Annotated in this window: 456 protein-coding genes, 1 tRNA gene, 13 pseudogenes and 1 riboswitch; of the genes and pseudogenes, 229 read left to right on the top strand and 241 right to left on the bottom strand. The window is 64.4% G+C overall.

From position 1 onward, the window contains the following. The 6 genes from EOD29_RS37865 to EOD29_RS12485 all read right to left on the bottom strand — a co-directional run. The coding region (locus EOD29_RS37865) for an Ig-like domain-containing protein (protein ID WP_281059215.1) at positions 1-1543 on the bottom strand (1543 nt) is incomplete at its 3' end. Positions 1544-2003: 460 nt separating this feature from the next. Next, positions 2004-2855, bottom strand: coding sequence for a patatin-like phospholipase family protein (locus tag EOD29_RS12505; RefSeq protein WP_127246858.1), 852 nt, complete (start codon positions 2853-2855; stop codon positions 2004-2006). Then, positions 2852-4177: a pitrilysin family protein gene (locus EOD29_RS12500; RefSeq protein ID WP_245475337.1), complete on the bottom strand. Its 1326-nt coding sequence runs from the start codon at positions 4175-4177 to the stop codon at positions 2852-2854. The genes EOD29_RS12505 and EOD29_RS12500 overlap by 4 nt, the downstream gene beginning before the upstream one ends. A 209-nt stretch (positions 4178-4386) precedes the next feature. Continuing rightward, the gene (locus EOD29_RS12495; protein ID WP_066996668.1) at positions 4387-5748 is read right to left on the bottom strand and encodes a pitrilysin family protein; all 1362 of its coding nucleotides are present in this window, start codon (positions 5746-5748) and stop codon (positions 4387-4389) included. Positions 5749-5873: 125 nt separating this feature from the next. Then, positions 5874-6428 (bottom strand): 16S rRNA (guanine(966)-N(2))-methyltransferase RsmD, encoded by a 555-nt coding sequence (gene rsmD / locus EOD29_RS12490; RefSeq protein ID WP_127246856.1) that lies wholly within the window; start codon positions 6426-6428, stop codon positions 5874-5876. Further along, complete coding sequence (locus EOD29_RS12485; RefSeq protein WP_127246855.1) at positions 6409-8484, bottom strand: pseudouridine synthase; 2076 nt, start codon at positions 8482-8484, stop codon at positions 6409-6411. The genes rsmD and EOD29_RS12485 overlap by 20 nt, the downstream gene beginning before the upstream one ends. 181 nt (positions 8485-8665) lie before the next feature. Here EOD29_RS12485 and EOD29_RS12480 point away from each other — a divergent pair, with 181 nt between their 5' ends. Further along, positions 8666-9127, top strand: a complete 462-nt coding sequence (locus EOD29_RS12480) for a nucleoside deaminase (protein ID WP_066996659.1) — start codon at positions 8666-8668, stop codon at positions 9125-9127. Positions 9128-9212: 85 nt separating this feature from the next. On the opposite strand, the gene EOD29_RS12475 is transcribed toward EOD29_RS12480, so the two are convergent. Both EOD29_RS12475 and ileS read right to left on the bottom strand, forming a co-directional pair. Next, positions 9213-9890, bottom strand: a complete 678-nt coding sequence (locus EOD29_RS12475) for a hypothetical protein (RefSeq protein ID WP_082953915.1) — start codon at positions 9888-9890, stop codon at positions 9213-9215. A gap of 247 nt (positions 9891-10137) precedes the next feature. Then, positions 10138-13122: an isoleucine--tRNA ligase gene (ileS, locus tag EOD29_RS12470; protein ID WP_206520465.1), complete on the bottom strand. Its 2985-nt coding sequence runs from the start codon at positions 13120-13122 to the stop codon at positions 10138-10140. A gap of 53 nt (positions 13123-13175) precedes the next feature. Between ileS and EOD29_RS12465 the strand changes: the two genes are divergently transcribed. After that, positions 13176-13373, top strand: a complete 198-nt coding sequence (locus tag EOD29_RS12465) for a hypothetical protein (RefSeq protein ID WP_067325119.1) — start codon at positions 13176-13178, stop codon at positions 13371-13373. Position 13374: 1 nt separating this feature from the next. Here the strand turns inward: EOD29_RS12465 and EOD29_RS12460 are convergent, their stop codons facing one another. From EOD29_RS12460 to EOD29_RS12450, 3 genes are all read right to left on the bottom strand, one after another. Beyond that, positions 13375-14172, bottom strand: a complete 798-nt coding sequence (locus EOD29_RS12460) for a MipA/OmpV family protein (RefSeq protein ID WP_127246854.1) — start codon at positions 14170-14172, stop codon at positions 13375-13377. A 135-nt stretch (positions 14173-14307) separates the two neighbouring features. Continuing rightward, positions 14308-14520, bottom strand: a complete 213-nt coding sequence (locus EOD29_RS12455; protein WP_066996644.1) for a hypothetical protein — start codon at positions 14518-14520, stop codon at positions 14308-14310. Between the two features lie 23 nt (positions 14521-14543). After that, positions 14544-16094, bottom strand: coding sequence for an acid phosphatase (locus EOD29_RS12450; RefSeq protein ID WP_245475327.1), 1551 nt, complete (start codon positions 16092-16094; stop codon positions 14544-14546). Between the two features lie 143 nt (positions 16095-16237). Between EOD29_RS12450 and EOD29_RS12445 the strand changes: the two genes are divergently transcribed. Next, positions 16238-16792 carry an HdeD family acid-resistance protein gene (locus EOD29_RS12445; protein WP_127246852.1) on the top strand — a complete coding sequence of 185 codons (555 nt, stop codon included), beginning with the start codon at positions 16238-16240 and terminating at the stop codon, positions 16790-16792. 186 nt (positions 16793-16978) lie between these two features. On the opposite strand, the gene EOD29_RS12440 is transcribed toward EOD29_RS12445, so the two are convergent. Both EOD29_RS12440 and EOD29_RS12435 read right to left on the bottom strand, forming a co-directional pair. Beyond that, entirely contained in the window at positions 16979-17962 is a 984-nt protein-coding gene (locus EOD29_RS12440) for a bifunctional riboflavin kinase/FAD synthetase (RefSeq protein ID WP_127246851.1), read from the bottom strand. 47 nt (positions 17963-18009) lie between these two features. Beyond that, entirely contained in the window at positions 18010-18870 is an 861-nt protein-coding gene (locus EOD29_RS12435; RefSeq protein ID WP_164763746.1) for a TIGR01459 family HAD-type hydrolase, read from the bottom strand. Positions 18871-19272: 402 nt separating this feature from the next. Here EOD29_RS12435 and EOD29_RS12430 point away from each other — a divergent pair, with 402 nt between their 5' ends. The 4 genes from EOD29_RS12430 to EOD29_RS12415 all read left to right on the top strand — a co-directional run bounded on the left by EOD29_RS12430 (position 19273) and on the right by EOD29_RS12415 (position 23655). Continuing rightward, entirely contained in the window at positions 19273-20349 is a 1077-nt protein-coding gene (locus EOD29_RS12430; protein WP_245475326.1) for a pilus assembly protein TadG-related protein, read from the top strand. 26 nt (positions 20350-20375) lie between these two features. Further along, on the top strand, positions 20376-22349 hold the full coding sequence (locus tag EOD29_RS12425) for a pilus assembly protein TadG-related protein (RefSeq protein ID WP_164763761.1): 1974 nt from the start codon (positions 20376-20378) through the stop codon (positions 22347-22349). A 100-nt stretch (positions 22350-22449) separates the two neighbouring features. Continuing rightward, complete coding sequence (locus EOD29_RS12420; protein ID WP_067325104.1) at positions 22450-22878, top strand: nuclear transport factor 2 family protein; 429 nt, start codon at positions 22450-22452, stop codon at positions 22876-22878. A 144-nt stretch (positions 22879-23022) separates the two neighbouring features. Continuing rightward, entirely contained in the window at positions 23023-23655 is a 633-nt protein-coding gene (locus EOD29_RS12415) for a LysE family translocator (RefSeq protein WP_095778371.1), read from the top strand. Between the two features lie 16 nt (positions 23656-23671). On the opposite strand, the gene EOD29_RS12410 is transcribed toward EOD29_RS12415, so the two are convergent. Both EOD29_RS12410 and EOD29_RS12405 read right to left on the bottom strand, forming a co-directional pair. After that, positions 23672-24562 (bottom strand): dienelactone hydrolase family protein, encoded by an 891-nt coding sequence (locus EOD29_RS12410; RefSeq protein WP_245475325.1) that lies wholly within the window; start codon positions 24560-24562, stop codon positions 23672-23674. 55 nt (positions 24563-24617) lie between these two features. Beyond that, complete coding sequence (locus tag EOD29_RS12405; protein ID WP_127246849.1) at positions 24618-25442, bottom strand: DUF2189 domain-containing protein; 825 nt, start codon at positions 25440-25442, stop codon at positions 24618-24620. A gap of 168 nt (positions 25443-25610) precedes the next feature. Between EOD29_RS12405 and EOD29_RS12400 the strand changes: the two genes are divergently transcribed. Next, positions 25611-26117 carry a CAP domain-containing protein gene (locus EOD29_RS12400; RefSeq protein WP_095824874.1) on the top strand — a complete coding sequence of 169 codons (507 nt, stop codon included), beginning with the start codon at positions 25611-25613 and terminating at the stop codon, positions 26115-26117. 206 nt (positions 26118-26323) lie between these two features. Here the strand turns inward: EOD29_RS12400 and EOD29_RS12395 are convergent, their stop codons facing one another. The 3 genes from EOD29_RS12395 to EOD29_RS12385 form a co-directional block, all read right to left on the bottom strand. Continuing rightward, complete coding sequence (locus EOD29_RS12395) at positions 26324-27856, bottom strand: DHA2 family efflux MFS transporter permease subunit (RefSeq protein ID WP_095784061.1); 1533 nt, start codon at positions 27854-27856, stop codon at positions 26324-26326. A 298-nt stretch (positions 27857-28154) separates the two neighbouring features. Beyond that, positions 28155-29339 (bottom strand): HlyD family secretion protein, encoded by a 1185-nt coding sequence (locus EOD29_RS12390; protein WP_127246848.1) that lies wholly within the window; start codon positions 29337-29339, stop codon positions 28155-28157. After that, complete coding sequence (locus EOD29_RS12385; RefSeq protein WP_127246999.1) at positions 29336-29815, bottom strand: MarR family winged helix-turn-helix transcriptional regulator; 480 nt, start codon at positions 29813-29815, stop codon at positions 29336-29338. The genes EOD29_RS12390 and EOD29_RS12385 overlap by 4 nt, the downstream gene beginning before the upstream one ends. Before the next feature lie 272 nt (positions 29816-30087). Here EOD29_RS12385 and EOD29_RS12380 point away from each other — a divergent pair, with 272 nt between their 5' ends. The 6 genes from EOD29_RS12380 to EOD29_RS12355 are packed head-to-tail and all read left to right on the top strand — an operon-like array spanning position 30088 to position 35895. Further along, positions 30088-30696 (top strand): CDP-alcohol phosphatidyltransferase family protein, encoded by a 609-nt coding sequence (locus tag EOD29_RS12380; protein ID WP_127216863.1) that lies wholly within the window; start codon positions 30088-30090, stop codon positions 30694-30696. Positions 30697-30732: 36 nt separating this feature from the next. Continuing rightward, positions 30733-32520, top strand: a complete 1788-nt coding sequence (locus EOD29_RS12375; RefSeq protein ID WP_164763745.1) for a bifunctional alpha/beta hydrolase/class I SAM-dependent methyltransferase — start codon at positions 30733-30735, stop codon at positions 32518-32520. A 12-nt stretch (positions 32521-32532) separates the two neighbouring features. Then, entirely contained in the window at positions 32533-33864 is a 1332-nt protein-coding gene (locus tag EOD29_RS12370) for a phosphatase PAP2/dual specificity phosphatase family protein (RefSeq protein ID WP_127246846.1), read from the top strand. After that, complete coding sequence (locus EOD29_RS12365; protein ID WP_127246845.1) at positions 33861-34304, top strand: hypothetical protein; 444 nt, start codon at positions 33861-33863, stop codon at positions 34302-34304. Before EOD29_RS12370 ends, EOD29_RS12365 begins: the two co-directional genes overlap by 4 nt. Then, positions 34301-34960 (top strand): lysophospholipid acyltransferase family protein, encoded by a 660-nt coding sequence (locus tag EOD29_RS12360; protein ID WP_127246844.1) that lies wholly within the window; start codon positions 34301-34303, stop codon positions 34958-34960. Before EOD29_RS12365 ends, EOD29_RS12360 begins: the two co-directional genes overlap by 4 nt. Beyond that, positions 34960-35895 (top strand): phosphatidate cytidylyltransferase, encoded by a 936-nt coding sequence (locus tag EOD29_RS12355; RefSeq protein ID WP_095784069.1) that lies wholly within the window; start codon positions 34960-34962, stop codon positions 35893-35895. Before EOD29_RS12360 ends, EOD29_RS12355 begins: the two co-directional genes overlap by 1 nt. On the opposite strand, the gene EOD29_RS12350 is transcribed toward EOD29_RS12355, so the two are convergent. After that, entirely contained in the window at positions 35877-36104 is a 228-nt protein-coding gene (locus EOD29_RS12350; protein ID WP_127240133.1) for a hypothetical protein, read from the bottom strand. The genes EOD29_RS12355 and EOD29_RS12350 overlap by 19 nt on opposite strands. Positions 36105-36113: 9 nt before the next feature. Here EOD29_RS12350 and EOD29_RS12345 point away from each other — a divergent pair, with 9 nt between their 5' ends. The 5 genes from EOD29_RS12345 (at position 36114) to EOD29_RS12325 (ending at position 42909) form a co-directional block, all read left to right on the top strand. After that, positions 36114-37250, top strand: coding sequence for an efflux RND transporter periplasmic adaptor subunit (locus EOD29_RS12345; protein WP_245460715.1), 1137 nt, complete (start codon positions 36114-36116; stop codon positions 37248-37250). Further along, on the top strand, positions 37247-38833 hold the full coding sequence (locus tag EOD29_RS12340) for an FAD-dependent monooxygenase (protein WP_127246843.1): 1587 nt from the start codon (positions 37247-37249) through the stop codon (positions 38831-38833). The genes EOD29_RS12345 and EOD29_RS12340 overlap by 4 nt, the downstream gene beginning before the upstream one ends. Positions 38834-38951: 118 nt before the next feature. Continuing rightward, positions 38952-42056, top strand: coding sequence for an efflux RND transporter permease subunit (locus EOD29_RS12335; RefSeq protein ID WP_281059214.1), 3105 nt, complete (start codon positions 38952-38954; stop codon positions 42054-42056). Between the two features lie 76 nt (positions 42057-42132). Beyond that, entirely contained in the window at positions 42133-42546 is a 414-nt protein-coding gene (locus EOD29_RS12330; protein ID WP_067324856.1) for a hypothetical protein, read from the top strand. A 30-nt stretch (positions 42547-42576) separates the two neighbouring features. Further along, a complete protein-coding gene (locus EOD29_RS12325; RefSeq protein WP_066996527.1) occupies positions 42577-42909 on the top strand; it encodes a hypothetical protein in 333 nt (110 codons plus the stop codon). 112 nt (positions 42910-43021) lie between these two features. On the opposite strand, the gene EOD29_RS12320 is transcribed toward EOD29_RS12325, so the two are convergent. Beyond that, entirely contained in the window at positions 43022-44515 is a 1494-nt protein-coding gene (locus EOD29_RS12320; protein WP_127246842.1) for a winged helix-turn-helix domain-containing protein, read from the bottom strand. A gap of 146 nt (positions 44516-44661) precedes the next feature. Here EOD29_RS12320 and EOD29_RS12315 point away from each other — a divergent pair, with 146 nt between their 5' ends. After that, positions 44662-45495, top strand: a complete 834-nt coding sequence (locus EOD29_RS12315; protein ID WP_127246841.1) for an AraC family transcriptional regulator — start codon at positions 44662-44664, stop codon at positions 45493-45495. A gap of 163 nt (positions 45496-45658) precedes the next feature. Here EOD29_RS12315 and EOD29_RS12305 read toward each other — a convergent pair whose 3' ends face one another. The 4 genes from EOD29_RS12305 to EOD29_RS12290 form a co-directional block, all read right to left on the bottom strand. Beyond that, positions 45659-46594, bottom strand: a complete 936-nt coding sequence (locus tag EOD29_RS12305) for a bifunctional helix-turn-helix transcriptional regulator/GNAT family N-acetyltransferase (protein WP_127246839.1) — start codon at positions 46592-46594, stop codon at positions 45659-45661. Positions 46595-46711: 117 nt separating this feature from the next. Next, positions 46712-47848: an alanine racemase gene (locus EOD29_RS12300; protein ID WP_127246838.1), complete on the bottom strand. Its 1137-nt coding sequence runs from the start codon at positions 47846-47848 to the stop codon at positions 46712-46714. Next, positions 47845-49125: a D-arabinono-1,4-lactone oxidase gene (locus EOD29_RS12295; protein WP_127246837.1), complete on the bottom strand. Its 1281-nt coding sequence runs from the start codon at positions 49123-49125 to the stop codon at positions 47845-47847. Before EOD29_RS12295 ends, EOD29_RS12300 begins: the two co-directional genes overlap by 4 nt. A gap of 13 nt (positions 49126-49138) precedes the next feature. Beyond that, entirely contained in the window at positions 49139-50323 is a 1185-nt protein-coding gene (locus tag EOD29_RS12290; RefSeq protein ID WP_127246836.1) for an MFS transporter, read from the bottom strand. Between the two features lie 111 nt (positions 50324-50434). Here EOD29_RS12290 and EOD29_RS12285 point away from each other — a divergent pair, with 111 nt between their 5' ends. Then, on the top strand, positions 50435-51061 hold the full coding sequence (locus EOD29_RS12285; protein ID WP_095824850.1) for a TetR/AcrR family transcriptional regulator: 627 nt from the start codon (positions 50435-50437) through the stop codon (positions 51059-51061). 204 nt (positions 51062-51265) lie between these two features. Here the strand turns inward: EOD29_RS12285 and EOD29_RS12280 are convergent, their stop codons facing one another. Further along, positions 51266-52165 carry a LysR family transcriptional regulator gene (locus EOD29_RS12280; RefSeq protein ID WP_067324844.1) on the bottom strand — a complete coding sequence of 300 codons (900 nt, stop codon included), beginning with the start codon at positions 52163-52165 and terminating at the stop codon, positions 51266-51268. Positions 52166-52271: 106 nt separating this feature from the next. Between EOD29_RS12280 and EOD29_RS12275 the strand changes: the two genes are divergently transcribed. After that, positions 52272-53033 carry an SDR family oxidoreductase gene (locus EOD29_RS12275; RefSeq protein WP_095801140.1) on the top strand — a complete coding sequence of 254 codons (762 nt, stop codon included), beginning with the start codon at positions 52272-52274 and terminating at the stop codon, positions 53031-53033. On the opposite strand, the gene EOD29_RS12270 is transcribed toward EOD29_RS12275, so the two are convergent. Continuing rightward, entirely contained in the window at positions 53030-53881 is an 852-nt protein-coding gene (locus tag EOD29_RS12270; RefSeq protein ID WP_127246835.1) for a hypothetical protein, read from the bottom strand. The genes EOD29_RS12275 and EOD29_RS12270 overlap by 4 nt on opposite strands. 73 nt (positions 53882-53954) lie before the next feature. On the opposite strand from EOD29_RS12270, the gene EOD29_RS12265 reads away from it, so the two are divergent. The 3 genes from EOD29_RS12265 to groL (EOD29_RS12255) all read left to right on the top strand — a co-directional run bounded on the left by EOD29_RS12265 (position 53955) and on the right by groL (EOD29_RS12255) (position 56997). After that, positions 53955-54587 (top strand): methyltransferase domain-containing protein, encoded by a 633-nt coding sequence (locus tag EOD29_RS12265; protein WP_245475324.1) that lies wholly within the window; start codon positions 53955-53957, stop codon positions 54585-54587. A 391-nt stretch (positions 54588-54978) separates the two neighbouring features. Further along, complete coding sequence (groES, locus tag EOD29_RS12260; RefSeq protein ID WP_010915433.1) at positions 54979-55275, top strand: co-chaperone GroES; 297 nt, start codon at positions 54979-54981, stop codon at positions 55273-55275. 69 nt (positions 55276-55344) lie between these two features. Beyond that, positions 55345-56997, top strand: a complete 1653-nt coding sequence (gene groL, locus EOD29_RS12255; protein ID WP_127246834.1) for a chaperonin GroEL — start codon at positions 55345-55347, stop codon at positions 56995-56997. A gap of 434 nt (positions 56998-57431) precedes the next feature. Here the strand turns inward: groL (EOD29_RS12255) and EOD29_RS12250 are convergent, their stop codons facing one another. The 4 genes from EOD29_RS12250 to EOD29_RS12235 form a co-directional block, all read right to left on the bottom strand. After that, positions 57432-58043 carry a LysE family translocator gene (locus tag EOD29_RS12250; protein WP_095824659.1) on the bottom strand — a complete coding sequence of 204 codons (612 nt, stop codon included), beginning with the start codon at positions 58041-58043 and terminating at the stop codon, positions 57432-57434. Between the two features lie 155 nt (positions 58044-58198). Then, positions 58199-58639, bottom strand: coding sequence for a YkgJ family cysteine cluster protein (locus EOD29_RS12245; protein ID WP_127246833.1), 441 nt, complete (start codon positions 58637-58639; stop codon positions 58199-58201). A gap of 195 nt (positions 58640-58834) precedes the next feature. Next, positions 58835-59617 carry an SRPBCC domain-containing protein gene (locus tag EOD29_RS12240; RefSeq protein ID WP_245418801.1) on the bottom strand — a complete coding sequence of 261 codons (783 nt, stop codon included), beginning with the start codon at positions 59615-59617 and terminating at the stop codon, positions 58835-58837. Next, positions 59614-59934 (bottom strand): metalloregulator ArsR/SmtB family transcription factor, encoded by a 321-nt coding sequence (locus EOD29_RS12235; RefSeq protein WP_067001113.1) that lies wholly within the window; start codon positions 59932-59934, stop codon positions 59614-59616. The genes EOD29_RS12240 and EOD29_RS12235 overlap by 4 nt, the downstream gene beginning before the upstream one ends. Before the next feature lie 141 nt (positions 59935-60075). Between EOD29_RS12235 and EOD29_RS12230 the strand changes: the two genes are divergently transcribed. Further along, the gene (locus EOD29_RS12230; protein WP_095802556.1) at positions 60076-60255 is read left to right on the top strand and encodes a CsbD family protein; all 180 of its coding nucleotides are present in this window, start codon (positions 60076-60078) and stop codon (positions 60253-60255) included. A gap of 166 nt (positions 60256-60421) precedes the next feature. Continuing rightward, a complete protein-coding gene (locus EOD29_RS12225) occupies positions 60422-60601 on the top strand; it encodes a CsbD family protein (RefSeq protein ID WP_095784086.1) in 180 nt (59 codons plus the stop codon). Between the two features lie 129 nt (positions 60602-60730). Here EOD29_RS12225 and EOD29_RS12220 read toward each other — a convergent pair whose 3' ends face one another. Continuing rightward, positions 60731-61864 carry a metallophosphoesterase gene (locus EOD29_RS12220; protein ID WP_127246832.1) on the bottom strand — a complete coding sequence of 378 codons (1134 nt, stop codon included), beginning with the start codon at positions 61862-61864 and terminating at the stop codon, positions 60731-60733. 145 nt (positions 61865-62009) lie between these two features. Between EOD29_RS12220 and EOD29_RS12215 the strand changes: the two genes are divergently transcribed. Further along, entirely contained in the window at positions 62010-62603 is a 594-nt protein-coding gene (locus EOD29_RS12215) for a hypothetical protein (RefSeq protein ID WP_067324830.1), read from the top strand. 46 nt (positions 62604-62649) lie between these two features. Here EOD29_RS12215 and EOD29_RS12210 read toward each other — a convergent pair whose 3' ends face one another. Next, positions 62650-63309 carry a TetR/AcrR family transcriptional regulator gene (locus EOD29_RS12210; RefSeq protein ID WP_082953879.1) on the bottom strand — a complete coding sequence of 220 codons (660 nt, stop codon included), beginning with the start codon at positions 63307-63309 and terminating at the stop codon, positions 62650-62652. On the opposite strand from EOD29_RS12210, the gene EOD29_RS12205 reads away from it, so the two are divergent. Next, on the top strand, positions 63302-64183 hold the full coding sequence (locus tag EOD29_RS12205) for an NIPSNAP family protein (protein ID WP_336618894.1): 882 nt from the start codon (positions 63302-63304) through the stop codon (positions 64181-64183). The two genes, EOD29_RS12210 and EOD29_RS12205, sit on opposite strands and share 8 nt — an antisense overlap. Here the strand turns inward: EOD29_RS12205 and EOD29_RS12200 are convergent, their stop codons facing one another. Continuing rightward, positions 64184-65020, bottom strand: coding sequence for an alpha/beta hydrolase (locus EOD29_RS12200; protein ID WP_067324826.1), 837 nt, complete (start codon positions 65018-65020; stop codon positions 64184-64186). It abuts the gene before it with no gap. Continuing rightward, the gene (gene choX, locus EOD29_RS12195; protein ID WP_067001126.1) at positions 65017-65955 is read right to left on the bottom strand and encodes a choline ABC transporter substrate-binding protein; all 939 of its coding nucleotides are present in this window, start codon (positions 65953-65955) and stop codon (positions 65017-65019) included. The genes EOD29_RS12200 and choX overlap by 4 nt, the downstream gene beginning before the upstream one ends. 108 nt (positions 65956-66063) lie before the next feature. Between choX and betI the strand changes: the two genes are divergently transcribed. After that, entirely contained in the window at positions 66064-66675 is a 612-nt protein-coding gene (betI, locus tag EOD29_RS12190; RefSeq protein ID WP_095778401.1) for a transcriptional regulator BetI, read from the top strand. A gap of 6 nt (positions 66676-66681) precedes the next feature. Here betI and EOD29_RS12185 read toward each other — a convergent pair whose 3' ends face one another. Next, a complete protein-coding gene (locus EOD29_RS12185) occupies positions 66682-67641 on the bottom strand; it encodes a LysR family transcriptional regulator (protein WP_095802560.1) in 960 nt (319 codons plus the stop codon). A 105-nt stretch (positions 67642-67746) separates the two neighbouring features. Here EOD29_RS12185 and EOD29_RS12180 point away from each other — a divergent pair, with 105 nt between their 5' ends. The 4 genes from EOD29_RS12180 to EOD29_RS12165 all read left to right on the top strand — a co-directional run bounded on the left by EOD29_RS12180 (position 67747) and on the right by EOD29_RS12165 (position 71026). Further along, positions 67747-68229, top strand: a complete 483-nt coding sequence (locus EOD29_RS12180; RefSeq protein ID WP_127246831.1) for a cupin domain-containing protein — start codon at positions 67747-67749, stop codon at positions 68227-68229. Between the two features lie 131 nt (positions 68230-68360). Then, a complete protein-coding gene (gene fumC, locus EOD29_RS12175) occupies positions 68361-69758 on the top strand; it encodes a class II fumarate hydratase (RefSeq protein WP_127246830.1) in 1398 nt (465 codons plus the stop codon). 291 nt (positions 69759-70049) lie between these two features. Continuing rightward, positions 70050-70472 (top strand): DoxX family protein, encoded by a 423-nt coding sequence (locus EOD29_RS12170; protein ID WP_127246829.1) that lies wholly within the window; start codon positions 70050-70052, stop codon positions 70470-70472. A 131-nt stretch (positions 70473-70603) separates the two neighbouring features. After that, positions 70604-71026 carry a DoxX family protein gene (locus EOD29_RS12165; protein WP_127246828.1) on the top strand — a complete coding sequence of 141 codons (423 nt, stop codon included), beginning with the start codon at positions 70604-70606 and terminating at the stop codon, positions 71024-71026. Between the two features lie 4 nt (positions 71027-71030). Here the strand turns inward: EOD29_RS12165 and ppx are convergent, their stop codons facing one another. Both ppx and EOD29_RS12155 read right to left on the bottom strand, forming a co-directional pair. After that, the gene (gene ppx, locus EOD29_RS12160) at positions 71031-72566 is read right to left on the bottom strand and encodes an exopolyphosphatase (RefSeq protein WP_127246827.1); all 1536 of its coding nucleotides are present in this window, start codon (positions 72564-72566) and stop codon (positions 71031-71033) included. After that, positions 72563-74758 (bottom strand): RNA degradosome polyphosphate kinase, encoded by a 2196-nt coding sequence (locus tag EOD29_RS12155; RefSeq protein ID WP_095802565.1) that lies wholly within the window; start codon positions 74756-74758, stop codon positions 72563-72565. Before EOD29_RS12155 ends, ppx begins: the two co-directional genes overlap by 4 nt. Before the next feature lie 240 nt (positions 74759-74998). Here EOD29_RS12155 and EOD29_RS12150 point away from each other — a divergent pair, with 240 nt between their 5' ends. Both EOD29_RS12150 and EOD29_RS12145 read left to right on the top strand, forming a co-directional pair. Continuing rightward, entirely contained in the window at positions 74999-75244 is a 246-nt protein-coding gene (locus EOD29_RS12150) for a zinc-finger domain-containing protein (protein WP_066997164.1), read from the top strand. 26 nt (positions 75245-75270) lie between these two features. Further along, positions 75271-76500 carry an FAD-dependent monooxygenase gene (locus EOD29_RS12145; RefSeq protein WP_127246826.1) on the top strand — a complete coding sequence of 410 codons (1230 nt, stop codon included), beginning with the start codon at positions 75271-75273 and terminating at the stop codon, positions 76498-76500. A 148-nt stretch (positions 76501-76648) separates the two neighbouring features. Here the strand turns inward: EOD29_RS12145 and EOD29_RS12140 are convergent, their stop codons facing one another. From EOD29_RS12140 to EOD29_RS12125, 4 genes are all read right to left on the bottom strand, one after another. Further along, the gene (locus EOD29_RS12140) at positions 76649-77452 is read right to left on the bottom strand and encodes an amino acid ABC transporter ATP-binding protein (RefSeq protein WP_066997155.1); all 804 of its coding nucleotides are present in this window, start codon (positions 77450-77452) and stop codon (positions 76649-76651) included. Between the two features lie 15 nt (positions 77453-77467). Continuing rightward, positions 77468-78625, bottom strand: a complete 1158-nt coding sequence (locus EOD29_RS12135) for an amino acid ABC transporter permease (RefSeq protein WP_127246825.1) — start codon at positions 78623-78625, stop codon at positions 77468-77470. A 4-nt stretch (positions 78626-78629) separates the two neighbouring features. Beyond that, positions 78630-79817, bottom strand: a complete 1188-nt coding sequence (locus EOD29_RS12130; RefSeq protein ID WP_127246824.1) for an amino acid ABC transporter permease — start codon at positions 79815-79817, stop codon at positions 78630-78632. A 62-nt stretch (positions 79818-79879) separates the two neighbouring features. Continuing rightward, positions 79880-80908, bottom strand: coding sequence for an amino acid ABC transporter substrate-binding protein (locus tag EOD29_RS12125; RefSeq protein WP_066997146.1), 1029 nt, complete (start codon positions 80906-80908; stop codon positions 79880-79882). A 383-nt stretch (positions 80909-81291) separates the two neighbouring features. Between EOD29_RS12125 and EOD29_RS12120 the strand changes: the two genes are divergently transcribed. From EOD29_RS12120 to EOD29_RS12100, 5 genes are all read left to right on the top strand, one after another. After that, positions 81292-82461, top strand: a complete 1170-nt coding sequence (locus tag EOD29_RS12120) for a cystathionine beta-lyase (protein WP_127246823.1) — start codon at positions 81292-81294, stop codon at positions 82459-82461. A 236-nt stretch (positions 82462-82697) separates the two neighbouring features. Next, on the top strand, positions 82698-83783 hold the full coding sequence (locus EOD29_RS12115; RefSeq protein WP_127246822.1) for an HPP family protein: 1086 nt from the start codon (positions 82698-82700) through the stop codon (positions 83781-83783). A gap of 91 nt (positions 83784-83874) precedes the next feature. Continuing rightward, a complete protein-coding gene (locus EOD29_RS12110; RefSeq protein WP_206520464.1) occupies positions 83875-84573 on the top strand; it encodes an RNA polymerase sigma factor in 699 nt (232 codons plus the stop codon). A gap of 191 nt (positions 84574-84764) precedes the next feature. Beyond that, positions 84765-85289: a DUF4142 domain-containing protein gene (locus EOD29_RS12105; RefSeq protein ID WP_127246821.1), complete on the top strand. Its 525-nt coding sequence runs from the start codon at positions 84765-84767 to the stop codon at positions 85287-85289. After that, on the top strand, positions 85286-85600 hold the full coding sequence (locus EOD29_RS12100; protein WP_127246820.1) for a cupredoxin family copper-binding protein: 315 nt from the start codon (positions 85286-85288) through the stop codon (positions 85598-85600). The genes EOD29_RS12105 and EOD29_RS12100 overlap by 4 nt, the downstream gene beginning before the upstream one ends. On the opposite strand, the gene EOD29_RS12095 is transcribed toward EOD29_RS12100, so the two are convergent. Continuing rightward, positions 85597-86454, bottom strand: a complete 858-nt coding sequence (locus EOD29_RS12095) for a crotonase/enoyl-CoA hydratase family protein (RefSeq protein ID WP_127246819.1) — start codon at positions 86452-86454, stop codon at positions 85597-85599. The genes EOD29_RS12100 and EOD29_RS12095 overlap by 4 nt on opposite strands. A 141-nt stretch (positions 86455-86595) precedes the next feature. Here EOD29_RS12095 and EOD29_RS12090 point away from each other — a divergent pair, with 141 nt between their 5' ends. After that, complete coding sequence (locus EOD29_RS12090) at positions 86596-87177, top strand: TetR/AcrR family transcriptional regulator (RefSeq protein ID WP_127246818.1); 582 nt, start codon at positions 86596-86598, stop codon at positions 87175-87177. Positions 87178-87229: 52 nt separating this feature from the next. Here the strand turns inward: EOD29_RS12090 and EOD29_RS12085 are convergent, their stop codons facing one another. From EOD29_RS12085 to EOD29_RS12075, 3 genes and pseudogenes are all read right to left on the bottom strand, one after another. Beyond that, a complete protein-coding gene (locus EOD29_RS12085; RefSeq protein ID WP_245475323.1) occupies positions 87230-88114 on the bottom strand; it encodes a LysR family transcriptional regulator in 885 nt (294 codons plus the stop codon). 99 nt (positions 88115-88213) lie between these two features. Next, positions 88214-89327: pseudogene (locus tag EOD29_RS12080) on the bottom strand (branched-chain amino acid ABC transporter substrate-binding protein). An 89-nt stretch (positions 89328-89416) separates the two neighbouring features. Further along, positions 89417-90739, bottom strand: a complete 1323-nt coding sequence (locus EOD29_RS12075) for an aminotransferase class I/II-fold pyridoxal phosphate-dependent enzyme (protein ID WP_127246817.1) — start codon at positions 90737-90739, stop codon at positions 89417-89419. Between the two features lie 224 nt (positions 90740-90963). Between EOD29_RS12075 and EOD29_RS12070 the strand changes: the two genes are divergently transcribed. The 4 genes from EOD29_RS12070 (at position 90964) to EOD29_RS12055 (ending at position 94874) form a co-directional block, all read left to right on the top strand. Then, positions 90964-91824 (top strand): xanthine dehydrogenase family protein subunit M, encoded by an 861-nt coding sequence (locus tag EOD29_RS12070; RefSeq protein ID WP_095824450.1) that lies wholly within the window; start codon positions 90964-90966, stop codon positions 91822-91824. Next, the gene (locus EOD29_RS12065; RefSeq protein WP_066997187.1) at positions 91824-92300 is read left to right on the top strand and encodes a (2Fe-2S)-binding protein; all 477 of its coding nucleotides are present in this window, start codon (positions 91824-91826) and stop codon (positions 92298-92300) included. Before EOD29_RS12070 ends, EOD29_RS12065 begins: the two co-directional genes overlap by 1 nt. Before the next feature lies 1 nt (position 92301). Next, a complete protein-coding gene (locus EOD29_RS12060) occupies positions 92302-94566 on the top strand; it encodes a xanthine dehydrogenase family protein molybdopterin-binding subunit (protein ID WP_127246816.1) in 2265 nt (754 codons plus the stop codon). A 62-nt stretch (positions 94567-94628) separates the two neighbouring features. Further along, complete coding sequence (locus tag EOD29_RS12055) at positions 94629-94874, top strand: MoaD/ThiS family protein (protein WP_066997117.1); 246 nt, start codon at positions 94629-94631, stop codon at positions 94872-94874. 40 nt (positions 94875-94914) lie between these two features. On the opposite strand, the gene EOD29_RS12050 is transcribed toward EOD29_RS12055, so the two are convergent. Further along, positions 94915-95415 (bottom strand): group 1 truncated hemoglobin, encoded by a 501-nt coding sequence (locus tag EOD29_RS12050; RefSeq protein ID WP_245475322.1) that lies wholly within the window; start codon positions 95413-95415, stop codon positions 94915-94917. A gap of 316 nt (positions 95416-95731) precedes the next feature. On the opposite strand from EOD29_RS12050, the gene EOD29_RS12045 reads away from it, so the two are divergent. Next, positions 95732-97201: an HWE histidine kinase domain-containing protein gene (locus EOD29_RS12045; RefSeq protein ID WP_164763743.1), complete on the top strand. Its 1470-nt coding sequence runs from the start codon at positions 95732-95734 to the stop codon at positions 97199-97201. Between the two features lie 499 nt (positions 97202-97700). On the opposite strand, the gene EOD29_RS12040 is transcribed toward EOD29_RS12045, so the two are convergent. Next, positions 97701-98768: a HoxN/HupN/NixA family nickel/cobalt transporter gene (locus tag EOD29_RS12040; protein WP_127246813.1), complete on the bottom strand. Its 1068-nt coding sequence runs from the start codon at positions 98766-98768 to the stop codon at positions 97701-97703. A gap of 89 nt (positions 98769-98857) precedes the next feature. Next, positions 98858-99049: riboswitch (cobalamin riboswitch) on the bottom strand. Between the two features lie 103 nt (positions 99050-99152). On the opposite strand from EOD29_RS12040, the gene EOD29_RS35940 reads away from it, so the two are divergent. Both EOD29_RS35940 and EOD29_RS12035 read left to right on the top strand, forming a co-directional pair. Then, positions 99153-99317: a hypothetical protein gene (locus EOD29_RS35940; RefSeq protein ID WP_164763727.1), complete on the top strand. Its 165-nt coding sequence runs from the start codon at positions 99153-99155 to the stop codon at positions 99315-99317. Positions 99318-99573: 256 nt separating this feature from the next. After that, positions 99574-101331: a retron Ec67 family RNA-directed DNA polymerase/endonuclease gene (locus EOD29_RS12035; protein WP_127246812.1), complete on the top strand. Its 1758-nt coding sequence runs from the start codon at positions 99574-99576 to the stop codon at positions 101329-101331. Between the two features lie 47 nt (positions 101332-101378). On the opposite strand, the gene EOD29_RS12030 is transcribed toward EOD29_RS12035, so the two are convergent. From EOD29_RS12030 to EOD29_RS12005, 6 genes and pseudogenes are all read right to left on the bottom strand, one after another. Next, positions 101379-101627 carry a hypothetical protein gene (locus EOD29_RS12030; protein ID WP_127246811.1) on the bottom strand — a complete coding sequence of 83 codons (249 nt, stop codon included), beginning with the start codon at positions 101625-101627 and terminating at the stop codon, positions 101379-101381. 202 nt (positions 101628-101829) lie between these two features. Continuing rightward, positions 101830-102237 carry a DOPA 4,5-dioxygenase family protein gene (locus tag EOD29_RS12025; RefSeq protein WP_127246810.1) on the bottom strand — a complete coding sequence of 136 codons (408 nt, stop codon included), beginning with the start codon at positions 102235-102237 and terminating at the stop codon, positions 101830-101832. A gap of 244 nt (positions 102238-102481) precedes the next feature. Beyond that, a complete protein-coding gene (locus EOD29_RS12020; protein WP_127246809.1) occupies positions 102482-103207 on the bottom strand; it encodes a hypothetical protein in 726 nt (241 codons plus the stop codon). A gap of 706 nt (positions 103208-103913) precedes the next feature. Next, positions 103914-104887 (bottom strand): annotated as a pseudogene (locus EOD29_RS12015) (nucleoside hydrolase). Between the two features lie 136 nt (positions 104888-105023). Further along, positions 105024-107138: an ABC transporter ATP-binding protein/permease gene (locus EOD29_RS12010; RefSeq protein ID WP_127246808.1), complete on the bottom strand. Its 2115-nt coding sequence runs from the start codon at positions 107136-107138 to the stop codon at positions 105024-105026. Positions 107139-107220: 82 nt separating this feature from the next. Then, a complete protein-coding gene (locus tag EOD29_RS12005; protein ID WP_164763758.1) occupies positions 107221-107820 on the bottom strand; it encodes a LysE family transporter in 600 nt (199 codons plus the stop codon). Between the two features lie 502 nt (positions 107821-108322). On the opposite strand from EOD29_RS12005, the gene cyoA reads away from it, so the two are divergent. The 4 genes from cyoA to cyoD are packed head-to-tail and all read left to right on the top strand — an operon-like array spanning position 108323 to position 112411. Beyond that, positions 108323-109282: a ubiquinol oxidase subunit II gene (cyoA, locus tag EOD29_RS12000; protein WP_082953921.1), complete on the top strand. Its 960-nt coding sequence runs from the start codon at positions 108323-108325 to the stop codon at positions 109280-109282. A gap of 2 nt (positions 109283-109284) precedes the next feature. Then, complete coding sequence (gene cyoB / locus EOD29_RS11995; RefSeq protein WP_164763742.1) at positions 109285-111288, top strand: cytochrome o ubiquinol oxidase subunit I; 2004 nt, start codon at positions 109285-109287, stop codon at positions 111286-111288. After that, entirely contained in the window at positions 111285-112004 is a 720-nt protein-coding gene (locus EOD29_RS11990; protein WP_095784114.1) for a cytochrome (ubi)quinol oxidase subunit III, read from the top strand. Before cyoB ends, EOD29_RS11990 begins: the two co-directional genes overlap by 4 nt. After that, the gene (cyoD, locus tag EOD29_RS11985) at positions 112001-112411 is read left to right on the top strand and encodes a cytochrome o ubiquinol oxidase subunit IV (RefSeq protein WP_067325150.1); all 411 of its coding nucleotides are present in this window, start codon (positions 112001-112003) and stop codon (positions 112409-112411) included. Before EOD29_RS11990 ends, cyoD begins: the two co-directional genes overlap by 4 nt. A gap of 134 nt (positions 112412-112545) precedes the next feature. Here the strand turns inward: cyoD and EOD29_RS11980 are convergent, their stop codons facing one another. Beyond that, positions 112546-113703 carry a sulfite oxidase gene (locus EOD29_RS11980; protein ID WP_127246806.1) on the bottom strand — a complete coding sequence of 386 codons (1158 nt, stop codon included), beginning with the start codon at positions 113701-113703 and terminating at the stop codon, positions 112546-112548. A 500-nt stretch (positions 113704-114203) separates the two neighbouring features. On the opposite strand from EOD29_RS11980, the gene EOD29_RS11975 reads away from it, so the two are divergent. Further along, positions 114204-115262 (top strand): aminopeptidase, encoded by a 1059-nt coding sequence (locus EOD29_RS11975; RefSeq protein WP_127246805.1) that lies wholly within the window; start codon positions 114204-114206, stop codon positions 115260-115262. Positions 115263-115439: 177 nt separating this feature from the next. Here the strand turns inward: EOD29_RS11975 and EOD29_RS11970 are convergent, their stop codons facing one another. Beyond that, complete coding sequence (locus EOD29_RS11970) at positions 115440-115670, bottom strand: hypothetical protein (protein WP_067325155.1); 231 nt, start codon at positions 115668-115670, stop codon at positions 115440-115442. A gap of 186 nt (positions 115671-115856) precedes the next feature. Continuing rightward, the gene (locus tag EOD29_RS11965; RefSeq protein ID WP_067325157.1) at positions 115857-117083 is read right to left on the bottom strand and encodes an anion transporter; all 1227 of its coding nucleotides are present in this window, start codon (positions 117081-117083) and stop codon (positions 115857-115859) included. A 599-nt stretch (positions 117084-117682) separates the two neighbouring features. On the opposite strand from EOD29_RS11965, the gene EOD29_RS11960 reads away from it, so the two are divergent. The 3 genes from EOD29_RS11960 to EOD29_RS11950 all read left to right on the top strand — a co-directional run bounded on the left by EOD29_RS11960 (position 117683) and on the right by EOD29_RS11950 (position 119626). Further along, a complete protein-coding gene (locus EOD29_RS11960; RefSeq protein ID WP_067325244.1) occupies positions 117683-117973 on the top strand; it encodes a hypothetical protein in 291 nt (96 codons plus the stop codon). Between the two features lie 92 nt (positions 117974-118065). Next, positions 118066-118518 (top strand): GFA family protein, encoded by a 453-nt coding sequence (locus EOD29_RS11955; protein WP_067325159.1) that lies wholly within the window; start codon positions 118066-118068, stop codon positions 118516-118518. 562 nt (positions 118519-119080) lie between these two features. Further along, entirely contained in the window at positions 119081-119626 is a 546-nt protein-coding gene (locus EOD29_RS11950; protein WP_095824462.1) for a hypothetical protein, read from the top strand. A 35-nt stretch (positions 119627-119661) separates the two neighbouring features. Here the strand turns inward: EOD29_RS11950 and EOD29_RS11945 are convergent, their stop codons facing one another. Then, on the bottom strand, positions 119662-119931 hold the full coding sequence (locus EOD29_RS11945; RefSeq protein WP_127246804.1) for a hypothetical protein: 270 nt from the start codon (positions 119929-119931) through the stop codon (positions 119662-119664). 61 nt (positions 119932-119992) lie between these two features. Between EOD29_RS11945 and EOD29_RS11940 the strand changes: the two genes are divergently transcribed. Further along, positions 119993-120289, top strand: a complete 297-nt coding sequence (locus EOD29_RS11940) for a hypothetical protein (RefSeq protein WP_127246803.1) — start codon at positions 119993-119995, stop codon at positions 120287-120289. A 123-nt stretch (positions 120290-120412) separates the two neighbouring features. Here EOD29_RS11940 and msrA read toward each other — a convergent pair whose 3' ends face one another. The 5 genes and pseudogenes from msrA to EOD29_RS11910 all read right to left on the bottom strand — a co-directional run bounded on the left by msrA (position 120413) and on the right by EOD29_RS11910 (position 123619). After that, on the bottom strand, positions 120413-120931 hold the full coding sequence (gene msrA, locus EOD29_RS11935) for a peptide-methionine (S)-S-oxide reductase MsrA (protein ID WP_067325167.1): 519 nt from the start codon (positions 120929-120931) through the stop codon (positions 120413-120415). Positions 120932-121143: 212 nt separating this feature from the next. After that, positions 121144-121395, bottom strand: a complete 252-nt coding sequence (locus tag EOD29_RS11930) for a hypothetical protein (RefSeq protein WP_067325169.1) — start codon at positions 121393-121395, stop codon at positions 121144-121146. Between the two features lie 854 nt (positions 121396-122249). Further along, positions 122250-122903: pseudogene (locus EOD29_RS11920) on the bottom strand (terminase family protein); the annotation flags it as partial. Next, positions 122848-123240 carry a hypothetical protein gene (locus EOD29_RS11915; RefSeq protein WP_095824487.1) on the bottom strand — a complete coding sequence of 131 codons (393 nt, stop codon included), beginning with the start codon at positions 123238-123240 and terminating at the stop codon, positions 122848-122850. The gene EOD29_RS11915 and the pseudogene EOD29_RS11920, both read right to left, overlap by 56 nt. Further along, positions 123233-123619 (bottom strand): hypothetical protein, encoded by a 387-nt coding sequence (locus EOD29_RS11910; protein WP_095802597.1) that lies wholly within the window; start codon positions 123617-123619, stop codon positions 123233-123235. The genes EOD29_RS11915 and EOD29_RS11910 overlap by 8 nt, the downstream gene beginning before the upstream one ends. A 473-nt stretch (positions 123620-124092) precedes the next feature. On the opposite strand from EOD29_RS11910, the gene EOD29_RS11905 reads away from it, so the two are divergent. The 4 genes from EOD29_RS11905 to EOD29_RS11890 all read left to right on the top strand — a co-directional run bounded on the left by EOD29_RS11905 (position 124093) and on the right by EOD29_RS11890 (position 125914). Beyond that, positions 124093-124413, top strand: a complete 321-nt coding sequence (locus EOD29_RS11905) for a hypothetical protein (RefSeq protein ID WP_127246801.1) — start codon at positions 124093-124095, stop codon at positions 124411-124413. A gap of 139 nt (positions 124414-124552) precedes the next feature. Next, positions 124553-125098 (top strand): hypothetical protein, encoded by a 546-nt coding sequence (locus EOD29_RS11900; RefSeq protein WP_067325184.1) that lies wholly within the window; start codon positions 124553-124555, stop codon positions 125096-125098. A 177-nt stretch (positions 125099-125275) separates the two neighbouring features. Next, complete coding sequence (locus EOD29_RS11895; protein ID WP_095778279.1) at positions 125276-125545, top strand: hypothetical protein; 270 nt, start codon at positions 125276-125278, stop codon at positions 125543-125545. A gap of 63 nt (positions 125546-125608) precedes the next feature. Continuing rightward, the gene (locus EOD29_RS11890) at positions 125609-125914 is read left to right on the top strand and encodes a hypothetical protein (protein WP_066999393.1); all 306 of its coding nucleotides are present in this window, start codon (positions 125609-125611) and stop codon (positions 125912-125914) included. Positions 125915-125950: 36 nt separating this feature from the next. Here the strand turns inward: EOD29_RS11890 and EOD29_RS11885 are convergent, their stop codons facing one another. Together EOD29_RS11885 and EOD29_RS11880 are read right to left on the bottom strand one after the other, a co-directional pair. Then, the gene (locus EOD29_RS11885; RefSeq protein ID WP_127246800.1) at positions 125951-126346 is read right to left on the bottom strand and encodes a DoxX family protein; all 396 of its coding nucleotides are present in this window, start codon (positions 126344-126346) and stop codon (positions 125951-125953) included. A gap of 271 nt (positions 126347-126617) precedes the next feature. Beyond that, positions 126618-127373, bottom strand: coding sequence for a tryptophan 2,3-dioxygenase family protein (locus EOD29_RS11880; protein WP_127246799.1), 756 nt, complete (start codon positions 127371-127373; stop codon positions 126618-126620). A gap of 141 nt (positions 127374-127514) precedes the next feature. Between EOD29_RS11880 and EOD29_RS11875 the strand changes: the two genes are divergently transcribed. Together EOD29_RS11875 and EOD29_RS11860 are read left to right on the top strand one after the other, a co-directional pair. Beyond that, positions 127515-127985 (top strand): Lrp/AsnC family transcriptional regulator, encoded by a 471-nt coding sequence (locus EOD29_RS11875; protein ID WP_067325198.1) that lies wholly within the window; start codon positions 127515-127517, stop codon positions 127983-127985. A gap of 320 nt (positions 127986-128305) precedes the next feature. Continuing rightward, positions 128306-128659, top strand: a complete 354-nt coding sequence (locus EOD29_RS11860; RefSeq protein ID WP_245475320.1) for a BrnA antitoxin family protein — start codon at positions 128306-128308, stop codon at positions 128657-128659. Positions 128660-129025: 366 nt separating this feature from the next. Here the strand turns inward: EOD29_RS11860 and EOD29_RS11855 are convergent, their stop codons facing one another. From EOD29_RS11855 to EOD29_RS11845, 3 genes are all read right to left on the bottom strand, one after another. Continuing rightward, the gene (locus EOD29_RS11855) at positions 129026-129385 is read right to left on the bottom strand and encodes an SPW repeat protein (protein ID WP_066999436.1); all 360 of its coding nucleotides are present in this window, start codon (positions 129383-129385) and stop codon (positions 129026-129028) included. Positions 129386-129560: 175 nt separating this feature from the next. Continuing rightward, positions 129561-130619, bottom strand: coding sequence for a PAS domain S-box protein (locus tag EOD29_RS11850; protein ID WP_245460751.1), 1059 nt, complete (start codon positions 130617-130619; stop codon positions 129561-129563). A gap of 32 nt (positions 130620-130651) precedes the next feature. Then, positions 130652-130897, bottom strand: coding sequence for a hypothetical protein (locus tag EOD29_RS11845; RefSeq protein WP_067325210.1), 246 nt, complete (start codon positions 130895-130897; stop codon positions 130652-130654). 128 nt (positions 130898-131025) lie between these two features. Between EOD29_RS11845 and EOD29_RS11840 the strand changes: the two genes are divergently transcribed. After that, entirely contained in the window at positions 131026-131505 is a 480-nt protein-coding gene (locus EOD29_RS11840; protein WP_127246798.1) for a hypothetical protein, read from the top strand. An 11-nt stretch (positions 131506-131516) separates the two neighbouring features. On the opposite strand, the gene EOD29_RS11835 is transcribed toward EOD29_RS11840, so the two are convergent. Next, a complete protein-coding gene (locus EOD29_RS11835) occupies positions 131517-131927 on the bottom strand; it encodes an HD domain-containing protein (RefSeq protein ID WP_067325217.1) in 411 nt (136 codons plus the stop codon). Positions 131928-132146: 219 nt separating this feature from the next. Here EOD29_RS11835 and EOD29_RS11830 point away from each other — a divergent pair, with 219 nt between their 5' ends. The 3 genes from EOD29_RS11830 (at position 132147) to EOD29_RS11815 (ending at position 133402) form a co-directional block, all read left to right on the top strand. Then, on the top strand, positions 132147-132350 hold the full coding sequence (locus tag EOD29_RS11830) for a CsbD family protein (RefSeq protein ID WP_066999415.1): 204 nt from the start codon (positions 132147-132149) through the stop codon (positions 132348-132350). A gap of 572 nt (positions 132351-132922) precedes the next feature. Beyond that, complete coding sequence (locus EOD29_RS11820; RefSeq protein ID WP_127246796.1) at positions 132923-133120, top strand: hypothetical protein; 198 nt, start codon at positions 132923-132925, stop codon at positions 133118-133120. Between the two features lie 102 nt (positions 133121-133222). After that, entirely contained in the window at positions 133223-133402 is a 180-nt protein-coding gene (locus tag EOD29_RS11815; protein ID WP_082953924.1) for a hypothetical protein, read from the top strand. Between the two features lie 614 nt (positions 133403-134016). On the opposite strand, the gene EOD29_RS11810 is transcribed toward EOD29_RS11815, so the two are convergent. From EOD29_RS11810 to EOD29_RS11800, 3 genes are all read right to left on the bottom strand, one after another. Further along, positions 134017-135018 (bottom strand): YihY/virulence factor BrkB family protein, encoded by a 1002-nt coding sequence (locus EOD29_RS11810; protein ID WP_067325232.1) that lies wholly within the window; start codon positions 135016-135018, stop codon positions 134017-134019. Positions 135019-135050: 32 nt separating this feature from the next. Further along, positions 135051-136151, bottom strand: coding sequence for a flavodoxin family protein (locus EOD29_RS11805; RefSeq protein WP_127246795.1), 1101 nt, complete (start codon positions 136149-136151; stop codon positions 135051-135053). A gap of 342 nt (positions 136152-136493) precedes the next feature. After that, on the bottom strand, positions 136494-136838 hold the full coding sequence (locus EOD29_RS11800) for a hypothetical protein (RefSeq protein WP_127246794.1): 345 nt from the start codon (positions 136836-136838) through the stop codon (positions 136494-136496). Positions 136839-137509: 671 nt separating this feature from the next. Here EOD29_RS11800 and EOD29_RS11795 point away from each other — a divergent pair. After that, the gene (locus EOD29_RS11795) at positions 137510-137812 is read left to right on the top strand and encodes a DUF982 domain-containing protein (protein WP_127246793.1); all 303 of its coding nucleotides are present in this window, start codon (positions 137510-137512) and stop codon (positions 137810-137812) included. A 7-nt stretch (positions 137813-137819) separates the two neighbouring features. Here the strand turns inward: EOD29_RS11795 and EOD29_RS11790 are convergent, their stop codons facing one another. After that, on the bottom strand, positions 137820-138539 hold the full coding sequence (locus EOD29_RS11790; RefSeq protein ID WP_066998395.1) for a Crp/Fnr family transcriptional regulator: 720 nt from the start codon (positions 138537-138539) through the stop codon (positions 137820-137822). Between the two features lie 174 nt (positions 138540-138713). On the opposite strand from EOD29_RS11790, the gene EOD29_RS11785 reads away from it, so the two are divergent. Together EOD29_RS11785 and EOD29_RS11780 are read left to right on the top strand one after the other, a co-directional pair. Beyond that, positions 138714-138947, top strand: coding sequence for a hypothetical protein (locus tag EOD29_RS11785; RefSeq protein ID WP_067322619.1), 234 nt, complete (start codon positions 138714-138716; stop codon positions 138945-138947). Between the two features lie 81 nt (positions 138948-139028). Further along, complete coding sequence (locus EOD29_RS11780; RefSeq protein WP_127246792.1) at positions 139029-139940, top strand: alpha/beta hydrolase; 912 nt, start codon at positions 139029-139031, stop codon at positions 139938-139940. Here EOD29_RS11780 and EOD29_RS11775 read toward each other — a convergent pair. After that, positions 139928-140161, bottom strand: a complete 234-nt coding sequence (locus EOD29_RS11775; protein WP_067322613.1) for a hypothetical protein — start codon at positions 140159-140161, stop codon at positions 139928-139930. The genes EOD29_RS11780 and EOD29_RS11775 overlap by 13 nt on opposite strands. 515 nt (positions 140162-140676) lie before the next feature. Between EOD29_RS11775 and EOD29_RS11770 the strand changes: the two are divergent. From EOD29_RS11770 to EOD29_RS11750, 5 genes and pseudogenes are all read left to right on the top strand, one after another. Beyond that, a pseudogene (locus EOD29_RS11770) lies at positions 140677-140772 on the top strand (KGG domain-containing protein); the annotation flags it as partial. Between the two features lie 142 nt (positions 140773-140914). Beyond that, positions 140915-141412, top strand: coding sequence for a hypothetical protein (locus tag EOD29_RS11765; protein ID WP_127246791.1), 498 nt, complete (start codon positions 140915-140917; stop codon positions 141410-141412). Positions 141413-141526: 114 nt separating this feature from the next. Continuing rightward, a complete protein-coding gene (locus EOD29_RS11760; protein ID WP_066998409.1) occupies positions 141527-141739 on the top strand; it encodes a hypothetical protein in 213 nt (70 codons plus the stop codon). A gap of 25 nt (positions 141740-141764) precedes the next feature. Beyond that, positions 141765-141965 (top strand): hypothetical protein, encoded by a 201-nt coding sequence (locus EOD29_RS37130; RefSeq protein WP_127246790.1) that lies wholly within the window; start codon positions 141765-141767, stop codon positions 141963-141965. Between the two features lie 34 nt (positions 141966-141999). Then, a complete protein-coding gene (locus tag EOD29_RS11750) occupies positions 142000-142320 on the top strand; it encodes a plasmid stabilization protein (protein ID WP_095801367.1) in 321 nt (106 codons plus the stop codon). Between the two features lie 170 nt (positions 142321-142490). On the opposite strand, the gene EOD29_RS11745 is transcribed toward EOD29_RS11750, so the two are convergent. After that, a complete protein-coding gene (locus EOD29_RS11745) occupies positions 142491-142949 on the bottom strand; it encodes an Lrp/AsnC family transcriptional regulator (protein WP_127246789.1) in 459 nt (152 codons plus the stop codon). 170 nt (positions 142950-143119) lie between these two features. On the opposite strand from EOD29_RS11745, the gene EOD29_RS11740 reads away from it, so the two are divergent. Both EOD29_RS11740 and EOD29_RS11735 read left to right on the top strand, forming a co-directional pair. Further along, positions 143120-143860 carry an AzlC family ABC transporter permease gene (locus EOD29_RS11740; RefSeq protein WP_127246788.1) on the top strand — a complete coding sequence of 247 codons (741 nt, stop codon included), beginning with the start codon at positions 143120-143122 and terminating at the stop codon, positions 143858-143860. After that, the gene (locus EOD29_RS11735) at positions 143857-144156 is read left to right on the top strand and encodes an AzlD family protein (protein ID WP_095801370.1); all 300 of its coding nucleotides are present in this window, start codon (positions 143857-143859) and stop codon (positions 144154-144156) included. The genes EOD29_RS11740 and EOD29_RS11735 overlap by 4 nt, the downstream gene beginning before the upstream one ends. 279 nt (positions 144157-144435) lie before the next feature. Here EOD29_RS11735 and EOD29_RS11730 read toward each other — a convergent pair whose 3' ends face one another. The 5 genes and pseudogenes from EOD29_RS11730 to EOD29_RS11710 all read right to left on the bottom strand — a co-directional run bounded on the left by EOD29_RS11730 (position 144436) and on the right by EOD29_RS11710 (position 151966). Further along, the gene (locus tag EOD29_RS11730; RefSeq protein ID WP_127246787.1) at positions 144436-146538 is read right to left on the bottom strand and encodes an EAL domain-containing protein; all 2103 of its coding nucleotides are present in this window, start codon (positions 146536-146538) and stop codon (positions 144436-144438) included. 342 nt (positions 146539-146880) lie between these two features. Beyond that, positions 146881-148038 carry a M20 aminoacylase family protein gene (locus tag EOD29_RS11725; RefSeq protein WP_127246786.1) on the bottom strand — a complete coding sequence of 386 codons (1158 nt, stop codon included), beginning with the start codon at positions 148036-148038 and terminating at the stop codon, positions 146881-146883. A gap of 96 nt (positions 148039-148134) precedes the next feature. Next, entirely contained in the window at positions 148135-149331 is a 1197-nt protein-coding gene (locus EOD29_RS11720; protein ID WP_127246785.1) for a diaminopropionate ammonia-lyase, read from the bottom strand. A gap of 202 nt (positions 149332-149533) precedes the next feature. Beyond that, a pseudogene (locus EOD29_RS11715) lies at positions 149534-150767 on the bottom strand (Zn-dependent hydrolase). Beyond that, positions 150764-151966: a diaminopropionate ammonia-lyase gene (locus EOD29_RS11710; RefSeq protein ID WP_127246784.1), complete on the bottom strand. Its 1203-nt coding sequence runs from the start codon at positions 151964-151966 to the stop codon at positions 150764-150766. The pseudogene EOD29_RS11715 and the gene EOD29_RS11710 overlap by 4 nt, the downstream one beginning before the upstream one ends. 107 nt (positions 151967-152073) lie before the next feature. Here EOD29_RS11710 and EOD29_RS11705 point away from each other — a divergent pair, with 107 nt between their 5' ends. The 3 genes and pseudogenes from EOD29_RS11705 (at position 152074) to EOD29_RS11695 (ending at position 153270) form a co-directional block, all read left to right on the top strand. Beyond that, positions 152074-152562, top strand: a complete 489-nt coding sequence (locus EOD29_RS11705; protein ID WP_127246783.1) for an Lrp/AsnC family transcriptional regulator — start codon at positions 152074-152076, stop codon at positions 152560-152562. Between the two features lie 88 nt (positions 152563-152650). Beyond that, positions 152651-152933 (top strand): annotated as a pseudogene (locus EOD29_RS11700) (type II toxin-antitoxin system RelE/ParE family toxin). Positions 152934-152970: 37 nt separating this feature from the next. Next, positions 152971-153270, top strand: a complete 300-nt coding sequence (locus EOD29_RS11695; RefSeq protein WP_067322571.1) for a HigA family addiction module antitoxin — start codon at positions 152971-152973, stop codon at positions 153268-153270. Here EOD29_RS11695 and EOD29_RS11690 read toward each other — a convergent pair. The 5 genes from EOD29_RS11690 to EOD29_RS11670 are packed head-to-tail and all read right to left on the bottom strand — an operon-like array spanning position 153267 to position 157843. Further along, positions 153267-154244: a branched-chain amino acid ABC transporter permease gene (locus EOD29_RS11690; protein ID WP_127246782.1), complete on the bottom strand. Its 978-nt coding sequence runs from the start codon at positions 154242-154244 to the stop codon at positions 153267-153269. The genes EOD29_RS11695 and EOD29_RS11690 overlap by 4 nt on opposite strands. Before the next feature lies 1 nt (position 154245). Then, positions 154246-155133 carry a branched-chain amino acid ABC transporter permease gene (locus EOD29_RS11685; protein WP_127246781.1) on the bottom strand — a complete coding sequence of 296 codons (888 nt, stop codon included), beginning with the start codon at positions 155131-155133 and terminating at the stop codon, positions 154246-154248. Between the two features lie 7 nt (positions 155134-155140). Continuing rightward, on the bottom strand, positions 155141-155845 hold the full coding sequence (locus EOD29_RS11680; RefSeq protein ID WP_066998451.1) for an ABC transporter ATP-binding protein: 705 nt from the start codon (positions 155843-155845) through the stop codon (positions 155141-155143). Continuing rightward, positions 155838-156638 carry an ABC transporter ATP-binding protein gene (locus EOD29_RS11675; RefSeq protein ID WP_245466737.1) on the bottom strand — a complete coding sequence of 267 codons (801 nt, stop codon included), beginning with the start codon at positions 156636-156638 and terminating at the stop codon, positions 155838-155840. The genes EOD29_RS11680 and EOD29_RS11675 overlap by 8 nt, the downstream gene beginning before the upstream one ends. Continuing rightward, on the bottom strand, positions 156635-157843 hold the full coding sequence (locus tag EOD29_RS11670) for an ABC transporter substrate-binding protein (RefSeq protein WP_066998453.1): 1209 nt from the start codon (positions 157841-157843) through the stop codon (positions 156635-156637). The genes EOD29_RS11675 and EOD29_RS11670 overlap by 4 nt, the downstream gene beginning before the upstream one ends. Before the next feature lie 554 nt (positions 157844-158397). Between EOD29_RS11670 and EOD29_RS11660 the strand changes: the two genes are divergently transcribed. Then, positions 158398-158718, top strand: a complete 321-nt coding sequence (locus EOD29_RS11660) for a hypothetical protein (protein WP_095778258.1) — start codon at positions 158398-158400, stop codon at positions 158716-158718. 172 nt (positions 158719-158890) lie between these two features. On the opposite strand, the gene EOD29_RS11655 is transcribed toward EOD29_RS11660, so the two are convergent. After that, on the bottom strand, positions 158891-159487 hold the full coding sequence (locus EOD29_RS11655) for a YdeI/OmpD-associated family protein (RefSeq protein WP_095801378.1): 597 nt from the start codon (positions 159485-159487) through the stop codon (positions 158891-158893). A 286-nt stretch (positions 159488-159773) separates the two neighbouring features. Between EOD29_RS11655 and EOD29_RS11650 the strand changes: the two genes are divergently transcribed. Then, entirely contained in the window at positions 159774-160502 is a 729-nt protein-coding gene (locus EOD29_RS11650) for an SDR family oxidoreductase (protein ID WP_127246780.1), read from the top strand. Here EOD29_RS11650 and EOD29_RS11645 read toward each other — a convergent pair. Further along, positions 160453-161392 (bottom strand): annotated as a pseudogene (locus tag EOD29_RS11645) (LysR family transcriptional regulator). The gene EOD29_RS11650 and the pseudogene EOD29_RS11645 overlap by 50 nt on opposite strands. A gap of 1 nt (position 161393) precedes the next feature. After that, a complete protein-coding gene (locus tag EOD29_RS11640) occupies positions 161394-162296 on the bottom strand; it encodes a S1C family serine protease (protein WP_127246779.1) in 903 nt (300 codons plus the stop codon). Positions 162297-162507: 211 nt separating this feature from the next. Between EOD29_RS11640 and yghU the strand changes: the two genes are divergently transcribed. Beyond that, positions 162508-163377: a glutathione-dependent disulfide-bond oxidoreductase gene (yghU, locus tag EOD29_RS11635; RefSeq protein WP_095801381.1), complete on the top strand. Its 870-nt coding sequence runs from the start codon at positions 162508-162510 to the stop codon at positions 163375-163377. A 178-nt stretch (positions 163378-163555) separates the two neighbouring features. Here yghU and EOD29_RS11630 read toward each other — a convergent pair whose 3' ends face one another. Continuing rightward, entirely contained in the window at positions 163556-164002 is a 447-nt protein-coding gene (locus EOD29_RS11630; RefSeq protein ID WP_164763741.1) for a YbhB/YbcL family Raf kinase inhibitor-like protein, read from the bottom strand. A gap of 461 nt (positions 164003-164463) precedes the next feature. Here EOD29_RS11630 and EOD29_RS11625 point away from each other — a divergent pair, with 461 nt between their 5' ends. Continuing rightward, positions 164464-164817: a hypothetical protein gene (locus EOD29_RS11625; RefSeq protein ID WP_095824669.1), complete on the top strand. Its 354-nt coding sequence runs from the start codon at positions 164464-164466 to the stop codon at positions 164815-164817. A 241-nt stretch (positions 164818-165058) separates the two neighbouring features. Here the strand turns inward: EOD29_RS11625 and EOD29_RS11620 are convergent, their stop codons facing one another. Continuing rightward, positions 165059-166225: a PLP-dependent aminotransferase family protein gene (locus EOD29_RS11620; protein WP_189413651.1), complete on the bottom strand. Its 1167-nt coding sequence runs from the start codon at positions 166223-166225 to the stop codon at positions 165059-165061. Between the two features lie 391 nt (positions 166226-166616). On the opposite strand from EOD29_RS11620, the gene EOD29_RS11615 reads away from it, so the two are divergent. Beyond that, positions 166617-166931, top strand: a complete 315-nt coding sequence (locus EOD29_RS11615; RefSeq protein ID WP_095801384.1) for a GYD domain-containing protein — start codon at positions 166617-166619, stop codon at positions 166929-166931. Positions 166932-167166: 235 nt separating this feature from the next. On the opposite strand, the gene EOD29_RS11610 is transcribed toward EOD29_RS11615, so the two are convergent. The 7 genes from EOD29_RS11610 to EOD29_RS11565 all read right to left on the bottom strand — a co-directional run bounded on the left by EOD29_RS11610 (position 167167) and on the right by EOD29_RS11565 (position 175587). Then, positions 167167-167322 carry a DUF1127 domain-containing protein gene (locus EOD29_RS11610; protein ID WP_095801385.1) on the bottom strand — a complete coding sequence of 52 codons (156 nt, stop codon included), beginning with the start codon at positions 167320-167322 and terminating at the stop codon, positions 167167-167169. Positions 167323-167720: 398 nt separating this feature from the next. Further along, positions 167721-168968 carry an amidohydrolase family protein gene (locus EOD29_RS11600; RefSeq protein WP_127246776.1) on the bottom strand — a complete coding sequence of 416 codons (1248 nt, stop codon included), beginning with the start codon at positions 168966-168968 and terminating at the stop codon, positions 167721-167723. A 355-nt stretch (positions 168969-169323) separates the two neighbouring features. Continuing rightward, complete coding sequence (locus EOD29_RS11595; RefSeq protein WP_127246775.1) at positions 169324-169779, bottom strand: GFA family protein; 456 nt, start codon at positions 169777-169779, stop codon at positions 169324-169326. 86 nt (positions 169780-169865) lie between these two features. Beyond that, on the bottom strand, positions 169866-170417 hold the full coding sequence (locus EOD29_RS11590) for an isochorismatase family protein (protein WP_127246774.1): 552 nt from the start codon (positions 170415-170417) through the stop codon (positions 169866-169868). A 730-nt stretch (positions 170418-171147) separates the two neighbouring features. Next, positions 171148-173160, bottom strand: coding sequence for an amidase (locus EOD29_RS11585; protein WP_127246773.1), 2013 nt, complete (start codon positions 173158-173160; stop codon positions 171148-171150). A gap of 248 nt (positions 173161-173408) precedes the next feature. Continuing rightward, entirely contained in the window at positions 173409-174173 is a 765-nt protein-coding gene (locus EOD29_RS11575) for a hypothetical protein (protein ID WP_245475319.1), read from the bottom strand. Positions 174174-174231: 58 nt separating this feature from the next. Further along, a complete protein-coding gene (locus EOD29_RS11565; RefSeq protein WP_245475318.1) occupies positions 174232-175587 on the bottom strand; it encodes a WD40 repeat domain-containing protein in 1356 nt (451 codons plus the stop codon). 481 nt (positions 175588-176068) lie between these two features. Between EOD29_RS11565 and EOD29_RS11560 the strand changes: the two genes are divergently transcribed. Together EOD29_RS11560 and EOD29_RS35930 are read left to right on the top strand one after the other, a co-directional pair. Next, complete coding sequence (locus EOD29_RS11560; RefSeq protein ID WP_095824524.1) at positions 176069-176176, top strand: hypothetical protein; 108 nt, start codon at positions 176069-176071, stop codon at positions 176174-176176. 76 nt (positions 176177-176252) lie between these two features. Beyond that, positions 176253-176342 (top strand): lasso RiPP family leader peptide-containing protein, encoded by a 90-nt coding sequence (locus EOD29_RS35930; RefSeq protein ID WP_164746769.1) that lies wholly within the window; start codon positions 176253-176255, stop codon positions 176340-176342. A 151-nt stretch (positions 176343-176493) separates the two neighbouring features. Here the strand turns inward: EOD29_RS35930 and EOD29_RS11550 are convergent, their stop codons facing one another. The 7 genes from EOD29_RS11550 to EOD29_RS11515 all read right to left on the bottom strand — a co-directional run bounded on the left by EOD29_RS11550 (position 176494) and on the right by EOD29_RS11515 (position 184912). Then, positions 176494-177684, bottom strand: a complete 1191-nt coding sequence (locus tag EOD29_RS11550) for a hypothetical protein (protein ID WP_127246770.1) — start codon at positions 177682-177684, stop codon at positions 176494-176496. 162 nt (positions 177685-177846) lie between these two features. Next, positions 177847-178623 (bottom strand): exodeoxyribonuclease III, encoded by a 777-nt coding sequence (gene xth, locus EOD29_RS11545; RefSeq protein WP_127214362.1) that lies wholly within the window; start codon positions 178621-178623, stop codon positions 177847-177849. Between the two features lie 167 nt (positions 178624-178790). Beyond that, positions 178791-179441, bottom strand: coding sequence for an alpha/beta family hydrolase (locus EOD29_RS11540; RefSeq protein WP_095801393.1), 651 nt, complete (start codon positions 179439-179441; stop codon positions 178791-178793). Positions 179442-179633: 192 nt separating this feature from the next. Next, complete coding sequence (locus EOD29_RS11530; protein ID WP_127246769.1) at positions 179634-180746, bottom strand: tetratricopeptide repeat protein; 1113 nt, start codon at positions 180744-180746, stop codon at positions 179634-179636. 11 nt (positions 180747-180757) lie between these two features. Further along, positions 180758-181669: a Ku protein gene (locus tag EOD29_RS11525; RefSeq protein WP_095801394.1), complete on the bottom strand. Its 912-nt coding sequence runs from the start codon at positions 181667-181669 to the stop codon at positions 180758-180760. 292 nt (positions 181670-181961) lie between these two features. Continuing rightward, positions 181962-184448 carry a DNA ligase D gene (ligD, locus tag EOD29_RS11520; protein ID WP_127246768.1) on the bottom strand — a complete coding sequence of 829 codons (2487 nt, stop codon included), beginning with the start codon at positions 184446-184448 and terminating at the stop codon, positions 181962-181964. Positions 184449-184687: 239 nt separating this feature from the next. Then, positions 184688-184912: a hypothetical protein gene (locus EOD29_RS11515; protein WP_067322499.1), complete on the bottom strand. Its 225-nt coding sequence runs from the start codon at positions 184910-184912 to the stop codon at positions 184688-184690. Between the two features lie 325 nt (positions 184913-185237). Between EOD29_RS11515 and EOD29_RS11510 the strand changes: the two genes are divergently transcribed. Both EOD29_RS11510 and EOD29_RS11505 read left to right on the top strand, forming a co-directional pair. Next, positions 185238-185735 carry an N-acetyltransferase gene (locus tag EOD29_RS11510; RefSeq protein WP_066998508.1) on the top strand — a complete coding sequence of 166 codons (498 nt, stop codon included), beginning with the start codon at positions 185238-185240 and terminating at the stop codon, positions 185733-185735. 71 nt (positions 185736-185806) lie between these two features. Next, positions 185807-186814 carry an aldo/keto reductase gene (locus EOD29_RS11505; RefSeq protein ID WP_067322493.1) on the top strand — a complete coding sequence of 336 codons (1008 nt, stop codon included), beginning with the start codon at positions 185807-185809 and terminating at the stop codon, positions 186812-186814. 48 nt (positions 186815-186862) lie between these two features. On the opposite strand, the gene EOD29_RS11500 is transcribed toward EOD29_RS11505, so the two are convergent. Then, the gene (locus EOD29_RS11500; protein ID WP_067322490.1) at positions 186863-187090 is read right to left on the bottom strand and encodes a hypothetical protein; all 228 of its coding nucleotides are present in this window, start codon (positions 187088-187090) and stop codon (positions 186863-186865) included. A 218-nt stretch (positions 187091-187308) separates the two neighbouring features. Here EOD29_RS11500 and EOD29_RS11495 point away from each other — a divergent pair, with 218 nt between their 5' ends. Beyond that, positions 187309-188265 (top strand): arginine deiminase family protein, encoded by a 957-nt coding sequence (locus EOD29_RS11495; RefSeq protein ID WP_127214340.1) that lies wholly within the window; start codon positions 187309-187311, stop codon positions 188263-188265. 131 nt (positions 188266-188396) lie between these two features. On the opposite strand, the gene EOD29_RS11490 is transcribed toward EOD29_RS11495, so the two are convergent. The 5 genes from EOD29_RS11490 to EOD29_RS11470 all read right to left on the bottom strand — a co-directional run bounded on the left by EOD29_RS11490 (position 188397) and on the right by EOD29_RS11470 (position 193608). Further along, positions 188397-189953 (bottom strand): phenylacetate--CoA ligase family protein, encoded by a 1557-nt coding sequence (locus EOD29_RS11490; protein ID WP_127214338.1) that lies wholly within the window; start codon positions 189951-189953, stop codon positions 188397-188399. Further along, on the bottom strand, positions 189944-190987 hold the full coding sequence (locus tag EOD29_RS11485; protein WP_127246767.1) for a hypothetical protein: 1044 nt from the start codon (positions 190985-190987) through the stop codon (positions 189944-189946). The genes EOD29_RS11490 and EOD29_RS11485 overlap by 10 nt, the downstream gene beginning before the upstream one ends. A gap of 143 nt (positions 190988-191130) precedes the next feature. Further along, on the bottom strand, positions 191131-191760 hold the full coding sequence (locus tag EOD29_RS11480; protein WP_095824534.1) for a glutathione S-transferase family protein: 630 nt from the start codon (positions 191758-191760) through the stop codon (positions 191131-191133). 235 nt (positions 191761-191995) lie between these two features. Then, positions 191996-193090, bottom strand: a complete 1095-nt coding sequence (locus EOD29_RS11475; RefSeq protein ID WP_127246766.1) for an NAD(P)/FAD-dependent oxidoreductase — start codon at positions 193088-193090, stop codon at positions 191996-191998. 284 nt (positions 193091-193374) lie between these two features. Beyond that, a complete protein-coding gene (locus EOD29_RS11470; protein ID WP_067001193.1) occupies positions 193375-193608 on the bottom strand; it encodes a hypothetical protein in 234 nt (77 codons plus the stop codon). 164 nt (positions 193609-193772) lie between these two features. Between EOD29_RS11470 and EOD29_RS11465 the strand changes: the two genes are divergently transcribed. From EOD29_RS11465 to EOD29_RS11445, 5 genes are all read left to right on the top strand, one after another. Then, complete coding sequence (locus EOD29_RS11465) at positions 193773-194372, top strand: DUF922 domain-containing protein (protein ID WP_127246765.1); 600 nt, start codon at positions 193773-193775, stop codon at positions 194370-194372. A gap of 468 nt (positions 194373-194840) precedes the next feature. Next, positions 194841-195920: a sn-glycerol-3-phosphate ABC transporter ATP-binding protein UgpC gene (gene ugpC, locus EOD29_RS11460; protein ID WP_067001190.1), complete on the top strand. Its 1080-nt coding sequence runs from the start codon at positions 194841-194843 to the stop codon at positions 195918-195920. 36 nt (positions 195921-195956) lie between these two features. Next, positions 195957-197282, top strand: coding sequence for an ABC transporter substrate-binding protein (locus EOD29_RS11455; RefSeq protein ID WP_127214326.1), 1326 nt, complete (start codon positions 195957-195959; stop codon positions 197280-197282). A gap of 107 nt (positions 197283-197389) precedes the next feature. Then, positions 197390-198328, top strand: a complete 939-nt coding sequence (locus tag EOD29_RS11450; protein WP_095801403.1) for a sugar ABC transporter permease — start codon at positions 197390-197392, stop codon at positions 198326-198328. Between the two features lies 1 nt (position 198329). Next, a complete protein-coding gene (locus tag EOD29_RS11445) occupies positions 198330-199223 on the top strand; it encodes a carbohydrate ABC transporter permease (protein WP_067001185.1) in 894 nt (297 codons plus the stop codon). Positions 199224-199277: 54 nt separating this feature from the next. On the opposite strand, the gene EOD29_RS37855 is transcribed toward EOD29_RS11445, so the two are convergent. Both EOD29_RS37855 and EOD29_RS11440 read right to left on the bottom strand, forming a co-directional pair. Further along, positions 199278-199403: a hypothetical protein gene (locus EOD29_RS37855; RefSeq protein WP_259979814.1), complete on the bottom strand. Its 126-nt coding sequence runs from the start codon at positions 199401-199403 to the stop codon at positions 199278-199280. A 153-nt stretch (positions 199404-199556) separates the two neighbouring features. Then, the gene (locus EOD29_RS11440) at positions 199557-199976 is read right to left on the bottom strand and encodes a VOC family protein (RefSeq protein ID WP_095801405.1); all 420 of its coding nucleotides are present in this window, start codon (positions 199974-199976) and stop codon (positions 199557-199559) included. Positions 199977-200411: 435 nt separating this feature from the next. Between EOD29_RS11440 and EOD29_RS11435 the strand changes: the two genes are divergently transcribed. Beyond that, positions 200412-201623: an MFS transporter gene (locus tag EOD29_RS11435; RefSeq protein ID WP_095824540.1), complete on the top strand. Its 1212-nt coding sequence runs from the start codon at positions 200412-200414 to the stop codon at positions 201621-201623. A gap of 268 nt (positions 201624-201891) precedes the next feature. Beyond that, complete coding sequence (locus tag EOD29_RS11430) at positions 201892-202527, top strand: ankyrin repeat domain-containing protein (protein WP_127246764.1); 636 nt, start codon at positions 201892-201894, stop codon at positions 202525-202527. Between the two features lie 43 nt (positions 202528-202570). Here EOD29_RS11430 and EOD29_RS11425 read toward each other — a convergent pair whose 3' ends face one another. Continuing rightward, entirely contained in the window at positions 202571-204880 is a 2310-nt protein-coding gene (locus EOD29_RS11425; protein WP_245475317.1) for a cation:proton antiporter, read from the bottom strand. 391 nt (positions 204881-205271) lie between these two features. Here EOD29_RS11425 and EOD29_RS11420 point away from each other — a divergent pair, with 391 nt between their 5' ends. Beyond that, positions 205272-205460, top strand: a complete 189-nt coding sequence (locus EOD29_RS11420; protein WP_067322650.1) for a hypothetical protein — start codon at positions 205272-205274, stop codon at positions 205458-205460. Here the strand turns inward: EOD29_RS11420 and EOD29_RS11415 are convergent. Beyond that, positions 205443-206096: a LysR substrate-binding domain-containing protein gene (locus EOD29_RS11415; protein WP_127246763.1), complete on the bottom strand. Its 654-nt coding sequence runs from the start codon at positions 206094-206096 to the stop codon at positions 205443-205445. The two genes, EOD29_RS11420 and EOD29_RS11415, sit on opposite strands and share 18 nt — an antisense overlap. On the opposite strand from EOD29_RS11415, the gene EOD29_RS36500 reads away from it, so the two are divergent. From EOD29_RS36500 to EOD29_RS11390, 4 genes and pseudogenes are all read left to right on the top strand, one after another. After that, complete coding sequence (locus EOD29_RS36500) at positions 206062-206406, top strand: hypothetical protein (RefSeq protein ID WP_206520469.1); 345 nt, start codon at positions 206062-206064, stop codon at positions 206404-206406. The genes EOD29_RS11415 and EOD29_RS36500 overlap by 35 nt on opposite strands. A 91-nt stretch (positions 206407-206497) precedes the next feature. Next, positions 206498-208021: a sulfatase-like hydrolase/transferase gene (locus EOD29_RS11405; RefSeq protein WP_127246761.1), complete on the top strand. Its 1524-nt coding sequence runs from the start codon at positions 206498-206500 to the stop codon at positions 208019-208021. A 17-nt stretch (positions 208022-208038) separates the two neighbouring features. After that, positions 208039-209600 (top strand): annotated as a pseudogene (locus EOD29_RS37125) (ABC transporter substrate-binding protein). Positions 209601-209711: 111 nt separating this feature from the next. Then, positions 209712-210443 (top strand): DUF2270 domain-containing protein, encoded by a 732-nt coding sequence (locus EOD29_RS11390; protein WP_127246758.1) that lies wholly within the window; start codon positions 209712-209714, stop codon positions 210441-210443. Positions 210444-210494: 51 nt separating this feature from the next. Here the strand turns inward: EOD29_RS11390 and EOD29_RS11385 are convergent, their stop codons facing one another. The 3 genes from EOD29_RS11385 to EOD29_RS11375 form a co-directional block, all read right to left on the bottom strand. Next, a complete protein-coding gene (locus tag EOD29_RS11385; protein WP_245475316.1) occupies positions 210495-211874 on the bottom strand; it encodes an amidase family protein in 1380 nt (459 codons plus the stop codon). Between the two features lie 116 nt (positions 211875-211990). Beyond that, positions 211991-212593 (bottom strand): sulfotransferase family protein, encoded by a 603-nt coding sequence (locus EOD29_RS11380; RefSeq protein ID WP_127246757.1) that lies wholly within the window; start codon positions 212591-212593, stop codon positions 211991-211993. A 47-nt stretch (positions 212594-212640) separates the two neighbouring features. Beyond that, a complete protein-coding gene (locus EOD29_RS11375; RefSeq protein WP_127246756.1) occupies positions 212641-213537 on the bottom strand; it encodes a VOC family protein in 897 nt (298 codons plus the stop codon). 130 nt (positions 213538-213667) lie between these two features. On the opposite strand from EOD29_RS11375, the gene EOD29_RS11370 reads away from it, so the two are divergent. Next, positions 213668-213967, top strand: a complete 300-nt coding sequence (locus EOD29_RS11370; protein WP_067322438.1) for a hypothetical protein — start codon at positions 213668-213670, stop codon at positions 213965-213967. A 189-nt stretch (positions 213968-214156) separates the two neighbouring features. Here the strand turns inward: EOD29_RS11370 and EOD29_RS11365 are convergent, their stop codons facing one another. The 6 genes from EOD29_RS11365 to ampC form a co-directional block, all read right to left on the bottom strand. After that, complete coding sequence (locus EOD29_RS11365; RefSeq protein WP_127246755.1) at positions 214157-214471, bottom strand: MocE family 2Fe-2S type ferredoxin; 315 nt, start codon at positions 214469-214471, stop codon at positions 214157-214159. A gap of 84 nt (positions 214472-214555) precedes the next feature. Then, complete coding sequence (locus EOD29_RS11360; RefSeq protein WP_127246754.1) at positions 214556-215518, bottom strand: sugar ABC transporter substrate-binding protein; 963 nt, start codon at positions 215516-215518, stop codon at positions 214556-214558. Positions 215519-215631: 113 nt separating this feature from the next. Beyond that, complete coding sequence (locus tag EOD29_RS11355) at positions 215632-216639, bottom strand: sterol desaturase family protein (RefSeq protein ID WP_067322428.1); 1008 nt, start codon at positions 216637-216639, stop codon at positions 215632-215634. An 8-nt stretch (positions 216640-216647) separates the two neighbouring features. Further along, complete coding sequence (locus EOD29_RS11350; protein WP_067322425.1) at positions 216648-217439, bottom strand: 3-methyl-2-oxobutanoate hydroxymethyltransferase; 792 nt, start codon at positions 217437-217439, stop codon at positions 216648-216650. Between the two features lie 279 nt (positions 217440-217718). Continuing rightward, the gene (locus EOD29_RS11345; protein WP_127246753.1) at positions 217719-218723 is read right to left on the bottom strand and encodes a LacI family DNA-binding transcriptional regulator; all 1005 of its coding nucleotides are present in this window, start codon (positions 218721-218723) and stop codon (positions 217719-217721) included. Positions 218724-219254: 531 nt separating this feature from the next. Further along, entirely contained in the window at positions 219255-220415 is a 1161-nt protein-coding gene (gene ampC, locus EOD29_RS11340; protein WP_127246752.1) for a class C beta-lactamase, read from the bottom strand. Between the two features lie 102 nt (positions 220416-220517). On the opposite strand from ampC, the gene EOD29_RS11335 reads away from it, so the two are divergent. After that, positions 220518-221381, top strand: coding sequence for a LysR family transcriptional regulator (locus tag EOD29_RS11335; protein ID WP_095801420.1), 864 nt, complete (start codon positions 220518-220520; stop codon positions 221379-221381). A 38-nt stretch (positions 221382-221419) separates the two neighbouring features. Here the strand turns inward: EOD29_RS11335 and EOD29_RS11330 are convergent, their stop codons facing one another. Further along, positions 221420-222085 (bottom strand): TetR/AcrR family transcriptional regulator, encoded by a 666-nt coding sequence (locus tag EOD29_RS11330; RefSeq protein WP_127246751.1) that lies wholly within the window; start codon positions 222083-222085, stop codon positions 221420-221422. 422 nt (positions 222086-222507) lie between these two features. Here EOD29_RS11330 and EOD29_RS11325 point away from each other — a divergent pair, with 422 nt between their 5' ends. Genes EOD29_RS11325 through EOD29_RS11315 form a run of 3 tightly spaced genes read left to right on the top strand, consistent with a single transcriptional unit; the run spans position 222508 to position 226240 of the window. Further along, positions 222508-222975 carry a (2Fe-2S)-binding protein gene (locus EOD29_RS11325; RefSeq protein WP_292272094.1) on the top strand — a complete coding sequence of 156 codons (468 nt, stop codon included), beginning with the start codon at positions 222508-222510 and terminating at the stop codon, positions 222973-222975. After that, positions 222972-223955, top strand: a complete 984-nt coding sequence (locus EOD29_RS11320; RefSeq protein WP_127246749.1) for a xanthine dehydrogenase family protein subunit M — start codon at positions 222972-222974, stop codon at positions 223953-223955. The genes EOD29_RS11325 and EOD29_RS11320 overlap by 4 nt, the downstream gene beginning before the upstream one ends. Continuing rightward, positions 223952-226240 (top strand): xanthine dehydrogenase family protein molybdopterin-binding subunit, encoded by a 2289-nt coding sequence (locus EOD29_RS11315; RefSeq protein WP_127246748.1) that lies wholly within the window; start codon positions 223952-223954, stop codon positions 226238-226240. The genes EOD29_RS11320 and EOD29_RS11315 overlap by 4 nt, the downstream gene beginning before the upstream one ends. 159 nt (positions 226241-226399) lie before the next feature. Here the strand turns inward: EOD29_RS11315 and EOD29_RS11310 are convergent, their stop codons facing one another. Next, positions 226400-227164, bottom strand: coding sequence for a slipin family protein (locus EOD29_RS11310; protein WP_095801424.1), 765 nt, complete (start codon positions 227162-227164; stop codon positions 226400-226402). Next, positions 227161-228543, bottom strand: coding sequence for a nodulation protein NfeD (locus EOD29_RS11305; RefSeq protein ID WP_127215966.1), 1383 nt, complete (start codon positions 228541-228543; stop codon positions 227161-227163). The genes EOD29_RS11310 and EOD29_RS11305 overlap by 4 nt, the downstream gene beginning before the upstream one ends. 192 nt (positions 228544-228735) lie before the next feature. On the opposite strand from EOD29_RS11305, the gene EOD29_RS11300 reads away from it, so the two are divergent. The 5 genes from EOD29_RS11300 to EOD29_RS11280 all read left to right on the top strand — a co-directional run bounded on the left by EOD29_RS11300 (position 228736) and on the right by EOD29_RS11280 (position 232984). Continuing rightward, a complete protein-coding gene (locus tag EOD29_RS11300) occupies positions 228736-228972 on the top strand; it encodes a DUF1127 domain-containing protein (RefSeq protein WP_164746786.1) in 237 nt (78 codons plus the stop codon). Between the two features lie 261 nt (positions 228973-229233). Next, positions 229234-229812, top strand: a complete 579-nt coding sequence (locus EOD29_RS11295; RefSeq protein ID WP_127246747.1) for an OsmC family protein — start codon at positions 229234-229236, stop codon at positions 229810-229812. Between the two features lie 167 nt (positions 229813-229979). After that, on the top strand, positions 229980-231206 hold the full coding sequence (locus EOD29_RS11290; protein ID WP_127246746.1) for an NAD(P)/FAD-dependent oxidoreductase: 1227 nt from the start codon (positions 229980-229982) through the stop codon (positions 231204-231206). 24 nt (positions 231207-231230) lie between these two features. Next, positions 231231-232520, top strand: coding sequence for an NAD(P)/FAD-dependent oxidoreductase (locus tag EOD29_RS11285; protein WP_127246745.1), 1290 nt, complete (start codon positions 231231-231233; stop codon positions 232518-232520). Further along, on the top strand, positions 232517-232984 hold the full coding sequence (locus EOD29_RS11280) for a MaoC family dehydratase (RefSeq protein WP_082953788.1): 468 nt from the start codon (positions 232517-232519) through the stop codon (positions 232982-232984). Before EOD29_RS11285 ends, EOD29_RS11280 begins: the two co-directional genes overlap by 4 nt. A gap of 53 nt (positions 232985-233037) precedes the next feature. Here EOD29_RS11280 and EOD29_RS11275 read toward each other — a convergent pair whose 3' ends face one another. Next, the gene (locus tag EOD29_RS11275) at positions 233038-233349 is read right to left on the bottom strand and encodes a hypothetical protein (protein WP_095824561.1); all 312 of its coding nucleotides are present in this window, start codon (positions 233347-233349) and stop codon (positions 233038-233040) included. A gap of 103 nt (positions 233350-233452) precedes the next feature. Next, complete coding sequence (locus EOD29_RS11270; RefSeq protein WP_066999471.1) at positions 233453-233644, bottom strand: hypothetical protein; 192 nt, start codon at positions 233642-233644, stop codon at positions 233453-233455. Positions 233645-233938: 294 nt separating this feature from the next. Between EOD29_RS11270 and EOD29_RS11265 the strand changes: the two genes are divergently transcribed. After that, complete coding sequence (locus EOD29_RS11265) at positions 233939-234340, top strand: low affinity iron permease family protein (RefSeq protein WP_095801430.1); 402 nt, start codon at positions 233939-233941, stop codon at positions 234338-234340. 94 nt (positions 234341-234434) lie between these two features. Here EOD29_RS11265 and EOD29_RS37120 read toward each other — a convergent pair whose 3' ends face one another. Next, positions 234435-236012, bottom strand: coding sequence for an alpha/beta hydrolase (locus tag EOD29_RS37120; RefSeq protein WP_245475315.1), 1578 nt, complete (start codon positions 236010-236012; stop codon positions 234435-234437). 310 nt (positions 236013-236322) lie between these two features. Beyond that, entirely contained in the window at positions 236323-237756 is a 1434-nt protein-coding gene (locus EOD29_RS11255) for an MFS transporter (protein ID WP_127246744.1), read from the bottom strand. Between the two features lie 134 nt (positions 237757-237890). On the opposite strand from EOD29_RS11255, the gene EOD29_RS11250 reads away from it, so the two are divergent. Next, positions 237891-238784, top strand: coding sequence for a LysR family transcriptional regulator (locus tag EOD29_RS11250; RefSeq protein ID WP_127246743.1), 894 nt, complete (start codon positions 237891-237893; stop codon positions 238782-238784). A 627-nt stretch (positions 238785-239411) separates the two neighbouring features. On the opposite strand, the gene EOD29_RS11245 is transcribed toward EOD29_RS11250, so the two are convergent. From EOD29_RS11245 to EOD29_RS11220, 6 genes are all read right to left on the bottom strand, one after another. Further along, positions 239412-239702, bottom strand: a complete 291-nt coding sequence (locus EOD29_RS11245; RefSeq protein WP_127246742.1) for a hypothetical protein — start codon at positions 239700-239702, stop codon at positions 239412-239414. A gap of 308 nt (positions 239703-240010) precedes the next feature. Next, on the bottom strand, positions 240011-240103 hold the full coding sequence (locus EOD29_RS11240; protein WP_082953785.1) for a hypothetical protein: 93 nt from the start codon (positions 240101-240103) through the stop codon (positions 240011-240013). 102 nt (positions 240104-240205) lie between these two features. After that, positions 240206-240298: a hypothetical protein gene (locus EOD29_RS11235; RefSeq protein WP_082953784.1), complete on the bottom strand. Its 93-nt coding sequence runs from the start codon at positions 240296-240298 to the stop codon at positions 240206-240208. A 157-nt stretch (positions 240299-240455) separates the two neighbouring features. After that, entirely contained in the window at positions 240456-241388 is a 933-nt protein-coding gene (locus tag EOD29_RS11230) for a hypothetical protein (RefSeq protein WP_095801433.1), read from the bottom strand. Positions 241389-241788: 400 nt separating this feature from the next. Beyond that, on the bottom strand, positions 241789-243864 hold the full coding sequence (locus EOD29_RS11225; protein ID WP_095824563.1) for an AI-2E family transporter: 2076 nt from the start codon (positions 243862-243864) through the stop codon (positions 241789-241791). Positions 243865-244042: 178 nt separating this feature from the next. Continuing rightward, the gene (locus EOD29_RS11220; RefSeq protein WP_127246741.1) at positions 244043-244579 is read right to left on the bottom strand and encodes a hypothetical protein; all 537 of its coding nucleotides are present in this window, start codon (positions 244577-244579) and stop codon (positions 244043-244045) included. 361 nt (positions 244580-244940) lie between these two features. Between EOD29_RS11220 and EOD29_RS11215 the strand changes: the two genes are divergently transcribed. Further along, entirely contained in the window at positions 244941-246953 is a 2013-nt protein-coding gene (locus EOD29_RS11215) for an acyltransferase family protein (protein WP_245322360.1), read from the top strand. Positions 246954-247209: 256 nt separating this feature from the next. Here the strand turns inward: EOD29_RS11215 and EOD29_RS11210 are convergent, their stop codons facing one another. Continuing rightward, positions 247210-247563 (bottom strand): cupin domain-containing protein, encoded by a 354-nt coding sequence (locus EOD29_RS11210; protein ID WP_127246740.1) that lies wholly within the window; start codon positions 247561-247563, stop codon positions 247210-247212. Between the two features lie 284 nt (positions 247564-247847). On the opposite strand from EOD29_RS11210, the gene EOD29_RS11205 reads away from it, so the two are divergent. Together EOD29_RS11205 and EOD29_RS11200 are read left to right on the top strand one after the other, a co-directional pair. Beyond that, complete coding sequence (locus EOD29_RS11205) at positions 247848-248165, top strand: hypothetical protein (RefSeq protein WP_066999538.1); 318 nt, start codon at positions 247848-247850, stop codon at positions 248163-248165. A gap of 120 nt (positions 248166-248285) precedes the next feature. Continuing rightward, positions 248286-249554, top strand: a complete 1269-nt coding sequence (locus EOD29_RS11200) for a DUF763 domain-containing protein (RefSeq protein WP_127246739.1) — start codon at positions 248286-248288, stop codon at positions 249552-249554. Positions 249555-250198: 644 nt separating this feature from the next. Here the strand turns inward: EOD29_RS11200 and EOD29_RS35925 are convergent. The 7 genes from EOD29_RS35925 to EOD29_RS11155 form a co-directional block, all read right to left on the bottom strand. After that, the gene (locus EOD29_RS35925; RefSeq protein WP_164747022.1) at positions 250199-250366 is read right to left on the bottom strand and encodes a hypothetical protein; all 168 of its coding nucleotides are present in this window, start codon (positions 250364-250366) and stop codon (positions 250199-250201) included. 71 nt (positions 250367-250437) lie between these two features. Beyond that, positions 250438-251037: a DUF6456 domain-containing protein gene (locus tag EOD29_RS11190; RefSeq protein ID WP_095801436.1), complete on the bottom strand. Its 600-nt coding sequence runs from the start codon at positions 251035-251037 to the stop codon at positions 250438-250440. 278 nt (positions 251038-251315) lie between these two features. Next, positions 251316-251570: a hypothetical protein gene (locus tag EOD29_RS11180; RefSeq protein ID WP_067322352.1), complete on the bottom strand. Its 255-nt coding sequence runs from the start codon at positions 251568-251570 to the stop codon at positions 251316-251318. A 7-nt stretch (positions 251571-251577) separates the two neighbouring features. Beyond that, complete coding sequence (locus tag EOD29_RS11175) at positions 251578-252270, bottom strand: hypothetical protein (protein ID WP_095824567.1); 693 nt, start codon at positions 252268-252270, stop codon at positions 251578-251580. A gap of 265 nt (positions 252271-252535) precedes the next feature. After that, positions 252536-253333: a GcrA cell cycle regulator gene (locus EOD29_RS11165; protein WP_127246736.1), complete on the bottom strand. Its 798-nt coding sequence runs from the start codon at positions 253331-253333 to the stop codon at positions 252536-252538. Positions 253334-253436: 103 nt separating this feature from the next. After that, the gene (locus EOD29_RS11160; protein WP_067001068.1) at positions 253437-253748 is read right to left on the bottom strand and encodes a hypothetical protein; all 312 of its coding nucleotides are present in this window, start codon (positions 253746-253748) and stop codon (positions 253437-253439) included. Then, positions 253745-254065, bottom strand: coding sequence for a hypothetical protein (locus EOD29_RS11155; protein WP_245433098.1), 321 nt, complete (start codon positions 254063-254065; stop codon positions 253745-253747). Before EOD29_RS11155 ends, EOD29_RS11160 begins: the two co-directional genes overlap by 4 nt. A gap of 80 nt (positions 254066-254145) precedes the next feature. Here EOD29_RS11155 and EOD29_RS11150 point away from each other — a divergent pair, with 80 nt between their 5' ends. The 4 genes and pseudogenes from EOD29_RS11150 (at position 254146) to EOD29_RS37115 (ending at position 257627) form a co-directional block, all read left to right on the top strand. Then, positions 254146-254778 carry a S24 family peptidase gene (locus EOD29_RS11150; protein WP_095828668.1) on the top strand — a complete coding sequence of 211 codons (633 nt, stop codon included), beginning with the start codon at positions 254146-254148 and terminating at the stop codon, positions 254776-254778. Positions 254779-254915: 137 nt separating this feature from the next. Further along, a pseudogene (locus EOD29_RS11145) lies at positions 254916-255239 on the top strand (DUF3363 domain-containing protein); the annotation flags it as partial. A gap of 386 nt (positions 255240-255625) precedes the next feature. Then, positions 255626-256738, top strand: a complete 1113-nt coding sequence (locus tag EOD29_RS11135) for a GSU2403 family nucleotidyltransferase fold protein (protein ID WP_245475314.1) — start codon at positions 255626-255628, stop codon at positions 256736-256738. An 82-nt stretch (positions 256739-256820) separates the two neighbouring features. Further along, positions 256821-257627 (top strand): hypothetical protein, encoded by an 807-nt coding sequence (locus EOD29_RS37115; protein WP_245475313.1) that lies wholly within the window; start codon positions 256821-256823, stop codon positions 257625-257627. Positions 257628-257720: 93 nt separating this feature from the next. Here the strand turns inward: EOD29_RS37115 and EOD29_RS11125 are convergent, their stop codons facing one another. The 3 genes from EOD29_RS11125 to EOD29_RS11115 form a co-directional block, all read right to left on the bottom strand. Next, the gene (locus EOD29_RS11125; protein ID WP_095824572.1) at positions 257721-257972 is read right to left on the bottom strand and encodes a DUF2934 domain-containing protein; all 252 of its coding nucleotides are present in this window, start codon (positions 257970-257972) and stop codon (positions 257721-257723) included. 108 nt (positions 257973-258080) lie between these two features. Then, positions 258081-258290, bottom strand: coding sequence for a hypothetical protein (locus EOD29_RS11120; protein ID WP_067001047.1), 210 nt, complete (start codon positions 258288-258290; stop codon positions 258081-258083). A gap of 74 nt (positions 258291-258364) precedes the next feature. Continuing rightward, positions 258365-258664 carry a DUF1236 domain-containing protein gene (locus EOD29_RS11115; RefSeq protein ID WP_067001089.1) on the bottom strand — a complete coding sequence of 100 codons (300 nt, stop codon included), beginning with the start codon at positions 258662-258664 and terminating at the stop codon, positions 258365-258367. A 203-nt stretch (positions 258665-258867) separates the two neighbouring features. Here EOD29_RS11115 and EOD29_RS11110 point away from each other — a divergent pair, with 203 nt between their 5' ends. Continuing rightward, positions 258868-259221: a DUF982 domain-containing protein gene (locus tag EOD29_RS11110; RefSeq protein ID WP_245457077.1), complete on the top strand. Its 354-nt coding sequence runs from the start codon at positions 258868-258870 to the stop codon at positions 259219-259221. A 147-nt stretch (positions 259222-259368) separates the two neighbouring features. Here the strand turns inward: EOD29_RS11110 and EOD29_RS11105 are convergent, their stop codons facing one another. Then, entirely contained in the window at positions 259369-259587 is a 219-nt protein-coding gene (locus EOD29_RS11105; protein ID WP_127215792.1) for a hypothetical protein, read from the bottom strand. A 260-nt stretch (positions 259588-259847) separates the two neighbouring features. Next, the gene (locus EOD29_RS11100; protein ID WP_067001081.1) at positions 259848-260150 is read right to left on the bottom strand and encodes a DUF1236 domain-containing protein; all 303 of its coding nucleotides are present in this window, start codon (positions 260148-260150) and stop codon (positions 259848-259850) included. 221 nt (positions 260151-260371) lie between these two features. Between EOD29_RS11100 and EOD29_RS11095 the strand changes: the two genes are divergently transcribed. The 3 genes from EOD29_RS11095 (at position 260372) to EOD29_RS11085 (ending at position 262516) form a co-directional block, all read left to right on the top strand. Beyond that, on the top strand, positions 260372-261223 hold the full coding sequence (locus EOD29_RS11095) for a DUF1236 domain-containing protein (RefSeq protein ID WP_127246734.1): 852 nt from the start codon (positions 260372-260374) through the stop codon (positions 261221-261223). A gap of 298 nt (positions 261224-261521) precedes the next feature. Next, positions 261522-261773, top strand: a complete 252-nt coding sequence (locus EOD29_RS11090) for a polymerase (RefSeq protein ID WP_127246733.1) — start codon at positions 261522-261524, stop codon at positions 261771-261773. Positions 261774-262168: 395 nt separating this feature from the next. Beyond that, positions 262169-262516: a hypothetical protein gene (locus EOD29_RS11085; RefSeq protein ID WP_245299725.1), complete on the top strand. Its 348-nt coding sequence runs from the start codon at positions 262169-262171 to the stop codon at positions 262514-262516. Positions 262517-262812: 296 nt separating this feature from the next. Here the strand turns inward: EOD29_RS11085 and EOD29_RS11080 are convergent, their stop codons facing one another. From EOD29_RS11080 to EOD29_RS11055, 5 genes are all read right to left on the bottom strand, one after another. Beyond that, on the bottom strand, positions 262813-263220 hold the full coding sequence (locus EOD29_RS11080) for a hypothetical protein (RefSeq protein WP_127240495.1): 408 nt from the start codon (positions 263218-263220) through the stop codon (positions 262813-262815). 755 nt (positions 263221-263975) lie between these two features. Then, positions 263976-264914 carry a hypothetical protein gene (locus EOD29_RS35920; RefSeq protein WP_164763736.1) on the bottom strand — a complete coding sequence of 313 codons (939 nt, stop codon included), beginning with the start codon at positions 264912-264914 and terminating at the stop codon, positions 263976-263978. A gap of 430 nt (positions 264915-265344) precedes the next feature. Further along, the gene (locus tag EOD29_RS11065) at positions 265345-265755 is read right to left on the bottom strand and encodes a TadE/TadG family type IV pilus assembly protein (protein WP_067321690.1); all 411 of its coding nucleotides are present in this window, start codon (positions 265753-265755) and stop codon (positions 265345-265347) included. Beyond that, entirely contained in the window at positions 265745-266185 is a 441-nt protein-coding gene (locus EOD29_RS11060) for a TadE/TadG family type IV pilus assembly protein (protein WP_067321694.1), read from the bottom strand. Before EOD29_RS11060 ends, EOD29_RS11065 begins: the two co-directional genes overlap by 11 nt. A 4-nt stretch (positions 266186-266189) precedes the next feature. Further along, positions 266190-267443 carry a pilus assembly protein TadG-related protein gene (locus tag EOD29_RS11055; RefSeq protein ID WP_067321698.1) on the bottom strand — a complete coding sequence of 418 codons (1254 nt, stop codon included), beginning with the start codon at positions 267441-267443 and terminating at the stop codon, positions 266190-266192. A gap of 278 nt (positions 267444-267721) precedes the next feature. Here EOD29_RS11055 and EOD29_RS11050 point away from each other — a divergent pair, with 278 nt between their 5' ends. Continuing rightward, on the top strand, positions 267722-268939 hold the full coding sequence (locus EOD29_RS11050; protein WP_095801447.1) for a TadE/TadG family type IV pilus assembly protein: 1218 nt from the start codon (positions 267722-267724) through the stop codon (positions 268937-268939). A gap of 23 nt (positions 268940-268962) precedes the next feature. Here EOD29_RS11050 and EOD29_RS11045 read toward each other — a convergent pair whose 3' ends face one another. After that, positions 268963-269199 (bottom strand): hypothetical protein, encoded by a 237-nt coding sequence (locus EOD29_RS11045; RefSeq protein ID WP_127243439.1) that lies wholly within the window; start codon positions 269197-269199, stop codon positions 268963-268965. 83 nt (positions 269200-269282) lie between these two features. Between EOD29_RS11045 and EOD29_RS11040 the strand changes: the two genes are divergently transcribed. The 4 genes from EOD29_RS11040 to dinB all read left to right on the top strand — a co-directional run bounded on the left by EOD29_RS11040 (position 269283) and on the right by dinB (position 272705). Next, on the top strand, positions 269283-269522 hold the full coding sequence (locus tag EOD29_RS11040; RefSeq protein WP_127246732.1) for a hypothetical protein: 240 nt from the start codon (positions 269283-269285) through the stop codon (positions 269520-269522). 160 nt (positions 269523-269682) lie between these two features. Then, positions 269683-269967, top strand: coding sequence for a hypothetical protein (locus EOD29_RS11035; protein WP_067001023.1), 285 nt, complete (start codon positions 269683-269685; stop codon positions 269965-269967). Between the two features lie 738 nt (positions 269968-270705). Further along, positions 270706-271086, top strand: a complete 381-nt coding sequence (locus EOD29_RS11030; RefSeq protein WP_095783402.1) for a cupin domain-containing protein — start codon at positions 270706-270708, stop codon at positions 271084-271086. A gap of 356 nt (positions 271087-271442) precedes the next feature. Continuing rightward, positions 271443-272705, top strand: coding sequence for a DNA polymerase IV (dinB, locus tag EOD29_RS11025; RefSeq protein WP_127246731.1), 1263 nt, complete (start codon positions 271443-271445; stop codon positions 272703-272705). Positions 272706-272959: 254 nt separating this feature from the next. Here the strand turns inward: dinB and EOD29_RS11020 are convergent, their stop codons facing one another. The 7 genes from EOD29_RS11020 to EOD29_RS10990 form a co-directional block, all read right to left on the bottom strand. Continuing rightward, complete coding sequence (locus EOD29_RS11020; protein WP_245475312.1) at positions 272960-273844, bottom strand: aldose 1-epimerase; 885 nt, start codon at positions 273842-273844, stop codon at positions 272960-272962. Next, positions 273831-274586: an SDR family oxidoreductase gene (locus EOD29_RS11015; RefSeq protein ID WP_127246730.1), complete on the bottom strand. Its 756-nt coding sequence runs from the start codon at positions 274584-274586 to the stop codon at positions 273831-273833. The genes EOD29_RS11020 and EOD29_RS11015 overlap by 14 nt, the downstream gene beginning before the upstream one ends. Before the next feature lie 10 nt (positions 274587-274596). Continuing rightward, on the bottom strand, positions 274597-275328 hold the full coding sequence (locus tag EOD29_RS11010; RefSeq protein ID WP_066993169.1) for an ATP-binding cassette domain-containing protein: 732 nt from the start codon (positions 275326-275328) through the stop codon (positions 274597-274599). 3 nt (positions 275329-275331) lie between these two features. Next, the gene (locus tag EOD29_RS11005) at positions 275332-276309 is read right to left on the bottom strand and encodes an ABC transporter permease (RefSeq protein ID WP_127246729.1); all 978 of its coding nucleotides are present in this window, start codon (positions 276307-276309) and stop codon (positions 275332-275334) included. A gap of 158 nt (positions 276310-276467) precedes the next feature. Continuing rightward, the gene (locus EOD29_RS11000; RefSeq protein ID WP_095828680.1) at positions 276468-277445 is read right to left on the bottom strand and encodes a sugar ABC transporter substrate-binding protein; all 978 of its coding nucleotides are present in this window, start codon (positions 277443-277445) and stop codon (positions 276468-276470) included. Positions 277446-277484: 39 nt separating this feature from the next. Then, positions 277485-278687, bottom strand: coding sequence for a mandelate racemase/muconate lactonizing enzyme family protein (locus EOD29_RS10995; RefSeq protein ID WP_127246728.1), 1203 nt, complete (start codon positions 278685-278687; stop codon positions 277485-277487). Then, positions 278687-279406: a FadR/GntR family transcriptional regulator gene (locus tag EOD29_RS10990; RefSeq protein ID WP_067321719.1), complete on the bottom strand. Its 720-nt coding sequence runs from the start codon at positions 279404-279406 to the stop codon at positions 278687-278689. The genes EOD29_RS10995 and EOD29_RS10990 overlap by 1 nt, the downstream gene beginning before the upstream one ends. A gap of 105 nt (positions 279407-279511) precedes the next feature. Here EOD29_RS10990 and EOD29_RS10985 point away from each other — a divergent pair, with 105 nt between their 5' ends. The 8 genes from EOD29_RS10985 (at position 279512) to EOD29_RS10950 (ending at position 289088) form a co-directional block, all read left to right on the top strand. Continuing rightward, positions 279512-280411, top strand: a complete 900-nt coding sequence (locus tag EOD29_RS10985; RefSeq protein ID WP_067321722.1) for an SMP-30/gluconolactonase/LRE family protein — start codon at positions 279512-279514, stop codon at positions 280409-280411. A 113-nt stretch (positions 280412-280524) separates the two neighbouring features. Continuing rightward, the gene (locus tag EOD29_RS10980; RefSeq protein WP_127246727.1) at positions 280525-280968 is read left to right on the top strand and encodes an SRPBCC family protein; all 444 of its coding nucleotides are present in this window, start codon (positions 280525-280527) and stop codon (positions 280966-280968) included. Between the two features lie 169 nt (positions 280969-281137). Continuing rightward, a complete protein-coding gene (locus EOD29_RS10975) occupies positions 281138-282373 on the top strand; it encodes a patatin-like phospholipase family protein (protein ID WP_067321727.1) in 1236 nt (411 codons plus the stop codon). A 121-nt stretch (positions 282374-282494) separates the two neighbouring features. Continuing rightward, entirely contained in the window at positions 282495-283199 is a 705-nt protein-coding gene (locus EOD29_RS10970; RefSeq protein WP_067322013.1) for an SDR family oxidoreductase, read from the top strand. Positions 283200-283306: 107 nt separating this feature from the next. Next, entirely contained in the window at positions 283307-284098 is a 792-nt protein-coding gene (locus EOD29_RS10965) for a pyrroline-5-carboxylate reductase dimerization domain-containing protein (protein ID WP_095824586.1), read from the top strand. Between the two features lie 355 nt (positions 284099-284453). Then, a complete protein-coding gene (locus EOD29_RS10960; RefSeq protein WP_095824587.1) occupies positions 284454-285956 on the top strand; it encodes a family 16 glycosylhydrolase in 1503 nt (500 codons plus the stop codon). Between the two features lie 21 nt (positions 285957-285977). Then, the gene (locus EOD29_RS10955) at positions 285978-287765 is read left to right on the top strand and encodes a type I secretion system permease/ATPase (RefSeq protein WP_245475311.1); all 1788 of its coding nucleotides are present in this window, start codon (positions 285978-285980) and stop codon (positions 287763-287765) included. A gap of 3 nt (positions 287766-287768) precedes the next feature. Then, positions 287769-289088 (top strand): HlyD family type I secretion periplasmic adaptor subunit, encoded by a 1320-nt coding sequence (locus EOD29_RS10950; protein WP_127246726.1) that lies wholly within the window; start codon positions 287769-287771, stop codon positions 289086-289088. Between the two features lie 50 nt (positions 289089-289138). Here EOD29_RS10950 and EOD29_RS10945 read toward each other — a convergent pair whose 3' ends face one another. Continuing rightward, positions 289139-289669, bottom strand: coding sequence for a dihydrofolate reductase family protein (locus EOD29_RS10945; RefSeq protein ID WP_067322019.1), 531 nt, complete (start codon positions 289667-289669; stop codon positions 289139-289141). Positions 289670-289766: 97 nt separating this feature from the next. Then, positions 289767-290657: a LysR family transcriptional regulator gene (locus EOD29_RS10940; protein WP_095801457.1), complete on the bottom strand. Its 891-nt coding sequence runs from the start codon at positions 290655-290657 to the stop codon at positions 289767-289769. A 212-nt stretch (positions 290658-290869) separates the two neighbouring features. Between EOD29_RS10940 and EOD29_RS10935 the strand changes: the two genes are divergently transcribed. From EOD29_RS10935 to EOD29_RS10905, 7 genes are all read left to right on the top strand, one after another. Further along, positions 290870-291805 (top strand): DMT family transporter, encoded by a 936-nt coding sequence (locus EOD29_RS10935; RefSeq protein WP_095801458.1) that lies wholly within the window; start codon positions 290870-290872, stop codon positions 291803-291805. A 30-nt stretch (positions 291806-291835) separates the two neighbouring features. Next, on the top strand, positions 291836-292558 hold the full coding sequence (locus tag EOD29_RS10930) for a haloacid dehalogenase type II (protein ID WP_127246725.1): 723 nt from the start codon (positions 291836-291838) through the stop codon (positions 292556-292558). Positions 292559-292772: 214 nt separating this feature from the next. After that, entirely contained in the window at positions 292773-293204 is a 432-nt protein-coding gene (locus tag EOD29_RS10925; protein WP_066993122.1) for a hypothetical protein, read from the top strand. A gap of 309 nt (positions 293205-293513) precedes the next feature. Beyond that, positions 293514-294350 (top strand): ABC transporter permease, encoded by an 837-nt coding sequence (locus EOD29_RS10920; protein ID WP_245322367.1) that lies wholly within the window; start codon positions 293514-293516, stop codon positions 294348-294350. A 13-nt stretch (positions 294351-294363) separates the two neighbouring features. Next, complete coding sequence (locus tag EOD29_RS10915) at positions 294364-295206, top strand: ABC transporter permease (RefSeq protein ID WP_082953755.1); 843 nt, start codon at positions 294364-294366, stop codon at positions 295204-295206. After that, positions 295203-296345 (top strand): extracellular solute-binding protein, encoded by a 1143-nt coding sequence (locus EOD29_RS10910; protein WP_066993114.1) that lies wholly within the window; start codon positions 295203-295205, stop codon positions 296343-296345. Before EOD29_RS10915 ends, EOD29_RS10910 begins: the two co-directional genes overlap by 4 nt. Next, positions 296338-297498 carry an ABC transporter ATP-binding protein gene (locus EOD29_RS10905; protein WP_127246724.1) on the top strand — a complete coding sequence of 387 codons (1161 nt, stop codon included), beginning with the start codon at positions 296338-296340 and terminating at the stop codon, positions 297496-297498. Before EOD29_RS10910 ends, EOD29_RS10905 begins: the two co-directional genes overlap by 8 nt. Before the next feature lie 37 nt (positions 297499-297535). Here EOD29_RS10905 and EOD29_RS10900 read toward each other — a convergent pair whose 3' ends face one another. Beyond that, complete coding sequence (locus tag EOD29_RS10900; RefSeq protein WP_127246723.1) at positions 297536-298516, bottom strand: GlxA family transcriptional regulator; 981 nt, start codon at positions 298514-298516, stop codon at positions 297536-297538. Between the two features lie 205 nt (positions 298517-298721). Here EOD29_RS10900 and EOD29_RS10895 point away from each other — a divergent pair, with 205 nt between their 5' ends. The 9 genes and pseudogenes from EOD29_RS10895 to EOD29_RS10855 form a co-directional block, all read left to right on the top strand. Then, on the top strand, positions 298722-299408 hold the full coding sequence (locus EOD29_RS10895; RefSeq protein WP_067321755.1) for a GntR family transcriptional regulator: 687 nt from the start codon (positions 298722-298724) through the stop codon (positions 299406-299408). A gap of 341 nt (positions 299409-299749) precedes the next feature. Then, complete coding sequence (locus tag EOD29_RS10890; RefSeq protein ID WP_127246722.1) at positions 299750-300670, top strand: dihydrodipicolinate synthase family protein; 921 nt, start codon at positions 299750-299752, stop codon at positions 300668-300670. Next, positions 300655-302172, top strand: coding sequence for an aldehyde dehydrogenase (locus EOD29_RS10885; protein ID WP_127246721.1), 1518 nt, complete (start codon positions 300655-300657; stop codon positions 302170-302172). The genes EOD29_RS10890 and EOD29_RS10885 overlap by 16 nt, the downstream gene beginning before the upstream one ends. Further along, entirely contained in the window at positions 302169-303500 is a 1332-nt protein-coding gene (locus EOD29_RS10880) for an FAD-binding oxidoreductase (protein WP_127246720.1), read from the top strand. The genes EOD29_RS10885 and EOD29_RS10880 overlap by 4 nt, the downstream gene beginning before the upstream one ends. 83 nt (positions 303501-303583) lie before the next feature. Further along, positions 303584-304435, top strand: a complete 852-nt coding sequence (locus EOD29_RS10875; protein WP_127246719.1) for a glycine betaine ABC transporter substrate-binding protein — start codon at positions 303584-303586, stop codon at positions 304433-304435. A 77-nt stretch (positions 304436-304512) separates the two neighbouring features. Beyond that, positions 304513-305604 carry a glycine betaine/L-proline ABC transporter ATP-binding protein gene (locus tag EOD29_RS10870; protein ID WP_127246718.1) on the top strand — a complete coding sequence of 364 codons (1092 nt, stop codon included), beginning with the start codon at positions 304513-304515 and terminating at the stop codon, positions 305602-305604. Positions 305605-305619: 15 nt separating this feature from the next. After that, entirely contained in the window at positions 305620-306468 is an 849-nt protein-coding gene (locus tag EOD29_RS10865) for an ABC transporter permease subunit (protein WP_127240199.1), read from the top strand. Further along, the gene (locus EOD29_RS10860; protein ID WP_127246717.1) at positions 306465-307325 is read left to right on the top strand and encodes an ABC transporter permease subunit; all 861 of its coding nucleotides are present in this window, start codon (positions 306465-306467) and stop codon (positions 307323-307325) included. Before EOD29_RS10865 ends, EOD29_RS10860 begins: the two co-directional genes overlap by 4 nt. Continuing rightward, positions 307324-307920 (top strand): annotated as a pseudogene (locus EOD29_RS10855) (proline racemase family protein); the annotation flags it as partial. The gene EOD29_RS10860 and the pseudogene EOD29_RS10855, both read left to right, overlap by 2 nt. Before the next feature lie 362 nt (positions 307921-308282). Here the strand turns inward: EOD29_RS10855 and EOD29_RS10850 are convergent. From EOD29_RS10850 to EOD29_RS10830, 5 genes are all read right to left on the bottom strand, one after another. Continuing rightward, a complete protein-coding gene (locus tag EOD29_RS10850; protein WP_067321784.1) occupies positions 308283-309236 on the bottom strand; it encodes an EamA family transporter in 954 nt (317 codons plus the stop codon). Positions 309237-309373: 137 nt separating this feature from the next. Next, a complete protein-coding gene (locus tag EOD29_RS10845; RefSeq protein WP_245322378.1) occupies positions 309374-309943 on the bottom strand; it encodes an EF-hand domain-containing protein in 570 nt (189 codons plus the stop codon). A 135-nt stretch (positions 309944-310078) separates the two neighbouring features. After that, entirely contained in the window at positions 310079-311230 is a 1152-nt protein-coding gene (locus tag EOD29_RS10840) for an FAD-binding oxidoreductase (protein WP_127246716.1), read from the bottom strand. 24 nt (positions 311231-311254) lie between these two features. Beyond that, complete coding sequence (locus EOD29_RS10835; protein ID WP_127246715.1) at positions 311255-312574, bottom strand: aspartate aminotransferase family protein; 1320 nt, start codon at positions 312572-312574, stop codon at positions 311255-311257. Between the two features lie 88 nt (positions 312575-312662). Continuing rightward, entirely contained in the window at positions 312663-314153 is a 1491-nt protein-coding gene (locus tag EOD29_RS10830) for a winged helix-turn-helix domain-containing protein (RefSeq protein WP_164750424.1), read from the bottom strand. Positions 314154-314328: 175 nt separating this feature from the next. Between EOD29_RS10830 and EOD29_RS10825 the strand changes: the two genes are divergently transcribed. Beyond that, on the top strand, positions 314329-315045 hold the full coding sequence (locus EOD29_RS10825) for a class I SAM-dependent methyltransferase (protein ID WP_127215219.1): 717 nt from the start codon (positions 314329-314331) through the stop codon (positions 315043-315045). A 177-nt stretch (positions 315046-315222) separates the two neighbouring features. Here the strand turns inward: EOD29_RS10825 and EOD29_RS10820 are convergent, their stop codons facing one another. Then, on the bottom strand, positions 315223-316128 hold the full coding sequence (locus tag EOD29_RS10820) for an alpha/beta hydrolase (protein ID WP_127246714.1): 906 nt from the start codon (positions 316126-316128) through the stop codon (positions 315223-315225). A 194-nt stretch (positions 316129-316322) separates the two neighbouring features. Here EOD29_RS10820 and EOD29_RS10815 point away from each other — a divergent pair, with 194 nt between their 5' ends. After that, on the top strand, positions 316323-317471 hold the full coding sequence (locus tag EOD29_RS10815) for an amidohydrolase (protein ID WP_127246713.1): 1149 nt from the start codon (positions 316323-316325) through the stop codon (positions 317469-317471). 192 nt (positions 317472-317663) lie between these two features. Next, positions 317664-318026 (top strand): VanZ family protein, encoded by a 363-nt coding sequence (locus tag EOD29_RS10810; protein WP_067321824.1) that lies wholly within the window; start codon positions 317664-317666, stop codon positions 318024-318026. Positions 318027-318092: 66 nt separating this feature from the next. On the opposite strand, the gene EOD29_RS10805 is transcribed toward EOD29_RS10810, so the two are convergent. Then, entirely contained in the window at positions 318093-318332 is a 240-nt protein-coding gene (locus EOD29_RS10805; RefSeq protein ID WP_127246712.1) for a hypothetical protein, read from the bottom strand. On the opposite strand from EOD29_RS10805, the gene EOD29_RS10800 reads away from it, so the two are divergent. Next, entirely contained in the window at positions 318331-318897 is a 567-nt protein-coding gene (locus EOD29_RS10800; protein ID WP_127246711.1) for a DNA-3-methyladenine glycosylase, read from the top strand. The two genes, EOD29_RS10805 and EOD29_RS10800, sit on opposite strands and share 2 nt — an antisense overlap. Before the next feature lie 18 nt (positions 318898-318915). Here the strand turns inward: EOD29_RS10800 and EOD29_RS10795 are convergent, their stop codons facing one another. Continuing rightward, entirely contained in the window at positions 318916-319206 is a 291-nt protein-coding gene (locus EOD29_RS10795; RefSeq protein WP_095783366.1) for a DUF982 domain-containing protein, read from the bottom strand. 149 nt (positions 319207-319355) lie between these two features. On the opposite strand from EOD29_RS10795, the gene EOD29_RS10790 reads away from it, so the two are divergent. Further along, the gene (locus EOD29_RS10790; protein ID WP_095824602.1) at positions 319356-319715 is read left to right on the top strand and encodes a hypothetical protein; all 360 of its coding nucleotides are present in this window, start codon (positions 319356-319358) and stop codon (positions 319713-319715) included. A gap of 96 nt (positions 319716-319811) precedes the next feature. Here the strand turns inward: EOD29_RS10790 and EOD29_RS10785 are convergent, their stop codons facing one another. Then, positions 319812-320414 carry a cupin gene (locus EOD29_RS10785; protein ID WP_127246710.1) on the bottom strand — a complete coding sequence of 201 codons (603 nt, stop codon included), beginning with the start codon at positions 320412-320414 and terminating at the stop codon, positions 319812-319814. 220 nt (positions 320415-320634) lie between these two features. Here EOD29_RS10785 and EOD29_RS10780 point away from each other — a divergent pair, with 220 nt between their 5' ends. Beyond that, entirely contained in the window at positions 320635-321159 is a 525-nt protein-coding gene (locus tag EOD29_RS10780; RefSeq protein ID WP_127246709.1) for a hypothetical protein, read from the top strand. A 61-nt stretch (positions 321160-321220) separates the two neighbouring features. Here EOD29_RS10780 and EOD29_RS10775 read toward each other — a convergent pair whose 3' ends face one another. From EOD29_RS10775 to EOD29_RS10755, 5 genes and pseudogenes are all read right to left on the bottom strand, one after another. Then, positions 321221-322417, bottom strand: a complete 1197-nt coding sequence (locus EOD29_RS10775; RefSeq protein WP_127246708.1) for an arabinose transporter — start codon at positions 322415-322417, stop codon at positions 321221-321223. Positions 322418-322426: 9 nt separating this feature from the next. After that, entirely contained in the window at positions 322427-323443 is a 1017-nt protein-coding gene (locus EOD29_RS10770; RefSeq protein ID WP_127246707.1) for a zinc-dependent alcohol dehydrogenase family protein, read from the bottom strand. Positions 323444-323471: 28 nt separating this feature from the next. Beyond that, positions 323472-323867 (bottom strand): cupin domain-containing protein, encoded by a 396-nt coding sequence (locus tag EOD29_RS10765; RefSeq protein ID WP_127246706.1) that lies wholly within the window; start codon positions 323865-323867, stop codon positions 323472-323474. Between the two features lie 19 nt (positions 323868-323886). Then, positions 323887-324357 (bottom strand): annotated as a pseudogene (locus EOD29_RS10760) (cyclophilin-like fold protein). Continuing rightward, on the bottom strand, positions 324354-325544 hold the full coding sequence (locus tag EOD29_RS10755; protein ID WP_127246704.1) for an MFS transporter: 1191 nt from the start codon (positions 325542-325544) through the stop codon (positions 324354-324356). The pseudogene EOD29_RS10760 and the gene EOD29_RS10755 overlap by 4 nt, the downstream one beginning before the upstream one ends. Positions 325545-325692: 148 nt before the next feature. Here EOD29_RS10755 and EOD29_RS10750 point away from each other — a divergent pair, with 148 nt between their 5' ends. The 4 genes from EOD29_RS10750 to EOD29_RS10735 all read left to right on the top strand — a co-directional run bounded on the left by EOD29_RS10750 (position 325693) and on the right by EOD29_RS10735 (position 329881). Further along, positions 325693-326586, top strand: a complete 894-nt coding sequence (locus tag EOD29_RS10750) for a LysR family transcriptional regulator (protein ID WP_127246703.1) — start codon at positions 325693-325695, stop codon at positions 326584-326586. 147 nt (positions 326587-326733) lie between these two features. After that, entirely contained in the window at positions 326734-327561 is an 828-nt protein-coding gene (locus EOD29_RS10745; protein ID WP_127246702.1) for a transporter substrate-binding domain-containing protein, read from the top strand. Between the two features lie 49 nt (positions 327562-327610). Continuing rightward, a complete protein-coding gene (locus tag EOD29_RS10740; protein WP_127246984.1) occupies positions 327611-328891 on the top strand; it encodes an FAD-binding oxidoreductase in 1281 nt (426 codons plus the stop codon). An 18-nt stretch (positions 328892-328909) separates the two neighbouring features. After that, positions 328910-329881 (top strand): amino acid ABC transporter permease, encoded by a 972-nt coding sequence (locus EOD29_RS10735; protein ID WP_127246701.1) that lies wholly within the window; start codon positions 328910-328912, stop codon positions 329879-329881. A gap of 2 nt (positions 329882-329883) precedes the next feature. Here EOD29_RS10735 and EOD29_RS10730 read toward each other — a convergent pair whose 3' ends face one another. Together EOD29_RS10730 and EOD29_RS10725 are read right to left on the bottom strand one after the other, a co-directional pair. Further along, on the bottom strand, positions 329884-330699 hold the full coding sequence (locus tag EOD29_RS10730; RefSeq protein ID WP_127246700.1) for a PfkB family carbohydrate kinase: 816 nt from the start codon (positions 330697-330699) through the stop codon (positions 329884-329886). A 45-nt stretch (positions 330700-330744) separates the two neighbouring features. Further along, a complete protein-coding gene (locus EOD29_RS10725) occupies positions 330745-331758 on the bottom strand; it encodes an SIS domain-containing protein (protein ID WP_127246699.1) in 1014 nt (337 codons plus the stop codon). 187 nt (positions 331759-331945) lie between these two features. On the opposite strand from EOD29_RS10725, the gene EOD29_RS10720 reads away from it, so the two are divergent. Continuing rightward, positions 331946-332677, top strand: a complete 732-nt coding sequence (locus EOD29_RS10720) for a GntR family transcriptional regulator (RefSeq protein WP_067322033.1) — start codon at positions 331946-331948, stop codon at positions 332675-332677. Positions 332678-332791: 114 nt separating this feature from the next. Here EOD29_RS10720 and EOD29_RS35915 read toward each other — a convergent pair whose 3' ends face one another. After that, on the bottom strand, positions 332792-332968 hold the full coding sequence (locus EOD29_RS35915) for a hypothetical protein (RefSeq protein ID WP_164763735.1): 177 nt from the start codon (positions 332966-332968) through the stop codon (positions 332792-332794). A gap of 139 nt (positions 332969-333107) precedes the next feature. On the opposite strand from EOD29_RS35915, the gene EOD29_RS10715 reads away from it, so the two are divergent. The 3 genes from EOD29_RS10715 to EOD29_RS10705 all read left to right on the top strand — a co-directional run bounded on the left by EOD29_RS10715 (position 333108) and on the right by EOD29_RS10705 (position 335882). Further along, entirely contained in the window at positions 333108-333674 is a 567-nt protein-coding gene (locus EOD29_RS10715; protein WP_127246698.1) for a TetR/AcrR family transcriptional regulator, read from the top strand. A gap of 39 nt (positions 333675-333713) precedes the next feature. Beyond that, positions 333714-334988 (top strand): beta-ketoacyl-ACP synthase II, encoded by a 1275-nt coding sequence (gene fabF, locus EOD29_RS10710; RefSeq protein WP_127246697.1) that lies wholly within the window; start codon positions 333714-333716, stop codon positions 334986-334988. Positions 334989-335066: 78 nt separating this feature from the next. Beyond that, positions 335067-335882, top strand: a complete 816-nt coding sequence (locus EOD29_RS10705; RefSeq protein WP_127246696.1) for an oxidoreductase — start codon at positions 335067-335069, stop codon at positions 335880-335882. Between the two features lie 73 nt (positions 335883-335955). Here EOD29_RS10705 and EOD29_RS10700 read toward each other — a convergent pair whose 3' ends face one another. Further along, complete coding sequence (locus tag EOD29_RS10700; RefSeq protein WP_245475310.1) at positions 335956-337905, bottom strand: GGDEF domain-containing phosphodiesterase; 1950 nt, start codon at positions 337903-337905, stop codon at positions 335956-335958. A gap of 477 nt (positions 337906-338382) precedes the next feature. Here EOD29_RS10700 and EOD29_RS10695 point away from each other — a divergent pair, with 477 nt between their 5' ends. Beyond that, positions 338383-339918, top strand: coding sequence for an FAD-dependent oxidoreductase (locus EOD29_RS10695; protein WP_127246694.1), 1536 nt, complete (start codon positions 338383-338385; stop codon positions 339916-339918). A gap of 268 nt (positions 339919-340186) precedes the next feature. Next, a complete protein-coding gene (locus EOD29_RS10690) occupies positions 340187-340372 on the top strand; it encodes a hypothetical protein (RefSeq protein ID WP_066992988.1) in 186 nt (61 codons plus the stop codon). A gap of 53 nt (positions 340373-340425) precedes the next feature. Here EOD29_RS10690 and EOD29_RS10685 read toward each other — a convergent pair whose 3' ends face one another. Further along, a complete protein-coding gene (locus tag EOD29_RS10685) occupies positions 340426-340758 on the bottom strand; it encodes a hypothetical protein (RefSeq protein ID WP_127215351.1) in 333 nt (110 codons plus the stop codon). Positions 340759-341084: 326 nt separating this feature from the next. Between EOD29_RS10685 and EOD29_RS10680 the strand changes: the two genes are divergently transcribed. The 5 genes from EOD29_RS10680 (at position 341085) to EOD29_RS10665 (ending at position 342935) form a co-directional block, all read left to right on the top strand. Next, complete coding sequence (locus EOD29_RS10680) at positions 341085-341315, top strand: hypothetical protein (protein WP_127246693.1); 231 nt, start codon at positions 341085-341087, stop codon at positions 341313-341315. A gap of 82 nt (positions 341316-341397) precedes the next feature. Further along, positions 341398-341559, top strand: a complete 162-nt coding sequence (locus EOD29_RS35910; RefSeq protein WP_095801495.1) for a hypothetical protein — start codon at positions 341398-341400, stop codon at positions 341557-341559. 118 nt (positions 341560-341677) lie between these two features. Then, positions 341678-341983 carry a hypothetical protein gene (locus EOD29_RS10675; protein ID WP_066992982.1) on the top strand — a complete coding sequence of 102 codons (306 nt, stop codon included), beginning with the start codon at positions 341678-341680 and terminating at the stop codon, positions 341981-341983. Between the two features lie 342 nt (positions 341984-342325). Then, positions 342326-342625 (top strand): DUF982 domain-containing protein, encoded by a 300-nt coding sequence (locus EOD29_RS10670; RefSeq protein ID WP_127246692.1) that lies wholly within the window; start codon positions 342326-342328, stop codon positions 342623-342625. 22 nt (positions 342626-342647) lie between these two features. Further along, on the top strand, positions 342648-342935 hold the full coding sequence (locus tag EOD29_RS10665; protein WP_067321896.1) for a DUF982 domain-containing protein: 288 nt from the start codon (positions 342648-342650) through the stop codon (positions 342933-342935). 51 nt (positions 342936-342986) lie between these two features. Here EOD29_RS10665 and EOD29_RS10660 read toward each other — a convergent pair whose 3' ends face one another. Continuing rightward, on the bottom strand, positions 342987-343496 hold the full coding sequence (locus EOD29_RS10660) for a DUF892 family protein (RefSeq protein ID WP_095801496.1): 510 nt from the start codon (positions 343494-343496) through the stop codon (positions 342987-342989). A 212-nt stretch (positions 343497-343708) separates the two neighbouring features. On the opposite strand from EOD29_RS10660, the gene EOD29_RS10655 reads away from it, so the two are divergent. Next, positions 343709-343897, top strand: a complete 189-nt coding sequence (locus EOD29_RS10655; RefSeq protein ID WP_095778947.1) for a DUF3606 domain-containing protein — start codon at positions 343709-343711, stop codon at positions 343895-343897. 44 nt (positions 343898-343941) lie between these two features. Further along, positions 343942-344064 carry a hypothetical protein gene (locus tag EOD29_RS37850; protein ID WP_259979811.1) on the top strand — a complete coding sequence of 41 codons (123 nt, stop codon included), beginning with the start codon at positions 343942-343944 and terminating at the stop codon, positions 344062-344064. Positions 344065-344352: 288 nt separating this feature from the next. Here the strand turns inward: EOD29_RS37850 and ligD (EOD29_RS10650) are convergent, their stop codons facing one another. Continuing rightward, positions 344353-346122, bottom strand: coding sequence for a DNA ligase D (gene ligD, locus EOD29_RS10650; protein ID WP_127246691.1), 1770 nt, complete (start codon positions 346120-346122; stop codon positions 344353-344355). A 239-nt stretch (positions 346123-346361) separates the two neighbouring features. Between ligD (EOD29_RS10650) and EOD29_RS10645 the strand changes: the two genes are divergently transcribed. Then, entirely contained in the window at positions 346362-346580 is a 219-nt protein-coding gene (locus EOD29_RS10645; RefSeq protein ID WP_095824617.1) for a hypothetical protein, read from the top strand. A 248-nt stretch (positions 346581-346828) separates the two neighbouring features. Here the strand turns inward: EOD29_RS10645 and EOD29_RS10640 are convergent, their stop codons facing one another. Together EOD29_RS10640 and EOD29_RS10630 are read right to left on the bottom strand one after the other, a co-directional pair. Further along, a complete protein-coding gene (locus EOD29_RS10640; RefSeq protein ID WP_127246983.1) occupies positions 346829-347086 on the bottom strand; it encodes a helix-turn-helix domain-containing protein in 258 nt (85 codons plus the stop codon). Between the two features lie 189 nt (positions 347087-347275). Beyond that, positions 347276-347470 (bottom strand): DUF3606 domain-containing protein, encoded by a 195-nt coding sequence (locus tag EOD29_RS10630; protein WP_066992956.1) that lies wholly within the window; start codon positions 347468-347470, stop codon positions 347276-347278. A 384-nt stretch (positions 347471-347854) separates the two neighbouring features. Here EOD29_RS10630 and EOD29_RS10625 point away from each other — a divergent pair, with 384 nt between their 5' ends. The 5 genes from EOD29_RS10625 to EOD29_RS10605 all read left to right on the top strand — a co-directional run bounded on the left by EOD29_RS10625 (position 347855) and on the right by EOD29_RS10605 (position 353359). Next, the gene (locus tag EOD29_RS10625) at positions 347855-348853 is read left to right on the top strand and encodes a L,D-transpeptidase (RefSeq protein ID WP_127246690.1); all 999 of its coding nucleotides are present in this window, start codon (positions 347855-347857) and stop codon (positions 348851-348853) included. Between the two features lie 148 nt (positions 348854-349001). Next, entirely contained in the window at positions 349002-351440 is a 2439-nt protein-coding gene (locus EOD29_RS10620; protein ID WP_127246689.1) for an FAD-dependent oxidoreductase, read from the top strand. After that, on the top strand, positions 351440-352549 hold the full coding sequence (locus tag EOD29_RS10615) for a mandelate racemase/muconate lactonizing enzyme family protein (protein ID WP_127246688.1): 1110 nt from the start codon (positions 351440-351442) through the stop codon (positions 352547-352549). Before EOD29_RS10620 ends, EOD29_RS10615 begins: the two co-directional genes overlap by 1 nt. A gap of 102 nt (positions 352550-352651) precedes the next feature. Next, a complete protein-coding gene (locus EOD29_RS10610; protein WP_067321922.1) occupies positions 352652-352975 on the top strand; it encodes a DUF2934 domain-containing protein in 324 nt (107 codons plus the stop codon). A gap of 99 nt (positions 352976-353074) precedes the next feature. After that, positions 353075-353359 (top strand): photosystem reaction center subunit H, encoded by a 285-nt coding sequence (locus EOD29_RS10605; protein ID WP_095778953.1) that lies wholly within the window; start codon positions 353075-353077, stop codon positions 353357-353359. Between the two features lie 145 nt (positions 353360-353504). Here EOD29_RS10605 and EOD29_RS10600 read toward each other — a convergent pair whose 3' ends face one another. Next, positions 353505-353777 (bottom strand): PilZ domain-containing protein, encoded by a 273-nt coding sequence (locus tag EOD29_RS10600; protein WP_067321928.1) that lies wholly within the window; start codon positions 353775-353777, stop codon positions 353505-353507. A 166-nt stretch (positions 353778-353943) separates the two neighbouring features. Beyond that, positions 353944-354093: a hypothetical protein gene (locus EOD29_RS10595; protein ID WP_095778956.1), complete on the bottom strand. Its 150-nt coding sequence runs from the start codon at positions 354091-354093 to the stop codon at positions 353944-353946. 204 nt (positions 354094-354297) lie between these two features. On the opposite strand from EOD29_RS10595, the gene EOD29_RS10590 reads away from it, so the two are divergent. Continuing rightward, complete coding sequence (locus tag EOD29_RS10590; protein WP_067321930.1) at positions 354298-354480, top strand: hypothetical protein; 183 nt, start codon at positions 354298-354300, stop codon at positions 354478-354480. Positions 354481-354590: 110 nt separating this feature from the next. Here the strand turns inward: EOD29_RS10590 and arsC are convergent, their stop codons facing one another. From arsC to EOD29_RS10575, 3 genes are read right to left on the bottom strand one after another with little or no spacing between them, the layout of a single operon-like run. Further along, positions 354591-355001, bottom strand: a complete 411-nt coding sequence (gene arsC / locus EOD29_RS10585) for an arsenate reductase (glutaredoxin) (protein ID WP_127240443.1) — start codon at positions 354999-355001, stop codon at positions 354591-354593. Next, on the bottom strand, positions 354998-355693 hold the full coding sequence (locus tag EOD29_RS10580) for an MIP/aquaporin family protein (RefSeq protein ID WP_127246687.1): 696 nt from the start codon (positions 355691-355693) through the stop codon (positions 354998-355000). Before EOD29_RS10580 ends, arsC begins: the two co-directional genes overlap by 4 nt. Beyond that, the gene (locus EOD29_RS10575; protein ID WP_067321941.1) at positions 355690-356040 is read right to left on the bottom strand and encodes a metalloregulator ArsR/SmtB family transcription factor; all 351 of its coding nucleotides are present in this window, start codon (positions 356038-356040) and stop codon (positions 355690-355692) included. Before EOD29_RS10575 ends, EOD29_RS10580 begins: the two co-directional genes overlap by 4 nt. On the opposite strand from EOD29_RS10575, the gene EOD29_RS35905 reads away from it, so the two are divergent. Together EOD29_RS35905 and EOD29_RS35900 are read left to right on the top strand one after the other, a co-directional pair. Continuing rightward, entirely contained in the window at positions 356026-356220 is a 195-nt protein-coding gene (locus EOD29_RS35905) for a hypothetical protein (RefSeq protein WP_164746740.1), read from the top strand. The two genes, EOD29_RS10575 and EOD29_RS35905, sit on opposite strands and share 15 nt — an antisense overlap. Positions 356221-356714: 494 nt before the next feature. Further along, entirely contained in the window at positions 356715-356873 is a 159-nt protein-coding gene (locus tag EOD29_RS35900; RefSeq protein WP_164763734.1) for a hypothetical protein, read from the top strand. Between the two features lie 15 nt (positions 356874-356888). On the opposite strand, the gene EOD29_RS10570 is transcribed toward EOD29_RS35900, so the two are convergent. After that, positions 356889-357071, bottom strand: a complete 183-nt coding sequence (locus tag EOD29_RS10570; protein WP_095778960.1) for a hypothetical protein — start codon at positions 357069-357071, stop codon at positions 356889-356891. A 557-nt stretch (positions 357072-357628) separates the two neighbouring features. Between EOD29_RS10570 and EOD29_RS10565 the strand changes: the two genes are divergently transcribed. Together EOD29_RS10565 and EOD29_RS10560 are read left to right on the top strand one after the other, a co-directional pair. Then, positions 357629-359029 (top strand): sensor histidine kinase, encoded by a 1401-nt coding sequence (locus tag EOD29_RS10565; RefSeq protein ID WP_067321944.1) that lies wholly within the window; start codon positions 357629-357631, stop codon positions 359027-359029. Further along, entirely contained in the window at positions 359026-359670 is a 645-nt protein-coding gene (locus tag EOD29_RS10560) for a response regulator transcription factor (RefSeq protein WP_066992920.1), read from the top strand. The genes EOD29_RS10565 and EOD29_RS10560 overlap by 4 nt, the downstream gene beginning before the upstream one ends. A 182-nt stretch (positions 359671-359852) precedes the next feature. Here EOD29_RS10560 and EOD29_RS10555 read toward each other — a convergent pair whose 3' ends face one another. From EOD29_RS10555 to EOD29_RS10540, 3 genes are all read right to left on the bottom strand, one after another. Beyond that, on the bottom strand, positions 359853-360329 hold the full coding sequence (locus EOD29_RS10555) for a hypothetical protein (protein ID WP_095824624.1): 477 nt from the start codon (positions 360327-360329) through the stop codon (positions 359853-359855). 593 nt (positions 360330-360922) lie between these two features. Further along, a complete protein-coding gene (locus EOD29_RS35895; protein WP_067321952.1) occupies positions 360923-361429 on the bottom strand; it encodes a hypothetical protein in 507 nt (168 codons plus the stop codon). Between the two features lie 311 nt (positions 361430-361740). After that, a complete protein-coding gene (locus EOD29_RS10540; protein ID WP_245475309.1) occupies positions 361741-362613 on the bottom strand; it encodes a DMT family transporter in 873 nt (290 codons plus the stop codon). A gap of 589 nt (positions 362614-363202) precedes the next feature. On the opposite strand from EOD29_RS10540, the gene EOD29_RS10535 reads away from it, so the two are divergent. The 4 genes from EOD29_RS10535 (at position 363203) to EOD29_RS10520 (ending at position 368373) form a co-directional block, all read left to right on the top strand. Then, the gene (locus EOD29_RS10535) at positions 363203-364354 is read left to right on the top strand and encodes an acyltransferase (protein WP_127246686.1); all 1152 of its coding nucleotides are present in this window, start codon (positions 363203-363205) and stop codon (positions 364352-364354) included. Further along, positions 364351-365466 carry a glycosyltransferase family 2 protein gene (locus tag EOD29_RS10530; RefSeq protein WP_245475308.1) on the top strand — a complete coding sequence of 372 codons (1116 nt, stop codon included), beginning with the start codon at positions 364351-364353 and terminating at the stop codon, positions 365464-365466. Before EOD29_RS10535 ends, EOD29_RS10530 begins: the two co-directional genes overlap by 4 nt. A gap of 112 nt (positions 365467-365578) precedes the next feature. Then, the gene (locus EOD29_RS10525) at positions 365579-366604 is read left to right on the top strand and encodes a glycosyltransferase (RefSeq protein ID WP_127246685.1); all 1026 of its coding nucleotides are present in this window, start codon (positions 365579-365581) and stop codon (positions 366602-366604) included. Continuing rightward, on the top strand, positions 366601-368373 hold the full coding sequence (locus EOD29_RS10520) for an ABC transporter ATP-binding protein (RefSeq protein WP_245475307.1): 1773 nt from the start codon (positions 366601-366603) through the stop codon (positions 368371-368373). Before EOD29_RS10525 ends, EOD29_RS10520 begins: the two co-directional genes overlap by 4 nt. A gap of 232 nt (positions 368374-368605) precedes the next feature. Here the strand turns inward: EOD29_RS10520 and minE are convergent, their stop codons facing one another. From minE to minC, 3 genes are all read right to left on the bottom strand, one after another. Beyond that, on the bottom strand, positions 368606-368878 hold the full coding sequence (gene minE, locus EOD29_RS10510) for a cell division topological specificity factor MinE (RefSeq protein ID WP_042638296.1): 273 nt from the start codon (positions 368876-368878) through the stop codon (positions 368606-368608). Next, the gene (gene minD / locus EOD29_RS10505) at positions 368875-369690 is read right to left on the bottom strand and encodes a septum site-determining protein MinD (protein WP_095783344.1); all 816 of its coding nucleotides are present in this window, start codon (positions 369688-369690) and stop codon (positions 368875-368877) included. Before minD ends, minE begins: the two co-directional genes overlap by 4 nt. A 106-nt stretch (positions 369691-369796) precedes the next feature. Beyond that, entirely contained in the window at positions 369797-370660 is an 864-nt protein-coding gene (gene minC, locus EOD29_RS10500; protein WP_127246684.1) for a septum site-determining protein MinC, read from the bottom strand. A 553-nt stretch (positions 370661-371213) separates the two neighbouring features. On the opposite strand from minC, the gene EOD29_RS10495 reads away from it, so the two are divergent. Then, positions 371214-371423 carry a cold-shock protein gene (locus tag EOD29_RS10495; RefSeq protein ID WP_066992896.1) on the top strand — a complete coding sequence of 70 codons (210 nt, stop codon included), beginning with the start codon at positions 371214-371216 and terminating at the stop codon, positions 371421-371423. Between the two features lie 219 nt (positions 371424-371642). Continuing rightward, the gene (locus EOD29_RS10490; protein ID WP_066992893.1) at positions 371643-371831 is read left to right on the top strand and encodes a hypothetical protein; all 189 of its coding nucleotides are present in this window, start codon (positions 371643-371645) and stop codon (positions 371829-371831) included. Between the two features lie 93 nt (positions 371832-371924). Here EOD29_RS10490 and EOD29_RS10485 read toward each other — a convergent pair whose 3' ends face one another. Further along, positions 371925-373445, bottom strand: coding sequence for an FAD-dependent oxidoreductase (locus tag EOD29_RS10485; protein ID WP_127246683.1), 1521 nt, complete (start codon positions 373443-373445; stop codon positions 371925-371927). On the opposite strand from EOD29_RS10485, the gene EOD29_RS35890 reads away from it, so the two are divergent. After that, positions 373387-373539 (top strand): hypothetical protein, encoded by a 153-nt coding sequence (locus EOD29_RS35890; protein ID WP_164763726.1) that lies wholly within the window; start codon positions 373387-373389, stop codon positions 373537-373539. The two genes, EOD29_RS10485 and EOD29_RS35890, sit on opposite strands and share 59 nt — an antisense overlap. Here the strand turns inward: EOD29_RS35890 and EOD29_RS10480 are convergent. From EOD29_RS10480 to EOD29_RS10470, 3 genes are all read right to left on the bottom strand, one after another. After that, complete coding sequence (locus tag EOD29_RS10480) at positions 373536-374408, bottom strand: ferritin-like domain-containing protein (RefSeq protein ID WP_127246682.1); 873 nt, start codon at positions 374406-374408, stop codon at positions 373536-373538. The two genes, EOD29_RS35890 and EOD29_RS10480, sit on opposite strands and share 4 nt — an antisense overlap. Positions 374409-374723: 315 nt before the next feature. Then, positions 374724-375149, bottom strand: a complete 426-nt coding sequence (locus tag EOD29_RS10475) for a globin family protein (RefSeq protein ID WP_127246681.1) — start codon at positions 375147-375149, stop codon at positions 374724-374726. An 83-nt stretch (positions 375150-375232) separates the two neighbouring features. After that, entirely contained in the window at positions 375233-375841 is a 609-nt protein-coding gene (locus EOD29_RS10470; RefSeq protein WP_164746757.1) for a TetR/AcrR family transcriptional regulator, read from the bottom strand. A 206-nt stretch (positions 375842-376047) separates the two neighbouring features. Between EOD29_RS10470 and EOD29_RS10465 the strand changes: the two genes are divergently transcribed. Beyond that, a complete protein-coding gene (locus EOD29_RS10465; RefSeq protein WP_164747392.1) occupies positions 376048-377172 on the top strand; it encodes an alpha-hydroxy acid oxidase in 1125 nt (374 codons plus the stop codon). Between the two features lie 152 nt (positions 377173-377324). Here the strand turns inward: EOD29_RS10465 and EOD29_RS10460 are convergent, their stop codons facing one another. Together EOD29_RS10460 and EOD29_RS10455 are read right to left on the bottom strand one after the other, a co-directional pair. Continuing rightward, on the bottom strand, positions 377325-378161 hold the full coding sequence (locus EOD29_RS10460; RefSeq protein WP_127246679.1) for a BA14K family protein: 837 nt from the start codon (positions 378159-378161) through the stop codon (positions 377325-377327). A gap of 78 nt (positions 378162-378239) precedes the next feature. Further along, the gene (locus EOD29_RS10455; RefSeq protein WP_127246678.1) at positions 378240-379346 is read right to left on the bottom strand and encodes a KamA family radical SAM protein; all 1107 of its coding nucleotides are present in this window, start codon (positions 379344-379346) and stop codon (positions 378240-378242) included. 184 nt (positions 379347-379530) lie between these two features. Here EOD29_RS10455 and EOD29_RS10450 point away from each other — a divergent pair, with 184 nt between their 5' ends. Beyond that, a complete protein-coding gene (locus tag EOD29_RS10450) occupies positions 379531-380466 on the top strand; it encodes a hypothetical protein (RefSeq protein ID WP_127246677.1) in 936 nt (311 codons plus the stop codon). Positions 380467-380532: 66 nt separating this feature from the next. On the opposite strand, the gene EOD29_RS37845 is transcribed toward EOD29_RS10450, so the two are convergent. Continuing rightward, positions 380533-381345: a serine hydrolase gene (locus tag EOD29_RS37845; RefSeq protein WP_281059216.1), complete on the bottom strand. Its 813-nt coding sequence runs from the start codon at positions 381343-381345 to the stop codon at positions 380533-380535. Then, entirely contained in the window at positions 381291-382061 is a 771-nt protein-coding gene (locus EOD29_RS10445; RefSeq protein ID WP_281059210.1) for a serine hydrolase domain-containing protein, read from the bottom strand. The genes EOD29_RS37845 and EOD29_RS10445 overlap by 55 nt, the downstream gene beginning before the upstream one ends. A gap of 590 nt (positions 382062-382651) precedes the next feature. Here EOD29_RS10445 and EOD29_RS10440 point away from each other — a divergent pair. After that, positions 382652-383545, top strand: a complete 894-nt coding sequence (locus EOD29_RS10440; protein ID WP_127246676.1) for a hypothetical protein — start codon at positions 382652-382654, stop codon at positions 383543-383545. 41 nt (positions 383546-383586) lie between these two features. Here the strand turns inward: EOD29_RS10440 and EOD29_RS10435 are convergent, their stop codons facing one another. The 3 genes from EOD29_RS10435 to EOD29_RS10425 all read right to left on the bottom strand — a co-directional run bounded on the left by EOD29_RS10435 (position 383587) and on the right by EOD29_RS10425 (position 386461). Further along, positions 383587-385014 (bottom strand): hypothetical protein, encoded by a 1428-nt coding sequence (locus tag EOD29_RS10435; protein WP_127246675.1) that lies wholly within the window; start codon positions 385012-385014, stop codon positions 383587-383589. 371 nt (positions 385015-385385) lie between these two features. After that, positions 385386-385895 carry an Hsp20/alpha crystallin family protein gene (locus EOD29_RS10430; protein WP_067322042.1) on the bottom strand — a complete coding sequence of 170 codons (510 nt, stop codon included), beginning with the start codon at positions 385893-385895 and terminating at the stop codon, positions 385386-385388. Between the two features lie 89 nt (positions 385896-385984). Further along, positions 385985-386461 (bottom strand): Hsp20 family protein, encoded by a 477-nt coding sequence (locus EOD29_RS10425; RefSeq protein WP_127246674.1) that lies wholly within the window; start codon positions 386459-386461, stop codon positions 385985-385987. A gap of 348 nt (positions 386462-386809) precedes the next feature. Between EOD29_RS10425 and groES (EOD29_RS10420) the strand changes: the two genes are divergently transcribed. The 3 genes from groES (EOD29_RS10420) to htpG all read left to right on the top strand — a co-directional run bounded on the left by groES (EOD29_RS10420) (position 386810) and on the right by htpG (position 390969). Beyond that, positions 386810-387124, top strand: a complete 315-nt coding sequence (gene groES / locus EOD29_RS10420; protein WP_066992870.1) for a co-chaperone GroES — start codon at positions 386810-386812, stop codon at positions 387122-387124. Positions 387125-387176: 52 nt separating this feature from the next. After that, positions 387177-388805, top strand: coding sequence for a chaperonin GroEL (gene groL / locus EOD29_RS10415; RefSeq protein WP_066992865.1), 1629 nt, complete (start codon positions 387177-387179; stop codon positions 388803-388805). 271 nt (positions 388806-389076) lie between these two features. Next, positions 389077-390969 carry a molecular chaperone HtpG gene (gene htpG, locus EOD29_RS10410; RefSeq protein WP_127246673.1) on the top strand — a complete coding sequence of 631 codons (1893 nt, stop codon included), beginning with the start codon at positions 389077-389079 and terminating at the stop codon, positions 390967-390969. 160 nt (positions 390970-391129) lie between these two features. Here the strand turns inward: htpG and EOD29_RS10405 are convergent, their stop codons facing one another. Further along, positions 391130-392752 carry an ABC-F family ATP-binding cassette domain-containing protein gene (locus tag EOD29_RS10405; RefSeq protein WP_095824639.1) on the bottom strand — a complete coding sequence of 541 codons (1623 nt, stop codon included), beginning with the start codon at positions 392750-392752 and terminating at the stop codon, positions 391130-391132. Positions 392753-392968: 216 nt separating this feature from the next. Between EOD29_RS10405 and EOD29_RS10400 the strand changes: the two genes are divergently transcribed. Then, on the top strand, positions 392969-393295 hold the full coding sequence (locus EOD29_RS10400; RefSeq protein WP_164747035.1) for a GYD domain-containing protein: 327 nt from the start codon (positions 392969-392971) through the stop codon (positions 393293-393295). Between the two features lie 28 nt (positions 393296-393323). On the opposite strand, the gene EOD29_RS10395 is transcribed toward EOD29_RS10400, so the two are convergent. From EOD29_RS10395 to EOD29_RS10380, 4 genes are all read right to left on the bottom strand, one after another. Further along, on the bottom strand, positions 393324-394067 hold the full coding sequence (locus EOD29_RS10395) for a 2OG-Fe(II) oxygenase (RefSeq protein WP_127246672.1): 744 nt from the start codon (positions 394065-394067) through the stop codon (positions 393324-393326). Between the two features lie 464 nt (positions 394068-394531). Continuing rightward, positions 394532-395572, bottom strand: coding sequence for a patatin-like phospholipase family protein (locus EOD29_RS10390; protein WP_245475306.1), 1041 nt, complete (start codon positions 395570-395572; stop codon positions 394532-394534). Positions 395573-395658: 86 nt separating this feature from the next. Next, positions 395659-396186: a hypothetical protein gene (locus tag EOD29_RS10385; protein WP_127246671.1), complete on the bottom strand. Its 528-nt coding sequence runs from the start codon at positions 396184-396186 to the stop codon at positions 395659-395661. 5 nt (positions 396187-396191) lie between these two features. Continuing rightward, complete coding sequence (locus EOD29_RS10380; protein WP_127246670.1) at positions 396192-396614, bottom strand: OsmC family protein; 423 nt, start codon at positions 396612-396614, stop codon at positions 396192-396194. Between the two features lie 205 nt (positions 396615-396819). Here EOD29_RS10380 and EOD29_RS10375 point away from each other — a divergent pair, with 205 nt between their 5' ends. Next, positions 396820-398064 (top strand): cytochrome-c peroxidase, encoded by a 1245-nt coding sequence (locus tag EOD29_RS10375; RefSeq protein ID WP_127246669.1) that lies wholly within the window; start codon positions 396820-396822, stop codon positions 398062-398064. A 182-nt stretch (positions 398065-398246) separates the two neighbouring features. Then, a complete protein-coding gene (locus tag EOD29_RS35885; protein WP_164763732.1) occupies positions 398247-398390 on the top strand; it encodes a hypothetical protein in 144 nt (47 codons plus the stop codon). An 88-nt stretch (positions 398391-398478) separates the two neighbouring features. Here EOD29_RS35885 and EOD29_RS10370 read toward each other — a convergent pair whose 3' ends face one another. Then, positions 398479-399066 carry a dihydrofolate reductase family protein gene (locus EOD29_RS10370; protein WP_127246668.1) on the bottom strand — a complete coding sequence of 196 codons (588 nt, stop codon included), beginning with the start codon at positions 399064-399066 and terminating at the stop codon, positions 398479-398481. Between the two features lie 105 nt (positions 399067-399171). Here EOD29_RS10370 and EOD29_RS10365 point away from each other — a divergent pair, with 105 nt between their 5' ends. Further along, complete coding sequence (locus EOD29_RS10365; RefSeq protein ID WP_127246667.1) at positions 399172-399588, top strand: helix-turn-helix domain-containing protein; 417 nt, start codon at positions 399172-399174, stop codon at positions 399586-399588. A gap of 136 nt (positions 399589-399724) precedes the next feature. Further along, a complete protein-coding gene (locus EOD29_RS10360) occupies positions 399725-400447 on the top strand; it encodes a 3-keto-5-aminohexanoate cleavage protein (RefSeq protein WP_127246666.1) in 723 nt (240 codons plus the stop codon). A gap of 40 nt (positions 400448-400487) precedes the next feature. On the opposite strand, the gene EOD29_RS10355 is transcribed toward EOD29_RS10360, so the two are convergent. From EOD29_RS10355 to EOD29_RS10340, 4 genes are all read right to left on the bottom strand, one after another. Next, entirely contained in the window at positions 400488-400889 is a 402-nt protein-coding gene (locus EOD29_RS10355; RefSeq protein WP_095801529.1) for a GFA family protein, read from the bottom strand. 78 nt (positions 400890-400967) lie between these two features. After that, positions 400968-401960 (bottom strand): adenosine deaminase, encoded by a 993-nt coding sequence (gene add, locus EOD29_RS10350; protein ID WP_067325419.1) that lies wholly within the window; start codon positions 401958-401960, stop codon positions 400968-400970. A 136-nt stretch (positions 401961-402096) separates the two neighbouring features. After that, positions 402097-403155 (bottom strand): Gfo/Idh/MocA family oxidoreductase, encoded by a 1059-nt coding sequence (locus tag EOD29_RS10345; RefSeq protein ID WP_067325422.1) that lies wholly within the window; start codon positions 403153-403155, stop codon positions 402097-402099. Between the two features lie 89 nt (positions 403156-403244). Next, positions 403245-404030 (bottom strand): ThuA domain-containing protein, encoded by a 786-nt coding sequence (locus tag EOD29_RS10340; protein WP_127246665.1) that lies wholly within the window; start codon positions 404028-404030, stop codon positions 403245-403247. Between the two features lie 217 nt (positions 404031-404247). Between EOD29_RS10340 and EOD29_RS10335 the strand changes: the two genes are divergently transcribed. Continuing rightward, positions 404248-405003, top strand: coding sequence for a DUF4239 domain-containing protein (locus tag EOD29_RS10335; protein WP_095824652.1), 756 nt, complete (start codon positions 404248-404250; stop codon positions 405001-405003). Positions 405004-405006: 3 nt separating this feature from the next. Here the strand turns inward: EOD29_RS10335 and EOD29_RS10330 are convergent, their stop codons facing one another. The 3 genes from EOD29_RS10330 to EOD29_RS10315 all read right to left on the bottom strand — a co-directional run bounded on the left by EOD29_RS10330 (position 405007) and on the right by EOD29_RS10315 (position 409657). Further along, positions 405007-406248 carry a glycosyltransferase gene (locus EOD29_RS10330; RefSeq protein ID WP_127246664.1) on the bottom strand — a complete coding sequence of 414 codons (1242 nt, stop codon included), beginning with the start codon at positions 406246-406248 and terminating at the stop codon, positions 405007-405009. A gap of 293 nt (positions 406249-406541) precedes the next feature. Further along, complete coding sequence (locus EOD29_RS10325) at positions 406542-408128, bottom strand: tlde1 domain-containing protein (protein ID WP_245475305.1); 1587 nt, start codon at positions 408126-408128, stop codon at positions 406542-406544. A 1049-nt stretch (positions 408129-409177) separates the two neighbouring features. Beyond that, entirely contained in the window at positions 409178-409657 is a 480-nt protein-coding gene (locus tag EOD29_RS10315; RefSeq protein WP_164763731.1) for a DUF2231 domain-containing protein, read from the bottom strand. A 235-nt stretch (positions 409658-409892) separates the two neighbouring features. Here EOD29_RS10315 and EOD29_RS37105 point away from each other — a divergent pair. Beyond that, positions 409893-410043: pseudogene (locus EOD29_RS37105) on the top strand (SAM-dependent methyltransferase); the annotation flags it as partial. 29 nt (positions 410044-410072) lie between these two features. On the opposite strand, the gene EOD29_RS10305 reads toward EOD29_RS37105, so the two are convergent. The 4 genes from EOD29_RS10305 to EOD29_RS35880 all read right to left on the bottom strand — a co-directional run bounded on the left by EOD29_RS10305 (position 410073) and on the right by EOD29_RS35880 (position 413518). Next, positions 410073-411326: an NAD(P)/FAD-dependent oxidoreductase gene (locus tag EOD29_RS10305; RefSeq protein ID WP_127246662.1), complete on the bottom strand. Its 1254-nt coding sequence runs from the start codon at positions 411324-411326 to the stop codon at positions 410073-410075. Beyond that, the gene (locus EOD29_RS10300) at positions 411323-412057 is read right to left on the bottom strand and encodes a methyltransferase domain-containing protein (RefSeq protein ID WP_127246661.1); all 735 of its coding nucleotides are present in this window, start codon (positions 412055-412057) and stop codon (positions 411323-411325) included. Before EOD29_RS10300 ends, EOD29_RS10305 begins: the two co-directional genes overlap by 4 nt. After that, positions 412054-413121, bottom strand: a complete 1068-nt coding sequence (locus EOD29_RS10295; RefSeq protein ID WP_127246660.1) for a type III polyketide synthase — start codon at positions 413119-413121, stop codon at positions 412054-412056. Before EOD29_RS10295 ends, EOD29_RS10300 begins: the two co-directional genes overlap by 4 nt. Positions 413122-413359: 238 nt before the next feature. Beyond that, positions 413360-413518: a hypothetical protein gene (locus tag EOD29_RS35880; RefSeq protein ID WP_164748208.1), complete on the bottom strand. Its 159-nt coding sequence runs from the start codon at positions 413516-413518 to the stop codon at positions 413360-413362. A gap of 230 nt (positions 413519-413748) precedes the next feature. Here EOD29_RS35880 and EOD29_RS35875 point away from each other — a divergent pair, with 230 nt between their 5' ends. The 3 genes from EOD29_RS35875 (at position 413749) to EOD29_RS10285 (ending at position 415504) form a co-directional block, all read left to right on the top strand. Continuing rightward, the gene (locus tag EOD29_RS35875; RefSeq protein ID WP_082954140.1) at positions 413749-413895 is read left to right on the top strand and encodes a hypothetical protein; all 147 of its coding nucleotides are present in this window, start codon (positions 413749-413751) and stop codon (positions 413893-413895) included. A gap of 581 nt (positions 413896-414476) precedes the next feature. After that, complete coding sequence (locus EOD29_RS10290) at positions 414477-414695, top strand: hypothetical protein (protein ID WP_066999287.1); 219 nt, start codon at positions 414477-414479, stop codon at positions 414693-414695. A 104-nt stretch (positions 414696-414799) separates the two neighbouring features. Further along, complete coding sequence (locus EOD29_RS10285; RefSeq protein WP_127246659.1) at positions 414800-415504, top strand: SOS response-associated peptidase; 705 nt, start codon at positions 414800-414802, stop codon at positions 415502-415504. On the opposite strand, the gene EOD29_RS10280 is transcribed toward EOD29_RS10285, so the two are convergent. Beyond that, complete coding sequence (locus EOD29_RS10280; RefSeq protein ID WP_127246658.1) at positions 415501-415761, bottom strand: hypothetical protein; 261 nt, start codon at positions 415759-415761, stop codon at positions 415501-415503. The two genes, EOD29_RS10285 and EOD29_RS10280, sit on opposite strands and share 4 nt — an antisense overlap. Positions 415762-415764: 3 nt before the next feature. After that, positions 415765-416025, bottom strand: a complete 261-nt coding sequence (locus EOD29_RS10275) for a hypothetical protein (RefSeq protein ID WP_127246657.1) — start codon at positions 416023-416025, stop codon at positions 415765-415767. Between the two features lie 137 nt (positions 416026-416162). On the opposite strand from EOD29_RS10275, the gene EOD29_RS10270 reads away from it, so the two are divergent. Continuing rightward, a complete protein-coding gene (locus EOD29_RS10270; protein WP_095779104.1) occupies positions 416163-416363 on the top strand; it encodes a hypothetical protein in 201 nt (66 codons plus the stop codon). A gap of 14 nt (positions 416364-416377) precedes the next feature. On the opposite strand, the gene EOD29_RS10265 is transcribed toward EOD29_RS10270, so the two are convergent. Beyond that, positions 416378-417817 (bottom strand): FAD-binding oxidoreductase, encoded by a 1440-nt coding sequence (locus EOD29_RS10265; protein ID WP_127246656.1) that lies wholly within the window; start codon positions 417815-417817, stop codon positions 416378-416380. 222 nt (positions 417818-418039) lie between these two features. On the opposite strand from EOD29_RS10265, the gene EOD29_RS10260 reads away from it, so the two are divergent. Further along, positions 418040-418369 carry a hypothetical protein gene (locus EOD29_RS10260; RefSeq protein WP_127246655.1) on the top strand — a complete coding sequence of 110 codons (330 nt, stop codon included), beginning with the start codon at positions 418040-418042 and terminating at the stop codon, positions 418367-418369. Between the two features lie 115 nt (positions 418370-418484). Here EOD29_RS10260 and EOD29_RS10255 read toward each other — a convergent pair whose 3' ends face one another. Further along, the gene (locus tag EOD29_RS10255; RefSeq protein ID WP_127246654.1) at positions 418485-419417 is read right to left on the bottom strand and encodes a dimethylarginine dimethylaminohydrolase family protein; all 933 of its coding nucleotides are present in this window, start codon (positions 419415-419417) and stop codon (positions 418485-418487) included. Further along, complete coding sequence (locus tag EOD29_RS10250; protein WP_164763730.1) at positions 419414-421036, bottom strand: amidohydrolase; 1623 nt, start codon at positions 421034-421036, stop codon at positions 419414-419416. Before EOD29_RS10250 ends, EOD29_RS10255 begins: the two co-directional genes overlap by 4 nt. Positions 421037-421118: 82 nt before the next feature. Here EOD29_RS10250 and EOD29_RS10245 point away from each other — a divergent pair, with 82 nt between their 5' ends. The 5 genes from EOD29_RS10245 (at position 421119) to EOD29_RS10225 (ending at position 426350) form a co-directional block, all read left to right on the top strand. Then, positions 421119-422015 (top strand): LysR substrate-binding domain-containing protein, encoded by an 897-nt coding sequence (locus EOD29_RS10245; protein WP_066999260.1) that lies wholly within the window; start codon positions 421119-421121, stop codon positions 422013-422015. Positions 422016-422406: 391 nt separating this feature from the next. Beyond that, complete coding sequence (locus EOD29_RS10240) at positions 422407-423501, top strand: ABC transporter ATP-binding protein (protein ID WP_095801538.1); 1095 nt, start codon at positions 422407-422409, stop codon at positions 423499-423501. Positions 423502-423569: 68 nt separating this feature from the next. Continuing rightward, entirely contained in the window at positions 423570-424682 is a 1113-nt protein-coding gene (locus EOD29_RS10235; protein ID WP_066999254.1) for an ABC transporter substrate-binding protein, read from the top strand. Positions 424683-424705: 23 nt separating this feature from the next. After that, positions 424706-425539 (top strand): ABC transporter permease, encoded by an 834-nt coding sequence (locus EOD29_RS10230; protein ID WP_067330676.1) that lies wholly within the window; start codon positions 424706-424708, stop codon positions 425537-425539. Positions 425540-425543: 4 nt separating this feature from the next. Beyond that, complete coding sequence (locus tag EOD29_RS10225) at positions 425544-426350, top strand: ABC transporter permease (protein ID WP_127246652.1); 807 nt, start codon at positions 425544-425546, stop codon at positions 426348-426350. A 250-nt stretch (positions 426351-426600) separates the two neighbouring features. Here the strand turns inward: EOD29_RS10225 and EOD29_RS10220 are convergent, their stop codons facing one another. Both EOD29_RS10220 and EOD29_RS10215 read right to left on the bottom strand, forming a co-directional pair. Beyond that, complete coding sequence (locus EOD29_RS10220) at positions 426601-426867, bottom strand: hypothetical protein (protein ID WP_127246651.1); 267 nt, start codon at positions 426865-426867, stop codon at positions 426601-426603. Continuing rightward, positions 426864-427223 carry a metalloregulator ArsR/SmtB family transcription factor gene (locus EOD29_RS10215; RefSeq protein WP_066999308.1) on the bottom strand — a complete coding sequence of 120 codons (360 nt, stop codon included), beginning with the start codon at positions 427221-427223 and terminating at the stop codon, positions 426864-426866. Before EOD29_RS10215 ends, EOD29_RS10220 begins: the two co-directional genes overlap by 4 nt. A gap of 423 nt (positions 427224-427646) precedes the next feature. On the opposite strand from EOD29_RS10215, the gene EOD29_RS10210 reads away from it, so the two are divergent. The 6 genes from EOD29_RS10210 to EOD29_RS10185 all read left to right on the top strand — a co-directional run bounded on the left by EOD29_RS10210 (position 427647) and on the right by EOD29_RS10185 (position 432070). Then, a complete protein-coding gene (locus EOD29_RS10210) occupies positions 427647-427865 on the top strand; it encodes a hypothetical protein (protein WP_245299680.1) in 219 nt (72 codons plus the stop codon). Between the two features lie 115 nt (positions 427866-427980). Beyond that, positions 427981-428226, top strand: coding sequence for a DUF982 domain-containing protein (locus EOD29_RS10205; RefSeq protein WP_127246650.1), 246 nt, complete (start codon positions 427981-427983; stop codon positions 428224-428226). A gap of 357 nt (positions 428227-428583) precedes the next feature. Then, positions 428584-428826: a DUF982 domain-containing protein gene (locus EOD29_RS10200; protein ID WP_127246649.1), complete on the top strand. Its 243-nt coding sequence runs from the start codon at positions 428584-428586 to the stop codon at positions 428824-428826. 591 nt (positions 428827-429417) lie between these two features. After that, positions 429418-429723, top strand: a complete 306-nt coding sequence (locus EOD29_RS10195) for a glycosyltransferase family 25 protein (protein ID WP_164763729.1) — start codon at positions 429418-429420, stop codon at positions 429721-429723. Positions 429724-430515: 792 nt separating this feature from the next. Beyond that, positions 430516-431001, top strand: coding sequence for a CatB-related O-acetyltransferase (locus EOD29_RS10190; protein WP_245475304.1), 486 nt, complete (start codon positions 430516-430518; stop codon positions 430999-431001). A 106-nt stretch (positions 431002-431107) separates the two neighbouring features. Next, a complete protein-coding gene (locus tag EOD29_RS10185) occupies positions 431108-432070 on the top strand; it encodes a hypothetical protein (RefSeq protein WP_127246647.1) in 963 nt (320 codons plus the stop codon). Positions 432071-432334: 264 nt separating this feature from the next. Here the strand turns inward: EOD29_RS10185 and EOD29_RS10180 are convergent. Together EOD29_RS10180 and EOD29_RS10175 are read right to left on the bottom strand one after the other, a co-directional pair. Further along, a tRNA-Arg gene (locus tag EOD29_RS10180) sits at positions 432335-432411 on the bottom strand. 117 nt (positions 432412-432528) lie between these two features. Then, positions 432529-432834, bottom strand: coding sequence for an ETC complex I subunit (locus EOD29_RS10175; protein WP_066999298.1), 306 nt, complete (start codon positions 432832-432834; stop codon positions 432529-432531). 291 nt (positions 432835-433125) lie between these two features. Here EOD29_RS10175 and EOD29_RS37840 point away from each other — a divergent pair, with 291 nt between their 5' ends. From EOD29_RS37840 to EOD29_RS10160, 3 genes are all read left to right on the top strand, one after another. Further along, a complete protein-coding gene (locus EOD29_RS37840; RefSeq protein WP_127246646.1) occupies positions 433126-434097 on the top strand; it encodes an NAD(P)H-dependent oxidoreductase in 972 nt (323 codons plus the stop codon). 131 nt (positions 434098-434228) lie between these two features. Then, positions 434229-435398 carry an NAD(P)/FAD-dependent oxidoreductase gene (locus EOD29_RS10165; RefSeq protein ID WP_127246978.1) on the top strand — a complete coding sequence of 390 codons (1170 nt, stop codon included), beginning with the start codon at positions 434229-434231 and terminating at the stop codon, positions 435396-435398. Between the two features lie 321 nt (positions 435399-435719). Continuing rightward, positions 435720-437222, top strand: a complete 1503-nt coding sequence (locus EOD29_RS10160) for a PAS domain S-box protein (RefSeq protein WP_164763728.1) — start codon at positions 435720-435722, stop codon at positions 437220-437222. A 68-nt stretch (positions 437223-437290) separates the two neighbouring features. Here EOD29_RS10160 and EOD29_RS10155 read toward each other — a convergent pair whose 3' ends face one another. Then, positions 437291-437719: a hypothetical protein gene (locus EOD29_RS10155; protein ID WP_067330644.1), complete on the bottom strand. Its 429-nt coding sequence runs from the start codon at positions 437717-437719 to the stop codon at positions 437291-437293. A gap of 460 nt (positions 437720-438179) precedes the next feature. On the opposite strand from EOD29_RS10155, the gene EOD29_RS10150 reads away from it, so the two are divergent. Continuing rightward, positions 438180-438500 (top strand): hypothetical protein, encoded by a 321-nt coding sequence (locus EOD29_RS10150; protein ID WP_127246644.1) that lies wholly within the window; start codon positions 438180-438182, stop codon positions 438498-438500. Between the two features lie 44 nt (positions 438501-438544). Here EOD29_RS10150 and EOD29_RS10145 read toward each other — a convergent pair whose 3' ends face one another. From EOD29_RS10145 to EOD29_RS37090, 4 genes and pseudogenes are all read right to left on the bottom strand, one after another. Next, on the bottom strand, positions 438545-440272 hold the full coding sequence (locus tag EOD29_RS10145) for an SEL1-like repeat protein (RefSeq protein WP_127246643.1): 1728 nt from the start codon (positions 440270-440272) through the stop codon (positions 438545-438547). A gap of 43 nt (positions 440273-440315) precedes the next feature. After that, on the bottom strand, positions 440316-441722 hold the full coding sequence (locus tag EOD29_RS10140) for an HlyD family type I secretion periplasmic adaptor subunit (protein ID WP_067330634.1): 1407 nt from the start codon (positions 441720-441722) through the stop codon (positions 440316-440318). 78 nt (positions 441723-441800) lie between these two features. Beyond that, on the bottom strand, positions 441801-444107 hold the full coding sequence (locus EOD29_RS10135; protein WP_127246642.1) for a peptidase domain-containing ABC transporter: 2307 nt from the start codon (positions 444105-444107) through the stop codon (positions 441801-441803). A gap of 237 nt (positions 444108-444344) precedes the next feature. Then, positions 444345-446154 (bottom strand): annotated as a pseudogene (locus tag EOD29_RS37090) (hypothetical protein); the annotation flags it as partial.

Raw genomic sequence — 446154 nt, 5'->3', positions numbered from 1 at the left:
CGACCACGACCGTCGGGTTGACGGTGTCGACCGTGGCCGTGTCGGTGTTGGAGGCGGTGTTGTCGTTGCCGACCGGATCGGTGAAGGTGTTGGCGCCGACCGAGATCGAGACCGGCGTCGTCGAGTTGTCGTCGGCCGTGAAGGTCGCCGTGTAGGTCTTGCCCGACGGATCGCCGGCAAGGTCCTGGGTGAGGCCCGAGATCGAGCCGCCCGACACCGTGACGTCGCTCGCGTCGAAGCCGCTCGGCACCTCCGAGAAGGTGAAGGTCACCGCCGAGGTGTTGTGATGGTCGTCGAAGGTGTCGCGGTCGAGAGCGACCACGACCGTCGGGTTGACGGTGTCGACCGTGGCCGTGTCGGTGTTGGAGGCGGTGTTGTCGTTGCCGACCGGATCGGTGAAGGTGTTGGCGCCGACCGAGATCGAGACCGGCGTCGTCGAGTTGTCGTCGGCCGTGAAGGTCGCCGTGTAGGTCTTGCCCGACGGATCGCCGGCAAGGTCCTGGGTGAGGCCCGAGATCGAGCCGCCCGACACCGTGACGTCGCTCGCGTCGAAGCCGCTCGGCACCTCCGAGAAGGTGAAGGTCACCGCCGAGGTGTTGTGATGGTCGTCGAAGGTGTCGCGGTCGAGAGCGACCACGACCGTCGGGTTGACGGTGTCGATCACCACCGTGTCGGAGCCACCAGCGCCAGCGTTGCCGGCAGTATCGGTATAACTGCCGGCAGTTACCGAAACGGAGCCAATGCCATCAAAACCGTCTGCAGCCGTGAACTTCGCCGTATAGTGCGAAGCATCGATCATCACAAAGTCAGTCAGCGTGCCGTGAGACGCCGTAACGTCGGCCGCGGTGAAGCCCGTCACCGGGCCAGTGAATGTGAACGTTACGACCGAGCTGTTGTCGCTATCGCTTAAGGCAAAATCGACAATATTGACGGCTACAGGAGCATGGCCGGCGCTATCGAGAACCACAACCTTCTCAACACCCGTGACCTTGAGATCGAGCGTCTTGAAGGTGTAGACCGAGCTATCGGCCTGGCCGGTTTGGGTGCTTATGTGCGCCGGGAGCCAAACGTTCTTGAAGTATGCAATCTCTGCCGTAATCGCGGGATCGTTTAGCTGAGCTGCGCTGAGCCATATCTGCAAAGTGTCGGCGTCGGGCGTGGATCCGGCTTTGCCGAGCTGCACCGCGCCGTTTCCGCCATCATAGGAGTCATACCCGGTAAACGAAGTTCCGCTAAGTACAGTCTGACTGGGCTCAGTTCCGGCCGTGGCCTGGTCTGTTCCGGAATACAGCGTCGCACCGGTTGTCGTCAGCGTGGAAGTCGTGAATGTGCTACCCAGCCAATATTGGTTCTCAAAGGCCTTGTAGATCAGGATGTCCGATCCCGATCCACCAAGCACCGTGTCAAAGCCGCTACCGCCATTGAGGATATCATCGCCAGACCCGCCATTCAGACGGTCGCTTCCGGCGCCCCCGGACAGAATGTCATCTCCGCTGCCGCCAACCAGATTGTCGTTGCTGCTCGTGCCAACGGTCGTGGCCATCTTTCATCCCCCTGGCAGACACGCTCCGCGCCTGCTCGTTGGCCGTCGGAGACGGCTGACTACCCCATGCCGAATGGATCGGCGCCCAGTCTTACGGGGAGAGGATCAGAATGTGCCATGCAACCAGGCGCAACCCGACGGTCCGGCCCGTGAACGGCCAGCCCAAAAGGCGATTCACAGACAGGTGGTGGCTCGATGGTGATGGCTACGACGGCGATGATCGCCGCGTTGCTTTTCCCCTACCCCAGTAGCGCCGTACTCGTTGTTGCCGGTCGGGAGGTAATTCGCGCTACCCTATATATTAGGATATTATTAACTCTACCGCAGCGCGCGCGTCAATGTCGAATTCGAAGAAGAGTTAATGACAAAATGCGTACTTGTACGCAGACATGGATAAACTGCATCGCACAGGCAAATAGAAATTCGTCTTCCACGTAGCGGATCAGGCCTGTCCCACCGCTCACACCGCCTTGCCGAGCTTGCCGTCGCGCTCGGCGACCGCCTTCTCGACGGCGCGCTTCAGCTCGTCCTTGATCTCGACGGTGTCGGCCATCAGCGTCTCGATCTTCAGGAAATCGAGCACGCGGTATTTCGAGACGTCCGGGCGGATGAGGATATCCGGCGGATGCTGCCGCAGCTTGTTGGCGATGATCGACTGCATCATCAGCTGCGTGGCGCCATACATGAGGTCGACCGTGGTCGGGTGCTTGCGTTCGACGTCGCTCGGCGCCCCGACCACGTCGATGGCGATGATGATGTCGGCATCCTTCTCGACCAGGTCGAAGGGCACCGGGTTGTAGATGCCGCCATCGATCAGCAATCGGTCGTCGCGCATCACCGGGCGGAACACCGCCGGAATGGCGGCCGAGGCCGCCAGCGCCGATTGCAAATCGCCCTGCGAGAACACCGCGAGCTTGTGGCCGAAATAGTCGGTCGCCGTCACCTTGAGCGGAATCTTCAGCTCTTCGAAGGTCGCCGGAATGGCGTCAGGCAGGAAGGCCTTCAGGATGCGCTCGATATTGAACTGGCCGACGCGGATACCGCCCTGCATGGCCTCGGCGATCGTGCCCGGCCGCGAGCGCCACATGCGCGCGGCCACCTCGGCGCGGCTGCCGAGGATCAAGCGGCTGTACTCGTGGATCTCCGCCCCTCGCATGCCGGCGGCCATGCCGGCGCCCATGATGGCGCCGATCGAGGAGCCGGCGATCGCCACCGGTTTGATCCCTAGCTCGTCCAACGCCTCGATGGCGTGAATGTGCGCCAGCCCGCGCGCGCCGCCGCCGCCGAAGGCAACCGCGAAGGTCGGGCTCATCCCTTGCGGGCTCCCGCCACCTGCACCAGCGGCGGTCCGATCACCATTATCGTCGGGTCGGCCGACAGAAGCTTCCTTGCCGCCGCCTTGACGTCTGCAAGCGTCACCGCATTGATCAGCGCGGCGCGGCGCTTGATGTAGTCGATGCCGAGATCGTCGAGCTGCAGCTCGACCAGCGTCGCGGCAATGGAACTGGAGGAGTCGAGATTGTTGATCGCGTAGGTGCCGATCATGTATTTCTTGGTCGCCGCGAGCTCCTCCTCGGACGGGCCGTTCTCGGCCATCTCCTTCACCACCTGACGCACGATGGCGAGCGTCTCGGCGGCGCGGTCGGAACGCGTCGCCGTCGTGACCAGCAGCGCGTTGGAATGCTCGTGATCGACGAGATCGGAGCTGACGCTATAGGCAAGGCCGCGCTTCTCGCGCACCTCCTCGTAAAGCCGCGACGTGAAAGTCGAGCCGCCGAGGATCTCGTTCATCAGCACCGCGGCGTAAAAATCGGGATCGCTCCGTTTGACGCCAGGCCAGGCAAGCTGCAGCGAGGTCTGCGGCAGATCGTAGTTCACTTCCAGCTGCTGGCCGAGCTTCAGCGACACGTCCGCCACCTGGGCCAGCGTCTGCGTCTGCGGCAGGTCGCCGAACACCTCGTCCAGCTTGCCGGAGAGCGTGGCGGCGTCGATGTCGCCCACCACCGCCATATGCAGGCCGGCGCGCGCGAAACTCGCTTTGCGAAAGGCCTTGAGGTCGGCGGCCGTTATGGTGGCAAGGCTCTCCTTCGTCCCCTCATCCGGCCGCGCATAGGGATGCTTGCCATAGATCGCGCGCAGCCAGCGCTGCTGGGCGATCGTGTTGGGGTCGCGCTCATTGGCGAGAATGCCCGAAAGCATCTGGGCGCGGATGCGGTCGATCGGCGCCTGGTCGAAGCGCGGGCTGTTCACCGCCAGCTTCAGCAGGCCGAACGCCTCGTCCTTTTGATCGGACAGCATGCGCATCGAGCCATAAAGGCCGTCGCGTGCCGCCTGAAAACTCATCTCGGCGCCGGCGTCGTCCAGCTTCGACTGGAAGGCCTCGCTGTCGAGGTCGCCGGCGCCCTCGTCGAACAGGCCGCTCATCAGATTGACCAGACCTTCCTTGCCGGCAGGGTCCTGCGCGGTGCCGCCGTCGAAGACGAAGCGGATGGCAACCAGCGGGACCGAATGGTCTTCCACCAGCCAGGCGGTGATGCCTTTCTTCGACTTCACCTCCTGGATGTTCATCTCCGCGTGGGCGGCCAGCGCCGGCAAGAGCAGGAAGAATAGGGCAAAGCAGAGGGTTGCGACGATACGGTAGACCCCACCTTCTCCCTTTGTGGGAGAAGGTGGATCGGCGCACAGCGCCGAGACGGAGGAGCATATCGCCCAGCTGGGGCGCCCCTCATCCGGCCGCTTCGCGTCCACCGCCCGGGGGCGAGCCACGGGTCTCGCCCCGTCCTTCGGACCCCACAAGGGGAGAAGGGAAGAAGCGCCCATTCGTCCGCGTTCCATGCTCATCATCAATTCCCCGCCTGTTGTTGCGGCAGGAGATAGCCGGTCGTCGAGCGGTCGAGCACCAGGTAGCGGGCGGCCGCGGCCTTGACCTCTGCGGCAGTGACCTTGCGGATGCGGTCGGGCCATTCCTCGACATCCTTCACGTTGCCGCCGGTGGCGAGCGTCGAGCCGTACATATTGGCCATGTCGTCCTGCTTGTCGCGAGCAAAGACCATCGAACGGACATAGCGGGTCTTGGCCCGCTCCAGCTCGTCACCGGTCACGCCGTCCTTGGCAATGCGCGCGACCTCGGCATCGACCGCCGCTTCGACATCGGAAAGCTTGGCGTCGCCGCGCGGCGAGCCATAGACGGTGAAGTTGGTGGCGTCGAGCATGGTGCCCTGAAAGAACGCGCCGGTCCCGGAGGCGATGCCCTGCTTCACCACCAGCTGCTGGTAGAGGCGGCTGCGGTTGTCGCCGCCCAGGATTTCGGCCAGGAGATCGAGCGCCTCCGCCTCGCCGGGCTTGGCGGTGTGATAGGACGGCACCACCCATTGCGTGGAAAAGCTCGGCACCGAGACGCGCGCATCGGTCAGCGTCACGGTGCGCTTGGTGTTCTGCTCCGGCTCGACCGGGCGGATGCGCGGCCGCAGGTCCGGCCCGCGCGCCACCTTTCCGTAAGTCCTTTCGGCCATTGCCTTCACCGCGTCCGGATCGACGTCGCCGGCGACGATCACCACGGCGTTGTTCGGCCGGTAGAAGGTGTCGTAGAACGCCTTGGCATCCTCGCGGTTCAATTGCTCCATCTCCTGCATCCAGCCGATCACCGGAATGCGGTAGGGCTGGTTCTGCCAGAGCGTCGCGTCGACCTCCTCGTCCAGCACTGCCTGCGGATCGTTGTCGATGCGCGAGCGGCGCTCTTCCAGGATAACGTCGCGCTCGGTCTTGATGACATCGTCGGTGAGGACGAGGTTGCGCATGCGGTCGGCCTCGAACCCCATCATCTCCTCGAGCGCCGAAGGCGGCACCGTCTCATGGAAGGCGGTGTAGTCGTAGGAGGTGAAGGCGTTGTTCGAGCCGCCGATGTCGGCCACGGCGCGGTCGAACTCGCCGGCTGCGTGGTTGCTCGTAGCCTTGAACATCAGATGCTCAAAGAAATGCGCGATGCCGGATTTGCCGGGCGGCTCGTCGGCGCTGCCGATCTTGTACCATACCATATGAGTGACGATCGGGGCGCGATGGTCCGGAATGACGACGACTTCCAGGCCGTTCTCGAGCAGGAAATCCTTGACCGCGGCTTCGTCGGCGGCGCGTGCCGGAGCCTGCGCCGCGAACGCCAGCGCGCCGGCAAGGAATGCTGCGCGCAGGCCTCTGGTGTTCAATGTCATCAAATGCTCCGGTTTCGGTCGCGCGACGATAGAAAAGGTTCCATGGCGAGGCAAAGTGATTTGTTCGTCATTTTCGAGGCGCGTGCGTCATTTCCTTTTCCCTTGCGGGAGAAGGGACGTGCCCCTCACCCCACCTCGACAAACCGGATCACCGTGTCGCCATAGCCGCGCTCGTCCACCACGGAAAAACCGGCGCCCGGTTCGAACGGCGCGGACGCCGCCTCCTCGACCACGCAGAGCGCGCCGGGCAGGAGCCAGCCGCCGGCTTTTGCCGAGCGCAGCGCGCGCTCGCCGAGGCCCTTGCCATAGGGCGGGTCGGCAAAGACCAGGCCGAAGGGCGACAGCGTGCCGGCTTCGCCCAAATGGGTCGCGTCGCGGCGGAAGATTTTGGTCCGCCCGGTGAGCCCGAAGGCCTCGACATTGTCGCGGATCAGCCCGCGCCCTTCCGCCGATTCCTCGATGAAGACGCAGTAGGAGGCGCCGCGCGACAGCGCCTCCAGCCCGAGCGCGCCGGTGCCGGCGAAGAGATCGAGCACACGGCCACCTTCGAGCTTTTCGGCATAGCGATGCGCCAGCACGTTGAACACCGCCTCGCGGGTGCGATCGGTGGTCGGACGGATGGCATTGGAACGCGGCGTCGCCAGCGGACGCCCGCGAAACTCACCGCCGACGATCCGCATTGCCACCCCTCGGCCCCTTCGGACCGCGCGGCCGTTCCCCGCCGCTTCCCTCCGGATCGTCTCTTGGCTTGCCGAACGGCTTGCCCTTGCCGCCCGGCCTGAACGACGCCTTCCGCGCCTTCGCTTCCGCGGCCTTCGCGGCGTCGGCCTCCGCCCTGCCTTTGCCGATGGGACGCGCGCCCGGCGCCATCCAGACATTGGCCTTGCGCTGGCCGGGCGGTTCGATCGGCCGCGGTTCGCCTTTCTTGCCGCCGGCCTTGCCGCCGAAGCCGCGCTCGGACTTGCCGAAGCCGCGCTCGAATTTGTCGAAGCCAGACTTGTCGAAGCGAGACTGGGGACCGCGTTCGCCGAAGGCTCCCTCGGGCTTCGTCGAAAGCTTGCTCAGCGCCTCGTCGCGGCTGCCCTCACGGCGCTTGCGGGCCTTGATCAGCCCGCCCTCGCCGATCGGCCGGCGGTCGCCCTCGCGCGTGAATTTCGGCCGCTCGTCCTCATCGCGGCGCGGCTCGCTGCGTCGCACCGGCTTGTTGGAGAACGGTTTTTGGATCTCGGCGTCGAAATTGGCGCCGGACTCTTCAACCAGCCGCTCGCCGAGCTGCTCGCGCAGCGTGCGGCCCTTGATTTCCAGCACGTGGCCCTCGGGCAGCTCGTTGAGCTGGAACGGCCCGTAGGAGATGCGGATCAGCCGCGTCACCTCCAGCCCCAACGCGCCGAGGATGTTCTTGACCTCGCGGTTCTTGCCTTCGCGCAGGCCGATCGTCAGCCAGGCATTGCTGCCCTGCTCGCGGTCGAGCGAGGCCTCGACGGAGCCGTAGAAGACGCCGTCGACGGCAATGCCGTCGCGCAGGGCGGTGAGCTTGCTCTCCTCGACCTTGCCGTGGACGCGCACGCGATAGCGCCGCAGCCATCCGGTGGCCGGCAGTTCGAGCACCCGCGACAGCCCGCCGTCATTGGTCAGCAGCAGCAGCCCTTCGGTGTTGATGTCGAGGCGGCCCACGGTCATCAGCCGCGGCAGATCGGCCGGCAGCACGTCGAAGACGGTCTTGCGGCCTTCGGGATCGCGGTTGGTGGTGACCACGCCTGCCGGCTTGTGGAACAGGAACAGCCTTGTGCGCTCGATCGGCGGGATCTCCGTGCCGTCGAGATGGATGACGTCGTCGGGCATGACGTTGAGGGCCGGCGACGACAGCACCTTGCCGTTGACCTTGACGCGGCCGGCGGCGATGAGTTCCTCGGCGTCGCGGCGCGAGGCGATGCCGGCGCGCGCCAGCCGCTTGGCGATGCGCTCGCCGGCCTCCGGCGCTGCTTCTGAGGGCCGCGGGCGCGGCTTGAAGCCGCCTTCCGGCTTTCTCGCGGCGCTGTCGCGCGGCGCTCGATCGGCGAAATCCCGCTTCGGGCGCTGCGCGAAGTCGCCTCCGTCTTCGCGCTGCGGCCGGTCGGCCAAGTCGCGCTTGGGCCGATCGCCGAAATCCCGCTTAGGCCGATCGCCGAAGTCGCGCTTGGGGCGATCGAAGCGCCGTTCGGCGCGTTCGCCTTCGGCGGCCATCGGCCGGTCGCCGCGCGGCGTGTAGGGCTTGCGCCCTTCGCGCTTGTCGAAGGGTTTGCCGTCGCGCGGCGGACCTTTGCGGAACGGTCGTTCGCCACGCTCTCCACCTTCGCCCCCGTCACGAGGCTTATAGCTGCGTTTGAAATCGCGGCGCTCGCCTTCCGCGGCCGCTGGCCGATCGCCACGTGGCGTATAGGGCTTGCGGGCGCCATCGCGTTTTTCGAACGGCTTTCCCTCGGGGCGCGGTCCTTTGCGGAACGGTCGTTCTCCGCGTTCCGCGCCCTCGACGGCGCGCGGCTTGTAGCTGCGCTTGAAATCGCGCGCGGGGCGCTCGCCATCGGCGGCCATCGGCCTGTCGTCACGCTGCGTGTAAGGCTTGCGCGCGCCATCGCGCTTCTCGAAGGGCTTGCCCTGCGAACGCGCTCCCTGGCGGAACGGCTTGTCGCCGCGCGGCGTCGGTTTCGATCCGCCTTTGCCCGGCCCTTTGCGTGATGATTTCTTGTCGTCGTCCATATGGATCTTGCTCTTCTTGGACTGCCGCGGCGTACGCGCCCGGTCGGACACGTTATGCAGGCAGTGTCATCTTGATTTGCGCATGCAGCAGCGCGGCAAAAACCGATTCCGGTTTTCAGGGTCACGCGCTAGATAACAGGATCACCGTCGGGTGGCGAGGAGTAATCGGAATGCAAAGCGCGTGAAGCGGCCGGATTTCATGGCTTTGGCGCTCAAGGAAGCCGAAGCGGCCGCAAGCCGGGGCGAAGTGCCGGTCGGCGCGGTGATCGCCAACGGCAACATTGTCGTGGCCAAGGCCGGCAACCGCACGCGCGAGTTGGCCGATCCGACTGCGCATGCCGAAATGCTGGCGATCCGCGAAGCCTGCCGGCAACTCGCCAGCGAGCGGCTTACCGGTCACGATCTCTATGTGACGCTCGAGCCCTGCGCCATGTGCGCCGGCGCCATTTCGTTCGCGAGACTCCGCCGGCTCTATTTCGGCGCGGCCGACGAGAAGGGCGGCGCGGTGGTCAACGGCGTGCGCTTCTTCGCCTCGCCCACCTGCCACCACGCGCCGGACGTCTATTCCGGCTTGGGCGAAAGCGAAGCGGCCCTCATCCTGAAGGAGTTCTTTCGCGAGAGGCGGAATGGCAGTGAATGGTGAATGGTTGACGCAAGCAGTGAGTAGCAAAGAAGCAGGTCGTGAGTAGTGAGCAACAGAGACCTATTCGCAATTCGCTATTCGCTACTTACAGCCCCAGCCAGTCAAACCAGCCGCCGCCCTTCTTGCCTTCCGCCTGCGCCTTGAGCCGGCGCTCCTTCTTGTACTCGTCCTCGCCGAGCTCGTTTTGCGGCGCGGTGTCGGCGGCCTGACGATAGGCAAGCGGCGGCTCGCTCAAATACTTGCGGACATTGGGATTGCCCTGCTTCTGCTCCGCGAGGCGGCGCTGGATCTCGGCGGTTCGGGTCGCGCTGGAATCGTCCGGCGACCAGCGCGGCGGATGGCTGGATGCAGAATCGGCCAAAGCCTTCTTCACCGCCACCGGGTCGGTCTGAACGTCCTCGACCGCTTCCGGCTGGTAGTTCGGGTCGTTCTGGTGGGCGGTCGCGTCGGCGCGAATGCGGGCGCGGCGCGCCTCGGGCGATTCGGGCCAGTCGGCGCTCGCCGTCTGGATGCTTTCCTGCGGTGGCGGCAGAGTTTCCTTCTGTCCCGGCGCAGGCTTCACCAGGTCCGGGCGCGGCTTATAGTCGATAGGATCGCGGCGCTTCGGCGTGATCGCGATGGCGCCCGAAACGTCGTCGGCGAGTTGCTCGGCGGCGGTCTTGTCGGTTCCGTAGGTCGGAGAGCCGACGCAGCCCGACATGGCTATGGCCGATGCCACAAGCGGCGCCAGCAGCGCGGCGCGCGCAAACGTTCTTTCGGTCATGCCAAAAAGTCCCACTTTAAAGCCTTTCGGTCGCCACCGGCCACAGGGGCGCGGTCCCCTTCTTCCCCGCGTTTGCGATGGAAATCCGGCGACAATTTGTCTGCCGGAGTGTCGCGTGTTTACCTCAACCACTTGTCAAGGGCAACGCGCGGGCGAATTTGCGCCGCCCGGCGTGGCACTTTTGCACTTATTTCATGGGTGCATATCGTTAGCCCAAAACCGCTGCGCACTCTTGGGCGACATGCACCTACAAACGCCCGAGCGCCCTCAGTTCACGCAGCACGGCAGCATCGCGGGCCGAGACATCGTGAAATTCCGGATCCTGCCCGACATCGGCCGTGTAGCGCCAGGAGCGCGCGCATTTGACCAGACCGCGATCCTGGGCCTTCTCGACGACGACCGCGACGCCCTTGACGTCATCCAGCGTGAAAGCGCCTTGCGGCGCCTTGCCATGGCTGATGACCAGATCGCTGGTGATCGCCATCTCGGCCATGTCGACATCGGCGATGGCTGCTTCCAGCGCCGCATCGTCGATGGTGACCACCGGCACGGCTTCCAGCGAGGAGCCGATCAGTTTATCGGCGCGCGCGATCTCAAGCGCGCCGGTGACGACGCGGCGCACCTGCCGGACCTTGCGCCATTTCTCGGCCAGCGCCTCGTTCCTCCAGTTATCCGGAATGGCCGGGAACTGGTCGAGATGCACCGAGGCGGCTTCGGGATGACGGTCGAGCCAGGCCTCTTCCATCGTGAAAGGCAGCATCGGTGCCAGCCACTTCACCAGGCATTCGAAGAGATGGCGCACGACCTGCACTGCCGCCTTGCGGCGCAAGCTGGACGGCGCGTCGCAGTAGAGCGCGTCCTTGCGGATGTCGAAATAGAAGGCCGAAAGCTCCACCACCATGAAGTCGAGCAGCGCGCGGGTGATGCGCTTGAACTCGAAGGCGTCGTAGCCCTGGCGCACCGCCTCGTCGAGTTCGGACAGCCGGTGCAGCATCAGCCGCTCCAGCTCCGGCATCTTGTCCAGCGGCACGTCCTCGCCATCGTCATGGGCGAGCGTGCCCAGCATCCAGCGAATGGTGTTCCTCAGCTTGCGGTAGGCGTCGATATTGGTCTGCAGCACGTTCTTGCCGAGCCGCTGGTCTTCCCAGTAGTCGGTCGTCACCACCCAGAGCCGCAGGATATCGGCGCCGGACTGTTTTATCACGTCCTGCGGCACGACCGTGTTGCCGAGCGACTTCGACATCTTGCGGCCTTCCTCGTCCATGGTGAAGCCATGGGTGATGACCGTCTCGTAAGGCGCCCTGCCCCTCGTCCCGCAGCTTTCGAGCAGCGAGGAGTGGAACCAGCCGCGATGCTGGTCGGAGCCTTCGAGATAGACGTCGGCCGGCCATTTGAGGTCGGGCCGATCCTCCAGCGTGAAGACATGCGTCGAGCCGGAATCGAACCAGACGTCGAGGATGTCCGTCACCTGGTGCCATTTCGAGGCGTCGTGGTTGCCGAGGAAGCGCTCCTTGGCGCCCGGCGCGAACCATGCGTCGGCGCCCTCCTGCTCGAAGGCGTCCATGATGCGCTGGTTGACCGCCTCGTCCTTCAGCACATTGCCGTCGGCATCGGCGAAGACGGCGATCGGCACGCCCCAGGCACGCTGGCGCGACAGCACCCAGTCGGGGCGCTCCTCGATCATGGCGCGGATGCGGTTCTGGCCGGCCGCCGGCACGAAGCGCGTGTCGTCGATCGCCTGCAGCGCGCGGCTGCGCAGCGTCGTGCCGTCGCCGAGGTCCTTGTCCATATAGACGAACCATTGCGGCGTGTTGCGGAAGATGACGGGCTTCTTCGAGCGCCAGGAATGCGGATAGCTGTGCTTCAGCCGGCCGCGCGCGAACAGCGCGTTGCGCTTGATCAGTTCCTCGATCACCGCCTGGTTCGCGTTGCCCTTCTTGCCGTTGTCGTCGATGACGCGCGCGGGGCCGCCCTCGCGGTCCGGGCCGAAGCCCGGCGCATCCTTGGTGAAGAAGCCGGCATCGTCGACCGGGAACGGGATCGAGGTGTCGACGCCGCGCTTGATGAGTTCGGCCACCGCATCCATCCAGGCATCGAAGTCCTCGCGGCCGTGGCTGGGCGCGGTGTGCACGAAGCCGGTGCCGGCATCGTCGGTGACGTGCTCGCCGGCGATCATCGGCACGGGGAACTCGTAGCCGCCGCCCAGTCCTCTGAAAGGATGCGAAAGCGTAAGACTTGCAAGCTGTTCAGGGGAGACGTTGTGAAGCCGGTTCAAGGTGACCTTGGCTTTGGAAGCGGCGTCCTCCGCCAGCGCGTCGGCGAAGATCAGCTTCTCGCCGGGCTGCGGCCCGAAGCTGTTCTCGGCCGCGGTCACTTCGTAGAGGCCATAGGCGACGCGCGGCGAAAAGCTGACAGCGCGATTGCCGGGCAGCGTCCAGGGCGTCGTTGTCCAGATGACGACATGCGCCTCCAGCAGGTCGAGTGCCGTCCCATTCAGCGCCGGCGCGGCATCGGCGGCGTCGACCGGCCGGGCAAGGCTCGCCACCGGGAACTTCGCCCAGATCGTGTCGCTCTCATAGTCCTGGTATTCGACCTCGGCCTCGGCGAGCGCGGTGCGCTCGACCACGCTCCACATCACCGGCTTCGAGCCGCGATAGAGCTGGCCGGACATGGCGAATTTCAAAAGCTCGCCGGCGATCCGCGCCTCGGCGTGATAGGCCATGGTCGTATAGGGATTGTCGAAATCGCCGATGACGCCGAGCCGCTGGAACTCGTCGCCCTGCACCTTGATCCAGTGGGCGGCGAAGTCGCGGCATTCCCTTCGGAACTCGTTGACCGGCACCTCGTCCTTGTTCTTGCCCTTAGCCCGGTACTGTTCCTCGATCTTCCACTCGATCGGCAGGCCGTGGCAGTCCCAGCCCGGCACGTAATTGGCGTTGTAGCCGCGCATCTGGAAGGAGCGGTTGATGACGTCCTTAAGGATCTTGTTGAGGGCGTGGCCGATATGGATGTTGCCATTGGCGTAGGGCGGGCCGTCATGCAGCACGAATTTCTCTCGACCGGCGGCTTCATCGCGCAGCTTGCGGTAAAGCTCCATGTCCTGCCAGCGCCTGACCAGGCCGGGCTCCTTCTCGGGCAGGCCGGCGCGCATCGGGAAATTGGTCTGCGGCAGGTAAAGCGTTTTGGAATAGTCGATGGTTTCAGCAGTATCGGTCACGGGGGTGTCGGTCATTGGTCTGCCATGTGCATTGCCCGTTGGCAAAATAGCTCGGGCGTTGAACTATCATGATCTGGAAAAAGCGCGAGGGGGCCGCGCGCAAAAGTCCCGGCGGCTCCGGCGGCGCTCAGGCCACCCGGAACACCGGGCCCGTAATTCGTATCGCGATCGCAAAAAGGCGCGAAAAGCTCGTCATGGCGTGGCTTTTAGCGGATGCCGCGGCAGGAATAAAGCGCGGATTTCAAGCCAAAGCGCCTGTATTTTGACTTACATCGAGAAATTGAAACGGTAGGTGGTCGACACGCCAACGGTCCACTGATCGCGGTCGCCGCGCTCCTTGACCAGACTGGAATCGGCCGCCGGCCCCATCAGGCGGGAATATTCGGTGAAGACGCTGGCCGTCATCGGCTCGGTCACTTTCCAGGTGATCGCGCCGCCGAGCCCGGTCGACTTCAGCCCGCCGCCCGGATGGTATTCGCTGAGGCCCGAGGCCGCAGCTTCCGTGGCGTTGACGCCGTAATAGGCGTCGAAATAACCGGCCGAGGCGAAGGAGACACGGGGGCCGCCGGAAATGCGGACGATCGGGGTGACGTCGTAGAAGGCGTCCGCCGCGATGTCGGCGACGAAGCCGTTATGGGCGCGGATGCCGTGTCTGAGCTCCGCCCGAGCCCGTACCCAATCCAGCGGATAGAATTCGAAGAAGCCGCCGACCTCGCCGCCCCAGCGCACCGGGTCGAGGCCTTGCAATTCGTCCTTGCTGGAACGCGAGAACAGGAACTTGCCGGTCAAGCCGGCGCGCACGCTGCCGTCGTCGATCAGCGCCAGCGAGATGTTGTCGTTGCGCGAGGTGAAACGCGCCTCCGGCCCTGCCTTGCCGAGCGAGATGATGGGCTGGGCGCTCAGCATATATTTCTTGCCGCCCTCGAAATTCGGGGCAACGAGACCGGTGGCGCCGAGCGTCAGGTACCAGTCGCCGGAAATCCAGCTCCCCTCGCCGGCCTGGGCAGAGGTGACGGCCATCAGGCCAGAGGCGAGAACCAGCGGAATCGTCCCGACAATACGCATTGTCAACCCTTACGCGAAACAGGCCGGCAGGAACACCGGGCAGCGCAGAAGGCATGGCGTCAGTGCGGTAAATTTTGACTTAAGATCCGTAACAGAGACGGCGCGGACCGCCAGCATGGAGATCGGCCGCCCGGCTTAGCTGCCGCGCGGCGCGTGCGACATGTCCAGCAGCTTGGCCACGGCCTTCGAGCCCTTCCCCGCGACGCGTGCCGATCCGTCGTCACCCACCTCAACGGTGGCGCCGCTGGAGAAGCTAAGCGACCAACCATCACCTTTGGCGTTGCGGCGGCGGTCGGTGAGCTCGATGCCGGCAGCCGTGACCAGCGCGACGATCCGGTCGGCGTCCATGTTGGTCCTCCGAAAACGCGCCCTCAATTCAGGTCAAGCCCGCCGGTAAGATCGCCGAGCGGCGGCTCGCCATGCGCGGCTACGGCCTTGTCGCGCACCACGATGCCGTGCAGGACCGGCAATTCGAAACGCTCGGTGATGAAGCGCAGGATCGACGTCGTGTCATAAGGGGTATGATCGATATAGCCGCGCTTGGCGAAGGGCGAAATGATGATCGCGGGAATGCGCGTGCCCGGTCCCCAGCGGTCGCCCTTGGGCGGTGCGACGTGATCCCAGATGCCGCCGTTCTCATCATAGGTGACGACGACCAGCATGTGCGGCCATTGCGGGCTCTTTTCCAGATGAGCCACGACGTCAGCGATATGGCGGTCGCCGGCCTGGATGTCGGCATAGCCGGAGTGCTCGTTGAGATTGCCCTGCGGCTTATAGAAAGAGACCTGCGGCAGGGCGCCGTCGTCGATGGCCTGGATAAAACTCGCGCCAGCCAACCCGGCGTCGCGCAGATGTTCGCGCCTGGCCTCGGTGCCCGGAGCGTAATTGGCGTAATAGTTGAATGGCTGATGATGATATTGGAAGTTCGGGATCGGTGTTTTGTTGCCGTGGTCGAGCGTGTACTGCCAGGCTCCGGAATACCACGCCCAGTTTATGTGCTTGAGGCTGAGCATGTCGCCGATGGTCGGTTCCGTCTGCGGCGGCAGCGTGGTGGGCTTGCTTGGATCCGCGAGCAGCCGGTCGCCGCCGGGCGCCGGATCGTTGCCGCTCGGCTGATATGGCGGCTGCATGGTGTTCACCGCGTAGAAATCCGGCGTCAGATTGCCGTCGGAGACGAATTTCGGGATCCCGTCGCGCGCCGATTTCGGCGAATTGTCGGCGATCTTCAGCGCTGTGCCGCTGGCGTCCGTCACCGCGATCGACGGCTTGGCCGGGCTCTTGTCGGCATTCGCGTAGTACGGCGCGCAGGCGCAGATCAGCCACTGGTGATTGAAGAAGGAGCCGCCGAAGCCGCCCATGAAGAAATGGTCGGCGAGCACGTATTTTTGCGCAATGGCCCACATATCGGTCTTGGAGGCGTCCCAGTTGCTCATCGGCATGGCGCCTGAATCGGCCCAGGCGACGAACATGTCGTTCTTGCCTCCGTTGATCTGCATCTGGTTCTGGTAAAAGCGATGCCACAGATCATGCGTCACGACGCTGAGCGGCACGTTGAACCCTTTCGGGTCGTTCACCGTGAACGGTTCGTTCGGAAGATGCTCGGTCATTGCCTGCGTCACCGGCGGCGTGACGCCCTTGGCGGTCAGCCCGTCCCAGACCGGCGGCAGCTCTGACAGGACCGAGCCGTCACGGTCGCGCTGCTGCAAGCTTTCCTTGCTCGCCTTGTCGATGCCCTCGGCACCCGGAAAATGGCCATAGAGATTATCGAAGGCGCGGTTCTCGGCGAAGATGACGACCACCGTCTCTATCTTGGCGATGCCGTCCGGCGGATCGCCAGGCTGCGCCGCGAAGGCGGGAGGCGAAGCGACAGTGGACAGGGCGAGAGCCGAGGAAAACAGGGCGAGCCCATAGGATCGCTTCATCGCCGTACCTCCATTGCGCAAAGTCAAATGACACCAGCTTCGGTGCATCTTGGCAATAGCCACCGCGCTGGACGGGTGATCACATCGGGATTACCTTCCTTCAACCGCAGGATGCGCGGCGAACTCTGCAGGGAGACGAAGCCATGAGCTTGCAAGGCAATACCCTGGAAGACGCGATCGGACGCACGCGCGACAAATGGGGATGGTTGGTGGCGCTCGGCGTGCTGCTGCTGATTTTCGGCGGCATCGCCTTCGGCAATCTCTTCATCGCCACCGTCGCTTCGGTCTATGTCGTCGGCTGGCTGATGCTGATGGGGGGCGTCATCGAGATCATCCATGCTTTCGGCGTCAAGACCTGGGGGCGCTTCTTCTACTGGTTGCTCAGCGGCCTGCTCTATGCCGTCGCCGGCTTTTTCGCCTTCTACAACCCGCTTCTCGCCTCGGCAGTGCTGACGTTTCTGCTCGCCGTCGCGCTCATTGCTTCCGGGCTGCTGAGGGCCTGGGTCGCCTGGAACCACCGGCCGCAGCAAGGCTGGGGATGGCTGCTGGCAGCCGCGATCATCACCATCCTGCTTGGCCTGATCATCGCCATGGGCTGGCCGGTCAACAGCCTGTGGGTGCTCGGCATGTTCCTGGCCGTCGACCTGATCTTCCAAGGCTGGAGCTTCATTGCCACCGGGCTGGCGCTCAAGCGGTAGGTTACTCGACCTTCGCGATCGGCCGAAGCCTGCCCAACATCGTCATCCCAGGCGAAGCAGAAGCTCCGTCGCGAAGACCCTGGGATGACGACATGAGAGGGCGTTTCGCCAATCGCCAAGGTTTGCAATCTGCTAGCCGGACGCAAGCGCTTTGACGCTTCTCTTCGCCACCGCGCCTTCCAGACCTCAGAAACAGATGGCGGCGTCCAGCTCCGATAGCGGACGCACACCTGCGAGCAGCGCCCTCGCCTCGGCCTCGTCGCGCTTCATCTGCGCGACCAGCGCATCGAGCCCATCGAATTTGAGCTCGGGGCGCAGATAGCCGAAGAACGACACCTGGCAGATCTCGCCATAGAGATCGCCGGAGAAATCGAAGACATAGGTTTCGAGCAGCGGCACGCCATTATCGTCGACGGTCGGCCGGCGGCCGAAGCTGGCGACGCCGTCATGGAGCGTGCCATCGGCGCGGCGCAAGCGGACGGCGTAAATGCCTTCCTTCAGAGTGGCTTCCGGCGAAAGCTTCATATTGGCGGTCGGAAAGCCAAGCGTGCGGCCGAGCTGCTGGCCGGCGATCACCTCGCTCTCGACGGTGAAGCGATAGCCGAGCAGGCCGGCTGCTTCCCCGACCTTGCCTTCGCAAAGCAGGGCGCGGATACGGCTGGACGAGACGACCTCGGCACCTTCGTCGCGGAAGGCGTCGACCAGCGTGACGCCGAAGCCGTGGCGTTCGCCGGCCGCCATCAGGAAAGCCGGGCCGCCCTGGCGGTCCTTGCCGAAGTGGAAGTCGAAACCGGTGACGGCATGGCTGACGCCCAGCCTGATTTCCAGCACATCGGTCACGAATGCCTCGGCCGAGAGCGCGGCGAAGTCGTGCGTGAACGGCTGCTCGACGAGGGCGGCAAAGCCGAGCCTGGCCAGGAGCCGCGCCTTCATCGGCGGCGGCGTCAGCACGAAGAGCGGCACGTCCGGCCTGAACACCTTGCGCGGGTGCGGCTCGAAGGTGAGCACCAGGGCCGGCACGCGGCGGCGGCCGGCTTCGGCCAGCGCCCGTTCCAGCACCGACAGATGGCCGCGGTGGACGCCGTCGAAATTGCCGATCGCCACGACGCCGCCGCGCAGATGCCCGGGCAACGGCGTGACCGCCGAAATGCGTTGGAAATCGTGCGTCATGTCGACCTGCGTGATGTCGGGGCGCCCGTCATGGTCCGGCTTCCCGCCTATTGCAGCCGCGGGATGACGGCGACCGGGCGATAACCGTGCGTCGTGAGGAATCCCGCCAGCCTTTCGGGATCCGGCCGCAGCGGGTCGCCATAGTCGCGCGCATGAATCCCGCCCGAGACATAGAGCACGTCGAACCCGTTGTCGGCGGCACCCTTGACGTCGGTCATCATGCCATCGCCGATGGCGAGAACCTGTTTGCGCTCGGCCGCGTGGCCGAGCAGCCCGGCGACCTCCTTCATGGCGAGGTTGTAGATCGGTGCGAAGGGCTTGCCGGCAATCAGCGTGCGGCCGCCGAGCTGCGCGTAGTCGCGCGCCAGCGCGCCGGCACACCAGATGGTGCGCTCGCCGCGCTCGACCAGGATGTCGGGGTTGGCGCAGATGAAGGGCAGGTTGCGGGCACGCAGCCGCTGCAGCAGTTCCGCGTATTCGGCGGGCTTCTCCACCTCGTCGTCGTAGAACCCGGTGCAGACGACGCCGGAGGCTTCGAATTCCTCCACGAGTTCGACGTCCAAGCCGTCATAGAGGGTGAAGTCGCGCTCGGGCCCGATGTGGAAGATCTTCCTCGGACCCTCGGCGATCAAGTCGCGCGTGACGTCGCCCGAGGTGACGACGCGGTCATAGGCATCTGCCGGAACGCCGATCGCATGCATCTGCGCAACGACGTCGGCGCTGCGCCGCGGCGAATTGGTGATCAGCACCACCGGCACTTTTGCCGCGCGCGCCCGGGCAAGCGCCTCCGCGGCGACGGGGAAGTGCCATTCGCCATTGTGCACCACGCCCCATACGTCGCACAGGATGGCCGCGTAGTTTTCTGTCAGATCGGTGAGCGAAGCGATGATGTTTGGCGAGTCCGCCATGCCGTTATCCTGAGACTGGTCTAGGCAAAGCCGCGACAGCCATCCTTTTGGTTCGGAGGCCGCCATGGCCGGTCCCGCATAACCGAAGCGCTCCATCCTGTCACCAGCTTTCGCCATCGCCGCCGGGACGAGCCGCGACCACGCCCATTCGGAAGCGCAGGGTTAACACGCCGTCAAAATGGCGGTGCGTGCTTGAACGTTTCGGGCAAGCTGAAATTTAAGGATCTATGACCATGGTAGCACCGAACTAGGACCATGGTCGTATACCGGTATGGGTCTTTTGCGGGGCTGAGCGCAATGATCGGCAGATTTATAGGCGACAAGCGGGGCAACTACGCCCCGCCGGCCCGCAGAGCCGCTGGAACGATCAGGCAATTCCTTCGCTCCGGCGACGGCTCACTCATGCCTATCGTTGTCATGGTAATGATGTCGCTGCTGCTCGCAATCGGCTTCTCCGTCGACTACACCTCGGCGGTGACGACTAGGAGCAACATGCAAAGCGCGCTAGACGCCGCGACCCTATCGATCACCACCATGGACACCACGACCACGAAGGCAGCCCGCCAGGCGGCGTTGCAGGATGCCTATGCGGCCAATAGCGGGCTGGGAACAGTGACGTTGAAGAGGGTCGATGTCGCCGCCGACGGCACGGCGGCCTTCAGCGCCACAGCAAGCTATCCGATGCCGACCACTTTCATGGGAATAGCGAAGATCGATTCCGTGCAGATCGGCGTCGGCTCCTCGGTGCGCAAGACGCCAGCGCTGGTGCAGGCCGATTTCAAGGTGTCGAAAGTGTCGGGCTACTGGAACAAGACCATGTATCTCTACGGCACCCAGTTCGGCCAGACGAACGCACAGAGCCTGATGAGGATCGACTACACTTACAGCAACTACAAATTCAGCTACACATCCGGCAAAAACACCTACACGGTGGGCGAGCCGAAGGGCTATGGAACCACTACCGTCTACACGGTGAATGGAAGCACAGAGACGAAGGTCCAGCAGCAGGCGTGCACGACGACAGGCTCGACCACCGCGTTCACCAATCCGGTGGCGGGATCGATCCCCGGCAGCACCAAGGACACCAGAACCAACAAGACGATCTACTTCAACACCACCTGCACGACCACCACCTACCCGGCCAATGGCCCTGGCGCCGCCATCGACGTCAGCCAGATGAACCAGCTTTATCTGCAGATGAAGGTGCCCTCGGGCAATCCGCAGACGCTGCAGTCGAATGATGCCACCACCTCGAACCGGCTCTATATCGGCACCAGCCAGACCGATATGCCCGAGATCGCGACCGGGCAGAAGGTCGACATCTTCAGCGTCGTGCCTTGCGGCGAGACCAGCTACCAGGCATGGGAGGACGGTGGCAACGCGGTGCCGGCGCCGGTCTCCAATGCCGACTTCTTCTACACCGTGACCGGCAAATGCGCCTTCAACAAACGGCCATCCGAGACGGTGATGACGCAGTGAAGCACATGCAGGGCCGCTTGCCGAAGATGCGCGAATTCTGGCTTCGCTTTTGCCGCGACCGGCGCGGCAACTATGCCCTGATGACGGCGATCGCCATGGTGCCGCTGATGGGCGCCCTCGCAATCGCGGTCGACTTCACCGAACTCAACCGTCAGAAACAGATGGTGCTCAACGCGCTCGATGCGGCGAATTTTGCCGCCGCAAGGCGGTTGGCGGAAGGCGCCACCGACGACCAGATCAAGGCCTATGCCGTCGACTTCTTCAACGCCAACCTCAACACCATCGACCCCGCGGACGTAGCGCTCAACATCACCCTACCCACCAGCCAGGCCGGCGGCGGCTTGCTGACAATGAGCGCCACTCTTACCTACCATCCCTATTTCTATCCGGCTTCGGCAATGCTCGTCGGCGTCGACGAAGTCGACGCGAAAAAGCCCGTTGAGATCGAGATGAAGTCACAGGTGCGCTTGAAGAACACACTGGAAGTGGCGATGGTGCTCGACAATTCGGGCTCGATGTCGACGAAAGGATCCGGCACGGGGCAGAAGCGCATCGACCTGCTCAAACAGGCCGCCAAGCAGTTGGTCGACACACTTGCGCAGCAGGCGGCGCAGATCAAGCAGATCGACAAGCCGGTCCAGTTCAGCCTGGTGCCCTTCGCGGCTTCGCTCAATGTCGGGCCCGATAACGACAACGCCTCCTGGATGGATGTCTACGGGCTGTCGCCGGTCGCCAACGAGAATTTCGACTGGTCGACGCTCAACGCCGCCGACAAGCACGCCCAGAAGATCAACGGCATCTGGTACAAGAACGGCACCGGCTGGGGGACCGAGGAAGGCCAGGCACTGACCCGCTTTTCGCTCTATCGCGACATGAAGGTGGTCACCAGCCACGAGCGCATCGTCGGCAGCAAGCGCGTCGTCTGCGACGAATACCGGTCCAACAACACCTGCAAGCGCAGCCACAACGAATACGACTACAACGACACCTACGGCCCGTTCGCGAGCTGGCAGGGCTGCGTCGAAGTGCGTCCCTACCCTTACAATGTCGACGATACGCCTGCGTCCGGCGGGCCGAACAACACCGGCATCGGGGTCGGCGACCCGGCGACCATGTTCGTGCCGATGTTCGCGCCCGACGAACCCGGCAACCACTGGAAGGTGACGCAGGATCCCGACGAGCCGAACCCCGCGACCTACGGCGCCGCCAACAGCTGGTGGAACGACGATCCGTCGAGCACCACCGGCAAGACGCGCCAATCCAACATGGCCAAATATTTCATGCCGCGGCCGATCAATGCGCCGGTGCTGGCAACGGGCGCCGGTCCCAACTATAGCTGCACCACGACGCCGGTCACGCCGCTCACCGACGTCACCACTGCGGACGGGCTGGCGGCCATCAAGGCGGCTGTCGACCTGATGCAGCCCAACGGCAACACCAACGTGCCGGAAGGCATGGCCTGGGGCTGGCGCACCGTTTCCAGCGGGGCGCCGTTCACCGAAGGGCGGCCGGAGACCGAACGCGGCAACGACAAGGTCGTCATCGTGCTCACCGACGGCGAGAACACCTATTCGACGGTGAACTCCGATCCGGCCGGCAACAAATCGACCTATGCGGCCTACGGCTATACCGGCGTCGGCTACAAAGGCACCTCGGTCACCCGCCTGTTCGGCGGCACCTCCAGCGACATCGGCCAGTTCAACTATTCCTCGGGCAACTACACCAACGCGCTCAACGAGCAGATGGCCAAGCTCTGCGACCACGCCAAGGCGGCCAACATCATGGTGATGACGGTTGCGCTCGACATGTCCGCGACCGACGCCGGCGACAAGCAGGCGATGGACGCCCTGAAGACCTGCTCATCCGACTCCCGCTTCCGCAAGGATCCCGCCGACCCCAGCAAGCCCGCCAAGCTTTTCTGGAATACAACCGGCGCGACGCTGTCCGACAATTTCAAGGAGATTGCGAACGAGCTATCGAATTTGCGCGTGGTGGGGTAAGGGACATAAACTGACGCCGGCGCGCCAAGAAGCGAAAAGGCAGGATCAGGGGCTTGATTTCAGATAGTATTCTCTTTCCCCTTCATCGGAGGATGCTGAGATGCTGTCAGACCTCGCGAAACTCATCGAGCAGGATCATTTAGCCTTGGATGCCTTCGTCAAGGGCAATCCCGAACCATTGAAAAGTCTCTTCTCACAACGGGATGACGTCGTCATCGCCAATCCATTCGGCCCGCCGGCAAAAGGATGGAAGAAGGCTGCCGAAACGATGGACCGTGCCGCTACCAACTACCGAGACGGAGAGATTATCGGCTTTGACCGTATTTCCGAGTACGCAACGACCGACTTGGGTTACATCATCGAGATCGAGCGGGTCCGATCCAAGGTCGGCGGCAGCGACAAGCTTGTTCCGATCTCACTTCGAACTACCACTATATTTCGGCGGGAGAAAGGCGCGTGGAAGATCGTCCTTCGTCATGCCGATCCTATAACCTCGCCTCGTCCGGCAGCCTCGATCGTCGGTGAGTAGAGAGGCTACCAAAGCCTGCGGCGCTGCTCGACCTGGCGCAACGAACGGCGCCGGCAAGTCCCTTGCGCTCGTGCGCGGCACAAGGCACATGTCCGTCCCCGCCGGCATCGGACCTTCCCTGCCGCAGGTGCTGGAGATCGAGCCATGCCCGACGCCGCCAACCATCTGACCTTCGCGCTGATCTGCCTCGGCATGGTGCTCACACCCGGCCCGAACATGATCTATCTGATCTCGCGCTCGCTGTCGCAAGGGCCGAGGGCCGGGCTGATCTCGCTGGGCGGCGTGGCGCTGGGCTTCCTGTTCTATGTGGTGTCCGCGGCCTTTGGCATCACCGCGCTCATCTTCGCCGTGCCTTATGCCTATGACGCGCTGCGCTTTGCCGGCGCGCTTTATTTGCTGTGGCTCGCCTGGCAGGCGCTAAGGCCCGGCGGCCGCTCGCCATTCCAGGTGCGCGAGCTGCCGAAGGACAGGCCGCGCAAGCTGTTCGTCATGGGGCTGATGACCAACCTGCTCAATCCGAAGGTGGCGGTGCTCTATCTGTCGCTCTTGCCGCAGTTCATCAACCCGGCCAAGGGCCATGTGCTGTCGCAGCTTCTGGTGCTCGGCGTGACGCAGATCTCGATCAGCCTGACCGTCAACGCCATCATCGCGGTGACGGCTGGCTCGATCGCCACCTTCCTCGCCGGACGGCCGTTCTGGCTGGTCGTCCAGCGCTGGATGATGGGCACCGTGCTGACGGCGCTGGCTTTGAAGATGGCGACCGAAGCGCAGCGCTGAGATCGGATGATCAGGGCTATGGCTGTTGTCCGCTGAAGGCCTGCTTCAAAAACGTGTGGACGTCGCTTGCCGATTTTTCGGCCGCAGCTGCGTTGTACTCCACCCGGTGGCCATACTGCTCGGTGCCCGTCTTGAATGACGGGGAGGCAAAGGCGTGGCGAGCGCCCTTGAAGACATCAAGCTGCACGGCGCTGCCCTTGCCGCTGCGCTGCGCCATCATTTCCCGGCAATTTTTGGCGGGGGTCCAATCGTCGAGCTCGCCGATCAGGATCAATGTCGGGACCGCCACGTCGCCATTCGTAGCCGAACAATTCGGATAGTAAGCGACAGCCGCCTTGAACTTGCGATCCATCAGCCGCTCGGCGCCGCCAAGTTGCACGGCCGCGAGCGTTGCGATCCCACCGGCGGAGAACCCCATCAACGCTGTGCGCTGCGGGTCGACGAAACTCAATTTCGACAGGAACTCCAAGGCGCCGTAGGCGTCATAAACGCGATCAGCAAACAGGCTGCCATCGGCGAGCAGGCCGTGATCACACGTCTCGCGAATACCGCGCGTGCTGAAGCTGTCGACAACGAGTACGACGTAACCCCAGGAAGACAATCGCTGCGACCAGGTTTTCTCTACAGTTGGGAATAGGCCCGAACATCCATGGAGAACGACGACCGCCGGGAACGGCCCCTCACCCGGCGGTCGCGTCAGATACCCATTCAATGGCGTGCCAGGAATGGCCTGGAGCGCTCGCCCGTTTTGTTGCGCAATGCGCTGCTGAAACGGCGTCGGCTTCACGGCCGCGCTTTCAAAGTGCGCCAACTCGTCAGCGTTGGCACGCGTAGTATCAATGCAGCCGACAGCCCAAAGCCCGGCCACGAATGCCGCCCCCTTGAGTGACCTCAAGAACATCTTCATGAACCAGGCTCGGTAAACCGTTTCGGGCCGTCTGCTTTGTTCGAGCCGGCGCGGCCTACATCGGCCGGCGGATGGGCCGGATATCCTGCGGCTCCACCACCTTGCGATAGAGATGCCAAGTCGCGTGGCCGAGGACCGGCATGACGACGGCAAGGCCGGCAAACAGCGGGATCGAGCCGATCACCAGCAGCACCGCAACCGTCAGGCCCCAGAGCGCCATCTGCAGCGGGTTGACTATTACGGCGCGCGCCGAGGTCTCGATCGCCGAGACGGCGCCGACGTCGCGGTCGAGCAGCAGCGGGAAGGCAATCACGGTCGTGGCGAGCACCACGATCGCGAAGACGAGGCCGGCAGCGTTGCCGAGCAGGATCAGCGTCCAGCCCTTGCCGGTCGTCAGCACGTCGCGCAGGAAAGTTCCGACGGAGGCCTGCGGCTCGGCGCCGAACAGGCTGGTGTAGATCGACTGCGCGGTGAACAGCCACAGAAGGAACAGCGCGAAAAGCAGGACGCCGATCGCCGCGATCGAGGGCAGCGCCGGCGAACGGCGCACGTCGAGCGCATGGTGCCAGCGGCTGCTCATGCCGAGCTCGCGCCGGCGGCTGATCTCGTAGAGGCCGATGGCCGCGAAGGGACCGATCAAGGCAAAGCCCGACATCAGCGGATAGACGAGCTGGATTGCACTCGAGCCGGAGGTCCACCGCGTCAGGATCAGGCCGACGACCGGATAGATCAGGCACAGGAACACGTAGTGGGAGGGCTTGGCCCAGAAATCCTCGGCGCCGAGCCTTAGCGCGTCCCATAGATCCGACGTGGTGATGTGGCGCACCGTGGGCTGCACATGCAGCCCTTGCGCGTCCGCCATGACATGAAAACCAGCCATAACCGTCCTCCGTATCGCTCGGGGGGCGGTCACCGCCTGGGTGGCCCGCCCGTGGCTGCCACTTCTAGAACGCCAGGATGATAACCGATCTCCCGGAGGATGTCGCCGCATAACGCGATTTTCATCGGCTGCCCGGCAAAAGCCACGATCGCCGGTATCAGAGGCCGGATGACCAGCCTGACCACCGATTCCCCCAATCTCGACAGACGCACATTGCTCAAGACCGTCGGCCTTGCGGCGCTTGCCGGCATTGCCGCCTGCACAAGCGTCCCGCTGCCGACCGGCGAAGGCGCCGGCGTGTCGTCTTCCGCCACTGGAACGTTGAGCACAATCCGCACATCGGCCGGACTGCCGGCGCTCATCCCGGACACGCAGCTCGAACAGGCGGCGCTGCAGCAGGCCGGCTACATGGCGTCGCGCGCCCGTATGAGCCACACCACGGGCTGGGGCAAGGATTTCGCCTCACGCATGAAGGGCAATGGCGTGCGCGGCGCCGCGGGCGAAAACATCGCCGAGGGACGTTTCGACCTGCAAAAGCTGTTCGACATCTGGATGCATTCGGACGGCCACCGGCGCAACATGCTCGACCCGGACTTCAGCCGCTTCGGGTTGGCTTACGTGCGCGACGGCCGCGATCCCAGCCTGCGCTACTGGGCACTGGTGCTGGGGAGGTAGCGGAGAGAGGGGACAGGAGCGACGAGTAATCTCTCCCCTTGAGGGGGAGATGGCCAGCAGGCAGAGAGGGTCGGTTCGACCGGGCTCGGCTTGCATGTGCAGATGAAGGTTGGCGTTCCATGCGCGGCGACCCCCTCTGTCGCCTTTCGGCGACATCTCCCCCTCAAGGGGGGAGATTATGCATCGCAGAGGCGGCGCGATGAAAATCAATCCATATGAGCGGCCGGCGCGCCGCCGGCGGGCGCGGCCTTCGGCTTGCGCAGCAGGATGACGAACGGGACGGCCAGCAGCGTCATCACCATCAGGAGTTTGAAGTCGTTGATGTAGGAGATCATCATCGCCTGGACGTTGACCAGCCTGTCGACCTGCGAAAGGGCCATGGGATCACCGCTCGCCGCCGCGGGCGAGGCTGCCCATAGGTTGGGGTTGTAGGGGTTGATGAACGCCCCGAGCTCGCTGTGGTTGACCTGCGTGTTCTGCACCATCAGCGCCGCAACCACCGAGACGCCGATCGACGAGCCGAGATTGCGCACAAGGCTGAACAGTGAGGTGGCGTCGGTGCGGTAGCGCGCGTCGAGCGTGGCGAAGGCCACCGCCGAGAGCGGCACGAACACCATGCCCATACCGAGGCCCTGGATGACGCCCGAAGAGATGATCAGCCAGTTGTCCATCTGCGGCGTGAAGCTTGCCATGGTGTAGAGCGACTGCGCGGTGAGCAGGAATCCGATCGCGACCAGAATACGCGCGTCGATCCTGTGCATGATGCGGCCGACGAACAGCATCGAAATCATCGTGCCGATACCGCGCGGGCCGAGCACGACACCGATGGTGACGGTCGGGTAGCCGAAGATGTTGGCAAGCATCGGCGGGAGCAGCGACATCGAAGCCAGGATCAGCACGCCCATGACGAAGATGAAGCCGAGCCCGGTCACGAAATTGCGGTCGAGGAAGATTTTCGGATCGATGAAGGGACGTTCGGACGTCACCGTGTGGATGATGAACACCCAGAAGCCGGTGATCGACAGCGCAAGCTCGATCCAGATCTCTGTCGAGGAGAACCAGTCGACCTCGCCGCCGCGGTCGAGCATCAGCTGCAGCGCGCCGACGCCGAGCGAGATCATGGCGAAGCCGAAGAAATCGAAGCTGCGCACGCGCTTGGCGACGACAGGCAGGTAGGCGGCCATGCCGATGAAGGCGAGGATGCCGACCGGCAGGTTGATAAAGAACACCCAGCGCCAGTTGAAATTCTCGGTCAGCCAGCCGCCGAGCGTCGGGCCGAGGATCGGCCCCAGCATGATGCCGGCGCCCCAGATGGCCATGGCCTGGCCGTGGCGTTCGCGGGGATTGATATCGAGCAGGAAGGTCTGCGACAGCGGCACGATCGCCGCTCCGAACACACCCTGCAGCAGGCGGAAGAGCACCATCGTCTCGAGGCTCCACGCCATGCCGCAAAGCATGGAGAAGATGGTGAAGCCGACGACGGAGGCCAGGAACAGCTCCTTGCGGCCGAGGCGGTCGGCGAGCCAGCCGGTGACCGGCGTCATGATGGCGGCGGCGACGATATAGGAGGTCAGCACCCAGTTGATGTTGTCCGGCGAGGCACCGAGGTCGCCGGTCATGGTCGGCAGCGCGACATTGGCAATCGTGGTGTCGAGCGCCTGCATGACGGTCGCCAGCATCAGCGCGACCGTGATCAGGCCGCGGTGCGGTACTTCCTTGAAGGGTTCGGGCGTGCTCATGGTGTGGAACTTCCAGCAGGTAACAAAAACGGGTACATTGGGTTGCCCGGCGGCGGCGCCTTCCTTTGAGACCCTCGTCGCGGTGGAACGCGAGGATCGATGTGGGGGTTACATCGACCGAAAGTCTCTGTTGGAGCGGATGCCTGCCGCCCGGAAACCTGAGGACCGACGGATCCGTGTCGAAAGCCTCTGCCTTGGATCGACCCGCGACGCGGCTCGCCTCAAACGCTCGGCTTTCCCACCCCTCCCCTCAGTCCATTCCCTTGCGCCCGCTCATGCCCGCGGGCTTCACTTTGCGTTACTGCGCGTGCTCGCCGGCCGTGGCGTGACCGAAGATCGACGGCAGGCCGCGCGCGACGCCGGTATCGACGGTGACCGTCGCGCTCATGCCGGTGCGCAGCGCCATCTTGGCGTCGGGGTCGGTCAGTTCCAGGCGCACGGGGATGCGCTGGGTGACCTTGACCCAGTTGCCGGTGGCGTTCTGGGCGGGCAGCAGCGAGAACTCGGCGCCGGTGCCGGCGCCGATCGCCTTGACGGTCGCCTCGAAGGTCCGGCCCGGATAGGTGTCGACCACGATCTCGGCCTTCTGGCCCGGCTTCATATTGGTGAGCTGCGTCTCCTTGAAGTTGGCGTCGATCCAGGTGTCGTCGGTCTCGACCAGCGCGAACAGCGGCGTGCCGACGGAGACATACTGGCCGACCTTGAAGGACGAGGCCTGGTAGACGATGCCGTCGGACGGCGCCTTCACCGTGGTCTGCGAGAGGTTGTAGGCGGCCTTGTCGCGCGCGGCGAGCGCCGACATCACGCTTGGATGCTTGTCGGTCTCGATGTCGGGGTTGCCGCCAAGCGCCGCCTTGGCGCTGATGATGCCCTGCTCGGCGACCGCGAGCTGCTGCTTGGCCTTGTCGAGGTCGTTGCGGGCCTCGTCCAGCGACGACTTGGCATTGATGCCCTTCTCAGCGAGATCGGCGGCGCGGTCATATTGCGACTGCGCATAGTCGACCTCGCTCTTGGCCGACTTCTGCTGCGCCATCGCCTGGCTGTAGGCGGCGCGCAGCTGCTCGACATTGAGCCGCGCGGCGGCAACAGCCGCGTCGGCCTGGGCCAGCGCGATCTTGTAAGGCTCGGGGTCGATGACGAAGAGAAGGTCGCCCGCCTTGACCGTCTGGTTGTCGGCAATGCCGACCTGGACGATGCGGCCGGCCGTATCCGAGGCAATCGAAATCCGGGCCTGCTGCAGGTTGGCGTTCTCGGTCTCCTGGTAGCGACCGCCGGTGACCCAGACATAGGCGCCGCCGGCGAGCAGCGCCAGCGGCAGGGCGACCATCAAAAGGAAGCGGCCGGTGCGGCGCTTCTTCCTCGGTGCTGCCGGTGCGGGCTGCGGCTCCGCTGCCGCGGAGACTGGCGCAGCCTCCGGCTTCGCCGGCGCCTCGATCTCGAGCTTGGTGACGTTGTCGTCTGCTTTCTTGGCTGCCGCGTTCATGCTGCCCGCCCTTCCGTATTCTTGATTTTTTCGAGGGACGACGTCTCGCCGTCGGTCAAATTCTGCACGATGGTGTCGAGCACCCGGATCAGGATGCGACGGTCCTCCGGCGATACGCCGATGAGCGATTCCTCATAGACTTCGCCGGCGAGGCTTTTGACATCGGTGTAGGCTGCGTTGGCCTTTTCGGTCGGGAAGATCATGCGCACACGCCGGTCGGCCGCGTCGGCGCGACGCTCGATCCAGCCGCCCTCCTCCATCCGGTCGCAGAGGCGAGAAACGCTGATCGGCTCGATCTCGAGCAGCTCGGCGAGCCGCGCCTGCGCGACACCGGCCTCCTTGGCGACGCGGACGAGAAGCCGCCATTGCGCCGAGGAAAGGCCCAACCCGCTGGCGCGCGCCTCAAAGCGCTTGCGCATGAGGCGCTGCACGTCGTGGATCAAAAATCCCAATCTGTCGATGCCATCTGAAACCATGAGCGGCATATATAATAAGCGTGCTTACTATTCAAGTGGCTGCGTTGTTCCAGAAGCCGGCAACCGCATGCGGCCATGCCAGGGCTGCATGGTCGAAGCTCGCCAAGGCGGGCATGAGAGCGCCACAGAGCGCCGGCTCCGGCGTCGTCTTCAGGCAATGGGTGCATGGCATGGTGCCAACTGTCTAGGATTCACAGTGTTTTAGCAGCTGTGCTGGTGCCGTTCGGCATGTTTGTGATACATCTGGCGGCGAGGATCGGGGGATCATCGCAATGCCGACGCTCTATGCGCTGAAGCCGGCTTTCCAGGACAGGCTGCGGCCGCTGGTCAACAGGCTGGCGGCGATGGGTGTGACGGCCAACGGCATAACGGTCGCGGCTGCGCTGCTGTCCATCGCGGCTGGATCGGCGATCGCGATCCTCCCCGATTGGAGCCCGCTGCTCTTCCTCATCCCCCTTGTGCTTTTCCTGCGCATGGCGCTCAACGCGATTGACGGCATGCTGGCGCGGGAACATGGCCAGGCCTCGACGCTCGGCATGTACCTCAACGAGATCTGCGATGTCGTCTCCGACCTTGCGCTGATCCTGCCGTTTGCCGCCCTCCCCCAATTCGGCGCCTGGGGCGTCGTCGCCTTTGCCATCGCCGCGGCGCTCACCGAGTTCGCCGGCGTGCTCGGCATCGCCGCCGGGATCGGGCGAAACTATGCCGGGCCGTTCGGAAAGAGCGACAGGGCGCTGGCGCTCGGCGTGGTCGCCGTGCTCGCCGCGGCCGGGCTCTGGCCGGAGGCAATCGCGCCGTTTGTGTTTCCGGCCATGGCTACGCTTTCGCTGCTGACCGCCATAAACCGGATACGCGCCGGTCTTATTGGCAGCACCGGCTGAGCACCGAGACTCGCCATGCCGCCCGGGGGAACCACCATGCTTCACGAACAGGTCGCCAGCGCGCCGGCGCAAAGCCTTGCGCGGCAGGCGCAGGAACGCACCTTCCGCAGCCATGACGGCACGCAGATCTTTTACCGCTACTGGCCGGCGATGCAGGCCACGGCCAAGGGCGCGGTCGTGCTCTTCCATCGCGGACACGAGCATGGCGGCCGCATGGCGCATCTCGTCGACGAACTCAGCCTGCCCGACTACGCCTTCTATGCCTGGGATGCGCGCGGCAACGGCCGCTCCGCCGGTGAGCGCGGCTATGCTCCGTCTTTCGCCGCGCTGGTGCGCGATATCGACTGTTTCATTCGCGAGATCGCCGCCAGGGACGGCTTTGCCGCGCAGGACATCGCGTTGATCGCGCAGTCCTTCGGCGCGGTGCTGGCGGCCGCGTGGGTGCACGACTATGCGCCCAAGCTGCGCGCCATGGTGCTCGCCTCGCCCGCCTTCTCGGTGAAACTCTATGTCCCTTTCGCCAAGGAAGGCATCGCGCTGTGGCAGAAGATCAAGGGGCGCTTCTTCGTCAATTCCTACGTCAAGGCGACCCTTCTCACTCATGACCCTGTGCGCATTGCTTCCTTCGAAAACGACAAGCTGATCACAAGGCCGATCGCCTCGAACATCCTGGTCGAGCTCTATCAGCACGCGGCGCGCATCGTTGCCGATGCGCGCGCTATCACCGTGCCGACGCAGCTTCTTCTGTCGGGCAGCGACTGGGTGGTGCGGCACGCGCCGCAGCACGAGTTCTTCGTCAATCTCGGCAGCCGGGCGAAGGAGCGCCACGTGCTGCCGGGCTTCTTCCACGATACGCTGGGCGAGCGCGACCGCGCCAAGGCGCTCGACCTGATCCGGCCGTTCCTTGAAGCGCAGTTCGCGGCACCCGCGGAAGCTGTCGACCTGAAGCAGGCGAACATCGCCGGCTACACGCGCGACGAGGCCGACCGCCTCGCCTCGCCGCTCGATCTGCTTTCGCCCAGGGGCCTCTACTGGGCTATGAGCCGCGCCTTCATCCGCATCGGCAGCTGGTTCTCGCAAGGCATGAAGGTCGGCGTTACCACCGGCTTCGATTCCGGTTCGACGCTCGACTATGTCTATGAGAACGAGCCGCGCGGCCTGGGGCCGATCGGCCGCATGGTCGACCGGACCTTCCTCGACGCCATCGGTTGGCGCGGCATCCGCCAGCGCAAGCTTCACATCGAAGAGCTGATCGGCTCGGCGCTGGCAATGCTGAAGGCCGCTGGGCGGCCGACCAACATCCTGGACATTGCGTCTGGTCACGGCCGCTACGTCCTCGATGCGATCGACATGAGCCGGGAGCAACCGACCAGCGTTCGGCTGCGCGACTATTCCGACCTCAATGTCGAGCTCGGCCGCAAGCTGATCGCCGAGCGGCAATTGCCGGCCAGCGTGTCGTTCCAGCGCGCCGACGCCTTCGACGGCGATGGGCTCGCCGCGCTCGATCCGGCGCCGGACCTCGCCATCGTCTCCGGCCTTTACGAGCTCTTCTCCGACAATGCGCTGATTGCGCGCTCGCTCGGCGGCCTTGCCCGCGCCATGCAGCCGGGCAGCCTGCTCGTTTACACCAACCAGCCCTGGCACCCGCAGCTCGAAATGATCGCGCGCAGCCTGACCTCGCATCGCGGCGGCCAGGCCTGGGTGATGCGGCGGCGCACGCAAGGCGAGATGGATCAGCTGGTCGAGGCGGCAGGCTTCGAGAAGCTCGACCAGCGCATCGACCAATGGGGCATCTTCACCGTCTCGCTGGCAAGGCGGCTTTAGGACCACCGCCGCATGCCTTCCAGTGCCGAGCCCCCGCCACTTTCACTCAGCGCCGAGCCCTATGGGCATGTCGTCCTTCGCGCAGCGCTGTGGCTCGCCTTCCTCGCGCCGGTCTTCTATTCGACCTACGGCTTCGCCAATTGGCTCGCCTCGACTCGCGACCATGTCGGCAGCATCGTGTTCTCCTGGGAACACCATGTTCCGTTCGTCGCCTGGACCATCGTGCCCTACTGGTCGATCAACCTGTTCTACGGACTGTCGCTCCTGCTCAACGACAGCCGCCAGGGCGTCGACCGGCTTGCCGGCCGCTACCTCACCGCGCAGATCGTCGCCGTCGCCTGCTTCATCCTGTTTCCGTTGACCGCCACCTTCGTGCGGCCGGAATCGAGCGGCCTGCCGGGTTTCCTGTTTGCGGTGCTCGGCGGCTTCGACAAGCCGTTCAACCAGGCGCCGTCGCTGCATATCGCGCTGTTGGTGATCATCTGGGATCATGGGCGCCAGCGCCTCGCCGGTCCTTTGCTGGGGCTCTGGCACGGCTGGTGCTTTCTGATCGGCGCCTCGGTGCTGACCACCTGGCAGCATCATTTCATCGACATCCCGACCGGCGCGCTGCTCGGCTTCTTTGCCCTGTGGCTCTTTCCGGCACAGGGCCAGCTGCCGTTCGCCGGTTTCCGCCTGACTGCCGACGGCAAGGCATGGCGGCTTGCGCTATACTACGCGCTGGGCGCCGCTCTGGCGCTAACGGGCGCTGTGGTCGGCGCCTTCTTCTCCGCCCTCGCCTTGTTGTTCCTATGGCCTTCGCTGGCGCTGGCCATCGTCGCCTTCGCCTATGCCGGGGCCGGCGCGAAAGTGTTCCAGAAGGCGGCGGATGGCCGTGTGTCGCTGGCGAGCCGCATCCTGCTTTGGCCTTATCGCCTGGGCGCCAAGGTCAATGTCTGGGCCTGGACGCGCAAGCTGCCGCCGGTCGTGCCGGTCAGCGACGGCGTCTTCCTTGGGCGGTTCCCGAACGCCGCCGAGGCAGACGGCTTCGGCACGGTGATCGATCTCGCCGCCGAGCTTGAGCGGCCGCGCGACGCGCCGGGCCGCTGGCAAAGCTTCGGCATGCTCGATCTGCTGCCGCCGCCGGCGGATACGCTCGACCAAGCGGTGGCCGCGATCGAGCCGGCGCGCCGGCATGGCACGGTGCTGGTCTGCTGCGCGCTCGGCTTCCAGCGCAGCGCCACCGTCATCGCCGGATGGCTCGTCGCGACCGGCCGCTCGCACACGCCATCCCACGCGCGCAAGCAGCTCGCCGCGTCCGGACGACCGGTGCATCTTCGCATCGGACTGGACGAGCCGGCATGACGGACGAAGCCTATCAGCAGCGGACAGCCGCCTTTGCCGCGATGCTGATCAAGCACGCCGCATGGCCGGCCGCGATCGTGCTCGTCTGCGACGGCTTCGCGCCTTTGGTGGCTTCGGCGCGCGGCGCGCTCCAGGCGCCGATCGCGGTGCTGGCGCTGCTGGTCGCCGCGGTAAGCGCCGTCGTGGTGCTTGGGTTTTCGGCGCTTCTCGCCTTCGACGCGCTGTTGTTCCGGCTGATGGTGAGCCATGACAATGAGCGTTCGGGATGCGCCGCGGTCGACGACGTGCTGGCGCGCATGCGGCTCAAGCCTGTCTCCTCGTCTCCGCGCCCGCTCGAGGACCGCATCGCCGGAACGCGCCGCCTGCTTGCCCGGCAGCGCATCGCCTTCGCGATCTTCGTCATCGCGTTCCTGACAGCCGGATTCTGGATGCCGGGATGAACAAGCTGTCGCTCCGGACCTTCACGCTGCTGCAGACGGCGACTTCGGTCGGCCTGTCGGCGCTGGCCCGGGCGGTGACCGGCGTGCGTCCGATCTGGAGCGGGTGCCAGCCATCGGACCGGCAGCGCATCTATTTCGCCAACCACACCAGCCATGGCGATTTCATCCTTTTGTCGGCCTGCCTCAGCGAAAGAGAACGCGCCACCACACATGCGGTCGCCGCCGCCGAATATTGGCGAAAGTCGCGGCTGCGCCGCTTCATCGCCGAAGACATGCTGTCCTCCGTGCTGATCAGCCGGCAATGGACGAGCCCGGAAGAGAACCCGATCTCCGTCATGCTTTCCGTCCTCGACCGGGGTCATTCGCTGATCATCTTCCCGGAAGGCACGCGCAACATGAGCGACGAGCTGCTGCCGTTCCGCTCCGGGCTCTACAATCTGTCGATGGCGCGGCCGGAAGTGGAGCTGATCCCGTGCTGGATCGAGAACATGTCGCGCGTGTTGCCCAAGGGCCAGTTCCTGCCGGTGCCGCTGCTTTGCCGCGTGGTCTTCGGCGCGCCGGTGGCGGTAGCGCCGGGCAAGGAACGCCGCGCCTTCCTCGAACGCGCCCGGGCCGAACTTCTGGCGCTCAATCCTCGCCCTGATCGAGACGAATGATGCGCCACGAAATCAGCATCCTGATCATCGGCCTTTTCGTGGTGCTGACCACGGCCAGCGCCACCGCCGCCGTGCTGTCGGCGCGCGCGCCGAAGCCGCTCAGCGCGACGCTCACCAACCTCACCCAGCGCATCAATGCCTGGTGGGTGATGGTGGCGCTGATGACAGTCGCCTTCTTCTTCGGCCGCTACGGCATGACCATCCTGTTCGCGCTGATCTCGTTCGCGGCGCTGCGCGAGTTCGTGACCTTGACGCACAGCCGCCGCAGCGACCATTGGGTTCTGCTCGGCATGTTCGGCATCGTCATTCCGGTCCAATACTGGCTGGTGTGGACGGCCTGGTACGGGCTGTTCGTGATCTTCATCCCGGTCTACTGCTTCCTGCTGATGCCGGCGATCACGGCGCTGCACGGCGATACCGAGCGCTTCCTGGAGCGCGTCTCGGCGCAGCAATGGGCGATCATGATCGCGGTCTATTGCGTAAGCCACGTCCCTGCGCTGCTGACGCTGAACGTGCCCGGCTTCGAGGGCCGCAACCTGCTGCTCGTCGCCTTCCTGATCATCGTCGTGCAGGGCAGCGACGTGCTGCAGTACATCTTCGGCAAGCTGTTCGGAAAGCACCGCTTCTCGCCAAAGGTCTCGCCGTCGAAGACCTGGGAGGGGCTGATCGGCGGGCTCGTCGCCTCGAGCCTGCTCGGCGCGCTGCTCGCCTTCATCACGCCGTTCTCGCCATTGCAGGCCTCGGCCGTCGCCTTCGTCGCCTGCACGATGGGATTCCTCGGCGGGCTGGTCGCTTCCGCAATCAAGCGCGACCAGGGCGTGAAGGATTGGGGGCATCTGATCGAGGGCCATGGCGGCATGCTCGACCGCACCGACAGCCTGGTCTTCGCCGCGCCGATCTTCTTCCACCTGGTGCGCTATTTCTGGACGGTTTGAGCGTCGGCATCGGCGTCTCCCCTGCGCAATTCCAGGGTCGCCTCACCCAAACATCGGAAAATTTTCAGAAACCGTTCGGGATTTCCGGAGCCGGAAGCGCCAAGAAGATCGGGCTGGCGAAAAGACAGGCCGCAAAGCCCGATCTCCCTCTCCAGCCAACTGATTTCCCGGTCGCCGCATCCTCCCAGCGCGGCCGCAACCTTGGTCATGGAGACAACATGATTGCACTTTTTCATAACAGGCCGCTGCGGCGCCGCCTTGTCGCCGGATCGATCGCCGTTCTTGCCTGCGGCGGCGCCATGGTCTGGCACGGCGCCAGAAGCGAGGCCTCGAACGTGAAGCCCGCCGCAGCCGAGACAAAGCTTGTCAAGGCCATCGCGGCCGTCCCGATGCTCAGCGCCGATACCCGCATCGCCATCGGCGAGATCCGGCCGAGGCTAGAAAGCGACCTCGGCTTCCGCGTGTCGGGCAAGCTGCTCGAACGTGTCGCCGAGATCGGTTCGACGGTGAAGAAAGGCGAGGTGCTGGCCCGCATCGAAGACCAGGACTATCGCAACCGGCTCGCCAGCGCCGAGGCCGATGTCGCGGCGGCACAGGCCGTGCTTGTCGAAGCAAAAGCTGCGGAGGCCCGGATCGGTGCGCTGCTCGGCAAGGGTTTTACCACCCGAGCCAATTATGACGCGACACTGAAGAATCTGCGTTCGGCGCAGGCCAAGCTCAAGTCGGCGAACATCGCCTTCGAGATGGCCAAGGACCAACTCGGCTATACCGAGCTGCATGCGGAATTCGACGGCATCGTCACCGCCACCGGTGCCGAAGCCGGCCAGTCGGTCAATGTCGGACAGATGGTGGCGCGGGTTGCCGATCCGGAGAGCCGCGACGCCGTGTTCTCGATCGCCGAAGCGGTCTTCGCCAACGCACCCGATACCAAGCACCCGCCAAAAGTGACTGTCTCGCTGCTCAGCAATCCGGCGATCACCGCGGTCGGCAGCATCCGCGAGATCGCGCCTATGGCCGACGCCGCGACCCGCACCTTCCAGGTAAAGGTCTCGATCGAGAATGCGCCCAACGAGATGCGCTTCGGCGCAAGTGTTTCCGGCCGCGCCGAGATGGGCGGCGCGCCGGTCATGGTGCTGCCGGGCAGCGCGCTGTTCGACAAGGACGGCAAGCCGGCCGTGTGGGTCGTGTCCGCCTCGTCGGCGGTGGAGCTCAAGCCGGTCACGGTTGCCCGCTACGAGACCGACCGTGTCGTGGTCAGCGGCGGGCTCGCCAAGGGCGATCTGGTCGTCACCGCCGGCGTGAACCGGCTGCGGGAACGCGAAAAAGTGCGTATCGTTGAAGGAGAGGAAAAATGACCATGTCCAAGACAAAGGTCCTGATCGCCGGCGCCGGCCCGACCGGGCTGACGCTCGCTCTCTGGCTGACCAGGCTCGGGGTCCCGGTCCGCATCTTCGACAAGGCCACCGGTCCGGGCGAAACCTCGCGCGCGCTCGCCGTCCAGGCGCGCACGCTGGAGTTCCATCGCCAGATCGGCATCGTCGAGGACATCCTTGCCGAGGGCATCCGGCTGGAACGGCTTACGTTGCATACGCCGGCCGGCGTCGCAGCGCGGCTGCCGCTTTCCGATTTCGGCCGCGGCATCAGCCCGTACTCCTTCGCCTTCGCGCTGCCGCAGGATATCCATGAACGCGTGCTGATCACGCATCTGGAACGCGCCGGCGTCGAGGTCGAGCGCGGAACGGAGCTCGTTGCCTTCCAGGACAAGGGTGACGCGGTCATCGCGACTCTTTCGCGGAACGGCAAGACCGAGACCGTCAGCGCAGCCTATCTCGCAGGTTGCGACGGCGCCCGCAGCACGGTGCGCCATGGGCTGAACATCGGTTTTCCGGGCGGTACCTACGAACAGGCCTTCTATGTCGCCGACGTGAAGGGCACGGGCAACGTCACCCGCAATGGCATGGACACAACCATCAGCAGCTATGGCTTCGCCATCGTTATGCCGGTCCGGCAGTCGGGCTCGCTGCGCCTTATCGGCATCGTGCCGAAGGCGCATGAGGCCGACGAGACGATCAGCTTCGAGGCGATCCGCGCCGATATCGAGCGCGAGACCGGCGTCACAGTCAACGAGGTCAACTGGTTCTCGACCTATCGCGTCCATCATCGCGTCGCCGAGCGCTTCCGCGCCGGCCGCGTGTTCCTCGTCGGCGATGCCGGACACATCCATAGCCCGGCCGGCGGCCAGGGCATGAACACCGGCATGGGCGATGCTGTGAACCTCGCGTGGAAGCTAGGCGCCGTTGTGCAGGGCCGTGCCGATCCGCGCCTGCTCGACAGCTACGAGCCGGAGCGCATCGCCTTTGCCCACAAGCTGATCGAAAGCACCGACAAGGTGTTCCGCTTCATCACCAACCGCTCGCGGCTGGTCGGCCTGTTCCGGCGTTACGTGATGCCGAAGGTCATGAACATCGGGCTCCACACCTCGTTCGGGTCGCGCGCATTCTTCGGCGTGATCTCGCAGACGGCGATCGAGTACCGCGCCGGGCCGATCAGCTCGGGCATGACGGGCAAGATCAGCGGCGGCGATCGCCTGCCCTATGTCGCCGGCAACGTCATGGGCGCGGGCGGCGACAATTTCGAGCCGCTGCGCTCGCTCGACTGGCAGGTCCATGTCTATGGCGAGGTCAATTGCGATTTCCGGGCGATGCTCGCACCGACAGGAATTGCAGTGCATGCCTTCGCCTGGACAGACGCAGCCGGGAAAGCCGGCCTGCAGCGCGACGCAGCCTATCTGGTGAGGCCGGACGGCCATGTCGCGCTCGCCTCGCCAGTCCAGGAGGCAGCCGCCTTCCAGCGCTATCTCGCGGGCCTCGCCATCAGGCCGAGAACCGCCGAGCGCGCGCCTTACCGTGTGCCGGGCACCATGCACAGCCTGGCCTGAATTGCGACAGTGCCCGCCAAGCGGCGGGCGCTGACCGAACCCAAACCGTCATTTGTTTTGGCCAGCCGGCAGGCGCCGGCGGAGCGCGCTTGCGCGCGCCCTGAAAAGGAACCACATCATGACCAGCTTCAATCTTTCCGAATGGGCGCTTCGGCACCGCAGCTTCATCGTCTACCTGATGATCGCGGCCGCCCTTGCCGGCCTCTACGCCTATGGCGGCCTCGGCCGCGAAGAGGACCCGCCCTTCACCATCAAGACCATGGTGGTGAAGACGATGTGGCCGGGCGCCAGCACCAGCGACACGGTGGAGCAGATCACCGATCGCATCGAGAAGAAGCTCGAAGAGCTGCCGGACCTCGACTACGTCAAGAGCTACACCAAGCCCGGCGAATCCGTCGTCTTCGTCAACCTCAAGGACACGGTGGCCGCCGACCAGGTGCAGCCGCTCTGGTACCAGGTGCGCAAGAAGCTCGACGACATCAAGCCGACGCTGCCGTCCGGCGTGCAGGGCCCGCTCTACAACGACGAGTTCGGCGACACCTATTCGCTGATCTACGCGCTCACCTCCGACAGCCTCAGCCATCGCGAGTTGAAGGATCTCGGCACCAGCCTGCGCGCCGGGCTGCTGACGGTGAAGGACGTCGCCAAGGTCGACCTCATCGGCCAGCAGGACGAGAAGATCTATCTCGAATTCTCGACGCAGAAGGTGGCGGCGCTCGGCCTCGATGTCGGCACGCTGTCGCAGGCGCTGCAGGCGCAGAACGCGCTGACGCCGAGCGGCACGGTCGATGCCGGCCCGGAGCGCATCGCCATCCGCGTCTCCGGCAGCTTCACCTCCGAGGAAAGCCTCAAGGCCATCAACTTCTACGCCAACGGCCATTACTTCCGGCTGGGCGACGTCGCCGAGGTCAAGCGCGCCTATTCCGACCCGCCGCAGCCGACGTTCCGCTTCAACGGCAAGCCTGCGGTCGGCATCGCCATCTCGATGACTTCGGGCGGCGACGCGCTGGCGCTGGGCGAGACCGTCAAGGAGAAGATGCATGAGATGCAGGCCGAGCTGCCCCTCGGCGCCGAGCTCGGCCTGGTCGCCGACCAGTCGCATGTGGTGGAAGAATCCGTCGGCGAATTCACCAAGAGCCTCGGCGAGGCGATCGCCATCGTGCTCGCCGTCTCGCTGCTGGCGCTCGGCTGGCGTCCCGGCGTCGTCGTAGCGGTCGCCATCCCGCTGGTGCTGGCGATCACCTTCGTCACCATGGAGTATTTCGGCATCTCGCTGCAGCGCATCTCGCTCGGCGCGCTGATCATCGCGCTCGGCCTGCTGGTCGACGATGCCATGATCGCGGTCGAGATGATGATCTCGCGCATGGAGGAAGGCTACGACAAGATCTCGGCCGCCACTTATGCATATACCTCCACCGCCTTCCCGATGCTCACCGGCACGCTGGTGACGATCGCCGGCTTCGTGCCGGTCGGCTTCGCCAAGAGCGGCGCCGGGGAATACTGCTTCTCGCTGTTCGCTGTCGTGGCGATCGCGCTCGTCGTCTCCTGGGTGGTCGCGGTGCTGTTCACACCGCTCACCGGCGTCTTCCTGCTGCCCGATCGCATCAAGGGTCATGGTGGCAGCCATCAGCCCTCGCGCATCGGCCGCGGTTTCCAGGCGCTGCTCGAGATGGCGATGCGGGCGAAGTGGCTGGTGCTGTCGGCGACGGCCGGACTGTTCGCGCTCTCCGTCGTGGCGATGGGCTTCGTCGGCCAGGAGTTCTTCCCGAAGTCCGACCGGCCCGAGGTCATGCTCGACCTCACCTTGCCGCGCACCGCTTCGATCAAGTCGACGGACGCCGTGGTCGAGCGCGTCGAGAAGCTGCTCGCCGCCGATCCTGATATCGACCACTGGAGCTTCTATGTCGGCCAGGGCGCGGTGCGCTTCTACCTGCCGCTCGACGCGCAGCTCGCCAACGACTTCTTCGCCCAGGCGGTGGTCGTGACGAAGGGCCACGCCGTGCGCCAGGCGGTGATCGACCGGCTGGAGAAGCAGCTGTCGACCGGCTTCGACGACGTCATGGCCCGCGTCACGCCGCTGGAGCTCGGCCCGCCGGTCGGCTGGCCGCTGAAGTTCCGCGTCAGCGGTCCGGATCCGGACAAGACGCGGAGCCTCGCGCAGCAGTTCGCGCAGGTGCTGGGCAGCGACGCCTCGGTGCGCAACATCAACTACGACTGGAACGAGCCGGCCAAGGTCATCAAGGTCGATGTCGACCAGGACCGGGCGCGCGCGCTGGGCATCTCCTCGCAGCAGCTGTCGGAGACGATCAACGCGGTGCTCTCCGGCTCGAAGATCACGCAGATGCGCGACGACATCTACCTCGTCGACATCGTTGCCCGCGCGGTGGAAACCGAACGCGCCAGCATCGACACGCTGCGCGGCCTGACGATCAGCGCGTCCGGCGGACGGCGGGTGCCGCTGGAACAGGTGGCGAAGCTCACCTACCAGACCGAGCCGCCGCTGATCTGGCGCCGCGGCCGGCTGCCGACCGTGACCGTGCAGGCCGATGTCGCGCCCGGCGAAAATGCCACGCTGGTCACGCGGCGGCTGGAGAGCGCCATCGCCGCGTTCAAGGCGGAACTGCCGGCGCGCTACAGCGTCGAACAGGGCGGCGTGATCGAGGACAGCGCCAAGGCGCAGGCCAGCATCTTCGTGGTGTTCCCGCTGATGCTGTTCATCATGGCCACCGTGCTGATGGTGCAGCTGATGAGCTTCCAGCGCCTGGTGCTGGTGCTGCTCACCGCTCCGCTTGCGATCATCGGCGTCGCCGGCGCGCTGCTCTTGTCGGGCGCTCCGATGGGCTTCGTCGCGATCCTCGGCGTGATGTCGCTGATCGGCATGGTGATCCGCAACTCGGTGATCCTGATCGCGCAGATCGACCAGCACATCGCCGCCGGCGAGGAACCATGGGCAGCGGTGATCAGCGCCACCACGCATCGGTTGCGGCCGATCCTGCTCACGGCGGCGGCCGCCATCCTCGGCATGATCCCGATCGCGCCGACGGTGTTCTGGGGGCCGATGGCCTATGCGGTGATGGGCGGCCTCTTGGTGGCGACCGTGCTGACGCTGGTTTTCCTGCCGACGCTCTACGTCACCTGGTTCGGCATCAAGGCGCCGGCTGAGAGCACCCCCGCGGCCGAACCGACCGCGGCCGCAGCCGAGCCCCAGCCGCTGGTGGCCTGAGCGGCGCCCTCCCAGCAGCCACGGCGGCCAACGCCGCGGTGGCGACCTTTATCACCCAAAACGGAAAGGAACGATCATGACACCCTTCTTTGGAAATCTTCTCGTTCGCGTGAATGCCGGCTTCCTGGTCCTTGCTTCCGCAGGCGGGCTCGCCACCGACATTGCCGGCTCGTTCTTCGGGCGCGGGGCTGAAGCCGTGCTGCTCAACAACGCACCCGGCACCGGCATCGGCTTCATCGAGGCGCACGGGCTGGCCCTGATCATCGGCGTGACGCTCTGGCGCATCGCCTACTCCCGCAACTGGCACGCCGTGCTGGCTGCCGTGCATGTGCTGCTCGGAACGGCCAACCTTCTGTTCTGGCAGTTCTTCATCGCCGCCGACGTGCTTGTCGTCGGCTACGTAACAACCGCGGCGCACTGGCTGTTCGTGGTTGCTCACCTGGCGGCGCTGACGGGTTCGACCCGGCTGGCCGCTTCATCCTCCCACTAGAACTGAACACCAACCTCAGGAGAAACGAAAATGCCTGTGAAATCTTTCAGGAAAATGCGCTCGGCCGCTGCGTTGCTCGCCATCGGCCTCGCCGCCGTCGAGATTGTCGGCATGGCCGTGCCGGCCCTGTCGCTGGTCGGTACCGCCGAAGCCCGCATCGGGGCGCCCTGGACACCGCACAGCGCCGCGGGCGTCGCTCGGCGCGCCACGACATGGCGTGTGCTGAGGCACACCACCGCCTGGGTCGCCACGCTGCCGGCAGGCTGCGTTCGCACCAAGGTCAACGGCTTCGACGTCTGGCGCTGCGGCCGGACCTACTACCGGCCCTATCAAGGCCGCTACATCGTGGTCGTCGTCGATTGAGGCGGCTCGGGCACAGCCCAAAGTGCGTCGCGCTGAAACGGATTCGGGCGACGCGCTTAAGTTTTTGTTTTGATATCCCAGAACCGCTGCACACTTCCGGGGCGACATGCATTTAGCCGAGGGCAAGCCTGACGCCTTTGCAGAGATGCTCGGCATCGGCCGGATTTTCGAACGGCACGCCGTGCAGCGCATAGTCGAGCGGCGAGAAGGAAGCGCCCTCCTCGATGAGGGCGATCTGCCGCCGCGCCTTGTCCCTGTCGCCCATCTGGGCATAGCAGGCGGCCAGCCTCGTCCTGATCCAGGGCGCCGGCCGCGTCGCGAGCTCCAGCGCTTCCGCCGCCTGCCGATATTCGCCCATCATGTAGAGCGCCAGGGCGCGGTCGAACTGGTACCAGTGCGGATGCAGCGGATCGATGCGAATGCCGCGCGCCAGCCAGGTCAGCGCTTCGAGCGGCCGGCCGCGCATGGTGAGCAGCATGCCCATCTGCTCGATGCTGTCGGCGTCGTACGGGTTGAGCTGCAAGGCGATGCGCATGTGATGCTCGGCCGCCTCGTGATCGCGCATATAGAGGCGGATCAGCGACTGCACGCGGTGGCCGGTCGGCTGGTCGGGCGACAGGGCCAGCCCTTTGTCGGCAAGGTCGCGCGCATTTTCCAGGACAGCATCGCTGGCGCGCCCGAACTCGCCGTCCAGGGAGCGCGCCAAAGCGAGATAAGAATAGGCAAGCCCGTAATTCGGATCTTTTGCGATCGCCGCCTCGAACAAGGCCTCGGCGCCGCGTTGGTCGGTCTGAGCGGGATCGCGCAGCAGCGCGAAGCCGCGCAGCAGGAGCTCGTACGCGGCAAGGCTGGTCACCGGCTTGCGCGAGGCCTGCTCGAGGCCGGCGTTGGTGACCCGCGTGACCAGGCGGCTGACGATCTGCTCGACGATGTCGCGCTCGATCGCGAACAGGCCGGCGCCCTGTGACTGGTAGCGGTCGCCCCAGAGCTGGCTGGCGCTCGCGATGTCGACGAGGCTGACGGCCACTACGACATGCTCGCCCTGGCGGCGCAGCGAGCCCTCCACCAGATAATCGGCGCCGATGCGAGCGCGGATCTGCGGCCACTCCGCGCGGCCGAAAGAGGCGAAGGAAAAACTTGAATTGCGCGCCAGCACCGTCACGGTGCCAAAGCGCGCCACGCCGTTGATGAGATCCTCGGCAAAGCCGTCGACCATCGCCTCGTCGGCCGGATCGCCGCTCTCGTTGCGGAAGCGCACCACCGCCACGATCGGCTGGCTGCTGATCTCGGGCGCCGCTTCGGCTTCCGCGGCAAGCATATAGCCGCGCTTGGAGACGGTGCGCACCATGTCCTCGCCCAGCACCTTGCGGATCTCGCGCACCGACTGGGTGAGCGAATCCTCGGTGACATAGACGCCGGGCCAGACGACATCCATCAGCTCCGACTTCGGCACGACGCGGCCCATATTGCGGGCGAGATGCGAAAGCAGCGCGTAGGCTTTCGGCCGCAGGAACAGCGGCTCGTTGATGCCGCGCAGCGTTCCCTTGGCGAGGTCGAGCGTGAACCCGCCAAATCGGAACACCTGATCGGCCGTCGCCGTCGTCATCGGGACACCCCTTCGCGCGTGCCGTTAATGCCAAGTCGATTCCACTCGACCCGGCATGCGCGTCGCTATTATTGCTCACTGCGCAATTTCGATCAAACTGCCTGTCGGAGCGCCGACTAGTGTGGCCGCGCCAAATGCGAGGAGCCATGAACCCGACCGAGAAAGCGCTGTGGTTTGTCGAAAGCCATCTGCCGGATGCGATTTCGCTCGACGATGTCGCGGCAAGCAGCGGCGTGTCGCGCTTCCATGTGACGCGCGCCTTCGGCGCCGCCACCGGCCGGTCGGTCATGGGCTATATGCGGGCGCGGCGGCTAAGCGAAGCGGCGCGCAAGCTCGCGGGCGGCGCGAGCGACATCCTGGCGGTCGCGCTCGATGCCGGCTACGGCTCGCATGAGGCTTTCACACGGGCCTTCCGCGACCAGTTCGGCACCACGCCGGAACTGGTGCGCGCTGGAGGCTCGACCCAAAACCTCGACCTCGTGGAGCCCATCCTCATGGACAGTTCGCTTCTCACCGCGCTCGAGCCGCCGCGCTTCGAGACCAGCCGGGCGTTTCTCATCGCCGGGCTCGGCGAGCGCTACAGCTGCGAGACCAGCGCCGGCATCCCAATGCTGTGGCAGCGCTTCGGACCCTACATCGGCAACATTCCCGGCGAGGTGCCTGGTGTCGCCTACGGCGTTTGCACCAATGCCGACGATGCCGGCAATTTCGACTATGTCGCCGGCGTCGAGGTGTCGGAGTTCTCCGATCTGCCGAAGGATTTTTGCCGGGTTCGAGTGCCGGCGCAGAAATACGCCGTGTTTGCGCATCGCGAGCACATCTCGACCATCCGACGCACGGTCAATACCATCTGGAACAAGTGGCTGCCTGCATCCGGGCATGAGATCGCCGACGCCCCGGACTTCGAGCGTTACGGCCCCGAATTCGATCCGCGCAGCGGCAATGGCGGGCTGGAGATCTGGGTGCCGATCAAAGGTTGAGACGCCTTCCTCCTTCTCCCCTTGCGGGAGAAGGTCTCGCCGAAGGCGATGGATGAGGAGTGTTCCAGCGGAGTGAAACGCCGGCGTTCCCTGGAACACCCCTCATCCGTCTCGGCGCTGCGCGCCGATCCACCTTCTCCCACAAGGGGAGAAGGAAAAGGCGCTACAGCTCCAAGTTCCAGGTCTGGCCGACAAGATCCTTGCCGAAGGAATGGTGGCGCTCTTCCTCGGCCAGCTTGAAGCCCGCCGCCTGGTAGATGCGGCGGGCCGAGCCAAGAATGTCGTTGGTCCACAGCGTCAGCGTCTTGTAGCCCTTGGCGCGCGAGAAGGCGATGCACTCGTCGACCAGCCGCCGGCCGATGCCGAGGCCGCGCGCCGACGGCTCGACATAGAGCAGCCTGAGCTTCGCCACCTTGGGCGACTTGCGCATGACGAAAACCGAGCCGACCACCTCGCCTTCGCGCTCGGCGATCCAGCTGCGCTCCCATTGCGGAACGAAGTTCTTGACGAACTCGCCGAGGATCTCGGCAACCAGCGCCTCATAGGTTTCGTCCCAGCCATAGTCCTGCGCGTAGATGAGGCCCTGGCGATGCGTGATCCAGCCGATGTCGCCGACCTGCAGCGGCCGCAGGATATAGGGAACTTTGGGTTGGGGTTTGTCGCCGAGCAGGTCCTGCACCGTGCGCATCGCCTTGACCAGACGCTCCTGGTCGGTCGGCGCCAGGCTATCGAGCAGCGCGCGCACCTGGTCGTGCGAATCCTGGTTGAGTGGCGCGAACGCCTCCCTGCCCGCGGGCGTCAGCGCGATCGAGGACCGCCGCGCGTCGGCCTCCGTGGCGGCTCGTTCGACCAGGCCGCGCTCCTCGAATTTTTTCAGCAGCCGGCTGACATAGCCGGGGTCGAGACCAAGGTCGCGCACCAGGTCGCTGGCGACCAGCCCGTCGCGATGGGCAAGCTCGTAAAGCACGCGCGCCTCGGTCAGCGAGAACGGGCTCTTCAGGAGGCCTTCGTCGAGCAGGCCGATCTGGCGGGTGTAGAAGCGGTTGAAGGCGCGCACGGCATCGATGCGCTTGTTGCCGGGGTGATCGTGGATGGTCATGGGGAGTTCCTCCTGTCGCGGACAGGATCGACCAATTAGTTGACTTAGTCAAATAAATTTAGGCCGACGGGACAGAGGGGGCGCGAAGGATCGCGACGAAGACAGTTCGGGCGCCCGTTACCCCATCGGAAGTACCGGCCAGGACTCGACAATGCGCCCACCGGCAAACACCGCGAGCGAGCCGAAATGCTGCAGCACCGCCTCGCTCTGCGTCGGCCGCAGGAAGGCGTAGTCACCGGGCTTCACCTCCGCGCCCGCCGGCAGCCCCATGAATTGCTGGTTGGAAGACAGCCCGATCAGGCCGTTCGGCTTCATGCTTTCGGGGAACACCGGTTCGGCCATCCACTTGCCGCCATAGAGATAGCAGGCCTTCTTCGGGAAGAGGCCGAGCGCCTGCAGCGTGCGGGAGATAGCCGCCGGGCCGGGGAGCACCGGATCGAGCGCCTTCAGAATCGGCGTCGCAATGAGAGCGGCCGGCCGGAAGCCGTCGAGGCCGGGCGTATCGAAATCGCTGGGCAGCACGAAGGCCGAGCCGATCGACACTTCGTTGGCCACGCCGCCGCCATGCAGCAGCGCCGTCTTGGAACCGCCGATGTTGAGGATGCGGCGGTGGTCCGCATCGAGGGCCGCGACGAACTCGGCAGCCTTCGCCGCGGCCTTTTTCAGCGCGCCGGCCGCGCCGCCGAACAGCCCTGGAATTTCCGGCGCATGCGCTTCATAGGCCATGATGCCTTCGCAGCGCAGGCCCTTCGGTATGGCCAGCGCCCTGATCTCGGCAGGACCGGAAAAGCCGCCGCGATGCAGGCCGACATCGACCTCGAAGGCGAAGCGGAGTTCGGTGCCGAACGCTGCGGCGAGCGCACCGTATTCGGACAGGCGCTCCGGCGTGTCGATCAGCCAGCAGACGCGCGACCACCCGCCGGCGTCGCCTCTAGCCAGCGCCGCTTTCGCCGCACCTACTGGCATCGGCTTGCCATAGAGGAGATCGCCCGCGGGAAAGGCGTCGAGCACCGCCTGCGTCACCGGCGGATGGAAGGTCATGAAGCGGCCGGTTTCGAGCGACTTGGAGATATGCGAAAGCAGCGGCAGGCAAGGCAGCGACTTGTCGACGAGGCGCACGGCAAGACCCGGCGCCAGCCTCTGCTTCACCAGCGCGATGTTGGCGTCCAGCCGGTCGCGGTCGAGCACCAGGCAGGGCCGAAAGATTTCGGCGGCCTTGAGCGCCTTCGACAGCTCGGCGAAATAGGCGCTCATTGTTGGATGCCGAACAGGCCGGCCATATAGGGCGACACGAAGCGGTTCCCAGGATCGATGTCGCGGCGCACCGCCATTGCGTCATCCCAGCGCGGATAGAGTTTCTTGAAATCCGCCGCCGTCAAGCTGTGCATCTTCCCCCAATGCGGCCGCCCGCCATATTTGCGGAAGATCGGCTCGGCCGCGCGCATGAAGGGCAGCGGATCGTTCGCCGCGTCGTGATGGATGGCGATCGAGCAGGTCAGCCTCCTGTGGAAGGGCGAGAGCCAGAATTCGTCCGGGGCGACCGAACGCACCTCCATCGGGAAATAGACTTCCGGGAAATGCTTTTCGGTCAGCGCGATGATCTCGGCCAGCGCCCGGGGACCGTCCTCGTAAGGCAGGTGGTACTCCATCTCGTTGAATTTGGTGCGACGGTCGCTGGCGTAGACGTTGAGCCAGTCCTGCACATAGTCCTCGGCCGGCACCTTCTTGACCGCACCCTTGATCAGCGCCCGGCGGAGCGCCGGCAGCCGGCGCAGCACGGTGCGCAGCTTGCGCAACGTCGCCAGGCCCTCCTCGTCATCCTCGGTCGGCCGCGACGCCGGCGTTGCGTCGCTGAGATCGCTGGCGATGAACTGCGCATAGCCGGAAAACGGGATGTAATAGAACTCTGCCGAACGGTGTGCGCCCATCATCGTCTCGAAGTCGCGCAGCATTTCGCCGATCGGCAACACCCATTTGCGGCGCCGCAGCCGGTAGGTCGGGATGTTGTTCATCGTCACTTCGGTGAGCACGCCGAAAGCGCCGAGCGCGACGCCGGTGGCATGGATCATATCCTGGTCGCCCGCCCGGCTGTATTCGCGCAGCTTGCCTTGCCCGTCGACGAACTGCACCGTCTCGAGCTGCGTATGATAGGCGCCGAGCGTCGGGCCGGAACCATGCGTCGCGGTGCCCAGCGCGCCGCCGATCGCTTGCTTGTCGATGTCGCCCATATTGGGCAGGCCCTGGCCGATGTCCTGCAGGATGTGCATCAGTGCGCCAAGCCTTGTCCCCGCCCTCAGGCGTGCCCGATTGGCTGCGGCGTCATGCGAAACCAGCCCCTCGATCTTCGCCAGCGAGATGATGGTGCCGTCGGACTGCACCAGCGGCGTGAAGGAATGGCCGGCGCCGGCGACGCGCAGCGGACCGGGCGCGGAACGCACCAGATCGGCCAGTTCGCCGACATCGGCTGGCGTGGCGATCAGCTTCGGCGCGGCGTTCACGAAACCCGACCAGTTGCTCCAGGCGTTTGCCATCGTCACCTCCCGCTCAGGCTGGAACGCGGCGGCGCGCAACCAACACAAAGACGCCGAGCAGCGCCACGCTGGCCAACGCGCTTGCCGCGGCGAATTCCGGCACCGGCCGGAAATTTTGGCCGTCGATCAGCAGCGAGGCGGCCACCGGGCCGATGGCGAGGCCGAAGAGCTGCGCCGCCGGCACAAGCAGTACCGCGTTGCGCGTCTCGTCGGCGGTGATCGCCAGCCGGATCTGGTAGGGCACGATGAAGAGCAGGATGAAGCCCATCACCATCGCCACCGACCAGAAGACCAAAAGCCCAGGGCCGGAAGCGAGCAGCACCGAGCTGATCGTCGCGATCGCGCCGATGACGGTGATGGCGAAGCGGTAGTCGATGCGCGCTTCGAAGACGGTGGCGGTCATGGCGCCCATGACCTGCGCGGCGAGGCTTGCCGAGACCATCAGGCCGACGGTGCGGCCGTCTATGCCGAACTCGGCGCCGAGCGGCTCCAGAAATGCCCAGACGGCGCCGAAGAACATGAAGTAGCAGAAGATCGACAGCAGCGCCGTGATCGCCGGCAAGGTGAGCACATTGGCAAAATGCTCGTCCTTCGGCAGGTCGGCGTAGTCGTCCGGCACGATCCACGCGACGACGAGCGACAACAGGCAGACAACGCCAAGCGCGACGAAGCCGCCGGCCGCGCCCGCGGCTGGCACCGCATAAAGCGCGAGCAGCAGCGCCAGCGCGCATTGCGCCAAGGTCTGCAGCGTGACGAAATAGCCGCCGATGCGCTCGGCCCGGCGCGAGCGGGCGATCAATTCGGTCGCCACGGCGACCAAGCCACCCTCAGCAAGCCCGGCGAGCGTGCGCGCCCCGATCAGCGCATTGGAACTCATCGCATAGGCGGTCCAGAAATTGGCGAGCGCCAGCAGCACCAAAAGCGCGGCGCTCTTCCAGCGCATGTTGCGCGCCGGGAGGAGCATCGCCACGATCGCCGAGCCGATGGCGATCGCGATCATCTCGGCGGTGGCGACCAGTGCCAGCTCGTCACCGGTGACATGACCTTCGCTGTAGAGCGCGCCGAGCAGCACCGGCTGCAAGCCCAGGATGAGCAGGCCGACCGAGCCGATCCAGAGCGCCGCGGCGAGTTGCAGGCCGGTCGGGTTGCCGATCAGCCAGTCGCCATTTTCCGCATGCGCGGCATCGGTTGCAGTCACGAGGCGCCCTCCCTTGCAGCCCGGTGAAAAAGCTGACAAGTTGTCAGCATTCACGAAACTGATACTTGATCAGTTTCCTGTCAACCGAGAATCAACGACTGCCCGCGCGAGATGAGGCAAACTAGGCAAACGGCGACGGAACCCAGACGCAGGCCCAAGCAGGAGCGCAGCCGCGAGCGCATCGACGCGATCCTCGCTACGACCATGCGGCTGATCGGCGAGAAGGGCATAGACGCGGTCACGATGAAGGAAGTCGGCGCGCTGGCGGGCGGGCCGATCGCCACGGTCTATCATTATTTTCCAAGCAAGTCGGCGATCTTGGCGATGCTCTACGAGCGTTTCTCGGAGGAGAGCCGGGCTCGCTTCGGCGCGATCATCGCCGATATCCGGGGAGTGGATGACGTGACCGCTGCAGCCGATCGGCTGCTCGACGATTACTACGGCCGTGTCGCGGCGGATCCGGCGATCCAGGATCTGCAGAACGCGATCCAGGCCGACAAGGCGCTGCAGCATCTCGACATCGCCGAGACGCGGCATCAGGCGAAGATGTTCTGCGACCGTGTGGCGCCGATGCTGAAGCCTAAGCAGCGCGAGGCGTTCGGGCGCGTGGTGTTCCTGATCTTTCAGCTCGCCGGCGGCGTCGTGCGGCTGGCGCTGACGCAGGACGAGGCGGAAGGCCGGCGCACGATCGAGGATTACCGGTCGATCATCCACGCGCAGTTGCGGCTGTTTTTGTAGGCATCCCTAACGGTGGTCATCCTCGGGCTTGACCCGAGGATCCATGCCGCGACTCCGTCATAGAGCGCAACGGCGGAGAATTCTGCAATCCTTGCAACGCCTTAGCGTCACGGCATGGATCCTAGGGTCTGCGCGCGTCGCTTCGCTCCTTGCTCCGCCCTAGGATGACGACCGCTGGATACGATCCCCTCCGCGATTGCCAACTTACCCCGCATCCAGCTTCGGCCCCAGGATCTCCACCAGCCAATCGACAAACACCCTGACCCGTGGCGACAACTGCCGGCTCGGCGGATAGAGCACCGAGATCGGCGTGGGCGTCGGCGGAAAATCGGGTAGCACTTCGACCAGCCGGCCTGCCTCGAGGTCGTCCGCATATCGGAGCCTTGGCGCCTGGAACAGCCCGAAGCCCAGCCGGACCAGCGCAGCACTCGTGTCCGAATTGGCGACCGTGACCCGCGACGGCAGGACGATCTCGCGAACCATGCCGTCGACGGTGAATTCCAGCGGCATCACCTGCCTCGTGCGCGACGACACGAAGCCGATCATCATGTGCCCAGCCAAGTCGTCCGGCGTGCGCGGCACGCCGTGGCGTTCGAGATAGGCGGGGCTGGCCACGGTGATTTCGCGCGCGATGCCGAGACGCCGCACGATCATGTCGCTGTCGGGAAGCGTGCCGGCCCGGATGACGCAATCGACGCCTTCACGCACGAGGTCGACGAGGCGGTCGCCTTCGCCGATATGCACGGTCAGGCCCGGATATCGGGCGAGCAGCGCCGGCAGTTCCGGCAGCAGGAAGGTGCGCGCCATATGGCCGTTGACGTCGACGCTGAGGCGCCCACGCACCTCATGCGCGCCGAAGCCGCCCTCGGCATCCTCGATGTCGGCGAGGATGCCGATGCAACGCTGGTAATAGGCTTCACCGTCGAGCGTGGTGGTGACGTGGCGCGTGGTGCGACGCAGCAGCTGCACGCCCAACCGCTCCTCCAACTGCTTAATCGCGGCGGTGGCGCTGGAGCGCGGCAGGCCGAGATCGGCAGCGGCCGCCGTGAAGCTGCGCCGTTCCACGACGCGGGTGAAGAGCCGCATGCTGTCGAACCTGTCCATCGCGGATTGTTCGCAAATCTTGAATAGAGTTGGCAATCCATGCCAGATTATATCGGTCATTCGCGCGAGTATATGGATCACCATCGCCAAGACGGAGATTTTCACCATGACCACTCGCGCCATTGCCCTCATCACCGGCGGCAGCCGCGGCCTCGGCCGCAACACAGCGCTCAACCTCGCCCGCAAGGGCGTCGACGTCATCCTCACCTACCGCTCGCGCGCCGACGAGGCGAAGGCGGCGATCGCCGAGATCGAGGCCGCAGGCGGCCGCGCCGCGGCGCTCGAGCTCGACACCGGCGCCGTTACCACCTTCCCGGCTTTCGTCGCGGCATTGAGAAAGACGCTTCAGGGAACCTGGCAGCGCGACCGCTTCGATTATCTCGTCAACAATGCCGGGACCGGCCTGCGCAAGCCGATCGCCGAGACGACGGAAGAGGAATTCGACACGCTGATGAACATCCATCTCAAAGGCGTGTTCTTCCTAACCCAGGCGCTGCTGCCGCTGATCAACGATGGCGGCCGCATCGTCAACGTGTCGAGCGGGCTGGCGCGCTTCTCGGTTCCGGGCTCGGCCGCCTATGCGATGATGAAGGGCGGCATCGAGGTGTTCACGCGCTACCTCGCCAAGGAGCTCAGCCAGCGCCGCATCACCGCCAACACCGTGGCGCCCGGCGCCATCGCCACCGACTTCAACGGCGGCCATGTGCGCGACGACGCCGAGATCAACCGCGTCGTGGCTGGCATGACGGCGCTCGGCCGCGCCGGCGTCGCCGACGATATCGGGCCGATGATCGCCTCGCTGCTGTCGGAGGACAATCGCTGGGTCAACGCCCAGCGCATCGAGGTCTCGGGCGGCATGAATATCTAAGCGTGTTGGCGGATCAACCCTTCGAAGCCGTCGGCAAGATTGGCATTGCCCGCGGCGATGAAGCTCGACAGATTGCGGGCGCGTCCAGGCGTTTTGTTGGCATCGAGCAGCACCGCCCTGCCCTCATGCATGACGAAATCGAACTTTCCGTAGTCGAAGCCCAGCTTGCGCCTTAGCGCGCGAAGCTCGTCCGGCACCGGAACCGCCTCGCGACGGATCGTGTCGTCGCCCTTGACCAGGCTCTGCGGCGAGACATGGCGTGTACAGCGCTCGCGCTCACCGCAGAACAGCCAGAAACGGGCGGCAAAGCCATCCGGCTCAGGCTCGGGAATGAATTTTTCCACAATGAGGTCCTCGCGTCCGAACAGCTCGGCCGGAACGTCGGCGAGCGAGGCATGGATCTGGTATTGGTCGAAAGATTCGACGCCGGGAAACGGCATCGGCTTGCCGGCGCGCCGCGCGCGCCGATTCAGTTGCTGTTCCGGCGTTCCCCGATGGTTGAGGCTGCTCTTGATGATAACCTGCCCCTTCCAGCCGTCGTCCTTGCCGACGACGGCTCCGCTGATGCGGCGCTTGGAAATGTCGGCGGCGCCGAGATTGAGGCAGAAGCGAAAGGCGCGGGCATACTCGACATAATCGGGCGACGTTACGGTCGCATCGACATGCAGCACCGCGATATCGGCGGCCGGCTTCGCCGACGTGCCGCTGAGGACCTGCACCGAATGGCCGCGGCGCTTCAGTTCCTCCAGCAGATCGAAGAGCATGTACGGGCTGTCCCGGCGCCATAGCAGCCCGCGCCGGCTTTGGAAGCGGTCGAACTCATGCGTGATGACGGCGATGCGTGCCATTGTTCCCCACTTGGCCTATCAAGCGTCGTCCACTATTCGATCGGATGCAACGCGCTACCGGGCTGGGGTTTGCATGACCGAGCATTGGAATGCAATTCGCAAACATTGGCAGTTGCTCGGCTCACCCCTGCGGCCGCCGGCGGAGGTTATCGAAACCTACGATCGCGAGCTCGGCCTTGCCCCGTCGGATGTCGTGATGCTCGGCGTGACACCCGAGCTCGCCGGGCTCGGCGCCACGATGACGGCGGTCGACGAGTCTTCGGACATGATTGCCGGCATCTGGCCGGGCGACACCGATACGCGCAAGGCGGTGCAGGGCGACTGGTTCGATCTGCCGTTCGCCGATGCAAGCGTCGAGGCGCTGATCGGCGACGGATGTCTCTCGGTCATCGGCGCCGCCGGCCTCAGGCGCACGCTATTTGCGTCGATCGCGCGCGCGCTCAAGTCCGACGGCCGCGCCGGCATCAGGCTTTACGCCTCTCCCGCAACGCCGGACGACCCGAAGGATGTCCGCGCTCTGGCACTAAGCGGCGGCGTCTCGACTTTCCATGAGCTCAAATGGCGCGTGGCCATGACCGCGATCGGCGACGCGCCGGATTACACGATCCCGGTCAAAGCCATCCTCGAACACTTCGACAGGGCGTTCCCGATCGCGAGGAGCTGTCGGCCCGAACCGGATGGGAACTGCCGGTCATCGGAACCATAGACGTCTACCGGGACTCGTCCGCCGTCTACAGTTTCGCCCCCGCGGCAGCGCTCATCGAGGAAGCCCGGACCTTCTTCGACGATCTCCGGCTGGCCTCTAGCGGCACATACGGTCTTGCCGAACGCTGCCCGTTGCTGGTGTTGCGCTCGCCGAAGCGCCCGGACTAAACGGGCTGGATTGCTCGCCCACGCTTCGCGCAGCCACCGCATTTCCGCCCAGGGCTCCGCCAGAGAAAAATTGCGCTGTTGCCCCTCCCCGCGCGCCTTGACTCTCGCAAGCCACCAGCCTATCTCAGCGCCACGTTAGCACTCGCCCTAAGTGAGTGCTAACTTATATCCGGCCTCGCCGGATGGAGGAACAGTTCTCACCGTTCTCATTCGAGGAAGACAACATGGCAAAGTCCAAGTTCCGCCCGCTTCATGACCGCGTGGTCGTTCGCCGGGTCGAATCCGAATCCAAGACCGCCGGCGGGATCATCATCCCGGATACGGCGAAGGAGAAGCCGCAGGAAGGCGAGATCATCGCCGTCGGCTCCGGCGCCCGCGACGAAAGCGGCAAGCTCGTGCCGCTGGACGTCAAGGCCGGCGACCGCATCCTGTTCGGCAAGTGGTCCGGCACCGAAGTCAAGCTCAATGGCGAGGACCTTCTGATCATGAAGGAATCCGACATCATGGGCATCATCGGCTGAACATCGGCCTCACCGTCAACTGAATCTTGAATCTGCGGGTTCGACCCGAACCCCTGCCAGGAGCTTACAATGGCTGCAAAAGACGTAAAGTTTTCCCGTGATGCCCGCGAGCGCATGCTGCGCGGCGTCAACATCCTCGCCGACGCGGTGAAGGTCACCCTCGGTCCGAAGGGCCGCAACGTCGTCATCGACAAGTCGTTCGGCGCCCCGCGCATCACCAAGGACGGCGTCACCGTCGCCAAGGAGATCGAGCTCGAGGACAAGTTCGAGAACATGGGCGCGCAGATGGTGCGTGAGGTCGCCTCGAAGACCAACGACATCGCCGGCGACGGCACGACCACCGCGACCGTTCTCGCCCAGGCCATCGTCCAGGAAGGCAACAAGGCCGTTGCCGCCGGCATGAACCCGATGGATCTGAAGCGCGGCATCGACCTCGCCGTCACCGAAGTCGTTACCGCTCTCGGCAAGGCTGCCAAGAAGATCAAGACCTCCGAGGAAGTCGCCCAGGTCGGCACGATCTCGGCCAATGGCGACGAGTCGGTCGGCAAGATGATCGCGGAAGCGATGCAGAAGGTCGGCAACGAAGGCGTCATCACCGTCGAGGAAGCCAAGACCGCCGAGACCGAGCTGGAAGTCGTCGAAGGCATGCAGTTCGACCGCGGCTATCTCTCGCCCTACTTCGTCACCAACGCCGACAAGATGGTCGCCGATCTGGAAGACGCCTACATCCTGCTGCACGAGAAGAAGCTCTCCAACCTGCAGGCCATGCTGCCGGTCCTGGAAGCCGTCGTTCAGACCTCGAAGCCGCTGCTCATCATCTCGGAAGACGTCGAAGGCGAGGCTCTGGCCACGCTGGTCGTCAACAAGCTGCGCGGCGGCCTGAAGATCGCCGCCGTCAAGGCTCCGGGCTTCGGCGACCGCCGCAAGGCCATGCTGGAAGACATCGCTATCCTGACCGGTGGCCAGGTCATCTCGGAAGACCTCGGCATCAAGCTCGAGAATGTCGGCCTCAACATGCTCGGCCGCGCCAAGAAGGTGTCGATCTCCAAGGAGAACACCACCATCGTCGACGGCGCCGGCAAGAAGGCCGAGATCCAGGGCCGCGTTGCCCAGATCAAGCAGCAGATCGAGGAGACCACCTCGGACTACGACAAGGAGAAGCTGCAGGAGCGTCTGGCCAAGCTCGCGGGCGGCGTCGCGGTGATCCGCGTCGGCGGCGCGACCGAGGTCGAGGTCAAGGAAAAGAAGGACCGCGTTGACGACGCTCTGAACGCGACCCGCGCGGCCGTTGAAGAAGGCATCGTCCCCGGCGGCGGCGTCGCGCTGCTGCGCGCTTCGCACGCCGTCAAGGCGACCGGCGTCAATGCCGACCAGGCCGCGGGCATCGCCATCGTTCGTCGCGCGCTGCAGGCTCCGGCCCGCCAGATCGCGGCCAACGCCGGTGCCGAGGCTTCGATCGTTGCCGGCAAGATCCTCGAGAACAGGGCTGCGACCTACGGCTTCAACGCCCAGACCGGCGAATATGGCGACATGATCGGCATGGGCATCGTCGACCCGGTCAAGGTCGTTCGCACCGCTCTCCAGGACGCGGCCTCGGTCGCCGGCCTGCTGGTCACCACCGAAGCCATGATCGCCGAGGCTCCGAAGAAGGAAGCCGCCGGCGGTATGCCGGGCGGCATGCCTGGCGGCGGCATGGGCGGCATGGGCGGCATGGACTTCTAAGAAGTCCATAAAGCACGCCCATCAACTAACATTGCTCAAGCCCGCAAGCGGGCTTGAGTGGCGGCATGGATTTCTAAGAAGTCCGGTCCCATAGCGAAGATGGAAAGGGCGGCAGACATGTCGCCCTTTTTGTTTGGCATGCGGCAGCCGGTCCAAAAGCGGGCTTCCATACTGTTGCGATTGGAGAAGGCCTGCGCAATAGCCGATCTCCCCTCTTGAAGGGGAGATGCCCGGCAGGGCAGAGGGGGGCCCGCGCATAAGGCTCCGGCGACGACTCCCTTGCAACGAGAGGCGCTGGCGCTCCAACGCGCGGCGACCCCCTCTGTCGCCTTCGGCGACATCTCCCCCTCAAGGAGGGAGATCAGCAGCGCCAGCGCTCGGCCATCCCTGCGTCAATTCGTGTCGCGGACGGGCGATAGGGATAGACAGTTCGCTTACCGATCCGCGAGCGCCAGCTTGGCTCCCAGCATGACGAAGGCGCCGGCGAAAGTGCGGCGCATCCAGGTCAGCACCATCGGCCGCGACACGACATGGCTGCGCACCGAAGCCGCGAACACGCCGTAGACGACGAAGACAAGGAAGGTCATCAGCATGAAGACGCCGGACAGTTCCAGCATCCTGGCGAAAGCGTGCGGCTCCGTGGTGCTGACGAATTGCGGCAGGAAGGCGAAGAAGAAGATTGACAGTTTTGGGTTCAAGATGTTGACCAGGATGCCGGAGGTGATCACCTTTCGGACAGAGCGTGGCGCGGCGTTCTGATCGAGAGCAAGACCGCCCTTCTCCTTCAGCGTGTTCCAGGCCATGTAGAGCAGATAGGCGACGCCCAGATATTTCAGAGTCTCGAAGGCGACGGCGCTTGTGTGCAGCACCGCCGCAAGGCCGGTGATGGCCGCCGCCATGTGCGGGATGATGCCCAGCGTGCAGCCGAAAGCGGCGATGATCGCGGCGCGAGCGCCGCGCGAGAGGCCGGCGCTCAGCGTGTAGAGAACGCCAGTGCCGGGCGAAGCGACGATAATCAGCGACGTCAACAGGAATTCGATGCTCATGGTTTCCTCCACGGCCTGCCCGGCGCGGAAGGTATCGGGAGGTGTGGAGGCAGGCAAGCCGGTGGAGAGCGCAGTCTTCGCCTCGTGGGGAGACGGCCGGCAGCCCAGAGGGAGGTGCGAAGGAACGCCGATCTCTCAGTTCTTTTGCGGCAAACCTATTCGGGCGTACGATTGAAGCTAGACGGATAAGCTGGCGGGACAGCGCCCCCCTCTGCCCTGCCGGGCATCTCCCCCACTTGGGGGGAGATTGGCAGTTCCACCGCCAGCCCATGGGCCGCCCTTGCCATCAGGCAGTCGTCGCCGCCGGGCATGCAGGCGCGGCAGACATGCGGGCGGGCTTCGTAAATCGCGCAGGCCGTCTGCTTGCCCACCCCGCCACGAAGCGCGGCGCAGCGGCCGTCCTCGCAGCGCATGCCTGACAGGTCGGTCGCGACCAGCTCGTCGGGGATGCGGTCGAGCTCGGCATCCTCTTCGGTCGAAAAGCGCGGCCAGTCCGCCGAATAGGCGCAGCAGGCGCCGCAGCTCTGGCAGTCGAAGGCGGCTGATGCGTCAAGCAGGGTCGGGCAGGGTCGGTCGTGCGGCAAGGCTATCCTCATGCTGGCAAGTGCCTTTAGCACGGAGCCGGGAAATGCGTCGCATCCGGCCGAGCAAAAAATTTTGTTTTGCCGGGAACCCTTTTGCCGGCTGGCGGTTTTGTCCCTGTTATCGGCAGTTCACGAGTATCGAGAAAAGCTGATAACAAAAGACGCCTCCCGCGCCCTGAAAAGCGCGAGAGGCGTTTTCCATTCGCCTTACATGATCGTGCTCATCATCGGCAGGATTTCATAGCGGAAGCCGCGGCCGGAACGCGCCACCGGGTCGCCTTCGGTAACCGCCCTGGCGTCGGCTTCCGTGCCGACCTGCAGGATCAGAAGCCCCCACGGTCCGGCTGGATCGGCGACTGGGCCGGCAATCATCATTCTGCCTTCACGAAGCAGGCCGCGCAGATAGTCGGCATGCGCATTCATCAGCGCCCTCTCCTCCTCCGTCAGGGTGAAGGCGAAATCCGGACGCGGCGGAATCAGCCGGCAATGGAAGACCGAAGGCGACCTGGCAGCCGTCTCCTTGGCAAGGAATTCGTCCAACCAGCCCAGAACGCGCTCCCAACCGGAACCGTGATCGCGGCAGGAGTCCCGTCGCGACCCGAAGCCGTCATGGCGCAGCGTCAGCCGGGTGCCGTTCTCGACGGCTTCGAGCGTATAGGTGACGGTGGTGAGGTTATCGCCGTCCCAGGGCGCCTTCCAGGTCATCACCAGACGATGCGGCGGCTCGACCTCGAGATACTCGCCGGCGACATGGAAGTCCTGCCCGTCCGCGCCCTTGCCTTCCGAGCGCCAGGCGCCGCCCGGCCGGACATCGGCCGTGTGCTTCGTCGTCCGGTACATGTTGTCGGCGCCCCACCAGAGCGGGATCTGGTCCTCAGCGGTAATGGCGCGGAAGACGCGCTCCGGCGGCACGGCGATCGTCACCGTGGCAAGGATGGTACCGGCGGAAATGTCGGCGATCGCGCGCGGCTTGTCTTGGATGGCCATCATTCATTCTCCAGGTAGGATTTGAGATTGCCGAGGCTGTGCTGCCAGAAGTCTCGGTAAGGCAGGATCCAGTCGGCGACATCCTTCAATTCCGCCGGCTCCAGCCGGTAGACTCGCTCGCGGCCCTGCCGCTGCTCGGAAACGACGTTGAGCTCGCGCAGTATCCTCAGATGCTTGGAAATGGCCGGCCGACTCTGCGAGAAGGCGGACGCCAGTTCGTTGACCGGCGCGGGGCCCTGCCGCAGCCGGTCGAGGATGGCGCGCCGCGTCGGATCGGCGATGGCGCGGAAGACGGAACGGTCGTGCTCAGCCTGCGGCATAATGCGTATCCATTTGGTTACATATTATGCCGAATTCGGTCGCCGGTCAATTATCCTCGACCGGTGTGCTTTGGCGCAACGGAACCGCGAAGCACTCCGGCCCGTTTCTCCTCGCGAATTGGATCTCCGGGAGATGCGGAGATGGTGAACATGGACCAAATAGTGGGCTTGGCGAAGCAGATCAAAGGTTCGATCCGGCAAGCCATAGGCAAGGCCGCCGGCAACCGGCCGATGGAAATCAGGGGCATGGCGGACAAGTCGGCAGGCCAGGTGCAGAAGGCCTGTGGCGACATGAAAGCCATGCTCAAAAAAGCGATGTGACCAGCAGGCCCCGCGGTCAGATCTCGAACGCCCGGCACGGGCTGTCCGTCATGCCGACAGCGGCGTGATGCGGCAGGCCGCACGGAACTCAAACATTGCCCGTTCGTTGTCGTGGCGGATGCGGTTGGCGCATCCCGCTCCTATTCCAGGCCCAGGAGATGCGGATATGGTGAACAGGCATCAAGTTGCCGGCATCGCCAAGCAGGTAAAAGGCAGGCTGAAGCAGGCGGCCGGCAAGGCCACCGGCAGCCGGCGCTTGCAGGTGGAAGGCATGTCCGAAAGAATCGCCGGCAGGGTGCGCAAGGCCTATGGCGACGTGAAGGACAAGGCTCGCAAGGCGCTCTGACTCCATACGCCGCGAGGCAATGGCCGACCCGCGCGCCGGCCTGTTCGTCTTTGAGCGCCGACGGCGTCAACACCGCAGAACAGCTCGAACAACAGGCCTGGACAACTCTACCCGGCGTGCTTTCTCCCTTCAGGTGGCCCAGCTTTTGGTGAAGGCGTTGGTCAAAACGACCTCGCCATGGTCGCCGGCCGCCTCAGCCAGGACGACGTCCATGTGGTCATCGGTCACCCGCGCCAGCGCAAAGCCGCCCATGAAAGCCGCCTTCGGCTTGACGAGGTCGAGCCCGTCGCGCCGGTAGATCATCGGCACTGCGTGCTGATGGCCGTGGAAAATGGCGATCACATTATAACCCTTCAGCGTGGCGAGAAGCGCCTGGCGGTCGGCGTCGCCCCACCAGTGCGGGCGGCCGGCGCCGCCTTCGCCATAGGTGCGCTTCACTGGATCCCAGCGCTCGACCGAGAAGGTGTCCCAACCATAGTGCTGGAAGAGAATCACCGGACGGCCGTCGCCGGCATAGGTCGCCAGATCCTGCTTCAGCCATGGCAGGCTGCCTATCGCGTCATGGCCGGTGTCGCCGGCGAAGCGATGCGTCTGGACGAGGTGCAGGCCGCCCCAATCCCAGGAATAGCAATCGGTGTCGACATCGTAATTGGTCGCCGGCACCGGCGGCTTGAAGAAAACGCCGGGGCGATGGTTGACTTCGACATAGTCGCGCATCTCGCGACGGTACCAGTCGACATGGCGCGTCGGCCCATTCTGGTCGAGATCGTGATTGCCGAGCCCGACATAGACCGGGACATGCACGCGATCAGGGCCGATGCCTTGCTGGTAGCGCTGGCTGAACTGCAGAAGCTGCGTGCCTTCGCTCGGCTCAGTGATCTGGCCGCCGCCATCGTCGGTGATGTCGCCCCCGGTGACGAGGCCGAGCGGCGTGCCGATGCGTGTGCCGGCCGAGCGCAGGCCGGTGGCAGCGCCGTTGATCTCGGCCGGCCACTCTTTGTCGTCGATTGCGTTGAGCGCGGCCACATTGCGCAGCAATGCCGCATCGGTCTTGCCTTCCTGCTCGCAATGCGGGCTGAGCCCGGTCGCCATGCGGCAGGCATGGATATCGGCGATGAACAAAAAGGTGGCGTCAATCGGCTGGATAGCCTGGCCGGTCTGGGCGAAAGTGGTGTCCGGCAGGGCGCAGGTCGCGGCAAGGCCGGCCACCCGGGCCAGGATATCGCGCCGGGACAAGAATGCTGAGGATAAGCGATTCATCATCGCGCCATTGGAACATTTTCAGCGCCGGATCGTCCAGATTGGCGGCTCTTTTCAAGCATTGGTTGAATTCGTGAAGGGCACTTTGGGTCGACAGCGCAGAGAGGGTCTGTCATTCCTTCCAGAACACATTTCCAGGGGAGAAGGCATGAAACCCGTGACGACCTGTGTGGCCCTCTCCATGCTTGCCCTCACCGGCACCGCCGAGGCGGCCGACTGCGTGGACGCCAAATCCGCCAAGGCCGGCTTCGTGCTGGAGAAGCCCGGCATCCGCAGCGAGTTCCGGCCGGCGCCGGGCGGCATGGTCGCGGTCGCCAACAACTACCAGTCGCAATCGCCGCAGACGCAATATCTCTACGCCGGGCTGATCGAGATTTTCCGCGATAGCGACACGGGCCGGCTGTCAATGATCCCGCTCGGCGACCTCAAAAAGCTCTTCCCGCTGAAGGCCGGTGCCAAGAGCAAGACCGAGTTCGTGCGGCTTTCGGCGAAGAAGGCGCCGAAGGGCACCGAAACACTGGCTTTAAGCGTCAAGGGCAAGGACACCTACAAGCTGGGCGACTGCAAATACACGGTGCTGACGGTGAAAGAGACGCTGACCGGCGATTCCGGCACGGTGATCGACAGCTTCACCGCGCTCTATTCGCCCGACCTGCAAGCGGTGCTGGCGCGGCGCTACGACGAGGGGACGAGCGCGCAGAGCGAAGTGGGGTTCGAGACGATCAAGCCGCTGAGGGAGTGAAAGGCTGCCTTTCAGTCAGGGACTTAAGATGATCCTCATACCGGCATCAGCGGATTGCCTGCTGCCGCACCACCCTGCGGCGTCGTCTGGCGGGCGAACCGTTCTGTGATGGCGGGGGCTCGACCCGCTCCAAACCCTCCAGGCACTGCCGCAACACACCGGCATCCTGCTCGGCCTTGGCCATCGACATGGCGCCGGAGTAAGCCGCCACCGTCAGCGCGGCAAAGCGGTCGGGATCGGTCCCACCTTCCCGGCCGGCCTCCTGATCGGCGCGCACCTTGTCGGAGATCGCCCGCCGCCAGCCGGCGAAGATATCGGCCAACGCAATACGGAAATCGGGATCGGCGAGCGACAGCTCATGCGCCAGATTGTTGAGCGGGCAGCCGCGCACATAGCCCTGCTGCTCGAGCGCGGCCGCTACCGCCTCAAACACGGCACGCACGCCCTTGCGCGCCGAAGGCGCCGCCCGCACCGGCTCGATCCAGGTCTCCTCAACCGCGGCCGCCACCCGCTCCTCGATCACCGCCAGCGCCAGCGCCTTCTTGGTCGGGAAATGATGGTGCAGCGCGCCGCCGGTGACGCCGGCCGCCGCCATCAGGTCGCCGAGGCTCGAGGCGTGGTAGCCGCGCGCCTGGAAGCAATCTTCCGCCACGTCGAGCACGCGCCGCCGCATGCCCTGCGGATCGTTGGTGCGCTTCTTGCGCATCGCCACCTCCACCTTTCCCCGTCGGAGAGAAGGGGAAGAACGTAGCATATTGACAAAACAGGACAACCGGTCTGTTTATAAACAGGATGAACACCCTGTTTTCGAGAGTCTAGCCATGAACAGACCTTCCCGCCTTGCGTCGCCGATCGTGGAGCTCAGGCAATACACATTGAAACCCGGCGATCGCGAAACGCTTATCGCGCTGTTCGACCGGGAGTTCATCGAGAGCCAGGAAGCCGTGGGCATGACCGTTATCGGCCAGTTCCGCGACCTCGATCGTCCCGACATGTTCGTCTGGCTGCGCGGCTTCGCCGACATGGAGGCCAGGAGGAAAGCGCTCACCGCCTTCTATGAGGGCCCGGTGTGGGCCGAGCATCGCGACGCCGCCAATGCGACGATGATCGATTCCGACGACGTGCTGTTGCTGAAGCCCGCGTGGCCGGACGCCGGCTTCGACCTGTCGAGGCGGGAGCGGTCGACCGTGAGCGAAGGCGAAAACAAAAGTGCGCAGCCTCACTTAGACGGCATTGTTGAGATTTCGATTCATCATTTGCGCCACGGCATGGAAACCGGCTTTGCCGAGCGTTTCCGGGCGGAAATGGTTCCGCAACTGACGGCCAGCGGGGGCCGGCTGCTCGGCGCCTTCGTCAGCGAGCATGCCGAAAACACTTTTTCGCGGCTGCCGGTGCGAGCCGGCGAAAATGTCTTCATCGCAGTCATCGGTTTCGACGATGGCGACGCCCATGCGAACTATCGGTCCGGCCTTGGCGCTTCTCCGGCATGGCAGGCGGTTCGCAAAACCATGCAGGCTGCTTCGACGCAGCCGGCAGAGACGTTGCGCCTCACGCCGACGGCCCGATCGCTGTTGCGGTAGTCACTCGGCTGGCAGCACGTCGGCTATTGCCTTGGCGACGAAGGCCGGGTCTTCCCAGTGCGGATTGTGGCCGCAGTCCTGCGCCCAGACGAGACGCGATCCGGCAAGCGCCTCGGCCAAAGCCTCCTGGTGCGCTTGGCCGAAGAGGGGATCGCAGGCGCCGGCAATGATCAACGTCCGGACCCGCACAGCCCGCGCCGCCGCGGTCAGATCCGTGCGGCGGATTTCTTCGAGAATGGCGCGCCAGCGCGCCGCCGGCATCGCCGAAGCGTCCGCCGCCAGGCCGGCAAGAAGGGCCCGCGGCACGCCGGACCCGCAGGCGTGCCACCAGTCGTAGAACGGATCAGTCGGCGAGATCGGGTCGCGCAGTTCCGCCACGCCGTCAACCAACGGATGGTCCGGCGCGAAATCTGCCTTCAGCGCCCCGGCCAGGATGACCAGCCCGCCGACCAGTTCCGGATGCCGCGCGGCCACCTGCATGGCGACCATGCCACCCAGCGAATGGCCGAGAACGACCGGCCGGGCGAGCCGCAGGTTGCGGATCAGCCCGGCGACATCGTCGGCGAAATCGGCGATGCCAAAGCCCCTGCCCGCCTGCGAGGCGCCATGGCCGCGCAGGTCCGGCATGACCAGCCGCCGCGCGGAAAGATGCGGCGCCAGCAACGAGAAACTGCGGCTGGTGTCGGTGAAGCCGTGCACCAGGACGAGCGGCGGTTCCGAGCCGGCGACCTCGACATAGGCGAGGTCGAGGCCACCGACATCGACGAATCGCTTGCGGCCGGCCCAGGCGTCCTGCTCGCCCCCCTGTCCCGACAGATCCAATGCCGCGGGCCTCACAGTCCAAGCTTTTCCTTGACCGCGGCGAGGCCGGGCTTGCCGTCGAAGGTGGTGACGCCGGCAAGCCAGGCGTCGACACGATCCTTGTTGAGCGTGATCGACTTAAGCGCCGCTTCCTCCGGCTTCATGCCGTCATTGATGAGGTAGCCCATGCCGACATTTTCCAGATCGATGTCGAAGGCAAGGTTCTTCAGGAACTGCGCCACGTTCGGGCACTCCTGCAGGAATCCCTTGCGCACCTGGGTCGTCACCGTCGCGGCGCCGAAATTCGGGCCGAAGAACTTGTCGCCGCCGGTCAGATACTTGAAGTCGTACATCGTGTTCATCGGATGGGGCGCCCAGCCCTGGAAGACGATGAACTGCTTCTCCTTGATCTCGTAGCCGACCTCCGAGAGCATGCCGGCTTCGCTCGATTCGACCACCTGCCAGCCGTCGAGCTGGAACTGCGGATCGGCGATAGCATCCATCATCAGCTGGTTCGAGCCGGGCTCGATGCCGTACATCTTCTTCCCGAACTTGTCGGCGAATTTGTGCAGGTCGGAGAGATCCTTGACGCCGGCTTCCCAGACATAGGTCGGCACGGCGAAGGTGTATTTGGCGCCGACCAGATTGACCCGCACATTCTCGATCGAGCCGTCCTTCCTGTAAGGCTCGTAATAAGTGACCATCGCCGGATCCCAGTAGCCGAGGAACAGGTCGAGGTCTTTGTTCTTCATGCCTTCGTAGATGACGTTGATGCCAAGCACGTCGCTCTGCGGCTCATAGCCGAGCGCCTGGAGCAGGACCTTGGCCACGCCCGTCGTGAAGGCGAGATCGTTCCAGCCGGGCTCGGCCATTCGCACCACCTTACATTCCTCCGCCTCGGCCGCCTGAACGGTTTGAGCGGCCACCATCAAGGCAGCGAGACAGACGCCATTCGCAAGCAAGCGCACCATTCCGGTTCTCCTCTGTTGACCATTTGGTCATGTTATTGTCCCAGTGGTCAATGATTGATCTGAGCGGGCGAAAATGTCAACATGGATTCGCAAACATGGATCGATCCGGTGAAGCTCACACGTCTCAGCGACATACGCCGCAAGGAGTTGCGGCAAGCGGCCTTTGCGGTGCTCGAGCGCGAGGGCATTGCCGGCGCCACCTTGGAAAAGGTCGCGGCCCAGGCCGGCGCCTCGAAGGGCATCGTGCTGCACTATTTCCGCAACAAGCAGGAATTGTTCGAGCACGCGATGCGCGAGGCCAATGCCGTGCTGTGCAACGCGGTGGTGGCGCGGCTCAAGCGCGCGCGAACGCCGATGGAGCGGCTGGACGCGGTGATCGAGGGCAATTTCGAGGAGCATTTGTTCCTGCCGCCGCTCTGTCACGCCTGGCTGTCGCTCTGCGCCGAGGTGCCGCGCGACGAGAAGCTGGCGCGCATCCAGCGAGTGATCCACGCGCGCATGCGCTCGAACCTGTTGTCCGGCCTGCGCGGCCTCGCATCGCCGGAGTTGGCCGCGGAGATCGTACTCGGCGTCACCGCTCTGATCGACGGGCTGTGGCTCAGGCTTGGCCTGCAGCCGGGCAGCGTCTCGCGCGCGCAGGCGGTCCGCCAGGTCAAGGACTATGTCGCGGGGCGGCTCGCGCTGCGCCAGCCCGCGGCCATCGGCCTGGCGGCCGGATAACAGAGTCTACTCTCCGACCTCATCCTCCAGGTTGCGGAAGCCGAGCGCCTCGACTTCCACCAGGATCTGCTCGCGGATCCAGCGATGCGGCGCCTCGTCGTCATGGCGGGCGTGCCAGTACATCCTGACCGCCGGCGAGGGAATCGAGATTGGCGCCCCGTAGATGCCGAGCGGCAAGGATTTCGCCGCCACCGCCGCGAACTGCATTGGAACGGCCGCCAGATAGGGTCCGCTCGCCACGGCCAGCGCGACCGCCTGGAAATGCGGCAAGGCAAGCGTGACCCGGCGCGTCCGGCCCATCTTCCCCAGCGCGTCATCGGTGAAGCCCGACATCGAGCCGTCGATGGAGCGCAGCGCGTGCGGCAGCTCGCAGAAGAGATCGAGCGGCACCTGCTCGCCTTCGGCGATGCCGGCCCGATTGAGCGCTGCATTGCCCTTCGCCGCGATGACGGCGAAGGGCGAGCCGAACAGCGGTACGCTGGAAACCCATTCGGCGACTTCCAGGGGACGCTCCAGCGCCACGTCGATTTGGTCCTCCTGCAACAGTTTCGAGACGTCGCCGATGGCGCTGTCGAGGAAGCGGAACGACACTGATGGCGCCACCGCCGCGATGCGCGCGGCAAAGGGCGGCATCAGGAGCATGGAAAAGAAATCCGCGCCCATGAAGGTGAAGGTCCGCTCCAGCCTGGCCGGATCGAAGTCCTTCGCCGGCTGGAAAGCACGCTCGATCTCGCGCAGCGCGGCACGCACAGGCCCGGCCAGGCTTTCGGCGCGTGGCGTCGGCACCATGTCGTTGCCGCGCCGCACGAAGAGCTGGTCGTTGAGCGTATGCCGCAGGCGGTTGAGCGCGGCACTCACCGCAGGCTGGCTGAGGCCGATCTGCTCGCCGGCGCGCGTCACGCTTTTCTCGCGCAAAAGCGCGTCGAGCACCCTCACCAGGTTGAGATCGAGCGCGTTCAAATTCATCGCATCAATTCAGTCCATATGATCATTCGATTTCCATCGCCCACGCGTCGCTGGTTAGTTCGCCGTCGACGCCGCTTCGCCGGCCCAACACAAAGCAGAGACACCATGACAATGATCAACCGGACCATCGCAGGCAAGGAACTCCTTTGGTTCAACAACACGCTCGTCGCCATCCAGGTCTCTTCGGCCGACGGAGAGGACGGCATCTGCGTCATCGAGCATCGCCTGCCCTATGGCGATTCCCCGCCGCTGCATATGCACCGCAACGAAGACGAGGTATTTCACATCCTCGAAGGACAAATGCGTTTCCAGATCAACGGCCATGAGCGGGTGGTGGGCGCGGGCGAAACCGTCATCGCGCCGAAGGGCCTGCCGCATACATACAGGGTCGAATCTCCGCAAGGCGCGCATACGCTCACCGTCACGCGCGGCTCGGATTTCGAGACGATGGTGCGCCTGGCGAGCCGCCCCGCCGAACGGCCGGACCTGCCGCAGCCGGGGGCGCCGACGCCCGAGATGATGGCGACGCTGACGAGACTCTGCGCCGAGAACGGCATCGACATTGTTGGACCGCCGATGGAGGGCTGATCTGGCCCACAAGGGGGGAGATCGGCAGCCCCCTTCAACCGATTTGCATCTTCCTCGCCCGCAATCTCCGCTTGAAGGGTTTTGTGCAACGCGATACGCCCTTGCGCAAATCGACAGACCGGAGATTTCCCGTGAGCGCTGAGAAGACCAGAACCGAAACCGATACATTCGGTCCCATCGAGGTCGCGGCCGACCGCTACTGGGGCGCGCAGGCGCAGCGTTCGCTCGGCAATTTCAAGATCGGTTGGGAAAAGCAGCCGGCCTCGATCGTGCGCGCGCTGGGCATCGTCAAGCGCGCCGCGGCCGAAGTGAACATGGAGATGAAACGGCTGGATCCAGCCATCGGCAAGGCAATCGTGGACGCCGCGCAGGAAGTGATCGACGGCAAGCTCGACGACCATTTCCCGCTCGTGGTCTGGCAGACCGGTTCGGGCACGCAGTCCAACATGAATGCCAATGAAGTGATCTCCAACCGGGCCATCGAGATGCTCGGCGGCGTGATGGGCTCCAAGAAGCCCGTGCACCCGAATGACCACGTCAATATGAGCCAGTCGTCAAACGACACCTATCCGACGGCCATGCATGTCGCCTGCGCCGAGCGGGTCACGCATCACCTGATCCCAGCGCTCCACCATCTGCACAAAGCGCTCGACGCCAAGGCCCGCGCCTTCAACCACATCATCAAGATCGGCCGCACCCACACGCAGGACGCCACACCCCTTACGCTCGGCCAGGAATTCTCCGGCTACGCCGCGCAGGTCGCGTCGTCGATCAAGCGCATCGAGCAGACGCTGCCCGGCCTGCAGGAACTGGCGCAGGGCGGCACCGCGGTCGGCACCGGGCTCAACGCGCCGGTTGGCTTTGCGGAAAAGGTGGCGGACCGGATCGCTACCATCACCGGCATCGCCTTCGTGACGGCGCCGAACAAGTTCGAGGCGCTCGCAGCACACGATTCCATGGTGTTCTCGCACGGCGCGATCAACGCGGCGGCCGCCGCGCTCTTCAAGATCGCCAACGACATCCGCCTGCTCGGTTCAGGCCCGCGCTCGGGCCTCGGCGAGCTGTCGCTGCCGGAGAACGAGCCGGGCTCGTCGATCATGCCGGGCAAGGTCAACCCGACGCAGTGCGAGGCGCTGACGCAGGTCTGCGTGCAGGTGTTCGGCAACAATGCCGCGCTAACCTTCGCCGGCAGCCAGGGCCATTTCGAGCTCAACGTCTACAACCCGCTGATGGCCTATAATTTCCTGCAGTCGGTGCAGCTGCTTGCCGACGCTTCCGTATCCTTCACCGACAATTGCGTCGTCGGCATCGAGGCGCGGGAAGACAACATCAAGGCGGCGCTGGAGCGCTCGCTGATGCTGGTGACGGCGCTCGCCCCCACCATCGGCTACGACAACGCCGCCAAGATTGCCAAGACCGCGCACAAGAACGGCACCACGCTGCGCGAGGAAGCTCTCGCCACCGGGCTGGTCAGCGAGGCCGACTACGACCGGCTGGTGCGGCCCGAGGACATGACGCATCCGGGGTAGTTCTCGCGGCGCGGACAGGCCAAAGGGGTCGTCGTACCAGGGCGAAGACGACCCGATCGGGCGTTTCGGCTAGTCCCCGAGGTCTGCGACTGCAACCCCAACCGATAGTTTGGCTATTTTGCGGGGGCACAATTTACTCGTTAATCCCAATCCGCCGACACGATTTTCGCGCGCGTCCGCCGGTCACCGAAACATACTGCCTGTGAACAATGTGTCGCCGCATCGGCGGCTTTGGTGAACAGTCTTCATCGTCTATCTCACTGGGCATTCAACCCGTTCGGAGACTCGCCAATGTCCATCAACACTTCCGCCGCCGGTACCAGCATCGCGTCCAACAGTTCCACCACCATCCTGCTCGGCCGTATCCTGCTCGCCGTGATCTTCCTGCTTTCCGGTTTCGGCAAGCTTACCGCTATTTCCGGCACCGCCGGCTATTTCGGCGCCCTCGGCCTGCCGCTGCCGACCGTGACGGCCGTCGTGGTCGGCCTCATCGAGCTGCTCGGCGGCCTTGCCATTCTCGTCGGTTTCCAGACGCGGGTCGCCGCCTGGGTGCTCGCCATCTTCACGATCGCCACCGGCCTGGTTGCTCACACCGGCTGGGCCGACCAGATGCAGATGATCCAGTTTCTCAAGAACCTCGCCATCACCGGCGGCTTCATCCTGCTCGCCTCCTCCGGCGCCGGCGCCTATTCGATCGACGCCAAGCGCGGCTGATCTCCTTCCCTCCCAAGCTGAAGCTTTGGCGGCGCGGAATTTTCCGCGCCGCTTTTTCGTTTTCCCGAGTGCAGGCGTACACTGCACCGAGAGCCGGTGCATTCCCGGGTAACCGGCAAGGGAGGTGGGCCATGAACCGCAACGCGTTGCTTCTCGCCTCGCGGCTCCTGCTTGCCGCGCTGTTCGTGCCCTCGGGCTTCCAGGTGCTGACCAACATATCCGGCACGATCGATTACTTCACCGGCCTCGGCCTGCCGCTACCGACCCTGGCGGCCTGGGGCACCGGCCTGTTCGAGCTGATCGCCGGACTTTTGATCCTTGTCGGTTTTCAGACGCGGATCGCGGCGCTGCTGCTTGCCGCCTTCACTATCGTCGCCGGCTTCATCGGCCATTTCGGCCAGGGCGGCGAGGATGCGACCTTAGGATTCATGCACCGGCAGATGCTGATGAAGGACATTGCCATTGCCGGGGGCTTCCTGGCGCTCGCCATGGCCGGCGCCGGCGCATGGTCGGCCGACGGCCGCCCCTTCGGCGTCGGTGCCGAGATCACCTGATCCGTCACTTGACGGAAATGCTCGGCCCGCCCTCGACCGCCAGCACCAGCCGGCGGTTGGTGATGCGCGCCAGCTGCGCCAGTCGCCCGGCAGGTCGTTCGCCATAGAGGTCGGCAAGCGACGCCGGCAGCACCAGCGCAAGCGCACCGTTGCCGCGGCTTTCCCATTTCAGCCGCGGCATGACCCCGGGCATCGCCGCCGTCAGCAGGTAGACGACGCGCATCATCGCCGCCAGCGCGCGGGCGCGCTCGAGCATCCGCGGCGGCGCCAGGGTCTTGATCTCGGGCGCGATCGCATCGTTGAAGATGCCGTCATGGCGATAGGCGTTGGTCAGGGCCAGATAGGCGCGGCCAGGATGGTCGACGCCGATAAAGGACGCATGCGCGATGATGTTGAGCGACTGCCGGCCGCGATATTCGGGATGCGCCCGCCAGCCGATATCGGCAAGCAGGCAGGCGGCGTGGCGGTAGCGCGCCTCATCCACCGTCTCGTCGATGCCGAAGGCCTTGAAAGCCTTGTCCGTCCATTCGACGAGGTCATGCGCGTGATGGACCGAGCGCGAGCGCAGCAGCGCCAGTTCCTCCGCCGCGGAGATCAGCGGATCCGCCTTCTGCTCGGCGGCGTCGAGCAGCGAATAGAGGAAGCCTTCGCGCACGCCCTGCGCCGAGACGACGATCTTCGAGGGCTGCATTGCCGCCATGATTTCCTGCAGCACGACCGCACCGTAAGGCAGCAGCGAGCGGCGGTTCTTGGAGACGCCTTCGATGCCCTTGACCTTTTCGACCTCGCCGTTGGCCACCTGCCTGAGGAAGTTCAGGGCGCTGTCGGCGCCGATCTCGTAATGATGCATGACGCCGAGCGGGTAGTTGGTCATTTCCATATGGAGCCGGGCGAGGTTTCGCCAGGTTCCGCCGACGGCGTAGAACACCCTGCCCTGCCCGCCCTTCAAAAGCTTCGCCCGCGCCAGTTCCTGGCGCGCGATCTTCTGCGCCTGGACGAGAGAGTTCTTCGCCATGTCCTGCAGGCGCAGGCCGCCGAGCGGCAGCGTGATACCGTCGCCGATCGCCTCGCCATTGATGTCGACGAGCTCCAGGCTGCCGCCGCCAAGGTCGCCGGCGATGCCGTTGGCCGGATAGAAGCCGGAAATGATGCCAAGCGCCGAATAATGCGCTTCCTGGCGGCCGGAAAGCACGCGGATCTCGGTCTTCAGCACATCCTCGGCGCGGTGGATGAAGTCCGGGCCGTTGACCGCCTCGCGCGCGGCCGCGGTCGCCAGCACATAGATGTGCTCGGCGCCGGCTTGATCGGAAAGCGCGCGAAAACGGCGGAACTCCTCCATCGAGCGCGTCACCGCCTCGGGATCGAGCTTGCCCGTCGAAACGATGCCGCGGCCGAGGCCGGCCAGCATCTTTTCGTTGAACAGCATCGTCGGCGAGCGCGCCAGCCCTTCATAGACGACGAGGCGGATCGAGTTCGATCCGATGTCGATGATCGACAGCGGCCGCCGGTCCTGGAGCCGGCCCTGCGAGACTGAAATCACGCGGCGGCGTTCTTCTTGCGGCGCTTGAACTGTGCAATGCGCCTGGGCGCATGCGATTTCAGCGCGTCACCCCGTCCGGAAAGACTCGGATTGGTCATGAAATATTCCTGCGCGTTGAACGGTTCCTCGCCCTCCTCGAGCGCAGCGCGCCGGGAGGTGCCATCAGCCAATACGTCGAAACTTTGCTGATTGTCCATGATGTTGCCGAGCATGATCTGGCCAAGCACCTGTTCATGCACAGTCGGATTGGTGATCGGCACCAGGGTCTCGACGCGGCGGTCGAGATTGCGCGGCATGATATCGGCCGAGGAGATGTAGACGATCGCTTCGTCGGACGGCAGACCGTGGCCGTTGCCGAAGCAGTAGATGCGGCTGTGCTCTAGGAAGCGGCCGACAATCGACTTCACCCTGATGTTCTCGGAAAGACCCGGCACCTGCGGCCTCAGGCAGCAGATGCCGCGCACGACGAGATCGATCTCGACGCCGGCGCGGCTGGCGTCATAGAGAGCGTCGATGACGGTCGGATCGACGAGCGCGTTCATCTTCATCCAGATACGGGCCGGCCTGCCCTCGAGCGCATGGGCGATCTCCTCGGCGATGTGCCTCAGGATGCGGTCGCGCAGCGTGAACGGCGACACCGCAAGACGCATCTCCTCGGCAGGCTCGGCGTAGCCGGTGATGAAGTTGAAGATCTGCGCGACATCGCGCGCGATCGTCGGGTCGGTGGTGAAGAAGGACAGGTCGGTGTAGATGCGGGCGGTGACCGGATGGTAGTTGCCGGTGCCGAGATGCACGTAATTGCGCAGCCGGCCGTCCTCGCGGCGGACCACCAGCGACATCTTGGCGTGGGTCTTCAACTCCAGGAAGCCGAACACGACCTGGACGCCGGCGCGCTCGAGGTCGCGCGCCCAGCGGATATTGGCCTCTTCATCGAAGCGCGCCTTGAGCTCGACGAGCGCCGTCACCGACTTGCCGGCCTCCGCCGCGTCGATCAACGCCCGCACGATCGGGCTGTCGTTCGAGGTGCGGTAGAGCGTCTGCTTGATGGCGACGACTTCCGGATCGGCCGCCGCCTGGCGCAGGAACTGCACCACGACGTCGAAGGATTCGTAGGGGTGGTGGACGATGATGTCCTTCTCGCGGATGGCGGCCAGGCAGTCGCCGCCATGCTCGCGGATGCGCTCGGGAAAGCGTGGGTTATAGGGCGTGAATTTGAGGTCGTCGCGCGGGATGGCGACGATCTCGGAGATCTGGTTGAGCGCCAGCGGCCCGGTGAGCACGCTGATGCGGCTCGACGACACTCCGAGCTCGCCGGCGACGAAGTCGCGCAACTCGGCCGGCATCAGCGTGTCGAATTCGATGCGGATGACGGAGCCGCGGCGGCGGCGCTTCAGCGCCGTCTCGAACAGGCGAACGAGGTCTTCCGATTCCTCCTCCACCTCGATATCGCTGTCGCGGATGATGCGGAACGTGCCCGAGCCCTTGACCTCATATCCAGGGAAGAGCTTGCCGATATAGAGGCCGACCGCTTCTTCCAGCGGGATGAAGCGGACATGATGCTTGCGGTCGGGCAGACGGATGAACCGCCGCAGCGCCACCGGCAAGCGCAAGAGCGCGCTCATCTCCTCGCCGTTCTTGCGGTGGCGCAGCTGCAGCGCCATTGAGAAACCGAGATTGGGGATGAACGGAAACGGGTGCGCCGGGTCGATCGACAGCGGCGTCAGCACCGGGAAAACCTGACCCTGGAAATGCTCCTCCAGCCAGGCCTTCTCGTCCTTGGTCAGGCCGTCGCGGGGGATGCTTTCGATGCCTTCCTTGTTGAGCAGCTCCATCAAGACCGACAGGCTCTTCTGCTGGTCTTCCTGCAGGCGCTCGACCTCGCGCAGCAATTGCTCCAACTGCTGCTCAGGCGTGCGGCCGTCCGGGCTCTTCAACGCGATGCCCTCGCGCACCTGACCGGCGAGGCCGGCGACGCGCACCATGAAGAACTCGTCGAGGTTTGCGGCCGAGATCGACAGGAAGCGGACGCGCTCGAGCAGCGGGTGATGCTCGTTCAGCGATTCCTCGAGCACCCGGCGGTTGAACTGCAGCCAGGAAAACTCGCGGTTGACGAAACGGTCTGGATTGCCGCCGTCCGGGCTCGCCGCCTCGACGGTGATGAACTCGCTCTGCACCGGCTTCAGTTCGTTCATGGTTCCTGCTCTTGGCCACAACGTCGTTCTTTGAGCGCCATACGCCGCCGGACGCGCTATGCACGCTCTAACACGCTTTTATGACGCATGATGTCACGGAATCGCTTCGTTTCCGGCCTCATGCGCTTAACCGGCTCAACTTATCCTCTGCCAGCCTTTTGCGACAGTTTCATTTCATCGATCTTGCAAACCGGCCGGTTATGATCCAGATGCAAACGGGCCGAACTGAAGGAGACGACGATGGCAGGCGGTACCATTCCCCATTTCCAGAACGACGCGGGCCATCCGGCGATCGATATCGGCGTCAAGGAATTCATGTGCACCGGCGCCAATCCGCCTTTCGACCATCCGCATGTATTCCTCGACATGGGCGACGACAATGAAAAGGTCTGCCCTTACTGCTCGACGCTCTACCGCTATTCGCCGAAGCTGAAGGCGACGGAAACCGAGCCTGCCGGCTGCCTCTATATCGACCAGGCCGCCTGATCGCGGATCTGGGTGACCGCTAGACCATGGAGGAGGCGCGGTCCCGGCAGGTCGTCATCGCCGGGGCCGGTATCGCCGGACTGACGGCAGCTCTTGCCTTTGCCGAACACGGCCATGCCGTCACGGTGCTGGAACAGGCCAGCCAGCTCGAAGCGGTGGGCGCGGGCATCCAGCTTTCCCCCAACGCCACCCGTATGCTCAGTCGGCTCGGCGCGCTCGACCGGTTGCGGCTGAGCGCGATCCGCCCGGAAGCGGTGGTGCTGAAGGGCGCTGCCACCTTGCGCGAACTGGCGCGCGTGCCGCTCGGCCAGGCCGGCGAAGAGCGTTGGGGCGCGCCCTATCTGGTGGCGCACCGCGCCGACCTGCAGGCGGCGCTGACGGCGCGGATGGCGGAGCATCCTGAAATCCAACTCGTCACCGGCGCGCGGGTAACGGACGTCGCTGTTCACCCGCAAGACATCGCCGTCGCCGCCGAAACGGATGGCGGCAGCATCGAGGCCGCCGGCGGCCTGCTGATCGGCGCGGACGGCGTCTGGTCGTCGGTTCGCAGGCTGCTTGCGGGTCGAGAGCCGGCCTTCGGGAAGAACCGCTTCTCGGGCGAGCTGGCCTGGCGCGCAACGGTTGCAGCGACAAGCGCCGCCGGCCAGGCTTTTGCAGCAATCGCCGCCGGCGACTGCATCACCGCCTTCCTGCATCCCGGCTTCCATATGGTCGCCTATCCGGTGAGCAAAGGCAGCGCCTTCAACCTGGCCGCCTTCACCAAGGGCGAGCGCATCGCCGAAGGCTGGTCCGGCCATGCCTACCCCGCCATTCTTGCCAGCGCCATGCGCGGCACGGCGCCCGCGCTGGCGAGACTCGCCGCGCTCGCCGGGCCATGGACGGCGTTTCCAATCCACACCGTCGAGCAGACGCGCTGGACGATGCCGCAGGGCGTAGCCCTGATCGGAGACGCGGCGCACGCCATGACCCCGTTCGCAGCGCAGGGCGCGGCGATGGCGATCGAGGATGCCGTGACGCTCGCCAATCTGATCGCCGACTTTGCCGGCGATCCGCGGCAGAACCTCACCACATGGGAAAATCTCAGGCGGCCGCGCATCGAGAAGGTGCTCAGACGCGGCGCACTCAACCGCATGGCCTGGCACGCATGGGGCCCGGTTGCGATCGCGCGCAACCTGGTGCTGGCGACGCGCCCGGCGGAGAAACTCGCGGGAGATTTGGACTGGCTCTATGGCTGGGAGGAGCGGAACAGGCGGTGAGGCGTTCGCTGCAGCGGTGTCCTGCACGACCGCCAATGCTACCGCGCCTCGACAACTATGGAAGGCGAGACCGGCAGCGCGCTTCACCAACCGGTCGCTCAAAAGCCCGGCCGTTGGCGGCCGGGCTTCTCGAATTGGCGTCAGAAGCTCAGTGCAGGATCTGCGACAAGAACAGTTTCGTCCGCTCATGGCGCGGATTATCGAAGAACTCGGCCGGCGTGTTCTGCTCGACGATCTGGCCCTGATCCATGAAGATCACCCGGTTGGCGACCTTGCGGGCAAAGCCCATCTCGTGGGTGACGCAAAGCATCGTCATGCCTTCTTCGGCAAGGCCAACCATCGTCTCCAGCACTTCCTTGATCATTTCAGGGTCGAGCGCCGAGGTCGGCTCGTCGAACAGCATGATGCGCGGGTTCATGCAGAGCGAGCGGGCGATCGCCACGCGCTGCTGCTGGCCGCCGGAGAGCTGTCCAGGATATTTGTTGGCCTGCTCCGGGATCTTGACGCGCTTCAGGAAATGCATGGCGATTTCCTCGGCCTGCTTCTTTGGCGTCTTGCGCACCCAGATCGGCGCCAGCGTGCAGTTCTCCAGGATTGTCAGATGCGGGAACAGGTTGAAGTGCTGGAACACCATGCCGACCTCGCGGCGCACCTCGTCGATCTTCTTCAGATCGTTGGTGAGTTCCTTGCCGTCGACGATGATCTTGCCCTTCTGGTGCTCTTCCAAGCGGTTGATGCAGCGGATCATGGTCGACTTGCCGGAGCCGGACGGACCGCAGATGACGATGCGCTCGCCGCGCATCACCTTGAGGTTGATGTCCTTCAGCACATGGAACTCGCCATACCATTTGTGCATGCCGACGATGTCGATGGCGACATCTGTCGTCGAGATGTGCATCTTCTTGGCATCGACCTTGAGGTCTTCCGCGCTGACGGCGTTTTCGGTGGCCATGGCCAATTCCCCTTTTTATCGTTTGTAGCCGGTGTCCAGCCGGCGCTCGGTATACATTGAATAGCGCGACATGCCGAAGCAGAACAGCCAGAACACGAAGGCGGCGAAGATCAAGCCGGACTTCGGGGTCTGCGGCGTCGCCCAGTTGGGATCGGAGAAATTCTGCTTCACCACGCCGAGCAGGTCGAACATCGAGATGATGAGCACCAGGCTGGTGTCCTTGAACATGCCGATGAAGGTGTTGACGATGCCGGGAATGACCAGCTTCAGCGCCTGCGGCAGCACGATCAAGCCCATCTTCTGCCAATAGCCGAGGCCGAGCGAATCGGCGCCCTCATACTGGCCCTTCGGGATCGCCTGGAGGCCGCCGCGCACCACTTCCGCCATATAGGCGGCGGCAAACAGCGACACGCCGATCAGCGCCCTGAGGTACTTGTCGAAGGTAACGCCCTCGGGAAGGAAAAGCGGCAGCATGACGCTGGCGAAGAACAGCACGGTGATCAGCGGAATGCCGCGCACCGTCTCGATGAAGACGACGCAAAGCCATTTGACGATCGGCATCTGGGAGCGACGGCCGAGCGCCAGAGCGATGCCCAGGGGCAGCGACACGGCCATACCAACGAAGGAGAGACTGAGCGTCACCAGCAGCCCACCCCAGCGCGAGGTCTCGACATGCGGCAGGCCGAACACACCGCCGACCAAAAGGAAGTGGGCGACGACCGGCAGCACGAGGAAGAGCAGGATGGCGTTCAGCCCCTTGCGCGGCACGCGCGGGATCAGCATAGGCACCAGCAACGCCACAAACAGGATGGCGACCAGGATAGGCCGCCAGCGTTCCTCGATGTGATAGGTGCCGAACATGAACTGGCCGAACTTCGCGTTGACAAAAGCCCAGCAGGCGCCGGTCCAGCCGTCGGGCTGGATGCCGCCTTGCGAGACGGTGGCGCAGACCGTGCGGTCCGGCCCGGTCCACACTGCGTTTATGAAGGCCCAGTTGATGACCTGCGGCAGGATCCAGGCGACTATGGCAATGCCGAGGATGGTCAGGATAGTGTCGCCAACCGAGGCGGTCAGGTTCTTGCGCACCCAGGCATAGGCGCCGCGCTCGCCAGGAGGCGCCGGCTGCGCCAGCGTCATCTCGGTGCGCACCCAGGACATGTCGTGTTCCTGCATGGCTCTACCTCTCCACCAGCGCCATTCTGGCGTTCACCACGTTCATCACCGCAGAGGTGACGAGGCTCAGCACCAGATAGGCGATCATCATGAGAAACACGCCCTCGACCGCTTGGCCGGTCTGGTTGAGTACCGTGCCGGCGGTGGCGGTGAGATCGGGGTAGCCGATGGCGATCGCCAGCGAAGAGTTCTTGGTGAGGTTCAGATACTGGCTGGTGAGCGGCGGGATGACGATGCGCATCGCCTGCGGGATCACCACCAGGCGCAGGATCGGCCCGGAGCGTAGGCCGAGTGCAGCCGCCGCTTCGCTCTGGCCTTTGCTCACGCCCTTGATGCCGGCGCGCACGATCTCGGCGATGAAGGCGGCCGTGTAGAAGGAAAGCGCCAGCAGGAGCGACAGGAACTCAGGCTTGATCTGAAATCCGCCTGTCAAATTGAAGGTCGACTGCTTCGGGAAGTCAAAGGTAAGCGGCATGCCGGCGAGCAGGAAGGCGAGCACGGGCAGGCCGACGATCAGGGCGACCGAGGTCCAGAACACAGGAAATTGCTGGCCGGTGGCCATCTGCCGCTGGCGCGCCCGGTGCGCGACAAACCATGCCATGGCGAGCGCCACGACGAAAGCGACCAGAACCAGCCAGGAGCCGTCGCCCCAGACACCGCGCGGAAAATAGAAGCCGCGCTGGTTGAGGAAGGAGCCGAACGGCAGGTGATAGCTCTCGCGCGGCGGCGGCAGCACCGCGAGCACGCCAGAATACCAGAAGAAGATGACCAGCAGCGGCGGGATATTGCGGAAGATCTCGACATAGACCGTGCAGATCTTACGGATCAGCCAATTTTGCGATAGCCGGCCGATGCCAATGATGAAGCCGACTATGGTGGCCAGGACAATGCCGGCGGCGGCAACGATGATTGTGTTGAGCAAGCCGACGATGAGCGCACGGCCATAGGTTGCGTCCGACGTATAGGCAATCGGCGTGTCGGAGATATCGAAACCGGCCCTGTTCCTGAGGAACTGGAAGCCTGAAGCGATATGAAGGCGCCGGAGGTTCTCGATGACGTTGTTGACGATCCACCAGATCGAAACGAACAGAAGAATTACGACCAGCGTCTGAAAGAACAGGGCGCGTATTTTCGGGTCATTGATGAAGGAGCCGCGACCCGGCTCCTGCCGAAGGATTTCCTGCGAAGCCATAGACGATCCCCTGAAAAGAGAAACCGGGAGGCAGACGACCTGCCTCCCGGATCACATTTCAATCAGCGAACCGGCGGACCATATTGCAGGCCGCCCTTCGTCCACAGAGCGTTGATGCCGCGCGCGATCTTGAGCGGGCTACCCGAGCCGACATTGCGCTCAAACATTTCACCGTAGTTGCCGACGGCCTTGATGATGTTGACAACCCAGTCGTTGGAGAGGCCGAGATCGGCGCCGTATTTGCCATCGGGCTCAGTGCCAAGGAGGCGCTGGATGTTCGGATCGGTCGACGACTTCATCTCCTCGACATTGGCCTGCGTGATGCCGGCTTCTTCGGCATTGAGCAGCGCAAAATACGTCCACCGCGCGATATGGGCCCATTGATCGTCGCCCTGGCGCACGGCCGGACCGAGCGGTTCCTTGGAGATGATCTCGGGCAGCACGACGTGGTCGGCGGGCGAGGAGAGCGTCAGGCGGATGCCGTAAAGGCCGGACTGGTCGGTGGTGTAGGCGTCGCAGCGGCCGGAATCATAGGCGGCGTTGACCTCTTCCAGCTTCTCGAACACGACGGGGTTGTACTCCATCTTGTTCTTCTTGAAGTAGTCGGCGAGGTTGAGCTCCGTGGTGGTGCCGCTCTGCACGCAGACCGCGGCGCCCGAAAGCTGCAGTGCGGAGTTCACACCCGGCAGCTTCTTGGCGTTGATCATGAAGCCCTGGCCGTCATAATAGGTGACGCCGACAAAATCGAGGCCGAGCGCGCTGTCGCGGTTGCTCGTCCAGGTGGTGTTGCGCGAGAGGATATCGATCTCGCCCGACTGCAGGGCGGTGAAACGCTCCTTGGCGCTGAGCGGCGTGAACTTGACCTTGGAGCCGTCACCGAAGACGGCGGCCGCGACGGCGCGGCAGAAATCCGCATCGATGCCCTTCCAGTCGCCCTTGTCGTCCGGCGCCGAGAAGCCGGCGAGGCCGGTCGAGACGCCGCACTGGATGAAGCCCTTCTGCTTGACGGTGTCGAGCGTGCCGGCCGAAGCGGCGGACGCCATGAGCCCGAGCGCGGCGGCGCCAAGCATGCCCAATGCAATGTGTTTCATGACCCACAGACCCTTTTCTGTTACAGGCGCCCCTAATTGCAGGCGACGCTTGATCTTTTTTCGTTTGTGAATGCAGCTCCCACTTGGGCCCGCTCCCGGACCCGCATCGTTTCGCCGATGCACTGCCTCCCATTCACGAAACGCATCGAAGGCGATTATTCCTGTGAGGTCAAGGGAAATGACCGAATTGCGACACGTTTGAAAACCGATTGCCGCAAATCACCGAATTGCAGCCAAAAGCGCCCGCAAATTGGCCAAGAGCTGCAGCCAAACACCATCGCTTGGCGGGTTCGCAGCGGTTGCGCGACCAGTTCCATCGCTCTATGGCTGAGCCCCTGACACACTGCGACGAGCGACGAACTATGGGCGACGAGCGACGAACTATGGCGACAGACGGCAGCAACATAGGCATCAACACGCGGCTTGCCCATTCCGGCAACAACCCGCGCGACTATTTCGGCTTCGTCAATCCGCCGGTCGTGCATGCCTCGACGGTGCTTTACCCCGACGCCGCCTCGATGGCCTCGCGCAGCCAGAAATACACCTACGGGACGCGCGGCACGCCGACGATGGATGCGCTCACGCTCGCCGTCGATGCGCTGGAAGGGTCGGCCGGCACGATCGCCGTGCCGTCGGGACTGGCTGCGGTGACGATTCCCCTGCTCACCTTCGTCTCGGCCGGCGATCATGTTTTGATCGTCGATTCGGTCTATCACCCGACGCGGAATTTCGCCGATACGATGCTGAAGCGGCTCGGCATCGAAGTCGAATATTACGATCCGCGCATCGGCGCCGGAATTGCATCGCTGATCAAGCCCAACACCGAGGTGGTGTTCACCGAGTCGCCGGGATCGAACACCTATGAGGTGCAGGACATTCCGGCGATCGCCAAGGCGGCGCATGCGGCAAACGCGCTCGTCATGATGGACAACACCTGGGCGACGCCGCTCTACTTCAAGCCGCTCGACCACGGCGTCGACATCTCGATCCATGCGGCAACCAAATACCCAGCCGGCCATTCGGACGTCCTGCTCGGCCTGGTCTCGGCCAATGAGGCTTGCTGGAAGCAGCTCTATGACGGGTTCTGCACGCTGGGCTGCTGTTCAGGCCCGGACGACATCTACCAGACGCTGCGCGGCCTGCGCACCATGGGGGTGAGGCTGGAGCAGCACCAGAAGAGCGCGCTCGAAATCGCGCGCTGGCTGGAGGAGCAGCCGGGCGTGGCGCAGGTGCTGCATCCGGCGCTGCCGAGCCATCCCGACCATGCGCTCTGGAAGCGCGATTTCTGCGGCTCGAGCGGCGTCTTTTCGATCGTTCTCAATGGCGGCGGACAGAAGACGCAGCACGCCTTCCTCGACGCGCTGACCATCTTCGGCCTCGGCTACTCCTGGGGCGGCTATGAGAGCCTTGCGGTGCCGGTTTTCCTCGGCGACCGCACCATCGCCAAGGGCTCCTATGCCGGGCCGCTGATCCGCCTGCAGATCGGGCTGGAAGACGTCGAGGACCTCAAGGCCGACATCCAGCGCGGCCTCGCCGCCGCGGCCGAGGCCTGAGCGACGGTGCTAAATGCCGTTGCCAAACTGAATCCGCGGACGGCCGTAAAGCCTTGGCGCGATTGAGAAAGCCGAGGCCGCTGGCGGCATCTCGCAGGCGATCCGCGCTGCAATAATATTCTCTCCAGCCGCGAATATACGGATTGGTTTGGCTTCCAAATCCGTGGCTTCGGCGGCATTTCGGGCAGCGCAAATTCCACCATTCGACAGTTCAAGCCATTCGACCTGGGGCTGCCATGGCGTTCCGCCTCTTCGTTCCGATCCTTGCCGGCGCGACGCTGCGCGAGCGGCTGCTTGCCTGCATCGGCGCGACCATCGGCATCGCGCTGACCGGCGTGATCAGCGGGCTCGCCATGGGCAACGGACCGCATGTGGCGATGCTGGTGGCGCCGATGGGCGCGTCCGCCGTGCTGCTCTTTGCCGTTCCGTCGAGCCCGTTGGCGCAGCCCTGGTCGATCATCGGCGGCAACACGATCTCCGCGCTGGTCGGCGTGACGGTGGCGCATTTCGTGCACAACCCGGTGATCGCCTCCGGGCTGGCGGTGGCGCTGGCGATCGCCGCCATGTCGTTTACGCGCTCACTGCATCCGCCGGGCGGTGCGGCAGCCCTCACCGGCGTGCTTGGCGGGCCGGCCGTGATCAGCGCCGGCTTCCTGTTTCCCTTCGTGCCGGTGGCGCTGAACTCGATCATATTGGTGACGCTCGGTTTCCTGTTCCACAAGCTGTCGCGGCGCAACTATCCGCATGTGCCTCAGCCTGCCGCCAACAGCCACGGCACAGCCGACCGGCCGCCGGCGGAGCGCGTCGGCTTCCGGCCCGAGGATGTCGATGCCGCCCTGGCGGCACTCGACGAGACCTTCGACATGGACCGTGACGACATCGAAAGACTGCTGCGCCAGGTCGAGCTGCAGGCGATGGTGCGCGCGCATCGGACGCTGCTCTGCCGGGACATTATGTCCCGCGACGTGATCTCGATGTCGGAGAACGCCACCGCCGACGAGGCGCGCAAGCAGCTTCTCGACCACAATATCCGCACCCTGCCGGTGGTCGACGCCGAGGCGAGGCTGGTCGGCGCCGTCGGCCTGCGCGAACTGACGCAAGCGACCGACACCGTGAAGGGCGTGATGTCGAAGGCCGGCACGGCCTCGCCCGAGACGCCGGCGATGAGCCTGCTGCCGCTGCTGACCGACGGGCGCAGCCATGCGGTGGTGATCGTCGACGCCGGACGGCATATTCTCGGACTCATCACCCAGACCGATCTGCTTGCCGCCGCCGCCCGCGCGCAGGCCGCAGACAGGCCGCCGCTGAAAGCTGTAGCATAGCGCGCGACTGGATCGGGAAAATCCGGGAACCTTTTGCCGGCAGGCGCGTCCAATTGCCCGGATGCAACGCCTGTCGGGAGATCGGGGCGCGATGATGAAGTCAGCAAGTCAGGCCGCCGCGGTTTCGGCGGCGGAGGCCGGCGAGATGGCGTTGGTGCGCCGGGCCCTGGCACGGGACCCGGGCGCCTTTCGCTTGATCATCAAGACGCACAACCAGCGGCTCTACCGCATCGCGCGCGGCGTGGTACGCAACGACGCCGAGGCCGAGGACATCGTGCAGGAAGCCTATATGCGCGCCTTCGCCAGCCTCGACAGCTTCCGCGGCGATGCCTCGCTCTCGACCTGGCTGTCGCGCATCGTCATCAACGAGGCGCTCGGCCGGCTGCGCAAGAAAAAGCGCATCGTGGCAATGCCTGAAAACCCTGACGCGCAGATCATCCGGTTTCCGTTGAATTCAAATGACCTGAACCCTGGCGACGATCCGGAGCGGACAATGGCGCAGCGGCAGATCCTCGGGCTTGTCGAGCGGGCGACCGACAGCCTTCCCGATGTCTATCGCACGGTCTTCGTCGCCCGCGTCATCGAGGGATTGAGCATCGAGGAAACCGCCGACCTGCTCGGCATCAGGCCGGAAACGGTGAAGACAAGGCTGCATCGGGCGCGTGCCTTGGTGCGCAAGGCGCTGGACGACGAGATCGGCCCGGTGCTGCTCGACGCTTTTCCTTTCGCCGGCCGGCGCTGCGAACGGCTCACGCAGGCGGTGATGAAGAGGCTGGGGTTCGAGGCCTGAGGCGCGTTCAGATTTCGCGAAGCCCGCGTTCAGGATAGGCATCGCGGATGAGCTTTTCGGCCAATCTCCAACATGCAATGTCCAACATGTGTCCCGCGACTTTTCCCGGGAACGTTTCGCCCTCTCCCGCATCCAATGGCGGTCAACCCAGAATGGAGCCCGGTGCCTCTGTGCCGGGCGAAGGAGATGCCATGTTTATCCGACCGACCGCAGCCCTCGCAGCCTTCCTCCTCCTCAGCGCAGCGCCGCTGGCTGGAGCCGCCGAGAAGCCGACCGACCCGCAGATCGCCCATATCGCCTATACGGCCGGCGTGCTCGACATCGAGGCGGCGAAGCTGGCGATCCAGAAGTCGAAAACCAAGGAGGTCGTCGACTTTGCCAAGGATATGGAGCGCGACCACGAGGCGGTGAACAAGCAGGCTCTCGACCTGGTGAAGAAGCTGAAGGTGAAGCCGGAAGACAACGCCACCAGCCAGGCGCTGACCAAGGCGGCGAGGGAAGAGCGCGCCAAGCTGGCAAAGCTCGAGGGCACTGCCTTCGATAAGGCCTATATCGAGAACGAGGTCGCCTATCACAAGCAGGTCAACGGCGCGCTCGAAACCCTGCTCATTCCTTCGGCCAGCAATGCCGAGCTGAAAAGCCTGCTCGAGACCGGGCTGAAAATCTTCCAGGGACATGAGCAGCATGCCGAGCATGTCGCCGGCACGCTGAAATGAGGGCGGGCGCGTTATCGCTGCTCGGCTCGCTGGCGCTGACGCTTGTCGCTTCGCCAGCGCTCGCCGCCACCATCGAGGTGACGATCGACAGGCTGGTCTACTCGCCGGCGAGCGTCGAGGCCAAGGTCGGCGACACGATCGAGTGGGTGAACAAGGACGTCATCGCCCACACCGCGACGGTGAAGGGCGGCTGGGAGGTCATGATCCCGCCGAAAGCGAAAGGCAGGATCACGCTCAAGCAAGCGGGAGTGGTCCACTATTTCTGCCGCTTCCATCCCAACATGAAGGGTCACCTCAACGTGGCGCCCTAATCCGCCGCGGGGTCGCGCCGAAACGAGGCGCGCCGTGCCTCGCTCAGCCGGGTGACGTGCGTCCATGAGCCGTCATAGATGGGCTGGCGCCGCTCGATCCAGGCGCTGAGCCCTTCGCCGAGGTCGGCGGTCGGGGCCATGCGGGCGAACTGCTCGGCCTCGACCAGCAGGCCCTCGGCGATGCTAAGGTTGATGCCGCGCGCCACCGCGGTGAGAATGCCAGCCACCGCCGCCTGCGAATGGCGGATGATGCGGTTCGCAAGATCGAGCGCGGCCGGCATCAGCTCCTCATGCGCCACGACTTTGTTGACCAGCCCGAGTTCCAGCGCCCGCGCGGGCGAGAAAGGCTCGCCGGTAAGCAGCAGTTCGAGCGCGCGTTTGCGCCCGGCAAGCCTCGGCAGGCGCTGCGTGCCGCCGAAGGTCGGCGGCATGGCGAGTTTTATTTCCGGCTTGGCGAACAGGGCGCGGTCGCTGGCGACCGCCAGCGGCACCGCCTCGATGGTCTCGCAGCCACCGCCGAAGGCAAGGCCGTTGACGGCGGCGATGACCGGCTTGCGGAACGCTTCCAGCCGCGCCGTCAGCCGCTGGCCGCGCATGACGAAATCGCGCAGCGCGACATCCGTGCCTTCGGCCACGCTCAACGCGAATTCGTGGATGTCGCCGCCGGCCGAGAAGGCGCGCTCCCCTGCCCCGGTGAGGATCACGGCACGCACGGCATCGTCGGTCTCTATCCTGTCGAGGATCGCCAGCAGGCGGTCGATAAGGTCGTAATTCAGGGCATTGAGCTTTTCGGGGCGGTTGAGCGTCAGCACCGCGACGCGGTCGCGGATTTCGCAAAGCACGGGCTCGGTCATAGTGTTCTCCTTAGCCGTTCGTTTTTCTCCGCAATTCCGGACGGAAGCCGCTGCGCAGTTTCCTGGAATTGCTCTGTGGAACGGCTGCAAGGGATCAGCTTTCGGCTTGTTTGTATATTCACTAGTCGGTATACTTCATGGATGATCGAGAAGCCCAATCCAACCAGGAAACGCCTCGTCGACGCGGCCGCAAAACTCTTCTATGCCGAAGGCATCGGCCGCGTCAGCGTCGATGCCGTGGCGGAAAAGGCGGGGCTGACCAAGCGCACGCTCTACTACCACTTCAAGAGCAAGGACGAGCTGATCACGGCCTATCTCGACAGCCGCGACCAGCCGAACCTCAAGCAGATGGCCGGCTGGTTCGAGGCGGCGCAAGGCGGCGCGGACAAGAAGGTCGCGGCGATCTTTACCCACCTGGCGCGCGTGGCGCGGCACGTCAAATGGAAGGGCTGCGGCTTCCTGCGCACGGCCGCCGAACTCGCCGCGATGCCCGGCCATCCGGCGGTGAAGGCCGGCTCGCGCCATAAGAGCAATTTCGAGAAATGGCTGGCGGGCGAGCTTTCAAACCATGGCGTGCGCGAGCCGAAGATGCTGGCGCGCGAGATCGTGCTTCTGATGGACGGCGCCTTTTCCAGCATGCTGATCCACCACAATCCCGACTACATCACCGCCGCCGGCCACGCCGCCGCGACGCTGGTGCGGGCGCGGATGGCAGCGGCGTAGACCTCGCCCGGCGTCCTGACCCCGTGGACCGCGACGGGCGAGTCCGGCGGCCTCAGCCGCGCGCTGCCCCCAGCAGCCAGTCGATCATGGCGGCGGCGGGCGCGGGCGGACGGTCGGGCGCCAAGATCGAGAGAGCGCGGCCGGTCGGCACGCGCAACTCGGGAAACGGCGCCACCAGCGAGCCGGCGGCGAGAGCGCGCGACACGAGCGCCTCATGCCCCATCAAAACGCCGGCGCCGTCGACGGCGGCCTGCACAGCCATGCTGTAGAGCGAGAATTCGGAGCCCGTCTCGATCGAAGGGCCTTTCACGCCGGCGACTTCGAACCAAAGGCTCCAATCCTCCGTCCAGGTGGTGTCCCAGAGCAGGAGCTGCGAGGAAAGTTCGGCCGGCGTCTTCAATTGCCTGGCCAGCGCCGGCGCGCAGACAGGAAAGATGACGTCGTCGCAGAGCTTGAAGGATCGGCCGGCGCCCGACCTGGTGAGGAAAATAGCGAGGTCGAAAGGCTCGCGCCGGAAGTCCGGCGGCTCTTCCAGCGCATGGATGGAGGGGCGCAGCGCCGGATGCGCCGCGCGCAAGGCCGGCAGCCGCGGCGCCAGCCAGAGCTGCGCGATCGAAGGCAATGCCGCGACGCTGACCTGCGGCCGGGGCGCCGAGATGCGCAATTCCTGCACGGCGAGCCCCAGGGCGTCGAAGGCGGTGGAAAACGAGGGCAGCGCCGAACGCCCAGCGTCGGTGAGGTGCAGTCCTTGCGCGTGACGCACGAAGAGCGGAGAGCCTAGCCAAGCCTCCAGCGCCTTCACCTGATGCGAGACGGCGGCGGGGGTCACGCCGAGTTCGTCCGCCGCCTTGGCAAAGCTTTCATGGCGTGCGGCCGCCTCGAAGGCCCTGAGGGCGTTGAGCGGCGGCATGCGCGGTCGCGGCGGATTGACGGCCATCTGCAGCTTTCCCAATGCCGCGCCGCCTGCCATGACGGCGCGGCAATGCTTCGAGCGAAAGAACGGCGACCGCCTGCGCTCGCCTCCAGGACCTCAAGTCTATTTGAGGGCCACCGGAACGAGCTTGCCGTCGACCTTCCGCCACTCAAATACGACGAAGCCCGGCTGCTTGATATCCCCTTTGTCGTCATAGGAGATGGTGCCAAGCACGGTCGGGATGGCCGCTCCCGAATGGAGATAGTCGGACGCCGCCTTCGGGTCGTCGACCTTGGCCTTGGCGATCGCCTCGGCGAGGATCTGGGTGGCGGCATAGGCATAGAGCGTGACGGCATCAGTGGGCACGTTCTTCGCCTTCAGATCGGCGACCGCGTCTTTGGCTTCGGGAAAGCTCGCCGGATCGCGGAAGGACGTCATCAGCGTGCCGGCCGCGCCATCGCCGCCGATGGCGCCGAACTCGCTGTTGGATATGCCGTCGCCGCCCATGAGGACCGTCTTGACGCCCTGGTCGTGCATCTGGCGCACGATCAGGCCGGCCTCTGTGTGCTGGCCGCCGTAATAGACAAGGTCGGCGCCCGACTCCTTGATCTTGGCGACAAGCGCGCTGTAGTCCTTCTCGCCCGGGTTGATCTCCTCGCGCAGCACCTCCTTGCCGCCGCCGGAATTGTAGGCCTTGGCCATCTCGTCGGCGAGGCCCTTGCCGGCCGTCGACTTGTCGTCGACGATCGCGACCTTCTTGCCGGCAAAACGCTCGAGCACGAATTTCGCGGCGATGATGCCCTGCTGGTCGTCGCGGCCGCAGGCCCGGAACGCGTCCCATAGGCCTCGCTCAGTCACCATCGGGTTGGTGGCCGTGGGCGTGACGAAGAGCAACGCCGTTTTCTGCATAAATCTCCGAGGCCGGAATGGTGACACCGGAATTGTAGTGGCCGACGACATAGTGCACGCCGTCGGCGACGAACTTGTTGGCGACCGACACGCCCTGCTTGGGGTCGGAGACATCGTCGCCGACCGAGACGCTGAGCTTCTGACCGAGCACGCCGCCATTGGCGTTTATGCGCTGGATCGCCGTCTCGACGCCGACGCGGTACTGCTCGCCATAGGCGGCGTTCGGCCCCGACATCGGGCCGGCGACGCCGAGCACGATATCCGCCCTGGCGACGCCGGCGGCGGCGGCCATCAGGGCAGCAGTCATCAATCGCAGAATCATGCGCATGGTCATTCCCCTTTGTTGAAGAAGGCGGGCTTCTCGCCCGCGGCCCTTGCTTTTGACGAAGCGGGCTCCCTGCCCGCGGGTTCAGGCGCTCAGCTGACGAAATGCAGCTTCGTGAACCGGCGCCGGAATGCACTCACATCCGCCGCGACATCCTCCACGGCATCGTTGCCACGCAGTCCCCTGGCGATGAGGGCGGCAAGCTCGGGCATGTCCTTCTCCGTCATGCCCCAGCGCACGATCTCGGGCGTGCCGAAGCGCAGGCCGTTCATGTCGCCATCGACCGCCGTGACCGGCAGGCCGATGCCGCAGGTGAGGATGTTTGCACGCCTCAGCCGCTTCGCCGCCGCCTGGCCGCCGCCGAACTCCGCCGCCTCGATGGCGAACTGGTGCGAGGCGGTGTGCCCCTTGGCGGTCGAGAACACCGGCAGGCCGCGCTCAGCCAGCGCGCTTGCCAGCGCCTTCGCGGTGCCGGCCATGGCGGCGGCATAGGCCCGGCCATGCGCCTTCCAGTCGAGCATGGTGATGGCAAGGGCGGCGGCCTTGGCGGCATCGAAATTGGCGGTCATGCCGGGAAAGGCGATGCGGTCGAGCTTTTCGGCGATCTCGGCGTCGTTGGTGACGATCAGGCCCGAAGGCGGGCCGCCGAGGCTCTTATAGGTGCTCATCGTCATCATATGGGCGCCCTCCTCCAGCGGCTGCTGCCAGGCCTGTCCGGCGATCATGCCGCAGAGATGCGCGGCATCGAACAGCACCAGCGCACCGACCTCGTCGGCGATCGCCCTGATTTCCTGGATGGGATGCGGCAGCAGATTGAGGCTGCTGCCGATGGTGATCATCTTCGGCCTGATCTTAAGGGCAAGCGCGCGCAGCCTCTCGATATCGACCGTGTAGCCGCCGGCATCGACGGGCGCGGCATGAATCTCCAGCCCGTACAGGCCGGCGCAGCCCGCCATATGGTGCGTGACATGGCCGCCGATGGCCGGCGGCGGCGCGATGATGGCGTCACCCGGCCGCGCCGCGACCATGAAAGCATAGAGGTTGGCGATGGCGCCGGAAGGGACGCGGATTTCGGCGTATTTCGCGCCGAAGACTTGCGCCGCCAGCTCGGCGGCGATGACCTCGATGCGTTCGACGCCCTCCAGCCCCATCTCGTATTTGTCGCCGGGATAGCCGAGCGACGGACGCGAGCCGAGCCGGGCGGCAAGCGCGGCCTCCGCCTTCGGGTTCATCACATTGGTCGCCGGATTGAGGTTGATGCAGTCGGCCTCGTGGATTCGCCGGTTGAGCGCGATGCCGCCCTCTATCGCGGCGAGCACGGCGTCGTTCCCCTGCCCGCTTGTGGCCGTCGCCAGCGCCTGGATAAAATCCTCGCAGTCCGTGGGAACCCAGGGCCTGCGGGCAAGAGCGGTCATCGAAGCCTCCCTGTTGCCGGATGCGATGTCCGGCTCGTCAGGGCATGGTGGAGGCTTGGCCGGCCGAGCGCAAACGAGTAGTTCTAGCGGCTAGGCTTAGAAAATTTAGGGGTAGGAATTAGGGCAATGCGCCTGACTTAGGTGGTGCAATGCAGGAAGCGGATGGTCATTATAAGGAGAGTCTTTATAACGGTCGATCTGATCATGACCACCAAGGGGAGACGATGCGCTACATACGTCCGCAATCAATAGAAGAGGCCGCCGGCCTGTTGGCCAGCGCGGCCGGCCCGGCCGCGATCCTTGCCGGAGGCAGCGACCTTCTGGTGAGGATGAAGGGCGGCTTCATCGAGCCCGAGCTGATCGTCGACATCAAGGCGATCGCGGGCCTTAGCGAAATCAAGGAAACGGCAGAAGGCTTCAGCATCGGCGCCGCGGTGCCCTGCGCGGTGCTCGGCGAGAACGCGGCGCTGAAGAAGGCCTGGCCGGGCGTCGTCGAGGCGGCCAAGCTGATCGGCTCGAAGCAGGTGCAGGGACGCTGCACAATCGTCGGCAATCTCTGCAACGCCTCGCCCGCCGCCGACAGCGTGCCGGCGCTGGTGGCTGCCGGCGCCAAGGCTGTTGTTGCCGGGCCGAACGGCAGGCGCACGATCCCCGTGGAAGCCGTGCCGACCGGACCGGGCCGTACCTCGCTGGCCAAGGGCGAGATCATCGAGGCGATCCTGCTCGACAAGCGCGCGCCAAATGCGGGCGACGCCTATCAGCGCTTCATTCCGCGCACCGAGATGGACATCGCCGTGGTCAGCGCCGGCGTGAACCTGACGCTCGGCGAGGCGGGCGCGATCAAGTCGGCCCGCGTGGCGCTGGGCGCCGCGGCGCCCACGGTGCTGCTGGTCGAGGAGGCGGCCGAGGTGCTCGTCGGCTCGAAGCTGGATGAGGCGACGCTGGAGCGGCTCGCCAAGATCTGCGCGGGCGCCTGCCGCCCGATCGACGACAAGCGCGGCACCATCGAATTCAGACGGAAAGTTGCGGGTGTGCTGGCGAAGCGTGTCGCCACCACCGCCTATGAGCGTGCAGGAGGCAAATGATGGCCGGTGTAGCGGTTTCAACGACAATCAACGGCGATCACGTCGAATATCTTTGCCAGCCGGACGAGACGCTGCTCGACGTGCTGCGCGACCGGCTGGGACTGACCGGCGCCAAGGAAGGCTGCGGGACCGGCGACTGCGGCGCCTGCAGCGTCATCGTCGACAACCGGCTGGTGTGCTCCTGCCTGGTGCTCGGCGCCGAGGCCGAAGGCCGCCAGATCGAGACCATCGAAGGCATGGCGCATGGCGACCAGCTGCATCCGCTGCAGCAGAAATTCCTCGAGCACGCCGCCTTGCAATGCGGCATCTGCACGCCAGGTTTTTTGATTGCGGCGAAGGATCTGCTCGAGAAGAACCCCTCCCCGACCGAGGAGGAAATCCGCTTCGGGCTCGCCGGCAATCTCTGCCGCTGCACCGGCTATGACAAGATCGTGCGCGCCGTCCAGGACGCGGCAAACGTGATGAAGGGAGCCTGAGATGAATTTCGATCCGCGCTACTCGGGACGCAGCTTCTCATCTGTCGGCACGCGCCCCCTCCGCCCCGACGGCGTCGACAAGGTGACGGGACGCGCCCGCTACGGCGCCGACTTCAACATGGCCGGGCAGCTGGTCGGCCGTGTGCTTCGCAGCCCGCACGCCCACGCGATCATCAAGAAGATCGACACCTCGAAAGCCGAAAAGCTCGCCGGCGTGAAGGCGGTGATCACGGCGAAAGACCTGCCGGACCTGACCGATGGCGATGCCGGCATGTTCGACACCCTCGACAATTGCATGGCGCGCAAGAAGGCGCTCTATGACGGCCATGCCGTGGCCGCGGTGGCGGCGATCGATGCCCGCACCGCCAGGCAGGCGCTGAAGCTGATCGAGGTCGACTATGAGGTGCTGCCGCATGTGACCGACGTCGACGAGGCGATGCAGCACCACGCCCCGCTCATCAACGATGCCATCTTCACCGAAGGGCTGGAGGAAAAGCCGGTCAAGCCGTCCAACGTCTCCAAGCGCACGCAATACGGCCATGGCGACGTCCACCAGGGTTTTGCCCAGGCCGATTTCGTCGTCGAGCGCTCCTTCAAGACCGAGCAGACGCATCAGGGCTATATCGAGCCGCATGCCTGCGTGGCGAGCGTCAATCCCGACGGCACGGCCGATCTCTGGGTTTGCACGCAAGGCCATTTCGTCTATCGCCAGCATTGCGCCCAGCTGCTCGGCCTCGAAGTCTCGAAGCTGCGCGTCACCTCTTCCGAGATCGGCGGCGGCTTCGGCGGCAAGACCCATGTCTGGGCCGAGCCGGTGGCGCTGGCCCTGTCGCGCAAGGCCGGCCGCCCGGTGAAGCTGGTGATGACCCGCGACGAGGTGTTCCGCGCCTCGGGGCCAACCAGCGCCACCTCGATCGACGTCAAGATCGGCGCGCGGAAGGACGGCACGATCACCGCCGCCGAAGCGACGCTGCGCTACACCTGCGGCCCCTATGCCGGCATGTGGGCGGAGATCGGCGCCATGACGGCCTTCGCCTGCTACAAGCTGGAGAACGTCAAGACCGTCGGCTACGAGGTGCTGGTCAACCGGCCCAAGACCGCGGCCTATCGCGCGCCTTCGGCGCCGATGGCGGCGTTCGCGGTGGAAAGCGCTGTCGACGAGCTCGCCAAGAAGATCGGTATCGACCCAGTCGAGTTCCGCATCAAGAATGCGGCGCAGGAAGGCACCCGCGCCTCCTACGGCCCGGTCTACGGCCCGATCGGCATCGGACCGACGCTCGAGGCGGTCAAGGAGCACCCGCATATGCGCGCGCCGCTGGCTCAGAACCAGGGCCGCGGCATGGCCTGCGGCTTCTGGTTCAACTTCGGCGGCCAGACCTGCACCGACTTGAACATCGGCATCGACGGCACGGTGTCGCTCGCCGTCGGCACGGTCGACGTCGGCGGTTCGCGCGCGTCGCTGTCGCTGGTGGCGGCGGAAGAGCTCGGCATCGACTACAGCCAGGTGAAGGCGATCGTCGCCGACACTTCCAGCCTCGGTTACAACGACATGACCGACGGCAGCCGCGGCACCTTCTCCTCCTCGATGGCGACCATCTCGGCCGCCCGCAACGCCATCAAGGTGCTGCGCGAGCGCGCCGCGCAGATGTGGGACATCTCGGTCGACGACGTTGCCTGGGAAAAAGGCCACGCGGTCGCCAAGGGCGAGAAGCACGGCAATCTCGGCAAGCTGTCGCTGAAGGAGATCGCCGCACAGTCCGGCAAGACCGGCGGGCCGATCGCCGGCCATAGCGAGCTCGTCGCCGACGGCGCCGGCGTCTCCTTCGCCACCCATATCTGCGACGTCGAGGTCGATCCCGAGACCGGCTCGACCAGGGTGATCCGCTACACGGTGGTGCAGGATGCCGGCAAGGCGGTGCACCCGACCTATGTCGAGGGCCAGTACCAGGGCGGTGCCGCGCAAGGCATCGGCTGGGCGCTCAACGAGGAGTATATCTACGGCAAGGACGGCCGCCTGCAGAACCCGGGCTTCCTCGACTACCGCATCCCGGTGTGCTCCGACCTGCCGATGATCGACACGCAGATCCTCGAAATCCCCAACCCCAACCACCCCTACGGGGTGCGCGGCGTCGGCGAGACCTCGATCGTGCCGCCGCTGGCGGCGATCGCCAACGCGGTGTCGAACGCGGTGGGCGTGCGCATGAGCCACATCCCGATGTCGCCGCCGCGGATTCTTGCAGCGCTCGAGGCCGAACGGGAAGGCTAGCATGCTGAAAAGCGCGAAGCGGTTTTCAGCTCACGTCACGGTCCAATGAGGATCAGGCGATAATGGTCCAAGTCACGCTCTGGGGCTCGCTCAGCGCCGCCGCCGGAGGCAAGGACAAGCTCGACATCGAGGCCAAGGACATCAGGGAGCTGTTCCGCAAGCTTGCGGAACAGCATCCCGCGTTCGAACCCCTGCTCGATCGCGGCATCGCGGTCGCGATCGACGGGACGATCTATCGCGACACGTGGTCGAAGGAACTGCCGCCGGGGGCGGAGATTTTCCTGCTGCCGCGGCTGGCGGGTGGATAGGCGGAGCGGCGGACCGCCTTCGCCGGATTCGCGCTGAGCCTCACCCCTTTTTGACAGAGCCGGCAGTGACCTCATCCTTGTGCGCGGCAAAGGCTTCCAGGACCTCGGTCTTTTCGGCTTTCGGAACCTTGAAGCGGTCGAGCGTCCGCCCGAGTTCCGCTGCGACCTCGTCGAACTCGGCGGGAGAAATCTTCAGGTCCTTGTGGGCCTCCTCGAGGCCGAGCGGCGTCGCGCCCGGCTCGGTGGCCACGAACTTGAAGGGGCCGCCGGAAACATCGCACACCCACAGCGTACGCATGAACTTGAGGCCCGGCAGCCGTTCGAGGTTCTTGGTGTGCCATTTGCGCAGTTGCGGGTTCTTGGACTTCTTGCCGACGATGGGGTTTTTCACGACGGCGTCGCTGAAGTGATCGACCACGGCTGCGATGGCGAACACGCCTCCCAGCCGATCGTATAGACTCTTGTCCGGCGCGGTCTGCTTGGTCTGCGACAGCGCATCGCCGGCGGGCAATATGGCGGTCGACGCGGCCGCCGCCAGCACGGCGACGACGCTTCGTCTCGAAAGAGAGGTCGAAACAGCCGTTTTCATCTCCGGTACCTCCGTTGGGCCAGAGCCGGCCGCTCTGGCGGCTTCAATGCGTGATTGCGGGACATATGCACTTTGCCTCAAACGGCATCGTATGAGGAACTAACGAAACTGCGCCCGAAATATTCCTCCGGCGGACCGGCAGCCTGGGGTCTATTCACGATGGCTAAAATTTTGCGTGACGGAGACGGATACATAAACGGCGTCGCGCGTTAATGCGCCTATGGCTGACGGGCTCTTCCGTGAATCGTGGCCTCGCGGAAACGGCGAGATGGCGCGATTCATTCGCGAATATCCCTGGTCGGAAAGCCCGCTCGGGCCGATCGAGACATGGACGCTCAGCCTGAGGACGACGGTCGACCTGATGCTCGCCGCCGAAGCCCAGATCGTGCTTTTCTGCGGGCCGGAGTTTGTCGCGCTCTACAATGACGCCTACGCGCCGACCATCGGCGACAAGCACCCGCGCGCGCTCGGCCGTCCCGCCGAGGAAAACTGGTCCGAGCTCTGGACCGACCTCGAGCCGCTGCTGCGCGGAGTTCTCGAAACCGGCGAAACCTACTCGGCCAGGGACCGGCCTTTCTACATCGAACGATCCGGCCTGGTCGGCGAGACGGTCTATTTCGACATCTCCTATTCCGCAGTGCGGGCGCAGGACGGCACGGTCGAAGCCGTGCTCTGCATCGTTTCGGAGACCACGGCCCGGGTGCTGGCGGCAGCAAAGGTGCGCGAAAGCGAGCAGCGGTTTCGCGCGCTGGTCAATGCTAGCTCCGACGTGGTTTACCGGATGAGCCCGGACTGGCAGGAAATGCATGAGCTGGACGGCCGCGGCTTCCTGTCGAGCGCCCAGGGGCCGGCGATCCGCTGGCGCGACGAATACCTGTTCCCGGAAGACCAGGCGAGCATCCAGGCGGCGATCGAGCGCGCCATCATGGAGCGCGGCGTGTTCGAGCTCGAGCACAGGGTGCGGCGCGCCGACGGGTCCGCCGGCTGGACCACCTCACGGGCAATCCCGATCGTCGATGACACCGGCAGCATCCTGGAATGGTTCGGCATGGCCGCCGACATCACCGAAAAACGGGCGAGCGAACAGCAGATCCAACTCTTGATGCGCGAGGTGAACCACCGCGTCAAAAACCAGTACGCCGTGATCCTTTCCATGATCCGCGAGACGAGCAAACGCGCGACCGACCCGCGCGCGTTCGAACACCAGATCCGCGAACGCATCATGGCGCTGTCGCGCTCGCACGACCTCTTGGTGCTCAACGACTGGCGCGGCGCAGGCATGGCCGACCTTGTGCGCGAACATCTGCGGCCGTTCGGACACGAAGAGCGGATCTCGCCTTGCGGGCCGGACGTGACGTTGCGGCTGAACGCGGTGCAGAACATCGGCATGGCGCTGCATGAGCTGGGCACCAACGCGACGAAATACGGCGCCCTGGCCGGCGACGCCGGAACCGTGCGGATGGACTGGCGGGTAGCCCCGGCCCCCGAAGGCGGCGATTTCGAGCTGGTCTGGGAGGAACATTTTTCCGAACCTGCCGCGGCCGCCGATGCCAAGCCGCACAAAGGCTTCGGCAGCGTCGTTCTCCAGCGCGTCGTCCCCACCAGCCTCTCCGGCAGCGCCTCCATGGAACGGCTGCCTGGCCTCGTTCGCTGGACGCTTTCGGCGCCGCTCGCCAACGTGGTTGTCGCCCGCGGGGCGGAGCTGGACGGCGATGAGCAGATCGGCGGGCTGACGTGAAGGCGTTTGCATCCTGAGGAGGCGCCGCCGAGCCCTCGCCGTCCCGCCGTGGGCCGAATGGCCTGCGCTGCTCCCATTTTTTGCCTTCCCCTCCCGCTTTTTTGGAACAGAAAAGCGCCAGCTTTTCTGTTCTGGATTCTGGATATTTGGACTCTGGATACTGGCTTATGGATTATGGGGCTTATCCGAGGCCTTAACCCCTGGCTTATCCAAGCGCAGAATTCCGTCACACTTCCAAAGGCTTGGGCTACGGGTCCTCAGCATGCCTTTGAAGCGCGTGCGCACGGGCCGGCTATCTCCTGTTGCTGTCTGGCCAACAGTGAACAAAATGGGAACAAAAATGTCAAGCCGGGCACCGCTGACGGGGCTGGCGATCGTCGCCTTTGCCGCCGTCGGCTTTCTGTTGCCGAGGCGCTTCAAGGAGGCAGGCTGGCAGCCCGCCGGGGTCTGATGGCAGAGAGATGCGGCTGGCCTGCTGCAGCCAGCCGCAGCCGGCGGTTTATGAATTCTTTGCTGCGGATGCGCTCTCCACATCATCCAGCCCCTTGGCCTTGTAGACGAGGTAGGAGATCGCCCAGGCGGCGATGAAGATGCCGATAATGGCGAAGCCCAGATTGTTGAAATTGTCGTTGAGCGTGCCGACGCCGTTCCAGAAGCCGCCCGACAGACCGAGCTTGTCACCGATCAGGCCGAGCGCCTCGATGCCGCCGATCAGTACTGCGACAAGGACCGACACCAGGGTGATCGTCATGTTGTAGTACAGTTTGCGGATCGGCTTGACGAAGGCCCACTCATAGGCGCCGAGCATCATCACACCATCGGTCGTGTCGACCAGTGACATACCGGCCGCGAAAAGCACCGGGAAGACCAGAATGGCTTCGAACGGCACGCCCTTGGCCGCTTGTGCCGCGGACACGCCGAACATGGCGACTTCGGTCGCGGTGTCGAAACCAAGGCCGAAGAGGAAACCAAGTGGGAACATGTGCCAGCTGCCCGACACCAGCCGGAACATCGGGCGGAAGACGCGCGCCAGGAAGCCGCGATTGTTGAGCAGCAGGTCCAGGTCCTCCTCGACAAACGCCCCACCGGCCCGCACCCGCCGATAACTTCTGTAGATCGAGAAGAAGATGACGATGTTCATCGCCGCGATGGCGAGCAGGAAGAGTGCGGAAACGCCGGTACTGATCGTGCCGCCAATCTCCTGAAGGCTCTGGAAACGGCCGAGCAGGGACGTTGCCGCCGCGATAGCCGCAGCGACGATGACGACGATCGTCGAATGGCCGAGTGCGAAAAAGAAGCCGACGGAGACCGGCCGTTTGCCGTTCTGCATCAGCTTGCGCGTGACATTGTCGATGGCCGCTATGTGGTCGGCATCGACGGCATGGCGCAAGCCGAGGCCATAAATGACGAGAGCGACGCCAAGCAATGTCGGCTTGTCGTGGAAGGCGACGAAAGCCCACAGCCACGCCCCGACGTTGAGAATGGCGAGCGCCCCGTAGATTGTAATCAGCCTGGCCTTCAGGTCCGGCGCGGTTTTGTTCAGCATTTTCGATAGTTGGATCAGCATGGTTCTGCCTTTGACGTTGCCTGTCATCGCAGGGAACTCGCCCCGCCCTCCGGCCAGGCGCGCACACCGGATCACCCCGTCCGATGTTCTGCTTTGACGTCCATGATGGCAGGTCTCCTGGCTCGCGGATTCCCGCCGCTTTCGCCTTCCCGGCCCATGCAGCCAGTGGCATCGTGAAACCGGCACGCCGCTTACAGTTGCGGGGGCAGCCACGGCTTTGGATTTCTCCGCACCGCGTTCCCTTTTGATCCCCGAAGGGAACCATCAGCGCGAATTCGCCACACCGCGATTGGTCAGTCAATCGACAACTCCGCCGGCCAGCCGCCTCTCACGCCATCGTGACGAGAGGGCTGCGGCAGGCGCTGCGGCGCGGGAGGCGACGATATGGCAAAGATCCAAGAGGACAATTTCCGCATCGAGGTTTGGAATCGCGAGGAAACGGCCCTTGTCGAGACCATTTGCCTGTCGCCGGATTCCTTGGTCAGCCAGGCCGCCTGGCAGTCGGCCTCCCGCTCCGGCCGGGAATGCTGCTCATACACTACGCATTGATCAAATGGCTGAATTTTCGCAAGGTGAACCCGCCGATCAAATCGCCTCAAATGCTTGTTGATAACAGGGAATTTCACTTGCCGGCCCCACCTCCATTTGCTGCAATCCGGTCGGCTTGCGGATAGATTTTTCTGTGGGGACTCTCCACAGGTGAAAGCAACGTGGCTCTAGTGCTTCCCGAAGGGGCAACGAAGAGCAATACATCGAGTCTACAATACGCTAGATCGCATAAGAGTATCCGCAAGTCCCCTTTCCTATGACAGTCGTATCGCTAAAACTTGAGCAGTATAGGGATGCAGAGGATCTCTCCGACATCGCCCATATCCTGGACCTTAAACCAGCGCACATTTCATACGCGCTCTATAAACTCCCCACACATCAAAAATACCGCGAATTCACGGTGCCCAAAAAATCGGGAGGCGTTCGCACAATCAAGGCTCCCCACAATACATTAAAAGTGATTCAAAAGCGGCTCGCTCAGGACTTGCTTCTGATTGAACAGCAGTTGGAACAGGCGCGAGTGAAGGAGCGCGATTGCATCCTCGCACATGGGTTTAAGAAGAAGCTTTCCATTATGACCAACGGAGAGAACCACCGCGGCCGGCGCTACGTCTGCAATGTCGACCTGCAGGACTTTTTTCCGTCCATCAACTTCGGCCGCGTATTCGGATATTTCTCAAAAAACAACGACTTCGCTTTGAAACCAAAGGTCGCCACCGTGCTCGCACAGATTGCGTGCCACGAAAACCAATTACCTCAAGGAAGTCCGTGCTCACCGGTTATTTCGAACTTAATCGGCCGCATCCTCGATATCCGGCTTAATGAATTGGCGAGGCGATATCATTGCAGGTACACCCGATATGCAGACGATATTACATTCTCGACGAGTGAAAAACACTTTCCGATTGCAATTGGCATGCGCGAACTCGGCAGCATCAATTTATGGGCGGCGGGCCCAAAACTGCTTGATGCTATCGCCCGTACAGGATTCGAAATTAACCCGAAGAAGACGCGCATGCAGTACCATTATTCCCGTCAGGAGGTTACAGGCGTCGTCGTGAATCAGAAGGTGAACATCTCAGCCGACTACTACGCGACCGTCAGTGCCATGTGCGATCACCTTTTCAAGAAGGGCGAGTGCCATATTGATGTCGGCGGCACTAAGCAGCCATTCTCGATCCGAAAGCTTCGAGGCCGCTTAGCCTATATCTACCAGGTTCGCGGTAAGGGGCCCAAGCATCGTCAGACAGCCGACGATAAGGACGACCAGGTCAAGGGCAGCCAGCAAAGACTGTGGTCTAGCTTCAAGCTTTTCGAGAGGTTTCTCAACTATGCAGACCTCTATGGCGTGGATCGCCCCGTTATCCTATGCGAGGGCGTGACGGATAACATATACATCAAGTCCGCCATTCAGGCGCTTGCTGCGAAGTATCCCACTCTCACCAATGCGGTTGGGGACCTTAAGGTCAAGCTTTTCAAGTACACTAAGACGTCGGCGTCAGTTCAGCAGTTAGGTGGTGGAAGTGGTGAGTTGCTGAAGCTCGTGAACACCTATTCCAGCCGAACGAGAAAGTTCAAGATCGCTCCCAAGAACCCCCTGATCTTGGTAGCCGACTCTGATGACGGGTCCAAACCGCTTTTCAAAGTCATTGAGAACAGAACTGGGAAGAAGGTGGACGGCTCTCATGCATGGTATCATCTGGAGTCAAATCTCTATGTCGTGCCCATTCCCAAAGTTGGCGCAGCTGATACACCTATCGAAGGTCTCTTCGAACAGATCCTCCTCGACACGACATACGAAGGCAAGAAATTTGACAGGACAAATTCCGAGAAGGACGGCACCAAGTTCTACGGGAAAAAAACGTTCGCCACCAAGGTGGTCGCAGCCAATAAAGGGAGCATCAATTTTGGGAGGTTCGAACCATTATTGACCGCCATCACGGAAGTCATAGAGGACTATAAACCCAAGATAGCCCCATCGCCAGTTCCCGCCCTGGCGCCTGCGCTTGTGTAACCCTCCGGCAAAGGCCGCGGTGGTTCTGGTATTCGACGAAGGTGCCGTCAGTGATTGCCGAACTCAGGTCGGGAACTGACCAGAAGTTTGGCCACCCGATCGCTTCTCTCAGCCAGCTGTCCGCGGTCCGTCAATCCCATATGCTCGGTGGCTACTTCGAATAGATAGCCTGCGATGTCGTTCGCGGTGGCGCTTTCGTCCATCAACAAGACGTAAACTGTATCTGCGTAGGCGTCATATTCGTTGGCAGCCTGTGGTATGGCGGAGACGCCGATCGGATCCCAATCGCGCAGCAAGATCTCCCGTACCCGAGCCCGGTTCTCTCGTGACTGATACTTGTTTCGTCCGTGAGCCATTCTTGCAGCGATGGCGTTCGATGATCGACGTTTCCATTTCCACGGCAGACTTCGTTCAGCCCGCCTTATGGCGTGTCCGATGCGGGCGAGCAGGTCGGCAACGAACCGGCAGCAGGGTAATACCAGATGTCGCTGCCCTCCCCTAAACCCCCAGCGTCGGCTCGGTATTCACCTCCAGCGCCTCTTCCGCCTCGTTCTCTTCGCCAAGCACGTCGCCCTTCACCGGCAGTGCCCGGTTGATCCAGATCGGGTCGATAAGGTGGTCGCGCTTGGGGTTGGTGGTGTTGGGATGGATGAGGATGCTCAGGCCGCCGTGGTTCAGCATCAGCCAGGGAACCAGCGTGGCAAAGATCTCGGTGGCGAAGGAGACCTGGTACATGGCTTGCTGGTGCGGGCCGACCGGCTCGTCGCGCCAGTTGCCCAGGCGCACGCGGAAGCGCTCTGCGATGCGCTGGCGCAGCCATTCGGCATGCTGCCGCTCGGCCTCCCCGCCGTAGTAGATATGGGCGTGATAGCTGGCGATCTCGGCGATCGGCCTGACTTCGTTCATCGCGATGCTCCCCTTCGACGATCTTTTTTGCGCCCGGCGGAACTCTAGCCGAAGCGCGGGCGCCTTGTCTGCAGCCGGCCGAGGTCCGCGCCTGCGGCCGGCAGGGTTGTCGGATATGGCGCTCCCCCGCTCAGTCTCGGCTGCGCCGAGCCACCTCTCCCGTCCACCTTGTGGGGGCGAGGAATTGCCAAACCGCCGAGGTTGCAACCGGCAGGAAGGATGGCAACGGCCGTTGTGCCTTTGCCTAAATCACCGCGGTGACCGCGCCCTTCGCATTTAGGCGACAGCCGACTTTCGCCTGCCTCACTTCGATGCCGCCTCGCCCGTCATAGTCTATGCGCACCTCGATCGGCGCGTTGAGCCCGCTTCGGCGTTGACGCAAGGGGCCGGCGCTGACCGTGTAAACACGCACGGCGCCGAGGGGCTTGGCGGCCGCCGCGATCGCGGCGCGACAGGCGCGCACTACGGCCGCCGGCGTGCCGGGTATCGCCTTCGGAGATGACAGCGGCGCGATGCGATAGCCTTTGGTGACCCGCCGGAGGTCGCCGCCGGCGGATCTGGAGGGTCTCAGCACTGGAGGCAGCACAATGGTCTGCGTCGCGCTTTTGGCCAAAGCAGGGGCTGTCGGCACCGCGGCCGGGTTCTGCGCAGAGGCAGCCGATCCGCTGACGGCGGAAGGATCGTCGCCCGCGGCGGCGGCGCCCACGCTTGTCGACACGCCTGTGCTGGTGCTGCCCAGATTGCCGCCGGCATTGACGCCGAGCGATCCGCCGCCGGTCGATGCGCCGACGTTTGCGCCGCCGACACCGTCGGCACTGGCGCCCACGCCCGCCGACACGCCTTGCGAACCGGCGCCCAATCCGGCGCCCACGCCGATGCCGCCGACCTTGCCGCCCACGCCGACGTCAAGCGCCGAGGCAGGCCCGATCGGGATGGCGATCGCCAGCGCGGCTGCTAGGTATTTTTTCATGGCCAGACCTTTGTTCCAAGGCCAACCTTGTGTGGCTCCTCAATCGAGCGTTCCGCTCGACAGCGGTCTGCGAAGCCTTCGTCGCGCGAATGCGTGCCGAGCGATGGCGACTTCTCCGCCCTGCCAGGCATCGGCCTCGGCGGTGACCGGCGCGGCTGGAGGCCGCTCGAAAGACGAATGATAGAAAAGCGGTCTCGGCAACGCCAAGCACTGAAAAAGGCTTAGGACTTCTCCTTTCAACTTAGCTGTCGACAGCAGGGCAAGTTTGAGCTCGCCTACGCGCTGCTAACGGGTAACTTTCAAATTAGTTTCAACTAAAAAGCAACAGAACAAGGACACCACCGTGCCAGTGCCGGTTGCTGATGCCGACGCCGGGCTCTCGTCGAAATGGCCGTCTCGGCTTCGCCGGGCCAATTCTCTCCCACTTCCTGGCGTGCGCGGGCCTGGAGGCTTGAGAGTCGCCCAGGGCGGCAAGGCGCCCGCGCTACCGGCTCGAAGCCGCAACGCTCGTCGCGCTGGCCGACAAGGACGCGGTGCTGGTCGGCCAGGCCCACCTGTTGCGATCGATGGTCGAGGGTGCGGCCGGCGATGCGATCCTGGCCAACAAGCGCGAGATCGAGACCGGCATCGCCGCATCAGCGCCACATTGCGCGACAGGCAATCGTTCCTGCTGTGAGGGCCGGCTAGGCCTTGCCCCTGGAGCGCCTCACGCCTTTTGACTGGTGAGGCGCTCGAGCGCATCGACGATCAGGTCGCAGAATTTCGCATGGTCGAGCTTCATCGCCACGGTATGGCGGAAATCGACCTGCTCGCTCGCCGTGCCGCCGAAATGGCGCATGCCGCCCAGCTTCTCGAAATTGCAGACCGTCATGCCCTTGGTCCACCGTCCGGCAAGCTCGACGCGGATATCGGCCTTCTCGGTGGTGAAGACGCCTGCGTCGATCATCGCCGCCACGCAGCAGGCGTCATGGACGGCGGGATAGGCTATCTGCAGCAGGCCGCCATGCGTGGTCGCAATGAATTCCCAGATGTCGAGGATGAATTTGGCGAGCGGCCCGCCGACGGCGCGCACCCTGTCCTGCAGGTCGGGGGTGGCCAAGGCCTGGTGCGTGAGGTCAAGCCCCACCATGGTGACGTCCCAAGCGGCGCGGAACACCACGTCTGCGGCCTCCGGGTCGGCATAGACGTTGAACTCGGCCGCCGGCGTGATGTTGCCGCGCGTGAAACTTCCGCCCATCGCGACGACCCGCTTCACCCGCTCGACGATGCGCGGCTCCTTGCGCACGGCTAGAGCGATGTTGGTGTAGGGCCCGACCGGCACCAGCGTGACGGTTTTCGGCTCATGCGCCATGACCGTCTCGATGATGAAGTCGACGGCATGGCGCTTGTCGAGCTCGAACGAGGCGGGCGGCAGCTCCGGGCCATCGAGCCCGGTCTCGCCGTGGATCTCGACGGCCAGCACCTGGTCGATGATCAGCGGGCCGGGCGAGCCTTTCGCCACCGGCACCTTATGCCGTAGGCCGTGCATACGGAGAGCGCATTGCGCGTGGTGTTCTCGACATTGTGGTTGCCCGAAACCGTGGTGATGCCGAGAAGGTCGATGTCCGGGTTGCCGGCCGCAAGCAGGATGGCGATGGCATCGTCGTGCCCCGGATCGCAGTCGAGGATGATCTTTTCCATGGGGGTCGCCTCTCCCTGGCCTGCGGCGATTACAGACCTGGGCCTCTGGTGACGTCAAGGTTGCCATCCGGCCGAAGCGCGACCCCAGCGGTCCGATCACCATCTCGGACGTTCTTGCCTGCCCTTGATGCCGCCCTCAGCGCGCCGGCCCTCCTCTCGCCCCGCTCCCCCACAGCGCCCGCGCGAACACGTTGCGCTTGCCCCTGCGCGGCGCCAGCTCCACATCGCTGACCAGCTTCGCGCCGCCTTCGCGCCGCTCCAGCGTGATCTTGCGGCTGTGGAAAGCTTCCAGCTCGGCGCGGTGGGCGACGCTGATGACCGTGACCTTCGGCAATGCCTGGATCACCGTCTGCATCATCTTGTCCTGGCTCTTCTCGTCGAGCGCCGAGGTCGCCTCGTCCAGCACGACGATGTCTGGCTCGTGCAGCAGCAGGCGCGCGAAGGCGAGGCGCTGCTTTTCGCCGCCGGAGAGTGTCTGGTCCCACGGCGCCTCTTCCTCGATCCTGTCCCGCAGGTAGCCGAGGCCGACCTTGTCGAGGGCGGCGTCGATCTCGTCCACCGTCCAGTTTTCGGCGGCGGCCGGATAGGCGACCGCGCGCCGCAGCGTGCCGGTCGGGATGTAGGGGCGTTGCGGCAACATGAACAGCCGCTTGCCGGCATGGAAATTGACGCTGCCGCCGCCCCAGGGCCACAGGCCCGCGACGGCCCGCACCAGCGTCGACTTGCCGGTGCCGGATTCGCCGGCGACCAGCACCCGCTCGCCCGGGTTGATCTCGACCTTCGTCTCCTTGACCACGCCGGTGCCGTCGTTGAGGGTGACGGAGAGATCGTCCAGGCTGAGCATGGCGCCGTTTTGCGTCTCGCCGCGCCGGATGCGCCCAAAGGACTCGCTCTCTTCGGCGCGCTCCAGCCCGTCGAGCGACATCATCAGCGAAGCGACGCGGCGCGCCGAGGCGTTCCAATCGGCCAGGCGCGGATAATTGTCGACCAGCCAGCCGAACGCGCCCTGCACGATGGCAAAGGCGGAGGCCGCCTGCATGACCTGGCCGAGCGACATCGAGCCTTCGAGGAATTTCGGCGCGCAGAGCAGCACCGGCACCACCGGCGCGAACAGCATCGACCCTTGCGAGACAATCGCGGTGCGCATGTGCTGTCCGGTCAGCAGTGCCCATTGCCTCAGCACATGGCCGAAATTCCTGTCGATGCCGCTGCGCTCCTCCGCCTCGCCGCCAAGCAGCGCGATGCTTTCGCCGTTTTCGCGCACGCGCGTCAGCGTATAGCGGAATTCGGCTTCCGCCTGGTTCTTGCGCTCCGAAAGCTGCACGAAATGGCGGCCGATGACCACCATCGAGGTCGAGGTGATGGCGGCGTAGATGACCGCGGTGACGACGAGGAAGCCGGGGATGGTGATGCTCTCGCGGCCGAGCGGCAAGGTGAGCGCGCCGCCGATGGTCCACAGAACGACGATGAAGGTCGAGGCCGACAGGAAGGCGTTGAGGACGCCGGAGATGAAATCGACGGGGGACTCGGTGGCGATGCGCAGATCTTCGGTGAGACGGGCTTCGGGGTTCGAGTGGTCGCCGGCGACGAGGTTCAGCTGATAGTAGCGGCCGCTGGCCAGCCAGCGCGCGATGACAGATGTGGTGAGCCAGGAGCGCCAGCGGCGCTGGATCGTCATGCGCAGATAGACCTGAGCGACGACGAGGCTGGCGCTTCCGGCGACCAGCGGCACGAAGACGGCGCTCAGCATATAGACGGTGTGGACATTGCGCTGCTCGATGGCGTCGAAGAAGGCGCGGTTCCAGACATTGATGCCATACTGGAAGCCGACATTGACGCAGATCAGCACCAGCAGCCCAATCGTAAACGGCCATGCGAGCTTGTCGCCATTCCGGCCCCAGTAGCCGCGCCCGCTGATCCAGAACCGCCTAAACAGGTACTTCCTGCGCGCCTGCTCGGCCTCCTCGGGCGTCAGCTTCGGACCGGGCTCGACGGATTCCGGCGGCGGCGGCGCCGGTTCGCCGACGGCCTCCGGCGTCGCTTCGGCCGGCTCCTCGTGCTCGGGCGATTGCTTCGGTTGCGACTTCTTTTCGCGGGGTCTTTCCGGATGCAAGCTTTCCGGCGGCGACTTTTCCGGCCGCGTCTTGCCCGGGGGTGCCTTCGCTGCGCCCGTCTTTGCGGGGCGCGACTTCCCGGCACCGCGCGGCTGGGCGCCGTCGGCCGATCTTGGCTTGAGCTTTGCTTCAGACATCAGCCGACAACGGCTCAAAAATCAGAAGGTTTCACGATCTCGGCGAGAGATGTTGCCTGCCCGCTCGGGCCTCGACCTCACCTCACCCGGCAAAACCCCGCCGCGCGGCGGCCATGCCTTCCCACATCAGCTTGATCCCGAGCGCGCCGACCACGGCGCCGGCGGCGCGGTCGATCCAGTGCTTGGTGCCGAGATAGGCCGCGCGCGGCCGGCTGGAGGAAAAGGCGAAGGCGACGACCGCGTACCAGACGAATTCGTTGAGGAAGAGCAGCGGCGGCAGGACCAAGAGCATCCAGAGCGGCGGCGAGGCCGGCAGCATGGCCGCGAACATCGAGGCGTAGAAGATCGCCGTCTTCGGATTGGCGAGCTGGACCAGAAGCGCGCGCCGCAGCGCCCGCCAGAACGAGCCGGCGCGCGCCGAGGCATCGTTCGCGATCTCGATCGGCTGATTGGCGCCGCGCCAGATCTTGATGCCGATCCACAACAGATAGGCGCCGCCGGCGACGCGCAGGAAAATGTCCAGCCAGGCGACCTGGACGAGCAGCGCGGTCAGGCCCGCGACCGCGATGATGGCGAAGATGAAGCCGCCGATGCCCATGCCGATCGCCGCTGCTAGGCCGTCACTGCGCTCGCCGGCGACCGCGATGCGCGAGACGACGACGAAGCTCGGCCCCGGGCTCATCGCCCCCAGCAAGAAAACGCCAAGGATGGAAAGGATGGTTGCAATCTCGGACAAGGCTTCCTCCGCAGGCGGCTGCAATTCCCTGCGCAGTACAATGCACGCGCCGCGCGCCTTGTCACCATCCTGGCGGGCGATCGGCGAGCGCGAGCATGCCGAGACGGCGTCTGGTCAGGCTGGAGCCGCGCCCTATGTCTTCCGCGGCCCGTCCAGCCATCGGGCAAAACACCGCCTTTGCGGAACAGGCGGCAACTGCTTGGGTTGGCAGCCGTGTTCAGCAGTCGTACGGTATATGGCGGAAGTGCCTCTGCACACGGGGAGACTTCAGATGAAAGCTGCTGCAGAACGCGACCCTCGCAGGCGCGAGCTTTTGAAGGATCACGGCCCAGCCGGACTGGCCGCGAAGTCTGTTTCCGGCCGTGCCGCGGCCCAGCGGCGCCGACGACGCGCCGCCCACAGTCAAGACGTCCCGCCGATCCGTTCGCGCCAAGCATGATCCGTTCCAGTGCTTTCCTTCCCTAGACCGAGGCGAGGCCGCTCGCCGCTCTGGATAGGCCTGATCGCAACGCTCTCCGGCTGCGCGGGCGGGGTGCTCGACCCGCAGGGCCCGATCGGCGCGGGCAACCGCACGATCCTGCTCAACTCGCTGGCGGTCATGCTGGTCATCGTCATTCCGACGCTGGTGGCGCTGCTTTTGTTTGCCTGGATGTTCCGTGCCTCCAACCGCAACGCGCGCTACGAGCCGGAATTCACCTATTCGGGCCGCATCGAGCTGATCGTCTGGTCGATCCCGACGCTCACCATCCTCTTCCTCGGCGGGCTGATCTATTACGGATCCTACCATCTCGACCCGCGCCGGCCGATCGCCTCCAGCCAGCCGCCGCTCGACATCCAGGTGGTGGCGCTCGACTGGAAATGGCTGTTCCTCTACCCCGACCAGGGCGTCGGAACGGTCAACCAGCTGGTCATCCCGGCCGGCGTTCCCGTTCGTTTCAAGCTGACCTCGGCCAGCGTGATGAACACCTTCTTTGTGCCGCAGCTCGGCAGCATGATCTATGTCATGAACGGCATGCAGACCGAGCTCAACCTGCAGGCCGACCGCGAGGGCGACTATCTCGGCCTGTCGGCGCATTTCAGCGGCGATGGCTTCTCCGACATGAATTTCCGCGTGCGCGCGGTCCCGCCCGACGAGTTTGCGCGCTGGGCCTCTTCGCTGCATGGCGCCGGCGGCGTGCTCAACGCCCGCGCCTATGGCGAGCTTGCCAGGCAGAGCATCAACGTGCCGCCGGCCTCGTTCGGCGTCGTGCAGGACGGCCTGTTCGACGCGATCGTGCGCCAGACGCTGCCGCCCGGTCCGGGTCCCGCCGAAACCGCCGCCGGCGAGCCGCAGGTAAGCCCCAAGGCCCAGCCCAAGGCCGGGACGCCGGCGCCTGCCCAACAGCCGCAGCCGAAAGCGGGAGGATGACGATGCTCGGCAAGCTCGACTGGTCTGCCATTCCCTTCGATCAGCCCATCCCGCTGGGCGCCGCGCTCGTCGTCTTCCTGGCGGCCGCCGCGGTGCTGATCTGGGTCACGGTGAAAGGATACTGGCCCTATCTCTGGGACGAATGGATAACTTCGGTCGACCACAAGCGCATCGGCGTCATGTATATCGTTCTGGCGGCGCTGATGCTGCTGCGCGGCTTCGTCGATGCGGTGATGATGCGCACGCAGCAGGTGCTCGCCATCCACGGGCCAGGCTACCTGCCGCCCGAGCATTACGACCAGGTCTTTTCGGCCCACGGCACGATCATGATCTTCTTCGCCGCGATGCCCTTCGTCATCGGGCTGATGAACTTCGTCGTGCCGCTGCAGCTCGGCATCCGCGACGTCGCCTTTCCGACGCTGAATTCGGTGAGTTTCTGGCTGACGGCGACCGGCGCGCTCCTGGTCAACATCTCGCTCGTCGTCGGCGAGTTCGCCCGCACCGGCTGGCTGCCCTATGCGCCGCTGTCGGAGACGACCTACTCGCCGGGCGTCGGCGTCGACTATTATCTCTGGTCGATCCAGATCTCCGGCGTCGGCACGCTGCTCACCGGCGTCAACCTGGCGACCACCATCCTCAAGATGCGCGCGCCGGGCATGGGCTATCTGCGCATGCCGATGTTCTGCTGGACATCGCTCGCCTCCAACCTGCTGATCGTCGCGGCCTTCCCGATCCTCACCGCCACGCTCGCCATGCTGACGCTCGACCGCTACCTCGGCTTCCATTTCTTCACCAACGAAGCCGGCGGCAACCAGATGATGTTCATGAACCTGATCTGGGCGTGGGGCCATCCGGAGGTCTACATCCTGGTGCTGCCCGCCTTCGGCATCTATTCCGAGATCTTCTCGACCTTCTCATCGAAGCCGCTGTTCGGCTACCGGTCGATGGTCGCGGCGACGCTGTTCATCTGCATCGTCTCCTTCATGGTCTGGCTGCACCACTTCTTCACCATGGGCGCCGGGGCCGACGTCAATGCCGCCTTCGGCATAGCCACCTCGGTCATCGCGGTCGGCACCGGGGTCAAGATCTACAACTGGCTCTTCACGATGTATGGCGGGCGCGTGCGCTTCGACACGCCGATGCTGTGGGCGCTGGGCTTCGTCACCACCTTCATCATCGGCGGCATGACCGGCGTGCTGCTCGCCGTTCCGCCGGCCGACTTCATGCTGCACAATTCGCTCTTCCTGGTGGCGCATTTTCACAATGTGATCATCTCGGGCGTGCTGTTCGCCGCCTTCGCCGGCTTCACCTACTGGTTCCCGAAAGCCTTCGGCTTCCGGCTGCACGAGGGCTGGGGCAAGGCCGCGTTCTGGTTCACCCTTGCCGGCTACGTGCTGGTCTTCGTGCCGCTCTATATCGTCGGCCTGCTCGGCATGACCCGCCGTCTCCAGCATATCGACATGGACCTGTGGACGCCGTGGCTGGTCGTGGCGGCCTTCGGCATTGCGGTGATGATCGTCGGCGCCGCCTGCCAGGTCGCGCAGCTCGTCGTCTCGATCAGGCATCGCGACGAATTGCGCGACGAAACGGGCGACCCTTGGGACGGCCGCTCGCTGGAATGGTCGACATCCTCCCCGCCGCCCTTCTTCAACTACGCGCGGCTGCCGCATGTCGAGAACGAGGAACCCTACTGGACCATCAAGCAGCGGGCGATGGAGGAGCAAAGGCCCGGCGAGGACGAAAGCTATGAGCCGATCGAAATGCCGCGCAACAGCCCGACCGGCTTCGTCACCGCCTTCTTCAGCACGCTGATCGGCTTCGCCCTGATCTGGCACATCTGGTGGCTGGCGATCGTAGGCTTCATCGGCGCCTATATCACTTTCGTCATCTTCGCCTGGCGAGAGCACGGCGACTACGAAGTCTCCGCGGAGGAAGTCGAGCGCATAGACAGCGACGGCAGGGCCGCACAGCTTGCCTGGCTGCGCAGACGGGAGCGCGTGGCATGAGCGACATCACGGCCGGCAGCGCGGCGCGCGATCCCTACCGGGTTGGACGGTCAGGCGGGCATGGCCATGGGGGACACGGTCATGGGGGTCACGGCCATGCGGGACACGGCCATGGCCTGCTCTCGGCGACCGGCCACGGCCAGGGCGGCCCGGCCTCGAAGTTCGTCACGGTGGCCTACGGGTTCTGGATCTTCCTCTTGTCCGACATCATCATGTTCTCGGCTTTCTTCGCCGCTTATGCGGTCCTGTCGACGGCGACCGCCGGCGGGCCATCCGGCAAGGAGCTGTTCGAGCTGCCGCGCGTTGCGGCGCAAACGGGGCTTCTGCTCACATCGAGCTTCACCGGGGGGCTGGCGACGCTCGCGACGCAGCGCCGGTCGATGGCCGCCACCCAGTTCTGGCTTCTGGTCACCGGCCTGCTCGGCGCTGCCTTCCTGTTCCTGGAGGTGCAGGAATTCGCGGTGATGGCGAGCGAGCAGGCAGGCCCTTCGCGCAGCGCCTTCCTGTCAGCCTTCTTCGCCCTTGTCGGCTGCCACGGCACCCATGTCGGGCTCGGCCTGCTCTGGCTCGGCACCATGATGGCGCAGCTCTGGGTGAAGGGCTTCCGGCCGGAGATACTGCGCCGGCTCCACTGCTTTGGCCTGTTCTGGCACGCGCTCGACATTATCTGGGTCGCCATCTTCACCCTGGTCTATCTCTTGGGAGCGTCGCCATGAGCGACATCGACAGCCGGACCGACGAGGAACTCGACCGCCGCGATTCGGCGCCGGGCGAGGAGCGCATAACCGAGCACGAGCTGGCGGGAGGGCTGTCGGGGTACCTGCTCGGCTTCGGCCTGGCGATCCTGCTGACCGTCGCCTCTTTCCTCGCGGCGCAGACCGGCCTGATCTACCAGCCGGCGGTGATCTCGGCCCTGGTGGTGCTGGCGATCGCGCAGATGGGCGTGCATCTGGTCTTCTTCCTGCACCTGACCACCGGGCCCGACAACACCAACAACGTGCTCGCGCTCGCCTTCGGCGTGCTGATCGTCGCGCTGGTCGTGATCGGCTCGGTCTGGATCATGGCCCATCTCAACCTGAACATGGCTCCGATGAGCGCCCATCAGGCCAGGATGATGCCATAAGGCGGCTCAACCCGCCGGCAGAGGCGTTCTCCCGCGTGGGTCGCCACCGTCACAGCCGGCCCGATCGACGTCATGACCCCATGCCAAAAGCATGGGGTCACATCGATGTGAGAGGTTTGATAGGCTTCCGCCGATCAGTGAATGGCGATGCGTCGCGTCACCTGACCGTTGCTTTCCCAGTAAGTGTGCTTCTTGGCGATGACGGGATCGTCCATTGCGGGTTGGACCTGCCCTCCGGTACTAACGGCGCGCGAGGTGACTGTGTGCTCCCCGGCGGAGGGCTTGGGCCAGTCGACGGACCATATCTTCCAAGCGAAGTCCGCCTTTTCGGTTTCATCGATGGTCGCCGGCATCCATGGGCCGTCATCGATTTTCACCTCGACCCGCTCGATCGGCGCGCCCCAGGCCGCTCCGACGATCCTGTAATCATTGCCGATATGAGTGACCCGGGCCGACGCAGACTTCAGACGCGCCCGCCCGACAGAGGTTTCCATCCATACCGTCTCGCCGTTGTGCTCCTCCTCGCGCAGCGTGACATAATCGCGTCCCATGAACTGGTTCACGAAGCGTTGGTCCCTGACTTCGATACGCTTGAGCCACTTGACGTTCGCGATCCCGTACCAGCCCGGCGCTATCAGCCGCAGCGGGAACCCGTTATCGGCAGGCAAGGCAGTGCCGTTCATCTCGTAGCAGAGGATATTTTTGGGGTCCAAGGCGTCGGCGAGCGACATGCTGCGCGCAAAGTTCTGCGTGAACTTGACGTCGTCGGCTCGCTTGATTTCACCTTTATCGGTGCCCCAGAAGACAACCTCGATGCCACTGTCGAGGACGCCGACCTCCATAAGGATCGGGGCGAGCGGCGTGCCCGCCCAGCGAGCATTGCCAATCCCGCCATTGAAGAACGGGAGGCCAGTATTGCCCGAACATTCGACCGTGAACGTGACTTCCTGGCGCGTTCGAGCCTTGATGTCGGCGAGCGTCAGGTCTGTCGGCTTTTTGACGGAGCCGCCAATTTCGAGCTTCCACGTGCTTTCGTCGATGACCGGCCGGTCGAAATGCGCGATTGAGAAGAACTTGTCGTTGGGCGTCACCCAGGAATCGAGATCCTCCCACACCAACTGATTTTTGATGACTTGCGGAACCGGGTTTGGCGGCAGCTGATCGAGCCATTTGATGACTTCCTCGCCGGCCCGGGTTGGAAAGGCATAGGCAATCCGCGATTGAAAGGACGCCAGCGCCACGAGGGTTGCCCCTCCTCGAACCATGAATTCACGTCTGGGAAGGTAATGCATGATCACTTCTCCTCCAGTGAAAAGCTCAGTTCTCCTTCAGTGAGTAAATGCGAATAGCGACCGCGATCGCGCAAAGCAGAAGCCGGACGCGGCGGGCAATGATGAGAGCGCGTGGAACACCCCCCGAGTTGGAAGTGCGCCCTAGTTGAAGCGACGTCTCCCGCTCTCAATGCGCCGGGGTGTCAGGTCCGAGCCGGCGGTCTTCAACTATACGCCCTATCTGTCGTCGTGGCGAGGCCAAGGGCTGGCATCTTCGCATCAGGACTCGATACCTGCATCGTGCTCCAAGCTTGAATGCCGCCGACGATTGATGCGTTGCATCTCGTGAGCGGCATGGACCTGGTCAGCACCGATGTCAGCTCTGAGGCGTTGCCGATCCTGCCAAAGTCCGACCCGTGACGTCCCACCAGGTCTTGACGAAGATCGGCGGGCCTGTTTGAGACTCGCGGTCAGATGGGGACACTTGCTTCACGGGGAGATGAACAGGCGGTGGGTAGGCTGTGAGGCGCGTTTTTCGATTGCTTGCCGCGGCGGTCCTGGCGGCCGGCGTGGCCGGGTGCACCAGCATTTCCTACTACGCGCAGTCGCTGGAGGGCCATGTTGAGATCATGGCGGCGCGCAAGAATGTCGGCAAGCTGATCCGCGACCCCGCAACGCCGGAGGCATTGCGCGTCAAGCTGACGTCGGCGAGCGCCATACGCCGCTTTGCCACGGATGAACTGGCGCTGCCCGAAAACAGCAGCTACCGCAGCTATGTCGACATCGGCCGGGACGCTGTGACCTTGGCGGTTTTTGCCGCGCCGCAATTCTCGCTCACGCCCGTAACATGGTGCTTTCCGGTCTTCGGCTGCGTTCCGTACCGGGGTTACTTTTCCCGGAAATCGGCGGCTGAAAGCGCTGCCGAACTGCAGCGGCAGGGGCTGGACGTCTACGTCTCGGGCGTCACCGCATATTCCACGCTCGGATGGTTCAGCGATCCGCTGCTCAGCACCATGCTGCGCCAGGACGACACCTATCTCGCAAGCCTGATCTTCCATGAGCTGGCGCATCAGAAAATCTATGTGAACGGCGACTCCGCGTTCAACGAGGCTTTCGCGGTCTCGGTCGAAACCACCGGCGTCAGGAAATGGCTCCGCGCCACCGGCAATCGCGCGGGATTGCGCCGCTACGAAGCCAATCGCAAGCGCAGCGCCGATTTTCTCGGACTGATAGCGAAAACCCGGGACGAGTTGCGCCAAGTCTATGGAAGTCCGCGTGGCCCACAGCAGATGGCCGCCGCCAAAGCAGCCACGATCGACAGGCTGCGGATGCGCTACCGGCGCATGCGCGATACGCGCTGGGCCGGATACCGGGGCTATGACGCCTGGTTCGATAGCCCGATCAACAACGCAAAGCTCGCCGCGACTGCCGTCTATGGCGAACAGGTTCCGGCGTTTCTTCGCCTGTTCGACTTGTGCTCCGGCGACTATCCAAGGTTCTACGCCGCCGTTCGAAGGATCGGGAATTTGCCCGGACCTTCGCGCGCCCAGACGCTGAAGACCGTGGCGGCGTGCGATTGACCTGAACAGGCAAGGGTCGGCCGCGTACCCGACATGAGCGAAGCCAACTCGGCAGCCAATCACATCGGGCGCGCCATATGCGATTGCCCTTAGGCAGCCGCGCGGTGCCGCGACGCCCCCAAAAAGGCCTCTTGCGGAGCCTCGTCGCAACAGCAGCGCCCGGTCGGCGCGCGGCCCCTAGCTCGAAAACGTCACGGTCACGCCGCGCTGGCGGAAATAGGCCTGCATCAGCTTGCGGCCCGCGCGGTTGTTGTGCGCCAGCTTGGCCGGCTCGAACACCGCCTGTTTCAGCCCTTCCCGCGCCATCGCCGCCTTGAGCGTCGCGATATGCGCATCGATGTCGGCGTTGTCCGCGCGGATCGAGGCATAGATGCTTTCGGTCGCTTCGGCCACGGTCGGTTCGCTCACTTTATGTCGTCCTTCGGTTGGTTGCGCGGCGGCTTAACCGGGCCTGAAAACAAAAACAAGGCTCCATGGGGCGCCTTTACGTTGGGTGCGATCGCGTCGGCGTAGGCGATTAAGCCGGAAAAACATTGTCGCACTCACAGCAGAACCTTGCCCTATTCTCCCCGCCAGCTGCTTGGCGTCCAACGGCTACGAAGTGAGCGCCAGCCACGCCGTGCCGAAGACCAGCGTCAACAGCGTCAGCGGCAAACCGACCTTGAAGAAAGCTGCGAAAGACAGCTCCTTGCCCGCCGCTCTTGCCTGCTCAGCCACGATGAGGTTGGCGACCGAGCCGAGCAGCGTGAAATTGCCGGCGAGCGTCGAGCTCATCGCCACGACCAGCCACGCGCGGTGGGGGTTTTCGAGGCCCGGGATGAACGGCCTCAACGCCAGCACCGCCGGCACATTGCTCATGACGTTGGAAAGCACCGCGGTGAAGCCGGAGAGCCGCCAAACATCGTCGAGACCCATATTCTTCGCCGCGGCGATCATGTCGGGGGTGAGCAGCGTGCGCTCCGCGCCCGCCACGACCACGAACAGTCCGGCGAACATGAAGAGCAGCGGGCCGTCGATCTCGCGGTAGATGCGGTGCGGCTTGATCGCGCGGGTGACGAGCAGGAAAGCGCCGGCAATGAGCGCCGCCTTGGCGACGGGCACGCCAGCGAAGAAGGCGAACGCCAGCACCACGCAGACGATGGTCGCCTTCAGCACCTGTCCCGGCAGCATGCGGCCGCGATAGACCTCGGGGCTGAGCTCGGCGGGGCGAGAGAATTCGCCGCGGTAGACGATGCGGACAATGACGATGACGGCGACAAGGCCGAACAGCGCCACCGGCGCGAGCGCCGCCGTGAAGGCCGGATAGGAAATGCCCGAGAGCGCGCCGATGACCATGTTCTGCGGGTTGCCGGTGATGGTGGCGACGCTGCCGCAGTTGGAGGCCGTGCAGGTGGCGATCAGGTAGGGAACCGGGTTGCGCCGGATGACGCGGGTGACGTGGACGACGATCGGCGCCATCACCAGGCAGATCGCGTCATTGACCAGAAAGGCCGAAAGCACTCCGGTCAGAAGCGTCACCATGACGAGCAGCATGAAGGGCGCGTGCGCATGCTCAATAGCGAAGCCGCCGAGCGCCCGGAACGCGCCCGACACTTTCAGATGCGCGACCACGATCATCATGCCGAGCAAAAGCGTGATCGTGTCGAAATTGATGGCGCGGTAGGCATCCTCCATGCCGATCGCGCCGATCGCGATCATGGCGGCGCCACCGAGCAGCGCGATGCCGGCGCGATCCAGCCTGAAGCCCGGAATACGGCCGACGGCAACGCCGGCATAAGTGGCTACCAGGATGAAAAGCGCTCCCGCACCGGTCCATGTCATTGCAGGAAATCCCGTTGCCTGCCCGCGCCCGACGGAATCTGCTCGGGCGCCCTTTGCCGGACGAGCTTTAGCAACGGCAGCGCAAAGGGAAAGGGTCGAGGGATGAAACTTTCGTCATCCGCCCGGGGCTTTTATATCTCGGATGGCTAATGTAATGTCTTGAGAAAAACAGGACCGACAATCCAGTCGTTGGGGACTAAATGGATGAACGCGGTCGTTGAAGCGGAGCATCGCGTCTCGCCAAACGAGAATCTGATGCCCTCGGCGGAATGCCGGCGCTGCCATGGCGCCAGGAAAATTTTCATTTGCGACCGCTGGGTCGCCTCCAACGGCCATTGCTGCCCGGAAGGAACGCACCGGCTGAGCTGTCCGGGACACAGTGTGATCTGCCTGGAATGCGGCGGATCGGGAGGCCAGAATGCCTGACCGGGTTCTTACCGACGTCGCGCTGACGGTCGCTTCGTCGTCCGTCCGACCGCGACAAGGCCGGTTGCGCAGACATCCTAATCGGCGTCGTTTTGCTGTTCAAAAGCCTTGCGGTGTTCCGGCGGCGAGCCATATTCGTACCGCAAAAGCGATCACTGAAAGCTGGCGCCTCCATGAAAAACCTGACGACCGCCCTTGTAGCCGGCACGATATTATGGACTGCGGGCGCCGCCGATGCGCGGCCCGACACACGCGCCATGACTTGTGGCGAGACGCAGGCGCTGATCCAGCGCCGGCATGCCGCGGTGCTGACCACCGGGCCCAACACTTATGATCGTTTCGTGCGCCAATTCGGCAATGAGTGCGACTGGCCGGAAGTCCCGATGTCGGTCGCGGTTCCGACCCGTGACGGTCCATGCCGCGTCTACCGCTGCGAGGAACCGGTCTTCGACTTTCCCGGTTGAGCGACGTTCCGACCGCGCTGTGGAACAGTTGAGGCAGCATGCGAATTGTACCGGATGGTGACACCAATGTCCCGGCTGCAGGAGGAACGGCCATGTTCGACGATGTCATGCGTAGCGGCAGCTGCCTGTGCGGCGGTGTCCAGTTCCGGGTGACCGGCGAGCCGCTGAGGGTGGGACTTTGCCATTGCAAGGACTGCCGCAAGACCAGCGGATCGGCGTATCAGGCCTTTGCCATATGGCCGCGCCAGGCATTCGAAAGCGCGGGTATCACCAGCACTTATGGCGGGCGAAGCTTCTGTCCAACCTGCGGCAGCCGCTTGCCGTCGGTTCGCGAGGACGAGGCCGAGGTGATGATCGGCAGCCTGGATGTCGTACCGACCGAAGGGCTTGAGCCCAGCTACGAATTGTGGATCGGTCGGCGCGAGCAGTGGTTGCATCCTCTGCCCGAGGCGAGCCAATTCGAGCATGACAGGACCGTCGCTGAGTCGGCGGCCGATGATGCCGAGCCGGAGACCGTGCGCGAGCCGTATCGCAAATCAGCCTAAATGCTGAATGGCAGTACGGCTTAAGTCGCAGAGCAAGGACGCATCGGTCCAGCGAGCCGGCGCCTATGCCCGTAAACGACCGGACGCTGACCGCGAGGGCCTTGTCTTCTTCTGGAAGTCGGGCATTTTCAACCAACGGTCGGTTTGCCGGCGCGGCAGCGGCCGCTAGCATCCCCGGCGCGGCGAAAACCTTTTGGAGGCCGCTTCGGCCGGCGCGGCTCAGGCAACACCAGCATTGCCGCGCCGGCCTTACAAGATGGATAGTATGTCCAGCCCAGGCGTTGCGTCCGGGAGAATACAACTTTTGATGTTGTTTCAAGTTCGAAAGCTTCCTTCTCGCGTGAAGCACCGGCTTCATTTGCGACACGGAAATGAAAATTGTTTCGGCCAGAGAAACTTTTTCACCGTCCGTATTTCCTGGATGATGCCAACTATGCGGCGAAGCTATGCAAGCAAGCGGCAGGCCCAATCATTTTCCTGCCTTGTACAAAAACTCACCTTTGTTTCTATTTGATTTTAAGACATAGTACTGGCGAATCCTGAAACCGACGGGGCGGTTTTCATGACACTGGCGCCTCAACGCAGCCGCAACCTGCATATGCGGTATCCACCGATCGACGGGTTTTGGACCTGGGACATCAAGCGCGACCGCATCTATGGGGACGCGAATCTGTCCGCTTATTTCGACCTGACGCTCGAGGAGTTCTCGCATGGCGCGCCGCTGGAGCGGTGCATGCAAAGCATAGAGCGGGACGATCGGCCGCGGGTTCGGCTGGCGATCCGCAAGGCGATCGAGCGCAGGTCAGGTTTCCGCGAGGTCTACAAGGTCCGCTCGGAAAAGATGGGGCTGCGCAAAATCCTTGCCGTCGGCCAGTGCTATGTCGATGACATGGGCGAGGCAGCGCTTTATCCCGGCTGGTTCATCGACCTGACGCAGGATGCCGCGGGCGAGGATCACTCGCTGCGCGAAATCCACGACCATGTCGAGCAGGCCAGGGAAATCGCGCAGTCGATCGAGGACGACATGCTTTCCTACCTGCTGGACAACATCGAGGAAGAGATCCTGCAAAGACTTGGCGAGAGATCGAGGAGGCGCAAATCGTCCTGAGGCGATCTTTGTCGGTTTCTCGGCCGGGTTCCGGGCTAGCTTCTGGGCGGAAGCCTGCCGCGCCTGCCGATCTCGGCCGTCACCATGCGCGCGAAATGCGAGTGGGGCGAGCGGCGCTCGATAAGCTTGGCTCGCTCGAGGGCAGCGTCGCCGTAGAATTCGATCAGCACGTTGGCGGCCTTGGCGGCATCGGCCTGCAGCCTGCCGAGATCGGCCTGTCCGCTCCCGCGCGCGGGCTCGCTCCTGGCAATCACGTCAAGCATGGCTTGCAGCTTGTCGGGAGTGCTGCCCTCGTCTTCATGCATATTCGCCATCCGATTGGGGGCGTAAAATATCGACATTTTCGCGCGATGTGCAACAGCTTCATTGATCGAGCGCAGGTGCAACCGGGCGCAGCCTGGCCGCGAGCGAGCCGACAACATTCGTACAAGTATAGTCAGCCAAACTTCCACGCAGACATTGGGGGCACCGATGGACCAGCCGAGCAAAATGGAAAACCTGCAGTTTGCGCAGGGGATCTTGCGCGAGCTTCGCCAGAAGGCTGAGGCCGACGGCGAAAAGCTTCTGACCTATCTCATCGACATGGCTTACCTTGAAGCCAGCGACCGCATCCGAACCCATTGGATCGGCCATGAAAACGAGAACCGCCGGGCCAAGGGCTAAGGCCACTGTTCCAGCCGGAGCATGCCGGCGAGGTGCGGGCTTGCGCCCGAAACGCAAGAAAGCCCGCCATGCCTTTCGGCACGGCGGGCGGGATCCTGAATGAAGGGCTGCGCAGCCCTATTTTTATGATGCGGCGGCCTTTTCGCGGACGGGAAGCTTCCAGCCCGGCCGGACGAAATGGCAGGTGTAGCCGTTGGGATAGCGCTCCAGATAATCCTGATGTTCGGGTTCGGCCTGCCAGAAGGCACCGGCCGGAGCGAGCTCGGTGACGACCTTGCCCGGCCAGAGACCCGAGGCGTCGACATCGGCGATGGTGTCTTCGGCCACCCGCTTCTGCTCGTCGCTGGTATAGAAGATCGCCGAGCGGTAGCTCATGCCGACATCGTTGCCCTGACGGTTCCGGGTCGTCGGATCGTGGATCTGGAAGAAGAACTCGAGCAGCGTGCGGAAACTGGTCTTGGTCGGATCGAAGACGATCTCGATCGCCTCGGCATGGGTGCCGTGATTGCGGTAGGTTGCGTTCGGCACGTCGCCGCCGCTGTAGCCGACACGGGTGGAGATCACGCCGGGCAAGCGGCGGATCAGATCCTGCATGCCCCAGAAGCAGCCGCCGGCAAGGACCGCGCGTTCGGAAGAAGCCATGTCAAACCTCCTTGGATTTCTCCATAAGTGGGGATTGTGGCCCGCTTCTTCCAGCGGCTCAAGCGCCTGGAAAAGGGCGCCTGGAAAAGGCGACGGGAAAGGCGCCTGGAAAAGGGCGACTGGCAGGGAAACTAACCGAACCACGGTGCCCCAGTCTGCGCCGATTGCTCGCCGGTCGGGCAAACCGGCGAGCCTCGGGCTGAGCGCCAGCTTCACTTGGGCCCTTTATCGCCCCTGCCGTTGTCGCCTCCGCCATTGTTGCCCCGGCCGGGATTCCCCCGGTCATGGCCATGGCTTTCACCACCGAGGCAATTCGCGTCGCCGACCCCGCAGCAGCGGCCAGCCCACAGCTTGTTGGTCGGCGTGTTGTCGCATTCGTAGATCTGCTGGCCGGCCATCGCGGATCCACCCAGGGCGGATACGGCCAGGGCGGCAAGAAGTGCATTGCGAAGGATTGCAGGCATCGAAAATCTCCATGGATACACGGGTGTTCATTTGCACCGATGCGTCGCATGGCCACGCGAATTGGTTCATCGCGATTGGCAGAATTCTTGCCGGCCGGTGTCGCCAATGCTCGGGACTGATCGGCACGGCTCCCATTCCGCGCCGCTCATTCTTCTGGTGCGGGCCTGAAGCGCCGCACCAGCACCTCGAACACGATGTCCGAAAGGCGGCGATAATTTCCGCGCGCTGCTCGGGCGAATAGTGCCCGGCATCTTCGATGGTCATGAAGGTCACGTGTCGGGACATATTAGTCTCGTCGTAATTATCTGCCCCAACCAACTATTGTCGTTGATAATACTGTTCATCAATGCGAAGTTCCTGATGAAACGGGGGAGATACATGATCCGCATTGCAATCGTCGTGGCCATTGCCGCGAGCGCCTCAGCCTGCCAGTCGAACGTGCCCTATGACACGAGCAAGTTCAGGGGGTTCCAACGCAAAGTTTGTATCCCGGACACACCGAACAAAGTATGCAATGTCTGGTACAATCCAATTACTCGTGACGAAAGGATATGGTGCCAACCGCTAACCCGGAAAGCGACCGACCCTAAGGCTCGCGCCAGGCAGCTTGCGGGCAGCAAATATCCCTGATCAGATTTCATCCGTATTTTTTGGCTCCAATTCCTCGCCCCACGAACGTGGGGGAGGTGGCGCGGCGGAAGCTGCGACGGAGCGGGGGCAGCGCCGGCTGTCGATGCAAGAGCGGAAAGCTACTCGTAAGCTTGTCGCCCTACGAAGACCCCCTCTCCGGCCGCTTCGCGGTCACCCCGCCTTGCGGGGGCGAGGAACCCAAGCCCTGAACCGCCTCCGCCGACAAAAACCGCAGCACCACATCCGACATCCCGAGCAGCGGTGTGAAAGTCACGATGGTTATCCCGCCCGTCGCATTGGTGCGGGTCAGACCCTCGGAATAAATGTCCAGCGGCGGCTCCTCGTCGAACCAGACACCGTGCAGCGTCTCGCCCTGCCATTTCTCGCGGCCTTTTTCGTAGGACTTGAAGGAGAGCACGCTTTCGCCCGCCTGCACATCACCGCCACCGCCCCAGCGCACGACGACGCTGTCCAGCGCTCCAGGGGCGCCACGGCCCATCGTCGTTTCGGCAATGGCGTCGGCCGGGATCATGCCGGTGCCCCATTCCGCCTGTCGCTGCGGCGGGCCGACCAGCACACGCTGCGGATTGTCGCGCGTGCCCTCGCCGGTGACGCCGGCGGCCCAGAGCCGGACGGGCGTGTCGAACACCTTGCCCCTCCACCAGTCCGGATAGCGGCCGGTGAGGTGCATGGCCCATTCGGCGCCCCCTGCCCTGGTCTTGCCGAGCTGGTTACCGGCCATGAACAGGCGCTCGCGGTTTTTTGCCCCCGCCGCGTGGAACTCGGACTGCCTTTCGTATGGCCTGTAGGCAGCAAGAAGGTTACGTTGACGGCGTCGGTCCATCTCCTCGAGCAGCGCCAAATAGGTCGCTATCATCAAGGAACGGCCGCAGCCTCGCTTCGAGGCAGCGGATGCGGCTGCGGATCTCCTCATCGCTCAACTGGCCCAGACTGTTTTGGTTCGCATCGAGACCCTGCGAGAACTCTTTGGGCAGCATCGTCAGTACGACCTTCAGATACTGGTCGGGCTTTTCCGCCCTGACCGCGGCGATGACGCCGGCGCCATGGGCGCGGAAATCAGCGCGCAGCGCCGCGGCGAAATCGTCGCCCAGCGTCTTTTTCGAGCGCCTGGCTATCGGCGCGGCGGCCGGCTCAGCCTTCGCTCCAGCGGTTCGGGCGCCGGCGCGCCGCGCCTTGCCTGCGCAGTCAGCCATTGACGGCTGCATCGGCTGCCGGCGTTCCGGCGGAACGAACCGCACGCCACTTGGCGGGCTTGCGCGCCGGCTTCTTGCGCGGCTTGGCGCGGGCGGCCTTCGGCGCGGAGGGCTGATCGACCTGTCCGGAAAACGGCTCCGTTCGTTTCAGCTTCGCCGCGGCGGCTCTCATGGCCGACGGATCGAGACCCTGGCGCGGAAAGCCGAAGCCGGCGATCGCGTCGACCGGACCGCCGCGCACCATGCCGATGCGCACACCCGGCGCGACTGCCTCGACGCGGCTTGTGCGGGGCGGCTCGCCGAACGATGCGAACTCGCCGATGGCGCTGACGATTTCGGCGCCGTCGTCGCCGGTGATGATGGTGGCATAGCGTGGCATGCAGAGCTTCCGCAGATTGGATTCAACTAAAAAGGTCGAGTTGCCGCCCCGCCTGTCCTGCCGGACATCTCGCCCGCAAGGGGGACCATCGATCCCCTTCTTGCGGGGGATATGGCTGGCACGCCACAGGAGGATGCTGTCCCGTCGCCTCGCCAACTGGCGAAGCCCCCAAGGTGAGGAGCCACAAAAAAACCCGCCGGCTGGCGGGTCGTTGGCGCAAATCAGCACCATGGATAAAATCATAGCAGAGCTGCCCTCACCTGACAAGGCTCTTAGGTAAATTTTCCTAGCTGCTTGTCTGCAGCCTTGCCGGGAAGCGACTTTCGCTCGCGCACCGATAAATTGTGGCCCAGGTCTGAAAGTTCCAGAAATTTTTTCTCGGAACCACCTCCGGGCCGAGGGGTTCCACCCCTTAGTCGCGACGCGACAGACTCCCGAAAAGAGAAACGATCTCGCACAAGAAGGAGAAGATCATGCTCATCAAGATTCTTGCGGCATCGGCTCTGACCATCGGTCTGGCTACGGCTGCGATGGCTCAGAATGCGACGGGCGGTACCGCCGACACGGCGGGCAGCGGCCAGAGCATCACGGTGGACCCCACCACGCCTGCCAATCCGCCGCCTGATCAGATGGCGCCCGATACAGGCACGACAGGCAGCATCACCACGGACGGCATGAATTCGAACGCCGATCGGAATTGCCCCGCGACGCCGCAGGGCGCCCAGCCGGATGCAACTCACACGTCGCCTGGCACGGCTACGCCGTCGGTCAACGATAATCATTGCGGCAAGTAGTAACGAGACGCGGCAGTTTCGTCGCGCGAGGGCCGTGGAGTTCCGCTCCACGGCCCTTTGCTTGGACGGGAACCATGGCGGACGTGAGCCGTTGCAAGGTCGAGCGTGAGCCGTTGCAGAGTTCAGCAAGGAGAGACCCATGGCAGACGACGAAACCAACCAGGGTAAGGACACGAACGCAGCAGCCGCGCGCAACGGCAGCTCGACGTCCCAGGGCGGCGGCACAGAGCGGAGCAATCCGAGCCGCAGCAGCGCTGCCCGCAGCGGCAGCGCTTCGCGCACCAGCGCCAGATCTTCAGCCGCTTCGGAAGCGGCGATGAGGAAGCAGATCGCCGAATTGAAGCGCGAGGTGAGCCGGCTCAACCGCGCGCTTGCCGATCAGGCCGAGGAAGCCGCCAGTGCGACGCAAGGGTGGTACCAGAGCGCGGCCGACCGGGCCTCCGGCCTCTACAGCGGCGCGGCCGACCGAGCTTCTGAATTCTACGGCGGCGCGAGCGATCGCGCCTCACGCGCGGCAAGGCAGTTGCGAAGCCAGGCGCAGAGCGTTTCCGAAACCGTTCAGCAGAATCCCGGCACCGTTTCCACTGCCATGGTTCTCGGCGGCCTCGTCGGCTTGCTGATCGGCATGGCGATGGCGCGCAACTCGGACACAGACCACGACTGGGCCCGCCCCTGGACCCGATAGAGCAATCGCGCCCCCACGGCCGCCGCAGCGCAGGCCGCTGAAGGAGGCCGGGCCCAGAGCCCGGCCTTTCCATAGCGGCGGGTTGGTGTGCCCGGTTGTCGTTGGTGTGCCCGGTTGGGCTGGTCATTAGCCGGACCTTATGGAATCATTCCCTAAGGGGAATCGCGGAGAGCGGGCATGGACAAATCCGCCATGGCATCGGTCTTTCGGATGCGGCATGCGCCAGCAGGTATTTCAGGCGTTCGCAGTCTTGGCCGAGGCCAGGCGGATCCGGTCTTCCATTCTCGCCCGCTTGGCGAAGCCATCCGCTTCATCGCCGAGGCAGACGGCCAATATGATCTGAGCGCCGTGGCCATCTCCTATGGAGATCGCTCGACCCCGCCGCTGGGCGCCCGCGAGATCAAGCAGCTCTGGGCCGAATACGGCGTGCGCCTGATGGAGGCCTAAGGCGGTCCCGGATCGGAAACGCCGCTCATGCGTTTTCAAGCGAGGTCAATGGGAGGAAGCGCCATGAACGTCGCCAATCTGCAACTCGAGGGCCTGCTGATGGCCGTCGCGGCAATCAACCATACCCTGGTGCGCAAGGGGGTGCTGACGGTCGAGGAGATCGACATCGCGCTGCGCAAGGCCGAGGCCGTCGAGACAGGCGAGGACCGGTCCGAGGCGATTTCGGCGTCGAACCGCGATGCGATCAACTTCCCGATCCGCCTGCTCGAGCTCGCCAACCAATGCCAGCCGGAAGCGGACATGCCTTCCTTCTCCAAGCTGGCGCGCATGGTCGGGCAGATGAAGGAACCCTATAACGATCAGATGTGAAGTGGCGGCGCCTCACGCCCGGCCCGGCCAACCCTGTCAGACGGCGAGCAACTTGCCCGGCCCATGCACGGCGGCGAAGAAAGGGCCGGCGAGGAAAGTGAAATGATCGACGAAGAAGCCGAACTCGGCCTGGTTGCCGGTCCAGTGCGACGGGCCGTGGAATGAAAAGCCGAGGAAGATCACATAAACTGCCGCGACCAGCGCCGCCGGCGTGAAGAAGGCGCCGGTGAGGAAGGCGATCACCAAAAGCACCTCCAGGATCGCCGCGCACCAGGCGAGAAACAGCGGGAACGGAAACCCGGCGGCGGCGATGTAGCCAGCGGTGGCGCCCATATCCATGAACTTGAAGGTCACGGCCATCGCGAAGACGGCGGCGAAGATCAGGCGAGCGATGAGAATGGCGGCGGTCTCCCAGGCCGATTGCGTTTCCACGTTGTCCCTCCGGTTCGAAGCTGTTGATGCCCCAAGGACGGAGGAAGGGCAATGATTCCGACAGGGGGCTGGAATTTTTGCTTCACTTGTTTCCTCACCCCCACTGCAGGCCGCGGAGAGTCGCCGCGCAGCAGCCGGTGAGGCGCCGGCGACGCCGGGACGAACCGCCAGACGGCGAGCCCACAGCCAAGCTCGGCGCTCAACGAGGGCGCTCTCCCTCGCGGCTACGCCGGGCCACCTGTCCCCCTGTTAGCGCGGGGCGAGGAAAGGCTCAGCCCGCCTTCGCCTGCGGCGGGTGGCTGATCGAGTCGCGCACGGTGCCGTAGGCCGCACCCCAGCGGTCGGTCATGTCGCAGCGTATGTCCCAGAGCTCGGGGAAGAAGCGGTGGCGGGCGCCGCCTTCCAGGATCTCCACCGGGCGGCCCTTCAGCGACTTGGCTCCGAGACCGATCGAGCGGTGGATGAGATAGAGGTGGTTGGCGCGGAATTTCTGGAACAGCTCGTCGAACTCGATCAGCGCCTCGGCCACGACATAAGCATCGCCATGGTCGTAGTGAGCGTCGTAGACGTCCTCGACGGAAAGCCCGCGGCCGTCGAGATAGGAATGCTTGAAGGCCCGCCAGAGGTCCGGCGGCAGGCGCAGGATAAGCTTGAAGCCTGGCGATTCCTGGCCGCTGCCATTACCGAGCTCGAGGCGGATCTGCTGGTACTCCTTGGGCGACATCGTCTCCAGCAGATCGAGCTGCGCCGTCATCATGCGCACCAGCCGGTGCACGCGGCCCATCAGCGTGACGATGCGGTGCGTGTCTTGCCTCTCCAGATAGTCGAGCACGTCGACCAGCGTGTAGGCGATGAGCTTCATCCACAATTCCTCGACCTGGTGCACGATCTGGAACTGCAGCTCGTCGGCATTGACCATTTGCGAGAGCGGCTTCTGGCAGGCGAGCAGCCGGTCGCATTTGAGATAGACGCCGTAGTCGCGCATTTGGGGCGCCTCGATGCGGGCGTGATAGTCCGACTTGTCCATGGCTCATCCTCCTCGCGCGGGCATGTTCGGCAGGCAGCCAAGGATAGCGCTTCCGGCTTGAACATTGTTCCTTTCTGTTATCCAAACGGCGTAAATTGGAGTACGATTACCGTCCATTGCCGCGACATTGGAGAACGGGTCATGCTTGATGCCCTTGACCGCAAGATAGTGTCAGCACTCGAGCGCGACGCGCGCATCTCCTTCGGCGAGCTGGCCGAAGAGGTGGGACTGAGCAAGACGCCGTGCTGGAAACGGGTGAAGGCGCTCGAGGCTCAAGGCATCATCCGCAGCTATTCCACCCGCATCGATCCGGCAGCGATCGGCTTTGACATCGAGGCCTTCATCCAGGTGTCGATCGACTTCGAGGTGTCGGACGCCTTCGAGGCGGCGGTGAGGAAGCACCCGCTGATCCGCCGCTGCTACGCCACGACCGGCGAGGCCGACTATCTGTTGCAGATCGTCACCGTCGACATGCGGGCGCTGGACAGAATGCTGCGCGAGGAGCTCAGCCGGCTGCCCGGCGTGCGCCGCACCGTCACCTCGATGGCGATGCGTGAGATCAAGGGCGACATCTCGTTCGCCGATGCAGCGGCGCATGCGCTAAGGGAATGACTACAAGAATATTTGCAATCAAAGAGTAATTTCGGTATATACCTTAATTGTCGAGACGGGCGGGGGCGATGCGTTTCGAATGGGATGCCGCAAAGGCTAAGATCAATAAGGCCAAGCACGGCATCGATTTCGAGCTCGCTCCGGAATTCGATTCGCCAACGCGGTCGTCGCCATCGACGACAGCACGGACTATGGCGAGGAACGCCTGGTCGCCACCGGGATCATCGGCCTGTCAGTCTGTGTGATGGTCTACGTCGAGCGCGGCGAAACGATCCGGGTGATTTCGCTGCGACGGGCCACGAAGAAGGAGATCGAGAGTTATGTCGAAAACCTCTAGTCGTTCCCGCTCCGCGCCCGTGCACCGGGAAGCAATCCCGTCGAGGCGCACCCGCGAGGAAGCCCTCGGCATCGCCCGGGCCGCGCTTTCGCGCATGTCCGAACAGGAAGATGCGGCGATCAGGGCGGCGGCGTTGGCCGATCCGGATGCGCAGCCTGCGGAAACATTGCCGCGCCGCAAGCCGGGCCGCCCGCGCCCCGAAGTCAAGAAAGTGGCCGTTTCGCTGAAGCTCGACCCCGATGTGGTCAGCGCTTACCGCGCCCAAGGTCCCGGCTGGCAGACGCGGATGAACGACGATCTGCGCAAGGCCGCGAAACTAAAGCGCCACGCTCGCTAGATTGCCCTGGCAGGTTGGCGGTGCTCAGGTCAGCCTGAAGCAGGCCGGCCGGCTCGGGCTGCCGCAGCGGCTTTTCCTTCTCGGCGTCGGCCTTGCGCTTCGGGCACGCCTCGAACTCGTGATCGCGGCCGCCGCAATAGGAACAGCATTTGGCAGGCTGATCGGGATGGAGCATCGGTGCCATTCCCAAGAATGCACGAAAAGGTTTCCGGTTGCAGCAATTGCGTGAGGTCGCAACCGTTGCTCAGCCCCGTGCCCCGATTGGTCTACCATGCAGTTCCGGCCGGAAAACCGGCTGCACGTTTTTCCTGGAATCGCCTTACTAAGGAGCTCGCCGCTTGCGCGGCGGGCTCCCTTAATCACCGCTCACGCATGCGCGTGGGGATGACGGACGTCCCAGACGGCCCAGGCCGATGCCGCGACCACGAGCACGCCAAGGATGACGTGCGTGAGCATTACGTTCCTGTCCGCCGCGAAGCCCAGCAGCCAGGGCGACACGATCAGCCAGAGCCCGAGTACGAGATTTACCCATTCCTCCCATTCGGCGAACACCGAAAGCGTCGCGAGCGCCAGCGCACCGAGCAGGACGCCAACAATCCAGGCGTTCCACGCGGGCATCATTGCCGCGGTGAATCCGATGACCCAGGGTGAGATGAACAGGCAGATCGCGAGGACCAGGATAACCCAGTCTTTGCTCTTCCTTTCTTCCATCAGTTTGCTTGCCATGACAACCTCCATCGATGAAGCCAGACCAAAGCAACTGCATTCGCGTGCAATGCGCACGCTATGTTACATGATGTAATACATTTTTACGGAGCGACAAGGGAACCTTCCGCGGTAGCCGTATTGCGCGCCGCACAAGCCCCTTACGGCAAATGCCTTCGATTTCCGGAACGGACCCTCATCCGTAAAAGTCGCTTCCGCTCTCAGCGCCCAGCTGTGGCATGACAATGGCCTCGAGCGGTGCCGTCAGCGACCATTTCAACGCACCGGACGAGCGCTCGAGACTGGAGGAGCCGCTGAGCGATTGCGGCGCCACCCGCTGCAGCACCACGGTGCCAAAACCCTTGCGCGCCGTCTCGTCTGGCTCGCCATTGGCATGGCCATTCGACCTCTCCTGCCAGACAAGCTGAAAGCGGCGCTGCGCCTTCGGGCCGGTCTCGACCGTCCAGGTGATCTCGACATGCCCGCCCTCGCCCGCCAACGCGCCATATTTTGACGAGTTGGTGCCAAGCTCGTGGAAGGCCATGCCGAGATTCTGCACGGCATTCGACTGCAGCGTCAAAAGCGGGCCGGAAAGCGAGATGCGCTCCTCATGACCAAACGGTTTCAGATGTTCCTGGATCAGGTCGAAGAGACTGGCGCCTGCCCACTCCGAGGTAACCAGCAGATCGTGCGAGCGCGACAGCGCCATGATCCGGGCTCGGATCATCTCCTCGAACTCGCTGGGGCTGGCAGAACGCTTGTTGGTTTCCCTGACCATCGACAGGATCACCGCGAACTGGTTCTTCACACGGTGGTTGACCTCGCGCATCAGGAGCCGGATGCGGCGCTCATTTTCCCTGGCGGCGGTGATGTCGCGCGCGATCGTGGAGGCGCCGACGATCTCGCCCGCAAGGCTCCTGATCGGCGACACCGTTACCGAAACGGCAACGAGTGAGCCGTCCTTGCGCTTTCGCATCGTGTCGAGATTTGCCACGCCCTCGCCCCGGCGGATGCGGCTGATGATGTCGGTCTCCTCGTCGTGCATATGCTCCGGGATAAGGAGCAGCATCGATTGGCCGATGGCTTCCTCCGCGCTGTAGCCGAACATGCGTTCTGCCGCGCGGTTCCAGTCGGTGATGGTGCTGTTCAGATCCTTGCCGATGATGGCATCGAAGGAAGAATCGACAATGGCGGCCAGACGCGCATTGGCGCTGGCATCTTCAAATTCCCTGCCCCCGGATGTCACCATGGGCATTAGTTAGCGCGGCCGAATCTCATAGCAAGCGGCTAAGCCTTGGAGGGGTCAGGATTTTCGCCATTCCCCTTTGCTGGATCCAGCACGCCGAAATCCTGCGACTTCATGCCGGTCTCGGCTGTCAGGAAACCTTCGGATGCGAGGCCCCTTCGCAGAAGCTCGCGCACGGCGGCCGAGCGGCTCGGCATGCGTTTCTCGAAGCGCCAGTTCTCGACTGCCGCCAGTTCCTCTTCCGTCAACATGATCTGCAGCCTTTGCGGCCGCTCCAATTCAACCACCCTAGCCTCCCGCAGGTCATGACACGAATGAGTATGTCACTCACTGCCAGTAAAAGTAGGATTCGGCTCAAAAGACGTCAAGGTCATGCGAGACAACAAAGGCGGGGGACGCTGGCGGTGCTAACGATATGGCTACACCGCATTTGCCGTTCTATGCTAACTTGTTGATTTTTTTACAGCTTTTCCATTTTTTAGTTGCCAACCGAGCGAGGTCGGCGCATTATCGCCGGCAGAGGGATGAACCGCCGCGAAAGGAGGTTTTTCCGATGTTACGAGGATTTTCCGACCGGTTGCGCAACGACGCTCACCACAAGGTCCAGCGGGCTTTGCGGCAAAATGGCATCGTCAACATCATCCAATTGTCGGAAGAAATCAGGCTGATGAATCTCGCTGAGAACATTGCCCGCGAGGATATCGAGAGTCTGGTGATGCAGGTGGCTCAGCTCTATGGCGGGGCCATCGAATTCGACGAAGAGGCGCTGACGGCGCTCGACCTGCCCGACGCCTGCCCGGCTGACAGCCGCAACGACCTGGAAAAGGCGTTGCGAGAACGCTCGCTCCTTTCACCCGAGTCGGCGGATCTGCTGCAGGTGAGCGACAAGGGCTAGAGCAATTCCAGTCACTCGCTGGTCAACTCGTCGAGCAGGCGCAGTCCGTTCTCGTACTTCTCGGGGTCGATGCCCGCCTGGTGCGCCTGCCAGAGATTGTCCTTGAGGTCCGCCTGCTTGACAGGCAGCGCAAGCTCGTTGGACGCCGCACGGCAGACAAAGTCGTGCTCGCTTTCGTCCATTCTTTTCGTCAGCGCGTCGACGGCGGCGACGACCGGAAAGCCGAAGCCCTCGGCCTCGAGCCGATCGAGCGTCCACCCCTCGCCTTTCTCGACCACGTCGTGCAGGTAGGCGACGGTTTTCTCGTCAAGCGTTTCGACCGCATCGGCGACGCGTCTCAGATGTTCGATAAAGGGACGGCCGGTCTTGTCTTTCTGGCCGCGATGGGCCTCTTCGGCGATCTTCGCTGCCTGGTAAAGCATGATCTCCTCGATCTATTGGAAGCCCGCCCCAACGGGACAACGAGACGGGCAGGATTGGGTCCCGACCCGGTCCACCGGCACGCCTTGCAGGGGACGGCGCGCCATACTGCGGCAGAACATGAGCAGCGTTCAAATGTTCCCTCGTGTCCGGCCGAAAAACAGGAACCCGCGGCCCGCGCAGTCGTTAGCATTTACGCAAACACAAAGGAGGTCTGCACCATGGATTGGAACCGCGTCGAAGGTAACTGGAAGCAGGTCAAGGGCAAGGTGAAGGAACAGTGGGGCAAGCTCACCGATGACGACCTCGACCGCATCGCCGGCAACCGCGAGCAGCTCGAAGGCAAGATCCAAGAGCGCTACGGCATCGAGAAGGATCGCATCCGCCGCGACATCGACGACTGGGCGAGTCGCCAAGGCTGGTAAGATCCGCCGCCGGATAAAACTGAGCCCGCAGCCCCGATCGGGGCTGCGGCGTCAAAAGCCGGAATTTTGATTTCAGAACAGGGACGTTATATTAGTTGACTAAGCGATTCGTGGCACGGTGAACCGATGGCCAAGAAGAAATCGAGACCGGCCTTGTCCGTTATCGCCGCAGCCTCGCGATCGGAGGCTTCCGAAGCGATTTATTTTGCCCGCAAATGCGGCCTTACCCCCGATGAAGCCCTGCGGATAATGCGCGAGGCGCTCATGACTGTGGGGCCTAAGCCTGCCGGCGCCGGAAAGCGGAAGCGCTAGGCGCCATCGCCTCGGGCGATCGGATACCATCTTTCTCGAACCCGCAGCGGACTTCGGCCAGGATCACAAGTGCTGTGCTCGGCGGCAAAGCCCGGGGTTCCAAACCGCTCCGTCCGTGACGCGAGAAGGTTCCGCTTGATGGCAGGGTGACACAACATGTGACCCCGCCGCCAGCACTTATCCGCAACTCCCAAACCCAGGCCAGCGTTTGTAAGCGCGGACCACGCTTTCACTTTCACCTGTCAACGGGAGGGAGAGCTATGGTTTTTCCGGGTTTCCTCGACCCCGAGGATTTGGTCATCCTCGCAGCCGCTCTCGACGACTACTGCCGCACATTTCGCATACCGTCGAACAGTGAGGAGCGGCTTCATGCGGCAAGGCACGCGCTGATTTTGTTTGAGAACGGCTGCCGCGATCCGGTCGAATTGAGTGAAAAGCTCAAGGCCAAACGCAAGTAGCGCAAGCCGGCGCGAACTTTAGGTTCGCCAGCGGCCTGCCTCTTGCCGCCAAAATGAAACATACGGCCACCTCGAAAGTTCTTGTCTGAGAGGAGGCGCGCCATGGTTGGAAATGATGGAAAGCAGGTGCAGCAAACGGAGGCCGATGTCCAAATGCTCGCCCACCGGTTGGCAAAGGACGCGGACATTTCGGAAAACGATGCCCGCGAGTTGATCAAGCTAATCGGAACCGACTGGCCTTCGCTGCTGCGCGAAGCCCGGTTCCTCAAAAGCCGACACTGATGCTGCCTGCCGGCCAGGCGTCCCGCGATTCTTTGCGAGCTGCTTCAGCGCTTTGAGAAAGATCGGAGCCGCCAGATCGCATTTGTATTTGGACGGTCCATTGGTCTGGATGACGATCTCAGCCTGCCTCAGGGTCAGGCCGTGCTTTTCGGCGAATTCGAGCGGTTGATAGGCCTGCTCCCAACCTGGCCCTGTCTTTGGCATCGTGACGACTTCCTCCCGCGATTGATACGTGAGGCAACGCATTCGGCTGGACAAGGTTTCAACGGCTCGCACACAGCGGCGAAACCGCTGCCAATCGCCTGACACTGGGTGCATGGAACTTCGGTTGCTGCTGATTGTTGCACCTGAAAGGCGGGCCGGGAATGACCATATCGTCGCTGCATCTGCTCAAGGGCATAGGCTATTCGATCTCAACGGTAAGCGTGATGCTGCTGGCGATCGTCAGTTGGGAGCACGTTTCGCAAAATCCGTTGCTGATTGCCTGCCTGCTTGGCGGCGCCGCCACCTCGATCATCGGGATGTTCTGCCGCTGGCTTTCCTACGAAGTCGAAAAGCGTCAGCAGGAGCGACAGGCAGAGAACGGCCAACTCTCGAACCGGCGGCCAGCAGCGTCACCCCTGCCGCCAGCGCCGGAACTCCGAGACCAGCACCGTGATCAGGCTGCTGAGGACGATCCATCTGACGACCTCGCCGTCCGGCACGCCCGGTTGCGGTGACCTGCCTGACCTTGACGTTTCGTCGCTGGCCGCCACCACGGGCGCGAGATCCTGCCGGCTGCCGCTCCGCACCGAATAGGCGCGGGTGATCTCGGCACCGAAGAGGAAAATCTGTGCCGAATAGTAAACCCAGACCAGCACGACCATCAGCGCGCCGGCAGCGCCATAGGACGTGCCGATGGCGCTGGTGCCGATGTACCAGCCGATCAGCGACTTGCCGATGGTGAAGAGCAGCGCGGTGACGATGGAACCGACGCCGACGTCGCGCCATTTGAGCCTGCGGTCCGGCAGGACCTTGTAGATCGCCGCGAAGAGCAGCGCGATCAGCACGAAGGAGACGATCGTGTTGATCGCGCTCACGATCAGCTCGCCGAACGGCAGGTGCTGGTTGATGACCTCACTCAGCGCCGAGATCGCCGTGCTTGCGGCGAGCGACACCAGAAGCATGAAGCCAAGAGCTGCCACCAGCCCGAGGCTTGCCGCCCTCGCCCGCACCAGGCGCGAAAGCGAAACGCCGCTGGGCTTGACCTTCCATATCTCGTTCAACGACTGCTGCATCTCTCCGAAGACGCCAGAGGCGGTGACAAGCAGCGTGATCAGCCCGATGAGGGTGGCCAGCGTGCTGGACCCGCGATGCGCGGCGGTCTCGATCACCGCCGTGAGGAGTTCGGCGCTCTGCGGGCCCATCACCCCCGCGAACTCAGCCGAAAGCGCGAGCTGCGCGGCGTCGTTGCCGATGACGACGCCCGCGATCGCTACCACGATCAGAAGGATCGGCGCCAGCGAGGTCGTGGCGTAGAAGGCCATCGCCGCGCCATGGCTCAGCGCATTGTCGTTGACATAGCCGGTGATGCTCTCTTTCAGCACAACCCAGGCTTCCTGGAACCAGCGCTGCATCTTCCTTCCCGTCGGCTGCTTCTCCTCGTCGGCTATTTGGGGCGCGGATCCTCGAGCCCGGCTCCGATGGTCTGGAACGAACCCGCGCGACGCTTCTCGACGGCTTCGGCGAGCGCCAGCGCGGCATTGCGGACTTCCGTCTGCACGGCATGGTCGGCGTCGAGCTCGTCATGGCTCGTCGCATAGGGCTTCCAGTAGCCAATGTAGCGGTCGAGCTCGGCAGCCTCGCCCACCGGATCGAGCTTCATCGAGCGCAGCCAGTCGGCGAGGCTGTGGCGCACCCTTCCGGCACCTTCGGTGTCGCCATGCACGGTTACGGAGAACAGCCGGCCGGCGAGATGGCGCGGATAGTCCCAGCCGGCAAGCTCGACCTTCTTGGCGAGCGCGGCATCCTTGCCCTGCGTCAGCGAAGGATCGGGATTGCCGCCGTCGGCGCAGACAAGCCGGTCCATCATCAGCTTCACCGGCGAGGAGGAATGGAACCAGTTGACCGGCGTGACGATCATGACGCCATGCGCCTCGACCCAGAGCGGATAGATGTCGTTCATCCAGTCACTGACCTGCCCGAGCGAATGATTGGGGTAGCAGGAGCATGGCCAGTGGCAGAGCGCAGCCGCGGTCGAGAAGCACGCCTTGCAGGGAAAGATCCGGCGGCCGTATTCGGAGGCGAGCCGCGCGAGGTCGAGAACCTCGATCGCGAAGCCCGGTCTTGCTGCAATGGCGCTGCGCGCCAACTCGACAAGGCGGAAGGTCTTCGACATTTCGCCCGGGCAGGTGTGCTCGCTGCGCGAGGAGCCGTTTATGAGCAGGATGCGGGACGGCGCGGTCTTGTCCTCGTACCGGCGCTGTGCCGCTTCGACCGCTTCGTGCGCGGCGAACCAGTCGACGGAGAGATCATAGTCCGGATCGTGAAAGCCCTGTCCCGCCTTTCTGGTGATCGGTGCCTTGCGTTCTTCGCTGTAGGCCTGCCAGGCGATCTCGGCCAGCCTGCCAATGGCATCCGCCTCCGGCTGAAAGGCCGGATCGTAGAATTGTCTCAGATAGCCTGCCTTGAATTCGCTTTCGCCAAGACGCGGGCTCGGCATGCCTTTGCGCGGCTCAGGACCCTTGCTGAAATCTGTGCTGTTTGCCATGCGCCCACGCCCGAGTTGGGCGGGCCGGGTGGGACAAGAGCTCGTCTGCCTTTTCGTTGGCCAGGGTGTGAAGCCGGAGAAGCCAAACCCTGTTCTCTTTGCCACCAGGTCCGGCTGACGCGGCCCGCTGGAGGTCAATTCGGCGCAGGCCCGATGGTTCCGTGCTTCGGAGCCGAGAAGATAAGGCACCGAGGCAGGGCGTGCCGGGCCCGCAGCCAGCAAAAAACCGCCCCGGATGGGAGAGCCGGGGCGGCAATTGTGGGAAGCAGTTCGGGTATCCGGGAACTGCACAGTCAGTAACTCGCCCGCGCAGGAAAAGTTTCCCGCCAGGCCGATCAGGTTCTACTTCGACGGCTGCGGCGGGACCTCGCCCGGCTTGATCACCGGCATCTGGCTGGTATCGGCCGGCGGAGCGGTAGCGTTCTTGTCGCCCGTGGGCGGAGGCTTCAGCACACCGTCGCAAGGCGCCAGGCTGGCGGTCAGGTTGTTGGACGGATCATTGGCCTGCGCTTTCGGGGCCTGCGCTTTCGGCTGCTCGCCGGTCTGATTAGGGGTCGCGCTGGCGTCCGGTTTGACCTGGCAATCCTCGATCTGCGGATTCTCCAGCTGGGTCTGGGCCGCGGCAGTCGTTCCCGACATTTGGCCCGACATCAGGACAATGGCGAAGCCAAGAAGTGCTTTCTTCATTGGATCCTCCTTATGGATTCGGCAACCGCCGACGATCGGGGAGAGCCGTTCGCCTTGGCAGGCCGACGTCGACTCTGGCCCCGCTCGCCGTGTTTGCCACCGGGTGGCGGTGGGCCACCGGGGCATTCGTCATCCTCTTCTCGAGAGACAACGCTATCGGAGAGACAACGCATGCCGGCCGAAAAGGTTGGCTTTCGGTAGAGGCTGCGGTCTCGGCAGGGCGTGGCGCACGTACATCAAAGTTAAATGCGCGAATGCTGCCGGAGTGCTAGTCGCTCGCACCTTGGGGGGCCTCTACGAGGAGAGTCCCATGGAAATTCGAGATCTGATCGGCACACTGTCCAGGTCATTTCTGCGCCAGGGTGCCCGGCGTCCGTGGCCGATCCAGTCTTTGCGCGCCGGCGTGCCGCTCAGGCCGCGTCCGCGCCCGCCGTACCGCCCGCAGCCGCCCAGCCGGCCGGCGAGCAATTAGCTTGCCGCTTATTCAGCGCCTGCCTGTGCAACCGGTCGGCGGCATCCTCGTTATGACGATCCAAAAACATGTGGTGGCAACGATGAGACCCTTTCGGACCAACAATCATCTTTTCATTCTGGCGGCAGCGGCGGTGACCGCGGCGCCCTTCGCGGGCCTCGCCTGGCGGGCTCAACAGTGGCTTGGATGGTGACCGGGGATGAGTAGATTCCTGCCGCTCACCATCCGCTTCGTCACTGGCGGCTCAATGGTGGTTTCGTCGATCGCCGACGCAAGGAAGGCCTTGGACGGAGCCTGGAAGAACAAGGAAGGGCCCGACTATTTGGCGGCGGCGCGGCTGGTGGACGACGCCATGGCGGGCATCTGCCGTCCGGCGGTCGCCTTCGACGCTTTCAAGCAGGCCGCCGCCCGGCAGGGCCTGCTGAGGACGGCCGACCCGAGCGCGGCACTCTCGATGCTCGACGCGCTGTGGTCTGGCGACGACCAAGGGCCGCCGCGCTGACGCGTCCTCACCTTGGCTCGTTCCTCATGCTGAGATAGGTCGGGTCGAATTCCGCAATGGCGACCAGGCGGTTCCAGTCGAGGATGTCGATCAGGTGGTTGGTCCAGTTGATGACGTTCATGCGGCGCAACGTGCCGATGACCCGATTCATATGGACGACGGAGAGACCGAGCACATCGGCGAGTTCGGCCTGCGAAAGCGGCAGATTGAAGCTCATGACCCGCGTCTTCTTCACGGCCTGCAGCCTGACGAAGAGTTCGCATATCAGATGCGCCAGATGCGCGGTCTTGGAGCGGCGTCCCATGGCCACGATCCATTCCCGGTGGATGGCGCCGTCCACCAGCGTGTCCAACCAGAGCAGCCTCGTCAAATGCGGGGCCTTTTCGGTGATTTCCCGCAACTTGCTGTGCTCCGCAGCGATGATATGGCAGGGCGACAGCGCGACGATGCCATGGTCCATGGTCTTCAGGAGAAAAGCGTGCAGATCGACGAAATCGCCGGCAACATGGAGCGCGGTGAACTGCCGGCCGCCGTCCTCCAGCACCTTGTAGCGCGCGGCAATCCCGTCGACGATGAGGGTGCTGAAAGTCGGCCTTGATCCTTCGGCGACGAGATCCTCGCCGGCGACGAAATACTTCTCCACCGATGTGGCGCTGGCCAGCAACGCCTTCTCGCTTTCGGAGAGAGCATCGTGCTGACCCAGGTTCAGATAAAGGGGTTCCAGCATGCGCGGCCGCCCGTTGTGATTTTGCAAGGGCCTAACGTTGTAGAGCCGGGCCGGGTTGCAGCGGACCACCACACCGCCGGCCGCCGGCAAAGCAGTCCCCGGCCAAGACGGTCCTTTGGAACCATGATCGCGCGCAGGGATTGAACGTCCAGGTTGCGGCGGATGCTTTCGCGGATGGAACGCTTCTACTTCGATTTGTACAACACCGTGCACACGCAAATGGACAGCGAGGGGCAGCTCTTCTCCTCACCAGAAAACGCGCGAAAGGAGGCGCTCAGGATCTTGCAGGATGTCGCGCGCGACGAGATGCCGAACAGTGATAACCTCAACATCACCATCAAAATGCGCACCGACAAGAGAGGCCAGATATTCGAGGCGTCCCTTACAGTCAAATCCGCCTGGAGCTGACCACGGAAGGCGCCAGCCGAGAGAAGCCGCGGCCCGAGCAACCATCCCGCCCGCGGCCGTTCCGCCTGTGGAGTACAAAGCATGTTCGGCGGTTTCGAAAGCGCGGAAGTCGATACGGGCGCGGCACGGACATTCATCCGGACTGCCGGCAGCGGCCCGGCGCTGCTCCTGCTGCACGGCTTCCCCGAAACGCATCTGATGTGGCGCGACGTGGCGCCGAAGCTGATCGACCGCTTTAGCGTCGTCTGCGCCGACTTGCGCGGCTACGGCAAAAGCTCCTGTCCGCCATCCGATCCGGATCATGCGCCCTACGCCAAGCGCGCCATGGCTGCCGACCTCGCGGCGCTGATGACGAAGCTCGGCTTTGGCCGCTTCATGGTTGCCGGCCACGATCGCGGTGGGCGCGTTGCGTATCGCCTGGCGCTGGACCACCCGGACCGCATCGAGAAGCTTGCCGTGCTCGACATCGTACCCACCGCCGATGTCTGGGACAGGGCCGACGCCCGGCTGGCGCTGGGCTATTGGCCCTGGTCGCTCTTGGCGCAAGCCGAGCCGCTGCCGGAGACGATCATGACGGCGGCCGCGGATGCGATCGTTGACAACGCGCTGGCTGGCTGGGGTTCCTCGCCTGCCGCCTTTCCCGCCGAGGTCCGGCAGGCTTATGCCGAGGCCTTGCGCGATCCAGCCCACGCGCACGCCATCTGCGAGGAATACCGTGCGGCAGCGACGCTCGACCGTGAGCACGACCAGGCCGACCGCAAAGCCGGCCGGCGCATCGGCTGCCCGATGCTTGCGCTATGGAGCGGACATGGCGCGCTCGCCGAATGGTACGCGCGAGAGGGCGGTCCGCTGGCACTGTGGCGGGAGTGGGCCGACGACGTCAGCGGCGGGGTCAGCGGCGGGACGATGCCCGGCGGGCATTTCTTTCCCGAAGAAGCCCCGGCCGAGACAGCCGCAAGGCTCGGCGAGTTTTTTGCCGGCTACAGGCCGTAGGCCAGGGTGAGGTAGATCGCCGGCGCAACGATCAGGCAAAGCGCCATCACAATCACCACGGCATTGCCAAGGCGCTCGGCGCGCCTGGCGATGTCGGTGACATCGTCGTCGTCGTTGAGGAATTGGAGAATCGAGGTGTCGGCGAGGACGGAGAGGCGATTGTCGTTCGCGGGCAGGCTTTCGGGCTCTCGCAGATTGGGCTTGGCAGAAATAAAGGTCAAAACGTCGTCTCGCTTTCGAAGCCGGCCGCGCGACTTCTGGTTCCGATGATTGTGGATGCTATTGGATGCCCGCCATTTGCGCGGAAACGGCGGGCACCCAAAACGGCGCCGACGAAGGGGACTTCATCGACGACCGCCCACCAACTCGAAGCCTCCGCTTTGGTTGCCGTCGAGGGCCCAATGCGCGAGCCGCTCCGACTTCAGTCGTAGGAACGATACCGACCGTGGGCCCCGGGCCCTGGCGCCCGCGCGGACCGGCGACGCACGACAAGGCTGTTGCGGCATGGTCGGGCTAAAAGGATTCACGAAATATTTCGTGGGGGAACATCGATCGCGGGCAGCGGTTCTCATTACTCAAGGCGGTCGAACCTCCTTGAATCAAACCCCGAAGACCAATCCCCAACAACGGAGCTGCAGATATGCCTACTCAAGGCGGAACTCACCAACAGCACGTCAGAGCCCACAAGAACCGCGACGATCAGCGCCGCGGCCAGCAGCAGGCCGAGGACCGCAACATGCGTCAGCAGGATTCAGGTCAGCACCGGGGCGGCAGCGGCAACTTCGGCGAAGACCGCGAACGTGCATCCGAAGCCGGCCGCAAGGGCGGCCAGCGCTGAGCTTTAAGCAGGCGTCCCGCGATCCCTTCGCGGGACGCCGCCCAGAACATCCAATTTGGAACTTCTTCCCCTCCCCTTGGTTCCTCCGAAACCCCGGCGGCTCGGCCGTCGGCAGGACGTTTGAACGGAGGCAACAATGTCCGTGCGCACACTTCACCCCGAACGTGTCGATGAGACACGTATGCAGGCCTATTCGACCTTCGCTCCACTGCTCATCACCGCCCTGAGCCAGAAGCTGGCGCGCTGCCAAGGCAAGAGCGAGATGGACAAGGTCGAGGCATCCCTCATCCGCGTCATCGAAGAAGCGGACGTCGTTACGGGAGACGTCGATGCAATGAAGGAGTTCGCGATCGAACTCGTCGTGTCCACGATGCGCAATGTGCGCGAGCATCCCGACGCCAAACAGGATGTGGAACAGATCGACGGCCGCCGCACGCAAGGACGCTCGGAGAACCCGGACACGCTGGAAGAACAATTGCAGTCCGGTCTCGAAGACAGTTTCCCGGCGAGCGATCCGCCCGCGGTCGTCTCCACCGCCATCAGCGGTGGCGCGAAGGACATCGTCGGCACCGACGAAGTGCTGCGCCGCAAGAAGGAAGCTGCCGAGCGCGGGCACGAAAACGAGAAGGCATAGCCTCAGCCCCGCACGACCGCAGCCGCCCGTTTCAGGCGCCCTGCCTCATCGCGGTCCAGCTCGGCGAAGGAACCAGTCCTTTCGCCAAGGGTTGGTTATCGGAAGGAGAAAACGATGGATAAAAGCAAACTTCCACATCGCCCGGGCGCTGGCCGAACGGCACAAGACGCAAGGCTGCCGACCAAGGGCGGCGACGATCCGGACGTGCGGTTCCTGGCCGAGAACACCGACCTTTCACCGAAGCAGGCGCGCGAGCTGATCCGCGAGCACGGGCATGACCGCGACAAGCTGCTTGAAATCGCACGAACCATGAAGGCCGAGGGCTGACCGGCTCTCTGAAAGCGAGGCAACGATGAGCAACTCACCCCGTACGGGACGTCCAGGCACATCCGATCAATGGCCACGTTGGGAAGGTCCGAAAGCCAATCGACCGAGAGGTTATCTCCCAGCCAAGGACGATCCCGACAGGGATCGCGACGCGGCCGGCGAGAACAACCAGGACCCCGAGCGGTCCGATCTCGGCGACGCGGTCAAAACGAAGAAGGAGCCGTAGGGCGGCTCCTCTCAGCCCAACAGGAGAAGAAAAAATGCCACGCGGAGACAAATCGAAATACACCGACAAGCAGGAGCGCAAGGCCGACCATATCGCCGAGGGCTACGAAAAGCGCGGCGTCTCCGAGAAGGAAGCCGAGCGGCGGGCCTGGGCGACCGTCAACAAGGACGATGGCGGCGGCAAGAAGGCGGGCGGCTCGGGCCGCGGCAAGCACACCGGCCATCCGGCAGCGCACAAGGGCGGCAAGGCCGGCGGCAAAGCGTCAAGCTCGCGCTCGGCGGCCGAGCGTTCTGCTTCCGCCAAGAAGGCGGCGGCGACGCGCAAACGCAACGCGGAGCACCACGCCCAACATTAGGCGTGGGTTCGCCTTCTCCCTTGCCGGAGACGGCGGACAGGCGCGCAGCGCCGAGACGATAGAGACGAAACGAGGCGCTGGGAAACTGGCGCCTCATTGCCGCGGCGGTCCTTCCAGCAGCATCCCGACGGTTCGCGGTCACCTTCTCCCTCAAGGAAAAAAGGGAAGATCTAAAGCGGCATCTCCGAAGTCTGCTTGACCGTCTGGCTGGGAACGTCGGTCTTGACGTTCTGCACCCCCTTGATGCGACTTAAGTGCTCCGACTGGAAGCGGCGATAGTCCTCGATGCCCGCCGCCACAACCCGCACCATAGCGTCGCAATCGCCCAGCATCAGATAGCATTCCAGCACCTCGGGCAGCTTGGCCACCTCCCTGGCGAAATGCTCGATCGTGTCCTCGTCCTGCTGCTTCAGCCAGATGCGAGTGAAGAAGGTATGACCGCGACCGATCTTGGCCGGGTTGAGCACCGCGACATAGCGGTCGATGACGCCAGCCTGCTCCAGCAATTTTACGCGCCTCAGACAGGGTGACGGCGACAGGCCGACCTCTCTCGCAAGATCGTTGTTGGCCATGCGTCCGTCGCGCTGCAGGGCGCGCAGGATCCGCTTGTCGATCTCATCCAGCTTCATGGCGTCTGATTCCAATATTGGCTTAATTCTCGCTATCCAATGCCAAACCTTGGCAGAAACGGCGCATCTTCGCAACCCGATTGCGGAGCATTTCGGCTATGGTGGCCAGCGATAACCGACCATCGAGCAACCGGAGAAGGCCGCCCCGCAAGGCTGGCCGAAGAAGAGCCATGAGCGTTTCCGAGATAACCCTGGGCCACCCTCCCGCCGAAGCACGCGGCGCCGAATTCCGGCGGGGCGCCGCCGCCTCGACGCCGGTGCTGCTTGGCATTGTCCCCTACGCACTCGTGCTGGGCGCGCAGGCCGCGCAGAAGGGCTTGAGCGTCGTCGAGGTGCCGTTGATGACGGGCCTCAACTTCGCCGGCGGCTCCGAATTTGCCGCCATCCAGCTCTGGACCTCGCCGCCGCATGTGCTGTTGATCGCCGCCATCACATTGCTGGTCAACAGCCGGCATTTCCTGATGGGCGCGGCACTTGCGCCGTTCCTGCGCCACCTGCCCAAGCGCAAGGCGCTGCCCGCGCTGTTCTTGATGTGCGACGAGAGCTGGGCGCTCGGGCTCGCCGACGCGAAGCGCCGCGCGGCAGGCGGGCTGCGGCCAGCCTTCAGCCTCGCCTATTATGCGGGAACTGCCCTTCCTTTCTATCTTGCCTGGGTGATTTTTACGACCTGCGGAGCGGCGCTCGGGCCGGTGCTTGGCAACGTCGAGCGCTACGGCTTCGCCATGGCCTTTCCGGCAGTGTTCCTGGTGCTTCTGCGCGGCATGTGGAAGGGTTTTGCCGCGGCGCGCCCCTGGCTTGTCAGCCTAGTGGTGGCGGCGGCAACTTATCTGGTCGTTCCGGGCGCCTGGTACGTGGCGACAGGCGCGCTGTCCGGGTTGGTGTCCGCCTGGCTTCTGGCAGGTGAGAAATGATCGAGCCCTGGACCGTCCTCGCCATCCTCGCCATGGCCGGCGTCACCTATTTGACGCGGATCGGCGGCTATGTCGTGCTCAGGAACCGCACGCTCAGTCCACGCGCCACCGCCGTGATGGAAGCCGCGCCCGGCTGCGTGCTGATCTCGGTGATCGCGCCCGACTTCGTGTCGAAGAATCCGGCCGATCTGGCGGCGCTCGTCATCACATTGCTCGCGGCGACAAGACTGTCGATGCTGCCGACGGTGGTCATCGGCGTGGCTTCGGCCGGGGTATTGCGGTGGGTGATGGGGTAAACGCCGGCGGCCCCCCTCTGCCATGCCGGGGCATCTCCCCCAAGGAGGAGATTGGCTCTCCATCGCATCAATTGCCGTAGACCCCAATTTCGCCAGACGCGATCGAAGCGGTCTCGTCGATCCAGCCCAGATGCTTTTCCAGCGCCGGTCCAGCGGGTCGGGGTCCTGCGGGTCGATGATCGCGGGACCATTGTATCGGGCAAAATGCCGAGCTGATCCAGGCCGAGCTGCTGTTCGATCTCGGCAATCGCGGAGGGTGCTCGCAATTTTAGCCGTGGCTTATTTTGCGACACCCACCCGGGCTTGTGGCTTCTCGGCCGCGGCCCGCGCCGCGATCGCCTCCAGCGGCTCTGGCCGGTGCAGGAAATAGCCTTGGCCATAGCCGACGCCCATGCCGACGAGGATCTCCAGCGCGCTTTTCCCCTCGACCTTCTCGGCCACGACGGCGCAGCCCATCGAGCGGGCGATGCCGGCGATTGCCGAGACGATCTCGCGGTCGAAGCGGCTGTCGGCGATGTGCTGGACGAAGGAGCCGTCAATCTTGATCGCATCGATAGGAAAGCGCCGCAGATATTCGAACGAGCTCATGCCGGCGCCGAAATCGTCGAGGCTGACACGGCAATGGCGCAGCCTTGCCCGGCGCACGAATTCCTCCGCTGCGTCGAAATTGGTGACAGCCGCGGTCTCGGTGATCTCGAAGCCGATTGCAGACGGCGGCGCGCCGTTCTCGGCGATCGCCGCGTCGACGAAATCCCAAAGCTGCGGATCGGAGAGCGTCTGCGCCGACAGGTTGAAGCCGAGCGAGACGGCGCCGGAGAGCATCGCCCTGCCATGGCGCGACAGCGCCGTGCGGATGATCCAGCGGTCGAGCCGGGCGGCAAGCCCGAAGCGTTCGGCCACCGGCATGAACTCGCCCGGCAAGATCAGCTTGCCGTTGCGCGCCTCGAGCCGCGCCAGCACCTCGACATGGCGGCTGTCTTGCCAAGGCCTGCCGAGGCGATGGATCTCCTGGCCGAACAGCTTCAACCGGCTGTCCTCCATGGCATCGACCAGATCGGCGGCAAGCCGCGCGGCGTTGAGGCCGCCGGCTCCGGAAGCTGTTTCGGCCGAGAACACGGCGAAGCGGTCGCGCCCGCCGGCTTTGGCGGCGTAGCAGGCATCGTCGGCGCAGGCGAGCGCATCGGTTACCGTCGTCCGGGGATCGCGCACGAAGGCGATGCCGATGCTGGCGGCTAGCCTGCGGGACGACACGGCGGAGCCGAGATCGGCGTCGCGCACCGCGGCGAGCACGGCACGCGCCAGCCGCTCGGCGCAAGCGTCGCTGCAGTTCGGAACCAGCAGCGCGAATTCGTCGCCGCCGAGGCGCGCGGCGTGCGCCGAAGGCGGCAGGCTGGCGCGCATGCCGCCGGCGACGCTCTTCAGCGCGATATCGCCCGCGGCATGGCCGGCATAGTCGTTCAGCGCCTTGAAGTAGTCGAGGTCGGCATAGAAGACGGCAAGCGGCAGCCGGTCCGCCGCGCCGATGTTTTCGGCGAGCAGCCGGTCGAAGGCCGAGCGGTTCCACAGCCCGGTCAGCGCATCGTGATGGGCGGCGTAAGCGAGCTCCTCGGCGCGCTTCGTCTCGTCGGTGATGTCGCGCACCGTGCCGAGGATCTGGCCGGCCGAGCCGGCGCCGGCGATCAAACGCACCAGCGACTCGACATGGCGGACCGAGCCGTCGCGCCGGACGATACGGTATTGCGTGGCGGTGACGCTTTTCGAGCCCGGCGGCGGCAGATGCGCGCGCTCGGTGGCCTCCTTGTCGTCCGGGTGGAGATAGGTGTGCCAGAGATCGGCCGTCACCTCGTCGGTATCGCTGACCAGGCCGAAGATCTCCCTGGTGCGCGGGTCCCAATAGCTCTTGTTGGTGCCGATATCGTAGTGCCAGATGCCGGTGCCGCTGGCGGCGAGCGCGAGCCGCAAGCGGACATTGACCTGCTCAAGCGCGGCCTCAGCCTCCTTCTGCCTGGTGATATCGGTCTGCACGCCCATCAGGCGCAGCGGCTTGCCCTCGGCATCGCGCTCGACGATGCCGCCGCGGTCAAGCACCCAGACCCAGCGGCCGTCCTTGTGCTTCAGCCTTAGTTCCGTTTCGATCGACTCGGTGTCACCAGCGATATGGCGGTCGCCGCTCGCCAGTGCTCGCTCGCAGTCGTCGGGATGAGTGAGCTTCAGCCACAGATCGGAGGTATCGAGCTCGCCCTCGGCATAACCCAGCATCCTCCACCAGGTCGGCGAATAGTAGCAATCGCCCGTCGCGAGATTCCAGTCCCATAGGCCGAGCTGGGCGCGATCGAGCGCCAGCGCCCAGAATTCGCCGTTGCGTTTGGTGTCGTCCGCCATGCCCTCGTTCTTGCCGTCCCCGTTCGGGCATAGTGCATGAAAGCTGACAAAAAAGGGTTACTGGATGAAGCTGCCAATCTCCCCGCTTTTTGGAGGAGATGTCCGGCAGAACAGGGGGGCGCGAAGGATCGCGGCCCATCTGCTTCGTCATCCGAGGGCGAAGCAAGGAGCGAAGCGACGCGCGCAGACCCTGGGATTCATGCCGTTACGCTAAAGCGTTGCAACAGCTACAGTATTCTGCGCTGCCGAACTCTCCGCCAAAGGTCATCGCATGGATCCTCGGGTCAAGCTCGAGGATGACGAAGCAGAAGCTCCGCCGCTTTCGCCAATCGCAGACGCCCCTTACCCCGCCGCCAGCCTTCGCCTCACCACCGCCGCGTGGAAACGCGCGCCATGCAGCAGGCCTTCATCGTTAAAGTCGTAGGCCGGGTTGTGCAGCGGGGCGGAATTGCCGTTGCCGAGGAAGACGAAACAGCCGGGCACTTCGGTGAGGAAGCGGGCGAAATCCTCCGAGGCGGTCATCGGCTCGGCGGCGATGCCGACGGCATCGCCGGCCAGCACCGTTCGGGCCGCAGCAAGCGCCTCATTCACCAGCGCCGCGTCGTTGATCAAGGGCACGAACTCGCGCGTGTAAGTGACCTCAGCCGCTACGTTATAGGCCTGCGCCGTGCCTTCGGCGATGCGGCGCATCTCCTTCTCGATCGCCGCGCTCACCTCGGGCCGGAAACTGCGACAGTCGCCAAGGATGCGGGCGAGGCCGGGCAGCGCGTTGCGGGTGCCGTCGGTGATGAGCTCGGTGACCGAGACGACGCCGATATCGACGGGGCTCAGGCGCCGCGAGACGATGGTCTGCAGGTTGACGACCAGCGCGCAGGCGGCAATCAGCGTCTCGCGAGCGTCGTGCGGCCTGGCGGCGTGGCCGCCCAAGCCTTTCAGCACGATCTCGAAATTGTCCTCGGCCGACATGATCGGACCGCTCCGGGTTTCGAAGTGGCCGATGGGCAAGCCCGGCATATTGTGCAGCCCGAAGATTTCCTCGAAGGGAAAGCGTTCGATGAGCCCGTCTTCGATCATCGCAAGCGCGCCTCTGCCCCACTCCTCGGCCGGCTGGAAGATGAACCGCACCGTGCCGTCGAAGCCCCCTTCTTCCGCCAGCAGCTTCGCCGCGCCGAGCAGCATGGCGGTGTGGCCGTCATGGCCGCACGCATGCATGGTGCCGGGCGTCTGCGAGGTCCAGGCTCGCGTCCCTTGCTCGGCGATGCGCAGCGCATCCATGTCGGCGCGCAGCGCAATCGCGCGATTGCCGCTGCCCCTGGCCAGTGTGCCGACAACGCCGGTGCCGCCGATGCCTTCCGCGACTTCGAGCCCGAAGGCGCGAAGCTTCTCCGCCACGAAGGCGGCGGTGCGCTTTTCCTCGAAGCCGAATTCCGGGTGGGCGTGGAGGTCGCGCCGCCAGGCCGTCATCGCGCGATGCAGCTGCTGCTGGTCGAGGTCAGCCATCTTCTCTTTCCCCAGCGCTCGTTCCAGGCGAGTCTTCCCGAAGTTGCGCTTCATTTCCATCGATTCCGGGGGGAAGCCCGCTTTCCTGAAAATCCTTCAGGCGATCTGCAGCTCCAGCTCCCGCGGCACCGCCCCGACCAGCTCGGTGTAACGGCCGGCGTCGGTCGCGCCTTCCGAATTGATGACGAGGACACGCGACGTCGCATCGAGCCCGAGAGCCGCGCGCATGCCCTTGTCTCCGGCTGCGCGGATCAGCCCGGCAAGCCCCGCGCCGCCGCTCTCGCCGGAAACGATGGCCGGATCGTTGTCCAAGGGCCGGGCCAGCCGGTTCATCACCGCGACCGCGTCGTCTTCGTCGACGGTCATGAAGGCGTCGCCGACGCGGGCCAGCACCCGCCAGGCGATCAGGGACGGCTCGGCGCATTCCAGCATCGCCATCACCGTCGACAGCTGAGGCGCGATCGTTACGGGACGGCCGGCCTCCACCGAGGCGTAGACGCAAGCCGAGCGCCTCGGCTCGACCACCACGGCCTTCGGCCGCCCCTCGCCGAGCAGAATTGCCATATAGCCCGCAAGCGCCGCCGCAAAACCGCCGACGCCGGCCTGCAGGAAGACGTGCGTGGGCGGCTCGGCCATGTGCCGCAGCGCCTCGCGCACGATCACCGTGTAGCCCTGCATGACAAGCCCCGGAATGCGCTCGTAGCCACGCCAGGAGGTGTTGGAGACGATCTTCCAGCCGCGCTCGGCGCCGACCCGGGCGACTTCGCGGACCGCCTGATCATAACCGCCCTCGACCTGCACGATCTCGGCGCCGAAGCGGGCGATGGCCGCCACGCGCTCGGCGCTGACGCCGGCATGGACGTAGATGACCGAACGCGCGCCAACGAGGCCCGCCCCCTGCGCGACCGATCGGCCGTGGTTGCCATCGGTGGCGCAGCAGAAGGTCATCTGGGCGGCGATAGCGCGCAGCTTCGGATCGTTAATTTCGCAGATATCGACTTCGCGACCGAAGCGCTTGCCGGCCTCTTCCAGCACCAGCCGCATGACGGCATAGGCGCCGCCTAGCGCCTTGAAGCTGCCAAGGCCAAGACGCTGGCCCTCGTCCTTGACATGCAGTGCTGCGATGCCGAGGCCATTGGCCAGCGCCGGCAAGGCATAGAGAGGCGTTTCGGCATGGTCGTCGCGCGCCCTCAGATAATGCTCGGCCCGGTCGGCGCCCGCCAGGCCGAGGGACTCAGCGTCGGCCGGCACCAGCGGCTGGTTGTGTTCGGGGCGCTGGTTGATGAGCAGCATGCTATTCTTTCTTCGATACACTGAACTTTTTTGACGCGCGCGAGAATCGCGCTCCCTAATCTGGCTAGTGATTGAAGTTTGTTTCGATCAGATGTCGCCGGATTCCCGCCTTGGTGGCACGCAACGTTTCGAGATGACTATTTTTGGTGGTGTTTCGCCTTGGCGGCACCTGCCGTCGACAACATACCGTTTGGTTCCGCGATCAGTCGGCTGCCAGCCGGGCGGCGACGCCAAGCAGGACATTGGCGCCCGCAACCAGTTCGTCGGCGGCGGTGAACTCGTCCGGGCTGTGGCTGATGCCGCCCCGGCTCGGCACGAAGATCATCGCGGACGGCGCAATGCGAGCAATCATCTGCGCGTCGTGCCCCGCGCCCGACGTCATGCGCCGGCACGAAAGGCCGGCGGCTCTGGCACCATCCTCGATCAGCGAGACGATGCCGGCATCGAACGTCACCGGCTCGAAGCGCCAGGCTTTCGGCATGGATGGTGACGCCGGCGCTTGCGGCAAGGTCGTCGAGGAAGGCGGCGAGCGCCGCTTCGGCTTCGCGAAGATGCATTTCGTTCGGATCGCGAAGGTCGATGGTGAAGATCGCCCGCGACGGGATGACGTTGATCGCGTTTGGCTCGAAAGCGATGGTGCCGACGGTGGCGACCGTCGGTGTCGGCGAGGCGCTGGCTCGGTCCGCGAGGAAGCTGATCACCCGCGCGGCGGCGACGCCGGCATCCTGGTGCATCGACATCGGCGTGGTGCCGGCATGGTTGGCCACGCCGTCGATCGTTATGCGCTGCCAGGAAATGCCCTGCAGGTTTTCGACCGCGCCGATGGCGATGCCCTCGCGCTCCAGCACCGGTCCCTGTTCGACATGCAGCTCGACATAGACATGCGGCTTGAGGAAGCCGGGCTGATGTCGGCCGGCATAACCGATGCGCTCCAACTCCCTGCCCAGCACCGAGCCGTCGGTGCCGATCGAGGCCAGCGCCTCTTCGATATCCCGGCCGGCGGCAAAGACCAGCGAGCCCATCACATCAGGCGAATAGCGCACGCCCTCCTCATTGGTGAAGGCGGCGACAACAAGCGGGCGCGCCGGCGCAAATCCTGCCTCCTTCAGGGTCTCGATTGCTTCGAGGCCGGCAAGCACGCCGTAGCAGCCGTCATAGATGCCGGCGTCGATCACCGTGTCGATGTGCGAGCCGAGCATCACCGGTTCCTGGCCGGCATCGGCGTCGCCCTGCTAGATGCCGAAGATGTTGCCGATGCGATCGATGGCGACGTCGAGCCCTGCCTCTTCCAGCCAACCGACAAGGCGGTCGCGGCCAAGCTTGTCCATGTCGGAGGCGGCGACGCGGACGAGCCGGCCCTGCGTATCGCGACCGAGGCTGCCGAGCTCCTCGATACGGCCAAGCAGACGGTCGGCATTGATCGTCAGACTGCTCATGCCGGCTGCCTCGCAAGCGCAACCTCGTCCGGCGCCATCCCGACCAGCTCGGCATAGCGGCCGGGGTCGGTCGCGCCTTCGGAGTTGATGATGAGCACGCGCGACTGGGCATCGAGGCCGAGATCCCCGCGCATCTTCTTGTCGCCGGCAGCGCGGATCAGCCCGGCGAGCCCTGCCCCGCCGCTCTCGCCGGAAACGATCGCCGGATCAGTGCCTGAAGGCCGCGCCAGGCGGTTCATCACCGAAATTGCGTCTTCCTCGTCCACGGTCATGAAAGCATCGCCAAGCCGCGACAGCACGCGCCAGGCTACGAGCGACGGTTCATAACACTCGAGCAGCGCCATCACCGTGGGCTTGCTGTGCGCAATCGCGATTGGACGCCCCGCCTTCGCGGTGGCGTAAACGCACGCCGCCCGCGCGGGCTCGACCACGATTGCCGTCGGGCGATCTTCGCCAAGCACGATGGCGAAATGGCCGGCCACCGCCGCGGCGAGGCCGCCGACGCCGGCCTGCAGGAAGACGTGGGTGGGCGGCTGCGGCAAGCGCCTCAGCGCTTCGCGCACGATAACCGTGTAGCCCTGCATCACCAGCCCCGGGATGCGCTCATAGCCCGGCCAGGATGTGTCGGAGAGGACGGTCCAGCCGCGCTCGGCGGCGACGCGGGCGGCTTCCCTGACCGACTGGTCGTAGTCGCCGGCGATGCGCACGATCTCGGCGCCGAAGCGGGCGATCGCCGCCACGCGTTCGTTGCTGACGCCCGAATGGACGAAGATGACGGAGCGCGCACCGACCAGGCTGGCGCCCTGCGCTACCGAGCGTCCATGATTGCCGTCGGTCGCGCAGGCGAAGGTCATGCCCGAGGCAATCGCCTTCACGTCGGGCCCATGCAGTTCGGCGACATCGATGGCGCGGCCGAGCCGTTTCCCAGCCTCTTCCAGCACCAGTCGGATGACGGCGTAGGCGCCGCCCAGCGCCTTGAAGCTGCCGAGGCCGAGGCGCTTGCCCTCATCCTTGACATACAGCGAGCCGACGCCGAGTTCGCCGGCCAGCGCCGGCAAGGCATGCAGCGGCGTCTCGGCATGGTTGTCGCGCGCGGCCAGGAAGCGCTCGGCGTCCGCGGCTCCGGCGAGCCCAAGCGTCGCGGCGTCTTGTTCGGTCAGCGGCTGGCGATGGCTCGGGTGGTGGTTGAGCAGGAACATGGATCGGCTTTCTCTGTCTTGTTGGCTGAAGTTTATTGCAATTCCAGTGAAGAAAGGCGCTCTATTTCGGCACCTGAAATGCAAGTTTGTTTCGTTTAGATGCTGTCATGTCCATTTTGCCCGACCTCGACGCCTTCGACCGCGCCATCCTCGCCATCCTGCAGAAGGACAACAGCACGCCCCAGCGCATTATCGGCGAGACGGTGAACCTCTCGGCGCCGGCCGTGCAGCGGCGCATCAAGCGCATGGAGGAAATGGGCGTCATCCGCGCCAATGTCGCGCTGGTCGATCCGGCCAAGGTCGGCCATCCGATCACCATCTTCGTCGAGGTCGAGGTGGAGAGCGAGCGGGCCGAGCTGATCGACGTCGCCAAGCGCGGCTTCGCCGCGGTGCCCGAAGTACAGCAGTGCTATTACGTGACCGGCGAGGCCGACTTCATCCTGGTCGTCACCGTGGCGACGATGGCCGACTACGAGGCGCTGACCCGGCGATTGTTTTTTGAGAACAACAACGTCAGGCGGTTTCGCACGTTCGTTGCGATGGATCGGGTAAAGGTCGGGCTGGAGGTGCCGGTGGGCGCACCTCACTCAACATGATCCCTCGGGGCATTTCGTATCGCGGCATGATACTCTGTGCTTGATCTCGCAGACGTATCATGCAAAGATACGTTGCGAGGGGCAGTGGATGATACGTTCGTTCACAGACAAGACCACTGAAGCGATTTCGACAGGCAAAAGCTCCGAAAGGATTTCCGGCAGATCTCATTCGTGTCGCTCAGCGGAAACTGTTCATGCTGGACAACGCAGCCGAACTGGCCGACCTCAAAGTTCCACCGGGAAATCGGCTTGAAGCGCTGAAGGGCGATCCCGCCGGTTAGTACTCAATCCGTATCAACGACCAATTTCGTGTTTGCTTTCGGTGGACCGATGGAGGAGCGGACAATGTGGAGATCACCGACTACCATTAGCTAAACCAACCAGCTCTGTCCGACAGGAGCGGAACCAATGATCAACCTCGATAAGCCTATTCATCCCGGCGAGATATTGCGGGCCGAGTTCCTTGAGCCACTCGACCTGAAGCCCTACACCCTGGCGAAAAAGCTTCACGTCCCACGTACCCGCATCGAGCGCCTCGCCAACGAGACCACGCCCGTTACGCCGGACACCGCTCTGCGTCTCGCCAAATTCTTTGGGACCACGCCACAGTTCTGGATGAACATGCAAGCCAGTTACGACCTGGCCGTGGAGGGCGCGTCGCTGCAGGAAGAGCTCAAGGAAATTAAACGGTTCGAGGCGGCTGCTTAAGAGCTCTTGCCGCCCTCCCTCCCCAGCAACCGCGCATAGATCTCCCCCACGATCCCGCGCCGGAAGATCAGCACGCAGACCATGAAGATCACGCCGGTCGCTATCGTCACCGGGAAGCCGGAGGTGGCAAGCGTGTTCTCGAGGCCGACGACTAGGCCGGCGCCGACCACCGGGCCGACCATGGTGCCGATGCCGCCAAGAAGCGTCATCAGGATGACCTCGCCCGACATCTGCCAGGTGACGTCGGTGAGGGTCGCGAACTGGAAGACGATCGCCTTCACCGCGCCGGCGAGGCCGGCAAGGGCCGCCGACATGACGAAGGCGGCGAGCTTGTAGCGGCCGACGGAATAGCCGAGCGAAATGGCACGGTTCTCGTTCTCGCGGATCGAGCGCAGGATCATGCCGAAGGGCGAGTTGACGATGCGCCAGATGGCGAAAAGGCCTATCAGGAAGATGGCGAGCACGAAGAAATACATGTTCATCGGCACGTTGAGGTCGAGCATGCCGAAGAGATGACCCCGCGGCACGCCCTGGATGCCGTCCTCGCCTTCGGTGAAGGGCGCCTGCACGCAGAAGAAATAGAACATCTGCGCCATCGCCAGCGTGATCATGGCGAAATAGATGCCTTGCCGGCGGATGGCGAGGAAGCCGACGACGAGGCCCATGCCTGCCGCGCCCGCAGCGCCGAGCAGGATGCCGGCCTCGGGCGGCCAGCCCCAGGCTTTCACGGCATAGGCGCAGAAATAGGCGGCGCCGCCAAAGAAGGCGGCGTGGCCGAAGGAAAGCAGCCCGGTGTAGCCGAGGAGCAGGTTGAAGGCGCAGGCGAACAGCGCGAAGCACAGCATCTTCATGACGAAGATCGGGTAGATGACGAAGGGGGCGGCGACGAGCGCCATGATCCCCAGCGCCACAAGCGCCCGTTCCAGCCGGACGGAGGAAGCGGCGCGCTCTGCGTGAAGGGTCGCCTCGCTCATCTTACGCGTCCCTTCCGAACAGGCCCGCGGGGCGGAGCAAAAGCACGATTGCCATGATGACGAAGACCACCAGGTTCGAGGCCTCCGGATAGAACACTTTGGTCAGGCCCTCGGCGAGGCCGAGCATGTAGCCGGTGACGATGGCGCCGAGGATCGAGCCCATGCCGCCGACCACGACGACGGCGAAGACGACGATGATGAGGTCCGATCCCATCAGCGGGCTGACCTGGTAGACGGGTGCCGCAAGGATGCCGGCCAGCCCGGCAAGTGCTGCGCCCAGCCCATAAGTGAGCGTCAGCAGCAGCGGCACGTTGACGCCGAAAGCCTGCACCAGCTCGGGGTTCTCCGTGGCGGCGCGCAAATAGGAGCCGAGCCTGGTCTTTTCGATCAGCAGCCAGGTGCCGATGCAGACGATGAGCGAGGCCACCACCACCCAGCCGCGGTAATTGGGCAGGAACATGAAGCCGAGATTGGTGCCTCCGGCAAGCAGGGTCGGCACCGCGTAAGGATTGCCGGAGACGCCATAATAGAAGCGGAACACGCCTTCGATGACCAGCGCAAGGCCGAAGGTGAAAAGCAGGCCATAGAGCGGGTCGAGCCGGTAGAGCCGCGACAGCGCTACACGCTCCACCACGATGCCGAACAGGCCGACGGCCAAAGGCACGATGATCAGCGCCGGCCAGTAGCCGATGCCGAGATGGACAAGCAGCAGATAGCCGATGAAGGCGCCGAACATATAGAGCGCGCCATGGGCGAAGTTGATGATGCGCAAGAGCCCGAAGATGACGGCCAGCCCGAGGCTGAGCATGGCGTAAAAAGAGCCGTTGATCAGGCCGACAAGAAGCTGCCCGAGCAAGGCCTGGACGGGGATGCCGAAGATCATGGTCATTTGGCCATCATACCCCCAGCACCTCGTGCAGTTTGTCGGTGTGCGCGGAAAGCTGGCCGACCGGGAAACCTTCCACCACCTTGCCGTGATCCATCAGGTAGAAGCGATCGGCGATGCGGGCGGCGAAGCGGAAATTCTGCTCGACCAAAAGGATGGTCATGCCACGCTTCTTCAGCGTCGCCAGCAATTCGCCGATGCGCTGGACGATTACCGGCGCCAGGCCCTCGGTCGGCTCGTCGAGCAAAAGCATTTCGACGCCGGTCCTCAGGATGCGGGCGATCGCCAGCATCTGCTGCTCGCCGCCGGAAAGCTTCGTGCCCTGGCTGTTGCGACGTTCCTTGAGGTTGGGGAAGAGGTCGAAGATCTCCTCCACGCTCATGCCGCCCTTGGCCACCACCGGCGGCAGGATCAGATTTTCGTCGACGGTGAGCGTGGCGAAGATGCCGCGCTCCTCCGGCACGAAGCCGATGCCCTGATGGGCGACGCGGTGCAACGGCAGGCGGATCAGGTCCTTGCCATTGAAAGTGACGGAGCCTGTCCGCTTGCGGATCAGGCCCATGATGGCGCGCAGCGTCGTCGTCTTGCCGACGCCGTTGCGGCCAAGCAGCGTAACCGTCTCGCCGCGCAGGACTTCGAGGTTGACACCGTGCAGCGCATGGCCCTCGCCGTACCAGGCATGAAGGTCGCGCACGGCAAGCAGCGGCTCACTCATGCTCGGTCCCCATATAGGCGACGCGCACGCGCTCGTCCTGGCTCACCGTCGCGTAGTCGCCGGCGGCAAGCACCTGGCCGCGCTGCATGACGGTGATCCAGTCGCAGAGATCGGCAACGACGGTGAGGTTGTGCTCGACCATCAGCACGGCGCGGTCTTTCGCCAGCGAGCGGATGATGCCTGAGATCGTGCCGACATCCTCATGCCCCATGCCGGCCATCGGCTCGTCGAGCAGCAGAACTTTTGGATCGAGCGCCAGCGTGGTGGCGATTTCCAGCACACGCTTCCTGCCATAGGAGAGATCGCCCGCCAGCCGATGCGCGGCGTCGTCGAGCCCGACGATGGCGAGCAGCTCGCGCGCCCGGGGCGTCAGCTGGTCCAGCGCCGAGGCCGAGCGCCAGAACTGATAGCCCAGCCCGCCCGGACGCTGCAGCGCGACGCGCACATTGTCGAGCACGCTGAGATGCGGAAAGATCGCCGATATTTGGAAAGAGCGTACAAGCCCCATGCGCGCCACCCTGGCCGGCGGCGTGCGGGTAATGTCGGTGCCGAGCAGCTGGATGGTGCCGCTGGTCGGCTGCAGGAATTTGGTCAACAGGTTGAAGATGGTGGTCTTGCCGGCGCCGTTCGGGCCGATCAAGGCATGGATCCTGCCGTGGTGGACGTCGAGGTCGACATCCTTCACGGCGACGAATCCGGCGAAGTCGCGCCGCAGGCCGCGGGCGGAAAGCACCACCCGCGGCGTCTGGTCGATGCCGTCCCGGCGGACGGCGGTGGCGGTGTCGAGCGTCACTTGCTGACGAGCGGGCAGCCGCTGTCCTCGGCTTTCATGAAGGCCTTGTCGCCGGGAATGGTCGCCAGGTAGGTGTAGTAGTCCCAGTCCTTCTTGCTCTCCTCCGGCTTCTTGACCTGGTAGAGATACATGTCGTGCACCATCGAGCCGTCGGCCTGCACCTTGCCGTTCACCGTGAACACGTCGTTGACCGGCATCTCATGCAATTGCTTGGCCACCGCTTCAGTCTCGTCGGTGCCGGCCTTGTCGATGGCCTTCAGATACTGTGTCACCGCCGAATAGGTGCCGGCCTGGACCATGTTTGGCATGCGGTTGGTGCGCTTGAAGAAGCGTTGCGCGAAATCGCGGCTCACATCGTCGCGGTCCCAGTAATAGCCTTCCGTCAGCACCACGCCCTGCGCCGCCTGCAGGCCAAGGCCATGCACCTCGGCCAGCGTGAAGAGCAGCGCCGCCAACCGCTGGCCGCCGGCGACGATGCCGAACTCGGCCGCCTGCTTGATCGAGTTCGAGGTGTCGAGGCCGGCATTGGCTAGGCCGATGATCTTGGCGCCGGAGGACTGCGCCTGCAGCAGGAAGGAGGAATAGTCGGTGGAGCCAAGCGGATAGCGCACCTCGCCCAGCACCTTGCCGCCACTGGATTCCACGAGCTTGGCGGTCTGGTCCTTCAGCGAATAGCCGAATGCATAGTCGACGGTGATGAAATACCAGCTGTCGCCGCCCTGCTGCACCAGCGCGCCGCCGGTGCCGACCGCTTGGGAGTGGGTGTCGTAGGCCCAGTGGAAACCATAGGGCGAGCACTGCTTGCCGGTGAGGTCGGTGGAGGCGGCGCCGGTGACGATGTCGATCTTCTTCTTTTCCTTGGAAAGCCCCTGGACGGCGAGCGCGACGGAAGACGTGGTGAGCTCCATGATCGCGTCGACCTGCTCGGTGTCGTACCACTGGCGCGCGATGTTGGAGGCGATGTCCGGCTTGTTCTGGTGGTCGGCGCTGACGATCTCGATCGGCGCGCCCTGCACCTTGCCGCCGAAATCCTCGACCGCCATCTTGGCGGCCTCTACCGACCATTTGCCGCCGAAATCGGCATAGACGCCGGACTGGTCGTTCAAGATGCCGATCTTGACCTTGCCGTCCGAGATTTCGCCAGCCGCCGCCGGCATTGCGGATGCCGCAATGAGCGCGGCGGAGACGAGATAGGATGCTTTCACTGGTAGTTCCTCCCTTGTGGTCAACCACGGGAAACGCGGCGGACCTCGCAATGGTTCAACAGTTCCGTCGGATTGTGGATTGAGGCCTCGATCCCGCCTGCCACTCCTATTCTTGCGGGCCTGCTCGTTTGCGGCTGGGCCGCCGCGCGCCTTGGGTGCACGGGCGCGAGCCTAGCATCACATTTCGCTGGCCGGGAATGCTATTTTCGTAGCATGCGGATGGGTTGGGGGCAGCATGGTGTCCCTTCACCAGGGCAGCCGCTTGCCATCGCTAAAAAGCCGCCGGTCGGACCGTCGGGCAAGGTTGCGGCGCAGACGATGCCGGCTGCGCCTTGCGCGACGGGGCGGCCGCCGGCACCGCCCATGTCGCGACCCAGCCGGGGCAGGTCGAATTGACCAGCAAGCGCCCCCTCCCCGCCAGACACAATCCGGAAACAAGATTCAACAGCCCGGAAAAACTCGCGAAAAGACCGGCTGTCATAAGCGGCACCGGAGCAGCCGAACTACGGCCAGCGACAACCTGATATCGATCTTCGAAAAAGGAATGCCGACTTATGAAAAAGACCCTTCTCTCCGTTCTCGGCCTGGCGGTCGCGCTTGCTTTCGCGGTGCCGGCGCTCGGCACTACCGAAGCCAACGCTGCCGCGACCACGACGGCTGCGACCACGACGACCACCGCGGCTCCGGCTGCGGCCACCGAGACGGCCAAGCCGGACGCCAACGGCCCGCACAAGAAGCACGTCAAGCATCATCGCCGTCACGCCCGCAAGCATCACGTGAAGAAGCACTCGAAGCATCACGCCAAGAAGCATCATGTGAAGCACCACACCAAGAAGCGTACCCACAAGAAGCACGGCAAGAAGCTCGCCGCATAAGGCGCGTCGCCGGCTTTTGGCTTTTCAGCAATTGGCCAAAGACTTCATGACCGAATGATCCCGGACCGCTTCAACAGGGTTCGGGATCATCGCTTCCCGGAAACGCCGTCCCTCAAAGGCGGCGTTTTTGCTTACCGGGTCGCTGGCGCGGTCGTCCGGTCCGGATCGTGCCCTACTTCTTCTGCGGATAGATCGTCTCGCCGCGCTTCAGCATTTCGACGAACGTCTCGATCTTCTTCTTGCGCCCCGCCTCGGTCTTCATGTTGTGGACGCGGAAGGCGAGCGCGAAACGGTTCTGCGCCGAAAGCTTTGCCAGCATCGCTTTGGCCTTCGGTTCGGCATCGATCGCGGCCTGCAGGTCGGGCGGAATTGTCATCTCTTTCGAGCCGCCATAGGCGCGGTCCCAGCGGCCATCGGCTTTGGCCGCCTCGACTTCGCGCAGGCCATGCTCCGTCATGCGGCCCTCTTCGATCAAGCGCGCGACGTTGTCGACGTTGATCCTGCTCCAGATGCTCTTCCTGCCGCGCGGCGTGTAGCGCTGCAGAAAGCTCTTCTCGTCGAGAGACTTGCGCACCGCATCGATCCAGCCGAAGCAGAGCACGACGTCGATCGCTTCCTTCGGCGTGATCGAAGGAAGGCCAGAGCCAACCTTGTGGATCTTGATCCAGACCTCGCTTTCGCCGGCGTGGTTTTGGCTGAGCCAGGCGTAGAAGCTTTCAGCGTCCGAGAACTCGTGGACCTTGCTCGGGTCGACCTTGATGGGGGCCATCGGTGTTCCTTCTTGCCTGAGCCGAGGCTCCGATCTTCCCCTTTGTTGGGGAGACGGCCGGCAGACCAGAGGGCGCGCTGTCCCGCCAGCCCTGTCGAGACGCCGCCGCCTTAGCTTATAGTCGTGGGAATTTAAGGCCGCGTTTCTTGGCGCCCCCCTGCCCTGCCTGGTTGAATTATCAAAGCCGCGCCAGCCAACCATCGGACTCTCCGATAACACTATCGGTTTCTTCCGTTTCCGCTCCGCCGGCCGGCCTGCCACATCACCGTCCATGCAAAGGAAAGGCATGGACATGGACGAGACAAAAATCCTGATCGTCGGCGGCAGTTCGGGCATGGGGCTGGCGCTTGCCAGGCGCTGCCTCGCCGAAGGCTCCGGCGTCATCATCGCCGGGCGCAATGCAGCGAGGCTGAACGCCGCGCGCGATGAGCTCGATCGCCCGGCCGCGCTGGCAACGGCGGTGGCAGACATCAGCCGCGAGGCCGAGGTCGCGGCGCTGTTCGCGCGCATCGGCCGGCTCGAGCATATCGTCAGCACGGCGGCCGATATCGAAGGCGCCTACCGGCTTTTGCCCGACATCGAGCTTTCGGCGGCGCAAAAGGTTGTCGACAGCAAGTTCTACGGGCCGCTGCTGTTGGCCAAGCATGGCGCGCCGAAACTTTCGGCCAATGGTTCGCTCACCTTCGTCTCCGGCATTGCCGCCTACCGCCCGGCCGCGCGCGGCTCGGTGGTCGCGGCCGTCAACGCCGGGCTCGAAGGGCTGGTGCGGGCCTTGGCCATCGAGCTGGCGCCGATCCGCGTCAATGCCGTCTCGCCCGGCTGGGTCGACACGCCGATCTGGCAATTCGTTGCCGGCGATGCGAAGGACGAGACGCTTGCCGCGATGGCGAAGCGCCTGCCGGCGGGACGGGTCGGACGGCCGGAAGACATTGCGGACGCGATCCGCTTCCTGATGGGCAACGGCTTTACGACGGGAACGACGCTGCATGTCGAGGGCGGGCAGCGGCTGGTCTGACGAGCGCGAAGTTTTCGCCCATCGCCGCGAGCAAGAGCTTCAGCGCCGGCGGCTGGACGCGCCGGCGCCGCCAGATCATGACCAGCTCCGCCGAGCGGATCGGGCCCGGCCATGCGATCTCGGCCACCTCGCCGCGATCGAGCGCCGCGGCGACCGCCAGCCGCGGCACAAGGCCGAAGCCGGCGCCGGCCGCCACCAAGCCGGCGATGGCGTCAATGCTGCCAGCCTCGGCCGCGAGCTTCGGTCCGCCGAGGCCCGCCTCGGTGAAGGCCGTGTCGACCATGGCGCGGTAGACGCATCCGGTTTCGGTGGCGACGAAGCGCTTTTCGGCAAGCTCCCCCAGATCGACATCCGCCCGGTTCTCGCCCGGCGGCGCGATCAGCACCAGTGGCTCGGCCGCGACGGGGCGCCTGGCGAAGCGCTCGTCGGGCTCGCTGGCGCCCGGTCTGTCGAAGCAGAAGGCGACGTCGATCTCGCCCTCTCCCAGCCTGCGGCTCAACTCGCCGCTGCCTGCGATTTTCAGCCTGATGTCGATGTCGGGATGAACGGCCTGGAAATCGGCGAGCCAGCCGGGAAGTTTTGCCGAATCGATCGTCTCGAGCGCGCCGATCGACAGGCTGCCGGCCGTCTCGGCCTTGGTGGCATCGATGGCGGCCCGGGCGTCGTCGGCGAGCGCCAGCAATTCCTCGGCGTAAGCTTGCAGCGCCTCGCCGGCCGGGGTCAGGTCCAGCCCTTGCCGCGACCGTGTGAACAGCGTCGCGCCCAGCTCGGCCTCGAGCGACTGGATCTGGTCGCTGACGCTCGACTGCGCGAGATTGAGCTCGCCCGCCGCGCGCGTGACGTTGCGTGTGCGCGACCGCGAGAAAGGTCTTCAGCAGCCTTGGATGCACGTTACTGCAGCTGCGGCTTCTTGAGGAAGGAGTTGCGGTCGGCCGATTTTACGCGAAGCCAGGTCTCACGGCCGTCGCGCACGACGCGCAACGGAATTTCCGCGCCGGCCGGGTTCTGCCAGAGTTTTCGATAGAAGTCGGCGAGACCGTCAACCTCGCCGTCGCGCACGTCGGAGATGATGTCGCCTTGGCGAAGGCCAGCCTTTGCCGCGGGACCACCTTCGGCGACGCTCATCACCACCACCATGCCGTTCGACTCCGCCGAGAAGGCGCCGAGCCACGGGCGCGGCGGCTTGCCGACCTGGCCGCGCTTGACCAGATCGTCGAGGATAGGCGTCAGAAGGTCGATCGGCACGATCATGTTGATGTCGGCGACCTCGCCGGCGCGGCTCATCTGCAGGCGCAGCGAGCCGACGCCGAGCAGCTTGCCGTCACGGTCGAACAGCGCAGCACCACCCCACGAGGGATGCGCCGGCGCGGTGAAGATCGCCTCGTCGATGAGATATTCCCAATAGCCGGCGAATTCCTGCTTGGTGACGATGTGGGCGTCGACCTGCTGGCCGATGCCGTCGGCAAGCGTCACGGCGTCGCCGATATTGGCCTTCCTGGCATTGCCGAACTTGACTGCCGGCAGCCCGAGCGGCGCCAGCGCCTGCACCAGGCCGAAGCCGGTCTCCTGGTCATAGGCCAGCGCATGCGCCGCAACCACGCGGCCGTCCTGGTCGGTCAGCCAGACCTCCTCGGCCTCGGTGATGAGATAGCCGATGGTGAGAACCAGCCCGCTGTCGCGGATCACCACGCCGCTGCCCTCGCGGCGCGTGCCCAGCGCATTGGCGGTGAAGGCGTCGTCCGGAACCGTGGCGCGCACGGCCACGACGGAGCGCGAGATTTTTTCGATGGTCATCGTCGATCCTGAATTACGGGTCTTTTTCTATAAGTATGGCCAAAGGGACGCGGTGCAAGGGCATCTGTCCCTGACGGAGAAGGCGGGGCGCTGCTGGCCCAAGCGTTAGTTCAACGAAATTTGAACTTTTTTCTTTGACGCCCGCGCAACCGCACCTAAATCTTGCGCCAACGAACCCCGCATCCCGCTCACAGCAACAAGGCCTCCCGAGATGAACCAGTACAACCCGCCGAAAGTCTGGACCTGGAACAAGCCGAATGGCGGCACCTTCGCCTCCATCAACCGGCCAGTCGCCGGGCCGACGCACGAGAAGGAATTGCCTGTCGGCAAGCATCCGCTTCAGCTCTATTCGCTGGCCACGCCCAACGGCCAGAAGGTGACGATCATGCTGGAGGAGTTGCTGGCGCGCGGCCACAAGGGCGCCGAATACGACGCCTGGCTGATTCGCATCAATGACGGCGACCAGTTCGGCTCGGGCTTCGTCGAGGTCAATCCGAACTCCAAGATCCCGGCGCTGATGGACCGCAGCGAGCCGAAGCCGGTGCGCGTGTTCGAGTCGGGCTCGATCCTCACCTATCTGGCGGAAAAATTCGGCGAGTTTCTGCCGACGGAGCGTGCAGCGCGGGCCGAAACCTTCTCGTGGCTGTTCTGGCAGATGGGCTCGGCGCCCTATCTCGGCGGCGGCTTCGGGCATTTCTACGCCTATGCGCCGGAAAAGATCGAATACGCCATCGACCGCTTCGCCATGGAAACCAAGCGGCAGATGGACGTGCTGGATCGGCGGCTGGCGGAAAGCGAGTATCTCGCCGGGCCGGATTACACCATCGCCGACATGGCGGTCTGGCCCTGGTATGGCGGGCTCGCCAAAGGCCGCAGCTACAACGATGCCGCGCAGTTCCTCGCCGTGCATGAATACAAGCACGTGCAGCGCTGGGCCGACGCGATCGACGCCAGGCCGGCGGTAAGGCGCGGCCGCATGGTCAACCGCATCTCCGGCGATCCGGCCTATCAGTTGCACGAGCGCCACGACGCCAGCGATTTCGAGACGAAGACGCAGGACAGGTTGCAAGCGGCGGAGTGAGCTGCTGATCTCCCCGCCTTGCGTGGGAGATGGCCGGCAGGCCCAAGCGGTTCGCTGCGCGTGGAGCGCCGACGCCCGACGAACAACAAGAGGGCAAGTTGGCGCATCGTGCGCGCCGACCCCCTCTGTCGCCTTCGGCGACATCTCCCCCTCGAGGGCCCTTAAAGGGGGAGATCAGCTACCTCCCGTAGGTATACGTCACACTGGCCTCCGCCAGCGCCTGGCTCTTCGCCGCGACCGACACCATTTCGGGCGACGGATTTTCCGGCGTGCGCAGCTTCGCCTCACTCAGCGCATAGAGCGTGAAGACATAGTGGTGCGTGCCGCTGCCGGGCGGCGGACATGGGCCGAAATAGCCGGTGCGACCGACGCCGCCCATGCCGGACACCGTGCCCTTCGGCAGGCGCTTGCCGCCTTTGGAGCTGGCGCCTTCGGCGAGGCCCTTGGCGCTTGCCGGGATGTTCCAGGCAAGCCAATGCCAGAACCCCTTGCCGTCGTTGGCGTCGGGATCGAACATGGTGAGCGCGTAGCTCCTGGTGCCCGCCGGCGGGTCCTTCCAGGCAAGCGCGATCGAGACGCTCTTGCCGCCGCATCCGGCTTGTCGCCGAGATATTTTGCGTCCCACTTGTCGTTGGAAACCGACGGGCTGGAGATCTCGAAGGCGGATGCCTGAGTGGCGAAGGCAGCGAAGGCAAGTCCAATCAGGCTGAGGCGCGAAGTCATGGCTTCACTCCTTCTACTTGGATTGCCCAAAGTCTATCCGAAAGGCGCGCCGGAGCCGAGCAACTTTGCGTGACGGGTCGGCAGGCGCCGGAGCTGCCGATCTCCCTTACAAGGAGAGGATCCGGAGCACTGCGGATGACCAGTGTCACGCGCGGCGATGCGTGTATACTATCCCCCCTCTCGCCAACCCGGGCGACACGATTTGTCCTTGCCGGCCCTTCCTGAAAGTGCCGCCACGCGATCTGGCTGTTGGCTCAGAAAAACAGAGCTATGCGGTTCTTCACGAATTTTTTCAGCCGGAACATCCCCTGGAAAGCTCCGTTGGAAACTTAGTCAACGATGCAAACCAATGGAGATTTCCTGATGATGAAGAAGATTCTCGCAGCTTCCGTTCTTACCCTGGCGCTCGCGACCTCGGGCGCCATGGCTCAGACAGCCGGCGCGAGCGGCGACGCCAGCGGCAGCGTTTCGGGCGGCGTCTCGGGCACGACTGGCGGCGCCTCGGGCAGTGCGACGGGCGGTGCCACGGTCACCACGCCGACAACCCCTGGCACGGATACGACCACCACGAATTCCACGAATTCCATGAATTCCACGAATTCGACGAACCAGCCGGCCGGCATGCAGGATCGCTGCAAGGATACGGGCGCCAACGATACCGACAACAACACGGCCAGCGGCAATACGACCTCGAACATGCAGAACTGCAACAAGTAGGGCGGTTTCGATTCGCGCCGGATCGCCGACACAAAAAAGCCCCGCCGGTGGAAGCCGTCGGGGCCCTTTCGTTGAGGCCTTGAAGGTGGGACTTCGCTGCCTGCCGATCCAGGGGGTGTTGGATCGGCCGCGACCCTAGCCGAAGAATCGGCGGGGCTATAATCACGGCTGCGCACTACCAATCACGCCTGCGCGAGAAGGAGGTGATAGCCGGCTGTCGATCTCTCTTTGAGGGAATTGGCTACCTCAGCAGCTTCGCCAATCGCGGCACGCCCTCGCCCACCGCGCGGTCGTCGGCCAGCGTGAAGGACATGCGCAGCGTGTTGCGGCCAGTGCCGTCGGCGTAAAAGGCGTTGCCCGGCACGAAGGCGACGCGCGCCTCTTTTACCGAACGCGCCAGCAACGCGGTGGCGTCAGTGCCTTCGGGCAGCGTCAGCCAGACGAACATGCCGCCTTCCGGCCGACTCCAGGAAATGCCGTCCGGCATGTTTTCCTCGAGCGCGCCGAGCAGCGCGTCGCGGCGACGGCGATAGGCACCGATCAGCTTCTCCACCTGGGCGTCGAAGATGGTCTCGGCAACGCGATGCATGACCATCTGGTTGATCGACGGGCTGTGCAGATCGGAGGCCTGTTTCATCAGCACCAGCTTTTCCACCACATGGCGCGGCGCGCAGACCCAGCCGACGCGCATGCCTGGGGACAGGATCTTGGAGAAGGAGCCGCAAAAGAGCGTGCGGGCATTATCGATGCCGCCCGAGCGGGCGCAATCCAGCGCCAGAATCGGCGGCACCGCCGCGCCGTCATACCGCAGCGCCCGGTAGGCGGCGTCCTCGATGACGGCGATGTCGAGCTCGCCGGCGAGGTCGAGCACCGCCTCGCGCTGCTTGCTATCCAGCGTGTTGCCGGTCGGGTTGGCGAAATCCGGCACCAGATAGGCGAATTTCACCTTGCCGCCGTTGCCCGCGGCTGCCGCGCGATAGGCCTCCGGCGTCATGTTGCCGCCGGCGGTGTTCAGCCGGTCGTAACGCGGCTCGTAGGCGTTGAAGGCTTGCAGCGCGCCGAGATAGGTCGGCCAGGTGACCAGCGCGGTGTCGCCGGGCGACAGAAACAGCTTGCCGAGATAATCGAGCGCCTGCTGCGAGCCGGAGGTGATGAAGATGTTGCCCTCGTCGCATCGGATGCCGAGTCCGCCCATATAGCCGGCCAGCCATTTGCGCAGCGGCAGGAAACCTTCGCTGACCTGGTATTGCAGCGCGGCCCCCGCTTCCGCGCCGCCGAGCACGGCCTGATAGGCGTCGCCGATGGCCTCGGCCGGAAACAGCGAGGCATCGGGAATACCGCCGGCGAACGAGATGATGTCGGGCTGATCGAGCAGCTTCAGGAGCTCGCGGATTTCCGAGGCCTTCATGCGCGAGGAGCGCGAGGCCAGAAGATTCAACAGGGTCAAAGCGCACCTCCCGCAGTGCTTCATTTCAGTAATTTAGGTCAGGTTGGTTGACCTATTATCAGGCCACGTCCGTCGCGTGAATACACAAAACGGCCATGGCGCATCGCTCTGACGACATTTGGCCCACATATCCTGATGGAGATATCAGGCACGACGGCGGTCCGCTCATCGCGGGATTGTCGCAATATTAGAATGGGCGCATATTGTCGCAAGCCGAAGCCGTGCTCCGGCTGAACCGCTTGTTGGCCAACATGCCCAGGCGGTCCGTGACCAGGTCAAATGTCAGTGAAACAAACCTCGGCTGCTCAACCCAATGAGCAGCCTGAGGCAATGATATTTGGAGGAGATAGCAATGAAGGTCACCATACTGGCAAAGTACGAACCCCATGCGGCCAAAGGGCTGATGCAGGGATCGAACCGCGAAGCTGCAGTCCAGGCGGTCTTTGAAAGCGTCGGTGGCAGGATGAGCAGCCTTATGTTCACGCGCGGCATTTACGACGTCGTCGTCAATGGCGAGGTGCCGGATCAGGTCGCCGGGATGGGCATGGCCCTTGCCGTGCGCGCGAGCGGCTCGTTGAGCGAGCTGGTCGTCCTCGAAGAACTCGACATGAAAGCGGTGCTCGCGGTCGCCAACAAGGCTGCCGGCGCCTACAAGCCCGCCGGCTGACCGTCCGGCCAGGCAGCACGGACGGCGCGTTCGTCGTCCCGTGCTGCCAGCATCACGTCACCGCAGGCCGAGGCTTTGCTTCGACGCATGCCCTTATCCCAAAAAACCGCTCCGCACTCTTGGGCGACAGGCATTAGGACGTTTCACCGTTTCACGGAAACGGCGAAATGTCCTATCTCTTTGTTTTGACGCAATTTTGGACGGAAAACCGCTTCACACTTTTCCTGAAATTGCTCTAGAAAGGCAATCGAATCTCGTCGTCCCGGGCGGAATCGGGCCATCCGATGTCCTTACGGATCTCCGGCGGCAGTTCGTTCAGCTCGCGCGTCGTCCTGCGGCGCCTGCTCGCCTGCGCGAACGCGGCGCGGATTCGGTTAAGGCTCTTAAACATCGCAACCTCCACAAAGCAGCGGCAGAGTTGGCGGCCGCCCTCCGGGCGCCGCTTTTGAGGTGCGTCTGTAACCAGGCGATTGCGCGCAGACGGTGAAATGCTTCACGAAGCCGAAGCGGCCTGAAACATTTGTGTGCGAATTAAATTGGGTTTCGACGTCGCGGCACTAGAGGCGAGCGCCAACAGGCGGCGCTGCCGGCAATAACGGGCGCACAATTACTGATTGCCTTGTCCGTCAAGATAGGCGTCAGGTGTTAGTCCGTAGCGCCGGAAGGAAATTGCTGCGCGGTCTGCGCCGAGAGCCGGCCTCTGCGGACGAACGTCGGCTTCGAATATTCTTTCTTCATGGCGAAATCTCCCCTGCCTCGCCGGAAAAATGCGGTACGGCTATCGGACTGTCAAGCAGATCGCAGGCCGGTGGATCGCAGCCCGGTGAGGCCGGCCCGATCGACCACCTTCCCGTCCCTGACCACTTCCCTGCCCGCGCGATACACGGTCCGCTCCTTCGGCACCGCCACGACCGCTTCCGGCACATGCTCGGCCCTGAGCGCGACGAAATCGGCCTTGGCGCCGACGGCGATGCCATAGCCTTCGAGCCCTAGCGCCCTGGCGCCGGCATGGCTCACCACGTCGTAGGCGGCTTCCAACTCGCAATCCTCGTAGAAGCCGGAGCGGTAGCCGATCATGTTGGCGCGGTTCAGCATGTCGCCATCGCCGTAGGGCCACCAGGAATCGCGGATGTTGTCGGAGCCGGCAAAGACCGTGACGCCCGCCTTGCGCAATGCCGCCACCGGCGGGAAAGGATGGTTGCCGGGCGCGTTGGTCATGATGGCGACGCCGGAGGCGGCGAGCAGCTCGCCGGCTTTGGCCAGCGCGTCGGCGGAAATGTCGCCCAGCGCATAGGCGTGGCTGACAGCGACTTTGCCTTGCATGCCCAGTGCCGTGCTCCGCGCGGCGATGTCCTCGATCTCGAACAGGCCGAGGGTGCCGCCGTCATGCAGGTGGATATCGATTCCGGCGCCGTGTTTTTCGGCAAGGCCGAAGACGACGTCGAGATGGCTCTTCACATCGCGGTCGAAGCTTGCCGGGTCCAGCCCGCCGATCAGATCGCAGCCGAGCTTCAAAGCCTCGTCCAGAAGCTCGGCGGTGCCGGGCGACGACTGGATGCCGCTTTGCGGGAAGGCGACGAGCTGGATGTCGATCAGCTCGCGATATTTTTCGCGCACGGCAAGGATCGTCTCGACATGTTTCAGCCCGACCGCGGCGTCGACCATGACATGGCTGCGCATCGCAAGGCTGCCATTGCCAACGCAAAGCTCGAGCTGGTTTTTCGCGCGCTCGTCCATCGGCGCGGCCTGCTCGAGGTTCCGCATCTGGAAGGCGACCCGCTCGCGCACGTCGAAGCCGTTGGTGCAGGGAATGTGCGGGCGCCAGACATCGCCATAGAAGGAGGTGTCGAGATGGATGTGGCCCTCGATGAAGGCCGGCAGCACGAGCTGGCCGGCGAGGTCGACGGCGCCTGGCGGCGCGCCGGCGGCATTGGCGGCGGGCGTGATGGCGCTGAAGCGGCCGCCGGCGACGGTGAGGTCGGCCAGGGAGCCGTCGGCGAGTTTTGCGTTGAGAAAGCGGGGCAAGATGCAATCCATCAGCAATGATGCATCAGTCGTCGTCCCTCGGCCGCCAGAGGTCAATGCGGATCGGGATAGAAAGTGTTTCGCGGAAGTTCTCTGTCACCCGCGATTGGCAGATCGCGCGCCCAATCGGCTGCGCCGCCGTTAACCTTAATTCCAAGCGGCGGTGGGGAAGTCCCTGTAGCCTGCCTATTCCGCTATCGCGGAAGTTTCGGCACGAGAAAAACATGCCATAGTCCAGGCTGCGGTACGAGGCCGCCTTGGTCGACGCGGACGCCCAAGCACATCCCCAACAATGTCGCCCCCAACGGCCGCGTCGACCTTGTACTGAACGGCGATCTGACCCGGGTCGCCGTTTTGTTTTTGGCCATCAGGCCAGGGACTTGGCGTATTCCGCGACCAGCCCGTCATATTCCTCGAAGGCCGGCAAGGCCGCGTAGCTGTGCAGGGCGGGCGTCTCGGCCCAGGGCAGCTTCTCGCTGGTCCAGGTCTCGACGAAAGGCGTGAACCAGGCGGGGTCGTCCAGCATTGTCGGGCGCAGGTTGACGAACCAGTCGAGCCCCTCCGGCCGGGTGAACATCCAGCTCATGCAGTAGCCGCAGAAATAGTGCTTCGAAGCGCCGCGCAGGCCGCCGATCACCGGCTCGCCCTTGGTGATTTCGAAGCCATCCGCGGGAATGGCGGCGCTCAGCGAATAAGCGCTCGACGACATCTTCTGGCAGCCGGTGCAATGGCAGGCCATGGTGAGCAGCGGCTTGGCGGAGATCCTGAGGTGCACGCGGCCGCAGCGGCAGCCACCTTCGGCAGGCAGGGAGGGGATTGGCATGAGCGCTCCTTGGGTTGGTTTTCCCTTCTCATCCGTCGCCTTCGGCAACACGTTCTTCTCACAAGGAAGAAGGAGGAGCCAAGCCCTCAGCCCCCAATCAGCGCCGCGGTCGTCGTCAGCCGCGCGCCCTGCTCGGCGAAGGCTTTGTTGTGCCGGACGATGATGTCGGGCGCTTTCTCCTCCTCGGAATCGAGCGTCGAATGCGCATCCGAAACGACGGTGACGCCGAGGCCCTGGGCAAGAGCGCCTTTCACCGTGGCGGCAACGCAGAAATCGCTCTGGGCGCCGATGAGCACCACGTCGCGAACGCCCTGCCCCGCGACCCACTGCCCGAGATCGGCGTTGGAGAAGGCATTGCCGACGCTCTTGCCGAAGGTCGGTTCGCCGGCCGCCTGGCCGAGCTGCGGCCATACCGGCCAGCCGGAAGCGCCCGGTGCCAGCGGATCGCCCGCCGGCCCGTCATGGCGCACGAAGGCCACCTTACGGCCCGTTTTCCGCGCCCAATCGATCAGTTTTCGCGCGCGCTCGGCAATGACGTCGGCATCATGGATCGGCGGATCGAAACGGCCGTCGAACATGCCGGTCTGGAGGTCGATGACGATCAGCGGAGCGGCGGCCGAGGGAGCGGTGTCTGGCATGGGCGCGAAGATAGCGGAGGTGGGGGGTGGGTCAAGGACGCGGAGCGTGATCCCGCCCTTGTGGCAGATCGACAGTTCGGCGCCGCTCGCCACAGCTTGGATTCAGGGTACGAGCTAGAGCATTCTGCTAGCGGTTCCTCAGAACATAGACGCTGCCAGCAAGGAGGCCCACCGCTATGGCGAACAACACGAGAGCAATAGCGATCCGCCAGGCAACATCCAATGAGCGGCGACCCGGCAGCGAACTGCCGGCTTCGCGCAGTGTTCCAACGGCTACCTTAAGAATTTCCAGGGCGAGAACTACGCAGACCGCAGTAGTTGCGAAAGCCAGCAGCATCTTCGGTGCAGGTGGATGATTGTATAAACCGACGATGGACTCACCCAAGCGGTAAAGGGCGATGGGCGCTTATCCCATGGCCGCGAAAAGGCCGCCGCCCACCGCAAAGTACATGGCCAGGCGCCAGAGCCAGTCTGAATGTCGCCTGCCGGCCGATTTCCGGGCCCGATAGTCGAGCGCCGCAAAGCAAAGGGTCCCAGCCGACCAGCAAAGTCCGATCCACCAATTCATGGATGTATTCTATTGTTCCGCTGGTTAGTTTGAGATTAAGGACGCCCGCCTCCTACAGGCACGGCACCGCTGCCGGAGCGCTCAATCTTCTTCCAGCACCCTCATCCGTCTCGGCGCTACCCGCCGATCCTCTTTCTCCCACAAGGGGAGAAGATAAGCGCCCTACCCAATCCCGCCGGTCACAACATAAGCCCCGCCAACTCGCCGATCCGGCAGCCTCACGATCGCCGTGACGACCGAGCCGTAAGCGCGGCGCCAGACGCTGTGGAAGCCCTGATGCGTCGCAGCCGGCACGACGGCCCGGCCGGTGTGGCGGTTGCCGCTTCCCTGCATGGCGACCGGTTCGCCGTTGACGTGGACTTTCACGGCTGCATCCGGCCCGGCCTCGCCCGCGTCGATCTCCAGCGCGATCGCGATCTCGTCCGTGTCGCCGGCATGGATTGTCTCGGCGGTGAGGGCCAGCATAAGCAGCGCTTCGCTGGGGCGACCCAATGTGCCCTCGCTCCGTTCAAACACATCATCGGCCAGCGGCGGCGTGCGTGGCGGGACGGTGCGGCGCTGGGTGGCGCGCTCGTAGCCGCCGGCCATCGTCAGCAGCGCCACGTCGTCATAGGCCTTGCCGGCGAAGGTCAAGCCCACCGGCATGCCGATGTCGGCCATGGTGCCCATTGGCACCGTCACCGTCGGGATGCCGAGATGGCGCCAGACCAGATTGCCGTTGGCGACCCAGGTGCCGTTGCGCCAGGCAAGATCGGCGGAGGCCTCGTTGACATCCGCATCGGCCGGGCCGACATCGGCGACGGCCGGCAGCACCACGGCGTCGAGGCGGTTGGCGTCGAGCCAGTTCTCGAAGTCGATGCGGCGCGTCTCTTCCAGCCCCTTCAGCCCGTCCTCCATGGTGGGAATGGCCTCGAGCGGGCTCACCCCGTCCTTCGCCCGCTCGACATAGTCCGCCAGGTCGAAGCCGTCGTCGCCATAGCGGTCGGGCAGCGTGCCCGGCGGCTGTGGAAAGATTTTCGGGCCATCAACCGAGGCGAGATCGGGAATCGCGGGATCAGCATTGGCGCGCAGGAAATCGTCCCACGACCAGATTGACAGGTCCCAGATCTCGCGGTTTGCAAATTCCTCCGGCACCAGGCCGCGATCAACCATGGAGCGCGCGCCCGGACGGTCGCGCTCATAGTTCGATACGACGGGGAAATCGACCTCGACCACCTCGGCCCCGAGTGCCTGCAGGTCATGCGCGGCCTGCCGCCAGAGCTCCAGCACCGAGGCGCGCGTCTCGATCGGCCGGCCGGCGCCGAGATCCTTGCCGATATACATTTTCGGCACGCCGAGCCGCTTGCCCTCAAGCGCGCCTTGCAGGGGAAGTCCGGTATAGCTCGTCGGCCTCAGCGCTGATGCCTTCGGGATCGAAACCCAGGGCTGCACACGCCAGAAATCGCCGCGCGTGTCATGATCGTCGGCGACGATGACATCGAGCAGCTCCAGCATGTCCGGCACGCTCCGCGTATGCGGCACCACCACATCCATGGTCGGCACCAGCGGCCAGTTGCCGCGTACCGAGATCACGCCGCGCGACGGCGTGTAGGCGACCAGCGCGTTGTTGGAGGCGGGCGCGCGGCCGGATGACCAGGTTTCTTCGCCGAGCCCGAAGGCGGCGAAGGACGCGGTCGTCGCCGTCCCCGAGCCGTTCGACGAGCCGGAGGCGAAGGCGGCGGTGAGATAATCCTTGTTGTAGGGGCTCTCGGCGCGACCATAGACGCCGCGCTGCATGCCGCCATTGGCCATCGGCGGCATGTTGGTGAGGCCGATGAGCACCGCGCCCGCGGCGCGCAGCCGGGCAATCGTGAAGGCGTCCTCGCTGGCGATCAGATGCTCGAAGGCCGGCGAGCCGGCCGCGACCGTCAGGCCTTTCACCTTGTAGCTGTCCTTGGCGGAGTAGGGGATGCCGTCCAGAGGTCCAAGCGTTTTGCCCGCGCGGCGTCGGCGGTCGGAAGCTGCCGCCTCCTCGAACACCTTTGGATTGAGGATGGGCACGGCGTTCAGCGCTATGCCGTGGCGGTCGTAGTGGGCGATGCGCCGCAGGTACGCGCCGGTGAGCTCGACGCTTGTGACTGTGCCGTCTTCCAGCGCGCGGCGCAGGTCGGCGATCGAGGCTTCGACTATATTCATGGCTTGGCGAACCTCTTGTCAGCAATCACGCGTCCGGCGAAGGTTGGCTCGAAATTCGTAAGCCGCGATCCGTCACACCCCCCTCTGCCCTGCCGGGCATCTCCCCCGCAAGGAGGGAGATTGGATGTCGCGCAAGCTTTTGCCAAACCGCCGACGTTGCAGGGAGGGCGCCGTAGCCGATCTGCTGATCTCCCCAAAGGTCGGGGACATGGCCGGCAAGCCAGAGGCGGCGCTGTCCTGCCGACAATTCAGACGATCGAACAGGTGCTAGTTCGGTGTTTTGACTTGCGTTCGATCCACCAGTCGTTCTGCCAATCTTCATAGCCGAGAAGCGAGCCCTCCATCCGCTCGAGAGCTTCGTTCCAGCCGGTTTTGGCGAACACTTTCAATAACAGCAGAAACGCGTCTATCCGCCACTCCTCCCCGGGGAGTGAGAAGAAGGCGCGCCGCCACCCTTGGAAGTCGGGGAAACGGGCGTGCTCGGCTTCGGTAAAGGGAGTATCGATGACATGACGCACCAACCGGCCCGAGCGCACAAACGGGTCGAAGCGAGCCAACGTTTCCGACAGCCATTCCGCCGGATAAGCGTCATGGAAGACTGCCAGCGGCTTGCGACCTTCCAGCATCAGCGGCAGCTCGAAATTCGTATGAACGAGATACGGGACCTCACGGATTGGATGCCAGGACTCGATGCGGTTGAGCCTTCGATCAAGCTCGCGAGGTGGAATGCATATCGCGCCAAGTCGCTCGAGGTCGTCCGGGTCCAAATGCCATGAACCGGATAGCTGTGGACTGTCGCACGCCAGAACCGCGCGCAGCTCTTCCAGGTCTGAGACGCGAATTCGGGCTTCGGCGACCGCCGAACCGGTCGCAGGATCGATCTCCTGCAGGACAAAATAGATGGATTCGGCAGTGTTGCTCACATGGTGACGATGGCTGCTTGGACAATACTTGTACAGGCTTTCTTCAGACAGGCCACATTCCTTCGCTTGCCTCTCTGCCCTGTTGGGCATCTCCCCCGCAAGGGGGGAGATTGGATGTCGCGCAAGCTGTCGCCAATCTCCTACTTTGCTACTGCGGCGCGCCGGCGAACCGCACCGTGCCCTCCCCTCCTGCCGCCGGCCAGTTGCGGATGGTGCCGTCGATGCCGCCGGTGAGAAGCGTGCCGTCGGCGGCGAAGGCGACCGAGTAGATCGGCCCGGTGCCGGGGTCGAACTCGGCGATCTCGGCGCCCGTATCCATATTCCAGATCCGCGCCGTGCCGTCGAGCGAGGCGGAGCCGAGCCGTTTGCCGTCGGCCGATAAGGCGAGCGCATAGACGGTGCCGGAGTGGCCGTCGAAGCGGCGGACCTCCTTGAAGGTGTCGAGATCCCAGAGTTTTATCGTGTAGTCGCTGCTGCCGGTCACCGCATGGTGGCCGTCGGCCAGGAAGAGCGCGCCATAGGCGCCGCGCTCGTGGCCGTGCCAGCTGCGCAGCTGCTTGCCCGCAAGGATGTCCCAGAGCTTCAGTTCGCCGTCGATGCTGCCGGTGAGCGCCCTGGCGCCATCTGGCGAGATGGCGACGGAACTCACCGACCAATCGTGGCCCGGCAGGACATGCAGCACCGTGCCTTTCTGCAAATCCCAGACGACGACGGAACCGGTGTCGTGGCCGCTGACGGCGAGCTTGCCGTCGGGGCTGATCTTCAGTTGCCGGACGCCGCCGTTCGCACCGGACGAGAAGACATGCAGCACTGTGCCATCGGAAAGCTGGCGCAGCACGATCTCGCCGTCGTCGCCGGCGGTGAGCGCGCTTCTGCCGTCGGGCATGAAGAGCGCGCTGCGCGCCATGTCCTTGTGGACGCCGAGGTCGCGGATCAGCCGCTTGCCGTCGATATCCCAGAGCTTGATCATGCGATCGGTGCTGGCGCTCATGATCTGGTGGCCGTCGGCCGACACCGCCAGCCAGACGACGGCATCGCGGTGGCCTTCCGGCGCGGTCGGCTGGGCTGGGGGCGGTGGCCGAGGCGGCGCCAGCGTCTGCGGCGGCGTGGCCGGCGCCAGCGCGGTCTGCCGGGCCGGCGTGGTTGCAGGCTGCGCCGGTGCGGCGGGCTGCGGCGGAGCGGCCGCCGGCTCGGACGATGCGGCCGTGGGCGCCGGCGCGACAGGCGCAGAGGCCGGCTCGGTCCCAGGCTCTGCCGGAGCGAAGGCGACTTCCCTGGCCGGCGCGGCCGCATCGCCCCCTGTTTCCCGCCACCGGCCGAACTGGTCGGCGAGGATGACGACAAGGGCGCTGAGCGGCACGGCAAGCGCGATGCGGCGCAGCCGCGGACGCCCGGCCGGCACGGTCGCAGCGTCGCGGCCGAACAGCGGCGCCGAAGGCTCATGCCTTGGCGCGCCCGGCAGCAGGCCGGCAAGGAACGAAAGCCCGGCGAGAATCGAAAGCATGCCCGCCGCGCCGAAGATCCCGGCGCTCGTCGTGGCCGGGGGCTTGCCCCCAGCGCCAGATAAAGCTTGGCGAAGCAAGCGAAGCCGACGACGAGCATCGCCAGCGCCAACAGCCTGTCGGTCGATCTTTTCATCGGCATCCCCCAGGCGCCTCCACTCCAACTGGCGGAAGGCGCATCGGCCATTCTAGCCGAGCTTTTCGCCGGGGCTAAGTGCAAGAGATCACACGAAGAAAGGTAAACGTGCTCTGGCGCGGCGTGACTTCTTCAATCCCGCCGCCGGCCGAATTTCGGCTTTACTCAGCCGGCCGGCCAATATCCCGATGCTCAGAACCGAAGCGTGATGTCTTTCGCTCCATAAACAAGCGGCCCGTGAGCAGAAAGCCACACTCCCCAAGAATAACAAGCTCGACTACCCGCGCTGGTTGACAGCAAACGCTCTTATGACATTATCCGCCCGGGATTTTCAGGAGAGCCACAGCATGAAGAAGATTTACGAGAAGCCTGTGTTGGTCCGCAAAGGCAAGCTTTCGACAATTGTCGCCGGCGGTCCTTCTACTGTTATCAATGGCGGCGGCCCGGCGAGCTGATCTGCCGGACAATCTGCTGTTGATGCCTGCCGACCCTGGCTCCTTCTTGCGATCCAGGAAATTCGCGGAACCGGCCATGAAGAAAACCTATGAGAAACCAAGGCTGGTCAAGAAGGGCAGGCTTTCGGCAGTCACCGCCAACGGCGCCACTTCGCTCACCTTCTGACCATTACAGCGCGTTGCACCGAAATTCAGGCAACGCGCTGCAATTCCTTGTTTTAATGCACTTCTTCTCCCGAAGCTGCGGCATCCTCTGGGCGACATAGTTCGTCTTTGACATATCCCATTCGTAAGCCGCCGCGCTTCGGCGACATGCATCAGAGCGCCAGCACGAGATCATCCAACACCATCTGCCAGTGATGTTTGGTCGACAGACGCACGCGCGTCACCGCCTTCAGCATCGGCGCGTATTGAACCGGCGCCAGCGCCGACAGCGTGACCTCGTCGCGCGCGATCAACTCGTCCCCCAGCCAGCTTTCGACCAGCGCGCTCTCCCCTTCCGAGCGCAGCCATGCGGCGCTCAGCATCACCGAATGGAAGCCGAAAGGCGCCGCACGGCCGAACTCTGCCGGATGGCCGCTGCTGGTATAGGCGATATAGGCGCCCGAGACGTTGCCGTTGACGTAGCCTTCGCTGTTCCTGGTGTGGTCACGCGACATGGCGTTGAGATTGTACCAGTCGAGTCCGGCGTACCCGGAAGGAATCTTGCTCAGGCCGCGCGTGGTGATGTCGTCGAAGCCGATGGTGCTGAGCGCCGCATCGGGCTGAAGCGCCCCGGACGCAAGTAAGCCGAGGTCGGCCGGATAGGCCGACAGCGCGAGGCGCCGGTCGAACCCGCCGCCGGCGATCGCGACCTGATCGGCCTCGGCGGCGAGCGGGAAGCCGAAGGTGGTGGCCGCGCCGAGCGGGTGGCTTTCGAGCAGCTGGCCCTTGCCCATCACGGATAGGGTTGCGGTGGCCGCGGCCGGCGTCCTGCCGCTCACCATGCGCGCAGGGGTAAGGCCGACGGGCCTTGGCAGGCCCTCTCCGGCCAAACCGACAAGCGAGCCGGGCGCATCCGTCACGCGCACAGACTGGTTCTCGTTGGCGCCGCTGGCGCGCCAGCCGGGCGGCACGGAGACTGAAAAGCGAAAGGTTCCAGGCGAGCGGATCACGGCGCTGCGCCGCTTCGACGACATCGGGAAGTTGGCAAAACCGGCAGCGTTGCTTTGCGCCGCGACGATGAAGCGGCCGGACTCGTCGAACAGCCGCACCACGATGCCGGCAATCGGGCGGTCGGCCTGACCATAGGTTCCATCGCCGTCGACATCCATGAAGACGAAGGATGAGAAGTTCAGCTTGCCGGATGTCGGACCCCAGGCGGTGCGGGGTGCATAGTCGCCGGCCGGATTGGCACTGCCGCGCGCCCTGCGGCGCTTGCGCCGCCGGCGCAAAGCGAGCGCGATGAGGGCAATGGCGCCGGCGATGACAAGGACGGAGATGAAGAGAACGAGGGCGTTGTCAGCCACGGCGGGAGAGCGTTGGCTGGAGAAAAATACTCAAGCTGAAAAGCATAAGGTCCGCGTCCCCTCGTAGTCCTGCGAAAGCTAACGCGAGCCGTCGTTGCTGCACAGCCATTATTTGCGAGGGGCAGCGCTGACGTAATCTTCTCCCTTTGTTGTGGAAGAAGGTCAGGTCGCCAACTCCACCCACACCGGCGCATGGTCGCTGGCATTTTCCTCGGCACGCACCTCCCGATCGATGCCCGCTCCTTTCAACTTCCGCACCAGCTTCTTCGACAACAGAATGTGGTCGAGCCGTAAGCCGGCGTCGCGCGGCCAGCGGTTCCGGCGGTAGTCCCAGAACGTGTAGAGCTTCTCCTCCTTCGGAAAGACCTTGCGCAGCGCATCCGTCCAGCCCTGATCGATCAGCGCCGCAAAGGCGGCGCGGCTTTCAGGCTGCACCAGCGCGTTGTCGTCATAGGAGCGGGTGGCGTAGATGTCGCGCGGCTCGGGCACAATGTTGAAGTCGCCGGCAAGCACCACCGGCAGGCCGGTGTCGAACAATTCGCTCGCATGCGCCGCGAAGCGCTGGTGCCAGGCGAGCTTGTAGGTGAATTTCGGCCCGGGCTGCGGATTGCCGTTCGGCGCGTAGAGGCAGGCAATCACGATGCCGTTGACCGCCGCCTCGATGTAGCGCGCCTGGCGGTCGGCATCGTCGCCGGGCAGCGCGTCGCGTGTCAGCACCGGCTCGGCGCCGCGAGCCAGGATGGCGACGCCGTTCCAGGTCGGCTCCCCCTTCCACACCGCGCCATAACCGGCCTTCGCCAGCCGGGTCAGCGGAAACTGCGTGTCGCGGGATTTCAGTTCCTGCAGGCAGACGACGTCGGGCTTGGCTTTGACGAGCCAAGCCAAGAGGTTTTCCAGCCGGCTGTTGATGTTGTTGATGTTGAAGGTGGCGAGTTTCATTTGCCGAAGACGCCTCTTCATTCGTCATCCTCGGGCTTGACCCGAGGATCCACCGTGACCATCGCCGTGGAACTCTGCGGGGGCAAAATTCTGAGCCGTTGCAATGCCTTAGCGTCACGGCATGGATCCTAGGGTCTGCGCCGCGTCGCTTCGCTCCTTGCTTCGCCCTAGGATGACGAAGCGAGAGGCGCCATCCGAGCTTTTATCGTCTCCGCCACCGTCTTCAGGTGATCCGCCACCGAAAAACCCGACACCGCCTTGCGGGGCTTGAGATCGTGGTCGCCGTCCTCCAGCCAGATCATCTCTATTGCCGCGGAAAGGCCGTAGGTCGCGACCTCATGCTTGGTGCCGAAGTCGTCGCGGGTGCCCTGGAAGATCAGCGTCGGCGTCTTCAGGTCGGCGAGATGTTTTGTCCGCAGTTGCTCCGGCTTTCCGGGCGGATGGAAGGGGTAGCCCAGACAAACCAGCCCGGCGATCTCGCCCCTAGCAAACATCTCGTCGGCGACCATCGAGGCGACGCGCCCGCCCATCGACTTGCCGCCGATGATGAGCTTGCCGGTCACGTCTTTGGCGCGCAGATCGGCGATCGCCTTGACATATTCCGGGTTCACGGTCTCGGCGCGCGGCGGCGGCTTGCGATGGCCAAAACGGCGCGCAGCCATGTAGTGGAACTCGAAGCGCGCGACGCGGAAGCCGGCGGTGGCGAGAGCCTTGGCGGTGGCGGTCATCGAGGGAGAGTCCATCGCCGCACCCGCGCCGTGCGCGAGCAGAATGGTGACGGGGGCGGAGTCGGGGCCGTCGAAGAGGAAGTAGGTCATCGGGCGGGCTTCCTGGCGAGGCCGCACTCCGTCCCACCCCCCTCTGCGCTGCCGCGCATCTCCCCCGCAAGGGGGGAGATTGGCAGCTTTGGCGCCGCGCCTGACCTCTTACGCTGGTGATTGGCGAAAGCGGACGCGACGGCTGATCTCCCCCCTTGCGGGGGAGATGGCCGGCAGGCCAGAGGGGGGTGCTCAGGCGCGAACATCTCGCTCACCGGCCATGTGCAAATCCACGAACTGGATCCCCTTCTGCGCCAGTCTTGCCCATTCGGACTCCGCGTCGAGCTCCAGATAGCGCGCCCACAGCCGGCGGGCTTCGGCCAGATTGCCGGCGTCGAACTCAAGCCGGGCCAGGTTAAACACCGGGTCGGCATAGGCCTTGTCGAGCGCCATCGCCTTCTGCAGGTGCCGCCGCGCCGACGCGACCTTGCCTTCGTCGCCCACCAAGCCGGCGAGGTTGAACCAGGCTTCGACGAAGCCGGGATCGAGCTTTATCGCGCGGGCATAATCATGCGCGGCTTCCGCTGCGCGGCCGGCGCCGCGCAGGCAGTTGGCGCGGTTGAAGGCGGCGATGGCATCTTTTGGATCGATCGCCATGCAGCGCTGGTAGAGCGCTGCGGCCTCGTCGTGCCGCCCCTCCTCTTCCGCGGCTTCCGCCTCGGCGAACAGCTCCTCCAGCGTGTCGTCTTCCGGTGAGCCGAGGTCGAAGAGAAGCTGGCCGTCGAGCTCGCTGCGGCCCTCGTCGAGATAGATCGCGTCCGGCCGGCCATGCTGCGAACCGAGATTGAGCGACTTGGCGGTGAGCGAGGCGACCGGGCCGGAGCGATGCACCGAGCGCGCGATCGCGCCCCATGTCGCGCCGCTGGCGATCAACCCGGCATATTTTCTGGCCAGGATCAGGTCGCGGAAGGAATAGGGTTCGCCGTCATGTTCGAAGGCGTCGAACAGCGACAGCATGTCGAGATCGCTGGCGGCAAGCCGCGACTGGTCGATCAGCGACCGCCGGGACAGCGACGACGCCTGAGGCGCCTTCAACAAGCCGAGCAAGCGCAGGAAGCCGTTTTCGCTGACCAATTCGCGCCCGGCTTCGCGCTCGGCCTGCACGCGGCGCTCGATGTCGCCATCGCCCGTTCTTGCCGTGGCCGCCTTGGCCAGCAGCGTGCGGCCGAACACGACGTGGGTGGTGCGACGGGTGACGCCGCGCCTCAACTCGGCATGGCGGCGCTCGACCTCGCGCGCGGCGAGCCTGAGCGGAAACGCGGCCAGCGGGCCGACGGCGCCGAACACGGCGCCGGGGAGGATCACCGGCCCTCCCGTCACTTCTTGCTCTTGCCGGCGGCTTTCAACAGGTTCGCTTTCAGCGGGTTCTCAGGCGCGCCGCCGGCGGCGGCCGCCTTCTTGGCGGGCTTGGCCGGCGCCTCCTCGGCCTTGCTCTTCGACTTGGCCGGCGGCTTGGCCGACTGCGACAGGCTCGCTTTCAGCGCATCCATAAGGTTGATGACATTGCCGCGTTCGGGCGCCGCCGCGATGATCGGCTTGTGGCCTTTGAGCTTCTCGCGGATCATCCCCATCAGCGCCACTTCGTAGCGATCCTCGTAATTCTTCGGATCGAAATGAGTTTCCTTCTGCTTGATCAGCGCCTGGGCGAGATCGAGCATTTCCGGATCCGGCGTGCCGGCCGGGATGTTGCCGAAATATTCAGCCGTGCCGCGCACTTCGTTGGGGTTCCTCAAGGTGCAGACGAACATGCCGTTCTCGCGCGGGCCGATCGTCACCACGCGCTCGCGGCTGGAAAGGACCAGGCGGGCGATCGCCAGCTTGCCGGATCTGCGCATCGCTTCGCGCAGCACCGCGAAGGTCTCCTCGGCCATGGCGCCGTCCGGGGCAAGGTAATAGGGCGAGTCCTGATAGATGACGTCGACCTCATTCTCGTCGACGAAGGCCTCGATGTTCATCGTGTGGTTGGATTCGATCCGGACCGCGTCGAGATCGGCATCATCGATGATGATGTACTGCTTGTCCTCATACTCGTAGCCCCGGACCAGGTCCGAGCGTTCGACCAGGCCGAGTTCGGGGTCGACCGGCTTCATGTTGATGCGGTTGTGGGTCTTCTTGTGCAGCTGGTTGAACGAGATGCGCTCGCTCGCGCTGGTGGCCGGATAAAGCCGGACCGGACAGCTGACGAGGCTGAGCTTGAGGTAACCTTTCCAACTTGCCCTGGGCGCCATGATGAACTCCTACGCGGCCATGCACTGACAGTTTTACTTTTTTTGGAAGCCTGATCTTTGCCGAAAACCGGTTTCCCACTTTTCGGGATCATGCTCCGGCGCTTCGTCCGAAGGACGGTTGGCGCTCCGGAAATGCTACACCGACCCTTGATGGTACATGCAAATTGCTGACGAAGTGTTCTTGGGCCGGTTGGCGCGGAGGATAATTCAAATTGTAGGAAGCGTCGATGGAGATGGAAACCGAACGCTGGCAGGACAGAGGGGGGTGTGACGGATCGCCAACGCCTGCGGTTTACTTTCCCTCAACCACCGGCAAATCCCTGGCGGCCTCGTCGATCTCCGCCCAGGGATCGCCCGAGGTCTCCAACAGTCCCGGCAGCGAGGCGTAGTTCAGATCCTCGGGCGCGTCGATAGCCTCCAGATCGGTCCAACTCATCGGGGTCGATGCCGGCAGGTTGGTGCGGGCGCGCAGCGAATAGGGAGCGGCGGAGGTGTGGCCGCGGGCGTTGCGGTGGAAGTCGATGAAAATGCGCTTCTTGCGGTTTTCCCTGCCCATGACGGTGACGAAGGTGTCGGGCGCGCTTGCCGCGAGCAAAGTGGAAATGGTGCTCGAGGCCTGGTGCAGCTTCTTCCAGTTCTGCTTGCGTGTCACCGGCACGGTGATGTGGATGCCCTTGCCGCCGGACGTCTTTGCAAACGGCACCAGGCCGAGGCTCTCCAGCCCGCCCTTGATGTGGACGGCCGCCTCGACCACCTCGCGCCAGGAAATCCCCTCGCCCGGGTCGAGGTCGAAGACGATCTGGTCGGGCCTGTCGAGCTTGGTGCGGTGCGTGCCCCAGGTGTGGAACTCGACGACGCCGAACTGCGCCAGTGCCAGATAGCCCTTGGCGTCCTCGACCGAGAGGTAGGTCTTGGTCTCGCCTTCCGAACTGACGCTCTCGAACACCGCCACCGAGGGCGGCATGCCGGTGAAGGCGTGGCGCTGGAAGAAGCAGTCCTGCGGCCGCCCCGTCGGGCAGCGCACCAGCGACACCGGGCGGCCGATGATGTGCGGCAGCATGAAATCGCCGACCAGCGCGTAATAGACGGCAATGTCGAGCTTGGTCGGCCCGGTCTTGCCGAACAACCGCCGCTCCGGATTGGTGACCCAGATGGTGGCGAGGTCGGACTCGGCGATCAGCCGCTTGCGCTTGACCGCAACCGGCGTGGTCAGGCCGCCGACATCGCGCAGGCCGCGGAAGACGCCGTGGCGGATCGCATTGTCGGCGGTACGGTTCGAATAACGCACGCGTGCCGACAGCAGCGGTTTCACCCAATGCATCTCGCGCATGATCTCGCGCGGCACCCCTTCGGGCGGCGTGGCGCCGGCGGTCAGCCGCTCCAGCCGGGTCAGCAGGTCGGTCGCCATGCCGCGGTCGAAGCCGGTGCCGACCTTGCCGCGATAGTGCAATTCGCCGTCGACGAACTCGGCCATGCCCAGCGCCGCAAGCCCTTCCGCCCGGTCGGAAACGGTGTAGCCGGCGATGACGAAATCATCCGTCTTTTGCGCCTTGACCTTGGTCCAGCTCTTGGTTCGGCCGCTCATGTAGATGGCATCGGCGCGCTTGGAGACGACGCCTTCCAGCCCAAGGTCCGAGGCCTGGTCGTAAAGCCCGCGGCCATCGCCCTCGACGTGGTCGCTGTACTGGATGGCGGAGTTTGCCGCCTGGCCGGCGAGCAGTTCGGCAAGCAGCGCCTTACGCTTCTGCAGCGGCGCCCTGCGCAGGTCCCAGCCATCGAGATGCAGGAGATCGAAGGCGTAGAAATGCAGCTTCGAGCCGGCGCCCTGGGCCAGCGCGTCCTGCAGCAGCGCGAAGCGCGAGATGCCCTTGTCGTCCAGCACCATGATCTCGCCGTCGATGATCGCCCGGCTGGCCGGCAGCCGCGAAAAAGCCTGCGGCAGGTCGCCGTAGCGCTTGGTCCAGTCGAGGCCGCCGCGGGTGATCAGCCGCACATTCCCGTCCACGACATGCGCCATGGTGCGGTAGCCGTCGAACTTGATCTCGTGCAGCCAGAGCGTGCCGGTGTCCTCGCCACCGGGCGGCTCGCTTACCTGCGCGGCGAGCTGCGGCTCGATGCGGCTTGGCGGGTCTGCCTTGACCGCGCCGGGCAGCGCGCCGGGTTTCAGCGAGCCAGGTTTCGGCGGCAGGCGCTGCGGCTTCTTCGGCGGCGCCGCCAGTTCCTCGATGCGCCGGCCCGACTTTACGCTTTCCGGCCGCGCTTCGAGAATGTCGAGCTCGGAGTCGGAGGCGAGATCGCGCTCCTTGAAAAGCAGCCAGTTCTTCTTGTTCTCGTCCTCGCCGGGCTTGGGCTTCAGCCGGGTCAGCATCCAGCCGCCATTGAGCTTCTGGCCGGCGAGGCGGAACTTGAAGGCGCCGGTGCGCAGGCTCTTTTCGACATCCTCCATCGGCGCCCAGGTGCCGGTGTCCCAGACGATCATCGGCCCGCCGCCATACTCGCCCTCGGGGATGACGCCCTCGAAGTCGATATATTCGATCGGATGATCCTCGGTCTCGACCGCGAGGCGCTTGTCGGCCGGATTGAGCGAAGGCCCGCGCGGCACCGCCCAGCTCTTCAGCACGCCGCCGACTTCGAGGCGCAGATCGTAGTGATCGGCGGTGGCGTGGTGCTTGTGGATGACGAAGCGATTGCCGCTTTCGCCTGCCGTGCCGCCCGCCGGTTCTGGGGTGCGGGAGAATTCGCGCTTAGCGCGGTAGGTTTTGAGTTGGGGAGCTGGCATGGGTTAAGTGCCGAAGCGCGTAGCCGACAGTGGCAAGGGCCGCGATCCTTCGCGCCCCCGAGCCCGCGCGGTCGTCATCCTCGCGCTTGACCCGAGGATCCATGCCGTGACCTTTACCGCCGAGTGCAGCCGAGCAGAACTTGGACCGTCGTGACGCGTCCAGGTCACGGCATGGATCCCAGGGTCTCCGCGACGTCGCTTCGCTCCTGCTCCGCCCTGGGATGACGAAGGCACTCCACTCAATCGTCGGTCGCCGGCGTCAATTCCAGCTCGGCCGGCGTCAGACCCTGCCGCAGCTGGCTCAGCCGGAATTCGTCGACCCAATAGGCCTCGCCGTCGACCAGCACGCGGGCGCTGTAGGTGCCGCCGGAAAAGCTCTGCGCGGTGACGTAGACCTTGTGGCGGTCGAGCGCCTTCTTCACCGCGGCGCGGCGGGACTTTTCTCTGGCGACGGGACTGGCCATGGCTCACTCTGTAGACGCTGGCGCTGAACAGTCTCTAAGGATGAATGAGAGCGGGGGGCGAGTCAATTTGGCGGGGCGACGGAGCGCCAAGCTCCCGTCAAGCGGGCGAGACGGCCGGCAGGCCAGACCAGAGAGGCACCGGAAGGACCGAGGCGTTTGAGCCAATAAGGGCCGCCGCTTTGTTGCTATCGATCTCCCAACAAGAAACTACGATGCGTCGGCGGGACAGCGCCCCCTCTGCTCTGCCGGCATCTCCGCCACAACAAGGGGAAGATTGGCTGTCGCCAGCGCCGCGCCCTATCTTGGAGTGCAACGAGGGAAGCACATGTCTCACATCCGGGCGATGACGAAGAACGATCTGCCAGCCGTCTCGCGGCTGCTGGGAGGATCCTGGCGGCGGACCTATTCGCCGATCATGGGTGAGGAAACCGTGGCCCGGCTCTCCGACGAAAAACATGCGCCCGACAAGCTCGCCGAAGAGCTCGCCGACGACAACAAGATGTCGTTCGTGGCCGAGCGGACCGACGGATCGATCGCCGGCTATGCGATGGCAGCGATGGACGAGAGGGGCGATGTCATGCTCGACCGGCTGCATATCGAGCCGGAAGAGTTCGGCAGCGGCCTCGCCGTCGACCTCTTGCACGCGGTGCTTGCGGCCCATGCCGGCATTCCAAGCATCGCCCTGGAGGTGATCGAGGGCAATGAGCGGGCGATCGCCTTCTACCGCAAGCACGGCTTCGAGGTGGTCGAGCGCCGGCCGGCCGCACATGGCGTCGGCGGCCATGCCTCGCTGATCATGCGCCGAATGCTGCCGATGGCTTGAGGCCGCGCTGGACGCATCGCGTCCCGGCATTATAATTTCGCGGGCGCTAATTTCTTACCGGAGACAGATGAATGAGCCTCGGCAAGCAGAAACTCGGCAGCCAGGGGCTCGTCGTGTCGGCCATCGGCCTCGGCTGCATGGGCATGAGCCAATCCTACGGCCCGGCCGACGAAGCGGAGTCGATCGCGACGATCCACCGGGCGATCGAGCTTGGCTGCACCTTCCTCGACACGGCCGAGGTCTACGGGCCTTTCATCAACGAGGAGCTGCTTGGACGCGCGCTGAAGGGCCGGCGCGACGAGGTGACGATCGCGACAAAATTCGGCTTCCGCATCGTCGACGGCAAGCAGGATGGCACCGGGCGCGACAGCCGGCCGGAGCATATCCGCGAGGTGGTCGAGGCTTCGCTCACGCGGCTCGCGACCGACCGCATCGACCTGCTCTACCAGCACCGCGTCGACCCTGATGTGCCGATGGAGGATGTCGCGGGCGCGGTCGGCGAGCTGGTGGCGGAGGGCAAGGTGCGCTTCTTCGGCCTGTCGGAGGCGGGGGTTTCCAACATCCGCCGCGCCCATGCCGTGCACCCGGTCTCGGCGCTGCAAAGCGAATATTCGCTGTGGGAGCGCAATCTCGAGCCCGACATCATCCCGGCGCTTGCGGAACTGGGCATCGGCCTGGTGCCGTTCGCGCCGCTCGGCCGCGGTTTTCTCGCCGGCGACGTGAAGCGGGCGGAAGACTATCCCGAAGGCGATTTCCGGCGCGGCGACCCGCGCTATCAGGGCGAAAATTTCGACGCCAATGTCGCCGCGGCCGCTACGGTCCGCGAGATTGCGGTCGCCAAGGGGGTCAAGCCCGGCCAGGTGGCGCTCGCCTGGCTGCTGGCCAAGGGGCCGGAATTCGGCATCGACATCGTGCCGATCCCCGGCACCAAGCGACGGACCTATCTGGAGGAGAATGTCGCCGCCGCCGACATCAAGCTCGACGCCACCGAGTTGCTGGGGCTCGACATGGCGCTGACGCCTGAGAAGGTATCGGGGCCGCGCTATAACGAGCGGACGATGTCGATGGTGGATCGGTAGGCATTCAGCTAATCTCCCTCCTCGAGGGGGAGATCAACTCGGTCGATCCTACTGCTTATTGCAATCCGCCAGCGCCGCCATCGCCTTCTTGGCCTCGGCCTCGCTGGCGTATCTCTTCTTGCCCAGATCGACGACAAGCGTTCCGTCGGGCTTCTTCGGCACGATCTCGCATTGTTTCGAAACGGCGTCCCTGGCGACCCACCATTCCTCGGCCGCGACAGCAGGCAGGCTGGCAATGCCGGTAGCGAGGATTGCGATAGCGACGGTGCGAACCATTCCTGGCCTCCATTGTCGGTTGCTGGAAAGCAGGCCGGAGTTGCCGGCGCCGTTCGTCGACGAAGCCAGCACACTGCCTTGGGCAAACGCCCTCCCCGGGCCTTCTGTTCCGGCTCAGCCGTGATCTCGGGAGTCACACGCCCGCATGCTGGCGTCCAATCTAACTTTTTGTGAGGATATCGGCCCTAACCTCCGCGCGAGGCAACCAGAGGTTTCACGTGCACGCCCTCGTCGACGATTTTTCCGAGTACCATGTCCCGCCGCGACGCATCCTGATGCACCATCCGCGGCATGGCTCATCGCTGAGGGCACTATCGCAGGAGCGGCTGGTCGAATTGAACTTCCTCGACCTGCCGCATGTCGAGGAATTCTATGCCGAGTACGATGCCTTCGCCGCGTTGGTCGCAAACCATGTCGAGACGCTCTACCTCGAGGACGTGCTCGGCGATCACGTGCCGTACCGATCCGAGTCATCCGTCAACCCCAATCTGATCTTCATGCGCGACAGTTCAGTGACCCTGCCTTGGGCGCCGACGAAATTCATACCCACACGCCCTGCTCTGCCCAGCCGGGCTGCCGAGGCCGGGATCGTCAGCCATGCGCTGAAGCGGCTCGGCATGGCCCCGCTCACGCATCTGGAGAACGACGAATATCTTGAAGGCGGCGACGTCCTTCCGGTGACCTTCGACGGGCGCCGCGTGCTGCTCGTCGGCTTCGGCGTCAGGACGACCAAGGCGGCAGCTATCAAACTTGCGCTCGATCTCATCCCCGACCATGTCGACTACATCATCGGCCTCTCGCACGATCCGGCGTTGCTGCATCTCGACACCGGCTTCACCGTGCTGCCCAACAAGGTGATCCTGGCCGCCGCGGGCATGTTCGGCGCCGGCTTCCTGATCGATGAGAATCGGCGGCTCAACCCCGTCAATCCGCTCGCCTATGCCGAAGCGCTCGGTTGCTCAATCGTGCGCTGCGACAAGGCCGTCGCCATCGCCCATGAACGCTGCAACCTCCTGCCGCTGGGCAACCGCCGCTACCTCGCGTTCGACATGCCGGCAGAACTCAAGGCAACGCTGGAGCAGGCGGCAGGCGTGACCATCGAGCGAGTCAAGGGGACCGAGATCGCCAAGGCCACCGGCGGTGTGCACTGCCTGACGAGGCCGCTTTACTGCTGACGCCGGTGCGGCTCGGACCTTGAATCATCGCGCGGCTCGCAACGTCGTTTTGTCCTTTGCCGATGAAACCGCTGTGCGGCTTCGACGAACCCGGCAGCCGAGACAGCTGCCCGGCGACGACTGCCAGGCTCTCAAAGCTTGTCGTATTTGATGTTCGAGGCGACGTACTCGTTCTTGAGTCGGCGTTGGCCGCCTTCGAACGGTCCGGTGTTGAAGGCGAACACCCTGAGCTCGGGCATGTTGTCGGCAGTGGCCGTCCGCTTCCAGGCGTTGAGAAAATCGCCGTTCATGGCGGCCAGCTTCTCGAACACCGTCTCCTGCAACATCTCGGCGGGAAACGGCAGCGTCGCGCCCTCCACCAGTTCGACCGCCACCTCCATGCGCTTGTTGTGCGCGGCGTCTTCGTAGGAAATGAGGCGAAAGGTCGACAGTATCGGCGCCAGCACGTCGAGGCCGAACAGGATCTCTCGCAGGCTGTCCGGCGTGACCTTGGCTCCGTAATACTCGATCGACATATCGGAGCGGCCGTAGATGAACAAAAGCGGCAGGTCGAGGATACGGCCGCTGTTCTTCAAAATGTTGCTATGCCCGGCTTCGCGCAGGATGCGCTTCAACTCGCTGAAGCGCAGCACGTGGCCGCGATCGTGGATGTTATAGCGGATCTTGGGCGAGATGTTGTAAGGCCGAGAAATGGTTGCCACCAATTCGCCCCTGGCGTTCTCCTCCAGGTAGTAGGCCAGCGGATTGTACTGGAAGATCATCGGCGTGACGCCGTATTCCGTCCGCACGATGGCCTTGCGCAGCCGCTCGTCGCCGAGCAGCGCGCGGCGCAGGTTGATGGTGAGTTCGCTTTCGAGCGCCAGGTTGACCTCAAGATCGGAGGCGCCGTAGCTGCCGATCACACGCCGGAATTTCTTCAAGAGATAGCCACGGAGGCTCTCCGAGACGCCTTCGCCGCCGAAGGCCGCATCGATGGTATATTTCGACCAGTCCAAACGCGGGTCGTCCACCAGCGTCTTCAGGAACGGCGGATAGCCCATCACAACATAGCGGAAGCGCGGCCCGAACTCGTTTATGGTGTTGACGATCTTATCGAGGTTCGGCCCCGTCGATTTCAGGATTGTCGTGTCGGTCAGCGAGATCGCCACATTCATGCCTGTCGCCCACGCGCCGAGCGCGAACGCATTGAGGATGAACAGGGTCTCGTCCTCGCCGGTGATGCGCAGGAACGTCATCTGCATCATCTGCTTGGTGATCATCCGCTCGGTCTTGCCGCGCACCCAGCTGGTCGGCATGCCACTGCTGCCGGAGGACTCGTCGACCATCACGCCCATCGACGGCAGCTTGCCATCCAGCAGACGTTCCTCCTGCGGATATTTCTTGACGTAGGATTCCTTGTCCATCTCCGGAATCGAACTGAGGTCGGGCTTCGTCACATGATCGAGCATGATCTCGGGCTTGCCGCCGAGCCGGTCGATATAGTCTCGATAGGCCGGAACCCGCCTGTAGGCATGATAGAAATTCGCCCAGGCGCGCCACGCGCCGATGCCCCAGCGCAGCCGCTCGAAGCCGGGAATGAGCAATATCTTGTAAGCATGCCGCGAAGACGCGAATGCCCACTCGACGACGTTGACCAGCGCGACAAGCGCAAGGAAGAAGGGCCGTACCGCCCGCTTGATCAGCCGCATAGGATGATGTCCTCGTAGGGGAGCCGGTAGCTCAGCGGCGGCGGCTGGCTCTTGCCCAGCCGGAGCAGCAGCCAGACCATGTCGGCGCCTCCTTTTTCGTCCGGCATCCTGAAATAGCCGATCATGTTGGTGCGCGCCTCGTCTGAGGTGATGACCGAGCCATAAGGCTGCCAGTAATAGCCATGGCGAGTAACGATGAGCCACAGCCGGAACATGGTCGTGCCGGCACGAAACCAGTCCTCCATGGTGACGTAAGGACCGCGCAGCCAACCGATGGTGCCGACGCCCTTCATGCTGCGGCCGTAGATGAGGCCCACGAGGCTCTTGATGCCGGGCAGGGTCCAGAAGCCAGGCCTGGTGAAGAAGCTTTTGAGCAGAAACGCCGAGAAGCCGAGGCAGCGCGCCGAAAGGCCGTCGCCGGTGATGTCTTCCTCGCGCGTGCCGAAACGCAGCCACCGCACCAGCTCCTTGCGGATGGGCACGTTCTCCATGTCGTGGAAAAGCGCCTGGCGATTGAGCTCGATCACCCAGTCGATCGCCTCGGCGTCGTTGCGCGCCTCGAAGCGATGGCCGGTTCGAAGGGCTTCGGCCTGCATCTCGCCAAGCAGCGTCTGCGGGATCGCGCGACCGTCATAGGGAAGCCGGGAGGTGTGGCGGTCGAGGATCAGCCGGGGATCGAAATCCGCAATCGGCGCGATCGCCGGGCGCAGCGTCAGCCTCGATATGACCTGGGGCGTCTGGGTGTCGCCACCCTTGTACATCGGAGAGAAGTCGGTTGCGCAGTCGAGCTCGAAGCCCAGGCCATGCGCTGCGATTGAACATATCTCGGCAAAGATGCCAGCGGTGAGCCAAGTGAAGCGGCCCTCCGGGTCGGCCACATAAAGTCCACGCCGCGGCAGGAACACGATCTCCGCCTCGCGATCGCTTAGGATACGGAGCCGGAAAGGCTGCGTGTTGTGCGGGCTGGGGCAGCTCACCGCATAGCGGGCAATCTTCCGCCATTGTTCCGATGACTTCGCGTCGTCTTCCTGCACGCTATTGCGCCCCGCCAATTTCGACCAGGCAATAGCAAACAAACAATACGAGACGGTAAGTTCAAATGGCTAATGAATACTTTTGAAACACCCTACATCATTCCGGGGCAGCGCCTGACAAGCGGCACCCCGTTTCGTGCCCATCAACCGCCCGAATGCGGGTCGATGCTGTAGGGATGCACGGGATAGCCTGAGCCGATCGTCCCGCTCACCCGATCGATCCAGGCGCTGACCGCCGGATAGTCGGCAAGCGAAAAGCCGCAATCCTCGGCGCGATGGCCGTAGGCATAGACGGCGATGTCGGCGATGGTGAGCGAGCCGCCGACAAGGAACGGGGTGTCCTGCAGGCTGCGCTCGAGAGCGCCAAGCGCGCGGGCGCCCGCCTCACGCTTGCCGGCCACCATCGCCTGATTGCGCTCCAGCCGCCCGGTCAGAGACCAGAAGCGCAGCGAGCCGATGACCGGCTCGACATAGTACTGCTCGAAGAACAGCCACTGCATGGCCTTGGCGCGCGCGAGCCGGTCCGCCGGCAGGTAGGGCGTCCCCTCCGCGACGCAAGCGAGGATGGCGTTGGATTCGGCGATCGCCGCCCCATTCTCCACGGCGAGCACGGGAACGGCGCCGGCCGGATTGAGCTTCAGGAAGGCCTCCGTACGGCTCTCGCCCTCGAAGATCGAGACAATGCGGGTTTCATAAGCGATGCCGAGCAGGCCAAGCAGGACACGAACCTTCCAGGCATTTTGCGAGGGCAGATAATCGTAGAGCGTGAGCATGGGTGCGTCCCTCCTTGGCCAGGCTGGCTTCGCATGGGGCGTGCGCGGGCGCCACCCGTTTATGCGCCTTGATTTCCTCCCTTGAGGGGGAGATGTCGCCGAAGGCGACAGAGGGGGTCGTCTCCCGTAAATCGTCAGCGTCGTGTTCGTGGCGGACCGCGTAAGGCGCTGCGACCCCCTCTGGTCTTCCGACCATCTGCCCCTCAAGGGGGGAGATCGGCAGTTCCGCCACGCCTCACCCCGCGATATCCCTCGCCACCGCCTGCGCCTCGATGCCGATCTCGCGCAGCAGGCCGGTGACCGGATTGTAGAAGCCGACGAGGTAGACACCCAGCGCCGTCGCGAGTGGATTCACTCCACTCTTCCCCGGCCGCAGCTCCGCCGGCAGGATGCCGTCATAGCCAGGACGGTAGCCCGTGGCGAAGATTACGGCGTCGAAGTTTTGTTCCTGCCCGCCGGCGAATGTTGCGCCGTCCTCGGTGAAGCTGACGATATCGGGGAGAATGCCGATCCTGCCCGCCTTGATCGCTGCTACAGTTCCGACATCGATGACCGGAATGCGGCCGGCGTCGATCTGCTTGAGGATGCCTTCCTTCGGCCTGACGATGCCGTATCGCTCCAGCCTGCCCAGCGCCAGGTCGAGGATTTTCGGGAACATCCAGTCGTTCAGCGCCCGCGGCATCGGCCGGCTGGCGATGCCAACCATCTGGATCGGCACGCCGAAGAGCTGGCGCGGCACGATGTGGACGCCCTTGCGCACCGAGATCGTCGGATGCGCGCCGCTCTCGGCAAGATCGAGCGCGATCTCGGCGCCGGTGTTGCCCATGCCGACGACCAGCACGTTCTTGGCCGTATAGGGCGTGGCCTCGGTGTAGGCGGCGCTGTGCAGCACCTCTCCCTTGAAGGTTTCGATGCCGGCAAAGGCCGGCGTTATCGGCTCTGCGTTGTTGCCGGTGGCGATGACGATCTTGCGGGCGTTGAAAGGCCCGGCATCGGTCTCGACCGCGATTTTTTCGCCCGCCCGGCGGATCGATTTCACCGTGACGCCGAAGCGCGGCTCCAGGCTGAAACGCGCGGCATAGGCATCGAGATAGGCGACCACTTTTTCACGCGGCACGTAGCGTGGGTGGTTTTTCGGGAACGGCACGAAAGGGAGTGACGAGAAGGACTTCACCGTGTGCAGGTGCAGCCGCCGGTAATGCCGCCGCCAGGCCGGCGCCAGCTCGCTCGCCCTTTCGAGGATGATGAAATCGACTCCGGCCCGCTTCAGGCAGGCCCCGACAGCCAGCCCCGCCGGTCCCGCGCCGACAATGACGACACTGGTATCCAAGGCAGCCTCCTCCCCCAAGGCAGGAAGAAGCTATGCCCGAGGTGTCGGAGGAGCAAGTAGGGGAATCACCTAGACTTGCGGGACAGGGTGCACCGAGCGAAATCGGATGAATGGCCGAGCGAGGCGCCGGAGTCTTATCTCGCTCCTTATCGGGAAATGTCGCCGACGGCGATGGAGCGATCGCTGCGCGTGAAGTGCCGGCGCGTTGCGCGGAGGAATACAACGTCGGCGATCTGCGTGAGACGACCCCTCAGGCCTCAAGGGGGGAGATCAGGATTCGCGCTCTACTCCGTCCCGCTCGGCGCTTCGGCCTCGTCCTCGGGCGGTTCGAGAATCTCGATCAGCCGCGCTACCCTGGCGCCCGGCATCGCGCGACCCTCGTTCATCAGCGCCTCGTCGGCGCCGATCCAGGCGAAGGCCTCGCGCAATTCCTCGAGGCTGGCGCCGGTGAGCGCGACGTCGGCGATGACGGCCTCGTCGACAGGGCCAAGAACGGAAATGATCTCGTTGCGGGTCATCCTTGTCTCCCTGGGGCGGAACGATGACAAGGAAACGGCGGACGGGTGGAGCGGGTTCCGACGGCGTTGTCTCCGCCTTGTGGGAGAAAGCGCCGCGCGGTCTTTGCTCTTACCCCGACAACCGCTATGCACGGAGGCTCGTCCCGGAATTCTGCCGAGTCCTCATGAAATCCGTCTTGCTGCTTTCCGCCCTGCTCCTCTCCTCACCCGCCCTCGCCCAATGGAAGCCGAGCGAGGAGGTCGAGACCTATGCGATCTCAGGACAAAGCGTGGAGGCGCTCTATGTCTCGATCGGCGAGAAAGGCCCTGTGATCGGCAGGGACTCGGCCGGTAACGGGCGGCGGGCAATCGCGCAGACCAACTTCAAGCTGACCTGGCAGCGCGATTATCAGACTGAAGGCGACGCCTGCGTGCTGAAGACCGCTCGCCCGAAGCTGATCATCACCTACACGTTGCCGAAGCCCGCCGCAAAACTTGCCCCCGCCGTGCAGGCGCGGTGGGACGCGTTTGCCGACGGCCTCGCCGCACACGAGAAGGTCCACGGCGCCGGCATCGTCGACATGGTGGACAAGATCGTCGCCTTCAGCACCGGCCTCACCGTTGCCGACGACCCCGGCTGCACCAAGATCAGGGCGGAGCTGACGAATTATCTCGACCAGCTTTCCAAGGCGCAGCGCCGGGCCAGCCGCGACTTCGACAAGGTCGAGTTCGGTCCGGGCGGGAACTTGCAGAAGCTGATTGCGGCGTTTCTGATCGGCGGGTGAACACGGCCAAGGAGCGGCCGCGCCCTTCCCGCGGTGGCAGCAGGGCCACACCGGAAGCACCGCTATCAGCATTACCGCATCTCGAATGGGACAGCTGCCAATCCCGTCTGCGCGGAAACGGGCACTGTCGGCTCTTTCTCGGCTAGGTTGAAATCTACACCTTAGTACTTGCTAATGCGCATTCAGCGCTCTTCACCGACTGATCGGCGGCCACGCGGCACGGCCCTGGATTGACTTAGCTCACGGCAGGCTGGCTCATTTGTCCTTTGAGACGAAAGTCTAAGGGCATGCGCCGCAGCTTTACAGGCGGGTTTGGTAGCGCTACCGTTTCACAGTCGCGTGACCCGGGGGGAGCTGGGGCAAACGTCGCCGACGCCAGTGGTGGATGCTTGCCGGCATCCGTTTCAGCCACACCTTGATTGGAAACGGCTCCCCGCGAAACCCGCAGGGACCATCGGGAGGAGTTCGATGGCGTCTGTCGCGATTGGCGATGTCTACAAGTCGTTCGGAGCCACCCAGATCCTGCACGGCGTCAGCGTCGACATAGAGGACGGCGAGTTCGTCACGCTGGTCGGGCCGTCGGGATGCGGAAAATCGACGCTTCTGCGGATGATTGCCGGGCTGGAAAAAATCTCCCGCGGCCATATTTCGATCGGCAGCCGTGTCGTCAACGATGTTGCGCCGAAGGAGCGCGACGTGGCCATGGTCTTCCAGAACTACGCGCTCTATCCGCACATGACCGTTGCCGAGAACATGGCGTTCTCGCTCATGCTGAAGGGAGTGGCCAAGGCGGAGAGCGATGCCGGGGTGAAGCGGGCGGCCGAGATCCTCGGGCTGGTGCCGCTTCTGTCGCGTTATCCACGCCAGCTTTCGGGCGGCCAGCGGCAGCGCGTCGCCATGGGCCGGGCGATCGTGCGCAATCCGCAGGTGTTTTTGTTCGACGAGCCGCTCAGCAATCTTGACGCCAAGCTGAGGGTCCAGATGCGCGCCGAGATCAAGGAACTGCACCAGCGGCTGAAGACGACGACGATCTATGTCACGCACGATCAGATCGAGGCCATGACCATGGCCGACAAGATCGTCGTTATGCATGACGGCCTCGTCGAGCAAATCGGGCCGCCGCTCGAGCTCTACGACCGGCCGAACAACCTCTTCGTCGCGAGCTTCATCGGCTCGCCGGCCATGAACCTGCTCAAGGGCACATTCGCCAATGACGGCGCGCCGTCGTCGTTCCGGGGCGCGGGTGGCGTCTCCGTGCCTCTGTCGAAACCACCCGCGATCGGCAACGGCGAAGCCGTCGTGCTCGGCGTTCGGCCTGAGCATCTGCGGCTGGCCGAGGACGGCATTCCGGTCACCGTGGTGGTGATCGAGCCGACCGGCTCGGAAGTGCAGATCATCGGCCGGACGGCCGGCGGAGAGGATATCGTCGCCAATTTCCGCGAACGCCATTCCTTCGCGCCGGGAGAAACCATCCGGCTGTCGGTGGAACCCGGCCCCATTCATCTGTTTCACGGCGAAACGGGCCAGCGGATCGAAGCGGCGCCATAGACCACGCAACGAGGAAACCCACAGGAGGAGACGAGCATGAAGTTCACCAGACGCGACGTGATCCGCACGACCGCCGGCGCGGCCGCCGGGGCCTTGGGCAGCCGCTTCGTCGGCTCGAGCGCCTTCGCCCAGGAGGGCCTCACCTACAAGCCGGAGGAAGGCGCCAAGCTCCGGCTGCTGCGCTGGTCGCCTTTCGTGCAGGGCGACGAGGACCAATGGCTGAAGAATACGAAGCGGTTCACCGAGGCGACCGGCGTGGAGGTGCGCGTCGACAAGGAGAGCTGGGAAGACATCCGGCCCAAGGCGGCCGTCGCCGCCAATGTCGGCTCCGGTCCCGACCTGATGTTCGTCTGGTTCGATGACCCACACCAATATCCCGACAAGCTGCTCGACGTGACCGAACTCGGCGACCATCTCGGCAAGAAGTATGGCGGCTGGCACGACGGCCCGAAGCAGTATGCGACGCGCGAGGGCAAGTTCCTCGGCCTGCCGCTCGCCACCATCGGCAACGCCATCGTCTATCGCGAAAGCTGGGTGAAGGAGGCCGGCTTCTCGGAATTCCCGAAGGACACGGCGGGTTTCCTCGACCTGTGCAAGGCGCTGAAGGCAAAGGGCCATCCCGCCGGGTTCACCCATGGCCACGGCGTCGGCGACGGCAACAACTATGCGCATTGGCTGCTATGGAGCCATGGCGGCCAGATGGTCGACGAAGCCGGCAAGGTGACGATCAACAGCCCCGAGACGCTGAAGGCGATCCAGTATGCGCAGGAGCTCTACAAGACCTTCATCCCCGGCACGGAAAGCTGGCTCGACGTCAACAACAACCGCGCCTTCCTGGCCGGCGAAATAAGCGTGATCGCCAACGGCATCTCGGCCTACAACACCGCCAAGGTCAACAAGGACAACGACCCGAAGCTGGCCGAGATAGCCAAGGACATCCGCACCACCAATCTGCCGATCGGTCCGGTCGGGAAATCGGTCGAGCTGTTCCAGGTGACCACGGCCGTCATCTTCAACTACACGCCCTACCCCAATGCGGCCAAAGCCTATCTGCAGTTCATGTTCGAGGACCCGCAGATGTCGGACTGGATCACGTCGTCGGCCGGCTATTGCTGCCAGACGCTGAAGGCTTTCGACAACAATCCGGTGTGGAAGGCCGACCCGAACAATGCCGCTTACGCGAAAGCTTCGGCGACGCTGCGACCCAACGGCTATGCCGGGCCGCTCGGCTATGCCTCGGCCGCGACCATGGCCGATTATGTGCTGGTCGACATGTTCGCCAAGGCGGTGACGGGACAGGCGACGCCGCAAGAGGCGATGGAAGAGGCCGAAAAGCGCGCCAACCGCTATTATCGCGTCTGATCCTGCCGGGCACCTGAAGCAAGGGTGGCCGCGTCGGGATCTTCCGGGGCACGGAAGGACCACGCGGCCACCACCACTCCACCGCATGTTGCGAGGAATCCGCGCCCATGGCCGTGTCATCCGTTGCCGTTCAGCGGCGTCCGTCGATGCTTTCGCGACTTGCCGAGAGCCGGAACACTCTTGGTCTCGGCTTCATGCTGCCGGCGGCGGCGCTGCTCCTGGTCTTTCTCACCTATCCGCTGGGACTCGGGGTCTGGCTTGGCTTCACCGACACACGCATCGGCCGGCCCGGCATCTATATCGGTGTCGAGAACTATGAATATCTCTGGAGCGACAGCGTGTTCTGGCTGTCGGTCTTCAACACCGTGCTCTACACGGTCAGCGCTTCGATCCTGAAATTCGTGCTCGGCCTCTGGCTGGCTCTCATCCTCAACGAGAAGCTGCCCTTCAAGTCGTTCTTCCGCGCGGTGGTGCTGCTGCCCTGGGTGGTGCCTACGGTGCTGTCGGCCATCGCCTTCTGGTGGATCTACGATTCGCAGTTCTCGATCCTGTCCTGGGCGCTGCAGCAGATGGGGCTGATCGACCACCGCATCAACTTCCTTGGCGATCCGACCAACGCGCGCGCTTCCGTCATCGCGGCCAATGTCTGGCGCGGCATCCCGTTCGTCGCCATCACGCTGCTTGCCGGCCTGCAGACCATCCCGCAGTCGCTCTATGAAGCCGCCACGCTGGACGGCGCCAGCCGCTGGCAGTTGTTTCGCCATGTGACGCTGCCGCTTTTGACGCCCATCATCGCCATCACCATGACCTTCTCGGTGCTCTTCACCTTCACCGATTTCCAGCTGATCTATGTGCTGACCCGCGGCGGGCCGGTGAACGCCACCCACCTGATGGCGACCTTGTCCTTCCAGCGCGGCATTGCCGGCGGCCAGCTCGGCGAAGGCGCGGCAATCGCGGTCGCCATGATCCCCTTCCTGCTGGCGGCGATCCTGTTCAGCTATTTCGGCCTGCAACGGCGCAGGTGGCAGCAAGGCGGCGGAGACTGATATGGCCGCGATCAGAGAAGTCGAGCGCCTGGACACCGACGAAGGCGGCATGGGCTACCTGCAGAGCCTGCCGCGCCGGGTGGTCACGGTCTATCTGCCGCTGCTGGTGTTTCTCATCGTGCTGCTGTTTCCATTCTATTGGATGACGATCACGGCGGTTAAGCCCAATGTCGAGATGACGGATTATGTGAACTACAATCCGTTCTGGGTCGTGCATCCGACGCTGGAGCACATACGCTATTTGCTCCTGGAGACCTCCTATCCCGGCTGGCTGCTCAACACGGTGATCATATCGACGGCGGCCACCTTCCTGTCGCTGGCGGCTGCGGTGCTCGCCGCCTATGCGATCGAGCGGCTGCGGTTCTCCGGCGCCCGCCAAGTCGGCCTTGCCGTCTTCCTCGCCTATCTGGTGCCGCCCTCGATCCTGTTCATCCCGCTGTCGGTGATGGTGTTCAACCTCGGTCTCTACGACACGCCCTTCGCGCTGATCCTCACCTACCCGACCTTCCTGATCCCGTTCTGCACCTGGCTGTTGATGGGCTACTTCCGTTCGATCCCCTTCGAATTGGAGGAATGCGCGCTTATCGACGGCGCCACCCGCTGGCAGATCCTGACCAAGATCGTGCTGCCGCTTTCGGTGCCGGGCCTGATCTCGGCCGGCATATTCGCCTTCACGCTGTCCTGGAACGAATTCATCTACGCGCTGACCTTCATCCAGTCGTCGGAGAAGAAGACGGTGCCAGTCGGCGTGCTCACCGAGCTCGTCCGCTCAGACGTCTACGAATGGGGAGCGCTGATGGCGGGCGCGCTGATCGGCTCGCTGCCGGTGGTGGTGCTTTATTCGTTCTTCGTCGAGCACTACGTCTCCTCGATGACGGGCGCGGTGAAGGAATAGCGTCCGCTTTGGCGGTCATGGCCATTGCACGAGGCACCCGCCGATCGATGGATTTTAGCGGATCGGCACCAGCATGGCAGCCTCGCGGATGACGCGGATGGCGTCCGGATTGGTGACGGGATAGCACCGGCCGCGATCGACAGCGGCGCCAAGCGGCATTTCGAGAAAACGAAGCTGCAACTCATCGCCGCCGGTTTCGAACTCATGCCCGTCGATGCCCAGCCCCGATGCTCCGACGGGGTGGCGAGCAAGTAGCCGAGGGGGTGGTGCGTCGCGCTTTCTCCCCCGCTAGCTAGGGGCCGCTAGGGGGAGATAACGGCGCCCGCCGCCGCGCTAAAAACTGATCTCCACCGCCGGCGCACTACGCTTCGCCTCGCCATGAAACACCGCCTCGATGTTGCTGCCGTCGGGGTCGAGCAGGAAGGCGGCGTAGTAGCCGGGGTGGTAGGGACGCTCGCCCGGCGCGCCGTTGTCCTTGCCGCCGGCGGCGAGGCCCGCCTGGTAGAAGGCGTCGACCATGGCGCGGTCCTTGGCCTGGAAGGCGAGATGGTGACGGCCGGTGAGCACGCCCTGGGCCGCGCGGCTATCGGCGCTGGAAACGAACAGTTCGTCCGCCCAGAAATAATCCTCGGCCTCGCCGCCGATCGGGATGCCCAGCACTTCGAGCACCGCGCCGTAGAAACGCCGGCTCGCCTTGACGTCGCGCACCACCAGATGAAGGTGGTCGATGAGCCGGCCGCGATAGAGTTGCATGGCGTGTTGCCTCCTCCCGATTGCAGCGGCTCAATCTAGAAGGGCCTGGTGCGCGGTCAATGTGGGTGCGGAAGACTGCTGACAGGTAGAGAGATCGGCGCGAGGCACCCCCCTCTGTCCTGCCGGACATCTCCCCCTCAAGTGGGGAGATCAGTTTCTTCGCGGGTTTCGCCAATCACCGACGTTGTAAGGAGAGGCGCGGATCACGACACAGCCGATTCTCCGCTCTTGAGGGGAGATGCCCGGCAGGGCAGAGGGGGGCGTGACGGAGCGCCGACGTTGGCGACGATAACGCGTCCGAAAAATCCGGATAAAAAATGCAACCAGATTGTAGGATCGGTGTCCGCCTCGGCGTCCTTCGGACGCAAGCGGCGCGATGGACCTGGAAAAACCGTGCCGCATCAAACAGGATGCCGTAGGGCACGGGAGAAAATCATGAATCCTTCCTATCGTTGGGTCATCGTCGCGGCCGGCGCGCTGATGACCTGTGTGGCGCTCGGCGCGATGTTCTCGCTGGCGATCTTTCTCGAGCCGATGTCGATCGACACCGGCTGGTCGCGCGCCGGCATTTCCAGCGCCATGACGCTGAATTTTCTGGTGATGGGCATCGGCGGCTTCGCCTGGGGCGCGATCTATGACCGCGTCGGTGCCCGCCCCGTCGTGCTTGCCGGCGCGGTGCTGCTCGGGCTGGCGCTGGTGGTGGCGAGCCGCGCCAACTCGCTGCTGATCTTCCAGCTCAGCTACGGCGTGATCGTCGGGCTGGCGGCCAGCGCGTTCTTCGCGCCTATGATCGCGCTCACCACCGCCTGGTTCGACACCAACCGAAGCCTTGCCGTGTCGCTGGTTTCGGCCGGCATGGGAGTGGCGCCGATGACCATCTCGCCCTTCGCCCGCTGGCTGATCTCGGCCTATGACTGGCGGACCGCCATGTTCGACATCGGCGTCATGGCCTGGGTGCTCCTGCTGCCCGCCGTCTTCCTGGTACGCCAGCCGCCGGCGGCCGGCGCGGCGGCCGACGGCGGCATGCCGGCGCGTGCCGCCGACGACCCCGGCATGAGCGTCGGCCAGGCGCTGCGCTCGCCGCAGTTCCTGGTGCTGGGCATGACCTTCTTCGCCTGCTGCGCGGCGCATTCGGGGCCGATCTTCCACATGGTCAGCTATGCGATGGCCTGCGGCGTTGCGCCGATGGCTGCCGTCTCGATCTATAGCGTCGAGGGCCTTGCCGGCCTTGGCGGACGCCTGCTCTACGGCGTGCTCGGCGACCGGCTGGGGGTCAAGCCGGTGCTGATCACCGGCCTTGCCATCCAGGCCGCCGTGATCGCCGCCTATCTCGCGGTCGGCCGGCTCGAGCAGTTCTACGTGCTGGCCGTCATCTTCGGCGCCACCTATGGCGGCGTCATGCCGCTCTATGCGGTGCTGGCACGCGAATATTTCGGGCCGCGCATCATCGGCACGGTGTTCGGCGCCGCCACCATGCTCTCCAGCCTCGGCATGTCGTTCGGCCCGCTCGCCGGCGGCATGATCTACGACGCCTATGCCAGCTATTCCTGGCTGTTCATCGGCTCGGCGCTGGTCGGCCTGGGCGCCGCCGGCATCGCGATCGCCTTCCCGCCGCAGCCGAGCCGGCAGCGGCTGCAGATGGCATAGCGAGATGAATCTCCCTCCTCGAGGGGGAGATGTCGCCGAAGGCGACAGAGGGGGTCGCGGCGCGTCAAGCGCCGACGCCCCTCTCCGTCGCATGGGGCGCCGGCGATCCACGCTCGGAACTGCCCTGCCGGCATCTCCCCTCGAGTTGCCCGCACCGCCGACGCGAAATCCATTGCCCGACGACGGCGAGTGTGAAACTCTCCGCGAGAGAAGACGCTGCATCTGAATGCCGGCCGGGCCGGCGCCATCCGTGGTCGGGAATATTGCAGTGGACACAGGCCTGGAAGCCGCAGAAACAAGGAATTGGTCCCGCCTGCTGGTCGCGGCCGAGAGCGGCGATGCCGAAGCCTCGCGCGCGGAGCTCGCAGCGGGCGCGGATATCAACCAGACCGATGAAGACGGCTGGTCAAGCCTGCACCTCGCGGCGCATAACGGCCGCACCGCCGTGCTCGAAACCTTGATCGGCCACCCGGCGGTCGACGTGAACTGCAGAAACAAATGGAAGAGCACACCATTGAGCCTGGCTGCGGCTAGGGGTCACCTCGCCTGTATCCGGGCGCTGCTGAAGCATCCGCAGATCGATATCGACGCCCGCGCCGACTATTACGGCAGGACGCCGCTCATCGAAGCCGCAAGGAACGGGCATCTCGATATCGTCAAGCTGCTGGTCGAGCATGGCGCCGACGTCAATCTCGCCGACAAGACGGGACGCAACAGCGCGCTCATCGAGGCGATCAAGGGACGCCACTTCGAAGTCGCGCAATATCTGCTGGAATCCCGCAAGGTGAACTTCCTCAACAAGGACATGCGGCTCAATGCGCTGATCTGGGCTGGCAGCACGCGCAACGCCGAACTCATCGGCAAGCTGGGCGCCGCGATCCATCGCTTTTTCGAAGGCAAGTGAAGTGCGGCCGTCAGCCATTGGAACCGTCAGGCCGAAGCTGCCCTCAGCCCGTGCCCGTACCTGACCTCAGCGCCTCCCTGCCCTCGTCGTCGCGGCGCAGCCGCGCGTCGGAGATCAGCATCACCGGGCATGGGCAGCGCTGCAGCACGCCGCTCGTCGTCTCGCCGAAGATGAGTTCCTCGCCCGGCCGCCGCGCCACGCCCATGACGATCAGCGCCACGTTCCTGCCCGCCTGACGGGCAATGGCATCGGCGGCGGCGGCCCTCGAGCGGATGGCAGTCTCGATCTCGACGCCATAACGGTCGGCAAGCGCGACAATGTCCTTCAGCACAGCCTCCCTGCGGCGATGCGAGACGGTGTCGCGCGGTTCGTCGCGACCCGGACGCGCGACATAGAGGACCTTGACCGGCGCGCCGGTGACGGAGGCGACGGCAAGCGCGAGTTCCGCGCCGCGGCGCGCATTCGCCGTGCCGTTGACCGGCACCAGGATCCTGCCGGATCCCGGCCCAAGGCGCGGCATCTGCCGGCCGGCGCCGGCCGGCTTCAGCACCAGGCAGAGCGGGCCCTCGAAAGCGCCGGCGATCTCGTTCAGCCGGCGCGAGAAGCCGCCCTTCGCGGTCACCGCTCGCCCGACGCCGATGAGCAGCATGCCGTAGCCCTTGCGCGCCTCCTTGGCGACCGCCTCTGCGGAGAGCGGAGCGTCATGCGGGCGGCGCGTGAGGGGGACTTCGTGCGCGGGCTCCTCGTCGGCTTCCTTCGCCGCCTCGCGGCCCTGCTCAGCGCCCTTCTCGATCTCGTCCAGATGCGCCGCCTCGACGGGGTCGGCTTCGCTTTCGCCGCTTGTACGGAGCACGGTCGTCGGCTTGCCGGCGCCGATGACACCGGCGAGGTAGGCGGCGAAGCGGCCGACGACGCCCTCGTCGACCACCACCAGCAGCCGCTCCAGATTGGTGATGAAGCCGCGCTGGTCGACCTCCTCGCGCTCCAGCCTTTTCTTTTCCGCCTCCCCCATCGGCAGCCGCCCCAGCGCCCAGCGCAGCGTCGGCGGCATGGCCAAGGTGGTGATGACGGCCATGGTGACGATCATGGTGAAAAGCGTGTGCGAGATCACGCCGATCGACAGACCGATCGAGGCGACGATGACCTCGGTCGAGCCTCGCGCATTCATGCCGCAGCCGACGGCAATGCCCTCGCTGCGGCTCATGCCCGCGGCCTCCGCGCCGATGAAGGCGCCGCCGAACTTGCCGAGGCTGGCGATCGCCACCAGCGCCACGGTGAGCAGTGCAAGCTCGGGATCGACGAGCACTGTCAGGTCGGCTGAGAGACCGGCGACGCCGAAGAAGACCGGCATGAAGAGTGCCGTGATCACGCCGCGCAATTGCCCCTCGATGTGACGCGACAGGATCGGCGACTCGCCGACCAATATGCCGGCGACGAAGGCACCAAGCACCGTATGCACGCCGATCAGGTCGGTAACCAGCGCCATGCCGCCCATGATGGCGAGGATGACGGTGACCACTGCGTATTCCGAGCGGAAGGTGTCGTTGGTCCAGCGGATGGCATCGAAGACGATGCGGCGGCCGAGCGTGAAGGAAAAGGCCATGAAGGCGGCGACGCCGGCGAGCGTGAAGGCGAGGCTGGCGAGCTCGATGCGGCCATGCGTGGCGATGCCGATGGTGATGGCGATGATCACCCAGCCGATCGTGTCCTCGATGATGGCCGAGGAGACGATGATCTGGCCGAGGTCGCGGCGCATGAAGTTCATCTCGCGCACCACCATGGCGACGATCTTGACCGAAGAGATCGAAAGCGCGGTGCCCAGAAACAGGCCGGAGACGATGCGCTCGCTGCCGGTGGCAAGCAGCGAGGCCGGCATGAACTGCGCGGCCACGAAGCCGAGCGCGAAAGGCACGGCGACGCCGGTGGCGGAGATGGAAAAGCAGGCGCGGCCGACGCGGCGCACCAGCCTCAGGTCCGTCTCCATGCCGGTCAGCAGCAGAAGCATCAGCACGCCGAACTGGGCGATGGCGTTGATCATCGACTTCTGCGCGGCATCGCCGGCAAAGACCAGCCGCTCGGCCGCGGGCCACAGCCAGCCGAGCAGCGAGGGCCCGAGCAGGATGCCGCCGATCAGCTGTCCCATCACCGCCGGCTGGCCGAGGCGCTCCAGCAATTCGCCGATGCCTCGGCCGACGACGAGCAGCAAGATGACTTCGAGAACGAAGATGCCTTCGCTCGACATGCCGGTTTTTTCGGCGGCGAAGGCGGCGGCCGGCATCGATGCAAGCGCCGCCGCGGCAAGCGCGAGAGAAACCGGCCGGCGCCGGTTGGGCATGAAGGACAATTGCCGCACCCCTCGATTATCCTCGCCATAACGGTTTCGCACATTCATCGGTTGCACGGCGGTGGAACTGCCACTCTCTCCCGTTGTGGGGGCGATGTCCGGCAGGACGGGGGGGGCGCCGTGGAGGACCAACGTCGATTCAACCTATCTCCAAAGCAGGCCACTTTTAACCGTGATGGAGGTGCCTGCAAGGGCTGGGATGCCGGCGGGACAGCGCCTCCTCTACCCTGCCGGACATCTCCTTCACAACGCGAGAGAGTGGCAACTCCGGCGCCGGCCGCCTCTCTCAAGCAGCTTCGACGTCGCGTACAATTCGATTCAAATGCTGCCGCCCATCTTTGCTTGTCGGTAAAGCGACTCACGCATGGTCGCTGCACGGCGGGGCAATAAGGAGAAGCTAATGAAAAGCGACTTTGCCGCCGCCCACCTGCACCTCGACAGGGCCTGCCATTATCTGCGCGGCGACGACGAGACCAGCCGCACGGCGCTTGCGGCGCTCGACCTTGTGATCGAGGCGGTCGCGACCGCCCTCTATGCCCGGCCCGAGGCCGAAGTGGTGCCGTTTCCGATATCAGCCGCTCAGCGATAGGAAGCATCCATGACCGGCGGCCGGCAATGATGATTGACGGCCGATCAGATCGGTCATCGCCTCGATGACCTTGCCGGCCGCCGCCCCCGTCGCCGACCGATCATTGACGTTGATCGAGATGCGAAACGGAATGTCGAACTCGATTGGCCTGAGTGCCAGTCCGAACTCGGAATAGAAGCCCGCAGTGAACGGATCGACCACAGCCAGCGAGCGGCCGCCCCTGACCAGCGCGCAAGCCAAGAATGACTGGAAGATGTCGGCGACGGTGTTGGCCGCGGTCACTTCGAGCAGCCTCGCGCCGTCGCGGCTGCGGCGGAAATAGAGCTCGCCCAGCGACACGAACGGATAGCGGGAAAAATCCTCCAGCCGGACCCGTTCGCTCTCGGCGAGCGGATGCTTCTGGTCCATGACACAGACGCTATTGCGTTCGAAAGTGGCGACGCATTTGGCGTCCAGGAAAGAAACGCCCGCGTCCACCAGGCCGACGTCGGTCAGGCGCGAGGCGACGGAGGAGACGATCTCCGTCGAGCTGCGCACCGCGATGGTGGTCCTTGCCTCCGGAAAGCGCGTCCGAAGCTGCTGGATCGCATCCGGCACGATGTTGAACGACATCGCCGCCAGCGTGCCGATGCGCACGACGCCGCGCTTCAGTTCCCTGATCTTCCTGCGCCGCCATGATCAGATTGCGCGCGCCATGAAAGGTCTTGCCGACCTCGCCGTAGAACAGCAGGCCCTGCTCGGTCGGAACCAGCCGACCGTGCGATCGATCGAACAGGCTGAGGTCGGTGTCGATCTCCAGCTCCTGCAGCAGCCGGCTGACGCTCGGCTGCGAGACGTTGAGCGCGATCGCAGCGCCCGACACGGAGCCGGCCACCATCGTTGCCTCGAAGGCCTCCAGTTGACGAACGCTGAGCCCGGAAAAACGCATCTCTTCCTCCCGGTATAGGATTAGCACATACCGGACCAAAATCTTGATCTTTGATTTCGCTGCGTTTCGGGCCCTAGCTGCAAGCTTGGCAGAAACGGACGGAGCCGTCGTGAAGCGAGCCAATGTCATCTTCATCTGTGCCGACCAGATGCGCTACGACGCGCTCTCGGTCACCGGCAACCGCGTCGCCCATACCGCAAACATCGACCGCATCGCCGCGCGCGGCGCAACCTTCCATCGGCATTTCACGCCTAACCAGATTTGCTCGCCAAGCCGAGCGACCATGGCAACAGGGCTCTATCCACGCCATCACGGATTGTGGCGCAACGGCGTGGCGCTCGACGGTCGGCTCCCTAATCTGTGGCAGGCGCTGTCGCTTGCCGGATACGCCACAAAAGGCCTCGGAAAGCTGCACTTTCAGCCACTGCTCGCGCCCGTCGAACGCGACATGCCGGAATCGCTTGCCTATTGGGAAAGGCCGGGCTGCGAGGACTGGCACGGTCCCTATTTCGGCTTCGATGCCGTCGACCTCGTCATGGGCGAAGCCAACGAAGCCACTCGCGCCGGCCACTACGCCGCCTGGCTCAAGCGCAACCACCCCGAAGCGGTGGACCTCTACGAGCCCGACGCCAGTCCCGACAGCCGGGCGCAGGATCTGAACGAAGTCTGGAAAAGCGCGGTGCCGCCCGAGTTGCACTACACCAGTTGGATCGCGGATCGGGCGATCGACTTCATCGGGGACAAGGGCAGGCAGGCAGAGCCGTTCGGCTTGTTCGTCTCGTTTCCGGACCCGCACCACCCCTTCGCCCCGCCCCGGCCCTATTGCGACCTGTTCCGACCGGAGCTGATGCCCAGGCCGACCATCCGGGCGGGCGAGCTGGAGCGGATGCCGGCCTATCTCGGCGAAGGCGACGATCCGACAAAAGTGCCCTACATCGCCTCCGGCGAGCAGCCGCGCGAGCAGGGCTTCCTCCTGCGCACCGACGATATCTCCGACGAAACGCTGGCCACCGCAATCGCCCACACGCATGGCATGATCCAGATGATCGACGATGCCGTCGGGCGGCTGCTCGCGGCCCTGGACGACGTTGGCGTGCTCGACGACACCTACGTGCTGTTTACCGCCGATCATGGCGAGTTGCTCGGCGACCACGGGCTGCTGCGCAAGGGGCCGCCGCCCTACCGACAACTGCTGCAGGTCCCGCTGGTTCTTAGCGGTCCAGGCATCCGCGCCGGAACAAACCTCGATGCGCTGACCAGCCACCTCGACCTGTTCGCGACCATCGCATCGCTGCTCGGCCTGCCGGCGCCCGCGACCGACGGCACCGATCTCAAGCCGCTGATCGACGGCCGGGTCGCCGACGTCCGCGACTTCCTGTTCGGTGAATATCATCCGCGACGTGACCCCTGCCTCTACAACCAGTCGATCATCTCCAAGGAGTGGCGGTTCACCCGCTATCCCAACCAGCCGGCCTGGGGGGAGCTGTTCGATCTTCGCGAAGACCCCTGGGAGCACTGGAACCTGTTTCCCGAGCGAGCACTCGGCGCGCAGGCGCGCGCGCTGAGCGCGGTTCTCGACCGGCGCCTGCCGCCACAGCCGCTGATGGTCAACGAAGTCCTTGGCGCCTATTGAACCAATGGGAGAATGACATGAACGACAGAAGCGTCTTCTCTAGCCTGGACAGCATGAACCGCCGCAGCTTCATCAAGACGGCCGCTGCGGCTGCCTTCGCCACGGCGGCGTTTCCACATAGCGGCCTTGCCGAGGCGCCGCGCAAGGGCTGCGCGCTGCGCCTTGGCCTCAACGGCGGCAGCTCCGCCGACACGCTGGACCCGACGCAACTGATCGGCACTTTTTCCATCAACGTCTCGCGGCAGGTCTACAACACGCTGGTGGAGATCGGCGATGACGGCAAGCCGGCGCCGGAGCTCGCGGCAAGCTGGGAAGCCAGCGACGGCAACAAGCGCTGGATCCTCAATCTCAGGCCGGGCGTGCAGTTTCACAACGGCAAGACGTTCGACGCCGACGACGTCAAATACTCGCTGGGCCTGCATATCGGCGACAAGACCAAGTCGAAGGCCAAAGGGCTGGTCGCCGACGTCGCGGAAGTGCGGGCCATCTCGCCGACGCAAGTCGAGATCCTGCTCAAACCGCCAAATCCCGATATGGATTATGTGCTGTCGGATCTGCATTTCGCAATGGTGCCGGCAGGCTTCGCCGACTGGTCGAAAGCGGTCGGCACCGGTCCGTTCAAACCGCCTTCCAGCCGGGCGTGCACGCCACGGCCGCACGCAACGAGACCTACTGGCGCAGCGATCGCGGCCATGTCGATACGGTCGAGTCGGTGGTGATCAACGACGCCGCGGCGCGCGTCTCGGCTCTTCAAGGCGGCTCGGTGCACATCGTCAACGGCATCGACTACAAGATCGCACCGCTGCTCAAGAAGGACCCGCGCGCCTATCTGCTGGTCACCGAAGGCAAGCAGCATTTCTCGCTGCCGATGGACGCCACGAAGGAGCCGTTCAACAGCCCCGATGTCGTGCTGGCGCTCAAGCACGCGCTCGACCGTGAGCAGATGGTGAAGCTGCTGATGGCCGGCTTCGGACGGGTCGGCAACGATCATCCGATCGCTGCCAGCGATCCGAGCTTCAATCCGAACATCGCGCAGCGCGGCTACGATCCCGACAAGGCCCGTTTCCACCTCAAGAAAGCCGGCAAGAGCGATCTTACGCTCGAACTGCACGCCGCCCCCGTGGCGTTCGAGCAGGCCGTCAACACGGCCGAGCTTTTCGCGCAATCGGCCAAGCCCGCCGGCATCACCATCAATGTCAAGCGCGAGCCCGACGACGGCTACTGGAGCGACGTGTGGCTGAAGAAGCCATGGGTGGCTTCCTTCTGGGCGGGGCGGCCGTCGGCGAGCATGATGTTTTCCTCCGTCTACGCCTCGGGCGCGCCGTGGAACGAAACGCATTGGAAGAACGACAGCTTCGACAGAAAGCTGACGGAGTCGCGCTCATTGGCCGATCCGGCAAAACGCCGCGAGGTCTATTTCGAGCTGCAGCAGATGATCCATGACGAGTGCCCGACCATCATCCCGGCCTTCGCCAGTTGGATCGACGCGGCGCGCCAGGAGGTAAGGGGTTTCGTTCCCAACCCCAACTTCCTGCTCAGCGATCATCGCGTGGCCGAACGGGTCTGGCTGAGCGCATAAGAGCTTCCGTCGGAGAGCGTCAGCAGGAACATTTCTGCCGGCCCCACATTGTGCTATATGGGGTGTGGCCGGCTCAACGGCCGGCCACGGCGGGAGGCACGTGGCAAGGGGATGTCGCAGGTCCAGACCGTAAAGCCAGCCGAAGCAGCGGCGCCGCCTAGAGGCTCCGATGCGTTCGCGCTGAAGCTCACTTCCTCCGAATTCGCAACCACCATGTCGCATTTCCACCGCGCCGAGATCGCGCGCATGGCGGGTTGGCGCGACCGGCTCGACCGCACCAGCAATTGGGCAATCACCGTGGTGGCGGCGATGCTGTCCGTGTCGCTGTCGACGCCTTCGGCGCATCACGGCGTGCTGCTCTTCGCCATGCTGCTCATCACGCTGCTTCTATGGATCGAAGCGCGGCGCTACCGGTTCTTCGACGTCTATCGGGCGCGGGTGCGTCAGTTCGAGCGCTATTACTTCGCGCAGATTTTTTCGCCGCAGCCGGACTTCGCCTCCAACTGGCTCGCCATCCTCGGCGAAGGCCTGCGCTCGCCGCGCTTCCTCATCTCGCAGCGCGCGGCGCTGGTCCGGAGGCTGCGCCGAAACTACGTCTTCATGTACACGATCCTGATGCTTGCCTGGGTGTTGAAGATCACCACGCCCAGCCTGCAGCGCGAAGGCTCGCCGATCGGCTTCAGCGCCTCGCTGCTCGACACCTTTCGCGTGGCGACGCTCGGTCCCATCCCGGGCGTCGTGGTGGTCTGCGGCGTCATCGTGTTCTATCTCGCGATGCTTGCCGCCGCCTTTCTGATACGCGCCGACGACGGCGAACTGTCGTTCGGCGACGTGCATGTGTGAGCCTGGGGCGGCGGCCCTTGGTCTTTCAGGCAGCCCGCCGTTTCCACGCGCTCACAATCCCGGTGGCCTGACGAAACCGTCGGTGAGACGCGCCAGCGCTTTCGCCACGGCCAGCAGCTTCATGTCCGAATGGCGGCGGCCGACCAGTTGGGCGCCGATCGGCAGGCCCTCCCGGTCGACACCGATCGGAATGACGGCGGCCGGATGCCCGGTCAGGTTGAAGCGGCAGGCATGGCTGAGCGCGCTCCAGTAGGGCGTCTCGACGCCGTCGACGGGGATCGGCGCCCCCATCTCGCGGTGGCGGAAGGCCGTGCACATCATCGCCGGGCAGACCAGCACGTCCCACCCGTCGAAGAAGCGCTCCCAGGCAGCGATGAATTCGTCGCGCCGGTTGAGCGCCTCGAGATAGGCGGCCAGCGAGGGCGAGGTTTCGCGCGGCTGCCGGAAGACCTGCGAATACCAGGTGATGAGATCGGAAAACAGCGCCCGCTCGGCGGCGAAATCGTGCTGCGGCAATGCCTGCCCTACCCGCGCGCCGCCGACCTCGATGGCACCCTCGAAGCCGGCGATCGCGTCGGCGATGTCGAGCGCGGTCGGCACTCCGGGAAATTCGGGCGCGAAGGCAACCCTGAGCTTGCCCAGCGACGGCTCCGGCGCCTCGTCCGTCGCTACCGGCGGCACTTCGGTGTCGAGACCGTCGGCGCCGGCGATGATGCGGTGGGCCAGGATGAGATCGTCGACGTCGCGGGCCAAAGGCCCGATGTCGAACAGCAGGCGGAAGCTGCGCGGCATGTCGGGCGGATCGGCGTAGCTGCCGGTGATCGGCACCGTCGCCTGCGTCGGCTTGAAGCCATAGACGCCGCACAGATGCGCCGGCATCCGGATCGAGCCGCCGGCATCGCTGCCGATCTCGAGCGGCACCAGCCCGGCGGCGACTGCGGCCGCCGCGCCGCCGCTGGAGCCGCCGGGCGTGCGGGTGACGTCCCACGGATTGACGGTGCGGCCGAAGATCGGGTTGTCGGTCTGCAGGTCGCGCAGCCTGGGCGGCACGTTGGTCTTGCCGATGATGACGGCGCCGGCCTTGCGCAGCCGCGCGGCAATCGTGCCGTCCGTCGCCGGGATATGATCGGCAAAGGCTTCCAAACCGACGGTGGTGCGCATGCCGGCGGTGGCATGGCCGTCCTTCAGCGTGACCGGCACACCGTTGAGCGGACCGACGGCCTCGCCGCGCACGACCGCCATATCCGCGGCCTGCGCTCCGGCGCGGGCCGCCTCCTCGTCGAGGGTGACGATGGCGTTGAGCAGCGGATTGACGACAGCGATGCGGGCAAGCTGCGCCTCCATCGCCTCGACAGCGCTGACCTTCTTCTCGCGGATCGCCGCCGCCAGTTGCGACGCGGTCAGGAAGGTGGTGTCCAAATGGCTCATCATGGTGGTGCTCCTTCCTGCGGAACGGAAATAGGGAGTAGGGAAGATCAGACTTCGTGAACTCCGCACATCGGATGCCAGTACCTTTTCCCCTATTCCCCCATTCCCCTCCCTTCCCTTCAATTCAACGAAAGCGCCGTCCGGAACTCCTTCGTGGTGTTGCGGTTGGGATAGGGCTCGTCCGGCACCGGAACGCCGAGATGGGCGCAGAGCGGCGCCCAGCCGTCGCCCAGCTTGTGAACCAGCAGGCGCTCGGCCGGCACCGTCTTCAGCACCGCTTCGATATTGGCCTCATAGACGGCAATCGCATGCGCGCGGTCCTGCGGGCGGCCGCCGAAAACCTGCTTCGTGACAAGGGTGACGCCCAACGACTCCTGATCCTGGCTGTCAATGACGGCCGGCAGGATGGTTTTTGCGAAACTCTCCCACCAGCTTTCCGGCGAGCGCCAGGTGAGGATGACGCGCGCTTGCGGAAAGACTTCGATCAGCTCGCGCCAGTAATGCACCGAGGGCCAGTCGACGCAGGATTTATAACCGGCAAACAGCCGATTCCAATCCGGCGCGGCGCCTTGGGCGAGCGCTCGCCAGAGCCGCTTCTGCTCCGCATGCGCCATGACCTCCGACATGTGATGGCACGGGCCGAAGCCGAGCATGGTCAGCGCCTCGCGCGTCGAATCCGTGCCGGTGCGGCCGAAGCCGGTTCCTATCACCCTGATGGTCATTCTCCCCTTCTCCCACTTGTCTTCCCCAATCGTCCGCTGCGGCGCGATCAATCTTCCCGAAGCACGAACCGCAGCCTATTGCCTTCCGGATCCGCGGTTTCCACGGCACCGCCGATCTTTTTCGGCGCCAGGCTGGCGGCATCGAGCCTGCGTTCCAGCGCAGCCAGCTCCTCGACCGATGCAAGCTCAACCGTGAAATGGTCGAGGCCGGCGGCACCCGGCGGCGGCTCGCGCAGCTCGTCACGCGCCCAGATGTTGAAGGCGACCATATGCGGCCGGCTCCCGGTACCGCAGTCGAACATGCCGAAACTTCTCGACTGGATGTGCGGGCGGAAGCCGAGCACGCCGACATAGAATTCCATCAGTTCTTCCGGCGCGCGGGCGCGCATATGGATGTGGCCGATGAAGGCGTTCTTCGCCATCCTCTGCTCGACATGGCCGGAATTGCCGAGGTCGCGCAAAAGGCCCGGGAGATGGAGCGGCTCGAGCCCGGAATGCGCGCTGCCGTCGGTGCCGATCAGCGCCACGCGGCCATCGGCCGACACCTCGCGGCGCAGACAGCGTTCCGGCGTGTCGAAGCAGATCTCGATGCCGTTGCCCGACGGGTCGGAAACGTAGAGCGATTCCGAAACCAGGTGGTCCTGGGCGCTGTAGCGCAAGCCGGAAGCCTTAAGCCGGGCGGCGGTGTGGGCGAGGTCGCGGCGGCTCGTCACATGGATGGCGACGTGGAAGAGATCGCGCGATTTCTGCGGCAGGGCGATCTGCGCTCCGGCGTGGAGCACGATAAGCTTCCGCCCGCCGGCGCCGAGCTCCGCCGTGGCGGCATCCTCGCCGAGGACCGCCAATCCGAGCGTGTCGCGCCAGACGATCAAGGCAGCCGGGATGTCGGTCACCCTGAGATGGACCGGCCCGAGACGGGTGGCTTGAGGCAACCCTTGGTCCATGGTCGTCCGTCCGATTGCGGTCGGCGAACATATTAGCTGTGAACGATATTTCTGTCTCGCGCCAAGTTCGGGTTGACCCCTCCCCGGCGGGCGGCGACTATTGCCACGAAGCTTCTTGGGAGGAGACCACATGGACGAGACCGACCACTGGCGCAACATGGCGAGCGCGCCGCGGGACGGCAGTCGCATCTTGGTGACGGTGCGCTCGTCCGAACAGGGACCGGCCGAGGTCGACATGGCCTACTGGTCGCGCGCCGACCAGTTCGGCGAGGAAGGCTGGCGGGCGTCGGATTCATCGCCCGGACGCGTCGTCGAATATGCCGAGCCGGAGCTCAGATGCTGGATGCCGCTGCCCACGGCGGGGCGAGGTTCGTTGCCGAGCCCCTGGGAAGGCGAGGACGTGCCGCTGGTGGATGGCGAGGGGATTTAGCGCCTCTTTCCTTCTCCCCTTGTGGGAGAAGGTGTCGCCGAAGGCGACGGATGAGGGGTGCTGGACGGAGTGAGGCGCTGGGGAATGTCGCTGCGCTGTCGTCGTGGCCGCCAAGCTGGAACACCCCTCATCCGTCTCGGCGCTACGCGCCGATCCACCTTCTCCCACAAGGGGAGAAGGGGGAGCTTTTCAGCCCACCGCCACCATCACCGCTCCCGCCTCGACCTTCGCCGGATAGGTCCTGAGATTGATGCATGGCGGCAGGCGCTTGGCGGCTCCGGTGCGGTAGTCGAAGGCGCCGGCGTGCTTTGGGCATTCGACCTCGTAGTCCATGACCAGGCCGTCGGCGATGTGCACCGCCTCATGCGTGCAAAGCCCGTCGGTGCAGAAGACCTCGTCGTCGGGCGAGCGAAAGACGGCATAGGTCTTGCCGCCATGGTCGAAGCGGCGGGCGCCTTCCTGTTCGATGTCGTCGAGCCCGCAGGCCATGATCCAACCGGTCATTTTTCTTCCCTTCAGATCTGTCTTGCCTTCAGATCGAGGCGAACCCATCGGGGCGGCGAAGCCGGCCGCCCCGATGATCCGGGTCTAGTTCTTGTTCAGGTATTCCGCCGCGTTGGCGGGCGTCACCAGTTCGAACGGCACATAGACGACGCGGTCGACCTTCTCGCCTTTGGCAAGCGCGAGCGCCGCATCGACACCGCCGCCGCCCTGGCCCTTGGCGTTCTGGAACACCGTGACCGAGAGCTCGCCGGCCTTCATCGCCTGGAGCCCGTCCTGCGTGGCATCGATGCCGCCGACCACGACATTCTTCAGGTCGACGCCGTTGGCCTTGAGCGCCAGGATGGCGCCGATGGCGGATTCGTCGTTGTTGGCTACGACGGCGTCGGGCGCCGGGCCGGCAGTCAGCCAGTTGGTCATCAGGTTCTGCGCGTTGTCGCGCGACCATTCGGACGACTGCTTGTCGGTGACCTTGATGAAATTGCACATGTCGGTCGAAAAGATCTGCTCGACATCCTTGGTGCGCTGGAGCGCCGCCTGATGCACCAAGCTGCCCATGATGATGTAGGCGGTAGCGCCGGCCGACTTGCCCTTGGCGCGCAGCATCTTGCAGACCTCGAAGGCTTCCAGCGTGCCGGACTCGACCTCGTTCGAGCCGACATAGACCTGTTTCTCCGGCAGGTTCTTCATGTCCGATGGCTCGAGGTTGACGAAGACCAGCGGAATGCCGGCCTTGGCGGCTTCCTCGCTGATGGTCTTCGAGGCATTGGTGTCGACCAGCGTGACGATGATGGCGTCGACGCCGCTGGCGATGAAATTCTTGACCTGGTCGAGCTGTTTGGCGACGTCGTTCTGGGCGTCCTCGACCTGGATCTCGGCGCCCTTCTCTTTGGCGCGCGCCTGCATGCCATGCATCAGCAGCGTCTGGAAATTGTTGTCGAAGTTGACGATCGAGACGCCGAGCTTGGCGGCGAAGGCGCCGGTCGAGACAGTCGCGAACGCGGTCGCCATCAAAGCGGCGAGCGCCGTCGAGATGAGAAGCTTCTTCACGGGTTTCCTCCCTCTGGATTTGGAGTGCCGGCTCACTCCTGTCTTGTTCGCCGGCCCTTTCGGGATCGTTGAAGCGGGCGGCTCAGGCCGGCCACGTGGCTTCTCTGCAGCTGTCATTTCGCGGCGGCGTTGGCGCGCGCCTTCTTCTTCTCGTAGCGGGCCTGCATGCGCGCCTCGCCGTCCTTGCTGCCGTCATGGAAAGTGCCGAACCAGCGGTCGAACGGGATCAGGCCGTCGCCGTAGTTCACCTCGAAATATTTGTGGTGCAGGTAGTGGATATAGGCGTGGCTATCGACCGATCTGTCCTCGGTCAGTTCCACCTTGTCGAAGCCGACATGGCCCGGGATCGCGCCGAAGCCGGCATAGTGGAGCTGGTAGAGCGCCAGCAGCGGGTTGGACGGAATGATCAGGTGCCAGAAGGCGACGCCGAGATAGCCGAGCTGCTCCACCGGATGCATCGACAGCGACGACCAGGGCGACGGGTTGACCGAATTGTGGTGCACCGAATGCACCCATTTGTAGAGCGGCCCCAAATGGATCGTCCGGTGCAGCAGGAAGAAATGCGTCTCGTGGATGATCGGCACCACCAGCGCCAGGCAGAACAGGTAGACGGGATTCTCCGCGAAGGTCAGCCACGGCACGTAGCCGTTGGCGTAGGCGTAGAGGATTGCCACCTCGATCGCCGTCCAGATCGGCATGCCGGTGCCGAAGGTGCGCAGCATGTTGTCGATGTTCTGGTTCTCGAAGAAGAAGGCTTTGCTCTTCTGCTCCGAGGGCCATTTGCCGTTGTATTTGAAGCGGTTGCCCTGGGCTCTCAAAATGTAGAGTCGAAGCTCGAAAGCGCCGAAGAAGACAAGCAGCGCCGCGCAGTTGACGATGAAAAGGCGCAGGATCCAGCCGATGGCGAGCGTCTTCATCGTCTCGACGTCCGGCAGCACGTAGCGCCACCACACCACTGCCGAGAGGGCGAAGAGCAGGTTGTAAGGCAGGAAATAATGCGGCAGCCACTTCAGCAACGCCAGCGGTCGCGGCGGAAACGCAAAGAGCGGCGCGGTGCCGGCCGGTTCGTTCGGGGCCCAATCGCCCCTCTTGTTGCGCGTGCCGTATTGCAGGTCGTCCATGGCTGGTCTCACAGCGATTGAGAGAGCGTGAGGAAACGGTCGTAGGCGGCATCGTCCATGTCCACCTGGTGCTTCGCTTCCGGGTAGCTGCCTTCGGCGACGTCGCGGCCGAAGGCGCGGAAGGCACTGATGCGCTTTTCCTGCAGCTCGGCCTCCAGCGTGACGAAGTCGGCATAGCGCTTGGCATGGCGCGGATAGTGGCCGGTGTGGGTGCCCAGCACGTCGCAGGAGAACAGATACTGCGTGTCGCAGGCAGTGCCGCAGCCCATGCCCATGGTGATCAGCGGCGTCGAGCGGGTGATGTGGTCGGCGAGCCTGACCGGCACCACCTCGACCTCGATGCAGGCCGCACCCGCATTCTCCAGGTCCTTGGCCGCGCGCAGCACCTTGAAGGCCTCTTCCGCCGTGCGGCCGACGGCTCGGAAATTCGTCCAGGTGGCGCGGTTCGGCACCAGGCCGACATGGCCGGTGACGGGAATGCCTTCCGCGGCCATCGCCTCGATGAAGCGCGGCGAGTGCGATGAATAGACCGCGTCGGCGCCGCGCTTCATCATGGCGAAGCCCAGCCGCACCGCTTCCTCGGGCGACGCGACCGCGCCATGCGGCATGCCGACGGAGAGGAACGCGTGAGGCGCCGCTTGGCGGATCGATTCCAGATTGTGGTCGGGCTCGCAGGAGAGGATGACGATGTCGCAGGCGACCGCGGCCGCCGCCTCGGCTGGCGTGTCGACATGCAGCTGCAGCCATTTCCTGCTGCCCTTGGCGCTTTGCAGGTCGTAGGCCGTCAAGCGTCTTGCCACCGATGATCCTCCCGTTCGCGGGCGGACGATCAGGCTTGTGAAAGGTCCCCCTCACCCGGATTGGCAGCCGAATTGCGAAGCGCAATTCGGGGCCATCCGACCTCTCCCCAGGGAGAGAGGAGCCAGGCTGCGTCGGTGCCGGCCCTCTTCTCCGCTCGGGAGAAGGTGGCCGCGCAGCGGCCGGATGAGGGGGAGAATTCGCACATGCTCGTCTCCCGTTCGCGGTCGAGTTAGCACCGCGATGCCGGCCAAGGCTCGCGCAACCTTGATCAAATCAGATCAAAGGTTCTCGGCGGTGAAGGTGATGAAGCGGATCGGCGGATTGTCGACGGGAAGGTCGTGCAGGTTGAGCGCCGCCAGCACCAAGTCGATGGCGCGGCGCGCCTGCGCCTCCGGCGCCTGGTCGAGCACGACGTCCATCGTGCCGTCATGCAGGCCGCGCGTGCTGCGCTCGGTTAGTTCATGGCCGACGAAGAAGACGTCGCGACCGCGTGGGTGCCGGCGCAGCACTTCGTTCAGGGCCGTGTTGGCGCCGCCGGCATTGTACAGGCCGGCAAGGTCGGGCCAGCGCACAAACGCCTCATGCAACTGCTCGGCATTGCGGTCGCCGTTGTCGAAACCGAACAGGGTGGCGATGGGCTCGAAATCCCGCCCCTCGTCGATCAGATAGTCGAAGAAGCCCCGTACGCGGTCGCGGTGGACGCGATAGATCTGGCTGTGACAGATCGCGACCACCTTGCCCGGCCGCCGCTGCATCTTCGCCATCAGCAGCCCCGCCATGCGGCCGGCGGCGTAATTGTCGATGCCGACATAGGTGCTCTTGGTGCCGGAGATCTGGGTGACGATCTGCACCGTCGGGATGTTTTCCGCCTCCAGCTTCGCCACCGCCGCGCTCACCAGCGGATGGTCGGGGACGGCGAGGATGAGGGCGGCGCGCCGCATCTCCGGTTCGAGCATGCGCTTGGCGATCGCCGCCGGATTGGCCTCGTCGAGAAAGGTGCGGTGGACGGCGATCGAGCGGTCGAGCGTCGCCGCGATGCGTTCGAAGGCGCGGGAGAGGCGCGCGAAGAAGGTGGCGTCGGGCCTGACCAGGATCACCTCGATGCGGATGACGCCGCGATGCGCTTCGGGCAGTCGGCGCGGATAGTCGAGCGAGCGCGCCGCCGCCACCACCTTCTCGACCGTCTCGGGGCGCACCCCGCCCCTGCCGTTCAAAACGCGCTCCACCGTCGCCGTGCCGACCCCGGCGCGGCGGGCAATTTCGAGGAAGGTGGGCTTTGGAATGGGCGGGCTCCTGGGGGTGCTGAGGCACGGAGCCTAGCCGTTCTCCGGCAACAGGAGAAGGCGAGACGCCGAAGCCGCTAATCTCCCCCCTTGCGGGGGAGATGGCCGGCAGGCCAGAGGGGGGTGCGAAGGAACGCTACCGTTGGCCGGATCGGTTCACCGACAGGATGAATGTGGGACTGCCAAGAATTGACAGGCTGGCGGGACAGCACCCCCCTCTGCCCTGCCGGGCATCTCCCCCGCAAGGGGGGAGATTGGCAGTTTCAACGCCTCAAAATATAAACGCCGCCGTCGCCGGGTTTGACCCCGTTCGGCCGTCGGCGCCGCCCAGGCCGCACTATCCTGCGAACGTCTCGACGATGATGCGGGCCATACGCACGATCGGCAAGGATGCGAATGCGCCGGCAAGCGCTGAACGCCGGGTGGTCGAGGTCATCTGTTTCTCCTTTTTGGGCAGGTTTTTTGGGGCGCAGGCGGAGCGCCGGTGAAAAGTGCATTGGCCAAGGAGCGCCGAAGCGATCGCACGCGCGGCTAGTCGGTGAGCCGCGACAGCACCTGGTAGGCGGCCCTGACTCGCGCCTCATTCGGGTAAGCCTTGTTCGCCAGCATGACGATGCCGATCTTCCTCGACGGGACATAGGCGACATAGGCGCCGAAGCCGTTTGTCGAGCCGGTCTTGTTGAGCACCACGTCGGCGCGTGGCGCCATCGGCGGCTCGATCGCAGTTGCAGGGATCGGCTGCAGCATACCGGGCGCATTCCCGGCGACGATCTTCGCCAGGTCGACCGGATAGGGATACTGCTCCCAGATCAGATCCTGGATGAGTTCGCCCGCACGGAAATAGCCGGTGTGGGTGGCTTCGAGCGCGCGTGCGACATCGTCCGGCACCTTGCCGACGCCCATGTTGGCCTCGATGAAGCGGATCATGTCGACTGCGTTCGACTTGATCCCGTAGGCCTCTTCGGCGAGCAATGCCGGGGTGACGCGGACAGGCTTGTCGTTGCGGTTGTAGCCCCAGGCGTAGGATTTCGTCTGTGCGGCCGGGACGTTGACGTAAGTTCGGCGCAAGCCGAGTTCCGGCAGCAGCCATTTTTCCATCAGCGCCGGGAAGCTCGCGCCCATCGCCTTGGCGGTGGCCATCCCGAGCAGGCCGATGCTCGGGTTGGCGTAGGTGCGGGTGGTGGCGGCCGCGAATTGCGGCTTCCATTGGCGATAATAGGCGATGAGCTGTTTTTGCGTCTTCACCGTATCGGGCAGCTGCAGCGGGAAACCGCCGGCCGTGTGCGTGGCGAGGTCGAGCAGCCTGACATCGCCCAGCGCGCTGCCTTGAAGCTCGGGCATGTGCTTGCCGACCTTGTCGCCAAGCGCCAGCTTGCCCTCGACCTCGGCATAGGCCGCGAGCGTCGCGGTGAAGGTTTTGCTGATCGAGCCGAGCTCGAACAATGTATCGCGCGTGACGGCGGCCCGGGTGTCCTTTTCGGCCACGCCATAGTCGATGAAGAAGCGCTCGCCGTTCACGGACACGGCGACGGCCATCCCCGGAATGCCGTACTGCGCGATCACCGGCTTCACCGCCTCATCGACGAGCTGCCTTATCTTGGCGTCCTGATCGGCGGCGCGAGCGCCCGACAGACTGCCCGGGGCGCAGGCGAGGACGACGGCAGCGATGGTGAAGCGAAGCCGGCTGCACATGATCTGCTCCCTCTGGATCGGACGATTGCGGGTTTATGACCCCTTCGAACCGGCTACAAACGATGATAAATCGCAAGAGCTATAAGATAATCTTGGGCATCGATGGTTCGACCTTACCTGCCGCTCAATGCATTGCGGGCCTTCGAGGCGTCGGCCAGGCATCTCAGCTTCACACGTGCCGGCATCGAACTGGCGGTGACGCAGGCCGCCGTTAGCCAGCAGGTTCGATCGCTCGAACAGCGGCTCGGCGTGCAGCTGTTTCGCAGGTTGCCTCGCGGCCTCAAGATCACGGCGGAAGGCGAGGCTCTGCTGCCGATCGTCGGCGACGCCTTCGACCGCCTGGCGCGATCGCTGGAGCGGGTCGGATCTGGAAAACTGCGCGAACCGCTCGTCGTCGGCGCCGTCGGAACCTTCGCCGTCGGCTGGCTGCTTCCGAGACTGGAAGACTTCCGGCGCACCCATCCGTTCGTCGAGCTGCGCCTGTCCACCAACAACAACCGCGTCGACCTGGCGGCCGAGGGATTGGATTTTTCGATCCGCTTCGGCAACGGCGCCTGGAATGGACTTGATGCGACGGAACTTTTCGAAGCACCTCTGACGCCGCTTTGCACGCCGGAACTGGCGGCGACGCTTCACGCGCCGCAGGACCTCGGAGCGCTTACCTTGCTGCGCAGCTACCGTCAGGACGAATGGAGCCGCTGGTTCGAGGCCGCCGGCATGGAAGCGCCTGCGAACTTCGCGAGCGCGATCGTCTTCGATTCTTCACTGGCGATGATGGAAGCCGCCGAACAAGGGGCAGGCGTTGCGCTGGCTCCGGCGCTGATGTTTTCGCGACAACTGAGCAAGGGGTCGATAAGGCGCCCTTTCCAGGCCTCCATATCGCTCGGCAGCTACTGGCTGACCAAGCTGAAGTCCAGGGAACCGACCGCCGCGATGTCGGCCTTTGCGGACTGGATCACCAGCTAGGAACCGGACCAGACGAAGCGCTCCCGGCTAGCCGAGCTTCAGCCGGCTTTCGCCGCGTCCGATGCCCCGAACCTCAGCCCATCCATCAAGAGCTTCACCAGCCGCCCCGAGCGGTCCCGCCAGTCGGGCGTGTTGGGGGCGGAGTAGATGCCGCCCAGCGCATGCAGCACGTCCGACGCATCGACGTCGGCGCGGATCTTCCCCGCAGCTGCGGCCTGTTCGACCAGCCCCTTCAGCGCGCCGGATACGCGGCCTGAGGTATCGGAGAACAGCGTCGAGTTGGTGGTGAGCAACAGCCGCAGGCTTGTCGCCAGACCGCGCTTGGTGGCGATATAGTCGACGAAGCGCTGCATCCAGAGTTCCAGCGCCACATCGGCCGGATGAGCGCCGGCAAGTTCCTCGGCCGCATGGCAGAGCGCTTCCACCTCGCGGCGGTAGACCACCTCGACCAGATGCTCGCGCGTCGGGAAATGCCGGTAGAGCGTGCCGATGCCGACTCCTGCCAGCTTGGCGATCTCCTCCAGCGAGGCATCGACACCCTCGGCGGCAAACGCCTGCGCCGCCGCCTCGACAAGCTTGTCGCGGTTGCGCCGCGCGTCGGCGCGCAGCGGCTTTGGCGCCGGCGTTTCAGGCTTTTCGGCAGGCTCCGGGGGCTGTTCAGTCAGTTTTTTTCTCCACTGTCGCAATATGGGGCTTGAACCCATCCGGGTCAGCCCCCACGTAAATAAACGGAGGCGCCTCCGTTTTAGTGGAGTTGTCTTATCATATAATCAGGGGAAGCGATATGTCACGGGGTAAGCGCCTAATCTTCCACCTCGAGGGGGAGATGTCGCCGAAGGCGACAGAGGGGGTCGCCGCGCGTGAAACGCCTTGCTGGCGCGCGACGCGCGAGGGCGTTGGCGCTCTACGTGAGACGACCCCCTCTGCCCTGCCGGGCATCTCCCCCGCAAGGCGGGAGATTAGCTGCTTCGACGCCTTGCCCCTCTCCTCCCAAGCCCCATTTCCCTCCCCCTAGCGTCCAGCAATCGGAGCCCGACGCCTCATGACCAGCCAGACAATCATCGATCCTCCCGAACACGGCCATTTCAGGAACGGCCAGGCCAGCAATGGCGCAAGCCCCACCACCTTGTCCATCCACCTCACCATCAACGGCCGTGACCACGCGCTCGATATCGAGCCGCGGGTTACCCTGCTCGACGCGTTGCGCGAGCGGCTCCACCTCACCGGCACCAAGAAGGGCTGCGACCAGGGCCAGTGCGGCGCCTGCACCGTTCATGTCGACGGTGAGCGGGTGCTCGCCTGCCTGACGCTCGCCGCCCAGGTCGAGGGACGCTCGATCACGACAATAGAAGGGCTCGCCGACGAAGACGGCACGCTGCACGCCGTGCAGGCCGCCTTCCTCGAACAGGACGCCTTCCAGTGCGGCTATTGCACGCCCGGACAGATCATGTCGGCGGTGGCCTGTATCCGCGAGGGCCATGCCGGCTCCGACGTGGAGATCCGCGAATACATGGCCGGCAATCTGTGCCGCTGCGGCGCCTATCCGCACATCGTCACCGCCGTCCGCCAGGCAGCCAGGGAGCTCCGCTCATGAGAGACTTTTCCTATCTTCGCGCCGACAGCGTCGAGGCCGCGCGCAACGCGGCCGCCCTTCCCGGCGCCATGCTGCTTGCCGGCGGCACGACGCTCATCGATCTCGCCAAATGCGGCGTCGCCGAACCGGCCACCGTCATCGATATCAGCCATATCGAGGCGCTCAACGCCATTGATGTAACCGCCGACCGCGCCGTCATCGGCGCGCTGGCCAAGATGAGCCATGTCGCCGACAACGCCGAGGTGAAAAGCCACTTCCCGGCGGTTTCGGAAGCGTTGTGGCAGGCGGCCTCGGCGCAGCTGCGCAACATGGCGACCATCGGCGGCAACCTGATGCAGCGCACGCGCTGTCCCTATTTCCGCGATCCGCAGAACTTCCCGGCCTGCAACAAACGCGAGCCGGGCAGCGGCTGCTCGGCGATCGGCGGGGTCACGCGCGGCCATGCGGTGCTCGGCACCAGCGAAGCCTGCATCGCCACCTATCCGGGCGATCTTGCCATCGCGCTGGTCGCCTTCGACGCCGAGGTCGATCTCGGCGAGCGGAAGCTGAAAGTCGAGGACTTCTTCCTCGCCCCTGGCGCCACGGCCGAACGCGAGCACGACATCCGCCCCGGCGAAATGATCACGGCCATCGAGATCCCGGGCTCCGCCGCGGCCCGGCGCTCGACCTATCTCAAGGTCCGCGACCGCCAGTCCTATGAGTTCGCGGCGGCGAGCGCTGCCGTCGGACTGGAGCTCGAGAGCGACGGCCGCACCATACGCGACATCCGCGTCGCGGTCGGCGGCGTCGCGACGAAACCGTGGCGGGCGCGCGCCGTCGAAGAGGCGCTGAAGGGCAAGCCGCTCGACGAAGCGTCCGTTCGCAAGGCGAGCGATCTCGCCATGGAGGGCGCCGTCGACCACGGCGCCAACCACTACAAGATCGCATTGGCGCCCCGCGTGATCGCGCGCGCCATCCTGAAATTGGGAGAAACGGCATGACCGTTCATGACATGAAACACGCAGGCTCCGACAGCGCGCGCCTCGAAGCGGTGGGCGGGCGCCTGACGCGCGTCGACGGCCCGGCCAAGATCACCGGCGCGGCGCGTTACGCGTTCGAACAGCAGCTCGAAGGGCTGACCCATGCGGTGCTGGTCGGCGCGACGATTGCCGCCGGCAAGGTCACCGGCATCGACACGCGCGCGGCTGAAACCGCGCCAGGCGTGCTCGCGGTGCTGACGCCCGAGACCATCATGGAACTGCATTCGGCATCGGACTGGTTCGGCAGACAGCCGTCCGAAGAAACCTATTGCCCGCTCGTGCGCGAGGTCACCTTTTCCGGCCAGCACGTTGCTGCCGTCGTGGCCGAGACCTTCGAGCAGGCCGTCGCCGCCGCGGCGCTGGTCAAGGTCAGCTATGACGAGACGCCGGCAGTCGTCGACCTGAGCGACGGCAGCGACGGTATTCCGGTCGACGCCATGACCAAGGAATGGGGCGACGCCGAGGCCGCCTTTGCCGAGGCACCGGTGCGCGTCTGCGCCGCCTACAACACGCCGCGCGAGTTCCAGGCGGCTATGGAGCCGCACGGGCTGATCGCGCGCTGGGAGGGCGACCAGCTCACCATCTGGGAACCGAGCCAGTGGCTCGACGGCATGGCGCGCACCTATGCCGAATGGTTCGGCGTGCCGTTCGAGAATGTGCGGCTGGTCTCGCCCTATATCGGCGGCGGCTTCGGCTCCAAGGCGCTGGCGCTCGCGCACAGCGCGGTGGCGGCGGCGGCGGCAAAGATGCTCGGACGCCCGGTGAAGCTGGTGCTCAACCGCCCGCAGAATTTCACCTCCTATGGCGGCCGCGCCGCGACGCGCCAGACGGTTGCGATCGGCGCCGACAAGGCGGGCCGCATCCAGTCGATCGTGCATCGCGGCGTCAACGAGACGGCGGTCGACGGCATGTGGGTCGAGCCGCTCGGCTCCGTCACCTCGATCATGTATGCGACGCCCAATTTCTCCTCGAAACAGAATGTGGTCAGGGTGAACACGGTGGTGCCGGGGGCGAAGCGCGCGCCGGGCGAGAACCCGAGCGCCTTCGGTATCGAATGCGCCATCGACGAGCTCGCCCATGAGCTCGGTATCGACCCGCTGGAGATGCGGCTGATCAATTATGCCGAGCAGGATCCCCACGCGAAGAAGGCGTGGTCGACAAGGCAGTTGCGGGAGGCCTTTGCCGCCGGCGCGGAAGCCTTCGGCTGGGCTAAGCGTTCGCGCGAGCCGCGCTCGATGCGTGACGGCCACCAGCTCATCGGCTGGGGCGTCGCGGCCGGCACCTATCCGGTTCGGCGCGCCTATGGCGAGGCCGTGGTGAAGCTCCTGGCCGACGGCTCGGTCGAGGTCGAGAGCTCCTCCATCGACATGGGCCAGGGCACCTACACGATCCTGGCGCAGACCGCGGCCGAGACGCTTGGCGTGCCGGTGGAGAAGGTGTCGGTGAGGCTGGGGGATTCCCATTTCGCCCGCGCCGGCGTCACCGGCGGCTCGCGGCTTGCCGGGGTCATGACCGGCGCCGTCTACAAGGCGGCGGGCCAGGCGCTGGACGAGCTGATCGGGCTGGCGCTCTCCGACCCGCGCTCGCCCTTCCATGGGCTGCAGGCGAACACGCTTCAAGTGAAGGGTGGCCGCATCGCCTCGCCGCGCGGTGACGGCCCGGAGTTCTCGATCGCCGAGCTGATGCACGCCCTCGGTCGCGAAAAGATCGAGGCCAAGGGCGACACGGTTCCGGCCAGCTTCACGCCGGAGCAGCGCTACAACAACTACACTACCATCGCCATGGCGCTGCCGCACACCGAGGGCGATTATTCCCGCCACTCCTGGTGCGCGCATTTCGTCGAGGTGCGCGTCGACGAGGATTTTGGCACGGTGCGCGTGTCGCGCGTCGTGTCGGCGCTCGATTCCGGCCGGCTCTACAACCCCAAGCTGGCGGAGAGCCAGTGGAAGGGCGGCATCATCATGGGTATCGGACAGGCGCTGCTGGAAGAAGGCATCGTCGACCGCCGCCATGGCCGGATCGTCAACGGCAATCTCGCCGACTACATGCTGCCGACCAATGCCGACATCCCGGATATCCAGACGATCTCGGTCGGCATCCCCGACCCGCATTCCTCGGCGCTGGGCGGCAAGGGCGTCGGCGAGCTCGGCATCGTCGGCGTGGCGCCGGCGATTGCGAATGCGGTGTTCCACGCCACCGGAAAGCGGGTGCGGGACCTGCCGATTACGCTGGAGAAGCTGATTTAGCGCCGGCCTTGTCTCCCCCCTCGAGGGGGAGATGTCGCCGAAGGCGACAGAGGGGGTCGCCGCGCGTGGGGCGCCAACCTACAACCGTCGCAATAGGCTGAGTCCAGTCGGACCGACCCCCTCTGCCCTGCCGGGCATCTCCCCCTCGAGGGGGGGAGATCACTTGCCCTGGCTCTGGCCCTTCAAAAACTGGCTGAGCAGATCCATCGGCAGCGGGAACACCACGGTCGATGAGCGCTCGCCGGCGATGTCGTGCAGGGCCTCGAAATAGCGCAGCTGCATGGCCTGCGGTTCGGCCGCCAGCATGCGGCCGGCCTCGACCAGCTTGGCCGCCGCCTGCTGCTCGCCGTCGGCGTTGATGACCTTGGCGCGCCGCAGCCGCTCGGCCTCTGCCTGCTTGGCGATGGCCCGGACCATGCTCTCATTCAGGTCGACATGCTTGATCTCGACATTGGAGACCTTGATGCCCCAGGCATCGGTGCGCTGGTCGAGGATGTCCTGGATGTCGCTGTTGAGCTTGTCGCGCTCGGCCAGCATCTCGTCCAACTCGTGCTTGCCGAGCACCGAGCGCAGCGTGGTCTGCGCCAGCTGGTTGGTGGCGGTCATGAAATCCTCGACCTGGATGATCGCCCGCTCGGCGTCGACGATGCGGAAATAGAGCACCGCGTTGACCTTGACCGAGACATTGTCGCGCGAGATGACGTCCTGCGGCGGCACGTCCTGCACCACAACGCGCAGGTCCACGCGCACCATCTGCTGGATGAAGGGAACGAGCAGGATGAGGCCGGGCCCCTTGACCCCGGTGAAGCGGCCGAGCGTGAAGACCACGCCGCGCTCATATTCCCTCAGGATGCGGATCGCCGCCGACAGGAACATGATCACCAGCAGCGCGAGGATCAGATAGGCGACATAGCCGAGCGTCATCGTTTTGCTCCGTCGTTTCCCGCTCCGTTGTGACCTGCACCACGCCGCCGCACCGTCAGCACGAGATCGCTGACGGCGGTCACCTCAGCACGATCTCCGGGCGCGATCGGCTCCTCGGCCTTGGCGCGCCAGCGCTCGCCGAGCGCCAGCACATGACCTTCTCCGCCTTCCCAGTCGAGAACGTCCACGGAAAGACCGTGCATGGCCCCGCCGCCGACGCGCGGCGGATTGCGGCGCGCCGCCCAAAGATAGCTGCCGGCCAGCAGCGCGAGGCCCAGCGTCAGCGCCGCGGCGGGGCCGATGACCGCCCACGATATGGCGAAGCCCGGCCCCTCGACCTTGAGCAGCATGGCCGCGCCGAGCAGGAACGCGGCCGCGCCGCCGACACCCAGCACCACTGTCGGGCTGAATGCCTCGACGATGAGGAAGGCGACGCCGAGCAGCATCAGGGCGAGACCGGTATAGTTGATCGGCAAGAGATCGAGCGCGTAGAGGCCGAGTACGAGGCAGATGGCGCCAATGACGCCAGGCGCCACCGCACCTGGGCTCGTGACCTCGAAGACGATGCCGTAGAAGCCGATCAGCATCAGGAGGACGGCAACGTTCGGATCGGTGATGACCGCGAGAAGCCGGATGAACCAGCCGGGATCCAGGACCTCGACGGCCAGGCCCTTCGTCGCCAGCACCTCTTTCTTGCCGGCCACGTCGACGGTGCGGCCGTCGGCGAGCTGCAGCAGCTCCGCCGTGTCACGGGCGACGAAGTCGATGACATGTTGCTGCAGCGCCGCACCTGCCGAGAGGCTCGCCGCCTCGCGAACCGCCTTCTCGCCCCAGTCGCCATTGCGCCCGCGCAGTTCGGCGAGGGAGCGGATTAGCGCCACCGCGTCGTTGGTCGCCTTGGCCGTCATCGGGTCCCCGGCTGGCTTCCCGGTGTCCTTGTCGTCCTTCTCACCGCCGGGAAGCGAGGGCAGCCCGCCGATCTCGACCGGAGTCGCGGCGCCCAGATTGGTGCCGGGCGCCATCGCCGCGACATGGGTCGAGTAAAGGATATAGGTTCCGGCGCTCGCCGCATGACCGCCGGCGGGCGCGACATAGCCGATGACGGGAACGGGGGACGCCAGGATATCGGCGATCATCTCGCGCATCGAGGTGACGAGGCCGCCGGGCGTGTCGAGCTGAAGGATGAGAGCCCCGGCGTTGCGCTCGGCCGCGGTCTTGAGCGCTTCCTTGAGCTGGCGCGAACTCGCCGGACCGATGGCGCCGTCAATCGCGATGCTCAAGGCCATCCTCTCCCCCGCCGTTTCGGCCGAGGAGAAGGGGAAAACCGCCGCGGCGGCCATGAAAGCCGCTGCCAGAAGGGCCACCCGCGCGAGTTTCACGCCTCAAAGCTCCTTGGGATTCAATATGGGGTTGTGCCGGGGCAAGTCCAATGAGGGCAGCGGAGCGGGTAATCTCCCTCCTCACGATTCCACGGCAATTTCGACGTCGCCTCCAACGCTGGCTCCCTCGCCCGTACGTCATTGTCCCCATCGACGGCGCGAATGAACGCGCTCGCAACAATGGAGACGACAATGACGACGATGGATCGTTTGCAGTACGAAACCGACCGCACGGGCTTCAACCTGTTCGGCTCTGCCCGCCGCGGATTGCGGCTGGCCTATCACGCCATGCGGATGCGCAGCGATCGCGCCGCGCTGCGCGCCATGCCAGACTATTTGCTCAAAGACATGGGCATCAGCCGCTCGCAGATCGAGCACTACACGTCCACGCGCGCCGCGCTCGCCGCAGCCGGCAGGACGGATGCCTGAAGCGGATGAACGACTGCATCGGCGGCCGGCCGGACGGCTGGTGAAAACCCCGGCTCGCCGGGGTTTTCGCGTTCCGACGCGAGGCACTGCCGGCATTGGAACCGGTCGCGGGCTGTCCGCCCAAATGAAACGGGCGATGCAATTTCCACGGTGGGCGTATCAGAAATTCCACGCTGCCATCCACTCTCGTTCAAACGCATCGGCGTCAGAAAGGAAGCCGTCACGGCAACCAAGCCGCAAAGCAACCTTCGGAGTAGTCACATGCAACCCAGCACCAAACCTGCCCGCGTTCCGCTCAACGGCGTCGACACACCGAACCTCCTGGCGACCATCAATTTCGTCGCCGGTCAGCCGGAGCTGGCGAAGTTCCAGTTCCGCGCCCACAACGAATGGATCGAAGGCACCCACAGCAAGAGCGTCATGCATGGCTTCCACGGTGCCGGCCAGGAGCAGAAGCACGAGAAGCCCTTCTATGCCGACAGCGACCATCCGGCGATCCTGTGCGGCGCCGACAACGCCCCGACCCCTGTCGAGTGGCTGCTGCATGGGCTGGCGAGCTGCCTGATGGCGGGGCTCGCCAACATCGCCGCCGCGCGCGGCATCAAGCTCACCAGCGTGAAGTGCTCGGTCGATGGCGACATCGACCTGCGCGGCATCCTCGGCATCTCGAACGAGGTACGCAACGGCTTCCAGAACATCCAGGTGTCGTTCGAGGTCGAAGGCGACGCGCCGGCCGAGAAGCTTGAGCAGCTGGTCGAGCAGGCCCGCGCACGCTCGGCCGTGTTCGACGTGCTGACCAACGGCGTGCCGGTCACGGTCGGCATCAAGACCATCCAGTGAACTAAAGCGCGTCGACCTGAAAACGGTTCAGGCGACGCGCCTTAGTTCTTTGTTCTGACGCATGTCGTTGTCTCAGAACCGCTGCACACTTCTGGGCGACATGCGTTAGCTGAAGCGACGGTTCGGAGAGATCCGGACCGTCTCTTCCAGGGCCTCGGAACAGAGCCATGAAACATGCTGACGTCGTCATCATCGGCGGCGGGCAGGCCGGGCTTGCGCTCAGCCATTGCCTTGGCCGCGCCGGAATCGACCATGTCGTGCTGGAGCGCGGCCGCATCGGCGAGCGCTGGCGCACGCAGAGCTGGCGATCGCTAAGGCTGTTGACGCCGAACTGGCTGAACGGCCTGCCCGGCTCGCCCTATGACGGCCGGGACCCCGACGGCTTCAGGACAAAGGACGTGTTCGTCCATGATCTCGAAACCTATGCAAGCCGCTGGCAGGTGCCGGTGGAATGCAACGTCGAGGTCACCTCCTGCAGGCGGACCGGCGGCGGCTTCGCGCTCGCCACCGGCGCCGGCGACTGGTCGGCTAGGGTCGTAGTGGTGGCGACGGGGCATTGCGACCGGCCGATGATGCCCTTTGTGTCCGAGACCAGAGGCGGACCGCTGAATATCCACGCTTCGCAGTATCGCTCTCCCGGCGAGCTGCCGCCCGGCGGGGTGCTGATCGTCGGCGCCTCATCTTCCGGCGTGCAGATCGCCGACGAGCTCGCGCGCGCCGGCCGGCGTGTGATGCTGTCCGTCGGCAAGCATACGCGCCTGCCGAGACTGTGGCGCGGCAAGGACATCTTCTTCTGGCTCTGTCAGATGGGCGTGATGGCCCAGCCGCTCGACGGACTTGCCAATCCGGAGAGCACCAGGCGGCAGCCCTCGCTGCAACTCGCCGGACGACCGGACAAGGCCGATGTCGACCTTGCCACACTGCAGGCGCTCGGCGTCGAGCTCACCGGCCGCGTGCGCGGCATAGCCAACCGCGAGATCGCCTTTGCCGACGATCTTGCCGCGCAGATCGCGGCGGCGGACGCGAAGCAGGGGCGGCTGCTTGCCGAGATCGACCGCTTCGCCGGCGCCGCCCGGCCCGGCCGGCGCGAGCCGGTGGCGACGCCCTCTGCGCGCCGCCAGCGGCTTTCGCTGTCTGAGGGGGCGACCGGCACGGTGATCTGGGCGACGGGCTATGCCCGCTCGTTCGACTGGCTGGAGCCGTCGGCGGTTGGGCCGGATGGCGAGCTGGCGCACCGCGGCGGGATCACCAGCGTTCCCGGACTCTACGCGCTCGGCTTCCGCTTTCTGCGCAAGCGCGATTCCAACTTCATCGGCGGCGCCGGCGTCGACGCGCAAGCGATCGCCGCCGAGGTCTCCATCTATCTCGACCGCAAAGGTCGCCAAGCCGCCTGAGAGGCCGCCGTGAGGACACCGGAGATGCCAACGACCGCGATTTCCCTGCCGCCCACGCCCAAGCGCGCCCATTACGACGCCATCATCGTCGGTGCGCGCTGCGCTGGGGCCTCGACGGCGCTGCTGCTTGCCCGCGCCGGCCTGACGGTGCTGACGATCGAGCGCCGGCCCTACGGCTCAGACACGCTGTCGACGCACGCGCTGATGCGGCCCGCCGTGCTGCAGCTGTCGCGCTGGGGCCTGCTCAAACCGCTGCTCAGGGCCGGCACGCCGCTGATCGAGACAACGACGTTCCACTATGGCGAGGAGGAGATCACGATTCCGCTCAATGCCGGGCCCGATCTTCCCGGGCTGATCGCGCCCAGGCGCACCGTGCTCGACCGCATGCTCGTCGATGCCGCGCGCAAGGCCGGCGCCGAGTTCCTGCACGACGTGGCGGTCGGCGACCTCTTTGCCGACACGCGCGGACGCGTGCGAGGCGTCGAGATCCGCGGCGCCGGCCGCGCGGCCTTACGTTTAAGCGCCGACATCGTGATCGGCGCCGACGGCATCGGCTCCACGGTGGCGAAATGCTGCGACGCGCAAGTGCTCAGAAGGGGCACGGTCTCGGCAGCCCATGTTTATGGCTACGCGCCGGTCGAACCCGGCGCCGGCTATCACTGGTATTTCCGCGACGGCATCGCCGGCTCCCTCATTCCGACCAATGGCGGGCTGGCCTGCATCGTCGCTTCGGTGCCGACCAAGCTGTTCGACGAGCGCTTCCGCCTTGATCATTTCCGCGCCCGGATGGAGGTGCTGGAGGCGCTTTCGCCCGCACTGGCCGAACAGGCGAGCCGGGCGCCCGACGATGCCCGCCTGCAGGCTTTCCGTGGCGTGCCGGGCTACATCCGCCACGCCCACGGCCCAGGCTGGGCGCTGATCGGCGATGCCGGCTTCTTCCGCGACCCGCTCACCTCGCATGGCATTGCCGACGCGCTGCGCGATGCCGAGGGCTTGGCGCGGGCGATCCTGGACGGATCGGAGGCAGCCTTCGCGACCTGGCAGCAGGAGCGCGATCTCTTCGCCTATCAGATCCTCGACACCACCGACGCCATTGCCGGCTTCGACTGGTCGCTGGCCGATATCGGCGAGCGGCATCGCCGCTTCAGCGCGGTGATGAAGGCCGAGGTCCGGGCGCTCGCCGCACACGCGATCCCGGTCCGCCGCGCCGCGTCCGCCATGAGCGGGCTGGCGACTTATCGAGCGCCGGCAAACGAACCGCAGGCAATGGCGGGCTCGAGCCTCTATCGCAACCGAACGGGAGTAAGACCATGACCGTACATTTGATGAAGGACGGGTGGATCGGCGTCATCAAGGGGCGGCCGCAGGTCGGCGCCGTCGCCGAGCGTTCGCGGCGCACGCAACCGCAGGATATCGACGCCTTCGCGGAGATGACCGGCGACCGCAACCCGCTGCACTACGACAAGGCCTTGGCCGAGGCCTCGGTGTTCGGCAAGCTCATCGTGCAGGGCGGCGTCACCTCCGGCATCCTGAACGCGGTGGTCGCGGAGGACCTTCCCGGGCCCGGCTCGGTGTTCCTCGAAGTCTCCTGGAAATTCGTCAAGGCGGTCGGCGTCGGCGAACTGATCACCGGCCGCGTCGAGGTCAAGGACGTGCGCGCCGACAAGCCGATCACGAAATTGGAGACCTCGGTGCGCAACGAGGCCGGCGAGCTTTGTCTCACCGGCACCGCGACGGTGTTCACCGTGCCGCTCGCCGGGGGCGAGGCGGACAAATGATCGCCGGCAACGGTTCGGCCCGGCTTTCGGTTCCCGAGCCGGGCCGATAGCCGTCAATAGTCGGTGTCGCTTTCGACGGTGACCGGACGATGGTGGTAGCGGTGATGACGCTCGACTGAGCTCGTGACGACGACGGCGTCCGAGCGGTGATGGCGATGCCAGGCGCGGCGGCCGTTGTCATAGAATGCGACGGTGCCGTGATCGCGGTGATGAAGGCGGTGGCCTTCCTCATTGATGACGATGGCGGGACGGTGATGGTAATGGTGCCTGTGATGCGTCGTGATGACCACATCGGCCTCGGCGGCGGATGCGACGGCGGGTGCCGCGACGCAAAGCGCCAACGCTGCGAGAAGCACTGTTTTCATTGCAAGATTCCTGGTTGGTGGAGCGTCCCTTCGCCGGATAAACCCCTGCCGGGCTGTTTGGTTCCGGCCTGGATCGGGCTGCCCGGCAGCAACGCAGCGAAGGTCATTTCGGGCGTTCGCGCCGCAGCGCAACATATCTGAGGTAAGTGCTCGCCGCGGCGTCGCAGGCGCGTCGCGACGGTCCGTTCGCGATCAACATGGCCTTGGCAAGCTTGTCGGAGAGCCCGTATTTGCTGGCGAAGGACGCTGTTTCATAGGGCTGGTCTTCCAGATCGTCCGCGAGTCCGTCGGTCATATATCGCCTCCCGATGCAATGGCGCGTCAGAAATGCGGAAGCATGACTTAGGTTGCGGCGGTCGATCCTCTTCTTTGCTTTCCGGACTTCAGTCCGACGGCGCTTCGGACGGTTGGCCGATGAGTGGAACGAACGCTCTTGGTCGCCGTTTGCCGGCAAGCAATTCGCCGATGGGAGGATAAATATGGAAGACCCTACCAACAGTGTCCTGGAGGCTCGCTGGCTGCTTGCCGTGCCGGCCTCGATGGTCCTCACCGTGCTGATAGCCGGGTTCCTGCTTTCATAGCGTCGCCCATGAATCGGCTCCTCTTCATCCTCGCCGATTTTCTGTCTAGGCCGCCCGGCTTCTATGCGATGGTTATCGCGATGGTTGCGTGCACCTTGCTCGTACCCTTCGGACTTACCAACACGGTGACCTATGCCCTGTCGGCAGCGGCCATCATCATCACGGGGATCGTGCTTATCCAGGGGTACCGGGACACGGCGGCCATCCACGCCAAACTCGACGAGATCGTGATCGCGCTGCGGCAGACACGCAATGACGTGGTTGGGCTCGAGCATGCCGACACGCAAGAGATCAAGTCGAAGCTGGTCGAGCTGGAGCGCGAAGCGGAAGCCGGCTCGGCCGAGGCGGCATCGCAAAACGAGACGAATGAGGCCGGTGCCGCAGCGGGCGGGGGGCGTTGGGGTAGCTGAAGCACCGGCCGAAGGGGCGGAATGGGCACCGCCGCCACCCAAAGATAAGCTTCCCACACCAAGATTAAATTACGCGATCGCGGTAGGAGATTTCCTACGACCCTGCCGTACCGGCGACGAAGGCCCGGACATGGGCGACGAACTCGTCGAAGGCCGGCTCGCCCTCGAGCAGGATGTGGTTTTGGCTTTCCAGCTCGAAGAAGCTGGCGCCGGGAATACCCGCCGCCATGGTGCGGCCGGACTCGACCGGGGCAACATTGTCTTCCCGCGCGTGCAGCACCAGGGTCGGCACCCGCACTTTTTCGAGCAGCTCGCTGACATCGATCACGGAAAAGGCGGTCTGCAGGCGCCAGGCGTCGTCCGGCAAAACCGTGCGCCGCATCAGATCGTCCATCCAGGCGAAATGTTCGTGCGTGGCGCCGGGGATGAACATGGAGCAGAAGGCCTGGCGGAACATCGGGTTCGACTTGCCCCAGCTCTCGCGCATCAGCGTCGACACGGCCTCGCGCGTGGCGATCTCGCCGGCGTCGCCGCGCGCCCGCCAGCCTTTAACGTAGCCGCCGTAGAGGATCATGCCCGAGACTTTCTCGGGGTGGCGTATGGCATAGGCGATCGAAACCGCGCAGCTCTGCGACAGACCAAGAAGCGTGAAGCGATCGAGCCCCGCGGCCTCGACGACGCATTCGAGATCCGACACCATCGTGTCGAACGAGACGTCGGCCACGTGGCGTTGCGACAGGCCATTGCAGCGCTCGTCGTAGCGCACCAACTGGTTCCGGCGTGACAGTTCCCTCATCCAGTGCCGCCAGATCGGGCTGTCCCAGTCGAAGGTCAGATGCGACATCCAATGCGCGGCGCGCAGGATGGGCGGGCCGCTGCCGGTCTTGGCAAAAGCAAGCCTTGTGCCGTCGCGAGCCCGGCAGAAATGGACGGCGCGGCCGGGATCCTGCGCGGGCGTCGGGCGGTTGGCAAGCTGAGTGGAAGGTGATTGCATCTGGGCCACGTCCGTGGCGCCGCGTTGCGCGGAGCGTCCCGTCGGCTGGGCGGCTGCCGCCCTCACCTTCTCTTCCAGCGCCGCGATCTCTTCCGCCAGGCCGATATCCTCCGGCAGCAGCCGGCGCAGGCGCCTGGCAAGCGGCAGCGCACGCCTCGGCTCGCCGGCCAGGCGCTCGATCAGCTCGCGCAACATGCCGAGCTCGGCGATCTCGACCTCGCTGGCGACGCCCGCGCGCCAGGCCTCGTATTCGAAGCAGCGTTCAAGCGAAAGATCGGCAAGGAAATCGCCGCGGATCGAACCGGCCGCGGCCTCCAGCTCTTCCGTGGACGCCATGGAAAGATCGGCCTTCACCAGCGGCAGCAGCCGGGCATAGTCCGTGCCAAGTTTCAGCGAGACAGTGTTGCGGTCGGCGACCAGAGCGGATTCGTCGTCGCCGAGCACCTGGCGGATCTTGGACAGGCTCCAGCGCAAGGCGCCGCGCGGATCGTCGGGAATGTCCCAGAAGATTTCGCAGAGCCGCTCGCGCTGATGCGCCTTGCCGGTGACGGCGAGATAGGCAAGCAAGGCTCTCGTCTTGCGCGACGGAGGCAGGTCGAGCAGCGCGCCGTCGCGGACCACCTGGAAATCGCCGAGCACGCACAGGTCCAGCAGCCCCTTATGCGGAGCGTCGGTCATCCGGCCGGGCACCCTTTCACTGCCATCTGGCTCCTCGTCGATGCGGCGGGAGAAGACCGCAACGGAATATCAAAATCGGCTAATTTACGGAAGCCGATACGGCAAGAAGGACGTTGGGAATGTGCGATGGGTTACATTGGCGGCGATGCGTACTCTCCCTTCGAGGGGGAGCTGTCGCCGAAGGTGACAGAGGGGGCGCTTCGCGTGAAGCGCCAGCGCTTTCCCCGACATCAGACGGCGTTGGCAATCCAAGTGAGACGACCCCCTCTGTCCTGCCGGACATCTCCCCCGCAAGGGGGGAGATTGGATGTCACCGGCGCTTTCGCAAACTTCCAACCACCGCAATTGCCACCGCCAGGGCGACCAAACCCGCCGCCACTGCGAACGCAAACCCCATCCCGCCCGCGACTGCTTCCGGTGTCGCGGCGCCGATCTCGCCAGTGCCCACTGCGAAGGCAAACACCGCGCCCATCACCGCCGTGCCGGTGATCAGGCCGAGATTGCGCGACAGGCTGAGCATGCCCGAGACCACGCCGCGCTCGTTCTTATCGACATCGGCCATGACGGCGGTGTTGTTCGCCGCCTGAAAGAGCTGATAGCCGGGCGTCAACAGCATGATCGCCGCCGCGTAGCCGGCGATGCCGAACAGCGCCGGCAGCAGAGTGAGCGCGGCGCAGCCGATGGTCATCAGCACCAGCCCGGCAACGACCATGGCGGACGCGCCCAGGCGATCGACGATACGGCCGGCAATCACGCCGCACAGCGCCGAGACGACCGGGCCGATCGACAGCACGGCGCCGACCTGCGCTTCGCCCAGGCCCAGCGCGCGCGACAGGAAGAAGGGCCCGACGACAAGCGTCGCCATCATCACGGTGGAGACCAGCCCGTTCATGGCAAGGCTCGGCGCCAGCACCGGATCGCTGAACAGCGCTGGTTTGACCAGAGGCGACGCCACTCTCCGCTGCGCATAGAGGAACAGAGCGGCGCCGAGACCGGCCATGCCGAGCAGCGCGATGTTCGTGCCGCCGAAATGGCCGCGTCCTGTCGTCATCGCCAGCGCATAGGCGGCGAGCGTCAAGGCAAGCAGCAGTGTGCCCAGCGCGTCGAAGCGCGGGCCAACGCCCTGCGCCTCATTGCGGAGGATCGTCGCGGTTTGATCGCCCGGCAGGAAGCGCCGGGCGAGGATCATCGCCACGACACCCAGCCCGGCAGTGACGAGGAAGATCGCGCGCCAGCCGAGGGAAGCGATCAGCACGCCGCCAAGCGACGGCCCAAGCGCGGTGCCGATCGCGGACATGGTGCCGAGCAGGCCCATGGCGCTCCCGGTGCGCTCTTTCGGCATCGTCGTGCCGACCAAGGCCATGGTCAGCGCCATCATCACCGCGGCGCCGAGGCCTTGAGCGGCGCGGGCGGCGACCAGCAGCGGCAGCGACGGCGCAAGCGCGGCCGCCAGCGACGCGGCGCTGAACAGGCCAAGACCGGCGACCAGCAGCAGCCGGCGGCCGACGAGATCGCCAAGACGCCCGACGCTGACGATGAGCGCGGTGATGACAAGCAGATAGGCAAGCACCACCCATTGCACCGCCTGGAAAGATGCGGCGAAGGCGGTGCTCAGCGTCGGCAGCGCGACATTGGCGATGCTGGTGCTGAGCGAGGACAAAAGCATCGCCAGCGACAGGCTGGCCAGCGCGCCGCTTGCCGAGCGGCTTGCGGGAACGGTGCGCGGATCTGCGATATCGGCCATGGTTCTTCTCCGGCTCGGGTGGAACTTGCCGGGAGAATAGGCGCCTGGCCCATATGGCGGAACGCGCAGCATTTGCACTCGAATAGTGCATGAAGCGCCATGTCACTGCATCGAGGACGTGCTAAGATCGCACCATGTCGCGACCCGATCTCAACCTGCTCGTCACGCTGGACGTGCTCATCGCCGAAGGCAGTGTCGCGAAAGCCGCGCGGCGGCTGAAGCTCAGCCCCTCGGCAATGAGCCGCGCGCTCGCAAGACTGCGCGAGGTGACCGGCGATCCGCTTTTGGTCCGCGCCGGGCGCGGCCTGGTGCCGACGCCGCGCGCCATCGAGCTCGGGACGGATGTCGGCCGGCTGGTGAAGGAGGCGGAGGCTGTGCTGCGCCCCGCCGAACGCCTTGATCTGAAGCGGCTTACGCGCAGTTTCACGCTGCGCAACAGCGATGGTTTTGTGGAAAATTTCGGCCCTGCCCTTCTCGCGCGCGTCGCCGAGGAAGCGCCGGGCGTGCAGCTGCGCTTCGTGCCGAAGCCCGACAAGGACAGCGCGCCGATGCGCGAAGGCAGTGTCGATCTCGAGACCGGCGTTATCGGCGGCTCGACCGGCCCGGAGGTGCGGGCGCAGGCGCTGTTCCGCGACCGTTTCGTCGGCGTGGTGCGCATCGGCCATCCGCTGTGCGACGGCAAGATCACCGCCGCCCGCTTCGCCGCCGGCCGGCATATATTGATCTCTCGCCGCGGGCTGGATCGCGGGCCTATCGACGACGTGCTGGAACTCGCCGGGCTGACGCGGACGATCGCCACCGTGGTCGGCGGCTTTGCGGAAGCGCTGGCGCTGGCGCGCGGCTCCGATCTCATCGCCACGGTGCCCGAGCGCTATACCGGCAAGCTGCGCGAAGGCCTGCTCACCTTCGCACTGCCGGTGAAGCTCGCCGGGCTCACCATTTCGCTGCTATGGCACCCGCGCCTCGACGCCGACCCCGCGCATCGCTGGCTGCGGGGCCTGGTGAGGGAGATCTGCGGAGGGCGGTGAGACAGCCGATCTCCTTTCGCGGCGACCGGCACGCAGGCAGGCGAGGCGCGAAGGAACGCCGCGCCGACAGACCGACACGCCGGGACGGAGCGGAGGGACGCCCAACAAGAACCCCCGCTCCGTCGCTGCGCGAGCACCTCTGCCCGATCTGCCGGCCAGGACCTGCGCCGGGACACTTCGAGCAACCGATCGCCCACCCTCATCGGATGGCGAATTTTAGCATCCCCGCATGTGCGCATCATGAAGCGGTTCACAGAGCGGCAGCGTTCCTCCCCAGCCTTTGAGGGGCGACGAAACCGCTAGCGCGACGGGGAAGTCGCTGCCGTTTGCCCGCCAATGCTGCGTTGCCGAAATGCGCCCAAAAAAAGTCAGGTTGACAACCGGACCTCAAAACGCCTCAACCAGTGAAAAACCAGCCTATTCAAACGTGTAGGCGGCAACATTCGTGTCGCTTGCCGCAACCGCCGAAAAGCCCGGAAATCCGCCATTTCGGAGCCTGCCGGCGCGGCAACCGCGGAAATGCGGCAGCCCGATTTCGGCGCTGCACAACGGAAAAAAACGCTGTTCCGGAGGCGCCGCCGCCGACGTTGACAGCCAGCCGGGCCAATGGCAATCCGCAGTGACTGGTCACGCCATGACCGTTGCTGTTGGGGACGGACGGGGTTTCAGCAGCTTGGCGGCGGCGCCGGACGGGCGGGCACTTGCGTAGTGTACCGCCCGCTCCTGGCCGGCAGCGGCGCGAGGTTTCGCGTACGAGGCTGCAAAGGGTGCGCCAGACCGCCATTGACGACCCGTTGCCAGCTTTTCAAGCGTCGGCTTGCTGTACGTCTTCTTGATCGCAATTCCCACCTGAAGACGCTTCGCGTGGGCGAGCGCCGCCGGGGAGCGACCATCAAGCTTGCGGCCGGAAGCGTTCACCAGGCGCTCCGTACGACGCAACAGGTCGTAAGAGCGGATCAGCGCCCTTCTGCTCTCCTCAATCAGTTGGTCCTGGAAATCTGCGGCCGCGTGCCCGCGCGGGCAAGTGGGGATTCTTGTTCTCGAGCATGCCGCTCTCCCTGTTCAGACGGGAGCGCGGATCAACGTCTCTCAGTCGCCAATGGTGTCCGGTGGGTGGTTACCAGCGATACGGCAGGGTACGCCGATTGGTGCGCCGTGGCAAAGCCAATAGTTTCGACCGATCTCGGACCGCCGCAAAGAAGTGCCGCAGGGCGGCCTGGCTCGCCTCAGAAGGTAAAGCCGGACGACGGCGCGGCGGCGGTCGCGGCCGACAGCCTGCCGCGCTTTTGCAGCCGCGGCTTTTCGTAAGTCTTCTTCATCGTCCATTCCTGGGCGGGTCAACGACCTGCGCAGGTGAACGCGATGCGGCCGCCCTGTCAAGCTTAGCCCGGGAATGCTTGCCCTGCTGGCTGTTGCTTAGGTCAGCGCGGCGGGAGCGGGGCCGACGACCCGGCAACGACGCTCGACAGCTTCTGGCGCTTCACCAGCACCGGTTTCTCATAGATCTTCTTCATGGATATGCCCCTTGCCCAATTTGCCGCCTCAAGACGCAAGGGAAGTGCCGTTTTGTCAAAAAACGTTTTCGTGAGATGCGTGCAAAGCGAGCCGGCTGCAACCGAATGCGGGCAGGCTATGGTGAGCCGGCAACATCGAGCCTGCTGAGGTTCGTTCCTAGCCCGCGTGCTGCAGCCAATGGCGGTCGAACACGTCGAGGATGGCGCGGTACTCGGACGGCGGGATTTGGTTGACGCCGCCGTCGCTGTCGGCACTGAGGAACTGGCCGAGCTGCCGGTCGACCGCTTCCGGGTGCTCCATGACGATGCCGAGGCTCGCGAGATCGGCGGCGATCGAGGTGCCCGGCGGCAGGTACCCGCCCCATTGCTCGGCGGCTGGCGCATCGCGCAGGCGCACCAGCAGGATTCTTGTCAGCGAGGGCTGCGCCTCCGGGCCGATGATGGCGGTGCCGACCATATAGCCGCCGAGCACGCTCACCGGCTGCGTCTGCGGGAACAGGCAAAGGAAGAACTGCGCTTCGCCGCCCACCTCCTTCAGATGTAGGTAGAGGCTGCGCTTTGCCGGCGTGACCGGCCCGCCGAGCTGCAACTGCCCGGTCGGCAATGTCTCGCGATATGTGGCGGTGAACGCATGCGCGCCGGGTCCGGCCTCGATCGACAGGCGGCCCCTGATGAGTTGGCCGCGATAGTAAGGCGACCAGGCGCGCGAATAGCAGGCATAGGTCCCGGCAAGCGCCAGCCCGGTGCCCTTGTCGTCATGCCCGGGCGAGGCCTCGACCTGCGCGTGGGCGCGGCGTTCGAGCTCCGTCGCGTCGATGCCGTGCCGGGCCGCGATCGCGGCCGTGAAGCTCGGCAGATCGCTCTCGGCGATCCAGGCGCCGGGTCGCTCGAGGCGCAGCACTTTCGCCCAGTCTTCGTAGACGCTGTGCTCGCGAGGCTGGGCGCGGCCTTGCAGCCATTTGTCGGCGCGGCCGATATCGAAAGCCGTCTTCGGATTGACCGCTCGGAACGCCGCCGCCAGATCCTTGCGGCTGGCGGTTCCCAGCACGACCGAAGTCAGTCGTAACTTCTGCGCGATGTTCAGTGCCATCCGGCTGCACCTGTTCCGTCCCGACAGAATCGGGATTGGCCTCTTGTTCGAGCGAAGATCATGCTTTCACGGCCGCCGCAAGCTCACTGGGCAGTGCAACCAGGAGCAAGCAAGCCGTCCCGCCGGCTCCGCAGCAGCGCCGCAAGACGATCCAGGCCAAGCCATCCGCCTGCACTGGACCTGCATTTCTAGCGCGCTCCGAAGGATCCGGGCTTCTGCCCGGATCGGCGAGGCAGAACAGAAACGGCCGGACAAGGGCCGAACCAGACAGCCACCCGGCCAGCCTGAGGGCTGGGGCGTGGCGCCGCCGGCGGGGCCGGCGCCTGCCCGCGCGGATCGCAAAGCCGCGCGGTTCGCGCGGGCCTTCGGGCCGGTCAATTGAGGGGGAAAGTCGCCTCCCTCATCCAGCCGCCTGCAGCTCCTTCTTGCGGGCCGGCCGGCGGCGTGGCCGGCGTTGCGGCGCAAGCTTCAGCATCACCGGCGGCTCGCTCGACAGGGCGCCCGTCACGGCGCTGACCATGCCATGGGCGACGAAATCGGCGTTAAGCCCGGCGGCAAGTTCGGCCGCGGCCTTGGCGTCGCTGTTGCCGATTTCCGACCAGGACACGATCCCGACCCTGAGACGCGGTTTCAGCCGCTTCAGCCGCCGCACCATGAAGCGCGCGTGCTTGGTGGAGTCGCGGTTGAGGAAACCGATCACCACCGTATCGACGCCGCTCAGGTCGAGGCGGCGGATCCCGGCAGGTTCGAGGTCAATGAAACTCGCTCTCGACACTTCGGCGCCCTGCACCTCCAGCACCTGCGCCAGCATAGCGGCGGCGGCGTCGTCGAGCTCGCCCCGCCCGCCGGCGCAAAGCACGGAGAAGCCCACGCCATCCGGAAGATCGACCTCCTCGGATAGAGGCTCCTTGCCGTCGCCGGCCTTCCGATCGTTCGCCTTGCCTTCAGCAGCCTTGCCCGCGGTGATCTTGGCTGAGGCTGCCTTGCCCGGCGAGGCCTCGGCCGAGGCAGTGGCTGCCTGCTGGTCCTCTTCCTCCTCGGCTTCCGCCTCCTCCGCTTCCTCCTGGGCGCTGGCGTCCAGATTGGCGACGAGCGTCAGCGCGCTCGCCGCTACCTGTTTGCGCTGTTCGTCATCCATGACGCCGCGCATGCGGTCCTGCTCGCCAAGCAGCAGCGCCGGAATCGCCACCTGGTCGTAGAACTCGAACAGGTATTTTTCTTCGAGCATCTCCTCGGCGTGGTCGGTCGCCTCGTCCGGATCGGCGGCAAGCAGCCGCTGATAGAGACGCGCATGAGGCTCGAGCACCGGCTCGTTGCCGAACAGCACGTCGAGGAACTCGAACTGCGGAACGTGGCGGCCGAGGACGACGAGGCAGACGGTGAGCGGCGTCGACAGCACCAGGCCGATCGGCCCCCAGAGCCAGGTCCAGAAGATCGCCGCGACGATGATGGCGAGCGGCGAGAGGCCGGTGCGCGAGCCATAGAGCCATGGCTCGATGACGTTGCCGGTGATCAGCTCCATGGCGATGAACAGTGCCCCGGTCCACAGAAGCAGCGACCAGCCGGGCGCCACCGCCAGCGCCAGGAACAGCGGCAGCAGCGCGCCGATGATCGGCCCGATATAGGGAACGAAGCGCAGGGCGAGCGCCAGCATGCCCCAAAGCAGCGCATTGGGTATGCCCAGCACCCACAGGCCGATGGTGATCGGGATGGCGTAGATGACGTTCACCACCAGCTGCATCAACAGATACTGGCCGACCCGCTTGCCGGCATCTTGCAGCGCCTGGGTGGTGCGGTGGAGATCGCCATAGCCGACGAGACGGATGAAGCGGTCGCGCAGATCCTCCCGCTCCATCAGCATGAAGATGACGACGACGACCACAAGGCCGGCCGAGCCGAGCGGGCTGAGCAGCGGCTCGATGACCTTTTGCAACACTTCGAGCGGCCTTTCCTGCGCGACGATCTCGACCGGGATCGGATCGCGCTTCGGCGTCTGGGCGGCGGACGGCAGTTGCGGCTCCTGGCGCTCGAATTCCTGGCCGACGCGCTCGATCACGCCGCTCAAGCGCGAGATGATGCCGTTGCCCAGCCCGTTTTCCTTCAGCGCGCGGATCTTTGTCAGGATGTTGATCTGATAGACGGGGATGTTCTGGGCGAGGTCGCTGACCTGCGTGGCCACCACGAAGGAGAACAGCGCAAGCGCGGCAAAGGCGCCCAAAACGCTGGCAATCACGGCAGGCAGGCGCGGAATGCCGACGCGTTTCAACGCCGACACGAGCGGCGCGATGGCGAAAGTCAACAGCAGCGCGACTGCGATCGGCAAAAACACTTCGCGCCCGAAATAGAGCGCCGCAACCGACGCGACGACGGTTGCGACCGTCGGCAGCGCCGTGCGCGGATGGCTGCGCGAGGCAGCAAGCAGGCCCGCCAGCCCCGGTTCCGGCTCGCGCGTGCCGTTCTGACGATTATCCGCCACCGTGAGTCTCCACCCTGCCCGCCATGATTGGCTTTCGCCGGCGTGCAACGCGCGGATCGGAGGATGGTTGCGAGGCGCGATCAGTTGGAGGGAGGATGAAGCGGCTGATGCAAATCTCCCCTTGCGGACAAGGGGAGATTTGAAGCGCTCGCCGCCGCACCAGAAGGCTCGTGCCAGGCTATTTTACCGGGATCATGAGATGCGCGTAGGGCGTGCCCGGCCACATCACGTAAGGCTTGGCGGGCTTGGCATCGGTCGGATAGCCTTTCATCATGTCCATCGCGTTGACGATCATCACATGCGGCCCCGTCTCGATCCAATTGTTGCCTGCCTCGGGCTTCGTCGCATAAGGATCGGTATTGCTGCCGTCGGTGCCGCCGGACAGCATATACATGAAGCCGACCTTGCCTTTGGGGGGTTCCTTCTTTTCCAGCCAGGCCATCGCCCATTCCATCGAGTTGGCATCGCCGCACATCGGATCCGGACCGGGCGAGGCCGGATTGTCCGGCATGCACCAGAAGCCGGTCTTGCCCTCGCGCAGGGTGCGCATGTTCCCCTTTTCATCCATGGCGTAGACCGCAGCGCCACTCGCCACTGCGGCGGGTGCGGCGGACTCGGCGCTTTTGATCAGCGCAGCGTCGTCGGCAGCTGCGCCCTGCATCGCAATCAAACTGCCCGCTGCCAACAGCGCAGCGACCGTCAGAAGCCGTTTCATGGCCGTTCTCCGGTTCGAGTTGATGTCTTTGTGCATGATGTCGGACGTCACGGCGTCCCAGAGCCGTTCGTCGGTGCATTGATCCTACCAGATTACCTGCAGGCGGACAATTTGCCTTTAGCGTTCGCCAATGTCCTTCCATGCTCTCGAACGCTGGCGAAACCGGCGGCTGAGCTCCTTCGTCATCCTGGGCGAAACGAGGCGCGCAGACCCTGGCGTGCCGAAGCGTCGGCTGCCGCCGGCGTTGCTGCCGCCTCCCTTTATGTTGCACTGCGTTAGATTTGTTGCATTGCGGTATGAGCCCATAGGCGCGAGGCTTTCCCAAGGCGGGATACGAACGACCGTTGCGAGGTTCGCCTTCGTGTCAGCACCATCGCCGGACTTCCGGCCCGATATTGAGGGGTTGCGGGCGCTCGCCGTGGCGGGCGTTGTCGCTTTCCACTTCGGCTTCACCGCCCTGCCCGGCGGCTTTGCCGGCGTGGACATCTTTTTCGTCATCTCCGGTTACCTCATCACCCGCCATCTGGTCAGCGAGATTTCGCTCACCGGCCGGCTCGACCTCCTTCGTTTTTATGCCCGACGCGCGCGGCGGCTGCTGCCGGTGGCGCTGTTCGTCATCGCCGCCACGCTTGCCGTCGGCACGCTGATCCTGTCGCCGGAGGAGCAGGCGCTCTATTCCAAGGGCGCGATGTTCGCGTCCGCCTACATGATCAATCTGTGGCTGATCCGCTGGTCGTTCGACTATTTCGCCAGCGATGCCGCCAACAACCCCTTTATCCATTACTGGTCGCTGTCGGTGGAGGAGCAGTTTTACCTCGCCTGGCCGGCGCTGCTGATGCTGGCGGCCTGGCTGAAGCCCGGCAAGCGGACGATCATGCTTGCGATCGGCATTGCCGGCCTGGTCTCCTTCGCGGTCTGCGCCTGGCTGACCCCCATTTCGCAGCCCTGGGCCTTCTACTTCTCGCCGCTGCGCGCCTGGGAATTCGCCGCCGGCGGGCTGGCTTCGATGGCGCCGGCATGGCTGCTCCAGAACCGCCCGCGGCTCGGGACGGCGTTCAGCCTGTGCGGGCTGGTCCTCATTGCCTTCGCTTACCTCACCTTCAGCGAGGAGGCTCCCTTCCCCGGTTTTCTGGCGCTCGTGCCCGTGGCCGGTACTGTCCTTCTCTTGCTGGCGGGCGCGGCCGGCGTCAGGGACGGCATTCTTGCACGCAATTTCGAACGGAAAACCGCGGGGCTCTTTTCCTCGAATTGCGTAAATGCCGCCCTGGCGCTGCCGCCCTTGCAGTGGATCGGAAAGGTTTCCTACTCGCTCTATCTCTGGCACTGGCCGGTGATCGTCTACGCCGGCATGCTGGTCGAGGAGCTGACTTTTGCGCAACGCTTCGCCTGCCTCGGGCTGACGTTGGCGCTCTCTGCGCTGAGCTACCATTTCATCGAGAATCCAATCCGCCGCAATGGCTGGCTTATGGCCAATGCGGCGCGGGCGCTGGTGCCGGCCCTCCTCCTGACCGGCACCGGCGTCGCAGCCGCCTACGGCAACGCAGCGCTTGCCGTGCGCGCCGAGGACCCCGAGCAGCGCGCGATCGCGGCAAGTGCGGCCGAGCCGGCCACCGCGCGCGCCAAGGCCTGCGTCGAGGGCTACGACACGGTAACGCCGAAACCCTGCGTGTTCGGCAATGGCCAGCGCGTGATCGCGCTGTTCGGCGATTCGCACGCCGATCACTGGTCGACACCGCTGATCGAGGCAGGAAAGAAGAACGGCTACCGCGTCGAGACCTGGCTGAAGAGCTCGTGCCGGCCCTCACGGTTTTCCTACTTTGTCACGAAGCTCAACCGCGACTACCGCGAATGCGACCAGTGGCGCGAACAGGCGATCAAGGAGATCATCGCGGCCAGGCCTTCGCTGGTGGTGATCTCCGAACTGGCGCTGACCTCCTCGCGCAAGATGGCGGCGGGCAAGGGCGAGCCGGACACGCCGGACGCCGTATGGCGGGCCGGCCTGCGCTCGACACTAACCAGCTTGAGCAAGGCCGGGCTGAAGATCGCCTTCATCCGCGACGTGCCGTTCAACGACGAGAACATCGACACCTGCGTGTCGCGCGCGCTGTGGCGCGACAAGGCGCCATCGCTCTGCGACCAGAGCCGCGCCTATGCCGCCAACGACCAGATGGCGGCGGTCGAGCGCGAGATCGTCACCAGCGTGCCCAATGCCACTTACGTCGACCTCACCGACCGCTTCTGCAACGCCACAACCTGCCACGTCTTCATCGACGGCCAGCTCGCCTTCCGCGACCAGCACCATCTGGCGACCCCATTCGCGGAATCGCTGGAACCGGAGGTGGAAAGGCGCGTGATCTCGAAGGTGGGAAGGTAGGGCGCCGCCCCTGTCGTTCGTGATCCTAGGGCGGAGCAAGGAGCGAAGCGACGCGCGCAGACCCTAGGATCCATGCCGTGACGCTAAAGCGTTGCAGCAGTAACAGAATTCTGCACCGTAGCGCTTCACGCCGAAGGTCACGGCATGGATCCTCGGGTCAAGCCCGAGGATTGCGACCGTGCGAGCGTCGGCGTTCCTTCACACCCGTCTGTCCTGCCAGACATCCCCCGCACGGGGGGAGATCAGCAGCTTCTGCTTACTCCGCCACAACCACAAAATGCTTGGTCACCGGCTCGAGGATCTTCCAGGTGCCCTTGAAATCGGCTTCGACCACGAAGGCGTCGCCGGGGCCGACCTCGACCGGCTCGCCGCCATCGGGCGTGATGAGGATGCGGCCGGCGATCATGTGGACGAATTCATAGTCGGTGTAGGTGGCGTGATAGGTGCCGGGCGAAGCGCGCCAGGTGCCGGACATCACCTTGCCGTCCTCGCTGGTGTGCTGGACGGTCGTCTGCATAGTCGGCGCCCCCTCGACCGCGATCCAGCCCGGCAGATCGCCGCCATCGCCATGCTCGACGGGGCCGAATTTCAGGATGGTGGGCTTGGTCATGGCAGGCTCCTGCGGTTGGGATTGGCTGGACGTGGCAATAGACGACGACGCCGCGCGCGCACGCGCTGCACGGCGACAGCAGGTGGCGATATGGCGACTCCGAAGATCGAAAACAGCGGGGCGAAGAAAAGCGTGACCTTCCCCGCAAGGGCGAAGATCGTCAGCTTCGGCGCCGCTTCGCTCCTTGCTGGGCCCAGGATCGCCGCCCAACTTTCTCGGAACACCACCCGTCCCGAAACCGTTTGTGCCTCGAAGGGGCAACCATCGACCTCAAGGAGGCAGCGATGAAAAAGCTTCTGCTTGCTTCGATGATCGCCATCGCCTCGGCGTTTGCGATCGCGCCGGCGAGTGCCGGTAGCGTTCAGTTCGGCATCGGCGTCGGCCCCAGCTACGGCGATTACTATGGTGACTACTATGGCGGGTATTACCCTCACCGCTATTACCGACACGTCTACGATGACGACTACTACACTCCCTATCGCGAGCGTTATGTGGTGCGCTATCATAACCGGTATTATCGCGATCATTGCCGGATCAAGATCGTGAAGCACTGGCGCCACGGCCACCGCGTCATCGAAAAGATCCGCATCTGCCGGCGCTGACCGACCAGCGAGCGGACATCTCCCCTCGGGCGAGGGGAGATGTCCGGCTGCGGCTGCGCCGCCTTGCAAATTCCCGCCAAAATGCCATCTAGAAGCCGGCATTTATAGGGAAAGCAAAAAGTGACGCAGCGAAGCGGCAGCGCCGACCTGCCGCTGCATGGCGGGCGGGTCCCGAAATGGCTGGGCGATCGCATGACGAGGCTCGGCGCGGTGCTGTGCGAAGCCATCATCCATCATTACGGCCGCGACGAGCTTTTGCGGCGCCTCGCCCATCCCTTCTGGTTCCAGTCCTTCGGCGCCGTGATGGGCATGGACTGGCAGTCTTCCGGCATCACCACTTCCGTCATCGGCGCGCTGAAGCGGGGCCTCAATCCGATGGCCGGCGAGCTTGGCATCCATGTCTGCGGCGGGCGCGGCGCACATTCGCGCAAGACGCCGGGCGAGTTGCTGGCGATCGGCGACCATGTCGGCCTCGACGGCCAAGCTCTTGCCACTGCCAGCCGGCTGGTCGCCAAGGTGGACAGCGCCGCCGTGCAGGACGGCTACGACCTCTACCTGCACGGCTTCATCGTCAGCGATGACGGGCGCTGGGTGGTGGTGCAGCAGGGCATGAACGGCGACGCCCGCCAGGCGCGCCGCTACCACTGGCTTTCGGAGGGGCTGACCAGCTTCGTCGACCAGCCGCATGCGGCGATCGAGGGCGAACGCCAAGGCGAGATCGTCAACCTCACCGACCACCGCGCGGAGAAAGCCCGCGGTGGGCAGATCGCGCTTCTGAAGACGATGAGCCCGGAAAAGATCCTGAGCGAGCTTGCCGTGCTGGAGCCGCGAGCCGAAGCGCCCGAGCCGGCCGCGCAGCCGCTGCTGCCCAACCTCGTCATGCCGGCGCATCACGACGTGCGCGAAAGCGACATCGTCATGCGCCGCCTGCACGGCAACATTGCCGCCGCGATCGAGAGCGGCCCGAAGGATTTTCCCGAACTGCTGCTGGTGCCCGGCGTCGGCCCGCGCACGGTGCGCGCGCTCGCCATGGTCTCCGAGGTGGTGCACGGCGCGCCCTGCCGCTTCTCCGACCCGGCGCGCTTCTCGCTCGCCCACGGCGGCAAGGACCGCCACCCCTTCCCCGTGCCGCTTAAGGTCTATGACGAGACGATCTCGGTGCTGAAATCGGCGGTGAGCAAGGCCAGGCTCGGGCGCGAGGAAGAGCTGCAGGCGCTCAAGCGGCTGGACGGGGAGTCACGCCGGATGGAGCGCTATGTGACGGGGCCGAGCCTGAAGGAGATCGTCGCGGGGGAAATGGACCAGTCGCATTTGCTCGGAGGGCGGAGCGTGTTTGGGTGGGAACCACCACCTGATAGCGACCCGAAGCCGCTGAAGAAAGGCGCTTGAGACACGGCTGAAACGGCGTCACGCAAAGCGCGCAGATAACCGCATCGATCGGCGCTGCCCCTCATTGCCCTGCCGGGCATTTCTCCCCGTATAGTGACGGGGAGAAAGATGCTGTCACCTCCGCTTTCGCCAACCGCCAACGTCGCGGAATAGCTGCCAGCGTCGCGGCCATCCCCTTCTCCCCGTCACTATACGGGGAGAAGGTGCCGGCAGGCGGATGAGGGGCAGCGCCGAGGCCAGAAGTTTTTGCGCGGTCGTCTTTCAATACGCTCTTCGCAGTGAATCGTCGGAATGAATAACAATGCGAATTTGTCCTTCGGCACGTGGTTTAATCAGTGCTGGGATTGGGAGAGAGCCGCAGCCGCCTCCTGCTTCCAGCTTCAGCGGCCAGTTTCAGCCACTTCAAACTTTCGCCGGCGTCGGCTCTCACCCCGTCTGCCCCAGTGGCATAGGCTTTGCAACCATAAGCTGGTAGGGTGTTGCTGGATCGGCGCCTTCCTCGACAACCAGCAGGCCCCACGAGCCAAGCCGACGGAACCAGTAAATCGCATCCGCCTCTTCTAGACTGGATGGTCACTGCGAAGCGAGGTGGTCGTGGTCGGCTGGCCGGGTCATCTTCAATCCGGAGATCAGTGGATTAACGGTCATCGCCAGCTCGATTTTAGGTGCCCCCAGGCGGCCTTAAGCACAAACAGCAGTGTCATCAACATTGCGGTGTTGAGAACAGGATGGGCGCTAAACACGGTCGCAATTACTGCAGCGACGCCGATCATGAACATCATTGAACCGAAAACAAGTCTAATGAAACGCATTCAGTCACTCCAGTTGCATAGTCACATAAGCAGCTTTCGATCCGGCACAAGCTAGGCACATCGCTTTCCCCTCACCCTACCTTCCTCCCCATCATCATCCCGTAATGCACCGCCAACAAATCCAGCCCGACCTTCAGCAGCTTGACCACCACATCGCGGCCGTCGCCGGTGCGTTCGGCGATGGCTTTCACCGACTGGCCTTCGAGGCAAATCTTGCGCACCACCTCCGCCACCTCCCAGTGGGCGAGCGCGGCCGCTGCGTGGGCGTGGGCGCGGCCGGCTGAGAGCACGCGGTCGGGCACGCCGCCGCCGAGGCGGCCGCCGTCGATGCGCTCGCTCCAGGATTGCGGCTGCAGGCCCTCGCGGGCGGAGCGCTCGAAATCGTCGCGAAAACGCTGGCCGGCTTCGCGCTGCTGACGGGTGAGCGAGGTGATGCCGGTGAGCGGATCGACATTGCGCAGGCGCACGATGCCGCCGGTTGAGGTGTAGCCACCGTTCGACACCTGGTAGACGCGGCGCGCCTCGGCCGTGCCGGGGGTGAGGCGCTGGCGGCCGAAGGCGTCGGGCTTCAGCGCGAAGTCATGGCCGATCTCGCGGCGGATGCGCACCTGCTCGGCCTCGCCCTTGGGGAGTTTCGGGGGTTGCGGTTTCTTGGCGGCTTTGCGGGGCATGGGCGGTGTCCTTTGTGGTGGGTGGTGTGAGTGGCCAACGGGAGAGGCTGCGTTCCTTCGCGCCCCCCTCTGCCCTGCCGGGCATCTCCCCCACTTGGGGGGAGATTGGCAGCTTGGGCGCCCCCGCTCAGACCTGCGAGGGTGGAGGTTGGCGAAAGCGGTGGCGAAGTCTGATCTCCCCCTTGTGGGGGAGATGTCCGGCAGGACAGAGGGGGGCGCTGTCCCGCCGGCATATCGATCATTGTCGGCTCCCCCTCCGTCGCGGCTGCGCCGCGCGACTAGCCGGGGCGAACCACGGGTCTCGCCCGTCCTTCGGACCCCCCACTTCGCGGCGGCGAAGAAATGAGCGCCCGCTTCGCCAACAGCTCCCGCATCAGCCGCCGTTCCCGCACCTCGATCGAAAGCTGGGCGCTGGACGGGCAGAACTGGGCGTTGTCGACCTTCGCCTCGCCGCGGATGAAGCGCTGGATCGCGGCTTGCACATCGGCAAGCTCGGCATCCTGCACGGCTGCGAGATAGCCGCGCAGCTGCATCTCGGGATCAGCGAGCGCGGATTGCGGGAAGCAACTGAACATCGCGGCCAGCGCTTTCGCCGCCTGCTGCAATTCGGCTGCGGTCATTGATCTCCTCGATGATGGCGTTGGCGGCATCGACATGTGTCTTGCGGCGATGCCAGTTCTGTCCGGCTGAACGGCCCGAAAATAATTTCTCGTTCTTTTGCCGCGGAGCGGCAGCCCGGGAAGAAAACGCCAGGGCGTTTTCGGCTATTGGATTGTTGGATTCTGGATTCTTGGATTCTGGACTCTGGGGCTTATCCTCCCCCTTATCCCCTGACTTAACCCGCCGCTTATCCAAGCGCGAAAACGCCCTTTCTTTCGAAAGGCTTGGGTTGCCGCCCTTGAGGCCGTTGCGGCGCACCACGCGCGCCTTACGCGCATCCGCGATCATGCGCCGGGAGTAGATGCGGCCATGCCGGTCTCGCGAGAAGACGCGGTTCTGCTCGAGCTCGGCAAGCAGGCATCCCAGCTCCATTTCTGTGCAGCCGGCAAGGCGCGCGAGCGCCGCCTCCTCCAGCCCCTTGCCGGCGATGGCGACATAGCCAACCGGCTCGTGCGCGGCGGCAATGCAGAGCATCCGCATCCACAGGCCTTGGGCCGCCAGCGAGCAGAGGCGCAGATTTGGATCGGACTCCCAATCCGACCAGAAAAACTTCGACCAGGTCGTACCGCTCATGGGATTGCCTGATGAGAGGCCGGGCAGCGGCAGGTGGCTAATCTCCCCCCTTGCGGGGGAGATGGCCGGCAGGCCAGAGGGGGGTGCTGTCCCGCCAGCCTATCCGCTCTGCTTGTCCTCCACTTTGCCCATTGTACTGCTGTCGTACCTTGAAAGGATTGGCGAGGCTGGCGTTCCTTCACACCCCCCTCTGTCCTGCCGGACATCTCCCCCGCAAGGGGGGAGATTGAGCACTCCGCCGCCGGCGCCTTCATTGTTGCCACTCTCACATCCCCCTCCCGCGATGGCCGTGAAACCGCGCATGATGATGCGCGCAGTAGGAGCGCGTGGCCGACGTCGGCAGGCCGCAGCAGAGCATGTCGGGACCGGGCCGCGCGCCGACGGGATCCTCGTCCGCCTCCTCGCGCAACGCGAGATCGACCGGCGCGCGGCAGCGCTTGAACAGGCAATCAAGGAAGCGCATCGCCGCGACATGCGGCTGGCGGCCGGGGTTTACCGGGGGCGGCGGCGCGGGGAGCTTGTAGAGCTGGACGTCGGATTTCTCGCGGGTGCCGGGGGAAAGCCAGGCGGGCGGCATGCTGCGCGCCGGTTTGCGGGCTTTGGATTTTTTGGGTTTGGGGGGAGTGCGGGCATCCGGCTCCGTGGATAGCTCAACAGCCGATAGGTTGGCGGGACAGCACCCCCCTCTGCCCTGCCGGGCATCTCCCCCGCAAGGGGGGAGATTGGCAGTTGCGGCGCCGGCGCCCTCAATCAGTTCGGCATGCCTGGAAAGCGCTGCCGGCTCGGAGAGCGTGACACCTCCAGCCGCCACCCTGCCCCGCCGGCCCGGCCGGTCCGGCCGTGCATGTTTCCGCGGCCTGCCGCCGGCGCGGCCACCCTTCGGGTTGGCGAAGCCGATGGCACGAAGGCCGGCGTTGCGGTGCACGATGCCGATAATGGCGTTGCGCGAGACCGGGCTGCCGCGCAGCGCGCTGAAGCGGCCGGCGATGCGGGAGGCCGATAGCCCCTCCTTCAGCCAGGCGGCGATCTCGTCGATTTCCTTTTCGGTGTAGGCGGCAGCCATGTCTCATTCCATTGCTTGCGAAGGGTTGCGAAGCGCTCGGCATGTGGCCAAGCGCCAGGGTTCGGCCGCGGGGCCGTTGGTCAGGTCAGGGAAACGGTTGGGATCAGGCGGCGCCGGGCGCCGCACCAAGCAGGCGAAGAAGGGCCGCCTCGGCGGCGGCCCGGGTCAGGCCCGACACCGCCAGGCCCGCCTTGCGGTCGAACAGGATGACGGTGCCGTCCTCGGTGCGGATGCAGGAGACGAGCCGGCCCGAATTGGGGGCCGGAGCCGGGGGAGGAGCGGCTCCGGCCGTTCCGGTGAACCGGGGTGCGGGCGGTTCGACCGGATCCGGGGCAGAGGCCCCGGAAAGCGTCCGGACCGGGGAGGAGGACGGCCCGGACGATTGGAATTCGACAGGCGAGGCAAGCGCGTTCATGCCGCCTCCCCTTGCATGGCGGCAGCGGCGCGATGGCCCGCCAGCCATTCGTAGCTGATACCGGCAATGCCGCGCCTGCGGCTCGCGGCCACCACATGCGGCCAGTGCTGCGGCGCGATGCGTCCGCGACGGCGCATCTGGCGGGCGGCTTCATAGCCGCAGCCGACATCTGCGGCGAAGGCGCCGATACTCTGCCAGGAATCAATTAGCCCCGAGATGCTCGTTGGCAGCCCCGAGATGCTCGTGGGCGGCCCCGGCACATTCGCGGCGGAGATGCTCGCAGGGAATGCGGAAACGCTTGCGGTAGGCTCATTCATGCGCTAAGCGTACGTTATGTACGAATGACGCGCAAGCGAAATCGTACAATTTGGACGATAATTTTCAGGCATTTTGTACGATGATGGATTCTCGGCACAGATTGCAGCAAGCGCGCGCCCAGGCCGGCTATGCCTCGCCCAGCGATGCCGCTCGGGCCTTGCGCGACATCAACAAGAACACGCTTATCAGCCATGAGAACGGCAACCGGCCGCTGTCGCGCAAGGCGGCGGAGAAATACGGCCGGCTGTTCGGCGTCGACCCCGGCTGGCTCTTGTTTGACGTCGACGGCGCCGAAGCCGCGCCTGTGCACCTCGCCGCCTCGCCCATCACCATCGACGTACCGATCGTATCGTGGATCAGCGCCGGCGAGCTCGGCAGCCAGGACAGCGTGGTCAACCTTTCGGACTATCCGACGATCCCCACCGCCGATCTCGAGGAAGGCGAGTGGATTGCGCTGCGCGTCGACGGACCGTCGATGAACAAGATCTCGCCGCCGGATTCGATCATCTTCGTCAACCTGCGCGACAAGCGGCTGGTGACCAATGGCTGCTATGTGATCGCCGACGAAACCGGCCGCGCCACCTACAAGCGCTACCGCCCGAACGACACCCCGCCCTTCCAGCCGGCGTCCTATCTCGACATCCCGCCGCCGGAGCTCGAAGGCGCGATCACCATCATCGGGCGGGTGAAGCGCTCAATGATCGATATGTGAGAGACAATCTCGCTGAGAAACCGTTGCTCAACGAAGAACAAGAAGAACTTCGCGTTGCCAGGCTTTGATGGTTGCGTTCTTTGGCCGAGAGCGAACACAGGATAGCGTTCGCAATTTCTGCTTGCATTTCGGAACAAAAACGGAACTATAGGTACTTGCAGCCGCTGCCGCGGCAACTCCGGGGGAGGATCAAAACATGTCACGCCGCACCGGCGCGTTCGGCCGAGACCGGCCAGCCGTGCATGCGTCCCGCCGGCGGAGACTATGTCGCCGGTATCTATCGCCAGCGCCTGGCCCTGAGCTCCGGCCGTTTTGCCATGATCGACGACGGCCTTGGCTTCCAGCTCGTACCATGGTCGCCCTCGCTCGAAAAACATCTCGGGCGGCATGTCTCCGGCGTCTCCCGCGGTGATGGCGGTGTCGATTGGAGTTTTGGCCGCAAGCGTGGGCTCGGCCTCTGACAGGAAAGGACCGCCACAATGTCCGCCACTAAAATCCTCTGGGGTCAGATCCTTACTGTCTTCCTGATCGTTGTGTTGACGACCTGGGCCGCGACACAATGGACCGCGTGGAGACTTGGCTTCCAGCCACAGCTCGGGGCTCCCTGGTTCGAGCTCGTCGGCTTGGAAGCATCTCGCGCTCCGGTCAAATCAGCCCAGGCAACCGATCGAGTTTTGGCCGGGGCCGGGTTGCGAACATCCAAGCGAACCGTCTGCTATCGGGGCGCTCGCGCATCACGGTCATCAAGACCCGAGTCGTACGGCACTCCGCGCGTGCCGTACCTCTGGCCGCACACCTCACATACTTGCGGCGCGAGGGCGTGACCCGTGAAGAGGAAAAGGGTCGCATGTTCGGTCCCGGAACCGACGATGCGGACGTCAGGGATTTCGCCGCGCGTTGTGATGGCGACCGTCACCATTTCCGCTTCATCGTCTCGCCGGAGGACGCCAGGGATATGGCTGATCTGAAGGCCTTTACCCGCGATTTGATGGGCCAGATGGAGAAAGACCTGGGCACGAAGCTCGATTGGATCGCGGCGGACCACTGGAACACCGACAATCCCCATATTCACATTATCCTGCGCGGCCGCACGGAAGACGGGGAGGACCTCGTCAGAGCTCGCCGCAAGCTGGTCTCCACGTTGGTTCGCGACGCCGGCCTGGCGGCGCCCGATGCTTTCAGTGGCGACGTCGTCGAGGCGCTGGAAAAGGCCGGGCTCTTCCGCCTGCGCGCGGTGCTCGTCGGCACCGTCGCCTTCCAGACCTATGCAGGGCATCTCGGCGTCAAACTGCCAGGAGCCGCGCTGCAGACCGGCGATGCCGACTTTGCCCAGTTCCATTCCGTCTCGGCCGAAGTCGACGACAGCATGCCGCCGCTCATCGAGGTGCTGAAGGCGGTCGACCCGACATTCCGGGTAATCCCGCACCGAACCGATGCGGGGCGCACGACGCAGTTCGAGAATGCTTCGCGCTACCGCATAGAATTCCTCACTCCGAACCGAGGCAGCGACGAGCATGCTGACCATGCCAGCCCGATGCCGTCGCTGGGCGGCGCCTCGGCCCAGCCCTTGCGCTTCCTCGATTTCCTGATCCGAGACCCGGTGCGGGCAGTGCTGCTCCACCGCTCCGGCGTGCCGGTGCTGGTCCCCTCTCCCGAACGCTTTGCGGTCCACAAGCTGATCGTCGCGGCGCGAGGCGAACGAAGCGCTGCCGCCAAGCGGGAAAAGGACCTGCATCAAGCGGGCCTGCTGGTCAAGGCGCTCGAGACCACGCGTCGGCGAGACGACCTCGCCCATGCCTTCGCGGAAGCGTGGAACCGGGGCGAAGCATGGCGTGAGGCGCTGCGCAAAGGCTTGCAACTGCTTCAGCCGGACAGGCGCGAGATGGTGGACCTGGTCCTCGGCAGGGCGCTCGACGAAGCGCGCATCGAGCTCGACGGTTTCATGAGACGGTCCAGGTGAGGTATCGTTCAAATTGTACGAAACGTTCTTGACCATTTTTCGTACCTAATGTACGATATTGCCCTTCGTTGAGGGGATGTTCTTGGACACCGCGAACCATGCCGCTTTCGCCGACCTTTCCCGCCCATTGCTCTCGCCTTCGCCGCTCGCCGAGCGCGAACGCCTGGCCGGCGCGTGGCGCATGGCCAGCCAGGACATCGCCGACGACATCCGCTTCATCCGGCAATATCTGAAGGTGATCGCGGAGAAGGACGACCGGCTTTCGACCGGCACGCTGGTGCACGGCCGCGCCTATGTCGAGGCCTGCGCAGCCTGGCTGCCCGAAACGATCGCGCGATATTTGAGGAACCTTCAGGCTGATCAGCGAATGCGAGTGCGCGATGACTGCGGCGGCCGTGCGCTTTGCAAAATCGAGCGATGCCTGGCAGTGAGATGTCTTCCTTCTTCGCGGAAGAAGACCACCAATCGCGACGAGACAGAGGGGGCGCGAAGGAGCGCGCGACGGAACGGTTTCCGCCCGCGCCGGGTGCAGAGAATTCCATTTTGCAACCTTCGGATGCACCTCGACAAATGTATCGTTTCACACAATTGCCAATTGGTGGACGCGGGCGAGCGGCCGGTAGTTAATTCCTTTCGGGCGAAGGAAGGCATAGTCGCGTACCAGGGAGGAACTCGTTTGATAGACCAGCAAATCGACATCGGCGCACCAGCCGACGATCAGCCTTACGAAGTCACCTCATTCGCCAGGAAGCATGGGCTGACGATCCCGATCGCGGACGCGGTGCTTTTTGCCAAGGGTCCGTCGCCGTCGCGGGCGGCCTGCGATACCGCCGCGCTGGCTTTCCTCTGCGCCGTTGCGCAATACGCCAGAAAGCAAGGGAGGCGATAGCCGTTTAGCCTCCACCTCCGCGCCCTAAATCTTCGGGCGCGGGCTTGCTACATTTCGATTGTGCGGATGGCAGCGGCGGAACGGCCGCTGGGGTCAGGTCTTGGCTTTCGGCTTGGCAGGAGCCTTGGCCTTGGCGGGGCCTTTGGCGGGCGTTTCGGCCTTGGCCGACTTCGGCTTGGCGGCGGCCGTCTTTTTGGGCGCGGCCTTGGACTTCGGCTTTACTTCGGCGTCGATCTCGGCGGCCGCCTGGTCCCAGTGCTCCATATGCGCGCCTTCCGGCCGGCCGGCCTGCTCCCAGATCTCGTGCGCCCGCCGGCGAATGCGTTCCTGCCTGTCGTCCGTCACTGTCGCCTCCTTTGAGTGGGGCCGCTCCCCGACGGAAACATTAGCTGAATTTTCCGGTGGCGTCTTGCGCATCGACGCGTAGGTGCCTGAACTTCGGCAGCGATTTCTTCAGTGCACGTCGGAGACGATCGCAACGCCCAGATACGCCGCCTTCTTTGTAATCAATGCGGCTAAATCGGCGTCAGAGCGTTCGGTTCCGGTGCGCCTGCGCAGCAGGCCAATCGCTTCCTTCATCGATAAGAGGCCAGTGCGGCGTTCGGCCAGAAGCTGGTCGACCGCCTTTGCACAGTCGACTGATTCGACATGGGGGTGATGCATGGCTGCGACTCCTTCCTAGGAGCCGGCATCCCCCCGCCGGCATGGCGGGAGGATCGGGGCTCGTAAGCGTAAGATCACTCGATGACGTGGATGACCCTGCGTGTACCAGGATCGATCAGGACAGTGCGATCGTTGACCACGGCATATCTGTACTGAACGTCCGGCACCTCCCGCAGCTCGACCGTGTCAGGCACCGTCGAGCCGACGCCCAGTTCCAGCCCCAGTATGTTGACCGAGGCGATCGGGTGCTTGTGGACATATTCCTTGACGACAGTCTGCTGCTCCGGCGTGACGATGATCTGGTCCGCAGCGGCAAAGCCTACGCCGGCGATCAGAGCAAGGCCGGCAACAGCAGGAATAAGGGTGCGTTTCATCATAAGTCTCCTGTTGTGTTGGCGAGCTCCGCCCGCCTCCGCCGTCGCGGAAACCTGGCAGGTCGAACATAGGAGCTCCCGGGGCAAACGCGTGCATTGGGGTCTTGTTCCGTCTGCGGCGCCTAATTGATTGTTGCCGGCGGAACCGCCGGGGCAGCTTCGCATTGTTTGAATTGAATAAATTCGACCAGCAAAGGCCCGCCATGACTGCAGTTCACATCACAAGCGACATGCCGCTCCGCGCGCCGGTGGCGATCGCAGTCGGGGCCGGTTTCAAGCGCGAGATCGCTTCCCTGGCGGCGATGCAGAATTTCCTCAAAGAATGGCCGCCGGCAATGCGCGGCGACTGTTATGCCGCGGCCGTGCAGACCTGTGAGGAGGCGCGGACAGGCGAGAGGAAACTCGGGGAAGCGCGGCAGGCCTTCGTGGCATTCGCTCAGAAGGCCGGCATTCTGTGGACCGGCGTCGACCCCGTCACCGCGCTACGCGAAGCCAAGATCAGACGTCTCAAGGCCAGGAGCATAAGCCAGCAGCGCCGGCAATGGCCGCTGGCGTGACAGGCTGCTGAAGTTCGGGCCTATAGGATCGGGCTTATCGAACCAAGCATCATCGAAAAAGCCCTCGCGGCCGAAGGCTTTTGTCGCGTACCGCCGCTCACTGCCGCCCAGTGCTGGACGGCAGCCAGTCGACATCGATAACGGCTGTCAGTTCAGCGAAGCTTCGCACGTCTCGGTGAGGAAAGATGCGGCGATCAGATCGTCCGCATCGATGCGTAGGGAGCCATCGCCGCCCCCCATTATGGCCGCGACCTTCTGGAAGGTCTTTATTTCATGTGCGGTGATGTGGGCGTCTTCCATCCTGGCCCGCAACTCGGCGACGCGCATCCCGAGCGAGCGGGATGTTCCGATTTCTCGTTTCGACATGTTAACTAGTCCTCCTCGCCCCTGCCCATGCCTGTTCGCCGCCGCCCGATTCTGCTTTCTGCCACCGGTTTGTGTTGCCTATGAGACAGGTTTGTTTCTGCCACCGGTTTGTGTTGCCTATGAGACAGATTTGACCCAAAGCGCCCAACTTGGGTGTGGGTCAAAGGTTCCGTTAGCATATCGTAAATTAATAATTTTCCGTTAACCGCCCGCCGCCGTGACCGGCGGCGGGCCATCCGTTCGGCCGATTACGCTATCGGTTAATTGAGCACCTTGATGATCTTGCGCGTGCCGGGGTCGACGATCACAGTCCGGTTATCGACCACGACATAGCGATATTTGACGTTCGGCACCTCGTGCAGTTCGACCGTCTCGGGAAGCGTGCTGCCGATGTTCAGCTCGATGCCGGGAACCTTCACCGAAGCCAGCGGCTGCTTTTGCACATATTCCTTGATGACGGTTTCCTGCTCGGGCGCGATCACGACGGTGTCCTGCGCAGCGACGGCGCCAGCGCCGGCGAGAAGCAGGAGGGCCGCGGCGGCGGTGGTGATGTGCATTTTCATGGTCGTCTCCTTTGTGTGGTCAATCGCCTCCTCTGCTGCGCCTGCGATTTCCACAGCCGATCGGCACCGTCCTAACGCCGAGGACCGCGGCTTGTTCCTGCAAAATTCCGCGCATCCGCCGGCGTAAGAACGCCGCCGCCGCTTGGCAAAACAATCTCGGAACAATGCCTTCCAAGTCGTGTTTAACCAACGAAGGGACCGACTTTCCGAGGAGAAATCAGATGAAGCATCTTCTGATCACGAGCATGATGGCGCTCGGCGTTGGTTGCGGCGCCGCGATGGCGCAGACCGAGTCCGTGCAGCCGAGCGGCGGCGATAGTTGTGCCGCCGGCCAGGCCGACTGCCCGAAGGGCGGCAAGGCTGGCGAGCAGGCCCAAGGCAAGATGAAGTCTCAGACCGAGCAGAATGCCCAGGGCACCACCAAGATGAAGACTGAGCAGAATGCCCAGGGCGAGGCTGGCACCAGCACCGAGCAGAACGCCGAGGACAATACGCAGCTGAAGAAGAAGCAGCAGGCGCAGGGCAAGGCCGACACAAAGACTGAGCAGAACGCTCAGGACAATACCACGCTGAAGAAGAAACAGCAGGCCCAGGACAAGACCGGCACCAGCACCGAACAGAATGCTGACAGCAACACAAAGGTGCAGACCGAGCAGAATGCTCAGGGCAAGACCGGCACCACCACCGACCAGAACGCCCAGGGCACCACCAAGATGCAGACCGAGCAGAACGCCCAGGGCAAGACCGGTACGACCACTGAGCAGAACGCTCAGGGCAACGTCCAGACCGACCAGGACAAGACGGCCTCGATCACCAATGTGACGGTCGAGCAGCGGACGCAGATCACGCAGATCATCCGCGAGACCAACGTCCAGCCGGTTCGCGATGTCAGCTTCGACATCTCGGTCGGGGTCGAGGTTCCGCGGCAAAAGATCCGGCTGCATCGCCTGCCGGCCCGCATCGTGAAGATCGTCCCGGCTTACGAAACCTATATGTATTTCGTGCTGGCCGACGGGCGCATCGTGATCGTGGATCCGGACACCTACAAGATCGTCGTGATCCTGGAGGCCTGATCCAGACAGCATTTCAGACAGGAGGCCTGCCGTGCCGCATGGCATGGCGGGCTTTTCTTATGTCGCTTCAGCCGCGGGCGCAAACGCCCCTCTCCCCGAGGCCGGGGCAGCCCCGTCCAAGCCCTCGCCGCAACACAGCCGTCGGACTGAGGTCTGGTTTGGCAGGGCATTTCTCGAAACATACAGGCAGTTATCTTGTTGGAGTCATGACTGGCGAGCATAGGTCCCTTCATCGTCGGTTGCTGTTGCACCCGCCGCTACCTGCGATGCGGCGGGTGCTCCTTTTGGGGGGTGCTGCATGCAACTCGGAGAGATCATTGCGAACCTGTTCGCCGCCGTTCTTCTGATCTGCGTTGTGGCGCTTGTGTTCTTCACCGGCGGCAGACCACTCTGGCCGGATCGCGAGGCCAAGATGGTCATCCTCTTGCCGCCGGATGCCCTGAGAACGGGATCGGTCAGGGCACTGGCGCACGTTCGCCTGCCCGACGCCTTCGATACAAGAATGGTGCAGCCAAGGCCCAATCCCGATAGCCGGTGGGCCAGCCCCTAGCCGGCCGCGACGTGATCCGGCCGAAATGGGGGTCAGAGCTAACCCTCCACTCCTTTCGCGGAAAGGCGGAGAGGCCGGCCTCCCGCCGACGAAGGGACGTGCTCGGCGGGCGGGCACTGCGGCGATCGTCAGAGGGCGTCAGCTCAGCAGCATTGCGGCAGCGGCGAAGACGATGCGCGTTCCAAAAGCAGGCGCAACAAGCCAGCGCGCCTCGTAGACGCTGCCGTCCATTAGCCACTCCTGATCATCGTTCCGCGAGGGAACGGAATCGGCCTCGGCTGGGTTCCTCAGGCGTAGGTCCTTCGGCGGGCCGGAATTAAGACCTATGGTAAGGGGTCTGCGTGAAGTCTTGCGATCCTGGCGGAAAAGGTGCAAGGGTCAAAATGGGTAGAGCAATGGGCGAGATCGTCGAAGACCCTAACTGGTCGCGGCGCTCGGTTGGGCAAATGTATTTTCCGCAGTTTCTTGTGGGAATGACGGCAACGCTTCTGGTGGTTCTCGGCTGGACCTTCATGTCCACCGGGTCCGTCTGGCAGTCGCTTGGCTGGACGTTCCTGGCGGGCGTGGTGCTGCAGGCAGGCTACTTCGTGGCCGTGCTGTGGCTCGTGCAAGCCGAAGGCCGGGCCACGGACGAGAGCAAGGCGAGCGACGCCGGCGCCCCCGCCAAGCTGCCCGGCCCCTTCGAGCGCGACGGCATCGTCCACGCGCTGATCTCGCGGCTGTTCCCGAGGCTGCTGCCGTAAGGCGGCTCAGCGTCCGGCCGAAGCCCCAACGCCGTCATCGTTGGGCGTAGCGACGCGAAGCGGAGCAAAGACACGAGAACCCACGCTGTGACCTCGTCGAGGAACGCAGCGCGGCAGAATCCTGCACCGTCGTAACGCTCTGAGCTTACGGCCTGCAGTTTGCGCCGCGTCGCTTCGCTCCCTGCTCCGCCACACAGGACACGAAGAGGCGCTTCGGCCGATCTTGGCCGCGTGCGATCGAGCAATTGAGCGCGTCGCACTAGGCCGGTTCAGGCGACGCGCTGTTGGGTGCACCGTTACTGCGCCGGAGCGACCGTGGCCGAGCGCACCGTCTCTGCGGACGAGAAGACGATGAAGGCAAAGGTCAGCACCGCGGCGGCGACGATCAGCGAGCCGATCGCCACGACCGGCTCGATCTCCGGATGGCCTGCGGCCAGCATCCAGTAGAGCGCCGGCAGCATGATCACGAGGCCAACCGTGTAGAGACCGTAGTGGATCATGGCGATGCGGCGCTCGGCCTTGGCCGGATTGAGCGCGTAGTAACCGCCGAAGATCGCGCTGGTCACCCAGCCGAGAAGGTTGATGTGGGCGTGCGCCGGGAAGGCGCCGTGGTCGCCCGAAATCGCCATCTGCAACCCGGCGGCTATGCCCAGGATGAGAAAGATGATGGCCGTCTTGAAGAAAAGCTCCGAAACCCGTGGCATTTTGTTGTCCTCCCAATGCCCTGTGAAATCCCTCACCCGCTAAGTCTACACACCGCAATGCATATTAGCCACACGACAGCGAAGTTTTGGTGTGCATTGCGCACAGCGTCAGGCGAGGCAAAAAGACTCGCAAGGTCGGCGGCGGCGGGGCAGCGCTCCCGGGCCTGCAGTTGTTTTCCCCAATGCAGGGCGGCTCGCAAAAGAAATTGCCCGTTCCCCATTCCAACGCCGTCTTTTATATCGTAGTACGACATTCACAGCGAGATCTCGGGGGTGGCAACCGGGGGCCGGGAGCTGACCACGCAGCTCCCGGTCAAACTCGTTTTCGGCGCGCCGATTTTCGACTACCCGGTCTGCGTCACCGCCGTCGGTTCTGCCACCGTTCCAAATACGTGACACGGCGCCGACCGAAGCCGACGAAAGGTTTCCAGCGATGCAGACGCCGTGAATTTTTAGCTATTCCTTAACTAATGTTATTCGGTCGGTAGACCCCGCATGTTAACCTTCGGGCGCGGGTAGAAGCCGTCTGACCACCTCGGCTTTTGCTATTTGGGCTCGCCTCAACGGCGAGCCTTTTTTTGAATTCCGTCTGTGCCTCGGCGTGGCGTTTCTGCTCGCCGCAACCAGGATCCCCCCGGGCCCTCCCTGGTCTGCAGCCATCGTTCCAATGCATTGCCGTCAAGCCAAACAAAATGCCGCCGGGTCGCCCCGGCGGCATGCATGCATTCCACTGCGGCAGCTTCGCCGCGTGTGCCTTATGGCGTAGACGTCGCCGCGGCCGCCTGGTCGATCTTGTCGGCCAGCACGTCCTTGGCCCAGTCCGTCACCTCCTGATCGACCGGCTTGTTGGCCATGTCCTGCAGGGCGGCGTCAAGCGTGGCGTCATCGGGGGCAGGGTTAGCGGTCACCGCGGCCTGGGCATCCGCCACCGCCTGGGTGTCAGCGGCGATCGCGGCGTTCTGGGCGTCGATCTGCGCCTGAACGTCGGCAACCTGCGCATCGAAAGCCGCCTTTTCCTCGGCCGTCATGTTGGTCGTGTCGGTTGCATTGAGGTCGGCGAGCTGTTGGGTGAGCGTGCCGAGCTGGGCCTGGTCGGCGGCCAGCTTCGCGTTTGCCGCGTCAAGCTTGGCCTGCGCGTTCTGGGCTACGGCGGCCTGGGTCACATAAGCCTGAATGCCCGCGAACTTCTTGCTCTTGGAATTCATGTAGGCATTGATGTTGCGCTGGAGCGAGTTCAGCCGGCCGAGCTTGGCATGGATGTTCTTCTCCTTCGGGGTGGCGGCCGTAGTGGTATCGTCCGTCGTGTCGTCATCGGTTGCATCGTCGACCTGCGACTTGGCGGCCTTTGCCGATGCCGACTTGCCGTGCGAGGCGCCGCTGTTGCTGCTTTGGCCCTTGCCGCCGCCGTTGCCGCCGCCGTTGCCATTACCGCCGCCATTGCCGTTACCGCCGCCATTGCCGTTGCCGCCGCCATGGCTGCCGCCATTGCCGTTGCCACCGCCATTGCCGCCGGCTCCGGCGAGTGCGGGAGCAGCCGCGAGCGCCAGAATGGCAAGCGAAGCCAAAAGTGTTTTCCGGATTGTCATCATGTTTCTCCGCAGGTGAATCGCCACCAATGCCCAACCGCTAGATCGCGTCATATGAGATTTCCCTAACGGCTTGGAGTAACTTTTAAACAAATTCGGTGGCGGCAAGAGAGTATCCCGAGAAGCAGCTCCGGAAATCCTGCTGAACACCTGTTAACTTGCTGAAATTATTGCGTAAATAAATGGGCTAAGGCCAGGTCCGCCCTCTGGAACAATGAAGGCCCACCTCCCGTCGGACCATGGGCCCAACGCTATGCGGCCAGCGTCCGTCGAGGAGTACAAGACGCCTGTTTATAAAGGCGATTTTCGGACGTGCGCGGCATCGTTTCGGGCAACCCGCGGGAGCGGTGATGCCACCAGCGCTTGGGGCGCGCTACCGAGGTGTTCTTATCCCGCTTTGCGGCCAATCCCAGATATATACTTATATATTCTTCCTCGGCATGCCCTGAAGCGTGTCGCAATCTTTCGGCCCACACAGCTTGTTAAGCTTAGCCCTGGCTTTGACCCGAAACGAAGTCCCACTTTGGGGAGACGTGCTTCAGCTGTTGATCAGCGGCACGGTGACAGTGGTCGAGTAATTGATCGGAAAATCGCTGAAATAGGGAAAGTTGATGACGAAGGCATAGCTGGCGCTGACATGCGCCATCTTGAAGCCGCCGCTCGGCGGGTCGGTGGTGATCGTAACTGTCACGTTCTGCAAGCCGAGCGCCTGTAGTTTCTGCGTCGCGATCGCCTGGATCTGAGCCTGGGTCATCGTCCTGTCAAGCTGCAGCGAGCGCGCCGAGGCCTCGAGCGCATAGCGCACGCTGGACTCGTTGTTCATCGACCAGCCGAAGGCGAAGATGCCGAACAGAAGCATGATCAGGAAAGGCACGATCAGCGCGAACTCGATCGCGGCGCCGCCAGAGGCGTTGCTGGCAAACAGCCTGGTTTTTTGCTTAGCGGACACGGACCACCTGCTGATGGCTGAGCGCGCTATTGCCCGGGAAGACGCCGAAGGTGAACGGCGGAACCCAGGTGCCCGACGCCTGGATCTGGACATAGATGGAAGGTACTTTCGATCCCGCACAGGTGGTCGACGACGTGACCACGGTCGTTCCGCATTTGTAGGTGCGTGTCACCGTGATCGCCGCATCGGAGGGTTTCTTCTCCCAACTCGCAAGAGCGGCGGCCTGAACGGCGGTGTCGTCTCCCCCGCCGGCCAGCAGCAGATTCGCCGCCGTCTTCACACCCGCCCGCATCGCCATCGAGCTGGTGACATAGGACCAGCCATCGGCGATTCCGAACAGCGCGACGCACAGCACCGGCAACACCAGCGCGAATTCCACCGCGGCCGCGCCGGAGCGATTCTTGCGGAAGCGGATCGCTGCCGGCGCCACGCGGCTACTCGACAATCGCAACAGACGGGGCGGCGGGGATGTCTTGCAGCCCAAGGCTCGAGCAGTTCTGGTTGATTGTGGAATTGCCCGACCACTGGATGGTGTCGGCCACAACCTGGGTGCAGCCGTTCGCGCCCGAGAAATTGCCGAGATAATTGACCTGCTGCTTGGGGAAATAGATTGCCCCGGTCAGCGAAGAAGTCGCCGTGCCGTTGAAGGTGCTCTGTGCGGCGTTGCCCGTCCTGTCGCCATAAAACAGCACGCCGGAATAGGTCCCCGAGGTCGGCGCGCTGAGCGTCACCGTGGCGTTGCCGTTCATGCTTATGGTGTTGCTGCCCGTCATATAGATGGTTACGCCGTTGGTGCAGGGTGCAGCGCAGGTGATGACCGCGCCGGCGTTGATCTTCAAATTGCCCTGGACAACGTAAGTGCCGGAAGAAAGCGCGACATTGCCGTTGAGGTTCATACCATTGCAGTAGGTACCGGGCTGGATTGTTTGCGTTGACTTGCCGCTGTTGACATTCTGGCAAGAGCCGCTGGTCGAGGGCGCCGGCAGGCTGGAGAACGGATCGGACGCGGGCAAGGCCTGGGTTATCGGCGACTTGCAGGTCGTGGTCACCGGGTTGTTCAGCGAAACGCCGCCGACCGAGATCAGGCAGTCGGCCTGAAGCCCTGCCGACCCCTGGACCTTGATGGCGTCCGCGGCGCTCGAATTCGACATGACCGAGCAGCCGGTCAGCTTGACGCTGGTGCTGCCGGAGAAAAGCGCCGCCTGCGAGGCCGACTTATTTAGCGCCAGCACGCAGGCCTTGGAAGCATCGGTAATGAGCGCCACCGCCCTCGCCTGCTCCGGCACCTTGGTCTGCGTGAAGATCGAGGTGAACATCCGGTCGAGGTTCTGGTTGAGGATGACCTCGACTGCCTTCTTGGCCGTGTTCGGCCCCGAGGTGGGCGGCGTGTGGACGGTGATGGTGCCATTGCCGAGGCCGTTGTCGGTCGCCGACTGGGTCGCGGCCGCCGTGATCGTCGCAGTGTCCGATCCCTGGATCTTTTCCAGCGCGCCGGCATAGGCGGCGGCGTCCGCCGTCGCCTGCAGCTTCAGGCTCGAATAGTACCAGTAGGACGTCTCGACGCCGAGCCCTGCCCCGCCGACGACGATCGGCAGGGTGAGCGCGAAGATCGTCGCAACATTGCCGCTCTCGCCGCGCCGCAGGCGGCGGGAGACGAACTGTCTGAAAATCCGACCGAATGTGTTCATGGCCGCGCGCCCAAGCTATCCCAGCCACCACGTTCAACACCCGGCGATAAACGAATGGCTAATTTTTTTCCTCGACTTGCGATTTTCAGACCCTTGCATGCATATTTACCGCCCTGCGCGGCCACGACTCAGACTTAGGTCCCACTCTATATAGGACGTTAGGTCAAGCTGCGGATAAATCAGCGATTTTAGCTTTTGCTGCATTTTATCTTTTTCGGAAATCGGTCGTAGAGACGGCTGGAGTAGTGTCTCTGCCGTTTCCGGCGAGGGGTGCTGCCATGATCAGACGGTTCTGGGCTTCGACGCGCGGCAATTTCGCGCTGGCGACCGCAATCGCCATGGTGCCGCTGATGCTTGTCGTGGCCGGCGCCGTCGATGTGGCCGGCACGAGCGACGACGCGGCGCAACTGCAGAACTCGCTGGACGCAGCCGGGCTGGCGGTGGGCACGAAATACCAACCGACCATGTCGGCCGGCGATGTGCGCCAGCTCGGCCTGACTTTCTTCTCAGCCAATCTGAGCGTCGCCGATGCCGGCGAATATTCGGGCAGCGTCGGGGCCTTCCAGGCAGCGGCCAGCGGCGATCCGAGCGGCTACACCATCGCCCTGTCGTCGAGCATCAGCCGTGCGGCTTTCATCAGCGGCGCGCCGGCCTGGCAGGCGACCCGCTCCGCCTCCGTCGAGGTCAAACCCGGGGCGCAAGCGTGCGTTCTGGCGCTCGATCCGCATGTCGGCTCCGCCGTCAACCTGCAGGGCTCGACCAATGTCGCGATGAACGGCTGCGTGATCGCCGCAAACTCGGACGCGGCCGACGCCATCGACCGCGGCGGCTCGGCCCTGCTCAGCGCGGCATGCGTCTCGACGGTCGGCTCGACCTCGGGGATAACGCCGCCCAACGCAACACTCTCGTGCGACGCACCGCTCGAAAACCAGTACGCATCGTTCGACCCGTTGGCCAATGTCACCCCGCCCGCTTACGGCATGTGCCAATCGATGCCGAACGGCAAGACGGTCACGCTTTCGCCCGGCACCTATTGCGACAAGACCTGGTCAGGAAAGATCACGCTTAATCCGGGCGTCTACATCCTGCGCAATGTCACCATAAAGCCCGGCGGCAACGGCAGCCTCACCGGCCAGGGCGTGACGATCTTCCTGATGGAAGGCTCGCAGCTCTACATCAATGCCAATGAGCAGGTGAACCTCTCGCCGCCGGCCAGCGGCGCCTATGCAGGCATCACCATCTTCCAGGCCAAGGGCAACACCTCGGCGCTGACGATCAACGGCGGATCCGGCTCGGTGGTCAGCGGCTTCATCTATGCCCCCGACGCGGCGATCTCCTATGCCGGGAATTCAGACATGAACGCGCAGGGCAATTGCCTGCGGCTGGTCGGCAATACCGTAGGCATGACCGGAAACTCGGCGGTGAAATCGGACTGCGCGGCCGAGCTCGGCAATCGCGAGATGTATGCCGGCAGGATGATCACCCTGGTGAAATAGCGCCGCTCTTCTTCAAGGGGAAATCAGTACTCGCCGACGATATCGGCGCCCGGCTGTTCGTCGAACAACACCGCGCAGCCGCGCTGCAGCGCCACCTGGCTCAACGCGTTCGCCGCCGCTTCGTCGGACGAGACGAAGTCCCCGGTCAAGACGCGCAGTTCCTCGACGGCTTTCGACATTGAAACAAGGCGCCCAGCCGCGCCATCGCTGGCGCAGGCGTCGACGACGCAGAGAAGATCGATCAGTTCGAAGCTGTCCATGGCGGCCTCCGCCCACAGGATCCCTTCGCGGAAGACAACGGCGTGGCTGGCGGCCGGGTTCCGCTCGAGTGGTGCATCATGATTTGGCGACAGCCTGGGCGGCCCGCGCCGAGATCGAGCGAAGCGGCAGGCACGGCTTAAAAGCACGTCGCGCACGCCTGTGGTTGTTTTGGATCGACCGGCAAAAGCGCGGCGAACAGGTTCGCGAATCTCGGCAGACTGCGGGATTGTGGGAGTTGCCCGCCACATCGCAGGAAATGGCGGGCAACTCCACTTTCAAACCGCCGATGAAGGGACGTTACTCGACGGTTGTGCCACAATGAGTTGTGGGCCTACTTGTTTCCAGAAATCGCCCATTCGGACCTCTGCGCTCAAAGGTGCGGCCTCAGGTCCCGCCTGACAAGGGACCGTGGCCCGAAAGCAGGAACATTCCAGCTTTGGCGCCGTTGCCACGACATCCCAATCGGCAGAGGAGAGGAAACCATGGCCGACAGACCTACAGTTGTAAACACCAGTGGCGGGGGCGGCGCCGGCACAGCAGTGGCCATCGTTCTTGCCATCATCGCGATCGTGGCCCTGCTGTTCTTTACCGGCATCATCAATGTCGGTGGCCGCACCGGCGGTGGCGGATCGACGGATGTCAACGTGAAGCTCGATGCGCCGAAGGTCGAGGCGCCCAAGGTGGAGACGCCTGCGGCACCGTCGACGACGCCGGCACCCGCACCGGCCGCACCGGCTCCGGCCCCGGCTCCGGCCAACGGCGGCTGATCCGCCTGACGCAACCGGCAGGCCGGCTGCGCGTTTATCGAATGGCTACTCCAGCTTCGGCCCGCGCATTCCTCTGGAAGGCGCGGGCCCTTTTTCTCTCGGGCCCTCTTTTCTTGGGCAGGTCCGCTCAGTCATCCAAATCCATCGGCCGATGGCCCGGCCTTTGATGCCAGACGACCTGGCGGAAATCCGTCAGCTCGACGACTTGATCGCAGGTCGGACAGATATAGTTGTCGCAGCACTGGCGAAGCGCCGGCGGAGTGCGGCGCCCTGCCCCGACCGGCGGACGGGTTTCCGTTTTCCCTACCTGATGAAGCATGATTCCTCCCAGTTTTTCTGATTTTTCGAGTATCGCCTTCCATCCGGCTTGGCCTCGCCTATGGCGGTTTCGATCGGCGCGGTGAGCGCGCGCCCGCGAGCGGAAATGAATATGGACTATCGCGGACGGGGCCTGGCTTTGCCGCCGCACTATTGGCGAAATTCACTTGCCGAGGGTTCACAGGATTCTCCCCAAGGAGCGAGAAACGGGGTGGCCCCTCAACCACCGTCGTGCCAGGCGCAAGGAACAGCAAAACACCGGCAGAGCGTGCTTGCAATAGGGCCTGCGCGGCAAAATCGATTTCGCGCCACGCCCGGCAATTACATTAGCAATCATTCATCGAAAGTCGTATCAATCCAGCAGCGGTCGCCGACGATCGCGCGTCAGGCCCCGCTAATCCTTGGAAATGGGAGGATGCCATGGCCGAAGCTGCAATGAAGGTCACCAAGCTCGAATCCAAGTCGCATAACAATCCCGACGAGGTTCGCTCGCCCGCCAAGACCCGCGTCGAAGTGGTCCGGCTGCCGGGCTACACGCTCGGGCGGCTCAACATGGAGCCGGGCTGGAAATGGTCCGAATGCGTGAAGCCGGTGGTCAAGACCGACAGCTGCCAGGTCTCGCATGTCGGCTATGTCGTGTCCGGAACGATCACCATACGCATGGACGACGGGACGCAGAAGACCTTCGAGGCCGGCACCTCCTATACGATCCCGCCCGGGCATGACGCCTGGGTGGAAGGCAATGAGCCGTTCCAATGCATCGAGGTGCTCAGCGCCGAGCAATACGCCAAACCGGCCTAGCGGCGGCTGTCGGCGAAGGGACGGCCAGAAGAGGGGCGGTGCTCCGGCTCGGCCGCACTTCGTCATCCTGGTCTTCGGCGTCGCTCGGCTCCTGACTTCGTCCTGGCATGACGCAGTTTTGGGCCGCGATCCTTCCCGCCCCTCCCTGGTCTCGCGGTCAACCGGTCAAAGGGGAGCACACCGGCGCAACCGGTCAAAGCCCTTGGTTGTGACGGGTTGCAGATGTTCTCATCCCCAGCTGGCCGGCTTGACAGGAAACTCCTTTTGTTCTCTTTATGTTCACACGCATTACCGCTTACAACAGTTGCTGCTAATGCTGCGATGCCGCAAAGCGGATGAATGGAGCCGGGAGCGCGATGGCCGCCACGAACGCCGCTTCGGCCGCTACGATCCTGCATGCCGATCTCGACGCCTTCTACGCCTCGGTCGAGCAACTGCTCGACCCGTCGCTGCGCGGCAAGCCGATCGCAGTCGGCGGCGGCGTAGTGCTTGCCGCTTCCTATGAGGCGAAGATTTTTGGCGTGCGCGGCGGCATGCCCGGCCGCAGGGCGCGCGAGCTCTGTCCGCAGCTCATCTTCGTCGGCGGCCGCTTCGGCGAATACCAGCGTCTCGGCGACGCCGCGATCAAGGTGCTCGACGATTTCACGCCGCTGGTCGAGCGCATCTCGATCGACGAGGCTTTCGCCGATGTCGCCGGCTGCACGCATCTGTTCGGACCGCCGGACGAAATTGCGCGAACCATCCGCCGCCGCGTGAAGAGCGAGCTCGGCCTGCCGATCTCGATCGGGGTGGCACGGACGAAGCATCTCGCCAAGATCGCATCGCAGGTGGCCAAGCCCGACGGGCTGGTGGTGGTCGAGCCTGGCACCGAGCTTTCCTTCCTGCACGATTTGCCGGTGTCGCTGATGTGGGGCGTCGGTCCGGCAACCAAAGCCAGGCTCGCCGAGATCGGCGTCGAGACGATCGGGCAATTGGCGCGCACGCATAGCGGCGCGCTGGAGCGGCTGATCGGCCATGCCGCCGGCCAGAAGCTCGCGGCCCTTGCCTGGAACCGCGACCCGCGCCGGCTGGAGACGCATCGCCGCGCCCATTCCGCCGGCGCGCAGTCGGCGCTGGGCCGCAAACCGGCGCTGCCGCGCGTCTTCGTGCCGACGCTCCTGCATCTCGCCGATCGCGTCGCCAGCCGCCTGCGCGCCAAGGACCGGCCCGGCCGCACGGTGACGGTGCGCGTGCGCTTTGCCGACAGGCGCGCGGTCACGCGCTCGGTGACGCTGGAGCAGCCGATCCAGGCGACGACCATGCTCGCTGACGTCGCGGAAGAGCTGGTCAGAGGCGTGCTCGCCGCTCACCCGGGCGAACGGGAAATCTCGCTGCTGGCGATCTCGGTCTCGCATCTGGAAGAGCATGCCGAGCTGCAGCTCGAACTGCCGCTCGGCCTGGCGGACGAGAAGCTGAAGCCCGGCAGCCGCAAAGGCCTCGCCCGCTTCGGCGCCGACCGCGCCATAGACAAGATCCGCCGGCGCTTCGGCAAGCAGGCCGTCGGCTACGGCACCGTCGCGCTGCAAGCAGCGCGCTCGGTGCCGGATGAATTCAGGGAGCTGGCGGAGAAGGAGCTGTGAGGGAGGTGCTTCGGCATCTGCTCTGCGGCGCTGGAGATTGGCGAAAGCCGACGCGCCCTCCGATCTCCCCCTTATGGGCCGGCAGGACAGAGGGGGCGGCGACCTATCCCTTCGTCATCCTAGGGCGAAGCAAGGAGCGAAACGACGCAGCGCAGACCCTAGGATGACGAACGGCCGCGATCCTTCGCGACCCTCTCTGGCCTGCCGGCCGTCTCCCCCTCAAGGGTTGAGATCACGCGCTCGGTCGGCTGCCCTCAACCCGCCACAGCCCAGTCCAGCCGCATCGTCGCGCTCATCGTTTGCCCATCTTCAAGCACCGTCAGCCCTTCGCCGTGATGCGCATCGACCGGGTGCGAGACCGGCTCGAAGCAGAAGAAGTCGGCGTCGGATGACGGCGAATAGAGGATATAGACGCCGAGCTCCGGCGAGGCGGTGAGCGTGATCCTGATCCCCTCCTCGAGCTGCGTGATCGAGGCGCGACGATTCCAGCCGTCGAAGGCGTTGTTGACCCAGTCCCACGGCAGCGGGATGGAGCGCGAGAAATCCCAGGCCGGGCGCTCGCTCACCGGCACGACGCCGACCGGCAAATGGCGCTCGTCCTCCAGCCAGACGCGCCTCGCCTTGGCCCCGAGCAGCGTTGTGTCGCCGCGCGGGAACCAGGGATGGAAACCGAGGCCGTAAGGCAGGCGCATGCCGGCGCGGTTCTCCACCGTCAGCTGCGCCTCCAACGCGCCGTCCTGCAGCGCATAGGTCACGGTAGCCGCATAGCGGTAAGGACCGATCGCGCCCTCGTCGAGCACCAGCTCCGCCTCGGTGTCAGTGCGGCGGGCGAGCCGCCACGGTTTTTGGAAACCGTCGCCATGGATCGGAAAGGCTTCGCCCGGAATGTTCGGCGCGACGGCGTGGAAGCGGCCGTCGAAAGTGAAGCCGCCGCCGGAGATGCGGTTCGACCACGGCACCAGGAGTTGGCAGCCGGACGTGCCGGCGCCGTCGCCCGGCTTCAGCAGCGGAACCGGCGCGCTGCCGATCACCAGCGCGTCATAGCGCGCGATCGCTGCGCCCTTCTCAGGCGCCAGGACCAGCCTCGCCTGCCCGTCGTTCAGCTCGACCGCGCCGGCCATATCCTCACCAGCCGCCATCGATGGCGATGTTCTGGCCGCTGATCATGTCGGAGGCGGGTGAGACGAGGAACAGCACGAGCTCGGCGATGTTCTCAGGCTCGATGCGCGTCTTGAGGCTTTGGTTCTCGAGGATCCAGTCATTGTACTGCTTCAACCGGTCGCCGAAGACGCGCGCCTCCGCCTCCGAGACCACCGCGCCCGGCGACACGGCGTTGACGCGGATGCCATGCGGCCCGAGCTCGCGCGCGAGCGACTTGGTGAGCCCGAGCATGGCGCCCTTCGAGGCGACATAGGGCACGTAGCCGTCCCAGCGGCCGTTGAGCGTGATCGAGCAGAAGTTGACGATCTTGCCGTAGCCCTTCGCCTTCATGCCCGGCGCGCAGGCCCGCGCCAGCGCAAAGGCGGCCGAGGAATTGACGCGGATCTGATCCTCATATTCGGCCAGCGAGAACTGCTCGAACGGCCGGTTGATGATCAGCGCCGCGTTGTTGATCAGGATATCGATCCCACCTTCGTTCGCCGCCAGCGCGGCAACAGCCGCTTCCGCATCGGCCAGCCGGTTGAGATCGCAGCCGACGAAGGCAATATCGCCCCTGGCCTGCCCGGCAAGTCCCGCCACCGTCTGCTCGGCATCGCCGATGTCGGGGCGGTCGAGCACCAGCACGCGCGCGCCGGCCCGCGCCAGCGTCACCGCCTGGGCCCGGCCGAGCGAGCCGAGGCCGCCCGTAAGCAACACTTTACGACCAGCGAGCGCCTTCATTGCCTAACCCTCACAGGACAGAATGGACTTCGTCGATCGAAGTGTCGCCGATGCGCTTGTCCAGCACGATCTCGCCGCGCGCCATCGCGACGATACGGTCGCAGCACTCGAAGACGTGGTGCATGTTGTGACTGATGAAGACGCCTGTCACCCCCTGTTCCTTGAGGCCGCGCACGAAGCCGATCACCTTGTTGGTCTCCTTGACCGAGAGGTGATTGGTCGGCTCGTCGAGGATCATTACCTTCGACTTGAAGTGCATGGCGCGCGCGATCGCGACGCCCTGGCGCTGGCCTCCGGAGAGCTCGCCGACGAGCGCGTCGGGGGAGCGCAGATGCAGGTCGACATTGGCGATGGCGCGCACGCTTTCCTCGGCCATCTTCTTCTGGTCGAGGATGCCGACGCCGAGGATCGAAAACCGGGTCGGCTCACGGCCGATGAACAGGTTGCGGGCGATCGACATGGTGGGGACCATGGAATTGTACTGGTAGATGGTCTCAATGCCGAGATCCATCGCGTCGCGCGGCGTCGCGATGCTGACCTCCCTGCCCTCGACCTTGATCTCGCCCTGGTCGGCGCGGTGGACGCCGGACAGGATGTTGATCAAGGTCGACTTGCCGGCGCCGTTGTCGCCGACCAGGCCGAGCGCCTCGCCGCGCTTGAAGTCGAGCGTGACGCCTTTGAGGGCATGCACGCCGGAATACCATTTGTGCAGATCGCGCACAGAGATGATGGCATCGCTCACGGCTCAGCCCTCCATCTTGATGGCCTTGGCGCGCTTGCGCATCCAGGCATTGGCGACGACGGCGAAGATGGTCAGGAAGCCGATGGCGAATTTGAACCAGTTGGCGTCGACATGGCTGAGCACAAGGCCGTTGTCGATGACGCGGATGAGCGTCGTGCCGATGATGCCGCCCATGACGGTGCCGATGCCGCCGGCGAGCGAGGCGCCGCCGATGACGGCGGATGCCACCGCCTGCAGCTCCATCCCCTCGCCGATTGAAGGCAGCGGCGACCCCAGCCGCAGCACCTGCAGCATGCCGGCGAAGCCCGAGAGCACCGAGCACAGCATGAAGCAGACGATCTTGACCCTGGCGGTCGGGATGCCCATCGCGGCGGCGGCCGGCAGGAAGCCGCCGGTAGCCTTGATCCAGTTGCCGAAATTGGTGCGCGACAGCATCAGCGAGGTCAGCACCGCGACCGCGACGAACCACAGAAACGACATGCGGAACATGTTGCCCGGCCCGACGAAGGAAGTGAACAGCCAAGTCGGCAGGTCGGCGGGCAGCAGCGGCGGGAAGCCGCCGGACACGACGACGGTGAGCGAGCGCGCCATGAACAGCATGCCGAGCGTGGTGATGAAGCTCGGGATGGCGAAGCGGATGGTGACGTAACCGTTGACGAAGCCGATGGCCGCCGAGACGAGCAGCCCGGCGAGCAGCGCCAGCGGGAACGGCCAGCCCTGCACCATCAGCACCGCCATCGTCATCGGCATCAGCGCGAAGACCGAACCGACCGACAGGTCGAACTCGCCGCTGATCATCAGGATGGTAACGCCGATGGCGACGAGGCCGGCCTCCGGCAGGATGCCGAGGATGCCTCGCAGATTGTCCTGGTTCAGGAACACGCCGTGGGAGCGGACCTGGAACAGGACAATGAGCAGCACCAGGAGGATCAGCCCGGCCAGTTCCGGCTTCTCGAGATAGGTCTTGAACAGGCGCTTCAATGAAAGGCTCCGGTGCGGTGATTGTGAAAGGTACTGTGGCGCCGCGTTCCTTCACACCCCCCTCTGTCCTGCCGGACGGTCCGGCAGGACAGAGGGGGGTGATGTCCCGCCAGCATTTCGGTGACGGGCGTCTCGGCCAATCTCAAAGGCATGCGACCTCAGCGCATGCCCTGCGCGGACAGCGCCATGATCGCATCGGCGTCCTTCTGGCGCACGATGCCCTGCCCCGTGTCGATGTCGGAAGGCGCAAGACCGAGCTTCTTGTTGAGATAGACTTCCATCACCGGCATGAAGCCCTGCATGTAGGGCTGCTGGTCGACCAGCGCCTGGACATAGCCCTTCTGCATCTGCTGCAGCACTTCCGGCACGAGATCGAAGCCGCCGAGCAGGACCTTGCCGGGCGCGACCCCGCGATCGGCCAGCACGCGCGCCACGCCGGCGCACCAGAAGCCGGTGTCGAAATAGGCGGTGGTGTCGGGATGCGCGTTGAGATAGGCGCCGACGCGGTCGGAGGTGATGGCGAGGTCGGTGCCGCTGTCGATGCGCTCCCACGAAACGTCGCGGTCCTTATGAGCGGCCTTGTATTCCTCGAGGAACTGCATGACGCCGGCGCCGCGGGTTTCCGACCAGTTCTGGCCCGGCGCCGAGATGCCGACCAGCACCTTGATCGGACCATCCTTCGGGAAGCTCTCGGAAATCGCCTTGGCGAGCGAGTAGCCGGCTGGCTTGAAGCCCTGGCCGATGAAGGCCTGGCGCGCATTGCCCTTGGCGCCTTCGGTGTCGTCGACATTGACGGCGATCACCACCACGCCGGCGTCGCGCGCCTCCTTGATGACATCGTCGAAGGCATGGTCGTCGACGATGGAGGTGAGCAGCGCGTCGGGCTTGGCGGCAAGGGCCGCGCGCATGTTCGCGACCTGCTGCTCGATCGATCCCTCGGTCTGGGTGAAGACCATGTTGCAGTTGGCCTCGACCTTGGCGCAGCCATCGTCGAAACCTTTCTTCACCGCCTGCCAGAATGTGTTGGAGGCCGACGAATGATGGGTGAAGACGATGTTGAGCCCGTCGGCTTTGGCGGCCGATTGCCCGCCGATAAGGGCGGCGCCGAGCAGAAGCATTGCTGTCAGTTTTCTCATGTTTGTTCCTCCCTATGGATCCTAGATGTGCGTCTTGGGCTAAATGTCCGTCTGGCTGCTGACGCGGCGGTGGACGGTGTAGGCCTTGCCAAGATCGGGACTGAGCGCCAGCCCGAGCCCAGGCCCCGGCGGCACGGTGATCATGCCGTCTTTCACCTCGGGCAGCGCCGTCGCCAAGTCGCGGTACCAGGTGCGGTAGAAGGCGCGCACGCTTTCCTGGACGAGCGCGTTGGGCGCGTTGAGCGACAAATGGGTGGACGCTGCGAGCACGACCGGACCGGTGCAGTCGTGCGGCGCCACCGGCAGCCGCCAAGCCTCGGCCATCGAAGCGATCTTGCGCGCCTCCGACAGGCCGCCGCACCAGGAGATGTCGAGCATGACGATCCCCGCCGCTCCAGTCTCCAGAAGGTCGCGGAAAGCCCAGCGGCTGCCCAGCGTCTCGGAGGCCGAGATCGGGGCCGGACTGGCGGCGGCGTAACGCCTCAAATCGCCGAGGCTGTCCATGCGGATCGGGTCCTCGTGCCAATAGGTGGCGTAGGGCCTGAGCGCCTCGGCGATCCTCATCGCCGGCAAGAGCTGCCACATCGAATGGAACTCGACCATGATGTCGATCCTGTCGCCGACGGCTTTGCGAATCTTTTCAAAAGGCTCGAGCGCCGCCTTCAAGTCGGCTGCCGAGATGTCGTTGCCGCGCGTCTTCTCCGCCGCGTGGTCGAACGGCCAGATCTTCATGGCGGTGATGCCGTCGGCGAGCAATTCCTCGGCCAGCTCGCCGGCGCGGGTGAGGAAAGCGTTGAGATCGTCGTAATCGCGCCCGGCGCCGATGCCGTAATTGGCCGTCGTCTGGCCCTTGGCGTCCTTGATGTACTCGGTGCCGGCGCAGGTGTTGTAAGTGCGGATCGAGCGACGGCTGAAACCACCGAGCAGCTGCGCGACCGGCTGGCCGGTGGCCTTGCCGAAAATGTCCCACAGCGCGATGTCGAAGGCCGAGTTGCCGCGCACCTCGGCGCCGCTGGAGCGGAAGCCGAGATAGCCGACGAGATCGGCGGCCAAAAGATCGATCTCCAGCGGATCGCGGCCGATCACCCTGGGCGCCACATATTCGTGCAGATATTCCTCGACGGTGCGCGATAGATAGAACGTCTCGCCGAGACCGGTGATGCCCTCGTCGGTATGAACCTCGACCCAGAGCAGGTTGGGCCGTTCCTCGATGCGCACGGTCTCGATGGCGCGGATCTTCATCAGGCTAACCCCGCGTCGATCAGCGCCTTGACGCTCTTGTCGAAATGCTCGGCCATATGCTCGGCCGCAAGCCGCGGATCGCCCTTGAGGATGGCGTCGGCGATGTCCTCATGGCCCTTGATCATCTTGAGCTGGTCCTCGTCGGAGGAACGGGTTCGCCAGCCAATGACCCAGGTGCGCCGCGTCACGCCGCTGAAGGCGGTGACGATCAGCGAAAAGACCGGATTGTGCGAGGCCGCCGCGATCGCCTCGTGGAAGGCGATGTCATGCTCCATGACGGTCTCGGGGCTCTTGCAACTCTCGCGCATCAGCCGGGCCGACTGGGCGATCGCCGCGGCTTCCGCGTTGGTGCGGCGCAGCGCGGCCAGCGCCACGGTGCGCATCTCGATGGTGCGCCTGACGTCATAGACCTGCTGCACGCTGATCTGCTGGGTGGTGATGCCATGCTCGATCACCATCGACATGGCGCCGGTGTCGAGCTTGGCGACGGTGGCGCGGCGCCCGGCGCTCATGTCGATCAGCCGCATCGCCGACAGCGAGCGGAAGGCCTCTCGCACGACCGTTCGGGAAACGTTGAGCTGGCGCGTCATGGCCGCCTCGCTGGGCAGCGGATCGCCGGGCGCCAGGCCTTCCGAGCGGATGTGCTGGGTTATCGCCTGAATCGCCGTGCTGACCAGGCCAGGACTCGGTTCATCCCGTGGGTCCGTCTGCTCTTGCATCCGTTTCCTCAACACCTGTATGACAGGTTGATGTTGAATTGCTCATATTTCGGCTTAAAGATATATGTCAAGCTGATTTTCTGACACCCTGCCCCGAGGCGCCCCATGCACGAGAAGCAAGCCGGCCTGATCTTCGATGCGCGCGACGTGGTCGGCGAAAGCCTGGTGTGGGACGAGCGCCGCGAAAGGCTGGTTTGGGTCGACATCATCGGCCGCAGGATCCATCGGCTGGATCCGCTGAGCGGCGCGCATGAAAGCTGGCAGACGCCCGATCTCGTGACCTCGGTCGGCCTGCGCAACGACGGCGGCGCGATCGTCGGGTTGCGCAAGGAGATCGCGCTATGGGACTTCGATGGGCCGTTCCGGACGCTCGCGACGATCGAGGACGACAGGCCGGGAACGCGGCTCAACGAGGGCGTGGTGGCGCCGGACGGTTCGTTCTGGGTTGGAACGATGGCCAACAACATCGGCCCGGACGACGCGCCGGTGCCCATCGCCAGCGATGAAGGTCGGCTCTACCGGGTCGGCCGGGAGGGCAAAGCGACGCCGCTCAGCGAAGACCGGTTCGGCATCACCAACACGATGGTGTGGCTGCCCGACGGACGCTTCGTCACCGCCGACACGACGAAGAACGCGCTCTACAGCTATGACTGGGACAAGAAGGCGGGACGGCTCGGCCGGGCGCTCCCCTTCTTCACCGGCTTCGAGCGCGGCCTGCCGGACGGCTCCTGCCTTGACGCAGAGGGCTATATCTGGAACTGCCGGGTGGTTGGCGGAAGCTGCCTCGCCCGCATCGCGCCCGACGGCAGGCTGGACCGGATCGCCGAATTGCCCTGCAGCTGGCCGACGAGCTGCGCCTTCGGCGGCCCCGGCCTCGACACGCTGTTCGTCACCTCGGCGCGCTTCACCATGAGCGCCGAGCATCTCGACGCCAACCCCTTCGAAGGCGGCCTGTTCGCGCTCAGGCCCGGCGTGCGCGGCGTGCAAGGCAACCGGTTCGGATAATCTCCCCATCGAGAGATCGGCAGCAGCGATCAAAAAACTTCACCATCGATGTCGGACTGGCCAATCACCGTTCGTCATAGGAGCATAGACCGGCAATCAACAGGAGAAACGAAATGCCCAGCACTGTCCGCCTGCACCTCGTGCTTTCCACCAAACCTGAAAAAGTCTATCGCGCTTTCATCGAGGCGGACGCGCTGGCGAAATGGCTGCCGCCGAACGGCTTCACCTGCACGGTGCATCACTTGGATGCAAAGGCCGGCGGCAACTTCAAAATGTCGTTCCGCAACTTCACCACGGGCGAAAGCCATGCTTTCGGCGGCGACTATGTCGAGCTCGTTCCGGGTGAGCTCGTGCGCTACACCGACAAGTTCGACGATCCCAACCTGCCCGGCGAGATGCAGGTGACGGTGAAGTTGAAGAAAGTCTCGGTCGGCACGGAGATGGAGATCACCCAGGCCGGCATTCCGGACGCCATCCCCGCCGAGGCCTGCTATCTCGGCTGGCAGGAGTCGCTCAAGAACCTGGCAAGGCTCGTCGAGCCCGAGATCAGTCAGTAAAGATCGATCGCAGGGTCTATGCAGCCGGCCGCGACGGAGCGGCCGGCACGCGGCCCGATTTCCAATCCGCGACGTTACGCGTTTCCCCCGCTTGCCAGAATGGCTGCGCTGGGCTGGATTGAGCAAAGCCGAGCTCGAATGCCGAACGGACAGGCAGAAGGGGGGCGCGATGGAGCCGATTCCAGCCGGATCGTCACCGGCTGACGACAAGGTCGAGCATTACGAGCTCGGCCTCTGCCTGTCGGGCGGCGGCTATCGCGCCATGCTGTTCCATGCCGGCGTGCTCTGCCGGCTGAACGAGGCCGGCCTGCTTCAGAAAATCGACATGGTCAGTTCGGTCTCGGGCGGCTCGATCGCCGCCGGGCTGCTTGCGGTTCTCTGGCCGCGCCTCAGCTTTGCCGACGGCGTTGCCACGAATTTCCGCGAGCTTTACGTCGAAAAAATCCTCGCTTTCTCGCAGGTCTTCCTTGACGCGCCGTCGATCCTCAAGGGCGTGTTCAACCCGTTTTCGAGCGCGGCGCGCGAAGTCGCCACCTGCTACGAGCGCCATCTGTTCGACGGCAAGGTGCCGACGCTGAAGAGCCTGACCCGGCGTCCGTGGTTCGTGTTCTGCTCGAGCAATCTCAGCACCGGCTCGCTGTTTCGCATGTCCAACCGCTACATTGCCGATTACCGGATCGGCATGGCCAAGCATGCGGACCTGCCGGTCGCGACCGCGGTCGCGGCGTCGTCTGCCTTCCCGCCGTTTCTGTCGCCGCTCAGGCTCGACCTCACTCAGTTCGCGTGGGAGAACGACAAGCTCGACGCGAGCGTCGGCCCGCCGGTCCCGGCCGGCCGCGCCGTGCTCACCGATGGCGGCGTCTATGACAATCACGGCATCGAGCCGGCGCTGAAGCGCTGCCGCTGGCTGTTGGTCAGCGACGCCGGCGCGCCCTGGCGAGCGTCCGGCTCCGGCTACTGGAACTGGTTCTCGCAGTTGAAGCGCGTGCTCGACACCACCGACAACCAGGTGCGCTCGCTCCGGCGGCGCGACCTCATCGCCCGCTTCCAGGCGGCGAAGGATGCCGACGACCAGGGCCTGCCCAATGACGCGACCCGGCCCGACTATGCCGCCACCCGCGGCGTCTACTGGTCGATCGCCAGCAAGCCTGACGCCGCCGAGCCGAGCTTCGTGCAAAGCGCGGCAATCGCGCCTGCCGATATCGGCACGTCGCTTCATTTCCTGGGAAGCGAGGAGACGATCGATCTCGTCAATTGGGGCTATTGCGCCAGCGACCAGGCGCTGCGGAGCTGGTACCGGCCGGCGGTGCCGGCTGGAAAGGGCGTGCCACTGAAGGCGGGCGACGTGAAGCCCGGACGCTGTGCGGTGGTGTCGAAGGCGCTGATGAGCGGTTTCAAGGTGTGAGCATGGCGTTCGGACTCCGCGTCCGCTTTCGCCAATCGGCATCGTGGCGCAATCCAAACCGGTTCGTGCCCTGCACCGCCGCGTGCTAACAGAGGCGCTTTCAACAAGGATGGACAGCGACATGGCAGGAGAAAAAGTAGCTCTGGTGACGGCGGGGGGCAGCGGCATGGGCGCGGCGGCGGCGAAGCGGCTGGCCGCCGACGGCTTCAAGGTCGGCGTGCTCTCCTCCTCCGGTAAGGGCGAAGCGCTGGGCAACGAACTCGGCGGTTTCGGCGTCACCGGCTCCAACCAGTCGAACGAGGATCTGAAGCGGCTGACCGACGGCGCGCTGGAACGCTGGGGCCGCATCGACGTGCTGGTCAACAGCGCCGGCCACGGGCCGCGCGCGCAGATCATCGAGATCAGCGACGAAGACTGGCACAAGGGCATCGACACCTATTTCCTCAACGTCGTGCGACCGACCCGCCTGGTGACGCCGGTGATGCAGAAGCAGAAGGCGGGCGTCATCATCAACATCTCGACCGCCTGGGCGTTCGAGCCGAGCGTCGCCTTCCCGACCTCGGCGGTGGCGCGCGCCGGGCTCGCCGCCTTCACCAAGATCTTTGCCGACACCTATGCGGCCGATAATATTCGCATCAACAACGTGCTGCCGGGCTGGATCGACAGCCTGCCCGGCGTAGAGGAACGCCGCCAGAGCGTGCCGATGAAGCGCTACGGCACATCCGAGGAAGTGGCGGCAACGATCTCCTTCCTCGCTTCCGACGGCGCGGCCTATATCACCGGCGAGAACATCCGCGTCGATGGTGGATTGATGCGGGGGTACTGAGGCTCGTTTCGGCAGGCACAGCTGTCGCTCGCCGGTACGCGGCTGCGGCTGACCGCTGGACAATGGCCGCCGCCTCCCGCACCGTTAAGACTGCAAGGGAGACACGAATGAGCGCTTCACTCAGGCTGGGCATTGTCGGCGGCGCCGGCTGGCTGGGCGGCGCGATCGCGGGTGCCGCGCTTTCGGCCGGCGTGGTGCGGGCGGAGAACCTCGCCCTCTCCTATCGGAGCACCAAGCCGGATCGCTTTCCAGGCGTCTTCTGGAGCGACGACAACCAGGCGCTCGCCGACCGCTCGGACGTCATCATGCTTTCCGTGCGGCCGCAGGACTGGCCGTCGCTCGAGCTGGATGCCAAGGGCAAGCTAGTGATTTCGGTTATGGCCGGCATCCGGATGGCCGAGATCGGCGAGAAGCACGGCACCGGCCGCGTGGTGCGCACGCTGCCCAACGCGGCTGCCGAGGTCGGCAAATCGTACACGCCGTGGATCGCGAGCGGCGACGCCACCGAATTGGACCGCGCGACCGTGCGCGCGATCTTCGGAGCCTGCGGCGTTGAGGATGAGGTCGGCAGCGAGCGCGACATCGACTATCTCACCGGGCTGACGGGCTCGGGGCCCGCCTTCCCTGCCCTGCTCGCCGAAGCGATGATGCGCGACGCCGTGGCCTTCGGCCTCAAGCCGGAGGTCGCGCGCCGCGCGGTCAACACCGTGCTCACCGGAACCGGCCGGCTGCTGGAGCTCAACGACGCTTCACCGGCCGATACGGTCGAGGCCTTTCTCGGCTATCGCGGCACGACAGCGGCCGCGATCGAGACGATGCGCGAAGCGGGCTTCGACCAGGCCGTTGCCAAGGGACTGGCGGCCGCGTTCCTCAAGTCGATCGCGATGGGCAAGGCGTGAGCCGACGACGCCGCCCTTTGAGCGCGGAATGCATCAGGCGAGCATCCGCCGGATCTGGCCCCGCCGCTCAGGTGAGTCGTGCCGCCTACGCGAACTCCTCGCGCCGCGATGCTTAATTTTTGATAAAAGAAATTAGTAATATTGTGTAAAACTGAGTGAGCCCTCGCGTGCAAATTGTATTAGGGCGTTCTCACTCTCTTTTCTTGCGAATAATTGATCGCCGAACGGCAAATTTTCTCTGTACTATTACACAATTCCTTGGAACGATACCCGGAATTACAAGTTGACCCGCTAGCGATCGGTTGAGTTCGCATGCCGATTCAAGCAAGCCGTGTATTGCGAGGAGGGTTGTCCGATGAGCAGCTTCGTCAATGCCGTAGGCGTTCCTCTCCCCTATAGCGGCTCGTCCAACCATTGGTACTCGGCGGCGGGGTCCGGACCGGACTTGTGGGGCACCTCCGGAAACGACACCTTCTATGGAGCTTCCGGCGTCAATGTCACCATGCACGGGAGCTACGGCGATGACATCTATTATCTCTATGCCGCGGGCAACAAGGTGGCCGAGGGCTATGGGGCAGGCATCGACACCATCAGCACATGGATGAGCTACACGCTTCCCGACAATGTCGAGAACCTGATCGTCACCAACGCCAAGAACTACGCTTTTGGAAACGACCTGGACAACATCATCACCGCCAAGGCCGGCCACCAGACGCTGGACGGCGGCAAGGGCAATGATGTGCTGATCGATGGCGGCGGCGGTTACGACACTTTCATCATCGCGAAAGGCAACGGAAGCGACCTGATCGCCAATTTTGCCGCGACTGACAGCGTCCGTCTCGATGGCTATGGGTTCACTTCCTTCGACGCCATCCACTCGAACATGATCCAGGCGGGACCGAACGTCATCTTGAACCTCGGATCCGGCGAGATCCTCATGTTCAAGGACACGACCATCGACAAGCTGCAGCCCAGCCAATTCCAGCTGCCGATCGACAAGTCCGACATGACGCTGTCTTTCAGCGACGACTTCAACGCGCTGAACCTCCACAACAGCCAAGGCGGCACGTGGGATACCAACTTCTGGTGGGGCGCGCCGAACGGCAGCACGCTCGCCACCAACAACGAGCTGCAATGGTATATCGACGCCAATTACGCGCCGACGAGCTCGGTCCACCCGTTCAGCGTGAACAACGGCGTGCTCACCATCACCGCGGCGCAAGCGCCGGCGGACATCAAGCCGCTGATCAACAATTACGAATACACGTCCGGCATCCTGACCACGCATGACAGCTTCTCGCAGACATACGGCTATTTCGAAATGCGCGCCGACCTGCCGGAAAACGCCGGCGCCTGGCCGGCCTTCTGGCTGCTGCCGGAAGACGGCTCGTGGCCGCCTGAGCTGGACGTCATCGAAAGATACGGCCAGACCCCGAACTCGCTTCTGATGACCGCGCATACGATGGAGACGGGTACGCACACCATGGTCGGGTCTACGGTGAATGCGATGGATACTGCCGGTTTCCACACCTATGGCCTGCTGTGGACGCCGGACAAGCTTGTCTGGACCTATGACGGCGTGCAGGTCGCGGAAGCGGCGACGCCCTCGGACATGGACAAGCCCATGTACATGCTGGTCAATCTTGCGATCGGCGGCCAGGCTGGCGCGCCGCCGGATCATCTTGCCACACCGGCTGAGATGAAGATCGACTACATCCGCGCCTATACGCTGGACGCTGTGGAGGCTAACCCCCTGATCGCCACCAGCAGCACCACCACCGCAACGCACAGCACTGCCACGCACAGCTTCGGCAGCAGCACGCTGCATCACGGTTCCGAGTTTGGGGGCCACGCTTAAGATTTTCAGGCGATCGGTTCGATGTCCCGGGATCATGCAGCGGCGGCCGATATGACTGCACCGTCGAGCCTGCGGGCGGTGTTCCTGCGCGCCGTCGGCGATGTCGGGCTCTTCTCGCTGTTGATCAACATCCTGCTTCTGGTGATCCCGCTTTATCTGCTTCAGGTCTATGACCGCGTGCTGCCCTCCTCCAGCGTCGAGACGCTGGTCTATCTGTCGGCGATTGCGGTTCTTGCGCTCGCTTTCCTCGGACTGCTGGACGCGATCCGCGCCGTCTACACGCAGCGCGTCGCGGCCGCCGTCGACAGGAAGCTCGGGGCAAGGACATTCGCCCTCTCGCTGGCGCCCAAATATGCCGGCGGCCTGTCGCCGCTGCGTGATCTCGCCTCGGTCTGCGCCTTCGTCCGGTCGCGCGGCGTGGCGGTGCTGTTCGACCTGCCCTTTGCGCCCGTCTTCCTCGCTTTGCTCTATCTGATCCATCCGGTGCTGTTCTGGGTGACAGTCGCCGGCGCGGTGCTTCTGCTCGTCCTTGTCGTCGCGAACCAGCTCGCCATTGGCCGGAACGATGCCATGTCCGCGGAACGCTCGGCGTTGGCGAGCCATGCGGAACAGGTCTTTGCCCGCAATGCCGAAACGCTGCGCGCCATGGGCATGGTCGAGAACGCCGCTCGGGTCTGGGGGCGGCATGTCGGGGCAGCGCTCACGCTTTACGACCGTTCCTCGAGCGCCAATGCGATCTTCAGCGGCGCCTCGCGGGCGCTGCGCATGATGCTGCAGCTGGCGATCCTCGGCGCCGGCGCGTGGCTGGTGCTCGAGGGGCAGATGACGGCGGGTATGATCTTCGCCTCCTCGCTGGTGTCGTCGCGCGCGCTGCAGCCGCTCGACCAGTTGATCGGCGCCTGGCGGCAAATCGTCGAGGCAAAGCGCGCCTGGAAGCGGCTGGAGACGGCGCTTGCTGCGCATCCGGCTGGGAAGCGGAAACTGGCGCTCCCCGATCCATTAGGCGCGATTTCGGTGCAGGACGTTTTCTTCATGGCACCGAACGCACAGCCCGGCACCGAACCTATCCTCAAGCGGCTGAATTTCCAGATCGGCGCCGGCGAAGCGGTGGCGATCGTCGGGCCGAGCGGCGCCGGCAAATCGACGCTGGCGCGGCTGCTTGTCGGTGCCGCGCAGCCGACCGGGGGCGCAGTGAGGATCGATGGCGCCGACCTCAGGACCTGGGAGGAAAAACAGCTCGGGCGACAGATCGGCTACCTGGCGCAGGAGGTGGAGCTCTTTCCCGGCACGATCGGCGACAATGTCGCCCGCTTCGACGCGCAGGCCGAGGACGCCGCGATCGTCGAGGCCGCCAGGCGCGCCCAGGCGCATGAGTTGATCCTGGCGCAGCGTGACGGCTACCAGACAATGATCGGCCCTTCCGACAGGACGCTCTCGGGTGGCGAGCGCCAGAGGATCGGGCTGGCGCGCGCCTTCTACGGCAACCCGCGCATTCTCGTGCTCGACGAGCCCAGTTCCCATCTCGACGGCAGCGGCGAGGCGGCGCTCGAAGTGGTGCTGGTCGCCGCGCGAGCGGCGGGCGTCACGATCCTCGTGATCACGCATCGCCCGGCCATCGCCACGGCCTGCGACCGCGTGATGGTTCTGCGCGGCGGTGTGATCGAGGCCTTCGGCCCAAGCGCCGAGGTGCTGCGGCGGTCCACTGTCGATAGAGGCGCCGGCAACGCCCCGGCCGCCCAGCAGGGGACGGTGGTGACCGGATCATTCGCGCCGATGATCCGCACGCACGGCATCCGCTTCGGATCCTAGACGATGACGATCGAGAGCCTTGCCTGGGATGGACAGCCGCGCACCGACTTCCGGCGCGTGGCCTTCATAGGGTATGCGGCAATCTCGCTCTTCGCGGGCGGCTTCGGCTATTGGGCGGTGAGCGCGCCGCTGTCCGGCGCGGTGATCACGCAGGGCACGATCTCGGCGACGGGCGGCAACATTCTCATCCAGCAGCCCGAGGGCGGCATCATCCAGCAGCTGCTGGTCCGCGAGGGCGACCGCGTGCAACAGGGCCAGGACCTCATCCTGCTCGACCGGACGGCTGCGCAAGCCGAGCTCAACCGTCTGACCAGGCAGTCGATCGCGCTCAAGGCGAGCATGGCGCGGCTGGAGGCCGAGCGCGACGGGCTGGACAGGCTCGCGCCGATCACCGAGGCAGCGCCGGCGCCGTTCCAGCAGGATTTCCAAAACCTCATCCGCGAGCAGCAGAAGGAGTTCGACGCCAGGCTCGCCCGGTTCCGGTCGGAGCAATCGATCATGGCGCAGCGGGTCGCCATGCATCGCGAGTCGGTCGTGGGCTTGAACGCCCAGAAGCTCGCCATCCAGCAGCAGGCCGATGTCGTGAAGAAGGAGCTCGGCATCAAGACAGGCCTGCTCGACAAGGGCCTCACCAACCGCACCGAATATTCGCAGCTGCTGCGCTCGGAAGCCGATCTCGTCGGCCAGGCCGGCGCGCTGGAGGCCAATCTTGCCGGGGCCAACAGCCAGATCGTCGAGGCGCAGGTGCAGGTCGAGCGACTGACCACGCAGCGCGTGGAGGAAGCGCTGACCAAACTCGACGAGGTGCGCACCAACCTCGCCGACATCGAGGAGCAGATCAGGGCAGCCGAAGCGGTGCTTCAGCGCACGACGATCAAGGCGCCGGCGGCGGGCATCGTGGTGTCCTCCACCTATAATTCGAAAGGCAGCGTGATCGCGCCCGGCGAAAAGATCATGGAGCTCCTGCCCACCGCATCAGGCCTCAACGTCGATGCCAAGCTGCGGCCGAAAGACGTCGATCAGGTGCGCGTCGGCCAGCCGGCGAAGCTCAGGCTGTCAGCGCTCAACACGCGGCTGACGCCAGAGGTATCGGCGACCGTGACGCAGATCTCGGCCGACCGGCTGATCGACCAGGCTACCCACGAACCCTATTTCCGCGCCAAGCTGAAGATCGCCGACGCGCTCCCGCCCGGCGTCAAGCCGGAGCAACTCTATCCGGGAACGCCGGTCGAAGCCTTCATCAACACCGGCGACCGGACCTTCTTCGAGTATCTGGCGCGGCCGATGGTGGATTCGTTCGCCCGCGCGTTTGCGGAGAGGTGAGCGGGCGCTCCGCGCGACGCGACGGCGCCCTCCGTCGGGGAGTTGCGTGCCTACGCGGGAACATAAGTCAACCTGATCGCCTCCTCCCCGATCAAATCACTGGCCACGAGGCGGAGCGGCGGCCGGGGGCCGGCGAAGAATGGCTTTCCGTGACCAAGCACGACGGGATGGATGTAGAGACGATACTCATCGATAAGCCCGAGGTCGGTCAGGCTTCGCGCCAGGTCCGGTCCGGAAACGGCGATCTCCCCAGCGAGCCGAGCCTTCAGGTCACGGATCATCTCCGCCAGGCCGCCTTCGACAAGCGTGGCGTTGGGGCCAACGGACTGCAGCGTGCTCGACACGACCCACTTCGGCTGGCTCCGCCACGCCGTCGCGAATTCGCGGAGCTCAGGGGTCCACTCGGAACGGTCCTCGTCCCAGTAGCGCATGACCTCGTACATGCGACGGCCGTACACGCTGCCCGTCAGGCCGCGCACTTGCTCTATCCAGTGACGAAAGAGCGCGGGATCGGGCGCAAATGCCTCGTGGTCGACATAGCCGTCCAGTGACTGATTCATTCCGAAGACGAGCTTCGCCATGCCTAATTCCATCCCAGCATTCTTTCAGGATACCAGTGAATCGCGCCGCTGCGTGATCTGTGACGGCCTCGTCACGCTCCTGGCCAGCACGACGGTTTCAAACGGCGATCTGAAGCGCCCCGTAGCGTTTGACTTCGGCTTCGATCTCCCTGACCAAAGTCTCCAGCGCGGGATTTCGGGAGTTGCGTGCGCGCCTGATCACATAGGCCAGGTCCGGCGGCTTGGGGAAGTGTTTGTCGACGATCTCCATGCCGGGTTGCAGGTGCCGCTGGCTCAAGAGCGCGACGCCGAGCCCGGAGGTCACGCCGGCGACGATCCCGGCTGCGCTGGAGCATTCGAACACGGTCTCGAACACCGTTCCCTCGTCCTGCCCAAGATCGAGGCCCCAGCGCCGATAGAAGCAGTTCTCGTCGAAGGACAGGAACGGGATCGGCTTTTCCTTCGACAGGACCAGATCCGGCGACTTCACCCAGTGCAGCGTCTCGCGGTAGAGGACGATGTCGGCAGGGCGAACCTCGTGCTGGAACAGCTGGACGATCGCGGCGTCAAGGGCCCCCTGGCTGAGCTGCTCCCGCAAGACGAGGCTCATGCGCACTTGCGTACGGACGCTCACCTCGGGATGAAGCCTGCGGAACCGGCCAAGAATGCGCGAGAGATCCGTGCAGGTCGTATCCTCGGTCATTCCCAGCGCGATCTTGCCTTGCAGCGTGCTTTTCGAGAGGCTCAGTACCGCCTCGTCATGAATTCCCAGGATGCGCCGCGCATAACCCAGGAGATCGTGCCCGGCCGTGGTGAACAGCGGCGCGTTTGGCTTCCGGCTGAGGATTTCGCAGTCGAGGCTCGCTTCCAGCCGCCTCATCTTGTGGCTGACGGCCGATTGCGACAAACCCAGAACCTCGGCCGCACGGGTGACACCGCCATGTTTCTCGATCGCGACCAGCGCCCGCAGGGCATCGACATCCAGGCGGCGGCTCATAATTCCAGCCATGACAATCCTCGCTCGCAATGAAAGCACCGCGCCAAACCTCTGACACAGAGCGGGTTTTCGGGCAAATATTTATGTCATTGTTCGTAGCTGTTTCATGAGCCTATCGAAATTTGTCATGTGCAAGGCAGCGAGTGTGCAGCCATAAGTCTGCGCCAGACAGCGCTGGTGATCCGCTTCAGGAGCATGGCGCACCGCTCGAATAAAGACAGCCCATGACGCTTCTGCAGAACAAGCCTCATCCTCTGGTATGGCCGACCGTGGCGGCAGCCCTGGTCCTAAGCTGGAGCTCCGGCTTCGTCGGCATCCGCTACGCCAGCGAGAACGCCGACGTCATGCTGGTCCTGTTCTGGCGGACTTTTTTGTCCGGACTTATCCTTCTGCCATTTGCTCTTTTGATCGGGCAGCGCATCAGCGGGCGCGCCTTGGCGCAGCAGATGGCGTTCGGCGTGGCGACGATGTTCCTCTATCTAGGCGGATTCGCCCTTGCCATCGGCCAGCGCGTTCCGACCGGCCTTGTCGCGCTGATCTCCGATCTTGTCCCTCTCGCCATCGCGGCGCTGTCGCAGCCCATTCTCGGCCACCGGCTGAGCGCAAGACAATGGATCGGAACAGCCCTGGGCGTAACGGGCGTCCTTATCGTCTCCCTGGACAGCCTCAGTCTCGGCAAAGCACCGGTCTGGGCCTATGTCCTCACGATCGCTTCCATGCTGGTGTTCGCCCTGGCGACCGTGGTGCAGAAGCGGATCAGGACGATCGATATGCCCATCCATCAGAGCTTGTGCATTCAATGCCTGACGGCGGCGATCCTTTTTGCCGCCTGCGCCGAATGGAACGGCGGCCTGACACCGCCGCTCGATGGGCGTTTCCAATTCGGCATGGCGTGGCTGGTGCTGTTCTCGACCTTCTTCTGCTACGGCGTTTACTATATGAGCCTGCGTCACTACACCGCCGCACAGGTCAGCAGCGTGGTCTATCTCAGCCCGCCGGTGACGATGCTCTGGGCGTGGCTGATCTTCGGCGAACCGCTATCGAGAGCGATGTTCCTCGGCCTGGCGGTGACCCTGTTCGGTGTCTGGCTGACGGCATCGAGGAGCGCTGCATCGAAGGACGAGGCGCGTTTGAGCTCATGCGAGCAGCCTGCCGGATAATCACGCGACACCAACAAGGAGTGCAATTCCGTGAAGCTTACCGATTTCAAGGCCCTGACCTTCGACTGCTACGGCACGCTCATCGACTGGGAATCCGGCATGATCGAGGGCCTGAAGCCGCTGACAGAGCGCGCCGGCCGCCGTTTGAGCCGCGACGAGATCCTCGAGGCGCATGCCCGGCACGAATCCGGCCAGCAGAAATGGACTCCGGCAAGACGCTACCGCGACCTTCTGCCGATCGTCTACAAGCGGCTTGCCGAGGAATGGGGCGTCGTCGCCACCGCAGAGGAATGCACGGCCTATGGCGAAAGCGTGAAGGATTGGCCGGCCTTTGCCGACTCGGCGGAAGCCTTGCGGTATCTCAAGCAGCACTACAAGCTGATCATCCTTTCCAATGTCGACAACAAGAGCTTTTCGTTCAGCAACAAGAAGCTCGGCGTCGACTTCGACGCGATATACACGGCAGAGGACATCGGCTCCTACAAGCCCTCCGCCCGCAACTTCGACTATATGCTCGAAAAGCTGGCGACGATCGGGGTGGAGAAAAGCCAAGTCCTGCACACGGCCGAAAGCATGTTCCATGATCACGCTCCCGCCAATCGCGTCGGCCTGGCATCGTGCTGGATCTATCGCCGTCATGCCGACCAGGGCTTCGGCGCCACGATGCACCCCGGCGACATGCCAAATGTGGATTTCCGCTTCGACAGCATGGCCGACCTCGTCAACGCGCACAGGCAAGAATTGGGCGCCTGAGTCCGCAGCGCGCGGAGGAGGCGCTGACCGAGCCGATGAGACCCCGAGATAGCTACACGACGCTATGCCGCCTGCTTTCGTGGCGTCCTCTCGCAACCGGATTCAATCCGCCAGCCTTGGAACCAAAAGACCTGCGAGACTGTTCAGCTATCGTTTGATACAACGCTGACGTGCCCTGCCGGTTGGGCAATCGGCGCTTTCGAGGAGTCTCACCATGTCCAGAATTCGTTCAGCCGCGATTGCGGTCATCGCCGCTGTCGGCGTGAGCTTTGCCAGCGCTGCTCACGCCGACAGCGGCACGATCCGCTTCTCCATCTATAAGGCGGCCTTCTTCATCGGCGGCGCCGGCGGCGAAGGGACGCTGACCTTCCGTGGTCGCAACTATCCCATCTCGATCGGGGGCATCTCGGGCGGCCTCGCCTTCGGGGCTTCCAAGACCTATTTCAAAGGCACAGTGCGCCACATTCGCCGCGCCCGCGACGTGGCGGGAGTGTACGGCGCAGCGGGCGGCGGCGGCGCGCTCGGCAGAGGCGCTCAGGTGATCGTCATGACCAACGACAAGGGCGCCGAGCTCCAGCTCACAGGCCGGCAGGTAGGCCTGCAGATCAATGCCGATCTCAGCGGCATGACCATTGGGCTGAAATAAGGGGGCGGTCAAAGCGGTCATTCCCTCCGCCAATTGGCGCTACCTGATCCAGCCGCACCGAGTGTCCGGTAGAATGGGAAGGGCCCGATGTCGGGCCCTTTCCCTTGCTTGCCTGGACTGTTTGCGTGGAGGCACGGCACGACGCGATCGCCAACAGTCGGAGGCTCTCTGGCTCAATCGCCGCCTGTAGACATCGCGCTCCCAATCACCCAATCTGAGCTGCGGGAACAGAAGCGCTTCAAAGAAAGCGCGGACCTTCGGGTGCGCATGAAAAATCGATGGACCTTGTATGATCCACGGCTGGCCTGGATGCTTATCGCGCCGGTGCTGCTGCTCTTGATCTTCTTCCTGGTGCTGCCGATCGCCGTGATGTCGGTCTACACCTTCTTCACCTTCGTCACCGCCGGCGTGGAAACCAGCGCGCTGACAACCGCGAACTGGCACGAATTCCTCACCGACAGCTACTATCACGGCTTTCTGTTGAAGACGCTGCGGGTCGGCGCCATCACCGCGCTGCTCTGCGGCGTGCTCGGCTATTTTCCGGCCTATTTCATCTGGGCGACGAGCTTCAGGCACAAGTGGCTGCTGCTTCTCCTGCTCATCGTGCCGTTCTGGATCAGCTTCACCATCCGCACCTTTTCCTGGATCAACATTCTCGGCGAACAGGGCGTCATCAACGTGGCGCTCATAAAGTTGGGCATTGTCAGCGAGCCGCTGCCGATGCTCTACACCGAGGGCGCGGTGATCATGGGGCTGCTGCATTTCCTGCTGCCCTACATGATCCTCAACGTCTATGTCAGCCTGGAAAGCATCGACCGCACGCTGATTGCGGCAGCCCGCTCGATGGGCTGCACCAGTGCGCAGGCGTTTCGCGAGGTGACGCTGCCGCTTTCGTTGCCCGGCCTCGCGGCCGGCCTGCTGCTCTGCTTCGTGCTTGCCGCCGGCAGCTATGTGACGCCGCAGCTTCTGGGCTCGGGCCGCGACGCGCTGTTCGGCAATCTGATCTACGACACCATCATGAGCGAGCTGAACTGGCCGATGGGCGCCACGCTTTCGATCGTGCTGTTCGTCGTGCTCGGTTTCTTCGCCGCCATCTACACCCGCTACATGGGCATGTCGCAGATCGTCAAAGGCCTTGGAGGATGAGGGGATTGGGCGGATGAAGCCTGCACGCCGGAAAGAGGAAGGCAGATGGGCCTGGCGGCTGACTGGCTTCGTCACGCTCTGCGTCTACATCTTCATGTTCGCGCCGATTGCGGCGACCGTCATCCTGTCGTTCAACGCCTCGATGTTCGGCGGCTTCCCGATGACCGGCTTTTCGCTGCAATGGTACGGCAAGCTGATGGCCAATGAGGCGGTGCTGGCCGCGTTCCGAACGTCGCTGTGGATCGCCCTGGTCACTGCGGCCGCCACCACGGCGATCGGCGTCGTAACCTCGTTCGCGCTGGTGCGTTTCGAGTTCCCCGGCAAGCAGACGCTGAGCACGCTGGTGATCCTGCCGGCGCTGGTGCCCGAAACCATTCTGGGCGTCGGCCTCCTGGTGCTGATCAAGGCGGTCGACCAGCCGCGAACGTTGCTCCTCCTGGTGCTCGGCCATATTCTGCTCGCCGTGCCCTATGTGGTGCTGATCACCCAGGCGCGCATGGTGGGCATCCGGCGCGTCTATGAGGAGGCCGCGCTTTCGCTCGGCGCCTCGCGCTTCTCGTCCTTCCGCGAGATCACGCTGCCGCTGCTCATCCCGGCGGTCGTTGCCGGCGCGCTGCTCGCCTTCACCATCTCGTTCGACAACACCTCGGCCAGCCTGTTCTGGCGGCCGGCCGGCGTCGAGACCATGCCTACCCAAATCCTTTCGATGCTGAAGATTTCGATCAGCCCGGAGATCAATGCACTGGGCACGGTCATGATCCTGGTGACCGTCGGCATCCCGCTGATCGGCGGCATTCTCATGCAAAGCCTGACAAAATTGAGAAGACGAGGCGAACCAAAGGAGGAAGCAAAATGAAACTATCCACCACCAAACGGCTGGAACGGCTGCATGACCGCTACGTGAACGGCGATTTGAGCCGCCGCACCTTTCTGAGCCTGACCGCCGCCGCCGCGGCCTCGGCGGGCCTCTCCATGCCGTGGATGAGCCGCGCGCTCGCCGCGGTCGAGCAGGTGCGCTTCGACGGCTGGGGCGGAACCGTGCAGGAGGCGATCGACAAATACGCCTTCCAGCCCTACACAGCCAAGACCAAGATCAAGGTGGTCCAGGGCACGTTCGGCGACGAGAACGAGATCATCACCAAGATCAAGACGGCGAAGCCAGGCGACTTCCAGATCGTGCATTCGTCCGGCGTCAACTACTACATCAAATACGTCAATGCCGGCATGAACTCGGAGATCAACGAGGCCAACATTCCCAACATGGCGAATGTGCTGCAGCCGATGATCGAGCCGTTCCGCAAGCTGACGCCAAAGCTCTCGGCGGTGCCCTACGACTACGGCACCACCGGCATCGCCTACAACACCAAGGTGATCTCGCCCGAGGAGGCGAAGGAAAAGGGTGCCGGCCTGCTGCTCGACAAGAAATACGCCGGCAAGGTCGGCGGCTATGCCGACATGACCACCCGCGTCTGGTACGCGGCTTTGGCCACCGGACAGGATCCCAACAACATCAAGGACATGGATACGATCTGGGCCAAGGTGCGCGAGACGCGCGACCTCGCCAAGAAATTCTGGAGCTCCGGCGCGGAACTGATGGACCTGTTGTCCAAGGGCGAGATCGTGGTGACGGACGCCTGGTCGGGCCGCGTCGCCGCCCTGCAGGATCAGGGCCATCCGATCGGCTATCTCGATCCGGCGGGCTCCTATGCCTGGATGGAGGACATGCTGATCCTGAAAGGCTCGCCGATGACCGAATGCGAAGAGCTGATCAACTTCATGCTCGATCCGGCGACCTCGATCGCGGTGGCCGAGGGCCAGAGCTACCCGCCGTCGCTCGACCCGACCAAGGTGAAGCTAACCGAGAAGATCGAGAAGCTGCCGGCTTTCGACAAGACCGGCTCGATGAAGGCGCTGACCTTCGCCGATCCGGTCTACTGGGCGACCAACGAGGACGCCTGGACCAAGCAGTGGGACAGGATCGCGAAAGGTGCCTGACAGAAGCCAAGCGTCACTCAGCCCCCGGCCGGTCTCGGCCGGGGCACCCGGCACAGCTCCCAACATGAGTGCGGAGCAGCCGGCGGTCGAGTTCCGCGACATCGACATCGCCTATGGCAAGTTCGTCGCTGTGCGCGACTTCTCGCTGTCGATCCGCAAGGGCAGTTTTGTCACCCTGCTTGGGCCGTCGGGCTGCGGCAAGACTACGATCCTGCGCTCCATCGCCGGGCTGGTCGACATTTCGGGCGGCCAGATCATGATCGATGGGCGGCGGGTCGACGACGTGCCGATCTACAAGCGCAACATCGGCCTGGTGTTCCAGAGCTACGCGCTGTTCCCGCACAAGAGCGTGTTCGACAATGTCGCCTTCGGCCTGAAGTATCGCAACGTGCCGAAGCCCGAGATCGCGCGCAGGGTCGGCCAGGCGCTCGACATGGTGCGGCTGCCGGGCAGCGAGAAGAAGCTGCCCTCGCAATTGTCGGGCGGGCAGCAGCAGCGCATCGCGCTGGCGCGGGCCATCGTCTTCGAACCGCAGGTGCTGCTGCTCGACGAGCCACTGTCGGCGCTCGACGCCAACATGCGCGAGGAGATGCGCGTCGAGATCAAGAAGATCCAGAAGGCAACCGGCATCACCGCCATCTTCGTCACCCACGACCAGGAAGAAGCGCTCTCCATGTCGGACCGCATCGTGGTGATGAACGCCGGCTCGGTCGAGCAGATCGGCACGCCGGAAGAGGTCTATGAGCGGCCCGCCACCGCCTTCGTCGCCGATTTCCTCGGCAAGGCCAACATGCTTGCCGGCACTGTCAGCAGATCCGACGGGCAGATAGCGGTGACGCTTGCCGCCGGCCGGACCGTCCACGTAACGTCGCCTCGGCCGCTGGCGCCGGGCAGCAAGGTCACCGTGGTGGTCCGGCCGCAGAAACTGTCGGTCGGTCCTGCAGCCGGCGCCAACCGGCTCTCCGGCCGCGTCGTCTCGACCTCCTATCTCGGCGGCAGCGCCATTTACGAGATCGACTTCGGCGGCAAGACGAGCATCCGGGCCAACGCGCCGATCAACGGCCGCATCGTCCGGGAGGGCGAGATCATCGAGGTCGGGTTCGATCCGAGCGGCTGTGTTTTGCTGGACGAGAACGGGCAGCGGATTTCGTAAGGCACCAAGGCCCTCGTCCGCATCGGGCTTCAGGAATTCACTGCTTCGCCGCTTGAGCAGCCAAGCGGCCTGGATGCCTGCGGTTGGTCGGCGTGATGCCGGTGTGCTGGCGGAATACCCGGCTGAAGTGCCCGGCATTTTCGAAGCCGCACCTGTAGGCGATGTCGCCTATCTGCAGGTCGCTGCCTTCCAGCAGCGACTTGGCGTAGTGAACCCGGAGCGCCAGGTACGCGGCCATCGGGCTTGTGCCCAGCTCGGTCGCGAAAAGACGCTCGAGCTGGCGCCGGGAGCAATTCAACCGGCTTGCGATCTCGGTGACCGATATCTTTTCCTGCAGGCTGCTTTCCATCAGCAGCAAGGCCCGTTTCACCGCACGGCTCGACGCTTCGGGAAACAGATCGCCGACGGGCTGCACGTCCCGGATGTTGCGGATGCGATCGAGCACGAGGATCTTGGCGGCCTTTTCCGCCGCCTTCTGACCGATGAATTGCGACACGAAATAACCGGCAAGGTCTGCCGCGCCGGTGCCGCCGGCGCATGTCGCGCGGCCGCGGTCGACGGAATAGAGGCTGTCGGCATGCGCATTCACATCGGGGAATTCGGCGCGAAAATCCTTGATGTGGAACCAGCTGACGGCGGCACTGTAGCCGTCCAGCAAGCCATAGCGGGCCAGCACGAAGCTTCCCGTGCACAGCGCGGTTATCGGCACGCCCTTGTCGGCGGCCCGCAGAAGGAAGGCCTCCTTTTCAGCGCTGAGATTGCGGTTGGTGTCGAGCAGACCTCCAACCACGACGACGTTGTCGAAATCCTCCGGATTGCCGATCGCCTTGGTCGGCAGCAATTCGACGCCGCAGCTCGCCCGGATCGGCAGGCCGCGCTCGCCGACGATCTGCCAGTCGAACTCCACCCTGCGGCTGCGATCGCCCTCATCGCCGGCGAGCCGCAGCGTGTCGATGAAAAGCGACAGCGGCGACAAAGTGAAATCGCGCACCAGGAGAAACGCAAACTTCTTGGCCATGCTTTGCGGGACCTGTCCCTTGCGTTATCCGAGGCTCATTCAGACAAGATCGCCGTCCGGGCTGTCATTTGAGGCGAGCCAGCCGATCCATCTCGTCATATATTGTGTACCAAGAAAATACAATCCGTTGACTCACTTGCAAGCGCATGCGACTCTTCCAACTGCCAGGTATGTCGATTGGCAAGGACGATTCCGAAGGTGCGCCATGAAGGGAAGCAAGGGCAGTCTCTATGACGATCTGAAGCGTCGCATCCTGACAATGGAACTCGATCCTGACGAGGATTTGGACGAGGTGGCGCTGAGCGAGCGCTATGGCCTGTCGCGGACCCCGGTCAGGGAAATCTTCCGGCGGCTGGAGGGCGAAGGTTACATCGAGATCCGCGCGAACCGGGGCGCCAGGGTCGTACCGATGAACCATTCGACCCTTCGGCAATTCTTCCTGGTCGCCCCCATGGTCTACGCCGCCATCGGCCGGCTGGCCGTGCAGAATTTCAAGCCTTCGCAGATGGTAGACCTGAAGGACACGCAGGAGCGTTTCCGCGCCGCCAGCAAGTCGGGTGACGCGCTTTCCATGGTGGTCGAGAACAACAGGTTTCACGAGATCATCGGCGAGATGTCTGCGAACGCCTATCTTCAGCCCAGCCTCGGCAGGCTGCTGATCGACCACGCCCGCATCGGCCATACCTTCTTCCGCCCACGCAATGACGACATGCGCAAGCGGCTGCAGACGGCGGTCGAACATCATGACGGCTTCATCTCGGCCATCGGCGCGCATGACGAGGATGCCGTCGTCGACCTGGTGTTCGAGCACTGGGAACTGTCGCGCGAGAACATGGAAATGTTCATCGCGCCGCAGGGAATGAAGGCGGACGCGCTGGTCGGCGATAACTGACGGCCGCTTAGGAAAGCGACTGCGGCCGGGATAGGAAGAACGCCTGCTGCTGGGCCCGGTGCCGGCAGCGAAACTGCGGCGACGCCACCGAATACCTGCTCCATATCCGCAAATGCGCGACGGGCGCGCTCCCCAGAATTGTACTCGTGCCATATTTTTTATGTGTACGTAAATTATACAATCTGTTGACTCTCGGATGCTGACGTGCAATCTTGCGCGTTATCAAACGCGATCAACCGGTTTCGAGCGCTGCGAATCCCCGCTTGGGAATTCGCGGATGGCCTCCGTTTTGCCGAATGACGCATTGGTCGAAACGGCCACTCCATCGATGGAGAAATGTCTTGAAGTTTGAGGGCATCTACACGCCGGCGGTGACGCCGATCGGTCCGGACGGTCAGATCGATAACGCGGCCTTCGCCGACGTTCTCGAGTCGCTCATCGAAGCCAAGGTGCACGGCATCATCGTTGGTGGATCGACCGGTGAATATTATGCCCAAAGCGCCCAGGAGCGCTTCGAGCTCGGTGCCTATGCCAAGCAGGTGATCGGCACCCGCCTTCCGCTGGTCATCGGCACAGGCGCTACCAGGACCGAAGATTCGGTCGAATACGCCAAGGGGGCGAAGGAGATCGGCGCCGACGCGATCCTCGTCTCGTCGCCGCCATATGCCTTGCCGACGGAGCGCGAGAATGCGGTTCATGCGCTCACCGTCGACCGCGCGGCCAACCTCCCGATCATGCTCTACAACTATCCGGCCCGCATGGGCGTGATGATGGGCGAGGAGTATTTCTCCCGCGTCGGCAAATCCCGCAACGTCGTCGCCATCAAGGAAAGCTCCGGCGAAATGGGCAATTTGCACCGGCTTGCCCGCAAGTTCCCGCACATCTCGCTTTCCTGCGGCTGGGACGACCAGGCGCTGGAATTCTTCGCCTGGGGCGCCAGGAGCTGGGTCTGCGCCGGCTCGAACTTCCTGCCGCGCGAGCACGTCGCGCTCTACGAGGCCTGCGTGCTCGAAAAGAACTTCGACAAGGGCCGCGCCATCATGAGCGCGATGCTGCCGCTGATGGACTTTCTCGAATGCGGCAAGTTCGTCCAGTCGATCAAGCATGGATGCGAGCTGGTCGGCCTGAAGGCAGGCGGCGTGCGCGCTCCGCTGCGGCCTCTCAATTCGGAAGAAAAGCGATCCCTCCAGACTGTCGTCGCCACGCTGAAGCGGACGGTCGCCCAGATCACGTCGGGAGCAAACCAATGCATGAGCCTTTGACCGCCGCCGAATACAAGGCGCTCGCCGCCGAGATTCAATTCCCGACCAATGCCTTCATCGACGGAGCCTTCCGTCCGGCGAATTCCGGCAAGACCTTCAGGACGACCAATCCGGCGACCGGCGAGGTGCTTGCCGTCATCGCGGCCTGCGATGCCAGCGATGTCGACTTCGCCGTGGCCAAGGCCAGGGAGGCCTTCGACGACGGCCGCTGGCAGCATCTCGCGCCTGGCGAGCGCAAGACCGTCCTGCTCAAATTCGCCAAGCTTCTGGAGCGCAACCGCCACGAACTCGCGGTCATGGAGAGCCTCGACAGCGGCAAGCCGATCCGCGAATGCCAGACCGTCGATGTGCCGGACACGATCCATACCATCCGCTGGCATGCCGAGCTGATCGACAAGCTCTACGACAACACCGCGCCCGTTGGTTCGAAGGCGCTGACCATGGTCGTGCGCGAACCGGTCGGCGTCGTCGGCTGCGTCCTGCCGTGGAACTTTCCGCTGCTGATGCTGGCCTGGAAGATCGGCCCGGCGCTTGCGGCCGGGTGCTCGGTCATCGTCAAGCCTGCCCAGGAGACGACGCTGACCACGCTGCGTGTCGCGGAGCTCGCCCATGAGGCCGGCATTCCGGCCGGCGTCTTCAATGTCGTGCCGGGGGGCGGCAAGGAGGTCGGCGAACCGATCGGAATGCATATGGGCGTCGACATGGTGGCCTTCACCGGATCGACGCCGACCGGCCGCCGTTTCCTGCGCTACGCGGCCGACTCCAACCTCAAGCGCGTCGTGCTGGAATGCGGCGGCAAGAACCCGGCCGTGGTTCTCGACGACGCCGAAGACCTCGATCTCGTCGCCGAACAGGTGGTCAACGGCGCGTTCTGGAACATGGGCGAGAACTGCTCGGCCACCTCGCGGCTCATCGTCGACGCCAAGATCAAGGACGAGCTGCTGCAGCGTATCGGCGCCTACATGCGCGAATGGAAGACCGGCGATCCGCTCGACCCTGAAAACCGCATCGGCGCGCTGGTCAGCAAGACCCATTTCGAGAAGGTGAAATCCTTCCTCGGCGACGTTAAGACCGAAAAGCTCTCGGTCGCCCATGGCGGCGCCACGCATAAGAGCGCCTATATCGAGCCGACCGTCGTCGACGGTGTCACCCCTGCGAGCCGCCTCTTCCAGGAGGAAATTTTCGGGCCGATCCTGTCGGTGACGACGTTCAACTCGCTGGGCGAGGCGATCGCGCTCGCCAACGACACGAATTACGGCCTGACCGCGTCCGTCTACACGGGGAGCCTGCGCAAGGCGATCAAGCTCTCCCGCGAGATCCGCGCCGGCGTCGTCACCGTCAACTGCTTCGGCGAAGGCGACGCGACGACACCGTTCGGCGGCTACAAGGAATCCGGCTTCGGCGGGCGCGACAAGTCGGTCTTCGCGCATGACAATTACTGCGAACTGAAGACGGTCTGGATCGACGTCTCCGACCGTTCGGTCGATGAGACCGTCCGGTGAGCGATCTCGTCGTCAAGCGGCTTCCGGCTGAATCCGGAATCTCTGGCTGGGAGGCGATCAGCAGACGCTGCTTCCCCGTCCGCACGCTCGGCGGCGACATCAAGGCCGACTGGCTGATCATCGGCGGCGGCTTCGCCGGCCTCTCCGCCGCCCGGCGGCTCGCAAAGCTTCGGCCGGGCGACAGGATCGTCCTGCTGGAAGCCGGAGAGGTCGCCAAAGGTCCCGCCGGCCGGAATTCCGGCTATATGATCGACACCCCGCACAATTTGTCGTCGGGCGAATATTCCGTCGCCGGTGAGGCCGAAACAAAGGCGGAGATCGCCGAGAATCGCTTCGCGATCGCTTTCGCCGCCGAGGCGGCCGCGGAATACGCAATGTCCGCGCGCACCTTCGATCCCTCGGGCAAGATCAATGCCGCGGCGACCGAACGCGGCATGACACTCAATGCCAATTACGGCCGCTCGCTCAAGACGATCGGCGAAGAGCATCGATTCCTCGACGCGAGCGACATGCGGGAAATCACCGGGTCGTCCTACTATCTCGGCGGCCTCTACACGCCCGGCGCCGTGATGATCCAGCCTGCCGACTATATCCGGGGGCTCGCGGCGGGGCTCGCACCGAAGGTCGACATCTTCGAGCACTCGCCGGTGCTCAAGCTCACCCGGGCCGGAAGAGCCTGGAAGGCGGTGTCGCGCACCGGAAGCGTCACCGCGCCGAAAGTCATCCTCGGCGTCAACGGCCATATCGACGATTTCGGTTACTTCCGCGGCCGCCTGATGCACATCTTCACCTATGCATCGATGACCGCCCCATTCACCGCGAAGTCGACGGGCAAGGACCGGTGGGCCTTGCTGCCTGCCGATCCGATGGGCGCCACGGTCCGGAAGATAGCCAGCGACGGGCTCTCGCGGATCGTGATCCGGACCCGGTTCACCTATGACTGGCCCGTTCGGGTCAGCGAGAAGCGCCTGGCCGGCATCGCCGCCGAGCAGCGGACGTCACTCGATGCCAGGTTTCCGGACCTCAAGGATGTGCCGTTCGAATATGTCTGGGCCGGACGGCTCTGCCTCAGCCGCAACCACGTGCCGGCCTTCGGCGAGATCGATGACGGGCTTTATTCGGCGTGCTGCGAGAACGGCCTTGGGACCGTCAAAAGCACGCTCGCGGGCGTCATGGCCGCGGATCTCGCGACCGGCACCCGGTCGAGCATGCTCGACAAATATGCGGATCAACCGCAACCCGCGCGGCTTCCTCCCGAGCCGTTCGCGTGGATGGGCATCAACACTGTGATCCGTTTGCAGGAATTGCGTGCTGGCCGCGAGGGATGAGCTCTCGCCGCGCAATGTGAAGACCGAGCAGACCGCGAAGTCTTCGAACGGGAATGGAAACGATAACTAAGGAGTGAGGAAACATGAAGACGTTGTGGAAAGCGCTCTGCGCTGCCGCGATGGTCGGGATGACCATGCTGTCCGCTCAGGCGGAAGAAAAGACAATCACCGTTGGCACGATGTCGTGGGAGGATCTCACCCCCATCACAGGCATCACCAAGAAGGTGCTTGAGGACGCCGGCTACACCGTCAAGGTGGTCGATTTTTCCGAATGGGGCATCGCCTACGCCGCATTGACCAAGGGCGACATTCAACTGCTCGCCTCGCAGACGGACTATGTCGCGCAGGAGTACTGGGACAAGAACAAGAAGCGCCTCGAGAAGATCTCTCCGGTTTCGCACGGCCTCTACCAGGCGATCGCCGTGCCGAACTACGTGACCATCGATTCGACCGAGCAGCTCAACGACAACGCCGACAAGTTCGGCGGCAAGATCGTCGGCATCGAGCCGGGTTCGGGCCTGATGCGCGATGCCGCCAATGCGGTCAAGGAATACGGCCTGAAGCTCCAGCTGGTCGAAGGCAGCACCGCCGCGATGACCGCCGCGCTGAAGTCGGCCGTCGACCGCAAGGAATGGATCGCCGTCACCATCTGGGAGCCGTCCTGGATGATGCAGAAGTATCCCGTGAAATTCCTCAAGGATCCGAAGGGCATCTTCCCGCCGCCGCAGAGCTACTACTGGATTGCCAAGAAGGGCTTCTCGGCCGACCATCCGCATGCCCGCGAGGTCATCGCCTCGGTCTATGTGCCGCTCGCTGATATTACCGCCATCAACGGCGCGGTCAGCGACGGCAAGAAGATGGATGAAGCCGTCAAGGCCTGGACCGACGCTCACGCCGATCTCCTGAAGCGCTGGGAAAACATCAAGGGCGAGTAATCACACCAACGGCGGGCCGCCGAACCGGCTGCCCGCCTCCAAACACGATAGCCATTTGGTGGCCCATGGGGAAGGCAATGAACATGACCGTGAATGCCCCCAACGAAGTGTTGGTCGACTGCAAATCCGTGTGGAAGGTGTTCGGGAGCCGCGCCTCGGCCGCGGTCAAGGCGATCTCCGAGCGCGGGCTCTCCAAAAAGCAGGTGCTGCAGGAGTTCAACTGCGTGGTCGGTGTTGCCGACGCTAGCCTCCAGGTCCGCCGCGGCGAGATCTTCTGCATCATGGGCCTCTCGGGAAGCGGCAAGTCGACGCTGATCCGTCTGCTTAATCGCCTGATCGAGCCGAGCCTCGGCAAGATCACGGTCAAGGGAAAGGAGATCGCCAAACTCAATGCCTCCGAGCTGCGCGACATGCGCGCCCGCAATATCGGCATGGTGTTCCAAAGCGTGGCGCTCCTGCCGCACCGCACGGTTCTGGAAAACGCCGGCTTCGGCCTCGAGGTGCGCGGCGTCGCCAAGGAAGAACGCAACAAGATCGCCCGTGCTGCCCTCGGAAAGGTCGGGCTCGCCGATTGGACATCGCGCTATCCCTCGGAGCTTTCCGGCGGCATGCAGCAGCGCGTGGGCCTCGCCCGAGCCTTGGCGGCAGACCCGGAAATCATCCTCATGGACGAGCCTTTCAGCGCGCTCGACCCGCTCATCCGCCGTCAGTTGCAGGACGAGTTCCGGCAACTGACGAAGTCGCTCGGCAAGTCGGCGGTCTTCATCACGCATGATCTCGAGGAAGCCATCCGCATCGGCGACCGTATTGCTATCATGAAGGACGGCGTCATCGTCCAGGTCGGGACGGCTGAAGACATCGTGACAAAACCCGCAGACGATTACGTCTCCGATTTCGTGGCGGGCATTTCCAGGATTCACCTGGTCAAGGCGCACTCCGTGATGACGCCAGTGGGCGAATACAAGAGTGCGCAACCGCATAGCGACGTGAACGCCCTGCCCCAAACGTCGCCCGAGGCCGACATCGGCGCGCTCATCGACCTCACGACCCAGTCCGATCGCGATGCGGTCGCGGTGGTCGAGGGCGAAACGGTCGTCGGCGTCGTCACCATCCGCGGCCTGCTGCGCGGTGTCGCCGGCAAGCCTGCGGGGGAACTCGTGGCGGCATAGCTCGGGAGGAGCACTATGGACATCTCGACCATCACCGACACGTTCGACAGTTGGACCGACACGGCTCTCGGCTGGATCAGCGACAATGGCGACTGGCTGTTCGAAACGCTGAGGGCCGGGCTTGAAGGAACCTATGACGGCGTCCTCTGGCTGCTGCAGCTCGCACCGTTCTACCTGATCGCGATGGTCGCGGCGCTGCTCGCGTGGCGACTGATCAATGCCCTCGCCGGCGTTCTCGCCGGGCTTGCCCTGGTCTTCTGCGCGGTCATGGGGCTCTGGGCCGAGACCATGAGCACGCTCGCCCTGGTGATTACCGCCACCATATTGGCGCTGCTCTTCGGCATTCCGATCGGCATCGTGGCGGGTTTCGGCAGGGCGTTCGACCGTTTCCTCGAGCCGATACTCGACCTGATCCAGACGCTGCCACCCTACATCTATCTTCTTCCGGCGATCGCGCTGCTGGGTTACGGACCGGCGACCGCGCTCGTGGCCACTTTCATCGTCGCGATGCCTCCTGCCATCCGGCTCACTGCGCTGGGCATCCGAATGACGCCGCGCGAATTCGTGGAGCTGGGACACGCGACCGGCCTGACCCCTTGGCAGATGTTCGTCAAGATCAGGCTCCCCTTCGCCATCCCGAGCGTCATGGCGGGGATCAACCAGAGCCTGATGATGGCCTTCGGCATGGTCGTCATCGCCGGCATCGTCGGTTCGGGCGGTCTCGGCGAGACAATCTATTCGGCCGTGCGCACGCTCGACATTGCAACCTCTATCAACGCCGCCATCGCCATCGTCATACTGACCATGGTGCTCGACAGGCTCACGCAAAGCGCGGCCAGCCGCGCCAAGGGAGGCGCAAGATGAATTTCGATCTGCTCCGCTTTTCGCCGGGGGGTTATCTTGCCCCCGCGGTGGATTGGCTGAACACCAACTTCCATCCGTTTTTCGACGCCGTGGCCAAACTGATCGAGGCGGTGCTCAGCGGCATCGAAGTCGCCCTGCTCTACCCGCCCGCCTATGTGACGATCGTCTTGGCCGTTGCTCTGGCCTTCTTTCTCGTCGGCACCAGGGTTGCCGTCGTGACGGTCGTTGCGCTTCTCTTCTGCCTGCTGGCCGGCTTCTGGGCCGCGTCGATGCAGACGCTGGCGCTGGTGACGGTGGCGGTGATCATCTCGGTGTCGATCGCGTTCCCGCTCGGCATCCTGGCATCGCGCTCCAAGAATTTCGAGGCCGCGATCCGGCCGGTGCTGGACATCATGCAGACGGTACCGCCTTGGGTCTATCTCATCCCAGCCGTCATGATCTTCAGCCTCGGCCGCGTGCCGGCGATCATCGCGACGATCGTCTACGGCATACCGCCGATGCTGCGCCTGACGACGCTCGCCTTCAACCAGGTGCCGAAGGATCTTCTGGAGCTTGGCCAGGCCACCGGGGCTTCGCCGCGATCGATCCTGTTTAAGATAGAAATCCCCTCCGCCACGCCGACCCTGCTGGTCGGCCTCAACCAGTGCATTCTGCTCTCACTGGCTATGGTCGTGCTGGCCGGCCTCGTCGGAGCGGGCGGCCTCGGCGCGGAGGTGACGCGGGGATTGACCCGCATGGAGATGGGGCTCGGCCTGCGGGCCGGCCTGTCGATCGTGGCGATCGCCATCTTCCTCGACCGGCTGTCGAGGGGCGCGCTGGAGCGCAGCCGGGCACCCGGTGCGGCCAAGCCTGCCTGACTCCGTGCGGATGTTCAATGTCGCCAGTTATCTGCATGCGGCCGATGTCGGCGTCCATGTTCCAGGGCTCGGCCGGCTCGTGGTCGACATCGCCTATGGCGGCAATTTCTACGCGGTGGTCGAGCCGCAGGAAAACTGGCAGGGTCTGGAGGGCATGTCGGCCAGCGACATCGTCGACCTCAGCCGGCGTCTGCGCGACGCGTTGGCGACTGTCTGCAATCCGGCCCACCCCGAGGACGAGAGAATAAGCGGCGTCCACCACGCCATCTGGTGCGACAAGCCCTTGGGCAGCGATGCCGACGGCCGCGGTGCGGTCTTCTACGGCGACAAGGCGATCGACCGTTCGCCGGGCGGCACGGGAACGTCGGCGCGCATGGCGCAACTTCGCGGCAAGGGCCGCCTGAAAGTCGGCGACAGCTTCCGCCAGGAAAGCCTGATCGGCACTGTCTTCGAGGGCCGTGTCGAGGCGGAGGTTGACGTTGGCCCTTTCAAAGGCATTCGGCCAAGCGTCGGCGGATGGGCGCAAATTATCGGCCACAATACGATCTTCGTGGACGACCGCGATCCGTTGGCCCACGGATTCCAGATCAGGTAGGCGCTTGCTTCGCTGCCTTGTCGTGGCCTCGGTCGTCCGAATGGCCGAGCATGCGAAGCACACGGCCGATATTTACCTAAGCTGGCCAGTCTGGCCATCGTCCTTAGGGATGCGTTTCAATTGTATTAGCATTAGCGCATATTTCTATCAGCCGGTGCCCTCTTAGCGAAGTCCCCGTACTAGGTCCCCGCCGGTTAGGCCCGGTGGCCCTTGCCTTTCGCCACCAAACCCACAAGGGCTCCGGGCCGCTCCCGTGTCAGGGTGTCGACAGACCGTGTCATTCGAACCCCGAAGGACATCGGGCATGGGAGATCGACCGCGCCGATGCGGTACACGCTTTCCTTGCACTTGCCATCACCGGGCTAGGCGACGCGAGCCGCATGCGGCTTCAACATCGTGGCAAGCACGATGCCGGCGACGATGAAGGCGGCGCCGATGAGATCGTAGTCATGCAGGCTCTCGCCGAGCAGCAGATAGGCGAGGATGGCGACGAACATCGTCTGCAGATAGAGGAGCATGCTCGCCCGGCTGGCGCCGAGCGTCGCCACGCTGCGATTGTAGAGATAGTACATCAGGGCGCCGCCCGGGCCCGCCAGATAGGCGAGCGCGAGCCAGCCATGGGCGTTCAAGGCGGAGCGTTCGTCGTTGACCAGTTCCCACAGATGGAAAGGCAGGGCGACGAGCGCGCCGGCGCCGAGCAGGAGCACCACCAGCGGCAACAGCTCGATGCCGAATTTGGACCGGCGCACCAGCACGGTGTAGAGCGCCCAGCAGAACGCGCTGCCGACGATCCACAATTCGCCCAGGTTGAACTGTAGCTGAAGCAGCGCCGCCAGGTCGCCATGCGCGACGATCACCAGCATGCCGGCGAGCGCAACCACCGCGCCGAGCGCCTGCCAAAGCCCGAGCGGCTCGCCGAGCACGAAACGCGCGAGCACCATCGTCATGACCGGAGACAGCGCCATGATGATGCCGGCCGTGGTCGCGTCGGTGTCGGCGAGGCCGCGGTAGATCATGCCCTGGCAGAGCGTCAGGCCGATCGCTCCGACGGCGGCGATCTCGAGCGGCCGGGATTTGAGAAGCGCGATCATCGCGCCGTGATGGCGATGCACGATCGGCAGCAGGATGGCGCAGGCGAGCGCAAGCCGCCAGAAGCAGAGTCCCCAGGGCGGCATTTCCGGCGCCACCCATTTTGCCGCGATATAGACGCCGGCCGACAGCAGCCAGCACAGCACCGCGGCCGGATAGCCGGAGAGCGAAGGTATCGAGGCGGCGGCGGACTGTTCCGCCGGATGAGCTATCGGCACCGCCTGCATGTCATGCCCCCGTTCAAACAACGTCAGCGCCCAAGGATGGCGGCAATATATCTCAATCCCGGGCCGTCACATATATGCGCTTCCATGGACAGCGGCGGCCAAGATGCCTCGCTCTGGCTGGATGTGCTTCGGAGCCGCTACCGCATGCGCCCGCCACCGGAGCCATGCATGAACGACTGCAGCTCGTCCAGGTCGAGGCTGCCGTCGCCATCCTCGTCGGCGGCGTTGAAGATCCTGCCGACGATATCCTGAACTTCGCCCTGCGACAGTGCGCCGTCGCCGTCGGCATCCACTATCGCGAACATGACCTGCATACGGGCGCGGTGCATCATGCGCGGTCCCATCCGATCAGGTCTGCCAGCCATTCTGTCGCCGTCGCGCCGCGCTTGTCTGTCTTCGCGGTGCCAACGTCCGCCATGCCGGGGTCCCTGTTCAGCCGAACGATCTTCCTGCAGCTTCTCCTGGAGCGCGTCGTCGATCATCTGGCGGATCACCTCGCGCGTCGGACCTGCGGGTTGGGCGTTGGTTTCCGGTGTCGCGGTCGGTCCGGGCTTCTGCGGAATGGGCGTGGGCTCCGGCGCAGCACTTGTCTGGGCAAGGACCGGGAAGCTCATGAAAAGCAAGGCAGCAGCGGCGGCTGTGGTTCTGTACGGAAGTTTCATCGGGTTCTCCCTTGAGCTGTGACTGTCTCTCAAACTGAGATGCACAACCAACCTGCTCTCGATCCGATGGTTCCGCGCGAAGCGCCGACGGCCCAAGAAGTGTTTCGAGCCTGCAGAATGCCGGCGCGCTCCTAGGCGCGTGACACGGACTTCGACATCCCGCCAAGCTCCATCGCTCAATCACCTAAGAGCAATGTTTCGCGCTGCCGACGGCAGCAGGCTCTCGGTGCCGGGCGCGGAAACCGGGGCGCCGTGAAGAACCCAGTCGGCCGCGATCTGCCCGATCACCGGGGCCAGCTGGATGCCGTAGCCGCCGGCGCCGGCGGCGGTCACCAATGTCGGCTCGGAAGCATCGATCGGGCCGACGAAGGGGCGATGGTCGGCGGTCACCGGGTAAAGGCCGGCCCAGCCCCGGCCAAGCCGCGCGCCCGGCAGGTCCGGCAGCCGCTCGAGGAGAAGCTCCGCCAGTCTGACCTTCGATCGTTCGTCGCACTGGTCGTTGTAATTGTCGGGGTCCTCCGGCGCGAGCGAGTCCACCTTGTGGATCTCGGCGATCAGTTCGGTGCTTTTCTCATGGCGGAAATTGAGGCCGCTGCCTTCGCCGTTCACCAGATCCATGACCATCGGCATCGTGTAGCCGAGCGGCTCGTCGAGATGGATGACGACCGCCTCGTGACGCTCGGGCCAAATGTGCAGGCGCTGGCCGAAGAGTTCGGCGACCTGAGGCGCCCAGGCTCCTGCCGCATTGACCACGACATCGCAATCGATCGGATCGCCGCTGGTCTCCAGCGTGTAGCCGCGCGCTCGCCGCCTTACCCCGAGCAGCTTGCGATACTGGTGGATTTCGCCGCCCTGGGTGCGGACCGCCTGCGCCAGGAAAGTGCACATCTCGTGAGGGTCGAGAAAGCCATTGTCGGGCCCGAACAACCCACCCTCCAGCCCCTCCGGATTGATGTGCGGCACGAGTTCCGCGAGTTCGTTCGCACGATAGAGTCGCGAGCGCAGGCCGGCCGCTTCCTGAATTTCCACCGACTTTGCAAACAGCTCCATCTGCTTCTGCGTGCGCGCCAGCCGCAGGTAGCCGATATGGTTGAAGCCAAGCCCCTGGCTCTCCCATTGGCGGAAGCGGCGCAGCGCATGAACGCGAAGCATGATCTCGAACGGATCGGTGAATTGCGACCCGACCACGCCGACCGACCTGCCGCTCGATCCGGAGGCGATCGACTGGCCTTCAAGCACGGTCACGCGCGCGCCCTGTTCGACAAGGTGGAGCGCCGAGCACAAACCCAACGTGCCGGCGCCGATCACCACCACATGAGGAGAAGCTGTCATCCGTGATCCTCCTGTCGGCCTGTCTCAGGACTGGCGAGCGATCTCGCCCAGGGTCTCGTCGATCGCCTGCAGAATGGCGCGGGCGTCCGCCTCGGTCATCGGTGTCGACAGCGCGAACAGGCCATAGCTGGCCGACAAGACGCCGCGGCCAAGCAAGCCCTTGTGGAAGGCATCGAGCTTCCTGCGTTCGGCCTGGCCGGGATAGACGGAGCGGTAATCCGTGACGGGATGCGACGTGAAATGGACCTTGAAGAGCGAGCCCAGGCCGACGCATTGGCCGGCAAGACCATGCTTGCCCAATGAGGCGGCGATGCCGTCGCGCAACAAAGCGCCGAGGCGATCGAGGTGGGCAAAGCTTTCCCTGGTCAGCGCCCGCATCGCGGCCAGCCCGGCGCGCATCGTCACCGGATTGGCGGTGAAGGTGCCGCCATGCGGCAAAGCGGGCTTGCCCTGGGTCGGATCGAACACCGCCATGATGTCGGCCCGGCCGCCGACGGCACCCACGGGAAAGCCTCCGCCGATGATCTTGCCCAGCGCCGTCAGGTCGGGCTCGATGCCCCACAGCCCCTGCGCGCCCGAATAGCCGAGGCGGAAGGAAATCACCTCGTCGAAGATGACCAGGGCACCCGCCGCATGGGCGATCTCGACCATGGCGTGCAGGTAATCCTGCCGCGCCGGAATGAGGCCGGCGCGGTTCGGCATGGGATCGATCAGCACGCCGGCGATGGTATCGCGCTCAGCGGCGAAGACCGCGCGCAGCGCTTCGCTGTCGTTGAACGGCACGGCGATCACATCGTCCAGCACCCCGCGCGGCGTGCCCCTCGCATAGGGCGTGGAATTCGGCATGTCTCCCCAATTGGCGGGAGTGCTGTCGAGGCTGACTTCGGCGAAGTCGTAGGAGCCGTGATAGGCGCCCTCGATCTTGACGATTTTGGGCCGCCCGGTGAAGGCGCGCGCGGCCTTGATGGCCATCATCACCCCCTCGGTCCCGGAGTTGGCGAAGCGGATCCGGTCGACCGAGGGCAAGCGCTCGACCAGCAGCTCGGCAAGCTCGATCTCGCTGACCGTCGGCGCACCGAAGGCCGTGCCGAACGGCAGCTGGTCGATCACCGCGGCGGCCACATCCGGTTGCGTGTAGCCATGGATCATCGAGGTGAAATTGTTGATGCAGTCGTAATAGACGTTGCCGTCCACATCCCAGACCCTGCACCCCTCGCCTCGCGAGGCATAGATCGGAAACGGATCGACAAAGACCGTGGTGCGCGTGTTCCCGCCCGGCATCACCTTCCTGGCACGTTCGAACAGGGTCTTCGACAGGGGCATTGCGTCTGGATAGTGCGGCATGGTTCGATCGTATGGCTTTGTTGGCGCAGTGCGCAATCGGCCAGGCGAGGCCTGCGACGTGACCACCAAGACCCAATTGAAGCCAAAGCTAGGCCAACCCCGCCATGCGAAGTCCGCTGATGTAGAGAGCGCGCTTTTCGGGCCTGACGATGGGGTGGTGCTCGTCGACCCAGGCCACCGAGAGGTTCGGCTGTAGCCGCAGGGCCTCCTTCAAGGCCGCGGCGGCGGTGGCGACATCGCCGGCAAGGGCAGCCGTCGCCGCATAAGTCCGCCAAGCGGTGCCGAAAGCCGGCCGAAGCTGAACGGCCCGGCGCTCCAGATCGGCCGCCACATCGAACCGTCCCGCGGTGAAGTGGCAGATACCCATGGTGGAAAAGATCGCCGCCTGAATGAAATCCCGCGGGCTGAGCCGCGCGGCAATCGCCAGGTGATGCAAGCCATCCTCCGCCATGTCGCCATAGCCATAGGTGGAACCCAGAATGCAGTGCGCGAGCGAGAGCCCAGGATTGCGTTCGATCGCCTCCAGCAATTCGTCTACCGCCGAGCGAAAATTTCGCGACACCATGTGAACATAGCCGGCCGAAAGATGCGCCCAGGGATCGTCCTGATCGCGCACGACCGCCGCTTGTGCCCTCGTCAAGGCGGAGGCCAACAGCTCACGGGGTTTCGGCGTCAGGCCAAGCGCTGCCCGCGCGCCGGTCGTCCAGGCAAGAAGGCTGTTGGCGCGGGCATAGTCGGGATCGATCTCAAGCGCCTTGACGAGCAGACCCTCGGCCATGTCGAGGTCTTTCTCGGATCCCCACGTCCATACATGCGGCATGGCCTTCATCACAAAGCCCCAGGCGTCGAGCCTCTCGGCGGGACGGCTATGCAGGCGCAGACGCTCGGCTTCGTAAAGCTGGGGCTCGATCGAAGCCATAACCTTGTGGGTGATCTGGTCTTGCAACGCCAGGAAATCGCCGCTCTCGACATCGAAGCGTTCCGCCCACACCTGCGTACCCGCGCTGGCATCGCTCAGCGTCGCCGTGATCCTCAGGGCCTGCCCGGACTGGCGCACGCTGCCCTGCAGGACGTAGCGGACTTTCAACTCGCGGCGCAGGCGATCGAGCTCGATGTGCTGCGGGTCATAGGCAAAGGAAGAACTCCGGTCACGCACATGCAGACCTCGCAACCGCGACAGGCCGGTTATGATGTCCTCCGACAGGCCGTCGGCAAAGTAGGACTTTTCGGGATCGTCGCCGATCAGGCGAAAACGGGTCACCGCGATGGACGGCCCTTCGTCCGATTCGGCTGCACCGTTTCGCGTATCGCTTGCGTCAAGCCGCACCTCGCCGGTCAGCCGGTAGCCCACGCGCGCGACCGACAGGATCGAATGCGAGGCGTCGGGTCCCTCGCCCAGGACCTTGCGCAAGGCGGCGATCTGCACCGACAGGTTGCCCTCCTCGACCGCCAGTCCGTTCCAGGCTGCATCGAGCAGTTCGTCCTTACCGACCACGACTCCGGCCGAGCGCAGCAGGCGCTCCAGAAGCAGCATGGCCCGGTAGCCTACCGAAATCGGCACTCCGCGTCGGTAAAGCATTCCCGCTCCCGCATCGAGCAAGAAAGGACCAAAACTGTAGCGCCGCTCCTCCATCAGCTCACGCTAATGCAATGAGGCGTTTTTTGGAAGTTTTCGGAAGTTTTAGCACCTCGGTTCGCTACATTTAGCGGCCCGCATTTCACCTTGATTGCTCCTGACCGAGAGGAGCGATCCCATGACCGCCGCCACCAAGATCGAAGTTGCCGTGCCCCCCTCTGCCCTGTTCCAAGAAATGTGGGGCATCTACCGCAAGGTTCTGGACAACAACTACCTGTTTCACCGTGAAGCTTATGCGGTGCTTCGCCAGTTGCTGCAAAACCAACGCCCTGGTTTCTCTTTCCTGGACCTTGCATGCGGAGACGCCTCGTTCAGTGCGGCTGCCTTGGAGGGCTTGCCCGTCGGTCGCTATGTCGGCATCGACCTGTCGCGGACAGCGCTCGATGAGGCAACCGCCAATGTCGCCGGTCTGTCATGCGCCGCCGAACTGCGGCGCGGGGATTTCGTAGAGTGGCTGACCGCGTCGGAGGAGCCTGTCGATTTCGCCTGGATCGGCCTGTCCTTGCACCATTTACGCTTCGACAAGAAACTCGAGGTCATGCACCAGCTGCGGCGCCTTGTCGGCCCATCCGGGACGCTTCTGGTCTACGAGAACACATGCAAAATGTGGGAGAGCCGGGCCGGCTGGATGAGACGATGGGAACGGCAGCGCAAAGATTTTTCAGCGCTCAGCAGCCTCGAATGGCTGCTGCTCGCCACCCACGTGCATAGCATGGATTACCCTGAGACGGCGTCTTCCTGGCGGAATCTTGGCCGGCGGGCCGGCTTCCGCGAGGTGCGTGAGCACTACAGGAGTCCTTCGAACCTTTTCCGGTTGTTCAGCTTCAAGGCTTAGCGGCTCGCGGCCGACAACTTCGCGTCGACGAGCCGGGCTCGGCGAACTCACACGCGAACCAAAGCTCTACCTGAATGGTCGAAATGCAGGGCGCGAGTGGGCGGGACATCGAGCTGCCAGGCGCGGCATCAAAGCGGTCAGGTCGGGAACATGCCAATCCTGCCTGGCCGCCGGTGGTTACACAAATTCGCGGGCAAACCTGCCCGCGCTCAGAAGCGCGCGCCGCCCGGCGCTCAATTGCGCATTCCAGACCGGCCACGCATGGATCATATGCGGCCAGATTTCGAGGCGTGCCTCGACGTCCGCCATGCCGGCGGCCTCGGCGAGCCGCGTCGCGTCCGACAGCAGCGTCTCGGCGGAACCGACCTGGATCAGCATTGGAGGAAATCCGGTCAGATCGGCAAACAAGGGCGAGATCAGCGGATCGCGCCGGTCCACATCATGCGGAACATAGGCGCCCGCCAATTCCTCCAGATAGGCCCGGTGGATGATGGGGTCGATCCCGTCCTTGGCTGACAATGTCGTGCCGGACATCGAAAGATCCGTCCAGGGCGAGACCAGCCAAAGGCAGCCGGGCAACCGCTCGCCCGCCGCGCGCAACCGGCCGACCAGTGACAGGCTGAGATTGCCGCCGGCACTGTCTCCGCCGACAACGATGCGATCCGGCGCGATTCCTTGCTCGGCGAGGAAGCGCCACGCCGCGAGCGCGTCTTCGTGCTGCGCGGGAAAGGGATGTTCCGGCGCGCGCCGATAGCCGACCGCAAGCGTGCGCATTCTCATTGCCCGGCCGGCCTCTGTCACCATTCGACGATGGCTTTTGATCGAGCCGGAGCAGTAACCGCCACCATGGAAGAAGAGCAGCACCTTGTCCGTGTCGGACCCGGGCGCCAAGGACCACTCGGACGCGAGGTCGTTGAAGGTCACCGCCTCGCATCGGATATCGGCCGCGACCGGCGAGGACGAGCCGACCTCGTCGAGTCGCGCCCGGCGTTCGTCCCAGCCCACCGGCCGCGGCTTCGACGCCAGCAAGGCGCGAATTGCGTTGATTTCCTTTAGATCGAGGTTTTCGCCCGCACCGCTCATTTCTACGCCCCGACCAAGCGCGCCGCGACTAGTAGCGCTTTGAGCTTTGGCAACGGAAATCGTTGGGATAGTCGCTGGATGTGTCAAGCTGCGTCAGCGAATTCACCCATGGACTATTTGAATTGATCGGCATGGCACGGCGCGAGCAGAACCCTATTGTGTTTGTGTGAGCTGCAAACCACGCGGAGACGAACGTGACCCTGACCAACCGAGACCTGGTCGAGCTGACGGAATGGCGGCGCAAGCTGCATCGGCAGCCGGAAATCTCCAACGAAGAGGAGAAGACGGCGAAGGAGGTCGTCGACTTCCTCGCCGATACCGGGCCCGACAAGGTGCTGACCGGGCTCGGCGGCCATGGCGTGGCGGCGGTCTATGACAGCGGGCAAGCCGGGCCGACGGTGCTGTTTCGCTCCGAGCTCGACGCGCTGCCGATCCACGAGCTTTCGGGCGTCGCGCATGCCTCGCAGGTGCCGGGCAAGTCGCATATGTGCGGCCATGACGGGCACACAGCGATCCTGGCTGCGCTCGGCCGCCAGTTCGGGCGCCAGAGGCCGGCGCGCGGCCGCGTGGTGCTGATGTTCCAGCCGGCGGAAGAGACCGGCAATGGCGCGGCCGGCGTCGTTGCCGATCCGCGCTTTTCCGAGATCCAGCCTGACTTCGCCTTCTCGCTGCACAATCTGCCGGGCGTGCCGTTCGGCGAAGTGCGGCTCAAACCCGGCGTGGTGAATTGCGCCTCGCGCGGCATGCGGATCGTGCTCGAAGGCAAGACCGCGCATTCCTCCATGCCCGAAACCGGCAGCTCGCCGATGCTGGCGGTCAGTGAGCTGATGCCTCAATTGCCGGCGCTCGGGCGCCGCACTTTCGCCGACGACGATTTCGCTATGGTCACGGTCACCCATTGCTCGATGGGCGAAGCGGTGTTCGGCATTGCGCCCGGCTACGCCGAGGTGTGGGCGACGCTGCGCACCCGCCGCGACGAGCGCATGGCGGAGTTGGTTGCAGCGGCGGAAGCGCTGGCGGCAAGAATCGCCGCCCAACACGGCCTTTCCGTCCGCCACAACTACCACGAGATTTTCGTGGCCAGCGTCAACGCGCCGGACGCGGTGGAGCATCTCGAGCGCGCGCTGGACGAGGAAGGCGTGTCGCGCGGCGAGGAAGCCTTGCCGATGCGCGCCTCGGAGGATTTCGGCATCTTCGGCCACAGCGCCAAGTCGGCGATGTTCTTCCTCGGAGCCGGCGAGCGCTACCCGGCGCTGCACAATCCCGACTACGATTTCCCGGACGACCTGATCCCGATCGGTTCGAAGATCTTCATGCGCGCGGCGCGCAATCTGCTGGGGTGAGCGGGCTGGAAAGGAGGCGCATTCTCCGGCCGGAATTGCGTCGGACCAGAGAGACAGGGCAGTTCACCTTTTCCATGAAACGCTGAACTGAGACGGTGCGCAGGGCCGGCCGGACAGCTTTCGCTGGCGGTTTGCGTGTGCCGCGTAGCGCCCTGTATTGTTATGCCGGCTTGCCGCTTGTATGAGCGGGGAATGACCTCGATCTCCCGTCTTACCGCCCTCGTGCTGCTGGCGGCCATCACGTTTGCCACCCTCTCACCCGTCCAAATGCGCCCGCATCTCGGTGAGGCGAACATGGAACGCGCACTGGCCTATGCCCTGTTCGGCCTTGCCTTGGCCTTCGGATTCCGCGCCCGCCTGATGCACGCAATGCTGTTTGTCTGCGCCGCGGCCGGCCTATTGGAATTGCTGCAGGCGGTCGATCCCGGCCGGCATGCCCGGCTCCAGGATGCGCTCGTGAAAGCGGCGGCCGGGCTCATTGGGATTGCCTTGGCGCGGATTGTGTTTGCCGTCGCGAGCAGGGCCGTCGATCGTTCGGCAGGTCCGAGGATTTGAATCCCGGCACGGCAGCGCAGGCAATAGCCGCGCGGAACCCGCTTGGGGTTCTTCGCTGGCGCGGCGCTATCGCGCGGAAAAGGTCCGCGAGGTCGGCGACCGGATCATCAAAAACCAGCTGGCGCGGCACCGGCGCGAGAGCGCGCCCGACTCGATCTGGGCGATGCGGCGGCGCTCATCGAGACGCTCCTGGAGAACGTGGTCCACCGCGCCATCGAACGGCACCCGGTCAGCGTCGCCGGCGAACGCGCGATGGGCCAGTGCCGCAGGATGATTATGGCCTATCTGACGAGCGTTGACCGCCATGCCGCCTAGCACTCACGCCCAGCACCACAATTTCTTCGCGCGCGAAGCCGTCACGGTGGCGCGCGCCTTGATCGGCGCGCGGCTCGGCCTCGCTGGCGTCGGCGGCATCATTGTCGAGACCGAGGCCTATCGCCCCGACGATCCGGCCTCGCACAGCTATCGCGGCCGCACGCCGCGCAACGCGCCGATGTATGGCGCCCCCGGCACGGCCTATGTCTATCGCTCCTACGGCTTGCATTGGTGCCTGAATGCGGTGTGCCTGCCGGGCAGCGCCGTGCTGATCCGCGCGATCCAGCCGCAATCCGGCATCGCCGCCATGCGCGACAGGCGGGGAACCGACGATGACAGGCTGCTCTGCTCCGGCCCGGGCAAGCTCTGCCAGGCGCTGGGCGTCGACGGCTCGCATAACGGCCTGTCGCTCATCGCCCCGCCCTTCGAGTTTTCCGCCTCGGAAACCAACGCGGCCGCTATTTTGAGCGGACGCAGGATCGGCATCACGAAGGGCGTGGAGGCGCAGTGGCGGTTCGGCCTCGGCGGATCGCCTTATGTCAGCCGGAAGTTTTGACAGATCGATAGCGATCGATCACGCCGCCATCCATTCCTGCGCGGCACGCGCCGCGGCCAGTTCCATTGCTTCGGCAGCGAGAATGCCGCGCGACCTCGCGAACGCTTCGAAGGCGACGCGTGCGGCTTCGGCATCCTGTTCACCCGCGACCGCCGCCCGGCACAGCGCGAGGGTCGTTGCGTAGGTCGGGCTGCGGCTGCCCGTCCATTCGTCGAGAAACTGATAGGCCTCAAAGACGGTGTTTATCTCGCGCGGAAAGCCGAGCCCGACGAAGATTGCGACGGGCTGAGAGAAACGCTTGGCGGGCATTGGTGTGGGCTCCATGAGGTAAGCTGCTTCGACAACGCGCGTCCCGCAGGCCGGTTGCAGCTCGAAAGCGATTTTGGTTCCCGTCGACGGATGCTTGCCCGAAGCCTCCGTGTGTGTTTTCTCGCCCGCACATTAGGAAAGGCTTGCGGATGCGAATCGCAATGATCCTCGCGCTCAGCGCGGCGCTGGCTGGATGCGTGACCTCTCCGGTCGACTACGGAGCGAAGCTGTCGCAGCAGGACCCGAAATGGGCCTCGCCGGACTGCCAGCAGGCCCGCATTGCGGCCTCGGACTACGACGCGCGCGAAAAGGAGCACCCCGGCTGGGGTTTTGGCGTGCTGCTCGGCCCGTACAGCATGGGGATGGTGGCAGCCGTGAAGGAGCATGAGCAGCAACAGCGACGGCTTCTTGCCCGCCAGGTGCACCTGCAATGCTCCAGCCAGCCGTTGCCCAAGGAGCTGGATTTCGATCCGGCAACCTACGCGCCGACGAAGACGCAATATCCGTAGGCGAAAGCGCGCCGCTACTCCTGCAAATCGGCGGCCGCTGTTTCTTGTTGAAGGCGCAGGTGGGGATGGCCTCGCTTGATTGCGAGATGCTTGCATTCAGCGTTCGCCCCACGCCTTCAGCAATGGTCCGTCGCGGCCATAGACCGGGTCCTTGCGCGGCCGGCTCACCTTCGGGATCATGCGTAGCGCTTCCGCGTGCTGCTCCGGCTTGGTGCATTCGTCATAGGTGCCGGAGGGCGGATAGGCGCCGACGACGAGGAAATCGGCGGAAGCCGAGAGCCGCTGGTGACCGGTGCCGGCCGGCAGGACCGCGACGTCGCCGGCCTTGACCGTGAGCGCGCGGCCCTTGTCGCCGCCGAAGCGCACCTTGGCCGTGCCGCGCGCAATGCCCAGCACCTCATGGATGCGCGAGTGGTAGTGGACATAGTCGTAGATGCCGTTGCGCCAGCTGTCGCTCCAGCCATTCGCCTTGAATAGCTCCTCGAAGACGGCTGCCGGATCGAGATCGTCCGGCAACGTCACGGCGCCGCGGTAAACGATCAGCGGCCACGACGGATGGTTCGGAACAAGGCCGTCGTCCTTGAGGCGGAAGGCATTGGCTTTCCTCTGCCTAACCAGATCCGCGAGCCTGGACGTGGCCGGTCTTGCGATCCCGGTCAGCTTCTCGGCTGCTTTCTTGATGCTCTCGACAATGCTCAAAGCCGGGTACTCCATAAGTGCCGCTTGCAACGCCTTGCGATCTCGGCCGACCGAACTCAACCCGTGGGGACAGCCTTGGTTCCAGAGGTTGGCGACGCCCGCTCGCGGCACGAGCGACCCCCATTGCTTCCCGGCATCGCAGCGGTCAAGCTGCGGGAGGTTGCCGGCATCCCATGCCTCACGCCCCCAATGGCCGCGCGCCCTTCCCGAGGAGTTCAAAATGCGTGCATTTTGCCTTTCGACCATCGGCGTTTTCGGTTCGGTGCTGCTTGCGGCATCCGCCTTCCCGGTCCTCGCTTCAGGCAGCGCGGCGAAGGGCCAAAATCTCCATCGACTGTGCCGCCAGGTGAAGAACGACGATACGATCCGCGCCTACTCGCACGAGCTCTACGGCGGCACGGTCAAGGCGTTCAGGAAGCTCTTTCCGGACGCCAAGGGCGCGCCGGCGGAATCGGAACTGCAGGCGCAGGCCAACTACCGCTGCATGAACGGCAAGGTGCTGGCCTGCTTCGTCGGGGCAAACCTGCCCTGCGCGAAAATGAACGCCGCGCGCGACAATCCCGGCGCGGACGAATTCTGCAGGACCAACCCGAATGCCGACGTCGTGCCAGCCTTCGCGACCGGTCACGACGCGGTCTATTCCTACAAATGTCTGGACGGCAAGGCGGTGGTGACCGGCGAGACCTGGGTGCTCGACAAGCGCGGCTTTGCCGCCCGGTTGTGGGCCGAAGTGCCCCGGCACTGAGGCTGACCGAAGAGCCGATCTGACGACCTGCAGAGACGGCTTAGCGGCGGCGCGCTTTCCGTTACATCCTTGCCCGGGCTGACCTGCGGCGAAGCAAGAGCGCGATGGCCAAAGCCGGAAGTGTCGTCGCGGCGGCGGCGAGGAAGACGAACCGCAGCCCGGCGGACGCGGCGATCAGGCCGAGCGCCGGGCTGCCGAAGCCGAGCGCCACGTCGAGAAAGACGGTGTAGAGCCCCATGGCAAGGCCGCGGCTGCTTGCGGGGAGATGGGCGACCGCCTCGGCGCCGAGGCCGGGATAGACCAGCGAGTAGCCGAGCCCGGTCAGGCCCGCTCCGATGGCCGCGACGAGCGGCCCCGGTGCCAGCCAGATCGATAGAAGGCCCGCCGCCTCGACCACCACGAAGATGGCGGCGACGCGGGCGCCGCCGAGCCTGTCCGGCAGGTGGCCGAAGCACAGCCTTGCCGCGATCAGCGATGCCGCATAGGCGGTGAAGGGAAGCCACACCGGATGCCAGCCGCGCTCGGCAAAGAGCAGCGCTGCGAAGGACAGGATCGCGCCATAGCCGAGGCTGCTGAGGGCCGCTCCCACGCCCGGAAGCCAGACCGCTTGCGCGACGCTCGTCCAGGACTGCCGCGCGGCGCTGCCGGCGGCCTTGACGCCGCGCATCGGTAGAGTGGCGAGCAGTGTTGCAAGGGGCAGGACCATTGTGGCGAGAGCGATCGCGGCGAAGCCCCCGGCTTCATGGAGCGCCGACCCGATCGGCGCGCCGAGCGCCAGCGCCGCGAACATTGCCATGCCGATCCAGGCGATGACCTTGCCGGAGTTCTGTCCGCCGGCAAGCGCCAGGCCCCAGGCGACGCCGCCGGTGATGATGAAGCTCTCGGCCGCGCCCAGCACCGCCCTACCGACGAAGAGCACCGTCGCGGACGCGGTCGGCTGAGCGAGCAAGGCCAGCGAGCCGAGATAGATAAGCCCGGCCAGCGCGGCGGCGACAAGGCCGACCACGACGGCGCGCTTGCCGCCACGCAGATCAGCATAGTTTCCGGCACCAATGCGCGACAGCAGCGAGGCGACGAACTGGCTGCCCGTCACCAGCCCGACGGCGAACGGGCCGAAGCCGAGCCTGTCATGCAGATGCAGCGGCAGGACGGGCAGCGCCAGGCCGATGAGCAGGAAGCCGGCAAAGACCGCCGCCATGACGGGCAGCAATTTCGCCATCGTCCGGCTTTCGTCGGCTGCTGTGTCCGTCGCGACCATCGCCGGCGCCTAGACCTCGAGCATGACCTTGATGGCGCGCCGCTCGTCCATGGCGCGGTAGCCCTCGGCGACCTCAGTCAGCGGCAGCTTGAGGTCGAAGACCTTGCCGGGCTTGATCCTGCCCTTGAGCACGCGCTCCATCAGGTCGGGCAGGAAGCGGCGCACCGGCGCCGGGCCGCCGAGCATGCGCTTCTGGCCGAAGAACAGTTTCTGGCCGTCGAAGCTCACGCCATGCGGCACGCCGACATAGCCGATGGTGCCCCCGGGGCGCGAGCAGGCCAGCGCCTGGTCGAAGGATTCGGCCGTACCGACGCATTCCAGCACCGAGTCCGCGCCGACGCCCGCGGTCAGTTCCTTGATGCGGGCGATGCCTTCCTCGCTGCGCTCGGCCACGATGTCAGTCGCGCCGAACTCGCGCGCGAGTTTCTGGCGGCTCTCGTGCCGGCTCATGGCGATGATGCGCTGCGCGCCCATCTCGCTCGCCGCGAGCACGCCCATCAGGCCGACGGCGCCGTCGCCGACGACGACAACCGTCGATCCTTGGCGCACCTCGGCCGCATCCGCCGCATACCAGCCGGTGCCGAGCACATCCGAGACGGCCAACAAGTCAGGCACAAGGTCGGCCGGCGGAACCTCGGAAGTCGCCACCAGGGTGCCGTCGGCCAGCGGCACGCGGGCATAAGGCGCCTGCGCGCCCGACATGAACTCGCGTTGCACGCAGGAGGACTGGAAACCGAAGCGGCAATGCGGGCAGGTGTTGTCGGAGAGGCAGAAGGAGCCGACGACGAACTGGCCGGGGCGCACGTTGCGCACCTCCGCGCCGACTTCGACGACGATGCCGCAATATTCGTGGCCCATATGCATCGGGCGATCGATCGGCTGCAGCCCGCGATACGGCCACAGGTCCGAGCCGCAGATGCAGCTCGCCGAGAGCTTGATGATGGCGTCCGTCGGGCGAAGGATCTTCGGGTCCTCGATTTCCTCGCAGCGGATATCGCCGGGCTTATGAAGAACGGTTGCGAGCATTTTGCTTTCCTTTTCGTTCGATCGGTGATCAGGCGCCGTAGTCGGCGTCGCTGACATGTTCCAGCCAGTCCACGACCTTGCCGTCCTTGACCTCCTGGAGGGCAATGTGGGTCATGGCCGTCTCGGGCGACGCGCCGTGCCAATGCTTCTCGCCGGGCGCGAACCAGACGACGTCGCCGGGGCGGATCTCCTCGAGCGGCCCGCCCTCGCGCTGCACGCGGCCACGGCCGGAGACGACGATCAGCGTCTGCCCCAGCGGATGCGTATGCCAGGCGGTGCGGGCGCTGGGTTCGAAGGTGACCTGCGCGCCCTGCACCCGCGCGGCATCGAAGGGATTGAAGAGCGGATCGATCCGGACCGTGCCGGTGAACCAGTCGGAAGGCCCCTTGCCGGACGGCCTCGTGCCAGCGCGAAGAATGTCCATGGTGATCTCCTTTGCGTTCTCACATGCGTTCGATGCGCAGCGGGAACTCGCCGCGTATGTGCAGGGCCTCTTCGCCCCCCGTCGAAGCGGCCGAGCCTGATCAGCCCGGGATGGCGGTAGTCGGCGTAGAACATCGCCAGATTGCCCAGGGCACGAAGTAGCAGAGGTCATAGGGCTGCTCGTTGCCGAACGGGCCGCTGCCCTCTTCGGTCAGCTTGCGCGGCAGATAGGCGATCTTCTCGTTATGCGCGTAGTCGTCGATCGTGAGATCGAGCGGCAGCATGGAAAAGAAATCGCGTGCCGAAGGATTGTCGTAGAGCGTGGCCGTCATGGTTCGGCCATCGAATGTCATTCTGGTCTTCATGTCGGCGGGTTCCTGGCTGGCCGGGCCCCTGCCCTGCTGGCTGCGGGCGCGCCGCGGCAGGAGCGTTGATGCGAACGCGGCGCCGAGCAATGCGCGGCGACTGAGCCTGGGATGGCCGGTCGTCATGGCACGGCCCTCCCGCCCATGCGCGATGCGGCGAACGCGGCGAGCGCCGATCCGCAAAGCAGCGCCGCGCCGAAGGCAAAGGCTCCCCACCAGCCGACCGTGTCGAAAAGCGTGCCGCCCATCGCGGCGCCGCCGGTAATGGCAAGCTGGATGACGGCCACCTGCAACCCGCCGCCGGCCTCAGCGTCTTCAGGCAGCGTGCGGCTGAGCCAGGTGCCCCAGCCGACGGGCGCGGCCGTGCCGAAGAAACCCCAGACGAAAAGCAGCAGGGCCGTGGGAAGGGGTATTGCGCCGAGGGCGATGAGCGCGAGCGCAAGCACGGCCATGACCAGCGGAATGACGATCAGGATGCTGAACAGACGCGCGCGCAGCAGCCGGCCGATGCACCAGGTGCCGCCGACGCCCGCGAGCCCCATGACCAGCAGGATCGCCGAAAGCGTCGCGACGTCGACCTGGGTGACCCTTTCGAGGAAGGGACGCAGATAGGTGAAGAGCGCGAACTGGCCCATGAACAGCATCATGACCGATGCCATGCCGATGGCGACCGGAGGACGGCCGAGAAGAGCTAGGCTGTTGCCCGGCCGCTTTCGCCGGCGCGGCGGGAGCGGTGGCAGGCTGAGCCACTGCCAGACGAGCGCCAGGAACCCGAGCGGCACGACCAGGAAGAACGCGCCGCGCCAACCGGCATAGGCCCCAAGCAGGCTGCCCAGCGGCGCGGCAATGGTGGCCGCGACGGCGTTGCCGGCGTTCAGCATGGCGAGGCCCTTAGGGACCTGCTCCTCGGGGACGAGGCGCATGACGATCGCGGTCGACATCGACCAGAAGCCGCCGATCGCCATGCCGAGCAGCGCGCGGCCGGCCATTAGGAACGCGTAGTTGGGGGCGAAGGTGACGGCAAGCCCGGACGCGATGAGAAGCACAGTGAAGCCGGTGACTACCAGCCTGCGATCGATGCGGCGCGTCAGGCCGGCGACCAGCAGGCTGGTCACGACAGCGAAAATGCCCGAAATCGAGATCGCCTGGCCCGCCCGACCCTCGGTGATACCGAGATCGGTCGCGATCGGCGACAGCAGGCTGACCGGCATGAACTCCGAGGCGATGAGCACCGAAACGCAAAGCGCCATCGAGAGCACCGCGCCCCGCATGGCGCGGTCTTCGACAAGCCTTGTGTCGTAAGTGGTTTCCATTCGGGGGCATCCTTGCAAGCGGGGCGCCGGAATCGGCCACGGCCGCCGCGACCTGCCCGGAAGATATTGCAGTGCAACCAATTCGATTAGAGCAGATAATCCGTATGGACTTATCGACCTGTGATATAAATCGATCAGGAGGTTCTCCATGCAGCGCGGCGACATGAAAGATTTGCTGTGGTTCCTGGCTGTCGCCCGGGAGCGCAGCTTCACCAGGGCGGCGGCGGAACTCGGCACGTCACAGTCGACGCTCAGCCACACCATCAAGCAGCTGGAAGCCCGCCTCGGCGTTCGCCTGCTTACGCGCACGACGCGAAGCGTGGCGCCGACGGAAGCCGGCGAGCGGCTCTACCAGTCGCTCGCCCCACGCTTCGAGGAAATCGAGGCGGATCTCGCGGGTCTGGTCGCCTTCCGAGACAAGCCCGCTGGCACGGTACGCATCACGCTGTCCGACCATGCGCTGCAGACGACGGTCTGGCCGAAGCTCGAGCCGATGCTCTGCGACTATCCCGACTTGCGCGTCGAGCTCTACAGCGACAACGGCATGCGCAACATCGTGGAGGAGCGCTTCGACGCCGGCGTGCGGCTTGGCGAGAGCGTCGACAGGGACATGATCGCGGTGCGGATCGGCCCCGACTGGCGGCTGGTGGCCATCGCCTCGCCGGAGTATTTCTCCCGCCGCCCAGTCCCGAGGACACCGCAGGATCTGGTCGGGCATGACTGCATCGGCCTGCGGCAGGCGACGTTTGGCGGGCTCTATACCTGGGAGTTCGAGAAGAAGGGCCGCGAGCTTCGGGTCCGGGTCGATGGCCAGCTGACCTTCAACTCGACCCTGCCGATGATCGATGCGGCGCTAAGCGGCTACGGCATCGCTTATGTCCCGGAAAACCTCGTCAGCCGCCACATCGCGGACGGGCGGCTGACGCTCGTGCTCGATGATTGGAGCCTGCCCTTTCCGGGCTATCACCTCTATTATCCGAGCCGGCGGCAGCTTTCTCCGGCGATGGCAGTCGTCGTCGAGGCGCTTCGGCATCGGAGTTGAGCCTGGGGCCGGGGCGGCACGAGCGCCGAGCAGTGGACGTTCATTGCAGGCTAAACTCGGCAATGCCCGACAAAAGATGCTTGACTCGCCCTGCCCCTTCCGGACAATTTGCGTTGTCAGACATCTTACATACGAGAGGGAGGTTTCGTGAGGAGATTGATCGCTTGTTTCGCGCTGGCTGCCGGCGCGCTCGCATTCGTGTCGGCAGCGCGAGCGGGAGAAACCCTGGATCGCGTCACATCCAAGAAGGCCATGGTGGTCGCGACCAACAGCGGCTGGCCGCCGCAGAGCTTTCTCGACGAAAGCAACCAGTTGGTGGGTTTTGATATCGACGTCTCGAAAGCGATCGCCAAGCGTCTGGGCGTGGAGGTCAGCTTCGAGACGCCCGACTGGGCCACAATGACCGGCGGCCACTGGCAAGGCCGCTACGACCTCGGCGTCGGCTCGGTGACGCCGACCAAGGCCCGGGCCAACGTGATCGATTTCGCCGGCATCTATTATTACAGCCCGTATGTTTATGTGGTCCACAAGGACAGCAAGGCGAAGTCCGTGAACGACCTGAACGGCAAGGTGATCGGTGTCGAAACCGCCACGACTTCGGAAGATTTCATCCGCCGTCAGCTGGAGATCGACGCTCCGGGCCTTCCGCCAGTCGAATATAAGCTGCAACCGGGCGAGATCCGGACCTTTGCCGATTCCATGCTGCCATTCGACGATTTGAGACTTGGGGACGACGTGCGGCTCGACGCAGTCATCGCGCCCGAGCAGACCGCCCAGAACGCCATCAAGAACGGGTATCCGCTGCGCATCCTTGAGGGCGACTACGCCTTCCGCGAGCCGCTGGTGGTGATCGCGGACAAGGGTGACGCCGAGTGGACCACCAAGGTCGGCGGCACCATCGACGAGATGAAAAAGGACGGCACGCTCGCCACGCTGACCACCAAATGGTACGGCAAGAACTACAGCACCGACTGACGTTCTTCGCGGGCGGCTTTCAAGGCCGCCCGCTCTCATGCGATTCATCATGACCTATCCCGATACTTACTATCGCCGAACGCTTGCCGACGAGAAGGTCAGACCACCATTGGCGGGTCTGGCCCAATGCGACACGGTCATTGTCGGCGGCGGACTGGCCGGTCTGACGACGGCGCTGCAGCTGGCCCGCGCCGGGCGCGAAGTCGTCCTGCTCGAAGCCGAGCGCGTCGGCTTCGGCGCCTCGGGCCGCAACGGCGGCTTCGTCAGCCCCGGCTTCGCCACCGGCAGCGACAATATCGCCGCGATGGCCGGCACCGCGGCGGCACAGAAGCTGCACCGATTGTCGATCGAAGGCGTCGAATTCGTGCGGCAGACGATCAAGGATCTCGACATCAAGGCGGCAAAGCCTCGCCCCGGAATTATCGGCGTGCTTCGCCATGACGGCGGCGCCGAACTGAAGGCCCACGCCGAACGGCTGGCGCGGGATTTCGACTATCCGCTCGAATATCTCGAGCGTGACCAGGTGCGCGCGGTGCTGCAGTCCGAGCGCTACTATCAGGGCCTGCGCGACCCCAACGCCTTCCACATGCATCCGCTCAACTATCTGCGCTCCGTCGCCGAGGAGATCGAGCGGCTGGGCGGCAGGATCCACGAGGCGTCGAGCGCCGTCGAGGCGAGACTCGACGGCCCGCAAAAGACCATGCGCACAGCAAACGGCGAAGTACGCGCGCGGCAGGCGGTGTTCGCCACCGGCGGCTACACAGGACGGCTGCTCGGCCAGTTGAGGCGGGCCATGTTGCCGATTGCGACCTATGTGATGCTGAGCGAGGAGGCCCCGGAGCTCATCGCCAGCGCCATCGCGACGACCGACGGCATAGGCGATAGCCGCCGCGCCGGCGACTACTACCGGGTCGTGGAAGACGGGCGGCGGCTGCTCTGGGGTGGGCGCATCACCACGCGGGCCGCTTCGCCGGCGGCGCTGGCCTGGGAATTGCGCCGGGAGATGGTCGGAACCTATCCTCAGCTCGCTGCGCTCAAGACCGAACTCGCCTGGTCGGGGCTGATGGCCTACGCCCGGCACCTGATGCCCCAGATCGGACAGCTGCAGCCAGGCGTCTGGTATCTCACGGCGTTTGGCGGCCATGGCATCAACACCACCGCCATGGCCGGCAAGGTGGTGGCCGAGGCAATACTAGGCCAGTCGGACCGTTACCGGCTGTTCGAACGGTTCGGACTGACCTGGGCGGGCGGGCCGGTCGGGCTTGCCGCGGCGCAACTCACCTATTGGAAGCTACAGGCGCAGGATTGGTGGCGCGAACGCCCCCGCTGACCACAGGGAGATCGACAGGTGATCGGCAGACTGCTGCTCAATTATCCGGACGCCGCGCGTCGCATCGGCATGTGCCTGGCGCTCGCCGCGTTCGCTGCAGGCCTCTACGGGCTTGGCATCAAGGCCGACTGGATCGGCAAGCTGGTTCCGAGCTCCCTCGAATGGCTTGCCGCCAATCCCGTGGCAGCGCGAGGCGTTTCGGCGGTGCTGATCGCGCTGATCGCGGCGGCCAACTGGAAAGCCCTGCAGCAACTCGGGCGCAAACAGCAGATCGTGGCGGTGTGGATCGAGCTGTTCGTGCTGCTGATGCTGTTCTTCTATTCCTTCGACCTGTCGTTCTCTTTCATTGCCAGGAAGATCGGCTTCCTCGTCTCGCAGGGCGTGGTGACGACGCTCTACATCTCCGCCATTTCGATCGCCATCGCCACGGTCATCGCCTTCATCGGCGCCATAGCCAAGCTCTCCAAGAACGGCGTTGTCTATGGCCTGGCAACGTTCTACACCTCGCTGTTCCGCGGGCTGCCGTTGCTGATGCAGATCTACATCATCTATCTCGGCCTGCCGCAGGTCGGCTACGTGATCGGGGCCGTGCCCGCCGGCATCATGGCGCTGTCGCTTTGCTACGGCGCCTACATGACCGAGATTTTCCGCGCCGGCATCGAAAGCATTCCGCGCGGCCAGACCGAGGGCGCCACCGCGCTTGGCCTCAGCCCCAACCAGACGATGTTCCTGGTGATCCTGCCGCAAGCGATGCGCGTCATCGTGCCCCCGACCGGCAACCAGTTCATCGCGATGCTGAAGGATTCCTCGCTGATTTCGGTGGTCGGCGTATGGGAGATCATGTATATGGCGCGCACGCAGGGCCAGACCGAGTTCCGGCACATCGAGATGCTGATCACCGCCTCGATGATCTACTGGCTGCTGTCGATCGGGCTCGAATTCCTGCAGTCCCGCATCGAGGAACGGTTCGGGCGCTCGCTGAAGCGCTGACTTCAGTGCGGCATTCCCTCCTGGGGGAAGCCGCCGAGATGGCAGCAGGTCAGCGCGGCGCGATCGCGGCCGCTTTCGAGACATTGCAACAGCGGCTTTTTGGCCAGCCAGGCGTGGAGAAAGCCGGCAATGAAACTGTCGCCGGCGCCGGTCGTGTCGACGACCTCGACCGGACGGATGCCGGTCTCGGCGCGCTCGCGGGCAGTGAACGCCATCGACCCCTCGGCACCGCGCATGACGACGGCGCAGCCTGCGCCGCGCGACAGAAGATCCGCCGCCATCGCCGCCGCGGCACCATAGGGTTCGCCGGTCGAGCAGAAGGCTATGCTCAGGCCCTCGACGCCGAGATTGGCCGGATCGGCGTTGACCGAAATGTCCTGCGAGACGCTGACGCCTGCCCGCGACAGGCGCCTGCGCAAGGCGCCGCCGTCATCCAGCCAGCCGATATGCACGTGATCCATCGCCTCCAGGATCGCAAGTTCGGCCTCGTGCGGCGCGTATCCGGCGCAGGCGCCGAAATCCTCGGCGGCGATCAGCCGCTCACCTGACGGCAACACTTTGATGTCGGTCCAGGCGGTGTTGCGGTCGCCGACTCGCAGGTGGTCGACCACGACCCGATTGGCTTCGAGCTCGGCGCGGGTGCGCTCGCCTACGGCGTCGCGGCCGACGGCGCCGAAATAGAAGCTCCTATTGCCAAGCCGGGCGAGCTGGACGGCGACGTTGAGCGCGTTGCCGCCGACCAGCGAGCGCCCAATCGGCAAGCCGAGGCGGTCAGTGCAATTGTCGCCGACGGCGGCAAATCGAAATTGAGCCGTCATATCCCCTCTGCTACGCCATGAAGCGCTGCCGCTAAAGGCACGCGCTCAATAGGCTACGCGTTTGTAGTAGCGGCGCGTCGTCAGCGGGTGCTTGCGGATCACCTCGAGATGAGCACTGACGCGTTCGAGGGCGGTGGCCAGCACGACCGGCGAAACCAGCGCGCGCACGTCCGCAGAAATGCCGGGCAGTTCGAAGGCGGCCGTGTCGAGCACCGTCGACTTGTCCGTGTAGTTAGCTGCGAAATTCTCGACCCGCTCGGCCAGCGGCCGGGCGCTGTCCTCGCCCTTGAAGAGAACAACGCTCACGTCTTTTTCCACCAGCTCCAGCGTGCCGTGGAAAAAATCGGAGGCATGCACCGGACGGGTTCGGATCCATTGCATCTCTTCCAGGATGCACATGCCGTAATACCAAGCCTGCGGCCAGACGTTCCCGGCGCCGGTTATGATGTGATAGTCGGAGGCGGCCAGTTTTTGGGCGAAGTCGGCGGCTTGCTTTTCATAGCTCCGCTTCACCTCCAGCAGCGATCGCGGCAACTGCGCCAGCTCGGCGAAAATCCGTTCGGATTCGGCCATCTCGCCGCGATGCTTCAGCACCGAGAGCGCGATGAACAGCGACTGGAGGTAGAAGGACTCGCAGGAGGTGTCGTCCTCAGCGAAGTTGACGAAGACGTGGTCCCCGCCCCTGCCGAGCGGCGTCTCCTCATGCCCGACCAGCGTGATCACCGTCGCTCCGATCTCCTTGATCCTAGCCAGCAGCGCCACGCTTTCCTTGGTGGTGCCCGAGAGCGAAGGCAGCACGACGATCGACTTCTCGGTCAGGTGCACGGATTGGGCAAGCTGCAGCTCGGCAGTGATATCGACGAAGGCGGGAAAGCCGGACCGGCGCTGCAGCAATTGCGCGGCCGGATGCATCAGAATCGCCGCGCCGCCGGTGCCGAGGAAGAAGATGTTTTGAGCCCCGCCGGCGAGACATTGCGCAACGGCGGTTTCGATGCGCTCCCGCAGAGCCACCGCCCCCGATTGAATGCGTACAAACCGGGCTTCGTCGAAACTGAGCATCGTTCCCTCGATCGCTTCTGTTGTAAGACAACTGACATCTCAATGAGCGCATTTCAAGAGAAATTTTGCGGACCGGCTTCGGTCCATTTGCGTATGCAGCAAAGTCAGGCGCCACGACATGCCCCGCTTGACCTAGCCGCGATTGTCCGACAACAAAAGGAGAGTTGGCACAATGGGGATAAAGGACTTGGACGAGCCGCTTCGCGATGCGCGCACACTGGCGGTCCAGCTCCGCGACCGCCTTGCCGACCTGATCAGAAGCGAGGGGCTCAAGCCCGGCGACCGGCTGCCGACCGAGTCGCAGTTGACGCAGCGCTTCCGCATCTCGCGCCCTGCCCTGCGCGAAGCGCTGAAACTTCTCGAACAGGACGGCGCCATTTCCGTCACCCACGGCCTCGGCCGCTTTGTCACGGCGAACTCTGCCGTGCAGGTCGACCGGCCGATCACCATGTTCGAAAGCGTGACCGACATGTCGCGCCATTATGGCTACGACACCATCAACAAGGTTCTGTCGATCGCCGAGGAAACGCCCGATCCGGTGATCCAGCAGCAATTGCGGCTGGCCGACGGAGAGCGCGTCATAAGGCTTGAACGGCTGCGGCTGCACAACGACGTGCCCCTGATCTACTCGCTGGATTACGTGCCGCGCGGCCTTTTGCCCGGCCGCCTTTTCGACATCGAATGGAGTGGTTCGCTGCTCGCGCTGTTGGAGAAAAACCGCCATCAGCCGCGTATGTCGGCCGCCTCGGTTTCAGCCGTGACGCTGCCGGACGAAATCGTGCAACGCAACGACCTGCGCGATTTTGGGCCGGCGCTGCTCATTACGGAAACCTGTTTCGATGCGACCGGGACACCGGTCGTCTATGCCGCAGTCTATCATCGCGGCAGCCATTTCGCCTTCAGCTTCGCAAGGCGGTGACGCCCAACGCCGGCGATTCGGGCCGGCGACGGCGGTGTTCGCCGGGACGCTGCCGATTGGGAATTGAGTTCGAGAATAGCCTTCGAATAGGTCCTCTGGTCCACGCGTCTTTTGTTAGGTCCTGGCCAACGCTCTGAGACTCTTGTCCGGCAGCTTGCCAGGCCGCGATCCGTGGCAGTCCGGCAGCGTTGCGTTCATCTGCATGTCGCCCACGGTCGAGACCGTCACCTCCCCGCCGGATCTCGAGAGCGCGTAGAGCTGTTCGCGGTGGCCCGGCAAGGAGAAGCTCACGGAATCCCGGTCGGCGGGCGCATCTGGCCTGCCGCAAACCTACGCTCGACGAGCCGCCTATCCCGGATCCTAATTAGATTGCGCTCAGTCTCTAAATGGCATATAGATTTCGTACGCAATCTAAATATGGAAGCCGATCATGCGCGTGAGCCGCATTCAGGCTGAGAAGAACCGGCAGACCGTGATCGACGTGGCCAGCCGCCTTTTTCGGGAACATGGGCTCGACGGCATCGGCCTCAAGGATCTGATGAAGGGTGCCGGGCTGACCCAAGGCGCCTTCTACAAGCAGTTCGCGTCGAAGGAGGACTTGGTCGCACAGGCTTCCAGACGGGCGGTGGAGAGTACGGCTGCCCGATGGGCGGCGGCGACCGCAGCCAATCCCAGCGATCCGTTTGGGGCGGTGATGGCATTTTACCTCAGCATGGGCCATCGCGAGCAAAGGATGGACGGCTGCCCGGTCGCGGCGCTCGGCTCGGATGCCGCGAGACAGGGGGCCGACGTGAAAGGGTCGTTCGAAGCCGGCATCAAACAGTATCTCGAAATCATCGGCCGGTTGATTGGCGAAGAGCCCAACAGCAAGGCCATGGCCATTCTTTCGACGATGGTCGGCGCGCTGACATTGTCGCGCGTGGTCAACGATCCCGACCTCGCTCAGGCCTTTCTGGATGCGGCGGCCGAACAGGTTCGCGACGCAGTCACGGCTTGAACCGCGCGGGACTGACGACTGGGATTGATAGGAGAATAGATGCGACGGATCGTTGTAACGGGCATGGGCGCGGTCACGCCGCTTGCGGCGGATGTCGAGACGTCCTGGTCGCGTCTCCTGGCCGGCCGCTCTGGTATCCGCAGGCTCGCGGACGACGTGGTGGAAGATTTGCCGGCGAAGATCGGCGGCGTGGTTCCCTCCCTGGAAGAAGATCCCGAAGCCGGCCTCGATCCGAACGCTTTCCTGACTCCGAAGGATCAGCGTAAGGTCGACCGCTTCATCCTGTTCGCGCTGGCCGCAGCAGAAGAGGCGCTTGCCCAGGCGAGATGGAAACCGGCCTTGGAAAAGGATCGGCTTCGCACGGCGACGATCATCGCTTCAGGTGTCGGAGGTTTTCCCGCCATCACCGAGGCTGTCCGGACCGTCGACCAGCGCGGCGTTCGGCGCCTTTCGCCGTTCACGGTGCCATCTTTCCTGGTGAACCTCGCGGCTGGCCACGTCTCGATCCGCTACGGCTTCAAAGGCCACATCGGCGCACCGGTAACCGCATGCGCCGCCGGCATCCAGGCGATCGGCGATGCGGCTCGCATCATCCGCGCCAATGAGGCCGATGTCGCTTTGTGCGGCGGCACCGAGGCATGCATGAACACCGTCAGCTTGGGCGGCTTCGCAGCGGCACGCTCGCTTTCGACCTCCTTCAATCACCGTCCCGATCAGGCCTCTCGTCCGTTCGACCTGTCGCGGGACGGGTTCGTCATGGGCGAAGGCGCCGGCATCCTGGTCATCGAGGAATTGAGCCATGCGCTGGCTCGCGGCGCGAAACCGCTCGCCGAGGTCGTCGGCTACGGCACCACGGCGGATGCCCATCATGTCACTTCCGGCCCCGAGGACGGCGATGGCGCGCGACGCGCCATGGAGATCGCGATTGCCCAGGCCGGCATCTCGCCACGCGAGATCCGCCACCTCAATGCGCATGCGACCTCCACGCCGGTGGGCGACCTGGGAGAAATCGAAGCGATCAAAAGGGTGTTCGGCGCGGATTTCTCGATCGCCGTCAGCGGGACCAAGTCGGCGACCGGACACCTGCTCGGCGCCGCCGGCGGGCTCGGCGCGATCTTCACGATATTGGCGCTCAGGGACCAGGTGGCGCCGCCAACCCTCAATCTGGGCGCGCCCGATCCGGCCGGCGACGGGATTGACTTCGTCGCGAACCAAGCCCGGCCAATGGAAATGGACTACGCGATCTCCAATGGGTTTGGCTTCGGAGGTGTGAACGCCAGCGCGCTGTTCCGGCGCTGGGACGGACAGGCATGAACGGTCGAACCGCTCCCTGGCTGAGGCTTTTGTTTCGGCCTTCCGATTTCCCCAATCCAGCCGCAAGAAAGTGATCTCATGGAAAAGACCAATCCTGGCGTCGCCCTCGTCACAGGCGCATCCTCGGGCATCGGGCGCGCAACAGCCGCAGCCCTCCGGAACGCGGGCTTTCGCGTGTTCGGAACCAGCCGTCGCGCGATCTCCGAACAGTCCGACGGCGTTACCATGCTGACCGGCGACGTGACCGACGACGCGTCCGTATCGAAGCTGGTCGAAGAGGTGCTGGCCGAAACCGGGCGCATCGACCTGCTCGTCAACAATGCCGGCATCGGCCTGCTCGGCGGCGCGGAGGAATCCTCGACTGCGCAGGCTCACGCGCTGTTTGATGTCAATGTCTTTGGTGTCATCCGGATGACCAACGCGGTGCTGCCGACAATGCGACGCCAACGGAGCGGCAGAATCGTGAATTTGAGTTCCGTGCTGGGCCTGATTCCGGCTCCCTATTCCGCTCTCTATGCGTCGACCAAGCATGCGATCGAAGGCTATTCAGAATCGCTAGACCATGAACTGCGGTCGTTCGGAATTCGCGTGGTGCTGGTCGAGCCCGCCTACACCCGCACGTCGTTTGAAGAAAATCTCGCCAGGCCCGATCAGTTGCTGGACATCTATGGCATCGCGCGCGCCGGCATGGATGTGGTTCTGCGGAAAGCCATCGAGACAGGCGATGCGCCCGAGGTCGTGGCCAAGACGGTCTTGCAAGCGGCGACCGCCTCCGTTCCGCGGAGGCGCTATGCTGCCGGAAAAATGGCTCGCCAGATCAGCTTGCTGCGCCGTTTCGTTCCCGAATCCGCCTTCGACAAGAGCCTGCGAAAGCAAAACGGCCTGCCGGCCTGATATCCAAGTCGCCGACAGTGGTCATTCGAGGCTCTCTGACACAGGAGTTGGGCAGCCGCAGCCGCCCACCCCCTTAGGCGGCGCTGCCGGTTCGGCGCGACGGGAGTTGCCCGGGATCAAAGGCGGCATTTGCGGCGGCAGAGGTGTCGAAACGCCTCGGCTCGAAGGCCAGCGCATCGTGCATGGGAAGCGCTGCCGAGAAGAGGAAGCCCTGCCCGATCATGCAATCGAGCGAGCGCAGGATCAGGCGATCGGCGTCCGTTTCGACCCCCTCCGCCATGACCTCTATGCCAAGCGTTCGTCCGAGATCGATGACGGCCTTGACCAGCGCCTGATCTTCCACGGATTTGGCCAGATCGCGAACGAAGTCCTTGTCGATCTTGATCTTGCGGATCCGACTGTCCTTCAGCGAAACCAGGGTCGAAAAGCCGGTGCCGAAATCGTCCAGCACGATCGATATGCCCGCGTCCGCCAGGCGTTCCAGCTTTTCGTCGACCCGGGCGCGATCCACGGGCGCCTCTTCGGTAATCTCTATCTCGAGCATGGCCGCGGGGACATTCCTTGTCTTCAGGATGTCCAGCATCATATCGTCGACATTGCCTGCCTCGAGTTCACGCGGCGACAGATTCATCGCAACGCGCACATCCTGGCGCCCTTTCCTCGCCAGTTCCTCGATCATGGAGCAGCAATTGAGAAAGACCTTCTCCGTCAGCAAGGAAAGCAGACCGGTTTCGCGTGCCGCTGTCACGATCTCCGGCGGGGGAATGGCGCCGTGAACCGGGTGCTGCCACCGCAGCAGCGCTTCGAAGCCGGCGACCGCTTGCGTGTCCAGCCGCACGATGGGCTGGAACCATGAGCAAAGCGTGCCTCTCTCGATAGCTGCGCGCAGGTCGCGCTCGATGCAGTGCTTGCGTTCGAGCCCGTGATCGAGCTCGGCATCGAAGAGGCAGTATTCGTTCCTGCCGCTGCGCTTGGCCGCGTAAAGCGCGAAGTCGGCGCGCAGCAGCATCTCCGTCAGTCGCGGTGTCTCCGATACGTAGATACCGATCGAGGCGCCGACACGCACCGATTTCAATGCCGGATCCGGATTGGCGATGGCCGCGATGATCAAGGACGCAAGCTCGTCTATCGAGTGCTGCGAGCTTGCGGCGGGAAAGAGCAGCACGAACTCGTCGCCGCCGATGCGCGCGATCGTTGCCCCCGGCGGCGCGTGGTTCTCTATCCTGCGCGCGACCCGGACCAGCAGGTCGTCGCCGATATTGTGACCATAGGTGTCGTTGACGGATTTGAAGCCGTCGAGATCGATCAGCATGGTCACGAACGGACCGTCGGAAAAACCCATCTCGCCGATTGCGTGCTCGAGCCCGTGCCTGTTGAGCAAGTTCGTCAGCGGATCGCACCTGGAGTTTCGTTCCATCCGGGCTGCGAACGCCCTCGCCTCGTATTTGAGGCGGCTCGTCTCCTTGAAGCGGGTCTGCCCGAGCAGCGAGCTTCTGATCATGCCTCCAAGAAAAAGCAGGACCGTGAGGCCGAGGACGTAGTTCTCGATATTGCCTTTCGCCAACACGCATCCTGCGGCGATCAGAAGCGGCAATGTCAAGAAGTTGATCGAAGCCGGCGCGTATGACGCACCATAGGTGACCGAACCGGCCGACAGGCCGGCGAGCACGATCAGATAGAGCGGCGCCTGGGGAGTGGTGTATCCATCCGACAGCACGGCCAGAAAAGACCAGGCGATGCCCGATGCCAGCGCCAACAGCCCGTAAACGGAAAGCCGCGCATCGACTGGCCTCGACCGGCCATCGGACCCATTAAAGGCAATTTCCGGCTGGGCGAGCGCCAGTCCTATGCGGGCGCCGTTGATGATGGTGACCGCCGCAAACCACAGAACCGCCGCCGGGCCACCGCCCGAGAGCATCTGCACGGCCAGGATCAGGGCCGAGAGAACCGTGCCGATGGGCATCGAGATGAAAAGGCCCTTCTTCAGGTCAGCGAACTGGTCCCGCAGAATTCCCGCTTCCACGGCTTCGCTTTGCCCCTGAAGGGCTGAATCTGGGCCAGGCTGGTCGGAATCTCTCATGCCTAGTGGCTAAACGAGCGGAATGAAAATCGCGTTAAGGATTTCAGCGACTTACGCCGCATCAGTCATGGATAGGCGAGCGCGACGGTCCGGCCCGCCTCCCCATCGGGGTCGAGGCTGTCCACAACTCCAGCCGAACGGACTGTTCCCCACGCTGCCTCTGCGCTTCGATCTACCCCGGTGTGGCGGGAGTTTGCGAAAATCTTTGGGTCCGTTTGGAAACCGATCTGACGAAACTCCATCAAATCATTCGTCGGCCGCTACGGTCACCAAAGGATGGGTGCCGATGTCGTGACAGGCCTCGAACTTTGCCCGCGACTGGCGCAAAGCAGGCCAGGCGATCGTTGATTTGCCCAAACCAGCGTCGGGAGTCAGTCTGGCTCGGTCGGACTCCAATCGAATAGCGCAGGGAGAAAGAAGATGGCTCAAGACCACTCTAAATCGAACGGACCGGATCTGGCCCAAGGCATTGCGCTAGCCGACCTTGCCGATGGCGCAAAGCTGGTCGGTCACTGTGGCGATGAACAGGTGCTGTTGGTGCGCCGCGGGACAGAGGTCTTCGCAATCGGAGCGGCGTGCACGCATTATGGCGGGCCGCTGGTCGACGGTCTTGTCGTGGAGGATACCGTTCGATGTCCGTGGCACCACGCCTGCTTCGATTTGCGCACCGGCGAAGCCGTGCGTGCGCCTGCGTTCAGTCCACTCGCCTGCTGGTCGGTGGAACAGCGCGGCGATCGCATATTCGTGGGCGAGAAGCGCAAGCGAGCGGCTCAAACGCCCGGCAGCGGAGGCGCTGGCCAGTTTGCCGGCAGAATCGTGATCGTCGGAGGCGGCGCGGCCGGTTTCGCAGCCGCCGAAAGACTACGGCGCGAAGGCCATCAGGGCAGCATTGTCATGCTCAGCGACGACGAGGCGCCGCCCGTCGATCGCCCCAACCTTTCCAAGGACTACCTCGCCGGCAAGGCGCCGTCGGACTGGGTTCCGCTGCGTCGGGAAAGCTTCTATGCCAAGAACGGCATTGATCTGCGCCTCAAAGCCAGCGTCGCCGACATCGATGTCCGGTCCGGCGAGGTCGTGCACGCAGACGGGAACCGAACTGCCTACGACCGTTTGCTGCTTGCTACGGGAGCCGAACCGGTCCGCCTCACGATCTCGGGCGCCGATCAGCCACAGGTCCATACGCTGCGCTCGCTCTCCGACTGCTGCACGATTATCGAGGAAGCCGAGACGGCCCGCAGCGCCATCGTGCTGGGCGCCAGTTTCATCGGCCTCGAGGTTGCCGCGTCCCTGCGCGCGCGGAACATCGAAGTTCATGTCGTCGCGCCCGACGAACGGCCGATGGAGCGGGTCCTCGGGCCGCAGATGGGCGACTTCATCCGCAGCCTCCACGAGCAAAATGGCGTCGTCTTTCATCTCAAGGACACCGCGACCGCCATCGACGGCACGAACGTGCAACTGAGCAGCGGCCTTACGCTGACCGCGGATCTCATCGTCGCTGGCATCGGCGTGCGGCCGCGGCTCGGGCTTGCCGAAAAGGCTGGGCTCAGGCTCGACCGCGGCATCATGGTGGACGCCTTTCTGGAGACGAGCGCGCCGGGCATTTTCGCGGCAGGCGACATTGCGCGATGGCCCGATGCCCACTCCGGCGAAAACATCAGGGTCGAGCACTGGGTGGTCGCAGAAAGGCAGGGACAGACGGCAGCTCTGAACATGCTCGGACAGCGCGAGAAATACACTGCCGTGCCGTTCTTCTGGAGCCAGCATTATGACGTCCCGATCAACTACGTTGGACATGCGGAGCGATGGGACGAGATCGCGGTGGAAGGCGACATCGCCGCCAAAGATTGCCTCCTGCGTTTCAAGCGCAAGGGACGCACACTGGCGGTCGCCTCGATTTTTCGCGACATCGAAAGCCTGAAGGCCGAATTGGAGATGGAACGCCAGAGCGCTACCTGATGAAGCATGCGGAGGCCGCTTAGCGCAGCGCACGCACGGAGGCGGCCGGCGTCGGTCTGCAATGCGCTCAAATCCGACATCCGACCGGAACGGCCGACCGCTGCAAATGTGATGCAGTTGAGGACCAAAGGCCGTTTTGCCGTTTCAGACGGCCTGGCGAAGGCTGATTTGCCGCCATGCGATCGGCGGTACCAATCGCCTACGAAAAGCAACAACGCGATGAAACCTTTCAGGGCTTCTTTCCGTTCGGTCGGAGGGGGATCCAACAATGACCGAACCCGGCGAAAGCAGTTCCCATAACCGGATCGACGACAAGCAGCTCGTCATTTTGCTGAAACAGAAAACAGGCATTTCGGACGCGCAAGCCAGGAGGCTGATAAAAGCGGTTGGACGCGATCGTCCTGCGCTGTTGCGGGAAGCCAGAATCATCAGGGCGAGGCACTCGGGCGTCTAGTTCACGCCGCCGCTTGAGCCGGCGATGGACCTTTCCGAAAAACGGCCATCCCCTCAGCGTGCGACCAGCCGAGAAACCTTGAGCCGCGGCGCGAAGAAGCAGCGCAAATAGGGCTGATTGGTTATCACGTAGTTGTTTTCGCAGATATGATATTGGCCGTCCGGCGATTCCTGAACCCGGTCTCGCGGGATGTTGAAACCGTCGGGCAAATAGGTATAGCCGCCGTCGGCTCTGGACCGCACCGAAGACTGAGGGATGGCGCGGCAATCTTGACTGCCGCAGCACTTGAATCTCGTTACCGGGTCAATCTTGTCTTCGTACCAATCATGCGCATTGGCGCCTGTCGCGGCGGCAATGCACATGGCTGTGAAGATGACCCTTCGCATGGCATTCCTCGTGTGCGGAGGCGCTGCTCATTCGGGCGTCATGTATATTAGCGTTGCGCCGAAAATGCCATTGCATCGCGAAGGCCCGGCACGGCAGCCGTCTGCCTCGCCCGCTCACACCAGCCATCGTTTTGGATGGTCTCGCCGGTCATGAACGCGTTCTGCATAAGATACAGACAGGCGGGCGCGCGATGTCGGAGGGCGTGGCGAAGCGCTTTTAGTCGTTGGTTGCTGCGTCTCGTTGCCCCAGAATCGCTTGTGCCTCCCGGCGGCATGCACAAGAATCGGCGGCTTGCGCAGACCTGCCGATTGCGAGATGGTGGGCGATGATCGCCGGTAAGTATCTGGATCACAAATTGGAATGCCCGTATTGCGGTGTGATCCGGTTGCAGATCCCCATCGATGCTCAACCCATTACCCAAATCCATTGTGCCGAATGCGGCAAATATCTGGGTACGTGGGACGAACTCCAGACCGACTTCGAGCGCCAGGGCGGCACCGAGGGGGTGTTCCGTCTGGACAAAGGGCGTATCCAGAAGCTCGCTTCCAGCCAATAACGGACCGCCGGTGGCAGCCAAGCCCGGAATTGGCGGGAACTAATTTCTGACTTGAACGTTGCGCCGCCATAGGGGACTTCCCATGGCGCTCACATCTGACAGTCAGTCACAGGAAGCTGTTGTTCAACGGCTTGTCCGGGAGATCGGCATTACCGAAGCGCAGGCGTTGGAACTTGTTTCTTTCCTAGGCTTGAATTGGGGTTCGCTCGTTCGCGAGGCGAAGGCACTGTCGTTCAGGAAGTAGCCTATTGACGAGCCAGATCCGGTTTTCTTGCACGCGTGCCAAGGCACGCGCTGGAAAGTGCGCAAAGATACATTAGCGATCGCTTGACGAATCCGCCGACCGCACCAGTCTTGCGTCTATGGCAAGAGGCATCAAGGTCGGAGACGAGGTCGCCATCACCGCAACGGTTCGCCGGCGGGTGACGGAGGACCGCGTCAGCGTGTCGATTCCCTCCTATGAGCAGCCGCATTCGATCATCGACCGCACGTCGACCGTGAAGAGAGGCCAGCCGATCGAGCTCGTCGGAGATGTAACGCGCGTCAATGGGGACCGGGTGACAGTGAAGCTCGGCGTACCGGTTACGGTTGACATCGACAAGGTCAGGCTGGTGACCACCAGCAAGCCTCCCGCGCGAAAGCCACCGGTGGTTCAGCGGCCGGCGTAAGGAAGACTGTGCCTGCCGGCAGTTCCGGACGGAAACCCGAGTCACGCTTTCTAGAATTGCTCCGGCAAAAACCCGCCCGGGGAGGAGCGCGGGCGGGTTTTCGCAAGAGCGGCCACATGACTCGCTCACGGATGGCGGCCCTCATTTCGGAGCAAAGGTTCGCCCCGCCGCTGCGTACCGAACAGCAAGACCCGCGGAAGGTTCCCATCGAGCCGAACGCTCCCGCACGCGCCCTCATCTTGACGGCCAAAAACCGCAAACCCATATCGCAGCCAGGCCAGGATCGTTGAAGGTTCCGGCCCGTCTCAGAACTCAAATTGTTCGTTCGACTTGGAGGATCTTATGAACGATCGGATGTTTGACAGCCCTGTTTTCGTGAAGAGCGGGAACAGCCTCATCCAGGAAATCGCGTGCCTCGATGACGCCCTGGAATTTCTCTACGAATGGCCCAAGAACAGACGCGGCACCATCTACGAGACCGCCCTGCGTGCCTGTCAGCGAGCATTCGACAGCGACTATCCGCTAACGGCGGCCAGAGACGCGTTCTGCGGCTTCGCAAAGTCGGTCAAAATCCACGAGGACGTGAGGGTCACTTTGCCTTGGATGACCGGCAAGGGCCCAGGCAGCGGCGTGACTGCGTAGCCGCAAAAAGGAGGCAGTCACGATGCTTGCAAAACCGTTCGAAAAGCCGATCCGCGTCTGGGTCGGACTGGGATTTCCGCGTCAGCTGAACACTGTCGTAGATGCCTATCAGTTCGTCGCCGACTGGTGTGGCAACAGCCCTGAGCAGAAGGCGGCGATGCGTGCCTGCAAGGCCGCCTTGGCCGGCGAAATCGACGCAGAAACGGCGAGAGGCGTCTTCGTTGCCTTTGCCCGCCGGAAGGACATCCTCATCGAGGAGGGAGCAGTTCCGCTCCCAACTGGAAAGGCAGCCCAGCCGAAGCACGCTTGATGGGACCGAGGCGGCGGCCAACGCCGCCTCGTTTCACCTGTAGGACGCGAACTAGCGCTTGGCGCTGTCGCTGTCGGCATCGGCCCGGGCGAGGAATGTCTCGGTGACCTGCGGAAGATTGGCCTTCAGCCACTCGGCCATCGCTTCTTCTTCGCGCAGGTTCTGCTCACAGACCCGAGCAATCTCGGCTTCACCCACGGCTTCAGCGGCAGCCATGAGGATCGTATAGGAAGCGATCTCCATATGCTCGAAGGTGTAGCTGGCCAGAGAGCCTTTCATTACCTCGTCGCCGGCGAACACGCCGCTGATCGACTGCGCCATTGCGGTCAGTTTTCCGCCTGCGTCCTTCAGTGTTGACGAACCTTCTTCCAGGCCATCCAGGCAAGACTTCAATCGTCTCGCCTGCTCCTTGGTCTCGGCGAGGTGAGCGCGGATGCGTTCGCTGAGTTCCGGATAGCTCTCGAGCCGGCCCAGCTGGCCGGACAGCATCGTCTCGGCTTGCTCTTCCATTGCGTGAGCATCCCTCAGCCACTGGATCAGCCATTCGCGGGATTCAGACATAGTTTGTTCCTCCTGGTTGGGTGCGCCCGAACCACAAGGACTGCGGATTGTTCCGTGGCGAGAGTGACGGGAGTGGGCATGACGAGCAGCAGGCCCGCGGCTCCTCGAAAAGCGTCGCTGACAGGACGGAAGCCGCGTCCGCATACCAACCTTCCAGAGGCTGGAACATTCCCAAAGGGAGGCGGTTTTATTCCTATCCAGGAGGAACAACCATGGCAGACGACACGACCAAGCGTGATTTCCGCGACCGCGGCCGCGTGTCAGGCGATGAGGAATATGAGGTCGCCCACTTCGCGAGGAAATTCCAGCTGACAATCCCCGAGGCTCGCGACCTCATCAAAAAGCACGGAAACGATCGTGCGACGCTGGAGCGCGAAGCAAGGGCGGTGGCGAGCCGCTGACGGGCGTTCGCACTTGTGCGGAGATACTGCGAAGGAGACTTGACATGGCTAACAACCTATCCCGCGAGGAGGAGCAGCGTGGCACCAGCAGGGTCTTCATGTGGGGCACCGTCGCCGCGGCCGCAATCTTTGTGGCCCTTCTGGCGCTATTTTGGTTCGGCTCGTGATTGCCGTCGGCCACAAGGCCAAAGACCTTGCGGCGTACCACAGCCCTGCTCGACCGGTCGGGGCTGCGTCCTTAATTTGGGATTTCGAAATGAGGCAACCGACGGCATGGGCGGGGGGCGATGGGGAGCCGTCGGTTACCAGGAACAGGGGCCATCGAATCAAAATATGCACAGGCCCTTATATGATCATGCCAGCAATTTGCGTTCTTGGAAACTGGTTCCGCCCGAAAATTCAATCGCCTATGCCTAAGAACGCAGATTCGAGATGATCTTCACGGGCCTCGCCCGCTACGCCGCATTTCGCTGAGCCGCCCTGAACGGATGGTCCATGGTAAACGCATCCGGCCGGATACGCCGCTCTACCTGCACCCAAGTAACGGGATGCGCGATGGGGAAGCCGGCGCGGGCCCGCGGCGAAAAAGCGCCGGCGGCCGTGTTGCCGCGTCCGTTGCGCAGATAATCGATGAAGATGCGGCCCTTGCGGGCCACCGGCGCGGCCGACAGCAAGTAGCGGTCGGGTTCTGCGTCGGCGAGGACCTGTGCAATCGACCTGGCGAGCTGCCGCGCGCCGTCGTGGGTCATCTTCGCCGCCAGCGGCGCCATCAAGTGAATGCCCTTGCCGCCCGTGACCTTCGGCCAGCTTTCCAGACCTGACGCTGCCATGATGTCGCGCAGCGCCAGCGCGGTCTCAGTCACTTGCGCCCATTCCACGCCCTCACCAGGGTCGAGATCCAGCACGATCCGGTCGGCATGCTCGATGTCATCCACCGTGGCATTCCACGGGTGGAGCTCGACAGCATCCATTTCGACCAGCCCGAGCAAGCCGTCGAGGTCGTCGACCCAGACCCGAGTGCCCTCCCCACCTTCTCGCTTCTCGACGCGCAGCTGGTGCACCGCTGCCGGGATCTCGGGCAGCGGTCCCTTGTGGTAGAAAGTTGCCCCGAAGGCATGACGGACGAGCTTCAGTGGGCGACGGCCGAGGTGCACCAGCGCCTGATCGGCGACCAGACTCCAATAGCGAACGAGCTCATCCTTGGAAGGCGAAACCGCATCGGGCAGCAGCTGCAAGATATTCTCACGCGGCACGCCGTGATCTCGGTCCGCTCTTCGTTTCGACGGCGCCGGCGGCTTTGGCGGGACGGCCACCAGGTCCTCGCGGAGCCCCTTGAACACGGCTTCGCGCAAGATCCCGCGATCGGTAACGCCGCTGAACTGCACCTCGGCCAGGACTTCGGGTCTCACCCAGGTCGCCTTTGGCTTCACAATGGGCTCCGACAAAGGCGATTTGCCGATGATCAGCGGATCGAGCCGTTCGCGAACGCGTCGCGCCACTTCAAGCGTATAACCGCTCTGAGCCTTGCCTGCATAAAGCAGCCGATCGCCCTCGCGCTTGCCGATATAGAGCGATGCGATCCGGCGCGGCTCAGCACCAAGCTTCTCGACGAACGCGACGATCGGAAAGGTGTCGCTCTTGATGCATTTGACCTTGACCCAGCTCGTCTGCACGCCGGAACGGTAGGGCGCGTCCGCGCGCTTCGACACGATCCCCTCCAGGCCCATCCGGCAGGCATGATCGAACATCTCCCTGCCGCTCACCTCCAGATGCTCGGCATAGGTCAGCGTCGGCGCGCTGTCCTTCAGCAGCGTTTCGAGCGCTGCCTTGCGCTCGACCAGCGGCTGCTGTCGCAGATCGCGACCGTCGAGGTGCAGCAGGTCGAAGGCATAGAAGATCAATCTCGAAGAGTTTGGGTTGCCCAACTCGCGCTCCAGCGCCTGGTAGTCAGGCAAGCCGGTGTCGCCGAGAACGACAGCCTCGCCATCAATGATCGCAGATTTCACCGGCAAGCCTGCCGCCGCCTGGACAATCCTCCTGTAGCGATGCGACCAGTCATAGCCGCGGCGAGTGAAGGCTCGCGCTGTTGCGCCTTCCACGATGAGCTGGGTTCGGTAACCGTCGTACTTGATCTCGTGCAGCCATTCGCCGCCTTCGGGAGCTTTCTCGACCAAGGTGGGCGATTGGAACTCGATGAAGGAAAGCCGGTCTTTGCCGCTGGTCATGCACGCGCGACTCCAGGAACCGCGACTCAAGCCGGAGCAGTCCCATCAGTTCCTTCCATTTTAGTAAAATCGTATGTTTGTCCGACTTGGCCAAGCGTGGCCTCGCAAAGGCAACACGTTGCCCTCCGGGCCGCAGAGTGCTTCGATTATCTGATCAGATGTTTTATCAATTGAGTGCGGAACAATCCTTAGGCGGCGACGTTTGGCTGCGGGGTGGATCTTCTTCAGGTGGGCCGTCAATGAACAAGTCAATCGTAATGGATTCGGTCGAGATCGACACGCTGGAAGACAGGTATTACGTGCGCGTTATCGAGGATGGCGTTGTCACCATCAAGGGTTTCGGTTCCGAAGCGGATGCGAAAGCTTTTGCCAAGCACGAACACACCCGACTGGGACTTGACGCTGTCAAGCAGCCGGGCACCGGCCAAAAGCTGCGATACGGGTTTCCGGAAAGTTGATGCCGCCTCGAAGATCGAGGAGTCTCTGACTTCCCCTTCGGGAACGCCGGCAACGCGCGGCCGCGGTCCTGCCCTGCAAACAAGTCAGCCATGCGCGTCGTTCATTTGCCTGGTCGAGGTTGAACCAGCTTGAAGTCGAAGCTCTCCGGCAAACGTCCACGAGTGCTCACAGGCCTCACGGAGGACGCGACCTCCGGTTTGCGTGGACAGTTAGCTCGCTGCCAGCAGCGCTCGGCAGCGGGACCAGCTTAGCGGCGCTGTTTATGGCGATAGCCATTCATTTCGGGCCTGACGGCCGAAAGCGAGGGCCCCTTCGCCGTGAACACGACGCCTGCCGCCTCAAAAGCGCAACGGATGCGGGTTCGTTTCTCGACCCGCAGGATTCTGATCCCGTTCTCGAAGTCGCGAATGGTCCCTTCGCCTAGGCTGGCCTTGGCGCCGAGGCGCACCTGCGACCAATGCAGGAGTTCTCGTGCGGCTCGCGACTCCTCTGGCGTCAAATCCATCAAGGGGTCTCCCCTAGGGCTTTTCAGCTGTCAATTTCCAGCTTCGTGTGTCCCGGCTGCTCATGCCAGATCACCTGCCGGAGGTCGCCCCAGTCCACTGCCTGCCCGCAGGCGGGACATATCCGGAACTGGTCCTCTTCGTTGGCGGCTGCTCTGACCCGCAACCGGGCAAAGATCGGCGGCCCCAAATCAGAAAGCTTTGTCACCCAGCTTCCTTGCCTCACGTTGCAAAATCTTACGGTCGTTGCCGTGCTCGCTGATCAGTTCCCGAACCTGTTCAGGCGTGATGCGATGCTGCTTGGCAAAGTAGCGAACCTCATAATCGTCGTCCGCCGACACACGGTCGCGGTCCCGGAAATCGCGCTTCGTTTTGACGTCTGCCATGGTTGCTCCTCCTGGCAAAACGAACACCGGGAAGGCAGGAATGTTCCAAACCGCTAATATGTGCGTGAAGCGCTACGGCCGGGATGGGGTCGGCCACGGCATTGCCTGGGGAGGCCTCAAATGAAGTAACCGGCGGCATGGGCGGGGGGCGTTGGGGAGCCGCCGGTCACCAGGCAAGGGCCCATCTAATCAGAAAATGCATAGGCCCTTATATGATCATGCCAGCATTTTTCGCTCTTGGGAACTGGTTTCGGCATAAAATTCAAGATCGTACGCCCAAAGGTGCACGTTCTAATGATTTTCACGCCGGCGCTGCGACAGGAACCAGATCGGCACGCCCGCGTCATAAAGACAGGTTTCTGTCGTAACCCGGGAGTGAAGTCGATGGTCCGGCTCTTCGTTGTCGCTGCCGTGGCGTTCGCGCTCGCATGCAGCGGAGCTCAGGCGGCCAGGCTTGACCTCGACGCGGTCAATCAGGCGCAATTCAGCGAGGGCGAGCCGAAGGACGTCAGTCCGATGCTTCTCAAGGCGCAGATCCTTCTCGATCGCGCCCGCTTCTCGCCGGGCCTGATCGACGGTCGCCTCTCCGACAATTTTGCCAAAGCCGTGGCGGCGTTCCAGGCGGCGAACGGACTGGCTTCCGACGGCAAGCTCACACGCGAGACCTGGGACAAGCTGACGGCGAGCTCCGCCGAGCCGGTTCTGGTGGCATATGAGGTCACGGTCAAGGACGTGCGCGGCCCCTTTACCAGGCGCATTCCCACCCGCCTGGAGCGGATGGCCCGTCTGAAGCGCCTCGGCTATCGCAACGCGCGGGAGAGGCTGGCCGAGCGTTTCCACATCAGCGAACAATTGCTGAAGACGCTCAACCCGCGCGTCGGGTTCCGGAAGGCAGATGTGAGCCTCGTAGTGCCCGATCTCGGACGGGGCGACGCCCCGGCGGAGATCGAGACCATCGAGGTCGACAAGGCATCCCGCCAGGTCCGCGCGCTCGATCCATCAGGCAAGCCGGTTGCGGTCTATCCGGCCTCGATCGGCAGCGAGGAAAAGCCGGCGCCGAGCGGCGCCGCGGAGGTCAAACGCGTGGTGCGCAATCCGACCTATCACTACAATCCGAAATTCGCCTTCAAGGGGGTCAAGAGCAAGCGGCCCTTCACCATCGCCAAGGGACCGAACAATCCGGTGGGATCGGTCTGGATCGACCTCTCGATCGAAAGCTATGGCATCCACGGCACGCCGGATCCCGGCAAAATCGGGACGACCTACTCGCATGGCTGCATCCGGCTGACCAACTGGGATGCCGAAGACCTCGCCGCTATGGTCAAGCCGGGCACGAAAGTCGAGTTCAAGGACGAGACGGCGCAGGACGGGCAGGCGCAGTAAAAACGCCGGGAGGAGCGAGCCGCCAAGGCGGGATCGCTGCATAAGCCTAATTTATCGTTACCCCTAGTTTTTCAGAACGTTACACGGCCTTCCGTCGCCTGTAGCTTCGGCGGCGCGCTTTTGAAAACGATCTGGAATTGGTGGTTCGATGCAAGCACATGCGAGAGTGGTGATCGTCGGCGGAGGATGCGTCGGCGCCGGCATCCTTTACGGCCTGGCCAAGCGCGGCTGGACCGACGTTGCGCTGCTCGAGCGGACCCAGCTTACGGCCGGCTCCACCTGGCATGCGGCGGGCCTGATCCCGTCCTATACCCGCAACATCAATGTCGGCCGCATGATCAAGAAGACCATCGAGATCTATGAAGGGCTGGAGGCCGAAACCGGCCAGCCGGTCGGCTGGCACAAATGCGGCCAGCTGCGCATCGCCAACAGCCGCGACCGGCTAGACGAATTCAAGAGTTATATGAGCGTGGCCGACGTCCAGGGCATGCGCGCTGAGTTGCTGACGCCGGGCGAAGCGAGGCAGCTGGCGCCGCTGCTCGACAACGACCACATGCTGGGCGCGCTTTATCATCCCGATGACGGCCATATCGCGCCGGCCGATGTGACCATCGCCATGGCCAAAGGCGCGCGGGATCTGGGTGCCAAGGTGTACTTGAACACCGAGGTCACCGGCTTCAGGCGCACGCCCGGCGGCGAATGGCTCGTCCAGACTAACAAGGGCGACATCACCTGCGAGCACGTGATCTCCGCGACCGGCAATTATGCGCGCCAGACCGGCGCGCTGCTCGGCCTCGATATCCCGGCGATCCCGATCCTGCATCAGTACTGGATCACCGAAGCGGTGCCGGAAATCGTCGAGCGGAAAAGGCAGGGCCGCCCCGAAATGCCGATCCTGCGCGACGAAGGGTTCGAGGGCTATCTGCGCGAAGAAGGCGACGGGCTGATGTTCGGGCCTTACGAGCGCACGGCGAACCTGAAACTGTTCGCCGAGGACGGCGTCCCTTCCTGGTTCGGCGCCGACCTCGTCGAAGAAGATTTCGAGGCGGTGTCGTGGAACTGGGAGCAGGCTCTGCAGCTGGTGCCGGCGCTGGGGCGCGTCGGTATCAAGGCCAATGTGCGCGGACCGTTCCAGATGACCGCGGACGAGCTTCCCTTGATGGGGCCGGCCTGGGGCCGGCCCAATGTCTGGCTGGCCGAAGGCGTGCCAGGCGGCATCCTGTGGGGCGGCACGATCGGCTATTACCTGTCGGAACGGATCGTCGAAGGCGGCAACAGCCTCGACACCTCGGATCTCGATCCGCGCCGCTTCGGCGACTATGCCAACAAGGCCTGGACGCGCGAAAAGGTCCGCGAGGCCTGGGGCACACATGCGGAGCAGAAGTATCCGGGACAGGACATGCCCGCCGCCCGGCCGCAGAAGACCGCGCCTTCCTATGACAGGCTGACCGAGCTCGGCGCCGTCTGGGGCGTTCTCAATGGCTGGGAGATGCCCAACTGGTTCGCGCGCGACGGCGTCGAAGCCAAGGACCAGTATAGCTGGCGATGGACGCCGAAGGGGAACCTCGTCGCCCAGGAAGTCCAGGCGGTGCGCACTGCCGTCGGCCTGGTCGAGATGACGCCCATGACCAAGTTCGAGGTGTCCGGACCGAACGCGGCCGCCTGGCTGGACAGGATCATCGCCAATCGCTTGCCGGCGGTCGGAAAGGTGACGCTGGCCCATCACCTCACTGCAGGCGGCGGGGTGCAGGCGGAGTACATGGTGGCGCGCCTCGGAGAAGACCTGTTCTACCTCATCTCGACGCCGCGCGCCGAGCGCTGGAATTTCGACGATCTCTCAAGGCTGCTGCCCGCCGACGGCAGCATATCACTGAAGAACGTCACCAACGATCGCGGCTGCTTCACCGTCGTCGGGCCCAAGGCACGCGAAGTGCTGCAGCCGCTGACCGAGATCGATCTTTCGAACGAAAAGTTCCCGTGGTTCAGCGTGGCGACCGGCAGCGTCGCACTGGCCAGCGACGTGCGGCTGCTGCGCGTCAACTATGAGGGCGAGCTCGGCTGGGAACTCTATCACCCGCTGTCCTATCAGCGGCAGCTGCTGGATGCCATCCTCAAAGAGGGCGAGAAGCACGGCATGCGGCTTATCGGGCTGCATGCGCTGGAGTCGCTCAGGCTCGAAAAATCTTATCGCGCCATGTATCGCGACATGAACCCTGAGCTCAACGCGCTGGAGAGCGGGCTCGAGCGCTTCATCCGCCTCGACAAGGGCGATTTCGTCGGCCGCGAGGCGGTGCTGAAATACAAGGCGAGGAACGACCAGCGCCGGTCGGTGACGCTCAAGATCGAAACCGACGGCGCGAGCACGCTTGCCTCCGAGGGCCTTTATAGCGACGGCGAACTTGTCGGGCGCATTACGTCGGGCGGCTACGGCTATGCGCTCGGCCATGACGTGGCGCTGGCCCTTCTGCCGGAGCGTCTGAGCAAGCCCGGCACCAAGCTCGAGGTCGCCATTTTGGGAGAATGGAAGATCGCCGAGGTGATCGCGGACTCGCCTTACGATCCGACCTCGGCCAGGGCGCGTATGTGATGCGCGTCGATCGGATCAACGTCTATTCGGCGCAGCTGCCCGTCAAAGGCGGCGTCTACCGCATGGCCAGCGACGACGTGGAGTCGCTGGACTCGACGCTTGTCGAGATCGTGACCGAAGACGGTTTGACCGGTTGGGGCGAGACCTGCCCGATCGGACCGGTCTATCAGCCGCACCATGCGCTGGGCGCTCGCGCGGCGATCGCCGAAATCGCCCCGGGTCTGATCGGTGCGGAGATCGCTTCGATCAGGCTGCTTGCGAAACAGATGGACGAGCGCCTGAACGGACATGGCTATGCCAAGGCCGCGTTCGACATGGCCTTTCTCGACCTGCTCGGCCAAAAGCTCGGCGTGCCGGTCTCGACGCTGCTGGGCGGCGCGCTGACCGATCGCGTGCCGGCCTATTATTCGCTGATCGTAGGTCCGCCGGACGAAACGGCGAGGATCGCCGCCGACAAGGTGAAGGCCGGCTATCCGCGCCTCCAAGTGAAGATCGGCGGGCGCAACCTCGAAGAAGACGTGGCCGTCGTGCACAAGGTCTGGGAAGCTGTCGGCTACAAGGCGCGCATCGCGGTCGACGGCAACCGGGGCCTGACAATCGTGTCGGCAATCCATCTTGACCGGCTTTGCCACGCCATCCCCTTCGTCTTCGAGCAGCCCTGCAACACCATGGATGAAGTCGCTACGCTGAAGGGCCGCGTGACGCATCCGGTCTATCTCGACGAGAGCACCGAGGACCAGAACGCGGTGCTGCGAGCGATCTCCATGGGCATCGCCGACGGCTTCGGCTTGAAGGTGACGCGCCTCGGCGGCCTCACGAAGATGACAACCGTGCGCGACCTTTGCGCCATTCGCTCGCTGCCGCACAGCTGCGACGACGCCTGGGGCGGCGACATCATCGCGGCGGCCTGTGTCCATCTTGCTGCCACGGTCGAGCCGCGCCGGATGGAGGGAGCTTGGATCGCCCAAGAATATATCGACGGGCATTTCGACCGGAAGAACCCGGTCGTGATCGAAAAGGGCTTCATAGCCGTGCCGCAGCGGCCGGGCCTGGGCGTCAAACCGGAACCCGGGACATTCGGCAAGCCGCTGGCGACTTACGGAGCCTGACCACCGGCCAGGCTTTGGCTGGCGCCAGCCGATCACTTCTTGGGCCTCGGGGATCGTTCCGCCTCATCCCGCGTTGAGTGGCACGCAAAGGGAGGAACGGCAATGGATGATGATCGGACCGAGAAGATCAGGCAGCGTGCCTATGAGCTCTGGCAGCGCGAGGGCAGCTTGCATGGCGACCATGAGCGGCACTGGCGCCAGGCCGAGATGGAGATCGATCGCGAGGCGGCGCTGCCGCTCACCGCAGACGATGCGCTGCCGGGAACGCGCGAGATCGACAGCGCGGATGTGCTGACGGTCGAGGCGCTTGCGATACGCACCGGCATATCGGCCCAAGAAGCGCAGGAGTTGCTCGACAGGCTGGGCAGCGACCGCGCCGCGATCGAGCAGGCGGCGCGGAGCATCCGGGCACGGAAAGGGCTGTAGGTCAGGAACCCAGACGCGTGCGACGTTGCCGGCATTCGACGTCGGCGGAACCCTCGTTGCCATCGACAGTTCCTCCTGTCTAACCACAGGAGACCTGTCATGGATCATACCAACCACGTGAGGCTGACAAACGCCGAATTGACTCCCAGCATTCTCGAAGGCGCGACCATCTACGGCCCGGACGACGAAAAGATCGGCTCAGTCGACCACATGCATGGCAGCCAGGTCGTCATCGATGTCGGCGGCTTCCTCGGCATCGGTGCAAAGCCGGTCGCCGTCAGCGCCAACCAATTGGATTTCATGCGCGACGAGGACGGCGACGTCCACGCCGTGACCAGATGGACGAAGGACCAGCTGAAGTCGATGCCCGAGCATCACGACTGAGCACGGGAGGGTCCGACGAGAGCCGGGCCTCCATTCAGCAGGTCGCGCTCGGCGGCCTGCACGTGGCCCCCGCGCTCAACGAGACGACGGCGGTGGAGAGGCCGGCGACGCCGCTCTGCCCCGTTGCCGGGGCTAACGAAGGCCGTCAGCCCTTCATTGAATTGCTGTAGACCTGCACGCCGACGCGCTCGTTGCGGCGCCAGCGCACCACGGCACGATAAACGGCGTCGTCATCGGGAACAATGAGCGTGAAACGGTCGGGCAATTCCACCTGCGGCCCGACGCGCAGTTCGGCGCCATGCTCGTGCTGATTACGGACGGAGCACCTGATGCTGGCGTCGCCGGTGACGATTGTAGCCTCCTTCAGCACGAATTCTCGTGAATGAAGACGGCGCTCTAAGTGGGGAAAGGTGGCCATGATGCACTGGTCCCGAAACTTGCCCGGCGGGCTCAAACTCAATCGCCCGACGCACCACCCTAGCGCGGACGTGTTTCCGTTCCGTTAGCGTTTTCTAATCACTGCCCACTCGGCGATCCCGTTTCCGCACAGGCGGCGCCGGACCGAACGAGCTTGTCGCATGCCGCTAATGCCGCTTGAAATACTGGACCTCGCGCTCGTGCTTTTCGGCAGCCTCGCGCGACTTGAAGGTACCGAGATTCCGGCGTTTGCCGGTCCTCGGATCCACCTTGCGCGAATAGAGCCGGTAGTCGCCGGACTTCAGCTTGCGGATCATGGGACACCTCCTCTGCTCGTAAGTCTAATCCACTCGACGTGTCCGGGGTTCCAGCAGCGAACGTGATCCATTTCACGGAAGCGCCGCGCCGAATGTCGGAATCGACACGGCAGCGACACGATTGGGTCGGATTATTTGTACTCAAACGACTTCCGCGGCGTTAGTCTTTGCGTCCGCGAGCATGCCGGACTGGAGGAGGGTGAGATGGCGACGGCCAAGCTTCACGGCGTTGAACTCGTCAAGGGCCAGAGGTGGACGGTGCGCGTCACCGCCTACGGCACTACGCTGACCTTCCCTTTCGAAGCCGAGCAATTTGCGCGCTCCTATGCCGATGGTCAGGCCTTCCGCCTCGGCGTCGAGGTGGTCGAGTTGAAGGACTGCGCCTGAGCGGCTGCGGGCGTAGCGATCGCCGCCACGAATTCCAGCACCGCGCTGCCAACCTATCCGCCCAAGCTCCGACAGGGCGGACCGTTATGCATGAAAATGCATCTGGCGCTCTAGGTTTGCGGCAACCAGGCGACCTTCTCGCCATCCTCCTTGACGAATTCGCGCACGGGGTTGTCGAGCAGCGGCAGCACCGCCTCCGACGGCCGGCAGAGCCTCGTGCCCTTGGGCGTCTCCACGATCGGCCGGTTGATGAGGATGGGATGGGCGAGCATGAAATCGATCAGCTCGTCGTCGCTCCATTTCGGATCGGCGAGGCCAAGCTCCGCGTAGGGCGTGCCTTTCTCCCGCAACAGGTCGCGCGGGGGGATGCCCATCGCCGCGATCAATTCGAGTAGCCGTTCGCGGCTCGGCGGCGCCTTCAGATATTCGATCACCATCGGCTCCTCACCGCTGGCGCGGATCATGGAAAGCGTGTTGCGCGAGGTGCCGCAAGCGGGGTTGTGGTAGATGGTGACCGTCATGGCTCGGCTTTCAGTGCGGATTGCCCAATGTTTTCTGGCCGCAGCAGCCAGCCCATCAGCGCCAGCGCGATCAAGGCGCCGAGCAGTTCGGCGACGATGAAACCCGGGAGATCGGCCGGTCTGATGCCTGAAAAGCTGTCGGTGAGCGCACGCGCCACGGCGACGGCCGGATTGGCGAACGACGTAGAGGCAGTGAACCAGTATGCGGCGGTGATGAAGAGGCCTACCAGCCATGGCACAGCCCGTCGCTCGAAGCGCAGGCCGGCGAGAATTACAGCGACCAGGCCGAATGTCGCGACAATCTCCGAAAACCATTGCGCCGGTCCGGCGCGCAGCTTGGTCGCGATTTCCAAGGGCGGCAGGGCGAACATGAGGTGCGCGGCGATCGTGCCGGCGATGCCGCCGGCGAACTGCGCGGCGAGATAGGCAGGCAGATCGCGCGGCGGGAGCGACCGGTTCAAACAGAAGACGAGCGAGACGGCCGGATTTAAATGCGCCCCGGAGATCGGTCCGAGGATGGTGATCAACACCACCAGCATGGCGCCGGTCGCGAGCGTGTTGGCGAGCAGCGCCAGCGCGGTGTCATGCGTCAGCGTCTCCGCCATGATGCCGGAACCGACCACCGTTGCCACCAGCAGGCCGGCGCCCAGGGCTTCAGCAACGGCACGTCGCGGCAGATCGTAAGAGATCATTGCCGGGGCCCCTCGCCCGGCCGGCAGCACGGGGCGGCGAGCGCCGGCGCGCAGATTTCCGGCCGGCCCGAGCAGCAATCCTCCATCAGGAAGCGGATCAGAGCGGAAAGCGCATCGTATTCCGCGCTGTAGACGATCGAGCGTGCGTCGCGGCGCGTGCCGACCAGGCCGGCGCGCTCCAGTTCCTTGAGATGGAAGCTGACATTGGACGGAGATACCTCGACCTGTTCGGCAAGCGAACCGGCGGCGATGCCGTCCGGCCCGGCAACCACCAGCAACCGAAGCAGTTTCAGCCGCGTTTCCTGCGACAGCGCACCAAAGGCCATCAGGGCTTGTCGCTCATCCACGTTTCAACAATCCTTGAAATATTGAAACGAGGCATAGCCGACATGCTCACTCCTGACAAGAAATATCGTCCCCGCTCCTCCATTGGATCCTCGGACCTGACCATCGGCGATCTGCTCCACACGCTGGCTGATTACCAAGACAAGCCGCTGGTGTTTCGTTACGACGCGGCCGGCCGGTGAAATTTCCACCCCAACTAGGATAGTGGGTCGGTTTGAAATCGCGGGTTAGCCCAAACTCCCCCGTCCATCACGCTCTATTGAGCGAATGTGAATGATCGCCAGCTTCCTCTAAACCCGTGATTGTGATGAATATCCGACCGCCAGAGCACACCCAACAATGTAGCTCTCAGCAAGGAAAAGGGCTCGCGCCTAAACGCCGCGAGCCCTTCTCTTTTTACGTCACGCGCTTTTTGTAAGGGCCGCGCACTGTTGGCTTCTCGGCTTCGACAAGCGCAACGATGTTCGCGCTTCTCCCAAAGCTTGTCGGTGACGCCCGTTCCCGTCTATTTCCAGACGGGGCCTAGGCGAAAGCGCCTATTCTGATCGGGATGGACTTTCAAACTGACCCACTACCCAAATTAGCGATCTCTTGTATTTCTTGAAAATGAGGATCATGCTTGGCCCAATGCGTGGCAACCTGATGCGCAGCCGGGTGGATAAAAGGGTAAGGCGCCATGGAATTCGCAGTCTGCTATGACCACAGCGTGATCGATCTGGCTTGGTCGATCTTCCTCGGCATCACGACGGTTTTCATGTTCTTGGCGCCATTGGCCGTTGCGCGGCTTATAGGGATCTCGCGCGGGGCACCTGTCGCACGGCTTCAGACGGCCTGACAGCCGAGGCCTTTCCTAGCCGACGATTTTTAGCCCAGGCACTTCACCGAACAGCGCCGAGCAGTCGATCTCGTCCAGGAAAAGCGCGTTGGGATCGAGCACCAGCCACGATGTATGCATACGAAGATCCCTCAGCCTTGCGTTCTTTTCGGCGCGCGCCTGGCGCTCGGCCTCGGCAATCGAGGCCAAGCCTGGCATCTCGGCCTTGTGAAGGTGAGAACTCCTCGACATAGCGAGACAAAACGCGGTCGCCCTATTTTGCGTTCCAGCCCATCCGCCTGAAAACAAGTGCGGTGATCATACCCGCGAGCACGACCGAAAAGCCGGATGGCCAAGGCCACCCCAAGCCGCCGCACGTTTCATTCGCGCCGCCATCGCTACGAGCGGCCCGACTGAATCAGCGCAGACCCAGAAAACTCAAAATGGCGATCACGATGACGATAGCACCTACGATCCAGATGATGTTGTTCATGGTCCTCTCCACATGTCGGCGGTCAGGAAACGCGCCTGCCAAGGGGGCATAGGCCGAAGTTTCTTTCGGGAGCCCTCGCAAAGACCTCAACACTTAGAAACTGTTAATGTTCCGCCCGCATCTGTGCCGGGGGCCGGACTAGGCGTTCTTGGCACCTGGAAGCGGTTTCTGCAGCCTCGACGGCCGCGCTGTTAACCGCTCGCCTGAAGGCCGGACCAAGGTCGGTGTCGCAATTGCCGCGGCTGGCCTATACTCTTTGTCCGTGGTGGGGTGAATCGCGCGAATGCTCAGGGAGACCTTGAAGCGACTTGTGCAAATCTGGAGCGGGCTGTCGCTGGCCTGGCAGTTTGTGATTGCCGGCGGCATCGGGCTTTTGGCGGTGATGCTCGTGGTTGGCCTCTGGGTGACGTCGCAAATCCGCGAAGGCGTGATGCACAACTCCGCCACCACGACGGCGCTCTATGTCGACAGCGTGATCGCGCCGCTGCTGCCGGACCTGCGCAAGAGCCGCGAGCTCGACGACACGGTCAAACGGGCGCTGGACGAGACGCTCGGCCAGGGCGCGCTCGGCAAGAGGCTGGTGTCATTCAAGCTGTGGCGGCGCGACGGCACGGTGCTTTACGCTGATAACTCGAAGCTGATCGGCAAGACGTTTCCGCCCAACCCCAATCTGATCTCGGCCTTTGCCGGCAATGTCGTGGCGGAATTCAACAACCTCGCCGACGATCCTGAGACCAGCGAAGAGAAAGCGGTGACCGCGCCGTTGTTCGAGATCTACAACCCCGTGCGCGAACCCTGGTCGGGCGAAGTGGTGGCGGTGTCGGAATTCTACGAAGTCGCCGACGATTTCCAGGAGACGCTGAACTCAGCACTCAGATGGACCTGGCTGGTGGTGGCCGGCGCCACCGCCGCCTCGCTGGCGCTGCTGTCGGGCATCGTGTTTCGCGGCAGCCGCACCATCCAGACGCAGCGTGCCGCGCTGGAAGCCAAGGTCACCGAGTTGCAGGAGGCGCTGGCGCAGAACTCGTCGCTACGCCAACGCGTGCAGCGCGCCTCGCGGCGAGCCACTGCCATCAACGAACGCTACCTGAGGCGCATCGGCGCCGACCTGCATGACGGCCCGGCGCAGCTGGTGGCGCTTGCCGCGCTCAGGATGGACAGTCCGGTGCTGGTCGACCCCGCCACGCCCAAACCGCAGCGCGAGGCGGAAATCGCCGGCATCCATAAGACGCTGGGCGAAGCGATGAGCGAGATACGCGGCATCTGCAACGGCCTGGTGCTGCCGCAGATCGAGACGCAGGCAGTGGCCGACATATTGCGGCTGGCGGTCGCCGAGCATGAGCGCCGCACCGACACCAAAGTGCTGCTGACGCTGCCAGAGCGCTTGCCGGAACTCGGCACCTCAGAGAAGATCAGCATCTATCGTTTCGTGCAGGAAGGACTGAACAACGCCTTCCGGCACGGCAAGGGCAAGGGCCAGCAGGTGAGAGCCACGATGAAGGGCGGCAAGCTTTTGGTCGAGGTGCAGGACACCGGCCCGGGCTTCAATCCTGCGCGAAGCGAAGGCCTCGGGCTCGCCGGTCTCAGGGAGCGTATCGAAAGCATTGGCGGGCAATTCGAGACGCTTTCGGGGCCGGGGGGAACGAGACTGGTAATCACATTGTCTGTCGAGGAGCAGCCGTGACCGCACCCATCCGCATCGCTATTGTCGACGACCATCCGCTGTTTCGTGAGGGCGTGGCGCGCAGCCTCGGCGAGATCGGCGGCTTCGAGCTTGTCGGCGAAGGCGCCAGCGCCGAGGACGCCGAAAAGCTGGTCCGCGCCAGCGCGCCCGACGTGCTGCTGCTCGACATCAGCATGCCCGGCGGCGGCCTCAATGCGCTGGCCAGCATCCTTTCGGCGGCGCCTGAGCAAAAGATCGTCATGCTCACCGTGTCCGAGACCAATGCCGATGTCGCCCAGGCGCTGAAGGCGGGCGCGCGGGGCTATGTGCTGAAGGGCGTCGGCTCCAAGTCGCTGGCCGAGATCCTGCGCGACGTCGCCAACGGCCAGAGCTACGTTTCGCCGACGCTTTCGGCCCGGCTGCTGTCGGATCTCTTGCAGCCCACCAGCCGCAAGCCCGACCCGCTCAGCCAGCTCACCGGCCGCGAGGCCGAGATCCTGGGGCTGGTGGCGGAGGGCCTGAGCAACAAGGAGGTCGCGATGCGGCTGTCGCTGCAGGAAAAGACGGTCAAGCACCACATGACCCGAGTGCTCGCCAAGCTCAACGTGCGCAATCGGACGGAGGCGGCGCTGCTGATGCATGAAGCGAGAGAGAGGAATTAGTGAATAGTGGAAAGTACAGTGAATGGTGAAGCGTCGGCGCGTTCCCATTCGGTGAAGTGCGTTTCGTTGATTACTGTTCCCTATTCACCATTCACCGTCACTTCAAAAGCAAATCACCCCCGCCTCTGAAGGCGGGGGTGACATGCGAAGGCGCGGGAAAAGGGGGTAGCTTCTCTCGGCCCTCACAAGCCTAGCAGACGGGCCAGATCCTTCTCGGTCGCCCGGCGCTCGACGATGGTGCGGCCTTGCGCATCGCTCATCTCGAAGCGTCCGTTCTCGATCTCTTCCTTCATGCCGTTGCGGTGGATGATGGTGATCCTGTTGCCGTCGATCTCGATTATGTCGCCCGTCGCCGCATTGACACGGCTGGCGGCCTTGCCGCCGGGGCTGGTGTTGCCTTTGCCGCTGTTGTTGCCAGGACCGGCATTGGCATTGCCGCCACCGGCATTGCTGTTGCCAGAATTGCCGCCAGCGTTTCCGCCGCCGCTGTTGCCCCCGCCGCCATTGCCGTTGCCGCCGCCGTTGTCGGCATAAGCGGTGGCCACCAGAAGCTTGGCGAGGCTATTGGACGTGAAATGACCAGGCGCGGCAAAAAGCGCCAGCGCGGCCGCGGCGCGCAGCGTAAGGCGGACAAACCTTTTTGAGGCGGGTTCGCGCATGCCGTCCTTGGTTCATGCCGGTTCCGCCTCGGCCCTGCCGAAGTTCCGCTCTCAGCCCGCCAAGGCGGAACCGGTGTCTTGACCAGACAAGATTCACGCTTTGGTAAGGTTACGGAAGCGGCCCACGACCCATGCCATGTCCGGTCGGACCTTTTTGCAGTCACTTGGGGACCATTGTCGCACCAGCCGGGAACACAACTGGAAGCTGCGACTGCCGTCGCGTTAACCAAATCGCTTGGAAAGCGGCCAGCAATTCATTATGACTGTCGCACGCGAGAACGGCGCGGACACTCAACGAACCGCGGCATGCTACGGCGCATGCGCCCCTCCTGGACGAAAAAGCGCCGTAACCTTTGGTTTGCGCATGAAATGTTTCCCCGGACTGCGGGGGCATGCGCCAAGAGCCCGCCTTATCCGGCAGCCGTCTCAAGGGCTCCAAAAAAGTACCCCCGCCAAAAGGCGGGGGCAAGGTGAGCAGCGGGAGTTCTGTCGTAAGACGATCAGGACCGAAGAGACGAAGCAAAAGGTGGCAACCTGATTTTGCAGCGCTGGCTTTTGGCCCCTTAAGATCTAATCCAGATAGAACCTCGCTCTCACAAACTCTTTAGGCGATCGAGATCGGCCACTGTGGCCTTGCGCTCGACGATGGTGCGACCAAACTTGTCCTCCATCCTGAAACGGCCGTTCTCGATGCTCTCCTTCATTCCGTTCCGGTGCGTGACCTGGATGCTATTGGCACTGACCTCGACCTTGTCGCCGGTCGCCGCATTCACATGATCATCGACATCGCCGGTTGCTGCAGTGTTCGTTGCGCCCTTGCTGTTGCCGCTGTTTCCGTTTCCGTTGTTACCGCCCGAGTTGCTGTTTCCGCTGTTGCCGCCCGAGTTGCCGTTCCCGTTCCCGCTGTTGCCGCCGCCGCTGCCGTTACCGTTGCCGCCGCCGCTGTTCCCACCGCCATTGCCGTTTCCATTGCCGCCTTTGCCGGCATAGGCCTTGGCCACGACAGGACCGTCGAAGGAGAGATGAAAAGGCGCGACAACAAGCGCCAGCGCAACGAGCGCCCGCAAGACATGCCTGCAGCCCATGCGCGATACGCGCATCCCAATCTCCCCTTGCCAGCCATCCGACCCTTCGGCCGAACTACCCCACCGGCAATGTCGCAACATCAGCATCCCTAATCAACCCGTCGTGGGGAAGTGGCCCACGACCCTTGTCTTGCTTTTTAAGACCTTTTTCGCAGCGGTGTCGGACCTAAGTCCTATATCAACCACCAGATGTGATCGGGCACGGCTGCGTGCACGGCTTTTTCTGGCGTGGATACCCGCGTGCACGGCTTCGCGCAACGCGCTACGAGTGGTTGTTCTATGCTCTCCCAAAACCGCCGCGCCCTCAGGCGATATGGCATTGATCCTTAACAGGGTGACGGAACCGGCGCTCTCGCCGTTACGGCCGCGCCGAACGCGGCGGCAATCACGGCGCCAATACCGGCGCACTGCAAAACGCTCAAACTCTCGTGCAGGAAGAGAAACCCGGTCAGCGCGGCGCCGGCGGGTTCCAGGCAGACGATCATGCCATAGACTTTCGCCGGCATTCTGGCGAGCACCATCATCTCCAGCCAGAAGGGCAGCGCGCTGGAGAACAGCCCGACGACGACCGCGGCCGCCATGACATGCGAGTCGGTGAGATAAGGTTCGGCTGCGGTGAAGCCAAAAGGCAGCGCGACGAGCGCGGCGATCGCCATGCCATAGGCCGAGGTGCGGGCGCCAAGCTCGGCGCCGGCCTTCTGCGCACAGATGATATAGAGCCCCCAGCAGGCGCCGGCGGCAAGCGCAAGCAGCACGCCGATTGGATCGAGCCCGCGGCTGATATCGGCGAACGGCGAGAGCAGCACGATGCCGGCGACCGCAAGTACCACCCAGACGAGGTCGAGAAGGCGCCGCGAGCCGAGTGTGGCGACAAAAAGCGGGCCGGTGAATTCGAGCGCCACGCAGATGCCCAGCGGAATGCGCTCGAGCGCGGCATAGAAGAGCAGGTTCATCACCGAAACGGTGACGCCATAGACGGCGAGCCAAGGCAGACCCTTTCGTGTCGGCAGCACTTTCCATGGCCTGAGCACTGCCGCCAGCATCAGCGCGCCGATGAGGAGTCTCAGCATTGTTGTGCCGTCCGGCCCTAGGACCGGAAACAGGCCCTTGGCGAAGGCCGCGCCAACCTGCACCGAAAGGATGGCACCCAAGCAGGCCGAGGATGGGCAAGGCTCCCAGCTGCGACTGCGGTTTTGCACTCGGCGTCGACGTCACTTCTCCTCCACCCCCCGCGCCCCGGTCCGAGGCGGCGATAGAGACTGGCGTTTCCCTTGTCTTGAGGCAACGGGGCCGGATGGTTGGACAAGGCCTCTCGCGACTGGTTTGCTGCGCCGCACAAGACTTTGAAATTCAATATACTTTTCACAACGCGATTTGAATAGTCTTTGGCTAAATGGAGTGTTACTGTCAATATCGCCAAAACACCCGCTACGGTTGTCGCAATGCGTCACAGCATCCGTAGCGATAAATACTTCAAAAATCAGACCAACCGACCATCACCATATAGGACCATAGGCCAAACTTCCCAAGTCAACTGTCGTCTGCAACCCTCCAAATCACAGCTTTATTTCAAACTCGTAAGCATTGTGTGTTGCGCCGCAACATAAGCGGAGACAGATGTTAACCAACATGGGCAGTGGAGGATGCCGCTACGTTGAGCCGAATGGGCAGTCCGCTGACAGCCAAGGACGGCACTCTCGCCCCGGACGGAGATTCGTCGACAGGCGGAGTCGGCGTGCTTTGCAGGTCCAGCGCAGGATCTTACGACGGAGCCTGGGGGCCCCGCCAATGACAGGTCAGCGCGACATCCAGCTTGATGCAGTGCGAGCTGTAGCCGTCACGCTGGTGCTTTACGCGCATTTCCTTGCGCCGAACGGCACCTCCTTCCTCGGCCATCTCGGCGTGCGGCTGTTCTTCGTGCTCTCCGGCTTCCTGATCACCCGGCTTTTGCTTGACGCGCGTGACGGCAACGCATTCGCTTCCGGGCCGGCCCTGCGCGCCTTCTATGCAAGGCGCGTGATCCGAATTTTTCCGCCTTATTTCGCGGTGCTGGCCCTGGTCTGGCTCACCAATCTGGAACAGTCCAGCTCGTCGCTTGCCTGGCATGCGCTTTATCTCTCGAACTTCTGGTATGCGCTGCGCAACGACTGGAACCCCTGGCTGCTCTGCCATTTCTGGAGCCTCAGCATCGAGGAGCAGTTCTATCTCGCTTGGCCGCTGATCGTGCTTCTGGCGCCGCGCCGGCGTATCGAGGCGATCACGATCGGCGTCATCCTCTTCTCGTTCGCGTACCGCTTCTACTGGCCGCTCACCGCCAACCCGGCGCTCGCCCGGGACCTGTTGCCGCCGGCCTCTATGGACGCGCTTGGCTGCGGCGCCCTACTTGCCGTTCGCCGCGCCAGGGGCGCCGATGTGCCGCGCTGGATGCGGCTCGGCTGGCCGGCTTTCGCGGTCGTTTTCCTGCTCGTCGTCTGGTCCGATCCAGGACCGGCGAACTCGGGATGGGAGTGGGCGCACTGGGCGCTGGTGCAGGTGCTGCCGCTGGTGCCGCTGGTGGCGATTGTCGCCGCCTGCTCCAACGGCCTCGGCGGCAGGCTCGGCAAGCTGGCCGAACTGCCGCCGCTGCTTTTCCTCGGCCGCATCAGCTACGGCGTCTATCTCTACCACCCGATCCTTCTCGCCTACGCCGTCAAGGCGCAGCCCTGGATCCCGCTCAACGTGTCGGAGCAAGGGCCTGGCCGCTTCGTTGTCGCAGGCGCCGCCACGCTGCTTGCCGCCTCTCTCTCCTGGGCGCTGTTCGAAAAGCCGCTCAACGGTCTCAAGCGTTATTTCCCCTATGTCGCGCGGCCGCGCGCGGGCATGGCGGGCGAGACAAGCTGGATAGGCCCGCCGGCCAGCGTGTCCGCGCTGGACCTGCAGCGAACCGAGGCGAGGCGATGATGGCGAGCGCCACTCCCCTCATCTCCGTGCTGCTGCCGGTCTACAATGCCGAGCCCTATGTCGGCGCTGCAATCCAATCGATCCTGCGGCAGGATTACAGCCGGCTCGAGATCATCGCTATCGACGACGGTTCGACCGACCGGTCGCTGGAGATCCTCGACCGCTGCCGCAAGGCGGATAGCCGCGTATCCATTGTTTCGCGCGAGAATCGCGGTCTCGTCGCCAGCCTCAATGAGGGGGTGGCGATCGCGCAAGGCGAACTCGTCGCGCGCATGGACGCCGACGACTTCGCCTATCCCTGGCGGCTGTCGCACCAGGCGGCGCTGTTTGCAACGCGCCCCGAGCTCGGCTTCTGCGGCTCGGTCGTCGACATGCTGGTGCGTGGGCGTATCGCGCCCGGCAGGCTCGACCCGGTGTTCCGCCTCGACCTTGCCGCGCTCGCGAAATTCTTCACGATCTTCATGCACCCGACCGTGGTCTACAACCGCCGGGTGATCGGCGAGGTGGACCTTCATTACGACGCCGCCTACCGGCATGCCGAGGATTTCGACCTCTTCCGCCGGCTCGCCGACCGTTATCCGGCGGCCCTGATAGAGGAGAGCCTGCTGGTCTACCGCGTGCATTCCGGCAGCGTGACCAGCCGGCATGTGAAGGAGATGCGGCGCACACATCTCCGGATCGTCGGCGAAAACCTCGAGCGCGAGGGTCTGACAGACGATACCAAGGACCTGCGCGCCATCGGCGATCAAGTTTCCGTCGCGACGGTGGCCGGGGCGGCGGCCTTCATTCGCGCGCTGGAAGAGCGGATTGCCGCGCTGCCCGCGGCGGTGCGCCCGAGCTTCGAGGCCGGTGCGCTCAACCTCTTCTATTTCCTCTACCAGCTCGTCAACGACGAGGAGCAACCCGCGCTCACGCATGAGCTTTTGACGCTTTCCGCGAAATGGAACGCGATCCGCCGCCGCGAGCAATATGCGTTGCTGCCCGGGGCCTGGGCACCGTGGCTCAGCCAGGCTTCGATGTGGGCCGGCAAGCAGGCCGACAGGCTCGCCTACCGCTTCAAATCCACGCCGGCGGCATCGGTGCTGGCGCCTTACAGGATGGAGGCGGCATGAGCAGCTTTGGCCGCGTCCACTCGCCGGCGGTGGAAATCGGCGAAAGCCGGCGCGACAGCCAATCTCCCCTCACAAGCAGGGAGGTCAGCAGCCTCAGCGCTGAGCCCTCTCCATGAACGACGCGCGCCATCCCCTGCCGCGGCACCCGGCCCTGCCCGCGCCTCCCTGGCCCAGGCAGCGGCCGCAGGTCTCCTTCATCGTCTGCACGCGTGACCGCGCGGCGGTGCTTGAAGCCTGCATCGATTCGATCCGTGCCGCCTGTCTTGCGCATCCCGCCTTCGCCGCCGAACTGGTGGTGGTCGACAACGGCTCGCGCGACGGCACGGCGGAATATCTTTCCCGGATCGCCGCGAGCTCCGACATTCCACTTACGGCGATCTCAGAGCCGCGGCCCGGGCTGGCGGCGGCGCGCAATGCGGGGCTGGCGCGGGCGCGCGGGCACGTGCTGGTCTTCAACGACGACGACTGCAGGCTCGACCGCAACTACCTCGCCGACCTCCAACGGCATTATGCAAGCGGTGAGAAATGGCTGATCCGCGGCGGCCGCGTCGAACTCGGCGATGCGCGCGACCTGCCCTTCACCATCAAGCGCTGCGACGAGCGCCAGCGGCTGACGCCCGCCGTGCATCCGGGCGGCTTCGTGCTCGGCTGCAACATGACCATGCATCGCGACGTCGCCGCTCGCATCGGCCCCTTCGACGAACGCTTCGGCGCCGGCGGGCCGCTGCGCTCGGCGGAAGACACCGACTACCTGGTGCGCGCCATGCTCGCCGGCATGGCGGTGGAATATGTGCCCGACATGACGATCTTCCACCACCACGGCCGGCGCGGCCGCAAGGCGATCGATCGGCTGCACCGCGACTACCATTTCGGCAATGGCGCGCTGTGTCTCAAGCATTTCCGCCGCGCGCCATGGCTGCTTCGCCATTTCTATTGGGCGGCGCGTGCCGCCACGCGCGAGCTGATCGGCGGCCCGCGCTTCGACCAGGATCTCAGGCTCTCGCACTGGCCGATCGTTTTGATGAACCTCGCGGGCGCGGCGAAATTCATGGCGCTCGTGCTGGCCGGCCGGCCCGATCGGCAGCCGCGGCGCGCTGAGGATGCGGCCGAGGCCAGTGCGGAGGCCGGCACGCCATGAGCGGGCACCCGACACTGGCGATGCTGCGGCGGGCGCTCGGCCGCCGTCAGCTCGGCCTGCTGCCCGTCGTGGTCGCGCTCGGGCTTGCCAGTGCTGCGCTCGAAGGCTTCGGCATCGGGCTGATCATTCCGCTGCTCGGCATCATCATGGGACATGGCGAGGCGACCGGCATGGCCGGACTCTCCGGCCTGCTGCAGAAGGTCGGCGCCGGGCTCGGCGAGCGCGAGCGGCTGATCGCGATTTCGGCCGCGATCCTCGGCTCGATCCTGCTCAAGAACCTGCTTGCCTTCGCCAATGCGGTGCTGACCGCGCATATCTACGGCAAGGCCGGTCAATCGATCCGCGGCGCGCTCGCCGAACGCCTGCTCAGCGTCGGCTATCCGTTCTTCCTGAAGGAGAGCCCAGGGCGGCTGCTCAACATCATCTCCAACGAATCCTGGCGGGCGTCGGACGCCATGCAAGGGGTGCTGGGCGCGATCGTCAGCGCCTCGGCGGCGGTTATCCTGCTTGCCTTCCTACTGCTCTTATCCTGGCAGATGACGCTGCTGGTGATGCTCGGCCTGGCGCTGGTGCAAGCGGCACATATGGTGCTGTCGGCCCATCTCAAGGGCCCGAGCCGCAGCGTCGCGGCCCGCAACAGCGCTTTAGCCTCGCAGATGCTGCACCTGGTGCATGCCGGCCGTCTCATCCGCATCTTCGGCCAGGAGGCGCGCGAGAAGGCGGCGTTCGAGAAGGCATCGGACAGCGTGCGGCGGGCGGCCTTCACGCTTTCCAACCGCCAGGGCGCGCTGGCGCCGCTCACCGAAGTGCTGCACGCCGTGCTGTTCCTGGCGGTGGTGATCGGCGCCTGGCTTGCCGGCTTGAGCTTCCCGCTGGTCGCCGCCTTCCTCATCCTGCTTTACCGCCTGCAGCCGCATGTGCGCGCGCTGCAGATGACCTGGAGCCAGCTGCAGGGGCTTTCCGGCTCGCTGGAGGAGGTGAGCTGGCTGCTCGACCCCGAGGGCAAGCCCGCGCCGCCCACGGGCAGCCGCCCGTTCGCGGGACTCGGCGAGAAGATCGCCTTCGAGGGCGTCAGCTTCAGCTATGCCAATGAGGAGCAGCGCGCGGCGGTGCTGCATGCGGCGAGCTTCGACATCGTGAGCGGCCGCTCGACGGCGCTGATCGGCCGCTCCGGCGCCGGCAAGACGACGATCGTCAACCTGCTCTGCCGCTTCGTCGAGCCCGATGGCGGCCGCATCCTCGTCGACGGCGCGCCGCTCGGCGAGATCGACCCGGCCCAATGGCGGGCGCATATCGCTCTGGCCAGCCAGGAGCTGGAGCTGGTCGACGGCACCATCCTCGACAACATCACCTACGGCAAGGACACGGCCAGCGCGGAAGAGGCGCGCCGGGCGGCGAAGCTCGCCGAGGCGCATGGCTTCATCGAGACGCTGCCGCAGGCCTACCAGACGGTGGTCGGCTATCGCGGCGTCAACCTGTCGGCCGGGCAAAGGCAGCGCATCGCGCTGGCGCGAGCGCTGCTGCGCGACCCCGACATTTTGATCCTCGACGAAGCCACAAATGCGGTGGACGGGCTCTCGGAAGCGGCAATCGTGGAAACGCTGAAATCGCGCGCCGGCCGCCGCACCACGATCGTCATCAGCCATCACCACTCGACCATCGCGTTCTGCGACGACCTGGTGATCCTGGAGCATGGGCGGGTGAAGAAGCAGGCGCCGTTCGCGGAACTGGCGGCGCGCAGCATGGATGAGCTGTACCAGCCGGAGTGAGGGCTTTCTTTGCGGGGGAAGTGGCGAAGGTTGGCGCGAGACACCCCCCTCTGCCCTGCCGGACATCTCCCCCGCAAGGGGGGAGAGTGGCAGCTCCGGCTGCCGCGCTCTTCCTGCTCCGTCGGAAGTTGGCGAAAGCGGCGACGACATCTGATCTCCCCCTTGCGGGCCCTTGCGGGGGAGATGTCCGGCAGGACAGAGGGGGTGCTGTCCCGCCGGCTCTAAACCAGCTTCACCCCGCCATCGCCAGTGGCGCGGCGCTCTTGTTGGGGATCTGAATGTCGATCTCCAGCGTCGACATGGTGGCGCCGCGATCCATCGAGACCTGGAGATAGTCCTGGTCGATCTGCACATGCTTGGCAATGACGGCCATGATCTCCTCGCGCAGGATGGAGACGAGGTCTGGCTGGCCACGGCTCTGGCGTTCATAGGCGAGCAGCAGCTGCAGCCGCTCGCGCGCCACAGGCGCACTGGTGCGCCGCTTGAAGAGGTCGAGAATGCTCATGCCGCCCTCCTTCCGAGAAGCCGTTCGAGGAAACCCTTGCGCTCGAAGGGGACGACCACCGGCAGGTCCTCGCCTTCCAGGCGCCGTGCCGCTTCGAGGTAAGCCTTGGCGGCGATGTTGATCGGCTCGCTGAGCGTCACCGGCGCGCCGAGGTTGGAGGCCCTGAGCACATCCTGGCTTTCCGGGATGATGCCGAGCAGCGGCGTCGAAAGGATCTCCAGCACGTCGTCGATCGACAGCATCTCGCCGCGCGAGGCGCGCGCCGCGTCATAGCGCGTGACCAGCACGTGCTTCTGGATCAGCTCGCCCTGCTCGGCCTTCATGGTGCGGGCGTCGAGCAGGCCGATGATGCGGTCGGAATCTCGCACCGACGACACTTCCGGGTTGGTGACGATGACCGCCTCGTCGGCGAAGCGCATGGCAAGCTGGGCGCCGCGCTCGATGCCGGCCGGGCTGTCGCAGAAGACATAGTCGAACACCGAGCGCAGCCGGGCGATGACTTCGGCAACGCCCTCCTCGGTCAGCGCGTCCTTGTCGCGCGTCTGCGAGGCCGGCAGCAGATACAGCGTCTCCAGCCGCTTGTCGCGGATCAGCGCCTGCGACAGTTTTGCGGTGCCCTGGATAACGTTGACCAGGTCGAACACCACGCGGCGCTCGGCACCCATGATGAGGTCGAGATTGCGCAGGCCGACGTCGAAATCGACCAGCGCAACCTTCTTGCCGGTCTTGGCCACGGCAGCGCCGAGCGCGGCCGTCGAGGTTGTCTTGCCGACGCCCCCCTTGCCCGAGGTGACCACGACTACCTTGCCCATATATCCAGCCTCCGTTGGCGATTTTTATTCTCTGGCCGTGCCGGGCACGGCGGACTCATGAAGGACAATGGCACTCGAAACCGGTCCGAAGCTTGCGGCCAAAGACTCAGCTGAGCGGCACCACGCACAGCGCGTCGTTTTCGAGGAAGGCCTGCACCGCCTTGCCGCGCGAAACACCTTCCATCTCCTCGGCCGTGGTGTACCAGCCGTCGACGGCGAGCAGCTCGGCCTCATTCTTGCGGCAGAAGATGCGCGCCGACGTGTTGCCTTCCGAGCCGGCGATCGCCCGGCCGCGCAGCGTGCCGTAGACATGGATCGAGCCGCCGGCGACGATTTCCGAGCCGGACGCGACCGAGCCCAGCACGATGACGTCGCCATGCGGATGAAAGACCGACTGCCCCGAGCGGATCGGCGCCTTGATCATCAGCGTGCCGGCGGAAGGCTCGTGCCGTGCCGGTACAGCACCCTGCCCCGACCCGGCCGGTTCCGACTTGGCTGCTTCGGCGGCTCGCGCGTTTTCCGCATCGAGCTTCGCCAGTTCATCCTGCGACGCCCTCATTTGCCCCGGCTGCACATCCTCGACCGTAGCCGTCTCGACCGTGATCTCTTCCGCCTTCGCCTTGCGCGCGGCCCTGCCCAGCAACCCTTCGGCGGTCGCCTCCTTGGCGCCGGCGAGCAGCGGCGGCAAATCGGGGCCGAGCTCGGCGCCCTCGAGCTCGATCGCATAGACGCGGATGCCGCGCCGGGCGAGCGTGCCGACAAGTGCAGCGATCTCCTCCGGCCCCGGCTTCAAAGTATTGAGATCCAGCACTACCGGGCGGCCGTTGAAATAGCCCGGCGAGTTGCCGATCCAGTGATCGAGCCCCTCCAGCCACTCGTCGATCGGCGCCTCCGGCGTCAGCGTGAAAGCGACGAAGGAGCGGGCGCGGAAGCGGATTGATTTGTTGTGCAAAGGGGCGGCGAAGGTCACGGCCAGACGAATCCTTACTCAATGGTTAAAGGGTGCCGGGCGAATGGTTAACAAAAGGTTAATTTTGCGGGTGGCGGCCGCCGAGGAACTGGCGCAGCTAAGTTTTGTGGCGGGGTGGTCACAGTGCCTGCCGCAGCGTCTATCCAGCACACAATTCGACACATGGCGTGAGCCGGCAAGGAACGCTCAGCGGGGCCTAACGGCCAACAATATGCTCGGCATTTCGGTTCTTGTCGGCGGAGGCACCAAGATCTGTATCTCGGCTCTTTCTTCGGCGCCACGCGGAAGCCCTTCATAGGAGTCGGACGGCGTCGCGCGTCAAGCGAAATTTAGTCGCCGGCAAGCTTTTCAGGACAACGGCGCCGACAATATTATTTCGCCTCGCCTTGTCGCCGCTGCGGTTAAGCGCTATGTTTTTCAAATCGAACTTGTTGAACGAACGTTGTTTCTGCGCCTTGGCGCCCTGACGATCTTCCCTCTCAATTTCGAAGACTGCGACGTTTGGCACGCAGCCAGGCGGCGATGATTTGCGTCGATTTGAAAGGAAAATCGTATGACTACTGGAACCGTGAAGTTTTTCAACGCCACGAAAGGCTTCGGCTTCATCGAGCAGGGCAATGGGCAGCCGGACGTGTTCGTCCATATCTCCGCCGTCGAGCGCGCCGGAATGCGCTCGCTAGCGGAGGGCCAGAAGGTGAGCTTCGACATCGTGAAGAACCAGCGGAACGGCAAAAGCTCGGCGGAGAATATCCAGGCGGGCTGATGCCGTGCATCCATGGCCTTTGACCGCGGATGTACCGGCATTGGCCTTGGAGCACTTTGATCTTGCGGATGTCTTCGTCCCGAAACCGGCTCCCGATTTCGGGCAACATGTTTTGGGATTTTACGCATGTCTTCCCCTAACCGGTTTCCGATTTTGGGAGATATGCTTTGGAAGGTCGGGCTTGCCCGGCCTTCTTCGTTTCAAATTGCGAGGTAGACCATGGCCGAAACCAGTGTGTTCAAGCCGAAGGGCGACGCCAAGAGCGAAGCCACCACGAAGACGGCGCGCACGATAATCGAGGGCGAAGCGGCAGCGCGGCAGGCAAAGACGGAACGGCTCCGCGCGGCCAGGCTCGCCCGCGGGCCGGTTGAAGCGGAGCCAAAGAAGAAGCCGGCAAGGCGAAAATAGCGACGGAGGTCTTGGGGAAGTCCACTTCTCCCGACGCGATTCGACTCGACTTCCCGCGGCTGGGGATCGCCGATCCAATGCCCTTCAGCCGAACTATCCCAAAGGCCGGATGGCCGGGCCGTTGAGGACAGTCCCGTCCGGCGCGAACTGCGAGCCGTGGCAGGGGCAATCCCAGCATTGCTCGGTCGAATTCCAGTGCACGATGCAGCCGAGATGCGTGCAACTGGCCGAATGCCGGTGCAGCTTGCCGTCGCGATCGCGGCACACGGCGAACTTGCTCAAGCCGTCCTGAAGTATGCCGCCTTCGCCGGGCTCGAGGGCGTCGGCCGACTTGACCTCACCGGGCAGCAAATAGCCGGCAAGGTTCTTCACCGTCGTAAGGTTCTCATTGACGTAGTGCGCGAGCGCGGCGGGCGGCGTCCGGTCGGGGGCGTAGACGGCTTCCCAAGAGTTCGATCCGCCCACGATCAGATCGCGGATGAGCAGTCCGGCCAAGGCGCCATGCGTCATGCCCTGGCCGGAGTCGCCGGTGGCGATGAAGACGTTGCCGTTGCCGGGGCTGCGGCCGATGAAGCCGCAATAGTCGATCGTTTCGAGGACCTGACCGGACCATCGCGCTCGTTCTCCGCCAAGATCGGGCACCAATGCCCTGATCCAGGCTTCGAGCGCGACAAAGCGCGCCGCGCCGTCATCCGCTTCGCCCGATTTGTGATCGCGGCCGCCGGCGATGAGACAGTCCGTCTTGCCGGGACCGGGATTGAGGCGGACATAGTAATAGGGATCATCCATATCCCAGTAGAGCGCATCCGGGAGGGTTCCCCTGGCAATGTCGAAAGCCATTGCATAGGTGCGGTAAGGCGCCATCTTGCTGTGGATCTTGACCCAGGTGTTGATCGGGGAATTGGTGGCAAACACTGCGTTCGAAGCCGTTACGGTGGAGCCGCCGTCGCATTTCAGGCGAACCTTGTCCCCCTCCTCGATTTCGGTGACGGCGCTGTCGGCGAATGCCTTGCCGCCTCGTTTCTCGAAATCGGCCAGCAGCGCGCGCAAATATTTCAGCGGATGGAAGGTCGCCTGGTCTGGATAGCGCAGGATGGGCGCCGATTCATGGCCCTTGAGCGGCACACCCTTGCCATGCTCAGCTTCGGCGCCGATCTTTGCCGCAGCCGCATACTCCTTGTTGCATTCTCTGGCGGCCTCTTTCTCGTCCATCCATGCGGCCGGGAACAGGACGCCGTCCAGCCGGCGGAAATCGCAGTCGATCTCCAGCGTGGCGACATGGCGTTCGATGCGGTCGACGGCGGCCTGCTGGCTTTCCTGGAATCCGCGCGCCAGAGCCTCGCCGCGCATGTCGATCAGCGCGCTCAAGCCGTCGTCGCAGATGGGTGCCAGATGGGCGGTCGTGCGCGATGTCATGCCGCCGAGCAAGGGGCCGCGATCCACGAGCACCACCCTGCGTCCCGCCAAGGCCAGTTCGTAGGCGATGGAAACGCCGGCGATGCCGGCGCCGATGACGGCTACGTCACAATGCTCATCCCGCTCGAGGCGAGGCGCGTTGGGCAAGCTGGTGTCGAGTGTCCAAAAAGATCTGGTCGCTTCGCTGCTGACGTTCATTGCCTGCCTCGTCGAAACGAAATCGGATGGCCGCGCCGAATGCTGCTCGGCCCGGGTTGCAGATCATCGTGACCGGCTCCACTTCAACGGCTAGGTGCTCTTGAGCGTTCCGTTCATCCCGTTCGGGTAAAAGCCGCCCTTGCTCACACCCGACTGATCGGTCAGATAGACGATGCGCAGCACCTCCTGCGGCGTCCTTGTGAAGGCAATCGCATCCGGCGTCGAAGGAACGACGTTGGCCTTGCCGTCAACCTGAATGCCCTGGTCTTTGTCCTCGTTCCCATCGATCTTGTCGCGTGCGTCGGAAACCGCATTCGCCGCCTTCCAGGCCTTCTCGCCCATGCGATAGAGCGACGACCGCGCCATTCCCATGTGATAGGCCTCGACCGCGAGAATTCCAGCCGCAGCAGCGAGGAATTCCTTGTTCTTCAGGACAGTTGCCGCACCGGCGTAGGCCGTCACACCGACGTCCTCGAACAGCATGCCGCCGAGCACGAAATTCATCTGGTTGCCAAACGCATCGAAATCGTCGCCGAGGCCGGCCGCCTTGGCGACCGCGGCAAAGCCGGCATCGAAATCGATCGCCGGCCGGTCCACCGCATTCGACGCAAGCGTCTTGCGATAGAACCTGACATGGGCAAGTTCGTTTTCCGCGACCTCGCGCATGAATTCACCGACCGCGGGCGTATCGAAGGCAACCTTTTTGCCGCCGACGACATCGCCGGGTTTGGAACCGATGTCTGAGTCCTCGATGCCTTTTCCCGTGGTGCCGCGGAGGTAATATTCGGCCTCCATATATTCCAGGTTGAGCGCGAAGCGGAAAATGTCTTCGTCTTTTATGTCGTCCTGCGCGGCAGCAGACGAAGTCGAAGCAACGCCGGCCGCTGAAGCAATGGTCGCTCCAAGACCGATTTGCAGTGCCCGGCGGCGACAAACATGAAGTGAAGGCGTGACAGCGGTCATAGCTTCCTCCCGAAGCCCGCCTGTCAACCGGTTTGGCCTCAATGAGCGGGCCAGCCGCCAAACTTCGCAGAAGGCAGAATGTTCCTGAAAAGAAGCCGATATGGCTTTGCCTGGGGGAGCCTGATGCGGCCGCGATACGGCTCGCGTGGCGCCGGTGCGGTTTTGCGCAGCCAATGGCTCGAGCCCTGTCGCCCAGGTCGGCGCCGGGCTTGCAGGCAGGGCGGCGACGGGCGCCTCGCCGCGACCTCCGGGCCATGAACAAGGCCCAGGAGATCGCCTGCCGCGCTCGGCTTCGCGCTCCAGCCTGACGAGAGCTCAAGCCGCCAGCTCCACCTCACGGGCTGCGACGATCATGACGCCGGCGAGCAGGCCGTAGGCGGCTTGCCAGGCCTCGCGGACCTGAGGCGTGAAGGCCTCGCCCAGGCCCGCCTCCAGCGTCTCGATCAGCGCCTGGCCGACGATCGGATAATGATGCTCCTCGACGCCATAGCCGACATGGCGCCTGGCGAGATCCTGCACGGCGGGCAGGATGGTCTCGGCGCGGGAAAGGCCATGCACGACGAAGCCCAGCGCCGCCATCAGCTTGGCGCCCTGCCTGCTCATGTCCGTTGCGCGAAACAGCCCCTTGAGGCTGGCGTCGATGGCAAACAGCTTCTCGTAGAACAAGGCCGCGGCCGCCTCCTTGATCGGCACGACCTCGCGAAAACTGTCCTGCACAAGCCTGATCTGGTCGGGTGTCATCGGCGTGCTCCTCCGCATTTGCTAGGCTGCAAACATCCGGCGCGAGCGTTTCGCTGGCATGCCGGTTGTGGAGCGGGTGTGTTTCAGGCGTGTGTTGGGCGGGTATCGTGTTGCGGAAACTCCACCTCGGCTGCCATCAGCCGCTTCGCCGCATCCGCCGCGGCGCTGCAATAGCTCTGGTCGCCGTGGATCAGGATCATCACCATGGCGCCCTCGATCAGCAGGAATAGCTCGCGGGCCCGCTCCTTCGGCGACGGCACCTTCGCTTCGGCGAGCAGCATTTCCAGATGACGCTCCATCAGCGCCTTGTGCTGGCGCGCGATCACGCGCGCGGGGTGGCCGGACAGGTCGGCAAGCTCGATCGCCAGCCGGGTGAAGCCGGAGCCCGCCCAGCGCGGCTTGGACGACCACTTGACCAGCCCCTCGAAAAGCTTGTCGATCAGCACGTCCGCGCCGCCCGAAAACTCGATGCCGTAATTCTGGAAGTCGGCGAATGTACGCTCATGCTGCGAAGCGAGCACGGCGGTCAAGAGCGCGTCCTTGCTGTCGAAATGATAGTAGAGCGTGCGCTTGGTGACGCCGGCGGCATCGGCGATCTCGTCCATGCCAACGCGGAAAAAGCCCCGGCGGCGAAACAGCTTGTAAGCCGCCTGGAGGATCTCGGGCCTGGTCTCGTCGGACGCTCTGGGCATGGGGCGCGCTGCCGTTGCCGTAAGTATACTCGCTAGTGAATTTACATCAGCGGCCACGCGACCTTCAATAATCAGCATTCGCTATATTTTATGGGAGGACGACGATGGAACGAGCAGTCCCCACGCCACTCGATGTTCCGACGGGCATCGTGACTTTGCCCGACGAGATCAGGGCAACATCGGCGGCGCCGCAACTGCTCAAGGGCATGACCTGCATCGAGGACCTGCGCCGGGCCGCGAGCCGCCGCGTGCCGCGCGTCTTCTTCGACTATGCGGAGTCCGGCTCCTATGCCGAGCAGACGCTGCGCGCCAACCGCGCCGACCTGGAGCGCATCACGCTCAAGCAGCGCGTCCTGGTCGATGTCGAGCAGCGCGACACGGCAACCACGATCCTCGGTGAGAAGGTGTCGCTGCCGATAGCCCTTGCACCGATCGGCCTGGGCGGCATGCAATGGGCCGATGGCGAGATCCTCGCCTGCCGGGCGGCAAAAGCCGCGTGCATTCCCTATACGATGAGCACGATGTCGATCTGCTCGATCGAAGATGTGGCGCAAGCTGTCGGCAAGCCATTCTGGTTCCAGCTCTATGTGATGAAGGATCGCGGCTTCGTGCGCTCGCTCATCGAACGCGCCGACGCCGCGCGCTGCAGCGCGCTGGTACTCACGGTCGACCTGCAAGTGCTGGGCCAGCGCCACGCCGATGTCAGGAACGGGCTTTCGGTGCCGCCGGCGCTCAAACTTCGCACGATCGTCGACATCGCCAGCCGCCCGGCCTGGGCGGCCCGCATGCTTTCGGCCAAACGCTGGACCTTCGGCAACCTCGCCGGCCATGTGAAGGGCGAGGACAGCATCAAGGCGGTGGCGGATTGGGTGGCGCATCAGTTCGACGCGACGCTGAGTTGGAGCGATGTCGACTGGATCAGGAGCATCTGGCCGGGCAAGCTGATCCTCAAGGGCATCCTCAATGTCGACGACGCGCGCAGCGCCAGCAGGGCCGGCGCCGACGCCATTGTGGTGTCCAACCATGGCGGCCGGCAGCTTGACGGCGCGCCGTCAACCATCTCGATGCTGCCGAGGATAGCGGACGCGGTGGGCTCCGATGTCGAGATGCTGTTCGACGGCGGCGTGCGCTCAGGCCAGGATCTGATGCGGGCGCTGGCTCTCGGTGCCCGAGCCTGCCTGGTCGGACGCGCCTATATCTACGGCCTCGGCGCCGGCGGCGAGGCGGGCGTGGCGACGGCAATCGACATTCTGCGCAAGGAGTTGTCCGTCACCATGGCGCTGACCGGGACAACGAGCGTCGCGGAGATTGATGGCCGAGTGCTGAATTGAGCCGATCATCTCCCGTTCGCGGCGGGAAGGTGCCGAAGGGCGGCGCTAACGTTAGCCATTCGATATGCACCCCCCCGCTGGTCTACCGACCATCTCCCCCCAAGGGGCGCCTTCAGGAGCCAAGCGTCACTTCGCAGGAACGTGGGCCTGCCCTACTCGCACTGCCGGCGCGGGCCGCCGTCATAGGGCTGGTAAGTGTTGTCCTGCGGATCGTAGGAGCGATAGCGGCTGAAGCAGGAGTCGATATGATCGCCCGACATTTGCGGGCCCAGCAGCCGATCCCTGGAAGGCTGGTCTTCCGGCAAAATCTCTTCCGGCGGGCCGCCATAAGTCGTCGCGTAGCCGTCCCGTGTCGTGGCGTAGCCTTCCACCTCGGCCTGGTCGTCAGTCACCTCGCCTTGATTGTTCATCCAGGGCTGATCGGGTTGGTGCCCGTCGGTCGAGGCTGTGCGATCGCCGCCCGGATCGAAATAGGGCGAGATGCAGGGGCGAATCTCCCCGCTGTAGGAGCGGTAGCTGTTTTCTTGCGGGCGGTAGCTGCGATAGCGGTTGGCGCACCATTCGAGATGCGCGGCGGGCAATTGTACCTGCTGGGCCGGCGCCTGCTCCGAAGGCTGTTCAGCCGCATCGGCCTGGCCCGTCTGTGAAGCATTGGGCGGAGAGATCTCGGGCAAGGGCTGCAACTGCCGCGGCGCGGCGGCTTGCGGCGTTGGGAGAGCTGCGGTCTGCGTGGCCGTATCCGCCGCTTTGGCCCCCTCGTCCGCCTTAACGGACGCGCCGGCGGCCTGCTGGGCCGGGATGCGCTCGAGATCCTGCTTCGCCGGATCGACGGGCCTGGCGTCCTTGGTCCAGAGCTCCGAAACGCCGATCGCCGGCGTTGCCTGGCGCACCGGCTTGGCGGCCAGCAGCCAAGTGGCGAAGGCGAGCCCTGAGGCAAACACGGCCAGGGTCAGCACGAAGCCGCCGACGATTCCCAACAATGCCTTCACGCTGCTCTCCTTCGACCCCCCGCTATACAATGCGGGGGGCGGGATGGGAGTTCCTCTGCCGCCTCTCGAGATGAGGAACTAGGCGACCACCTCGCCATACTCCCTCACCTTCCCGTCCTGCCCGCGAATCCGCCATGTCTCGCTGTCCCGGCCCTCGATGTGGCTGGGGCCGAGCGGCACCTTGCCGCCGCCATCGGGCAAATCGATGACATAGGTCGGGTTGCAGATGCCGGAGAGGCGCCGGCGCAGTTCCGCGGCCAGCGCCTGGCCCTCGGCAATCGTGGTGCGGCGGTGCGCCATGCCCGGCGCCAGATCACCATGGTGAAGATAGTAAGGTTTTACGCCCAGCCGATAGATCAGCTCGCGGCAGAGCTCTTCCAGCACCTCGACCTTGTCGTTGACGCCCTTCAAGAGAACGCTCTGGTTAAGCAGAACAAAACCCGCCTGACGCATGGTCCGGCAAGCCGTTTCGGTGTCCGGCGTGATCTCGCGTGGGTGGTTGAAGTGAGTGACCACCGTCACCATCAGCCTTCCTTGCAGGGCCGCCACAAGGCCGGGCGTGATGCGCGACGGCAGCGCCACCGGCACGCGGGTGTGGATGCGCAGGAGCCGGACATGCGGGATGGCCTCGATGCGGGCGCGGATTTCGGCGAGCGCCTTGTCGGGCAGCGACAGCGGATCGCCGCCGGTCAGGATCACCTCGCGGATCTCGCTATGTTGGGCGATGTAAGCGAGGGCTGGCTCCAGCGCCTCGCGCGTATAGCCGCGGCCGATCGAAGTCAGCGCCTCCTTGCGAAAACAAAAGCGGCAATAGACCGCGCATTGATAGGTCGGAAACAAGAGCACGCGGTCGGCATGGCGATGGGTCAGCCTGGGCACCGGGCTGAAGGCGTGATCGCCGATCGGATCGCCGAGCTCGCCCTCGGCAGTGATCAATTCGTCCGGCGATGGGATCACCTGCGCGCGGATCGGATCGTTCGGATCGTTCCAGTCGATCAGGTCGAGATAGGCTTTCGGCACGCGCACCTTGTGGGCGGCGGCGGCTTGCTGCGCAGCGGCGCGCTCGGCCGGTGAGAGCGGCAGGGCTGCGAGGTCGCGCACATGGCGCACGCCGGCACGCACGTCGTCCTGCCAGGCGGCGTCGGGTCCGCGCGCGGCTTCCTTGAGATCGGTATTTGAGGTCATTGGGGTCTCGGTACGAACTTGCGCGGGATATCGGCCGGATGGATGGCCGGGTCAATCGTTTTGGTTGCCGCAGAGCGGTGGAGTGGCGCGCGAGACCGGCCGGGCCTGATGCCCGGCTTGTCTCGTGGCTTTGAGCGCGACGAAATTGGCGCTAATTTGGCGCAGGCTTCGGGGGGCGAGACGAATGGATTTCAGCGCAGGCCATGGCTACCTTCTCATCGGTGGGCTCATCCTGGTCGGCGCCGGGCTGCTGATCATTTCGCTGATCGTCAATCTGCGCGTGGCGCACAGCGTGCGCGACGAACTGCGCCATCGCGAAAAGCTGCTGGAATATTATCGCAACATCTTTTCGCAGCTAGGCGTGATCCTGATCGGCATCGGCGTTTCGCTGTTCATCTTCTTCTTCCAGCAGAACTATCAGGACCAGCGCAAGCGCGAGACCGAGCTGCAGCAGGTTCTCGCCAAACTGGCGGCGCGCGTTGCCCGCGGCGCCCCCGTCATCGAAACGCTGGGCGAGTTCGACGAGATACTGGATGAGGGCAGCGCCTATGTCGGCCCCGAACACGGCGGAAGCAACGCCGCGATCACCGCCAGGGGAACGGAGCTCGCCAAGCAGGTCGAAAAGATCCTGCTGGTCGAACGTGATGTCGATGTTCGAGACTTCGAAATCCTGAACCTGTCGCGCGACCTCGAAGCCACCTTTGTCGTCAACGAGATCGATCCGACGCTGTGGTTCAACATCGTGCGCGACGAGAACGAGATCAAATACGCGACGACGCAGTTAGCCCTCGACTACAAGGACCTGCATGAGGCGATCGGCGACGAGGCGGTGGAGGCCGCGGTCGCCAAGCCCGACAAGGAACCGAAGATCAAGCACGAGGTGCTCGACATCCTCTATGACGCCGACCTGCTGCGCCAGCGCAGCAGGCGGTTTCTCGCCCGCGCCTGCTGGCTCTTCAGCAAGGGCAAGAGTTTCATCGCCCTTGCACCGGTTGATGCGATCGAGACCGACACCAAATCGCAGCAGGAATGGATCGACCGCGCGAAATCGGTGCTGACGCAGACAAAGACGGGCAGCGGCGACTGCTTCAAGCTGCTCCGCTACGGGCAGGCATCCTGAGCCCGCTGGTCTTTGTTTTGATGCTGTCGTTCACCCAGAATCGCCGCACGGCTCTGGGTGAAGCGATCAGTCTCCCACCCGCTGCAGCCTGCCCAGATGATTGTCGTCGAGGAACTCGATCGTCATCGCCGAGGCCTTGCCGTCGGGGCCGACGACGAAGCTCACGCCCGCCGGCCGGTCCGGCGTCTCGGCGTCGGGATGGGTCAGGAACAGATCGGCGTCGAAATGCGTCAGCGAATAGGACCGCGCTCCGGCCGGTCCGACCTCGAGCACAAGGCCGTCGCCCGCGCTCGACACGGTCACGCCGCCGATGAAGTCATTGCCGTAGCGGCCGGAATAGGCGCTGGCCGGCCGGGCCGGCCTTGGCGGAGACGGAGGCGCGGCATATTCGGCCTTGGCCGCGGCGATCGCCGGACCCAGCATCCCGGCATAGATTCCGTCCCAGGCCTCGACCCAGTCCTTTTCGACTTTTCCGTCGAAGACCAGATCGGCAAAGCTGTCGGACAACCCTTCCGGGACACCGGTCGGGAAGGCATTCGTAAGGATAACGATGCCAAGCTTCTCCTGCGGAAACAGCGTCGCCACCGTACGCGCGCCGACGCTGAAGGCGCCTGCATGGCCCCAGCTCAGGCCGTGCCGGCCGAAGTCAATATTCCAGCCGAGGCCATAGAAAGACTCGCCTCCGGTTACCGGATTGCGGCCGAGCGCCATCTGAGGCAGATGCGTCTGTCGCAGCGCATCGGAAGCAATCAGCATCCGGCCGGCATAGACCCCGTCGCCGAGCACCAGGCGCATCCATTGCATGAGATCGCGCGCGCTGGAATTTACGCCGCCGCCGGCGCCTGAGGATCGACATTGCGCTTGACCTTTGCGGCCCAGACGCCGTCGATCTTGACATGCAGCGCGGCGCGATTGGCGCGGCTGATGAAGTCCGCGTGACGGGAGCTGGTCGCGGCCATTCCAAGCGGGCGGTAGAGCTTTTCCTCCGCGACCGTCTCCCAGGGCTTGCCTGTCGGCTTCGCGGCCGCCACGGCACCCTCGGTCAGCCCGAAATTGCTGTAGGAATAGCCGGCGCGAAAGCTCGACGATGGCGACACAAAGCGGAGGCGGCGAAGGATTTCGGCGCGGTCGTAGCCGATGCCCTCAAGGTCGTCTCCGGCAGTGCCGGGAAGGCCGCTGCGATGCGTGAAAAGATCGCGGATGGTGAGTTCGCCGGTGGGATAGGGATCGGCAAGGCGGAAGGCCGGATCGAGATCGGCGATCTTCGAATCCCAGGATACCACCCCGTCGCTGACCAGCGCGGCCACGACGGTAGCCGAGATCGGCTTCGAAAGGGAGGCGATCTGGAACACCGTGTCGGCGTCGACCGGCTCCGGTCTGCCGGCTTCGCGATGCCCGAAACCCTTGAGGAAGATCACCTTGTCGTCATGCACGACGCCGATGGCAAGGCCGGGGACGGCACCATCGGCGACGGCGGCTTGCGCCAGCGCTTCGAGCTTCGGCAAGGCGGCGGCGATGCGCGCGGGCGTGACGGGATCGGCCGATGCCGCGTGCGGCCAAAGCGCCAGTCCGGCGATGAAGGCCAAAACCGTCAAATGACAGAGATCCCGACCAAGCCGCATCGCGCGCCCTTCCCTGCATTCACCCTAAGATTGTACAGGCCGGCACCGGCCTGGCCAAGCCCTGCGCCGCCCTGATCATCCTCCCAATCGACTGGTGTGGCGCCGGGTGCGTCCCTCACCTCTGGGCCTGCGCCCGCCTTAGAAGATCCGGCCGTCCCCGACATCATGGCTGTGCTCTGGACACGAAAGCTTGCGTTCCTTCGCGCCCCCCTCTGTCCTGCCGGACATCTCTCCCACTTGGGGGGAGATCAGATGTGGCGCCGGCTTTCGCCAATCATCGACGGTGCAAAGGGAGAGCCGTCAGCGGAACTGCCAATCTCTCCCCTCGTGGGGGAGATGTCCGGCAGGACAGAGGGGGGCGCCGTAGAGCGCAACTGTCGCGGCGTGCCTCACCTCCTCGCCGACATCGAGCGGCAAGATCCAGCGGTTCCTGCTGAGGAAGGCGGAGGTAGAGAAGCGAAACGCCGGATATTAAATTCGGGTTCTCCCCGGGATTCCGCCACGTAAAAGCCGCCAAGTCAGGCGAAGGCCCCAAGGGCTTTGGTTTGAATTGGGGTTATAGCATGCGGCTGGTCTGGGCGTTTTTGTTCGCGCTGGCGAGCGGCGTGGTTTTCGCGGCATCGCCGGAGGACGACTATATCGCCGCGCGCGACAAGGCGATTTCCGACATCGCGGCGCAGGAGAGCTCGAACGCGGAAGTGGAGGCGCTCGATGGCGCCAACACCAAGGCGCTGGCCGATCTGGAAAAGCGTCTTTCCGCCATTCTCGGCCCGCTTGCGGTCAAGGACTTTCCGGCAACCGGCACGATCAATCTGCAGAGCCTGAGCGCCTCCGATATTGGCTTCGGCATGCTGGACGGGCTGCGCTACGCCAAGAGCGATACCGGCCCGAGCATCGTCGCGACGACCCGCGGGTTGGTCGAGCGCTGGCTGCGGTCCAAGGCTGACGAGGACGATGAAGGCCTGCGGCTGCCCGCCGGCATCGAGGAGGCGCTCAAGCTAGACTCCTTCTATACGCAGGCGATCGGCAGCGACGCCGCATTCGTGAAGACGCTCGACTTTTCACTGAAGAAGCCCGAAGGCGCCGATATCGCCGTCGCGCGGCTCGGCGGCTGGACGCAGGATGTCGGACCGATCTACGACCAGCAGGTCGTCGTCGCGGTCGTCAAGGGCGACCGCGTCCTGATCGCCGAGGCGCCCGCGTCCCCGCCCGTGCCGAAGATCGCGGCCTGCGAGGCGCTTTGGACCGCGGCGGACGCGGCTGCCCAGAAATTTCAGCAGGCCTATCAGAACTCGGACCTGAAGGACCAGCAGGCCTATGATTCCGCCAACGCCGCCTGGGAAAAAGGCGACGGCGATTATCGCGCCTGCATGGGCGAGCGCCTGCCGGGCGATCCGGGCTTCCCGGCACTGCTTGCCGAGGCCCAGCAGCTTGCTGACCGGATGACCGGCAAGTAGGCCCAGAGCGGTGAAGCGCTGAGCTGGCTAGACACCCTTCCTCAGCTCGCGGCAGCTCTCATGTTGCGCCGGCGCCTGGCGGTGGGTCGCGCCGGCTCCACGATATGCCCGTTGGTGACATGCCCATTCGTCACGGGCACAACATCCTGCCGGGCCCGGGCGTCCGTCACCCTGTGCAGCCGCTCATAAGGCAGCAGCTCCTTGATGCGGGCATTCAGCGTCTCGACCTCGGCGCGCAGGTCCTCGCATTCCTGTTTCTGGATATCGAGCTGGATCTGCTCCGACGCCTGCTGCAGCGATAGCTGCGAGAGGTTGGTACTGATCACCGACAAATTCTTCTTGTCCAATTCGCTCTCGTTCCTGAGAACGGCAAGCTTCTCTTCCGCGATCTGCCGCTCGGTCACGGCGTCATTCAACTGCGCCCTCAGTCCTGTCGCCTCGGCGACCGCATCGGTCTTGTCGATGGAGGCCTGCTCGAGCCGCGATTGCAGCTCCTGGATTTCGGAGCGCAAGCCGCGCAGCTCCGCCCGGCTCCGCGCCAGCTCCGCCGCGCCATCGCTTTCGGCAATGCGGGCGGCTTCGGCTGCCTCGGCAAGCTTGGCCTGCGTCGTCTCCAACGATTTCTGCAGCCGGGCCTCCTCCTTCTCGTGGCTGCCGAGCTGGGCCATAAGTTCGGCAATCCGCGTGGCTTCGTTGGCGTGGGTCGCCGCGAACTCGTCGAATTTGTGCCGGGCCTCGGCCTCGCGCTTTTGCGCCTGCTCCAGCTCGATCGAAAGCCCGACCTGCTTCTCGCGCAGCAGCTTGTTCTCGACAGCGCGCCTGTCGGCTTCGACGGTCTTGGCCGTCAGGCTCTTGACGATCTCACCGAACTCAGCCTCGCGCCTGGCGCTCTCATTGCCCATCTCGACCATTTCGAGCCGCACCGCTGCAAGCGCCTCGCGCAGCGACTCCCTGTCCTGGACGAGACTTGCCTCGCGCTGCTGCCAGGCCTCGGCCGCGCCGTCGCGTTCGCGCTGCTTGCGCGTAGCGTCAAGCAATTGTTCCGACAAGGCCTTGTGTTCGGCGCCCAGAGCGGCGTTCTCCAGCTCCAACTCATTGGCGCGCAGCGCATCGCGATGCAGGGCGTTCAGGATATCGCGCGTCATGTGGTGCGCTGTGGCGATCTCGGCCAGCCTTGACCCGATCTCCTCCAGATGACCCTGTCCGTCGCGGAAGAGTCCGGAAACGGCTTCCAAGGCGGCCAACCGTGTCTGGGTGTGCGGCGTCAGCCGGGAGGCGGAAGCCTCGGACTGAGTCTCGCCCGGCGGATCCTCCTCGCTTGCCGCCAGGTCGGCGGCAGAATCGTATCCCGGGGACGTCTCTTCGTCAGCCGAAAGACATTCTTCGAAAGCCTCTGCCAGATCCGACTGGAGCTCTTGAAATTCCTTGTCTACGTCCTCGGCCCGTTTGATCAGGGATTTGAAATTCATAACGGCACACCTCTTACGCTCACACCCGCCGTATTACTTAACGAATTGCTAATCTAGCCCTTAACGTTCCGTACGGGAAGCCTGACCAAAAGAAGGAAGGAATTAAGGTTATCGCGGATTTCCAGAGGCTTGCGCGGTGTTCCGTCAGCGGCATCTGCGCTCAGCGCGGTAAACGGTTAGAATGGCCTGCGTCGGCCGCACGTCATCGAGCCGCAAGCGAGCACCTGGCGCCCGCTGCGGGCGGATCACTCGTTGGAAGGGGAGCCACGCTCCAGCCAGCACCTACGCCAGCGTTGGCCGTTCCATCTAGCGCCGAGGTTCCGTCATGCCGCAGGGGCCGGACCCGTCGGTCCAACCCCTGCATCCAGGCATCAGCTCTTGATTTCGATACGCTTGGCCTGCGACTGCGCCTTCGCGGTCTTGGGCAGCATTACCGTCAGCACGCCGTTCTTGAAGCGGGCATCGATCTTGTCTTCTTCGATCTCGTAGCCCAGCGGGATTCGACGCTCGAAGCGGCCATAGATGCGCTCGGAGAACTGCCGCTCCTTGTCCTCCGTCTCGGAGCGCTTTTCACCCTTCAGCGTCAGCACGCCATCATCAAGCAGCACCTCGATGTCCTTCTCGTCCAGGCCCGGGACTTCGGCCGCCACCTTGATCTCCTTCTCGTTGTCGGAGATCTCAACGCTCGGCCAGCCGGCACCAAAGGCTGATACGCCGCCTAGGGACGGCAAGCCGGAACCGAAGCCCCGGAAGACGTCATCGAACAGCCGATTCACCTCGCGATGCAGCGACAGGAAAGGATCGCGTTCGCCGTCGCGGAAGACACTTGGAACCTGGTTACCATTGTTTCGGCCCCAGGGAATCAGATCACGAACACTCATTTTTTCCTCCTTTCTGTTCATCCGGAAGACAAGGCCCACAAGCGCCGGGAACATCACCCGGCGCTTGGCGCAAAGCGCGGCGAGAAGGCTCAGGCCGCCTTGTTGTCGGCCTCGATTTTCTTTGTCGCGGCCTTTGGCGATGATTTGTCCGCCGTGATCTCGATCCGGCGCGGCTTCATTTCTTCCGGGATCTCGCGTTTGAGGTCGATTGTCAGCAGGCCGTTGACGAGGCTCGCATCGACGACCTTGACGTGATCGGCAAGCTCGAAGCGACGCTGGAATGCGCGGCCGGCAATGCCGCGATGCAGGTACTCGCCGTTGTCCTCGCCTGCCTTTTGGCCAGAAACCATCAGCATGTTCTGCTCCTGGGTAATGGCCAGTTCGTCCTGGCTGAAGCCTGCCAGGGCCATGGTGATGCGGTAGTCGTCCTCGCCGCCCTTGGCGATATCGTAGGGCGGCCAGTTGTCAGCGGTTTCGATGCGGCTTGCGGTCTCGAGCGCGTTCAGCATTCGATCGAAGCCGATGCTCGACCGGAACAGGGGAGAAAAGTCGAAACTGGTTCTCATAGCTACATCCTCCATTGAGCAACATAGATACGAGGAGCGCCAAGGCAGCGGCGCTCCTTGACCTTGCCGGCCACATCAGGCGCCGGCAGGTTCGATTTGGGAATTGATTCCTTTGCCGTCAAGAGGTCCGGGGCGCGCCCGTCAAAGCTGCATAATTACCTTTGTTTTCACGGCGCTAGCACTCGGCTGTTGCGAGTGCCAAAAAATTTCTTGCGGCCTCTTGAAACCGGCGCGTGCAAAACCAAATCCACATGCGCGAGGCCGAAAGGATCGCGAGCCCCGCTCCGGTCCCTTCCGGTCCGGAGTGGAGGAACCTCTCAAAATCTGTTTGTCCCGAAGGAGAACGATATGAAGTTCCATCCATTGCATGACCGCGTTCTGGTCCGCCGCGTCGAGGCCGAGGAGAAGACGGCCGGCGGCATCATCATCCCGGACACGGCGAAGGAGAAGCCGCAGGAAGGCGAGATTATCGCCGTCGGTTCCGGCGCGCGCGACGAGAGCGGCAAGCTCATTCCCCTCGACGTCAAAGTCGGCGACCGCATCCTGTTCGGCAAGTGGTCCGGCACCGAGATCAAGCTCAACGGTGAAGACCTGCTCATTATGAAGGAAAGCGACGTGATGGGTGTGGTCGAGCAGACATCGGCGTTGGGAAAAGCGGCTTGAACCGGCCCAAACCGATCGGTCAATGAAAGGTGCCTGCTGAAGGAGTGTTCCAATGGCTGCCAAGGAAGTGAAATTCCATTCCGACGCCCGCGACCGCATGTTGCGCGGCGTCAACATCCTCGCCGACGCGGTGAAGGTCACGCTCGGCCCTAAGGGCCGCAATGTCGTCATCGACAAGTCGTTCGGCGCTCCGCGCATCACCAAGGACGGCGTCACTGTCGCCAAGGAGATCGAGCTCGAGGACAAGTTCGAGAACATGGGCGCGCAGATGGTGCGCGAGGTCGCCTCGAAAACCAGCGATATCGCCGGCGACGGCACGACCACCGCGACCGTTCTCGCCCAGGCCATCGTCAGGGAAGGTGCCAAGGCCGTTGCCGCCGGCATGAATCCCATGGATCTGAAGCGCGGCATCGACAAAGCCGTCGAGGCTATTGTTCAGGAGTTGAAGACCAACGCCCGCAAGGTGACCAGAAATGACGAGATCGCCCAGGTCGGCACGATTTCGGCCAATGGTGATGCCGAGATCGGCCGTTTCCTTGCTGAGGCGATGCAGAAGGTCGGCAACGAGGGCGTCATCACCGTCGAGGAAGCCAAGACCGCCGACACCGAGCTGGAAGTGGTCGAAGGCATGCAGTTCGATCGCGGTTATCTCTCGCCTTACTTCATCACCAATCAGGATAAGATGCGCGTCGAGCTCGAAGAGCCCTATGTGCTGATCCACGAGAAGAAGCTTTCCAACCTGCAGGCGCTGCTGCCGGTTCTGGAGGCGGTGGTTCAGTCGGCGAAGCCCCTGCTCATCATCGCGGAGGATGTCGAGGGCGAGGCGCTCGCGACGCTGGTGGTCAACAAGCTGCGCGGCGGCCTGAAGGTTGCGGCCGTCAAGGCTCCGGGCTTCGGCGACCGCCGCAAGGCCATGCTGGAGGACATCGCCATCCTCACCGGCGGCACCGCTATCAGCGAGGATCTCGGCATCAAGCTTGAGAACGTCACGCTGGAGATGCTCGGCCGCACCAAGAAAGTGGTGGTCGAGAAGGAGAACACCACGATCGTCGATGGCGCCGGCAAGAAGGAGGAGATCCAGGGCCGCGTCGCGCAGATCAAGGCGCAAATCGAGGAGACCACCTCGGACTACGATCGCGAGAAGCTGCAGGAGCGTCTGGCCAAGCTCGCCGGCGGCGTGGCTGTGATCCGCGTCGGCGGTTCGACGGAGGTCGAGGTCAGGGAGCGCAAGGACCGCGTCGACGATGCCATGCATGCGACGCGCGCGGCGGTCGAGGAAGGCATTCTTCCGGGCGGCGGCGTGGCGCTGCTCAGGGCCGCCAATGCGCTCGACGCGGTGGCTGCCGACAACCCCGACCAGAGATACGGCGTCGACATCGTGCGGCGCGCCATCGAGGCGCCGGCGCGTCAGATCGCCGAGAACAGCGGGGCGGAAGGCTCGATCATCGTCGGCAAGCTGCGCGAGAAGACCGATTTCGCCTATGGCTGGAACGCCCAGACCGGCGAATATGGCGATCTTTTCAGCCAGGGCGTTATCGATCCGGCCAAGGTCGTGCGCACCGCGCTGCAGGATGCAGCCTCGATCGCCGGCCTGCTCGTCACCACCGAGGCGATGGTCGCCGAGAAGCCGAAGAAAGAAGCGGCACCCGCCATGCCCGCCGGCGCCGGCATGGACTTCTAGGACGCTGGGGAGGCGCGGCGCCGACACAGCCAATCTCCCCCGACAGGGTTCAATTGGGGGAGATTGGTCGGCAGGGCAAAAGGGAGCGCGAGGGAAACGGCACCCTTCTGAATTGACAAGAACCGGAAAAGCGAGAAAGCACTCCGCGACAGATCGGCTGGCGGGACGCGCCCCCTTTGTCCTGTCGGACATCTCCCCTCATCGGCGGAGATCGGCAGCTTCGACACGCCGCGGCGCGACGGGCCAGAGTTGCTATGTGGGAAGATTCTGAATGACGACGGATACCAAGACGACGGAAACCAGGACATTCGAGGCGGATGTCTCGCGGCTGCTGCACATGATGGTGCATTCGGTCTATTCGGACCGGGACGTCTTCCTGCGCGAGCTGATCTCCAACGGCGCGGACGCGTGCGAGAAGCTGCGCTTCGAAGCGATCACCCGTCCCGAGCTGCTGGGCGAGGACGCAAAGCCGCGCATCACCATTTCGGCCGACCCCGACAACAAGCAGCTTGCCGTCGAGGACAACGGCATCGGCATGGGCCGCGAGGAGATGGCCGAGGCTCTGGGCACCATCGCACGCTCCGGCACCCGTGCCTTCATCGAGCGCGTCGAGGCCGGCAAGGCGACTGAGGACTCGCAACTCATCGGCCAGTTCGGCGTCGGCTTCTACTCCGCTTTCATGGTGGCCGATCATGTCGATGTCATCAGCCGGCAGGCCGGCAGCGAGGAAGCCTGGCGCTGGTCTTCCGACGGCAAGGGCACCTACGAGATCGCTCCCGTGCCGCTTGCGGCAGCTCCCAGGCGCGGCACGCGCGTCGTGCTGCATCTGATGGACGATGCGAGTTCCTACACCACGCCTTACCGGCTCGAAGGGCTGGCGAAGTCGCAGTCCGGCCACGTGCCGGTGCCGATCACGCTTGTTGAGAAGCCGGGCGCCGAGCCGCGCGATGTCGCCGACGGCACGGCGCTCTGGGTGAGGCCGAAGAGCGACATAAAGCCCGAGGAATATACCGACTTCTACCGCAGCATCGCCGGCCAGTATGACGAGCCGGCCGCCACCATCCACTTCCGCGCCGAGGGTCGGCACGAATACAGCGCGCTTGCCTTCGTGCCGGGCTCGCGTCCGTTCGATCTCTTCGACCAGGACCGCAAGGATCGTATGAAGCTCTACGTGCGGCGCGTCTTCATCACCGACGATGCCGACGTGTTGCCGCGCTATCTGCGCTTCGTGCGCGGCCTGGTCGATTCCGCCGATCTGCCGCTCAACGTCTCGCGCGAGATGATCCAGGAAAGCCCGCTGCTCGCCGCGATCCGCAAGGGTGTCACCAACCGCGTCCTCGGCGATCTTGGCAAACTCGCCGATAACGATGCCGAGGCCTACGCCAAGATCTGGGAGAATTTCGGCGTCGTGCTCAAGGAAGGCATCTACGAGGACTACGAGCGGCGCGAGCAGCTGCTGAAGCTCGCCCGCTTCCGCTCGACCGCTTCCGGCGAGACGCTGCGCAGCCTGGCCGATTATGTCGCCGCGATGAAGGAAGGGCAGAAGGCGATCTTCTTCATGGCCGGGGAAGACCGCGCCCGGCTCGAGGTCTCGCCGCAGCTCGAAGGGTTCCGGGCGCGCGGCATCGAAGTGCTGCTTTTGACCGATCCGGTCGACAGTTTCTGGACGACGATGGCGCCGGAATTCGACGGCAAGCCGTTCAAATCGGTGACGCAGGGCGCGGCCGAACTGTCGGAGATCCCGCTGCTCGACACCGCGTCCAAGCCGGATGCCGAAATCTCGTCCGAAATCGCGACCTTCCTGGCCTTCGTGAAGACGGCGCTGGGAGACGAGGTCTCGGACGTGAAGGCCTCCGACCGCCTGACCGAAAGCGCGGTCTGCCTGGTCGCACCGGAGCACGGTCCCGACCGCCAGTTCGAGCGGCTGCTCAACGCCGCCGGCCGCCTCGACAAGGCGGCCAAGCCGATCCTCGAGATCAACCCGCGGCACGAGCGCGTCACGGCGCTGGCGAAGCTCGGCGACGGCGAGCGCGCTTTCAAGGAAGACGCCGCGCATCTGCTTTACGACGAGGCGCGCGTGCTGGACGGCGACAAGCCAGCCGATGCCAGGGCGTTTTCGGCGCGGCTTGCTCGCCTGATCGAGCGCGGTTTGGCGAGGGAGTAGTGGGGGCGTTGGGCGCCTCACGGAGCCCGGATCCTGCCGTGACTTCTCACGAGGAGGCGGCGCAAGGGTGAGATCGGTCGCGATCCTTCGCGCCCCCCTCTGTCCTGCCGACGGGTCAAGGCTTCTCCACGCTACTACGCTCGGAGGTCAGAGCGCCGCCCTACCCCCTCAGCCCCGGTGCCTCTTGCCCCGTCCTGGCGACATATTCCGTATAGCCGCCGCCATAGGTGTGGATGCCATCCGGCGTGAGCTCCAGCACGCGGTTCGATAGTGCGGACAGGAAATGGCGGTCGTGCGAGACGAACAGCATCGTGCCTTCATATTGCGCCAGCGCCTCGATCAGCATCTGCTTGGTCGCCATGTCGAGGTGGTTGGTCGGCTCGTCGAGCACCAGAAGGTTCGGCGGATCGAACAGCATCAGCGCCATGACCAGCCTTGCCTTCTCGCCGCCCGAGAGCACGCGGCACTTCTTCTCGATCTCGTCGCCGGAAAAGCCGAAGCAGCCGGCTAAAGCCCTGAGCGGCGCCTGGCCGGCCTGCGGGAAATTGTCTTCCAGCGTCTGAAACACGGTGCGCTCGCCGTCGAGCAGTTCCATGGCGTGCTGGGCGAAATAGCCCATCTTGACGCTCGGACCGCGCGCCACCGAGCCCTCATCCGGCTCGGAGGCGCCGGCCACGAGCTTCAAAAGCGTCGACTTGCCGGCGCCGTTGACGCCCATCACGCACCAGCGCTCGCGGCGGCGGATCTGGAAGTCGAGGCCGGCATAGATCGAGCGGCTGCCATAGGATTTGTGGATGCCCTTCAGCGTCGCCACGTCCTCGCCGCAGCGCGGCGCAGGCTGGAACTCGAAGGCCACCGTCTGGCGACGCTTGGGCGGCTCGACGCGGTCGATCTTGTCGAGCTTCTTCACCCGGCTCTGCACCTGGGCGGCGTGCGAGGCGCGCGCCTTGAAGCGCTCGATGAAGGCGATCTCCTTGGCAAGCATCGCCTGCTGGCGGTCGAACTGCGCCTGCAGCTGCTTGTCGGCCAGCGCCCGCTGCTCCTGGTAGAATTCGTAATTGCCGGAATAGGAGGTGAGCGCGCCGGCGTCGATCTCGATCACCTTCGAAACGATGCGGTTCATGAACTCGCGGTCATGCGAGGTCATCAGCAGCGCGCCGTCATAGTCCTTGAGGAATTTCTCCAGCCAGATCAGGCTCTCAAGATCGAGATGGTTGCTCGGCTCGTCGAGCAGCATGACGTCGGGCCGCATCAGCAGGATACGGGCGAGCGCGACGCGCATCTTCCAGCCGCCGGAGAGTTTTGCAACGTCGCCGTCCATCATCTCCTGGGAGAAGCCGAGGCCGTCGAGCACCTCGCGGGCGCGGCCGTCGAGCGCATAGCCGTCGAGTTCCTCGAAGCGGTGCTGCAACTCGCCATAGCGCTCGATGATCGCGTCCATCTCGTCGGCGCGGTCGGGATCGCCCATGGCGTGCTCGAGCTCGCGCATCTCGGCTGCGACGGCGCTCACCGGGCCGGCGCCTTCCATCACCTCGGCGACGGCGCTCATCCCCTCCATGTCACCGACATCCTGGCTGAAATAGCCGATGGTAACGCCGCGATCGACTGAGACTTGGCCTTCGTCCGGCTGCTCCTGGCCGATGATCATGCGGAAGAGCGTCGTCTTGCCGGCGCCGTTCGGGCCGACGAGGCCGACCTTCTCGCCCTTCTGCAGGGCGGCCGAGGCTTCGATGAAGACGATCTGACGGCCGTTCTGCTTGCCGATATTTTCGAGACGGATCATGGGGCGGTCCGGGAAACTGCGCTGAGATGGCGGGATTTGCCCGGGGCATACGCGAATGAGGCTGCGGAGGGAAGAGGCAGAAGCGCCGCATCCGCGCGCTCGGCTATTCCTTCGAGGCAGAACCCAGCCGCGGTGAAATTGATTGGCGTCGCCGACCGATCGAGCGCTTAGTGCTGGAGCCAACCACTTGATGGGCTCTGGCAAGGGAGGTCAACCATGGCCATGTACCTGACGCGCTTCAGCTACACGCCCGAGACCTGGGCGCGAATGATCGAAAACCCCGAGGATCGCCGCAAGGCAGCCAGCTCATACATAGAATCGGTCGGCGGAAAGCTGCACGGGTTCTGGTACGCGTTCGGCGAACACGACGGGTGGAACCTGTGGGAGGCGCCGGACAATGTTTCGATGGCGTCCGTCGTGCTCGCCATCGGTGCCGGAGGGGCACTCAGCTCCTGCGAGACCACCGTCCTCCTCAGCGTCGAGGAGACGATGGACGCGCTAAGCAGGGCGAAAGCGATCCGTTATCGGCGGCCTGGAACGTAGAGCCGAGAAAAGCCGCCTCGGAGGGGTGTCACCTCGCGTCGTGGAAGATGATACCGAGCGTATGTCGCCTGCCCGAGCGCAGGCGGCTGACGCCGTGGCGCAGGTTGACGCGATAGTAACCTCGCGTGCCCTCCACGGGCCGGTTGTGCACGGCGAAGATCACCGCGTCGCCGCGCTTGAGCGGCACCACCTCGGCGCGGCTCTGCATGCGCGGGCGCTGCTCGGTCAGCACGAATTCGCCGCCGGTGAAATCCTTGCCGGGTTCGGAGAGCAGGATCGCCACCTGCAGCGGAAAGGCGAGCGCGCCATAGAGATCCTGGTGCAGACAGTTGAAGTCGCCGGGGCCGTATTGCAGCAGAAGCGGCGTCGGCTTGGTTTGGCCCTCGTCGTGGCAACGCTTTAGGAAGGCGGCGTGGTCGGAAGGGTAACGGAGCGCGGCGCCCATCTTCTCGTTCCAGCCATTGGCGACGCCGGCGAGCCATGGATAAAGCGCAGTGCGCAGGCCCTCGATCAGATCAGGCAGCGGATAACGGAAATAGCGGTACTCGCCCCTGCCGAAGCCATGGCGCGCCATCACCACATGGCTGCGGAAATGTTCTTCGTGCGGATAGAGCGCGGCGATTTCGGCGCATTCCTCCGGCGAAAGCAGGCCGGGCACGACAGCGCAGCCCTGGGCGTTGAGCTCGGAGACGAGCGCGCGCCAGTCCTGCGCGGCGACACGGGATTCGGCGGAGCGTCCGGCGCGTTTGGTGTTGAGGGAATGGACAGTCATGAGCGCCTCCTTTGATGCCATCAAAGTGGGGCGGAGGCGAAGCGGCGGCCACCCGATTCCTGCGGAAATGGCGCGACCTTTACGGCGAACCAGCCGCAACGAAGCCCGAGCGGCCCTGAGCGCGGCGGAATGCCTGCTGCAGGCGCGGGTTGAGGCGACCGCGTCGCGGCCGGCCTGGATGGTCCGCTCGACCTGCTCCGGCGTCAGCCTCAGCCGGGTCGGGATGACGTTCAGCGCGGCTGCCTCGTCTGGCGGCAGGTCGGCGAAGGAGACCAGTTCAACCACCATCTGGACGTCGCGGCACTTCCAGCCGGACAGGCTGCCGCGGTAGCGCGCTACCACCGCCGCCGGCAGGCTGCAGCGATATTTGACCAGCTTTTCGCGCCACAGCCGGAATTCGAGCTTGAGGGAATCGAATTCGTCGCGCACCGAGGACGCGATCGAGGTGCCGGCGGTGGCGTCGATCATGTCGACCCCGGTCCCTGCTTGACCTTGACCCAGTCGGGTTCTTTCCTGCGGCCCGCATCGGCAACGATCATGATCAGCGTTCGCATCCTCACCGCCGCCTGCGGCGACAACGGGCTGTGCGGACTGCCGGCGATGTCGAGCGATTCCGCGAAGCCGACCACCGCGGTGTTGTCGGTCAATCCGCCGTCGAGCAGCTTGATGTAGTTGACGCGGTCGTTGTTCTGGTAGGACTCCATGGCGCGAGCCGCGGCCTTGACCCGTTCCGGTGCCTCCGGATCGTTGAGACCGCGTTCGATCCAGTCCGGCTGCTTGTAGTTGCATCTAGTTGTCGGCGTGGTCGTCGAGACGACAACCGGCGCGAACACCGCGGGGAACGCCGCCGAGGCCGCCACCGCATCGGCGATACGAAGCTTGTCGAGATCGCTGCAGATGGCCGCGAAGCGGTCGTAGGTGAAGCCGAAGGCCGTGCCGTTGTAGATGTCGGATGCGTGGATCCAGACCAGCGGGGCGCCGGGACGTCTGAAGGCGCTGTAAGTGGCACCGTCGAACAGGTTCCTGTCCAGCCACGCAGCAAAGGTGCTGCGGTCGTTGACGCCGCCCTTCCACAGCCGCGCCAGATTGGCCGGAGCGAGCTTGGCGGTGTGCAGCGAGCTCTCGGCATCGCGCAGCAAGAAGCGCTCGCGAAGCTCGCGGTAACCACGCCCTTTGTAGCCGAGATAGGCCGCCGTCACTGCACCGCCAGAAACGCCGCCGACGACGCGCACCTCGTCGATCAGCGTATGCGCTCGCCCGCCGCTGCCGACCTCGACAGCGTCGAGCGCCTGAAGCACGCCATAGCTGAAGGCGGTGGCGCGCGTGCCGCCGCCAGAGAAGGACAGCGCGACCACGGTCGACCCGTCGGCGGGAGCATCGGGAATGTAGTCCGGCGAGCCAGGCCCGACTTGCGTCACATGGGTGTTGATGGGCTCGACATCATTGGCGACACATCCGGCCAGCAGCGCTGCTGCCAACACAAGCAAGCCCACACGCCAACGCATCGAGGTCCCCCCGATCGCCCGTTCCCGGCCTCAGTCTATGCGCAGCAGGCAGAGCAAGGCAACGGCCAGCCCCGGGGTCCTTCACCTCAAGCGTTCCGGCGGTACCCCTCCAGTTCCGGATCGAGATCCACCTTCACTCCATTGGTGAAGACGCAGGTCGCCACCATGATGCCGGCGAAGGCGACGAGGTTGACGAGCAGCGTTTCGTCGTAGCGCGCCTTCAGCGCGGCCCAGGTCTCGTCGGCAACGGAATTGGCGTCGGCGGCGAGCACCGTGCCGAAGGACATCAGCAGCGCTTCGTCCGGGCTGGGTTCGATCGCGTCCGGATCGAGGCCGGAATCGATCAGCGCGCGGCGGAAGAAGGTAACCGGGATCTCGGCGCGCATCGTCTCGGCGATCGCCTTCGAAAACAGCCAGATCGCCCGGTCTTCGAGCGTCGGACGCAGGAGATCGCGCAGCGTGAACCATTCGGCGTAGATGCGGTGGGCGGCCGGCGAGTGAAGCAGGATGCGCTTCATGTTGGTCATGCGGCCGCGCAGCGCAAGCTCCCGGTCATGCTCCGCGCGGATTTCGTCGGAGGCGGTCGCATAGTCGATCGCAGAGAGATGCGCCACGGCCCTCATCCCAGCGTCGCGTGCAGCGCCGGCGCACCGCGCAGCGTGTTGGAGACGGTGCAGATCGTCTCGGCGTCCTCGACGATGCGCTGCTTGGTCGCGGGGTCGAGGTCGCCGGCAATCTCCAACCGGATATTGAACCTTTCCACCCGCGCCGGCTCGTCCTTCGCCTTCTCGCCGCCGACATCCGCCCTCACCTCGCCAAGTCGGTCGGCGACGCCGAGGCGGGTGGCGGCGATGCGGGCGCTGAGCACCATGCAGGCGGCCAAGGAGGCATAGAGCAGGTCGAGCGGGTTGAAGCCCGGCGCGCTGACCGCAGTCACCACATCGACCGTGCCGCCGGTCGGCGTCGTTACCGCCGGCAAGCCGCCCGGCGGCAGCACGGCGCAGGCGCCGGTAGCACGGGTTCTGATCTTCAGCTCGCTCATCGAAAGTCCTTCGTCCGGTTTGGAGGCCATTGATAGCGGACGGGAATTTATTTCGGCAACCATCCAGGGTGCAGCTACGGTTCTCTTCGTGCGAGGATGTCCGTGGAGGGCTGATCTGCCGCGTTCCGGCTTGGCAATTTGCCTCCGCCAGTCAACAATCCGCGGCACCGCGCTGCTGGGCCAATGGCAAACGGGATTGAGGGTCATGACACCACGGAGATTTGCCACGCTCGCCGCTCTCGCCGGCGCCGTGCTTTGGCCCGCCGCCGGCCAGCCGGCAGATGGCGTCCATCCTGGCCCGATGTCACGCACGCAAGCCTTCGCACGCGCCGAAGCACTGACGGCGCTCGGGCGAAAAATGTTCTTCGACCCATCGCTGTCGGCTTCGGGCAGACAGGCCTGCTCGTCCTGCCACGATCCCAACCACGCCTTCGGTCCGGCCTCCGCCGCGCCGGTCGAGATGGGCGGGCCGAACCTCGACCGGCCCGGCCTGCGCGCCGTGCCGTCGCTGCGCTACCTGCAGGCGGCGCCGGCCTTCACCGAGCACTTCTACGACTCCGAGGACGAGGGCGACGAAAGCGTCGACAACGGCCCGACCGGCGGATTGACTTGGGACGGGCGCGCCGACCACGGCAAGGACCAGGCGAGGATCCCGCTGCTGTCGCCCTTCGAGATGGGCAACAAGGATGAAGCTGCCGTGGTCGCCGCCTTGCGCAAAGCGCCCTATGCCGATGCGTTCAAGGCGGCGTTCGGCGCGGATATTTTCGACCATCAGCAGGATGCCTTCGACGCGGCGGTCGAGGCGCTCGGCACCTTCGAGCAGAGCAGCGCCGATTTCTACCCCTATTCCAGCCGCTACGACGCCTTCCTTGCCGGCAAGGCGCAGTTGACCGCGCAGGAGTTGCGCGGCCGTGCGCTGTTCGAGGACGAAAACAAAGGCAATTGCGCGAGCTGCCATCTGAGCGAGCCGGCAAATGACGGCGAGCCGCCGCAATTCACCGATTACGGCCTGATCGCCATCGCCGTGCCGCGCAACCAGGCGATCCCGGCCAACGCCGATCCCAATTATCTCGACCTCGGGCTGTGCGGGCCGCTGCGGGCCGACTTCAAGGGCCGGAGCGAGTATTGCGGCCTGTTCAAGACGCCGACCCTGCGCAATGTCGCGCTGCGCAAAAGCTTCTTCCACAACGGCCATGTCCACTCGCTGCGCGAGGCTGTCGCCTTCTACGCCACTCGCGACACAGATCCCGGCCGCTGGTATCCGAAGAACGCGGACGGCACGGTCGAGAAATTCGACGATCTGCCAAAGGCCTACTGGGGAAACCTCAACACCGACCCGCCCTTCAACGGCAGGAAACCAGGCGAGAAGCCGGCGCTGACCGACGCCGAGATCGACGACATCGTCGCTTTCCTCGGCACGCTGACCGACGCGGACCAGGCCGGGCAGTAGGGCGGCTAAAAGCTCTCCGCGGACTTCCCCGGCCAAAATAATCGGTGGACGCGTCTTGTTTGTGTGGCTTCCGTCACAGACCGACAGAAAGCATCTGCTACATTGGCATCCCGTCAGAGCGGGGGCTCAAATGAGATTCGTAGGTGCAAGAACCGACTCATCATAGCTGGGCGGTGCTCGACATGGCCAATGACAAGCCCGCCGAACATGCCGGGCGCGCGCTCATCGGTCTCACGTCGCACGAAGCCCGGCGGTTCGCCGCCGCGGTCAACGACGAAGCGGGGTCTCGGGAAACCAACGCGCTGGCGTCGCACCCAGGCGGGTAAGGCATGGCACCGACGGTTCGCAATTTGCCGGGAAACGACAACCGAACAAGCGGTTGAGACGGCGTGCTGCCAGATTGATTCAAGTGCCTCACCCCGCCGACGCGTAGCGGTTCACCACCATGCCGCAGGCATAGGCCTTCGAGCCGGTGAGCTTCAGCCTGGCGAAGCCCGCCTGGTCGAAGATGCGACGGCCGGCACCCAGCACCGCCGGGTTGATGAAGAGCTGGAATTCGTCGACCAGCCCGGCGGCGATCAGCGCCGAGGCGAAGCCGGCGCCGCCGAACACGGCAATGTCGCCGCCCTCGCTCGCCTTCAGCGCATTGATCTCGCGCGGCAGATCGCCGCTCGCGACCCTGGTACGCTCCCACCGCGACGCCTTGAGCCTGTCGCTCAGTACCACCTTGTCAGCTGCGATGATACGCTGGGCAAAGGCATAAAAACGGTCTCGCGGAAATTTCCTCGCCGCATTGCCCCAGTGATTGAGGTAGCCCTCCTCGGCCATCTTGCGGCTGAGCAGAATCGTGTCGACGGTTGCGAACACGGCATTGAAGTCCTGCTTGAGCTCGTCGTCCCAGTCGCTCTCGTCGCCCCATTCCCAAAGCTGCCAACGACGGTTCTCGTCGGCGCCGACGAAGCCGTCGACCGACATCTGCATTTGCAGGATGAGCTTTTTCATTGCGCGGTCCTCTCGCATCTCCAAACACGGTTTACTTTTGAAATCATTTGACGCGCGAATGGAATGATGTCAATTGAAAAGTGATTTACAAATGGAACTAATTTCATGTCGACCAAGGAAAGGTCCGGCTGCCCGATCAGCCTGTCGCTCGAGCTCATCGGCGACCGCTGGACGCTGCTCATCATCCGCGACCTGGCCTTCGCCGGGAAAAGGCATTTTCGCGAGTTCCTGCAGTCGAACGAAGGCATCTCGTCGCGCACGCTCGCCGAGCGGCTGCAGATCCTGGTCGACGAAGGCGTCCTCACCCGCAGCGACGACCCGACCCACAGGCTGAAAGCGATCTACCGGCTGACCGAGGCCGGCATCGACCTTTTGCCGATACTCGCCACGCTTGGCGCTTGGGGCAGCAAATATCGAAAGGCGGATGAGGATTTGGCGCGGGTTTCCAAGGAACTAGCGGCAGGTGGCCAGCCGGCGCTGGAGCGGATGAAGAAGAGGTTGAGGAAGGAGCATTTTGGGTAAGGCGTTCCACGCCGCCAATTGCCCAAAGTCGAGTTCTACGGCGAAGGATCGCGGCGTCGATAAGATCCTGCCCGCAGGTTCCGTTTCCCGTCTATGCTCCCCTGCGCTAGACTCCGCCTGAACAGGATCGACCGCCATGATCGTCCAGGCCTGCATCAACGGCGCCCGCGGCGCGGATTTCCACCCCGCCCTGCCGCTCGACCCGGATGCCATGGCACGCGACGGCGCGGCCTCGGTTGCGGCGGGTGCCGTCGAACTGCATGTGCATGCGCGCGGCGCCGACCGGCAGGAAAGCCTTGCCCCGGAAGCGATGGACCGGACGGTGACGGCGCTGCGCCGCGCCTGCCCCGGCACGCTGATCGGCATTTCGACCGGCGCCTGGATCGAGAAGGACGACAGGCGCACGATTGCCGCCATCGCCGGCTGGCATGAGCTGCCCGACTACGCCTCGGTCAATCTCAGCGAGGCGGCGGCGCCCGAAGTGATGGAAGCGTTGCGCAACCGCGGCGTCGGCATCGAGGCCGGGCTGGCGTCGATCGGCGATGCGCTCAGGCTGGCCAGCCTCGATCATGGCCGCCGGGTGCTGCGCGTCCTGATCGAGATTTCCGAGCAGACGCTGGAGGAGGCCTTTGCCGTCGCCGACGGCATCGAAACGCTGCTGCAACGCGAAGGCATTCACCGCTCGATCCTGCTGCATGGCGAGAACGCGACCGTGTGGCCCTTCGTCGAGCGGGCGGCGGCGCGGAAGTTTTCGACCCGTGTCGGGCTCGAGGACGGTATGGAGTTGCCTGATGGGACGGTGGCGGACGGGAATGCGGCGCTGGTGAAGGCGGCGGTGAGGATCTATCGCCGGGCTTGACTTGGCTCCTCGCCCCCTGGGGAGGACCCAAGGCCAAAAGTCAGCCGAACTTCGTCAGCGGCTTGGCGGTTATCTCGACCCATTCGCAGCGCCGGCTACGGTGGTAGAAGGATTGGAAGGGCGGCGGGAACGACGGATCCGCGAACGCCCCTACCGGAATTGCAGTTAGGCCGGGCTGCGTGTCGATGCGATAGTGCACTGTGGTCCCGCAATCAGGGCAGAAGCTGTAGGTTATCTGCCCGCCCTGCTCGCCGGTGCGCGTGAACTGCAGCGCGCGCCCGTCTATCGTCACATCGGCCTCGGCAAAGCGCACATTGTAGCTGAAGGCGCTGCCTGTGCGCCGCTTGCAGTCGAGGCAATGACACACCGAGATGCGCACCGGCTCGCCCGCGCAGGTGGCCGACAGCTGACCGCAGGAACATTCGGCGCGTCGCGTGACCATGCTGGCTCCTTTCGACCGAGTCTCGGCACCTTATGCAGTTCGGCGGCGTGGTGAAAGCACCTATCCGCCGAGCGTCGCCTACCCCTGCCAGGCCGTCAGATCCGCCAGTATCCGCGCCTTCACCGCCGGGTCGGCGTAGCTCGCATGCACCGATGTCGCGGCGAGCTGGCGGATGGTTTCACTGTCCCAGGCGAAGGTCTCGGCGCAGGCGGCGTAAGAGGCTTCGAGCGTCGTGCCGAGCAGCGCCGGATCGTCGGTGTTGATGGAGACGGGAACGCCGGCTTTGCGCAGAGCGTCGATCGGATGCTCGGCAAGCGAAGGATAGACGCCGAGTGCGATGTTGGAGATCGGGCAGACGCCGAGCGGAATTCGCCTCTGTGCGAGCAGGTCGACCAGAGCCGGCTCCTCGATCGCGCGAACGCCATGGTCGATGCGATCGGCGCCAAGCAGCTCGATGGCGTCGCGAACGCCCTCGGGACCGCTCGACTCGCCGGCGTGGACGGTGCGTCGCAATCCGGCCGTGGCGGCGCGGCGGAACGCCTCGGCAAAGCGCGGACCGGTGCGCCCGGCGGCCGCCTCGTTGCCGTCGATCGAAAGGGCCACGACGCGCGGGTGCCTGATCCTGCTCAGCAACTCCACCAGTTCGATGGCGTCCTCGGCCGACTGGGTGCGCAGCAGGCTGATGCAGAGCCCGACCGGTGGGTATCCATCCTGCTCGGCCGCCGCGAACCCGGCATCGAAGGCGTCGATCATGCCGGCGATGTTCCGGTGCCAGTGCGGCCAGTGAGTCGGATTGACGATGACATCGGCGTAGCGCACGCCGCTCTTGGCCATGCGCCGCGCAAATTTATAGGCGGTGATGGCCAGCTGCTCGCGCGTACGAAACGTGCCGCACAGCCAGTCGAGCATTTCGAGGAAGCTCTTCAGATCATGCGCCTCGAAGAGCCTGTCGCGCGGCGCGCGCAGCGGGATGCCAGCCTCCTCGCAATTCCTGATCACGTCGTCGGCCTCGAAGCAGCCCTCGACGTGGATGTGCACTTCGGCCTTCGGCAACCCGATATAGTCGGTCAATGAACCCTCCCGAGCTTTGTGGCCGCATCAAATCACGAAAGGCGAGATCAAGGCTTCAAGAAATGATTGAAAGATTTGTGTGATGACAGCCCCCCCGTTGCGGGCCCGTTGCGGGAGGAGATCGGCAGCTTCGGCCTCACTGCGTGTCCGCGTGGGCCCTCAGCTCGGCGCGCTTTTCGTCCGACACCACCGCCAGATCCAGCACCTTCTGCAGACCAGCCGCATGGCGGAAATTGGGCTCGGCCTGCACGCCGCTTTTCACCGCCTCGACGAAGCGCTGGTAGTTGGTCGGCACGGTGCCGGCGTCGAGCTCTTCCCATTTGGCGTCCTCGACATTGGCACCGATGCAGCCCTTCAACATCGAGCCATTGAGATTGTGCACCACCTCGATGCCGCCCTTGTCGCCATAGATGCGCAGCCTGAGCTCGTTGAGATGGCCGCTCGCCCAGCGGCTGGCATGCACCACGCCGAAGGCGCCGTTGGCGAAATCGAGCGTCATGGCGAAGCTGTCATTGGCGTCGAGCTGGTAGTCGCCGATGCGGTTGCCCGGCGCCTTGTCGAAGGCGCGCAGCCGGCAGAATACGTGGTCGATATCGAGGGCGGCGCCATAGCTGGCGAAGTCGAGGATGTGGATGCCGACGTCGCCGAGCACGCCGTTTGAGCCGTGGCCGCGCGAGAGCCGCCAGAGCCACTTGGGGTCGCTTCGCCAGTCGCCCCAGAATTTCGATACCAGCCAGCTCTGCAGATAGGAGGCCTCGACGTGGCGCACCGTGCCGATCTCGCCGGCCTGCACCATTTGTCGCGCCTTCTGCAAAGGCGCGACGTTGCGGTAGGTGAGGTTGACCATGTTGACGACGCCGGCGGCTTCCGCCGCATCGGCCATCTCGCTTGCCTTGCCGAAATTCTCGGCCAGCGGCTTTTCGCAAAGCACCGGCTTGCCGGCGGCGATCAGCGCCATGGTGGTCGGGTGATGGATGCGGTCGGGCGTGACATTGGCGACCGCGTCGAAACCGTCCCAGTCGAGCGCCGCCTCCAGCGAGGTGAAGCGCTTCGGGATCTTGTAGGCGTCGGCATACTCGCCGACGCGGGCTGGATCGACATCAACGGCACCGACGATGTCGACGCCTTCGATAGCGCCGAAGCGGCGGGCATGCTCCTGCGCCATCCAGCCGGTACCGAGTATCAAAAGCCGCATTTTGCTCCTCCAGAGGAATTGGTTCGATTCAATGATATGAGGCGGGCGATCTAATTGTTGCTTGTACGCAATCCCAAACAGAAAACGGTTTAGCGGAAACCAGCCTCGCCGGGCGCATGCAGCTTGCCGCCGCGTTCGACGATCGGCTCCAGCGCCTTCTCCACCGGCACGTTGGGTGCTTTGAGGATGGCGGAATTCCTGCCCTGCGGGTTGTGCGCCCACTTCACTGCGTTGCGCAGCACCTTGTGCACGGTCGCGTCGTGGTAGGTCGGATAGGTTTCGTGGCCCGGGCGGAAGTAGAAGACATTGCCGGCGCCGCGCCGGTAGGTAAGGCCTGAGCGGAACACCTCGCCGCCCTGGAACCAGGAGATGAAGATTGTCTCCAGCGGCTCCGGCACGGCGAACTGCTCGCCATACATCTCCTCGTTCTCGAGCTCGAAATATTCGCCGATGCCTTCGGCGATCGGATGGCTGGGGCTCGTCACCCAGAGCCGTTCGCGCTCGCCGGCCTCGCGCCATTTGAGCGTGCAGGGCGTGCCCATCAGCCGTTTGAAGATTTTCGAGAAATGGCCGGAGTGGAGCACGATCAGTCCCATGCCTTCGAAGACGCGGCGTGCGACGCGCTCGACCACATCGTCGGCCACCGCGCCATGGTCCTTGTGACCCCACCAGACGAGCACGTCGGTCTCGGCGAGGCGGGATTCAGGCAACCCATGCTCCGGCTGCTCCAGCGTCACGGTCGAGGCGGAGATCGCCTTGTCGGCGTTGAGCGCGTTGGCGATGGCCGTGTGCATGCCTTGCGGATAGATGCCGGCGACCACCTCATTGGTCCGCTCATGGATGTTCTCGCCCCAGACGACAGCGCGAATGGTCATGGATTGCCTCGTGATGGTGAGAGGGTGGAGCCGCCCGGCGCAATAGATAGCGTCTTCGGCCGGCATTGGAAGCGGTTTTTGCCCTTCGCTCCGCTGCACATGACGACGAGCCGGAAAGCATCGTTCGCGAACAACCACATACGCCTGTATGCTTCCGCTTTGATTCAACCACCTCCACCCAATTGGCAACCGTCCTTTCCCGTGCGCAATATCAGCTATGGGCGAAGTGCTTATAGGGGCGGCGATTTTTGCTTGTCTGGCCGGGGCATCGCTGGTCAGCCTGATGGTGCATGAGCGCTTCCCTGCTCACCACCTTGGCGACGATACCAGCGCGGTGGTGCGGCTCGCCGCGAACCTCTTCATGGTGATGTCCTCGCTGGTCCTCGGCCTGATGATCAACTCGGCCAAGAACACGTTCGAATCCATCAACGTCAACGTCCACACCTTCGCCACCGATCTCATTCTGCTCGACAGAACGCTCCGACACTATGGACCGGAGGCGGACGGCGCCCGGCAATCGCTCACCGCCTATGTGCAGCGCGTCGTCGATACCTCGACGGCCGACAGCGACACGACGGTCGTCCCGAACAGGCTGTCGGAACTGCTGCTCAATCAGGTCGGCGATATCGTGGGCGGATTGACCCCTGCGAACGCCAGGCAGACCGCCGCGCAACAGGCGGCGACGCAGCAGTTGCAGAAGGTGATCGCGCAGCGCTGGATCCTGGCCGAGCAGTCCGAGGGTGCCATCCCCGCGCCGCTGATCGCGCTGCTCGTTGCCTGGCTGACGCTGATCTTCGCCAGCTTCGGCTTCCGAGCACCGTGCAATGGAACCATCATCTTCACGTGCCTCATGTCCGGAGCGCTGGTGGCCGCGGCAATCTATCTGATCATCGACATGGACAGCCCCTTCTCCGGCCCGATCCAAGTCTCGCCGGCGCCCCTGCAGAGGGCGCTGGCGGAACTGACGCAGTGAAGGTCAGGCACGACCGAACATCTTGATCAACAGCTTCGCCGCCACCGCCGCGCCGTCGGCGCGGACCAAACGGGCAACCTCGCTCGAACGGATGCGGGTTTCGGGCGCCAGCGCCGTCTCCATCGCCGCCGACAATGACCCCGCTGTCGGAACCGGGCCGTCATGAGCTGCGCCGATGCCGAGCTCGGCCACCCGCCGCGCCCAGTACGGCTGGTCGCCGATCTGCGGCACCACCAGTTGCGGCGCTCCTGCCCGCGCGGCGGCGACGGTCGTTCCGGCACCGCCGTGATGCATGACGGCGGCGACGCGGCGGAACAGCGCCTGCTGGTTGACATCGCCGACGGCGAAGCAATCGTCCCGGTCGTCGGTAAGGACAAGCTCGGCCCAGCCACGCGCGATCACCGTGCGCCGGCCCTTGGCGCGGACCGCCTCGATGGCCGCACGGCCGGCCTCCTTGGCCACGGCAATGGAGCCGAAGCCGACATAGACCGGAGGCGGGCCGGCTTCGAGGAATGCCTCCAGCCCGTCGGGCAGCGGCCGCTCGTCGGCCAGGATCCAGGCGCCGGTCTGCCTGGCATCGGTCAGGTCCGAAGGCAGCCACGGCCCGAGCGCTGGGTCGCAGGCGAGCAGGACCGGATCGCCGTAGACATAATCGCGGACATTTTCCACCGCAGGCAATCCGAGCGACGCGCGCCAGCTGTTGATCGCTTGGCCGAACAGCGCGTTCTTGGTCGCGATATCCGTCTCCCACAGCAGCCGGTTGTCGGTCACCCCGGCTGGAAGCGGATGTCCCGGATATTCATGCGGCCGGTTGTGCGCCGACGGCAGCCATATCGGACAGAAGGTGGCAAGGATGTAGCGCATGTGCCGCTGCCCGGCGACCAGCCGCGCGGGGGCACAGGACGGAAACAGGCCGCAGGCCACCACGGCATCGCAGCCTTCGGCAGCCGCCATGAGCGTATCATATTGCCTGGCAAGGATCTCGGCCGCCTGGCCGGAGATGAGTGCGGCCACGTCCTTCGGCGATTCCGATGCCCTGCGCCGCGTCATCTCCTTTACCCATTCGCGCACCGGTGCGAAGGCCGGCACCAGCTCCACACCGGCACGGGCGCACAGCGCTGCAAATTCTTCATCGCCGGGGACACTCACCCGCACCTCGGCGCCGAGCGCCTGCAGTCGCTCGCCCAGCGCCACCACCGGCTCGACATCGCCGCGCGAACCGTAAGTCGACAGTAAAATCCGCATGCAAACTCCCTTTCCTAAACTGAGGTCAAGGGCAGCGTACATACGGCATTGCCGGGGGCTTGCCGCAAGCCCGGGCTGCGCCATATATGCTTTCTGGGAGAGGGAGTTCTCCCTTTCCTCATCCGCAATTCGATGGAACCGGTCACTGCCGTGTGTTGCAGGAGACGTGGCGAAGACATCAAGCGCGTGCGTCGACCGCGCCGCGCGTCAACGGCGGTAAAGACCGCAAACCGTCAAGAGATCAAAGGCAGCCTATCGGCAACAAGCTGCTGCCGGCATAGTGGCGGGCGGGGTCAGCCCTGGCGGCCTTCCTGGGCGACCTGGGTGGGCGACCCGTTCAGGCGCGGCACAACGACCAGGCGCTTGATCTTCCCCTTCTTGAAGGCAGAGAGGAAGCGGCCATAATCCTTGAAGGCCACGCAGCCGCTGGATTGGGCTGGGGCGCCGCGCAGCAGATAGGTATGGGCGAGCAGACCGTTGCGGTTATATTTGTTCCTGCCGCTGGTCGGCGTCAGCCGGATGGCCTCGACGCCGTGGAAGCGCGATTCACGCAGCGATAGATTGTAGGTGTCGGGCGGCGTCGGGCCGGAATTCTTGCGGTTGGCGAAGCGCGGCTGGTCGGCCATGGCGCCCTTCCCCGAATGCGCCTCCAGCTTGGAGCCATCGGGCATGTAGACCGTCGCCGTCGAGATGTCATAGACGGCGACGCCATTGCCCGTCGAAGGACTGTTGAACAGACCCCTGAAGGCGTTGCCGAGACCGCCGCGCTCGGGCGTGTCCGGCTTGGCGTAGGCGAGCATCTCGGAGGCTTGCGCCTTGCTGCGCTTGGCCGGCGCGGCCTCAATCGGCTTCGCACCCTGCACACCCGGAAGCGCTTGGTCGGAGCTCCTCAGCGAGCGCGGCGTCTGCGCACCTTCGGCGGAGTCGACAACGGTCGGCTGCGGCTTGGCCGGCTGCGGTTTGGCCGACTCCGGTTTGGCAATTTGGGGCCTTGCCGCCTGGCTTGCCTGCGGCTTGGCCGGTTCCGGCTTCCTCGCGGCATTCTGTTCAGGCGCTTCCGTCGCGCGCTCGAGGGCGGTGCGCGGCCTCAAACCAGGCACTGCGATGCTGTCGGGCAAACCATCCTGCGGCGGCAGGGAAGCGACCTGCACTTCAGCTTTTCCGTCGTCGCCGGAAGCGCCGGCCGTCATCTCAGGCGCGTCGCCGCTGGCGAGCGCGACGGCGGTCGGCACATCGACCGCCTCTTCGGGAATGACATTGGCAAGCGCCAGCGCCAGTTCGGACGCGCGCTGAACGTCGACCTGATTTCCGCCAAAGCGTGACTCGGCCGGGCCGCTCAAGGTCAGCCCACTCCGGGCCGAACCGCTATCGGCCGCGCCGCCGAAGCGGCTTGCCGACGGCAAGCTCGCCAGCAGGACAGGAGCGTTCTCGGCGCGCCGGAAGGCATCGGCCAGTTTTTGCGGAGAAAGCCCGGCGCGCTTGATGACGCTGTCGAAACGGTCGGCGACGTCCGCGGCGGAAGCCGCGACAACCTTCTCATGCGATACGCTATCCGGTGCCGGTTTCAGCCGCGCGGCCTTGCCTTCATGCACCAAACTGGAGGAGTTTGGCGTGGAGCTCGCAAAGCTGGCTGCGAGCCTGAGGCAGCCGGCATCGCAGCCGCGGGTGAGCGAGCCCGTCTTGTGCGCGCCGTTCGCGGCAAGGCGCGGCGCCCAGGCGTTCGCGACCTTGCGGCGCTGGTCGCCAAGCACGATGCTGCGCGGCGCAAGCAGGCTCTGCGGCAATCCGTTGGAGGCGGCGGTGAGCGAGGTACTCACGGAATAGAGGCCGGCCATGGTCGCGACCGACCACAGGGCCAGGGCAGCGCCGACAGCAGGCACCACAACCCAACGATGACCACCAGATTTCTTCGAAGTTACCCCCTCTTCAGGAGCGTCACCCCGGTTCTTCAAACGCAAAAACGCCATACGACCACTCTCAATCGGCATGCCGGTTTGCGGACCTGGCACCCGTCACGATCACAGTTCGCCTGGTGCCCCCTGCACCTTCACGCGTCTGTTGCCGATTGATTCAAAAGATGGACAAAGATGGTTAACCAATCCCTCCACCAATCGCCATTGTGGCGACGGTCCATACGAAAAAAGAGCCCTCCATGGTCTGCGCCACGGTAAAAATGCTCTCCCTCAGCCGCTTTGCTGCCCGTTTTTGCGGGCCGAGTCAAGCAAGCGCGAAGGTTCTACCCTTTCGGGCGATCGCCAGCTAAGAACGGATTGAGGTTAAAAAACGGCAGGAAGAGCCTGGCGCGACCAGCTGCGACATCTCTTCCAGGGCGGCAGATCGCAACGCCAACAGCTATGCGGGAAGACAGCCTTCGCCGCGCCCGACAATCAAGGACGGAGCTGTCGAGCCGGATTGCGTCGCGACGGTGCGGTGCGGTGCTCCGCAAGCGATTGCAACAACTCCGCTTCGGCGCTGAAGCCGTTTTGGAAGGCTTCGATCACGTCGGAGGCAAGCTGTTCTCTTTCGCCCCCGTCTTTTAACGCCAGACGGCGCTCGTTGCACAACTGATCGAATACTTTCTGGAGAAGCTCCAGCTCGACTGGCGTGAATATTCCGCAGTGCTTTGGTGAAAGCCATGACGCCTCCCTCCCCCCTTAGATGGGCGAAGGCGCGATCTACTCTTTCAAGCGTCCGTGTGCCTCGTCTGGGTGCGGACGACAAGGCATCCTACACCTTTCCGGCCGGCCTATCGATTCCGTCGTAGTCGTAGATCGGACTGTTCAAGCTGAACCCGCTTCCGTCGGCCAACGTCGCGGGGCGCCTTGGGAGTTGTTCAACTTTTGAATCGCTTGCCCAATCCAACTGATTGTTCTTACACAGCTTCCAGCGAATCCTGGAGCTGCTTCAATCACCGGAAAAACGGGCGCATTCAGCGCATTTGGTCCGGATCGTCGGCAACGCCGACGTGATGCCGATAGACCATTCCCCAACCCTTCCAGCCGGTGAACAGAAGGATGAGGACAACGATCAGCGACAAGACAAGGCCGACCGGCACAACCGCTGCCTCCGCGTCGGCATATCGCGAGTACCAGCTGTAGAGTTCGATGAGAACGACGACCACGTTGCCGCCGGCGTGAAGCCATGCGTCCTGGAGATTGCGGATCTGGGTGTCCCCCAGGACATCGGTCAAGCCGGCAAGAGCCGCCAGCACGGCCATGATCAGACCTGCCCCCAGCAGCCAGAGCGTAGCGGTGACCCAGCCCGGATTACCGGTTCGCCAGAAGATAAGGTCGCAAACGAAGGTCGCGACGAAGAAGGCGATCGGGAACGGTATCAGCATTGCATGAACAGGATGGCCGGCAATGCTTGCCGTGCTGTGCGGATTGCGAGGGATCGTGTGCTGGACCATCGTAGGGCCTCCTCGAGGCGTGGCGAGCGCCGCCCTCAGGCCACATCACAACGCATCAGGGGCTCGGCGGCAGAAAGCCGGATATATGCAAACTCCGGTTGAGCCGGAATGTTCCATAACCCGACTGCGCTGCGCGGAACGGAATTCACGCACCGCTATAGGCGCGTATGCCAGTGTGGGCTCGACTCGAAAGCGAGCTGAACGATAGTGTGCTCTTGTCGCGCGTGATCCAATGCCACGCATCCCGGCGGTGGCTTATTGTCACGGCACTCTTCTTCGCAACGAAATCCAAGCCAGGGATCGGCAAAACTGGAGCAACGGATTACGCCACTTCGGTGATTGCGGACAGGCACGGCAGCGGTGAGGTCGCCGCCAAAATTCAGTCGACATCATCGTGGCTGAACTCTAGGCCAACCTATCGAGCCAGGCGCGCATCGGCCAAACCAGGGACAGGTTTTGTCTTGCCGCTGAGCCGCGCTCCAAAGGTGAGCGTGCGTGGAAAATTGCGGACGACTACCTCCATCAACGCGACGCCGCCGGGGCCGAGGGCTAGCCGAGCCAGGGCTTCGGCGGCCAGGACCCGCGTGGAGAATAATCTTCGCCAGACCGCCTCGTAACGTTTGCCGGCCGCTTCCCGTCCCGCCCGCCCGCTCGCCGCCCCGCCGAGTTCCTGAGCCACAAGCCAGCCGGACTGAAGCGCCATCGATATCCCCTCGGCGATAATCGGATGCGACTCGCCAGCGACATTGCCGACGCGGAAGATGTCTGCTTCGTAGCCTGCGCGGATGCCCGGCCGGATCGGACCGGCGGCCAGCCACGGACCATCGAGACGGGCATCCGCCAGCGCGTCCCGCGCGCCCCGGCATGTCGCCCTGATGTGACGCTCGACGGCTTCGGCCGCCGGGACATGGCCGCCGCGTTCGCGGGCAAGGCTGCCGCGCAGCCGGGCAAGCACGTCGCGCCTAATGCAGCACGAGATCGATAGGCGGCCACGATCGGCGAGCACCATGCCGCCGTAGCCGCCGGGAAAAGTGAGCAGCGGCATCAGATCGGGCGGCAGCGCCGACCCGGTGAAATGTGCCTTGAACCCGAGCAGGTCCGAGGAGCGGCTTTGTTTCCCGAGCTGGCTCGGCAGCGGCCCCGGCTCCCACGAACCGTGTGCAGCGACGATTACCGATGCCCGCAGGGTCATCCCCTCCTCGCCGGGACTGCCGCTTGTAGCCTGGATCCGCACCGCCTGGCGGTCGCCATCCCTTTCGATGGCGACGGCACGGCAGGGCTGGAACACTTCCACGCCAGCCGAGCGGGCCGCGTCGAGCAGCAGCGTGTCCAATATGTCGCGGCCAAGCGCGCGGCCGAAGCCGTCTCTTGCTGCGGGTCCGGATCGCGCGCCCGGCATCGGCGCCTCGATGCTGGCATTGCCGGAAAAGAGGCCGACCCGGCGTATTTCCGGACCGGCCTCGCCGCGCCAAGCATCGCCGATACCCAGCCGGTCAAGGAGCGCGAGGTTGCTTGCCGAGATGTATTCGCCGCATACCTTGCGGCGCGGAAACGCGCTCTTCTCCACGATCGCGACAGCCCATCCGCGCCGGGCGAGCGCCAGCGCCGCCGACGTGCCCGCCGGGCCGGCGCCGATGATGATCGCATCGTGGGTGGATGCGCGCTTCACGGCTTATCCCTGGGCGCATCCCCAACCTGGATCGCCGAGGCCCCGACAAAGACATGCGAGAAAGGCCCTGCGCGCCGTTCCTCGAGCGGGTTGCCGCCGGCGGCAGCCCAAAGATCGGAAAGCTCGTGGCCGCGAAAGCCGGCGCGGACGCTTTCAACCGCATCATGTCGCGTGACGTCGTTGACGCCGATTGCCGGCAGAAGCCGGGCCGCGATCAGTGCAAAGCCCGCCCTCAGCGGTTCCGTCGCCAGGATGAGCGGCGCCTTGGGCCGCAATAGCGAGAACAGCCGCAGCAGTGCAGCATCGCTGAAATGATGCAGGAAGAGGTTGACCGTGATCGCGTCGAAGGGTCTGCCATCCCCCTTCTCCGCCCAATCGAAGACATCTGCGGTGATGGTTTCGACCCTCCATCCCAGCCCGGCGAAATCCGCCGCGAGCCTCGGCGTGGCGAGGCGGACGCGATCGAGCATCGTCAGCTCCACCTCGCGCCAATCGCGTGCCATGCGCCACGCCACCTTGAGCATGAAGGTGCCGTCGCCGGCGCCGATCTCCAGGATGCGGCCGGGCGGCCTCGGCAAAAATTTCCGCATGAGCGAAGCCATGATCGGCGCCTGGAACATCAGCGCGTTGATGCGGGCGAGATCGCGGCGCGAGCGGATTGCCCGCGCATCGTCGGCCGCGAGCCCGTCCAGGATTTCCGGAACGAGGCTGCGTTCAGCGAGCGCACTCATGAGACGGTCCTGAACAGCATGGTCTCGGCCGTCAGCCCGGGCCCGAACGACATGCCGCAGCCGAGCAGCCCGCCCGGCTGCTTCAGCATCTTCTCCATCACGAACATGACGGTTGGCGACGACATGTTGCCATATTGGCGCAACACCTCGCGCGACGGCTCGAGCGCGGCGGGCTCGAGTTCAAACGCCCTTTCGACGGCGTCGAGAATGCTGCGGCCGCCGGGATGCACAGCCCAGAGGTCGATCGCTTCCGGCGCCCGGCCTCCGAGGATCGCGTCCCGGTTGCTGCGCAGGGCTTCCTGGACAGCGGCCGGTACCTTGCCGGAAAGAACCATGTCGAAACCTTGGTCACGGATATCCCAGGTCATCAGTTCGCGCTGCTCGTTCGCGACGGCGCAGCGGAAGGAGTCGAGCTCGATGCCGGGCGGCTCGGCGGTGACGATGCTCGCAGCGCAGCCGTCGCCCCAGAGGCAGAAGCAGAGCAGCTTTTCCAGTTCGGTGGTTTCCCTGATGTGTAGTGTGCAGATCTCGATGTTGACCAGCAGTACCCTTGCCCCCGGATCGGAGCGTACGATGTGGCGTGCAAGCTTGAGGCCGTTGACCGCAGCGTAGCAGCCCATGAAACCGATCATCGTGCGTTCGACGCCGTCCGCAAGGCCGCAGCGCTGAACCAGGTCGAGGTCGATGCCGGGCGCGGAGAAACCGGTGCAGGTGGTGACGATGAGGTGTGTGATGCGCGAAGCCTCGTTGCCGAGATGCAGCCCGTCGACGCCCTTTTGCGCCAGCGCGGGGGCGGCCTCTGCGAACATAGCCATTCTGGCGGCCGTCCCGGGAAATGCCCCGCGCTTGAAGATCCCGCCGAGATCGACCGACGGCCCTTCGGGGTCGAGAGCCGGGGCAAAGCAGGAGAAGCGGTGGTCAATGCCGGCAAGCCCGGCCATGCGTTCGAATAGTTTCCTGCGGTCGCTGCAGAGCATGGAGGCCGCGTAGCGCAGGTAGAACTGGTGGACTTCATGCTGGGGAACCGCCGTCGCGATCCGGTTGATGTAGGCGTTAGCGGACATGTACTGTCTCCCTGGGCCTCGGCGCGGTGCGCGCTGTTGCCGGAGGGGTTCCTTGCTCATGAGCGCGCCTTGGCAGGCGCCAAGCGCTGACCGTTGCCTGTTCGATAAACGTTTCGGAAAACCTGTTTCTTCCCCTGGCGTATGATCCCGAAACTAAAAGATTTGAAGGGGATGATAGGCAAATCAAAGTGTTACAGCCTTTTCCGCGCCCTAGCAGCAGGCAAGGATTTCGGCTCGATCACTTGCTGCCCTGCACCGTTCCGGGCACGATCAAGGCTCCCTGATCGCGCTCCGAATATCTGAAGCCGATAAAGAACAAGGCGATGATGGTGAGGCCGACCGCCAGCACGATGGCGAGGGTCCTTCCCGGGTTTTCGGCAGGGGGCCTATCTAGCATGGTGGTTCGCCTCGCATATCAACCTGGCGAGGGCGGGAAGGGTTCCCAGGCGGGTAGAACGCTCGCCCGGTCCGACATTGACGGTATCGGCAAGGAAGCGGGAAGCGCACCCCCGGGCGAAGAGCGACTACCGGCGATAGCTGCAAATTGCATCAATCGAATTGTGAGAAAATTAATCAGCGCTTTCTAATATTGTTGGTCACCCGGCAGCGAATTCCGGTAACGGACCCATGACCAAGAACCTCGGCAACGCCAAGCCCAACGCCCCTGCGGGCGAGATAAGATCCTCGCCATTCGGCAGGATAGCGCCGGCGCTGTTCCCGCTGGCAGTCGTGGCGCTGGGCTACCTCGTGGGCAAGCAGTTCTTCGGTTTCTGATGCTGGGCAAATGTTCTGTGGAGGCGGGCCGGAGCCTCGCGCGGGCCGGTGCTCGTATTCGGCCGTTTGCGCCCCTCCCACTGCTTTGGTCCTAGGGCCTAGGTCGTTCTTGCCCTTGCATTAGTACAAGCGCATGTTCGAAGTAGCCGGCAGGCTCGCAAACTCCGGTCAGGCCCGGCCGCCGAACCCAAAACACCCCCCCAGGCTGCCGGGCCGTCGGCGCGCCTTGCAAGCAAGCCCTCCACACCACCGATGGGTCCGTAACCAGCGCTGCTGCCGCGGTGGACCTGCACGCGCTCACAATCGCTCCAAAGCGCTCGAGAGGCGTATCGTTGCGCGGACCGGGCGCCGCATCGAAGTCGAATTCTACCTAGGGTGTCCTTCAAGCTTTCAGTGTCTGGATTTTATCCATTTTGAACGGCCCTTACCGGAAATCTGTATTTTCGACATCAAGTGTGCTCGTGCCTTGCAACTATTCTCCTGCTGAGGATAATAAGCGGTTGCTTGCGGCGACCCTTCGTGCGTTAAATCGTATTGCTGTTCGAGGATGCAATTCTTAGGGCGACGAGCTGGAGCTGCACATGGTGGCAGGCGAACCAGACAGTGTCCGCGTAAAATTCATCAACGGCCAATGGCTGGTGCGCGTCGTCGAAGGCGGCCGGCTGGCCCATCAACTGTTCAACATCCACGCGGAAGCCGAAGCCTTCGCCGAGGAGGAACGCCACCGGCTGGGCCTGCCGGGCGAGCCGCCGGCCGCGGAGCCGGCCGAGCCAAAGCGGCGCGGCGGGCGCAGACGCTGAGCGCCCGATATCCTCAATTCGTGTGGCTTGCCATCGCCTCACCGGCAACCAGTTTGCGCTCCGCGGAAAATATGGGAACAATCGGCGGGACGGGGATGCTGCCGATGTGCAATCTTTACAACATCACCACAAGCCAGGAAGCGATCCGCCAGTGGACGCGAGCGCTGCGCGACATTTCGGGCAATCTCGAACCTTCGGTCGACATCTATCCGAACCAGCCGGCGCCGGTGGTGCGCAATGCCGCCGACGGCAGCCGCGAGCTCGCCCGGCTGCGCTGGGGCATGCCGACGCCGCAAGAACGCGTGCGCGGCAATGCCGATCCCGGCACGACCAACATCCGCAACCCGCAATATGCCCACTGGCTGCCTTATCTCGGCGTCGAGAACCGCTGCCTGGTGCCGGTGACGAGCTTTGCCGAGCCCTCGCCAAAGCCCGGCGACAAGGATCCTGAAACCGGCGTGCAGAAGAATTTCTGGTTCGCGCTCGGCGAGGACCGCCCGCTGTTCTTCTTCGCCGGGATGTGGACGCCCTGGCATGGCGTGCGCAAGGTGAAGGAAGGTCCGGGCGACCACGAGCTCTACGGCTTCCTGACGACCAGGCCGAACGCGTTGATCGCGCCGATCCACGAGAAGGCGATGCCGGTGATGCTGACCACTGAGGCGGAAACCGAGCTGTGGCTGACAGCGCCGTGGTCGGAGGCGAAGACGCTGCAGCGGCCGGCGCCGGACGACGCGCTGGTGATCGTGGACAAGCCGGCGACGCAGATCAAGTTTCCGGCGGAACCGCCGGCGCAGGGGTCGTTGTTTTAGCTCCTCGCCTTCTGCAGCACCCAGATATAACCCTTGGGCGGATGGTCCTGGTCGATGAACTGGGTCTTGACCTCAGTGTCCTTGCGGCCGCAGCGCTTGCAGCGGAAGCGGATGGTTTCGAGCGGCTTGTTCCAGCCGACCACCTTGGCGACGTCGTTCGCCTTGAAGCGGCCGGCGTGGTAGCAGTGGCGGCATTCGACTCTGAGCAGCATGTTGGCCTTGGCCGCCCGGCCGACGCTGTCCATGGGTCCGGCCATTTCTCATGTCCGGTCTGAATAATCCTCAGGCAGCGGCAGCAGGCCGAGCCAGGCGGCGCGGAAATCGAGGTCCCTGCCCGCCACCGCGCCCATCATCTCATGCAGCCTCTCCACCAACCCGTTGAGCCGCCAGTACATTTCGCCGTTGGTCTTGAGATTGAGCTGCGCCGCCAGCACGGTCTGGCGCAGTTCCAACGCATCGCGAATGATCGCCTCCGCGTCCGACCGGAACAATCTGTCATAGCGGCTTCTCCGTCTGCCCAACGCGGCTCTCCGTGATCCTGAGCAACCGCCCCATCTGCTGACAAAATAGGAACCCGTTCCTCGCTGAGTCAATTCGTCGTTGACAATTTTGTTCCCTTTTTGTTCACATGCTAGTGGAAAGCTGCGGAGCACCCGAGATGGATCACATCGTCAGGCTCGACAGCCGCGAGGAAGCGGCGCTTCAGGCAATCGCCGAGCGGTTCATCGCCCGGCACAAGGGCGACCCGGTGAAGGCGCTGAAGGAGATGATCGTGTTCAACGGCCATCTCCAGCAACGGCTCGACGCGCTCCAGGCTTCAAGGCTTCGTCAACGAGACGCGTCGGGACGGCGCGGCTGAGGCATGCTGCCCCGTCAGGCGGCCCGCAGTCCTTCCTTCGGACGCAGGTTCTGGTTCATGCGGAACAGGTTCTGCGGATCGTAGCGCTGCTTGATCTCGAGCAACCGGCGATAATTGCCGCCATAGGCCGCTTCGACACGGTCGATCTCATCCTCCGGCATGAAGTTCACATAGGCCGTTCCGGCAGCATGAGGCTTTGATGCTTCATAGATGTCTCGAGCCCATTCGATGCAGGCCTTGTCCATGGCCGGTTCGCGCCAGCGGGCGTGAACGTTCATGACGAAATGCGAGCTCCGCTGCGGAAACGCCGTCGCATCCGCCGGGACGCGGCCAGCGACGCCGCCGACATGGCCGAAGAATATCTCGCATTCGGGACCCGGAAGCCTGGATATCGCGGTCGTGGTGATCTCGATCGCGCTGTCGGAAAGCTCGGTGAAGTCATGGCTCTTCCAATAGTTGCGGGCGCCAGGCGCGAGCAGCGGATCGAAGGCCTGCTGCCAGCCCGTGAACGGATTGGGACCGACGACGTCGGCGATCGGCGTGCCGATGGCGCGGAGCTTTTGCGTCGCCTTTTCGCCAGCCTCGATATCGCCGCAACAGCACATGGCCAGCACCAGCACTTCCTTGCCGTGCCATTCGGCCGGCAGGAAGGGCAGCGGCGGCGCCTGCCGCATGACCACCCAGCAGGTCAGTTCGTCGGGAGCGGTTTCGAGCGCGGCGCGGTATTCCCGAAGCACCTTCCCGGCATCGGCGAAGGGATGGACCACAAGGCCCGACAGCACTTGCGGCCCGAACCGGTGAAGTTTGAACTCGAACCCCGTGACGACGCCGAAATTGCCGCCGCCGCCGCGCAGCGCCCAGAACAGGTCCGCGTTCTCGGTCTCGCTGGCGCGCAGCAGCTTGCCGTGCGCGGTCACCACGTCGGCCGAAACGAGATTGTCGATGGTCAGCCCGTATTTACGGGTGATCCAGCCGAAGCCGCCGCCCAGCGTCAGGCCGGCAATACCGGTGGTCGAGTTGATGCCGGTCGGCAGCGCCAGTCCGAAGGCCTGTGTTTCCCGGTCGACATCGACAAGCGTGGCGCCGGGTCCGACCCAGGCGCGCCGCGCCGCGACATCGACCCGCACAGACTTCATCATGGAGAGATCGATGACGAGGCCGCCCTCGCAGATGGCGCTGCCGGCAATGTTGTGACCGCCGCCGCGCACGGAGACGAGAAGTCCGTTCTCACGGGCGAAATTCACCGCGGCAACGACATCGGAGGCGCCGACGCAGCACGCGATCAGCCCGGGCCGCCGGTCGATCATGTCATTCCAGATGCTGCGCGCGCCGTCGTAGCCGGCGTCACCCTCCCGCAGCACCGTGCCGCGTATTTGCGTCGAAAGCGTTTCCAGGGCGGCGGCATCGACTGTGGTCTTGCCGCCCTCAAGGGCAGTGAAGCTCATGGCATTCATGAATTCCTCCCGTTCTTGTTGATGAGCCCCCTCCGCCCGAATTTTAGTGTGCGCTCATGTTCGGCATCCCGCAAGTTATCGCGGGCAGCGAGCCGGCCGTGCGGGCCTTGCTCAACAAACGATTGGCAAGAACGGCACGCGCGTTGCCAGCAATCTTGACGGGCAGGAATAACAGGCTCTCAATCAAGAGAGATTATCGCTGCGGATATAGGGGAACGCCGCATGAAACGCATGTTGTTTGCCTGTTCGATATCGTCTGTGCTGCTATTGTCAGCGAACCGGGCGTTTGCGTTCAATTTCGGCTTCGTCAGAGTGCCGGACTGGATGGATCCTTATATCGGCGTGCTCGTTGCCGTCACCCTCTTCTTCTGGCTCGGACTGGCGGCGACAAAGCCGAGCGGCGTGCCGTTCAAGCAGGTGCGGTATGTGAAGATTTCGCCCATAGCGAATTTCTTCTACCTCGGCATCGCCTTCTTCTTCACCATCATGATGATTATGCTGTTCGCCGGCATGGGCCTGAGGCGATACGCTGAGTGGACCGGCGCAGCGTAGAGAGAGAGAGCGAAACGGGACAGATCGAAGCTCTTTCGCGCCCCCTTCTGTCCTGCTGGAGATCTCCCCCTCAAGGGCCCTCAAGGGGGAGATTGGCAGCTTCGGCGCCGTGCTCCTATGCCTTCACCCGCTTCAGCGCCTGCGCCATGCAGTGAATGCCGCCGCCGGTCTTGGAGATCTCGCTCATGTCGACGGCCGCCACCTCGAAGCCGCGTGCCTTCAGCTTTTCGATCAGCGTCTTGCTCGAGGTCGGGGCGATCACCCTGTCCTTGCCTAGCGACATGAAGTTGCAGCCGAGCGCCATCGTATCCTGGAAGGGCACGTCGATGATCTCGTGGCCCTTGCCCTTCAGCCAGTCGACGATGCCGGGCTCGGTGCAGGCAAGGCAGACGGCGGTGAGCTTTTCGGCGATCGGCACCACCATCAGGTCTATGTGCACGTAGTATTCGTCGATGAAGGCGATGCGCGTCTCCCAGCCTTCCTTGTCGAACCAGGCCTGCACCTGGCGCGCTCCCTCCTCCTGCGTGCGGGCGCCGCCGCAGCCGATCAGCACCACGCCTTCCTCGATGACGTTGAAGTCGCCGCCCTCGAAGGTGCCGGCGGTCACCATGTCGTAGATCGGGATGCCGAGCTTCTCATAGGTGCGGATGGCGGCGTAGTTCTCGCCGCGCCGCCACCAGTTGGCCATTGCGGTGATGAACGCGCCGTAGGGCGTCATGACGCTGGAGTCGCGCGAATAGACCTGCATCGGCAGTTCCGGCGTCGGCTCGTGCCAGTGGATGGTGACGCCGAAATGCTCGTAAGCGGCGACGAGGTCCTTGTGCTGCGCCTGGGCGATCTGGATGTTGCAGGGCGCCTCGCGCAAATGCTTTCTGGACAGCGAACTGGTCGAAAGATGGCGAAGGAAATTGGGCGAGCCGAGCAGCACGTCGGTCAGAACATCGGTCTCATTGGCGAAGCCCCAGGCAGTAAGCCGCTTGGTGCCGCCATTGGGATTGCGGCGCTGCAGCGAGAACGGCTCGGCGACGATGCGGTCATGGACGGTCATGGTGTTCTCCTCGTGGGTCGGTCTGCCTGAGATGATTGGCTGCTCGGTATCCACCAGTCGCGCCCGCGCGCGGTGTGGACATATTCCGGCCAGCGGAAGTTTATCGGCGGCTCGTAGTCACAAAGCGGCGCGATCCAGTTCGAGCCGCCGGCGCCGCCGCCGGTTCGCCTGACGAATTCGTCCATGGCCGCATCGCGCGCCGCCTTGTCTTCCAGTAGGCGAAGCGCGGTGAGCGCGACGGTCTTGGAGGCGCAGGTGACCATCGGGTCGATGGTGGCCGCAATGCCGCCCAACGCGTTCATCACCCAAGCGGGATAGGCGTGACCGTTGGCCGAGCGCAGCGCCGGGCGGGCGACGTAGAAGCGCGATGTCGGCGCGTGCCAGCTCATGTCGGTATAGTCGTCCGAGGTCGAGTTCACCTGCGAGGGCGGCAGGTCGCGCCGCAGGATCGCCTCGGCCTCCTGCGGCGTGATAAGGCGCTCCAGCTCGTCGATGAACGGATTCTCGGTCGCCTCGCCGCCAGCATTGACCTGGACCTCGCGGGCGATCGCCCTCGCCTCTTCGTTCCACTGTGGCGGACCGACGGTCGAGAGCGCTTCATAGGTGATGCCGGCCATGGCGTGGTTGGCCAGTCCCGGGCGCGACTTCGACACCCAGTGGCGTTCGTAGCGGGAGCCGCTCATCCTGGCGGCGGCTTCCGCGTTTCGGTCGAGCACGGCGGTCACCTGCTCGGCCATGGCGATGGTCGGCACGCGGATCATGTACTGGATCTCGGCAAGACCCGCCGGCAGATTGTCGGCGGTCGCCTGGCCCGCGGTCAGGATCGCTTCGCTGATCGACCAGCCGCCCTGGTGGGTCAGCATGGAATCGCGCAGCGCCTTGGAAGCCATGTACATCATCATCAGCGCGTCGTTGGCACCTGGCGCCCTGACCGCGGAATGCGCCTGCGGGATCGGGGCGCCATCGCTTGCGCGACCCCAGTTCTGAGGCTCGTCGCAAATGAAGCGGTAGATCATCGAATACGCCGCGCCGCAATGCGTGTCCCAGCGCGCGGTGTTGCAGAGCGGCAGCATATAGAAGGGATGAAAGGAGATCATGCCGGCAAGGCCGTCATAATAGCCCTTGGCGGCATGGATCGGCTTCGAGCCCCTCACCTTCTCTGCCGGCTCGCCAGTGAAGCGCAGCGTGCCTTGAATGCCATGCTGCTGCATCGCGGCCTTGGCGGCGAGCAGCCCGCCGAGACTGCCAATGCCGAGGCCCGAGTGCGGATCGGTATGGCCACCCGCCTCGACGCTGAGCCCCGCCCGCGGTTGCTTGACCGTCACGGCATCCTGGCAGCTGCCGGGCACCGCGTCGTATTCGGCATACATGCCGATCGTCGGTCCTTCGCCATTCGTCCAATGCGCGCAGAAGGCGGTCGGCATGCCGCCCGAGCCCTCTTCCACCGAAAAGCCCTCACGCTTCAGCCGGTCGACATACCAGGCTGCGGACTGGTACTCGCGCCAGGCGGTCTCGCCGAGGTCGAAGATGGTGCGCGTCCAGGCCGACAAGAGCGGCTGGATGCCGTCGATGCAGGCCAGTGCCGTTTCCTGCGCTGATGTCGTCACCGGTTTCTCCATGCCGCAAAGAAAGCAGTGAAGCGGCTCTTCAAAAAGTGATATGTTTTCCCGGCTCGTGCAAATTCGGTTCACCTGAGGCCTCTTGCGCATACCTTCCACGCAGGCGCTTCGCGCCCTCGACAGTTTTGCTCGTCACGGCAGCGTGTGGCGCGCGGCCGATGAACTCCACCTCACCCGCAGCGCCGTCTCGCATCAGCTGAGGCTGCTCGAACGCGACCTCGGCTTCGATCTCTTGCAGCGCATCGGCAAGGGCGTGGCGCTGACGCCGCGCGGCCAGCGCTACGCCGCCGATGTCAGGAAGGCGCTGACCGTGCTCGGCGACGCGGGGACGCAGAACAGCGGCGCCGGCGTCGGCGGCTCCTTCGGTATCTCCTGTCCGCCGGGCTTCGCCTCGATGTTCCTATGCACCCATATCGGCGAGTTCCAGCAGATGTATCCGGACGTCGCGCTCTCGGTGCTGACGCCGCGGCGGCTCGACGATGTCAGCAATCCGGAGGCCGACGCCTTCATCGCCTTCGGCGTCGGCAACTGGCCGAACCGCGCGGTGGAGCTGCTTTGCGAGGTCTCCTTCACGCCGCTCTGCAGCCCGACGTTGCTCAACAAGGTGGGCGGCTTTTCCAAGCCCGCCGACGTCCTGCGCGCCAACCTGCTGCATCTCAGCGATACCGAGGACTGGGCGCGCTGGCTGGCGCTGTCCAAGGTGGAAAATCCCGACACCGAAGGCGGCATCTTCTTTTCCGACATGAACCTCGTCTTCTCGGCGGCAATCGCCGGCCAGGGCATCGCCATGGGAGACGAGCTGACCGGCCGCCGGGCGCTGAGCGAGGGCAGGCTGGTCAAGCCGTTCGAAGCGACGGTGCCCTCGCCGCGCTCCTACTATCTGGTCTTCGAGCATGCCAAGGCGGGCCACCCGGTACTCAATGCCTTCAGCGACTGGCTGCGGGCGAAGCTTTTGGAAAGCAGGCTGGCGAAGTATTGAAGGCGGGGACGCCGGCACGCCTTAGGATGTCCCTCGGAGTGCCAACCGTCCGGTCGTCATCCCCGGGCTTGACCCGAGGATCCATTCCGTGGCGATCGCGAAAGGCACGCTTGATCAGAATTCTGCACCGTTGCAGCTCCCAGAGGTCACGGCATGGCAACCAGGGTCTGCGCGCGTCGCTTCGCTCCTTGCTCCGCCCCTGAAATGGCGACGGCATGAACGCCTTCGCCAATCGCGAAGGTTGGCGAGCCCGCCGAACGCCCAAGTTTGGGAGACGCTCCCGCCAGCTGCCCATCCGTGAATCAAATTTGCCGAACAGACGAAAACTATTCGGTTGCGGTGAACGCGCGCCGTGCATACGATTTGAAACAAGCGTGAGGACGAAGGCAGGATGCAGCAACCCGGCCGGGCCGCAGAGATCAAGGCGAACGGGATAGGCAAGAGCTTCGGCTCGTTCCGGGCGCTGGACAATCTCACGCTCGATATCGGCCGCGGCGAGTTCCTGACGCTGCTTGGGCCATCCGGTTCCGGCAAGACCACCTTCCTGATGATCTTGGCCGGCTTCGTGCAGCCGAGCGAGGGCAGGCTTTTCAGCGACGGCACCGACATTACCGACCGGCCGGCCGAACAGCGCGCCGCCGGCATGGTATTCCAGGGCTATGCTTTGTTCCCGCATATGAGCGTGGAACAGAACATCGCCTTTCCGCTCAAGGTGCGCAAGAAGTCCGCTTCCGAGATCAAAAGCCGTGTCGGCGAGATGATCGAGCGCGTCGGTCTCAAAGGCCACGAGAAGAAATTGCCGGCGCAGCTTTCCGGCGGCCAGCAGCAGCGCGTGGCGCTCGCCCGCGCCCTGGTGTTCGAGCCGGGCGTGCTGCTTCTCGACGAGCCGTTCTCGGCGCTGGACAAGAGCCTGCGCGGCCAGATGCAGGCCGAGATGAAGCGGCTGCACCAGGAGACCGGCACCACCTTTGTCTTCGTCACTCACGACCAGAGCGAGGCGCTGGCGCTTTCCTCGCGCGTCGCCATCTTCAATCACGGCAAGCTCTTGCAGGTCGGCAGGCCGGACGAGGTCTACGACCGGCCGGCCAGCCGCTTCGTCGCCGAGTTCCTGGGCGAGATCAACATGCTGCCGGTGAAGGGCGTCAAGCCCGCCGATAATGGCGCCACCGGTGTCTGCGAGGACCGGGCGGTCAACATGCGCTGCAAAGCAGAAAAGGTCCGCGGCGACGCTATCCTGGCAATCCGGCCGGAACACATGTCGATCGCGCCGGAGGCAGCGGCCGGCGAAAACGGCATCGCCGCCACTGCTGTCGCTTCGACCTATCTGGGTGCGGCGACCAAGCTCGACCTGACCACGCGCCAGGGTGCGAAGGTCACCGTCTCGGTGCCGAACGAGGTGGCGGCGGCAGCGTTGAGCAAGGGCAATTCCGTCTGGCTGACCTGGCCGGCGGAAAAGGGCTTCCTCCTGCCGGACGGAGGACAATGAGCGCCGAAGCGGCGTGAATTCGCCGCGTCGGTTTCCGGATCAGATCAATTAAAACAAGGGGAACTGACATGAACGAGACCAAGAAACAGACCATCGACTCCCTCGCAGAGAGGGCAAAACGCGGCGAGATCTCGCGCCGGCAATTCGCGCAGCTTGCAGGCCTCGTGCTCGCCGGCACGCCGATGCTGCTGCGCTCGACCCATGCTCAAGCCGAGACCAAGGGGCTGGTGCTGGTGAATTGGGGCGGCGACGCCATCACCGCTTACGACGCCGCCTACGGCCAGGCCTTCACCAAGGATACCGGCATCCCGGTGAAGATGGACGGCTCGGGCCCGACCGAGGGCGCGATCGCCGCGCAGTTCAAGAGCGGCGCGCCGACCTGGGACCTGGTCGACGTCGATCCGTTCTCGGCCATTACGCTGGGCGGCCAGGGCATGCTCGAGCCGATCGACTACAAGATCGTCGATAAGAGCAAGATGCGGCCGGGCTTCGGCTGGGAATTTGCCGCGTCGACCTATTTCTTCTCCTACGTGATCGCCTACGACTCGCAGAAGTTCGGCTCCAATGCGCCGACCGGCATGGCCGACTTTTTCGACGTGAAGAAATTCCCCGGCAAGCGCTCGCTCTACAAATGGGGTGTGTCGAGCTGGGAAGCCGCCCTGCTCGCCGACGGCGTGGCACCCGCCTCGCTCTATCCGCTCGACCTCAAGCGAGCGCATGACAAGATCGCCGCCTTCAAGGAAAACGTCGTCTCCTATTGGGGCGGCGGCGCCGAAAGCCAGAGCGTGCTGCTCAACGGCGAGGCTTCCATGGCGATCGTCTGGTCGACGCGCGCCTCGCTGATCGAGCAGGACTCGGGCGGCCAGATCAAGTTCATCTGGGACCAGGGCCTGATCTCGCCCGGCGCGCTCGCGGTTCTGAAGAACAACCCCGGCGGCAAGGAAGCTGCGATGAAGTTCATCGCCAGCACGCAGGATCCGCAGAAGGAACTGGTGATGTTCGAGAAGCTCGGCCAGGGCCCGGCCAACCCGGCGGCCGACGCGCTGATCCCGGCCGACAAGAAGCGCATCAACCCGGTCGATCCGGAAAACATGAAGAAGCAGATCCCGCTCGACATGGAGTGGTACGCCAAGAACTACGGCGCGGCGCTCGACGAATACACCAAGATCATCTCGGCTTGAGCGGGCGGAGATGCTGAACTGACATGAGGGGCACCCTCTCCGACAGGACGGGCGCGGCGCTGTTGATGGCGCCGCTGCTCCTGTTCCTGGTCCTTGCTTATGCCTGGCCTTTCCTCGGCGTGGTGAAGTGGAGCTTCACCTTGCCGACGCCGGGACTCGGCCAATATGGCGCGCTGGTCAGCGATCCGCTGGTGCAGTCGGTATTCGTCCGCACGTTGCGCATCGCGGCGATCGTCACCATCGTTTCCGTCACCGCCGCCTATGCGATCACGGTCGTCTGGGTGCGCGGCAGCCCGGTGCAGCGCGTGCTTGCGGAATTCTGCATCCTGGTGCCGTTCTGGATCTCGGTGCTGACGCGCGCCTTCGGCTGGGTGGCGCTGTTGTCCAACCGCGGGCTCATCAACACCTGGCTGCAATCGATCGGCTTCATCTCCGAGCCGCTGACGCTCGTGCGCAACGAGTTCGGCGTCATCGTCGGCATGTCGCATTTCCTCATCCCCTTCGCGGTGTTTCCGCTGGCTTCGGCCATGCGCAGCCTCGACGAGCGCGTGCTGCTCGCGGCGCGCGGGCTTGGCTCCAGCCGCATGCGCACCTTCTGGACGGTGTTCGTGCCGATGACGCGCTCGGGCATTATCGGCTCGGCGATGATCACTTTCGTCTTCTCGCTGGGCTTCTTCGTCACGCCGGCGATCCTCGGCGGCGGCCGCAGCGTGATGATCGCCGAACTCATCTATCTTCGCATCTTCCAGAGCCCGGACTGGGGGCTGGGCGCGGCAATAAGCGTCGTGCTGGTGGTGTTCGTCGGCGCGCTGATGGCGCTCTTGTTCCGCTACGTCAAACCGAAGCAATTGGTGTAGCAAGATGCCCACCTACCGCCCCGGTCCCGTCTCGCTCATCCTCGCCGTCCTGGTGGCGCTGTTTCTGCTTATGCCATTGCTCGCCGTCATCCCGGTGTCGCTGACGCCGAGCCGCATGTTGACCATGCCGACCGGCGAACTGTCGCTGCGCCACTACCGTTCGCTGATCGAGGATCCGCGCTGGCTGGAGTCCATCCTGCTCTCGATCCGCATCGGTGTGGTCAGCAGCGCGATTTCCACGGCGCTCGCGCTCACCTTCAGTCTCGGCGTGTGGATGTTCCAGCCGCGCTTCACCGCCGCCCTGGTCGGCTTCGTGCTTTTGCCGATGGTGGTGCCGCCGGTGGTCTCGGCGGTGACGCTCTATTTCCTGCTCACCTCGGTCTCTGGCATCTCGTCCTTCTTCGGTTACGACACCTGGCTGGGTGTCGCGATGGCGCATTCGGTCATGACTGTGCCCTTCGCCACCGTTCTGATCCTGGTGTCCCTCAGCCAGCTCGATCGGCGCATCGACCTCGCCGCACGAGGCCTGGGCGCCAGCGTGTGGGAGCGCGCGACGCGCATCATCATGCCCAACATCAAGTTCGGCATCGTCACCGCGGCGCTCCTCTCCTTCGTGCTCTCCTGGGAAGAGATCGGCGTGACGCTGTTCATCACCTCGGTGAACGCCATCACGCTGCCGCGCCTGATGTGGATGGGACTGCGCGACAACATCGATCCGGCGATCGCAGCCCTTTCGGTGATCCTGATCATTATCACCGTGCTGGTGCTCGCCGTGCGCAGCGTGATTACGCGCCGGCGAGCCGCACCATAAAACCGCGACTTTGCACCAAAACGAAAGAGGCCCGCCGGGAGCGGCGAGCCTCTGACGGTGCCAAAGTGGAAGTCTGGCCCGTGGTGATCCGGGGGTGTGGATCGCGCAAAAGTCTAGCCACCCGAAGTCCGGCGCGCGATTTACAAATCCGTAAACTTCGCCCCACCTGAGCGAGCGGCGGAGGCAGAAAAGAGACGTAATATCATCGCCTTGCGAGCATCCGCGAACGCGCCGGCGCAGCATCCTTCAATCAAAAGTGATGGGAAGAGCGCGAGAAGTCGAGCCCGATCGGCCAGCCCGTGACGACATGACGAAATCCGGCCGCTACCTTTTTCCCCGGCAGCAGCATTCTGGCCAGGATCGCGTCCCGGCGAATGAAGTGATGATAAAGTGCCGCCAGGGCAGGTATGCCGGCCGGCGCATTGCCATCCTGTTTGCATCGCGCCTTCGGAGGGCGCGCCGCGCAGGCGAAGCAGGCGAAGGCTGCTCGCCCTCGCCTGCGGTCGGAGCCGTTCAAGCGGCCTGCGGCGGCCGCATTCTTTCGACAAGAGCCTGCCGGGCCGGGCCGGCGAGCGGCCTGTCCATGGTCAGCAGCCCGTCGAGCAGAACGAGGAGCTCACGCGCCGCGGACGACTTGCAGGAATAATAGACCATCTGGCGGTCGCGGCGGGTGTCGACCAGGCCAAACCTGCGCAGTTTGGCCAGATGCTGGGAGAGTGCGGACTGGCTGAGTTCGACCTTGTCGGCGAGCGCGCCGACAGACAATTCGCCCTCGGCCAGGTAGTTCATGATGAGCAAACGCTTCTCGTTGCCCATTACCGCAAGAAAGGCTGCCGCGCTTTCTGCGTTGGCGGTAAGTTTCTTGGTCACCATCGGTTTCCCCATGTTCATGCTCTTCCGAGGCCACGGGGGCAATGGCTTCGGAATTCCAGAGCATTTGATGGGCCTGCTCCGACACGCAGTCGGAACCTGCCCTGCTTCTTTGTTCGACCAAAACCCTCCGTAACCCGGTTGCCACCACGTCGGGATCTTGGTCTCGGACAGCCTGCGCCGCGCTGTTGCGCGACGCAAGTTGGCGCAGACTCGGAATAATTCCGCGCTGCTAATGAGTATCAGCGCTTCGTCCTTTCAGCAAGATAGCGAAGCTGGCCCCATCTCCGGCATGCCGTCGGGCAGACAACGAGACGAAAGCCTGACCGGCCGGGCGCCGCGAAAGACGCACGTTGTCGCCGTTTCCCCGAGGACTCACCCCGTTTCCGAACCCGTGCTAATGTTTAGCCGGGGAGCAAGGGGGACATGAGCTGGAGGAAGAAGCCCGTGTCCAACATGTCGCGAAACACATTCACGCCCGCCGAGACGGCGCTGTTGGGGCGTGTCTTCGAGAGCGGCCGCATCGATGGAGAAACCGAAGAGCAGAAGGAGGCGCGCGCCTCCCGCATCATCGCCAATTACATGGCCGGCATCACCGATGAGACGGAACTCATCGAACTGTCCCGCAAGCCGCTCGGAAGATAGGCGGCAGCCACGCCCGTTACCGGCGCGCTGCTCACATCCTGTTGAAATATCGGGATGAAACTTGCCGCGCGGTGGCGCGTTTATCATCCGCTCACAACGCATCAGGGGTTTCGCGATGATCCAGGGATGGTTTTCCAGGCCGGTCGAAGTCGCCGTCGGCGTGGCAGGCTCGATCCGACACATCTCCAACGCCCAGCAGGCTGTGGAACTGCTGACGGGCCAATGGCGCGACGCCGGCAGCGCGAAGCATGGCGCGGCGCTGCGCGCCTGCCGCCGGGCTATGAGCGGCGACGTTCCGGCCGACAATGCCAGGGAAGCCTTCATCAGCGCAGCCCGCGAAGCGCATGTGCTGGTCGAATAGTCCCAAGGCGGCATCCTGTCTTCTGCAGAAGAGCGACCGATGCGCGAATTGACCGGACGCTTCCGCCGGCCAAAACCGCTGCCTGACGCGTTCATCCGCCTGTCGGCTCCGATCTCGCCGCGGGCGACAGCGCGGCCAGTGACGTTGTCACACGTTTTTTGCGCGGCGCGCCGGCGCAATGAATCCGCTGCGTGAGCCAACTCCGGCCGCCCATCGCTGATCTCTAAAATTCTCCGGAACCTTAACGGCAGTTTTTGGTTAATGCGCGGGTCCGCCGATCATCCGGGGCCCGCATCCCAACAGGCGCCTGCCGGCGCCGTTGCTTATCAAAAGACCAACATACGAACGGAGCATGTGATGAACGACGTCTGGTTTTCCGAGCCGGTCGTGATCGATTTCGAACCAAGCGGACATCGCAAGGTCTCAAGCTGCTTCGAGGCAGTCGAATGCCTCGACCTGCGCTGGCCAAGGCAGGCGCGCGACCGCGCCTGGCGGTCGGCAAGCCGCGTCTGCCGCGACGCGCTCGACGGCTTGAGAAGTCCTACCGAAGCCCGCAAAACCCTGCGCAAGGCAGCGAAGGCCGCCGGCCTGCTGGCCTGAAGCGTGTCGCGATCCCGTGCGGAAAAATCCGCCACCCGGATCGTCTCGAATTACCGCCAAGGACTTGCTCCCGGCGGCCCGTAAGCCAGAAACTTCGGAACATTGCAGCCGCCGACCTGTTACTTCTCCGTAGTCTCCTGACTACACGGGTTCCAGACCCAAGCCGAGCCCGTTCCGGCTTCCCATCGCCGGGGCGGGCTTGATTTTGTGCGGTATTGGTTGCGCGGCATCCCGGCGAGTGAGGGGCAGCGACCGACGCATACTTTTCAGCACGCCCTTGCGGACATCCTGACGGGGATACATGAAAACGCCGGCCGCTGGACTTTCGGGGCGCCTGTTGTTCAGCTCTCTCATTCCAGCGACTGGGGGTTGCATTCAGCGAACACCGGGATCTGGTCAACGGCAGGTTACTTTCCACAGGAGGTAAAAGGCCCCGCCTGTGCCAAGGCGGTGCACAATGTAAGATCGTCGACAAAAAATGTTCTGGCCAATCCAGCCGATATGATCTAACGCAATTGTATGTTTCCAAACCATGTCTTTAGCCGCATATGCCATGTAAAAGTCGGGTACGAAGACCGCGAGCGGCATATCGTGAAAGAGTTTTCCCAGCGCGGCGTGCCAGTCGACTGGTTTGTCGACCACGATGTTCCAGACCTTTCAGAAGCCGACAGGCAATCTCGGCTGAAGCGAGCTGAAATATCTTTGGCGCGAAAGCACATCGGCATCTGGGACGATTTCCTGAGGACGGAGAAGCAATTCTGCCTCGTTTTTGAGGATGACGTTTTCCTTTCTCCCAATTTCGTGACGCGGTTGAATGACTGCATTCGCGAACTTACTGCGGAGCGGCAGGCGGTCGTGTACTGGGAAACGGCGGTAATTACTACACATCCTGGTTGATGCTGAGGAGGAGGCAATCACTCTATCCCGCCAAGCACAGTCGATGCACCCATTCGTATGTTTTGACGCGATCGGCAGCGGAGGCGAGATTGAGTTGGTTCCGCGAGCACGAGTTCACAAAGCCGATCGACCTAGCAGTCAACAACTGCGATCGAGAAACAAATACGGAGATCGTTTGGTTCGAGCGGCCGATCGTCGAACAAGGGAGTCAGAACGGCCGGTTCAAAACCTCGATTTCGCCAAACCGAGGGCGACCGCTCTGGTACAAACGTCTAGAGTGGCGCTGGAAGAAATACCGCCGGCAGTTTTCCGGACACAGCGTTGACGGCTAGAGCTGGTCAGCTTGAAAAGAAGGCTGAACAGCTCTCGGCATTTTCCATTTCGCGCTTAAGGAACCGTTTGGCACTTGCCCCCAGCGGCGCTCGACAGGCTCGACGCTTGGATTAGCCGAACCGGCTGAGAACTTCCGGAAACTGAACCGCCATCGCGCCCTCGGCCGCTTGCGCAGCAAAAATTGGCCGACGTAGCGGCACGGCGGCGAATCCGTTCACGTAGACTGCCGGACCGCGCGTTCATCGCCCAGGCCGGGTCGCGGTGAACGGGAGGTTACTCTCCGTCCAGGGGGAGACGTAATTTTATGCCTTGGGCTTGGGCGATATAACCGTGTATAGGGCAGTCATGTCCAGGCTGACGAATTGGCTGCGAGAGAAGAGCTTTCTGGGGCCGCGATACAAGCTTCCGTCAGGCGTCAGCGTCGGGCGACATACATATGGACTGGCTAAGCACACGGTATTGCTGCCATCCAAAGACGCACCGCTTACAGTTGGTTCATTTTGCTCGATTGCCGGAAATGTGACGATTATGTGCGACGGGCAGCACTCGACCAACTCCGCCACGTCTTATCCGATCAATATCAACCTCCTGAAGAGGCCAGAGCCCGTTCAAAATGGTGGCAGAAAGCGCGGCGTCATCATCGGCCACGATGTGTGGATCTGCCACGGTGCGGTTATCATCTCAGGAGTGAGCATTGGCCACGGCGCGGTCATTGGGACGAATGCTGTAGTCACAAAGGACGTCCCGCCTTATGCGATCGTTGGCGGCGTTCCAGCCGGAATCATTCGGTATCGCTTCCCCAAAGAAATAGTGGAGAAACTACTGACAATTTGCTGGTGGGATTGGGATGATGACAAGATCAAATCCGAGGCGGACGCGTTGACTGGGTCAATAGATACTTTCATTTCCCGCCACTTTGTTCCGGCGCAGTCGCCGATAGATTAAGTATCTTTGGCGAGAATTTTCCGCCTAGCGCGAACGCGGAGCCTAGGCAATCTGAACTCTGATTGGGCGGCGGGACGATCTCCCCAGACAGCGCGGTTTAAGGGCCTTGAAAGGATGCCAGCTGCTGAGCTATGTCGCCGCAATGGGATTCAAATTTCTTGTCGACGCTATAAACAAAGGCCGCTTCACAATAGCAGTGAAAGCCGCTCGGAACCGGATTTTTTATAAGATTTTTCAATATCGAGGGCGCGTCGCCGGTAGGTCCTTTGCCAAGGAACTTCAGGATATCGGCACAACACGGGTTTGCTTCACTATCGCTTTCAACACGCCATGGGTCATTGATGCCCTGACGAAAGCCTGGGAGACGTATCGGCCAGGCATGGACTTGGTCGTTATCGATAATTCGACCAAGGACGATGCGAGAGCACAGATCGCGCGCATTTGCGCAATCCGAAAAGTACCCTATTTCGGATTGCCAAATCGTCGCGAAAAGCATTGGTCAAGGTCGCACGGAACTGCGATTACGTGGACATTCCACAATGTAGTCAGCCACCTACGGCCAGAACTGTTTGGCTTCATTGATCACGACTGCTTCCCGGTGTTTGCCTTCAGTATCCCTGACAGCTTGGCCGGCAAGGCCGTCTACGGCTTGAAGGTTCGTCCCACGGAGAATTTCATTTACAAATCAAGGAAGGACGACCACCAATGGAACCTTTGGGCTGGTTTCTGCTTCTATCGCTTCGCCGCGGTCGATGGGCTAAAATTGAATTTTGAGCCGCGCATGGATATCGGATTGGACACAGGCGGTGCGAATTGGTCGATTCTTTATTCGAAGCTCGGCGAAGCCAGTATAGAGGTAGCGAGACGAGAGCAAGAACCAATTGAACTTTCCGGAACACTCGGGCTTCATGAACTTTTGGACGGCGCGTTCCTCCATATCGGTGGTTCTGCATATGCGGACAAGGATACGAAGTATTACCGGTCCTTTGACCATCGCAAAAATCTTCGAAATTATATTTGGGATACCTACCTAGGCGGCTCCTCGGGCCAAATTGCCGATGATTTTTGACGACCGATCTGGTCAGGTGCTCGCGGCCAACTTCAGGAATCAGGTGTTCAGCTCTTCGGCGGCGGCGATTGCCTCGGTCACGATCGCTTCCACGTCGTCATCGGTGGCTCGGTGGTTAACGAGGCAGACGCGCAGCGCGTACTGGCCGCCGATCGCCGCGTTCGAGAGATGCCGACGAAGAAAGGGTTTTCGTGGACCTCGACTTCATCAATTCTTTGAGAGATGAGCTTCCAGGCCGATAGACCAATCGGAACCTTGTGCGAATGGCGATCCCGGCAGGATTCGAACCTGCGACCATCGGCTTAGAAGGCCGGTGCTCTATCCAGCTGAGCTACGGGACCGCTGGCCGGCCGGAGCCGGCTGATGCGAGTACGCGGATCGATCTAAAAGGATGATCCGCTCCGATTTTTGTTACGCAATTCCGGACGGAAAACCGCTGTGCACTTTTCCTGGAATTGTCAATGGGTCCAAGGCGTCCTGCGGTCATAGCGGAAATTGTCCGAATAGGAAATCTGCCGGCGCTTCGGCTCCTTCGGCTCCTCGACACGATAGGCAATGCCCTGCTTCTCGGCATAGGCGACCGCCTCTTCTCTGGTATCGAAGGTGAGCCGCACCTGGCTCAGCATATCGCCGGACGAGGTGTAACCCATCAGCGGATCGATCTTCTTGCGCTGGGCTGGATCGAATTCCAGCACCCAGTGGCCGGTCTTGGCCTTGCCGGACTGCATCGCGGTTTTGGCTGGGCTGAAAATGCGCGCGGACATGGCCACCTCTTTGCCGCCCGAAGACCGGGCAATCATTAAGCCGCGCGCCCGACAGGCCGGACTGGACCTCAGACCGCGCACCAGCCCGTCAATACTGTGCAACGGCGCCGGCGGCAAGGCCATACGCAGCCACGGCTTGGCCAGCGGAGGTCGGAATCTCGCGCCAGCCCGGACATTAACCGAAAAGAGAGGCGAACAGCACAGCCGCTCCGGCCAAAGGTCCAAGGTTGCGGGGCCTTCGTTATGTCCGCCTCGCGTCGCCATGCCCTCAACAAGCCTGGACAGTCCGCCATGACCATGACAACCGAACATCCCGTCCTGCAGCTGGCCGTGCTTGTCGGCAGTCTGCGGGCCCAATCCTACAGCCGCAAGATCGCCAAGGCGCTGGCGGCCCGCGCACCGGATTCGCTGCGCTGCCGCTTCATCGAGATCGGCGAGCTGCCTTTGTATAATCAGGATCTCGAGGGCGAGACGCCGCCTGCCGCCTGGTCGGCGTTCCGCGCCGCCATCGGGGAATGCGACGCGGTGCTGTTCGTCACGCCGGAATACAACCGTTCGATCCCGGGCTGCCTGAAGAACGCCCTCGACGTCGGCTCACGCCCCTCGGGCAAGAGCGTCTTCAAAGGCCTGCCCGCCGGCGTCGTCAGCGTGAGCCCAGGCAAGATCGGCGCCTTCGGTTCCAACCAGGCGCTCAGGCAGAGCTTTGTCTTCCTTGACATGCCGGTGATGCAGCAGCCGGAGGCCTATATCGGAAATGTCGCCGAGTTGCTCGACGACAGCGGCGCGATTAAGAACAGCGGCACGGCCGCCCTCCTGAAAGGTTTCATCGAGGCGCTGGAGACGTGGATCAGAACCGTGCGGCCGGGCGGCTCGTCCTTCGACGCCTTCATGAAGCACCGCGAGAAGATCGCCGAGGATTATGTCAACGGCAATGCTACATCGCTAAAGGCAATCGTGACGCATAGCGAGCCGGCCACCTTCTTTTCGCCGCGCGGCGACCATCTCGAAGGCGCCGATGCCGTTGCCGGCCGATACGAGCGCGACGCCGCCAGCTTCCACCAAGGCGGCAGCACCGACATCGAGGTGCTGCAGGCCTCCGCGAGCGGCGATCTCGCCTTCTGGACTGGACTGCAGCATGCGAAGGCGCGCATGGGCAAGAACGGACAGCCGGCCGAGATGACCTTGCGGGTGACGGAAGTGTTCCGGCTGGAGGACGGCGCGTTCAAGCTTGTGCATCGCCACGCCGACCCCGCCAACGGATAATCTCCCTATCCGCGACACAATGCCGGGCTCTTTGCAACCACGGCCTATTCCCATTGCCTCGTCAGCGGCATATGTCGGATACATGGCCGTGGCACGTGAGAGCCATGACGGCGATAAAGACAAGAATGGGCATGGAAGCGGAAATCTCGTCGGATTGGACCGGCGAGCCGGCGATCCTCGAAGGCGCGATCGTGATCGGCGCCGGCGCGGCCGGATTGGCGGCGGCCTACGCCATGATCGAGACCGGGATCGCCACCGAAATCCTCGAGCGCGAGGAGCGGCTGGCCGAGCCCTGGCACCACCGACATGAGAACCTGCATCTCAACACGCATCGCGACCTCTCAACGCTGCCCGGCGTTTCATTTCCGCAAGGCACGCCCGCCTTTCCGCACCGCAGCGCGGTGATCCGCCTGTTCAACGACTTTGCCCAGACGCACCGGCTGCCGATCGCCTTCGGCGTCGTCGTCGAGGAAATCGATTTCCGCGGCGATCACTGGCTGCTGAAGACCAGCACGGGACCGCGAGCGGCGCGCCACGTGGTGATCGCCACCGGGCGCGACCGACAACCCTTCATCCCGGCCTGGAAAGGCATGAAGGATTTTTCGGGCAAGATCGTCCATTCGGCGCATTTCGGCCGGGCGAGCGACTATGCTGGGACAAAAGTGCTGGTGGTCGGCGCCGGCAATTCCGGCTTCGACGCGCTCAACCATCTTTCCGGGGTCGAGACCGGGCAGATGTGGCTCTCGGCGCGCAACGGGCCGTCGCTGCTGCCCAAGCGCATCGGCAAGATCGCCGTGCATCGTTTCTCGCCCGTCATGGCGAGACTGCCTGCCCGGCTCGCCGATGCGGTGATGGCGGCGACGCAGCGGCTGGTCTTCGGCGATCTCGGGAAGTACGGCCTGCCCCCCGCCCCGTCGGGCGGCGCCAGCCGCCTCGGCTCGGACTATACGGCGATCGCCGCCGATGACGGTGCGGTCGACGCGATCAAGGCCGGCCGCATCATTGTCGTGCCGCAGGTCAAGGAATTCAGGCACGACGGCGTCGTTCTCGAAAGCGGCCAGTCGATCGCGCCTGACATCGTCATTGCCGCCACCGGCTACCGCACCGGGCTGGAGGCGATGGTGGGCAGGCTCGGCGTGCTCGATGCCAAGGGAGTGCCGCTGTTCAACGGCCCGGCGAACGACCCGAAACTGCCCGGCCTCTGGTTCACCGGCATGCGGCCGAGCATTCGCGGCTGCTTCGCCAATGCGCGCATCCAGGGCGCGGCGATCGCCGGCAGGATTGCCAAGCAAAGGCGCTGAGGCGCCAGTCTGCGCGCGAGGCTTCCGTTTGGGCCGGCCGCGGAAGCTTTATATGCCGCGAGCGTCGGAGTACGGCGCGGCCTGGTAGGCACCTGATTTGGGATCGCGAATTGCCATTTGGCTCAAGCCGCTAGACGGGCGCCGCTCGCGGCTCGTCGGCGACACCAGCCGCCGCGCCGCAACCTGACAAGTCCTATTGCGAAACCGCGCAAAGCGCATATTGTCGAGCATGGTCGGGGATCGTACCCGGCGGTCGAAGGGGGCGATCGACGCGGTGCTGCGTTAGGCGGTTGGGTCAAGGACTCGATGCAGCAAGGGGCTATGAGTGTTACGGCCACAGGGCGCGGCCAGCGTGAGCAAGCCGACGGCGATATTGCCCGCGAGCAAACCGTCCTCTTTCGCCTCACCGACCGACTTTACCGCGCCCATGGCCTCGTCGAGATCTACGATGCGGCCCTGGATGCCATATGCGACGCCCTCGGTTCGTCGCGCGCCTCGATCCTGAAATTTGACAATCAAGGCGTCATGAGCTTCGTCGCGTGGCGCTCACTGTCTGAAGAATACCGCAAGGCTGTCAACGGCCACACGCCGTGGACAAGCGATCAGCGCGACGCCAAGCCCATCTTTGTCGAGGATATTCGGTTCAGCGGTGAATCTCAGCAACTCATCGAAACAGTCCTCGGCGAAGGTATCGAAGCGCTCGCCTTTATCCCGCTTGCCAGCTCCCGCGAGCTCATCGGCAAGTTCATGGTCTACTACCCAGCACCCCATAGCTTCACCGATCGTGAACGCGAACTTGCGTTGACCATTGCCCGCCAGCTCGGGTTTGCGATCGAACGGGACCAGGCGGAAACCACTGCGGCGCGGCTGAGCGCGCTTGTCGAATCTTCGGATGACGCGATCATCGCGACGGATCCCGACGGCATCGTCACGGACTGGAACCGTGGCGCCGAGCGGCTCTACGGTTACCCCCGCGCGGAAATTGTCGGTCGTTCGCTCATGTTGCTGATACCGCCCGATCGCAGGAACGAGGACAGGGAGATCCTGGCGCGCATTCGAGATGGAGAGCATGTCGAGCATTTCGAGACCGTTCGCCTGCGCAAGGACGGCAGCATCGTTCCCATCTCTTTGACCGTTTCCCCCATCGCGGACGCGTCAGGCGCAATTGTCGGTGCCTCCAAGATCGCCCGCGGCATCTCCGAGCGGCTGCGCGCGCAAGAGCAGCGGGAGATACTGCTCGGCGAGATGGACCACCGTGTGAAGAACCTCTTCGCCATCGCAAGCTCGATCGTCAAGCTGAGCGCTTCGGCCGCCGAAACGCCGGCGGCGCTCGCCTCGATCGTGTCTGACCGCCTCGGCGCCTTGGCGCGGGCGCATGCGCTGACGATGCTCACGTCTGGTGGCCGCTCTGCTCAGGTCTCCACGAGCCTGCATACATTGGTGAACGCGATCCTCGCGCCATACCGCCATGCGGCCGATGAGCATCCCCGCTTCGCGATCACCGGCATCGATATTCCCGTGCCCGCGGCAATGATCACGCCACTTTCCCTCCTGCTGCACGAATTCGCCACCAACGCCGCCAAACATGGCAGCCTCTCGGCGGCCGCCGGCTCAATAGAGATCACTTGCGCCAATCGGGACGGCAAGGTGCTTATTCAATGGCGAGAGGTTGGGGGACCACCTCCTGTCGCAACCGAAGAAGAAGGTTTCGGGAGCCGCCTGGTCCGCGTCGCCGCGAGCCAGTTGGGCCGAGTCGAGCGAAACTGGGACCCGGCCGGCGTCACTATCGAGATCACGCTTGACGGTGAAAGATTTTCTGCCTGACGACCAGAAGGCCGAGCTGAGGTGGGGATCTCCTCGGCCGGGTCGACCAATCGAGCATGACAGTCGGGCTAGCTCATGTCCCTAGCGGCGTCTTCGATCAGCTTGACAACCAAATTGCGAAACCTCTCGCCGGACCTGTTCCCTATATTTCCAACATCCTCGGCGACCATACCGGGTGACGAAACCGACACCTCCCCACTGACGTGAACGTTGACGGTGAATACCCTTCCGGCGGTGTTTTTCACTTCCGGCTTTCGGTAGATTCGAAACCGAACAGAGGGCGTCAGCGCTTTGTCACGGCCCCGCGGAACGGTGTCTATGTCGATGGTCATCTCGCCCGACACCTCTGCCTTGGCCGCTACCAACGACGCAACAACGACATCGTCCAGCCAGGCCCTGGCTTGGGTGCCGAAATCCGGCACCGTGGCGTTCGCATCCTCCTTTTGCTGGCGAGGAGCTTTCTTGCCGCGCTCAAGGGCTTCTTTGAACTTAGCCACCTAATCGCCTCCGACTTGTCAGCCTATGAAGCGGCGCTCACATTGGTCACCGCCCTGCCAATCAATAAAACGCGCGCCATCCCAGTGCGTTGCAATGAACAGCCCTTCGGCGCGCGGTTGATCGGTCGACGGGCCGACGCGCGAAGGTTTGCTGGCAACGGAGCGTTCCTGGGCTCCGCCGTCAAAAGGCAACGTTGCGATGCTGCTGCATAGAGGCATCCGGGCCTAAGCTTATTCAATTAAATCAATAGGTTATATAAAACCATCACATGGCACCGTCAGTAGGGCAAGACGGCGACGATCGGACGTCCAGGGTTCGGACCGAGGTTGTGCGCGCGTGGCCGCTTGCGCCCCCGCCCGGCAGCCAGGTGGTACCTCTTTATCAATGCTTCACCATAGGAACAGCGGTCCCGGAACCTTTCTGATTGCTGCGAACTTCTGGAATTCCATGAATCCCAAAATGAAGGACTTCGGCATGAAAGTCACTGCAGCAGGCATCGACCGCATCAAGATCGGCAACGCCGACGCGAGTGGCCAGGGCGCGCATTTCGTCGTTTGGCTTTATCTTCAGGTCGACGAAGGCGGCACACAAACCGGTCAGGAACTGGTGGTGTCAGTCCCGTACGACGCGCAGATGACCTTTGATGAAATCGCTACCCAGGCTTTCGAGAAGGCGCACGCCCTGCTTGTCGCCTGCTGCGAGATAGATAAGTCTATGTGGTGGAAACAGTTCAACCACAGCCTTGCGCCGCTGCCTGAGTGGACGCCCGGCGCGCAGTAGTCGGGCGCGACCGATGCCGGTGCTAAGCCTTGGCAGTGAATGCCTCAGCCGGCCAATTCGGAAAGTTCGTCGGCCGCTTCCTCAAGACCTTGCGCCGCCGCTCGCTCGAGCCAAAGGCGGCCGACTGCCGGGTAGTGCTCTCCGGCTAGGCCCTTCGAGAAATATCGGCCGAGCATCAGTTGGGCCTGCCCGTGCCCACGCTCGGCCGCGGCCGCAAACCATTTCTGCGCCGCCACGTGATCGACCGGCAGTCCCTCGCCGGAGCTCTGCAGCGCGCCGAGAGCAAACATTGCGCCGGCATGTCCGTCGGCAGCAGCCCGTCGGAACAGCTGTATTGCGGCTTCGGGAGAGCGTTTGCCTCCGCTGCCATTGAGCAGCATCTCAGCAAGTGCCACTTGCGCATCGAGCATGCCGCCTTCGGCCGCTTGGGCAAACCAGGCACGAGCCTGTTGCGCGTCGGCAGCCACGCCGCGCCCGTCCCTGAGAATGCGCGCATACATGTACTGAGCCTCAGCCACGCCTTCAGCTGCGCGCCTCAGCCATTGCGCGGCGCGAGTTTCATCCTGGTGCACGCCGACGCCTTTGGCGAAACACAGCCCGAGATTGAAGGCGGCGATAAGGTCGCCCGATAATGCGGCCGCCTCGAACCACCCCGCTACGCTCGTGATATCGTCCGGCTCGCCGGCTCCCTGAAGAACAAGATTGGCCAGATCGACTTGCGCTGCCCGGTTCCCGCTGCTTGCGGCGGTGCGCAGCCAATGCGCCCCCTCTTGCTCGTCCCTGGCGACACCGTTTCCCGTCAGGTAGAGAGAGGCCAGCGCGCGAGCGGCGGCCTGGTGACCCCCCTCGGCCGCACGACGATACCAAATTGCCGCCTCTGAAAAGTCCGGCGGCCGGCTCTTCACGTTACGATCGCCGAGAAGATTCGCCGCCTCGAAATTGCCCGCCAATGCCGCACGCCGTATCCAGGCCTCTCCGGTCACAGGATCCTGATCGCCGAGGCTCCCGTCGACAAGCGCCAGACCCAATCGGAATTGGGCCGCAGGAAGCCCTTTCTCCGCAGCTGACTGGTATAATCGCGCCGCACCCGCAATGTCGCCTGCGACACCCAGGCCATGTTCGGTCAGGATCGCGAGAAGATAGATTGCCGTCGGCAAGCCAGCGTCCGCCGCCCGCCGGACCTCATCGGCAATCCTGGACCGGTCTGCCGACAGACCCCGCCGTGCCAGCGCCAGGGCAAAACCAAGGCTTCCTTCGGCGCAGCCGGCCGCGGCCGACCGCTCGTACCACTTACAGGCAGCATCCGCATCGCGCATTGGTTCGGGACCGCTGGTCAGGATGTAGCCGAGGAGTGCCTGGCCGGTGGCGGAGCCCGCCTCGGCCGCCTTCGTGGCAAGGTCGAGCGCTGACGCAAAGTCTGGCTCGCTCGTGGTGTCCTCGAAGAACAGGCGTTCCGACTCGGAGCCCTTGTCAGCCTCGGCTGTCGCCATCCCGGTCACGTAGAGTGCGGCGAGAAGCGCCTGCGCATCAGCGCTCCCGTGATCCGCTGCTCGCCGCAGCCAGCGCGTCCCCTCTGCCCGGCTGGGCGGCACGCCGGAACCTTCGAGATAGCAACGCGCGACCCGATACTCGGCCTGGCCTATGCCCGCACGCGCAGCCGTGGCGAAGAGCGGAAAGGCCTCGGTGGGCTTGCCATTTTCAACAAGCTGGATCGCCCTGCGCAATGCTACGGATGGGCTAGCTAAGCCAGTCAGGCGATCCAGGATTGTCATCGATGTCAGCCTCTGGCTGCTCCGGTTCCTCTTGAGCTGCAGACTACGGCTCGCGCATCGCTTCCTGACCGATCGGGAGCATCACCCCAAGCATGTATTTGAGCACCGTGCGCCGGCCGACCTGAACGTCGGCGGTCACCGGCATGCCGGGGGTGAGGGCAAACCCGGCGGGTACGTCATGCAGCGCGACCTGATCGATGGAAATGCGCGTCCGATAGAACGGTTCTGTGTTCGAGGGCAGCATTGCCAGCGAACTGTCTGGATCGCGGGCTTGCTCCTGAGCGGAGAAGGAATCCGGACTGAGCGTGCGCACGGTGCCGTGAGCGAGGCCGTATTGCGAATAGGGGAAGGTATCGAACTTGATGACGACAGGATCGCCGACATGGACGAAGCCACTGCTTCGGCCGACGACATTTGTCTCGATCTCGAGCGGCGCCTTGGCGGGCACCAGCGTGATCAGGCGCTCGCCCGACTGCAGGACCGAGCCGACCGACACCTTTGCCACGGACTGGACAATGGCATCTCCTTCGCTTTTCAGCTCGACCAGTTGCTTGCGCAGCTTTGCCTTGTTGAAGAGCTCGCGCGCGTCGGACATGCGAGAGCTCGCCTCCGACAAACCTTGCGAGACTTCCGCGCGCCAGCCTTGAATGTAGCCGGCGCGGTCGGCGGCTACCGCAGCCTGCTGGCGCCTGGCAGCTTCCGCCGTCTGCACGGCGTTGCCGAGCGCGCGCGACATTTCGGCCGAATTGTCCTCGGCCAGCAGGGTATTGAGGCGGCTCCCGACTTGCCTTTCTTCCAGCTGCTTGCGCATCTGTTCTATCGATGCCGCGACGGAGAGCCGCTGCCGGTAGCCAGCGGCATCAGATTGCGCGCGCGAGATCACGGAAGTGAGTTCATCGCTTTGCCGATCGAAATTCTCCAGCTTAGCCTCGTAGACCGCCTTGCGGCGCTCGAAGATCGAGGCCTGCAGGGTCCAGCTGGGGTCGAGGCCGTCATAGTTGAACTCCTTGCCGTCGGCCTCCGCCTTCAACCGTGCCACTTCGGCCTCAAGCGTAGAGACCTGCATGGCCAAGGCCTGCAGGTCTGCCGAGGCGAAGGTCGAATCGAGGCGCGCAAGCAATTGGCCGGCCTGCACATGCTGTCCTTCGCGCACTTCGATCGAGCGGACAATCGCCGTCTCCAGCGGCTGCACGATGATGTTGGGCGATTGTGAAACCACGAGCCCCCTCGTCGTCACGACCTGGTCGACCGGGATCAGTCCGGCCACGGTGATCAAGACGATCACGAGGCTCGAAATCATCCATACGATGCCGCGCGCCGACCGAGGAATCGGCGCATTGGAGACGGCAGTCGACGGCCATTGGAACTCGAGTATGGCCGGCGTCGTCGGATCGTTCGCTTTCGCTCGGCGCCAGCGAGCCTGGCGGACGGTGAGCGAGGTGCTACTCATGGCTTACCAGTCCTCGTGTCGAAGTCATGCTTGGCGAGACGACCATTTCAATCTCGATCCCGCTGCGGCACGACATCGTCAAACCAATCGCGGCGGTACGGCCGCCGGCCGACCGCCGCGATTGTCCAAATGTCGGTTCTGCTGCGACCACAGCTGGCGATAGAGCCCGCATCGTTCGAGCAGGACGGTGTGCGAAGCGACGTCGAGAACCTTGCCCTGCTCCATGACCAGGATCTGGTCGCAGTCGGTGAGCGAGGACAGCCGATGCGAGACGATGATCATGGTGCGCCCGCTGGCGATACGCATGAGATTGGCACTGACGACCGCTTCGCTTTCCGGGTCGAGAGCACTGGTGGCCTCGTCGAGAATGAGGATGGTCGGATCGTGGATGAGGGCGCGCGCGATCGCCAGCCGTTGCTTTTGACCGCCCGACAGGTTGGGCGAACCTTCCTCGATGTAGGTATCGTATCCGTTCGGCATGCGTTCGATAAATTCTTCCGCGCCGGCGAGATGCGCGGCACGCATGGCATCGGACAGCGTCAAGCCTGCGCGGCCGGCGATGATGTTGTCACGGATCGACCCGCGGAACAGGAAATTGTCCTGGAGGACCACGCCGAGCCCCTGGCGAAGATGACGCAGGTTGATTTCCTTGAGGTCGACGCCGTCCAGCTTCAGGAACCCGCTGTAATCCCGGTTGATCCCCTGCAGCAGCCGCGCGATGGTCGATTTTCCCGACCCGCTCCGCCCGACAATGCCGAACATGGTCCCAGCCGGAATGTGGAAGCTGACCCGGTCGAGGGCGGGCGTCTTGGTACCGATGTAGCTGAACGTCAGATCGCTGAACGTAACTTCGCCGAGGAGCCTTGGCCGCAGACCGAGGGAGTTCGAACTCGTCTCCAACGGCCGGTTAAGGACGGATGCCGCCTCGCCGATCGCCGCTCCCACCTCCTCGTAGTCTTCGATCAGCCGCACCAATCCGACCAGCGGTTGCGCGACGCGTTGGGAGATCATCATGAAGGCGAACAGACCGCCGACCATATAGCCGGAACTGTCGTTCATCGCGAGATAGGCGCCGATCAGCATGGTGCCGAGCACCATTACGCGTTCAATGGGCGTAACCAGGGTCTGCGGCCAGCTGGCGAACTGCCCGAAGGAGAGGCGCGCGCTTCCCGCCTCCGCCACCTGCTCGTCCCAAAGCGCCTTGCGTTGCGGCTCGAGACCAAGCGCCTTCACGGTCTTAATGCCGACAACGGTTTCGCCCAGCGCCGCCGACTTCCAGGTCTCGGCCTCGATCACCAGCTGGTACCTTCGGCGCAGCGGCTTCAGGAAGGCAAGGATGATCAGCATGATCACCGCTGCGCACGCAACGACGATCCAGGCAAGCGTCACGTTGATATAGAACATCACCGGCAGCAGCACGCACAGGGTGATCAGGTCCAGGAACGTGCTGAGCAGTTTGCCTGTCAGAAACTCGCGGATTCGATAGACCTGCGCGAGGTGGTACATTGTCTCGCCGGCGGGGTGGCGCTCGAAATAGTCGAGCGGCAGACGCAAGAGGCGGCTGAAAACGTGCAGCTGCAGCTTGGTGTCGAGGCGGGCTCCGACGACGTTGATGATCAGTCGCCGCGCGTGGCCCAGGAGCGTCTCGTATGCGAAGACGACAGCGACTATGGCCGACAAGAGTAACAGCGTCGAGACACTGTTGAACTGCAATACCTTGTTGACCACCGTCATGACGATGAGCGGCGGCAAAATCGTCAGAACGCTGAGTGTGAAGGAGGCGATGGCCACGTCGCGAAGCGGCCGGCTTTCGTGCCGCACCAGTTCGGCGATCCAGCGAAGGGTGAAAGGCGCATCCGCGGCAACATAGGATCGCGCGTTTCGCAGCAGCACCGCCTCGCCCGTCCACACCTGCGACAGGCGCAACTCGTCGACAGCGGTGGATGGACCATCGTCGGGCGCTTCCGGACTTTTGAGGAAGACCACGTTGCGCTCGGCACTCGCCCCGGTGAGGAGACCGGCGCCGCCATCGCTGAACAAGAGAACGACTGGTCCGGTATCTTGAAAGCGCAACAGGTGTGACCAGCGAACACGCACTGCGCGGGACCACATGCCGCCGTTCTGCGCCCATTCCGACAGGTCGGTAGCGCTTGGAAACGGGCCTGCGCTCGCTGCCCTGAATTCGTTCGGATCGAGCTCGATACCGTGATAGCGCGCGACCCGGAGCATCGCCTTGAGGCGCGGCCCGACCTGGTCGAACTCGGCGGGGCCACCGGGACTCCGCCCCATTTCGCTGGTGCCGCCGGGCATGCCGGTCGGGTCGGCCGCGGTCCCGGCGCGCAGCTCCACAGGCTGGATTTCAGCACTCCCAGGAACGTTCACCATGGACTCGCCTTCGGGTAGGCAGGCGGTGGTTCGACATTGCCCGCGGCGGACCAGTCCCGCCGGAATCTCTGGTGGCGCTGATGATACTCCACGGCGGTCGGTCGCGCGAGCCCCTTAACCACTCGGAAAGGCCGAACGCGCGGGCCCTGCCCTTCGGCAAAGCCCGCGCGCCCGCTTCTCAGCTTTGGACCGGCTTCTATCGTCGTCTGTCCGGTCGCCATTCCTCTTCACTCATGCTCAGTCATGCGGCTTCAGAATGTCCTTCAGCGCCTTCTTCACCGTGTCGTCGCTGTTGGCGAAGCCGGCACCCTGCTTGTTCTGATCCGAGGTCAGGTCGGTGCTTGCACCCAACGGCTTGTTCTGGTTCTGACCAAATCCCCTGATCGTGTTGAGAACATTCAGGAGGTCGGTCGTCACCGAACCGGCGGCCTGGCTGACAAGCTGACGGAACGACGCATGGCTGACGGCATCACTGTCGGTCGAGCCGGATTGCAGGAACTGCGTCGTGTCCTTGAGCCCGAGCGAGTTGGCCGTGACCGCGGCGGTGCGATGGCCAGGCGAGCCATCGGCATCAGTGCCATCGTTGGAATGTCCCTTCCCAGGATTGCTGCTGTCGTTGTGGTCAGGATCATTGCCATGGCCGTTGTTGCCTTTGTCGCGATCACCGGTCTCGCCGCCGGGGCCGGTCGCTCCGGTCGGGCCCGTTGCGCCGCCCGGCCCGGTGGCACCCGTCGAGCCGGTTGCGCCGGCTGCACCCGTTGCGCCGGTCGCTCCGGTCGCTCCGGTCGAGCCTGTGGCACCCGTTGCGCCGGTAGCACCCGTTGCTCCGGTTGCACCTGTCGCTCCGGTCGAGCCGGTGGCGCCGGTCGCACCCGTTGCTCCAGTCGCCCCAGTCGAGCCAGTTGCTCCGGTAGCTCCAGTCGAGCCGGTAGCTCCGGTCGCACCGGTCGAGCCCGTGGCACCCGTAGCGCCGGTCGCTCCAGTCGCACCGGTGGCTCCGGTGGCTCCAGTCGCACCGGTGGCTCCGGTCGCACCGGTTGCTCCGGTCGAGCCCGTTGCTCCAGTCGCACCGGTGGCTCCGGTCGCACCTGTCGAGCCGGTTGCACCCGTAGCGCCGGTCGCTCCGGTCGAGCCGGTTGCACCCGTTGCTCCAGTTGAGCCGGTAGCGCCAGTGGCACCCGTGGCGCCGGTCGCACCTGTAGCTCCGGTAGCGCCGGTCGCGCCGGTAGCACCCGTTGCTCCGGTCGAGCCGGTGGCTCCGGTCGCACCCGTCGAGCCCGTGGCACCTGTGGCTCCGGTCGCACCGGTAGCGCCGGTCGCTCCGGTCGCGCCAGTTGCTCCAGTTGAGCCGGTAGCGCCAGTGGCACCCGTGGCGCCGGTCGCACCTGTAGCTCCGGTAGCGCCGGTCGCCCCAGTCGAGCCGGTGGCGCCCGTTGCACCGGTCGAGCCGGTCGCACCCGTGGCGCCGGTCGCACCCGTCGAGCCCGTCGCGCCTGTTGCTCCGGTCGCACCGGTAGCGCCGGTCGCTCCGGTCGCGCCAGTTGCTCCAGTTGAGCCGGTAGCGCCAGTGGCACCCGTAGCGCCGGTCGCTCCAGTCGCGCCCGTTGCTCCAGTCGCACCGGTGGCTCCGGTCGCACCCGTCGAGCCGGTAGCTCCGGTAGCTCCAGTCGCACCCGTTGCTCCAGTGGCACCGGTAGTTCCAGTCGCACCTGTTGCTCCGGTTGCTCCGGTCGAGCCCGTGGCACCCGTAGCGCCGGTCGCACCTGTCGCACCCGTTGCTCCAGTCGCGCCAGTTGCTCCAGTCGCACCCGTGGCTCCGGTCGCACCGGTTGCTCCGGTCGAGCCCGTTGCTCCAGTCGCGCCGGTCGCACCGGTTGCGCCGGTCGAGCCCGTGGCACCCGTAGCGCCGGTCGCTCCAGTCGCGCCCGTTGCTCCAGTCGCACCGGTGGCTCCGGTCGCACCCGTCGAGCCGGTAGCTCCGGTAGCTCCAGTCGCACCCGTTGCTCCAGTGGCACCGGTAGTTCCAGTCGCACCTGTTGCTCCGGTC

The organism is Mesorhizobium sp. M1A.T.Ca.IN.004.03.1.1 (assembly GCF_003997555.1).
GTDB lineage: Bacteria > Pseudomonadota > Alphaproteobacteria > Rhizobiales > Rhizobiaceae > Mesorhizobium.
Note: the sequence above shows the minus strand (reverse complement) of the source record. Positions and strands in the feature narration are given on the sequence as shown.

Excerpts from the sequence above, each read along its gene's own strand:
- EOD29_RS11905 (WP_127246801.1), top strand. The coding sequence starts at position 124,093 with ATGCTCATCAAGATTCTTGCGGCATCGGCTCTGACCATCGGTCTGGCT.
- EOD29_RS10900 (WP_127246723.1), bottom strand. The coding sequence starts at position 298,516 with ATGGCCAAGAAGTTTGCGTTTCTCCTGGTGCGCGATTTCACTTTGTCG.
- EOD29_RS10895 (WP_067321755.1), top strand. The coding sequence starts at position 298,722 with ATGAAGGGAAGCAAGGGCAGTCTCTATGACGATCTGAAGCGTCGCATC.
- EOD29_RS11100 (WP_067001081.1), bottom strand. The coding sequence starts at position 260,150 with ATGAAAATGCACATCACCACCGCCGCCGCGGCCCTCCTGCTTCTCGCC.
- EOD29_RS11310 (WP_095801424.1), bottom strand. The coding sequence starts at position 227,164 with ATGACGCTCGGCTATGTCGCCTATCTGATCCTCGCGCTGCTGGTGATC.
- EOD29_RS12095 (WP_127246819.1), bottom strand. The coding sequence starts at position 86,454 with ATGACCGAGCCCGTGCTTTGCGAAATCCGCGACCGCGTCGCGGTGCTG.
- EOD29_RS11490 (WP_127214338.1), bottom strand. The coding sequence starts at position 189,953 with ATGCGGCTGATCAAGCGGGCGGTACGGCCCTTCTTCCTTGCGCTTGTC.
- EOD29_RS12105 (WP_127246821.1), top strand. The coding sequence starts at position 84,765 with ATGTTTATCCGACCGACCGCAGCCCTCGCAGCCTTCCTCCTCCTCAGC.
- EOD29_RS11375 (WP_127246756.1), bottom strand. The coding sequence starts at position 213,537 with ATGGACCAAGGGTTGCCTCAAGCCACCCGTCTCGGGCCGGTCCATCTC.
- EOD29_RS11155 (WP_245433098.1), bottom strand. The coding sequence starts at position 254,065 with ATGAATGAGCCTACCGCAAGCGTTTCCGCATTCCCTGCGAGCATCTCC.
- EOD29_RS10175 (WP_066999298.1), bottom strand. The coding sequence starts at position 432,834 with ATGTCCGCGCGCATTTTCAGCCCAGCCAAAACCGCGATGCAGTCCGGC.
- EOD29_RS11690 (WP_127246782.1), bottom strand. The coding sequence starts at position 154,244 with ATGAGCGAGGCGACCCTTCACGCAGAGCGCGCCGCTTCCTCCGTCCGG.
- EOD29_RS11900 (WP_067325184.1), top strand. The coding sequence starts at position 124,553 with ATGGCAGACGACGAAACCAACCAGGGTAAGGACACGAACGCAGCAGCC.
- choX (WP_067001126.1), bottom strand. The coding sequence starts at position 65,955 with ATGGTGCGCTTGCTTGCGAATGGCGTCTGTCTCGCTGCCTTGATGGTG.
- EOD29_RS11385 (WP_245475316.1), bottom strand. The coding sequence starts at position 211,874 with ATGATGAGCCATTTGGACACCACCTTCCTGACCGCGTCGCAACTGGCG.
- EOD29_RS10215 (WP_066999308.1), bottom strand. The coding sequence starts at position 427,223 with ATGGTGACCAAGAAACTTACCGCCAACGCAGAAAGCGCGGCAGCCTTT.
- EOD29_RS10360 (WP_127246666.1), top strand. The coding sequence starts at position 399,725 with ATGATCGTCCAGGCCTGCATCAACGGCGCCCGCGGCGCGGATTTCCAC.
- minE (WP_042638296.1), bottom strand. The coding sequence starts at position 368,878 with ATGAGCATTCTCGACCTCTTCAAGCGGCGCACCAGTGCGCCTGTGGCG.
- EOD29_RS11955 (WP_067325159.1), top strand. The coding sequence starts at position 118,066 with ATGTTCGACGATGTCATGCGTAGCGGCAGCTGCCTGTGCGGCGGTGTC.
- EOD29_RS10740 (WP_127246984.1), top strand. The coding sequence starts at position 327,611 with ATGACCTATCCCGATACTTACTATCGCCGAACGCTTGCCGACGAGAAG.
- EOD29_RS11505 (WP_067322493.1), top strand. The coding sequence starts at position 185,807 with ATGAGCCTCGGCAAGCAGAAACTCGGCAGCCAGGGGCTCGTCGTGTCG.
- EOD29_RS10835 (WP_127246715.1), bottom strand. The coding sequence starts at position 312,574 with ATGCCGCACTATCCAGACGCAATGCCCCTGTCGAAGACCCTGTTCGAA.
- EOD29_RS10820 (WP_127246714.1), bottom strand. The coding sequence starts at position 316,128 with ATGAGCGGTGCGGGCGAAAACCTCGATCTAAAGGAAATCAACGCAATT.
- EOD29_RS10600 (WP_067321928.1), bottom strand. The coding sequence starts at position 353,777 with ATGGCCACCTTTCCCCACTTAGAGCGCCGTCTTCATTCACGAGAATTC.
- EOD29_RS11080 (WP_127240495.1), bottom strand. The coding sequence starts at position 263,220 with ATGCCACGGGTTTCGGAGCTTTTCTTCAAGACGGCCATCATCTTTCTC.
- EOD29_RS10435 (WP_127246675.1), bottom strand. The coding sequence starts at position 385,014 with ATGAATTTCAAATCCCTGATCAAACGGGCCGAGGACGTAGACAAGGAA.
- EOD29_RS10765 (WP_127246706.1), bottom strand. The coding sequence starts at position 323,867 with ATGGACATTCTTCGCGCTGGCACGAGGCCGTCCGGCAAGGGGCCTTCC.
- EOD29_RS11335 (WP_095801420.1), top strand. The coding sequence starts at position 220,518 with ATGGTTCGACCTTACCTGCCGCTCAATGCATTGCGGGCCTTCGAGGCG.
- EOD29_RS37120 (WP_245475315.1), bottom strand. The coding sequence starts at position 236,012 with ATGACCGACGCTCCGCATAAGGGGCTGCTGGACCTGTGCGTGCTCGGC.
- EOD29_RS10805 (WP_127246712.1), bottom strand. The coding sequence starts at position 318,332 with ATGGCGGTCAACGCTCGTCAGATAGGCCATAATCATCCTGCGGCACTG.
- EOD29_RS11800 (WP_127246794.1), bottom strand. The coding sequence starts at position 136,838 with ATGAAGAAAGCACTTCTTGGCTTCGCCATTGTCCTGATGTCGGGCCAA.
- EOD29_RS12360 (WP_127246844.1), top strand. The coding sequence starts at position 34,301 with ATGAACAAGCTGTCGCTCCGGACCTTCACGCTGCTGCAGACGGCGACT.
- EOD29_RS11165 (WP_127246736.1), bottom strand. The coding sequence starts at position 253,333 with ATGGCTGCCGCCTACACCGAAAAGGAAATCGACGAGATCGCCGCCTGG.
- EOD29_RS10390 (WP_245475306.1), bottom strand. The coding sequence starts at position 395,572 with ATGCGTTGGCGTGTGGGCTTGCTTGTGTTGGCAGCAGCGCTGCTGGCC.
- EOD29_RS10565 (WP_067321944.1), top strand. The coding sequence starts at position 357,629 with ATGCTCAGGGAGACCTTGAAGCGACTTGTGCAAATCTGGAGCGGGCTG.
- EOD29_RS10405 (WP_095824639.1), bottom strand. The coding sequence starts at position 392,752 with ATGATCCGTCTCGAAAATATCGGCAAGCAGAACGGCCGTCAGATCGTC.
- EOD29_RS10675 (WP_066992982.1), top strand. The coding sequence starts at position 341,678 with ATGGCAAGAGGCATCAAGGTCGGAGACGAGGTCGCCATCACCGCAACG.
- EOD29_RS11620 (WP_189413651.1), bottom strand. The coding sequence starts at position 166,225 with ATGAAGGCCTCGGAAATCCGCGAGCTCCTGAAGCTGCTCGATCAGCCC.
- EOD29_RS10850 (WP_067321784.1), bottom strand. The coding sequence starts at position 309,236 with ATGCAGGCGGTGCCGATAGCTCATCCGGCGGAACAGTCCGCCGCCGCC.
- EOD29_RS12020 (WP_127246809.1), bottom strand. The coding sequence starts at position 103,207 with ATGAAAAAATACCTAGCAGCCGCGCTGGCGATCGCCATCCCGATCGGG.
- EOD29_RS10295 (WP_127246660.1), bottom strand. The coding sequence starts at position 413,121 with ATGTCCGCTAACGCCTACATCAACCGGATCGCGACGGCGGTTCCCCAG.
- EOD29_RS11585 (WP_127246773.1), bottom strand. The coding sequence starts at position 173,160 with ATGAATATAGTCGAAGCCTCGATCGCCGACCTGCGCCGCGCGCTGGAA.
- EOD29_RS11950 (WP_095824462.1), top strand. The coding sequence starts at position 119,081 with ATGACACTGGCGCCTCAACGCAGCCGCAACCTGCATATGCGGTATCCA.
- EOD29_RS10920 (WP_245322367.1), top strand. The coding sequence starts at position 293,514 with ATGCTTATCGCGCCGGTGCTGCTGCTCTTGATCTTCTTCCTGGTGCTG.
- EOD29_RS10985 (WP_067321722.1), top strand. The coding sequence starts at position 279,512 with ATGCACGAGAAGCAAGCCGGCCTGATCTTCGATGCGCGCGACGTGGTC.
- EOD29_RS12210 (WP_082953879.1), bottom strand. The coding sequence starts at position 63,309 with ATGCGCAAGAAGCGCACCAACGATCCGCAGGGCATGCGGCGGCGCGTG.
- EOD29_RS10670 (WP_127246692.1), top strand. The coding sequence starts at position 342,326 with ATGAACGATCGGATGTTTGACAGCCCTGTTTTCGTGAAGAGCGGGAAC.
- EOD29_RS10475 (WP_127246681.1), bottom strand. The coding sequence starts at position 375,149 with ATGACACCCGACCAGATCAGGCTTGTGCAGGACAGTTTTCGCGAGGTC.
- EOD29_RS12340 (WP_127246843.1), top strand. The coding sequence starts at position 37,247 with ATGACCATGTCCAAGACAAAGGTCCTGATCGCCGGCGCCGGCCCGACC.
- EOD29_RS10780 (WP_127246709.1), top strand. The coding sequence starts at position 320,635 with ATGCGTGCATTTTGCCTTTCGACCATCGGCGTTTTCGGTTCGGTGCTG.
- EOD29_RS11595 (WP_127246775.1), bottom strand. The coding sequence starts at position 169,779 with ATGCCAATCCCCTCCCTGCCTGCCGAAGGTGGCTGCCGCTGCGGCCGC.
- EOD29_RS37130 (WP_127246790.1), top strand. The coding sequence starts at position 141,765 with ATGAGCAACTCACCCCGTACGGGACGTCCAGGCACATCCGATCAATGG.
- EOD29_RS10715 (WP_127246698.1), top strand. The coding sequence starts at position 333,108 with ATGCGCGTGAGCCGCATTCAGGCTGAGAAGAACCGGCAGACCGTGATC.
- EOD29_RS11030 (WP_095783402.1), top strand. The coding sequence starts at position 270,706 with ATGGCCGAAGCTGCAATGAAGGTCACCAAGCTCGAATCCAAGTCGCAT.
- ugpC (WP_067001190.1), top strand. The coding sequence starts at position 194,841 with ATGGCGTCTGTCGCGATTGGCGATGTCTACAAGTCGTTCGGAGCCACC.
- EOD29_RS11710 (WP_127246784.1), bottom strand. The coding sequence starts at position 151,966 with ATGTTCCTGCTCAACCACCACCCGAGCCATCGCCAGCCGCTGACCGAA.
- EOD29_RS10440 (WP_127246676.1), top strand. The coding sequence starts at position 382,652 with ATGCGGCTGGTCTGGGCGTTTTTGTTCGCGCTGGCGAGCGGCGTGGTT.
- EOD29_RS10345 (WP_067325422.1), bottom strand. The coding sequence starts at position 403,155 with ATGCGGCTTTTGATACTCGGTACCGGCTGGATGGCGCAGGAGCATGCC.
- EOD29_RS10430 (WP_067322042.1), bottom strand. The coding sequence starts at position 385,895 with ATGAGTGTTCGTGATCTGATTCCCTGGGGCCGAAACAATGGTAACCAG.
- cyoD (WP_067325150.1), top strand. The coding sequence starts at position 112,001 with ATGAGCGACATCGACAGCCGGACCGACGAGGAACTCGACCGCCGCGAT.
- EOD29_RS10315 (WP_164763731.1), bottom strand. The coding sequence starts at position 409,657 with ATGGTCCAGCACACGATCCCTCGCAATCCGCACAGCACGGCAAGCATT.
- EOD29_RS11120 (WP_067001047.1), bottom strand. The coding sequence starts at position 258,290 with ATGCATCACCCCCATGTCGAATCAGTCGACTGTGCAAAGGCGGTCGAC.
- EOD29_RS10860 (WP_127246717.1), top strand. The coding sequence starts at position 306,465 with ATGAATTTCGATCTGCTCCGCTTTTCGCCGGGGGGTTATCTTGCCCCC.
- EOD29_RS10395 (WP_127246672.1), bottom strand. The coding sequence starts at position 394,067 with ATGACTGTCCATTCCCTCAACACCAAACGCGCCGGACGCTCCGCCGAA.
- EOD29_RS10665 (WP_067321896.1), top strand. The coding sequence starts at position 342,648 with ATGCTTGCAAAACCGTTCGAAAAGCCGATCCGCGTCTGGGTCGGACTG.
- EOD29_RS11960 (WP_067325244.1), top strand. The coding sequence starts at position 117,683 with ATGAAAAACCTGACGACCGCCCTTGTAGCCGGCACGATATTATGGACT.
- EOD29_RS12125 (WP_066997146.1), bottom strand. The coding sequence starts at position 80,908 with ATGAAACACATTGCATTGGGCATGCTTGGCGCCGCCGCGCTCGGGCTC.
- EOD29_RS10630 (WP_066992956.1), bottom strand. The coding sequence starts at position 347,470 with ATGGCAGACGTCAAAACGAAGCGCGATTTCCGGGACCGCGACCGTGTG.
- EOD29_RS11160 (WP_067001068.1), bottom strand. The coding sequence starts at position 253,748 with ATGAACGCGCTTGCCTCGCCTGTCGAATTCCAATCGTCCGGGCCGTCC.
- EOD29_RS12115 (WP_127246822.1), top strand. The coding sequence starts at position 82,698 with ATGGCGTTCCGCCTCTTCGTTCCGATCCTTGCCGGCGCGACGCTGCGC.
- EOD29_RS11810 (WP_067325232.1), bottom strand. The coding sequence starts at position 135,018 with ATGCAGCGCTGGTTCCAGGAAGCCTGGGTTGTGCTGAAAGAGAGCATC.
- EOD29_RS37840 (WP_127246646.1), top strand. The coding sequence starts at position 433,126 with ATGACCATGACAACCGAACATCCCGTCCTGCAGCTGGCCGTGCTTGTC.
- EOD29_RS12085 (WP_245475323.1), bottom strand. The coding sequence starts at position 88,114 with ATGGCCGTCAATCCGCCGCGACCGCGCATGCCGCCGCTCAACGCCCTC.
- EOD29_RS11655 (WP_095801378.1), bottom strand. The coding sequence starts at position 159,487 with ATGGCCCCCATCAAGGTCGACCCGAGCAAGGTCCACGAGTTCTCGGAC.
- EOD29_RS10640 (WP_127246983.1), bottom strand. The coding sequence starts at position 347,086 with ATGGATTTGACGCCAGAGGAGTCGCGAGCCGCACGAGAACTCCTGCAT.
- EOD29_RS11780 (WP_127246792.1), top strand. The coding sequence starts at position 139,029 with ATGTTCGGCGGTTTCGAAAGCGCGGAAGTCGATACGGGCGCGGCACGG.
- EOD29_RS12450 (WP_245475327.1), bottom strand. The coding sequence starts at position 16,094 with ATGAAGCGATCCTATGGGCTCGCCCTGTTTTCCTCGGCTCTCGCCCTG.
- dinB (WP_127246731.1), top strand. The coding sequence starts at position 271,443 with ATGGCCGCCACGAACGCCGCTTCGGCCGCTACGATCCTGCATGCCGAT.
- EOD29_RS12415 (WP_095778371.1), top strand. The coding sequence starts at position 23,023 with ATGCCCGACGCCGCCAACCATCTGACCTTCGCGCTGATCTGCCTCGGC.
- EOD29_RS12365 (WP_127246845.1), top strand. The coding sequence starts at position 33,861 with ATGACGGACGAAGCCTATCAGCAGCGGACAGCCGCCTTTGCCGCGATG.
- EOD29_RS11610 (WP_095801385.1), bottom strand. The coding sequence starts at position 167,322 with ATGTTTAAGAGCCTTAACCGAATCCGCGCCGCGTTCGCGCAGGCGAGC.
- EOD29_RS10915 (WP_082953755.1), top strand. The coding sequence starts at position 294,364 with ATGAAGCCTGCACGCCGGAAAGAGGAAGGCAGATGGGCCTGGCGGCTG.
- EOD29_RS10425 (WP_127246674.1), bottom strand. The coding sequence starts at position 386,461 with ATGAGAACCAGTTTCGACTTTTCTCCCCTGTTCCGGTCGAGCATCGGC.
- EOD29_RS10870 (WP_127246718.1), top strand. The coding sequence starts at position 304,513 with ATGAACATGACCGTGAATGCCCCCAACGAAGTGTTGGTCGACTGCAAA.
- EOD29_RS12430 (WP_245475326.1), top strand. The coding sequence starts at position 19,273 with ATGCCTATCGTTGTCATGGTAATGATGTCGCTGCTGCTCGCAATCGGC.
- EOD29_RS12005 (WP_164763758.1), bottom strand. The coding sequence starts at position 107,820 with ATGAGCCCGGGGCCGAGCTTCGTCGTCGTCTCGCGCATCGCGGTCGCC.
- EOD29_RS12300 (WP_127246838.1), bottom strand. The coding sequence starts at position 47,848 with ATGAGCGCCTATTTCGCCGAGCTGTCGAAGGCGCTCAAGGCCGCCGAA.
- EOD29_RS11220 (WP_127246741.1), bottom strand. The coding sequence starts at position 244,579 with ATGAAACGGCTTCTGACGGTCGCTGCGCTGTTGGCAGCGGGCAGTTTG.
- EOD29_RS11020 (WP_245475312.1), bottom strand. The coding sequence starts at position 273,844 with ATGGCGGCTGGTGAGGATATGGCCGGCGCGGTCGAGCTGAACGACGGG.
- EOD29_RS12295 (WP_127246837.1), bottom strand. The coding sequence starts at position 49,125 with ATGGCAAACGCCTGGAGCAACTGGTCGGGTTTCGTGAACGCCGCGCCG.
- EOD29_RS12055 (WP_066997117.1), top strand. The coding sequence starts at position 94,629 with ATGGTCCAAGTCACGCTCTGGGGCTCGCTCAGCGCCGCCGCCGGAGGC.
- EOD29_RS12475 (WP_082953915.1), bottom strand. The coding sequence starts at position 9,890 with ATGACCGAAAGAACGTTTGCGCGCGCCGCGCTGCTGGCGCCGCTTGTG.
- EOD29_RS10990 (WP_067321719.1), bottom strand. The coding sequence starts at position 279,406 with ATGCAAGAGCAGACGGACCCACGGGATGAACCGAGTCCTGGCCTGGTC.
- cyoB (WP_164763742.1), top strand. The coding sequence starts at position 109,285 with ATGCTCGGCAAGCTCGACTGGTCTGCCATTCCCTTCGATCAGCCCATC.
- EOD29_RS10555 (WP_095824624.1), bottom strand. The coding sequence starts at position 360,329 with ATGCGCGAACCCGCCTCAAAAAGGTTTGTCCGCCTTACGCTGCGCGCC.
- EOD29_RS11455 (WP_127214326.1), top strand. The coding sequence starts at position 195,957 with ATGAAGTTCACCAGACGCGACGTGATCCGCACGACCGCCGGCGCGGCC.
- EOD29_RS11180 (WP_067322352.1), bottom strand. The coding sequence starts at position 251,570 with ATGCAGCTGCGCGGCTATCTCGCAGCCGTGCAGGATGCCGAGCTTGCC.
- EOD29_RS10970 (WP_067322013.1), top strand. The coding sequence starts at position 282,495 with ATGGCAGGAGAAAAAGTAGCTCTGGTGACGGCGGGGGGCAGCGGCATG.
- EOD29_RS10355 (WP_095801529.1), bottom strand. The coding sequence starts at position 400,889 with ATGGTCACGCGACGCGCCGAATGTTCCTGCGGTCAGCTGTCGGCCACC.
- EOD29_RS10800 (WP_127246711.1), top strand. The coding sequence starts at position 318,331 with ATGCCGCCTAGCACTCACGCCCAGCACCACAATTTCTTCGCGCGCGAA.
- EOD29_RS12405 (WP_127246849.1), bottom strand. The coding sequence starts at position 25,442 with ATGGCTGGTTTTCATGTCATGGCGGACGCGCAAGGGCTGCATGTGCAG.
- EOD29_RS11680 (WP_066998451.1), bottom strand. The coding sequence starts at position 155,845 with ATGAGTGAGCCGCTGCTTGCCGTGCGCGACCTTCATGCCTGGTACGGC.
- EOD29_RS10975 (WP_067321727.1), top strand. The coding sequence starts at position 281,138 with ATGGAGCCGATTCCAGCCGGATCGTCACCGGCTGACGACAAGGTCGAG.
- EOD29_RS12280 (WP_067324844.1), bottom strand. The coding sequence starts at position 52,165 with ATGGACAGGTTCGACAGCATGCGGCTCTTCACCCGCGTCGTGGAACGG.
- EOD29_RS11840 (WP_127246798.1), top strand. The coding sequence starts at position 131,026 with ATGGCTACACCGCATTTGCCGTTCTATGCTAACTTGTTGATTTTTTTA.
- EOD29_RS10135 (WP_127246642.1), bottom strand. The coding sequence starts at position 444,107 with ATGGTGAACGTTCCTGGGAGTGCTGAAATCCAGCCTGTGGAGCTGCGC.
- EOD29_RS11240 (WP_082953785.1), bottom strand. The coding sequence starts at position 240,103 with ATGAAGAAGACTTACGAAAAGCCGCGGCTGCAAAAGCGCGGCAGGCTG.
- xth (WP_127214362.1), bottom strand. The coding sequence starts at position 178,623 with ATGAAACTCGCCACCTTCAACATCAACAACATCAACAGCCGGCTGGAA.
- EOD29_RS11035 (WP_067001023.1), top strand. The coding sequence starts at position 269,683 with ATGGCCGACAGACCTACAGTTGTAAACACCAGTGGCGGGGGCGGCGCC.
- EOD29_RS10230 (WP_067330676.1), top strand. The coding sequence starts at position 424,706 with ATGAGGGGCACCCTCTCCGACAGGACGGGCGCGGCGCTGTTGATGGCG.
- EOD29_RS37850 (WP_259979811.1), top strand. The coding sequence starts at position 343,942 with ATGGCTAACAACCTATCCCGCGAGGAGGAGCAGCGTGGCACCAGCAGG.
- EOD29_RS10255 (WP_127246654.1), bottom strand. The coding sequence starts at position 419,417 with ATGACCGTCCATGACCGCATCGTCGCCGAGCCGTTCTCGCTGCAGCGC.
- EOD29_RS11000 (WP_095828680.1), bottom strand. The coding sequence starts at position 277,445 with ATGAGAAAACTGACAGCAATGCTTCTGCTCGGCGCCGCCCTTATCGGC.
- EOD29_RS10365 (WP_127246667.1), top strand. The coding sequence starts at position 399,172 with ATGTCGACCAAGGAAAGGTCCGGCTGCCCGATCAGCCTGTCGCTCGAG.
- EOD29_RS12285 (WP_095824850.1), top strand. The coding sequence starts at position 50,435 with ATGAGGCAAACTAGGCAAACGGCGACGGAACCCAGACGCAGGCCCAAG.
- EOD29_RS11470 (WP_067001193.1), bottom strand. The coding sequence starts at position 193,608 with ATGACCCGCAACGAGATCATTTCCGTTCTTGGCCCTGTCGACGAGGCC.
- EOD29_RS10210 (WP_245299680.1), top strand. The coding sequence starts at position 427,647 with ATGAGCTGGAGGAAGAAGCCCGTGTCCAACATGTCGCGAAACACATTC.
- EOD29_RS11790 (WP_066998395.1), bottom strand. The coding sequence starts at position 138,539 with ATGCTGGAACCCCTTTATCTGAACCTGGGTCAGCACGATGCTCTCTCC.
- EOD29_RS10240 (WP_095801538.1), top strand. The coding sequence starts at position 422,407 with ATGCAGCAACCCGGCCGGGCCGCAGAGATCAAGGCGAACGGGATAGGC.
- EOD29_RS12370 (WP_127246846.1), top strand. The coding sequence starts at position 32,533 with ATGCCTTCCAGTGCCGAGCCCCCGCCACTTTCACTCAGCGCCGAGCCC.
- EOD29_RS11850 (WP_245460751.1), bottom strand. The coding sequence starts at position 130,619 with ATGCCCATGGTGACATCCGGGGGCAGGGAATTTGAAGATGCCAGCGCC.
- EOD29_RS12505 (WP_127246858.1), bottom strand. The coding sequence starts at position 2,855 with ATGAGCCCGACCTTCGCGGTTGCCTTCGGCGGCGGCGGCGCGCGCGGG.
- EOD29_RS12380 (WP_127216863.1), top strand. The coding sequence starts at position 30,088 with ATGCCGACGCTCTATGCGCTGAAGCCGGCTTTCCAGGACAGGCTGCGG.
- EOD29_RS12150 (WP_066997164.1), top strand. The coding sequence starts at position 74,999 with ATGGCAGGCGGTACCATTCCCCATTTCCAGAACGACGCGGGCCATCCG.
- EOD29_RS10525 (WP_127246685.1), top strand. The coding sequence starts at position 365,579 with ATGAACGACGCGCGCCATCCCCTGCCGCGGCACCCGGCCCTGCCCGCG.
- EOD29_RS11745 (WP_127246789.1), bottom strand. The coding sequence starts at position 142,949 with ATGAAGCTGGATGAGATCGACAAGCGGATCCTGCGCGCCCTGCAGCGC.
- EOD29_RS11760 (WP_066998409.1), top strand. The coding sequence starts at position 141,527 with ATGGATAAAAGCAAACTTCCACATCGCCCGGGCGCTGGCCGAACGGCA.
- EOD29_RS12170 (WP_127246829.1), top strand. The coding sequence starts at position 70,050 with ATGTCCATCAACACTTCCGCCGCCGGTACCAGCATCGCGTCCAACAGT.
- EOD29_RS10615 (WP_127246688.1), top strand. The coding sequence starts at position 351,440 with ATGCGCGTCGATCGGATCAACGTCTATTCGGCGCAGCTGCCCGTCAAA.
- EOD29_RS11270 (WP_066999471.1), bottom strand. The coding sequence starts at position 233,644 with ATGACCGACGGACTCGCGGACGATCTGGAAGACCAGCCCTATGAAACA.
- EOD29_RS10925 (WP_066993122.1), top strand. The coding sequence starts at position 292,773 with ATGTCCAGAATTCGTTCAGCCGCGATTGCGGTCATCGCCGCTGTCGGC.
- groL (WP_127246834.1), top strand. The coding sequence starts at position 55,345 with ATGGCTGCAAAAGACGTAAAGTTTTCCCGTGATGCCCGCGAGCGCATG.
- EOD29_RS10645 (WP_095824617.1), top strand. The coding sequence starts at position 346,362 with ATGAACAAGTCAATCGTAATGGATTCGGTCGAGATCGACACGCTGGAA.
- EOD29_RS10145 (WP_127246643.1), bottom strand. The coding sequence starts at position 440,272 with ATGACAATCCTGGATCGCCTGACTGGCTTAGCTAGCCCATCCGTAGCA.
- EOD29_RS12245 (WP_127246833.1), bottom strand. The coding sequence starts at position 58,639 with ATGAGGATAGCCTTGCCGCACGACCGACCCTGCCCGACCCTGCTTGAC.
- EOD29_RS10470 (WP_164746757.1), bottom strand. The coding sequence starts at position 375,841 with ATGCCCAGAGCGTCCGACGAGACCAGGCCCGAGATCCTCCAGGCGGCT.
- EOD29_RS10580 (WP_127246687.1), bottom strand. The coding sequence starts at position 355,693 with ATGATCTCTTACGATCTGCCGCGACGTGCCGTTGCTGAAGCCCTGGGC.
- EOD29_RS10995 (WP_127246728.1), bottom strand. The coding sequence starts at position 278,687 with ATGAAGATCCGCGCCATCGAGACCGTGCGCATCGAGGAACGGCCCAAC.
- EOD29_RS10400 (WP_164747035.1), top strand. The coding sequence starts at position 392,969 with ATGGCCATGTACCTGACGCGCTTCAGCTACACGCCCGAGACCTGGGCG.
- EOD29_RS11440 (WP_095801405.1), bottom strand. The coding sequence starts at position 199,976 with ATGCAACTCTATCGCGGCCGGCTCATCGACCACCTTCATCTGGTGGTG.
- EOD29_RS11875 (WP_067325198.1), top strand. The coding sequence starts at position 127,515 with ATGCTTGATGCCCTTGACCGCAAGATAGTGTCAGCACTCGAGCGCGAC.
- EOD29_RS11815 (WP_082953924.1), top strand. The coding sequence starts at position 133,223 with ATGGTTGGAAATGATGGAAAGCAGGTGCAGCAAACGGAGGCCGATGTC.
- EOD29_RS11055 (WP_067321698.1), bottom strand. The coding sequence starts at position 267,443 with ATGAACACATTCGGTCGGATTTTCAGACAGTTCGTCTCCCGCCGCCTG.
- EOD29_RS11250 (WP_127246743.1), top strand. The coding sequence starts at position 237,891 with ATGTCGCGACCCGATCTCAACCTGCTCGTCACGCTGGACGTGCTCATC.
- EOD29_RS10520 (WP_245475307.1), top strand. The coding sequence starts at position 366,601 with ATGAGCGGGCACCCGACACTGGCGATGCTGCGGCGGGCGCTCGGCCGC.
- EOD29_RS12230 (WP_095802556.1), top strand. The coding sequence starts at position 60,076 with ATGGTGAACATGGACCAAATAGTGGGCTTGGCGAAGCAGATCAAAGGT.
- EOD29_RS12305 (WP_127246839.1), bottom strand. The coding sequence starts at position 46,594 with ATGACCATCCACGATCACCCCGGCAACAAGCGCATCGATGCCGTGCGC.
- EOD29_RS12225 (WP_095784086.1), top strand. The coding sequence starts at position 60,422 with ATGGTGAACAGGCATCAAGTTGCCGGCATCGCCAAGCAGGTAAAAGGC.
- EOD29_RS10270 (WP_095779104.1), top strand. The coding sequence starts at position 416,163 with ATGGATCACATCGTCAGGCTCGACAGCCGCGAGGAAGCGGCGCTTCAG.
- EOD29_RS11750 (WP_095801367.1), top strand. The coding sequence starts at position 142,000 with ATGCCACGCGGAGACAAATCGAAATACACCGACAAGCAGGAGCGCAAG.
- EOD29_RS12100 (WP_127246820.1), top strand. The coding sequence starts at position 85,286 with ATGAGGGCGGGCGCGTTATCGCTGCTCGGCTCGCTGGCGCTGACGCTT.
- EOD29_RS12355 (WP_095784069.1), top strand. The coding sequence starts at position 34,960 with ATGCGCCACGAAATCAGCATCCTGATCATCGGCCTTTTCGTGGTGCTG.
- EOD29_RS10140 (WP_067330634.1), bottom strand. The coding sequence starts at position 441,722 with ATGAGTAGCACCTCGCTCACCGTCCGCCAGGCTCGCTGGCGCCGAGCG.
- EOD29_RS11860 (WP_245475320.1), top strand. The coding sequence starts at position 128,306 with ATGTCGAAAACCTCTAGTCGTTCCCGCTCCGCGCCCGTGCACCGGGAA.
- EOD29_RS11515 (WP_067322499.1), bottom strand. The coding sequence starts at position 184,912 with ATGGCCAGTCCCGTCGCCAGAGAAAAGTCCCGCCGCGCCGCGGTGAAG.
- EOD29_RS11785 (WP_067322619.1), top strand. The coding sequence starts at position 138,714 with ATGGAACGCTTCTACTTCGATTTGTACAACACCGTGCACACGCAAATG.
- EOD29_RS11650 (WP_127246780.1), top strand. The coding sequence starts at position 159,774 with ATGGACATGGACGAGACAAAAATCCTGATCGTCGGCGGCAGTTCGGGC.
- EOD29_RS11090 (WP_127246733.1), top strand. The coding sequence starts at position 261,522 with ATGCAACTCGGAGAGATCATTGCGAACCTGTTCGCCGCCGTTCTTCTG.
- fabF (WP_127246697.1), top strand. The coding sequence starts at position 333,714 with ATGCGACGGATCGTTGTAACGGGCATGGGCGCGGTCACGCCGCTTGCG.
- groES (WP_010915433.1), top strand. The coding sequence starts at position 54,979 with ATGGCAAAGTCCAAGTTCCGCCCGCTTCATGACCGCGTGGTCGTTCGC.
- EOD29_RS12345 (WP_245460715.1), top strand. The coding sequence starts at position 36,114 with ATGATTGCACTTTTTCATAACAGGCCGCTGCGGCGCCGCCTTGTCGCC.
- EOD29_RS11285 (WP_127246745.1), top strand. The coding sequence starts at position 231,231 with ATGCCAACGACCGCGATTTCCCTGCCGCCCACGCCCAAGCGCGCCCAT.
- EOD29_RS12265 (WP_245475324.1), top strand. The coding sequence starts at position 53,955 with ATGACCGAGCATTGGAATGCAATTCGCAAACATTGGCAGTTGCTCGGC.
- EOD29_RS10260 (WP_127246655.1), top strand. The coding sequence starts at position 418,040 with ATGAAACGCATGTTGTTTGCCTGTTCGATATCGTCTGTGCTGCTATTG.
- EOD29_RS10225 (WP_127246652.1), top strand. The coding sequence starts at position 425,544 with ATGCCCACCTACCGCCCCGGTCCCGTCTCGCTCATCCTCGCCGTCCTG.
- EOD29_RS11015 (WP_127246730.1), bottom strand. The coding sequence starts at position 274,586 with ATGAAGGCGCTCGCTGGTCGTAAAGTGTTGCTTACGGGCGGCCTCGGC.
- EOD29_RS12155 (WP_095802565.1), bottom strand. The coding sequence starts at position 74,758 with ATGAACGAACTGAAGCCGGTGCAGAGCGAGTTCATCACCGTCGAGGCG.
- EOD29_RS10960 (WP_095824587.1), top strand. The coding sequence starts at position 284,454 with ATGAGCAGCTTCGTCAATGCCGTAGGCGTTCCTCTCCCCTATAGCGGC.
- EOD29_RS11280 (WP_082953788.1), top strand. The coding sequence starts at position 232,517 with ATGACCGTACATTTGATGAAGGACGGGTGGATCGGCGTCATCAAGGGG.
- EOD29_RS10695 (WP_127246694.1), top strand. The coding sequence starts at position 338,383 with ATGGCTCAAGACCACTCTAAATCGAACGGACCGGATCTGGCCCAAGGC.
- EOD29_RS12395 (WP_095784061.1), bottom strand. The coding sequence starts at position 27,856 with ATGAGCACGCCCGAACCCTTCAAGGAAGTACCGCACCGCGGCCTGATC.
- EOD29_RS10965 (WP_095824586.1), top strand. The coding sequence starts at position 283,307 with ATGAGCGCTTCACTCAGGCTGGGCATTGTCGGCGGCGCCGGCTGGCTG.
- EOD29_RS11880 (WP_127246799.1), bottom strand. The coding sequence starts at position 127,373 with ATGGACAAGTCGGACTATCACGCCCGCATCGAGGCGCCCCAAATGCGC.
- EOD29_RS10250 (WP_164763730.1), bottom strand. The coding sequence starts at position 421,036 with ATGGAGAAACCGGTGACGACATCAGCGCAGGAAACGGCACTGGCCTGC.
- EOD29_RS10755 (WP_127246704.1), bottom strand. The coding sequence starts at position 325,544 with ATGGAAACCACTTACGACACAAGGCTTGTCGAAGACCGCGCCATGCGG.
- EOD29_RS12075 (WP_127246817.1), bottom strand. The coding sequence starts at position 90,739 with ATGACCGCTCTTGCCCGCAGGCCCTGGGTTCCCACGGACTGCGAGGAT.
- htpG (WP_127246673.1), top strand. The coding sequence starts at position 389,077 with ATGACGACGGATACCAAGACGACGGAAACCAGGACATTCGAGGCGGAT.
- EOD29_RS11290 (WP_127246746.1), top strand. The coding sequence starts at position 229,980 with ATGAAACATGCTGACGTCGTCATCATCGGCGGCGGGCAGGCCGGGCTT.
- EOD29_RS11805 (WP_127246795.1), bottom strand. The coding sequence starts at position 136,151 with ATGGCAAACAGCACAGATTTCAGCAAGGGTCCTGAGCCGCGCAAAGGC.
- EOD29_RS10875 (WP_127246719.1), top strand. The coding sequence starts at position 303,584 with ATGAAGACGTTGTGGAAAGCGCTCTGCGCTGCCGCGATGGTCGGGATG.
- EOD29_RS11685 (WP_127246781.1), bottom strand. The coding sequence starts at position 155,133 with ATGACCATGATCTTCGGCATCCCCGTCCAGGCCTTGCTCGGGCAGCTT.
- EOD29_RS10830 (WP_164750424.1), bottom strand. The coding sequence starts at position 314,153 with ATGCTTTACCGACGCGGAGTGCCGATTTCGGTAGGCTACCGGGCCATG.
- EOD29_RS11855 (WP_066999436.1), bottom strand. The coding sequence starts at position 129,385 with ATGGCAAGCAAACTGATGGAAGAAAGGAAGAGCAAAGACTGGGTTATC.
- EOD29_RS11765 (WP_127246791.1), top strand. The coding sequence starts at position 140,915 with ATGTCCGTGCGCACACTTCACCCCGAACGTGTCGATGAGACACGTATG.
- EOD29_RS35880 (WP_164748208.1), bottom strand. The coding sequence starts at position 413,518 with ATGCTAGATAGGCCCCCTGCCGAAAACCCGGGAAGGACCCTCGCCATC.
- EOD29_RS11265 (WP_095801430.1), top strand. The coding sequence starts at position 233,939 with ATGAATCGGCTCCTCTTCATCCTCGCCGATTTTCTGTCTAGGCCGCCC.
- EOD29_RS12130 (WP_127246824.1), bottom strand. The coding sequence starts at position 79,817 with ATGGCTTCGCAGGAAATCCTTCGGCAGGAGCCGGGTCGCGGCTCCTTC.
- EOD29_RS10485 (WP_127246683.1), bottom strand. The coding sequence starts at position 373,445 with ATGAACGTCAGCAGCGAAGCGACCAGATCTTTTTGGACACTCGACACC.
- EOD29_RS11625 (WP_095824669.1), top strand. The coding sequence starts at position 164,464 with ATGATGAAGAAGATTCTCGCAGCTTCCGTTCTTACCCTGGCGCTCGCG.
- EOD29_RS11915 (WP_095824487.1), bottom strand. The coding sequence starts at position 123,240 with ATGGCTGACTGCGCAGGCAAGGCGCGGCGCGCCGGCGCCCGAACCGCT.
- EOD29_RS10660 (WP_095801496.1), bottom strand. The coding sequence starts at position 343,496 with ATGTCTGAATCCCGCGAATGGCTGATCCAGTGGCTGAGGGATGCTCAC.
- EOD29_RS11365 (WP_127246755.1), bottom strand. The coding sequence starts at position 214,471 with ATGACCGGTTGGATCATGGCCTGCGGGCTCGACGACATCGAACAGGAA.
- EOD29_RS11300 (WP_164746786.1), top strand. The coding sequence starts at position 228,736 with ATGACGACGATGGATCGTTTGCAGTACGAAACCGACCGCACGGGCTTC.
- EOD29_RS11135 (WP_245475314.1), top strand. The coding sequence starts at position 255,626 with ATGTTCGGTCCCGGAACCGACGATGCGGACGTCAGGGATTTCGCCGCG.
- groES (WP_066992870.1), top strand. The coding sequence starts at position 386,810 with ATGAAGTTCCATCCATTGCATGACCGCGTTCTGGTCCGCCGCGTCGAG.
- EOD29_RS12350 (WP_127240133.1), bottom strand. The coding sequence starts at position 36,104 with ATGACCAAGGTTGCGGCCGCGCTGGGAGGATGCGGCGACCGGGAAATC.
- EOD29_RS12240 (WP_245418801.1), bottom strand. The coding sequence starts at position 59,617 with ATGATGGCCATCCAAGACAAGCCGCGCGCGATCGCCGACATTTCCGCC.
- EOD29_RS12090 (WP_127246818.1), top strand. The coding sequence starts at position 86,596 with ATGATCGAGAAGCCCAATCCAACCAGGAAACGCCTCGTCGACGCGGCC.
- EOD29_RS12275 (WP_095801140.1), top strand. The coding sequence starts at position 52,272 with ATGACCACTCGCGCCATTGCCCTCATCACCGGCGGCAGCCGCGGCCTC.
- EOD29_RS10750 (WP_127246703.1), top strand. The coding sequence starts at position 325,693 with ATGCAGCGCGGCGACATGAAAGATTTGCTGTGGTTCCTGGCTGTCGCC.
- EOD29_RS11050 (WP_095801447.1), top strand. The coding sequence starts at position 267,722 with ATGATCAGACGGTTCTGGGCTTCGACGCGCGGCAATTTCGCGCTGGCG.
- EOD29_RS12460 (WP_127246854.1), bottom strand. The coding sequence starts at position 14,172 with ATGCGTATTGTCGGGACGATTCCGCTGGTTCTCGCCTCTGGCCTGATG.
- EOD29_RS10595 (WP_095778956.1), bottom strand. The coding sequence starts at position 354,093 with ATGATCCGCAAGCTGAAGTCCGGCGACTACCGGCTCTATTCGCGCAAG.
- EOD29_RS12040 (WP_127246813.1), bottom strand. The coding sequence starts at position 98,768 with ATGCTGATCCAACTATCGAAAATGCTGAACAAAACCGCGCCGGACCTG.
- EOD29_RS11115 (WP_067001089.1), bottom strand. The coding sequence starts at position 258,664 with ATGAAACGCACCCTTATTCCTGCTGTTGCCGGCCTTGCTCTGATCGCC.
- EOD29_RS11450 (WP_095801403.1), top strand. The coding sequence starts at position 197,390 with ATGGCCGTGTCATCCGTTGCCGTTCAGCGGCGTCCGTCGATGCTTTCG.
- EOD29_RS11500 (WP_067322490.1), bottom strand. The coding sequence starts at position 187,090 with ATGGTTCGCACCGTCGCTATCGCAATCCTCGCTACCGGCATTGCCAGC.
- EOD29_RS11895 (WP_095778279.1), top strand. The coding sequence starts at position 125,276 with ATGGACAAATCCGCCATGGCATCGGTCTTTCGGATGCGGCATGCGCCA.
- EOD29_RS12485 (WP_127246855.1), bottom strand. The coding sequence starts at position 8,484 with ATGGACGACGACAAGAAATCATCACGCAAAGGGCCGGGCAAAGGCGGA.
- rsmD (WP_127246856.1), bottom strand. The coding sequence starts at position 6,428 with ATGCGGATCGTCGGCGGTGAGTTTCGCGGGCGTCCGCTGGCGACGCCG.
- EOD29_RS10590 (WP_067321930.1), top strand. The coding sequence starts at position 354,298 with ATGGCGACGGCCAAGCTTCACGGCGTTGAACTCGTCAAGGGCCAGAGG.
- EOD29_RS10725 (WP_127246699.1), bottom strand. The coding sequence starts at position 331,758 with ATGCTCAGTTTCGACGAAGCCCGGTTTGTACGCATTCAATCGGGGGCG.
- EOD29_RS10160 (WP_164763728.1), top strand. The coding sequence starts at position 435,720 with ATGAGTGTTACGGCCACAGGGCGCGGCCAGCGTGAGCAAGCCGACGGC.
- EOD29_RS11615 (WP_095801384.1), top strand. The coding sequence starts at position 166,617 with ATGAAGGTCACCATACTGGCAAAGTACGAACCCCATGCGGCCAAAGGG.
- EOD29_RS12180 (WP_127246831.1), top strand. The coding sequence starts at position 67,747 with ATGACAATGATCAACCGGACCATCGCAGGCAAGGAACTCCTTTGGTTC.
- EOD29_RS11590 (WP_127246774.1), bottom strand. The coding sequence starts at position 170,417 with ATGCCAGACACCGCTCCCTCGGCCGCCGCTCCGCTGATCGTCATCGAC.
- EOD29_RS11540 (WP_095801393.1), bottom strand. The coding sequence starts at position 179,441 with ATGACCTACTTCCTCTTCGACGGCCCCGACTCCGCCCCCGTCACCATT.
- EOD29_RS10335 (WP_095824652.1), top strand. The coding sequence starts at position 404,248 with ATGGGCGAAGTGCTTATAGGGGCGGCGATTTTTGCTTGTCTGGCCGGG.
- EOD29_RS11600 (WP_127246776.1), bottom strand. The coding sequence starts at position 168,968 with ATGGATTGCATCTTGCCCCGCTTTCTCAACGCAAAACTCGCCGACGGC.
- EOD29_RS10340 (WP_127246665.1), bottom strand. The coding sequence starts at position 404,030 with ATGACCATTCGCGCTGTCGTCTGGGGCGAGAACATCCATGAGCGGACC.
- EOD29_RS10490 (WP_066992893.1), top strand. The coding sequence starts at position 371,643 with ATGGCCGAAACCAGTGTGTTCAAGCCGAAGGGCGACGCCAAGAGCGAA.
- EOD29_RS11045 (WP_127243439.1), bottom strand. The coding sequence starts at position 269,199 with ATGGACAGCTTCGAACTGATCGATCTTCTCTGCGTCGTCGACGCCTGC.
- EOD29_RS11435 (WP_095824540.1), top strand. The coding sequence starts at position 200,412 with ATGAATCCTTCCTATCGTTGGGTCATCGTCGCGGCCGGCGCGCTGATG.
- EOD29_RS11420 (WP_067322650.1), top strand. The coding sequence starts at position 205,272 with ATGAAAAGCGACTTTGCCGCCGCCCACCTGCACCTCGACAGGGCCTGC.
- EOD29_RS10200 (WP_127246649.1), top strand. The coding sequence starts at position 428,584 with ATGAACGACGTCTGGTTTTCCGAGCCGGTCGTGATCGATTTCGAACCA.
- EOD29_RS10455 (WP_127246678.1), bottom strand. The coding sequence starts at position 379,346 with ATGACCTCAAATACCGATCTCAAGGAAGCCGCGCGCGGACCCGACGCC.
- EOD29_RS12335 (WP_281059214.1), top strand. The coding sequence starts at position 38,952 with ATGACCAGCTTCAATCTTTCCGAATGGGCGCTTCGGCACCGCAGCTTC.
- ligD (WP_127246768.1), bottom strand. The coding sequence starts at position 184,448 with ATGCCAGCTCCCCAACTCAAAACCTACCGCGCTAAGCGCGAATTCTCC.
- EOD29_RS12455 (WP_066996644.1), bottom strand. The coding sequence starts at position 14,520 with ATGGACGCCGACCGGATCGTCGCGCTGGTCACGGCTGCCGGCATCGAG.
- EOD29_RS35895 (WP_067321952.1), bottom strand. The coding sequence starts at position 361,429 with ATGCGCGTATCGCGCATGGGCTGCAGGCATGTCTTGCGGGCGCTCGTT.
- EOD29_RS10330 (WP_127246664.1), bottom strand. The coding sequence starts at position 406,248 with ATGCGGATTTTACTGTCGACTTACGGTTCGCGCGGCGATGTCGAGCCG.
- EOD29_RS12120 (WP_127246823.1), top strand. The coding sequence starts at position 81,292 with ATGGCGACAGACGGCAGCAACATAGGCATCAACACGCGGCTTGCCCAT.
- EOD29_RS12070 (WP_095824450.1), top strand. The coding sequence starts at position 90,964 with ATGCGCTACATACGTCCGCAATCAATAGAAGAGGCCGCCGGCCTGTTG.
- EOD29_RS11890 (WP_066999393.1), top strand. The coding sequence starts at position 125,609 with ATGAACGTCGCCAATCTGCAACTCGAGGGCCTGCTGATGGCCGTCGCG.
- EOD29_RS12410 (WP_245475325.1), bottom strand. The coding sequence starts at position 24,562 with ATGAAGATGTTCTTGAGGTCACTCAAGGGGGCGGCATTCGTGGCCGGG.
- EOD29_RS11695 (WP_067322571.1), top strand. The coding sequence starts at position 152,971 with ATGATCAACCTCGATAAGCCTATTCATCCCGGCGAGATATTGCGGGCC.
- EOD29_RS11380 (WP_127246757.1), bottom strand. The coding sequence starts at position 212,593 with ATGACCATCAGGGTGATAGGAACCGGCTTCGGCCGCACCGGCACGGAT.
- EOD29_RS11660 (WP_095778258.1), top strand. The coding sequence starts at position 158,398 with ATGAAAAAGACCCTTCTCTCCGTTCTCGGCCTGGCGGTCGCGCTTGCT.
- EOD29_RS11230 (WP_095801433.1), bottom strand. The coding sequence starts at position 241,388 with ATGGCACTGAACATCGCGCAGAAGTTACGACTGACTTCGGTCGTGCTG.
- EOD29_RS10620 (WP_127246689.1), top strand. The coding sequence starts at position 349,002 with ATGCAAGCACATGCGAGAGTGGTGATCGTCGGCGGAGGATGCGTCGGC.
- EOD29_RS12220 (WP_127246832.1), bottom strand. The coding sequence starts at position 61,864 with ATGATGAATCGCTTATCCTCAGCATTCTTGTCCCGGCGCGATATCCTG.
- EOD29_RS11480 (WP_095824534.1), bottom strand. The coding sequence starts at position 191,760 with ATGCTCACGCTCTACGATTATCTGCCCTCGCAAAATGCCTGGAAGGTT.
- EOD29_RS11235 (WP_082953784.1), bottom strand. The coding sequence starts at position 240,298 with ATGAAGAAGATCTATGAGAAACCGGTGCTGGTGAAGCGCCAGAAGCTG.
- EOD29_RS10265 (WP_127246656.1), bottom strand. The coding sequence starts at position 417,817 with ATGAATGCCATGAGCTTCACTGCCCTTGAGGGCGGCAAGACCACAGTC.
- EOD29_RS11565 (WP_245475318.1), bottom strand. The coding sequence starts at position 175,587 with ATGCTTTCGATTCTCGCCGGGCTTTCGTTCCTTGCCGGCCTGCTGCCG.
- EOD29_RS10570 (WP_095778960.1), bottom strand. The coding sequence starts at position 357,071 with ATGCCAGGCTTGGCCTCGATTGCCGAGGCCGAGCGCCAGGCGCGCGCC.
- EOD29_RS11965 (WP_067325157.1), bottom strand. The coding sequence starts at position 117,083 with ATGACATGGACCGGTGCGGGAGCGCTTTTCATCCTGGTAGCCACTTAT.
- groL (WP_066992865.1), top strand. The coding sequence starts at position 387,177 with ATGGCTGCCAAGGAAGTGAAATTCCATTCCGACGCCCGCGACCGCATG.
- msrA (WP_067325167.1), bottom strand. The coding sequence starts at position 120,931 with ATGGCTTCTTCCGAACGCGCGGTCCTTGCCGGCGGCTGCTTCTGGGGC.
- EOD29_RS12495 (WP_066996668.1), bottom strand. The coding sequence starts at position 5,748 with ATGACATTGAACACCAGAGGCCTGCGCGCAGCATTCCTTGCCGGCGCG.
- EOD29_RS10980 (WP_127246727.1), top strand. The coding sequence starts at position 280,525 with ATGCCCAGCACTGTCCGCCTGCACCTCGTGCTTTCCACCAAACCTGAA.
- EOD29_RS12045 (WP_164763743.1), top strand. The coding sequence starts at position 95,732 with ATGGCGCGATTCATTCGCGAATATCCCTGGTCGGAAAGCCCGCTCGGG.
- ampC (WP_127246752.1), bottom strand. The coding sequence starts at position 220,415 with ATGTGCAGCCGGCTTCGCTTCACCATCGCTGCCGTCGTCCTCGCCTGC.
- EOD29_RS35885 (WP_164763732.1), top strand. The coding sequence starts at position 398,247 with ATGGCCAATGACAAGCCCGCCGAACATGCCGGGCGCGCGCTCATCGGT.
- EOD29_RS10795 (WP_095783366.1), bottom strand. The coding sequence starts at position 319,206 with ATGCCCGCCAAGCGTTTCTCTCAGCCCGTCGCAATCTTCGTCGGGCTC.
- EOD29_RS10685 (WP_127215351.1), bottom strand. The coding sequence starts at position 340,758 with ATGCGAAGGGTCATCTTCACAGCCATGTGCATTGCCGCCGCGACAGGC.
- EOD29_RS12330 (WP_067324856.1), top strand. The coding sequence starts at position 42,133 with ATGACACCCTTCTTTGGAAATCTTCTCGTTCGCGTGAATGCCGGCTTC.
- EOD29_RS10910 (WP_066993114.1), top strand. The coding sequence starts at position 295,203 with ATGAAACTATCCACCACCAAACGGCTGGAACGGCTGCATGACCGCTAC.
- EOD29_RS35900 (WP_164763734.1), top strand. The coding sequence starts at position 356,715 with ATGGAATTCGCAGTCTGCTATGACCACAGCGTGATCGATCTGGCTTGG.
- EOD29_RS10885 (WP_127246721.1), top strand. The coding sequence starts at position 300,655 with ATGCATGAGCCTTTGACCGCCGCCGAATACAAGGCGCTCGCCGCCGAG.
- EOD29_RS10290 (WP_066999287.1), top strand. The coding sequence starts at position 414,477 with ATGGTGGCAGGCGAACCAGACAGTGTCCGCGTAAAATTCATCAACGGC.
- EOD29_RS11720 (WP_127246785.1), bottom strand. The coding sequence starts at position 149,331 with ATGCTGCTCATCAACCAGCGCCCCGAACACAACCAGCCGCTGGTGCCG.
- EOD29_RS12445 (WP_127246852.1), top strand. The coding sequence starts at position 16,238 with ATGAGCTTGCAAGGCAATACCCTGGAAGACGCGATCGGACGCACGCGC.
- EOD29_RS10935 (WP_095801458.1), top strand. The coding sequence starts at position 290,870 with ATGACGCTTCTGCAGAACAAGCCTCATCCTCTGGTATGGCCGACCGTG.
- EOD29_RS35875 (WP_082954140.1), top strand. The coding sequence starts at position 413,749 with ATGACCAAGAACCTCGGCAACGCCAAGCCCAACGCCCCTGCGGGCGAG.
- EOD29_RS11320 (WP_127246749.1), top strand. The coding sequence starts at position 222,972 with ATGAGAGACTTTTCCTATCTTCGCGCCGACAGCGTCGAGGCCGCGCGC.
- EOD29_RS10690 (WP_066992988.1), top strand. The coding sequence starts at position 340,187 with ATGACCGAACCCGGCGAAAGCAGTTCCCATAACCGGATCGACGACAAG.
- EOD29_RS11730 (WP_127246787.1), bottom strand. The coding sequence starts at position 146,538 with ATGGCGGACGACACCAAACGCAACGGCGAATTCTGGGCGCTGGCGCTC.
- minD (WP_095783344.1), bottom strand. The coding sequence starts at position 369,690 with ATGGGCAAGGTAGTCGTGGTCACCTCGGGCAAGGGGGGCGTCGGCAAG.
- EOD29_RS10770 (WP_127246707.1), bottom strand. The coding sequence starts at position 323,443 with ATGCTCGCAACCGTTCTTCATAAGCCCGGCGATATCCGCTGCGAGGAA.
- EOD29_RS11150 (WP_095828668.1), top strand. The coding sequence starts at position 254,146 with ATGATGGATTCTCGGCACAGATTGCAGCAAGCGCGCGCCCAGGCCGGC.
- EOD29_RS11735 (WP_095801370.1), top strand. The coding sequence starts at position 143,857 with ATGATCGAGCCCTGGACCGTCCTCGCCATCCTCGCCATGGCCGGCGTC.
- EOD29_RS11980 (WP_127246806.1), bottom strand. The coding sequence starts at position 113,703 with ATGCATTACCTTCCCAGACGTGAATTCATGGTTCGAGGAGGGGCAACC.
- EOD29_RS11210 (WP_127246740.1), bottom strand. The coding sequence starts at position 247,563 with ATGACCAAGCCCACCATCCTGAAATTCGGCCCCGTCGAGCATGGCGAT.
- EOD29_RS10680 (WP_127246693.1), top strand. The coding sequence starts at position 341,085 with ATGATCGCCGGTAAGTATCTGGATCACAAATTGGAATGCCCGTATTGC.
- EOD29_RS11820 (WP_127246796.1), top strand. The coding sequence starts at position 132,923 with ATGGTTTTTCCGGGTTTCCTCGACCCCGAGGATTTGGTCATCCTCGCA.
- EOD29_RS11830 (WP_066999415.1), top strand. The coding sequence starts at position 132,147 with ATGGATTGGAACCGCGTCGAAGGTAACTGGAAGCAGGTCAAGGGCAAG.
- EOD29_RS10775 (WP_127246708.1), bottom strand. The coding sequence starts at position 322,417 with ATGGTCGCGACGGACACAGCAGCCGACGAAAGCCGGACGATGGCGAAA.
- EOD29_RS10205 (WP_127246650.1), top strand. The coding sequence starts at position 427,981 with ATGATCCAGGGATGGTTTTCCAGGCCGGTCGAAGTCGCCGTCGGCGTG.
- EOD29_RS11525 (WP_095801394.1), bottom strand. The coding sequence starts at position 181,669 with ATGGCGCCCAGGGCAAGTTGGAAAGGTTACCTCAAGCTCAGCCTCGTC.
- EOD29_RS12025 (WP_127246810.1), bottom strand. The coding sequence starts at position 102,237 with ATGAACGAAGTCAGGCCGATCGCCGAGATCGCCAGCTATCACGCCCAT.
- EOD29_RS11725 (WP_127246786.1), bottom strand. The coding sequence starts at position 148,038 with ATGGCTGACCTCGACCAGCAGCAGCTGCATCGCGCGATGACGGCCTGG.
- EOD29_RS10165 (WP_127246978.1), top strand. The coding sequence starts at position 434,229 with ATGGAAGCGGAAATCTCGTCGGATTGGACCGGCGAGCCGGCGATCCTC.
- EOD29_RS12400 (WP_095824874.1), top strand. The coding sequence starts at position 25,611 with ATGACCAGCCTGACCACCGATTCCCCCAATCTCGACAGACGCACATTG.
- EOD29_RS11110 (WP_245457077.1), top strand. The coding sequence starts at position 258,868 with ATGACTGCAGTTCACATCACAAGCGACATGCCGCTCCGCGCGCCGGTG.
- EOD29_RS12315 (WP_127246841.1), top strand. The coding sequence starts at position 44,662 with ATGAACCCGACCGAGAAAGCGCTGTGGTTTGTCGAAAGCCATCTGCCG.
- EOD29_RS10655 (WP_095778947.1), top strand. The coding sequence starts at position 343,709 with ATGGCAGACGACACGACCAAGCGTGATTTCCGCGACCGCGGCCGCGTG.
- EOD29_RS12235 (WP_067001113.1), bottom strand. The coding sequence starts at position 59,934 with ATGCCGCAGGCTGAGCACGACCGTTCCGTCTTCCGCGCCATCGCCGAT.
- EOD29_RS12385 (WP_127246999.1), bottom strand. The coding sequence starts at position 29,815 with ATGGTTTCAGATGGCATCGACAGATTGGGATTTTTGATCCACGACGTG.
- EOD29_RS12435 (WP_164763746.1), bottom strand. The coding sequence starts at position 18,870 with ATGGCGGACTCGCCAAACATCATCGCTTCGCTCACCGATCTGACAGAA.
- EOD29_RS12135 (WP_127246825.1), bottom strand. The coding sequence starts at position 78,625 with ATGCAGGAACACGACATGTCCTGGGTGCGCACCGAGATGACGCTGGCG.
- ligD (WP_127246691.1), bottom strand. The coding sequence starts at position 346,122 with ATGACCAGCGGCAAAGACCGGCTTTCCTTCATCGAGTTCCAATCGCCC.
- EOD29_RS11575 (WP_245475319.1), bottom strand. The coding sequence starts at position 174,173 with ATGCCCAACAGGGCAGAGAGGCAAGCGAAGGAATGTGGCCTGTCTGAA.
- EOD29_RS35940 (WP_164763727.1), top strand. The coding sequence starts at position 99,153 with ATGGCAAAGATCCAAGAGGACAATTTCCGCATCGAGGTTTGGAATCGC.
- EOD29_RS11560 (WP_095824524.1), top strand. The coding sequence starts at position 176,069 with ATGAAGAAGATTTACGAGAAGCCTGTGTTGGTCCGCAAAGGCAAGCTT.
- EOD29_RS10940 (WP_095801457.1), bottom strand. The coding sequence starts at position 290,657 with ATGGCTGGAATTATGAGCCGCCGCCTGGATGTCGATGCCCTGCGGGCG.
- EOD29_RS10530 (WP_245475308.1), top strand. The coding sequence starts at position 364,351 with ATGATGGCGAGCGCCACTCCCCTCATCTCCGTGCTGCTGCCGGTCTAC.
- EOD29_RS12140 (WP_066997155.1), bottom strand. The coding sequence starts at position 77,452 with ATGGCCACCGAAAACGCCGTCAGCGCGGAAGACCTCAAGGTCGATGCC.
- EOD29_RS35925 (WP_164747022.1), bottom strand. The coding sequence starts at position 250,366 with ATGCGTTTCATTAGACTTGTTTTCGGTTCAATGATGTTCATGATCGGC.
- EOD29_RS10380 (WP_127246670.1), bottom strand. The coding sequence starts at position 396,614 with ATGAGCGAGCTGAAGATCAGAACCCGTGCTACCGGCGCCTGCGCCGTG.
- EOD29_RS12425 (WP_164763761.1), top strand. The coding sequence starts at position 20,376 with ATGCGCGAATTCTGGCTTCGCTTTTGCCGCGACCGGCGCGGCAACTAT.
- EOD29_RS10955 (WP_245475311.1), top strand. The coding sequence starts at position 285,978 with ATGTCCCGGGATCATGCAGCGGCGGCCGATATGACTGCACCGTCGAGC.
- EOD29_RS11510 (WP_066998508.1), top strand. The coding sequence starts at position 185,238 with ATGTCTCACATCCGGGCGATGACGAAGAACGATCTGCCAGCCGTCTCG.
- EOD29_RS11330 (WP_127246751.1), bottom strand. The coding sequence starts at position 222,085 with ATGGGTTCAAGCCCCATATTGCGACAGTGGAGAAAAAAACTGACTGAA.
- EOD29_RS10465 (WP_164747392.1), top strand. The coding sequence starts at position 376,048 with ATGACCTGCATCGAGGACCTGCGCCGGGCCGCGAGCCGCCGCGTGCCG.
- yghU (WP_095801381.1), top strand. The coding sequence starts at position 162,508 with ATGAACCAGTACAACCCGCCGAAAGTCTGGACCTGGAACAAGCCGAAT.
- EOD29_RS11355 (WP_067322428.1), bottom strand. The coding sequence starts at position 216,639 with ATGGACGACCTGCAATACGGCACGCGCAACAAGAGGGGCGATTGGGCC.
- EOD29_RS12110 (WP_206520464.1), top strand. The coding sequence starts at position 83,875 with ATGATGAAGTCAGCAAGTCAGGCCGCCGCGGTTTCGGCGGCGGAGGCC.
- EOD29_RS10480 (WP_127246682.1), bottom strand. The coding sequence starts at position 374,408 with ATGACCGCTGTCACGCCTTCACTTCATGTTTGTCGCCGCCGGGCACTG.
- EOD29_RS12250 (WP_095824659.1), bottom strand. The coding sequence starts at position 58,043 with ATGAGCATCGAATTCCTGTTGACGTCGCTGATTATCGTCGCTTCGCCC.
- EOD29_RS10705 (WP_127246696.1), top strand. The coding sequence starts at position 335,067 with ATGGAAAAGACCAATCCTGGCGTCGCCCTCGTCACAGGCGCATCCTCG.
- EOD29_RS12035 (WP_127246812.1), top strand. The coding sequence starts at position 99,574 with ATGACAGTCGTATCGCTAAAACTTGAGCAGTATAGGGATGCAGAGGAT.
- EOD29_RS11390 (WP_127246758.1), top strand. The coding sequence starts at position 209,712 with ATGTCGCAGGTCCAGACCGTAAAGCCAGCCGAAGCAGCGGCGCCGCCT.
- EOD29_RS12375 (WP_164763745.1), top strand. The coding sequence starts at position 30,733 with ATGCTTCACGAACAGGTCGCCAGCGCGCCGGCGCAAAGCCTTGCGCGG.
- EOD29_RS10840 (WP_127246716.1), bottom strand. The coding sequence starts at position 311,230 with ATGACAGCTTCTCCTCATGTGGTGGTGATCGGCGCCGGCACGTTGGGT.
- EOD29_RS11945 (WP_127246804.1), bottom strand. The coding sequence starts at position 119,931 with ATGCATGAAGACGAGGGCAGCACTCCCGACAAGCTGCAAGCCATGCTT.
- EOD29_RS35930 (WP_164746769.1), top strand. The coding sequence starts at position 176,253 with ATGAAGAAAACCTATGAGAAACCAAGGCTGGTCAAGAAGGGCAGGCTT.
- EOD29_RS11740 (WP_127246788.1), top strand. The coding sequence starts at position 143,120 with ATGAGCGTTTCCGAGATAACCCTGGGCCACCCTCCCGCCGAAGCACGC.
- EOD29_RS10150 (WP_127246644.1), top strand. The coding sequence starts at position 438,180 with ATGAAGGACTTCGGCATGAAAGTCACTGCAGCAGGCATCGACCGCATC.
- EOD29_RS11795 (WP_127246793.1), top strand. The coding sequence starts at position 137,510 with ATGAGTAGATTCCTGCCGCTCACCATCCGCTTCGTCACTGGCGGCTCA.
- EOD29_RS12165 (WP_127246828.1), top strand. The coding sequence starts at position 70,604 with ATGAACCGCAACGCGTTGCTTCTCGCCTCGCGGCTCCTGCTTGCCGCG.
- EOD29_RS11370 (WP_067322438.1), top strand. The coding sequence starts at position 213,668 with ATGGACGAGACCGACCACTGGCGCAACATGGCGAGCGCGCCGCGGGAC.
- EOD29_RS10285 (WP_127246659.1), top strand. The coding sequence starts at position 414,800 with ATGTGCAATCTTTACAACATCACCACAAGCCAGGAAGCGATCCGCCAG.
- EOD29_RS12390 (WP_127246848.1), bottom strand. The coding sequence starts at position 29,339 with ATGAACGCGGCAGCCAAGAAAGCAGACGACAACGTCACCAAGCTCGAG.
- EOD29_RS12215 (WP_067324830.1), top strand. The coding sequence starts at position 62,010 with ATGAAACCCGTGACGACCTGTGTGGCCCTCTCCATGCTTGCCCTCACC.
- EOD29_RS11930 (WP_067325169.1), bottom strand. The coding sequence starts at position 121,395 with ATGCCTGCAATCCTTCGCAATGCACTTCTTGCCGCCCTGGCCGTATCC.
- EOD29_RS10375 (WP_127246669.1), top strand. The coding sequence starts at position 396,820 with ATGACACCACGGAGATTTGCCACGCTCGCCGCTCTCGCCGGCGCCGTG.
- EOD29_RS11910 (WP_095802597.1), bottom strand. The coding sequence starts at position 123,619 with ATGCCACGCTATGCCACCATCATCACCGGCGACGACGGCGCCGAAATC.
- EOD29_RS12465 (WP_067325119.1), top strand. The coding sequence starts at position 13,176 with ATGATCTGGAAAAAGCGCGAGGGGGCCGCGCGCAAAAGTCCCGGCGGC.
- EOD29_RS12060 (WP_127246816.1), top strand. The coding sequence starts at position 92,302 with ATGAATTTCGATCCGCGCTACTCGGGACGCAGCTTCTCATCTGTCGGC.
- ileS (WP_206520465.1), bottom strand. The coding sequence starts at position 13,122 with ATGACCGACACCCCCGTGACCGATACTGCTGAAACCATCGACTATTCC.
- EOD29_RS11095 (WP_127246734.1), top strand. The coding sequence starts at position 260,372 with ATGAAGCATCTTCTGATCACGAGCATGATGGCGCTCGGCGTTGGTTGC.
- EOD29_RS11835 (WP_067325217.1), bottom strand. The coding sequence starts at position 131,927 with ATGCTTTACCAGGCAGCGAAGATCGCCGAAGAGGCCCATCGCGGCCAG.
- EOD29_RS11275 (WP_095824561.1), bottom strand. The coding sequence starts at position 233,349 with ATGAAAACAGTGCTTCTCGCAGCGTTGGCGCTTTGCGTCGCGGCACCC.
- EOD29_RS11705 (WP_127246783.1), top strand. The coding sequence starts at position 152,074 with ATGTCCATTTTGCCCGACCTCGACGCCTTCGACCGCGCCATCCTCGCC.
- EOD29_RS12420 (WP_067325104.1), top strand. The coding sequence starts at position 22,450 with ATGCTGTCAGACCTCGCGAAACTCATCGAGCAGGATCATTTAGCCTTG.
- EOD29_RS10300 (WP_127246661.1), bottom strand. The coding sequence starts at position 412,057 with ATGAGTGCGCTCGCTGAACGCAGCCTCGTTCCGGAAATCCTGGACGGG.
- EOD29_RS12065 (WP_066997187.1), top strand. The coding sequence starts at position 91,824 with ATGGCCGGTGTAGCGGTTTCAACGACAATCAACGGCGATCACGTCGAA.
- EOD29_RS12440 (WP_127246851.1), bottom strand. The coding sequence starts at position 17,962 with ATGACGCACGATTTCCAACGCATTTCGGCGGTCACGCCGTTGCCCGGG.
- EOD29_RS10945 (WP_067322019.1), bottom strand. The coding sequence starts at position 289,669 with ATGGCGAAGCTCGTCTTCGGAATGAATCAGTCACTGGACGGCTATGTC.
- EOD29_RS10825 (WP_127215219.1), top strand. The coding sequence starts at position 314,329 with ATGACCGCCGCCACCAAGATCGAAGTTGCCGTGCCCCCCTCTGCCCTG.
- EOD29_RS11205 (WP_066999538.1), top strand. The coding sequence starts at position 247,848 with ATGAAAAAGCTTCTGCTTGCTTCGATGATCGCCATCGCCTCGGCGTTT.
- EOD29_RS11315 (WP_127246748.1), top strand. The coding sequence starts at position 223,952 with ATGACCGTTCATGACATGAAACACGCAGGCTCCGACAGCGCGCGCCTC.
- EOD29_RS12145 (WP_127246826.1), top strand. The coding sequence starts at position 75,271 with ATGGAGGAGGCGCGGTCCCGGCAGGTCGTCATCGCCGGGGCCGGTATC.
- EOD29_RS11295 (WP_127246747.1), top strand. The coding sequence starts at position 229,234 with ATGCAACCCAGCACCAAACCTGCCCGCGTTCCGCTCAACGGCGTCGAC.
- EOD29_RS10370 (WP_127246668.1), bottom strand. The coding sequence starts at position 399,066 with ATGAAAAAGCTCATCCTGCAAATGCAGATGTCGGTCGACGGCTTCGTC.
- EOD29_RS10790 (WP_095824602.1), top strand. The coding sequence starts at position 319,356 with ATGCGAATCGCAATGATCCTCGCGCTCAGCGCGGCGCTGGCTGGATGC.
- EOD29_RS10605 (WP_095778953.1), top strand. The coding sequence starts at position 353,075 with ATGGATCATACCAACCACGTGAGGCTGACAAACGCCGAATTGACTCCC.
- EOD29_RS10235 (WP_066999254.1), top strand. The coding sequence starts at position 423,570 with ATGAACGAGACCAAGAAACAGACCATCGACTCCCTCGCAGAGAGGGCA.
- EOD29_RS11105 (WP_127215792.1), bottom strand. The coding sequence starts at position 259,587 with ATGTCGAAACGAGAAATCGGAACATCCCGCTCGCTCGGGATGCGCGTC.
- EOD29_RS10810 (WP_067321824.1), top strand. The coding sequence starts at position 317,664 with ATGACCTCGATCTCCCGTCTTACCGCCCTCGTGCTGCTGGCGGCCATC.
- EOD29_RS10610 (WP_067321922.1), top strand. The coding sequence starts at position 352,652 with ATGGATGATGATCGGACCGAGAAGATCAGGCAGCGTGCCTATGAGCTC.
- EOD29_RS12320 (WP_127246842.1), bottom strand. The coding sequence starts at position 44,515 with ATGACGACGGCGACGGCCGATCAGGTGTTCCGATTTGGCGGGTTCACG.
- EOD29_RS11465 (WP_127246765.1), top strand. The coding sequence starts at position 193,773 with ATGAAATCCGTCTTGCTGCTTTCCGCCCTGCTCCTCTCCTCACCCGCC.
- EOD29_RS11445 (WP_067001185.1), top strand. The coding sequence starts at position 198,330 with ATGGCCGCGATCAGAGAAGTCGAGCGCCTGGACACCGACGAAGGCGGC.
- EOD29_RS10535 (WP_127246686.1), top strand. The coding sequence starts at position 363,203 with ATGACAGGTCAGCGCGACATCCAGCTTGATGCAGTGCGAGCTGTAGCC.
- EOD29_RS12185 (WP_095802560.1), bottom strand. The coding sequence starts at position 67,641 with ATGAATTTGAACGCGCTCGATCTCAACCTGGTGAGGGTGCTCGACGCG.
- EOD29_RS10625 (WP_127246690.1), top strand. The coding sequence starts at position 347,855 with ATGGTCCGGCTCTTCGTTGTCGCTGCCGTGGCGTTCGCGCTCGCATGC.
- EOD29_RS12325 (WP_066996527.1), top strand. The coding sequence starts at position 42,577 with ATGCCTGTGAAATCTTTCAGGAAAATGCGCTCGGCCGCTGCGTTGCTC.
- EOD29_RS35910 (WP_095801495.1), top strand. The coding sequence starts at position 341,398 with ATGGCGCTCACATCTGACAGTCAGTCACAGGAAGCTGTTGTTCAACGG.
- EOD29_RS11255 (WP_127246744.1), bottom strand. The coding sequence starts at position 237,756 with ATGGCCGATATCGCAGATCCGCGCACCGTTCCCGCAAGCCGCTCGGCA.
- EOD29_RS11190 (WP_095801436.1), bottom strand. The coding sequence starts at position 251,037 with ATGCCCCGCAAAGCCGCCAAGAAACCGCAACCCCCGAAACTCCCCAAG.
- EOD29_RS12270 (WP_127246835.1), bottom strand. The coding sequence starts at position 53,881 with ATGGCACGCATCGCCGTCATCACGCATGAGTTCGACCGCTTCCAAAGC.
- EOD29_RS12010 (WP_127246808.1), bottom strand. The coding sequence starts at position 107,138 with ATGTCTGAAGCAAAGCTCAAGCCAAGATCGGCCGACGGCGCCCAGCCG.
- EOD29_RS10495 (WP_066992896.1), top strand. The coding sequence starts at position 371,214 with ATGACTACTGGAACCGTGAAGTTTTTCAACGCCACGAAAGGCTTCGGC.
- EOD29_RS11175 (WP_095824567.1), bottom strand. The coding sequence starts at position 252,270 with ATGAGCGGTACGACCTGGTCGAAGTTTTTCTGGTCGGATTGGGAGTCC.
- EOD29_RS11640 (WP_127246779.1), bottom strand. The coding sequence starts at position 162,296 with ATGACCATCGAAAAAATCTCGCGCTCCGTCGTGGCCGTGCGCGCCACG.
- EOD29_RS10950 (WP_127246726.1), top strand. The coding sequence starts at position 287,769 with ATGACGATCGAGAGCCTTGCCTGGGATGGACAGCCGCGCACCGACTTC.
- EOD29_RS11990 (WP_095784114.1), top strand. The coding sequence starts at position 111,285 with ATGAGCGACATCACGGCCGGCAGCGCGGCGCGCGATCCCTACCGGGTT.
- arsC (WP_127240443.1), bottom strand. The coding sequence starts at position 355,001 with ATGACGGTCACCATCTACCACAACCCCGCTTGCGGCACCTCGCGCAAC.
- EOD29_RS10280 (WP_127246658.1), bottom strand. The coding sequence starts at position 415,761 with ATGGCCGGACCCATGGACAGCGTCGGCCGGGCGGCCAAGGCCAACATG.
- EOD29_RS11085 (WP_245299725.1), top strand. The coding sequence starts at position 262,169 with ATGGGCGAGATCGTCGAAGACCCTAACTGGTCGCGGCGCTCGGTTGGG.
- EOD29_RS10450 (WP_127246677.1), top strand. The coding sequence starts at position 379,531 with ATGGATTTCAGCGCAGGCCATGGCTACCTTCTCATCGGTGGGCTCATC.
- EOD29_RS10730 (WP_127246700.1), bottom strand. The coding sequence starts at position 330,699 with ATGACGGCTCAATTTCGATTTGCCGCCGTCGGCGACAATTGCACTGAC.
- EOD29_RS10865 (WP_127240199.1), top strand. The coding sequence starts at position 305,620 with ATGGACATCTCGACCATCACCGACACGTTCGACAGTTGGACCGACACG.